This is a genomic window from Henriciella algicola, from assembly GCF_003576245.1.
GTDB classification, from domain to species: Bacteria; Pseudomonadota; Alphaproteobacteria; order Caulobacterales; family Hyphomonadaceae; genus Henriciella; species Henriciella algicola.
The window spans coordinates 802,991-1,250,000 of the sequence record NZ_QWGA01000003.1 but is presented as its reverse complement, the minus strand read 5'-3'; the positions used below and the strand labels follow the sequence as shown (position 1 = coordinate 1,250,000).

Genomic DNA, 447,010 nt, shown 5'->3' with positions numbered 1-447,010 from the left:
TCGATTTCATCTGAAAAGTGGGGGTGGTCCTGCTTCAGCAGGCGCGCGCCTTCTGCAAAGGTCCGGCCCCTGTCGTGCTCGACATGCCAGTCCATATTGCAAACATCACGGCAGAAGGCTTCAGCCTCTGCCTCGGTCGCGAAAATCTTGCGGTAGAGACGCAAGGGGAGCCATTCGATCACGACATTACCGAGATCGAACAGCACAATGCGGTCAGCACTGGCAGAAATATTTCCGCCGCGCGCTGATGCCGTCATCTTCTGCTTAGCCCTGCTTTGCTTTAAAGCGTGGGTCTGTTTTGTTGATGACGTATGTCCGGCCCTTGCGGCGAACAACCTTGCAATCGCGATGGCGGTTTCTCAAGGATTTCAGTGAAGACTTAACTTTCATGGGATTGGCCCGGCGATCTTTGAAAACTCGTAAGGGGCGCCAGATACAGAATGGACTATGTAGAGTCAACGCCGCTCACACACCGCGACGGTAAAAGGAAGACACCACTTATGACGCGCAAGAATCTGGTCCTTCTCCGTTGGACCACCGCCGCCAGTTTCGCCGCCCTGATCAGCGCCTGCGCTGCCACGCCAGAGCCTGCGCCGCAATCAAATGCGCCGACCCCGCCCTCGCAGAAGCCACATGTAGAGGCGACGACCACGACGAGCCCGAGTATCGCGGCGCCAGAAACCGCACCTGTGACGCGCACCTCCAGCGCCTCTCCGGGTGATCCGCGCGGTACGCCGGGTGCCCCGCCTTTTTCTGGCCCCGTTGGACCGTTCGAGCCGACCGGAAATACCGAGATGGATGCCTGGCGCCAGGACTTCGTCTCTCGCGCTACGGCACGCGGCACCAATCCGGCGCTGCTCTATGCGCTGCTGAAGGATATCCGCCCGCTCGACATCTATCTCGGTGAGAACAACCAGTCCGAGGTTGCCAATCAGGCAGAGTTTGCCAAGGCGATCTGGGAGTATCTGCGCACGGCCGTTACCGACAACCGGTTCGAAACCGGCCAGCAGAAGCTCGCTGAGCTTGCGCCCGTCTTTGACCGTATTGAAGCGACCTACGGCGTGAACCGTGAAGTGGTAAGCGCCATCTGGGCGATGGAAACGAATTTCGGCGGCTATATGGGCAATTACAGCGCCGCCAATACGCTCGCCAACATGGCCGTTGAGGGCCGCCGCCGCAGCTTTGCCGAAGGAGAGATCCTGGCTCTCGTCGAGATCGTCGAGAAAGGCTATGCGCGCCTCGACCAGCTGGGCTCCGGCTGGGCTGGCGCCATGGGTCACACCCAGTTCATGCCGTCGACCTATCTTGCCTATGCGCAGGACTATGATGGCGACGGCCTCGCCAATGTCTGGTCCTCGTCACCGGACGCGCTGGCGTCTGCTGCCCACTATCTCTCGGCATCCGGCTACCGTTTCGATCAGCCATGGGGCGTCGAAGTGCTCGCGCCGCAGGGTTTTGACTGGTCGATGGCCGACGGCAATGACCGGCGCCTGTCTTCGTGGAAGTCTGCAGGCCTGTCCCCGATCCGGGGCGGCGGCTTTGGCGTCGATGACAGCGACTATGCGGAGCTATGGCTGCCAGCAGGTGCCACGGGTCCGAAATACCTGCTGTTCCGCAACTTCGATGTCTTCAAGACCTATAACCGGTCAAACAGCTATGCCTTCGCGGTTGGCCTGCTCGCAGACGGCCTTGCTGACCAGTACGGCCCGGTCGCGTCCTGGCCTACGGATATCCAGCGCCTGACCTTCGATGAAGTGAAGCAGCTCCAGACCGCGCTCAACCAGCTTGGCTACAATGCGGGCGGCGTGGACGGCATTGTCGGGTCTGGCACGCGCGGCGCACTGCGCCAGTTCCAGCAGGCAAACGGGCTGGTCGCGGACGGCTATCCGTCCCGCCCGGCGCTGAATGAGGTGCTGGCACGCCTGCGCAGCTAAAATCTAGTCGTAGATTTCCGGCTGATCGTCATCGTCCTGATAGACCTGATTGGCCGGAAAGACGCGGCGGGCAAAGATCGCCATCAGGACGAGCACGACGCCCGCGCCGATGAAAGGCGCGCTCTGGTGGACGTTTTCATACATCCATGGGCCGAAGAACGGGCTGACGATGAAGCCGGTGCCGTTGGCCGAGATGACGAGGCCCGCGACATTGCCCTGAAGGCTGGAGCCGACAGAGAGCGACGCGCCGCTTGAGAAACCGGGGCGCGCAAGGCCCTGACCGATGCCGACAAAGAATTGCGCCAAAACGAGTACCGCGAACTCATTGGTTGGCACGATGAGGAAGGCGCCGACAGACAGCGTCAGCGCGCCCGTCACCATCAGCGTGCGATTGGTCATCTTGAGGCGCGGAATGATGACGAGCTGCGAGATGAGCGTACCGGCCGCACCGACCGTGTAAGCCGGACCAGTGAACTGCATCGCTTCGGCCCCGTCGACGCCGATCTTGTCCATGATGGCGAAAGCGAAGGTCTGCGTCAGGACGCCTGTGACGACGGACAGGCCGACGGCGAAGATGAGATAGGGCATGACGCGCGGATCACGCCACAGACCGTCGCCTTCCTTCTTGCCGGTCGATTTGAGGCCCGCTTCCTTTCGCGGCGCGGTCTTTTCCGGCAGGCGCGTATAGATGAGAAAAGAGAGGACGGCGGCCGCTGCGCTGATCATGAAGACGGGGGTGAGAAGGCCGAACACAGCGCCCGCCGCCGCCGCAAAGGCCGGGCCTGCCACCGCGCCAAAGCTGAAACCCGAGGTCAGCGAAGCGATTTCCTCAGTGCGTTTGTCGCGGCTGGTACGGTCCGCAATATAGGCCTGCGCCGCCGGGTTCGTCCCTGAACCGAACAGGCCGAACAGGGTCCGCGAGGCGAGCAGACAGATAAAGATGACGAGCGAGCTTTGCAGGTAGCCCGCCATGGCGAGCGCCGCGCTGGTGCCAAAAAGCAGCATCGAGACCGAAAAGCCGAGCATGCCGAGAGCAGCGACAGGACGCCTGCCCCAGTCATTGCTCTTTCGGCCCCAGAAGGACGAAGTGATCGCCCAGAGCGCGGCGGACAGCGAGAAGATCGCGCCCGCCATCCAGTCCGGCAGCCCAAGGTCGCGCGAGAGCGGCGGCAGGATTGCGCTGACCAGCATCGTATTGCCCGCCCCGACCGCCAGAAGCGCGAAGAAAAGCAGCCGGAACGCGCCGCGGCGGTCCGGCCGGTCACGTCCAAGCTGGGGTGGAGGCGTGTCGGTCATGACTTCTCTTCGACCCGACCGCTGCAAATTACAAGCGCCCCGTCGCGTCATGAGGCGAGCGCTCTCATTCGGAAACCTTATTTAAAGCCTGTTGCGATAGGCATGGGTCTGAACCCGCCCGCGGAGACCCGTGAATGTTTCAACTTGTCGGCCTGATCCTGGTCACAGCCCTGATCGCAGGGGCGCTTCTCTTTACGGGAAGCCCTGCCCTGTTCAGCGCCCTGCCGTTTGAACTGGCCCTGATTGGTGGGGCCGGTCTTGGCACGCTTGTGATCGGCAATTCGCCGAGGGTCGCAGGTGCAGCCCTCGCCGGCATGGTGAAATCCATGCGCGGCGCGAAGTGGAAGAAATCTGACTATGCAGACCTGCTGAGCGGTCTTGGTGACCTGATGCGCCGGGCCCGCCGGGGCGGCATGATCGCCATCGAAGCGGACATCGAGACGCCTGAAAGCTCCGCTCTGTTCGCGAATCGCCCGCGCCTGCTCGCTGATCGCACGGCGACATCGATGATCACGGACAGTTTGCGCATCCACGCCCTCAATCCGGGTGGCAAGTCGCCTGTCGCGGCGCATCTCGAAGACGCGGTTGCCTCTGCAGCGCAGACCCGCCACCGCGCCGTTGCGGCGCTGAACTCGCTTGCAGATGCCCTGCCCGCGCTCGGTATTGTGGCGGCCGTCCTCGGCATCATAAAGACGATGAGCCTGATCGATCAGTCACCGGATGTTCTAGGGCCCATGATCGCGACAGCCCTTCTCGGCACATTCCTCGGCGTCTTCCTTGCCTATGGTATGGTGGGCCCGATTGCAGCCCGCTTCGGGCAGGTCGTGGACGAGGAAATGCAGTTTCTGGAGACAATCCGCACGGTCATCACGGCCTGGCATGACGGCGTCGCACCGGCGACCGCCATTGAGCTTGCTCGCGCAGGACTGCCCGTACATCTGCGCCCCTCCGTGGAGGAAGTGGACGCCCCGGTCTCGAACGTCGAAGCCTTCCCCGCGCAGCGCCGAAACAACCGCGCGGCCTGAAACCATCAACGACTAAATTCATGCGCTGACTCGCAATAGTGCACGGTCACCCCTAATTTCTCGCCTGATGAGAAAGCACTGGGAGGGCCTCACGTGTCGCGTTTCGACGAATTGAAGGCCATCGCAAAGACCTATCAGGATCTTGCGGCCGAAAATTATGCACGCGTGCGCCAGCTCGCAGAGGAAGTCCGTTCGGGCTTCTGCGACTATCTCGACGCCTCGGATGGCGTCTGCGTCCAGCTTGTCCCGCCTGTCGGTAATTTCGAGCCAAAGCCCTATGGCGATCAGGCCTTTTCCGTGCCGCCGCGCGGGTTCAGGCCGCTTGGCCCCATATCCTTCGGTCTCGCTGTGCGCGTTACTGGCGGCACTGACTGGATTCGCATCACGACCCAGTGCCAGAAGATCGGTGACCGGTTTGTACTGGACATTCAGGGCGGAGAGTCATTTACCTTGGCCCTCCCGCTTGCAGAAGAGGACTCTACGCGTCTCTTTGATTATCTCTTCAATCATCTGAAAAACTGGTTTCAGGAAAAGATTGATCATTACGAGGCCGGCGAATACGGCACGCGCGAAATCGGCTTCGATATCTCCCGCGAAGATACCGTCGCTGACGTCTGAAACGTACGGACCCCAAGTTAAAACCATATGCCGGATATGAATCTCATCCTCGCGGCGACAGGCTCTGACAGCCTGATCTTCGCATGCGCCCTCATCGGCGCGCTCGGTCTGGGCGCCCAGTGGCTCGCCTGGCGCCTTCAGGCCCCTGCCATTGTTCTGATGGCGCTGGCCGGGCTTGCCGCTGGTCCTGTCTGGTCGCTCATCTTCGGTGACCCGCTGCTCGACCCGTCTTCGACCTTTGGCGACCTGCTACGGCCCATCGTGTCACTCTGTGTGGCCGTGATCCTGTTCGAGGGTGGCCTCATCCTGAAATTCGAGAACCTTCGCGATGCAGGCGCTGCCGTGCGCCGCGTCGTGTTCTTTGGTGGCCCGCTCGCCTGGCTGCTCGGCTCGCTTGCGGCGCGCTACGCCGCCGGTCTCGACTGGGCAAGTGCGATTGTCTTTGCGGGCGTCATGGTCGTCACCGGCCCGACCGTGATCATGCCGCTGATGCGCCAGTCCAAACTGTCCGGCAGGCCCGCCCAGTTCCTGAAATGGGAAGGCATCGTCAACGACCCGATCGGCGCCCTGTTCGCGGTTGCCGCCTATGAAGTGATCCGCGTTGCCAGCCAGGGCGATTCCATCGTTGGCGCAGGCGTCTGGATCCTCGCCGCCGCTGGTATCGGCGTCGCACTGGGTATCATATTCGGGCTCGGGATCTCGCGTGCCTTCCGCGCGGGCTGGACGCCGGAATACCTCAAGGCGCCGCTTATCTTCGCCTCGATCATTCTCTGCTATGCGCTGGCTGAGCAGGTCGAGAAGGAAATCGGCCTCGTTGCTGTCACTGCTTACGGCATGACGCTCGCCAATTCGAAGCTGGCTGACCTTTCCGAACTCAGAAAGTTCAAGGAAGACATCGCGGTCCTGCTTGTCTCGGGCGTGTTCGTCATCCTGACGGCTGACCTGACGCCTGCGATCATTTCCTCAGCGCTCAACCTCAATACGCTGCTCTTCCTGCTGGCGATGCTGTTCGTGGTGCGTCCGCTGTCGGTTTGGATCGCGACGGCAGGCACGCTGAACCGCAAGGAAGCGCTGCTTCTAGGCTGGATTGCACCGCGCGGTATCGTGGCTGTGGCGGTCTCTGGCCTCTTTGGCTCCCTGCTGGTCGACCTGTCGCGTGAAGGCCGCTTCTACTTCTCTGGCGCAGACCAGATCGTGCCGCTCGCGTTTGCGATGGTGTTCACGACGGTCGTCCTGCACGGCTTCACCATCGGGCCGCTCGCCCGCAAGCTTGGCCTTGCCCGTTCTGAAAAGCCGGGCGTGCTGCTGGTTGGCGCGAACTCATGGAGTGTGGAGTTCGCTAAGGCGCTGAAATCAGTGAAGATCGACGTCATCGTTGCCGACAGCAATTATCGCCGCCTTCGCCCGGCCCGCGAGGCTGGCCTCGATACCTTCCTTGGCGAAGTGCTTTCCGAGGATGCGGAAATCCGGCTGGACCATTCGCGCTTTGCAACCGTTGTCGCCCTGTCGACCAATGACAGCCACAATGCGCTCGTCTGTAGTCAGTTTGCGCCGGAAGTCGGCCGTCACCGCGTCTACCAGCTTTCCCTGTCAGAAGGCGATGAGACCGATGACAAGTCAGTGGGCTCCTCGGCGCGCGGGCGTACGCTCATCAAGCGTGGCCGCACTTATGACGGCCTGATCCGTGACCAGTATCGCGGCTGGAATTTCTCGCGCACGCGCCTGACGGAAAAGTACACGCTGGAGCAGTATCTCGCCGACCGGCCGAAGGGCGACCTTGTCGCCGAGATCCGCCCGGATGGCACGCTCGTCCTGCTCGGCCCTAGCCGGGAAGCGCGCGGCGGTGAAGGCGCGACCATTATCAGCTTCGCGCCAGACCAGCAGCCGCAACCGGCACCCCCGGCAGAAGAGCCGTCTTCGCCCGATCCCAAGCTGGGCGAACCCCAGAAGGCCTAGACTGTCACCGCATGAAGAGCGCGGCCATGGCGGCGTAGCCAGTCGCGTTCCTTCTTCCAGCCGGGACAGCATCGCGCCACATGCGCCCAGAAGCGCGGGCTATGGTTCATCTCGAGCAGGTGGGCGCATTCATGCGCAGCGACATAGTCGAGCACGCTGTGCGGCGCCATTATGAGGCGCCACGAGAAAGCCAGCCCGCCATCAGACGTGCAGGAACCCCAGCGCGAGCGGGTATCCTTCACGCTGACTTTCCGGGCATCGACGCCAAGCGTCGCGCAATGGCGCTCAACAGCCTCGCTCAGATCCTCTCGCGCCGCCTTTTTAAGGTACCGCGCCGCTCGCCGGCTGACGGTTTCGGGGTCACCTGGCAGGCAAAGCTGCTGGGGCGTACCGGCCAGTAGCGAGGCGCGTCGTCCCGCCCCTTCAAGACTGATCTCGCAAGGCGCGCCGCGCAGATTGAACACAGCGCCTTCGACCAGCCCTGTCTGCTGCGGCAATTGCGCCAGACGCGCTGCGATCCAGTCACGCCGATCGCTCGCAAACTGTGCTGCTGCCTTCAGATGACGCTTCGATGGGGCCACCGCGACCGCCTCACGTTTCGCCTCGTCGAGACGCAGGATCAGCCGCTTTGCGCGCGGGTTGATTTCCATGCGGACAGTAATGCTCTGACCGTCTGAAGCGGACAGGGTCAAAGGCTGGCCTTTATCGAAAAACATGATAAGTCTCAGACTGAAGGTGCGATGAGCCTACACCTATCTTATGACACTAGGGGAACCATCATGAAATATCTGCTCTGCGGCGTTGCGGCGATCTCGATTCTGACCGCATGCGACCAGACAGGCGTCGACACGCCAGAAGACATCAGCGAAATCACACTGCGCGAAGGCGATGCCGCCGAAGCTCCGGACGTCATCTCTGCAATGATGCTGACCAATTCCGGCGACGGCATGATCACCTACGCCTCCAAGGAAGTTGACGGCGCGTCGGCAACCTTCTCCAACCTCACCGTTGAGGGCATGGACGGCTTCACGGCTGACTCGCTGGTCTTCGAAGGCCTCGACATGGTTGACGGTCAGGCCTCCTTCTCGCGGATGAGCTTTTCGGGCCTGTCCTTCAGCGACCCGGAAGCCGCCGACACGACGAATATGGGCGTTGGCGAGATCGAGCTGATCAACCCATCGCCAGCCCTTTCGGCCTGGGTGGCTTCCGCGCTCGGCACAGGTGAGCCTGCCGACTTCCCAGCGGTTCAGGACATTTCCTTCGACGCATGGTCGGTCTCTGACGTTTCGGGTGAGTACTCTGGCTCGGACGGCGAAGGCACCTACGCCATCTCGTCGCTGCAGCTGCGTGACGTCGAGAACCAGCGCGCAGCCCTCGCAGAGCTGACTGGTGTCACCTTCGACATCATCGGCGAAGGGGACATGAACTTCAAAGGCGGTCTCGACTCCATGTCGATCGCTGGCAGCGACCTCAGCTTCCTGACCGCAATCCAAGAAAATGCAGGCGACGAAGATGCGATGAGCGCCGCCATCATGAGCGTCATGATGCAGAACCCGATGGAGCCGGGTTATGACCGCATCGCGCTCGACAATCTGACCTTCGAAGGCGAAGGCATGAGCTTCGCTGTCCCGTCGCTCGACGCGTATATCGAGCGCAACGATGACGGCCAGCCAGTCAGCTACGTGACTGAACCATTCAGCATGACGCTCAATGCAGACGCTGATGGCGGTGAAGTTGGCGCAGGTCTCGCACAGGGTTTCAGCATGCTCGGCTATGACGGCATCGAAATCCGCGGCGCTGGCAAAAGCGACTATGATCCAGAAGCCGATGTCCTGACGTCTGAGGCTGCTGACAACTATTTCGAACTCGTCGACGGTGCCCGCTTCTCTTACGGCGGTGAGTTCATCGGCTATTCCGCCTTCAACGAGCAGCTGGTTGCGTCCATGGACATGGAGAACCTCGCCGAAGGTGGTGAGCCGGACCCGATGGTCATGCAGCAGGCACTCGGCGCGCTGCAGGTCGGCAATTTCGAGCTGCGCATCACCGATGACGGCCTTGTCGACCGCGTCTTCAACGTTGTCGCGACCCAGCAGGGTCAGGACCCGGCACAGATGCGTGCGCAGGTTGCCCAGATGATGGGTATGGCGCCGCTCATGGCCCAGCAGGCCGGCGTGGACCCAGCCATCGCAACCGAGCTTGGCACAGCGCTCTCCTCGTTCATCCAGGAGCCGAAGACGCTGACCATCATGCTTGACCCTGAAGAGCCGATCTCCATGGAGAGCGTTGCTGCGATGGAAGACCCGAGCATGCTGACCAAGAGCTATCTCGGTCTTTCGGCGTCCAACAAATAGGTCGCAGACCTCTTCTGACATCTGAAGGCGCGCCCCGGGCAACTGAGGGCGCGCCTTTTCTTTTGGGGGTCGAGAGCGCATAGCTATTGCCCATGAGACTCGCTTATTTCGGAGATGTGGTCGGCAAGCCGGGCCGCGCGGCTGTGGTCGACTATCTGCCGGGCCTGCGCCGTGACCTGAAACTCGACTTCGTCGTAGTGAATGGAGAGAACGCGGCAGGCGGCTTTGGCCTGACTGAATCCATCGCCAATGACTTCTTCAATGCAGGCGCCGACTGCCTGACGCTCGGCGATCATGCCTGGGACCAGCGCGAGGCGCTGACGTTCATCGAGCGCGAACCGCGCCTCCTGCGGCCGGCAAACTATCCCGTTGCGGCTGGCGCCCCCGGAAAGGGCGCGCATGTCTTCGTGCTGGATGATGGCCGCCGTGTCGGCGTTGCCCAGCTGCAGGGCAATGTCTTCATGAAGCAGCAGCTTGAGAATGCCTTCCAGCATGCAGATCGCATCCTGGATGACATGCCGCTCGGCCTCGCCGTAGATGCGATGATTGTCGACATGCATTGCGAAGCGACCAGCGAGAAGATGGCGATGGGTCATCACTGCGACGGACGCGCCAGCCTTGTGGTCGGCAGCCATACGCACGTGCCGACCGCAGACCTGATGATCCTTGAGGCGGGCACCGGCTATCAGACCGATGCTGGCATGTGCGGCGACTATGACAGCGTCATCGGTATGCGGAAGGAAAACTCCGTCCAGCGCTTTGCGACCCAGCTACCGGGTGAGCGTTACGCGCCCGCCCTGGGCGAAGGCACGCTTTGCGGCGTCTACGTCGAAACAGACGATCGCACCGGCCTTGCAAAGCGCATAGAGCCTATCCGCATCGGCGGCCGGCTGGCAGAGCACATTCCAGCGGCCTAAGGCCTTAGGCCCGGTGACGCGCCCGCCGCGCATCTTCGTCGGGCATCTCGACGCTTTTCTGGCTTGCGGCCTCGCCCATATTGGTCGCCTTGCCGAACAGCCAGCCCTGAATGAGTGATCCGGCGCAATCGCGCGCCCAGTGTAGCTCACGCGGGGTCTCAACGCTTTCAAACAGCAGATGCACGCCGAGGCCATGCAGCTTCTGGATGATGGAATGCGCGAACTGCTGGCTCGCCTCATTCTCCATCATCTTGCGGAACCAGCCCGCATCGACCTTTACGATGTCAGGCCGTAGCTCGATGACGCGGAGCAGGTCGGACTTGCCGCGTCCGAAATCATCGATGGCGATGCCAAAGCCGAGCGCGCGAAGCTTCTCGACCACGGCAAGAAGGTCAGAGCGCGGACAATCTGCACCTTCGGTGATTTCAAAGATGACCCGGTCGCGCCGCAGACCATACTCCGCGATCAGATCGCAATACTGCTCGATCCCCGTCATCATCTGGTCGCGGTAGCTGCAGGAATGGGGGTTCAGATTGACGAACAGGCGCGTCTCGCCAAGCTGCCACGCAGCGGCGTTGGCAAGGTGCACACACAGGCAGGCCCAGTCGGCGATGAAGCGGTCCCAGCCTTCAAGGCGCGCAAAAAAGGCCAGCGGCTCAACCGATTTTGTCCCGAGCATAGGGCGGGCCAGTGCCTCGACCCCATACAGCGCGCCAGAGCTGCGGCTGATCTCATAGATGGGCTGGAAGGCCGAGTGAAGCTGAAACGTGCCAAAGTCGAAGGTGCGATGCCCGCCATCCAGCTCGACAATCCTGCTCGTTAATTGATCAAGTCTCATGGGACCTCCGCTCAATTTCGAGCGTAAATGACCCGCGTTAATACTTGATTGTCGTTTGTCAGGTCTGCATCCTTGGCTTTCAAATCGCCCGCGCCTGCTCTATCCCGGCGCGAGCAATCATTAGAACCAGACAGTTTTGCGAGGACGTCATGGCCGGACATTCGAAATGGGCCAATATCCAGCACCGTAAGGGCGCGCAGGACAAGAAGCGCGCAGCCCTGTTTGCGCGCCTGTCCAAGGAAATCACCATTGCGTCAAAGCTTGGCGGACCGGACCCGGACGCCAATCCACGCCTGCGCCTTGCCATCAACAATGCGCGCGGCCAGTCCATGCCGAAGGACAACATCAAGCGCGCCGTGGACAAGGGCCAGGGCGGTGGCGGCGAAGAGTATTTCGACATCCGCTATGAAGGCTTCGGCCCGGGCGGCGTCGGCATCATCGTTGAGGCCTCGACCGACAACAAGAACCGCGCGGCGAGCGAAATCCGCGCAGCCTTCTCCAAGAATGGCGGCAATCTTGGCGAGACGGGCTCTGTCTCCTTCGGTTTCGACCAGGTTGGCGAGATTGAGTATCCGGCAGAAGCTGGCGACGAGATGACTGTCATGGAAGCGGCCATCGAAGCAGGCGCGACCGATGTCGAGAGCGACGAGGAAGGCCACTGGATCTATACCGAACGCGAAGACCTGATGGAGGTCGCCTCGACGCTCGAGGGCAAGTTCGGAGAGGTCGAAGCCAAGTCGACCAAGCTCATCTGGAAGCCGCAGAACAATGTTCCGGTCGAGGGCGATCAGGCCGACACGCTGATGAAGCTGCTCGATGTCCTCGATGAGCTCGATGACGTCCAGAACGTCTATGACAATTCCGAACTCTCGGAAGCAGAAATGGAGCGGCTGGCAGGCTAGACCCGCCATCGCTTCAACGAGCTGCACACGGGCGCGGTCACCATTGCGTGAGCGCTGCTTGAGCCTGCTCGCATTTCCCGCGCGCCTGTCCATATGGGAGAGATGACAGAACTTCCCCAAGGGAAATAGGGCTCATGAAGATTTCCAACTCAATGATCGTCGCCGCCAGCGCGGGACTCGTTGCCGCCGGCGGCGCTTTCGTCTGGTCTGCCATGGCAGAGCAGGCTGACACCCCGCCAACGCTTCAGGCGGCGAACACCGAAACCGCCATATTTGCCGGAGGCTGCTTCTGGTGCACGGAGGCGGACTTTGACAAGGTCGACGGCGTTGTCGCGACCGTCTCCGGCTATACGGGCGGCACGGTCGACAATCCAGGCTACCGGCAGGTCACACGCGGCAACACGGGCCACTATGAGGCCGTGCAGGTGACCTATGAGCCGTCCAAGGTCAGCTATGAAGAGCTGGTCGACTATTATTTCCGCACGATCGACCCGACTGATGATCGCGGCCAGTTCTGCGACAAGGGCTCGAGCTACCTCTCCGCTGTCTTCGTCGAGGATGAAGACGAGCGTGCCATCGTGGAAAGCGAGATCGAAGAGATTGAGGCCTCAGGCGTCCTGCCGGGCCCCATCGTCACGCGCGTTCTTGATGAAGCGACCTTCTGGGAAGCCGAGGACTACCACCAGAACTATTACAAGACGACGCCGGTGAAATACCGCTTCTATCGTCAGGGCTGCGGGCGTGATGCGCGCCTCGAGGATCTCTGGGGCGATGACGCGATGAAACTGCCAGGCAGCACCAGCTAGGCGCACCGGCCCTCAGCCAAACAAAAAACCCCGCAAGCCATCTGGCTCGCGGGGTTTCTTTTTCGCGCTGGCGAGAGGTGACTAGCGCTCGTCTTCCTCCTCGTCGGCCGGATCATCCAGCCTGAAGAGGCGCGGGCTGAGACGCACATTGGTCTCAATGTCCTCAAGCACCACGCGGGTGACCTGCTGGTTTGCATCCAGCGTCCGCCAGCTGGTGAGCTGGTAGCTTGCCGGATCGAAGTAGAGCGTCAGCACGCCTTCTGCTTCGCCGCGGCGGTCTTCCATCGTGATGGCGATCTCGCTGGCCGTTTTCTGGACGTCCGTGACGCGTGCTTCCGTCTCAAAGTCGAGCTCATCGTCGAGCACGAGGCCGAGCGGCGTCGAGGAAAGCGGCACACGGTCCACCGTCTCAAGGTCACGGTCTTCCATGGCCACGGTCGTGCCATTCGCGACAATCAGGATCGGCGTCGGCTCGTCATAGTCGAATCGCATCCGGCCCGGACGCTGCAGCGCAAAATCACCCTCAGTGACAGCCCCATTGGGCGCCAGCTGAACGAAGCGGCCGCGTGCAGTCTTTGCGGCGGAGAGAGAGTCCCCTGCGGCCTTGAGGATGGCACGGCGCTCTGTCGCCGACACGGCACCGGTTTCGGCGCGTATTGGTGCGGCGGCTTCAGCACGTGGAGCCTCAGGCTTTGGCGCTACGCCCGTCACCGGCGTGTCGTTCGCGTCAGCCTGCGCGAGGACGATCTCGCCTTGGGCGGCCTGTGCGACCGGGGCGGCAGCAACATTACTGATTGCCGCATCGCTGGCGACACGCCAGGCCAGAGGTTGCTGGCTGACAGCGCTGAATTCGGTTGTAAGCGCGAAAGGGCCCGTCCCGATGGCGAGAAAGGCGGCGAGCGCTGGAAATAGAGACGTCATTGTCGTTCTCCTGTCTTGGCCACGAAACATAGGCCTCGATCAGGCGGTAAAACAGGGCTGAATTAAGGTATTTCCGCCCCGTTTCGTTGTAACGGGTTCAGCTTTGCCCGCTCAGTCCGACGGGGTGTCCCGCGCCAGGATCTCGCGCTTGCCCGCATGATTAGGGGCAGAGATCACGCCTTCTTCCTCAAGCCGCTCGATCAGGGTCGCTGCCTTGTTATAGCCGATCTTCAGGCGGCGCTGGATGTAGGAGGTCGATGCCCGCTTGTCGCGGATCACGACGGCCATGGCCTGCGCATAGAGGTCATCATCGCCATCGCCTGACGACACGCCCAACATGGCATCCATGATTGCGCTGCCCGTGCCGCCTTCTTCAGGTTCTTCGAGGATCGCTTCGTTATAGTCCGGCTCGCCCTGCTCCTTCAGCCAGCCGACAACCGCCTCGACCTCTTCGTCAGAGACGAATGGGCCATGCAGACGCTTGGTTTTCACACCAGCGGCCTGATAGAGAAGGTCGCCCATGCCGAGCAGCTGTTCAGCGCCCTGCTCACCGAGAATGGTGCGCGAGTCGATCTTGGTCGTGACCATGTAGGAAATACGGGTCGGGAAGTTCGCCTTGATCGTACCGGTGATGACGTCGACCGATGGGCGCTGCGTCGCGGTGATGAGGTGGATGCCCGCCGCACGCGCCATCTGCGCGAGACGCTGGATGCAGCCTTCGATTTCCTTGCCCGCAACCATCATCAGGTCGGCCATCTCGTCGATTACGACGACAATGTTCGGAATGTGCTCCAGCGGCAGGATTTCGGTTTCATAGGCTGGCTTGCCGCGCTCATCATAGCCGGTCTGCACCTTGCGGGTCAGCTGCTCGCCCTTCTCGCGGTAGCGCGCCGCCTTCTCGTTAAAGCCGGCAAGGTTACGCACGCCCGCCTTGGACATGAGCTCATAGCGGCTTTCCATCTCACGCACCGCCCATTGCAGCGCGTTCACCGCCTTTTTCGGGTCAGTCACGACCGGGGCGAGAAGGTGCGGAATGCCCTCATAGATCGACAGCTCGAGCATTTTCGGGTCGATCATGATGAAGCGGCACTGTTCCGGCGTCAGGCGGTAGATCAGCGACAGGATCATCGCATTGACGCCAACCGACTTACCGGAGCCGGTCGTACCGGCGATGAGCAGGTGCGGCATCTTCGAGAGGTCAACGACGGTGGGCGTGCCGCCAATATCCTCGCCAAGCGCCATGGGGAGAGGCGAGCGATTGTCCGCATATGCCTTCGCAGACAGAAGCGAGCGCAGATAGACCGTCTCGCGCTCTTCATTCGGCAGTTCGATACCGATGGCGTTCTTGCCCGGAATGACCGCGACGCGCGCGGAGACGGCGCTCATGGAGCGGGCAATGTCATCGGCGAGCGAGATGACGCGGGCCGACTTCACACCGGCTGCAGGTTCAAGTTCGAACAGGGTGACGACGGGGCCGGGGCGCACTTCCTTGATGCGGCCGCGCACACCAAACTCACGCAGCACTTCTGCAAGACGGTTCGCCTTGGCGAGCAGGCTTTCCTCATCCACGGAGTTACGGCGTGCCGGCGGCGACCCGAGAAGGTCGAGCGACGGCAGGCTGCGTGGACGTTTGCGCTTGCCGCTCTTGGTCGTCGGGTGAGCGACAGGTTGCGGCGCTTGCGGGGCGGACACTTTCGGCCGGGTTACCGCACGCGGCAGCGGATCGTCTTCCTCTTCGACATCGTCAATGTCGTCATAGGCGTCATCTTCATCGTCAAATTGCGGGGCAGGGCCAAGGCTGCGCGCCGCGCTTTCATATTCATGATCTTCGTCCGCCCGTTCCCGGCGGCCCGCTGAGCTGAACAGCCCGCCAAACAGACGGCCGACACCACCAGCCGCGCCGCCAAGCCGCGACAGGGCGCGCCGCCCCGATGTGCTTGCCGCAGACTGAAGAAGGCCTGCATCGCCGCGCCTGAAGCCAAGCGCCGCCGATCCCAGAAGAAACGCAGCGATACCGAGCGCGAGCCCAGCAAGGAAACCTGGCGCAGGCAGGAGGAGCGCCTTGAACGGCATCACAACGAGGCCGAAAAGCCCGTCGCCCACCATGCCGCCCATCCCCGTCCAGAAAGGCCAGGAGGCGGGCACCGGAAAGGCTGAAAGCATAGCCGCCAGCACAGGAACGAAAGCAACGCCGAAAAGCCAGCGCCGGATACGCGGCGCACCGATGAGGACCGCGCGCATCGCGCCGCCAATCATCAGGCAAAGGCCCGCCATCCAGGCTGCAAAGCCAAAGGTCTGCAGCGCAAGGTCAGCAACGATAGCGCCGCTATTGCCGAACAGGTTGGAAACTTCGATCCCCGTCGCCGCATTGAGGCTCGGGTCCGTCGGCTCATGCGTGCCGACGCTGCCGCACAGAAAGACGCCGATCGCAAAGGCGGCCGTCCCCGTCAGGATACGCCAGGCGGGATCCGATACCTCACGTGAGAGGCCTGTATGCGTTTCAGCGCTGGTTGTCGCCATGGCAGGTTGCTTCCATCGGTTCAGAAGGACTGTCTGGCTACAACCTCGCAGCTTGGCCTTAACACACAGCAAACAAGTGGAGGGCCCACGGCAACCTCTTGCTCACCTTCCACAATAAAAAATCCCCGGCCAGAAAACTGGCCGGGGAAGTCTGGGAGGAAACGCTTCGAATGAAGCGAGGTATTCAGCCTCAGCTGAATTCTGGATAGGCCTCGAGACCGATTTCGCTCTTGTCGAGACCCATGATTTCTTCTTCCTCGGTCGGACGCACGCCGGTCGTCATCTTCAGCGCGAGCCACACGACGGCGGACACGACAGAGACGAAGATTGCGCAAGCCGCCACACCGACGAACTGGCCGTAATAGCTTGGGTTACCTGCTTCGTTGAGGCCGATATCGTTCGCATAGGAGAATGGAACGATCATCGTGCCCCAGATGCCGCAGACAAGGTGAGCCGGGATCGCGCCGACCACATCGTCGATGCGGAGCTTGTCGAGCAGTGGCACCGTGACGACCACGAGTGCGCCGCCGATGGCACCGATCAGGATGGAAGTACCCATCGAAGGCGCCAGCGGCTCTGCGGTGATGGAGACGAGGCCGCCGATGGCACCGTTGAAGGCCATGGTTGCGTCGATCTTGCCCTTGTAGAGGATGCCCGTCAGGACCATCGCGCCGAGGACACCACCGCAAGCGGCCATATTGGTGTTGGCGAAGATGTTGGCGACCGAGTTGATATCGTCGAACGTGCCAGCAGCAAGCTGCGACGCGCCGTTGAAGCCGAACCAGCCGAACCAGAGGATGAACGTACCCAGCGCTGCGAGCGGGATGTTCGAACCCGGCATCGGGTGAACCGTACCGTTGACGAATTTACCAGCACGCGGGCCGATGATGATGGCACCGACAAGCGCTGCCCAGCCGCCAGTGGAGTGCACCAGGGTCGACCCAGCAAAGTCAGAGAACGCGAACTGGGAGTCCAGAGCGCCGCCGCCCCATTCCCACGATGCCACGACCGGATAGATGAATGCGGTCAGCACAGCGGTGAACATAAGGAACGGCCAGAGCTTCACGCGCTCGGCAACCGTACCGGACACGATGGACGCTGCGGTCGCAACGAACACCATCTGGAAGAACCAGTCCGACGAGGCGGCATAGCCGGTCGCGAGGTCTTCTTCAGGTGCCCAGATGAAAGACGGAATGCCGATCCAGCCGCCGACCGTGTCGCCCGGATAGGCCATATTGTAGCCGAGTAGCCAGAACATGATGCCCGCGACAGAGAAGAGCGCGACGTTCTTCACCGACTGCATGGCGGCGTTTTTCTTCCGCACCAGACCGGCTTCCAGCATACAGAAGCCGGCAGCCATGAACATGACGATCAGGCCGCCGATAAGAAAGAGATAGCTGTTATCGACATAGGCGCTGACTTCAGACGCCTCCTGCGCAGAGGCGCCCAGCGCCAGGGCGGCAGCGGCCGGCACAGCCGCGAGCCCCCGAATTGCCCTTTTAACCATACTGTTCATGCCCTTCTCCCATTGATTGGTATGACGGGGCGACTAAAGGCACTTGCCTCATTTCGTGCCAGCGCGGCGGTCGCGCACTTTATGGGCGCTTTATGGTTTGACTAAAAATCGTGCACGCTGCGGCGCAAAAGCCCGCTTCTGCGTCACCTCTGGACCAGAAGCAGCCTCGATCTTAAGTCTTTCATCAATGGCTCACCTCGATACCGAAATCGCAATCGTCGGCGCTGGACCGGCTGGCGCGTCTCTCGCCCTGGCCCTTGCAGGCGCGGGCTTCGCCATCACCCTGATCGATGCGCGCGACCCGGCAGCGAAGGCGCGGCCCGATACCCGCAACTTCGCCGTGGTGACGGGCAGCTGGCGGCTGCTGACTGCAATAGGCATTGCAGAACGCATCGCTGGAGAGACCCAGCCGCTGCACGGACTGGAAGCAGTCGATGGCGGCACGCACTGGTTCGGCGCGCCGTCCGTTCTTTTCGGGGATGAAGACCTTATACACCGCGAGGAGGGCGAAACCCTCGGTCATATGATCGAGGCAACCATCCTGCAGGCGGCCCTCGATGAGGCTGTCGAGGCCGAAACGCGCATCAAGAAACTTGCGCCTGCACGCTTTAGCGGCGCGAAGGCTGAGCCGGGCCGGATCACGATCGAGCTTGAAGATGGCGGCGCCATTACGGCCCGTCTCCTTGTCGGCGCCGATGGCATGAATTCCCCGGTGCGCAATGCAGCGGGCATTACTGTCGAAGGCCGCGACTACGGTAAATCGGTTTTCGCCGCGAATGTGACCTTGTCCCAGCCGCATGACGGCATCGCCCGCCAGCTTTTCACCCCGGAAGGCCCGTTCGCCACGCTTCCCCTGCGCGGGGACCGGGCAAACCTTGCCTGGTATATGAAGCGCGGCGCGCCTGAAGCGCTCGCCAAGCTGTCGCCCGAAGAGGTCGAGGCCGAACTCAATCACCGCTTTGCCGAATTTGCAGGCGAGATGAAGATTGACGGGCCGATGGGCTCCTATCCGCTTATCCTGCAGATCGCAGAGCACATGGTCGCCGACCGGGTCGCGCTTGTCGGAGACGCCGCCCGCCGGATCAATCCGCTAGCTGGGCAGGGGCTTAATCAAGGCTTTCGCGATGTAGCGGCCCTGCATGAAGTTCTGGTCAATAGCGACCGCGCGGGCCTCGATGTCGGAGCCGCCCAGTCGCTCTCGCTTTATGAAACCGCGCGCCGGTTCGATGCGAATACTGCGTCTCTGGCGCTCGATGCCATCGACCGGTTGTTCTCCAATGACCGTATGATGACCAAGCCTGTGCGCACCCTCGGCCTGCTTGCCGCAAGCGCCCTCTCACCGATGCGCCACAGGCTGGCGGCACTGGCGAGCGCTTCGTCGCCTGACCTACCGCCGCTCATGCAGCCGCAATCGGCTACAGGCTAGCGTAAGCGCAAACAGACCGAAGACAGATCCCGTTTCAGCGGGATCTGTTTAGGCGGCGGCGAGCTCGCGCAGATACTGCCAGGTATAAAGACCGCTGGAATGACCGTCGCTGAAATGGATGCGGACGGCATAGCGACCGACCGGGTCGGCTTTGGTCACAGAGATATCATCCGGCACAGGCGGTTGCGGCGGACGCGGGCCGGCGCCATGACCCCGAACTTCTGCAGACGGGCTTTCCTCGCGCAGGCGCTTATAAGGAATGGCGGCTTCGAGCCCGTCCTCAAAGGTAATGGAAAGCTCTGCGGCCCCTTTGCGGAACCGCAGCTCCTGCGGCCACGGCATCACACTCATTTGCCGGTCGCCTCATCGAGCACGCGTGCTTCGCTTTCGAGCATGATCGGCAGGCCATCGCGGATCGGATAGGCAAGCCCGGCACGCTTGGAGACAAGCTCCTGACGCTCGCGGTCATAGGTGAGCGGTGTGCGCGTAACCGGGCAGATCAGCTGCTCCAGAAGGCGTGGATCAGTCTTTGTTTCGGTCACGGGCGTCTCGGTCTCAAGGCTCATTGCAGGGTCGAGGAATCGTCGCCGGGCGCATCCATGTCAAGCAGGGCGATCAGGGCGCGGCACCGCGCCGCGACGGTGTCCGCCTCAAGCAAGGCCTGCTTTTCCATCGGCACAAACGGGCACCCGGCAGACAATGCATGAACCAGCGTCTCAATCGGTGCGCTCTCAACCGCGTCCCAGTCCACTTCCATCGAATGGCTCGCCACATATTTCTTGAGGGCGCTCGCCAGCTTTGACCGGTCGGGCAGGTTGGAAAGGTCAGGCTCAGTCAGGTCACCTGCATAAGGCGCCCAATCGGGGGCGACCTGTCGATAGGGCGACTTCACATCAAGCTCCTGGCCAACCCTGAACCGGCAGATGCCCGTCAGGCTGATGAGGTAACGACCATCATCGGTTTCGGAATAGCTCGTCAGGCGCCCGGCACAGCCAACGCCTGCGAGCTTTGGATGAACCTTGTCGCCGCTCACCGGCTGGATCATGCCGATCAGCCGGGAGCCGGACATCGCGTCATCAATCATGTTGAGATAACGCGGTTCAAAGATGTTGAGCGGCAGAGACCAGCGCGGAAACAGGAGCGCCCCCGTCAGCGGAAAAACGGCGAGCGTTTCCGGCAGGTCTTCTGCCTTCCTGTAGCCATGCCTCGTCATAAATCAGGCCTTTCCCGTCCACTCTGAGGACATGGCGCGCCAACAGACGAAGTCGAGGCCTCAAGCAAACATCAGTGAGGAAAGACGCCTGCGACCTTCAATGGTTGCGGGGTCTTTGGGCCCTGCAGCCTCGAACAGTTCCAGCAGCTTGGCCTTCGCCTTGCCCTCTCCCCATTCCAGATCATCCGACAGGATCTTGAGCAGGTGATCGGCCGCTTCCTTGTTGCGCCCGCGCGCCATCAGCGCTTCGGCAAGCTCAAGGCGGAGCGCATGGTTTGCGCGGTCAGCCGTGACCTTGTCGATCAGCGCATCAAGCTCACTGTCTTTCGGGGCGTCTGCCATCAGGTCGATCGCCGTGCGCACGCTCTTGATCGCAGGGTCCATCTGGCGGTCAGGGCCTGCCATATCGAGGATCTGCGAGGCGCGGTCCGGGTCGTCATTTGCGAGATAGCAACGCGCGAGACCAACGATTGCCGGGATGTTCTTCGGGTCGCGTTCCATGATGGCGCCATAGATCTGCGCAGCCTGACCAGCATCACCCGCCTGCAGAAGCCCGTCTGCATGCTGGATCGCTTCCTGGATCTGCTGGCCTTCATCGGTGCCACCGAGCAGCTTTTCGATGAACTGCTTCAGCTGGCTTTCAGGAAGCGCGCCCTGAAAGGCATCGACCGGGCGGCCATTGTCGAAGGCGAACACAGCCGGGATGGAGCGCACGCCAAGTTGGCCTGCAACGCCCGGATTCTCGTCAATGTTCACCTTGACGAGTTTGACCTTGCCCTGCTGCTCATTGACCACTTTCTCCAGAACCGGGGTCAGCGACTTACATGGCCCGCACCAAGGGGCCCAGAAATCAACGAGGACAGGCGCCTCTTTGGAGGCCTCGACCACATCCGCCATGAAGTTCTGGTCGGCGGAGTCCTTGATATTGCCGCCAGCGCCGCCGGCTGGCCCGATCGTAATGTCTTCCATTTCGCTTTCGCCTTTCGGAATTTTCTGAGGCGGAACTTGGGTCTTCAGCGCCGAAAAAACAACATCCCCCGTGAGGGCTCATTCGTCTGGAAGCAGGGCTGCGAAGTCCACCACGGTGAGGTCATGGCCCGTCGCCTCGACAAAGCGCCTGAAATCATCGCGTGAGATGGCCGTCGTGCCGGTGTTCACCAGCGGATGGAAATTCAGCGTGTCGAACGCCATCAGGGCCGCATCGACGATGAAGCGGACCTTCTGATCCCTGTCGTTCATCAGTGCAAAACCAGTGACAGAGCCGGGCGTCACGCCGAGCAGCTTCTCCATCAGCTCGCCGCTCGCGAAGGACAGGCGCCGCGTCCCGATCAGCTTGTGCAACTGGTTCAGCTTCAGCTCGCTGTCTGCATGGGCCGAGATGAGGACGATGACCCCGTCCTTGTCCTTCATGAAAAGGTTCTTCGTGTGCCCACCCGGCATCGTCTCTTTCAGCTCGCGCCCTTCTTCCACGGTGAAGGTCGCCTCGTGCCAGCGCGTCTCATGGCCGAGGCCGAGCTGGTCGAGATAAGCAAAGAGGTCGTCAGGGCTTGCGGGCATAGCGGTCTTTCAGGCAATCAGGGCGCAGGCGTCAAGTACGCGGCGCGCGTAATAGACCGGCCCAAGGACAAGGAGGCTCCACATGGAGCTTGAATGCTACAAGATCTACAATGTCGCCCCAGAGATCAGGCCAGGCGTGTCCCAGCGCGACTGGATGGACAAGTTCCCGGACCGCCACCCCTATCGCTGCCTGCCGCTCACCATGGCCAACTCCACCGGCTGGGAAATCCTCTGCCCGATGGACATCAAGATCATCTGGGATGGCGGCGAGCATGACTATTCGCTGAAACTGTTCACGACGGGCGATCCTGCAGCCATTCCCTCCTTTGCAGACAGCCATTTCCGGCGCGGCATCGTGACGTTCCACACCGGTCACCTCTTCCGCACGCCGCCCGGCTGGGGCGTCTGGACCTCTGGCCCGCCAAACTATTTCAAGGATGGCATCCAGCCACTGACCGGACTTGTAGAGACCGACTGGCTGCCTTTCCCCTTCACCATGAACTGGCAGATGACGCGCCCCGGCGAAGTCGTTTTCAAGAAAGGTGAGCCATTCTGTTTCGTCATGCCGTTCGAACACGGCAAGACCGAACAGATCCAGCCAGAGCGCAAGCTTCTGTCCTCCAACAAACAGCTCCAGGACGACTACCTCGCTTGGAACAAGAGCCGCAGCGGCTTTCTGGAAAAGCTTGAAGCGCGCGATCAGGACACGGTGAAGGCTGGCTGGCAGCGCCATTATATGCGCGGCGAGAAAGTCACCGGCGACAAGGCCGACGCCCACCAGACCAAGCGCCGCCTCAAGCCGCCGAAGGACGTTTAGGGTCGAACACTGAGATCAAGGTATGCGTCACTCCCGATGAGCGTCAGCTCATCTGGGAGCCCATCTCCAGCCGTCTCCGATTAAAAAATCCATTGCGACCCTTGCTTCACCCCGGCTTGACCGGGGTGCCCATCTCCAGACTTGTCGCAGCAGGATACGCTGAGTGATGGATGCCACGGTCAAGCCGTGGCAAGGCGCAGAACGGCAGTTGGAAACACCGATTACACCTCCCGCCTGAAAATCCCCCTTGCACCGCGATCCTATTTGCGCTTAAAGCCCGTCTCTCGCTGATCGGCGCAAGTCGGCCAGTTACCCTATAGGACGCGGGCGTAGCTCAGGGGTAGAGCACAACCTTGCCAAGGTTGGGGTCGTGAGTTCGAATCTCATCGCCCGCTCCATACTTTCTCGAAACGACGAAGCACTTTCATGCCCGCCCGGGCACCGCATTTGCGTGCGGAGTGCAGCCCTTAGCAGTGCTAATCGCCGCGTTCAGTTGACCGCAAAACTGCCCGCGCTAAGCCCCTCGCCTTGAGCGGGCGGCGCCAGATCGCCCCTCTCCGGTACTGTTTCTCCCAGAGGGTTTCTTCCATGCGTATCTCGACATTCCGGCGCGCCTGCCTCGCGTCCGCCAGCCTTGCTTTCTGCGCTGTTCCCGCCGTCGCCCAGACAGGCTCTGACGTCGAAGACACAGTCCGCAAGCTTGAGACGGTCGCCGTCACCGCAACGCGCCGCGAAGAGTCGACGCTGGACATTCCGGCCAGCGTCACCGTGCTGGCGGGCGAGATTGCTGAAGAGGCTTCCACGCTGGACGGCGCTGAAGGCGTCACGCAATATCTCACAGGTGTCGAAGCAGCCGTCGCCAATGGCTCACAGGTCGCCTTCCAGATCCGCGGCATTGGCGCGGTGGACCATCAGGCGCTGACCCCGACAGCCGCCGCCATCTATTCTGACGGCGTCTTCCTCTCGACCAACGTCCAGACCAGCCTCTTTCTCTATGATCTTGCGCGCGCCGAAGTGCTGAAAGGCCCGCAGGGCACGCTCTACGGCCGCAATGTCTCGTCCGGGGCGATTAACTTCATCAGCACGCGGCCCGGCCAGGACCAGGAGGGCTACATCCGCGCCTCCTATGGCAATTTCAACCGGATTGACCTCTCCGGCGCCGGCGGCGCGGCGTTGACCGACCGTCTCTCTTACCGCATTGCGGGCCGCTATCTCTCGCAGGACCCGGCCCTCGACAATGTCCAGACCGATCCCGCCATCCCGCGCGGTCCTGATGCAGCCGGCGGCAAGCGCGATGAGTTCGGCCTTCGCGGCCAGCTTCTCTATGAGGCGCCCGGTGGCTCCACGCTCCTGCTGCGCGCCCACTATGAAGAAGACAATGGCATCAACACCACGCCGCGCAATGACAGCCTGAGCGTGGGGGACCATGAGATCTCATCCGAAGGTCTTGGCCTCAAGGACACCGATAATGAATTCTACGGCCTTGCCCTCGAAGGCGAGACCGAGATCGGGGCGTGGTCGCTCTATTCGCTCTCGGCGCTTGAAGGTTATGGGCAGGACTATGGCTTTGACTTTGACGGCACGCCTGCGCCCTTCGGCAATCCGAACCTCAATGCCAATCTCAGCTATGACCGCTCTTTCCTGCAGCTGAGCCAGGAAGTGCGCGCCGCGCGCGAGTTTGACCGCGCCCGCGTGCTTGTCGGCGGCCACCTCGCCTTTGAGGACTTTTCGCAGGACTATCTCATCTGGTGCGGACAGCTCGACCCCCAAACGCTTGCCGGAACCTGCCCCTATGTCGGCACCGCTGGCCGCGTCGGCCCTGACCCTGTCTCGCCGCTGACGGCGGTCTCCCTGCTCACCCATATCGGGCAGGAGCGGACCACCGCTGCTCTCTTCACCTATAATGATTTCGACCTTTCGGACCGCCTCACCCTGACGCTCGGCGCGCGCTACACTTATGAGGACATCGAAGGCAGCGGCTACGGTCAGCACATCTTCACGGACGGCACGCGAGGTCTGAATAACCGAGACGGCCTCGGCGGCGCGGTTGGGCAAAATGAGCTCGAGGAGAACAAGTTCACCGGCAATGCCGCGCTGCGCTATGCGCTCTCGCCGGACACCTCGATCTACGCCTCGGTCGCCAATGGCTATAAGAGCGGCGGCTTTAATGGCGAGGTCCAGAACAATGCGACCAGCTGGCAGGATGAAGGCCTGTTCGGCGCCGAAACCGTGACCTCCTATGAGGTGGGCTTCAAGACCGCACGGGGCAATTTCGCCTTCAATGCCGCCGCCTTCTATCAGGACTATGACGCCCCGCAGGCACGCATCTTCGTGTCCTTCGACCTGCCCGATGGCAGCCAGATCACGTCGAACTCGCTCTCGAACCTCGATGAGGCAGAGTCCTATGGCGTTGAAGCCGACACACGCTGGTCACCGCTTGAGGGCCTCGACCTCACGGCCAGCGTCACCTGGCTCGAAACCGAGATCGAGCAGACCAGCAACACCGCCGGCAATGCCGCCCTCTTCGACGGCAACCCGCTGCCCTTCGCGCCGGAGCTTTCGGCCACCCTTGGCATCCGCCAGGAATGGCAGCTCGCAGACAATCGCCGCGCCGCCATTCAGGCGAATGCGAAAGCCAAAAGCGAATACTATCTCGACGCCGAAGGCCTCGATGCCCGCAGGCAGGATGGCTATGCGACGGTGGACGCCAGCGCGACGCTCTATCTCGACACGCGCGGGTTGGAGATCAGCCTCTGGGGCCGCAACCTGACGGACGAGGACGTTGCCATCTCCGGCTATGGCTTCATCGGCTACAACACATTCCGCTCTGACCCCCGCCAATACGGCATTGCGGCGAAGCTGAGCTTCTAGGGTCCTGCTTCACAAACCCGCGTGGCTAGCGAAGCATGCCCCAGCGCAGACTGGGGTCGAACCATCGGACGCCCTCTCCCCGGCGACAGGGGTGGCCCTGTGCGCATCCCTCCGCCATCTTCATTCCAAAGGCCCCACACGAGAGAGGCCAATGGAGGAAGCATGACAGAGCGTAAGAAAGTCCTCATTGCGGGCGCGACCGGCGTCGTCGGCCTTGCCGCGATGAAGCATTTCGCCAACCAGTGCATCAAAACGGTCGCGATCAGCCGCCGCACACCGCGTGAGACCTATGGCGCGGCCCATATCAGCCTCGACCTGATGGACGCTGATGCCTGCGCCGCCTTCGCGCGCGAGCACGGCGACGTCACCCACCTCGTCTATGCGGCGCTGTTCGAGAAGCCCGGCCTCATCGCTGGCTGGCGCGAAACCGACCAGATCGACACCAATGACGCGATGCTGCGCAATCTGATGCAGCCGCTGCTGGAGAGCGCGAAGTCCCTCCGCCATGTCTCCATCCTTCAGGGCACCAAGGCCTATGGCGCGCACATCCGCCCCATTGAGACCCCCGCGCGAGAGGACCGCTCCGAAGTCGAGCACGAGAATTTCTACTGGAAGCAGGAGGCCTATCTTCGCGAGGCGGCCAAGGGTGCGAGCTGGTCATGGAGCACCTTCCGGCCTCAGATCATCTTTGGTGAGGCAACCGGCGCGGCCATGAACCTCATCCCCGCCATCGGCGCCTATGGTGCGCTCCTGAAAGAGAAGGGCGAGCCGCTCCACTTTCCGGGCGGCGCGCACACTGTCCTCGAAGCCGCCGATGCCGACCTCGTCGCCCGCGCCATCGCCTGGGCAGGCGAAAGTGATGCTGCAGCGAACCAGATCTTCAACGTCACCAATGGTGATGTCTTTACCTGGCGCGGCGTCTGGCCCGCCATTGCGGCCGCGCTCGGCATGGAAGTCGGTGAAGAACGCCCGATGCGGGCGGGCGTCTGGCTCGAAAGTCAGTCAGACGCGTGGGCGACCCTCGCCAGAAAACATGGTCTCACCGAACCGGACCTCAAAGCCCTGCTCGGCGAGTCTCATCACTATATCGACTTCACCATGGCCTCCGGCCTTGAAGGCCAGCTGCCGCCCGCCATCGTCTCGACGATCAAGCTTCGCCAGTCAGGCTTCACCGAGGTGATCGACACCGAAGCCATGTTCGCCAAATGGTTCGCCTGGTCTCAGGAGGCGGGTTACCTGCCCAGACCGCAATAGCCGCATGGTGAGCGAAGTCGAACCACGCGGCCGGTTCAAACCCTAGCGGATGCGCGTCCACACCGTTGTCCGGCAGAGCGGGCGCACGACGCAGCCCTGAAGCTCAAGCTCATTGGCTGATGTCAGCTTGATCGTCCCCGAATAGGTCTTGCCGTCTACCGGATTATAGAGCTTGCCGCCGCTCCAGCGTTCCGGACCGCCCGAAAACCCGGTCAGCATGGTCACGCCTTTCAGCGGACGGTCCCGCAGCGCGCGGTCATTGTTTTCAACGTCTTTCGCATCTGCCGACGCCTTGATCGCATTCGAGGTCAGCAGCGTGCCGCACATAGACGCGCCGCAGGGTGCAATCTCGACTTCGGCGCCATTTGTCCCCGTATTCCAGACGCCGGCGATGCCTTGCGCAAAAGCTGGCGCACCTGCCGCAGCAAAAGCGATGCAAACGAGTGCTCTCTTCATATATGTTCCCCTTCAAGAAGGGGCTGTATTACGCCCCAGCACCCCACCGCTAGGGCGAATTTGCTAGAAAATGACTAATTCCAGCCAGCCTGAACGCCTCCTCACCCGGACGCAGCTTGGCTGGCGCGACCCTGTCGACGCATTCGCGCCCCTGAAAGACACGCCCTTCGCACTCCTGCTGAATGGCGGCAGTGGAAGGTGGAGCTACATCTGCGCAAATCCGATGCGTACGCTGCATGTTGCGGCCGCTGACGGACCGGGCGATCTTGATGTCGCGAGAGACGCCATGGCGTCCATGCCATTCAAGCGACCGGAAGACGCGCCGCCCTTCTGCGGTGGCTGGGCCGGCCTCTTTTCCTATGAATATGGCCGCGCCCTTCTGCCGAAACTGGGCGACGGGGCCGACCGCGACGCATGGCCTGATATCGCCCTTGGTCTTTATAATGAACTCATCGCTTTCGATCACGACACGCAGAGGGTGGAGCACTGTTATTGGCGTTGGGACGATAATAAAGACCCGAAACTCCTAGGTCTGTTTGGCGAACCGAATTCCGACGCCGCCCTGAATTCCCCATTAGCAACTACAGTAACAGCGCGGCTGCCGCGCGCAGAATATGAAGCCCGCCTCGCCCGCACTGTAGACTATGTCCATGCTGGTGACTGCTTCCAGTCTAACATCTCCCAGCGTTTCGATTTTGAACTCAACGCAGGCGCCCACCCATTCGACCTGACGCGCCGCCTTGCCACATCCAGCCGCGCTCCGTTCTCAGCCTATTTCCGGCTACCCGGCCTGGCGCTCGCCTCCAACTCCCCTGAACGCTTCCTTCAGATCGCCGTCCAGCAAGACGGCGCTCTCAGAGCCATCACGCAACCCATCAAGGGCACGCGCCCGCGCGGCCAGACCGAGGCGGAAGACCACGCCCTTGCCAATGAGCTTCTCTCCTCAGAAAAAGATCTCGCCGAGAATTTGATGATCGTGGACCTGATGCGAAACGATCTCTCGCGCATTTCGACACCCGGCAGTGTCCACGTGCCGAAGCTCCAGGCACTCGAGACTTATGCCAATGTCCACCACCTCGTCTCCACGATCGAAGCGACGCTCGCGCCAGGGCGGGATGCCTTTGACGTCATAAAGGCCGCATTCCCGGGTGGGTCAGTCACGGGCGCGCCCAAAATCCGGGCAATGCAGATCATCGAAGAGCTCGAAGATGAGGCGCGCGGCCCCTATTGCGGGTCGCTCGCATGGATCAGCCCGGACGGCGCCATGGATTCCTCTATCCTGATACGGACGGTCGCCTTCGAGGAAGCAGAAGACGGCGGCTGGCGGGGGCATTTTCGATCAGGCGGCGGAATCGTTGCGGACTCGGTGCCCGCAGAAGAGTATATTGAAACGCTCGACAAGGCCCGCGCCATCAGGGCTGCCCTCGAGCAGGAGTAGCGTATGGATATCGCCTTTCTGGGAACAGAGCGTCAGGCAAAGCCTGTCGTATCGGTCCGCGACCGCGGTTTCCTGCTGGGCGACGGGTGTTTTGAGACACTCTGCGTCACGGGCGGCGAAATCGAAGGCGCGGATGAGCATATCGCCCTGCTTCACCGGTCTGCCCGAACCCTGTCCATATCCGGCTATCCCGGCGACGAGGCACTGCTCGGTGCGCTGAACGAAGCCGTAAGCAAGACGACGGGTGACGCATCGCTTCGTATCACACTCAGCCGAGGCGCAGGCGGCCGGGGCGCCGACGCTGGGGACGCCGATCCCCTCACCGTGATCAGCCTGTTTCCCATGACGCAGTCGCGGCCCTATCCACCGCTCACAGCCATCACCTCCTCGATCCGGCGCAATGAAACCTCGCCCATCAGCCAGATCAAATCGACCAATTATGCCGACAATCTCGTCGCGCGGCGCGAGGCAGAAGCGGCTGGCGCAGGCGAAGCCCTGCTTCTCAATACGCGGGGTCGCCCGGCATGCTTCGCGATGGCCAATCTCTTCCTGGTCCAGCCAGACGGGACATGGGTGACCCCGCCGCCATCGGAAGGTGCGCGTCCCGGCTATATGCGCGGCCGGGTCATGGCGAAGCTTGCAGAGCGCGATACGCCCTGCGTAGAGCGCCCGATAGAAGCTGAAGAACTCACCGTTCCGAATGGCCGGATATTTGCAACGAACAGCCTGTGGGGGCTCAGACTTGTCGCAAGTCTGGATACTGCCGCGTGTAGAGTCTCTTCAACTCATCCGGGGGCTGAGCGTTGAAAACAGAGGCACTGGAACTGGAACCGGCGAGGGACCCTTTGGCTGATCACGCTGTCATCTACGCAATTGGCGACGTCCATGGCGAGCTGGCGCGGCTGGAAGCCCTGCATAAAAAGATCGTCGACCATCACCTGAAACACCATGCCGACAAGTGGCTGAAGCTTGTCCACCTCGGCGACTATGTCGACCGCGGCCCAGATAGCGCAGGCGTGATAGATCTGCTTCGTGAACTGGAAGAGCGCACGAACATCATCGTCGTGAACCTGCGCGGCAATCATGAGCAGATGATGCTGGACGCCGCCGATGAAAGATATGGCGACTCGCGCCTGCACTGGCTCAGCAATGGCGGCGACGCCACCCTGCACAGCTATATAAGGCGCGGCACGAACAACCCGCCCGAAGACCACGTCGAATGGGTCCGGACCCTGCCGACCCTTCATCTGGAAGAAGATCGCCATCTCGTCTTTGTGCATGGCGGCGTGGACCCGTCCACTTTCCCGCATTGCGGGGCACAGACGCATATGTGGACGCGCTCACAGCGTTTCTTTGAAACCGAAGGCTGGGAAGACAGCCAGCTTGCGGGCTGGACGGTCATTCATGGCCATACGCCGACAGACGACGCCTCTCCCGAACTCGCGGGCGACCCGCCCTGCCGCTTCAACCTCGACACGGGCGCCGTCTATGGCGGCCGACTGACTGCAGGCGTGTTTGCGCCCGGGGTCACGACACCCGAATTTATCTTCGCCTGATCACAGGCGAACGCAAACTCTCCCTTGCCGGGGCGGAACAAATCAGGAAAACAGGAAGAGCCTGTTAACCCGAATGGTGGTTTTTCGCCTCCTATGTCCGAAACCCTTCGCATCCTCGGTATCGATCCCGGCCTTCGCCATACAGGCTGGGGTGTGATCGAACAGACAGGCTCCCGGCTCAGTCATATCGCCCACGGCGTCATCCGCATCGATCCGGCCTTGAGCCTCGCGGCCCGTCTTGGCGGCATCTTTGAATCCATCAACCTGCTTGCTGCGGAATACCGACCGCAGATTGGCGGGGTTGAAGAGACGTTGGTCAACGCCAACCCCCGCTCTGCGCTGAAGCTCGGCCAGGCGCGCGGCGTTGCCATGGCGGCGCTGCATGGCGCGGGCCTTGAGGTCTTCGAATTCTCGCCGCGCACGATCAAACTCGCCGTCGTCGGAACCGGAGCCGCGGACAAGACGCAGGTCGGCTTCATGGTCGCGCGGCTACTGCCAAAGGCTGGCAAGCTGCCATCTGATGCGGCCGACGCACTGGCCTGCGCCATCTGCACCGCACATCATGCACGGATGCCAGCCCAGCTGCGCGCAAGGGGGGCGGCATGATTATCGGGCGTCTGAGAGGTGAAATAGCGACGGTCGGGACCGACAGCGTGATGATCGACATTGGCGGCGTTGGCTATGTCGCGCTCGCGGGGGCGCGGCTGCTCTCTCGCCTGTCACCGGGCGACAAGGCTGAGTTGCATATAGAGACCCGGGTTACCGAAAGCTCGATCACCCTTTTTGCGTTCGAAAGCGATGAGGCGCGCGCCTGGTTCGTGCGCCTGCAGGATGTACCGGGCGTCGCCGGTAAATCGGCTATGGCCATCATGGATGCCGTCTCGCCGGCAGAACTGATGGACGCGCTCGCCATGGGTGATGCCGCAACGATCTCGCGCGCCAAGGGCGTCGGCAAGAAACTTGCCGAACGCATCATTGGCGAGCTCTCAGGCAAACCTCCACCAATGGGCCGGTTTGGCGCGTTCACACAGCATACGTCCACAAAAGAAACTGAGACCCAGATGCCAGCTGCTGCGGGTAGTCGCAGCGAAGCCGTCTCGGCTCTCGTCAATCTTGGGTACGCGCAGGCCGATGCATCCAAGGCCGTGCTCGCTGCGTCCAGAAATAATCCTGAGGCTGACACCTCCGCCCTCATCCGCGCTGGCCTGAAAGAGCTTGCACCCTCATGAGCCGGGACGGAAGCCTCACTGATCCTGAACGCCAGTCCGGCGAAGCACTGGACCGCGCCCTCCGGCCGCAGTCCTTCGAGGACTATGTCGGCCAGGACGCGATCAAATCGAATTTGAAAGTCTATGTTGACGCCGCCAAGGCGCGCGGTGAGGCACTTGATCATGTCCTGCTCTTTGGCCCGCCCGGCCTCGGCAAGACAACGCTTGCTCAGATCGTCTCGAAAGAGCTGGGTGTAGGTTTCAGATCCACGTCAGGCCCGGTCATCGCAAAGGCGGGCGACCTCGCAGCCATCCTGACCAACCTCGAAGCCAACGACGTTCTCTTCATCGACGAGATTCACCGCCTGCCGCCTGCGGTGGAGGAGATCCTCTATCCAGCCATGGAAGACTACGCGCTCGACATCGTTATCGGCGAAGGCCCATCGGCGCGCTCTGTCCGGCTCGATCTTGCGCCCTTCACCCTCGTTGGCGCGACCACCCGGGCCGGCCTGCTCGCCAATCCGCTTCGGGACCGGTTCGGCATTCCGATGCGCCTCGACTTCTATAGCCCGGACCATCTCTCCCGCATCATCATGGCGGCGGCGCGAAAACTGTCGGCAAACATTTCAGAAGACGGCGCTCTCGAAATCGCAACGCGCGCCCGCGGCACGCCGCGAATTGCGATCCGGCTGTTACGCCGTGTGCGCGATTTTGCCGAGGCCGAAGGCGCGTCCATCGACAAGGCCGCCGCGTCCCGCGCGCTTTCACGTCTCGAAATCGATCAGGACGGGCTCGACGCGCTCGATCGGCGCTATCTTGAAGCATTGGTGCGCACCTATGCGGGCGGGCCGGTCGGGGCAGATACGCTGGCAGCGGCCCTCTCAGAGGCCCGGGACGCCGTCGAGGACATGATCGAACCCTTCCTGATGCAGAAAGGCTATATCGCCCGCACGCCGCGCGGCCGGATTGCCGCTCCGCTCGCCTATGAGCGGCTCGGCCTGTCGCCGCCAGACAGCGGCCAGCAGACCGGGCTGTTCAACGGGGACTGATCGGAACATGCCGCTCTTGCCCATCGAATATCATGAGCTCGTACGGGTGATCGTCATCTATATGTACGGCCTCGGCGCGGGCGGCGCGTGGATCGCAGCGATCGCGTCCCCCAACACCTCGTACGACAAGCTCGACCCGGCGCGGGCCGATACGCATATCCGCGCGCTGCTGCGCACGGCATCGGCGCAAATCGCCGTGGTTCTCCTACTCACTGCAGGTCTCGCAGCGCTCATCGCCTATTACATGTCGGCGCTGTTCGCTGTCATTGCCGCTGCCGGCTTCATCTCCAACCGCCTCATCCTGTCGAGACGCTCGACCGAAGGCCGCGTCAGGGACCGCAGGCAAGCGCGCCGCGTCATCGCGGTCGGCCTGACCCTCGTCTTCATGCTGGCAATTCTGATCGCGATGATTTTCGCGGTGCAGCGGCTCTAGTTCGATATCAGCCACATCAGCTGCATCGAATGGAGACGCAGCAACGCCTCATAGGACTTTTTCGCCGCCTTCCGCGCCACATGTGCCGCCAGCCAGCGCGCAACAGCACCAAGCGCGAGGCTGAGCGCCATGCCCGGCAGGAACATCCACCAGCCGATGAGGAAACTTCCCATCACGGCCAGCATGACGAATACGACTGACATTGCGTCGGCGAGCTTGATCCAGATTGGTGCATTGCGCCCAAATGGCGCGAGCAGCTCTGGATTACGGTGCAGCGCCTCTGCATCAATGGCCCAGACCGGGCCGCCGCGCTTGGCAAGCTTGGCGATGCGCGTCGGCGCTCCGTTCTTGTGAGGATTTGGCGCTACTGCAAGGAACATCGTCTTCAGACCACTTTCTGTGCCGGTCTTGAACGATTTGCAATTTCGATACCGGGCGAGAGGTGCCCCTACCCGCAGAGTTCAGCCCGCCCGCGCCTTTATCGACAGGGCATGCAGGCCGCTATCGAACTCATCCTTGAGGGCTGAATTCACTGCCCGCTGCATCTCCACCCGGCTCTTTCCCTGAAAGGCTGGTGAGACAATCTCCACATTATAATGAGTCTCGCCTTCCGGGCGGGCGCCCGCATGACCTGCATGTTTTGCGCTGTCATCGCGGACGTGCAGCTCGCTAGGTGCAAAAAGCTGCGTCAATCTCGCGCGAATCCGCTCTGATCTGTTTGTCAATTCTGGCCTCGTTAACTCGTTCGACCTATGTTGCCTGACCCATGGCAGATGCATTTTCATACCGCGTCAAGTTCACCGACATAAGGGTGAAGCCTCCGAAGGAGGAGCAAGAGCGCCAGAAAGCCGTCGAGACGCGTGAGTGTCATCGCGACGACTGCGACCTGGCAGGTGATCACCCCGCGCCGAAGCCGAGAGGCCTCGAGGGCGTCTACTGGTTCTGCCAGAAGCATGCGGGTGAATATAACCGCAACTATGACTTCTTTGCCGGCATGTCCGATGCTGAGCTCGAAGCCTTTAATGAGATGGCCCGTCACGGTTTCCAGAAGACCTGGAAGTTCGGCACGGGTCCGATGGGCAAGGGCAAGGCCGCTGCTGCACACGATCCGCGCCGCTGGCGTGGCAAGGAATTCTTCGAAGAGAATGCCGAGGCCCGTCAGGCTCGCCGCAAGGAACAGCAGTCGGCTGGCGTTACGGCGCAAGCCCTCGCTGAGCTTGATCTAGAGGCCGGGGCAACGGCCAGCGAGATCCGCGTGCGCTACAGCGAATACATCCGCAAGTTCCACCCGGATTCCAATGGCGGCGACCGCTCGACTGAGCATATGCTTGCCCGCGTCCTTCGCGCAGGCAAGACGCTCAAGGCGGCCGGCATGATGAAGGCCTAGGCGAGAAAGCCGGGCCTCCAGAACCCAGTCATGGCCTTCGACGTCTCTATAATAACGCTCTTTCCGGAAGCGTTTCCGGGCATGCTCGATGTCTCTATATTGGGGCGCGCGCGTGAGCAGGGCATCTGGTCCCTCGAGACGACAGACCTTCGCACCTTCGGCCTCGGCAAGCATCGCCAGGTCGATGACAAACCCGCAGGCGGCGGCGCGGGTCTCGTCATCCGGCCCGATGTGGCCGCAGCTGCAATCGACAGTATTGATCGCAAAGGCCGCGAGCTCATCTATCTCAGCCCGCGCGGGGAGCCTTTCTCACAAAAGCTCGCCCATGAATTTGCGAGCGGGCCGGGCCTCATCTGCTTTTGCGGCCGGTTCGAAGGACTGGACGAACGCGTCATTACCCAGCGCGGCATGAGAGAAGTGTCGCTTGGCGATTTTGTCCTCGCGGGCGGGGAAGTCGCAGCGCAGGCTATTATAGAAGCAACGCTCCGGCTGCTGCCGGGTGTAGCCGGGAATGAAACCTCGATCGAGGATGAGAGTTTCTCGGCCGGGCTGCTTGAATATCCGCAATATACCCTGCCGCGGACATGGGAAGACCAGCCGACGCCGGACGTGCTTTTGTCGGGTGATCACAGCAAGGTCGACCAATGGCGGCTCAACCGCAGTAAACTGTTGACAGAAGGGCGCCGTCCCGATTTATGGGCCGCTTACCTCAACGGGCATAGAATACGAGCGTCGGAGACGGACGATGAACATGATTGAACAGCTCGAAGCTGAAGAAGTGGCACGCGTCACTTCAGGCAAGGAAATCCCGGATTTCTCTCCTGGCGATACCGTGTCTGTGAATGTGCGCATTCGCGAAGGCGACCGTGAACGCGTCCAGCGTTTCGAAGGCGTCTGCATCGCACGCGCCGGCAAAGGCGTGAACGAGAACTTCACGGTCCGCAAGATTTCCTTCGGTGAAGGTGTCGAGCGCGTTTTCCCGGTCGTCTCCCCGATGATCGAGAGCATTGAAGTCAAGCGCAAGGGCCGCGTGCGCCGTGCGAAGCTTTACTACCTGCGCAACCTGCGCGGTAAGTCTGCACGTATCGCAGAGCGCACCTCCGGCCACGGCATGGAGACCACCGAGGTCACCGTGTCCAAGACCGAGCGCAAGCGTCAGCGCGTCGAGCAGAAAGCTGCCCGCCGTGAGCAGGCTGCAAAGGATCGCGCAGAGGCGGAAGAAGCCAAGCGCAAGGCCGCAGAAGCTGAAGCAGCGGCCGCCGAGGCAGAAGCTGCAGCCGCTGAAAATGATGCGGCAGAGGGCGAAAGCACCTCCGAGCAGTAGAATTTCCTAAAATTTGGTAATTTTTAGACCCCGCAACGAAAGTTGCGGGGTTTTTGTGTTCTGGCTGCAACACTTTTCGCGTATACCCCCGTAACACTACGGCATATGGCTTGCAAAGCTGTGGACAAGCAGGCCGCGAAAGCCACAAATTCCTCTTCTGGGACAGTGTTTTTCAAGGACTTGCTCGCGTGCGAAGGGAATCTAGTTGGTTTCAAGATTACCGTTTCGTATACGAAATGAGCGACGTCATAATTTATGGCGTATCAACAACGGTCCCGAGGGCATTCGGGCAACTTGAATATCCTTTAGTTGGCCGGTGGGGTCAGAAATGGGGAAGGTGGAATGAAACTTAGCAAGAAACTGATGGTGGGTGTCGTTGCCTTGGCTGCACTCCCCCTCGCTGCCCACGCCGATGGCGAAGCGGGCACATGGGACAATGAAGCGGTTGGAGAGCGTTACTCTTCAGCTGGTTCCGCAACCGACGAACGCGTCCTCACAGATGCTCAGGTTCGTGAAATCATCCAGCAAAGCGGCACGTCCGGCGGCGCTGATGTTCGCTACCTCGGTGGTGAGCAGCAGGCGATCGACAGCGTTCTCTGCTGTGAAAACGTCGAAGAGCGCGTGACCGAGAACACCGAGTTCGAAGAAACGACGACCTATTTTGACGCCGTGACCCGCCGCGAGATTGTCCAGCCGGTCGAGCGCACGCTCATCCAGCCGATCGAGCGCCGCATTGTTCGCCCACGCGTCGAAGAAGTGACCGAAGACACGGTATATGAGGAAGAGTACCTTCCAGTCCGTGTTGAGCAGGACGAAGTTCCTGCCGTCCAGGAAAACATCACCACGGACGTGACCGAAGAATATGTCGAGGAAGCAACCGAGACTTATTACGACGTCGTGACCCGCCGTGAGATCACCCAGCCGATCGAACGCACCACGATCGTTCCGGTCCAGCGCCGCATCACGCGTCCTCGCACCGAGACGATCACCGCTGACACCCGTTACGAGACGGTCCGCGCACCGGTTCGTGTCGAGCAGGACGAAGTTCCACAGGTCATCGAGAACGTTGTTCAGGATCTGACGGAAGTCACCCGCGATGAGTACACCGACACCTATGTCGATGCTGTCACCCGCCGCGACGTGTACCAGCCAGTCGTCCGCACGATGATCCAGCCGGTTGAGCGCCGTATCCTCCGCGGTACGACTGAAACCGTCACCGCAGCGACCCGCTACGAAGAAGAGCGTCTTCCAGTTCGCGTCGAAACGGAACAGGCACCACAGATCACCGAGCAGATCATTCCGCAGGTGACCGAGCGTACCGTCCTCGAAGTTGAAGACGTCTATGTCGACCAGGTTACGCGCAATGTGGTCCAGCCGGTTGTTGTCACGACGATCCAGCCAATCGAGCGCCGCGTGCTTCGTCCGCAGACCGAAACCATCGTCCGCGACACGATCTATCAGGAAGAGTATCTTCCAGGCCGCGTCGAAGCTGAGCCAATTCCTCAGACCCAGGTGAACTACATCCCGCAGGTCACCGAGGAGTATCGCGAAGAGTACACCGAATCCTATTTCGAAGCGGTGACCCAGCGTAACGTGATCCAGCCGGTCGAGCGTCGTATCGTCCAGCCGATCGAATACCGCCGCGTCCGTGGCCAGGTTGAGACCGTCGTCGCACCGACCCGTTATGAGACGCAGCGCGCTTCTCTGGTGGTCCTGAACGTCGGCCCAGGTTGCCCTTGCTAGGTCAAGCCTGAACCAGAAACACCCGGAACGGGCCAGCTCGATGAGCTGGCCCTTTTCTTTTGCCTGATATTGCAATGGCCGACGTGGCGGACGGTCTTGTCATCCCCTGCCCCACATGGTCTTTTGCGGCGCAGCAGGAGGCCGCTCTGACATGCCGGGCAAGACACTTTACGACAAGATCTGGGACGCCCACCTCGTGGACACCGACGCCGCGAGTGGCGACGCGCTCATCTATATCGATCTCCACCTCATTCATGAGGTAACGACCCCGCAGGCCTTTTCCGGCCTGAAGGCAAACGGGCGTAAGGTGCGCCGGCCTGAACTCACCCTCGCGGTCGCAGATCATAACACACCGACGGAAAACCAGGCGGCCGGTCTGGATGGCGTGCGCGATGAAGCGGCTCGCAACCAGCTTTCTGCGCTCTCGCGCAATGTCGCCGAGCATGGCATCGAATTTTACCCGATGGGCGATGTCCGCAACGGCATCGTTCACGTTGTCGGCCCTGAACAGGGACGTACCCAACCCGGCATGACCATTGTCTGCGGAGACAGCCACACATCGACGCATGGCGCTTTCGGCGCGCTTGCCCATGGCATCGGCACATCAGAGGTCGAGCACGTCCTCGCGACGCAAACGCTCCGCACCCGGAAGTCGCGCAATATGGCAATTGAGGTCAGCGGCCAGCTCAAAGAAGGCGTCACCGCCAAGGATCTCGCCCTCCACCTAATTTCAATCATTGGTACGGCGGGCGGCACAGGCCATGTGATGGAGTATCGCGGCGAAGCGGTTCGCGCGCTTTCCATGGAAGGGCGAATGACGCTCTGCAACCTCTCGATCGAGGGCGGCGCACGCGCTGGTCTGATCGCGCCAGATGACACCACATACGCCTACATGAAAGGTCGGCCCGCAGCCCCCAAAGCCGGGGCTTGGGATGTCGCTAAGTCTTATTGGGAGACCCTCTATTCCGATGATGACGCCCAGTGGGATCGCATCGTCGAAATTCGCGGCGAAGACGTCGAGCCAACCGTCACCTGGGGGACCAGTCCTGAGCAGGCAATTCCTCTCTCGGGAAATACGCCGGACCCCGCCATCATTACAGATCCCGTCCGGAAGGCAGCCATCGAACGCGCACTCCATTATATGGACCTTGCTCCGGGCGCGCCTATCGCCGGCACGCCAGTCCAGCGCGTCTTTATCGGCTCTTGTACCAATTCGCGTATCGAAGATTTGCGGGAGGCTGCGCGCGTCGCTTCCGGGTCGAAGGTCGCCGACAACGTTCGGGCCATGGTCGTTCCGGGCTCCGGGCTTGTGCGGGCGCAGGCCGAAGCAGAAGGTCTGGACCGCGTCTTCATAGAAGCCGGTTTCGAATGGCGTGAGCCGGGCTGCTCCATGTGTCTCGGCATGAACCCCGACATCCTCGCCCCGGGCGAGCGCTGCGCCTCAACCTCGAACCGCAACTTCGAAGGTCGCCAGGGCCGCGGCGGTCGCACTCACCTGATGAGCCCCACCCTCGCCGCCCGCGCCGCGATTACCGGCGTGATCGGGTAGGCCTCGCCATACCAGCGGCGCTTTTTCTTGCGCTTGCCGCAGGGGCCACCTAATCCTCTTGGTTAATAGAGTACAAAAAAGCTCATAACTTCGGAGGAAACCATGAAACGTACAGCACTTGCCCTTGCGGCCATGTCGATCTGCGCCGCGCCAGCTTTTGCGGGCTCGATCACGATCAAGTTCGATAGCGACAGCGGAAATGATCAGGAAGCCGTCTTCCACGATGATGGCACGATGACATCTGCGGCCGGGAACGGCACCTACACCTATGACGAAGCCTCCTCGAAAATGTGTATCGAGAGCGACGCCTATAATGGCTGCCTGACCTTCGCAGATCCGGGCAATGAAGTTGGCCACGCCTCCGCCTATACCGGCGACAACGGCGCGAGCGGCACCGCGACCGTGATCGCGGCAGAGGAATAGGCAATCCATGTCTGGTGCCGGCCCGCTGACCGCGATCGACCACCTGGTTCTCCTTTGCGGTGACATAGAGACCGGCACCAAAGCCTACACAGACCTTCTCGGACGCGCGCCAGACTGGCGCGCTACCTCAGGCGGCGCAGCGACCTCGCTTTTCCGCGTCGACAATACCGCACTTGAACTTATGGCCCCCGATGGCGACGCGGGCGCACCCCCGCGCCTGCGAGAGCTGATTGCCGCCGGGGCCACCCTTACCAGTCTCGCCTTTCGCACAGATGACATCGCCGAGGCTCACAGGCTTTTCACCCGGCGCGGCCTCCAACCCGATGCCATACAGCCCGGGGAGAGCACGCATCTGGAAACTGGGGCACACCGGAACTGGAAGCGGTTTCGGTGCAGCGACGACGCCGTGGCTGGCATCAAGACCTTTGTCATGCAGCCCGAATTCGACAGTATCGTGGCAAACGTGGATGGAGCTTGCGTCTACTCTCTGGACCATGTGGTGATCAACACGCCCAATCCTGACCGCGCCGCCGCCACCTATGGTGCGAGGCTTGGGCTCGACCTTCGCCTCGACCGCACGGCAGAGCAATGGAAGACGCGCTTCCTCTTCTTCCGCACCGGCGGCCTGACCCTCGAAATTATCAACCGGCTGGACGAGACAGCAGACCCTGCCGACAATGATCACATCTGGGGCCTCACCTGGACCGTTCGCGACATTGAGGCGGCGCATGCCCGTCTGGCAAAAGCTGGCATCGAAACCTCTGACGTGCGCAAAGGCCGCAAGCCCGGAACGCAAGTCTTTACCGTAAAGGCCAAGACTCTGGGCGTCCCCACCTTGTTCATCGCCCACTCCAGCGATTAGAACAGGCTCATGAAAGCTTTCACCACGCTCACCTCGACCGCTGCGGCCCTCACTGACAAGGGACGGCTCATGGCGAATGTCGATACGGACATGATCATTCCGAAGCAGTTCCTGAAAACCACGGAACGCGAGGGTCTGTCTACGGGTCTGTTTTATGAACTCAAGACCAAGGCAGACGGTAGTCCTGATCCGGACTTCGTCCTCAACCAGCCTGCGCACCAGAATGCAGGCATTTTGATTGCGGGCGACAATTTTGGCTGTGGTTCATCGCGTGAGCACGCACCGTGGGCGCTGCTGGACCAGGGCATCACCTGCGTTATCGCCCCCTCATTCGCCGACATCTTCCACAATAACTGCTACAAGAACGGCATCCTGCCCATCGCGCTGCCGATCGAGGTCTGTGGGGCGCTCGCGGCCCAGACGGGCGGCGCCAATCATCGCTTCACCGTCGATCTTGTGCAGCAGGTCATCACGACGCCAGATGGGGCCGAGATTTACTTCAATATTGAGCCCGGCCGGAAGCAGAGTCTCTTGGAAGGACTTGATGATATCGGCCAGACGCTTCAGGCCGCATCGTCAATCGATGCCTTCGAAGCGCGCCGCTCACACGAAACACCCTGGCTACCCCGCTCGCGCGCCTGAGCCTTTCTGAAATCACGTAATCTGGCCGCATCTGCGGCCTGTGGAGACGATCCATGAAACAGACCCTGCTTCTCTTGCCTGGCGATGGCATTGGCCCCGAAGTGACCGCAGCCGCCCAGCGCATTTGCCAGCTCGTCGCGCCGGATGTCGCTATTGAAGAGGATCTTGTCGGAGGCGCCTCCATCGACAAGCACGGCGTACCGCTTACGGGCGCTGCGCTCGACCGCGCCAAATCTGTCGACGCGATCCTCCTCGGTGCGGTTGGCGGACCTAAATGGGCCGATGTCGCTCGCGATAAGCGTCCGGAGGCCGGACTTCTGGGCCTGCGCAAGGGTCTGGACGTTTTCGCAAACCTACGCCCCGCCTACTGTTTCGGCGCTCTCGTCGATGCCTCCAGCCTGAAGCGCGACCGCGTCGAAGGCCTCGACATCATGATCGTGCGTGAACTGACTTCGGGCGTCTATTTCGGTGAGCCACGCGGTATCGAAACCGACGCGAACGGTGTGCGCCGCGGCTTCGACATGTCGGTCTACACAGCGCCAGAAGTTGAACGCGTCACGCGCGTCGCGCTGGAGATCGCCCGCGGCCGCGCCGGCCGGGTCTGTTCGGTCGACAAGGCCAATGTCATGGAAAGCGGCCAGTTCTGGCGCCAAGAAGTCACCACAGTCCATAAAACGCATGGAGGCGGCGTTGAGCTGTCCCACATGCTCGCCGATGCCTGCGCAATGGAGCTGGTGCGCGCCCCGAAACAGTTCGACGTCATCCTGGCTGACAATCTGTTCGGCGATCTTCTGTCTGACGCCGCCGCTATGCTGACCGGCTCCATCGGCATGCTGCCATCGGCAAGCCTCGGCACTGAAGGCACGCCAGGCCTGTTTGAACCTGTGCATGGCTCGGCCCCCGACATTGCAGGCCAGGGTATCGCCAATCCATGCGCCGCGATCCTGTCGCTGGAGATGGCGCTACGCTGGTCGCTGGCCCGCCCGGATTCAGCCGACCGGATCATGGCAGCTGTCGGCCGCGCGCTCGAGGCCGGCGCCCGCACGCGCGACCTCGGCGGCGACCTCTCCACCACCGCCATGACCGACGCGATCATCGACTGTCTTTAGGTCTGGTGGGGCAATCCAGTGAGGCGTCACTCTCGATGAGCGCAGCTCATCTGAGAGTCCATCCTCCGAGCTTGCCACTCGCGCACCGTCCAAGGGGATAGGATCCCCAGATGGCTGAAGCCATCGGGGATGACGGATGTGGGAGGACCCACCCCCCTCAACTATAATCCGCAATCCGGCACATCAGCTGGCCGCGAAACTCAAAAAAGCTCGCACCGCGGATCTTGATCGTCTCGCCTGCCTTGCATCCATTTGGCAGATCCACCGCAGCCTTGCCCTCAAACTCGATCTCGGCAGCTGCCCGCCCATCCCCGATGACGAGGCTGATCAGTTTCTGACGGCGATAGGAGAAGGCCCGGCCAGACAGCTCGGCAACTTCGCGCATCTTGTCGCGTCCTTCAAATTTCATCGTCTGCCCGTGATTGGAGATGTTCTCGAACACCACGTCTTCGGTGACGCAGTCGAGCATGCCCTCGATATCGCGCGCATTATAGCTGCGGATATATTGGCCGATCAGGTCTTCGATCACGGTGTTTCACCTCTCATCACAGAGCGATTGCAGCTCCCACCCTGAATCCGCCCCAGTCGTGCACTACATGCCTTTCAAATCAAGGCTGGCGGGGCGCTCTTTCCTTCGAATTGCTGTGATCCGTCCAGCGATCAATCATCTGATTGGACGAAAGCCCGCTTGGCGTTAAATGAGCGGGCATCGCGAAAGGAAAAACTATGGCTATCAAAGTCGCAATCGTTGGCGCCACCGGTAATGTGGGCCGCGAACTTCTCAACATCATGGACGAGCGCGATTTCCCCGCTGCTGAAGTCTATGCCCTCGCCTCGCGCCGCTCGAAAGGCCGCGAAGTGAGCTATGGCGACAAGACCCTGAAATGCGAAGTGCTGGACGATTTTGACTTCTCCAAAGTCGACGTGGTCCTGATGTCGGCTGGCGGCTCCCTGTCGAAAGAATGGGCCGAGAAGATTGGCAAGCAGGGCGCGATCGTCATCGACAACTCGTCTGCCTGGCGCATGGACCCTGACGTCCCGCTCGTTGTGCCGGAAGTGAACGGCGAAGACGTGCTCGGCTATGACAAGAAGATGATCATCGCCAATCCGAACTGCTCCACGGCGCAGCTCGTCATGGCGCTGAAGCCACTGCACGATGCCGCAAAGATCAAGCGCGTCGTCGTCTCGACCTATCAGTCGGTGTCCGGCTCGGGCAAAGCCGGCATGGATGAGCTCTGGAACCAGACCAAGGGCATCTTCGTGAACGATGCGCCAGAGCCTGAAGAATATCCGCGCCAGATCGCTTTCAACGCGATCCCGATGATCGGCTCTTTCCGCGAAGACGGCTTCACCGACGAAGAAGCCAAGATGTGGAACGAGACCCACAAGATGATCGACCCGAACATCAAGCTCACGGTCACCTGCGTACGCGTGCCGGTCTTTGTCGGTCACTCCGAAAGCGTGAACATCGAGTTTGAAGAGGCGATCACGCCCGAACAGGCGCGCGAGGCGCTCCGCAATTTCGATGGCGTCCAGGTCATCGATAACCCCGAAGAAGACCAGTATATCACGCCGGTTGAGTGTAAGGGCGAATGGGACACGTTCGTTTCACGCATCCGCGTCGACAATACGGTCGAGCACGGCCTGTCGCTCTGGGTGGTTGCCGACAACCTCCGCAAGGGTGCAGCTCTCAACACCGTCCAGATCGCTGAAGAGCTGATCAAGCGCGGCGTCCTCGCCGCCTAGACGACACCTCAGCCATGCGGCTTTTGCCGCTGACAGCTTGCCTAAGCCCCGGCTTTGTCCGATCCTTCAGCGATCTGACAAAGCTGGGGTTTTTCATGAAAATCATTGCCGCCACCGGCCTTCTGGCCGCGCTCGCGCTTACCGCCTGCAATCCAAGCATTCCCGAAGAGGCGCATGCCGCCACCGCGCCGGAAGCCGCATCCGCCGAGAAGGTGGAAGCCCATGTCCGCTTCCTCGCCGATGACCTTCTGGAAGGGCGCGAGGCTGGCACACGCGGTTATGACATCGCCGCGCTCTATGTCGCCGAACAGTTCCGCGCCTATGGCCTTCAGCCGGGCGGCGATGAAGACAGCTACATGCAGCAAGTCCCGCTCTTTCGCTATCAGCTCGATCAGGCCGCCCCGCAAAGCCTGACGGTGACGGAAGGCGCCGACCTCCCGCTGGAACTTGGCAGCGACTATCTCATCTCCGCCTCCTCGCAAGTCGAACAGGGCCTCGTCGAAGCGCCAGCCGTGTTCGTTGGCTACGGCTTCATCGCCCCCGATGGCAGCCGGGATGACTTCGACGGCGTCGACCTCGAAGGCAAGATCGCAGTCATCTTCCGCGACGCGCCAAGCGACCTCAACACTGAAGAGCGCGCCCATTATTCCTCGACCAGCTATCAACGCCTGTCTGAAGCTGGCGCGGTCGGCGTCGTGACCCTCTACCACCCTGTCGCGCAGGAGCGTTATTCCTTCGAACGCCGCGCCGCGATGGACCGTATGGGCCGCGCCTCGATGACCTGGGTCGATGCCGACGGCAACGCCCATTCAGGCGCCCCGAACCTGCAGGCCGGCGCCACGATGAGCATTGAAGGCGCAAAAAAGCTGATCGAGGCAGCTGGCCGCGACTATGACGCCCTCGTTGAGGAAACCGTCACCGGCACCCAGCCGTTCGAGCTTGGCCTCACCCTCCGCATCGAAGCCAACAGCACGCATGAAGAGATCACCAGTCCGAACGTCGCTGCCATCCTGCCCGGCACGGATGAGACTCTCGCCGGTGAATATGTCGTCCTCTCAGCTCACCTCGACCATGAGGGCGTCAAGCCGAGCTTCAACCCGAATGAGGACACGCTCTTCAACGGCGCCATGGACAATGCCTCCGGCACCTCGGCCCTTCTGGAAGTCGCCCGCCTCCTCTCGCTCGACCCGCCAAAGCGCAGCGTCGTCTTCGTCGCTGTGACCGCTGAGGAAAAAGGCCTCGTCGGCTCTGACTATTATGCCCGCTTCCCGACCGTCCCGGCCGAAGGCGTGGTTGCCAACGTCAATCTCGACATGCCGATCATGACCTATGAGTTCGACGACGTAGTAGCCTTCGGCACCGAACGCTCCAGCCTCTATGAGCCAGTCAAAGCGGCCGTCGAAGGCGCCGGCCTGACGCTCAGCCCGGACCCGAACCCGGATCTCGGCCTCTTCACGCGCTCAGACCACTATAGCTGGGTGAAACAGGGCGTCCCGGCGACCTATCTGGTGCCCGGCCACGCCAATGGCGGCGGCGAAGCACAGGCGAAATTCCTCGCCGAGGACTATCACCGCCCATCCGACGAGGCCGACCAGCTGAACTTCAACGCGCTGGCCCGCTTTGCTGGCGTCAAAGCCGACATCGCCCGCAGCGTCGCCAATATGGAAGAACGCCCAAGCTGGAATGAAGGCGACTTCTTCGGCGACCTGTTCGCAGAGGGCGGCGAATAGGGCCGCGGCTTTCCGAGCCCAAGCCTAATTCCGCCTTCCCAGCGAAAGCTGGGACCCATGGCGGCTGGGAGGTTCGCTCTCAATCGCCATGGCCCCCACCTGCCGGTGGGGTGACGGCATCGGAACCGATTTCCCGCACCATTTGACAGCACCGCTACGGCCAGGCCGAAGCGGTGTTTTCATTCACGGGCATAAGAGGCATGCGCAATTAGCTGGCCGAAACACAAGATTCAGGTGGCGGCGAACCGCGCGCCGCATTAGGTGCCGCGAATGACGAGCGAACTGCGCCTTGGCCTGACTTGCGGATTCGGCGCCTACCTTATCTGGGGTGGGCTGCCGCTCTATTTCCGTCTGCTCGATCATGTCGGGCCGTTCGAGATGCTGGCTCATCGCATTCTCTGGGGCCTGCCGACCGCGCTGATCTTCATCGCCATCGCCCGGCGCTGGCGGGACCTTCGCGGCGCGCTCACGGCCCGGCGTATGCTGTATCTCTCCATTTCGGCTGGACTGATCGCGACCAACTGGCTGCTCTATATCTGGGCCGTCTCGGCCGAGCGGGTGACCGAGGCGAGCCTTGGCTATTTCATCAATCCGCTGGTGAGCGTGCTTTTGGGCATGATCTTTTTCTCAGAGACGCTCCGCCGCGCCCAATGGGTCGCTATTGCCATTGCGAGCCTCGGCGTCGCCGTTCTCACCTGGGAGCTTGGGCGCCTGCCCTGGGTCTCTCTCGTCCTGTGTTTCAGCTTTGCCGCCTATGGCGCCGTGCGGAAGACGGTAAGTGTCGACAGCCGAATTGGGTTCGCAATCGAGACTGCGCTTCTCTTTCCAGTCGCTTTCATCTGGCTCAGCTGGTTTCAACAGACGCCGGGCGGCGGCTGGATGGGCGATGGTATTGCGCTCGATTGGCTCATTCCACTTGCTGGACCCATCACCGCAGTGCCGCTGATCCTGTTCGCGCTTGCCGCCAAACGGCTGAAGCTCGCAACGATTGGCATGATGCAGTATCTGACGCCGACGCTGCAATTTCTCATCGCTGTCGTGATTTTCCGGGAGCCTTTCGGCCCTGTCGATGCCGTTGCCTTCGGCCTCATCTGGACCGCGCTTGCCGTCTTCACGGTCGACAGCGTCCTGGGCGAACGCAAGGCCCGCCGTCTTGCTCGCGCAGCGCGTCTTGCTGAGTAGCAAAAAAAGACCGGCGAGCCATGATGGTGCGCCGGTCAGGAGTGATACATGAATCAGGATGGAGGTCCGGTTCGCGTCACACGCTCGCAAGCGGCGTGCCAATACGCCTCAAAGGCGATCTTTCAGCGTTGGGACGTCCAGGCCATCCAGACAGCGACACCGATCAGCGCGGCGGCAAACCCTGCCCTCACCCATTTCGACTGGCGGTAGTGAGCAATCTGCTCACCAAGCCTCGCGCCCATGAGGACAAGACCGGTGTGGACTAGAGTGGCGACCAGAATATGGAGACTGCCCAGCGTCAGAACCTGCGCGGCTGACGGCACCTCACCGTCGCTGCCTGCAAACTGCGTCACCACGGCGATATAGAAAACCAGCGCTTTGGGGTTGAGCAGATTGGCAATGAAGCCGCGCCGGAAGCCCTCCAGCGCCTTTGCCTGACCGGGCGACGCCTCTCCCGTTTCACGCCAGGCCTCCAGCGCGAGGTAGAGCATGAAGGCGATGCCTGCCCAGCGCAGCACTTCGTAGACGAGCGGGTTGCCCGCGATGAAGGCAGAAAACCCCGTCGCGGCCAGGACCAGCTGAACGGTGAGGCCAAGCGTAATGCCGGCCACCGCCATGAAGCCGACCCGGCGGCCCTGCTGCGCGGCGAGCGCCGTCAGCCAACCCATATTCGGGCCGGGGGTCAGCTCAACCAGAGCCATCGCGCCCAGAAAGGCGAGCCAGTTCATCTCGCTCAACATGTCTTGTCCCCGGCTATTTTTGCGGCGCTCTCGAAAACACCACGAAAAACACCGCCCATGCACCATCAGTGCACCGTGAACTATGAGGGAAACCCCGGAAGTTTCCTACAGGCAGCCATACAGTGCATCCACCAGGCGCCGCGCCCGCGGATCGCCCTGCAGATGGCTCGACTGTTTGTTCATGACATAGGCTGCCGACAGGTGGCGGTCAGGATCGCCAAGCGCGAGCGAGCCGCCCCAGCCTGAATGGGCAAGGGTTTCAGGGTTCGGGCCATAGATACCCAAATTATTGCGCATGACCCCGGCTGCGAACTCCGTCACAAAGGGCAGGACAAGGTCATCGCCGATCACCCGGCGGCGTGTCAGCTCCCGGAAAGACTCTTCTGGAATCAGTTGCCTGTCACCAAGTTTCCCGCCATTGGCATAGACCCCGTAGAGCTGCGCGACCGCCTTTGCGGTGCCATGTCCGTTCGCAGACGGGATCTCGATACGCCGCCAGTCGGCGCCGCCCCGGCCCGGCGCTGCCCACTTCGTCAGGAAAGCAGTCTTTTTGAACTCATTGAGATCACCAAGCACCGGCATGCTTCTCGGCCGCTGTATTTCGGCGACGCGGTCATGTTCGCTGTCCGCTAGACCGATGTGAAAATCGACCCCGGCAGGTGCGCAAAAATCCTCTTTTAATATGGTACCAAGCGTACGCCCGGTGATCCGCTTGACGATTTCTCCCGCCAGATACCCCCATGTGGACGGGTGATAGCCATGCGCCGTCCCCGGTTCCCAAAGCGGTTCAAGCTCTGCCAGTGCGGCGGCGAGACCGTCCGGATTTAGCCAGAGATCAGGGTCGATCGGCTCAGCGAAGCCCACAAGACCGGCCTGGTGGGAGAGCAGCTGCCCGATCGTGACATCGCCCTTCCCGGCGGCGGCGAATTCTGGCCAGACCTCGGCAACAGGAGTCTCGTAGCCTTCGTTAAGGTCGCCGATAATCGAAGCGATCACGAGCGCTGAAACGCCCTTGGTCGTTGAATAGACAGGAGCAATTGTCGTCTCGTCCCAGTCCTTGTCGCCCGCGCGGGAGGTCTTCCCGCCCTGAATGTCGACAATCACTTCGCCGTCCAGAATGGCGCAAAAGCCAGCGCCAAGCTCGTCGCCAGCCTCGAACGTCTCGGCGAAAACCTCACGGACAGGCTCAAACCCGCTCGCCACATGGCCCCGGATATCACTCATCGCCTGCTCCTCTTCGTCCAATTAGCGCTGAACGTAAGCACTCCGCCGCGCGTTGCGAGGTTTCAAGATGGAAAACAGGGACTTCAAATGAAACAATCGCTTCTGGCCGCCGCCGCCATTGCCGCCGTCTCGCTCAGCGCCTGCCAGACCGGCGCGCCGCAAGGCCCGGTGATTGATCCCGAGCTTGCCGAACAGCCCGCGGCGCAGGCCCTCATCGCCGCAGACAGCGCGAATGATTTCGTGACCACAGTTTCAAAGCTGCGCGCAGCGCTTGAGACGCGGCCTCTCACCATCTTCGCCATGGTCGACCATGCAGAAGGTGCGGGTGAGGCGGGACTGGAGCTCTCGCCGTCGACGCTGTTCATCTTTGGCAATCCCCAAGCCGGGACACCCCTGATGCAAGCCAACCCAGCGCTCGGCATCGAACTGCCGATGAAGATCCTGGTCATTGAGACGAACAGCGGCGTCCAGGTTTTGCGTCAGGACATCAGCGCGCTCGTGAGCCAATACGGGCTAAACCCGGAAAGCGTAAATGCCGCCGGGATCGAAGAAACGCTGGCTGGTATCGTCGCTGAAGCGACCGGCTAGTTCGACAGCAGGCTGCGCGCAGCGGCTGAGCGCCTTGCTTTCTCGATGAATTCGGAAAACTCGGTCACGGTCTCACGCCACTCGAACGTCTCGCTCATATTGAAGAGGTTCTCACCGCCAAGGTCATAGCGTGACTGGACGCAGAGTGAGGCGCTGCCCGCATTCGCCCCGCTGACGAGCGCATAGCCGCGCGGTTCACGTTGCAGATTGTAGGTATTGGCAAGCTCCAGCGCTTCTCCGGCATTGGTCGACATCATGTCGATGCAGCTGCGCGCGATCACGACCCGGCAGGCATAGTCAGGCACGTCGCACTGAAACATGGAGGCCGTGAACGCCTGCTCTTCAATTGTACCCTTGATGACTGGCACGCCGTGAAGAAGCACGCCTTCGAGCTGCCCAGCCCCGCGATCACGAAACTCCTGCATCGCCTTGCGCATGGTGATCGGTTCGGCGGTGGCGGTGAGGCCGGCAACACCTGCGATGAATAGGGCAGCAATTGTGCGCATGAGATACCTCTGGGGAAACATGTTGTCCTGCTTCTACGTGACAGGCCCGCAACTGGTTGTCATGTCGATGTTGCAGCCTGTACAAGCGGCCTCCAGTGAAACCTATCCGGAGCCTTTCCATGTCCAGCGCCAATCGTCCCCGCCGCTCCTGTCTCTATATGCCGGGCGCCAATGCCCGTGCGCTCGAGAAGGCAAAGTCGCTCGCCGCAGACGCGGTCATTCTCGACCTTGAGGACGCGGTCGCCCCGGACGCAAAGCTGGAAGCACGCAAGACCGTCTGCGACGCGGTAAAAGCGGGCGGCTATGGCGCTCGCGAGGTTGTGATCCGTATCAATGGCCTCGACACCGAATGGGGTCTTGATGATCTGAAGGCGGCGGTCGAGGCTGGCCCTGACGCAATTCTGGCACCGAAAGTCATCGATGGCGGCGATATCGACCGGCTGGACGATGCGCTGTCACGCGCCGGCGCCCCCAAGGATCTTGGCCTCTGGGTCATGATCGAGATGCCGAAGGCCATCCTCAACATTAAGGATATCGCCGAAGCTGCAGGCCGCACGCGCCTTTCCGCCTTTGTCATGGGCACCAATGACATTGCGAAAGAGCTGCGCGCGGTGAACGACCCTCAGCGCACCGCCTTCCAGACTTTCTTCGGCCTGACGCTGGCTGCGGCCCGCGCCTATGACATCATCGCCATCGACGGCGTCTATAATGACATTTCGAACGCTGAAGGCCTCGAAGCTGAAGTCCGCCAGGGCCGTCTTCTCGGCTTTGACGGCAAGACGCTGATCCATCCGAGCCAGATTGAGATCACGAACGAGATCTTCGCGCCCGCCGAAGCCGATGTGGCGCAGGCGAAAGACGTGATCGATGCGTTTGCGGACCCGGCCAATAAGGGCAAGGGCGTGCTCAAGGTTAATGGCAAGATGACCGAGCTTCTGCATCTTGAAGAAGCTAAGCGTATCGTCGCAGTTAATGAGGCAATCAAGGCGATGGAGGCCAGCTGAGCGATGACCTACACACTTCTCCACCACACGGGCTGTTCAACCTCCCGCAAAGGCCTCGCCCTGCTGCAGGAAAACGGGATTGAGCCAGAAGTTCGCAAATATATGAATGCTGGCGAAGCGCTGAGCGTCGCGGAGCTGAAGGACATCGCGCAGAAAATGGGCGGCGTCTCTCCACGCGAATTCCTGCGCGACAAGGACGCCCAGAAATTCGACATTCCGACGTCGATGAGCGACGAGGACCTGTTCAAGGCAATGGTCGAAAATCCAAAGCTGATCCAGCGTCCTATCGGCATCAAGGGCGACAAGGCGGTGCTCGGCCGGCCAATCGAAAAGCTGCTCGAGATTACCTGAATAGATCAAATTTGATCGAATTTCGGAGAAGGATGTTCAACCAGCTGCGGTATCAATGGCGGCTATGAGCTTCCTTATTCTGATCGCCTTCGCGTTTCTCGCCCTCGCTGGTGCCCTGTTCTTCGGGCCGCACTTCATCGCTTATGGCCCTGATGGCTTTCGCGATCTGATCCGCCGCGGCAATGCCCGGATGATCAGCCTGTTCCTGGTCGGCGCGATTATTCTCGCCATCCTTCTTCCGGGACAAGATCCGGCCTTGATCTCAAGGGTCTAGCCGGTGCAACTGGTCCCCGCATGAATTGACGGGGCCAGAACAGGCGTGCACTGCGCGCCGCTGCGCCCTCAGCAAAGCTTAGAGGGCGACATGACCAAATCGAATCCGGGCCACTATTTCGAAGACTTCAAGCCGGGCATGGAGCTTGTCCATGCGACCCCGCTGACCGTCTCAACCGGCGACATCTCGCTTTATCGCGCCCTTACCGGCAGCCGCCATGCGCTCTATTCGGCCGAGACCTTCGCGACGGCGAACGGCTTTGACGCCCTTCCGATCGATCCGCTGCTCGCTTTCCATGTCGTCTTCGGCAAGACGGTGCCGGACATTTCGCTCAATGCGGTCGCCAATCTCGGCTATGCCGATGGCAAATTCCTGAAGACGGTCTATCCGGGCGATACGTTGACGGCGATCTCCGAAGTCATCGGCGTCAAGGAAAACTCCAATGGCAAGACTGGGGTCGTCTGGGTACGCACGCGCGGTGAGAACCAGCGCGGCGAAACGGTTCTCTCTTATGTGCGCTGGGTCATGGTCCACAAGAAGGACCCATCCAATCCTGCACCAAACGTTACAGCACCAGACCTTCCGGACGCTGTCGCCGCGACTGATCTTGTCGCACCGAACTACACGGACTGGAACAGTGCGCTCGCCGGATCCAGCTGGCGATATGACGACTATCAGGTCGGCGAAAAGATCGACCATGTCGATGGCATGACGGTTGAAGAGGCCGAGCACCAGACCGCCACGCGCCTCTACCAGAACACTGCCAAGGTCCATTTCGATGCGCATGCGCAGGCGGGCAGCCGCTTTGGCAAGCGCCTCATCTATGGCGGGGTTGTAATCTCGATTGCGCGCGCTCTCTCTTTCAATGGCCTCGAAAGCGCTGCCCAGATGCTGGCCATCAATGCTGGCACCCATGCAGGCCCGCTATTTGCGGGCGACACCGTCTATGCCTGGTCAGAAGTCCTCGACAAGGCAGAGCTCTCCGACGGCACCGGCGCGCTACGCCTGCGCCTCGTCGCGACCAAAAACCATCCATGCAGTGATTTCCCGCTCAAGGGCGAGGACGGCAAGTATCACGCCGATGTCCTTCTGGACTTTGATTACTGGGCCGCGATCCCCAGATAGGCAGCCATGACCGGATCACCCCTCTGCACACCACAAAACACTGAGCGAGGGGCCTGATATGGGCGGCGTTCCCGGCTTTGATGGCGTCGCCTATGTCGCGACCGCCATTGCGATCCTGCTGTCTGCGCTCGCCAGCCTGCTGAGCACGATGACCCGCAAGCAGCAGGTCGAGGGCGGCGTGGTGGATGCGGGCATCCTTTGTGAGCTGACGGGTATTCAGGACCCGCGCGTCCTGCAGGATGTGTTTGGCCCACCCACCATGAACCGCATGTGGCAGGGGATAACCCTGAAACAGATTGCCCGCGAGCGCCGCTTTCCCGGCTATCTTATCAGTGATGACCGGGTCGACTGGGCCTGTATGGGCGTCGTCTTCCTGTCCTTCTTCTGGCAGCACGCGCTGATGGATGGCCTCGTGATTACGGCCGCACTGGTCCAGATTTCCGGCTGGGTGCTCGCTTACCAGCTGCCAAGGCAAGTCTAGCCGACACATCAGGCGCTTTCGCTTCGCGGCTTTCGCGCCTACATAGCGGGCCATGAAAGTCTGGAAGATGAATGGGGCAGGCAATGCGTTCGCGGTCTTTGACGCGCGCCAGCAAGCCTTTGCGCCCGATACAGACAAGATCCGCAGCATCGCCGCAGAGATGAAGGCCGATCAGGTCATGGCGATCGAGAAGGATGCGTCATCGGACGCCTTCCTGCGCATCTGGAATTCCTCCGGTGAAGAGGTTGGCGCGTGCGGCAATGGTACGCGCGCGGTCGCCCACCTCCTGCTCGAAGAGGCGGGCGCAAACACTGTCTCGATCCGCACGGCCGCAGACCTTCTGAAAGGCAGGCGCGCGGAGAATGGCCTTGTCACTGTAGACATGGGACAGCCGCGCATGGGCTGGGAAGAGATTCCGCTGTCCGAGAAGATGGATGTGCGCGGCGTCGATGTGCGTATCGGGCCCATGGACAATCCATACCTCTCAAAGCCCGCCGTCGTGTCGATGGGCAATCCGCATGCGGTCTTCTTCGTTGAGGATGTGGACGCCTACAATATCCCCCAGATCGGCCCACTGGTTGAATGGCACCCGCTATTTCCAGAAGGCACCAATGTCGGCTTTGCGCAGGTCATCGACCGCGAGACGATCCGGCTGCGTGTCTGGGAGCGGGGCGCCGGCCTGACCAAGGCATGCGGCACGGGCGCTTGTGCTGCGCTGGTCTGCGCCGCGCGGGCCGGGAAGACAGAGCGCAAGGCGCGCATGATCCTTGATGGCGGCGACCTCATCATTGAATGGCGCGAAAGCGACAATCGCGTCATGATGACGGGCCCCGTGGAAGTCGAGATGAGTTTCGAGCTGTAGGCCGCCGCCAAAAGCCCGTGCCTGCCCGCGAAACCTTGATTTACTGGGCATTCGGCGCGATGTGGCGGGGTCTGGACAGGCATTCTGGCAATGACGGCAACGAAAGATCCCAAACCGACGGCTTCGGCCTCGCGCGCCCGCGTGATCACGCTCGGCTGCCGCCTCAACTCCTATGAGAGTGAGGTGATGCGCGGGCATGCCGACGCTGCAGGTCTGGAAGACGCCATCATCGTCAATACGTGCGCGGTGACGTCCGAGGCCGTACGGAGCGCCCGCCAGACGATCCGCCGTGCAAAGAAAGATAATCCGGACGCCCGCATCCTGGTGACGGGCTGCGCCGCACAGATCAATCCGGACGAGTTTGCCGCCATGCCGGAAGTCGACCGGGTGATTGGCAATCATGAGAAGATGCAGGCCGAAACCTGGGTCTCGCCTGCCCTGAATGAGGGCCGTGAGAAGATCCTCGTCAACGACATTATGTCGGTGAAGGAAACGGCTGCGCACCTTATCGACGGGATGGAGGGCCGCGCCCGCGCCTATGTGCAGGTCCAGAATGGCTGCGACCATCGCTGCACCTTCTGCATCATTCCCTATGGCCGCGGGAATTCCCGCTCGGTTCCTGCAGGCGATGTGGTCCAGATGGTGCGGCGCCTTGTCGAGACCGGCCATTATGAAGTCGTCCTGACCGGCGTGGACCTGACGAGCTGGGGCGCGGACCTTCCCGGTCAGCCTCAGCTTGGCAACCTCGTCCAGCGTATCCTGAAACTGGTGCCGGAGCTGCAGCAGCTACGCATCTCTTCCATTGATGCCATCGAGATGGATGACGCTCTGTTCGAGGCCATTGGCGACCCGCGCCTTGCGCCCTTCATGCACCTCTCGCTGCAGCATGGTGACAATCTCATGCTGAAGCGGATGAAGCGGCGTCATTCGCGCGAGGATGCAATTGAGCTGGCGCAAAAGCTGCGCGCCATCCGCCCTGATATCGCGCTCGGCGCCGACATTATCGCAGGCTTCCCGACAGAGACCGAAAGCGCGTTCGAGAATTCAGTGCGCCTCGTTGAGGACTGCAACCTCGCCTTCCTGCACGTCTTTCCCTACAGCCCGCGGCCCGGCACGCCTGCCGCGCGCATGCCGCAGCTTGAGAAGGCTCTCATCAAGGAGCGCGCCGCACGCCTGCGCGACGTCGGTGAGCGCGCCCTCTCCCGTCACCTCGACACGCATGTCGGTGCGGTGCGGGATGTTCTTGTTGAGCTGGAAATTGACGGGCGACTTTCCGATTTCTCACGCGTTGCGCTGACGGGTTTTGCCACGCTTGAGGCTGGACGCCCCGTTCCCGCGCGGATAGTCGCTCAGGATGGACAGAAACTGATCGCGGAGCCTGCATGATCCTCTGGTTCGGAAAGAAAAATAAGAAAGTCGAGCTGGAAGACGCCGGCGCGCAGATGCGCGAGCCGGAACTGTCGGCCGAAGAGCTGGCCGCAAAGGAAGCTGCCGAGAAGGCAGAAGCTGAGCGCAAGGCGGCAGAAGAGGCCGCCGAGGCAGAACGCAAAGCTGCGGAACAGGCCAAGATCGACGCCGCAATCGCCGAAGCCAACAAGGCCTGGGAAGAGCGCCAGAAGCGCGAAGCCGTTGAGGCCGAAGACGAAGCGGCCCGCCAGAAGGCTGAGAATGAACTCAAGATCCTTGAAGAGCGCCGCCGCGCCGAGGCCGCTCGCGAGGAAGCGCGCCGCAAGGAAGAAGAGCGCCAGGCCGCCATCGCACGCGGTGAGCCAGACCCCTACGCCGAAATCCGCGACCCGGGCTTCTTCGACAAGCTGTCGGGGGGGCTCTCCAAATCCTCCTCCAAGCTTGGCACCGGGCTCACCGGCATGTTCGGCGGACGCAAGCTCGACGATGACGCGCTGGAAGACCTCGAAGACCTGCTGATCATGTCGGATATGGGCGCGAAAGTGTCTGCGAAGATCACATCGAACCTCGCAAAGACGCGGTTCGACAAGGATATCAGCGACGACGAAATCCGCATTGCGCTCGCCTCTGAAATCGAAGCGATCATGAAGCCGCGCGAGCAGGTCGTGGATTTCGCTGATGGGCCACGCCCGCGTGTCGTCCTGTTTGTCGGCGTGAACGGGTCTGGCAAGACCACGACGATCGGCAAGATCGCGTCAAAGCTGAAAGAGCAGGGCGCCAAGGCGCTGCTGGTCGCCGGTGACACATTCCGCGCCGCCGCCATCGAGCAACTCACCGTCTGGGGTGAGCGGGCCGGTATTCCGGTTCTCTCCAAGCCGACAGGCGCTGATGCCGCCGGCCTCGTCTATGAGGCCATCGAGAAGGCGCAGCGCGAAGATCTCGACCTAGTTCTCGTGGATACGGCGGGCCGCCTGCAGAACAAGGCTGAGCTCATGTCAGAGCTCGCCAAGATCGTCCGCGTGACCCGCAAGCTCGACCCAGATGCGCCGCATGACGTGATCCTCGTGCTTGATGCGACGGTCGGTCAGAACGCGCTGAGCCAGGTTGAAGCCTTCCGTCATACGGCTGAAGTGTCGGGCATCGTGATGACGAAGCTCGATGGCACGGCAAAGGGCGGCGTGCTCGTTGCCGTTGCCGAAGCACATGCCCTGCCGATCCACTTTGTCGGTGTTGGCGAGAAGGCTGAAGACCTTCAGCCCTTTAGCGCGGAAGCCTATGCAAAGGCGCTGGTTGGCCTTGGCCAGGAAGAAACGGTTTGAGCACCGGGGACGAGAAAGCCGCCCTCCGGCGTGAGCTGAAAACCTTGCGCGAAGAAGCCCATGCGCGCGACCCTGATGCGGGCGAAACACTCGCATCCAAGTTTCCACTCAAGCTGCTTGAGCGCTACGGTCCCGTGGTGGCGGGCTACCTGCCGATCGGCAGCGAGATTGACCCGCTGCCCCTCATGGAACGGCTTGAGGCTGAAGGCGCAAAGCTCGCCCTGCCGCGTCTTGAGACAGATGGCTCAATGACGTTTCGCGCCTGGTCGCAAGGGACTGACCTTGAAGACGGGCCCATGGGCCTGCGCCAACCCCTGGAGAGCGCAGATACGGTCGACCCAACGCTGGTGCTGATGCCGCTACTGGCTTTTGACGGCATGGGCGTGCGCATTGGCTATGGCAAAGGCCATTATGATCGCACGCTTTCCGGCCTGCGCGAGGATGGCCGTGTCTTTGCCTGCGGGCTTGGCTTTCATGCCCAGATGCTGGACGAGCTGCCCGCCGAGCCGCATGACCAGCCTCTGGACTGGGCCGTGACCGAGCGTGGCTCTGTGCCCATCTTCATGATGCGGACCTTCAAGGGTGGTGGCGGCAGAGATGATGGGCCCGGCGCGGCCTGACAGGGCGATGTGCTAATTCGGTCAGGAATTACCGATATGGCACGCCACGCCCGCGTGGTTCGACTTCGCTCACCATGCGGGCGAGAAACCATGCGATTAGCCCCGCATCCTGAGCGAAGTCGAAGGATGAACCCGCCAACTGCCAACGGCCCGACCTGCGTCATCCTCGACCGCGAAGCGGTCAGAGGATCCATCTCTTACCGCCTCATCGCACACCGACCGAGAGGTCAGGAGATAGGCTCCCAGATGAGCTATCGCTCATCGGGAGTGACGCCCGTATCGTTTCCACCCTTCATTTTGAGCCCGTCAAAAGATGGGGATCTTCCCCGCAGGCGGAGAAGGAAAGCGTAACGCCAATGGTGGTTCCTCTTCCCCCGCCCGCACTCTGAGCATAGTCGAAGGACGGGGCAGCGCCCAAGCTTAACGCAGAACCATCAGAAGCGGTCGAGCAGGCGCTCGAGATAGTCACGTTCTTCCTCGTCGGCTGGGTCGCCATAGCGGCGACGGAGCTCTTCCAGAATATCCTTGGCCCGCTGGCGTTCAGCCTCGTCTGGAATGTTCACGTCACGGCTGTCCGACGTACCGCCCATCGGACGGCCAAATGGGTCGACCTGATCGCCGCCATTGCCGTACTCCTCTCCGAGGCGCTCACGCTTGAGATCATCCAGCTCTCCGGCAAGTGTCTCGGCAAGATCGCGTATCTGGTCGGTGGCGTCGTCCTGATTGCGGATAGCCCGGAAATTATTGCCGTCTTCGAGCGCCTCAGCGGCGCGGCGCTGGGCGCGCTCAATCGCTTCGAGGGTTTCCTCATCAACCGTACCGCCAGCACCAGTACCATCCTCGCTGCTACCCCCTTCGCGGCCACGCCGACGGGCGAGCTCTTCAACGAGGTCACCCAGACGGGCCTGACGTTCGGTCAGCGTACCGCCTCGGCTTGAGCCGCCATCCTTACCCTCTTGCTCGCCGGGCTGGGAGCCGGACTCACCCTGCTCGCCCTGTTGCTGGTTTCCGGGCTGTTGGCCTGGCTGGCTTCGGCGTTCGCCGCGCTGTTCGGCCAGCGTGTCGTCATTGAGGTCGCGCTGTTCACGCAAGAGGTCGGACAGCTCCTGCAGCGTCTCGGAAAGCTCACGCTCTTCGTCAGGCATGTCCTCGTCATTCTCGCCCTGCTCGCCGGGCATTCCTGGAAAGCCTTCGCCGCTGCCATTGCCCTGCTGGAACTGGAGATTCTCGAGCATGTTTGTGATGTCAGCGAGGAGCTGGCGCGCCTGATCGGTCGCGCCGGTTTCGGTCAGGTCAGACAGCGCATCGAGCATGTCGGCAAAGTCGCTGCCGCCCATGCCGGACCCGCCGCCTTGCGCGCTGTCCGTATCACTCGGCGGGCTGTCGAGACCGTTCGCGAGTGCTTCGGCCATACGGGCCGCGAGATAGTTCTGGGCCGCCTGCTTGAAGGCTTCCATGCGGCGCTGGATTTCAGCTTCGGAGGCACCATCCCGCAGCGCTTCTTCTAATGCCTGTCGGGCGGCTTGAAGGGCGCGCAGGGCATCGGCGGCGCTGCCATATTCGGCCCGGAGCGCCAGAGACCAGAGAAGCGGCTCTGTCTCATCAGCTTCATCGGTAGAGCTCGCCGCCTGCAGGATGGACCCGGCATGGCTGAGGCCGAAATAGACGCTGACATCCTCGAAATAGCGCTCTGGCTTATACGTAACCGCGTCGATCATCAGGGACGCGCGCTGGATCCCGGCAGGCGCGCGGGAAATGCGCTGCGTCGCTTCAGTGAACACTTCGTCCTGAACCAGGCTCTCGCGATTTTGTGCCTCGGCCACTTCATATTCGCCATCTTCGCGCAGGATGGTGACGCGAATATCCTGAATGGCCCGTGCCAGCGGCTGGAGCAGTAGCTTTTCGGGCAGGATGAAGACTTCTGCCTCGCTCATCGTGGACTGACCCGCCCCATCGGTCGCGCGCAGGAAGCCGCGCAGTTCGAGGCCCGCCCAGCGGTGCCGGGTGAGGTCGATCGAGGTCATCTCTTCGGCTTCCTTCGGCGACAGGCCGGGAAGCTGGACGATGATGGCGTCTTCGCGCGCATCGCCGCCCTCATCGACGCGGAAGAGGACGAGTTCGAGACGCTCAATGCCGTAATCGTCACTCGCCTTCCATGAGAATTCGGTCTTGTCGGTGGGCGTGACCTCAGGCGCGGAGACCCATTCGACGGCAGGCGGGTTATCCGGTGAGGCTTCGACGAGCCAGCTTGCCCGCTCGCCCCACCAGCTGACGCGAAGCTCGCTATCGGCTGTGATGATCGCGCGCGCTTCGTATGCACCTTCCGGGGTTTTGCTGAAACGGACCCGCTCGCGGCCCTCTTCGCCCTCAATAATGAGATTAGGCGCTGACGGGGCCTGCGCCCGGACCGTCAGTTCAGACCCGGCCGGCACGCGGACCGGCGCGGCATCAGACGCGAGGAAGACGGGCGGTTTGCCGGTATGCTCTGGCGGCGTGATCCACGCTTCGATGCGGATATTCTCGGCACCGAAAAGACTGCCAATATCAGGGCTGAAGGCGCGTGAGAGACGCTCACCCGCCACTGAGAAGGACAGGAAAGCGGCAAGGGCCAGCAAGGTTGGAAGGATGAAACGTAGATAGAGCGGGTCTGAGGCGCGCCATTCGGCACCAAAATCCGGAACGTTCAGGCGGCGCGCGGCATCGGTAAGTTCCGTTTCATGCGCACGCCACAGCGCCACGCCGCTCGCATCGGGGCGGGCAGGACGGTCTTGAAGTGCAGAAAGCGGACGCAGCTCTGATTGGCGGTCGAGCAGGCGGATGGCTTCGCCGCGCTCCGGAGGGCGGTAGCGCGCCGCGCCAATCCAGACGAGCGGCAAAAGCCCGGCGAGAAAAATGAGCAGTGCAATGGAAGCGAGCTGATCGCTGACAGCATCGATCAGCCCGGTGAGCACCATGGCGAAGAAAATCGTAACGAAAACAGCGAGAGGCCAGAATGCGCGGACCGCACTCAGCCGCCAGAGCGCCGCTTGGGTCCGGGCGATCTTCGGCTCAAGTCCGGGGATCCGTCTCAGCTCAGCCAATCGGGCATGCTCTCCAGTGCGATCATCTCATCGAAGTCAGGTCGCCTGCGGATGACGGCGTAGCGGTCTCCATCGACCAGAACTTCCGGGACAAGAGGTCTCGCATTGTATTGCGACGAAAGCACGGCACCGTAGGCACCCGCCGACATTACAGCCAGACGGTCGCCCCCTTCAATGCACGGCATGTCACGTTCTGCAGCGAACTTGTCGGTGGACTCGCAGATCGGCCCGACAATGTCATAGCGCACCTTCTCATCATCCGCGCCGCGCTCACGCACGGGCAGAATGTCATGATGCGCCTGATAGAGGGCAGGGCGCATCAAATCGTTCATGCCCGCATCGACCATCAGGAAGTTGCGCTGCGGCGCTGGTTTGACGAACAGCGCCTCGGTCACAAGCACGCCTGCATTGCCAGCAATGACGCGGCCCGGCTCAAGTATGACTTCGAGACCCATCCCCTCGGTCACTTCGCGGATCATCTGCGCATAGGCGGATGGAGGCGGCGGATTGTCCGTCGATCTGTAAGGGATACCTAGCCCGCCGCCGAGATCGACGCGGCGGATGTCGTGGCCGTCATTGCGCAGATCCTTGACCAGCGTCATGACTTTCTCAAAGGCCGCGCGCATTGGTGCGATATCATCAATCTGCGAACCAATATGGACATCGACGCCGACCGCCTCGACGCCATCCGTCTCTGCAATCTGCGCGTATGTCGTACGGGCATCATTCCACGGCACACCGAACTTGTCGCCAGACTTGCCGGTGGAGATATTTGGATGACCGCCAGCGGCGACATCCGGATTGACCCGCACAGCGACCCTGGCCGTCTTGCCGACCGATTTGGCGACCTCGGACAGGACGCCAAGCTCGGCCGAACTTTCGATATTGAACTGGTGAATGCCTTCTTCGAGCGCGAGACGCATCTCGGCTCGGGTCTTGCCGACGCCAGAGAAGACAATCTTGCTGGCCGGGATCCCGGCTTTGCGGGCGCGCATTAGCTCTCCGCCGCTGACAACATCTGCGCCGCAACCCTCAGCGGCCAGTGTCTTCAGCACGCCAAGATTGCCATTCGCCTTTACTGAATAGGCGATCAGGCAGCTCATCCCGTCGAACGCATCTGCAATCACGCGCGCATGACGGCGTAGGGTCGCAGCCGAATAGACGTAGACCGGCGTGCCGACATCGTCGGCAATCGTGTCCAGCGCCACATCCTCACAGTGGAGGCGGCCATTCTTGTAATTGAAGTGATGCAACTGGCTCGTCCTTAGTCCGGCGAGACTTCACCCATACCAGTCTCGCCAATATCGGCTTCTGGGTCTGCTTTCGGGATCTCACCACCGAGGCCATTATAATAGGCCTGGTCTTCCGAACGGGCTGGCGCAGCAGCAACTTCGACAGCCGATGCAACAGGCTGGCGTGCCTCTTCGTCAGGCGGCGAAGAGAAGATTGGCGGCGGGCGGTCCAGATCGCCGCGAACGCCGCAGCCACTAAGGATGCCAGCGGCGACAGCAAACAGGCCAATCGTGGTCAGTCGTTTCATCATGATGTGGCCTCCAGGCCCAGACGTTTGTTCCAAAGCTCGATCTGCTCCTTCACGCGGACAGGTGCAGTGCCGCCATAGCTTTCACGGCTTGCGGCAGACGCTTCGACGCTTAGCACGGAAAAGACGGCGTCTGTAAGGCGCGGTTCGACTTCCTGCATGGAATTTAAGGAAAGCGCCTCAAGGCCGATACCGTCTGCTTCTGCCATGGCAACGATGCGCCCTGTGACGTGGTGAGCATCGCGGAAAGGCAGCTTCAGTTCCCGCACCAGCCAGTCGGCAAGGTCGGTCGCCGTGGAATAGCCTTTCGCGGCCGCTGCGCGCATGTTCGCCTTGTCGAAGGCGATCGTCTCCATCATGCCGGCCATGGCGCGGGCGCAGAGATCAAACGTGTCGAAGGCCTCGAAGGTCAGGCGTTTGTCGTCCTGAAGGTCCTTGGCATAGGCCAGTGGGAGTGCCTTCACCGCCCCCTGAAGGCTAGCGAATTGCCCAGCGATCAGCGCCGCCTTCGCGCGGATCAGCTCAGCGGCGTCCGGGTTGCGCTTTTGCGGCATGATGGACGAGCCGGTCGACCACTCATCGGAAAGCCGCGCAAAGCCAAACTGCGCGCTGGTCCAGAGGACGATTTCCTCTGCGAGACGCGAGAGATGCGTTGCCGCAATCGATAGCGCCGCCAGCGCCTCAAGCGCGAAGTCGCGGGCCGATACGGCATCGAGCGAGTTCGCCATTGGCCGGTCGAAACCAAGCGCTTCTGCCGTCATGTCCCGGTCGATCGGAAAGCCCGTCCCCGCAAGTGCGGCTGCGCCCAGCGGCGATTCATTTGCGCGAGACGCGGCCCCGAGCAGGCGGGCCTTGTCGCGCTCGATCATTTCGACATAGGCGAGCAGGTGATGACCGAGCGTGACAGGCTGGGCGGTCTGAAGGTGCGTGAATCCCGGCATGATCGTGTCGGCATGCTCAGCAGCGCGGGTCAGCAGGATACGCTGGAGCGCGCTGAGCGCACGCGCAGCCTCGCCGATGGCGCCGCGCGTCCAGAGACGGAAACCGGTTACGACCTGATCATTGCGCGAGCGGGCCGTGTGCAGGCGCCCCGCTGGCGCGCCGATCAGCTCTTTCAGCCGCGCCTCGATGTTCATGTGAATGTCTTCAAGCTCAACCCGGTAAGGGAAGGTGCCGGCCTTAACCTCTTCGAGGATCTGGTCGAGGCCATCCTGAATGGCGACATTGTCCTCTTCAGAGATAATGCCTGTCTCTGCCAGCATATCGGCATGGGCGCGGCTGCCTGCGATATCCTGCAGCACCATGCGCCGGTCGACATCGATCGACGCGTTGATCGACTGCATGATGTCGGACGGTTGCGCGGCAAAGCGTCCTCCCCACATCTGCTGGCCTTTCGAGGGATTATCTACCATGTCCTGCATCCTGGATACTTAAGAGGGGTTCGGCATGTCCCGCCTTGTAAAATTCGCTATTCCGGCCCTGATCGTGATCGGGCTCGTCGTGGTGTCTTTGACATTGCTTCAGGCAACTTCCAAGGGCGGAAGTAAGGACGAGATCGCCAATCTTGCCACGGGGTCGATTGCCGCACTGGACGTATCCAAGCGCGGGGAGCCTGTCTCAACCGCCGCGTTCGACGGTCCAGACGGCGAGGAAGTGACGCTGGCGGACTTTGAGGGCCGCAACATTCTGGTCAACTTCTGGGCCACCTGGTGCGGGCCGTGCGAACGCGAAATGCCGTCGCTTGCCGCGCTGCAGACGTCCAAGGGCGACGAAAACTTTCAGGTTGTCGCGATCAGTATCGATGCGGAGGAAGACCGTGATTATGCCCGCCAGCGCCTGCAGGAGCTGACCGGCGGCGTCATTGATTTCTATTTCGTCCCGCCAGAACGCTGGGAGGTCGTCTATGAGAGCGGCGCCCGCGGGTTCCCGACGACTGTCATCTATGACGAGACCGGATCGGAGATCGCCCGCCTGTCCGGAGAGGCGGCATGGGATTCGTATGAGGCTATCGCCCTTATCGAGGCGATCAAGAACTAGGCCGGGTCCGTCGTCTCGAAGACGTAGAGCAGCGTGCGCTGATTATCGCTGAAATTGTCGTCTGACAGGATGAATATGCGGCGCCGGCCATCGTCCAACGGCAGGACGGCTATGGCCTCAAAGTTATCAAGGGTGAGCGGCGCAGCCATGAAGGCGAGCGTTGTCGTCTGGCCGTCAGCACCTCGCACGCGAATGCCAATCGCGTTCTGCCGGGTCAGCGGGTTGTAGGCGCGGTGCAGGCTATAGAGCTCGGGCCCGGCAGCGTCGAGGCCGACAAGCGGCGTGCCGTCCGCCTTCACCCAAGGCGCGCCCGCAAAGGAGACGCCGCCATCTCCGGTCACGACACCCAGAGGGCCATCGCCGCCAGCCAATGTCTCAAGACCGAGCAGTAGTTTCCCCTCGCTGAGCACGAGACCTTCTGCGCCTGAATTGTCGCTGATGGACCGGCCAAGCCCTGTCGGACGTGAGCCCATGCTGGCCACAGGCACCGCGCGTGCGTTGCCGCCGCAGCGCTCATAGGCGAAAGCCTCGACGCGGTGATCGCGCTCGAAGCTGATGAAGGCGATGCCGCCTTCGACGTGCAGGCCTTCTGCGTCAGCCTCTGACTTGCCCGTCAGGATCTCTCCGTCGGCGCCGCGAAGATAGGTGAGCGTTGCCTGTCCCTGCGGCGCAAGCGTCGCCTGATCAAAGGGAATGCGAACCAGTGCGCCCGCGTCGGAAACGGCGAGCAGGTCGCCATTCGGCAGGATGTCCATGCCCGAAAGGCCACCAAAAGAGGCCAGCGGCGCGTCGAGTGCCCAGCCCGACACGAATTCGACGCCCGTCAATGCGCGGCCAATGGCGTCTTCGGGGCCGAGGCCGACGGGCGCAGCCTGCATCACGAAGGACATCGCGAAACCTTCGCCCTCGCCTTCAGTGCAGGAACGGTCAGCGAGATCGCTGCTGGCCGCATCGAACACCCAAGGGTCCGCTGGCGGCGAGGCAGGCGCTTCAGGCGTGTTGGAGCTACAGCCAGCAAGGCCCAGCGCCAGCAGGCTGGCCGCGAGAGGAAAAGTCCGGATCATGTCTAACGTCCTGCTGGAGATCAGCTTTTGGAGGCCTTGCGAGCAATATCCTGCATTGATGTCACTTTGACATCACGCGAGCCATAGCGCGGACCGCCGCGAGCTGTTTCTGACACGCCGCTGGACATGGTCCGGCCACTGATGCTGCCACTCGGGGTCTGCACGGCCATGGCTTTCTGATCTGGCAGATTGTCCTTCTCGTCGAAAAGGCTGGCCAGCTGCTCTGTGATCGCACCACCAAGCTGTTCGGCGTCCACCAGCGTTACAGCACGCTTATAGTAACGCGTCACATCATGCCCGATGCCGATGGCGATCAGCTCAACCGGGCTACGATTCTCGATCTCGGTAATGACCTGGCGGAGGTGACGCTCCAGATAGTTGCCGACATTCACGCTCAGCGTGGAATCGTCGACCGGCGCCCCGTCAGAGATCACCATCATGATTTTGCGCTGCTCGGGGCGGCCAAGCAGGCGGTCATGCGCCCAGAGAAGCGCCTCGCCGTCGATATTCTCTTTCAGCAGGCCTTCACGCATCATCAGGCCAAGATTCTTGCGTGCGCGGCGCCATGGGGCGTCGGCAGACTTGTAGATGATGTGGCGCAGATCATTGAGACGGCCCGGACCCGCAGGCTTGTTCGCCTTCACCCAGTCCTCACGGGCGAGACCGCCCTTCCAGGCCTTCGTTGTGAAGCCAAGGATTTCCACCTTCACGCCGCAACGCTCGAGCGTGCGCGCAAGAATGTCGGCGCAGAGCGCCGCGATCATGATCGGGCGCCCACGCATGGAGCCGGAATTGTCGAGCAGCAGCGTGACAACCGTATCGCGGAATTCGGAGTCGTCTTCCTGCTTGAAGGAAAGCGGCGCCGTCGGGTCGGTGATAACCCGGGTAAGGCGAGCGGTATCCAGAACGCCTTCTTCGAGATCGAACGACCAGGACCGGTTCTGCTGCGCCATGAGGCGGCGCTGCAGGCGGTTGGCCAGTTTGGACACAGCGCCCTGCAGCGATTGCAGCTGGTGGTCGAGATAGGCGCGAAGCCGCGTTAGCTCTTCGGGGTCACAAAGGTCGGCTGCCTTAGCGACCTCATCATGCGCCGTCGTAAAGACGCGGTAGGAGAAGTCCTGCCGGTCGTCGCCATCGCGGAAGTTCGGGCGAAGCGGCTTAGAGCCATCATCGCTCTCTTCGTAATCGTCCTCGCCTTCAGCTTCGGCGTCAGCATCGACGGAGACGTTCGCTTCTTCGCCTTCGACATCGTCGCTTTCGCCAGCCTCCATCTCCTCGGTCGATGAGCCTTCGGTCTCGTCGCCCTGTTCGGAGTCGTCGCTAGAAGTTTCCTGCTGCTCGGACTCCTCCTCGCTTTCGGTCTCGCTCTCGTCTTCCTGCTCGTCGCCGGCCTCATCACCTTCGGTGAGGTCCTTGATCAGGCGCTGGACGGTTTTAGCGAAGGCGCGCTGGTCATTGAGCTGGGTCAGTAGCTCATCCAGTGCATTGCCGCCGCGTTCCGTCACTTCATCGCGCCAGATCGAGGCGATGCCCTCAGCCTCCGCGGGCAGTTTGCGGCCGGTCAGCTTTTCACGCAGCAGGAACTCAATCGCTGGCGCAATCGGTGCCTCGGTGCGGTCCTGCATGCGGGTATAGCCCGCTTTCTCACATCGCGCCGCGAGGGCGGCATCGAGATTGGCGGCGGTGCCGTCCATGGCATTGGCGCCGATGGATTCGATACGGGCACGCTCTGCAGCCTCGTATACCTGACGCGCCATCTCGCCGCTCGGGCGCTCGGCCATGTGGGCGGCGGCATCATGGTGGGCCATGCGCAGGGAAAGGGCATCGGCTTCGCCGCGGGCGCGGGCCGCCTGCTCTTTGGAAAGCTCACGCGGCGGCGCCTGCAGGACCAGCCTGTTTTCTTCAGTCCGTCCCGCTTCAGAGACAAAGCTCGTCTCTACGTCGCGCGTCTGGCTCATGGCCTTCGCCGTCGTGGCAAGGGCCTGCTTGAAGAGTTCGTAGGGCGTATCGTCCTTGTTAGACATGGTCCTCACTTAGCGCCCGCTATCGCAGTTGCGAAGGGTTTTGCAGGCGGGCCGCAGCCCGCCGGTCAGCTTCAGGCGACGCGCACCATCAGCGCGCTTTCCGGCAGGTCTTCACCGAAACAGCGCTGGTACATCTCTGCCACGAGCGGGCGTTCGAGTTCGTCGCACTTGTTGAGGAAGGTCATCCGGAAGGAATGGCCAAGATCGCCGAAGATGCGGTAGTTCTCCGCCCAGGTGATCACGGTACGCGGGCTCATCACGGTCGAGATATCGCCGTTCATGAAGGCGTTCCGCGTCAGGTCCGCAAGGCGCACCATCTTGGACAGGAGCTCCTTGTCAAGATCGGTTGCCTTGGTCGAGACGATCTCCACTTCGGCATCATGCTCAAGATAGTTGAGCGTGGTGACGATGCTCCAGCGGTCCATCTGGCCCTGGTTGAGCTGCTGGGTGCCGTGATAGAGGCCCGTCGTGTCGCCGAGACCGACCGTGTTGGTCGTCGCGAACAGGCGGAAATACGGGTTTGGCGAAATGACGCGGTTCTGGTCGAGCAGCGTGAGGCGGCCAGAAGCCTCCAACACGCGCTGGATCACGAACATCACGTCCGGACGGCCGGCATCATATTCGTCAAAGGTGATCGCGACCGGGCGTTGCAGTGCCCATGGCAGGATGCCTTCGCGGAATTCGGTGACCTGAACGCCTTCCTTTAGAACGATCGCATCCTTGCCGACCATGTCGATACGGCTGACATGGCTGTCGAGGTTGATGCGGATCATCGGCCAGTTGAGGCGCGCGGCGACCTGTTCGATATGCGTCGACTTACCGGTGCCGTGATAGCCCTGCACCATGACACGGCGATTGTGTTCAAAGCCCGCCAGGATCGCGAGCGTGGTCTGCGGGTCGAAGCGATAGGCTTCGTCGATTTCCGGCACGTATTCGGTCTTCGTCTCGAAGCCGTGCACGACCATGTCGGTGTCGATGCCGAAGACATCACGGACCTTGATCTCTACGGTCGGCTCAAGCTCGGTCAGAACATCGGTATCGCTGGTCAGGCTCATAAACTATCGTCCTCGAATTGGTCTCGCGGGTCTCACGAAGGGGTTCTAGCACGCGAATGACATGCGCCTAGTGCGACGTGAGGTAAAGGTCACTCCGCCGCAGACCAGACGATTTCACCACCAACGACTGTCATCACTGCATTTGCATCCAGGATTTCAGCTTCCGGCACGCTCATCAGGTCGCGGTCAAAGACGGAAAAGTCCGCGATCTTGCCTGGCTCGATGGTGCCAAGATCTTCTTCCATGAAGGCGGCGTAGGCAGCGTTCGAGGTGAACAGGGCCAGCGCCTCTTCCCGCGAGACCGCCTCTTCAGGATGCCAACCCTCGCCGGTAAACCCGGTGAGGTCCTTACGGGCCACTGCGGCGTAGAATTCGATCAGCGGCGAGCCCACTTCCACAGGCGCATCAGAGCCACCCGCCACGAGCACGCCGGCATCCATCAGTGACTGCCAGGCATAGGCGCCCTGCAGACGCCCCAGACCGACGCGCGCCGGCGCAAAGTGCAGATCCCCAATAGCATGAGAGGGCTGCATGGATGCGATGAGACCAGATTCCGCCATACGGGGAATGTCTGACGGATTCAGGAGCTGGGTGTGCTCAATCCGCCAGCGATGCGACGCGTCATACCCGCCCTCGATGGCGCCGTCGATCAGGCGGCGATTACCAAAGTCGCCGATGGCGTGAATGGCAAGCTGATAGCCCCCGGTATCGGCGTCGCTCATGGCTTCCTGCAATTCTTCCGGAGAAAGCAGGGACAGGCCAGAGGTGTCCGGACGGTCGGAATAGGGCTCGATCAGAAGCGCGCCGCGAGAACCAAGGGCACCGTCCATATAGTATTTGATCGCGCGGTTGGTGATCGTGTCGGTCTCATATTTCCGGTTGGCTGCAATATCCCGGCTCATCTCGGCCTGTGCGGGTCGGCCGCTGAAAGCGTTCCACAGGCGCAGAGGCATCAGGCTTTCGGCATCGAGTTCGGCCAGCAGCGATGCATCTTCCGGCGGGACTGACATGTTGTGAATGCCGGTCCAGCCGCGAGAAGCGTATTCCGCCGCGCCGACGATGTAGGACTCACGAACGGCGTCGGCGTCGGGGGCCTGGTAGAGCGGAAGCGTAAGGTTCATGGCTTCGTCAATGAGAATGCCCGTCGCCCTGCCGTCTTCGTCGCGCTCGATCTTCCCACCTTCGGTGTCAGCGGTATCGGCATTGATGCCGACCGCATCCAGCGCTGCAGAGTTGGCGACCAGCGCGTGGCCATCCGCCCGGATAAGTATCACCGGCCGGTCCGGGACCACGCTGTCGAGGTCAGCGGCTGTCGGCATCCGCCCTTCGGGCCAGCCCGTCTCCAGCCAGCCGCGGCCAAAGAGCAGGCCGTCACCCGGCTTCGCTTCATTCTCTGCAGCGACCACTTCGAGAAGCTCTGCAATTGACTCCACGCTTGCGAGATCAAGCTGCAGCTCTCGCTCACCGATTCCGTTGAGGTGCGCGTGGGCGTCGGTGAAGCCCGGATACATGAAGTTGTTGTTCAGCCAGACAAACTCGGCGTTTTCGATATCGACCTCTGCGTCGAGGTCATCGACAGAGCCCGTCCATACGATGCGGCCATCGCCGCCAACGGCCACCGTATCCACCGTCTCGCCAGCAATACCGGTATAGATCGTGCCGCTTGAGAAAATCCGCGACGCGCTCGGGCGGTCGGCTTCGGTTGGCTCCGTCGCATTTGCCGCTGGCGGCGTCGGTGAAGGCTGCGTACAGGCAGCAAGCAGAAGGGCGGACAGGATAGCGGCGGGTCGCAGCATGGACGGACTCCTCAAAGAAGGTTTGTCTCTGGCTGGCCCATATGTGCGATCAACGCAAACAAAAACGCGCCCCGTCTGGAGCGCGTTTTTTAAAGTCTGTCGAAGATCAGGAGATCCTAGGCGCTTGCTTCAGCAGCCTGCTTCTCGATGTCCCGCTTGATCTTGAGGGCCTTCGCAGAAAGCGTGTCGTCCTTCGACTTCGCAAGGTAGCCGTCGAGGCCGCCATGCTTGTCGACCGTGCGCAGGGTCTTTGCCGCAATGCGCAGGGACACGTCCCGGCCGAGGGCTTCAGACCGCAGGGTCACGTTCACCAGGTTCGGAAGGAACCGGCGCTTGGTCTTTACATTCGAGTGGCTCACTTTGTGGCCGACGATCGGCTTGACGCCTGAAAGTTCGCATTGGCGTGCCATGGGGCGCTCGCTTAATAGTGTTAGATCAAATCCGAAGCGGCGCTCATACGCGCCAGCCACGCAAACGTCAACCGTCACGCTCAGCCGGTTACACACGGCCAAATTGAGGTATTATAGCGGCGAAGTCAGGTTGCCCCTGTTCAGCTGCCGTTCTGGTATGCACTTATATACGGTGAGAGCCAACGTCTCGAATTAAGGACTTTCCTACATGAAAAAGATGATCGCCGCCACGAGCCTTGTTGCGCTTGCGACCGCAGGTCTGTCTTCGGCCCAGTCTACATCGGCTGCGGCCACGGTGTCTCCACTTGGAGAAGTTCAGGCCGGCAAACCAATGCGTCTTGTCTATGAGGTGAAGGCGACGGCATGGGCGCTGTTCATTCCGATCACGGGCCGCGCCAATTTCCGCATGGACCTTCAGCCGGACACCTACTCCATCAATGGCGTGGTGAAGACGACAGGTCTCGCTGACATTCTGGTCAATTATGACATGCGCCTTGCGGCCAGCGGCTATGTCCGCGACGACCACCTTGAGCCTTACGCCTATGTCTCGCAAAACCGCGACGGCAAGAAGAACCGCCGCGTCGAGATGACTTATGGTGCAAACGATGTCGCGATGACGGCGACGCCGGCCTTCGGCAATCTCGGTGAGCCGCCTGCGACGCCAGCCCAGAAGCTCGAGGCGGCTGACCCGCTGACAGCTTTCCTCGGCCACGCTTTCACGCCGCGACCTGCAGATGGCAATCCGTGCGGTGGCCCGATGAAGATTTTTGACGGCCGCCAGCTGACCCATCTCACTTTTGAGAATGCAGGCCTCAAACAGGTGAAGACCGACGCCTATCGCGGGCAGGCCTATGAGTGTCATGTCTCCATGGACAAGATCGCTGGCTATGACGCTGATGAGATCAACGCCAAAGAGACGCTGACCGGGATTGATGGCCCGCTCCGCATGTGGATGGCCCCAATGGACAATGGCACCTACATGCCGGTGAAGATCCAGGCTGATACGGACGCGATCGGGTCGGTTACGCTGCAGGTCTCAAAGCTTCGCTATGAGCCGATCCCTGAGCCGTCCAACGAAGGTTAGCCAGTCGTCGCGTTGACCGGTCCGGGCAGCGCGGCTAAGGCGGGCGACATGCCAGCGCAGCCGCTCAAACTCACCACTTGGAACATCAACTCGGTCCGCCTGAGGGCACCGAACGTGCAGGCTTTCCTCAAAGAGGAAGGCTCTGACGTTCTCTGCCTGCAGGAGATCAAGTGTCAGACCGACCAGTTCCCGCAGAAAGCCTTCCGCGAAATCGGGTACAATCACTTTCAGATCTTCGGCCAGTCTGGCGGCCATCACGGCGTCGCTATTGTCTCGCGCCACCCTATTGAACCCGTTGATGCACATCCGCTCTGCCGCGAAGGCCATGCCCGCGTTCAGACCGCCCGCATCAAGGGTGCGCTGATCCACAATATCTACCTGCCTGCAGGTGGCGATGAACCGGACCCGGTCAAGAACGACAAGTTCGCCCACAAGCTGGACTTCCTCGAATGCATGGCGCGGGACTTTGCGTCCTCGGCCAATGCGCCAGAGCCGCACATTCTCGTTGGCGATCTCAATGTCGCGCCGCATGAGAACGATGTCTGGTCGCACAAGCAGCTTCTGAAGATCGTCTCGCACACGCCGGTTGAGACGAAGGCGCTGGAGAAGGCGCGCAAGGCAGGCGGGTTCACCGATATCGCGCGCGCGCGTCACGCCGACGGCCAGAAGCTCTATACCTGGTGGTCATACCGGGCGAAGGACTGGGCAGCCTCAAACCGTGGCCGCCGTCTTGATCATATCTGGGCGAACGATGCCGCCATGGCCGGCGCAGACCTTCAGAGCTACAGCATCCATCTTGGCTGGCGCGGCGGCTGGAAGCCGTCCGATCACGCGCCGGTCAGCACAACATTCCATTTCTAGGTCGCGGGCCTAGCCTGCTTGCAGCCGGTATCCGCCCGCTTCGGTAATCAGGATGCGGGCATTCGCCGGATCGGGCTCGATCTTCTGGCGCAGCCGGTAGACATGCGTCTCCAGCGTGTGCGTCGTCACGGCGGCATTATATCCCCAGACCTCGGCGAGCAGCTCCTCGCGGGCCACCGCCTTACCGCCCGCCCTGTATAGATATTTGAGGATATTGGTTTCCTTCTCGGTCAGCCGCACTTTCTGGTCGCTCGACGTGACGAGAAGCTTCATCGCCGGCTGAAACTCATAGGGGCCGAGCGTGAAGGTCGCGTCCTCGCTCTGCTCAAAGCTGCGAAGGTGGGCGCGCACACGGGCAAGCAGGACCGAAAACCTAAAAGGCTTGGTGACATAGTCGTTCGCGCCGGATTCCAGCCCAAGAATGGTGTCAGCGTCGCTATCCTGGCCCGTCAGCATCACGACGGGCGCGCGAAGGCCTCGCTGGCGCATCAGTTTGCAGGCTTCGCGCCCGTCCATGTCCGGCATGTCTACATCCAACAGAACGAGGTCAAACCGCTGCGTCTCAATCAGCTTCAGCGCTTCGGAGGCATTTGCTGCCTCCATCGCCTCAAAGCCGTCATGCAGGTTGAACTGCTCTGCGAGCGCGCCGCGAAGTTCGTCGTCATCGTCGACAAGAAGAAGTGTCTTTGTGCTGATCATGTAAAAGCGATGCTGGGTTGCTGGCCGTTGGCGGGACGCGATACACATAACACCGACTCGCCGTCGAATAACTAGATGATCACGATTTTGGGAGCGGCCAGATGCCGACACGTTTCCGGGTAACCCCAGACAGGAAAATTATCGGGCAGGGCCTGACCTTCCAGTGCGCGATCGGCAAAGGCGGCATGGTGGACGCCGCGAAGAAGACCGAGGGCGATGGTGCTTCGCCCATCGGTCTCTGGAAGATCAAGCGGGTTTTCTGGCGCGCCGACAAGTTCGACCGACCCAAGACCGTTCTTCCCGCAACGCCACTTCACCCGGATGATGGCTGGTGCGATGAGCCGGGCGACCCGCTCTATAATTGCGCGGTCAAACGCCCATATCCGGCCAGCCACGAAGTCATGTGGCGCGAGGATGATCTGTACGACATCGTCGTCCAGCTTGATCACAACACTGACCCGGTCGTCCCCGGCAAGGGCAGCGCCATTTTCATGCATATCGCCAAGCCTGACTATTCGCCGACGGAAGGCTGCATCGCGCTCGCTTTCGACGACCTCCAGTTGCTCCTTGCCCATTGCGACAAGGACACAGGCATCGAGATCCTGCGCGCCAGCTAGGCGGTTTTGCGCTCTCCAAAGAAGGCACTGCCAACGCGGACATGCGTGGCGCCGAGCTTTGCGCCAAGCTCATAATCGGCGCTCATCCCCATCGACACCCAGGGCAGGCCCGCCCGGTCTGCAAGCTTCTTCAGAAGCGCAAAGTGCGGCCCTGCAGGCTCATCCACGGGCGGGATGGACATCAGACCTTTCAGCTCACCTGGATAAGTCGCTCGCGTATAATCGATCAGTTCTTCCAGATCGGCCGGAAGCACGCCTGATTTCTGGTCTTCCTCACCCGTATTTACTTGAATGAGGAGATGCGGGAACCGGTTCAGCTTCTCAGCCGCCTCACTCAGCGTGCGGACGATCTTCTTTCGGTCCACCGTCTGGATGACATCAAACAACGCAACGGCGTCTTCGGACTTGTTGCTCTGCAGCGGGCCGATCAGGTGAAGGGTCAGGCCTTCAATGTCTCGCCGGTGCTGCCAGTGTTCCTGCGCTTCCTGAACCCGGTTCTCGCCGAACACGCGTTGGCCGCAATCGAGCGCCGCCTGAAGGCGTTCATCGGGCTGCTTCTTTGAGACGGCAACAAGTTCAACCGGGTGATCAGCTACCGAAGCGAGCTGCTTCAGGATGTCGTCCCGGCTGGCGGCTATATCGTTTGATAGGTCAGTGCTAGGCATGGCGGGATGAAGCACGCCGCAGCCGTCTCCCGCAAGTTCCGAAACGCCGCGTCTATCGCGCAGGCGCACACCGCGCCCCTGCTGCCGGGTGGCTTTTTCCTGACAGATCCGGCTCGGGTAAAGGATGCGCGCGCCGTGGCATCCCGTCTGCCTGACGGGATTGGCGTCATTATCCGCCACTTCGGGCAGGCAGATGCGATAGAAGACGCCTTCGCTATTGTCAGCGACTGCCAGAGGGCAGGGCGTGTTGTGCTGATCGGGGCCGATCCGGATCTCGCGCTCGCAACCGGCGCCGACGGCGTGCACTGGCCATTTCGCATGCGGAAGCATCTTCAGCGCCACAAGCAGAGCCTCGGCCTGCTTCACACGATGAGCGTCCACTCACCGGCCGAATCGCACGCCGCACGCGCTTACCCCGTCGATGCGCTCATCTATTCGACCGTCTTTCCTTCCGCCAGCCCGAGCGCAGGTACGCCTATCGGGCTCTCGCGCTTCGCAGCAACGGCATCCAACTCGCCCGTCCCGCTCTATGCGCTCGGTGGAATATCGGCCGCAAATGTAGAAAAAGCCGCCCGGTTCGGCGGCTTTGCAAGCGTTTCGGCGTTTGAAGCGCTTCTCTAAAAGCTAGAACTTGAAAGCAGAGCGCAGGCGGATGCCCGTCTCGATCGTCTCATTCTGGAGCTGCTCAAACTCATCAAGCTCCGTCGCACCAAGGGTCAGCTCACCACCAACACTGATGCGCGGCGTGATGCGGAATTCTGCGCCAGCACGCATCTCTTCACGTGCAAGCGGGGAGCCGTCAGGACGGGACGTCATATCGACGCTCAGCTGCCAGCGGTCGCCCTTGATCCACGCAAGGCGAACTTCCTTGCTTGGTGCGCCCTGCCAGATCGGCGTGGCGTCAGATGGCGAGCTCAGGGTGAACTGGCGATACCAGTCCGGCTGGGCCTTTTCCGTCTCGGAAACAGTCGGCGGCGACAGCTCAATAGGCTCAGACTGCGCCGTGGCCGGAAGGGCCGCGAACACGCCGAGCGCTGCAAGAGCTGTTACAGAATACTTCATTTGCCACCTTTGTTACGGGGCTACTTAATCAAACGAACGCGCGAATTGAACATTAATTCCTGCTCATCTCGAAAAAATCGGCTTGGAGTGTGATTTCTACCACAACTCCCCTGCTGGTGCGGTTCCCGCCGGGCGTATCCAATTGCTCATTCTGGTATGAGAGAGCGACGTCGAAGCCGTCTGATAGTTCCCGACTGGCCGCAAGGCTGAAGCCTTCCGAGGAAAGTTGCGCGAGGTCATCCTCAGCCTCGCCATAGTTCAAAGAGACGCGCGTCTCGCCAAACTCGCGAGCCACACCAGCCTCCCAGGCCGAATAGTCGGCGTCGCCAAAGCCATTGTCGCTCTGCAGCCAGGAAAGCCCGAACTCGGTCCCATCGCGCTCGATATTTGCGCCCAGTGACCAGGTTTCCATCCGGTCGCGGGTCAGGCCCGCAAAATCATCTGGCTCGGCACTCGACCAGGCGAGCGACGCTTCGATGCGCGTGCCTGAAGAGCGCAGCGTGCGCGACAGGTTCGCCGACGCCTCAACAACATCGGAAAGCCCGGGCTGACCAACGGCGTCGGAAAGGCTGCGATCAAGATTCTGTCCGTCGGCGTCCGGCGTGTACGAAATGCCCGCACGCAGGCCTAGGATGCGCGGGCTGGCATAGCTGAGCTTTGCCGACGGCCCGGTCACATCGTGATTGGTGCGGTTTATCTTGAGACCAGTGGGATCAAGATAAGGGTTCGCGACGGCAGAATAGGTGAGGGCGCTTGGGGCGCCTTCGAAAAATCGCGCCGCGACGCCGCGGTCCTTCCCGATACGAAGTTCGCCATACCCGCCATCAGCGCGGAGATATGCCGCTTCGAGACGGCCACGCGCGCCCGTCTCGTCGCCAATGGGGCCACCGGAGAAACCGCTATAAGCGCCGGCGACAGGCAGACCCGTCCCGAAATCACCCGCAAAGCCGGGACGCAGCGGGTGATCTCTCTGACCGCGAAGCGTAAGGCGTGCGCCAAGTTCGGTCCCATTCTGGAGGATGGTTTCGGCCTCTGTATCAAAGCTGATTTCGTAGAGAACAACTTCGCTATCGGACCGCTCATCCTCCAGCAGCGAAACGACGGTCGCCGCCTCGATATCGCTCTCGATGTCGAGGGGCAGGGCGAGTGCCTGCGGCATAGTCGAGGTCGCCGAAATTGCGGCGATCAGGGTCAGGGCTGATCTCATCTGGAGGCGGTCCAATCGATTGCTTCTTGCCGAGCACATATCAGCACTGGCCCGACCGGTCCCAGATGATATACAGAGCGGCTAGTGAAGAAGATATTGCCGACAGGATATTCGTAATGAAGGCTTCCACAAAGATCGCCGCTGCCCTCACCGGGGTGTTCGCTCTCTCAGGCTGCCTGTTTTCGGGCAATGACGGCGCTCAGAATATCAGCGTTGCTGAAAGCTTCGAAGGCGGGGTGAACCCGTATCTCTGGCGCGCCAGCCTCGACACGCTGAACACGCTGCCACTTACGACCGCCGACCCGGTTGGCGGCATCATCAATTATGACTGGAAGTCTTTCCCGGACGCACAGGACGAGCGGATCCGAGCGACTGTCTACATTCTCGACTCGCGACTACGGGCCGACGGTGTGAAAGTGTCCGTCTTCCGCCAGGTGCAGGATAATGGACAGTGGACGGACGCGCCGGTGGACCTCGCCACCAGCGTCCAGCTTGAGAACGCCATCCTGACCCGCGCGCGCGTTCTCAAATCTTCAGAACTCAGCTAGGCGCGACAAGCCAGCTCACACAATTGCAGGAGGGACGCCGTGACGTCTCGCTATGATCCGCAAACTGCGGAAGCCAAGTGGCGTAAGGCCTGGGCAGACGCCGGTATTTTCAAGACAAAAACGCCGGATGAGGCGAAGGGACAGGACAAGTCCTACGTCCTTGAAATGTTCCCTTACCCATCGGGCAAACTGCACATGGGGCATGTGCGCAACTATGCGATGGGCGATGTGGTTGCCCGCCACCGCCGCGCGCTCGGGCACAACGTGCTCCACCCTATGGGCTGGGACGCCTTCGGCCTGCCGGCAGAGAATGCTGCGATCGAACGCAATGTCCATCCCGGTGAGTGGACCTATCAGAACATCGCGACCATGCGCGCCCAGCTGGAAAAGCTCGGCCTTACGCTGGACTGGAGCCGCGAGTTCGCGACCTGCGACACCGACTATTACGGCGAACAGCAGCGCCTCTTCCTCAAACTGCTCAAGGCCGGTCTCGCCTATCGCAAGGCGAGCAAGGTCAACTGGGACCCTGTCGACAATACGGTCCTCGCGAATGAGCAGGTCATCGACGGCAAGGGCTGGCGCACTGGCGCGCCGGTCGAGCAGCGTGAACTGACGCAGTGGTTCTTCCGCATCACTGCCTATGCAGATCAGCTTCTGGAAGGTCTGGACGGGTTGGAAAACTGGCCTGACAAGGTGCGCCTGATGCAGGCCAACTGGATCGGTAAATCCAAAGGCGCCACCGTCCGCTGGGTGATCGACGGCGATCAATCCGCAGAGTTCGGAAAGCATATCGAGGTCTACACGACCCGTCCCGATACGCTTTATGGAGCAAGCTTCATCGCGCTGGCACCGGATCACCCCATTACGCGCGCGCTTGCAGAAGACCGTCCCGAAATCCGCGAGTTTATTACAGAAGCCGCGAAGATCGGCACGTCTGAAGAAGCGATCGAGAAAGCGCCAAAGCTGGGTGTTGATCTTGGACTTCGCGTCCAGCACCCGTTTGATCCCAGCTGGACCATCCCTGTCTGGACAGCGAACTTTGTCCTGTCTGGCTACGGCACTGGCGCCATCTTCGGTTCGCCTGCCGGGGACCAGCGCGACCTCGATTTTGCGCGTAAATACGGTCTGCCGGTTCAGCCTGTGGTCCTGCCACCGGACACCAGCGCCGACAATCATGAGATCACCGACACGGCGTATACCGGCCCCGGCACGATCTATAATTCCGACTTCCTCAACGGTCTCACGACTGAAGCGGCAATCTCAGCCGCGATTGAGAAACTGGAAGCGCTCGGTCTCGGTGAGGGCACGATCAATTACCGTCTCCGCGACTGGGGTGTTTCGCGCCAGCGCTATTGGGGTTGTCCGATTCCGATCATCCACTGTGAGAGCTGCGGCGCTGTTCCGGTGCCTGACGCCGATCTGCCCGTCACGCTTCCAGAGGATGTGAGCTTCGACAAGCCGGGCAACCCGCTCGCGCACCATCCGAACTGGAAGAAGACGAGTTGTCCGAAATGCGGAGGCGAAGGCACGCGGGAAACCGATACGCTCGATACGTTTGTCGACTCGTCCTGGTATTTCGCACGTTTTGCAGGGATCAAGGACAAGGCCGAGCGCGCCTACTGGATGCCTGTCGATCAATATATCGGCGGTGTCGAGCATGCCGTTCTGCACCTTCTCTATGCCCGCTTTATCTCACGCGCGCTGCGCGATGTTGGTGAGCTGGATCTGCCCAAGGGCGAGCCGTTCCTCGGCCTCTTCACCCAAGGCATGGTCACGCATGAGACCTACAAGAACAGCGAAGGCAAATGGGTCGAACCGGCGGATATTGAACGCCGGGATGGCGGCCTCTTCGTGCGGGGGACGGACCTCACCGTAACCGCAGGCCCCGTCGAGAAGATGTCGAAGTCGCGCAAGAATGTCGTCGACCCAGACCAGATCATCGTCTCCTTTGGGGCAGACGTTGCCCGCTGGTTCGTCCTCTCCGACAGTCCGCCTGAGCGGGATGTTGAGTGGTCGCAGGCCGGCGCAGAGGGCGCGGCCCGTTTTGTCCAGCGCGTCTGGTCGATCTTTGGTGGCCTTAAAGGCTCCGAAACGCCTGCGGGTAAAGCCGAACCGACACCGCTCCTTCGCTTCTCTCACCGTGCAGCGGCTGAAATCAACAAGGCGATCTCCGAGTTCAGGCTGAACGCCGCGATCGCGCTCTGCCATGACTGGGTGAACACGCTGAAGAAGGCGGAAGGCGCCGACGAAGAAACGTCTGCATCGCGCCATGAAAGCGCGCGCATGCTGGCGATCTGTCTGACACCTTTCATGCCTCACCTGGCTGAGGAGTGTTGGCATGCGCTTGGCGAACAGGGTTTCATCTCTGACGCGGCCTGGCCAGTGTCCGATCCGGAACTCATGGTCGAGAACACCATCACGCTTCCAATTCAGGTGAACGGCAAGCGGCGCGCCGAGATCGAAGTCGCGCGGGATGCAAGCAAGGACGACATTGAGCAGCAGGCACTGAAGCTGCCAGAACTTGCGAGCTTCCTCGACGGCGTCGAGGTAAAGAAAATCATTGTGGTTCCCGGCCGTATCGTGAATATCGTGGCGTCATGAAGAATTTGCTCCTCGCTTCCGTTGCCGCATTGATGCTGGCTGGCTGTGGTTTCCGTCCGCTCTATGCTGACGGGTCGTTCAACGAGGTCGGCGAAGGTCTGATTACCGTCGATGAAATCAATGATCGATCAGGTTACCTCCTCCGTCGCGAGCTTCTGAAAGAGCTCGCCATCGGTCTCCCAGGGCTCAACGAGCGCGCAAATCTCAAAGTTGCGCTTGAGGAAGATCTTGAGCGTATCACGCTTCTGACCGACGGCAGCGTGTCGCGCTCCTTCCTTGAGGGGCGCGCAGAATTTACGCTCACTACGGAAAGCGGTGAGGCTTTCAACGGCGATGCGCAGGTTCAGATTCCGATTTCTGCAACCCAGTCTCCGTTCGGCGACGTTGCTGCACAAACAGAATCGTCCGCGCGTGCCATGCGAGAGCTAGCCGGTGAGATTGTCGACGACCTGCGTTTGCAACTCGAATCGGCCCGATGATCCTGAAAAGCGGTCAGGTCGCCAGCAGGTTCAAAAGTTCAGATAACAGTCCCTGGTGCGCCCTCGTCTTCGGCGACGACGACGGCGTCGTAAATGATCTCGCCGATCAGATCGCGGCGAGCTGGAGCAAGGCTGCCGGCAATGCGCGTCAGGTCGTCCTCGACGATGACGATATCCGCCGTGAGCCACATCTTCTCTCAGACAAGGTGGAAACCGGCTCTCTTCTTGGTGAGATTGAAATCGTTCGCGTACGCACCTCGGGCGAAAAGATCGCCAAACCGGTGCTGGATCTTATTGAGCGCGCCGATCAGATGGGCAACGGTTTCGCAAATCGGCTTCTGGTGCTCAATGGCAGCCTGAACAAGCGGTCGAAGCTTCGCGCGACCATCGAACAGTCGAACACGGCGGCCACCATTCAGGTGTATGCTGATACCGCTGACTCGCTGAAGTCGCTTGTGGAGGAAAAACTCTCTGCGCTAGACGTGCAGATTGAGCCTGACGCGCTCGACGACTTTGTCAGCCTGCTTCCCGGCCATCGCGGTCTTGCCAACCAGGAAAGTGAAAAGCTCTCCCTTTACGGCCGCGGTCTTGGGCGCCCCATATCTGTTGCAGAGGTTCGCGCTGTCTGTCGTACGGACGCTGATGATAGCGTCCGTGATCTCGCAAATGCGGCGCTGGATGGTGACGCCGCGCGCTGTCAGGCTGAATATGATCGGGTCATCGAAAGCGGCACCAGCACGATCAGCGTGCTACGCATTCTCGAAATGGAAATCCGACGCCTGATGCAGGCGAGGGGGCTTATGGGAACCGGTGGCGACATCGGGCGCCGCCTGCGACCGCCCGTCTGGGGCTCAGAATGGCCAGCTTTCCGCGCCCGGCTAGATCTCTGGACATCGGCATCGCTGACGCGTCTGCTCGCTGCTATCCACGATCTTGAGATCCAGGCGAAAACATCCGCAGCCGCTGCCGATCCGGCGCTACGGCTACTGCTGCTCAATATCGTGAAATCAGCCTCGGCGCGATCAGCCCGCTGAACGCTTGGCTGTCAGACGCCGACAGAGGTCGTCCAGCTGCTCCAAGTCCCTGTATTTAATGCGCATTTCGCCCCTGTCGCCCTTGTGGCGAATATCGACGCTCAGCCCAAGGGCCCGTGCCAGATCGGCTTCGAGCGCTTCGGTGTCGACGTCTTTCTCCGCCTGGCGAACGCGGCCAGCAACGGCTTCGATGCCGCCATCATCCTTTGCAGAGCGAGAGAGCTTCTCTACCTCGCGAACGCTGAGCCCTTTGTCGACGGCCATAGCGATCACAGCGTCTGGGTCAGGCGCGCCAAGCGCCGCGCGGGCGTGACCAGCAGAGATACGACCTTCGCGAAGATGCTCCCGTGCAACGTCAGATAAGTTCAGCAATCTCAATGTATTAGCGATATGGGCACGGCTTTTTCCGACGCTTTCAGCCAGGCCTTCCTGCGTGCGCCCAAAGCGCTTCATCAGGGCACCATAGGCTTCTGCTTCTTCGATAGGATTGAGATCTGTGCGCTGCACGTTCTCGATGATGCCGATTTCGAGCAACTCAAGCTCATCCATCTGGCGGATCGTCGCCGGTATTTCGGTCAGACCTGCCTGTTTGGCCGCGCGCCAGCGACGTTCGCCAGCGACAATCTGATATTTTCCAGCTGTTTTCGGGTCTGGCCGGACGAGAATGGCTTGAAGGACACCCTTCGCTCGGATCGATTCCGACAATTCATTGAGATCAGCCTCAGCGAAATATCGCCGCGGCTGCTGCGGATTCGGCCGGATATCACTGATCGCCAGCGTGGACGCGTCGGTCTTTGCTTCCGGGCCCTTCTCGTCGCCAGCCGACGATGAGGAGACACCCTCAACCTCGCCAATCAAGGCGGAAAGGCCCCGCCCAAGACGGCTTGGCTTCTGCTTTGAATCACCACTCATCAGGCCGGCTCCATCGCACGCGCGCGCTCACGCTGCAGGACCTCAGACGCCAGACGGATATAGGCCTCGCTGCCCGGGCAACGATAATCATAGAGCAGGGCGGGTTTGCCAAAGCTCGGCGCTTCGGACAAACGTACGTTGCGTGGAATGACCGTCTTGTAGACCTTCGAACCAAGCACTTCGCGCACTTCGTCGGCGACTTGGTCAGACAGATTGTTGCGGCGGTCATACATGGTCAGCACAATGCCCTGGATTTCGAGATCGGGATTGAGGCCCGACCGTACAACTTCGACGGTGCGCAGAAGCTGGCTAAGACCTTCCAGTGCCAGGAACTCGCACTGCAGCGGCACAAGCAGCGCATCAGCGGCCGTCATCGCATTGATGGTGAGCGATGAAAGCGATGGCGGGCAATCGATCAGGATAAAGTCGTAGCGTTTGTCTTCGTCGAATGCATATTTTTCCACGTGCGTGCGGATTGCGTCGCGCAGTCGGTACGACCGACGCGCCTTGTCGGCGAGCTCCGTTTCAACACCAGACAAGTTCTCATCGCCCGGCACAATCTCCAGACGTGGCACGAGCGTCGGCAGGATCGCTTCTTCAAGCGGAATCTCATCGACGACGACATCGTAGCTGGTCAGCTTGCGATCGGCGCGGCTGATGCCTAGTCCCGTCGAGGCATTCCCTTGCGCATCAAAATCCACCACCAGCACGCGCCGCCCGACAGCCGCCAGCGCCGTGCCAAGATTGATCGACGTAGTTGTCTTGCCAACGCCGCCCTTCTGGTTTGCGATTGCCAGGATCCGGGTGCCAGTCTTAGACACGATGCGCCTCCTCGATCTTGAGTATTACCCCTCGTTCGCTCGTACGACTGGGGATCGCTTCATGTCTCAACGTCCAGTAATCCGAGGCATCCGTCAATTCTTCCTGCCAGCGCTCACCTTTGAAAAAGAGGGCTGTCGCACCCTTTGACATCCACGGATTCGCATAGCCGAGCAGCTTTGGCAGCGGGGCGAGCGCTCTTGCCGTAATAAAATCAACGCGTTCTGCCTTCGCGTTTTCGATACGTGATCGCACGACCTTTGCGGGCAGGGCGAGTTCGGAAATTACAGCCTGAAGAAATGCACACTTTTTTCCGGTTGTTTCCACCATGGTGACGTCGCCGCCGCGGGTTTTTGCCTCGCAAGCGAGCACGAGACCCGGAAAACCGGCGCCTGAGCCGATATCAACGATGCGGCTCTCTGCTGTTGTGAGGCCCGCCATCTGCGCACTGTCCAGGACGTGGCGCTCCCATATCGTGTCCATTTCGCGTGGGCCGATCAGGTTCATACGCTGGCGCCAGTCGTCCAGAAGCCCTACATAACCTTCCAGAAGCGGCAGTGTTTCACGTGAAACACCGGCGTCGATGAGCGCCGTCTCTATCGCGCGCTGCATTAGCTTACCGCACGCAGCTTCTGGCTGCGCTTCACCGCAGCAAGCAGAGCCACGAGTGCCCCTGGTGTAACGCCCTCAATCCTCGACGCTTGGCCGATTGTCGATGGGCGAACCGTTTCCAGCTTGTTGCGAACCTCATTCGAGAGGCCCCCTACAGCCGCATAGTCAAAACGTGGAGGTATTTCTAAAGCCTCGTCCCGGCGCAGGGCGTCTACATCTGCCTGCTGGCGCTCGATATACCCGGCATACAGAGCTTCGATGCTAAGTTGGGTCTTTGTAGCTGGATCCAATGCGGACACCTCTGCGAAAACCTTCTCGATATCTGCCATGGAGATATCTGGGTACGCCAGATAATCCCAGACTCGACGTTTCTGACCGTCCTGATTAACCTTCCAGCCGTGTTGAGCAGCCTCGTTTGGCGTCAAAGTAAGCGATTTCAGCAAGGACCGACCAGATTCTAAAGCGCGATGTTTCACGTGAAACATTTCTTTTCTAGACCCAGAGACAAGTCCGATTTCGATACCCTTCTGCGTAAGGCGCTGGTCGGCATTATCTGAACGGAGCGCCAGGCGATATTCGGCGCGGGATGTAAACATCCGGTACGGCTCCGTCACGCCGCGCGTCGTAAGATCGTCCACGAGGACTCCAATATAGGCTTCAGCTCGGTCAAAATGGACCGCTTCTTCGCCGAAGGCGCGGCGCGCCGCATTCATGCCAGCCACAAGCCCTTGGGCGCCGGCTTCTTCATAACCCGTCGTGCCATTGATCTGACCAGCGAGATAAAGGCCGCTCAGCGCCTTTACTTCCAGACTGCGGTAAAGCGCCCGCGGATCGACATAGTCGTATTCGATTGCATAGCCGGGCTGAATGATGCGGACATTCTCCAGACCTTCAATCGTCCGGATAAAGGCTTCCTGCACATCAATGGGAAGGGAGGTCGATATCCCGTTCGGATACACCGTATCGTCGTCCAGGCCTTCTGGCTCCAAGAAGATCTGGTGCCGGTCCTTATCGGCAAAGCGGTGAACCTTATCCTCGATGGAAGGACAATAGCGCGGCCCTTTGCCCGCGATAGCACCAGAATACACAGCCGACTTATTGAGGTTTTCCGCAATGATTTCGTGCGTTCGTGCGCTCGTATACGTAATGCCACAAGCGATTTGAGGCACATCGATACGCGTATTCATGAAAGAGAAGGGCACAGGCTCGTCGTCGGCCGGCTGGGTCTCGAGACGATCCCAGTCAATCGTCTTGCCATCCAGTCGGGCAGGGGTGCCCGTTTTGAGCCGGCCCATTGGCAGCTCCAGCGCATAAAGTCGGTCCGAAAGCCCGATTGCTGGGGCTTCACCGGCACGACCAGCCTGGATGCGTTCTTCACCGCGATGGATGACGCCTTTCAGGAAGGTCCCCGTCGTGATGACAACAGCCGCCGCAGTCCAACTCTCACCGGACAGACCAATGACGCCCGTCACACGGCCGTCTTCAGTTCTCAGATCTTCGACACCATCCTCGATGATTGTCAGATTGGGATAGTCTGCCAGCTCCGCCTGCATCGCCTCGCGATAGAGTTTCCGGTCCATCTGTGCCCGGGGGCCCCAGACGGCGGGACCTTTTGACCGGTTCAAAAGCCGATACTGGATACCGGCCTTGTCAGCGATCCGCCCCATAAGCCCGTCGAGGGCATCGATTTCCCGAACCAGATGTCCCTTTCCAAGGCCGCCGATCGCTGGGTTGCAGGACATTTCGCCAATCGTCGCGCGCTTATGCGTGATCAGCGCCGTGCGCGCCCCTAGCCGCGCCGATGCGGCTGCGGCCTCGCAACCGGCATGTCCGCCGCCAACGACGATGACATCGAAATCATTTGCTGAGGCCATAACTCCTCGCACCCTGGTTCTGGTAATTTCCGTGAATATGTACGGCTATAGCGCATCTTCACCCCTGAACACAGGGGGAGGAGTCATTTGCCGATACAGAAGCTGGAGAAAACTTCTCCAAGAATATCTTCAACGTCGATCCGACCGACCAGTGCGCCAAGCTTTTGAGCAGCAAGCCGCACATCTTCAGAGACGATTTCGGCGCCGAACCCGCGCTCCAGATTAGCTCTCGCCTGTTTCACATGAAACAGAGCAGTCGAGAGCGCCTCCCGATGACGCCGCCTGGTGATGAGCGGCGCCGTTCTTGAAGAAGAGAGCTTCGTGAGCCGCTCACTTAGCGCCTCTTCAAGCACGGAGAAGCCAGCACCCGTTTCCGCCGATAGAACAATGATCTCCGCACCATGCTCGCTCTTCTCGAGATCTGCCTTGTTGTAGACGCAGATGTCTTCAGCGCCGGCGCCTTCAAAAGAGGATGACGTATCGGGGGAGCGGACCTGAATGCGCAGATCTGCTGCCTTGGCCCGCTCCAGTGCGCGGCGCACACCTTCCGCCTCAATGGCATCATCAGCTTCCCGAAGACCCGCCGTATCAGCAAGCCAGACGACCTGACCGGCAATCTTCAAACGAACTTCGACAATATCGCGTGTGGTGCCTGGAATGTCGGAAACAATCGCGGCCTCTCTACGGGCGAGGCGATTCAGAATGGACGACTTGCCCGCATTTGGAGGGCCGATAATGGCAACCCGAAAGCCATCCCGGATACGCTCGCCAACCTCATCATCGTCAATTGCGGTTTCGAGTTCGGCAGCCATACGCCCCAGAAGCCCCGCCACTGGCCCCGTACTTTCGTCCGGCGCGTCTTCTTCGTCGGGAAAGTCGATGCTCGCCTCAAGAAGTGCCATGGCTTCAAGAAGCCCGGCACGCCAGCCATCATAAACCTGCGACAGGCTTCCACCAAGCTGGTCCAACGCCAGAGATTTTTGCGCGCGGGTCTCCGCATCGATCAGGTCAGCAACGCCTTCCGCCTCAACCAGATCGAGCCGTCCATTCTCAAACGCGCGGCGCGTAAACTCACCTGGCTCAGCAAGCCGGACATTCTCGAAAGCGCAGAGCGTATCAAGCGCATGGTCGATAGCCGCCGCGCCGCCATGCAGGTAAAGTTCTGCCGTGTCCTCGCCTGTGTACGAATGCGGCCCCGGCATGAACACGCCGAGACCTTCATCGATTGTTTCACGTGACACATCGAGAAAGCGGCCGAACACACTACGGCGCGGGGCAGGGAGGCCCGCTTCAAAAACGCTTTCGCAGATCTCGCGGACCATGGGCCCGCTGATCCTTACAATTGCGATTGCCGAAGGCGGCGGACCAGAGGCAAGCGCGCAGATCGTATCGCGCTGCTCGGCCATGCCTAGTTCTTCATTGCCTCGAAGAACTCGTCATTCGTCTTGGTCTGACGCAGCTTGTCGAGTAGGAAGTCGACTGCATCGGACGTGCCCATCGGGTTGAGGATACGGCGGAGGATGTAAATCTTCTGCAGCTGTTCCTTCGGCGTGATGAGCTCTTCCTTACGCGTGCCGGATTTCATGATGTCGATGGCCGGGAAGGTGCGCTTGTCTGCGATCTTGCGATCGAGGACGACTTCGGAGTTACCGGTACCCTTGAACTCTTCGAAGATGACTTCATCCATTCGCGAGCCGGTATCGATAAGTGCGGTTGCAATGATCGTCAGCGACCCGCCACCTTCGATATTACGTGCTGCACCAAAGAAGCGCTTCGGGCGCTGGAGTGCATTGGCATCAACACCGCCGGTGAGAACCTTACCAGAGCTTGGCACCGTTGTGTTGTAGGCGCGGCCAAGACGCGTAATCGAGTCGAGCAGGATGACGACGTCGCGGCCGTGTTCGGCAAGGCGCTTTGCCTTCTCGATAACCATTTCAGCAACGGCAACGTGACGTGTCGCAGGCTCATCGAAGGTCGAGGAGATAACCTCGCCCTTCACAGAGCGCTTCATGTCGGTGACTTCTTCCGGACGCTCATCGATCAGCAGAACGATGAGATAGCATTCGGGGTGATTTTCCTCGATTGAGGATGCAATATTCTGCAGCAGAACCGTCTTACCAGTGCGCGGCGGCGCAACGATCAGCGCGCGCTGACCCTTACCGATCGGCGAGACGATATCGATAACACGGCCGGACCGGTCTTTCTTCGTCGGGTCCTGGCTCTCCATCTGGAGACGCTCTTCTGGATAGAGCGGGACGAGATTGTCGAAGTGGACTTTCTGACGTGCCTTTTCGGGATCCTCGAAATTGATCGAGTTGACGCTATTCAGCGCAAAGTAGCGCTCGCCTTCGCCAGGCTCATTGATCGGGCCATCAACCGTATCACCGGTCTTCAGGCCGGCCTGCTTGATGACTTTCGGGCTGACATAGATGTCGTCCGGGCCGGGCAGGTAGTTGGATTCAGGTGAACGCAGGAAGCCGAAGCCATCGACGAGCACTTCCAGAACGCCCTGACCGATAATGACGATGTCACGCTCAGCCAGCTCACGAAGGATCGCGAACAGCATGTCCTGCGTCCGGAGTGAAGACGCGTTCTCGACTTCAAGGCTCTCTGCATAGGCGAGCAGCTGGGTCGGGCTCTTGGCCTTCAGGTCGCGCAGATAAACGTGGCTCGGCGCTTCTGAACCGGAGACCGCTTGCGGGTCGAGGGACGTTTCGGTGTCTGACATGAAATCTTCTGGATGTGGCAGGTGCGCTGAGAGGAGATGCGCGACCGATAGATTGACTTGGGAAAGCACGGCCTGCCAAGGAATGGCGGCCTCTTCTGGCCGCTTATGTGATCAAATTCCCCGGCAGGTCAAGAGATTTCCAGCACGTCAGAACGGTTTCACGATCACCAGGATCACGATGATGATGAGAAGAATGAACGGCATTTCGTTCAGCATCTTCAGTCGTTTCGCCGGCACATCCTCGCCGCGGTCGATCTTCTTGCCCGTCGCAACGAAGTAGCCGTGCAGGCCGGACAGGAGGAGGACAAGCAGAAGCTTTGCATGCAGCCATCCGCCCGACATGATTGCCGGATTGATCACGATGAGGCTGATCCCCAGCACCCAGACCAGAATGATGCTCGGCGTCAGGATGATCTTGCGCAGCTTTGCCGACGCAGACTTCATCGTCTCAAACAGTGGCTCACCCGGCTTAGACGTCAGCTGGTGCAGCTTGTAGCGCGGCAGGATGAGCAGCCCCGCCATCCAGGCGATGACAAAGATGAGATGAAATGACTTGACCCAAAGATAGAGCATTTTTGATCCGTATACTGTCTAACTTGCTTTCCAGTTCCGAACGGTGCGCACAGCGCGCTCCACATTCGGAATAGGTGTCTGCGGCAGCACCCCGTGCCCCAGATTGAAGATATGCGGGCGATCCTTATAGGCCTCGAGCAGCTCGATGATCCGCCGTTCCATCGCATCGCCGCCCGTCATCAGGAGAAGAGGGTCCAGATGCCCCTGAACCGGCATGCCCGATGGAAGCTCGCGGTTCACAAAGGAGGGCAGGGCGGCCGTGTCGAGACCGACAGCACTCACACCCGTCTGCTCTGCAAACGCTGGAAGCTGGACGCCAGCCCCGCGTGGAAAGCCGATAAGCGGTACCGTCACACCAAGCTCTCGCAGACGCTTCACCAGCTTCTGGTTCGGACGAATGATGATCTGTTCGAAAATGTCGTTTGGAAGCCCTTCAGCCCATGAATCGAACATCATGAGGGCTTCAGCGCCAGCTTCTGCCTGCGCAGCCATATAGTGCGCTGTCGCTTCGACCAGATCATCCAGAAGAAGATCCAGCTCAGCCGGATGCTGGTGCGCCCAGAGGCGCGCAGTGGACTTGTCCGTGCCGCCACGTCCTTCGATGGCATAGAGCGCCACCGTCCAGGGTGCACCCGCAAAGCCAATCAGCGTCGTTTCAGCCGGAAGGCGTGATTTCACACGGGAGACGGTCTCATAGACAGGTGACAGCCGCTCAACGACCGTCTGGACCGGGACTTCGTTCAGCCTGCCGCCGGTTTCCACCGTTTCCACGATAGGGCCGACGCCTTTCTCGAACCGTACACCTCTACCGAGGGCATCGAGGATCAGCAGGATATCTGCGAACAGGATCGCGCCGTCCATGCCATAGCGCTCAATCGGCTGAAGGGTCGCTTCCACAGCCAGCGAAGGCGTGTAGCAGAAATCCAGGAAGTTCTTCGCCCGTCCGCGCAGCTCCATATATTCAGGCAGGTGCCTGCCAGCCTGTCTCATCATCCAGAGGGGGATAGGGTCCTGACGCTTGCCATTCAGTACATTCAGTAGCGGTTTTTCCGGGACGGGGGCCATCTGGTCCTCTTCTTCCTTCAGCATGAAAATGCGCTCTTATCATTACTAAGCGCTGGATAAGGTGGACAATCAGTCCCAGGCGGCTTTGTCACCAGTAATTCCACAGCCTGTCCATAGGAGGGAGTTCGCGTTAACCATTCGTCAACCTTTTGGAATTGCCGTTAATTTAGTGTTAACCATTTGGACCATTCACGCCCAAAGAACAGCTCGTGAATCCACCCTGTGAGCATTTGTCGAATGTGGAATTGTGGTGAAAGCTGCCGGGCTTGAATCTCTATCCACAGCCCCTCCACAGGGGTTGTCGATTCCTTCAAGACGCGGCAGGGTCCGGCCGTTCATCAATCAGCGGAGCCGCAATGCGCCCGAGTATATTTTTCAATGTCCATCTTGTGTCGGATTCGACGGGTGAGACATTGAACGCAGTGATGCGCGCAGCGGCCGCGCAGTTCGAAAACGTCACGCCGCTCGAACACAATTATTACCTCGTTCGCTCTGAGCGTCAGCTCGAACGTGTGATGCGAGAGATTGAGGCGGCGCCGGGCGTTGTCTGGTTTACCATTTCCGATGAGGATCTGCGCCTCAAGCTCGAACAGTTCTGCCGCGCGCGTCATATCCCGACGCTCGCCGTGCTCGACCCATCCATCCACATGCTCAGCCGCCACCTTGGCGTGACCGCCAGCGACCGCGTTGCCGGCCAGCATGCGCTTAATGCCGAATATTTTGAGCGGATCGAAGCAATTAACTTCGCGCTGGCCCATGATGATGGCCAGAACCTGCAAGGCCTGCTTGCCGCAGACGTCATCCTCCTGGGTGTCAGCCGCACATCGAAGACGCCAACCTGTGTGTATCTAGCCAATCGCGGCGTGAAGGCGGGCAATATCCCGCTCGTGCCCGGTATGCGGATGCCATCCGTCCTCGATGAGATTGACCCGAAGACCGGCCCGATGGTGATTGGCCTCAAGATCGGTGTGGAACGCCTCGTCCAGATCCGCAGCCAGCGTCTGATGGCGCTCAATGAAAACTCGATCACCGACTATACTGACGAGGAAGCCGTCCGCGCCGAAGTGACAGAGGCAAGCCGCCTGTTCCAGCGCCGCAAATGGGCTGTAATCGATGTCTCCCGCCGCAGTGTGGAAGAAACCGCTGCCGCCATCCTCAACAAGCTCAATCAGAGGCATGACCAGGAATGAGCGCACAGTCCGTAATCCTTGCTTCCGGCAGTGAAAGCCGCAGGCGTCTCCTCGCGAATGCTGGTGTCGAGGCAGAAGCTGTCCGCCCGAATGTCGATGAAGACGCGGCAAAGGCCACCTTCCGCGCGAAAGGCATGCGCGTTGCCGACCAGGCGATGCAACTTGCGGAACTGAAAGCGATCAAGGTCTCCCAGCGCCGGCCCGGCCTCGTCATCGGCGGCGACCAGATGCTGAACCTCGACGGTGAACCGATCGACAAGCCAAAGGATATGGCGGACGCGGGCAATCATCTGCGAAAATTCTCCGGCAAGACACACCGGCTTGAGACGGCGATCGTAATTGCCGAAAATGGCGAACCTGTCTGGCGCCATCTCGCCGCTCCCAAACTGACAGTCCGCCCGCTCAGCGAAGACTTCATCGCATCCTATCTTGAGAAGAGCGGGGAAGGCCTTCTGAAAACGGTTGGCGCCTACATGCTCGAAGACCTCGGCGCACAGCTTTTCACGCGGATCGAGGGGGATTATTTCACCATCCTCGGCCTGCCGCTTCTGCCGCTGCTCGACTACCTTCGCACGCGCGGTGTGCTCCAGTCATGAAACGCCTCGCAGTCATTGGCGACCCGGTCGGCCATTCGCTCTCTCCGCTTATCCACATGACGTGGATCGACGCGCTCGGCCTCGACGCGTCTTACGAGTCGATCCGCGTTCCGGCGGGCGAAACCGCTGCCGCGCTTGATGATTTCGAACATCAGGAATTTCTGGGCCTCAATGTTACCTTGCCGCATAAGCAGGCGGTATTGCCCAAGGCGTCGGAAAAATCTGCCGCAGTCGACGCTATTGGCGCGGCAAACACGCTGTCCCGGCTACCATCAGGCGGCTGGCGCGCGGACAATACGGACGCGCCGGGCCTCATCGCCGCGCTAGGCCGGCTCGGCCTTTCGGAATTTACGGGCAAGACGGTGCTTATGCTTGGCGCAGGCGGCGCGGCCCGGGCAGGTCTCTTCGCGCTCGACAGGGCAGGGGCAGATATAATCCTGCTCAACCGCACGGTTGAAAAAGCCGAACAGATCCTCGCCGAATGTTGTTCGCGGCCTCATCTCTCAGGCCCGCTCGATGCCCTGTCTGACCATGCTGGCCGCGCCAACCTCGTCATCAATACGACCAGCGCCGGGCATGGCGGCGCCCATATTCCGCTGCCCGCAGGCGAGGGCCGGTTATTCTACGATATGAGCTATGGTGCCCCTGCAGAAGCTCAGCTTGCTCACGCCAATGCCCAAGGCTGGAAGACCGAAGACGGTCTCGGCATGCTGGTCTGCCAGGCGGCGGAAAGCTTCTCCATCTGGTTCGACGGCGTACGCCCGGATATCGAAGTCGCCCTCACCGCTTGCCGTACATCGCTGGAGCAGAATGCATGATCATCCTCGGACTGACCGGCTCTATCGGCATGGGAAAAAGCGCCACCGCGGCCATGTTCGCGGATGGGGGTGTGCCAGTTTACGATGCCGATGCAGCGGTCCATTCCATCTATGCGCAGGGCGGCCTTGCCGTAGAACCGCTCGGTGAGCGCTTTCCGGGCGTGATTGTCGATGGCGCGGTCAGCCGCCAGCGTCTTCGCGACATCGTCATGGAAGACCCCGATGCGATGAAAGACCTGGAGGCCATCGTCCACCCGCTTGTCGGCCAGACCCAGATAGAATTTCGCACCTCAGCGCTGAAGTCCGGGGCAGGGCTCGCCGTGCTCGATATTCCGCTCCTCTATGAGACGGGCGGCGACCAGCGTTGCGACTATGTTGCGGTGGTTTCCGCGCCGCCAGAAGTCCAGCGTGAGCGGGTCATGGCGCGCAATGAAATGTCGGAATCAGACTTCGAAAAGATCGTCGCCAAACAGGTCCCGGATGCGGAAAAGCGGGCCCGCGCGGACTTCATCATTTCTACAGCCTTCGGTTTCGATTTCGCCCGAACCCATGTAAACGCAATCATCCACTTGCTGACCAAAATGGACAGGGAAGAGAGATGAGCCAGCCGCTTCGTGAGATTGCTTTCGATACCGAAACCACCGGTCTCGACTGGTCAGGTGAGGACCGGATCATTGAGCTTGGCGCCGTCGAACTCATCAATCATGTCGCCACGGGTCGCACCTTTCACGAGCGCATTAATCCGCGCCGGTCTGTGTCTGCCAAGACCGTGGAAATCACCGGCATCACGGACGAGATGCTTGTCGACAAACCTTTCTTTGAAGACCCACGCATCGTCGATGCGTTTCTGGAATTTGTGGGCGACTCCACCCTGGTCGCGCACAATGCAGCGTTCGACCGCGGCTTCCTGAATGCAGAACTTGTGCGTTGTGGCCGGGCCGAAGTCCCGCTGGAGCGCTGGGTCGATACGCTGGAAATCGCAAAGAAGCGCCACCCCGGCGCGCCTGCTTCGCTCGATGCGCTCTGCAAACGCTACAGCATTGGCCTCGAAGCGCGTACGCTTCACGGCGCACTTCTCGATAGCCAGCTCCTCGCCGAAGTCTATCTGGAGCTTCGCGGTGGCCGCGCGCGTGCGTTTGATTTCTCGAATCGGGATGAAAGCGACGGCGAGGCGAACTTTCGCCGGGCAAAAACACGCCCGCAGCCGCTGGCGTCACCAATCACTGGTGAAGAGCAGGCAGCCCATGCCGCCTTCGTGGCAACGCTGGGCGATAACCCGATCTGGGCGCGCTACCAGGGCTAGAGCGTTTCCGACTTCGGCGGAAACGAGCAAGGCGAGCAAGGCGAGCCCGGCTCGAATGCGCCGCCCCCGCGGAGCTTCGGAGCCGGTCGCGCAGCGATCATTTGATCCAGTGGATCAAATGAAGGCGGAGAAGGCCACGCCAGTGGCAGCATCAGCGGGCTAGCGTGAGCGCAAACAAACCGACGACCGATCCCGCTGCAAGCGGAATTGGTCTAGGCGGCGCGGCCCAGTCGGGCGGATCTTACAAGATCAGTTTTCGGTTTCTTTGGTCTCTGGCTCGCCGGCCGGGGCGGCGGCGCCATTGTCGACCGGCGCGCCATTCGTGCCTTGCTGCATGCGGGCACGCTGCTGGCGGTAAAGTGCGGTGAAGTCGACCGGGTCGATGCGCAGCGGTGGGAAGCCGCCTTCCTGCGTCAGGTCAGCAACCAGACGGCGTGCAAACGGGAAGAGAAGACGCGGGCACTCGATCAGCAGCATGGCTTCGGCATCGGCTTGGGATGCGCCCTGCAGCTGGAACAGGCCAGCATATTCGAGCTCAACGAGGAAAAGCGCCGTTTCCTTGGTGCCGGCACGTGCGTTCAGCTTCAGCACAACTTCGAAGATACCTTCTTCGCGGTTCTGCGTGTTGGCCTGAACATCAATACCAAGATCGACATTTGGCTGCTCGTTCAGACGCGCGCCCGGATTTTCGAACGAAAGGTCCTTGATGTACTGGTTCAGGACGCGAAGGCTCGGGCCGGTCGGTTGTTGTGGCTGTGCAGCGGTGTCTGTCGTATCTGACATTACGGCGAAATCCTCTCGAAAACTGGGTTTCGCGCCTATCATGCAGCCCCTGCTTGCGCAACAACGGGTGGCATAGGTCAAATCCTGACTATATGAGTCCGTACCAGGCCCCTCTACGGAGACGAAATGAACTCTTCGATGATCGAACTACTGCTCCTTACCGCGATTGCCGTCTTTGTTGGCTGGCGGCTTTACACCACGCTTGGCAGTGATGCTGGCCCGCCGGAGGGACGTTCGCGAGATCAGAAACCTGCCGTCGGCAACAAGCCGGCGACCCAGCCGCGTGAAAACCCGGCTGGCCTGCGTCCTGCGTTCACGGGCCCGGCAGCAAGCGGTCTCGAAGCGATCCATTCCGCCGATCCAAGCTTCAACCCGAAGGAATTTCTTTCCGGTGCGCGCTCGGCCTACGAAATGCTGGTGAAAGCCTTTGCTGATGGTGACCGGGCAACGCTCGGCCAGTGGCTCGATACCGATGTCTATGAGACCTGGGATGCAGCCATCGCAGAGCGTGAGAAGACCGGCGCCGAGGCACCTCAGCTTCTTCGCCTGAAGCAGAGCGAAATCGATGCGGCAGACCTCGATGCTCGCGGCACCGCCCGCGTGACGGTGCGCTTCCAGTCCGAGCTCGGCATCGGCGACATGACGCGGACTTCAGAAGAGCTATGGACCTTCATGCGGGACACGTCCTCGGATGATCCGAACTGGCTTTTGGACGACGTCGACACGCCATAGCCGGGCGAAACGCGCTTCAGCCTCGCTGAGACTTTCCGGTTGTCGATCCCGTCGAAACCCGGCAACTCTTTGCGCCATGATGAGACTTACCGGCCTTATTCTGGCAGCCTGCCTGATCGCATCCTGTGCGAGCTCTCCAAACTCTGAAGACGGCAAACGCCGGTCCTATGGGACTGCGCATCGCGATGTCTCCATGGGACATCCCGCGCCAACACCGCGTTCGCGCCAGCCGGATGAGCGGCCGCCTGAAAAGGAAATCAACCCGAATGCCGTGCGTAAGGCCCCGCCTGCGCCAGCCGCCTTCGCCAGCCTGCCAGGTTGGGAGGAAGCGGCGCTCTATCCGGGCGTCATGGCGCTTCGCAAAAGCTGCAGGGTCTTCCGGGAAGGCGCAGCTGACGCGCCCATTTCCTCTGTCGCCCCTTGGGCAGGCAGCACAATGGACTGGCTCCCGGCCTGCGCCGCCCTCGAAGTGGTTGAGGATGAAGTCTCCGCCCGCACTGTGATGCAGACGCTTTTCCGCCCGGTCGAAATCAACTCCCCAGACGGCAAATCCCGCTTCACCGGCTATTTTGAACCGGTCTACGAAGCCCGCACCACACCAGAGCCGCCCTTCACCGAGCCTGTCCCTGCTTATCCCCAAGACCTTGAGCGCGAGAGCGGTGTCGGCATCTTTCAGCGCCTGCCAAACGGCACGCGCCGGCCATATCCTGATCGCAAGGCGATTACCGAGGCGGGTGTCGAACCGCTGGCCTATGCCCACCCGGCAGATGTCTTCTTCCTCCAGATTCAGGGCTCGGGGAAGCTCGTCTTCCCGGACGGCACGACGATGAAAGCGGTTTACGCTGCCCATAATGGTCACCGGTTTGGCTCGACTGCGAACTGGCTTCTCAATCGCGGCTGGATTACGCGCGGCGAAGCCTCGATGCAGGGCATCCGCGCATGGATGGACCGCGCAACGCCCGAACAGGTGCGTCAGGCTATGAACGCTAATCCGCGCTACATCTTCTTTACGCTGGAAGAACCCGAAGAGGGCGAGACAGGCCCCAAAGGCGCGATGGGCGTTCCGCTGACCCCGCTTGGCTCTGTAGCGATCGACCGGGAGCATAACCCGATGGGCGTGCCGATGTTTATCCAGACCACCGCGCCGGGTCTTGGCGGTGACTGGTCCGGCATGCTGGTCGCGCAGGATACAGGCGGCGCCGTGAACGGTCCGGTCCGCGGCGACATCTATTTCGGCACAGGCAAGGAAGCAGGCGAACGCGCAGGCACAATGAATGCGCCGGGACGTCTCTGGGTGCTGCTGCCGCGCGCAGTCGCAGACCGCATTCCGGGGATCGATGCCTATGCCGACCTTGGCCGGAACCCTCCGGCCCCCTAAATCGGGCCAATGAGCGACCGGCCCCTCAAACCTGATGAAAAGAAAGCCTGGGAACAGGTCCGCCGGTCTGTGCGCCCACTTGGCGGCAGTAAATCTGTCCCCCGACCACGCGCCCCGGCGATCACAAGACCGGTACTCGAAAAAACACCCTCTGAAAACACCGCCAGTACACCGTCACTGCACCGTCCAGCCACCCCGGCTGCACCTCGTGACCGGAGCGCCGACAAACAGGTCCGCCGCGGCAAGATTTCCATCTCGGGCCGTTTCGACCTCCACGGACACACACAGGCATCAGCCTGGAGCGCCCTCCCGGCCTTCCTTGCCCGTGAACAGGCACGCGGTAGCCGCGCTGTCATTGTAATTACAGGCAAGGGGAAGGCAGGCGGCGGCGTTCTTCGCCACAACTTCCTGCGCTGGGTGGAAATGCCAGAAGCGCGCTCGCTGATCACCGGATATGCAGGCGCTCACCCACGCCATGGCGGCGAGGGCGCGTTCTACGTATTCCTCAGAAAACGCTAGTCTTTCTTCGCGCGAGCCGCTTTTTCAGCGAGGCCAGACACACCCCGGCGCTCGGCCAACGCATCGGCGACCATGTCCAGCGAAACGCCTTTCGCCCGCAGGCCCACCAGCAGGTGAAATAGGAGGTCAGCGGTTTCGGCCGCCACTTCCTTACGGCCCTGCGCAGCAATGGCGAGCGCGACCTCAGCGCCTTCCTCGGCGATCTTCTTGCCGCAGCGGATCGGGCCCGACTTGATGAGCCGTGCCGTATAGCTCTTCTCAACATCGCCCCCGACCCGGCTATCCACCGTCTTGGAAAGCAGGGCGACGAGCTCGTTCAGGCGTTTGGCAGAGCCGAGTTCGGTCTTCGACATGTCGTTTTGTCCAGTCGTCATTAGAGGGGGCGCACCGGCGCACCGGCGTCTGAAAGGGCTTTGCGCGCCTCATCGAGGCTGACTTCGCCAAAATGGAAGATCGAGGCGGCGAGCACGGCCGTCGCGCCGCCTTCGAGTATTGCGGGGGGCAGGTCGGCTGCGGACCCGGCACCGCCCGAAGCAATCACAGGAAGATTTACCGCTGAGGTGACCGCTTTCAACAGAGCAATGTCATAGCCGGACTTTGTCCCGTCGCGGTCCATGGAGGTGAGCAGGATTTCACCTGCGCCGCGCTTTTCGGCCTCGCGCGCAAATTCGACGGCATCAATGCCGGTCGGCTTGCGCCCGCCATGGGTGAAGATTTCCCAATGGTCGCCGGTCTGGCGCGCATCGATCGCAACCACGACCGCCTGGCTGCCTGCACGCGCTGCGCACTCAGAAATCACGCCCGGATTGGCCACAGCAGCCGAATTGATAGCCACCTTGTCAGCGCCCGACCGCAGCAGCTGGACGAGGTCGTCACCGCTCCGCACGCCGCCGCCAACCGTCAGCGGCATGAAGCATTGCTCAGCCGTGCGGCGGACAACGTCCAGCATTGTGCCGCGCCCTTCATGGCTGGCTGTGATGTCGAGGAAGCAAAGTTCATCTGCGCCCGCTTCATCATAGGCCTTGGCCAGCGCCACCGGGTCACCCGCATCGCGCAGATCGACAAAATTGACGCCCTTCACGGTGCGCCCATCCTTCACATCGAGGCAGGGGATGATGCGGGACTTTAGCATCTAGCGCGCCCCTGCGGCCTGAATGGCTTCTGCCGGGTCAATGTCACCATCATAGAGCGCACGGCCAAGAATGGTGCCCGCCACAGCGCGTTCGCCGCCAGCCGATTTGAGATCAGTGATGTCCTTCACGCTGGCAAGGCCGCCAGATGCGATGACCGGAATGGACACCGCATTCGCTATCTTCGCGGTGAAGTCGACATTGATGCCGCTCTTCATGCCGTCGCGCGAAATATCTGTCACGACAAGCGCGGCCACGCCGCAGCCTTCGAACTGCTGCGCGAGATCCACCGCTTCCATGTCGGAGGTTTCTGCCCAGCCTTCGACAGCGACGCGCCCATCGCGGGCATCGATACCGACGACGATCTGGTTCTCGAAGGCTTTTGCTGCCGTTTTCACCAGTTCCGGGTCTCGCAGGGCCGCGGTGCCGAGGATCACGCGGCTAAGACCAGCTTCTAGCCAGGCTTCGATCTGCGCCAGTGTGCGAATACCGCCGCCAAGCTGGACCGGCACATCCACAGCGGACAGGATCGCACGGACGGCGTCGCCATTGGCGCTATCGCCCGCAAATGCGCCATTGAGGTCAACGACATGCAGCCGGTCGAACCCCATTGCCTTGAAGCGGGCGGCTTGATCGGCCGGGTCCGGATTGAACGTCGTCGCCTGATCCATTTCGCCGCGCAGGAGGCGCACGCAATTGCCGTCCTTGAGGTCGATGGCAGGCCAGAGCTCGAAAGGCGTCGTCATTGCGGGCTCCATTGAAGGAAATTGGCGAGAAGCTTGAGCCCCACGCGCTGGCTTTTTTCGGGGTGAAACTGGGTGGCGACCATATTGTCTCGGCCGATCGCTGCCGTCAGCGGGGCGCCATAGTCCGTCTGCGCCAGTACGTCCGCCTCATCGCGTGCCCGAAAGCTGTAGGAGTGGGTGAAGTAGACATGCGGATCATCGCCAAGGTCACTCAGGACGGGGTGAGGGCGCAGTATTTCCAGACCATTCCAGCCCATATGCGGGATTTTGAGGCCGGGCCCGGGTTCAATCCGGTCAACATCGCCGGCGATCCAGTCCAGCCCGGCGGTCACGCCATCTTCCAGTCCGCGCGTCGCGAGCAGCTGCAGGCCGACGCAAATACCGAGAAACGGCACACCGCGCTGCATGACGGCTTCGCTCAAGGCCTCGACAAGGCCCTCGCGGGCAAACAGCCCCCGTGCGCAATCTGCGAAATGGCCAACACCGGGCAACACGATCCGGTCTGCCCTACGCACAGCGTCCGGGTCATCCGTCACGCGCACTGATGCGCCGCCCGGACATGCCTTGCCAGCTTCATTCAGGGCGCGTTCGGCCGAATGAAGATTGCCGGAGCCATAATCTATGAGAACGAGATCGGTCATCGCCTGCGCTCATAGCGATGCGAGCGCCGAAGTAAAAGTGGCCTTGGCTTGATTGATGTGAATGGGTGAAGCAAGGTCGCGCATCAGATCATATTGGAGACCATTTTATGCGCCTGATTCCCCCGCTTCTGGCCGCTGGCATTGCATCGGCCGCGCTGGCCCTGCCTGCCGCCGCTGACCCATCGACTGACACTGCTAGCTCACTCGTTGAGCAGCGCTCGGAGATGATCTCCGAAATCGCGATGAGCCTCTGGGATTGGGCCGAGGTTGGGTATCAGGAGAACCGTTCCTCGAAACTGCTCCAGGACCAGCTCGCCGCCGAAGGTTTCACCATTGAGGCGGGCGTCGCAGATATCCCAACCGCTTTTATAGCTGAATACGGCTCAGGCGAGCCTGTGATCGCCATCCTTGCAGAGATGGACGCGCTGCCGGGCATCAATCAAAGCGCCAGCCCCATGCGTGCACCTGTTGAGAACAAGCATGCAGGCCAGGCCTGTGGCCATAATCTCTTCGGCGCGGGCTCAGTCTCTGCGGCCGTCGCAATCCGGCATTGGCTGGAGGACAATAACGCAACGGGCACGATCCGCCTTTACGGCACGCCCGCCGAAGAAGGCGGCAGCGGCAAGGTCTATATGGTCCGCGCAGGCCTATTCGATGATGTGGACATCGCGCTTCACTGGCACCCGTCAGACCGCAACTCGGCTGCCGCATCCACCTCGCTTGCCAATCGTTCGGCGAAGTTCCGCTTTTCGGGTCAGTCCGCCCATGCCGCTGGCGCACCAGAGCGTGGCCGCTCGGCCCTCGACGGTGTCGAGGCGATGAACATGATGGCGAACATGATGCATGAGCACATCCCGCAGGATGCCCGCATGCACTATGTCATCACTTCGGGCGGCGAAGCCCCGAATGTGGTGCCGGACTTTGCCGAGGTCTTTTATTATGTCCGCCATCCTGACCCTTCAGGCGTCGAGCAGATCTGGGCGCGCCTTGAGAATGCCGCACGCGGCGCCGCCATGGGCACGGGCACAGAGGTCGACTGGGAAGTCATCCACGGCAACAATCCGCTGCTCGTCAACGAAACGCTGGCCAAGATGATGGACAGCAAGCTGCGTGAGTTTGGCGGCATCACCTACACCGCCGAAGAACAGCAGTTTGCTGAGAACATCGTCTCCACCTTCGACAATCCCCGCAATGAGCTTGGCTCGCAGGAGGAGGTGCAGGCCTATGATGTCTCGCTCGGCTATGGCTCGACCGATGTGGGTGATGTCTCGTTCGCGGCCCCGACCGTCGGCCTGCGCACGGCAACCTGGGTGCCAGGCACGTCTGCCCATAGCTGGCAGGCCGTCGCTGCAAGCGGCATGTCCATCGGCGAGAAAGGCACAGAGCTTGCCGCCAAGACGCTGACGGCAGCCGCTATCGAGCTTTACCAGAACCCGGCGCTTGTCGAAGCGGCATGGGAAGAGTTCGAGGAAAAGCGCGGTGAGGACTACGAGTACAAGTCACTGCTCGGCGACCGGGAACCGCCGCTCGACTACCGCAAATAAAAGAAAATCCGCAAAGGGCAGTCCTAGAGACTGCCCTTTGTCGATGCGGGTTTGCCGCCGAGGCGCTCATCAGGCGTCACCGCCATGCGCAGAGCGCGGGCCGCCGCCTTGAAGCAGCTTTCTGCGATGTGGTGATTATTCTCACCATAGAGATTCTCGATGTGCAGACACATGCCGCCATTTCCGGCGAGCGCGTGGAAGAACTCCTTGAAGAGTTCAGTGTCCATGTCGCCGATCTTGTCGCGCCGGAAATCCACTTTCCAGACAAGGTAAGGCCGCTTGCAGAGGTCGACTGAGGCGCGGCTCAGCGTTTCGTCCATCGGAATGTAGGCATGGCCAAAGCGGGTGATGCCCGCAAAGTCGCCCAGCGCATCCTTGATGGCCTGACCGATCACGATGCCGGTATCTTCGACCGTGTGGTGGGCATCGATGTGCAGGTCCCCATCGGCCTTCACGTCGAGGTCGATGAAGCTGTGGCGGGCAAACGAGTCCAGCATGTGGTCGAAGAAGCCAACGCCAGTCTGGACGTTTGCCTTGCCGGTCCCATCGAGGTTCACCGTGACCGTAATATCGGTCTCGCGGGTCGTGCGGGTAATCGTGGATTTGCGCGTCTTTGTCATCGCTGCCTGAGATAGTTCGTGTTCCGGTCAAGGGCTACTGCAGATTTGTTCACGGATTTCTAAAGTTTATCACCGAATGTCCGTCTAGCGCAGGAGAGTAACCGCGTGAACATGGGGGTGGCATCTGAGTAGGACGTCTACATTCGAACGCATTTTGTCGCGGATCAGTTTTGCGAACGCTCTGCCGTTTGCCGCCGCTTTGCTTGCATTTGTTGCAGCAAGCGCGGTCTCTATTCTGTTTCTCGTATCCGCCGAACATGCCCTCTCCGAACGCTCTGACCGGATTGCGACGCGCGTTGCTGATGGCATTTATGTCGAACTGGCTTTTGGCAACACTGCCAATGCGGACGCAATACTTGAGCGCCTTTCGCCAGGCCGCGCCGCTGCCTTTGACCTTGAAGGCAATGTGATTGCAGGCGAAGCGTCGCCGCAAGTCCTCGAAGAGGGCCGGCGCTACCCAATCGCGTCTGCAGGGGATGTTCGCGGCGAACTCGTCATGTTGCGCGCCCTGCCGGGTACCATGGTCGTATCCCTGCCAGTCGTGATGGGCGCCATCCTGCTCGTAACCTTAATCTCTTATCTCTTCGCGAACTTTTTTGCTCATCTCGTCTCGCAGCAGTCGGGTGAGATCACCAATCTGGTGTCCCGTACATCGCTGAAGCAAGGGCTTCCGGAAGCCGACAAATCAATCCTGTTCACTGAGTTTCGCCGTCTGCGCACAAGCCTGGTTCGCCGGATCCAGCAGCTTCAGCGCGAGAATGAGCGTCTCGTGAGCGCCGCCTATATCGATGAGCGGACCGGCCTCGGTAATGGCGCTGAGCTGACCCGCCAGCTGACGCAGTTCATTTCGCGCTCCTCGTTCGAGTTTCCATCCGCCTTCATCCAGATTGACACAGAGCCGATGCAGCTCGAGGGCGATCATCAGGACACGGCTTTCGTTCTGGAGGTCCAGTCTGCGATTTCCCGCAGGATCATGAGTTTTCTGAGCGAGCAGCAGGCCGCCTACAGCCTGCCGGATGGCCGCTGGCCCGGTTTCGCGCTCGCGTCCGATGATTTTGGCATTCTTCTCGACCGCGTCGGCCCGCGTAACGAAATCAACCGCATCGCAAAGTCGCTGCTCGTCCGCTTGAAAGAGCCGTATACGATTGGCGGCAAGAAAGTGACCTTCACTGCCTTCGCGGGCATCGCGATGATCCCGGAAGACGGGCAGAACCCACAGGACATCCGCAAGCGCGCGTATACTGCGCTCGTTCAGGCGAAACGCACTGAAGGCGTGGAGATGCAGTTCTATTCGCCGAAGCTGGACCGCCAGACGGCGGCGCGGAAGCGACTGGAATCGGAAGTCCGCACCGCCGTTGAGCAGAGCGCCTTTACACCGGTCTACCAGCCCAAGGTCGATCTCGCGACGGGCCGGATTGTCGGCGCCGAAGCGCTGGCGCGCTGGCAGCTTGATAGCGGACGCATTGTTTCGCCCGGTGTTTTCATCCCTGTGGCTGAAAGCTGCGGCCTGATTGGCGATATTGGCGAGCAGATTACCCGCAAGGCCTGTCTGGGCGCGGCCAAATGGGCCGATATGGGCTATAATGATATCTCGATTGCTGTGAACGTCTCACCGCGCCAGTTCGAGAATGACGATCTTGGCACCATGCTTATCGATGCCATGACGACGGCAGGCCTGCTTCCGCGGCTGCTTCAGCTGGAAATCACAGAAAGCGTCGCGGTGACCGACCCTGAGCGGCTCCGGGACGTTATCGGGCCACTCAAATCCATGGGCGTGCGCCTCGCGATTGACGACTTCGGCACTGGGCACTCCAACCTTGCCATGCTTGGCCGCCTGCCATTTGACGTCTTCAAGATCGACCGCGCCTTTATCTCCAGCCTGCACAACGACAAACAGGCGCCGGCAATTGTCGAAATGATCCTCGGCATGGCTGAAACACTCGGCATGGAAACGGTGGCCGAGGGCGTGGAAACCGACGATCAGCTGCAATTCCTGAAACGCCGCGGATGCGACCAGTATCAGGGCTTCCTGTTCAGCCCGCCGGTCAGCCTGGAGAAATTCATCGAGATGGTCCGCCGCAACCGTCAGCCGGCTGCAGCCTGAGAAAGCGCTATGCCTCTTGCAGAGGCAGGTCCCGCGCGCCACATCACCGGGCGTGACTGATCAAGACAGACAGAATTCAGCGCTGTGGCACGGGACGACGATCCTGGCCGTACGCACGAAAGACCACGTCGTCATTCTGAGCGATGGCCAGGTGTCGATGGGTCAAACCGTCATGAAGGGCAATGCGCGCAAGGTGCGCCGTCTCGGCAAGGGCGACATCCTCGCCGGGTTCGCAGGCGCAACGGCCGACGCCTTCACCCTGTTTGAGCGCCTCGAGCAGAAGCTGGAGCGGTTTCCGAACCAGCTGCAGCGCGCCGCGGTCGAACTCGCCAAGGACTGGCGCACGGAAAAATACCTGCAAAAGCTGGAAGCGCTGCTGATCGTCGCTGACCGCGATACGACGCTGGTCATTACGGGCGCAGGCGATGTGCTGGAGCCAGAGCATAATGTCGTGGCTGTTGGTTCCGGCGGCAACTACGCGCTGTCGGCCGCCCGCGCGCTTTACCCCTATGAAGCAGATGCCGAGAAGCTTGGCCGTCAGGCCATGGAAATCGCTGCCGACATCTGCGTGTACACCAATTCGAACTTCTCGATCGAGAAACTGGACCTGAAAGACTGATGGATCTCTTGACCCCCAAGGAAATCGTCGCCGAGCTGGACCGCCACATTGTCGGGCAGGGCGATGCAAAACGCGCCGTCGCGCTCGCCCTCCGCAATCGCTGGCGCCGCAAACAGGCGCCTGATGATCTGCGTGAGGAAATCACCCCAAAGAACATCCTGATGATCGGCCCGACCGGCGTCGGCAAGACAGAAGTGTCCCGCCGCCTCGCGAAGCTCGCCAATGCGCCCTTCCTGAAGGTCGAGGCGACCAAGTTTACAGAGGTTGGCTATGTCGGCCGCGACGTCGAACAGATCATCCGCGACCTCGTCGAATCCGCTGTGGGCATGGTGAAAGCCCAGCGCCGTAAACAGGTTGAGGAACAGGCCCGCGAAGCCGCTGAAAAGCGCCTGCTCGACAGCCTCGTTGGCGAAGATGCCCAGAACTCCACGCGTGAGGTCTTCCGTCGGAAGCTCCGCGATGGCGAACTCGACGACCGCGATATCGACATTGAGCTTCAGGACACAGGCACTGGCATGCCGATGATGGACATTCCAGGCGCCGGCGGTTCCATGGGCATGGTCAATCTTGGCGATCTGCTCGGCAAGGCGATGGGCGGGCGCACCAAGCGCGTGCGCACCACGGTTCGCGATGCCTACAAGCCGCTGATTGGCGAAGAAGCCGACAAGCTGATCGATGAGGAAAGCGTCACCCGCGAAGCGATCCGCCTTGTGGAATCCGATGGCATCGTCTTCCTCGATGAGATCGACAAGGTCGCTGGCGGCAGCAATCGCAGCGGCGCCGATGTCTCCCGCGAAGGTGTGCAGCGCGACCTTCTGCCCCTGATCGAGGGCACGACCGTCTCAACGAAGCGTGGCCCTGTCCGCACAGACCACATTCTTTTCATCGCGTCGGGCGCTTTCCACGTCTCGAAGCCGTCCGACATGCTGCCAGAGCTGCAAGGCCGCCTGCCGATCCGGGTAGAGCTGAAGCCGCTCAGCAAGGCCGACATGCGCCGCATCCTGGTCGAGCCTGAAGCCTCACTAATCCGCCAGCACCAGGCGCTGATGCAGGCCGAGGGGGTCGACCTTCAATTCGAGGATGCAGCCATCGACGCGCTCGCCGATGTCGCCGTCCGCGTGAATGACACTGTTGAGAATATCGGCGCGCGCCGTCTTCAGACTGTGCTCGAACGCCTGCTGGATGAGATCAGCTTTACAGCCAATGACCGCAAGGGCGAGACCGTCACCATCACGGCAGATTATGTCGATGCGCAGCTGTCCGATCTTGCTGGCAATTCGGACCTGTCGAAGTTCATTCTGTAGCGTTTGGCTTTGCCGATCGCCTGATAGGCAGATGCGTACGGCCCCAGTCACGGAACGTCTCCAGGGCGGGCGCGAGCTCTTTGCCGCGCTCGGTCAGGACATAGTCATAGCGAACGGGTCGCTGCTGGTAGGCCTTCTGCTCAAGCAGCCCGGCGGTCACGAGCCGTTTCAGCCTGTCTGCGATGATATGGCGGGTGGCGCCGGTTGAGCGTGCGAAAGCTTCGAAACGCGTCTGGCCCAGAAAACAGTCACGCAGGATAAGAAGCGTCCACCTGTCCCCGACAAGGGAAAGTGTTCTGGCCACCGGGCACCAGTCATCTTCAAGCGCGCGCCACTTCATGATGGACCGCTTAAACTGATTTGCGCTCAGGGCGAAGTTTGTGCAGCTGGCTCAATGAAAGAGGGAACGTTTCGCGGAAGGTGCGCATAGGGACAGTGAAAGCACATGCATTCCTACCCACAACCCATCCAACTGGCCGGCGACCTCGCCGGCCATTTTTTTATTGCGCGGCGAGCTTCTGGATCAGAGCCTGGCTGACGACAGCTTTCACCATATCCGGCCGGAATGGTTTGGCGATCAGGTAGACCGGTTCGCCATCGCGCCCCATCAGAAGTTTCTGCGGATAAGCCGTGATGAAGACGACAGGTATTCCCAGCTCTTCTGTAATGATGGCAGCGGCATCCGCTCCCGAGGAGCCGTCCGCGAGCTGCACGTCTGCGAGGAGGAGGTTTGGCTTCAGCGCGCGGCATCGCTCTACGGCCTGATCCCGCGTTACGGCCTGCCCCACGACATCATGACCGAGTTCGCTGACAATCTGGGAAATGTGGGCAGCGACAAGCGGCTCGTCCTCCATGACGAAGACGCTGGTCTGCAGGGAGCGGGTGAGCTCCTGCTCGGCTTCTATCATCAGCTCACCGACTTCCTCTGCGCCGCAGCCAAGGATGGTCGCGGCATCAGACACCGGAAAACCTTCCATGCTGGTCAGAAGAAGTGCGCGGCGTGAACGTGAAGCTGGATCAAGTCCGGCCGCAGCTTGAGGGTCGGGCAGGGCGTCGCGAATGGCGGCTTCAAGATTGGTGAAAAAGCCCAGACGGTCATCGGCTGGATCTTCATTCGCGATCAGGGAAGAGATGGCGGCCTCGACGATCGCATCGCCGCGTTGGCTGCTGCCGGTTACGGCCCGGGCATAGCGGCGCAGGTAAGGCAGCTCTCGTTCAAGATTGTCTGCCACGCCCATCTACACACCTGTTTCTTTTTGTTAGCCGGATTAAGCCCCAAACAGGTTTAGAAAAAATTAGCCGTACTGCGCGCTGCACAAAAACGCGCAGTACGAACTGCTCTAAACTTCAATGCCGGCTTTGCGGGCAAGCTCTGCCAGAGAGACTTCCGGGCGTGGGCCGTAATGCGAAATGACCTCCGCAGCCGCGATATGGCCAAGCTTCGCGCAGGTTTCGAGCGGCAAGCCGCGGCTGACACCGAAGAGAAAACCTGCAGCATACTGGTCGCCCGCACCGGTCGTATCGACAACCTTGTCGACCGGCTCAGCGGCAACCGCGACGGCGCCTTCCGGGCTGATTACGACAGAGCCTTTTTCGGAACGGGTGATGGCAGCAAGGCCTGCATCGGCCTGCATCCGCTCAACCGCCTCGTCGAAATTGTCGGTCTGGTATAGCGACAGGGCTTCGTCTTCATTCGCGAACACGAGATCGACATGGTTCTTGATGAGGTGAAGAAAGCTCTCGCGGTGACGCTCAACGCAGAAGCCATCCGACAGGGTCAGCGCAACCTTGCGGCCTGCAGCCTGCGCGATCTCTGAGGCGTGGACGAAAGCGGCTTTGGCGTCTTCCTGATCGAACAGATAGCCTTCCAGATACAGAATCGCAGCGTCCTTCACCATCTGCTGGTTCACGTCACTGGCCGAGAAGAGAACCGAGGCGCCGAGGAAGGTGTTCATGCTGCGTGCGCCGTCTGGCGTCACAAAGACGATACAACGCGCGGTGGCCGGGCCGTCTTCGAGCGCAGGCGTGTCGAACGGAATGCCGCTATCATTCATATCCTTGCGGAAAACGTCGCCCAGCGTGTCCTTTGCGACCTTGCCAATATAGCCAGCTTTGCCGCCAAAGCTTGAGACCCCAACAATCGTGTTGGCGCCAGAGCCGCCCGAAAGCTGCGGGCCTTCAGGGGCGGCATCGACCAGTGCGTCAGCGCGCTCTTCGTCGATCAGCGTCATGCCATTCTTGCGGATGTCATGCTGTTCCAGGAAGGAATCCTCGACACTGGCGAAAACGTCGACAATCGCGTTTCCAAGGCCAACGACGTCAAATCGGGTATCGGTCAAAACTTACCTCAGTTTTCTATGGGTTCGGGCGCGTGAGCCCGTTGGATATCGCGCCCGTCAGAGGCGCTCTCTCTATCAGATCTTGATGCCAGCTTTCTCAGCATCAGCGAGAAATGCGGCAAGGCCCTTATCCGTCAGCGGGTGGCTCGCAAGCCCGCGCAGCACGTTCGGCGGCACCGTCGCGACGTCTGCCCCGGCGAGCGCTGACAGTTTCACATGGTTCGCATTGCGAATCGACGCGGCCAGGATTTCGGTCTCGAAGCCGTAATTGTCATAGATGATCCGGATTTCCTCGATCACTTCCATGCCGTCGATATTCATATCGTCGAGCCGGCCGATGAAGGGCGAGATATAGGCCGCACCGGCCTTGGCCGCGAGAAGCGCCTGGTTCGCAGAAAAGCAGAGCGTGACATTCACGGCTGTGCCCGCATCGCTCAGCGTGCGGCAGGCTTTCAGGCCATCCATGGTCAGCGGCAGCTTCACCGCGACATTGGACGCAATCTTCTGAAGCTTGCGGCCTTCGCTCACCATCGTGTCGAAATCGGTCGCGACGACTTCGGCGCTCACATGGCCGGTGGTTAGGTCGCAGATCTCGGCGATGACGTCGGACATGTTACGCCCGGACTTCGCGATCAACGACGGATTGGTCGTTACGCCATCGATCAGGCCCGCCTCTGCGAGCGACTTGATTTCATCTGTGTCTGCGGTGTCGACGAAGAATTTCATTTGGGCCTCCTGCGCGTCTGTGGGCGCTTTAGCAATGATGGGCCCGTCGGGCTAGCCAGCCGCGTGCAGCTCTCTGAAATAAGCGATGGTCTTCTCAAGCCCGTCGCGCAGTTTCACCTGCGGCTCCCAGCCGAGCGTATCGCGGGCACGGGTAATGTCCGGCTTTCGCTTGCGCGGGTCATCCTGCGGCAGCGGCTTCTGCACGAGCTTGGACGACGTGCCTGTCATCTCGATGACAAGCTCGGCAAGTTCCTTGATGGTGAACTCACCCGGATTGCCAAGATTGATAGGGCCAGTGACGCCGGTGTCCGTGTTCATCAGGCCGATCAGCCCATCGACAAGGTCATCGACGAAACAGAAGCTGCGGGTCTGACTGCCATCGCCGTAGATGGTGATGTCCTCACCGCGCAGTGCCTGCATGATGAAGTTGGATACGACGCGCCCGTCATTCGGGTGCATGCGCGGGCCATAGGTGTTGAATATACGCGCGACCTTGATCTCCACACCGTGCTGGCGGTGATAGTCAAAGCAGAGCGTCTCGGCGCAGCGCTTGCCCTCATCATAACAGGACCGCGGGCCAATCGGGTTCACATTGCCCCAATAGCTTTCTTCCTGCGGATGGATTTCCGGGTCGCCATAGACTTCAGATGTTGAGGCCTGGAGGATCCTCGCCTTGGTGCGCTTGGCGAGGCCCAGCATATTGATGGCGCCATGCACTGACGTCTTCGTCGTCTGCACCGGGTCGAACTGGTAATGGATCGGGCTGGCCGGGCAGGCCATATTGTAGATCTGGTCGACTTCCACAAAGAGCGGGAAGGTCACATCGTGACGCATCAGCTCAAAGCGCGGATTGTCCATGAGGTGCGCGACATTGCTGCGCGTGCCCGTGAAGAAATTGTCGACGCAGAGAACTTCGGCCCCCTGGTCGAGCAGGCGCTCACACAGGAAAGAGCCAATGAAACCGGCACCGCCGGTAACCATGATCCGGGGTGCCAGATGCATCAGGGACGTCCCACGCTGATATAGGTGAAGCCTCGTTTGGCCATGTCTTCAGGCGAATAGATATTGCGAAGGTCGACAACGATGTCGCTCTTGAGTGATGTCTTCACCCGGTCAAGGTCGAGCGCACGGAACTGGTCCCACTCAGTGATGATGACCATGGCGTCTGCGCCATCAATGGCCGCATAGGCGCTTTCGGCATAGTCGAGGCCGGAGAGAAGCTTCTCTGCCTCATGCATGCTTTCCGGGTCATAGGCGCGGACAGTTGCACCAGCCTCAGTGAGCGCCGGAATGATGTCGAGCGATGGAGCGTCGCGCATATCGTCCGTGTTCGGTTTGAATGCGAGGCCGAGCACGCCGATCGTCTTGCCTTTGACGTCGCCGCCCATCGCCTTGATGACCTTGTCGGCCATGGCGCGTTTGCGGGCGGCATTGACCTCGACAACCGTGTCAACGATGCGCACCGGGCAGCCTGCATCATTGGCCGTCTTGGTCAGGGCAAGCGTGTCTTTCGGGAAGCAGGAACCACCATAGCCCGGGCCTGCATTGAGGAATTTCCGCCCGATCCGGCCGTCTAGACCGATCCCACGGGAGACTTCCTGAACGTTTGCGCCAACGGCCTCACAGAGGTCCGCCATCTCGTTGATGAAGGTGATCTTCACCGCTAGGAAGGCGTTCGCCGCGTACTTGATCAGCTCAGACGTGCGGCGGCTGGTGAACAGGATCGGCGTCTCATTGAGGAAGAGCGGGCGGTACAGCTCCCGCATCACTTCGCGGGCGCGCTCGCTATCGGTGCCAACCACGACACGGTCAGGGATCTTGAAGTCCTTGATCGCCGCGCCTTCGCGCAGGAATTCCGGGTTGGAGACGACAGCAAAGTCAGCATCCGGATTGGTCTCGCGGATGATCGCCTCAACTTCATCGCCCGTACCGACAGGAACGGTCGACTTGGTTACGACGACAGTGAAGCCGTCCATCAGCTCGGCGATTTCCTTGGCGGCGGCGTAGACATAGGAGAGGTCCGCATGACCATCGCCGCGACGGGATGGCGTACCGACCGCGATGAAGACCGCGTCCGCGCTGGCAATCGCGTCTTTTGCTTCCGTCGTGAAAGCCAGGCGGCCTGCTTCGACATTCTGGGCAACCAGCGCATCGAGGCCCGGCTCGAAGATCGGGATCTCGCCCTTTTTCAGCCGGTCGATCTTGCTCGCATCCTTGTCGACGCAAGTGACCACATGGCCGAAATCGGCAAAGCATGCCCCGCTGACAAGGCCGACATAGCCTGTTCCGATCATCGCTACGCGCATGGCTTTAAGTCCTGTTTTTCGTTGCTGCCACGAATTTGCGGCGAGGGGTGCGATTTTTGTGCCATCAGGTCAAGACGGTGGGGCAGGCCGTCAGGCCCTAGATTTCCTGATTGTAGTCCCCGACTTCCTTGTGCTTGCCGAGGCGCGGTTTGACCTCCTTGCGGAAAAGGTCGCGCATATCGTCTTCAGACTGAAGGCTTTCGACAACGACGACCAGCTCAGGCTTGTTCGATGATGCCCGGACGAGCACCCATGACCCATCTTCCAGCGTGACGCGCGCGCCATTGACCGTGTTCACATCGACCACCTTGCGGCCGAGGATTTCCTTCCCGGCCATGCCTTCATACTCGGCGACCATCTTGTCGATGACCGAATATTTGATCTCGTCATCGCAATGCGGCGACATGGTGAGCGAAGTGTAGGCCGTGCCAAGCTCACCCTTGAGGTCTGCCATCGTCTTGTCAGGATTGCGATCCAGCATCTGCAGGATCGCGCCAGCAGCGACGATGCCATCATCATAGCCAAGCCCGATCGGCGGGCGGAAGAAGAAGTGGCCCGACTTCTCAAACCCCGCCAGCGCGCCGAGGTCAGTCGTGCGGCGTTTGATGTAGGAATGGCCGGTCTTGTAATAATCGACGGTGGAGCCGTTCTCCTTCAACACCGGATCGGTCTTGTAGAGACCGGTCGACTTCACATCGACAACGAAGTTCGCGCCCGGATGCACCTTTGAAAGGTCGCGCGCCAGCATCAGGCCGATCTTGTCAGCAAAGATTTCTTCGCCCGTATTGTCGACCACGCCGCAGCGGTCCCCGTCGCCGTCAAAGCCGAGCGCAACGTCCGCGCCGTGCTCTTTGACGGCTTTCGCCATCTCGTGGAGCATCTTGGAGTCTTCGGGGTTCGGATTGTATTTCGGGAAGGTGTTGTCGAGATTACAGTCCATCTCGATCACGTCTGCGCCCATGGCGCGAAGGGCGTCAGCCGCAAAGGCGCCTGCCGTGCCGTTCCCGCAGGCGGCAATGACTTTCAGTTTGCGCTTCAGTGAAATGCCTTCCGACACCGATGCGATATATTTCTCGCGCAGGCCATCGACGCGGAACGTGCCGCCACCGGCACGCGGCTGAAATTCGCCATTGAGCACAATCTCTTTCAGGCGGCCCATCTCATCAGGACCGAAGGTGAGCGGCTTGTTCGCGCCCATCTTCACACCGGTCCAGCCATTCTCATTGTGGCTGGCGGTGACCATGGCGCAGCAATCGGCGTCGAGCTCGAACTGGGCCCAGTAAACCATTGGCGAGAGCGCCAGGCCGACATCCAGAACTTCGCAGCCGCCGGCGACGAGGCCAAGCTTCAGCGCGTTCTTGATCGGCAGCGAGATGGAGCGGAAGTCATGGCCCGTGACGACTTTCGGCTGAACGCCAAGCTCATGGAACAGCGTCGCCATGCCAAGGCCGAGTGCTTCAGCGCCCAGCAGGTTCAGCTCCGGTGCCTTGTCGCTGCCTGGGATACCGAACCACCAGCGCGCATCGTATTCTCGAAAGCCAGTTGGCTTGACCAGCGGCAGGGTTTCGAACTCGATCGAGTTGGGGGCAATGTCGGCGCGCGGCTTGGGCATCATGGGCTGCGGGTCTCCTGAAACTGTCTACTACCTGTGATGGCATGAAAAGATGACACTTTTCCAGCCTCAAGGTTACTTATTTGCTCGCCTGGCGCAGGAAGTTCGCCATCCATTTGCCGACCTCGCCATTGTCGACCGGCGTATCGAGGCTGTCACAGGCCTCGTCGACGCGCTCGGCGGAAAATGCGGTGCCACGGCGGACATTATAAAGCGCGCAGCAGAAGCCGCTGGAGAATTCCGGGTGACCCTGAAAGCTGATGGCGGGCACGCGGCCATAGTCCAGAACGGCGTAGTTGCAGAAATCCGAGCGCGCGACGACGCTCGCGCCGGGCGGCAAGCTCTGGACCTGATCCTGATGGCTCACACCCAGGGAGAATGTGTCGGCAGAGAAATCACCCATCCAGTCCGGGCGTTCACAGACATCATAGACATGCCGTCCGATGCCCCAGCCCTTGTCGGACTTTTCAACTTTTGCACCAAGCGCCTTGGCAATCGCCTGATGACCAAAACAGACGCCGATCTGCGGCACACCCTTGGCGGCGGCGCGCTGGATCGTGTTGAGGAGCGGGCCCATCCAGTCATGCTGTTCGTAAACGCCAGCGGCAGAGCCCGTCACGAGCAGCGCTTCGACCTCATCAAGGTCCGGGAAGGGTTCACCCGAACTGACAGCAACGCTCTCACAGACAAGGCCCGGCAGGTGCGGCGCGATCAGGTCTTCGAACATGGCCGGATAGCGCGGCCAGTCATCGCGCATCGCCTGCGGCGGCAATCCGGTTTCGAGAATGGTCAGTTTCATTAATCTGTCTCTTCTGAATAGTCGTTTGCGGGCTCCGGCTCGACAAGGAAGCCGCCGGACTGGCGCGACCAGAGGTCTGCGTAAAGTCCGCCTGCCGCAACAAGCGCTTCATGTGTGCCCTGTTCAACAATCTCGCCCCGATCCAGCACGATAAGCCGGTCCATCGCCGCAATCGTGGACAGGCGGTGCGCAATGGCGAGCACGGTCTTGCCCTCCATCAGGTCGAACAGGCTGCCCTGAATGGCGGCCTCGACTTCGGAATCGAGCGCGGAGGTCGCCTCATCGAGGATCAGGATTGGTGCGTCTTTCAGGAAGATACGGGCGATCGCGATGCGCTGGCGCTGGCCGCCGGACAGCTTCACGCCGCGCTCACCGACATGGGCATCAAGCCCGGTCCGCCCCTTCGCATCTTCTAGCGAATGGATGAAGCCGAGCGCTTCGGCGCGGCCCGCCGCAGCGAGGATCTCATCATCGCTCGCGCCGGGGCGGCCATAGGCGATATTCTCGCGGATGGAGCGGTGGAGAAGGGAAGTGTCCTGCGTCACCACACCGATCTGGGAGCGCAGCGAGTCCTGCGTGACGGCGGCGATATCGTGCCCGTCAATGAGGATGCGCCCGGCCTCAGCGTCATAGAAACGGAGAAGGAGGTTGGTCAGCGTCGTCTTGCCCGCGCCGGAGCGACCGACCAGTCCGATCTTCTCGCCCGGCTTGATATCGAGGGTCAGCCCCTCAATGACGCCGCTGCCCTTGCCATAATGGAAGGTCACATCGTCAAAGCGGACCGCGCCGCTGACGGGCGGCAGGGGCTGCGCGCCGTCGCGGTCCTCAACGGCCACCGGCTTTTTCAGCATCGACATGCCGTCAAAGACGACGCCGATATTCTCAAACAGGCCTGCGACTTCCCACATGATCCATTGCGACATGGACTTGATGCGGAGGGCGAGGCCGACCGCAGCAGCAACGGCGCCAGCGGTCACCAGCTCTCCGAGCCAGAGATAGATGCCGCCAGCCGCGATCAGAAAAACGAGGAGTGAATTGTTGAGATAGACGATGGCGTTGAGGCTCGTGACCATGCGCATCTGGCGGTACACCGTGCCGAGGAAGCCGGACATACTGCCCTTTGCATAGTCTTCCTCAAGGCCGGAATGAGCAAACAGCTTCACGGTCTGGATATTGGTGTAGGAGTCGACGATGCGGCCCGTCATGATGGAGCGGGCGTCGGCCTGCTCCTCGGCGATTTTACCAAGGCGCGGCACGTACCAGTACATGATGAAGCCATAGACCACCGCCCACAGGATAAGCGGCAGGGTGAGGCGCCAGTCCGCACTTGCGACAAGGGCAAGCGCCGAGGCGAAATAGACGATCACAAAGACGAAAACGTCGAGCACTTTCATCACGGACTCGCGCACGGACAGCGCCGTCTGCATGACCTTGGTCGCGACGCGGCCAGCAAACTCATTGCCGAAAAAGCTCATGGACTGGCCGAGCATCTGGCGGTGCATGCGCCAGCGCGCGCTCATCGGGACGTTGCCCATCAGGCCCTGATAGACGACCAGCCCCTGCAACAGCGTGGCGAGCGGCAAGCCGATCAGCAGCACCCCGCCCATCAGGATCAGCGTCCCAGCCTCGCGCTGGACAAAGCCGTCGCGGTCAGCCTCTGCCAGCCAGTCGACAATCCCGCCGAGAAAGCCAAACAGCGCGACCTCGCCCACCGCGATGATCGCCGTGAAGAATGACATCGCGACCAGCCACGGCACGGCGCCGCGAATATAATGCCAGACGAACGGCAGGAAGCGGCCGGGTGGCAGGCCGCCCTGGGCTTCCGGGAATGGGTTCAGACGGCGTTCGAAGAAGCGATACATGGCTCGCCCATGTGGCGCGGGTCTATGGTCTGCGCAAGCGATGAAAGCGCCGGTTGGCGCGAAGCCACTCTCTATTCTACCTCAATCGCCGAGCCAGCTCCCGTTTCGCTTTCGATCCATGCCACCACCCTTGCCTCCAAGGCATCGAGGGGCAGGGCGCCTGCGCCGAGCACCACATCATGGAAGTCACGGATATCGAAGTCCGCGCCGAGCGCCTTTTTCGCGGCCGCGCGTAGTTCCAGGATTTTCAGCTCGCCAATCTTGTAGGCCGTCGCCTGTCCCGGCCAGCCGATATAACGGGTGACCTCGGTCTGGATGTTGAGCGGGGCGAGCGCGGAGTTCTTTGTGAAGCATTCCTCGGCTTCTTCCCGGCTCCATCCGTACCAGTGAAGACCGGTATCCGCGACGAGACGGCAGGCGCGCCACATCTCCATGGAGAGCGCGCCAAACCGCTCATAAGGCGTCTCATAGATACCGGCTTCACCGGCGAGCTTCTCGGCGTATAGGCCCCAGCCTTCGCCGAAAGCTGTGGCGTAATACTGCTGGCGGAAACGGGGGACATCCTCGAGCTCCTGCGCCAGCGAGATCTGCAGGTGGTGGCCTGGCACTGCTTCATGTGCGGAGAGCGCCGGGAGTTCATAAAGCGGGCGCTGGTCGAGCGCGTATGTGTTGACGAGGTAGTTGCCCTCAATGCCTTTTTCGAGGTCGCCGCTTGAGTAACGGCCCGTCGTATAGCCTGGCGCGATTTCAGCGGGCACCGGAATGACGCCATAGGTCAGGCGCGGCAGCTTGCCGAAATAGGCAGGCAGGATGGCGTCGAGACGCTTTGAAAGGCGCGAGGCCTTTTCGAGAAGGTCCTCTGGCGTCTCGGCGTAGAATTGCGCGTCCGTGCGCAGGAAGTTCTGGAAGTCTTCGAAACTGCCGGGATAGCCGAGCTCTTCGATGATGGTTTCCATCTCGCCTCGGATGCGGGCGACTTCGCGCTCACCGAGCTCATGGATCTCTTCGGGCGAATAGCCAGCCCCGGCAGTATGATTGGCGATGGCGGCGGCGTAATAGTCCTTGCCGCCCTCAAGATTCGCGATGCCAGCATCTTCGCGGGCGGCGGGCGCATAGGTGCCTTCCATGAAATAGAGCGCTTCCGCATAGGCCTCGATGGCCTTGGCGACGGCGCGGCGGCCGCTCGCCTGGATCATGGCCTGCGCTTCGGGGCTGATCGTGTCGGGCAGGGTTTTGAGCGGGGAGTAAAGCCCGCTTTCCTCAGGCGTTACGTTGGCCTGCTCGCTGATCTGCGCCGTGGTCGTGGCCAGCGGGTCCTTGTGTGAGGTCCAGCCGGTTTCGATGCCGCGCCTCATATTGGCTTTGTGATCGTTGAAGTAGCGGGGGATCGCATTGAGGCGGGACAGCCAGGCCTCGGCGTCGTCCTCATTCTGGATGCGTACTTGGCGGGCAGCATAGAGCGGCTCTGCCTGAAAGCCCCAGTCGCCATTGAACGGCATCCGGGCCGTATCGAATTCAGCTTCGGCGATATGGCTTTCGAGGAGATGGGAGAGGATCTTCCATTCCGGCGTCGACTGGTCTTCGACCTGTTGCAGGCGGGCAAGGAGGGCGCGCGCCGCTTCTGCGGTCTGCTCGATCCGCTCTGGTGACACATCGGCCCAGCGATCGGGGGCCCGGTCCTGCGCACGGGCGGCCTCACCCGGATCGATCGAGCGGATCAGCGCCTCATAATCGATGACGATCTGTTCGATTGTCGACGCGTTCGTTTCATCAGCCATCTCTGACTGCGCATGAGCGAGGGCGGGCGACGCAACGGAAAGCAGGAGAACTGCACCAAGAGAACGGAGATTCATGCGCATTTGACCTTTCTTGTCGCGTTGACACCGCGCTGCACCATTCTAGAACCCGGTGTCGTAAGGCATATTTTTCGGGAGACCCCAATGTCAGGTTCAGAGTGGACTGATCCACGCCCGATGTCACCACACCTTCAAGTGTGGAAATGGCACTGGACGATGGCCTCATCGATCTTTCACCGCGTCAGCGGCGTTGGCAACTATCTTGGCGCCCTGCTGGTCAGCGCGTGGCTCATTGCACTCGCATCGGGCGCAGAAGCTTATGGCACGGTGGAGGCAGTGATGCTTCACCCTGTCGGACAGATCCTTCTTTTCTTCTGGCTTGTCTCGGTCCTGTTCCACCTCGCGAACGGCCTGCGCCACCTGATCTGGGATGGTCCAAAGGCTGGTTTCGACCCAAAGGCCGCCAGCATGTGGTCGATCGTGAATTTCGCATTCGGGATTGTCGCAGCCGCCATCATCTGGTCGCTCGCGACCAATCTGTTCTAGGGGGCGGGCATGAGCACGAATTTCAAGACACCTACCGCTTCCGCCCGTGGTCTTGGCTCTGCCAAGTCCGGCACAGGCCACCACATCAAGCAGCGCGTCTCGGCGATTGCGCTTCTCTTTCTCATCCCGTGGTTTCTTTATGCCGTCATCGCGGCAAGCCGCGGCGGCTATGATGGCGCAACCGCCTGGCTGGCCCAGCCGTGGAATGCCATCCTGATGATTCTTACACTCGGCGCGGCGTTCTACCACATGCGCCTCGGTATGCAGGTGGTCATCGAGGACTACATTCAAAAGGCAGGCATGAAGCAGGGTCTCCTGATCCTCAACACATTCGCTTGCGTAGGACTTTTCACGGCCACCGCCCTTTCTGTTCTCAAAGTCTGGATTTCGGCGGGGCTCTAGAAGCCGTACCGCCACCGGAAGGAAAACGTCACCATGTCTGACTACAAGTTTGTCGATCACACCTATGACGTCGTCGTCGTTGGCGCCGGCGGTTCAGGCCTTCGCGCTGCCCTTGGCGCGGCGCAGGCGGGTCTGAAAACGGCATGTATCACCAAGGTCTTCCCGACCCGCTCGCACACGGTCGCCGCGCAAGGCGGCATCGCCGCATCGCTGGGCAATATGGGCCCGGATGACTGGCGCTGGCACATGTACGATACGGTCAAGGGCTCCGACTGGCTCGGCGACCAGGACTCCATCGAATATCTTTGCCGTGAGGCGCCAAAGGCGGTTTATGAGCTTGAGCACTGGGGCATGCCATTCTCGCGCAACGAGCAGGGCAAGATCTATCAGCGCCCGTTCGGTGGCCACACCACCGAATATGGCGAAGGCCCTCCGGTCCAGCGCACCTGTGCTGCCGCTGACCGTACCGGTCACGCCATGCTGCACACGCTTTACGGCCAGTGCGTCAAGGAAGAGACCGAGTTCTTCATCGAGTATTTCGCGCTCGACCTCATCATGGATGAGGAAGGTGCCTGCCGCGGTGTGACCGCATGGAAGCTCGATGATGGCACGCTGCACCGCTTCCGCGCGCAGAAGACGATCCTCGCGACCGGCGGTTATGGCCGCGCCTTCTTCTCCTGTACCTCGGCTCACACCTGTACGGGCGATGGCAATGCCATGGTGCTCCGCGCTGGCCTGCCGCTGCAGGACATGGAGTTCATCCAGTTCCACCCGACCGGCATTTACGGCGCAGGCTGTCTCATTACTGAGGGAGCACGCGGTGAAGGCGGCTATCTGACCAATTCTGACGGCGAGCGCTTCATGGAGCGGTACGCGCCGCGCGTGAAGGACCTTGCCTCCCGCGATGTCGTGGCGCGCGCCATGACCGTGGAGATCCGCGAAGGCCGCGGCGTCGGTGAGGGCAAGGACCATATCCACCTTCACCTCGAACACCTGCCGCCAGAAACGCTGGCAGAGCGCCTGCCGGGCATTTCGGAAACCGCGAAAGTCTTCTCTGGCGTCGACGTCACGAAAGAGCCGATCCCGGTCCTTCCGACAGTCCACTACAATATGGGCGGCATCCCGACGAACTATCACGGCGAAGTTCTCACCAAGAAGGGCGGCGACCCGGATAGCGTCGTCCAAGGCCTGATGGCCGTTGGTGAAGCGGCCTGTGTGTCCGTCCACGGCGCAAACCGCCTTGGCTCCAACTCGCTGATCGACCTTGTGGTCTTCGGCCGCGCGGCAGGTCTTCGCTGCGGCGCGACGCTGGAAGCGGGCGCAAGCCAGCCTGAGATCCGCGACAGCCAGACCGACAGCCACCTTGCCCGCTTTGACCGCGTGCGCAATGCGAAGGGCGACCAGCCTGTCGCGCAGCTGCGCATGGACATGCAGAAGGCGATGCAGACCAATTGCGCCGTCTTCCGCACCGGTGAGGTCCTTGATGAAGGCGTCGAGAAGATCGACAGCATTTATAGCCGCGTCGGCGGCATGGATGTGAAGGATCGCGGCCTGATCTGGAATACCGATCTTGTCGAGGCGCTGGAGTTCGACAACCTCATCGCGCAGGCCGCGGTGACGGTGAACTCAGCCGCCAACCGCAAGGAAAGCCGCGGCGCCCATGCCCGCGAGGACTTTGCAGACCGCGACGATGCAGAATGGATGAAGCACACGCTTGCCTGGGTCGACGAGGCCGGCAAGGTGACAATCGACTACCGCCCCGTGCATGAGTTCACGATGTCCAACGACATTGAGTACATCAAGCCGAAGGCGCGTGTGTACTAGGGGAGCGATATGGTTCAACTGACACTACCCAAAGGCTCTGCGCCCAAAAAGGGCAAGGAATGGCCAAAGCCGGATGGCGCCAAGACCACCAAGGCGTTCAAAATCTATCGCTACTCTCCTGAAGAGGGCGGCAATCCGCGCTGGGACACCTATCATGTGGACATGGACCGCTGCGGTCCGATGGTTCTCGACGTCCTGATCTGGATCAAGAACAATGTCGACCCGACTTTGGCCTTCCGCCGGTCGTGCCGGGAAGGCGTCTGCGGCTCCTGTTCGATGAACATTGGCGGCCACAATACGATCGCCTGTACCAAGGGCTGGGACGAGGTTGCCGGATCGACCATCACGATCGCGCCGCTGCCGCACCTGCCAGTGGTCAAGGACCTCGTGCCGGACCTGACGAACTTCTACGCCCAGCACGCCTATGTGCAGCCCTTCCTTAAGACCGATACGCCGGAGCCTGAGAAAGAGTGGAAGCAGTCGGAAGAACAGCGCAATGAGCTGAACGGCCTCTATGAGTGCATTCTCTGCGCCTGCTGCTCGACCTCCTGCCCGTCCTATTGGTGGAATGGCGACAAGTATCTCGGCCCTGCCGCATTGCTTCAGGCCTATCGCTGGCTGATCGACAGCCGCGACGAAGCCACCGGTGAGCGCCTCGATGACCTTGAAGACCCGTTCAAGCTCTATCGATGCCACACCATCATGAACTGTGCGCAGGTCTGCCCGAAAGGCCTCAATCCGGCCAAGGCGATCGCAAAGATCAAGCACATGATGGTTGAGCGCGTCGCTTAAGACCACTTTTCCAGAAGATCAGATGACGGCCCGTGCCTTTACAAGGTGCGGGCCGTTTTCGTTTGGGCCCATGCGTGCGCCCGCACGATGCGGGTGCGGGTAGGCTTTCAGGATTGAAGCGGCGGCGGGGCGCGAAGTTCGACGGTGACGACAGCGAGGCCGTCGCGCAGCCAGTCGGGCACTTGGGCCGACCTTGCGCCGGGCGGGTGACCGGCGCGGAGCGGTGATCGTTTCCGGATGAGGGCAGTCTCGCCGGCCTGCGGGGCCATCCTGCGGGCAAGGCGCCTTGTGGCGGCGGCCGTGTCGTCAATGATGGCGAGAAGGGCGTGTAACCGCTCGGCCACTTTATTGGAACGTGTCGTTTTATCTGGCTCGGATTTTGGTAAATGGGCGTCCAGAATTTCTAGGATTCGGGGCTGCGGACGTGGTCCGAAGTGGCCTTTCTTCTGACCCTCGATCCAGAAACCTGCGCGCAGGGACGCGATAGGCTCGGTGAGCTGGAAACCGCGCTTTGAGGGGGTTGGGCAGGCGGTGGCGAGGCGTGTGGTTTGGTTTGAAGGGGCGGCACGCGCGGGGTGTGGGCGCAGCGGGCCGAGGGCGCGTACCTCCAGCATGAGGAGACGGCGGGTGAGTGCCTCTGCTGCCAATAGTGATGGGCGAATCCAGCTTGGGTGTGCGCCTGGCCCCGACTGCTCGACCAGGATCAGGAGGTAGGCTGCCAGTCTGGCAAGATGCTGCCAGAGGCGCTGCAGGGTCTGATCCAGCTGGGGCGGGTTGGGGGACATGCATTAAGGATAGCCGTACCCACGAGATATGCGGACGGGAAAATTGTTTCCGGTCGGAAATTAACCATGATTGTGCGTTTGTACGGGGCGTACTGTTTTGGGTTTTTTGGGGTGGTGGTGAGGTTGCTCTGAGGTCCGCTCATCCCCGCGCAGGCGGGGATCGCATGAGGCTGTCTCTGCACTTTAATTGGCTGAGATCCCCGCCTGCGCGGGGATGAGCGGATACGAAAGTTACGGCGGGTTTTAAGAAGAGGACGTAACCAGACGTCATGGCCTTCTACGTCTACATTATGACCAATAAGCCGCACGGCGTCCTCTACACAGGGATGACGGACGACATAAACCGGCGCGCGTGGGAGCATCGCGAGCATGTGATTGGCGGTTTTACGGCAAAGTATAATTGCGAAATGTTGGTCTGGGTGGAGGTCCACGAGACGCGCGAGTCTGCTTTTGAGCGAGAGCGCCGCATTAAGAAATGGGAACGCGCCTGGAAGATCCGGCTGATTGAAGAGGCCAACCCGGATTGGCGTGACCTTGCTGATGCGCTCATGTGAATGGAGACAGCCGCTCATCCCCGCGAAGGCGGGGATCTTGTGAGGCAATCTCCGCACTTTAACTGGCTGAGACCCCCGCCTTCGCGGGGGTGAGCGGTCTGGGGGGTGTCTCGAACTTAGTAGGTGCCCGCCCCGTTTCAGGCCCTCAAGGCCGAGCGGCTGACGCCGTGCCTTCGGCAGCCTTGACCGCCTGAACCAGAACGGGCTTTGGCTGGCTATGGCCTAATGGCGGGGTCCCGCCATTGGGCGCTAATCCACAAAGGGACTCCAATTTCCCTTTCGAATCGGGCCCAATAGCAGCGCAGGATCAAATGACCTCCGCTCGTGCACGCCTTTAAGCGCGGGCCACTGCCCGAGGAAGGAGGTGATGGCGAATGCCAAAATCTTGCAAACAAGTGACGCGCCAAGTGCGTGTCGGCAAGAAGCCCGGCCCGAAACCAGTGCGCGTAAAAACGCATCGACGTTCGAAGCCAGCCCCTTGCAAGTAGTCTAGTTTGCTAGACTTACGGTGGTGACCGGGTCGGCCCGCAAAGTTGGCCCGGTCACTTTTCTATCTCACGAAAACAATTAACCGGGGATGAGTCATTTTGACTCAGCGCTTTCTCGCCCATCCACGAATTCCATTGTGAACAGCTCATGATTACCGACTTACGGAGACAGGAAATCGTTGCGGTCTTCCAAGCGTCGGTCAAACGCGATTGCGAAGATGCGATAGCAGCCATTCCGGTCGTTGAACTCATCTCTACGGACGAAATGCTAGGCCCACGGGATTTGAATTCGGGGTACCGAATGCGATTGCGGAATGAGATTGCTTAGAGACAGAGCGAGGCAGCACTAAGGCGATCGGCCAGATCAAGATGGCTGGACCGGGCAATTAGCTTCATTGCGGGTTGCATCGTGACCGCTTTGGGAGTGCTTCTTTCACAAATGTTCTCGTGAGACCGTACGCTGCCTGTCCACAATCCGCTCATCCCCGCGAAGGCGGGGATCTTGTGAGGCAATCTCCCACTTCAATTGGCTGAGACCCCCGCCTTCGCGGGGGTGAGCGGTCTGGGGGGGTACATTAAAAAGCCCGGCAGTTGGCCTGCCGGGCTTTTGTGTTTGGGGTGGCCTCAGAGCCTACATCGTCACGACGACTTTGCCCTTGGCCTTGCGTTCCATCAGTTCGGTGATGGCGTCGGCGGCTTTTTCGAGGGGGTAGGTATTGGAGACGTGCGGCTTGATCTTGCCAGTCTCGTAGAGCTCGAAGATTTCCTTGATGTTCTGCTCGTTCGCTTTCGGGTCGCGGGCGACAGCGGCGCCCCAGAAGACGCCGATGATGTTGCAGGATTTGAGCAGGGTGAGGTTGAGCGGCATTTTCGGGATGCCGGCCGGGAAGCCGATGACGAGGAAGCGGCCGTCCCAGTTCATGGCGCGCAGCGATGGTTCGGCATAGTCGCCGCCGACGCCGTCATAGATGACGTCCACGCCGCCGCCGCCAAGTTCCTTGATCTTGTCCGAGAGGGCTTTCTGCTGGGCCTTGTCGAGGGGGCCGCGGTCATAGACGAGGCCGTGCTTTGCGCCTTTTTCAAGGGCGAGGTCCACCTTGTCCTGGCTGGACGCGGCGGCGATGACTTCCATGCCCATGGCCGCGCCAAGTTCGACGGCAGCGAGGCCGACACCGCCAGCGGCGCCGAGAACGAGCAGGGTTTCGCCGGGCTTGCAGTTGCCGCGATCTTTCAGCGCGTAATAGGAGGTGCCGTAGGTCATCAGGAGGGCGGCGGCCTCTTCAAAGGACATGGAGTCCGGGAAAGGACGCACGCGGCCTTCGTCGACCTTGGCTTCTTCGGCCATGCCGCCCCAGCCGATGGAGCCCATGACGCGGTCGCCAACCTTTACCTTGGTCACGCCTTCGCCGACGGCCTTCACGATGCCCGAAAGCTCACCGCCCGGAGAGAAGGGGCGCTCTGGCTTGAACTGGTACATATCCTGGATGATGAGGACGTCTGGATAGTTCACGCCAACGGCTTTGACGTCGATCACGACCTCGCCCTTGCCCGGTTCTGGCGATGGCACATCCTCAAGGACGAGGGCGTCGGGGCCACCGGCGGTCTTGGAGAGTAGGGCTTTCATGGGCGTATTCCTCTTGCTGTAGCACTTGGCAGTGTCTTGTGGGACTTGTAATTGACGGGCCGAACCTATCCATGGCACCGCGCGCTGTGAAGCATGACGCGAGGAAAAAACACCTCGTAGCTGGAGCATTGAAACGATGGCGAAAAGCTGGGCGCTGGCCCTTCATGGTGGAGCCGGTCCGCTGAGAAAGCGTGACCATGCGGCGGCAGAGACGCATATGGCCGAACTGCTGCGCGAGGGCGAAGCGCGCCTGGCGCGCGGCGACAAGGCGCTGGATGTGGTGCATTCGCTGGTCATCGCACTGGAAGAGTGCGGGCATCACATTGCCGGGCGTGGCTCTTCCCCCAATGCGATCGGCCAGTGGGAACTGGACGCTGCCATCATGGACGGGCGTTCGCGCAATGCAGGCGCTGTGGCGTCGCTGCGCGGGTACAAGTCACCGGTCACGGCGGCGCGCCTCGTCATGGAAAAGACGCCGCACGTGCTGATCGTCGGCAAGGGCGCGGCGATGATTGCGCGCGAGCACAAGCTGGAAAAAGTCCACAGCCCGAAGAATTATTACAAGCCTGCGGTGACGCGGCCCGTGAAGAAGGGTGAGCTGGCGCACGGCACGGTCGGCGCGATTGCGCTCGATACCGATGGGCGGCTTGCGGCGGCGACATCTACGGGCGGCCTGCTTGGCAAGACGCCGGGCCGGGTGGGCGATACGCCGATTATTGGCGCAGGCCTATGGGCAGATGAGCGGGTCGCTGTCTGCTGTACGGGCCAGGGCGAGTATTTCCTGCGCACCAATGCGGCAGCCGATGTCAGCTCTCGCGTGCGCTATGGCAAGCAGGGCCTGCGCGAGGCGGCGGAGGGCTCACTGGAAGACCTGACCCTGCTTGGCGGGGATGGCGGCATGATCTGCGTCGACGTGCTGGGCCATGTCGAAGTGGTGTTCAACGCCGAGACGATGAAGCGCGGTGTCGTGACAAGCGCGGGCCGCTTTGACGTCGCGACGATGAGGTGAGCAGAGCATGAGCGGCGCGACGCTGGGCTTTTTCATTGCGGGTGTGCTGGTCGCCTTCCTGTTTGCGCTGGCGGTGCAGATGCGGGTGATGGCGGGGCTGGTTCTGCGCCGGGCCGCGCAGGCAAAGTTCAGTGAGCTGGTCGACGGCACGGCGCGCTTTGCCGTCGTGCACGCGGTAGCAGGGACCGACAAGCTGGACGCGGGCGACGCCGTCGGTGAGGCCGCGACCTGGCTGCGCACCGAGTATCCGGCGGCGATCCGTCACATCAAGATTGCACGCCTGGCGACGGCAGTGACGGCGGTGCTTTTCCTTGCGGTACTGGTCACGTGGCGGTTCACGGCGGGGGCGGGCTGATGGTTTGGGTCGATGCCTTCTGCTTTTTGATCGTGGCGGTCGGCCTGGCCCAGTTCGTTTACGGGTTCCGCTCAACCCGTCGGCTTGAAAGCAGCTTTTTCGGTCAGGTCATGGAGGATGATCCGAGCCGGGATAGTGAAGATGCGCGTCGGCATATCATCCAAGCGACAAACCGGCGGAAGCCTGGCCAGCGCGGCGGGCCGAGCGAAGCGGGCTTGCGCCTGAGGGAAGCATGGCCAGAGGAAACATTGCGTCTGCAGAAGGCGCAATACTTCATGCGCGTGGGTTGGAACTTGGCCACTTTGATGATTGCGCACTTGGTCTTCTGGAAACTCAGAAGTGCCGACAACGGTGACGGTTTCGCCTTTCTTGCGATGTTCCTTGTCTTTGGAGCGAGCTTTCTTATTGCGCGGCCGCTGAAGGTCTGGGAGTAAATTCATGCGCGGTTATTTTGCGATTGGGGCCGAGGGCATTTCCAAGCCGATGAATCTTGGCGCGCTGATGCGGACGGCGAATGCGTTCGGGGCGAGCTTTGTGTTCTCTGTCGGCGCGGCGGACCGTCTGAAAGTTGCCTACAAGGCGGACACGTCGAAGACCTTCGAGAGCGTGCCCTATTATCAGTGGGATGCGATGGACGACATTGCGTTGCCCAAAGGCTGTCAGATGGTGGGGATTGAGCTCACCGATGATGCGATCGAGCTGCCGGAATTTCGCCATCCGAAGTCGGCGGCCTATGTGCTGGGCCGTGAGCGGGGCGACCTCTCGCCGGAGATGCTGGCGCGCTGTGACCATGTGGTGAAGATCCCCACGCGGTTCTGCATCAATGTGAGCCTTGCGGGCGCGCTGGTCATGTATGACCGGGTGCTGTCCATGAGTAGCTTTCGCGACCGGCCCGTCATGCCGGGAGGCCCGAAGGCATGAGGCTTTCGCGGGGCGAGAAAGACCGTCTGCGCGATAGCCTGCTGGCCGAGGCGCGGGGGCGCCCGCTGATCATGGGCATCCTCAATGTAACGCCGGACAGTTTCTCTGATGGCGGCAGGTTTGATGAGGCAGGCGCGGCACTTGCCCATGCTGAGGCGATGGTGAAGGCAGGCGCTGATATACTGGATGTGGGCGGCGAGTCGACGCGGCCGGGCGCTGACGCCGTGAGCGAGGCCGATGAGCTGGCGCGGACCGTGTCCGTGGTCGAGGCGCTGGCAGGGCCGGGCCGGGTGCCGGTGTCGATCGATACCTACAAGTCAGGGGTCGCGAAGGCGGCGTGCGAAGCGGGCGCGGTGATCGTCAATGATGTGAGCGCCATGTCGGACCCGGCGATTGTGGGCGCCGCGGCAGAGGCGGGCGCGGCCTATGTGCTGACCTATAATCGTGGCGTAAAGGATGAGACGCTGGATGCCGGCGCTGACATGCTGGCCTTTTTTGAGGGTGCGATTGCGGCGTGCGAGGCTGAAGGCCTGCCGCGGGACCATATCATCCTCGACCCGGGTGTCGGCTTTGCGAAGACGTATGACCAGAACTTTCAGGTGCTGGCGCGGGTGGGTGATTTAGTGGGCCTTGGCCTGCCAGTGCTGATCGGCGTGTCGCGTAAATCCTTTATCGGCAAGCGGCTTGGAATTGAGGTGGCGGCGGACCGGGATGCAGCGTCTGTCGCAGTTGGTCTCGACTCGCTGCACCGGGGGGCGCATATGCTGCGCGTCCATGATGTTGCTGCCCACCGGCAGGCGATCGAGCTCTGGGAGACCATAGAAAATGCGGCGCACTGAACGGGTCTTTGTCGAAAATCTCGGCATTCACGGCTTTCACGGCCTCATCGCGGAAGAGCAGCGGTTGGGGCAGAAATTCTATGCCGACATTGAATGTCTGGTCGCGCGCGATGAAGCGCCGTCCGACACGATGAAGGATGCGGTGGACTATGGGAAAGTCTGCGACCTCGCGCACAGCATTTCCGCCAGCGGGCCGTTCAATCTGATCGAAACGCTGGCCGAGCGGATCGGGCACGGCGTGATGGAGACGTTTCCGCTGGTCTCGACCGTGCGCGTGCGTATTCGCAAGCCTAACGCGCCGATCCGGCATTTCCTCGACCATGTGGGCGTGGAGATTGAGCTGTCGCGTGACTAGGTCTGCCTTGGCGTTCGGCTCGAACCTTGGCGACAGCGCCGGGATGATCGGGCGGGCGATCGGTGCGCTGGACGCGATGGTGGACGTGTCGGTGACGACGCGCTCCAGCCTCTATGCGACCCCGCCCTGGGGCGTTGAGGATCAGCCCGATTTCGTGAATGCCTGCGCGCTGGTCGAGACAGATCTTGCGCCGCTGGACCTGCTTTCCGCCTGCAAGGACCTTGAGGTCGCGCTTGGCCGCGTACCGGGGGAGCGCTGGGGGCCGCGCCTGATCGATATTGATGTGCTCTGGATGGGCGGCGTGGCGCTGGAAAGCGAGCGCCTGACCCTGCCGCATCCTCGCATCACGGAGCGGGCGTTCGTGCTGGTGCCTCTGGCGGAGATAGCGCCGGAGCTGGTTGTCGGGGGGCGGGCGGTTGCTGATTGGGCTGGCGTGGTTGAGGCTGGCGGGATCCGGAAGCTGGGTTAGCTGCTCCTCGTTCCCGCGCTCGTCCTTCGACCCCCGCCTTCGCGAGGGCAAGCTTCGCTAATGATGCGCGCCTCCCTTCTCCTTGGGGAGTGGTTCGACTTCGCTCACCATGAGGGGGCTGGGGATGAGGGGGACAGACGGTGCGGCAGGGCTAAGAGTAAGCAGAGATTTGATCACTGCTTCATCACTGCAACTGGGATCGAAAGGATTTGAGGTAGCTTCCCCTCACCCCTGACCCCTCTCCCCGAGGAGAGGGGAAAAGGTAGGTCGTTTAACCCTGATAGATCGATCCTGCAGGGGCGAAGGCCATGATGAGGGTGAGGGCGGCGATGACCGCGAGTGCGGCGAGTGAGAGGCCTTTTGAGAAACCCTGGGTCATGGTCCTTTTCCTTCGGCGCGCGGCCTGCTGATCCAATCAGATTGTCTGTGTTTCGATCCCCGCGAATGTAGGGACGCATTGTTCAAGAAACATGCTGCACCGCGAATAGGTTCCATGCCGGGCCGGAATGGGACTGTTTGCGGGCAGGCCGGGGTTTCTTTGTGGCGCCGGCGGTTCAGCTCGCGAAGCCGGCGTCCTTGACGGCGGCCTGGTAGGAGCGGGAGACGGGGACTTCCTCGCCGGAGCGCAGGATCAGTTTCAGTTTTCCGTCGCCGCGTTCGGTGCGGGCGACACCTTTGCGGGCGACCCACCAAGAGCGGTGGACGCGCAGGCCATCTGCGTCGGCCAGCTCACGGTCGACATCTGACAGGCGGATCAGGATGAGGTCACTGCCGAGTGAGGTGAACACGCGGCAGTAATGGTCTTCTGAGGTGACGGCCCAGAGGTCTGCGGTGTGGAATTTTACGGGCAGGCGCTGAAGGAAGGTCTGTACGGCGTCGCTGTCATCTGCGGCGTGGACAAAGTCCGGTCCTGCGAGATCAAAGGCGCGGCTGACCGTGTATCCGACAAGCGTCATCGCCGTCGCGATCACCAGTACATAGAAGTAGACGATGAGAATCGGCCCGTCTCCGACGCGGATATATCCGCCCGTCACGAAAGCGAGCGCGTAGATCACGAAGGTGACGCCCGCTGCGGTGATGAGCGAGGTGATGATGATCATCAGCCAGGCCGGGCCGTTGGGCCGGAGACGGTAATAGGCGGTCACAGTCAGCTCTCCGACGATGGAGCCGGAGAGGATCAGCAGGAGCCAGATCCCGAAATTGAGCAGAAAGGGCGCATTGCTGTTGCTGCCATAGGGGCGCACGAATGCAAGGAAGAGCGAGATGCCCGCCAGCAGCAGGGCCTCGCGTCCGCGTTTCTTCCAGTCAATCGCGATACGCAAGCTGCAAGCCCCTCTTCATTCGCGCTTCGTGAATGACATTGGCCGCATTTCGCGAAGGATTCCAGACCTCTCACGGAAACTCGCTCGTGGCGATGCGGTGGTCTCTGCATGTTCTGGAGGCCGGGCACATCGAGGCCCGCGACAGACACACCTCAATGCTCACGGAGACCCGAAGCCATGAAAAAGTATGCAGCCCTTGCCAGCCTCCTCGCCCTTGCCGCCCCAACCGCCTGGGGCGCGAGTGTCGAGCTGACGATTACCGGCGTCGAAACCGCCTCCGGTGAGATCCTGATCGGTGTCTTTGATAGCGAGACGGGCTGGAAGACCGACGCGTCCGTCGCCGACGCGCGCGCTGACGCCGCGACGGGAAAGGTCGTCGTGACGCTGGACGGACTTCCTGAAGGCGAGGTCGCGATCAAGCTGTTCCACGATGTCGATTCCAATGGAGAGCTGAAGCGTGGAAACTTTGGCATTCCGGTAGAGCCCTATGGCTTTTCCAATGATGCGCCAGTGCGCTTTGGCCCGCCGAGCTGGAGCGCCGCCAAGTTCACCGTCGCTGGCGAGACGACTGCCCACACGCTGGCGCTGCGCTAGTCCGCGCGCCTTTCGCTGCCCTCAAGATCAGGAAACAGGACAATGAGCCTCACAGACGTCTCCTCCCAGACCCGCCGCCTTCCCCGCCTGCCGAAACTTTCGCGCACCGCATGGACGCTCGGCATCGCCGTGCCGGTTTACGGCGCCATCAGTGCGCTGACCCTTCTTGATGTCGGCCGCCTGCCGCGCTTCCGGTTTGATCCGCAGCCGCTGATCGAATCCGGCATCGCCATTCAGGTGCATGTGGCGGCCGCGCTGACCACGCTGGCGATCGGCATCTATCTGATGACGGCACCGAAGGGATTTCGCCTGCACCGGACTTTTGGGTGGGCGTGGGTAATCTCCATGGCCATAACGGCAGGCTCATCCTTCTTTATCATGACTCTGTTCCAGAATTTCTGGAGCCCGATCCACGCCCTGTCGGCATGGACACTGATCGGCCTTCCGGTGGGCATTGCGGCGGTTCGACGGCGCAATGTGAAGAAGCACCGTCAGGAGATGACCAACATGTTCGTTGGCGGAATGGTTGTGGCGGGCCTGTTCACCCTGCTGCCCGGCCGGATGATGTGGCACATCTTCTTCGCAATCTAGGCGCGATACGTCTGCTCACTTTTCGGGGTCCGGCGATAAGCCGGGCCCCGATCTGGTTTTCGGCAGGCCTTATTGAACGAAAACAGCGATAACGTCGTTCACACGGGCCCGGCGAGCTTTCCCCGAAGCCCTTGCGACGCACATATGATCGTCATCAGTACCTGATGACGCAGCCCGTTGCAGAACGACGAGAGAGAAGACTTTGGACCAGTACTTTCTGAGCATTGCGATTATCGGCTTTGTTGGTCTGTCCTGCTCCTGGGTCTACCATTTCACCCAGAAAATCGGTGTTTCCTACGCGATCGTCTATGTGCTGCTGGGCATGGCGGTGTTCGCCATCTTCCCGGAACTGCCCTGGGTGTCCCCGTTTACGAAGGAGACCTATGCGATCCACCTCACGGAATTGATGGTGATCATCGCGCTGATGACGACTGGCCTCAGCATTGATCGCAGGTTCGGAATTAAACGGTGGGCGAACCCGTTAATGCTGGTGTCGGTGGCCATGATACTCAGCATCGCGGCCCTGGCGGCGATTGGGTACTGGTGGCTTGGCCTCGGTCCCGCTTCGGCCGTCCTGCTGGGCGCGGCGCTTGCCCCAACTGACCCTGTTCTTGCCTCCGAAGTTCAGGTGGGCCCGCCCAATAGCGGCGATGATAATGGGGTCAGATTTGCCCTGACAGCCGAGGCCGGGATGAATGACGGGCTGGCATTCCCTTTTACCTGGCTGGCGATTGCGCTGGCGGGCGCCGCAGGGGGCGGACAGGCCGTCCTTGTCGAGTGGCTTTCTTATGATGTTTTCTACCGGATCATCGCGGGTCTTGTCATCGGTTATCTGGGTGGGCGCGCGGTCGCCTATGTCTTCCTGCACCTGTCGCAGAAGCTGGAGCTCGCCCGGATACGCGAGGGGCTGACGGCGGTTGCGGCAACGCTTGCCGTCTATGGTGTGACGGAGCTGGCGCATGGTTATGGCTTCATCGCCGTCTTTGTTTGTGCCCTGACCATTCGCGATTTCGAGCGCGAGCACGAGCACCACAGAAAGATGCATGAGTTCACCACGCAGCTGGAGCGGGCCTTGATGGCGATCCTGCTTCTATTGCTGGGCGGGGCCGTCATGGACGGCATTCTGAAGCCGCTGACCTGGCCGCTGATTGCGGCAGGCTTGCTGATCGTGCTCGTGGTCAGGCCTGTCTTCGCCTATCTGGCGCTGAGCTGGACGACGTGTTCCCGGCGCGAGAAATGCGTCATCAGTTTCTTCGGCATCAAAGGCATCGGGTCGTTCTTTTACCTATCCTTTGCCCTCGGCGAAGCAGAGTTCGCCAATGCTGACACGCTATGGGCGCTGACAGCTTTCGTCGTGCTGATTTCCATCCTGGTGCACGGCCTCACATCCTCGATTGCCATGAAGTGGCTGGGCGATAAGGCCTGACGCTGCTGCAGTGCGAACCGGGAGTACCGGGTCGCTGTCGAGGACACGAAAATCCTTCTTCGCCATCTGGGCGAGTAACCCTTTATCTATGATGCAACGCCCTGCATAACTGCGGGGCGTCTAGGTATAGTGAAAGGGTCTCTCCTCATGCGTCTCAGCTCTCTGGCTGTCATCGGAGCCTTCGGGCTTGTCTCTTGCGCGACACAAAGCGCACCTCCCGTCCTGTCAGACCTGTTTGAGGGTGAACCTGAGAGCGCCGTCGAGGCGCTGAACCGCTATTATGCGACGATTGATCCGGCGAGCCTGCCGCAGGCGCCGGAAGGCGTGTCCCTGCCGCTGAGCGAGCCGCTGACGCGTGTACTGCTGGCGTCCTGCAATGATGAAGAGAAGGCCAGCCCGACCCTGTCGACTCTGGCCGGGGAAGAGGCCGACCTGTTCCTGATGATTGGCGACAATGTCTATGGCGACCGTGATGGCCGCGACTATGCCAATAACCAGCCGGAGCTCGACGAGCTGCGTGAAAGCTTCGCAGACCTTGCAGAGAGCGCGGAATTCCAGGCGGTGCGGGCCAAGTTCCCGATGATGGTGGCCTGGGATGACCATGATTACGGCGCCAATGATGGCGGCAAGCATTTCCCGTTTCGCGACTATGCCGAGATGATCCACGAGACCTTCTGGGGCCTTGGCGACGAGGATGTCGGCCAGTGGCCGGGCACGTATTATGCTCGTACCTTCGGGCCGGAAGGCCAGCGTGTGCAGGTCATCATGCTGGACACGCGGTTCTTCCGCTCTGACCTGACGGCGACAGACCAGTACAATGCGCCCGGCAAGGAGCGTTACATGCCGGCGCCGGAAGGCAGCTATCAGGACATGCTGGGCAGTGCGCAGTGGACCTGGCTGCAGAACCGTCTGCAGGATCCGGCTGACCTTCGCTTTATCGTGTCGTCCATTCAGGTCCTGCCGACGGTGCATGGCTGGGAATCCTGGGACAAGCTGCCTGATGAACGCCAGCGCCTGTTCGACATGGTGAAGAGCACAGAGGCGGGCGGTGTCGTCTTTCTGACGGGCGACCGCCATACCGGCTTCATCTATGAAGAGGCCGGCGTGCTGCCCTATGAAGCCAATGAGCTGACCGCGTCCTCGCTCAACGTGTCCTTTGCGACCGAGAGCGATGAGATGGATGAGCGCCAGGTCGGCGCAGCGTTTCCGCCAGAGAATTACGGCGTCGTGGAAATCGACTGGGAAGGTCGCAGCCTGAGTTTCCTGCTGAAGGACAATGAAGGGCAGACGGTGCGCCAAAACGACATTGCATTTGGTGACATTGGCGTGGAATAAGCCCGGCTGAACGCCAAGCCACACCGAGAGGGGCCCTGAAGGAGCCCGGTCTGCCATGAGCGATTACCGCAATGTCTGGGCGCTGATTGCAGCCGCTGCCTTCCTTCAGCTTGGGGGCGGTATCCTCAGTGTGGTCACCCCGCTCGGCCTTGAGACGCTGGGTGTCAGCCCGGGCCTTATCGGTGCGATTGCAGCCGTTTACGCGCTCGGCTTCATGGTCGGGGCCTATACGGCCAGCAATGCGGTCATCCTGTTCGGCAATATCCGCGTGTTTTCGGCGGCGGCGGCGACCTGCGGCGCGAGCGTGCTGGTCATGCAGCTGGCGCTCGACCCCTGGAGCTGGACATTTGTGCGTATCCTGCAGGGCGCGGCCTTTGCGTGGATGTTTTCCAGCATCGAGGCGTGGCTTGGCTCGACCGTCTCGGTGAAGAACCGGGGCAGTGTCAGCGGCTTCTATCACCTGATTGCCAAATTCGCGCTGATGGCAGGGCCGTTCTTTGTGGCCGGGCTCGCGCCGGTGGATTTCCGGCCATATCTCTGGTGCGCGATGTTCCTCTGCCTGTCGCTGCTGCCGGTCTGCCTGACAAGGCGCGGGGAGCCGCCTGCGCCGAGTGTCGAACCGCTGCCCTTCAAGCGCCTGTTCGACATTGCGCCATCGGCGGTGATCTCGGTGTTTCTCGCGGGCCTTATCAATAGTGGCACGCTGGCGCTCCTGCCGCTCTATGCGGGCGTGGCGCTGCAGGGTGTTTCGGGCGGCGCGACAGGCGCAGCCGCGATCGCTGCGGCAGCCGTCTGGACGGGCGGACTGATCAGCCAGTGGCCGGCGGGCCGTATTTCCGACCATATGGACCGTCGCGTGGTGATCGCCGTCATGGGCGCGGTGTCAGCCATAGCTGCGCTTGTGCTAGGGCTTCTCCCACGCATGCCGGAGAACTGGATCCTGATCACGCTGGCGGTCTGGGGCGCCGGGTCGCTGTCCTTCTATGGCATCGGTGTCGCACATGCGATCGACCGGTCTGATACCGCGCAGATTTCGCGGGTCATGTCGGGGCTGCTTTTTGTCTGGGCGGCAGGGTCGGTCATCGGGCCGCCGCTCTCTGGTTATGCCTTCCGGATGCCATTTACCGAGGGCGGACTGTTTCTTCTTGCCGCGATTAGTTCAGCAATTCTGGCTGTGGCAATGATGTACAGGCGCACAAAGCGGCAGGATGTGCCCAAGGAAGCACAGGAGCCGTGGAAGATTACGCTGCCAAGCACAGCATCTACGGGCGAAATCGACCCGAGAACCGAGTAGGAATGGCTTGGTCCGGGTTCTGGACCCATCCGGTTGCGCCGTAAATTCTCAGTGTTATAAGGCCACGAGTTTCTGAGCGGTGGTGCGCGCTTCGCGTCCCACTCCCGCCGACGATATCAAAGAGGCTTATTTCCCCCATGAACATTCACGAATATCAGGCCAAGGCCGTGCTGAAGTCCTATGGTGCGCCCGTTGCGAACGGTGCGCCCGTGCTTTCGATCGACGAAGTGGAGAAGGCTGTCGACCAGCTGCCTGGACCGCTCTGGGTCGTCAAAAGCCAGATCCACGCAGGTGGACGCGGCAAAGGCAAATTCGTGGAATCAGCTGCGGGTGAAAAAGGCGGCGTTCGCCTTGCTTTCTCCAAGGAAGAAGCGATCAGCCACGCCAAGGCGATGTTCGGCAACCACCTTGTCACGGCCCAGACCAACAAGGACGGCAAGCAGGTCAACCGCCTCTACATTGAAGACGGCGCAGACATCTCGCGTGAGCTTTACCTCTCTGTCCTGATCGACCGCGCAACCGGCAAGCCGGCTTTCGTCGCATCGACTGAAGGCGGCATGGACATCGAGGAAGTCGCGCACTCCACGCCAGAAAAGATCCTGACCCTTCCGATCGACCCGATCGCCGGTGTCACCGACAAGGATAGCGAGCAGCTTTGCGACGCGCTGAAGCTTGAAGGCGACGCACGCGCAGACGGCATGAAACTCTTCCCGACGCTCTACAAGGCGTTCACGGAGAAGGACATGTCCATGCTCGAGATCAACCCGCTGATCGTCATGGAAGACGGCCACCTGCGCGTTCTCGACGCCAAGGTGTCTTTCGACGGCAACGCGCTTTTCCGTCACCCGGACATCGTGGAACTCCGCGACAAGACCGAGGAAGACGAGAAGGAAATCGAGGCGTCCGAATGGGACCTCGCCTATATCGCGCTCGACGGCACGATTGGCTGCATGGTGAACGGTGCAGGCCTCGCCATGGCGACGATGGACATCATCAAGCTCTACGGTGAAGAGCCAGCGAACTTCTGTGACGTTGGCGGCGGCGCCAACAAGGAGAAGGTCGCAGCAGCCTTCAAGATCATCATGAAGGACCCGAACGTGAAGGGCATCCTCGTGAACATCTTTGGCGGCATCATGAAGTGTGACGTCATCGCTGAAGGCGTGATCGCTGCGGTCAAGGAAACCAACCTTGGTGTGCCGCTGGTCGTTCGCCTGGAAGGCACGAATGTCGATGAGGGCAAGTCCATCATCAAGAATTCGGGTCTCAATGTGATCCCTGCCGACGATCTCGACGATGCGGCCAAGAAGATCACCGAAGCGATCAAAGGCTAGAGCTTAAACGTTTTTTCGCGCGCCTGAGGGCGCGACCCAAAGATTTCAGGGACCTTATCCATGTCCATTCTCATCGACTCGAATACCAAAGTCATCGTGCAGGGCCTGACCGGCAATACCGGTTCGTTCCACACCAACCAGGCGCTCGAATATTACGGCACCAAGATGGTTGCCGGCACGCACCCGAAGAAGGCTGGCCAGAAATGGACCGCCGACAATGGCACCGAACTGCCGATCTACGCGACTGCAGGCGAAGCCAAGGAAGCCACCGGCGCAAACGCATCCGTGATCTATGTGCCGCCAGCCGGCGCAGCTGCTGCGATTGAAGAAGCCATCGACGCAGGCATCGAACTCATCACTTGTATCACCGAAGGTGTGCCAGTCATGGACATGGTGCGCGTGAAGGCGAAGCTCGCCAATTCCAAGTCGCGCCTCATCGGCCCGAACTGCCCAGGCGTCCTGACCCCTGAGCAGTGCAAGATCGGCATCATGCCGGGCAAGATCTTCAAGAAGGGCTCTGTCGGCGTCGTTTCCCGTTCGGGCACGCTGACCTATGAAGCGGTGTTCCAGACCTCGAATGCTGGCCTTGGCCAGACGACGGCTGTCGGCATCGGCGGCGACCCGGTCAATGGCACTAACTTCATCGACGTGCTGGAGCTTTTCCTCGCAGACGACGAGACCAAGCAGATCATCATGATTGGCGAGATCGGCGGCTCTGCTGAAGAAGAAGCTGCACAATTCCTCAAGGACGAAGCCAAGAAGGGCCGCAAGAAGCCAATGGTTGGCTTTATCGCTGGCCGCACGGCGCCTCCGGGCCGCACGATGGGCCATGCTGGCGCTATCGTTTCGGGCGGCAAGGGCGATGCCCCTTCCAAGATCGAAGCCATGGAATCGGCTGGCATCAAGGTGTCTCCGAGCCCTGCGCGTCTCGGCGATACCATGGTAGAGGTTTTGAAAGGATAGCCCCGGATACTAAGTGTCCGAATGGCGGCCAGACGAGGCCAATAAAACGACCCCGCCGGGCCGTCCAGTGAAGCAACAGGACGGTATATACCATGGCTGATGACGGTTCCCCGATTTCGGGCAAGCGGAGCGCACAGAACAGCGCGATGCTGGAAACCGCGTTCTTGTATGGCGGCAGCGCAGTCTGGATCGAAAAGATGCAGGCTGCGTATGCGCGCAACCCTAACTCCGTGCCCGAAAGCTGGCGCGACTTCTTTGCCGCGCTCGGCGACGAGGAAGAAGCGTCTACGCGCAATGCGGACGGGGCGAGCTGGAAGCGCGATCGCTGGCCCAAACCGGCGGACGCCGAACAGGTCGCAGCCTTTGATGGCAACTGGACGCTGCTTGAGCCGAAGCTCAAGGAGAAGATCAAGTCCGACAAGCCAGCCGCAACGGCTGAGGATGTCGCCGATGCGGTGAAGGATTCGATCCGCGCGCTGATGATGATCCGTGCGTACCGGGTTCGTGGTCACCTCGCGGCGAACCTCGACCCGCTGGCGATCGAGAACGATGTCGATCATCCAGAGCTCGAGCCGGCAAATTACGGCTTCACGGACGCGGACATGGACCGCCGCATCTATATCGACGGCTATCTCGGCCTCGATTACGCGACCATTCCGGAAATGGTCGACATCCTGAAGCGGACCTATTGTTCGACGATCGGTATCGAGTTCCAGCACATCTCCAATCCTGAGGAGAAGTCGTGGCTGCAGGAACGTATCGAAGGCCCGGACAAGGGCGTTGCCTTTACCCCCGAAGGCAAGAAGGCGATCCTGACCAAGCTGATCGAAGCGGAAACCTTTGAGCGCTTCCTTCACCGTCGTTATCCCGGCACCAAGCGCTTCGGCCTTGATGGCGGCGAAGCGGCCGTTCCGGCGCTGGAGCAGATCATCAAGCGCGGCGGCGCCCTCGGTGTAAACGAGATCGTTGTCGGCATGCCGCACCGCGGCCGCCTCAACATGCTGGCTGCCGTCATGGGCAAGCCGTATGAGAAGATCTTCCACGAATTCCAGGGCGGCTCAACGCAGGGCGCTGAAGGCTTTGGGTCTGGCGACGTGAAATACCACCTCGGCGCGTCTTCGGACCGCGCCTTTGATGGAAATGAAGTCCACCTGACCATGAACGCCAACCCGTCTCACCTTGAGGCGGTGAACCCTGTCGTTCTTGGCCGGACCCGCGCCAAGCAGGCGATGGAAGCCGAAGAGACCGGCACGCTGGACCGTTCGCACAAGCTGCCGCTTCTGTTGCACGGTGATGCGGCCTTTGCCGGCCAGGGCGTTGTGTCTGAGTGTTTCGCGCTGTCGGGCCTTGCTGGCTATCGCACGGGCGGCACGATCCACTTCATCGTGAACAACCAAATCGGCTTCACGACCAGCCCGATGTATTCGCGTTCGTCGCCTTACCCGTCAGACGTTGCGCTGATGGTGCAGGCGCCGATTTTCCACGTGAACGGTGATGACCCTGAAGCGGTCACCTATTGCGCGAAGGTCGCGACCGAGTACCGCCAGAAATTCGGCAAGGACGTTGTCATCGACATGTTCTGCTATCGCCGGTTTGGCCACAATGAGGGTGACGAACCGATGTTCACCCAGCCGGTCATGTACACCAAGATCAAGGGCCACGAATCGACCCGCGAGATCTATGCGTCGCGCCTCGTTGATGAGGGCCTCGTCACTGCAGACGAAGTCGCCGCACAGATCAAGGATTTCGAGGACTTCCTCGACAAGGCCTTTGATGACGGCAAGACGCTCGAAGTCACCAAGGCCGACTGGCTGGATGGTGAATGGTCAGGTCTCGGCCTGCCTGAGGATGACGAGCGCCGTGGCAAGACCGGTGTTGCGGTCAAGAAGCTCAAGGAAATTGGGGAGGTCCTCACCACGGTTCCGGACAATGTCGACATTCACAAGACGCTGCGCCGCGTGATTGATGGCCGCCGTGAGGCGATCGAATCAGGTCAGGGCCTCGACTGGGCGACGGCAGAGCATCTTGCCTTTGCGACCCTGCTCGATGAGGGTTTCCCGGTTCGCCTGTCCGGTCAGGACTCGGGCCGGGGTACCTTCTCGCAGCGCCACAGCCACTTCGTCGATCAGGCGAGCGGCGAGCGCTATACGCCGCTGAACAATCTCGGAAATGGCGCTGCCCATTACGAAGTCATCGACTCGCTTCTCTCTGAAGAGGCGGTGCTTGGTTATGAGTATGGTTATTCGCTGGCTGACCCGAACTGCCTGACCCTCTGGGAAGCGCAGTTTGGTGACTTCTCCAACGGGGCGCAGGTCTTCTTCGACCAGTTCATTTCCTCGGCAGAGCGTAAATGGCTGCGGATGAGCGGTCTCGTCTGCCTTCTGCCGCATGGCTATGAAGGCCAGGGCCCTGAGCACAGCTCGGCGCGTCTTGAGCGCTTCCTGCAAATGTGCGCCGAAGATAATATGCAGGTCGTGAACCTGACGACGCCAGCCAACTATTTCCACGCGCTGCGCCGCCAGATCCACCGCGACTTCCGCAAACCGCTGATCATCATGACGCCGAAATCGCTTCTGCGTCACAAGCTGGCGACCTCGACGTTGGATGACCTCAACACGAAGTCTTCCTTCCACCGTATCCTCTGGGATGACGCGGAAACGCCGGGCCGTGAGGGCAAGGTGAAACTGGCTGAGGACAGCAAGATCCGCCGCGTCGTCATGTGTTCGGGCAAGGTCTATTACGACCTGTTCGAAGCGCGTGAGGAAGCTGGCACGGATGATGTCTATCTGCTGCGCATCGAGCAATTCTATCCGGTGCCGCGCAAGTCGCTGATCGCCGAATTGAAGCGTTTCCCAGGCGCCGAGATGGTGTGGTGCCAGGAAGAGCCGCGCAATATGGGCGGCTGGACCTTCATGCGCGACGAGATCGAATGGACCGCCAACCAGGCCGGTGTTCGTAACCCGCGTCCAAAATATGCGGGCCGCCCACCATCGGCAGCCACGGCAACCGGCCTACTTTCACAACATAACAAGGAAAAGGATGCTCTCATCGCAGCCGCGCTGGGTGACCAGCCGGTCGAAGACAGCATCGTTTCCGCCTGACCTGAACGAATCTAACGGAAACGGAAGCATATGACTGATATCGTAGTCCCTCAGCTCGGTGAGAGCGTGACGGAGGCCACTGTTGGCCAATGGCTCAAGAAAGCTGGCGACAAGGTCTCCAAGGATGAGGTTCTGGTCGAGCTGGAAACCGACAAGGTTTCAGTTGAGGTTGCCGCAACGGCAGATGGCACGCTAAGCGAGATCGTCGCCAATGAAGGCGACACGGTCGAGATCGGCGCGGTCCTTGGCCGCCTCGGTAGCGGCAGCGGCGAAGCGCCTGCCGAGGAAGAAAGCGCGCCTGCAGAAGCCAAATCCGAGAGCGCTGAGCAGCCGAAAGAGGAAGCTCCAAAGCAGGAAACAAGTGCCCCATCCGGTGGCGGTGATCTGACCGATGTGACCGTCCCGCCAATGGGCGAAAGCGTCACCGAGGGCACGCTGGGCGAGTTTCTGAAAAAGGTCGGCGACAAGGTCTCCAAGGATGAGACGATTGCCGAGATCGAGACTGACAAGGTCGCGCTGGAAGTGCCGGCGACGGCGGATGGCACGATTGCAGAGCTGCTCGTCTCGCCGGGTGACACGGTCACGCCGGGCTCTGTCATCGCACGGATTTCCGGCGGTGCAGGCGGCACGGTGGCCAAGGAAGCCCGCGTTTCCCAAGGTGCAACGACCAGCCAGACCCCAGCCGAAACCGGTCAGTCGGCTTCCGGTCAGGAAGACCGTCCGGTTTCTCCATCGGTACGCCGCGTCGCAGCCGAAGGCGGTGTGAACCCTCAGGACATTCCAGGCACAGGCCGCGATGGCCGCGCTACCAAGGCGGATGCGGTCGACTTCGTGAACAAGGCTGCGCAGGCACCAAAGGCAGAGAGCAAGCCGCAGGCTGCCTCAGCCCAGCGTGAGATTGGCCCACGCGAGGAGCGGGTGAAGATGACCCGTCTTCGCCAGACCATCGCCCGCCGCCTGAAAGAGGCGCAGGACACCGCCGCGATGCTGACGACATTCAACGATGTCGACATGAGCGCGGTGATGGACCTTCGTTCACGCTACAAGGACGCCTTCCTTGAGAAGCATGATGTGAAGCTTGGCTTCATGGGCTTCTTCGTGAAGGCCTGCGTCAACGCGCTGAAAGAAATCCCGGCGGTGAACGCCGAGATCGACGGCACGGACATCATCTACAAGAACTTCTATGATCTCGGCATCGCGGTCGGCACCGATCGCGGCCTCGTCGTGCCGGTTGTTCGTGACTGTGATGAGCTGTCGCTGGCAGGCGTCGAGAAAGAGATCGGCAATCTTGGCCGCAAGGCCCGCGATGGCGAGCTTTCGATCAATGACATGCAGGGCGGCACCTTCACGATCACGAATGGCGGCGTCTATGGCTCGCTGATGTCGACGCCAATCCTGAACCCACCGCAGTCCGGCGTGCTCGGCATGCACCGCATCGAGCAGCGCCCGGTCGCCGTGAATGGCAAAATCGAGCTGCGTCCGATGATGTACCTCGCGCTGTCCTATGACCACCGCATCGTCGACGGCAAGGAGGCTGTGACCTTCCTCGTCCGCGTCAAGGAAGCGCTGGAAGACCCGGAGCGTATGCTGCTGGACGTCTAGGCGTCTGATTGCAGGAAGACTTTGAAGAGCGCCCGGTCAGCAATGGCCGGGCGTTTTCATGTAGGGTTCTGAAAATGGGCGTTACTCCCGATGAGCGACAGCTCATCTGGGAGCCCATCTCCTGATTTCTGCCTCTGTGCCTGATGAGGTGTGAGGAGATGGATCCTCAGACCGCGTTGCGGTCGAGGATGACGCGGATGAGGGGTGTTTGTGTGTGGCTTCATCCTTCGACAAGCTCAGGATGAGGGATGGAGGGGACGTCTTAGCGCCGTATGCCCATTTCCCAGGCAGTGTCGTCGCCGCCGCCTTTCCAGGCGGCATAGGCGACGGCGCCTTCGAGGTCTGCGGCGTCCATCAGGGTGCGGGGCCAGTCGCTTTCCTCGATCATGTCGACATGGATGGGGTGCACGCCCCATAGGAGCTGTGCGCGGCGAAGGCGGGCGTCATCTGACGAGCCGTAAAGGATGAAATAGCGCCCGCGATGCTTGGCGAACTGGGCGAGGCGGCGGGCCGACCCGGTGCGCAGGGCGAGCGCCTTGGCCTTCACGGCGAAGGCGAGCGACTGGGCGGCGCGCGCGACGATGTCGATGACGCGCTCATCATCGCGGTCGCCCATGAACTGTCTGAGGGAGTCGCGATAATCGGGGGCCGCTTCCGTGGCTCTGATGATCCGGTCCATGATGGCGACGGCGGTGGGCGGATGGCGGCCAATGGCGGTCTCGGCAGACAGCATGACGGCATCGACGCCCTGATAGATGGCGGTGGCGACATCGCCTGTCTCTGCGCGCGTAGGGGCGGCATTTTCGATCATCGATTCCAGCATCTGCGTTGCGACGATGACGGGGCGGCCAACTTCACGTGCTTCGCGCACGATGCGGCGCTGGATGATAGGGACCTGTTCGAGCGGAAATTCGACGCCGAGATCGCCGCGGGCGATCATCACCCCGTCAGACGCGCGGATGATGGCGTCGAGATCAGTGACCGCGCCGGGCTTCTCGATCTTGGCGATGAGCGGGGCGCGCGCGCCGATCGCGGCTTTGGCTTCTTTCACGTCTTCAACCGACTGCACGAAGCTGAGCGCGACGAGATCCACGCCGAGGTCCAGCGCAAAGGCGAGGTCTTCGCGGTCCTTATCGGTCATGGACTTGAGCGGCAGCGTCTTGCCGCGGACGGTGAAGCCCTTGCGATCCGACAGGGTGGCATGGAAAGCGGGGGTGACCCGTAGCGTGTCGCCAGCCTCACTGACGGTGAGGCGGACCTTGCCGTCGTCGCAGAGGATTTCGTCGCCTTCTTCGAGCGAAGAGAGGATTTCAGGGTGCGGGACGGGGATGGTGTCTGGCGCGCTGGTGCTTTCATCGGCGGTCAGCGTGTAGGTCTTGCCATATGCGAGTTTGATCGCGCCGCCCTCAAACGTGCCGACACGTATCTTGGGGCCCTGCAGGTCGGCGAGAATGGCGAGTGGGCGGCCCATCGCCTTTTCAGCAGAGCGGACGGCGTTGAAAACAGCGGCATGAGTTTCGTGGGCGCCGTGGCTGAAATTCAGGCGGAAGATGTCGGCGCCAGCTTCGGCGAGGAGGCGGATGGCGTCGGGGCTCGCGCTTTTCGGGCCAATCGTGGCGAGGATCTTCGCGTTGCGGCCACGCAGGCGAGGTGAGGTCATTGGGGTTTCCTGCTGGCGCGGCGGGGCCGCAATTGAACCTTTTGCCAATCTGGCGCGACTATCCCTTCAGAACAAGGCAGACAGACGCAGGCATGACCCGGGACACAGGACGCATATTCGATGAGCTTCTGCTCATCTCGGCACGTGCCGGCGACCGAAGGGCCGGAGAGCGACTGGCCGCGCGTTGGCAGCCGCGGCTTCTGCGGACGGCAAGACGCCTGCTGCGCGATGAGGATGAGGCGGTTGAGGCCGTCCAGAATGCCTGGGCGGCAATCTGCCGGGGCTGGTTCACGCTGCAGGACCCGGCGCGGTTTCCGGCATGGGCGTTCACCATCCTGCACCGCAAATGCGCCGACCGCATCAGGGGCAACCAGAGCGACCGGGCGCGATACTCGGAGCTAACGCCTGATGCTGGCGCCGTAGCAAGGGGCGCCCCCGAGGACGGGCTCGCCATCCGGCAGGCGATGGACGGCCTCAGCGTCGACCACCGGGCCGCTGCTGTCCTGTTCTTTGGTGAGGGGATGACCCTCATCGAGGTCGCGGAGATTACGGGCGTACCGGTGGGCACGGCCAAGTCGAGGATTTTTCACGCACGCCGCCAGATGAAGGCGGCTTTGGAAGGAGAAGAAGAATGACGGGTATTGATGAGAAGATCCGCCAGGGCATGAGCGAGGATGACCGGGCGTTTCTGGCATCGCTCGACGCAGAGCCGGGCCTGTTCCAGCAGATGGGCGCCGCCTTTGCCGGGACGATGAAGGCCTGGACGGTGTTTGCTTTCCTGCTCTCGCTTGTCTTTTTCGGGCTGGCGATCTGGTCGGGTTTTGCCATGTTTGACAGCGAAACGGCCGTCGAGGCGATTGGCTGGGCCGGGGTCGGGCTGGCGGGCTTTATGGCGACGGGGTTCGTGAAGATCTGGTTCTGGCTGCGCATGAACCATCTGACGCTGTTGCGCGAGATGAAAATTATCGAGCTGCGGCTGGATAGCCTGAACGCGAATTAACGAAAGAGGCGGAACGCGGCGGCGGGGCATCCGTTTTCACAGTGTCACAAGCAGAACGCTGAAAGGACACGCTATGAAACGCACATTTCTGACTGCTACCGCCGCTATCGCCCTGATGACTGCGCCTGCCATCGCGCAAGTCGCCGATACGGATATTGAGACGCAGACCGAAGCCGAGATCACCACGGACATCCCTGATGTCCAGATTGAAGGCGATGTGACGTCCGATACGACGCTTGATACCGAAACCCCGACCGCGACCACGCCAAGCTGGGACGGTGATACCGAGCTTGAGAACGACACGTTCAAGGACGGCGACGGTATGGGCGGCGAGTATTACGAGAGCGAAGAAGACGCAATCGCGGACTCTGATCTCGAAGCTGACACGGATGTCGAGATTGAAACGCCCGGCGCCGATGTTGATGTCGATGTGGAAACCGAGACTGAGTACAATGATGAAGCTGAAGCAAAGCTTCAGATGAATGACCAGTACGGTTCGGTCGAAACCTATGGCGACACGAAAGTGACTGCCGAGGCATCCAGCGACCTCAATGAAGGCCAGCTTGCCGAGCTGAATGCAGAAAAGTCAGCGCAAGTCGCCGCAAACACCGACACCGAAATGGGCGTTGGCGGTCCTGAAGCCACTGACGCAGAAGACGCTGCCGCTCGCTATGGCGACATCAATGAGGTCGCCAATCCGGACGTCGATGTTGATGGCCTCACTGAGTATGAGGAAGAGCAGATCGAGAAGGCCGGAGAAGACGCCGCACAGGATATCGACAAGCTCGAGAAGGACAGCACCAAGTACTAGGACGCTGAGCCTGACATGAAATCAGCCCCGCAGTGTGAAAGCTGCGGGGCTTTTTTTTGCGCGGCGTGTGTGGGCTGCCGTCTACGCCTCGAGTTCGACGTCCCAGTAGAGATAGTCCATCCAGGTTTCATGCAGATGGTTTGGCGGGAAGCGCCGGCCGATTTCCTGAAGTTGGTAATTGGTCGGGCGCACGGGCTTTCTGTGCGGGACCATCCCGGCATCATTCGGCATCCGGCCCCCCTTTTTGAGGTTACAGGGCGAGCAGGCCGCGACGATGTTCGTCCAGCTTGTGCGCCCACCCCGCGAGCGCGGCACCACGTGATCAAAGGTTAGCTCATCCGGCGCGCCGCAATAGGCGCACTGGAAGCCGTCACGCAGGAAGACGTTGAAGCGGGTAAAGGCGGGCGAGCGGTCCTGTCGCACGAACTCGCGCAGCGCGATGACAGACGGCAGGCGCATCTCGAAGCTCGGGCTGCGCACGACGGTGTCGTATTCGGCGATGATGTCGACACGGTCGAGAAAGACGGCCTTTACGACATCCTGCCAGGGCCAGAGCGAAAGCGGATAGTAGGAAAGGGGCCTGAAATCGGCGTTCAAAACGAGAGCGGGCCGCCCATTTGGCGGATTAGTCAGGACCTCAGGCATTGCAGCCTCCTTCCTGTCCCTCTGTGCGGCTGACGAGAATGTCAGTGAACGCGCGCCTCCATCGGTTTTATCGAGATCATTACTGATTCCCTAATACGAGTTTATGACAGTTTACGGGTTTGGCTAGCGCATCTGCGCGTTTTCGTTCGTAACTGTAGTGCCTGCTGCAGATCAGGCATCGCTGCCGCCGCTTGCTGAATAGGCTTTCGCGCGCTCTGCATTGATCCAGCCCCAGAGAAGATGGGCGGCGACCCCGCGCCATGGCCGCCAGGCTTCGGCGAGCTCTGTGAACGCCTTCGACGCATGGCGCTCTTCATGCCCGCTGAGCTGGCGATAGGCTTCCATCAGGCCGACATCGGCGATGGGGAAGGCGTCGAGCCGGCCGCAATAGAGAAGGAAGAGGTCGGCGGTCCAAGGGCCGATGCCCTTAACGGCAAGAAGTTCGGCGCGGGCGGCCTCGATCTCTGCATGGTAGACGCGGGTGAGGTTGAGCGCACCCTCCTCGACGGCGGTCGCGATGGATTTGAGGTGGCCGATCTTGGGCCGTGACAGGCCGCAGCCTCTCAGCGTGTCCTCGCTGGCGCCAAGGACCGAGGCGGGCGTGACCTCCCCAAGTTCGGCTTCGACGCGGCCCCAGATCGTGGCTGCGGCTTTGGTTGTGATCTGCTGGAAGGCGATCATGCGGGCGATGGTGTGATAGCCGGGCGGGCTGTAGCGCCAGTCGGGCAGGCCGGTGACCGCGAAGGCGGCGGCGAAGGCCGGGTCGCAGGCCATGAGGTCATCACACGCCTGCTGCAGTGTCTCTTGTGATGGTTTCGACATGGGGCGCTCCGCGGCTCAGGACAGGGCGTCAGCGTATCGCAAGACGCCATGCACTGCGAGCGGCGGCGGGCCGGTCATCGGTAAATCTTTGACCGGCTCTGCACATCCGCGTATTCTGGAAGGCGAAAAGATAATGGAGGAAACAGCATGGCAGACGGACACGGCGCGGGCGGACAGGCCCAGTTTCGCGAAATGATGGAAGGTACGAAGGAAGACTGGGAGATCATCTCCGAGCATTCGCGTATCTTCAACAAGGGCCTCGCCAAGCGCGTCCTCGACCATCTTCGCCTGCTGGACGGCGACTTTGGCGGCTTCCCGGTCGACCGGCTGGAGCATTCGCTGCAGACTGCGACGCGCGCGCACCGCGATGGCCGTGACGAGGAATATGTCGTCTGCGCCCTGCTGCACGATATCGGCGACACGCTGGGCAGCATGAACCATCCGGATGTGGCGGCTGCGATCCTCAAGCCCTTCGTGTCAGAGGAGAACCTCTGGATGGTCGCCAATCACGGCGTCTTCCAGGGCTATTACTTCTTCGAGCATCTCGGTCTCGACAGGAATATGCGCGACCAGTTCAAGGACAATCCGCACTTCCAGCGCTGCGCCGAGTTCTGCCACAAATACGATCAGAAGGCGTTCGACCCTGAGTATCAGAGTGAGCCGCTGGAGTTCTTTGAGCCGATGGTGGAGCGCGTCTTCTCCAAGCCGAAAAATTCGATCTATCTGCGCAAGACCGAAGAGGCGTCGGCTTAGGGGCTGCGCTTCGGTTTCTGCTTCTCTCATCCTTCGACAGGCGCTGTATGAGGGAAGCGGCTCCACGGGGTCACTCTAACGGCTCCAGTGGGCGTCACTCTCGATGAGCGCTAGCTCATCTGAGAGCCCATCTTGTGCCCTCTGCTCTAGCGTCTGTCTGGCGGTCCCGAGATGAACCCTCAGACCGCTTTGCGGTCGAGGGTGACGGAGCACGTGAATGGCTGATTATACCGCCAGTTCAGCGCGCGTGCGGCCCTGCGCAGCGAGGCCTTCGTCCAGCAGGGCGTCTGAGGCGGCTTCCAGTTCGCTCTGCAGTCTGGCGAACATTTCCTTGCGATTGAGACCAGCCGGGATCTGCGGCAGCGCTTCATAGACGACGAGGCCCGGCTTGCGGACCATGCCGCGCGGCTTCCAGCAGAGCCCGGAATTGGTCGCGAGTGGGACGACGGGCACCTCAAGCTGGTTGTAGAGCGCGGTGACGCCAGCCGATTTGTAGGCGGGGGCTGCACCTGCGGGTTGGCGGGTGCCTTCCGGATAGATGAGGACTTGGCGGCCCTGTTCGGTGCGGGCTTTCGCCTCGCGCAGCATCTTTTTTAGCGTCTTCGATGTGCCCGCCCGGTCGATGGGGATCATCTTCGTCTTGAGGGCATACCAGCCCAGCGCGGGATACCAGAGCAGTTCGCGCTTCAGGATGATGGCCGGGTCAGAGAAGAGTATGAACGGGATGAAGACGTCCAGCATGGCCTGATGCTTGCCCGCGATGAGGACGGGACCCTGCGGGATGTGTTCGTGTCCGCGCAGCTCAACCCTGATGCCGCAGAGGAAGCGCAGGCCGACGCGGATGTACTGGGCGTAGAACCGGATGGCGGCCACGGCGAATTTGCGTGGCAGGAGCAGGGTCGGCAGGCAGGTGATGCCGATGACGGCCATGCCGCCATAGAGCCAGATGACGAACAGGAATGAGCGCACAGCGTTCAAAGTGAACTCCTCAGCGAGCGGCCAACGGTGATCCGCGCAGCGATACGTGCCGCAAGCGCGCCAGCAATGGGCGAGACGGCAAGGATCATGAGATCCCACTGGTCGAGCGATAGCTTCGGCAGGAGCTCACTCGGCGCGTTGGAGCTTTGCGCGGAGAAGACGATGATGGCGGTGACGGCGAGGGCCGCGACAGAGCCTGCCGCCCCGGCTTTCAGACCCAGCAGCCAGAAGCGGCGCTCAAACAGGCGGGCGATAAAGCGGTCTTCTGCGCCCGCCAGATGCAGCACGTCGACAATGTCCTTGCGGGCAAGGAGCGCCGCGTGGGTTGCGAAAGCAATGACGGAAATGGCAGTCATGGTGAGAAGGAGCACCGTGCCGATGGCCGCGATGCGCAGTGTGCCAAGGGCTTTGCGAACTTCGGCGGCATAGGCCGAATGTGTGTCGGCGCGGCCATTGATGCCGGCTTCGGCGAGTGCGGCGTCGATATCGGCAGCGAGCGCGGTGGTGTCGCCCTCGGCGTCGACCGCGATGAGCAGCGGCAGGGGGATGCCATCCGGGATTCCGCCGGGGCCAAAGCTTGGAGAGAGGAGCTCATCGAGCTCTTCATCAGTGAGGACGTGCGCGCGCTCTACGCCCGGCAGGGCCTCAATAAGGGTGGCGGCGGATTCTGCGCCGCGCCTGTCTGTGTCGCTGACGAGCACGGTCATTTCGCCCTCGACCTGCGCGGTCCAGGCTTCGGCGGCGGTGTAGGTGCCACGTGCCACGAGGGTGGCAAGCACGGCGAGAAAGCAGAGGGCTGCGACCACGAAAAAGAGGGCCGCTTCGCGCGCATCGCTTTCGGGCAGGAGGGGGTTCATCTTGATGTTCATGCTTGCTCGTAGGAGCTGTCCGCAAAGAGCAGCCCGTCCTGAAGCTTGAGCACCGGCGCCTTGAACTCACGGATGATGTGCATGTCGTGCGTAGCGATAATGATCGTCGTGTTGAGGCGGCGATTGAGCTCAATGAAGAGGCGGAAGATGCGCCGGGCCATGTCCGGATCGACGTTGCCGGTCGGCTCATCCGCGATGAGGATATCGGGCTTGTTAATCAGCGCGCGGGCGATGGCGAGGCGCTGTTGCTCGCCGCCGGAAAGGGCTGGTGGGAAGGCATGAATACGCTCCCCAAGGCCGACCCAGCGCACGAGATCGACGACTTCGTCGCGGTAGTCCTCGGGCTTTTCTCCGCTGACACGAAGCGGCAGGGCGACATTCTCGAATGCGGTAAGGTGGTCGAGCAGGCGGAAATCCTGAAAGACGACACCGATACGGCGGCGGAGCGCCGAGAGCTGGTTGCGGGACATGTCGGCGGTGCGCTGACCGAACAGGCGCACTTCGCCCGATGTCGGCGCATGAGCAAGGTAGAGAAGCTTCAGAAGGGATGATTTGCCCGCGCCTGACGGGCCGGTCAGGAAGGTGAACGTGCCCGGCTTCAGCCGGATATCGATATCGGTGAGGATATCGTCAGCCGTGTCGTAGCGAAGGCTTACGCCGTTCAGCTCAACAGCCGGTTCACTGGCAAGAGGCGCGCCCGCCTGGGTCATCAGCTTCCTTTCGAATCCGCAGCGGTCCAATCGACTATTTCAGAGAATTGCGCGAAACTCCAAGCCATGATTCTCACCTGTCCGAACTGCGAGACCCAGTATTTCGCGCACGACTCCACGATTGGTGAGGCCGGGCGCACGGTGAAGTGCGCCGCGTGCGATCATAGCTGGTTTGTCGGTCAGGGCGAGGGCTTGGCGGCTGCTGCGGGCCGTGGTGCGCATGAGGCGTATCGCAAGCGCGTGCGTGACCGCAAAGCGCGGGCGAGCCGGATGGCGGCGATGGTGTCCTGGGCTGTCGCGGCCTGTTTTCTTGTCGGCATTCTGGGCGGAGCTGTCCTGATGCGCAGCCGGGTGGTGGAAGCCTGGCCGCAGAGCGCGTCTGCCTTCAGCGCGCTTGGCCTGAAAGTGAACCGGTTCGGCGTCGAGTTTGCCTCAGAGGATGCCGAACGCTTCCTCGATGGGACGCTGCCCGTGCTGGAGATTAGCGGCGAGGTCCGCAACTTCACCAAGAGGCCCCGGCGCGCGCCGCTGGTCGAGGTGCGCCTGCTGGACGATGGCGGGGTGCATATCGCCACCTATTATGCGCAGGTCGCTCAGGGTGAGATCGCCGCCGGCGAGACGGCAGGCTTTTCCAAACGGATCGAGAACCCGCCATTTGAAGCTTTCCAGCTGGAACTCGGCCTTGTCGATGAGGGTGAGGCTGGGCTTGAAAGCGAGCAGGCAAACGTCACACCAGACCTCGGCGGAAATCCATGAGCCAGAATACTCCTGAAATCGATGTCGTCCTGAACGAGGACGAGCTGATGGCCATGGTCGACAGGCTGGCCGAGACGCTGGCTCCGCGCCTTCAGGGCGACTGGACGGCTATCAATATCCTGATCGGCGCGACGCCTTTCACCAGCGACTTGATGAAGGCGCTGGCGCGGCGTCATATCCATCCGATGCTGGATGCGCTGTGGCTGGAAAGCTACCGCGATGCGCGCGAAAGCTCTGGCCGGGTAAATGTGCGCGCGGACATAACGCGCCCTGTGACAGGCCGCGGCGTCCTGCTGATCGATGATGTGTTTGATACTGGCCGCACGCTGGCCTTTGCGCGCCAGCATCTGATGACCAAGGGCGCACGCGAGGTGATCACGGTGGCGCTAGCGCGCAAGCCGTCAGCGCCGAGCGGGGCAGACGATGTCGATTACCATGCGTTTGAGGCGCCGGAGCGGTTTCTCGTCGGCTATGGCATGGACGATAAGGGGCTCTATCGCGGGCTGCCTTTTGTCGGCGCCCTCGACTGATCACATGACGGGCTGAGGGTCTGCCGCTGGGTCCGTGTCCGGCAGTTTGCGATCCAGCCATTCAAGCATATCGGCAACGACCTTGTCGGTTCCCGGCTCGTCGACGATCCAGTGGGCGTGCTGGGGGTATTCGATATAGTCTCCCGGAACGCCTGCGCCCTTATACTTCTGGCCGACGCGGCGGACGGCCTTGATCGGCGTTGCGCGGTCCTTGCCCGCGCCGATGGTCAGCGTCGGGATGGTGACGGTTTTCTCGTCGATCAGGGAAGGTTCTGTCAGGTCGCGGTAGACCTTGCCTGAATCAAAGCGCGCCTGCGCATAGATCTCATCGTGGCGGCTCTTGGGGACTTCGTTCATCACGCCCCATTTGAAACCGAACTTGCCGACCTTGTAGCTGTTCTCCGGCACGTTCTTCTTGCCTGCCTTCAGGATGTTCCAGAAGGTGATCATCAGGCGGAGATCCTGCACCTGGCAATCCGGGGTCTGGGCCGGAGTGAGGAAGATGGCGGCAGAGGCGTCGCCGCGCGCGGCGAGGTTCTGCGCGATGAGGCCGCCCATGGAATGGCCCATGATCACGGGCTTTGCGCCGGTCTCAGCCTCGATTTCACGCGCCTTGGCGGACATCGCCTCAATATAGTCGGTGAGGGTGAGGTCTTTCAGGCTGTCTGGCGGATTGTCGATGGTGCGCTGGTCTTCAAACAGGGTCGGGGCTTCGACGCGCCATCCAGCCGCTTCGAAGGCGCGCTGCATCGGGCCCCAGGCTTCGCCGCCGCAGCCGACGCCGTGGATCATCAGTATCGTCCGGCTCATGGCGTTTCTCCTGCTTTTGTCTCAAGGGCAAAATTCTCACCCGCCCAGGGGCGGAAGCGTTCGGCGACGGCCTGATAGACGGGCCGTTTGAACGGCACGATGGCAGCGGGCGCCTCGCTGAGGCGGGCCCAGCGCCATGCGTCAAATTCAGGTGTGTGACGGTCGAGGCGGATGTCGCTGTCAGAGCCCTTGAAGCGCAGCGCAAACCATTTCTGGCGCTGGCCGATAAAGGCGCCCGGCATGCGGCGGCGCACTTCGGCCGGAAATTCATAGAACAGCCAGTCAGAGGTTTCTTCGAGCACGTCGACAAGTTTGTCGGAGACGCCGATTTCTTCTTCGAGCTCTCGCAGGGCGGCGTCGTGGGAGGTTTCGCCTTCATCAATGCCGCCCTGTGGCATCTGCCACTGGAAGGCGCCGCGCCCGTTTATGCGGCGGCCAAGAAAGATATAGCCGGTCGCCGAAAACAGGACGAGGCCGACATTGGGGCGATAGAGCGAGGGATCAGGTGTCTGGATGGTCACCCAGTCGTATCTACCGCGTCCATGTCTGCTTGCCCACCCGCCTGTTGGTCGATGGACGCAGTTTCGAGGCCCGCCGTAGCAGATGGCCGTGTATGCGTCGCGGCAGATGCAGGCGCGAGTACGATGCCCTTGGCGGAGAGGCTATCGGTCCAGGCTTTCAGGATGTCGATGGTGACCGGGTAGGCAAAACCGGAGCCGACGGCAGAGCCTTTATCGATGGCCAGCGTTTCCAGCTCCAGCAGGCGTTCCTGAATGTCCCCGCCATGCGGCTGGGTGTCGATCGGGAAGTTGGCCCGGCGAAAGCGGAGCGGCGCGTCCGTCGCGACGGTGTCCATGGCAGAGCGGGGGAGGCTGCCATCCTCAACGAAGGCAAGACCGCGCGCGGCGGTCAGGCGGGCAAGGTGAGAGACGCTTTCCGGGCTGCGCAGGAAGCGGCCACCCTGATAATTGGTGAGGCCGAAATAGCCGCTTGCAGATGCCATGAGCGCGCTGAGGCGCGACTCGATCTGGGCTTCCTGCATGGTGGTGGTCAGGCTTTGAGGGTGGGCCGGGCCAGAGGACAGCTCATAGGCCTCAAGCGGGACTTCGAGGAGGACTTCGTGGCCAGCGGCGCGGGCCTGATCGATCCAGCCCTGAAGGTCGCGCGTGCCCGGCGCGAAGGAGAGAGTGACCTCCGGCGGAAGCTCATCAATGGCCGAGCGGGTATGGGTGCGGTTGATGCCAAGCCCACCGAGAATGATGGAGACGGTCGGGCGGCCCTCAGTGTTGGCGAAGGGACGGGCATAAACGCCCGCAGGCGTGCGGCCATCATCGGAAATCTTTGGCAGCGTGCCGAGCGAGGTGCGCTCAGCGACAGCGGCGACTGGCGCGCGCGGCAGGGCGAGCGTGCTGCGCGATTCCTGCCAGGACTGGCCGGAGGAGACGCTGATGCCATTGATGCGGACTTCCTGACGCTCAGGCACTTCATCGCTTCGAGCGGCAACGCGGACGACGCGTGAGACGCCATCGACATAGTCAACGCCAAGATCAGGCGTCCCTGCCTCACCGCGGGCGATCATCGCGTCGGTGACGAAGGGCGGTGCGCCGTCTTCTTCATCGAAGGAGGGGGCCGCGATCTGTCTCGCGGGCGCGTTGGAGGAGGCGAGCCGCGTCTTCAGTTGCGGGGTCGTGATGGTCGGCGCTTCGGTCTCGAAGAGCGCAATCTGGCGGACCGGGCTGGACGTGTCGTCGCTGCCCCAGACATGGATGCCGCCTGCCATGGCCGTCAGTGCCAGACCGACAGTAGCAAAGCTCAGAACCGAATGCTTGATCGCACTACGCAGCGGCGATGGCTCACGGGGTGCCTTTGCGGCCATGTATGGTCTCTCCGGTCGCTGGTTTGGCGGGTCAGCGCAGACCCTGCCAGCGACCGGTTAAGACAACGCAAATTTCCGTTAACCGGCCTGCGGTGTTTCCGTCGCGCTCATCTGGCCGCCGCGAAGGACTTCGAGGGCGCGGTCGAGCTGATAGTCCTCGCCTTCATAATCCTCAGGAGGCTGCTCCTTCGGAAGGTGCGGAATTTCACGCTCGGCGCCGTCCTCATTGGTCAGCGCGTTTGGCAGATCGGCTTCGGAGAAACGGCGGATACGGGCCAGTTCTTCCTCGGAAACGCGGGCCTGTGCGACTTCCATGTCAGGCACGATGCCGGTTGCCTGAATGGAGCGACCGGACGGGGTGTAATAGCGCGAGGTGGTGAGGCGGATTGCGCCGCGATCACTGCCAAGCGGGATGACCGTCTGGACCGAGCCCTTGCCGAAGCTGGTCATGCCGAGAACGGTGGCGCGGCCACGGTCCTGCAGGGCGCCAGCTACGATTTCAGAGGCGGATGCGGTGCCATTGTTGATCAGCACAACAATCGGCACGTTCTGAAAAACTTCACCGGAGCGGGCATTGTAGCGGGCAATGTCGCTTGGACGGCGTCCAATGGTCGACACGACTTCGCCGCCCGACAGGAACTTGTCGGAGACAGAGATCGCCTGATCGAGAAGACCGCCGCCATTGTTGCGCAGGTCGAGAATGATGCCAGCCGGGCGGTTGCCAAGCTCATCGGACACGCCCTCGAACGCATCTTCGAGAAGATCGGTCGTGCGCTCATTGAAGGTGGAGATGCGGATATAGGCCACGTCTTCGTCTACCGTCTTCCAGTCAACGGACTTTGGACGGATGACTTCGCGCTCCATGGTGACGTCGAACGGGTCTTCGCCTTCGCGCATCACGCTGACGATGATTTCGGTGCCCGGAGGCCCGCGCATGTCTTCGACGGCATCATCAATGTTCAGGCCGACGATCGGCTTGCCATTGATGGCGGTGAGCAGGTCGCCGCTCTGCAGACCCGCGCGCGAGGCCGGGGAGTCGTCCATCGGCGTGATGACTTTCACGAAGCCATCTTCCATCTGCACTTCGATGCCGAGGCCGCCATATTCGCCAGAGGCCTGGACCTGCATGGCGGAGAAGTCTTCTGCGGACAGGTAGGATGAGTGCGGGTCGAGCGAGCCGAGCATGCCGTTGATTGCCGCTTCCATCGCTTCGGCTTCGTCAATTTCGGTGACGTAGTCGGCGCGGGCGCGGGCAAGCACTTCGGCAAAGAGATCAAGCTGTCGGTAGGTTTCCGCTCGGCTGCTGCTTGTGCCAGAATCTGGCCATGCGACGGCTGAGACGCCTACGGCGACCCCGCCCATTACGACACCGATTGCAGCCCCCGTCAGCATTGCTCTCATGGTCATCATCTCCTGTGGCGGCTTATCCGCCCTGCATCCAGCGTGCCGGATTCATCGGTACGCCATTCCGCCTGACTTCTAGATAGAGCTCAGGCGGCGGATTTGCACGTTCGGACATGCGTCCAACTGGCTCACCGGCGCGTACCGTCTGTCCCGGGGTACCGTAAATACGGCCCATTCCGCTCAGAACGATATGGTATCCATCACTTGTCGAAATGATCAAGAGCTTACCGTAGCTTCTGAATTCGTCCGCATACTCAATTGTGCCGTCGATTGGGGCGACGATGTCTGAACTGGCGCGCGGCTGGATGTAGAGACCCTTGGCGGTTTCACCGCCCGGAAGGTCATCGCCCCAATTGCGTGAGACAAAGCCTGCGACCGGTTGCATGAGGCCGCCAAGCGCCTCGCGGCCAAGGGGCCTCAGATTGGCGACAGCCGGGCTACGGGCCGGATTGCGCGGCGCGTCAGTCGTGCGGCTGGGTGTCGATGTGCGCGAGGCGGCCAGCTGGATCTGGGCGCGGGGCTTGATGGCCGGAGCGCGCGGGGCCTGGCTTTCGAGCGCGGCGAGTAGGTCGCGCAAGGTCTCAGCTTCGCCGCCAATCTGGCGCACGCGGGCACGAAGCGCTTCGGCTTCGCTGGAGACGTTTTCATACTGGGCGCGCTTTCGGGCGACCAGGGTTTCGATCTCGGCCTGTTTGGCCGAGAGGCGCTCTTCTGCGGCGGCGAGACGGTCCTGCTCTTCCAGCACGGACTGTTCGAGCGATTTCAGTTCGGCGATCTCACTGGCGAGGCGGTCGGTCTGCTCATTGATCTGCGGGGCGACCCCGCCCATCACGATAGCGGCGCGGATGGCAGCGTTCGCCTCCTTGGGCGCGGCAATGAGGGCCGGGGGACGGTGCCTGCCTGAAATGGCGAGGTTGGCCATGATCTCTTCGAGATTGTCGGTGCTCTCGACCAGCGCATCGCGGGCCGAACCGAGACGCGTGCGAAGATCGATCAGCTTGATCTCGGAGGCGGCGGCCTGTTCCTCGCGCCGGCGGCTCTCCAGCGCGGCGGAAATGAGCTGGCGTTCGAGGCTGGTGACGTCCTGTCCACTTTCGGACTCGGCCTTCTCCAGGGCTTCAAGTTGGCGAATGACGGACTGGCGCTGGGCCTCAAGTGCGCTGAGCTCTTCGCGGCTATACTCACGCGGCGCGGCGGCCATGAGAAGGCCGGCAAGCGGGATGAAGGCAAGGCGGATGAAAGAAGGGCGCATGTCGACTCAGGCATGCCATGGCGAGCGTCACCGTATCCTTAACGAAACGCGCTTTGCGGGTAAGGATTGCAGCGGGGGCGCGCCTTAGTCCATTGGCTGGAAGACGACCGACTGGACATAGATGGCGCGCTGCTTCTCCGGGACGACCGGGCGGATGCCGAGATAGTCATAGCCCGCATCGGTGCCTTCTGCGCGCGGCGGCGGGGTCCAGGTGAAGGACTGGTCGGTAAATTCGCGCGTCACGGTGAAGGTCTGCCAGCCAGACTCGATGGCGGCGCCAACCGAGTAGTTGACGCGCATCTGTTCGGCGCCAAAGCGGTCTGCGGCGCGGGCGCGGACGGTAACCTGTATTTCGCGGCCTGCGAAAACGGTCTCGAGATCGCGGTCCAGAACGAAGTGCGGGCCGCGCAAAGGGTCGTCCGCGAGCGTGCCAGCTTCAACCTCGATGCGGAGGGCTGGCTGGCCGTCCACACGTTCGACCGAGATATCGACATCCCCGCCCGCAACGAAGCGGTTGAGCTGTGCGCCGCTCACCTCGATCCGCCGGTAATCTGTATTGCCGCCGCTGACAGGACCGGTTGGCACAGCATTCATGCCGGGGAGGACCGCGAGCGCGACCATGAGAATGGCGACGAGCAGGGCGCTCGGGAAGAAAATACGGTCAGTCATTGTAAGGCTAGGCTATCCCGGCTGCGGCTTCGGACTTTTATGGTGTCTAGACGCTGGAAAACATCTTGGCCAGTTGATAGCAAGCAGGCATCGAACTTGCGAAGCGATGGCCTCGTCCGCACGGAGCTTTATCTGATGACATCAACCGCATTGAGCCGGCGCGCACGTGAAGCGCGAGACTGGATGCTGGACAGCTGCTTCCCGCTGTGGAGCCGCGAAGGCGTGCTTCCAAACAATCTTTTCCGCGAAAAGCTCGATATTACGCACCGCCCACTGGAGACCGACAGGATGCGCGTGCGGGTGCAGGCGCGCCAGACCTATATGTTCGCGGCTGCCAAGCGACTTGGCTGGGACGCAGGCCGGGCCGACAGGCTGATCGGCTATGGCGTTGATGCGATGTCGGGGCCGAGCGTGCGCGCCGATGGCCTGATTGGCCGGTGCATCAGCGCGGATGGGGCGGGCCTCATCGACGAGACGGCTGATCTCTATGACACTGCATTTGTTCTATTCGCCTATGCCCATGCCGCGATGCAGGGACACGAGGACGCGGCGGCGCATGCCCGCCAGCTCATCGCCAATGTCGATGCGAAACTCGAAGATGTGGCGCATGGCGGCTATGCCGAGAGCCTGCCGCGCGGAGACCGGCGCCTGCAGAACCCGCATATGCACCTGCTTGAGGCGAATCTCGCGCTCTACGAGAGCGATGAGCGGCGCGATCATCTGGAGCGGGCGAGCGCGCTTGTCCGCCTTCTAGATGAGAAGATGCTTCATCAGGTGTCAGGGACGCTGGGTGAGACGTTCGGGCCGGACTGGTCTGAAGAGCGCGACCCGGCGCTTCGTTTCATCGAGCCCGGACACCAGTTCGAATGGGTGTGGCTGCTGAAGTCGCATGCGGATGCGGCGCACACGGATCTAAACCCGGCCATGAGCAAGCTTTATGATATTGGCCTTCGGACGCTGGACGCTGAAGGCCGCGTCTTCGCCAAGGCGACGCGCGAGGGTCAGATCGTTGATGGATCGCGGCGCACATGGATGCAGACGGAAGCGCTGAAGGCGCATCTTGCGATGATGGAGCTTGGCGCGGACGAGCATTGCGAGGCGCGCGCGGTGGAATGTTTCGACGTCCTGATGGATGAGTATCTGACGCCCGAAGGCGGATGGATCGACTGCTATCATGCTGATGGTCAGGTCGGCGCCGACGATATGCCAGCCTCGACCGGCTATCACGTCGTGCTTGCTTTCTGCGAGCTGTTGCGTGTGACCGGGGTCTGAGCTTAAACCCCGCAGGACAAACAGAACGTAGCGCGCAGCCAGGAGACGCATCATGCCTAAACTCGCCCTCGTCCGGCATGGCCAGAGCCAGTGGAATCTGGAGAACCGCTTCACAGGCTGGTGGGATGCCGACCTTACGGCCAAGGGCGAAGCCGAGGCCAAGCATGCCGGTAGCCTTCTGAAGGATGCGGGCTTTGCGCCGACGCAAGGGTTCACCAGCCTTCAGACCCGCGCCATCCGCACGCTCTGGATCGCGCTGACCGAGATGGATCGTGTCTGGCTGCCCGTGGAGAAGCACTGGCGCCTAAATGAGCGCCACTATGGCGGGCTAACGGGCCTCGACAAGAAAGAGACCGCCGAGAAGCATGGCGAGGATCAGGTCCATGTCTGGCGCCGCTCCTACGACGTGCCGCCGCCGCCAATGGAAGAAGGCAGCGCCTATGACATGTCCAAGGACCCGCGCTATCACGGCATCGATATTCCGGCGACGGAAAGCCTGAAGCTGACGCTGGAGCGGGTGCTGCCTTACTGGCACGAGACGATTGCAGCCCGCCTTCGCAATGGCGCGGACATTGTGATCGCGGCGCACGGCAACTCTCTGCGTGCGCTGGTGAAGCACCTCTTCCAGGTCGAAGACGACAAGATCACCGGCGTAGAGATCCCGACAGGCAACCCGCTTCTTATCGAGCTTGGCGATGGTCTGCAGCCGACTGCGGCGCGTTACCTTGATGGGTCGCGCGCGACCGACTTGCCAGCGCTTCCCTGATCGATGCGTCAGCAAGACCAAGATGCAATGCGCCGGGCAATCGAGCTTGCCCGCGCCCAGCATGGCCGCACGGGAGAAAATCCATCGGTCGGCTGCGTCCTGATAAGCGCCGACGGGCGCCGTCTATCCGAGGGTGCAACGGGTGATGGTGGGCGGCCCCATGCGGAGCAGCTGGCGCTGACCTTGTTTGAAGGCAAGCTGCCTCCGGGCACGACTGCCTATGTCACGCTGGAGCCATGCCGTGAGCGCTCTACCGGCGAGGCGTCCTGCTCGCACCGGCTCATCGAGGCGGGTGTTGCGAAGGTGTTCGTGGCGGTGATGGACCGCCATCCCAAAGGGGCGGGCGGCAAGGCCGCGATTGAAGCGGCCGGGATCGAGATCGAGACCGGGTTTCTGGAAGAAGAAGCGGCGTTTCTCTACGAGGACTTCTTCGCGTCGCTGGACTAGTTTTGGCGGAGCATTTTGAACTCAACCAACCGAAAATGCCTGCGTAGGCAGGCATCCAGAGCGCGACGTTAGCTATTTCAAATGGAAGTGACGGTCGTCCATGGACACCTGCCTTCGCAGGTGTCTTCGGTTGTCTGAGCTTTGGGCCGGACAGTTCCGCGATTTTTACTCTGCGCTGCCAGAAAAGTGCGCACTCAACCGCCATGGCCCCAGCTTCCGCTGGGGAGGCGGGGATGGCTTCAGTCGCCCGCCCGCGGATCATTCCATTCGGCCGCGATGCCGGGTTTGCCGCGCCGGACCAGCCAGAACATGCCGATCAGGTCAGCGATGCCAGCGCCGAGGCGTCCGAGAAAGCCGTATTTGGAGCTGCCATGCCAGCGGCGGCGGTCGTTGACGAGTTCCTCGCGCACCTCCCAGCCTGCGCGCTTGAACAGGGCGGGCAGGAAACGGTGCATCGAGGCGAAATAGGGTAGCTCCCTGAAGGCGTCGGTGCGCATCAGCTTCCAGCCGCACCCTGTATCGGTCGCATCGTCACGCAGCAGGAAGCGGCGCACGCCATTGGCGATGCGCGATTGCAGCCATTTGAAGCCGCTATCATTGCGGCTGTTGCGCTTGCCCGCGATGAGGCCGAGTCGGCCTGTGCCGCCCGGCGCGACGATAGCGTCCCAGAGGCGGCGCGTGTCAGCGATATCGTTCTGGCCGTCGCCATCGAGCAGCTGCGTCCAGCGGCCTGATACTTCCCGCAGGCCCGTCATCAGTGCAGCCGACTTGCCCGCGCGCTGGACATGGGTGCGCACGATGATCCGGTCGGGCATTGTGAGGCGGGCGGCTTCAAGTTCTTCGCCGGTCGTGTCGTCAGAGCAGTCATTCACGCAGACGATTTCATAATCGATGCCATCAAGCGCGCCCTTGATCTCTTCGATGAGCGGCGCGGCGTTTCCAGCTTCGTTGTAGAATGGAATGAGGACGCTGAGGTCTTTTCCGGGCGTCACTGACCCGCCTCAATGCGTTCGGTCAGCGCGCGAATGCGGGCGGCGGCATCGCCAATGGCGGCGGCAGCCCGGTCAGACCCGCCGGACGTGGCAAGGTTGCGCTGGGCGTCATCGAGTTCATCGAGAAGGGCGAGGGCGGCAATCAGGAGGAGTTTTTCTTCGCCCATGTCGCCGAGTGCGTCGGCAATCTGGGTCACGCGGGTGTCGAGGTCGCTGGCAAGATCGACAAGTCTTGCTTCCTGGCCGGGGGCGCAGGCGATGGAGTATTGCTTGCCACGAACGACGATATCAGCCTTGGCCATCACGTATCCTGTTCACGTTTGAGGGCAGAGCGGACTTCTTCGATCGCTGAGCCGAGCGCAGCGGAAGCCTCGTCTGCCAGAGCCTGAAGTTCCTTCTGACGGGCGATGGACTGGTCCAGCTCTTCGGCAAGACGCGCGCGATCGGCAATCATGGCCGAGAGCTCGCGCCGGGCAACAGCCGGGTCGCCCGCCTTCTCGAAAAGGCCTTCGAGCGCCTCTTCAAGGTGCGTGAGCGCGTTTTCGAGCTCTTGCGTTGCCGAATTGAATTTATCCATCACGAATCCGATAGCAGGATGCAGCCCCAAGTGCCAAGCTGGTTGACAGCCAAGCCGGGCAGCGTCCAAAGCGAAGCGAAACGGAACAGGGTGACTTATGGCGGTTGAACACAAGGATATGGCGAATGCCATTCGTGCGCTCTCCATGGATGCTGTGGAGCAGGCAAAGTCTGGACATGTGGGTCTTCCCCTCGGGATGGCAGATGTCGCGACGGTCCTCTGGACGCGCTATCTGAAGCATGACCCGGCTGATCCATACTGGCCGGACCGCGACCGTTTCGTCCTGTCGGCGGGCCACGGCTCCATGCTGATCTACTCGCTGCTTCACCTGACGGGCTATGACAGCGTCAGCCGCGACGACATCCGCAATTTCCGCCAGTTGGGCGCACAGACGCCGGGCCACCCGGAGAACTTTGTCACGCCGGGCGTCGAGACGACCACCGGCCCGCTGGGCCAGGGCATCGCGACCGCCGTCGGCATGGCGATGGCCGAGCGTCACCTGAATGCGCGCTTTGGCGATGAGCTGGTCGACCACAAGACTTGGGTCGTTGCGGGCGATGGCTGTCTCATGGAAGGCGTCAGCCAGGAAGCGATCACGCTGGCCGGGCACATGAAGCTCAACAAGCTGATCGTGCTGTTCGACGATAATGCGGTCACGATTGATGGCGGCACCGACCTTTCCGACTCGACCGATCAATGCGCACGCTTTGAAGCAGCAGGCTGGGTCACCAAGCGGATCGACGGTCACAACACCGAAGAGATCCATGAGGCCCTCAGCTGGGCGCAGGATCAGGACAAGCCGGTCATGATCGCCTGCCGGACGATCATCGGCTATGGCGCGCCGACGATTGCGGGCACGGGCAAAGCCCATGGCGGCCCTTATGGCGCCGAAGAGATTGCTGGCATCCGCAAGAATATCGGCTGGGACCATGAGCCATTCGTGGTGCCGGATGACATTGCCGACGCGTGGAAGCGCGAAGGCAGCCATTCGGCCAGCCAGCATGGCGACTGGAAAAAGCGCCATGAAGGCTCTGCCCACAAGGACGCGTTCGATGCAGCGATGCGCGGTGATCTCGGCGACATTGAAGCGGTCGTCCGCGCGCACAAGCAGGACGTCGTGGATAGCGACAAGGATGATGCGACCCGTAAATGGTCCGGCGCTGTGCTGGAGAAGCTGGCGGTGTCGATCCCCGAAATGGTTGGCGGGTCTGCTGACCTTTCCGGTTCGAACAATACCAAGGCCAAGTGCCAGGAGCCGATGACGCCGGACAACTGGGCTGGTCGTTACGTCCATTATGGCGTGCGTGAGCATGGCATGGCGGCGGCGATGAACGGCATGGCGCTGCACAAGGGCATTATCCCTTATTCTGGCACCTTCCTTGTCTTTGCAGACTATTCGCGCGCGGCGATCCGCCTTGGCGCGCTGATGGGCGAACGGGTCATCCATGTGATGACGCACGACTCCATCGGTCTTGGCGAAGACGGCCCGACCCACCAGCCAGTCGAACATGTCGCGAGCCTCCGGGCGATGCCGAACATGCATGTCTTTCGTCCGGCAGATGGCGTCGAAACAGCTGAGTGCTGGGAACTGGCGCTGAAGAAGACTGACGGCCCGTCGACCATCGCGCTGACCCGTCAGACGGTGGCCAGCGTGCGCAAGGCGCATACGGACGAGAACCTCTCGGCCAAGGGCGGCTATGTCCTCTCTTCCGGTGAGGGCAATGAGCAGGTCGTGCTGATCGCCACCGGCTCCGAGGTCGAGATCGCTGTCGCGGCGCAGGAGATGCTGCGTTCAAGCGGCATCAGTGCCCGCGTCGTGTCGATGCCGTGTGTGGAGCTCTTCGCAGAGCAGACGCCAGCCTATCAGGAAGAGACGCTGGGCAAGGATCTGCCACGTATCGTTGTCGAGGCAGGCGTCCGTTTTGGCTGGGATCGCTGGATTGGTCTTCGCGGCGGCTTTGTCGGCATGGACAGCTTTGGTGCGAGTGCGCCGTATCAGGACCTCTATGAGCGTTTTGGCATCACGCCTGACGCGGTCGCAGAGATGGCGCACGCGCTGGTCAACTGATCGCGCGCCAAGGCTGGAGGCGGCACCAGAATTCATCTAGACCGTCCCCAGCTTGGGTTGAGGGAGGCCGCTGATGGACTGGAACCTGCTATATGTGCTGATCAATGCCGTGGTGGTGCCAGCCTGGCTTCTGCTGCTGTTTGCGCCGCGTTGGCGTACGACCGCGCTGGTCGTGCATTCGGGCATCTATCCGCTGGCCTTTGGCGCGCTCTATACGGTCTGCCTTCTCGCCTCGATGTTCTTTGGTCAGTCTGCGGAAGGCGTCGGGATGGGCTCCATCGCAGCGATCTCAGCGCTGTTCGACCATCCGAACGGGGTGATCGTCGGCTGGACGCATTACCTTGTCTTTGACCTGTTCGTGGGCGCCTGGATCGGGCGGGATGCGCCGCGCCGTAACATCCCGCATGTCATTGCCGCGCCCTGCATGATTGCAAGCTTCGTGTTCGGGCCGGTTGGCCTGCTTGCTTACATGGTTGTTCGTCTTCTGCGGGGGCAGGGTATCAGCTTGTTCGAGACGAGTGAGGGCGGCGCAGAGCCTCGCAGCTAGTCGATTCGACGGGTGGCGGCGGATGTCTACCAAAAGCGGGGAGAGGGCGAAACTGCGCCCCGATTACCGGCTTCAGGACCGCTGACGATGCGTAAAGCGCCGGATTTCCTGCATTTCCATGCGTCAGATCGACGGTTCTGGGCTGTGTCATGCTGGACGCCGCCGATGGAGACAGCTAAACCCCGGCGTCAAGAGTTATGGGCTTTCAGCCTTTGATATTTGCCGGAATGGAGAAGACAATATGGCAGTTCGTGTAGCCATCAACGGATTTGGCCGGATTGGCCGGAATGTACTGCGCTCGATCCTCGAAAATGGACGTGACGATATCGAGATCGTCTCGATCAACGATCTCGGTCCTGTCGAGACCAATGCGCACCTTCTGAAATACGACTCCATTCACGGCACGCTGCCGATGGATGTCTCTGTCGATGGCGACACGATCAAGGTTGGCGGCCAGTCCTTCAAGGTGACGGCGATCCGCGACCCGAAAGACCTGCCGCACAAGGAAAATGGCGTCGATATCGCCATGGAATGTACGGGCATCTTCACCGCCAAGGAGAAGGCTGCCCTTCACCTTGAAGCTGGCGCGAAGCGCGTGCTCGTTTCGGCACCTGCGACCGGTGCTGACAAGACGATCGTTTACGGCGTCAACCATGACACGCTGACCAAGGACGACCTCATCGTCTCCAACGCATCGTGCACGACCAACTGCCTGTCGCCTGTCGCGAAAGTGCTGAACGACACGATCGGTATCGACAAGGGGATCATGACCACGATCCACTCCTACACCGGTGACCAGCCGACGCTGGATGCGATGCACAAGGACCTCTATCGCGGCCGCGCAGCTGCGATGTCGATGATCCCGACCTCGACCGGCGCAGCCAAGGCTGTCGGCCTCGTCCTGCCGGAACTGAACGGCAAGCTTGATGGCTTCGCGATGCGCGTGCCGACCCCGAACGTCTCGGTTGTTGACCTGAAATTCCTCGCCAAGCGCGACACGACGGTCGAAGAGATCAATGACGCGATCCGCAAGGCCGCTGACGGCCCGCTGAAAGGCGTTCTTGGCTATACCGATGCGCCGAACGTCTCGATCGACTTCAACCACAACCCGCACTCGTCTGTTTTCCACATGGACCAGACCAAGGTTATGGACGGAAACCTCGTTTCCGTGCTGTCCTGGTACGACAATGAATGGGGTTTCTCCACGCGCATGAGCGATACCGCCATCGCGATGTCGAAATTCCTCTAGTCTAGCTACCAGACAAGGAGCGTCCCCATGTCCGACTTCAGACGGATCGAGGATGTCGAGGATCTTGCCCTGAAAACGGCGCTTGTCCGCGTCGATTTCAATGTGCCGGTCAACGATGCCGGTGAGGTGACTGACGATACGCGGCTGCGCGCAGCTTTGCCGACCGTCCAGTACCTCATGAACAAGGGGGCGAAGGTCGCGCTGCTGGCGCATTTTGGTCGTCCGAAGGGTGAGGTGAAGCCTGAGTTGAGCCTCAAGCCGGTTGCCGAAGCCTTCTCCAGCGTGCTGGGCGCGCCTGTCGCTTTCGCCAGCGATTGCGTGGGTGAGGCGGCGGACAATGCGCTTGCCTCCATCCAGCAAGGCGGTGTCGTGCTTCTGGAAAACACCCGGTTCAAGCCGGGTGAGACCAAGAATGACGACGCGCTGGCCGATGAGATGGCCAAGCTCGGCGACATCTATGTCAACGACGCCTTCTCTGCCGCGCACCGTGCGCATGTCTCCACCGAGGGGCTGGCGCAGCGCCTGCCTGCCTATGCCGGCAAGTCCATGGAGCGTGAGCTCGATGCTCTGGAAGCTGCGCTGGGCAGCCCGGAGCGTCCTGTGCTGGCCGTTGTTGGCGGGGCGAAGGTTTCCTCGAAGATTGACCTTCTGAAGAACCTCGTCTCGAAAGTGGATGCGCTCGCCATTGGCGGCGGTATGGCGAACACTTTCCTCGCGGCGCGCGGCCATTCGGTTGGCAAGTCGCTTTGTGAGCATGACCTCACCGATACGTGCCGCGAGATCGAGAAGAATGCAGCCGCTGCCGGATGCGACATCATCCTGCCGCAGGACGTCGTCGTGGCGAAGGAGTTCGCCGCGAACGCCGACCATCGCATCTGCTCGACCGGCGAAGTCGCTGACAATGAGATGATCCTCGATGCCGGGCCGCAATCGGTCGGCATTCTTGCGATCGCCATGGACGCGGCCAAGACGCTGGTCTGGAACGGCCCGCTCGGCGCGTTTGAGACGACACCGTTCGACAAGGCGACGGTTGAGGCCGCACGGGCTGCGGCGAGCCGGTGCCGCGATGGCAATCTGATTGCCGTTGCAGGCGGCGGCGATACGGTTGCTGCACTCAACCATGCAGGCGTTGCCGACGATTTCACCTTCGTCTCGACCGCTGGCGGGGCCTTCCTGGAATGGATGGAAGGCAAGCCGCTGCCGGGCGTCGAGGCGCTGAAGACAAGCTAGAACTGACAAGATTGCACGACGGGGAAGAGGACCGCACCACATGCCGAACGCAGAGATGAGAAAACAGGCCGCCGCGAAAGACGGCTTTATCGCAGCACTGGACCAGTCGGGCGGCTCCACGCCGAAGGCGCTGCGTCTCTATGGCGTCGAAGAAAGCGCCTACACCAATGATGACGAGATGTTCGCGCTCGTCCATGACATGCGTGCCCGGATCATCACCGCGCCAGCCTTCAATGGCGACAAGGTGATGGGCGCCATCCTTTTCGAAAAGACGATGGACGGCGAGATCGAGGGCAAACCGACGGCCCAGTATCTCTGGGAAGACTGCAGCGTCGTGCCATTCCTGAAGGTCGACAAGGGCCTCGCCGATGAGAAAGACGGCGTGCAGGTCATGAAGCCGATGCCGGGTCTCGACGAGCTTCTGAAGCGCGCCGTGAACAAGGGCATTTTCGGTACCAAGATGCGCTCTGTCATCAATGCCGCAAACCGTGACGGCATCGCCGCTGTGGTGCAGCAGCAGTTCGAAGTCGGCAAGCAGATCCTCGGCCACGGCCTGGTGCCGATCATCGAGCCGGAAGTGACGATCACCATCGCTGACAAGGCGGAAGCCGAGCAGATCCTGCTCGAAGAGATCACCAAGGAGCTTGATAAGCTGCCAGAGGGTGAGGAAGTCATGCTGAAGCTGACGCTTCCGGAAGAGACCAACCTCTACAAGCCGCTGGTCGACCACCCGAAAGTCATGCGCGTTGTCGCACTGTCGGGCGGCTATTCCCGCGAAGAGGCGTGTGAGCGCCTGTCGAAGAATACCGGCATGATCGCAAGCTTCTCGCGCGCGCTCACCGAAGGCCTGTCGATTGCGCAGTCGGACGACGACTTCAATGCGAAGCTCGGCGATTCCATCGACAATATCTGTGAGGCCTCGCGCGCCGGCTAGGCAGCAGACGCCATCAGAATTGAAAGGCGCTGCCGCAAGGTGGCGCCTTTTTTGTGCCGGGGATAGGATGGGCCATGCTTGAGATGCGCCCCAATTGCGAGACCTGCGATAGGGACCTGCCCGCCGATGAGGCTGGCGCGGTCATCTGCTCCTTCGAGTGCACCTTCTGCGAGGATTGCGCCGGTACGGTCCACCATAATGTCTGCCCCAATTGCGGCGGCGACTTTTCCCGGCGTCCATTGCGGACGGGCACATCGCTCGAGAAGTTTCCTGCGAGTACAAAACGCGTCCTGACACGAAAATAGGCTTGCCTTCCGTGGGGCCAGCGCCGGTCCATTGTGCACAACACAATAAATGGAGGCCGCCGCACATGCTTATCGTCTACGAACACCCGCTCTCGCCATATGCGCAGAAGGTCAAAATCTCCCTGCGTGAAAAAGGGATCGAGTTCGAAACGCGCCTGCCTGCCGGGATTGGGACAGGCTCGACGCCGGACGATTTCATGACAGGCAACCCGCGCGGCGAGGTGCCCTTCCTGCGCGATGGCGATGCGGCGATCTTCGATTCCACCATCATTCTGGAATATATCGAGGACAAGTGGCCGACCCCGCCCATGCTGCCGAAGGCGCCGCTGGACCGCGCCCGCGTCCGTCTCATCGAGGATGTGATGGACTGCCATTATGAGCCGATCAATTGGGGCCTTGGTGAGCTCAATAACTTCAAGCGCGCGACCGGCGAGCTGAAAGACCGGATCATGACGCGCGCTGGCGAGCAGATCGCCGGGCTTCATGCTTGGCTGGAGCGGGAGCTGGGTGACCGAGACTGGTTCAATGGCGACAGTTTTGGCTGGGGCGATCTTTCTGTCGTGCCGTATATCAACGGGTCTGCCGGGTCAGGCTTCACCCCGCCCAAGGGCAGCAAGCTCGAAGCTTGGCACAAACGCGCCATGGGCCGGTCCAGCGTCTCGACATCGGCGCAGGAAGCGGTCGACAGCATTTCCGGGATGCAGGATGTCAGCGGCGCCGTCGAAGCAGGGCTTTTCAAACGCGAATACCGCGACCACCGTCTGGAGTGGATGATCAAGTCGGGCGGCCTCGATGTCGTCCTGAAGGGTCTGGAGAAGGACAATATCCGCTTCACACCTGACTTTAGCTAAGAGGGTTTCAGCCAGGCAGGCTTTGCGCGGGGAGGCGAAGGCGCTACCTAGGCGGCCATGACCGATATCAAACGCGAGCGCACGCGCCTTTACCTCATTACACCGTCTAGCGTCCCGGACGTGGACGCTTTCGTGAAAACGTTTGAAGGCGCATTGGAAGGCGGTGATGTCGCCTGCCTGCAGGTGCGCATCAAGCCGGACGGCATGGTGGATGAGGCCGCGACTGAAGCACTTGCGCGCGCGCTGTTGCCGGTGTGCCGCGCCAATGATGTCGCGCTAATCATCAATGACAGCGTCGATGTCTGCGCACGAGTGGGTGCAGACGGGGTTCATCTCGGTCATCTCGACATGCAGGTGAAAGAGGCACGCAAGCGGCTCGGCAAGCAGCCGATCATCGGTGCCACCGCGAAGGATTCGCGCCACGTCGCCATGGAGGCGGGCGAGCAGGGCGCCGACTACGTCGCCTTCGGGGCTTTTTTTCCGAGCGACACCAAGGCCGACACGGTGCCTGCGGATACTGACCTTCTGACCTGGTGGCAGGCCGTGATGGAGCTGCCCTGTGTCGCGATCGGTGGGATCACGCCGGAACGGGCGAAGGCGCTGTCACTGGCGGGCGCGGACTTTCTGGCCGTGAGCGCTGGCGTCTGGGCGCATCCGGACGGGCCAGCCGCGGCGGTGCGGGCGTTCAATGCCGCGCTCGATGAGGCGGCAGCTGAGTTTTAGGGCTGGGGTGCGGGGCGCTGTATCCTTCGACCCCGGTCTTCACCGGGGCAAGCTTTGCTCAGGATGAGCGCCTCGAGAACTGGGGCTAGCCTTCAATAGCCGCGTCACTCCCGACCGCGTAAGCGGTCTGGGAGCCTAGCTTCAGACCTTTCAGCCCGCGTCTGTTTCGACGGCAGGAGATGGATCCTCAGATGGCTGCGCCATCGAGGATGACGCCCCATTAGCTGTATGAGTAACTCATCCTGAGCGGCGTCGAAGGACGAGCCTGTCCCCTACTCTTCGTGCGACTTGTCGAGGCGCAGGACGGCCAGAACGGCTTCAGTGAAGACGCGCAGCATCAGTAGCTGGACGATGACGACGACCGGGGTCTTCAGGATGCCCCAGAGGGCCATGCCGAAATTCTCACCGAAATAGGTGAGATAGAAGACAAGCGTCTCTACGCCGCGCCACAGGATGAAGATGATGAACAGGTAGAAGAGCAGGCGGGTGAGCAGCTCACCCAGCGGCTTTTCAAAGCTCAGGAAATTCGACAACCAGTTCATGAGAGACATCCGTAAGGCATGTTTGAGGCGGCGGAAACAAGCAGAGACAGGCGTTCGTGTCCAGTGGAGCGGCCCTTGTCAGCTTGACCATGGCGGCTCTCGCGGCTACCTCGCGCCCATCGTCGACTTACAGGAAATTCGCGCATGGCCAAGATCAATGGCAATGAAATCAAGCCGGGCAATGTCATCGAACACCAGGGCAGCGTCTGGCGCGCGGTCAAGACCAATGCAGTGAAGCCCGGCAAGGGCGGCGCTTTCAACCAGGTCGAACTGCGCAACCTGATCAACGGATCCAAGCTGAATGAGCGCTTCCGCTCTTCGGAGACGGTCGAGAAGATCCGTCTCGAGCAGAAAGACTATCAGTATCTCTATGATGCCGGTGAGGCGCACGCCTTCATGGATCAGGAGACCTTTGAGCAGATCGAGATCCAGAAGGATTTCATCGGCGAGCAGGAAGCCTTCCTTCAGAGCGAGATGGTCGTTGTCATCGAATTCTACGAAGACAAGCCGATCGGCATTTCGCTGCCGGATCAGGTGATCCTGACGATTGAAGAGACCGAGCCGGTCGTGAAAGGCCAGACGGCCGCCAACAGCTTCAAGCCGGCGACCTGCGAGAACGGCATTCGCGTCCTCGTCCCGCCATTCGTTGGTCAGGGTGAGCGCATCGTCGTTCAGACCGAAGACTCCACCTATCTCAGACGCGCTGACTAGACAGGCTTACTGAATGTCCAAACCCTCTCCCGTCGGAACCGTGATGATTGCCGCAGCCCGTGCTGCGGGCCGCTCGCTTGCGCGCGATTTCGGGGAAGTCGAAAACCTGCAAGTGTCCAAGAAGGGCCCTGCCGATTTCGTTTCCAATGCCGACCACCGCGCCGAGCAGATCATCTATGACAGCCTGACAAAGGCACGTCCGGGCTATGGCTTCCTGATGGAAGAGCGCGGCCTGGTCGAGGGGTCGGACAAGTCGAACCGTTTCATCGTCGATCCTCTGGATGGCACGCTGAACTTCCTGCACGGCCAGCCGCACTATGCGGTGTCGATTGGCCTGGAGCGTGAAGGCAAGCTGCTCGCTGGTGTAGTCTATGACGTCGCCAAGAATGAGATCTTTTGGGCAGAGACGGGCCGCGGGGCTTGGCTCGACCAGCGCAAGCTGATCGTCGCGGCGCGCAAGAACACAGAAGAGGCTGTCCTTGCCATGGGCTCTCCATGGGTTGGACGCGGCGCTGACGCGCACCGCCTGTTTGCCGGTGAGCTTGGTTCGCTGACGCCAGTGACGGCGGGTCTTCGCCGCAATGGCTCTGCCGCGCTGGACCTTGCCTGGGTCGCAGCGGGCCGTTTCGATGGTTTTTGGGAACGTGGCCTGAAGCCTTGGGACATCGCCGCTGGTATCGTGCTGGTGCGTGAAGCAGGCGGCTATGTCGAAGAAATCGATGGCGGCGACGTGCTTGAGACCGGCAACATCCTCGCAACCAATGAGCCGCTCATGCCAAAGCTGCGCGAGCGGCTGCGCAAGGCGAAGGCCTTCATGGGCGGCTGATCTCGCCGCCTATTCTGCGGCTTCGGCGGCAAATTGCATTTCAGCGAGGCGGGCATAAAGCCCGCCTTTTTTGACGAGCGCGTCGTGGCTGCCCTGTTCGACGATGCGGCCATCTTCCATGACAATAATCCTGTCGGCGCGCCGGATGGTCGAGAGCCTGTGCGCGATGACGAGCGTGGTCCGACCTTCGGCAGCGGCCGCAATGGCTTTCTGGACGAGGCCTTCGCTTTCGCTGTCGAGGGCAGAGGTTGCCTCATCCAGCAGCAGGATCGGCGCGCGCCGGACAAGGGCGCGGGCGAGGGCGACGCGCTGGCGCTGGCCACCTGAGAGGCTACGGCCTTTCTGGCCAAGGTCTGCATCGAGGCCGCCGCGATCTTCAAGAAAGCGCCACGCCTCCGCCATGCGGGCCGCGTCGATCAGCTCAGCGTCCGGGGCTGTGCCGCCTTGTGCGCCGAAGGCGATGTTCTCGCGTGCGGTCCCGGTGAAGAGCGCCGACTCCTGTGGGGCATAGGCGAACTGGCTGCGCCAGAGGGCGGGGTCTGTGTCCGGGGCTTCGACGCCGTCTACGGTAATATGGCCCGATTGCGGGTCGAACAGGCGGAGCGCGAGGCGGAAGACGGTCGACTTGCCTGCGCCTGATGGGCCGACAAGGGCGACGAACTCACCCGGCTGGACATCGAGGCTGAAGCCCTTGAGGGCGGGCGCGTCGTCCGTGCCGTAGGAGAAGTCCACCGCGTCGAAGATGAGATGGCCCTGGACAGATGAAGCGATGGGGAGGGCCGTCTGTGGGGGCAGGATTTCCGGTGTCTCGCGCAGGATCTCGCTGGCGCGGTCGCTGGCGCCTGCTGCGCGCATGACCTCTCCCCAGACCTCTGCGAGCATGCCGAAGCCGGAGCCTGCATAGAAGGCATAGAGGATCATCTGCGTCAGCTCACCCGGTGTCATCTGCCCGGTCGCCACGGCGCGGGCGCCGAGCCACAGGATGCCGACCATGCCGCCCAGCAGCATGATGGAGACGGCCAGGATCATGAAGGCGCGGGCCGTGATGCGTTTCAGCGCGGCTTGAAAGACAGCTTCTGCGGCTTCGGCGAAGCTCTTCTCGCGGCGCTGTTCCTGCCCATAGGCTTGTACCAGCTCGATCGCGTCGAGCGCCTCTGAGGCTTGCGCGCCCGCATCGGCCAGACGTGACTGGGCGCGGTTGGAGGCGCCGCGGATGATGCGGCCGATGATCATGACAGGCAGCATGGCAAGCGGGATCATCAGGAGGAGTGTGCCGCCAAGCTTCCAGTTGGTGACCAGCATCATGGCGATGGCGCCCGTCGTTGAGAGAATGGTGCGGGTCGCGAGCGATGCCGACGAGCCAAGGAATTGCTCTATCAGGGTGACGTCTGCGGTGAGGCGCGACACGCTCTCGCCAGAGCGCATGCCGGCATGAAAGCGGGGCCCGAGGCTCAGCAGTTTGGCGTAGAGGTCGGTGCGAAGGTCGGCGGCAACGCGCTCACCAAAGCGCGAGACGAAATAGAAGCGAAGCGCGCTCAATATCCCCATCAGGATGGCGGCGAGCAGGACATAGAGGAAATACTGGTCGATCGTGTCGAGAAGGGCGGCCCCGTTTGCGCCGCCTGCGCCCGCATCGACCGCGCGTCCGAACAGCCAAGGGATGGACAGCGCGGCCACCGTGGACACGACAAGGAAGAAGAGCGCGACGAAAACAAGCGTCAGATGCTTGCGCACATAGGGCCAGAGAAGGGCCAGCGGCTTCACGCTCCGGGCCTTCGGCCGGTCTGCGCCGCCCTGGTCGGGCAGCGTTTCGCGGCGGTCGTCGCTGATCTGGCTGGTTGCCTCGCTCATCTCTTGCACCTTCCTTGGCACTCGGCCCCTTGCGGGCCGGGCCTCAATCTACTAAGACCCCGCTTTCCGAATTTCACAGAGGCCAATCCGCGCAGGGTGGCCGCTGACGCGAGGACTAGAGACGATGAAAGCCGAAGGCCATCCTGATTATCACTTCATCACCGTCGTCATGACCGACGGTACGGAGTACCAGACCCGTTCGACCTATGGCAAAGAGGGCGACCGCCTGACGCTGGACATCGACTCCAGCTCGCACCCTGCATGGACCGGCGGCAACCAGCAGCTGGACCGCGGTGGCCGCGTGTCGCGCTTCAAGGACAAGTTCAAGGGCTTCGGCGTCTAAGTCAGCTTTCGAATAGACAAGTTCAGAAAATCCCCGCCACGTGCGGGGATTTTTTATGCCTGCGTCTCTGTTTTGTCGGTGTCGAGATTTTCTGCGCGCGGCGGTGTGCGGTGTTCGAGCGCCAGATAGTCGCGTGAGCGCATTTCGAAGAGACGGCTGGCCGTGCGTTCGAACTCGAAACTCCCATCGCCTTCAGGATAGAGTGCTTCGGGTTCAGCTTGCGCCGTTGCCACCAGTTTGACGCGCGCTTCGTAAAGCGCATCGATCAGTGCAACGAAGCGGGCTGCCTCATTGCGCTTGTCCTTTGACAGAAGCGGAATGTCGTCGAGGAGCACAGTGTGGAAGGTCGAGGCGATGGCGAGATAATCGCGCGACCCGAGCGGGCGGGCACACAGTTCCGTGAACGAGAAGCGCGCGACACCTGCAGCTTCCCGGCTGACCTGAAGCTGGCGGCCTTTGACATGCAGGACGCAGGAATTTGGCCGCGCACCGAGGGTCAGACGGTCGAAAGCTTCATCCAGCGTCTTCTCTCGCTCATTTGCATCCTCAGACACATGCCAGACCGGCGCCTCGGTCAGACGCTCAAGCCGGTAGTCCCGCTCGGCCACCAGTTCGAAGATATCGCACTCATCCTTGATGCGCTGGATGAAGGGAAGGAAGAGCTGACGGTTGAGGCCGTCCTTGTAGAGATCGTCCGGATGGCGGTTCGATGTGGCGACGACAGTGACGCGCTCTTCGAACAAATTCTCGAACAAGCGGCCAAGGATCATGGCGTCAGCGATCTGCGTGACCTGGAACTCATCGAAGCAGAGAAGCTTGGCTTCTGAGGCAATGAGCTTTGCGACGGGCGGGATCGGATCTGCGCCCGCGCCTTTGACGCGGTGGTCGGCGCGTTTGCGCTCTGCCTCGCTCATGTCGCGCCAGGCATTCATTTCATCATGGACCCGGCCCATGAATTCATGGAAGTGGACGCGCTTGGCCTTTACGGGCGAGAGGTCGTGAAAGAGGTCCATCAGCATGGACTTGCCGCGCCCGACCCCGCCCCAGAGGTAAAGCCCCTTCACCTTGGTTTCCTTGCGGAAGAGACCGGCGGGCTTTGCCTCGCTGAGGCGTTCCAGCACGTCGTCGAGCTTGCGGGCCGCCTCGCGCTGTGCGCTGTCCTCAGTTAGCTGCCCGGCATCAATACGGGCCTGGTAGGCTTGTTCGACACTCATGTGTTCAGCCCCCTCCGAGAACGCTAGCGACCTGGCTGGAGAAGATGGAGAGCGATTCCGGCGCGATGACGATGGTCGCGATCAGGCCGGCAATGGCGCCGCCGATATGGGCTTCGTGACCGATGATCCGGTTTTCCCGCTGTGCGAGGATAACGCTGATCACGATGAAGAGAATGCCGAAGACAATTGCCGGCATCGGGATGATGAAGAAGAGCAGCATCGCGAAAGGCTGGAACAGGCAGAAGGACAGGATGATGCCTGACGTTGCCCCGGACGCACCGAGAGCGCGGTAATCCGGCGAGCGGAAATTCTCCAGCAGTGCCCAGAGATTACCGCCCAGAAGCGCGGTGAAATAGACAAAGACAAAAGCGGGCGTGCCGAGCTGGTACTCAATGTATCGTCCGAACTGGAAGAGGACGAACATGTTGATGAGCAGGTGAAACACCCCGCCATGCAGAAAGCCCGACGTGACAAGACGATGATATTCGCGCTGCTCGCGGATCGCGCCGACATCGAAGAGGTTCTTCAGCAGGAATTGCTGGTTCAGCCAGCCATAGATGCTGACGAGGACATTGATCGCGATCAGTGTCAGCGTGGCGGGAAAGATGGAAAGCTGGTCCATGGCCGACGCCTATCGCATGGCGCGCCGGAAAAGAACCAGAAAAAGCGCCGCGCCGCTTTGCGCAATGATCGATCAGGCGCGTTGGCGAAGGCCGGGCGCGTGTTGCCGGGGCTGCAGGTCGCTCGCGTCGAGATCCGCGATAGGCGCAGGGCGGCCGAGAAGATAACCCTGCACTTTTGAGAAACCCGCCAGACGGACAAGTCGAAGCTGGGCCTCAGTCTCGATCCCTTCAGCGACGATATCGACGTCCATGATCCCGCCAATGCCGGACATCAGGGCGAGAAGCTTCTGTGCGCGCTGGCTTTCGACGGCCTGAGCAAGAAAAGAGCGGTCGACCTTGATCCGGTCGACAGGCAAGGTTTCGAGGCGGCTGAGAGAAGAATAGCCAGTGCCGAAATCATCAAGCGAGATGCCGACGCCATGATCGCGGATCGCATTGAGCAGAGAGCGGGACACTTCCATGTCCTCAAACATGCCGCGCTCGGTGATCTCAAGCTCAAGCAGATTTGCCGGAAAGCCTGTTTCGGACAGGATGGTAAGCACGGAGTCCATGAACCCGTCCGTCATGATCTCCATGGGTGAGATGTTCACATTCAGCCGGATCGATGCATCGTGGCGGCTCATCCACTCGAGTGCTTCGGTGCATGCGCGGCGCAGCGTGTACTGGCCGAGGGACACAATGGCGCGGCTGCTTTCTGCGATGGTGATGAACTCATCCGGCGCAATGCTGCCATAGACGGGGTGGGTCCAGCGCGCGAGGGCTTCGACACCGCTCAGGGCGCCGCTGCGAACCTCGAAAATCGGCTGGTAATGCATCTCGATGTCGCCATTGGCGATGGCGCCCGCGAGGTCCCGCCTGATCGCGAGGCGCCTCTCCAGCCGGACTTCGATCTCACCTGCGCAGAGTATGCACTGTCCGCCGCCCTGGGACTTTGCTTCGTAGACTGCCGCGTCCGCCCGCTCCAGCGCGTTGGCGAGCGTCTTGTTCGGGCCTGTGCACGCTGCTCCGATGGACGCGGCCATGTCGATGACGCGGTCGTCCATCTTGATGGGACGGAAGACAGCTTCGGCAAATTGCTCAGCCAGCCAGTGAATGCGCTGGGGGTCCCAGCGCGTCGTCAGCAGCGCGCAGAATTCATCGCCGCCCAGCCGGAAGACTTCGAGGCCCGGGATCGCTTCTTCGAACTCGCGAAACCGCAGACCAAGTTCGGCAAGCGCGACATCGCCGCTCTCATGACCCTGACGGTCGTTGAGGTTCTTGAAGTTGTCGAGATCAATGCAGATGACGGCCGTCTCGTCCCCATCGGCCTGGGACTGGCGCGCCTCAACCGACTCGTTAAAGGCGTGCCGGTTCTTCAGGCCGGTCAGCCTGTCACACATGGCGAGGACTTTCAGCTTCTCTTCGGCTTCTGCCTTGTCGGTGATGTCATGCGCGATGACACGGTAGCCGGCAAAACTGCCATCAGGGTGAAAGACGGGGTGACCGGTGCACTCAACCCGGCGCGAAAGATCGCCGACGCGCAGATAGGCGCGGATATTCTCGTAGGGGGACTGGGTGGCGAGCGCGTTGTTGAAGATATGGGCCTGTTCTTCCCAATCATGGAAGAGCGTTCGCCAGTTGCAGCCGACCGCGTGCCCCGGGCCGAAAAAGTCGGTCACTGTACCGAACTCATCAATCTCGAGATGCCAGTCAGAGGCAAGCGTCGCATATTGCGCGTATCGTTCCTTGAGCGTGCTCTCTTTCTGCACGGCCCGGTTGAGCGAGGCATAAGCCGCGCCGGTAATCTTCTTCGGCAGGATGGCGGCAAGGGCGCTACCAATCGTGATGATGCTGAGCGCGATAGCGGTCAGATAGGTTTCATCGCGCCCGGCAAACACCACGGCCTCGCCCGGGAAGAGCGCAAGATAGATCGTGAAGAAGAGAATGAGCCCGACCGAATAGACCGACGCCAGCCAAAGCGGCGCCAGAAGGCCAAACATGAACGGGCTGAGGCCAAGCAGCATCAGGCCAATCCATGCGCCAGCGCCATGCAGGAGGATTTCGGCCACCAGGTTTGCTGGAATACTCATGCAGACGAGCAGTATGGCGAGCTGGAGCGTCCGCTCCCGCAAAGAGAGCAGGATGGCGCCGGCGAGACTGAGGAAGGTCACCGCATCGACGACGGCCATGACGCCAAGCGGGTAATTATCATCAATCATCATCGAGATGATGATGAACGCCGTAATGATCATGATGGCGCTTGCGCAGAAGAGAACGAGAAGCTGCTGAACGCGCGTATTGTTCAGGAGCCGAAGCGACCAGCGGTGTCGTCTGCTATGGGGTGTACTGTCGGCGTCAGTATTTCCACCGTCTTCCATGCGACCCTCTCTCTCCCTCACCTTGGACGATGTATAGGCATCAATTCTTTGGGCATCGCCAAGGCACGGCTTCAATCTGAAGAGAATTAGAAAACTTATGATTAAGAATTGAGGCGCGCTGAAACACAGCCCTCAAGGCCGTCTCCGATAGAGGCGTTCTCACGAAGATCTAAGCGGCGACGATGCGGCCAGTCGTTTTGCTGTCCGGGGCCGGCATCTGCTCGAAGAAGAAGTCGAGCATCGCCTCTGGGCGCTGGATGAAGCGGTTATAAGGCAGGCTGGCCTTGAAGATCGGGGACTTTGCGATGTTGCAGCCGCAGCGAAGGGCGGTTTCCACGATGGTGTCGCGATCAGGGTTGGCTGAGGCGACCGCAATGCGGTGCGAGCCCATATTGGCGAGACGGGCAATCGTCATGTCGCCATCATAGCTGTCAGGCAGGGTCAGTTCGGTGATGACAAGGTCAAAGCGCTCAAGGCGAAGGCGGCGTTCTGCTTCCATGAGGGTGTGGGCGAGAACGAGATCGACCTGGACGCGGGCCCGGGCTGCCTTGTCAGCAGCCACAGCCAGAATGTCGCGCACCGGCTCGTGATCCTCGATCCACAATACTTTCATAGAGCTCTACCCTGTGTGCCGAACGCTTTAAGCGCTGAACGCTGCGTTCTCCCTCAATGAAGGCACTTTGACACCCATGCCTTTCAGCTTGGTAAAGCGAAACTTGCCGAAGTGTTTACAGGTCCACTGATCTGGTTACCGCAACATAAGATCGCATGCGGATGATATTCCGTGATAGGCTCAATGCTGGCCGGGGAAGTAGCCTGATCCGCGCCATGGTGAGGAAGCTAAAATGGCCGATGGCACTGTAAACGAAGCAGAAAATAGTTCGGCTTTTCTCCGTGATGTCGAGCAGAGCGATCAACACATCGTTGATACGTTGATCGCCGAACGCTGCCCCAGCTTCGTGTCACACTGGTCGTGGCCGTTAACCCGGCGGGTGCTTTACAAGATGCTTGGTTATGCGCGTGCCCGCGAAATGGCGGACACGTTAATGACGCTGAACGGGCGCGATTCGTTCGATTACCTCGCGCGCGAGCTCGACGTTCAGCTGGATATCCATCACCTGGACCGCCTGCCAGAGCGCGGACGCTGCGTCGTTGCGGCGAACCATCCGACGGGTCTCGCGGACGGAGTGGCTGTCTGGGACGCGCTCATCCAGCGCCGCAAGGATGTCGTCTTCTTTGCGAATGCGGATGCCATCCGCGTTAACCCCCGCTTTCAGGATGCGATCATTCCGATCGAATGGGTTGCCGACAAGCGCAGCCCCGCCAAGACGCGCGAAACGCTCAAGCGCGCTTCAGAGGCGTTCGAGGCCGAAAAGTGCGTGGTTATCTTTCCGTCCGGCAAGCTCGCCAAGAAGTATGACGGTGTGCTGACAGAGCAGGCATGGTTTCCGACAGTGGTAAGCCTCGCGCGAAAGCAGGGCGCGCCGATCGTACCGCTCAATGTGAATGCCGAAAACTCGAAGCTTTTCTACCGTCTCAGCCAGATCAATGGCGAGCTCAGGGACATCACGCTGTTCCATGAGCTGCTCAACAAGAAGCGCGCCTCTTTCGAGCTGACATTCGGCAAGATGATCCCGACCTATTCGCTGATGGGGGATGCCGGTCAGGTCACCGAAGCCTTGAAGCAGCATGTCGCGATCACTTTGGCGGGCGATCCCGACGCAGAATTTGGAACCCAAGCCCTCAGCCCTAGTTGAAAGCGTATCGCGCAACTCAAACCCGGGTTGGCATTCGTAAAATGCGAAAGGGCTGAATATGGAAGAATTCTGGAATAACACCGTCAATCAGGTGCAGGACTATGGGCCAAAAGTGCTCTTTGCCCTGCTGATCCTGATCGGGGCCTATATAATTGGCCTCCTCTTCAAATGGGCAATCTCCACGGCGGTCAACAAGACCGGCTTTGGCAAAGGCCAGGCAGACCCTGACGGCAAGGCGACCAAGTCGCTCGGCGACAGTCTGGGTATAGCCGCTTTCTGGATCATCATGCTGATCGGTGTCATCCAGGCGCTGACGCGGCTTGAACTGACGCAGATCGTACAACCGCTGAATGGCATGCTGAGCGACGTGCTCAATTATCTGCCGAACATCTTTGGCGCGATCCTGATCTTCATTGTCTTCATCATTGTAGCCAATGTGGTCCAGAAGACGGTGAAAGCTGTCTTCGTCTTTGCTGACCCGATTCCAGAGCGTCTTGGTCTTGCTGATGGTCCGGTCAACATCTCTGGCGTCACGGCAACTGTGCTGGCTTCCATCGTTGGTATCCTCGGTGCCATTGCCGCGTTTGACGTGCTGGCGATCGAAGCGATTTCGCAGCCAGCAACTGAAATGCTGAATGAGATTATCGGCGCAATTCCGAACATTCTCATCGCGGCGATCCTGCTGACCGTCTTCGTCATCATTGGCCGCTTCGTGCACAATCTTATCCTGCGCACGCTGCCGAACTTTGGTGTCGACAGTGCGGTGGCTGAGCTCGGCATCCTTAAAGGTGCAGACAAGGGCCTCACGGCGTCGAACGTGATTGCGAAGGCGGCCCTGTTCTTCATCGTGCTCCTCGGCCTTGTGCAGGCGATGCGCGCGCTTGAGTTCGATGTCCTGACCAATGCGACCTATACGGTGCTTGATCTGGCCGCATCGATCGTATTTGGCGCAATCATAATCTTTGCTGGTGTGGTTATCGCCCGCATCGTGAGCGGTGCCATGGCATCTTCAGGTGATGGTGCAAGCGACACGGTTGCGAAGGTCACCAAGTGGGCCATCATTATCCTGGCCACCATCCTTGGTATTTCCCGCATGGAGCTGGATCCGACGGGCGGCGAGTTCGTGCTGAACGTGGCTGAGATGCTCGTCATGGGCGCTGCGATCGGCCTCGCCATCGCGTGCGGCATCGGCTTTGGCTGGGGCGGCCGCGACTGGTTCGCCAAGCAGCTTGAAAAGTGGAGCCGCAAGGACGGCACGCCATAAGGCGCTAGCTGACTTCACCCAAAAGACAAAGGCCGCTCCATCCGGGGCGGCCTTTTTCGTTCTATCGGTTCGCGCTGGCCAGCTTCGCAATCTGCGCATGAAGGCGGTTCGCTTCCTTCGAGACAGGATTGGGCACATTGATGTAGCTCGCGATGACGATCGGCTTTGCCTTTGCGCCTTCTGGCGGGATGGCAAATGCCACATCGTTATTGGCGCGGTTACTGCTGGTGCCGGTCTTGTCTCCGCTCACCCATTTTTCTGGCAGCCCGGCGCGCAACCGGTCCAGTCCTGTGTCTGCGGCTATCATCCACCCTCTCAGCGTATCGCGCGCTGAAGGCGTTAGCCTGTCACCGAAGAGGAAGTCGGAGAGGTGATGCGCCATCATGCGCGGCGTGGTCGTATCTCTGGGGTCGCCCGGCGCGTTTTCGTTCAATTCTGGCTCCAGCCTGTCGAGCCGGGTGACTGTATCACCGAGATCTCGCAAGCGTTGGGTAAAGCCCTCTGGCCCGTCCAGTCCCGCAAGCAGGAGGTTCGCCGCTGTATTGTCGCTCGTCTTGATGGTTGCGGCGCAAAGCTCTGACACGGAGAGGCCAGCGCTGCCAACGTGCTGGCGCGTGACGGGTGAGTGAAAGACGAGATCGGCGTCGGAGATGGCAATGCGCCTGTCCAGCAAACCTGTATCCCTGTCGGCGTCGCGGAGGATGAGGGCTCCCAGAAGCCATTTGAAGGTCGAGCACATGGCGAACCGCTCATCAGCCCGATGAGAGAGGCGTTCACGGCCTCCGACCTCCAGCGCGACAACACCGAACTCTCCCAAACTCTCTCGCTCAAGGCCGGCGAGAGGCCGATCAGGCGCTCTGGCTGACGCGCAGGCCGCCATAGTGGTTGCTGCGCCGAGGCTCAAAATGACAGACCGTCGAGAATACATGTTGCGCGCTTTGCTGAACCGAATGGCCCAGCATCTGTCAGCGCTATCGGTAAAGGCCAAATGAAAAACCGGCCGCAAGCGACCGGTTTCCATCAGATGTGTTGTAGGCGACTGCCTCTTAAGCGCGCTGCGTGCCTGCCGGGCTGAGTGAGCCGTGGCAGTGCTTGTACTTCTTGCCGGAGCCACATGGACAGGCCGCGTTGCGCGGGGTCTGCGACCAGTCATCCTCTGCCTGATGCAGCGGCGGGCCGTCATGCGGATCGTTCGGACCTTCAACCACGTCAGGCGTCATTTCATTGTCGCCCGTGTCGGGGTTGAGGTGGGTTTCGCGCAGATTTTCACGCGACAGGATGGAAGCGCGCGCAGCTGCAAGAGCTTCCTCGTCACGGGCGCGGGCCGCAGCACGCTGAGCTTCGTCAGATGGCGGCGTGATGCGGATATTCATCAGGATGCGCGTCACTTCGTGGCGCAGCGTGCTAAGCAGTTCGTTGAAAAGCTTGAAGGCCTCTTCCTTGAACTCGTTCAGCGGGTCACGCTGGCCGTAGGAGCGCAGGTGAATGACCGAGCGCAGCTGGTCGATCTGCTGCAGGTGGTTGCGCCACTTGCTGTCGAGGACCTGAAGCAGGACCTGTTTCTCGACATTGCGGATCTGGTCAGCGCCGGCCAGCTTTACCTTCTGCTCGAATGCGTCGTCGGACGCCTTGCGGACACGCTCGGCGATCTCGGCATTCGCGACGCCCTCTTCGGAGGCCCATTCGGCAATCGGCAGGTCAAGGCCGAGCTCATTCTTCAGCGTCTCGGTAAGGCCTTCGACATCCCACTGCTCAGCGAATGCCTTTTCCGGCATCGCCTCTTCGACCCATTCGTCGATGATGTCATGGCGCATGTCGGTCACTTCTTCAGTGACCTGACCGGCGTTCATAAACTCGCGGCGCTGCTCGAAGATGGCCTTGCGCTGGTCATTGATGACGTCGTCATATTTGAGGACGTTCTTGCGGATCTCGAAGTTGCGTTCCTCGATCTTCTTCTGCGAGGTCTCGATCGCCTTGTTCATCCACGGGTGCGTGATGCCCTCATCTTCCTTGATGCCGAGGCTCTTCATGATCGAGTTCAGGCGGTCAGCCGCAAAGACGCGCATGAGGTCGTCTTCGACGGAGATGAAGAATTTCGATTTGCCCGGGTCGCCCTGACGGCCCGTCCGGCCGCGCAGCTGGTTATCGATCCGGCGGCTTTCGTGGCGCTCGGTACCGAGAACAAAGAGGCCGCCCGCATCGAGGGCCTCTTTCTTGCCAGCCTGGATCTCGGTCTTGATCTCCGCTTCCATGGCTTCTTCTTCCTCGCGGGAAGGGTCGCGGCCATGCTTTTCCTTGAACGCGTCGACGGCCTTCCAGAGGCGCATTTCGAGGTTACCGCCAAGCTGGATGTCGGTACCGCGGCCAGCCATGTTGGTGGCGACCGTCACGGCGCCCGGAAGACCGGCATCGGCGATGATTTCGGCTTCCTGCTCGTGGTGGCGTGCGTTCAGCACCTTGTGCGGGATCTTGGCCTGCGTGAGCAGGGTGGAGATGATCTCAGACTTCTCGATCGAGGCGGTACCGAGCAGGATTGGCTGGCCCTTGGACCGGGCGTCGCGCACTTCCTTGACGATCTCCTGATATTTCGCGGAGGCGACCCGGTAGACGACGTCATCATCGTCTATACGCTGGATCGGCTTGTTGGTCGGCAGCTGGAAGACTTCCAGCTTGTAGATATCTGCAAACTCGGCCGCTTCGGTGATGGCGGTACCGGTCATGCCGGCGAGCTTGTTGTAGAGGCGGAAATAGTTCTGGAAGGTAATGGATGCCAGCGTCTGGTTCTCTGGCTTGATGTCGACGCCTTCCTTGGCCTCGATCGCCTGGTGCAGGCCTTCGGAGAGGCGGCGGCCTTCCATCATGCGGCCCGTGAACTCGTCGACCAGCATCACCTGGCCGTCTTTCATCAGGTATTGCTTGTCGCGGTGGAACAGCTTGTGGGCGCGCAGGGCCTGGTTCGAATGGTGGACGATGGAGACGTTCTGCGGGTCCCAGAGATTGCCTTCCAGCATGCCGGTCTCTTCGAGCATGCGTTCCATCTTCTCCATGCCCTCTTCGGTGAAGATGACAGAGCGCTGCTTCTCGTCGAGCTCGATATCGGTCTCATCGTTCAGATTCGGGATGAGGTCGTTGATGGTGCGGTAAAGCTCTGAGCGGTCGTCGGTCGGGCCGGAAATGATCAGCGGGGTGCGCGCTTCATCGATCAGGATGGAGTCGACCTCGTCGACGATGGCATAGGCGTGGCCGCGCTGCGCCATCTGGTCGAGCGAGTATTTCATATTGTCGCGCAGATAGTCGAAGCCGAACTCATTGTTCGTGCCATAGGTGATGTCGCATGCATAAGCCGCCTTGCGCTCACCATCATTGAGGCCGTGCACAATCGTGCCGGTCGTCATGCCGAGGAAGCCATAGAGCTTGCCCATCCATTCGGCGTCGCGGCTGGCGAGATAGTCGTTGACGGTAATGACGTGCACGCCCTTGCCGGCGAGCGCGTTGAGATAGACGGCCAGCGTTGCCACCAGCGTCTTGCCCTCACCGGTGCGCATCTCGGCGATGGCGCCCTTGTGAAGCACCATGCCGCCAATCAGCTGCACATCGAAGTGGCGCATGCCGAGTGCGCGGACAGACCCCTCACGCACGACGGCAAAGGCTTCTTCCAGAAGGTCGTCCAGTGTTTCGCCCTTGTCGAGGCGCTCACGGAAGGCTGCAGTCTTGGCTTTCAGCTCCTCGTCGGAGAGCGCCTGCATTTGCGGCTCCAGAGCATTGATCCGCTCGACGCTCTTGCGCATCGGCTTGATCTTTCTGTCGTTGGCGGAACCGAACATTTTGCGGGCAAGGGAGAGCATGGAAACAAGCACCAATCTGCGCTGTTGACTTGAAGGATGCCTCCTGACCAGAAACCATGTGCAGGAGGGGCACGCGAGATGGGGCGTACCACGGGTGACTAAACCTCTCGACCAGTCCCCGCGGGAGACTTAAGAACGCCGCCAAATAGTGTCAATGCGGACGGCTGTAGCACGAACACAAGGACTTAGGCATGCATAGGCACCGGTTCTCCATCCCCGCACTCGCGCTTGCGCTCGGCCTTGTGCTGACGGCGTGTAATGAGAGCGATCCGGAAAATGGCGTCAGGCGGCCAGTCGGCTTTGATGCGTCAGCTGCCGCAAGGGTAAATGGCGACCCGATCTACCTCTCCGATGTCGAGCTGGAAGCGGTTGCACAGGGCCGAATTGAACCGGGCGACTCCTTTGGCCCGGAGCATGAAGATTACCAGCTCGTCCTCGACCAGCTGATCGACCAGCGCCTACTCGCGCAGGAAGCGGTGCGCCGCGGCCTCGACCGCACGCCCGCCGCCCAGCGCCGTCTGGAAACCGCACGCGAGCGTCTGCTCGGCAATTTTCTCATGGAAGACCTCGTCGCCACGCAGGTGAATGAGGAAGCCATCGACCGGATGTATGAAGAGCAGGTGCGCCTGCAGCAGCTCGATGATGAGGTGCGCATCCGCCACATCCTGCTAGCGACTCAGGAAGAGGCCGAGACTGTGCTTGAGAAGGCGCGCGCAGGTGAAGACTTCACGGCGCTTGCGTTCGAATTCTCTGAAGACACCCGCACCCGTCTCGATGGCGGCTCGTTCGGATGGGTTGCACCCAATGAGATGGTCGACCCGTTTCCGGCCGTGATCGCCGACACGCCCGCAGGCGAGATTTCTGAACCTTTCCAGTCCGAGCAGGGCTGGCACATTCTCAAGGTCGAGCAGCGCCGCACCCGTCCGCCAAAAACGCGTGAAGAAATGCGTCCGGAGATCGTGACCTATCTCACCTTCACGCAAATCAGCCAGATCCTTCAAACCCTGCGCGCCAATGCCGACATCGAAGAGCGCGAAGGCGGCATGATCGCGCGTGACCTCGCTGAAGAGGCGGGAGAAGCTGCAGCGGGCGAAGCCGCCCCCGGCGATGGGAGCGACACTGACCTGGATGAAACTGCAGCCGAGGCCAGCGAAGCTGATGCTGAAACGGGCGCAGACGAAGATATGGAGACAGTAGAGTGAAGCTCACCCCATCGCCTTTTGCGCCTGAGGCTTTTCCGGCGCTGCCAGAGGTCAAAGGCGTGCAGGCTGCGACCGCCTCGCGCGGCTTCTATGCGCGCCGCGGCGTCGAGCGCGATGATGTTTTCCTGTTCCTGATGCCCGAAGGCACGTCGGCGGCGGGTGTTTTCACGCGCTCACTGACCGCGTCGGCAGATGTTGAATGGTGCCGCGAGGCACTGAAGGCGTGCGGGGGCGTTGGCCGGGCCGTCGTCGCCAATGCGGGCAATTCCAATGCCTTCACGGGCAAAGCGGGCAAGCTCAAGAATGACGCGACGCTTGCGGCAATGACAGAGACGCTCGGCGTGCCGAAAGAGGCCTGCTTTCTGGCTGCGACCGGCGTCATCGGGGAGCCGCTGGCCGATCCAAACTTCGTTGGCGAAATGCTGCCTGAGCTTCATGGCAAGCTGGAACCGGCAGACTGGGAGGCGTGCGCGCGCGCCTTTATGACGACGGACACCTATCCCAAGGGCGCCGGGGCGACCACTGACATTGACGGGACGCCTGTTGCGATCTCAGGCATCCTCAAGGGCTCTGGCATGATCATGCCGAACATGGCGACCATGCTTTGCTATGTGTTCACCGATGCCGCCATCGCGCCTGCGCTGCTTGACCAGCTGCTGCGTGAAACGGTCGATCCGACGCTGAACTCCGTCACTGTGGACGGTGACACGTCGACGTCTGACACCTGCATGCTGTTTGCGACCGGCGCGTCCGGCGCGCCGATGATCGAGGAGGCAAGCGATCCGCGCCTTGCAGGTTTCCGCGCCGCGCTGATGGAGGTCTTCCGTGATCTTGCCCACCAGCTGGTCAAGGATGGCGAAGGCGCATCCAAATTCGTCGAGATCTGCGTGGAAAACGCTGCTTCGGAAAGTTCTGCCAAGACGATCGGCATGCACATCGCCAATTCGCCGCTCATCAAGACGGCGATTGCGGCGGGCGACGCCAACTGGGGCCGCATCGTCATGGCGGTCGGCAAGTCGCTGGAGCCCATCAGGAAAGACCAGATGCAGATCTGGTTTGGCGATCATATGGTCGCCGATGGCGGGATGCGCGCGCCGGGCTATGACGAAGCCGTGGCGAGCGGGCATTTTGCGGGCGACCATATCTCCATCAAGGTGGATGTCGCCGCCGGAGAGGCGTCCTGGACGGTGTGGACCTGCGATCTCACCCACGGCTATGTCGACATTAACGGCGCCTACCGGACATGAGCGGTAAGGTCCTGCTGGTGGTCGCTGCGGCGATCTTCAACGAGGATGGCGATATCCTGCTGGCCCAGCGCCCGGAAGGTAAATCCATGGCGGGCCTCTGGGAATTTCCGGGCGGCAAGCTGGAGGCGGGAGAACGACCTGAAGAGGCGCTTTGCCGCGAGCTGAAGGAAGAACTTCAGATTTCTGTAGACCCCGCCGCAATCAGACCGATCACTTTTGCAAGTTTCGGTTATCCGGATTTTCACCTTTTGATGCCACTTTATGAGGTGCGGGACTGGCAGGGTGAGCTTGCCGGGCTCGAGGGACAAGAAATCGCCTGGGTGAAGCCGGCGGAGCTGGGCCGCTATGAAGCCCCGCCTGCCGATATTCCTTTGTTCGATGAGCTTGCCCTGCGATATTGAGGGAACTTCATGTTCATCCGGCCTGTGAAGAAGCTGAAGTCCGATATTAGCGGCGCCAGCGCTGTTGAGTACGGGCTGCTTCTTGGTCTCATGACCATTCTGCTGGTCACTGCGCTGACCACGGTTGGCACCAAGACCTCTGATCATTTCAACGAAGTTGAGAGTGGCTTCTCTGGATAGGTTTTCCAGGCCAGCTGCCCCCATGTGAGCCTTGACCCTCGCACCTCGTGCGCGCTTCATCCTGACTGACGACACGCCAGCAGGAGATCCGCCATGAGCAAGGTCACCCCATTCACCGTAAATGTGTCAGATGACGGGCTCGCGCGCATCCGGGCGCGGGTCGAAGCCTATCGCTGGTTTCCGGCACCTTCCATCGGTGATGAGTGGGCCTTTGGCATGTCGAGCGCCTTCCTGAGGGATATTCAGGCCTATTGGCTCGAGCAATATGACTGGCGCGCAGCGGAAAAGACGCTGAATGCGTGGCCGCAATTTAAGACAGAGATTGATGGCCTCGACATCCACTTCCTGCATGTCGTGGGCGAGGCGGGTGGCAAACGCCCGCTCCTGCTGACGCATGGCTGGCCGGGCTCGGTCTATGAATTCTATGAGGCGATCGGCCCGCTCGCCTATCCATCGAAACATGGCGGCAAGGCGGAAGACGCCTTCGATCTCGTGATCCCATCACTGCCGGGCTATGGCTTTTCAGCGAAACCCGCCGCGCCAACAGGGCAGCAGGCGACGGCGAAGATGTGGGATACGCTGATGCGTGAGCGTCTTGGCTATGACACCTATCTGGCGCAGGGCGGTGACTGGGGCGGGCTAGTGACCTCACTGCTGGGCCTCAATCATGGCGTCGATAGCGGCGGTGGCTGCAAAGCGATCCACCTCAACATGATCGGCCATCAGCCAGCCGACCGGGCCCCGCGCACCGATGAAGAGACAAAATGGATCGCAGCTTCGCAGGCCGCCATGCAGGCCGAAGGCGCCTACCTCTTGGAGCAGGCGACCAAGCCGCAGACCCTGGCCATGGCGCTGATGGACAGCCCCATGGGCACTGCCGCCTGGATTCTGGAAAAGTTTCACGGCTGGAGTGACCGCAGCCGGGGCAAGCTCACCGATATCTATTCGCGCGACCAGCTGCTGACCAATGTGATGATCTATCTGGTGAATGACGCGATCGCGACATCGGTCTGGTACTATGCAGCGTTATTCCTCGAAGGCGGCGCGCAGCTGAAACCGGACCAGAAGGTCAATGTGCCGACGGGGATCGCGGACTATCCAGGTGAGACGATCTACAGGACGCCGCCGCGCAGCTGGTGCGAGCGCATCTATAATGTCGCCTACTGGTCAGACATGGAGGAAGGCGGGCACTTCGCAGCGATGGAAGTGCCGGACCTGTATGTCGAGGATGTGAGGGCGTGGGCCCGAGCCGTCAGCTAGGCGCTGACTACATCGCCATTGAGAAGAGGGTGATGAGCAGCTGAACGATCAGCGCAAGACCTGCAAGACCGATGATGGTGGCGATCCATGCGCCGCCAAATCCCATGCCGACGCCAATTGCGATGCCCGCACCGGCGCAGAGGATCAGCGCGATGAGCCAGTTCATGCCAACCGACAGCGTGAAAACCATGTAGCCAACGGCGATCAGCAGGATGATGGCACCCCACATGCTGGCTTTCATGAAGCCCGAATACATTTTCGATTGCGCATCGATTTTCATTTCGCCGCGGGTGTATTCGCTGGACGCCATTGATCAACTCCGTTCATGGGCCTTCTGTAACGGGTTTTATCTACGCCGGGCCGATGGTCAAGAAGTCAGGCGGTCGCAGCTGCAGCGCAGCGCCCCGCGTTTCAGTTGAGTTTGGTTTTTTCGGTCTTCTTCGGCGGCACGAACGCAGGCGGCAGTGGCGCGGCGGGGACGCCTTCCTCTTTCAGGCTCTCGCGTTCCTCAGCCGTGGTCTCGCCCCAGATCGGCTTATGCTCGCGCTCGCCATAGTACATGGAGCGGGCTTCTTCTGCGAAACCGTCGCCGACATAGTCGTAGTTTTCCGAAATGTGCTGGCGCGCATGGGCGGCCAGCTTGCCAAACACTTTCTCTGGGTCGCTCGCGCCTGATTTCTCCGATGGGCGTACAGAAGGGGCCATGACCTGCTTGCGGATATCGTGGCCGCCGCAATTCGGGCAGTCGATAAGGCCCTTTTCCGACTGGGTATCGAACCCTTCGGAAGAGGCGAACCAGCCGTCAAAACCGGTTTCGCAATCCCTGCATTCAAGTGCGTAGCGGATCATGAGCGGCGTGCTTTCAGAGCGCAGCGAGCTTCTTGTCGAGCTTGCCGGAGCGTTCAAGCGCCATCATCTCGTCGCAGCCGCCAATATGTTCTTCGCCGATAAATATCTGCGGGAAGGTCCGGCCGCCATTGGAGCGCTGGATCATCTCCTGCTTTTTGTCCGGGTCCATGCCGGCATCGATCTCATTAAAGTCGACGCCTTTCTGCTTCAGCAGCGACACCGCGCGGGTGCAGAACGGGCAGAAGGCACGTGTGTAGATCGTCACAGCGGACATAGGAAAAACCCTCGTCGATTGCAGTCAGTATGCGTCTTATATGGTCACGTCCGATGGCCTGACAACGCGCGCCAGCACCACAAGAGAGATATGAGACGCGCCTGCACGCCTCAGGGCACGGCTGCATGCCGACAGTGTCGCACCGGTCGTGAACACGTCATCGACCAGTATGACCCGCTTTCCCTCAATCAGCGGCAGATGGGCAGGGCGCACTTCAAATGCGGCACGGACATTGCGCCAGCGCTCACGTGCAGACAGCCCGCCCTGGCTCGGTGTCGGCTTGCGGCGCACGAGCGCGTCAACCTTCGAAGGTACGCCTGAGCGCTGTGACAGGGCCTGCGCCAACCAGCAGGACTGGTTGAAGCCGCGATGCACTAGTCGCCGATAATGGAGCGGCACTGGCACGATCACATCTGCCTCATCCAGCAGCTCACGGGCCGCGAGTGTCATCCAGTTCGCAAAGGTCGAGAGACCGTCACGGCGGCCTGCATGTTTCAGATCGAGCACCAGCTTGCGTGAGACATCGTCATAGGCGAGCGCGGCGCGGGCGGCGTCCCAGCGGGGCGGCTTGGCGGCGCACTTGCCGCAAAGGCTTGCCTCACCAAGATCGCTTTCGAGCGGCAGGGCGCACTGGCGGCAACCGCTGGCGCCAAGAAAGGTCAGCCGGGCGAAGTCTTCAGGCGCAATAAGCCCCTCGCCGCCATGATGCTGGCCGGAGACAAGCGAGCGTGAAGGCCAGACGAAATGCGCTGCCGCGCGCAGTCCGCCCTTTGCCCTCTGCCGCACAAGGTGCATATCGAGGCCCATGTCACCAGCTCCACCCAAGCTCTTCAATCGGGCGCTTCACCGGCGCAATCGCGACCGGGCGGCCCGTCATTATAGCGACTATGCGTTCCTCAAAGCGCGAGAGTCGAGTCATCTCATCGAAAGGCTGGAAGATGTGAGCCGGCAGTTCGAGCGCGTGCTCGACCTTGGCAGCCATGACGGCACGCTGGCGCAGATGCTGGCCGGTCATGTTCAGATCGGCGCAGTCGAAGCGGGGGAGCTGTCGCCAGCGTTTCGCGCGCTCGGTGCTGAACGCGGGCTCGACATGCGCGCGATGGATGAGGAAGAGGTCGGCGCCGACGAGGCGGCCTATGACCTTGTTACGTCTGTGCTTTCTCTCCACTGGGTCAATGACCTGCCGGGCGCGCTGATCCAGATCAGACACGCGCTGAAGCCGGATGGGCTGTTCCTTGGTTGCCTGTTCGGGGCGGGTACCCTGGCAGAATTGCGCACCTCATTTCTGGAAGCCGAAGCCGAGATTACGGGCGGTGCTGCGCCCCGAGTTTCGCCGCTGCCGGGGCTTCAGGACATGGCGGGCCTGATGCAACGGGCCGGATTTGCCTTGCCTGTCGTTGATGTAGAGCCGGTGACGGTTCGCTATGATGACCCGTTTGCGCTGATGAAAGACCTCAAGGGCATGGGCGAGCAGGCGGCTTTTGCGGCCAATGAGAAGAGCCCCCGACGGCCGCTATCGCGGCGTATTCTGGCCCGGATGGCAGAGATTTACGCGGAGCGGTTTGCCGATCCGGATGGCCGCTTGAGGGCGACATTTAACGTCGTCTGGCTGTCAGGTTGGGCGCCGGCTGAGAGCCAGCCCAAGCCGCTGCGCCCCGGAAGTGCGCGCCATTCCATGGCGGATGCCGTGCGGAAAGTGCGGGGGACGGAGGAGTAGGTCTCCAGTGTTTTCGCGGTGCAGTGACGGTGCACTGGCGGTGTTTTCTGACGGTATAGAAAAAGGCGCCCCAAAATAGCAGGGCGCCTTTCATTTTTTCGACGACAAAGGGCCTGACTAGCCCTTGAAGTTCGAGAAGATGTCGTCGGCGTTTGGCTCGTCTCCATTACCGGAATCGGTGTCGACGGCCTGGCTGGCGGCGTCGGCGTCTTCAGCTGGGCGCAGGCCCGGGCCATCCGTGTCGAGGCCAGCTTGCGCTTCCATCTTCTTGCGGCGATCGACGGCCTTGTTGACGACTTCGTCAAGCTCGATCTGCGAGCAGAGGCCGAGGGTCACCGGGTCGACCGGTTTGATGTTCGGCGAGTTCCAGTGCGACTTGTCGCGCACATTGGTAATCGTCGCCTTAGTGGTGCCGATCAGCTTGGAGATTTGCGCGTCGGAGACTTCCGGGTGGTTGCGGATGAACCAGGCGATGGCGTCCGGCTTGTCCTGGCGGCGGGCGACCGGCGTGTAGCGCGCGCCCTTGCGCTTTGGCTGCGGGATGTGCGCGATCTTGGATTCGGCCTTCTTCAGGCGATAGTCCGGGTTTTCTTCGCCCTTGCGAACTTCCTCGCGGGTCAGCTCACCGCCCGAGATCGGGTCAACGCCGCGCATATTCTCGGCCACGTCTCCATCGGCGATGCCTTTGACTTCGAGCTTGTGAAGACCGCAGAAGTCAGCGACCTGCTCGAAGGACAGCGTGGTATTGTCGATCAGCCAGACGGCGGTTGCCTTCGGCATCAGAATATCGGCCATTTTCGGGCTCCATCATGCTGGTCCCAGAAACGCAGCCGCCCGGCCTTTCGGGCCGGGCGGTCAGGGTTCCAGAACGGGAAAGTTCCTAACAGCCTCAAGTATAGGACGAAGCCACGCCCTTGGGAAGGCAGGGTTTGTAGTGGGCGGTCAGGTCAGGCGACCAACCGGTGTTCAGCGTCTTTCCTGAGCACGATGTCAGCGTGTTCGCGCAAGGGGAGGATGTGGTTTTCGAGGTTGGGGAGGTTGATCTTCTGCCAGACCTCGGTGCGGGCAAAGGCGCGGGCTTTGTCTTCGGTCATACCGCGAAAACGTTGGTAAAATGATGTCGGATCGTCAGCCGCTGCGTGCCAGAAGCGCATGAAGCGGTCGAGGAACCAGGTTTCGATATGGGCGGTCTCTGCGTCGAGATAGATGAGGATATCGGGCTCACCGGCGCGGCGCTCCTTGCCGGATGGCGGCTCGAAGCCGAGACCTTCCAGAACCAGTATGTCAGGCGGGCTGATCGTGCGGGCAAGCGCGGGGTCGATGTCATAGATTTCATGGCTGTGGACCGGGAAGACCGTTGGCAGCACGCGAACACGGGCGATCGCCGCGCGCATCGCGTCATTGTCATAGCTCTCCGGAAAGCCTTTGCGCATCATCAGGCCGCGGGCTTCAAGGTCTGCATTCGGGCAGAGGAAGCCGTCGGTGGAGACGTTCTCAACGCTGTGATGAGCGGCGAGAACTTCGCAGAGGGCGGCGGCGAGCGTCGATTTTCCGCACGCGACCGAGCCGGTCAGCCCGACGACGAGCGTGCAGTTGTCGGCGTGCGCGCGGCGCAATCCGGCCGCGAGATTTTCAAGTCCTTCACTATGCTTCATCAGAAGCCCCCGGAACGACAATGCGTGAACAGGTTGGCCGCCTTCCCTTGAAGCCCGTCTAGGCGTTGGGGCGCGTCGCGGCCGCTGAAATCGACTCCATCAGGACGCTGTCCTTGAACGGCTTGGACACGACAGGGCAATTCTGCAATCGCTCTGGCAGGTCTTCAAGCTCTTCATAGCCGGTACAGAAGACGACAGGCACGCCAGCTTTTATCAGGCGCTCTGCGAGGCCGTAGGATTTGCGTCCGCCAAGATTGGAGTCGAGAAGGGCGATGTCTGGCAGCGCATGCTCGATCTCCCGCTCGGCGCCAGCGATGGTCATCGCCGGGCCCATAATGTTGTAGCCAGCATCGCTGAGGCGCATTTCAAGGTCGAGCGCGGTCATCGGCTCATCCTCGAGGATGAGGATGGTCTGGCGGGCCGGGGTTTCGCCAAGAATGTTCCGGCTCTGGTCAGCGAGTTCTATCGCGATGGTCGCGCCGGGCTTTATCTCAATGCGGTGCAGGAGGTCTTCAGGCGGCTGGTCGGTGACAGAGCTGATGGCGTCGGAGATCTGTTCGGTGACATCCATATTAGTCCCGAACCAGAAACGGATCTTGCCGTCCTCATCAAAGACGGGTTGAGCTTCAGACAGGAACCAGCGATAGCCGCCATCCTGCCCGCGCAGGGGGAAAAGGTCCTCCCACGGCTCTCCGGTCTCGAAGCAAGCCTTGATGCGTGTGACGACGCGGTCGACGTGATCTGGGTGGTGGACGGCCTGCCAGCCCCAGCCTGACATCTCTTCCAGCGTGGTACCGGTGTAGTCGAACCAGTGCCGATTGTACCAGTAGATCGAGCCGCTTCCGTCTGCGATCCAGGCCAGTCGCGGCATGGAGTCCGCCCGTGTCCGGAAATCGGTCTCTCTCTGTAGGAGCATGCTCCCGTGCTGATTATTCTGCTGTGCCATAAAAGGCTCCGGTCGCAGGAGGCGGGTGAATATCATTGCCTCGCGACTGGATACACCATCGCACACTTATAGCGTGTACGATAGGCGCGATCGCTCGTTTTACTGAGTATTTAGGTTTATTCAGCCGATATCGCGGAACTAGTCACCGAATTCGAGCAGCAATTTGCCGATATGCCCACCCTCGGCCATGTGAGCCTGTGCGGCTTCAGCTTCGCTGGCCGGGTAGACCTTCTCGATCACCGGCTTGATGGCGCCGCTTGCGACCTTTGGCCAGAACTGGTCTTCAATGGCGGCGCGGATTTCAGCCTTTTCCTCTGCGGAGCGGGCGCGCAGCGTCGTACCGGTCAGGATCAGGCGTTTCATCATCAGATAGATGAGGTCGAGCTCTACTTTTGAGCCGTTGAGATAGGCGATATTGCAGATACGGCCGTTCACACGGGCGACAGAGATGTTTTTCTGCACATAGTCGCCGCCGACCATGTCGAGGATGACATCGGCGCCGCCGCCATCCTTGACGACTTTCTCGAAGTCTTCAGTCTTGTAATTGATGGCGCGGGTAGCGCCGAGCTCGGTGGCGGCCTTGCATTTTTCGTCAGAGCCGGCCGTCGTCCAGACGGTGCCGGCGCCAGCTTCCTTCAGCATCTGGAGCGCCATGGAGCCGATGCCGGACGTGCCGCCATGAATGAGGACATTCTCGCCCGCCTTCAAGGCCGAGCGCATAAAGATGTTGGCGTAGACCGTCATCATCGCCTCTGGCAGGGCAGCGGCTTCGGTCAGGGTCAGGTTTTCCGGCACAGGCAGAAGAGAGCCTTCGTCGACGGCGCAGAACTCTGCATAGCCGCCGCCTGCGAGCAGGGCGCAGACGCGGTCGCCTTCTTTCCAGCGAGTGACCTTTTCGCCGAGGGCGACAATCGTGCCCGCACATTCAAGGCCCATGATCTGTGATGCGCCCGGAGGCGGTGGATACTTGCCTGCGCGCTGGACAAGGTCCGCGCGGTTGAGGCCTGCGGCGGCGACCTTCACCAGGACATCGTGCGGGCCGATTTCTGGCCGGTCGACCTCTGCCAGTTTCAGCGGTTCGCCCTCATTTGCCACGATAGCCTGCATCCGGTCGGTCATGTTCACGTCCTGTCTGGTGTCTTCGTTAACTGTGTCTCGCGCCGGGCAGTCTCGATTGAGGCTTGATTTCGGCGCGCGTCTGTCCTTGCCTTGAAGGCGAGAGGTAAGTGCCGGAGGAGGCCCGATCAATGTTTGAAGAGGACACACCGCGTCCCGCCAAGGTCGATCTGGAGAGATTGTCAGTCGACGAGCTGAAGGCGCGGATCGAAGCGCTGAAGGCGGATATCGAGGCATGCGAGGCAGAAATTGCCAGGAAAGAGGCTCACAAATCGGCCGCGGACAGTATTTTCAAGTCCTAGCTGGCTACCCGATCTTAAGACCCTTGAAAGGTCTCGGGACGTAGACCTTTCGATTAAAGCTGATGAATTTTTGCGGACTGTGCTGAGGGGAAATATGGCTGCCGTTTCCAGTCAAAGAACGCTCGACGAGATGCAGCCGGACTTCACGTCCGGGCGCGTCTTCGACAAGGTTTTCGCAGAAGGCATGGCGCTGGTCGAACGGACCGCAAGCTATCTGGATGGGCCGGGCCGTGAGATGTCCCGTAAACTGCCACGCGAGGCAGGCCTGACCTATGCAGCCTGGAGCATGGAGCTGACGGCGCGCCTGATGCAGGCGGCAAGCTGGCTGGTCATGCAGCGGGCCGTGCGCGACGGTGACATGTCGCGTGAGGATGCGCTGTCGCCGAAATACCGCTTGCGCCGCGAAGCGCCTGCGCTGGAAGCATCAGAGCAGCGCGGGCTTGGCCTGCCTGATGCATTCCTTGATCTCGTCGAGAATTCCGAGGCGCTTTATAATCGAATCTGCCGCCTCGATGAGGCGATCTACCAGTCGGGCACCGAAGCCCATGAAGGGCCGGTGAACCGGCAGATTGAGGCGCTGAAGGCTGCGGCCCAGCAGGGCGCATTCGACCCGCTGAAGATCTGGGGCGGCACCCGCTAGAACGGGCTGAATACGCTCAGCTTTTCCACCGATCAGTTTAAATTTTATCTATCGCGCGAACCAGATTTTGACTTGGACGCGATAGATGAAACGCCAATGGAGATTGGCTGATGGGTTTTTGGTCCAACCAACGCGGCAATACCGCGATGATTTTTGCGATCTGTGTCATTCCGCTGCTGGCGATTGCTGGCGGGGCGATCGACATGACGCGTCATCGCACGGCGTCGGTAGAAACGCAGGCGGCGCTTGATGCGGCGCTGCTCTATGTGGCGCATGACCTTGGTGAGCGTGACATCAATGTGCTCAAGGTCGAAGCCCGCGAGGTTTTCGATGAGCAGATGCGCGGGCGCGGCGTCACGATCCACGACTTCGAGATCGTCCAGGATGGTGATGACATCACCGCGACCGTCGACGGAGATATCGAAACGACGCTCATGGGGCTTGCGGGTGTTCCGAAACTAAATGTGAGCCGCGTGTCTCAGGTGCGCCATAGTGAGCGCAAGTTCGAGATCGCGATCGCATTTGACACGACCGGGTCCATGGCGGGCGACAAGATCGTGCAGGCGCGCGCGGCGGCAAAACTGCTGGTCGACAAGATCGATGCCGCAACGAGCAAGACCTCCAGCCGCCGCTTTGCGCTTGTGCCATTCACGACCTGGGTAAATGTCGGGCCAGACAACTGGAACAAGAACTGGATCGACAAGGATGGCCGCTCTGATGTGAGCGCGACAAACCTGTTGCCGCGCACCAGCCGTGTTGCGCTCTACGAAGCGCTGGGTGAGGTCTGGCCAGGTTGCGTCGAGGCGCGCGAATATCCGCTCGATGTGAACGATACGCGTCCACGCCGCCGCAACCCGGAGACGCTCTTCACGCCGAGCTTCTATCCCGATGAGCCCGATGACCGGCGCCGCTATGCCAATGACTATCTCGATGATGGTGGCTGGTCGTGGAATGCGATGAACGTCATTTCGGACGTGTCGAAATATGGCGTCGCCATCGTTCAGGCATCGACGAACGGGCGAGGTCTGGCTCTCGGGCGTGACGACGACGATGATGATGATGATGACGACGATGACGATGATGATGACAAGCGGGGAAATCGCGGTCGCGGGAATAATGGCGCACCGGACCTGAAGCGCACCTATCGTTTTTACTCGGACGTAAGCACGCCAGTTGGCCCTGGTTTTAACTGTGCGACGCGCCCGATTGTGCCGCTGACCGAGAATGCGAGCTACATCAAGAGCGAGATCGACCGTCTGCAGGCTGAAGGCAGCACAAATATGAGTGAGGGCGTCGCCTGGGGCTGGCGTGTCCTGTCGCCTGAAGCGCCCTTCAAGCAAGGCGGCGCCTATGACGACCGCAGCGTCGACAAGGTCATGGTGCTGCTGAGTGACGGCAACAATCATGTCAGCGCGCGCTCTGACATGAGGGGCAGTGATTATTCAGCCTACGGCTATGCCGCCAATGGGCGCATGGGGGTGCCGTCGCGCCCGTCGCAGGACCAGATCTGGACCGAAATGGACAAGCGGACGCTGGAAGCGTGCAGTAATGCCAAAGCGGCGGGTGTCATCATCTATACGGTGCGCCTGGAGCTGGACGATACGCGCTCCGATGGTGTTCTCAGCAAGTGTGCGACCTCGCCTGAACATTATCTTGATGTGCCGGACGCGTCACAGCTGGGTGAAGCATTCAGCCGGATCGCAGACGATGTGCTGCAGCTTTATCTGGCGAAGTAGGAAGAGCGTCTAACGGCGGATCACGACGCGAAGATCGTCGAGGGCGACTTCGCGGCCAGCGCCGGAGACGAAGGCGAGGCGAACCGCGTCGCGGCTTTCAGAATCAGTGAAGCTGATGGGCGGCTGGCCGCCCGCGCCAAGCCAGGCGTCTCCCCACTGGGTCAGGCCGATCAGGACCGGGCGAAGCGCTTCGCCCTTGTCGGTAAGCACATATTCAGACCGCGCACGGCGCCCTTTGAGCTTGTAGGGCTTCTTGTCGAGAAGGCCCGCATCGACAAGGTCGTTGAGGCGGCTGGAGAGGACGGTTCGCGGGGTACCAAGCTCTTCCTGGAAATCGTCGAACCGGCGAACGCCGTAAAGCGCCGAGCGAAGGATGAGCAGGGTCCAGCGGTCACCGATGAGTTCGATGGCGCGCGCAAGGTTGCACTGCGAGGGCGGGACTGGCGATTTGCGCGACAATGGGATCATGGTGGCGAAAGCCTGCATGAGTTCGCCAGACAAATCCAGCCTGAGAAGCGAACTTGGCGCTCAAGGCTGGTATGCGCCGGGCCCGATTGGGTGCCGGGGTTGCCAACGGCCTGAAATCATGGACATTTCCGCCCCTTCAGTAGAGCGCACCAAGGGGACACATATGATGCGTATAACAATGGGGCTGAGCGCCCTTATCCTGGCTGGCTGTGGGGCGAGCGGCGGAGATGGTGAGACACCGGGCGCGGGGGCGCCTGTTTCGGTCAAGGATCAGGCGGCGATGACCGCGTGTGAAGCGGTCGAGGCACTGGCGATCAGCATGGAGGCGGACATCCCGTTTCAGGGCCTGTCGCAGGAAGCGGCCGAGGGTGAAGGCTATCCGGGCGACCTCGTCACCGCGCTGAAGCCATGGGGCTATACGTGCAAGCACGGGATACTGGGCGGCTGGAATGACGGGGATCCGGACAGTCACGTTTTCCGCTGTACCATCTTCGAGGCCAGCAGCCTTCGCTTCGAGGAAGAGATGCCGAATGCGCAGGCCGCGTTCGATGAAGCCAAGGCGACTCTCGATAGCTGCCTGCCAGAGGGCTGGACGGCGCGGGAAGATAGCGGCGGCAAGGGCGAGGAAGCCCAGACCTTCATCTATGAGCGCGCCAGCGACATAGAGCGGAGCGAGACGGCCGATTTCTACATGTATCCCATCATGCTGCGGAAGGCGTTCTTCCGGTCTCCGGAATCGCGCGGCGGCCCGTGGGGCTGGATTGTCGATGTCGCCTTCCAGCAGACCGAAGTGGTCGAGGCTGAGCCTTCCGACGAATAGGGCAAGATAATCTCCCGGGCGGCTGGCAAGACTGGCCGCCCGGGCCTAGTTTAAGCCGCATGGTCCACCCGCTTTCGAGACAGCTTGCCGATACGGCGAAGTTCACCTCCACACATGCGATCCTGGTTGTCGAGACGGAGACGTCGCTGCCCTGGCTCGTGACCGGGGCGGTGCTGATGGTGCAGCAGGCCTGCGTCATGGCACTGTCGGAGGCAGGCGCAGAGCTCCCAGCCATGCCGGGGCCGGGCGAACTGGTCGCGCGGGTATCTGACCCGGCTTTCCTTGAGCAACCCTATACTGCGCCGCTGCGACCCGAGGAGCACCGGGCCATCGAGCGCGTCATCGCGGCGCGAAACGATGTGATGCACCCAAGGCCGAAGGGATTGAACCTCGACGCGCGGGCCCTGCCGGAAGGCCTGTTCACCTGCACCAAGCTGGTGCGCCATCTCAGCATCACGCAGCCGGTGCGCCCGTCCATGATGGATGGCCACGACCTTGTCGTCATTCAGGATGCGCTGGGCCTGATCGATACATCCGCCGATTTCTGGGCAAGCGTGTTCTAGATCAGCGCTGTGTGTGGATCGCCTGTATGGCGTCTTTCAGCTCTGGCGCGGTCATCGCCTCAAAGTCGAGTGCGGCGAGTTTCTGAAGGCGTTTTTTCAGGCTGAAATACGTGTCTTCGAAAGCGATGCGCTGGCGAGACATTTCCTCAACCTCGGCCGGGTCTGGCAGGCCCCAATGGACCTGGACCGGGTGGCCCGGCCAATAGGGGCAGACCTCACCGGCTGCGTTGTCGCAGACCGTGATGATCACATCCATTGTCGGCGCGTCGTCAGCGGCGAAGACATCCCAGCTCTTTGAGGTGAGCCCGCTCGTGTCGTGACCCTTTGCAGAGAGCACTGACATGGCCATGGGATTGACCTCACCGCGCGGTGTCGACCCGGCGCTATAGCCCTTGAAGCCGGGCATGGCGGAGACCAGCACTTCGCCGATGATCGAGCGCGCGGAATTCCCGGTGCACAGGATCAGTATGTTGTGGTTCTTCAAAGGGATGGCCGTTCTCCTGCGACGCCGAGCGCGTCTTCGAGGGCTGCGCCGAATGAGAGCAGCGTGTTTTCCTGAAAGAGCGGTGCCCACATCGATATGGCGATGGGCGTGCGCGCGGTCGCGGCGGTTTCATCCTGCGGCTGGCCGAAGATGCTGCGCGGGCGGGTGTCCTGAAAGCCTGCGCGCATGACGAGCGATGGATGGCCTGTGAAGTTGGTCGGCGTCAGCATGCCGGACGAGAAGTTCGGGCCGATGACGAGGTCGATGCCCTCGAAGGCTTCATGCATGGCCTGCATCCAGAGACGGCGCAGCCTGTCGACCTGAATGAGATCGATTGCGGAGACAAAGCGGATAGCGCGGAAGCTGTTTGGCCAGGCTGGGTCTTCCTGCCAGACCATATCGTCGTCGCGATTGGAGAGGGTGAGCTCTTCAAAGGCCGCTGCAGCTTCTGCGAGGAGCTGCTGGGGCAGTGGGGCAGATGGAAGCTCTGGCAGTTTGAAGCGTACGAAAGTTGCACCCAGCCTTCTTGCCTCAAGGAAGGCGGCTTTCTCGACATCGCCAGCTGCTTCCAGCCAGGCATCGTCAAAACCGATCTTCATCCCGGAGAAGTCGGTCGTTGGCTGGAACCCGAAACTGGACTGAAGCGAGCCGGCATCATCGGCGTCATAGCCATTGATGGCAGCGAGCACGTGGCCAAGGTCACCAACGCTGCGGGCCATGGGGCCGACTTTATCGAGCGACCAGCAGAGGGCCATGCCGCCAGCGCGCGACACGCGTCCAAAAGTTGGACGCAGTGCTGAGCCGCCGCAACGATGTGACGGGGAGACCAGAGACCCCAGCGTTTCCGTGCCAATGGCAAAGCCGCAAAGCCCTGCAGCGACTGCAGACGCAGACCCTGCGCTGGAGCCAGATGAGCCCTCGCGTGGATCAAACGGATTTCGCGTGACGGCGCCGTACCAGATGTCGCCATAGGCGAGCGCGCCGCAGCTTGTCTTGCCGAGCAGGACCGCGCCCGCGTCTTTTAGCCTACGAACGACGGTGCTGTCAGCGGCGGCCATTTCCCTTTCGCTGTAGGGCTTCGCGCCCCAGGTCGTGCGTGCGCCAACCGCGTCGAACAGATCCTTGAGTCCATATGGAATACCGTGGAGCGGCCCACGGTCATTGCCTACGGCGAGCTCGGCGTCCATCGCGTCTGCCTCAGCGCGGGCACGTTCTGGCATGACGGCGATCCAGGCGTGAAGCTTTGGATCAAGCTGTTCAATGCGATCAAGATAGATGTCCGTCAGCTGGCGAGAAGTCAGGTCCCCGGAGCGGATCCAGCCTGCGAGTTTTGTCAGCGGGGCAAAGGCAATGTCTGCGCTATCGGATGGAAGGCCTGTTTGCGGGGTGATGCTGGCGGTGGTGGCCGAACTGGCTTTTGCGGCCGGGTAGTCGAGACCGGGAAGGCGCGGATCAAATGTCTGGGCGGGCGCAAGCGTGTTTGGCTTGTCGACTGCGCGAAGCTGCTGGATGGCGCTCAGCTGGTCTTCGAGGGCCGACACCATCTGCTCGCGCTCAGCGTCGGTATATTCGACACCGAGAAGCTTTTCTGCGCTGGATATCGTGCCGGGGGAGATACCTGTCATGTCCGTTTCCTGCGCGGCGGCACGGCCCGAAAGCGCAGCCATGCCCGAAATTCCAGCGGCCCCAACCTTGAGGAGGTTGCGGCGGGTTGTGTCTTTCATGGAGGCTCCCCTGTATCCGGACAATCTTTTCTGCTTAACCATGCAGGAAACGATATTCTGCGTCACCTTATCGGAGTTTCTGAATGAAAAAACCCCTGACAGCGATGGCTGCGCTTGTTCTCGCCGCAGCCTGCCAATCGACCCCGCCGCCGAGTGACGAGGCAGATTTGGCAGTGTCTGAATCCGTAGAAGCGGAGGAAACAGAGGCGATGGACGAAGCAGCTGAAACGATGCCGGAGGAGGCCGTTGCCGAAGTGAAAACCTATCCGCAGGAAAACGTCGCTCCGGGTGAAGACCCGTATATCTGGCTGGAAGAAGTCGAAGGCGAAGAAGCGCTGGACTGGGTCCGCACCCAGAATGAGCGCACGCTGGAAGAGCTTCAGTCAGGCGGCATGTATGACCGCTACTACCGACAGGCGTTGGACGTCCTGCAGTCGGATGAGCGCATCCCTTACGGCACTGTTCGCGACGGCTATGTCTATAATTTCTGGCAGGACAGCAACAATGTGCGCGGTGTCTGGCGCCGCGCCTCGCTGGAAAGCTATGAAACCAGCAATCCGCGCTGGGAAACGCTGCTCGATATCGACGCGCTGGCCGAGGCAGAAGGCAAGAACTGGGTCTATAAGGGCGCCAATTGCTTCAAGTCCGACGCGGGTGCGCGCTGGTATTGCATGATCTCGCTTTCGGACGGCGGCAAGGACGCCGTCATCCAGCGCGAGTTCGACATTGCCACCAAGCGCTTTGTCGATGGCGGCTTCGTGACGCCGGAGGCCAAGCAGGGCTTTGCCTGGGTCGACCGCAACACCGCATTGATCGCCACAAACTGGGGCGAGGGCACGACCACCGCGTCTGGCTACCCCTTCATCGTGAAGCGCTGGTCGCGCGGCACGCCGCTTTCATCAGCCGTTGAGGTTGTGCGCGGCGATGAGAGCGATGTCGGTGTCTGGCCGTCTGTGATCGAGACCGATGACGGCCGCCGCCTGCAGATGGCTGTTGAGGCCGATACGTTCTTTACTTCGACCTATTGGTGGCTGCCGGAAGGCGAAACCAGCCCGGTTCGTATGCCGATCCCACAGAAGTCTTCGCCCCAGGGGGTCTATCAGGGCAATCTGCTGATCACGCTGAAGCAGCACTGGTCGCCGCGCGCCGGCTCGGCCTTCTTCTCTGGCGACGTGGTTGCGTTCGATCTCGAGACGTTCCTGCGTACGCGTGAGGTGCCGCCGGTCTCGCTCGTCTTCCACCCTGAGAATAATCAGGCTGTGAACGGGGTCGCCATTGCCAAGGGCGCTGCTCTCCTCTCGATCGACGAGAATGTGCGCGGCAAGGTCCTGCAGATTGAGCCGGCAGATAATGGCTGGTCACGCACCGAGCTCAGCCTGCCGGGTACGTCCGGTCAGGCCGGGATTGCCTTTGCAGACCGCGACTCCGACACGGTTTTCATCAACTATGAGGACTTCCTGACGCCGGACAGCCTGCTTCGCTATGATGTGAGCACGGGCGAAGTGCGCCAGATCAAGAGCCTGCCGACCAAGTTCGATGCTGAAGGTCTTGCGGTGGACCAGCACTTTGCGGTGTCCAGCGACGGCACGGCGATCCCTTACTTCATCGTCTACAAGGAAGGGATCGAGCTTGATGGCACGACCCCGACGCTGCTTTATGGCTATGGCGGCTTCGAAGTGTCGATGAACCCGTCCTATTCAGGTGTGCGTGGACGTCTCTGGCTGGAAGAGGGCGGCGCTTATGTGCTGGCCAATATCCGGGGCGGCGGCGAGTTTGGACCAGCCTGGCACCAGGCTGGCCTGAAAACCGATCGCCAGATCATCTATGATGATTTCATTGCCGTGGCGCAGGACGTCATCGGCCGGGGTGTGACCTCGACAGAGCATCTCGGCATCATGGGCGGCTCGAATGGTGGCCTTCTCATGGGTGTAATGCTGACGCAGCGCCCGGACCTCTGGGACGCCGTCGTCATTCAGGTGCCGCTGCTCGACATGCTGCGCTATCACCTGCTGCTGGCAGGCGCGTCATGGGTGGACGAGTATGGCTCTCCGGATGTGCCGCGCGAGCGTGCCTTCCTCGAAACGATCTCGCCCTATCAGAACTTCGATCCGAATGCGGATTATCCGGCGCCATTCTTCGTGACATCGACCAAGGATGACCGTGTGCATCCAGGCCATGCGCGCAAGATGGCCCGCAAGTTCGAGGTCGCTGGCAAGCCGTTCTATTACTATGAGAACATTGATGGCGGCCACTCGGCAGCCGCGAACCAGCAGGAAGCGGCCCGGCGCAATGCGCTGGAGCATGTCTATCTCCACCGCAAGCTGTTCGGTGAGGGCGAGTAGGCCTTTCCACTGAACGCCTGAACCAGATTGCCCCCGGTACCCGATAAGGTGCCGGGGGTTTTCTTTACCCGACGCAAGTCTTGACTTGAGGCCCGGTCAGGCGCCCCCTCGCAGGCAAACAATATGAGGAGGAATTCATGGGCGATCTCAGCGGGAAAACGGCAATCATTACAGGCGCGGCAAGCGGTATTGGCTATGCCGGTGTCGAAGTGTTTGTCGAGGCTGGCGCGAATGTCGTTGCGGGCGACCTGCAGGACGAGAAGGGCAAAGCGCTGGAAGCGCGATTTGGTTCTGACAGGGTGCGCTATGTCCATTGCGACGTGACGAAGACCGCCGACCTGCAGAAGCTGTTCGACACCGCGCAGGACGTCTTTGGCGGGCTGGATATCCTCTGGAACAATGCAGGCCATGGCGGCACCCCGACCGGTGTCGAGGAGCTGGACGAAGAGGGCTGGGACCAGACCATGAACCTTCTTCTGAAGTCGGTGTTTGTCGGCACCAAGCTTGCCGTGCCAATGATGAAGGAGAAGGGCGGGTCGATCATCAACACCTCGTCGATCTCCGCTGTCTGTGCAGGCTATGCGCCGATCACATACTCGGTGGCCAAGAAGGGCGTCGCGCATTTCTCCAAGCTCGCGGCGGCGGAGCTGTCGAAGTACAAGATCCGCGTCAATGCGATCCTGCCGGGCTTTATCGCGACCTCGATCTTTGGCGCATCGCTTGGTCTTTCGCGGGAGCAGGCCGACCAGATGGCGGCGCTGGTCGAGCAGCAGGGCGGGCGGATGCAGCCTGCGGGGCGCACCGGGCAGGGCAAGGATATCGCCGAGATGGCGGCTTATCTCGCCAGTGAGAAGTCAGGCTTCATCACGGGCGGTGAGTTCCTCGTCGATGGCGGCATGACCGTCGGCCCGCGCCATAGCTGGGATGAAAGCGATGGCGGGCCGTTGCTGGATGCGTTGGGCATTTCGGTGGAGCAGGCAGAGCAGATGCGCCTTGCCATGCAGGCAGGTCAGGCAGACACCTGAACCTGTCAGCTTTTGGCGGGCTCGCTGGCGGCGAGGGCAGGGATGCTCTCCACTGCCATCAGGAGGTCATCGAGTGAGGCCGCCTCGGCGACGGGGCGGTCCTTCTCGTCAAAGAGTGCGAAACCATCATCTGTCTTGCGGAGCGGGAATTTGCGCCAGTGCGCCCGGGTGCGGTAGAGCCAGACCTCTTCCGGCTCTGCGCCGGCTGCTGACCATCCGGCCCACATATGGTCGGCCGGGACGCTTCGCCATAGCTTGTCGATCTCGTCGAGGTCAGATTGGGAAAAGGTCTGCATGAGCCGTGAAACAGAAATGGAAACTGAGGACGAGCCTAGTACAGGCAGGCTGTCAGGCAATGCCCTCGGCGCGCTTTTCATGCTGTTTTCGGCTGTCGGCTTCACCGCCTATACGGTGCTGTCAAAGACGCTGACCGAGGAAGTCCACCCGGTTTTCCTGGCGTTCTGGCGGGCCTTCTTTGCCTGTTTCATGTCGGTGCCGATCATCATGCGGGTCGGCATTTCGAAGATGAAGACCAAGCATCCGGGCCTGTTGCTCTTGCGCTCGCTGTTCGGGACGTTGGGTTTTACGCTGGCCATCGTGGCGCTTTCGGCAGACTTCAATCTGACCTTCTCGCAGTTCAACGCGATCAGTTTTTCACGCTCGCTTTTCGTGACGGTGCTGGCGGCGATTTTCCTGCGCGAAGTGGTCGGGCCTCATCGCTGGGGCGCGGTCATTATCGGCTTTTTCGGGGTGCTGATCATGGTGGTGCCGGGGGTGTTCGTGTTCTGGATGCCGGTTGCGCCTGGCGCAGGCTTTCACCTCGATACCGGCACGATCTGCGCGATCCTCAGCGCCTTCTTCCTCGCCTTTGCCATCGTGCTGGTGAAGACGCTTTCGGCAGAGCTATCGGCCGTCGCGCTGCTGACCTATGCCAATGTGCTCTCGTCCATCCTGCTTCTGCCCTTTGCCATCTATTACTGGTCCATGCCGTCGCTGGAGACATGGGGCTGGATCGTCGTCATGGCGGGCGTCGGGTTCGTGGCGCAGTTCTGCTATATCTCGGCGGTGAGCATTGGAGACGCGTCCTTCCTGTCACCGCTCGACTATCTTCGCCTGCCTATGGCGACGGGCGCAGACCTCGTTATCGTTGGCATGTTGCCGGGCGTAAATGTCTGGGTCGGCGCCGGGATTATCATCGCCTCGGCGGTCTACATCACCTGGCGCGACCGCAAGAAGACAGCCCAAAAAGTGACCGTGCTGGAGAAGCGGGGCTAGGCCCGAGAAATTCGCTCCGACCGGCTTGCCGCGCCCCGAACCTTGTGCTCCGCTAACCGCATCAGGGGCATTGTGAGGCTGGCATGGAAAAGACACTCAATATCGGCGCGGTTATCAGCGAGACATTCAGCGTGATCGGCCGCAAGTTTGTCGACCTCGTCGTGCTAGGCCTCGTCTTTGTCGGCGTACCGACCTTGCTGGTCGCGCTATTTTCCTCGCAGATGCTGGAGCGGTCCCTTGAAGGCGGTACGTTCGAGATGAATTTCTCGCTGGGCTACTTTCTGGCCAACCTGCTCTACGCGCTCTTTCCTTTCATGTTGCAGGCCGCCGTCGTGCATACGACGGTCACCTCGCTCAACCGCGGTTCTAGTGACACTGGAGAGGCCATTGGTACGGCGCTGCGCGCCCTCCTGCCGCTTTTCATTGTCTCCATCCTCATGAGCATTGGCCTCACGATCGGTTTCCTTCTGCTGATCATCCCCGGCCTCATCCTGCTCACTGTCTGGGCCGTGGTGGTGCCGGCGCTGGTGATCGACAAGGCCGGGATTTTCGGCAGCTTTGGTCGTAGCGCGGATCTCACGCGCGGCTCACGCTGGCAGATCTTTGGCCTGATCCTGATCGGTTATGTGATCCTGTTCATTATCGGCGCTGTGCTGGGCCTCTTATCGATTGGTATTGGCGTCGGCGGCGTCATGGCGAGCGGTGGGATCAGCATGCCAGCAATGTTGACGAGCGTCGTCGTCGATACGGCGCTCGCCATCGTCGGGGCAGTTGGCGTCTCTGTCCTCTATGTTCACTTGCGCGAGCTGAAAGATGGCACACGGGTCGACCATATCGGCGACGTGTTTTCCTGAGGCAGGGACGGACTGAGCTGGTCGCGGATGCGAAGCCTGCTCAGATCGTTCCGTCTCACGTCATGGGAGGTTGCCCGTCTCCTGTAGCCAGTCCCTGATCGCGCGGGCGGCCATCACTGACCCCAGAGGGTTGAGGTGAATATGATCCTTGTGGATGGCCCGTCCGCCGACTTCGTAGCGTGGCACGCCATTTTCACACATGAACTCATCCATGGAGAAGAACCTGTCTGCCGGAACGAGTTCATCGACGCCGAGCTCTGTCCCTTTGCATCCGATATGTAGCTTTTCCCGCAGCGCTTCGCCGATATCTGCGCCTTCCGGAAGCCGTGCGATAATTTCGGTCGGGGGCTCTCCGAAATACGGAATCTGCCCAATCATCACGTACGGTATGCCAGCGGCGTCGAGGCGCCGCGCCGTTTCCGGAAAGCCCTTTGCGAGCGGGTCCCATCGGCCAGTATTGGATATGACGATTAGGTCGTACTGGTTGGCCGCGATGACCTCCGTCAGGAAATACTCAACATTGGCCGGGCAGTTCGGCGTGTGGGGCTCGGAATAACCCAGAACCGGCGGGCAGGTCGCGCCGGAGTATTGCAGCACCTGATAACGCTCACCGAAGACCTGGCGGAAGCCGCTGACCAGATGCTCGGCGGTACTGTCTCCGAACAGGAGAATGCTCTTCTTCGATGATGCGGGGTCGATCTCATAGCAGGCAGGATCAATGTCCCGGTAGGTCAGCGACGGCGCCATGAAACAGGAGTGGTCTTCTTCGACGGCAGCCGCTTCGAGGAAGAGGGCGTCCTGAGATGAATAGCGCCAGCTTGCACCGTTTGTGAGATAGATCATCGCGCCGAGGCCCACGAAAACGCTCGCCGCCATTGCAGCGGCGCCTAGGAATCTGCGGTCTGCCTGTTTCGTCGGGCCGGGCTTTCTCAGCGGTTGTTCGATGAACTGATAGATCAGCGCCGAAATCGCCACCGTGGCCGCAAAGAGGGCGATCTGCTCGACGGCCGACGCCTGCGACTGACCGCGCCAGTAGAGGTAGAACACGATCAGCGGCCAGTGGACGAGGTAGAGCGAGTAGCTGATCTTGCCGACCCAGACGACGGGCGTCGTGCGCATCCAGCCGGCGATACGGGCGGTCTGACCGGACTGGATGAGGAGTGCGGCGCCGATGCATGGGATGAGCGCACGCCATGCTGGGAAGATGTCGGTTTCGGAATACAGAACGACGGGCACTAGTATCATCACCAGGCCGAGGAAAGCAGCGGCTTCGGCCGCCCATCCTTTGCGCAGTATCCGTGAAGGCGACCAGTTCAGCAGCGCGCCGATCGCGAACTCGAACATGCGAAACATGGTGAGGTAAAAGATCGACGCCTGATCATTCGCCATCCAGTCCGCCAAGGGCGGGGCAACCGTGCGGGTGACCGCTGAATCGAGATAGGCGAGGTCAAAATTCCAGAGCAGGCTGAGTATGCCGACAATCAGCAGACCCCAGACCGGGGCGGATTTGTTCGGGAGACGCAGCAGCAGGAAGAGCAGGGCGGGCCAGACGAAGTAGAACTGTTCTTCGACCGAAAGCGTCCATGTGTGGAGGAGCGGCTTGGTGATGGAGGCCGCGTCGAAATAGCCAGCTTCCTGCCAGAACCAGATGTTCGACACGCTAAAGATGGACGTGATGAACGAGCCAGCGAAGCGCTGTAAGGGTTCTGGCGGGAACAGGATGATCGCGGCAACGAAACTGGCTGCAAGCGTAACGGCGAGGGCCGGGAAGAGGCGTCGGACGCGGCGCAAGTAGAAGTGCCCGAACCGGAAAGCGCCTGTCGATTCAACCTCATTCCGGATCAGACCGGTAATGAGGAAGCCGGAAATCACGAAGAAGATGTCGACGCCTATGAAGCCGCCGCCGAAGCCGAAGGTGCCGAGGTGGAACAGGACCACAACGACAACGGCAATCGCCCGCATGCCGTCAATGTCCGGCCGGTAGCCCGTCGGTGCGCGGCCATCATGGGTCGCGCTCGAAATGTCCTTCATGCCGCGCCCCGCCTCGTCGCCGACAATAATACACTATCGCTGGGCCTGTCCGGCGATCCTCGCGCGACGGCTGAGGCCATGCTGGCGCAGGCCGATCAGAACGTCTGCGCGCAAGTTATACGGTTCGGTTGGCCTGTCAAAAGGACAAGTTTGCAGGCAACAGAGCCGGGCGCATCAATTCTACCGAGGCAGGTGGTTGCCTGGGACTTTCAGCGGAGCGGGCAGTCGGCTTGCCAAGCATTTCGCCGATTTCGCTTGCCAAAGCCCGGCCGGGCATCAACCTTCGAAGGCAGAAGGGGAGTGTCATGGAAAAGGTACTGGTTACCGGGGCGACGGGGTTTATCGCGTCACATCTGATCCTGCAGCTGATCGAGCGGGGCTATGAGGTTCGAGGCACGGCGCGGTCGACGGACAAGGCGGCGCGGCTGAATGAAATCCTGTCTGCCTATGCGGGCAAGCCCGTCGCCATCGAGATCGTTGCGGCCGACCTTAACACGGATGAAGGCTGGGCCGAGGCGGTGAAGGGCGTGGACTTTGTCCAGCATGTGGCCTCTCCATTTCCGTCCGAAACGCCGAAATCAGCCGATGAGCTGATCGTGCCTGCGCGCGATGGGGCGCTGCGCGTGCTGAAAGCCGCCAAGGCCGAGGGCGTGAAGCGGGTGGTGCTGACCTCGTCGATGGCGGCGATTGCCTATGGCTGGGGCGACAAGCGGCCGGATGTGCTGAGCGAAGTGGACTGGTCCAACCCGGACAATCTGGAAGACAACACGGCCTACACCCGATCCAAGACCATCGCGGAGCGCGCCGCCTGGGATTATGTGACGGGTGAGGGCGCGGGGCTGGAGCTTGCCGTCATCAATCCGGTCGCTGTGCTTGGCCCTGCGATGAGCGCGGATGTTTCATCCTCGCTGCAACTGGTGAGCCAGCCGCTGGAGGGGAAGCTGCCTGCGTTCCCGAAGCTCAGCTTTGGCATCATCGATGTGCGGGATGTCGCTCGCGCGCATATCGAGGCGATGGTCCGCCCCGAAGCGGTCGGTGAGCGCTTTATCTGCGGCGGCGATGTGCTCTGGATGGACGAGATGGGCGCAGTGTTGCGTGAGGCCTTCCCGGATCGCAAGATCCCGAAGGGCACGCTGCCGAACTGGCTGGTGCGCCTGTTTGCGCAGGTCAATCCGCCGCTGAAACAGGTTCTGCCAGAGCTCGGCAAGAAGCGCGGCTATACCAATGAGAAGCTCAAGACCTTGCTGGGCATCGAGCCCATCCCGGCCGATGAGGCGATCATCGCGAGTGCGAAAAGCCTGATCGAGGTCGCGGCGGTCTGATCAGTCGGCTCCACTTGCGCTGGCTGGCTAGAGCGCAAAGGTGACGTGCCCGTCGGAACTGATGGGCCAGTGCGGGTTCCAGGCAATTTCCCAGGCATGGTCATCGGGATCGGTGACATAGCCGCGAAAGCCGCCATGTGGGGGTGCGTCTGCGGCTCTCAGCAAAGTGCCCCCTGCGCCGATAAGCTGGTCCATGACGGGTTCCACCTCGCTCTTGCTCATCACATTGTGGGCGAGGGAGAAGGCGCCGGGCGAGGTATGGCCTGAGCGAGCCATGTCGGCCTCAAGCGCGGTCTTCTCGAATGTGCCGAGGACGAAGCCATTCATCTGGTAGAATATTATGTCTTCATTCTCGAATACGGGATTCCAGCCAAAGCCCTCCGTGTAGAAACGGCGCGAGCGGGCCATATCCGAGACTCCGAGGGTAATAACCGCGATCTGATGTTGCATATCCAAAACCTTCTGGTTCGCCCACGCACAATTGTGGGGCGTTCAAGGCCTTGGGACTCAGCGCCGAAGCGAGGTCAGGACCTGTTTGCACAGGGGCCGGGCTAACCGCACCGACCTTTCCTTTTCAGACATTGGCTTCCTAGCGGGCAGGAAGGCGGCTGACAATCGTCGGACCTAGTGTCCGCCGCCGCCGTGTCCGCCACCTTTGTGGCCGCCGCGGCCGCCGCCATGGCCACCACCCTTGTGGCCTCCATGACCGCCGCCTTTCCAGCCGCCGCCCTTATGGCCACCGCCGCCGCAGGTGTTGCACCCACCGCCGCCATGGTTCTTGCCGCCGCCGCCACCGCGGAAGCTGCCATTGAAGGTGAATGAGGCGGCTGCTGAAGACAAGGCGCTCGCCGAGGAGCTGGCGCTGGCATAGGCAAAGCCGCCACCGCCGCCATAATAGCCGCCGTCAACGCCGTTGCCGACGCCGCCATCAAAGCCTGAAATGTCGAGATCGACATCGCGGCGGGCATAGCTTGTCGAACGTGTGGCGGACCGTGTTGCGTAGCCGGTGCTGCGGGTTGCGGTGCGCGAAACGGCGACGGGCCGCGGCGCAGAATAAGAGACTGTGCGGGTTGAGTAAGCCGCAGATGATGAGCGCGTCGCAGGGTATGCCGCTGTGTGCGTCGCATAGCTGACCTGTGCAGGGCGCGCGGCAATGGTGTTGTAGCCGCCGCTGCAAGCTGCGCCATAGGCGTGTGCGTGGCCGGCATGTGCTGCCGCATAAGATTGCGAGACCGTCGACGCGTAGCCACCATGGCTGACGCTGTGGCTCGCAACGCTGCGGGCTGGCGCGCTGGTATAGCCGTGATGGCTGGAATGAGCTGTGCCATGAGAGCGGTGCGCCGTCTGTGGCAGCGGCGGACATGACCAGGTGTCATGGCCTACCAGGTAGCAGCCGGGCTCGGGCGGTGTCTGCTGGGCGTGTGCCTGCAGGGGCGCCGGGCCACGGTTGACCGGACGGTTCTCATAACCGTCTGCGAGCGCAGGTGTCGCCAGAAGCGCTGCGGATGCAGCAAGCAGGGCCGCCTTGTACCGATATGGCATAGTATTCGCCTCCTGAGCGAAAGTCCGGTCGATCTACTGTGTCCTGCAGCAAATGCAGGGCCAACGACCAGTAAACGTGATCAGGAGGGGCGAAGCAAACGGCTTAACCGGAGAGGGGAACGGCGCTCGCGTGCGACGTGCAGAACTCTAAAGAATGCAGGCTGACGACAGGCAGCAGTCCTAGAAGTCGTAAGTAATGCCCTTGCGTTCCCAGTCGCCAAAACGCGTGGGTTCGCGGTGACGGGGGCCGCCGGTTTCCTTTTCGCGCTCAGCTTCGAGCGCCTTTTCATGCTCTAGCTGAGCCTCACGGCGCGCTTTTGCTTCGTCGAGGGCGCGTTGAGCTTCGGGGGGAAGGGGCTTTTTCATTAGAATATTGTCATGCTTGCGGCGATACGCTTCTCAGGCGTGTTAACGCTTTCCATATAGATCAACGCAAAATATTAAAACGTCTGCCCTCAGCATCAAGGAGCGCCCGATGGCGGGAACAATGAAGACTTTTGTCTTGCTGGCTGCGATGACAGCCCTGTTCATGGCTGTCGGATATCTGGTGGGCGGCGTTGTCGGTATGGCGATCGCTTTTGCGGTCGCGCTCCTGCTCAATGTTTATTCCTGGTGGAATGCCGATAAGATCGTGCTGCGCATGCAGGGCGCGCGCGAAGTCTCGCCAGATGAGCGCTCCCCGATCTTCAGGACGTTCGCCAACGATACGCGGGCGCTCGCCGCCCATGCAGGTCTGCCTGCGCCGCGCATCTATATTATCGACACGCCGCAGCCGAACGCGTTTGCGACGGGCCGTAACCCGAAGAATGCGGCCGTCTGTGCGACGACAGGGCTTCTCAATACGCTGACGCGTGAGGAAGTATCCGGCGTCATGGCGCATGAGCTGGCCCATGTGGCGCACCGCGACACGCTGACCATGACGGTGACGGCGACGCTGGCAGGTGCCATCGGCATGCTGGCCAATTTCGCGATCTTTTTCGGTGACCGCTCACGCGGCGGGATCTTCACCTCGCTTGCCATCATGATCTTTGCGCCGATGGCGGCGGGCCTCGTCCAGATGGCGATCAGTCGCTCGCGTGAATATGAAGCCGACAAGCGGGGCGCAGAAATCTGCGGCAACCCTTACTGGCTTGCCTCGGCGCTCGAAAAGATAGACAGGGGCGCACGTTCCAATCTCAATCAACGCGCCGAAGCCAATCCGGCCATGGCGCACGTCTACATCATGAACCCGCTTGCCGGGCGTAAAGGTGACAATCTGTTTTCGACCCATCCTTCTACCGCCAACCGTGTCGAGGCGCTGCACAAGCTCGCCATGGAAATGAATGTGGCGCCGCCTGAGCGGCTCTATCCCGAAACGGTCACAGCCCGTGGGCCGTGGGGATGAGCGCATCCAAGTCAAGACAAGCTGCCGCCGATCTCCTCATTGAAACCCTCGACAATCGCCGCACGCTGGATGAGGCGATGGAGCTTTCGGAGACGTATGGCGCGCTGACCGGCCCGGACCGGGGCTTTGCGCGCGCCATGGCGAGCGCCGCGCTGCGCCAGCTGGGCCGTATCGACAAGGGGCTTGCGCCTTTCCTCAACCGCCCAATCGAGACGGCCGTACCGCCGGCGCGGGCGCTGCTGCGGATTGGGGCGGCGCAAAGCTGGATCCTTGATACGCCGGCGCATGCAGTGGTGAGCGAGACGGTGAACGCGGCCAAGCATTGGGCGCGGGCCCGCTCTGCTTCGGGGTTTCTGAACGCGGTGCTGCGCAAGGCGGTGAATGACCGGACCGCTTTCGATGCGGCGCCGGTGACATCTGTCTGGCCGGACTGGCTGACTGTAGAGCTGATGACGTCGCTGGGTGTGGAGGGCGCATCGGCGCTGGCCCGCCTGCAGATGGAAGAGCCGGATCTGGACCTTACCGTCCGTGATGAAGGCTTTGCCGAAGACCTTGCCAAGCGGATAGGCGCGAAGCGCGTCGGGCTTGGCAGCCTGCGGGTTGCCTCTGGTGATGTGGCGGGTGTTGAAGGCTACCGCGCGGGCGACTGGTGGGTTCAGGATGCAGCGGCCGCGATCCCGGCGCAGCTTCTGGGCATAGAGCCGGGCCAGACCGTGTTTGACCTGTGCGCGGCGCCGGGTGGCAAGACGATGCAGATCGCGGCCATGGGCGCGAAGACGGTGGCGGTCGACCGGTCGAAAACGCGTCTGCAGCGGGTCGAAGAGAACCTTGAGCGTACCGGGCTTCAGGACGGCGTGGAGATTGTCGCGGCGAATGCCGAGACATGGTCGCCGGGCGAGCAGGCAGACGCCGTGCTGCTGGATGCGCCGTGTTCGGCTTTCGGAACGCTGCGGCGTCACCCGGAAGGGGCGTGGATCAAGGGGCCTGACGACATTGCGCGCTTCCCTGAAGTACAACTACGCCTCCTGAAGGCAGCGGCGGGTCTGGTGAAGCCGGGCGGCACCATCGTCTATTGCGTCTGCACGCCGCTGAAGCGTGAAGGGGCTGATGTTGTGGCGGCCGCGCTGAAGGATACGGAGCTGGAGCGCGCGCCGATCAGCGCCGAGGAAGCCGGGCCTTTCGCGAGCGCACTGACAGGGGCAGGCGACCTGCTCACCTTGCCGCTGGGCGATTTCGCGCACGACGCCTTCTTCATCTCGAGACTTCGCAGGAAGGCCTGAGTTTATCAGTCGCCGAAAAGTATTCGGCTGCCTTATTCTTGCCGCCCAGAATTCATATTCCGTTCAGCGTGCGGGGCGGATACTTTGTCCTGTCCCGTAGTCAAAGGATCCGGATAATGAATACAAACGTCTCTCAAGTCGCCAAGCCTAGCCGTCTGATGGCAGGCGCGTTCGCGGCCCTTACTCTCACGCTGGCTGGTTGTGCGAGCACCTATGGCGCAAACACAGTGAGCCCGAATGATGTTGGCTATGCCTCGCAGGTCGAGCTTGGCACGATCAGCGATGTGCGCGAAGTCACGATCCGGCCGGACAACAACATTCTTGGCGCAGCGACTGGCGCGGTGCTCGGCGGTCTTGCGGGTTCTGAGCTTGGCGGCGGTGACAAAGCACAGACGGCTGGTGCCGTTGGCGGTGCAGTCCTTGGCGGCCTGGCGGGTAATGAGCTTGGCAAGGGTATGAACACCCGCCGCGGCTTTGCCTATACGGTGCAGCTCGATAGCGGCCGCACGGTTGAAGTCGTGCAGGGCGCGGACATCGCGATGTATCCGGGCCAGCGCGTGAACGTGACCTATGCAGGTGGCCGCACCACGGTGTCGCCAGCGCAGGGCTACTCACGCTACTAGATCTTTGCCGGGCCGGGTCTCGGGCCTGCTGAAACTGAAGCATCGATGCCGCCGTGAGCCTTGTGCTTGCGGCGGTTTCGCCTTACCCAGCGTGCCATGTCACGCGTCATGATCTCCCCCTCGATACTGTCTGCAGATTTCGCCTGTCTGGGCGAAGAAATTCGCGCCATCGATACCGCTGGCGCCGACATGATCCATGTCGATGTGATGGATGGGCATTTCGTGCCGAACCTCACTTTCGGCGCGCCGGTGATCAAGAAGCTGCGTCCGCACACAGACAAGCCGTTCGACGTTCACCTGATGATCGCACCTGTTGACCCTTACATTCAGGACTTTGCCGATGCTGGCGCAGATATACTGACCGTGCATCCAGAAGCCGGACCGCATATTCACCGCACGCTCCAGTCGATCCGCGCGGCCGGCATGCGTCCGGGCGTTGCAATCAACCCTGGCACCCCGGCCGAAGTGGTCGATCCGATCATCGATGATATCGACCTCATCCTCGTCATGTCAGTGAATCCGGGCTTTGGTGGCCAGAGTTTCATTGACAGCCAGCTCAGAAAGATTGAGTCATTCCGTAGGAAGATCGATGCCTGTGGACGCGACATCATTCTTGAGGTCGATGGCGGATTGACTCCGGAAACGGCGCCTCGTGCAATCGAGGCTGGGGTGACAGCGATCGTCGCAGGATCGGCTGTGTTCAAGGGGGGTGCGGATGCTTATGCTCGCAACATCGCCGCGCTTCGTGGAGAAGACGGCCAGTAGAGCTATAAGCACCAGGCGAGTGACCGCAGTGGAGTACGCCAAATCGACCCCACCCCCACGCCGCACTCCCGAGGAGGATGCGGATCTGTGGATGCGTCTCGCTGGGATCAGCGGACAGGACATTGCCGCCTCTCCCATTCACCGGCTGAAGATTTCCGGTGCCACGCCAGACGGCTTTTCCATCTATCCCGACCCGATTGCGCCGCCTGACCATATGCGCGGCGAAAGCCTGATGAAGGATGTCTGGCGAATCGGCGCGGACAAGATCGAGATGAATGAGGGGCTGCCGCCTTGGACGGCGCCGCTGCCATCACGCCATTTTGCCGACAGGGTTCATCGCTTTGACTGGCTGGCCGATGTGTTCGCCCAGGGCGAGGCGGGGGCTGAGCGGGCCTGCTATCTTGTCGATGACTGGATGGCCAATTTCGGACGCTTCAACGGATTTGCCTGGCGGATCGGTTGCGCGGGCGACCGCGTCTGGAACTGGATGCTGTGCGGCTCCATGCTGTTCACGCGCGGCGAGCCTGCCGAGATTGAGCGGCGGCTTGAGACGCTGGCGCGTCATCTGCGCCATATCGAGGCGCTGCAGCCGGACTGTGTCGACTTCATCGCGCGCTGGCGTGTGGCCTGCGTCATGGTGCTCGAAAGCCTCTGCCTCAAGGAAGGCGAGGGCCTCGATGAGGCGCTTGAGCTGCTGGAGAGCGAGTGCACAGCGCAGATCCTGCCGGATGGTGGGCATGTCACACGGGCCCCTGCGCGCGGCCTGCGGACAATGCTGGACCTCTGCGTTCTGGCGGATGCGTTTGAGAAGGCCGGCCGGCCCGTTCCGGATTTCATGACGAAGTGGATTGAGCGGCTGGGCGGCATGGTCGCTTTCTTCCGCAGCGGCGACGGCGCGCTGCCGCCCTTCAATGACAGCGATGAGAGCCTGCCGCAGATCGTCGATGCGGTTCTGGGGCGCATGAAGAGCAAACCGCGCGGTTTTATGGTCGCGCCAAAGTCCGGCTTTCACAAAATCCTCAAGGCTGGGACGTGCCTCATCCTGGATGCAGGCGAAGCGCCCGCCCAGCCTTTCGGTGATGGTGCCCATGCTGGCGCGCTGACCTTTGAGTTTCAGGACGGTGAATCGCGGCTGGTGACCTCATGCGGATTCAGCCCTGAAGCAGACATTGACTGGCGCGCAGCGGTCCGGCGCACGGGCGCCCACTCGACACTGGTTCTGGCGACCGAAGACTCCGCTCCCTTCCAGCGCAATGAAGAAACTGGCCTGACATTCCCCGAGGGACCCGAAGGCATCTTCGCGAAGCGTATGGAAGAGAATGAGGAAATCTGGCTGGATGCACAGCATGGCGGCTATAAGCGCCTGTTCGGGCTGCTTCACCGCCGCAGGCTTTTCATGTCGTCAGATGGCAGCCGCCTGACCGGGGAAGATTCGCTTGCGCGCCCGCTGTCACAGGGTCCGGGCAAGCTGGAAAAGCCGATACCCTTCGCTGTGCGCTTCCATCTACACCCGACGGTTTCGGCCACGATGAAAGACAGCTACATCCGGCTGCGCACTGATTCTGGCGATATCTGGCATTTCAAGACGAGCCATTCTGGTGCGAAACTTGAAAAGACCGTCTATCTCAGCCGAGGCGTGGTAGAGAAAAGCAGGCAGATCGTGCTTTCTGGGCGCGCTGACCCGAATAGTGATGGCTCTACGCCGCCAAATTGCCTTAGGTGGGCGTTCTTGAAGGAAGAGGCAGAGTGACGCCACGCGACGAAGCCCGAAGAGCCATGGCGATTACGCTTGGCTTCGACACCGCAGCAGCTGCGGTGGCGATGGCGGTTGCGCTGGTCACGCGCTGGCTGATGACGGGCGGCGCGCCGCCTGACAGCTTCTTCGGCGGCATCGTCACGACGGCCATCTTCGCCGGCGTCGGCTTTGTCTCATTCTATATGCTGGGCGTGCACAAGCAGGTCTGGCGCCATTCCGGCTGGCGGGACGCGGTTCGCATTGTTCAGGCTGTTGGCCTTGCGACTCTGTTCTTCCTGCCGCTTGTTTTCCTCTGGAACAGGCTGGTTGGCGTACCGCGCACGGCGATCGTCATTGCCGTCGTGATCTGGCTTGGCATCATATTTTCAGGCCGGATGGTCGCGCTTTGGCGCTCGACGCAGCGACCGCTCCAGATCTTTTTCTCTCGCGCGCGCCCGGATGCGCCGATGGTGCTTCTCATTGCGCAATCGGAAGAAGCTGCGCGCATCGACTCGCTCATGGGCAAGGATGAGAAGGGCGCGAAGGTCCGCATTCTAGGCCTGCTGGAGCCGGAAGGCGCCGAGTTTGGCCGGAAGATCCGCGGTATCCCTGTGCTTGGTGGGCTAGAAGATCTCAGCAAGGTGCTCGACCTTCTGACCCTTCGCTATGAGAAGACACCGCTCGTGGCGGTGGCAGGCATCGCGCGCGAGCGTCATTACATGACGCAGGTGCTGGAAGTGGCGGCCAGTCGCAAGACGGAAGTCATGTCGCTTGGGGCGGCAGCAGATCAGACATCAGCCTCGATGTTGCCGGTGCGTCCGGCGGACCTTCTGCGCCGCCGCGAACGCCAGCTCGATATCGAGCCCGTAGCTGACATGATCGAAGGCATGCGTGTGTTCGTGACCGGTGGCGGCGGCACGATCGGGTCCGAGCTTGCGCGCCAGTGCGCGAGCATGAACCCGCAATCACTGACCCTGTTCGATTCCTCTGAATACAATCTCTATGAGGCCGATCTTTCGCTGCGCGAGCAATTCCCCAACCTGGCGATCAATTCCGAGCTTGGCGATGTGCGGGACGCTGCCCGGGTCACGCGCGCTATTGAGCAGTTCGAGCCAGACATCATCATCCATGCGGCCGCTCTGAAGCACGTGCCGCTGATGGAGCAGAATGTCTGCGAGGCGATCCTGACCAATGTGGGCGGTGCGCTGACCACGGCGAAGGCTGCGCAGACCTCGTCGGTCCAGAAGTTCGTCTTCGTGTCGACCGACAAGGCGGTGCATCCTGACAATGTGATGGGGGCGACGAAGCGGCTCGCAGAGCTCACCGTGACGCGGCAGGCAGTCTCCTCGAACTTCTCCGTGTCCATGGTTCGTTTTGGCAATGTGCTTGGCTCATCCGGGTCTGTCGTGCCGCTGTTTGAGCGCCAGATCGCCAAGGGCGGCCCGGTGACGCTGACCCATCCGGAAGTCACCCGTTACTTCATGACCGTTGAAGAGGCTTCCGCGCTCGTCCTGCAATCGGCGACGCATAATGGCAGCCCGGGATCGGCATCGCTTTACGTGCTCGATATGGGTGAGCCGGTGCGCATCAAGGCACTGGCCGAAGCGATGATCCGCCTGAAAGGCCTCGTGCCGGGGCAGGACATCGAGATCCGCACGACGGGCCTTCGCCCCGGCGAGAAGATGCACGAGAAGCTCACCTATAATCATGAAGAGGTGAACGTGATCGGCATTGAGGGCATCTACAAGGTTGCCTCCAAGCAGGTTGTCGCAAACGACTTCGATGAGAAGCTCGATGAGCTGCTCGATCATGCCCGTCATCGCCGCCGCGACGAGGCCATCAGGATGCTTGCGGAGCTGGTGCCAGAGTACCGTCCGCGCCGGGCAGCGGAGTAAGCGGCGACACACGGTTGACCTGATGGATTGCGGTGCTACCCACTGGCGCCGGTTTCCAGAAGAATGAAAGTCGCCGAGCCCATGACTGAGCGTTTCAAGGTCCGCCGTGCCCTCTTGTCGGTTTCTGACAAGGCCGGGCTAGTCGAACATGGTCAGAGGCTCGCCTCTCATGGTGTCGAGCTGGTCTCGACGGGCGGCACGGCCCGCGCTCTCAAGGAGGCAGGTCTCGAGGTTGTGGATGTCGCAGATCTCACGGGCTTTCCGGAGATGATGGATGGCCGGGTCAAGACGCTTCACCCGGCTGTGCATGGCGGCCTGCTTTACCGCCGCGACCTTGAAAGTCACCGCGAAGACGCCAAACGTCACGGCATCGAAGCCATCGATCTCGTTTACATCAACCTCTATCCGTTCGAGGCGACCGTCGCATCCAATGCCGACTTCGACACCTGTATCGAGAACATCGACATTGGTGGGCCTGCGATGCTGCGCGCGGCGGCCAAGAATGGCGAGTCGGTCGCTGTCTGTACCGATGCGGGCGATGTGGCGCGCGCGCTGGCGGAAATGGATGCGAATGATGGCCAGGTGAGCCGTGACCTCAGCATCCGCCTTGCGGCAAAGACCTATGCGCGCACAGCGGCCTATGATGCGGCGATTTCCGGCTGGTATGCCGATCAGCTCAACGATGCGACGCCGGATTGGGCAGGCTTTGGCGGCAAGCTGGCGCAAGAGCTTCGTTATGGCGAAAACCCGCACCAGTCGGCAGCTTTTTACGTCACGGGCGACAAGCGCCCGGGCGTTGCCAATGCACGCCAGGTGCAGGGCAAGGAGCTCTCCTACAATAACATCAACGACACCGACGCGGCGTTCGAGCTGATCGGTGAGCTGGGCGATGAACGCCCGGCCGTTGCGATCATCAAGCATGCGAACCCTTGCGGCGTTGCGACGGGCGACACCGCGCTCGCCGCTTACAAGGCGGCGCTGGAATGCGACTCGACGTCTGCTTTTGGCGGTATCGTCGCGCTGAACCGTCTGCTCGACGAGGAAACGGCAGAAGAGATCACGAAGATCTTTACCGAAGTCGTCATCGCGCCGGGCGCTGATCAGGGCGCGCTGTCTGTTTTCGAGAAGAAGAAGAACCTTCGCCTGCTGCTGACCAGCGGTGTGCCTGACCCACTGGCGCGCGGGCGTGTCGTGAAAAGCGTGGCGGGCGGCCTTCTGGTTCAGGACCGAGACTTCGGCCGCGTGTCGAAGGATGACCTTCGCGTTGTCACGTCGAAGGCGCCGAGCGAGGAAGAGCTCGAGGACATGCTGTTTGCCTGGCGCGTCGCCAAGCATGTGAAGTCCAACACCATTGTCTATGTGAAGAATGGGGCCACGGTCGGGATTGGCGCAGGCCAGATGAGCCGGATCGATTCAGCGCGCATCGCTGCCCGCAAGGCGGTGGACGCCGCCGAAGTAGCCGGCTGGGACGCGCCAAAGACGCGCGGCTGTGTGGCCGCGTCAGATGCGTTCTTTCCATTCCCGGATGGTCTGCTTCAGGCCGCTGAAGCCGGTGCGACGGCGGTCATTCAGCCGGGCGGGTCTATCCGCGATGAGGATGTGATCAAGGCAGCCGACGAGGCCGGCCTCGCCATGGTCTTCACCGGCATGCGCCACTTCAGGCACTAGACCATTGGCAGAGGCCGTCTCTCCCTTTGATGCCGCGATGCAGCACTGGCTGCCGGTCAGGGTCTATTACGAAGACACCGACTTCACCGGCATGGTGTACCACGCCAATTATCTGCGCTTCTTCGAGCGGGGACGGTCTGAATTTCTTCGCGATGCAGGTGTTTCGCACCAGTCACTTCTGGCGCTGCCAGAGCCTGCCGCCTTCACCCTGACCAATGTCCAGGTGGACTATAAGCGCGCGGCAAGAATCGACGACGCGCTGATGATCTGCTCGCGCTATACCGGCGTGAAGGGCGCAAAAGTCCTGTTCGAGCAGACCGCGAGGCGGGGCGACGAGGTCATCGCCGAGGCGCATGTCACCGCCATCATGATCCATGTGGACGGACGCCCGCGTCGCCCCATCCCGGATGTGGTCGAGCAGCTTCGACCTTATATTTTCAAGTCTTGAGGCAAGCGGCAGCTTTTTTGCCGCCCAGGCCTCCTGCCGGAGGCGCTCCGGCACATATTCTGCTTCAGATGCCAAGTTTCCGCCTGATTTCCGTAGGATAGGGGGAGCAGATTGATCGTGCGGTCTGATGGGGGCCGTGCGCAAAGGCTGTGCTGCAGCCAGCAAGAAGAGGAATTTCATGGAAAGCGACGTCACCGCACCGATTGTCAACGATGCCGGCTTCTCCCTTCTCGGTCTCCTTCTGGAAGCCGATATTGTGGTCAAACTCGTCCTTATCATCCTGCTCATTGCCAGCCTCTGGTCCTGGGCTGTCATCATCGAAAAAACCTTCGCCGTTTCCAGCGCACGTCGCCGGGCGAAGGCTTTCGAGGATGCGTTCTGGTCAGGCCGGGCCGATGACCTTGACCGCCGCGGGCCGCCGTCCGGCAGCGACGCAGCCTCTCGCATCTATGCGTCTATCTCACGGGAGTGGAGCGATGCCCGCCGCGCCCCAGAGCCAAATGATCACATGATGATGATCGACCGGGCCGAGCGCTCGCTGCGGGCTGGCGTCGACCGCGAAGTCGGCCGGATCAGCAATGGTCTGGGTGTGCTGGCGACGATTGGGTCTGCATCGCCGTTCATCGGTCTTTTCGGGACAGTCTGGGGCATCATGAACGCGTTTCTCAACATCGCCGAGAAACAGGACACCAGCCTGACCAACGTTGCAGGACCGATTGCCGAAGCGCTTTTCGCGACCGGCCTTGGCCTCGTCGCGGCTATCCCGGCGGTCATTTACTACAACAAGTTCACCGGCGACGTGAACCGGTTTGCCGATCAGCTCGACACGTTCAGCCAGGACCTTCTGGTGCGTCTGTCGCGCCGCGCTTCGGACCTCGGGGCATAAGTCATGGCTGGAGGATTTGCTGCTGGCCCAACAGGGCGAAACCGCGGCCGCCGCGCGATGGCCGCAGAAATCAACGTGACCCCACTTGTCGACGTGATGCTCGTGCTGCTGATCGTTTTCATGATCACCGCGCCGCTGCTGACCACCGGCGTTGAAGTGTCGCTGCCGAAAGCGTCGGCAGAGAATCTGCGTGCGCCGCAAAGCCAGCCGCTTTCAGTGTCGCTCGACTCCAGTGGGGCGATCTACATCCAGGAAACGCGTGTGAACCCTGAAGAGCTCGTCTCGACGCTCTATGCGATTGCAGGCGAAGGCTATGAGGAGCGCATCTTCCTGCGGGCAGATGAGGGCGTGAATTATGGGCAGGTTATGAATGTCATGACCCGTATGCAGCGCGCTGGCTATCGCAACATTGCGCTTGTTACCGACCCGCAGGCCGAGGAGTCGCGCTAGGATATGATCCGAGGCCTTCCGGCATCTGTCATGCTGCATGCTGCAGTGATTGGCGCAGGCTATATCGCCTGGCCCTACGTCGCGACGAGCGTGACGGAGGATGAGTTTGTCGTTGTGCCGGTCGAGCTTGTCGATGTGGGTGAGATGACGAACGTCGCGCCTGTTCTTGAGCCGCAGGAGCCGGAAGAAGAAGAGGTCGAGCCAGAGCCGGAACCGGAGCCCGAAGAAGACGAAGAGCTTCCGGTCGAGGATATCCCCGATGAGCGGGATATACCGGTCGATGAGGTCGAAACGGCCCGCGAAGCTGCGCCGCCTGAGGAAGAGGACGATATTCTTCCGAACTTCGAGGCAGAAGCCGATGAGGAAGAAGAAGCGCCGCCAGAAGAGCCAAAGGAAGAGCGTCCGGCCACGCCTAATCCGAAACGTGATAGCAGCGCGCTCGACAATCTTCTGAATTCCGCTGAGTCGACCTTCCAGAGTGAGCGTGAAACACGCCGGGAAACGCAGGCCCCGCGCCGTGAGACACCGCCGCGCGAAGAAACACCTGCACCCCAGGAGCAGCGTGCCGGCGCAGGTGAGCGGACGGCCAACACTGTCCGGATCGAGCAGCTGCTCTACAATCAGATCTATCCATGCTGGGACGGGGTTGGCGATCAGCCAGAACCGGAGCGGCTTAATATCAGCATGCGGGCAAGACTGGATGCTGAAGGCAATGTGCTCGACCTCGATCTTGTGCGGCCGTCGCGTGCGCCAATCGGGGACCGGCCCATGCAGCTTGCCATCGAGCGGGCCCAGCGTGCGGTCCAGAAGTGTCAACCATACAGGCTTCCGAGGGATGATTACGATCTCTGGAAGGAAGCCAATATCAATCTCGGCCCGGCTTTTACGGGTAACTAGACGTCAGGAAAGGGCGATAGCCAGATGATGAAATCAATTGCCGCCTATCTCTTTGCTGCCTTGGTGGCGGTCATTCCCGCCGCGACGGCGCAGGTGACCGTGAACATTTCCGAAGGCACGCTGAAGCCGACGCCAATCGCCATTCCAGTCTTCGAGGCTGAAGGCGCGGACCGGCAACTGGCCACGGATATCACCTCCGTTATCCAGAACGATCTGCTGTCGACTGGCCTCTTCGAGATTACGCCTCAGAGCGCTTTCATCCAGCGTGACCTGTCGATCAATACGCAGCCGCGCTTTGCCGACTGGAAGATCATTCAGACCGACGCACTTGTTGTGGGCGAAGTTGACCGGGTGACGATCGAGGGTGTCGAGTTTATCCGCGCCTCTGTTCGTCTCTGGGACGTTTATGGCGAGGAGGTCATGCGTCTTGAAGGCCAGGCCGGTCGCCGCTTTACGGCGAAGCCCGAAGACTGGCGCCGGATCGCGCATAAGATCGCAGACACGATCTATGCGCGCCTCACCGGTGAAGACCCGTATTTTGACTCGCGTATTGTCTACGTCGCTGAAACCGGCCCGAAGGATGACCGCACAAAGCGTCTGGCCATCATGGATTCCGACGGCGCCAATGTGAAATATCTCACCTCCGGCACGTTCACGGTCCTGACGCCGCGCTTCTCGCCGTCGAACCAGCAGATCACCTATATGTCGTTCGAGAACAATCGTCCGCGCGTTTACCTGTTCGATATCCAGAGCGGACGCCAGGAAGTGCTCGGCAATTTCCAGAACATGACGTTTGCGCCGCGCTTCTCGCGCGATGGACAGTCAGTGCTTCTGACGCAGGCTGTGAATGGCAATTCCGATATCTATCTGCGAGATCTCGTTACCCAGAGCACGCGCAGGCTGACCGATCATCCTGCGATCGATACGTCGCCTTCAATGTCGCCTGATGGCCGTCAGATCGTATTTAACTCAGACCGTGGTGGCAGCCCGCAACTCTACATCATGAATACAGATGGCTCGCCGCTGACCTGCCCATCGGGTGGCCGCGATACGGCGTGCCGTATCACCTTTGGCTCGGGCCGCTATTCAACGCCGGTCTGGAGCCCGCGTGGTGACCTTATCGCCTTCACCAAGCAGTCGCGTGGCCGCTTCTCAATTGGCGTCATTGGTACCGATGGCGAAGGTGAGCGCGTCCTCACGGAATCCTATCTCGATGAAGGTCCGGAATGGTCGCCAAATGGCCGCGTCATCACCTTCTTCCGTGAGCGCGCTCCGGGTGCTGGCCCACAGCTCTGGTCTGTCGACCTGACCGGCCGCAACCTGCGCCAGATTCCGACACCAACGCAGGGCTCGGACCCTGCCTGGTCGCCGCTTCTCAACTAGAACTCGCCACGCCTGACCGGGCGGAAGGCCCGGAAGGCAAATTATTTTTTCCGGAACCAATCGTCAGCCACGAAGTTGACAAAATCCGACACTAATGGGTCGCGCCAACGACCTTACGAAGGAGTAACCAATGCGTCGTCTAGTTCTTTCTACTGCTTCCCTCGCTCTGATCCTTGGTGCCACCGCGTGTGCCTCCAAGCCGAAACCGAGCGACAATTCGGCGTCGCAAGTTTCCGATAACGGCAATGCGAACACCGGTCCGGTGCGCGAGTCCGACATCGAGACCCCGAACCGCGTCATCGACTCCGGTCCAGCTGCCGGTTCGCTCGAAGACTTCCGCGTGAACGTCGGCGACCGCGTTTACTTCAACCTCGACCAGTACCGCCTCGACGCCGACGATCAGGCCGTTCTGCAGCGTCAGGCCGCCTGGCTGCAAAACTACCCGAACGTTCGCATCCTCGTCGCCGGTAACGCCGACGAGCGCGGCACCCGCGAGTACAACCTCGCACTCGGTGAGCGCCGCGCGTCTGTGGTCCGTGATTACCTCGTGAACCTCGGCGTCAGCCAGTCGCGCATCGACACGGTGTCCTACGGCAAGGAGCGTCCAATCGCAGCAGAGTCGAACGAAGCTGCATGGGCGATGAACCGTAACGCCTTCACCCAAATCATGGGCGGTCCAAGCAGCTAAACGCTGACGACTGAAATTTACTGATACAGAAAGCCGGGCGTCATAATTTGGCCCCGGCTTTTTTCTTATCTATATGCTGAAATTGTGCATCTACTGCCCCGAAGAGGCCCTTTCATGATCCGTATGGTTCCGCTCATTGCCGCGCTCGCCCTGTTTGCCCCGATAGAGGCAGGTGCTCAGTCCAACCGCGCGCCCATTACACGCGGCGCGACGAGCGGTGACCTTGCAACGACCGTGAATGATATGCGCCAGCGCATGGCGCAAATGGATCTTGAGCAGAAGCGCCTTGAAGACGAGATCAACCGCCTGAATGGTGAGATCGAGACCCTGCAGTTCCTGCTTTCCCAATCGCGCGACGAATCTGAGCGTATGCAGCGGGACGACCAGCGTATTGGCCAGTCGATCCGCGAGCTCACCGAACAGAATGAGCGTATGCAGCGTCAGATCTCTGCGCTGCAGGAAGATGTCAGCCAGAACCGCGCCGAGGTGGATGAAGTTCAGGAGACCGCACCGGCGACGAACCGTAGCGAGACCCAGACGTCTTCGGCGACCCAGACGCGCGGAACCAGCAATAGCAGCAGCGCCAATTCGCAAGAGCGCGAACCGTCCGCATCGCAAACCGCGTCGTCGGGCAACCCGAACTATCAAGGGTCGCTTGGCACGCTTGGCGCGAGCGATCTTCCTGGCGAGGCAGGTCCGCTGTTCGCGGCAGCGAAGTCCCGCCTTCTGAAGTTTGATTATGCCGGCGCTGAAGATGCGTTTCGCGCCTTCCTCGACCGCTTCTCTGACGACCCGCAGGCTGGCGAGGCGCAGTACTGGCTCGCCGAGACCCTTTTCCAGCAGGAAGCCTATGGCGAATCCGGTGAGGCCTATCTGAAAATGATCCGCGAATATCCGGACGATGCGCGTGCGCCGGATGCGCTCGTCAAGCTGGCCCGCTCCATGCGCCTTGTCGGTGATACGGACCGCGCCTGCGAGGCTCTGGATGTCCTGCCGCAGCAATATCCGAACGCTTCGGGTGTGACTCGTAACCTCGCGGCCCTGGAACGCACGCGGGCAGGGTGCAGCGCCTAGACGCCTTTAGCTGTCAGCTCATCGATGCGGTGGCAGCCGGGTCGCAAGGCCCAGTCTGCGTTGCTGTATCGGGCGGAAGCGACTCGCTCAGCCTGCTCAACCTTGCAGAGGCGTGGGCGCAACAGAGTGGGCGTGACCTGCTTGTCCTGACGATCGATCATGGTTTGCGCCCTGAAGCGGCCAAAGAGGCGCGCTGGGTGGCAGATCTGGCGCATGATCGCGGGATTGCCGCTGAAATTCTGACATGGTCTCCGGACAAGAGCAGCCAGAACGCGGCCCGCAGGGCCCGGCATATCCTTTTGGCAGAGGCTGCGCGCAAGGCAGGCGCAGGGGTCGTCCTGCTCGGTCACACGCTGACTGATGTGATGGAGACGTTACTGATGCGTCTGTCGCGGCCCGTGCGACTGGCGGGCGCGGTTGGGCCGCAGCCTGTCTCTGTCTCCCCGGTCTGGCCTGAAGGACGCGGCATCATACTGGCGCGGCCCCTTCTGTCCTCGCGGCGTGAAGATCTGGTCGCGGACCTTGAAGCGAGCGGGCGGGACTGGATCAGCGATCCCAGCAATGACGCAGACCACTATGAGCGTGTGCGTGTGCGCAGGCTCGTTACGGCATTGGATGGTGCACGGCTCAAGCGGATTTGTTTCGACGCCATGCGTCTCCGGGCGGTTGAGGACTTACAGCTGTCGCAGCTCCTGAGCGGGGCGGTGCGCACAGGTCCGAGAGGCCTGATCGAAGTGGATGTCGGGCGGGCGGAAGCGGCGCCCGCGCTCTGGGCCCGATTTCTTGATATGATTCTGCAAGCAGCGTCTGGCAGCAGTCATGGCGCGCCGGCCCAATCTCTATCAGCGCTGGTCGAAACGATCGTCTCTGGCGGGCCGGAGAGCCGTGTCACGCTCGGTGGGGCGTGGGTGCAGCGGCGCGGCGACCATTTGCTCATTGGACGGGACCCCGGTGAAGCGCGCAAGGCGTGGAGTGATGGTGTCTGGGATGGGCGCTACCAACGCCCGAGCATGAGTGAAAGGGCAGAAGCAGATGAGCGGATGGCGCTGCCATTCCTCGTGCGGGATAGTGCGCCGGCCGAGGCTGCTGAAGAAATTATCTCAGCCCGGCTGGCGCAGTGGAGCCGGGCGCTGCGGCTGAGTGCTCAGTTCACCGCCGCGATGGTGCAGGACGTTTGAGGCGCGCTACCAGACGCCCCGGCTGAGCCCGCTCCAGAGATAGCCGCCCAGCGTAGGGGCGAAATACTGCTTTGATGGCAGGTCGACTTTCTGGGGACGAAGTGAGCCGTTGAGCGCGTCTTCCATGGCGCGCACCACGATGTCGCGGCTACCTGCGGCCATCCGCCAGAGGTAGGTGTGGAAGTTGTCTTCCGGTTCGGCCCGAAGACGCGACTGGTAGAGAATGTCGCCCGTATCCACGCCATGATCGACAAGGTGTACCGTTGCGCCAAAATGCTCCGGCTCTCCGTTGGCGAGGGCAAAATAGCCGCCGAACATGCCGCGATAGGCCGGATTGATACCTGAATGGTAATTGATGAACGGCGCGTCGATACTGGCGAGCGTCTTCTTTGAGATCATGCGCGTAGAGACCACGAAGACAGCTTTCGGGTCGAGCGATTTGAGTGTGGCGCGGCACTGGTCGGAATTCACCGATGGCACTTCAATGAGGTTGGCACCGCTTCGGGGTTCTGGCTCGAGCTTTTCACGCGCGATGAGCCGGGCGATCGTATCCTGACTTCCCTTGCTGGTGAGTTTGATAGGGATGCGCGCCGCCTGCATACTGGCCACCGTCAGCGGTCCGAGCAGTTTGCGGCGACGGCGCCACAGTGTTGCCTGCGACTCGCCTTCCTCTCGGATGATCGGGAAGTCGCCGAAGTGCTCCTGCAGTGTGTTGATCATGATCCAGGCGTGCGGGCCGCCTGCTGTGAGCGCAACAATCTTTGGTGCCGTAGCCATGTCAGCATCTCTCCCTGAATAGGACAGTCTGACAGGTGGCTTGCAAGTATCAGGCTAGTTGAGGGCGAGGCACTAGCCTATGGAGCGAACCGCGTCGGCGACTTCGTTGACCGCAGATTCCATGGCCGCGGCATCTTCGGCCTCTGCCATGACGCGGATTAGAGGCTCGGTGCCGGATTTGCGGATGACGAGACGTCCGGTGCTGCCGAGGCGCGCCTCGACGGCGCTGATGACCTGCTTGACGCTGTCCTGATCGAGAGGTGCTTCGCTTTGGTAGCGGACATTCACCAGCTTCTGAGGGACCGGTTCGAAGACGTTCGCGATTTCGGACAATGGCTTGCCAGTCTCCACCATGACGGCAAGCGCCTGAAGCGCGGCGATCATGCCATCGCCGGTGGTGACATGGTCAGAAACGACGATGTGGCCGGACTGTTCGCCGCCGAGATTGAAGCCGCCCTCGCGCATCCGCTCGACGACATAGCGGTCGCCGACCTTGGTGCGATCAAGGCTGAGGCCCTGGGATTTCAGATAGTTCTCAAGGCCGAGATTCGACATGACAGTGGTGACCACGCCATCGCGGGCGAGCAGGCCGCGCTTTTTCCAGTCGCCAGCGATCAGGCCGATCAGCTGGTCGCCGTCTATTTCGTTGCCCTTCTCATCGACGAGGATGCAGCGGTCCGCATCGCCATCGAGCGCGATACCGATATCAGCGCGGTATTTCTTGACGGCGTCGCGGAGCGCCAGCGTATGCGTACTGCCGACTTCCTGGTTGATATTGAAACCGTCCGGCGCGACGCCAATCGGGAAGACTTCGGCTCCAAGTTCATAGAGGGCGGTTGGGGCGACCTTGTAAGCTGCGCCATTCGCGCAATCGACGCAGACGCGAAGGCCGGAAAGCCGGCTGCCACGCGGGAAGGTCGCTTTGACGATCTCGATATAGCGGGCCTGCGCATCATCCACGCGGCGTGTGCGGCCAAGCGCAGATGGTGCGGCGAGCTTGTCGTCGAGCGCGCGGTCCATCCGGCTTTCGATTTCGAGTTCGATCTCGTCAGAGAGTTTGTAACCGTCCGGCCCGAAGAGTTTGAGGCCATTATCCTCAAACGCATTGTGGCTGGCAGAAATCATGACGCCGAGGTCTGCGCGAAGCGAACGGGTCATCATGGCGACGCCGGGCGTCGGCAGCGGGCCAAACAGGGTCACGTCCATGCCAACCGAGGTGAAGCCTGCAACCAGCGCAGGCTCGATCATGTAGCCAGAAAGGCGTGTATCCTTGCCGATGACGACCGAATGGCGCCGTGTGCCGCCGCGGCGGAAATACTTGCCAGCCGCCATGCCGAGGCGCATCGCGATCTCTGGCGTCATGGGCGGCGTGTTCGCCGTGCCGCGAATGCCGTCTGTACCGAAATATTTGCGCGTCATAGGCGGCCTCCCGTCTTCCAAGCGACTTCGCATACATTCACTGACCGTGCCAAGTCCGTGAAAGCCACTTTAGCCTGAAGTTGCAACAATACCTTTAACCAAAGCCGGCAATTACCTTATGAGGCGAAGCCTGCACCCTTCAGGGGAACGAGGGCTGACATAAAACGTCACGCTTTTTGCAATGACCTGCGGCCTTCCGGTTTTCTAGAGGAAGGCTGAGCACTCAAGGAGGCGACACATATATGTGCGGTATTATCGGTATCCTCGGCAACGAACCGGCAGCGCCGCGGCTCGTTGATGCGCTGAAGCGTCTTGAGTATCGCGGTTATGACAGCGCAGGCATCGCGACCATCGACGCCAGTGGCAAGATGGACAGACGCCGCGCCCCGGGCAAGCTGAACAATCTCGACGAGGCGATTGCCGCTGATCCGCTGGCTGGAAACCAGGGCATCGGCCACACCCGTTGGGCAACGCATGGCCTGCCAACCGTCGGCAATGCGCATCCGCACGTGTCCGGACCCGTCGCCGTGGTGCACAATGGCATCATCGAGAATTTCCGGGAGCTGCGCCAGGAACTGGAAGCTGAAGGCCACCAGTTCGAGACCGAGACGGATACTGAAACGATTGCCCACCTCATCGCGTCCAACCTGAAGAAAGGAATGGGCGAAGTTGAGGCTGTAAAGGCTGGCGTCGCGCGCCTGCACGGGGCATTTGCCCTTGCGCTCCTTTTTGAGGGCCGTTCAGACCTTCTGGTCGGCGCGCGCAAAGGCTCACCGCTGGCGATCGGTGTCGGCGAAGGAGAGATGTTCCTCGGCTCTGACGCCCTCGCGGTCGCGCCTTTCACCAATCGCGTCATCTATCTGGAAGAGGGCGATGTCTGCGTTCTCAGCCATGAGAGCTATGAGATTTTTGACCGCAAAGACAAGCCGGTCGAGCGCGCGGTCAGCATCGTGCAGGGCGCGGGCGCTGCAGCAGAGAAGGGCAATTATCGCCACTTCATGCAGAAGGAAATCTTCGAGCAGCCGGACTCAACGGGCCGCACGATTGGCGCCTACACCAACATTCTTCGCCAGACGGTTGAGCTGCCCGGTGAGGGCGCCGATGCGATCGACTGGTCCGAGGTGAAGTATCTCTACATGATCGCCTGTGGCACAGCCCACTTTGCGACACGGGTGGCCGAGTACTGGTTTGAACAGTGTGCCGGACTGCCGGTCAAAACCGATATCGCCTCGGAATTCCGCTACCGCGAACCTGCGCTCGCCAAGGAAGGCGGGCTTGCGCTCTTTGTCAGCCAGTCAGGCGAAACGGCCGATACGCTGGCGGCGCTTCGCTATTGTAAGGAGCAGGGGCTGAAAACGGCAGCTGTCGTCAATGTGCCGACGTCTTCGATTGCGCGCGAAGCTGATCTTGTCCTGCCAACGCTGGCGGGGCCGGAGATCGGTGTTGCTTCGACCAAGGCGTTCACCGCGCAGCTGGCCGCGCTGGCAGCTGTCGCCATCTCGGCTGGCCGGGCGCGCGAACAGATCTCGCGGGACGCTGAAATCCGTCTGGTGCGCGCGCTGACCGAACTGCCTCGCCTCATGTCGACGACGCTGCAGCTTGATGAGCGGATTGCAGAGCTTTCGCGCGACATCGCCAAGGCAAGTGACGTCATCTATCTCGGCCGGGGCGTGCATTACCCTATTGCGCTGGAGGGCGCGCTGAAGCTGAAAGAGGTCAGCTACATCCACGCTGAGGGCTACGCGTCCGGTGAGCTGAAGCATGGTCCGATTGCGCTGATCGATGAAGAAACGCCAGTGGTTTTCGTCGCGCCGTTTGATGGCCTGTTCGACAAGTCGCTTTCGAACCTACAGGAAGTCGCGGCCCGCCGCGGCGAGGTTGTCCTGATTTCCGATGCGGCGGGTGTGAGAGCAGCGGGTGAAACCCCCGCGAGCCGGATCGAACTGCCGGACTGCGACCCGTTCATTGCGCCGATCCTCTATTCGCTTCCGATCCAGATGCTCGCCTATCATGTGGCGGTCGAGAAGGGCACGGATGTGGACCAGCCGCGCAATCTGGCGAAGTCGGTCACCGTCGAATAGGGTCCAGCCGCCCAATCAGAGAGACAGATACCAAAAAGCCCCGTCAGCGTCGCGCTGGCGGGGCTTTGTCTCGTCTGCCTGACGTTTTCTAGATCAGGAGCCCGGATCCGAGCATCACGAAAGCGCAGAGGCTGGCGGCCATTGGAAGGCTGACCAGAAGTGCGAAGATACCCTGACGGGTTTCAGTGGAGGAAACGCTCATTGTTTTTGTCCTTCTCAAAAGAGCCGGGCAGGCGAGCCTGTCTGCTCCGGTGAGAAGGATATAGCACCGGTCAGTCTGGTAATCAATAAATGATGTCGAAAATATTTAGTGTTCAGTCTCCGGCGTCTTTTCGATGCCTTTGGCGAGGCCGGCGATAATGATGTCGAGGACGCCATTCAGCTCACGCCGAAGCTTGGGGAGGGTCAGACGCGAAAAAAGCTGAGGAAACCGGTACTTCATCAAAGCCGACTGGATCATTTCGGCGGTGTAGTTGCAGTCTGCGATAGGCGCGAAGTCGCCGCGCTCAATACCGTCTTCGAGAATGGTACAGAGATAGATACGCTCCTGGGCAAGCCCCTCATTCATGAAGAGAGGGCGTTCTTCGCCAAGCACTTCAGCGACTTCAAGAATCTTTGCTTCACGCTCAATCGCGTCGAATGTCTGGTCCAGGCCATAGTGGAAAACCTGGCGCAGACGCTGGGCAGGAGGCGCGTCGCTGCGGGAGATTTCGGAATAGGTCTGATAGAGATCGGAATTGAACTTCCGGGCCATCGCTTCGGCGATATCCAGCTTGGACGCAAAGAAACGATAGATATTCCCCGCAGACATATCGCAATCGCGTGCGATTTCCGACATGGTTGTTTTGCCATAGCCGTAGTGTTTGATACGGTTCATGGCCGCATCGAGGATCTGCTCACGGGTCTTGGATTTGTCACTCATGGGCTGAAGATACGGAAATCGCCTGAATGATCAATAAATTCTTCAGCGGCCTCTTGGCGCAGGAAGGCTGATATGCAGACCATTGGTGTACTGGGCGCAGGCGCCTGGGGAACAGCGCTTGCCGCCACAGCCGCAAAGGCCGGACGCGATGTCCGGGTCTGGGCGCTGGAAAGCGAAGTTGCAGAGGCGCTGAGCGCAGGTAAGGGGAACCCGGTTTACCTGCCGGGTATTGATCTTCCCGCCATGCAGGCATCAAGCGACATGTCCATTCTGACCAGCTGCGAGGCCATACTTGCGGTCGTACCGGCCCAGCATGCACGGGCCAGCTTTGAAAAGCTTGCCGAACACCTGTCGCCCGGTGTGCCTGTGCTGCTTTGCTCCAAGGGTATCGAGAAAAATACGCTGAGCCTGATGACGGATGTCGTGCATGAGACGATGCCAAAAGCCACGCCGGCCGTGCTGTCCGGCCCGAGCTTTGCCGCCGATGTGGCGCGTGGCCTGCCGACGGCGGTGACGCTTGCCTGCGCTGACGAGAAACTTGGCCAGACGCTGATGCAGGCCATCGGACGGAGCGCCTTCCGTCCCTATTGGTCGAATGATCTGATCGGTGCTGAGATCGGCGGGGCTGTAAAGAACGTGCTCGCTATCGCTTGCGGGATTGTCGAAGGGCTGGAGCTTGGCAAGTCAGCCCATGCGGCGCTGATCTCCCGCGGCTTTGCGGAGATGACCCGTCTTGCGGTCGCGATGGGCGCGCAGCAGCAGACGCTGGCTGGCCTCTGCGGCCTTGGCGACCTCGTCCTCACCTGCTCGTCGACGCAGTCGCGGAATATGAGCTTCGGCAAGGCGCTGGGGCAGGGCCGCTCGGCGGAAGATATTCTCGCAGAGCGCAATTCTGTCACTGAAGGCGTCGCGACGGCGCCTGCGCTGACAGAGCTCGCCGCGCGGGAAGGTGTCGCCATGCCGATCTGCTATGCGGTCCATGAAATTCTGGCCGGTCAGAAGAATGTCGATGAGGCAATGACCGCGCTTCTCAATCGTCCATTTACGCACGAAGGTCTCTGAATATGGCGCAATTCCTGATCAATGCCCGCGACAAGGCGGGCGCGCTTTCCCTGCGCATGGAGAACCGGCCAGCTCACCTCGACTGGGCGAAAGCGCATGCCGACAAGATCCTGATGGCGGGGCCTGTCTTCGCCGATGATGGCGAGACGTTTGCTGGGTCGACCTTCGTGGTGGAGTTTCCGACGCTCGCCGATGCCAAGGCGTGGGCGGCTGATGACCCATACGCGAAGGCGGGCCTATTTGATGCGGTGGAGATCCGCCCCTTCAGATGGCTGCTCGGTGTCGGAAAGCCGGAATAGGAAGTCCTCAGATGCGCAAATTTGTCAGTGGCAACCTGAATTATTCCAGCTGGTCTATCAGGGCGCTCCTGATGGTTCGGCATCTGGGCCTTGAGGTCGAGGAGGAGATCGTCCCGCTGGACTTTCCGGACACGACGGCGCGGCTCGCTGAGATCAGTCCGACGCGGAAAGTGCCGCTCCTGCTCTGGGATGATGAGACGGTCTGGGACTCCCTTGCCATCATCGAGTGGCTCGCTGACCGTTACCCCGACGCAGGTGTTTGGCCCGCCGATCCCAAGGCGCGCGCGAGGGCACGTGCCATCTCAGCAGAAATGCATTCAGGCTTTCCGACGTTACGGCGCGACTGCCCGATGGATATCCGTTCGCGTCATGGCCGCCCGGAAATGTCCGAAGCGCTCGCCAATGACATTCTGCGCGTCGATGCAATCTGGAGCAGCGCGCTGGAAACGTCGGGCGGGCCGTACCTGTTTGGCGCGTGGAGCGCAGCTGATGCGGTCTATGCGCCTGTTGTCACGCGTTTCCTGACCTATGACCTGCCGCGGTCAACAACGGCGCAGGCCTATATGGTGGCCGTCATGTCCCATCCGCTGATGGTCAGGCTCGCTGCAGAAGCTGCGGTGGAGCCGTGGTGGATCAAGTATGATGAGAATGGCCGGAGCGCCGGTTTCACGTCTTCGGAAGATTCATGAGGTCATAGCCGAGGTCGTGACGGAAAAGCTCCTTCACGCGGCCGCGATAAATCTCCAGCGCTTCGCCTGAGAACTGCTCGCTGAGCGGCGTCTTTCGGAACTGGAGCACGTTCGCTTCGGCGTCCGGATCAACCTTCTTGGCCATCGCTTCCTTGGTGCCGGCCTTGAGCGCGCCGTCCAAAGCCTTGGAGGTCAGGCTGATCTGCCAATGGGCGGCCATACCGCCGAGAATGGCGCGCGGATTGGCGCGGGTGTCTTCATAGTGCACGCGGTAAATGCGATCACCCGCCTTTTCGAGGATATCCCCCCAGCGGTTCCAGAAGCGGGCAAGCCAATAGAGGTCACAGCGATAGACCGAGCCTGACGGATCGCCGCGCAGATAGTCCAGCCAGTCGACCTCAAGCTCATGGTTCCACTTGGCGTGGTGGCTGGCGAGGATGGACATCGGGTGGCGCACGAAAAGCACGTAAGGCGGCAGGCCTGCGATGCCGCGCGCCCAGGTCCAGTCGGCTAGCTTGTGCGGGATGGTGTGGCTGAAGGCGAGACGCGGCAGCTCCGGGAAGGTCGGCTTGTCCTTCGGCCAGCCGATATAGGGGCGAACCGCATTCTCGGAGAAGTATTCCGGGCGCGGCACACCGTAGGTGTCGGCAAGCGCGACCGAGAACATGTATTTGACCCAATGGGTGCCGGAATTCTTCGAGGTCACCAGCACGCCATCAAAGGCACGGTGGCGCAGGACGGAGAAGTTTCCCCAATTGTCCTTGCGGACACGTTTTTCGTAGGCGTCGCTCATGGGCATGGCTTGTACAGCGCCGCGCCCGCTCCTGCCAAGCGGTTCAGTTCAGGCCCGCCTTGCGGCGCCAGATCTGGATGAGGTCACGTTCGGCGGTTGTCACGCTGCCGTCGGACACAGCGACATTCTCCAGCATGGCGCAGAGATCATCGAATTCTTTTGGGCCCATGCCGGGGGAGCGGATAATGACATCGCTCATACGGGCCATCACCACATGCGGCGCCGGGGCCTCGCGAGAGAGCCAGCCAGCCTGGGCAAGCATCTCCTCGGCCTCGCTCTCGCTGAAGCCGAAATGGGCGGTCATCTCTGCCCGCATCGCGCTGTCCTGCTGCTCTGAAATGGCACCGCGGGTACGGGCGACTTCCATCATCATGACGGCGGCGGCTTCGCGTGGGTCGGTCACGACAGAGAGGCCGCTCTTGCGGGCGCGGTGCTGGAATTTGAGCTTCCGTGGGAGGTTTGCCGCGCCCTTGGCGGCGTCATAGCCATCGCGTGCAGCGCCGGAGATCATCTTGATGCGCCAGTACCAGACGGCGATGAAGGTGATGATACCGATCAGCCCAAGAAGAATATGCATGAAAAAAACTCCCCGGTGGGCTACACCGGGGAGTTTAGATTGCTCAGCTTGAGAAAGAAAGCTGCCGGGCCTTCTTTCGCCTTACTGTTCGTCGGCTTCCAGCTCCGGCTCTGCGTCCGGGTCCATGCCGGGGCCAACGGCTTCCTCCTGGATGTCCTGATTGCTGACACCCTCGCGGTTCATGTGCGCCTGGGTCACGACATAGGCGCGGATCGCTTCAGAGTCCTCTGGTGTAAGGACGTCGCTGAAGGACACCATGCCATTGCTGGCGAGGGCACCGTTCATGACGACATTGTTCCAGGCATCTGCGCTTGCCGTGTAGGTTGACCAGCGGAGATCTGGCAGCACGCCCGAGCTGATGCCCAGCAGGCCATGACAGACGCCGCAATTGCGCGAGTAGTGGATAAGGCCGGCTTCCAGCATCTCTTCATCACCAAAAGGCTCTGCCTTTGGTTCTGGTTCGACGATGAGGTCGGTATCGAGTGGCGGGATCTCAGCTTCGCCGCCAAGCTTGAAGGTGATCACCTTGCCAAGTGCTGGCGGGACAGCGTCCTTGAACAGCATGCCTGCAGCGAGACCATAGGCATGACCCCAGCCGGTCGTGATGGTGACATGCTGTTCGCCATCGACCTCATAGGTCATCGGACCTGAGAGCGCGCCTGAATTGAGCTGGTCGCTCCACAGTTCTTCGCCTGTTGCACCGTCATAGGCTGCGAAGGTGCCATCAAGCTGGCCCTGGAAGATGATGCCACTCGCGGTCGACAGGATACCGCCATTCCAGCCGGCACCATGTTCAACTGTCCAGCGGGCCTCCTGAGCGACCGGATCCCATGCCACCAGCGTGCCTTTTGCGGCTGCGCGCAGCGCCTGGACGGTGCCTTCAGGATAGCGAAGCGGCATGCCGGCAGAGAAGTCCATGCCGGTATTCCACTTGGCTGGCTTTGACTGGAAGCGCGGGTCGGTAATGTAGGCCTGACCAAGTTCCATCGCGGGGATGTAGACGAGGCCTAGATCCGGGTTCATCGCCATTGGATGCCAGTTATGGGCACCGTATGGGGCAGGGACCTGCACAAAACCAGCATAGGTTTCAGGGTCGTTATTGCGCGCTTCAGGGTTTTCGATCGGACGGCCGTCCTCATCGAGGCCTTCAGCCCAGTTGATCGCGGCGTATGGCTCGCCGGAGATGAGTTCACCGGTTTCTGCGTCCACGACGTAGAAAAAGCCGTTCTTCGGCGCCTGCATTGCGACGCGGCGGGTCTCACCGTTCTCGCCGACTGGCAGGTCAGCCAGCATGATGTGCTGGGTTGCTGTGTAGTCCCAATTGTCGCGCGGCGTGGTCTGATAGTGCCACTTATACTCACCCGTCGTGGCATCGACTGCGACGATGGACGATACGAAGAGGTTGTCGCCGTCGCTGTTCGGGTCGCGGATATCTGCGTTCCAAGGAGAGCCGTTGCCGACGCCGAAGATGACCTGGTCGTTCACTTCGTCATAGACAATCGCGTCCCAGACCGTGCCGCCGCCGCCATCGGTGACCCATGCGCCGTCATCGCCCCATGTATCGTTGGCCAGTTCTGCGAAGATCGCATCCGAGGCTGCGCCGTCAGGTTCCTTGTTCGGGTTTGGTACCGTGTAGAAGCGCCAGTCGAGGTCGCCCGTTTCAGTGTCATAAGCGGAGAGGTAGCCACGGACGCCAAGTTCAGCGCCGCCATTCCCGATGAGGACGTTGCCTTTGACGATGCGCGGGGCACCAGTGATCGTGTACGGCTTGGACTGGTCTACGGTAACGACGCTCCATTCCACTTCGCCGGTTTCAGCGTCGAGGGCCTGGAGGCGGCCATCAATCACACCGACAAAGACCTTGCCATCATAGACAGCGACACCGCGGTTCACGACGTCACAGCAGGCTTTGACGCCGACGGCGCGGTCGACTTCCGGGTCATGCACCCAAAGCTCTTCGCCCGTGACAGGGTCCAGCGCGTAGACGACAGACCATGAGGAGGTGAGATACATGACGCCATCAACGACGATCGGCGTCGATTCAATGCCGCGTCCGGTGTTGAGCTCATAGGTCCAGGTTGGCGCCAGCTCAGAAATGTTCTCTGCGGAAATACCGGCCAGCGTCGAGTGACGCTGCTCTTCATAGGTGCCGTTATAGGTGAGCCACTCTGCCGGCGTTGAGGCCGCATTCGAGAGCCGGGCTTCATCTACGGCTGCGGCGCCATTCGATGAGGTTTCGCCATCAGCTTCGGGTGGGTTTGGGGCTTCGACATCGGCCGCGTCCTCAGACGGGTTACCACATGCCGTCAGCCAGAGTGCAGACAGCGCAGCCGTCGCAACCAGGCGCACAGGTTTCATGATCCCTCCAGTGTTTCCTCTAGACCGGCCTTATCATTGCCGTGGCCGATACCCGTGTCATGCTACGGTTTTCGATAGCCTTGTCGAGGTGGACGCAACGTCAGGGCCGGAGGGGATTATCAGCGGTTCGCAGCAACCATGAGATCGGCTTGCGCGGCGTTGATCGCACCAGCGATTGCCGTGCGCCATTCGTCCATGCTGGACGCGGATTGGGCCTCTGGCGGGAAGCTGACAGAGCGTGACGCGCTGACCACGCCGCCGGAGAGGCGGTTCCCGCGCAGGACAAAGCCGCTCATCGCATCAGCGGCCCCTGCGCCCTGTGCGCCATAGCCGGGCACGAGGAAGAGCGCGTCAGGTGCCAGCTCCCGCAGGCGGCGGGCTTCCTGCGGGCCGGTCGCGCCGGTAACGAGCATCAGACCAGACCAGCCACTTTCGCCCTTGAGGCGTTCGATCATTGGCGCGAGCGCCTCGACGATGCGCTCATAGAGGGGCGCGCCTTCGAGCGATTTCGACTGGAAGTCGGCAGAGCCGGGATTGGAAGTGCGCGCGAGGACGATGACGCCCTTGCCATTCGCTTCGGCCGCCTTCACATGCGGCTCCAGCGTGTCGACGCCCATATAGGGGTTTACGGTCAGCGCATCGCTGGGAAAGGGCGCGTTCTCTGCAAGAAAGGCGGCGGCGTAGCCTTCGGCCGTTGAGCCAATATCGCCGCGCTTTGCGTCCATAAGCACGACGAGGCCAGCATCGCGCGCGGCTTCGAGGATGCGGGCCAGCGCGCGCATGCCCTGCCAGCCATGACGTTCATAGAACGCAGACTGTGGTTTGATGACGCCAGTCCTGCCCTTGGCAGCCTCTATCATTGCGAGGCCCCAGGCCTCGACGCCTTCAGGTGTGTCGCCGCCGAAGAGGTCTGGGATACGGCCGGCATGCGGGTCGAGGCCGACGCAGAGCGGGCCAAACTCTTCCGTAGCTGCGATGAGCCGGTCTGCGAAATTCATGAGTCTGCTTCCGGTTCGTCGACCTTGCAGGCGACCTTCACGACCTGGAGGCTCTGGCGCACGCGGTCGGCAGAGCCGCCATACGTACCAGGTTCAAATGGAACGGGGCGTTCGCCAAGCGGAATGACATCCTGCTCGGCCAGGAAAGTGCGGATGGTTTCGGGCGATGCGCTATAGAGGCGGCCGCGGCGGGGGCTTTCAGCGATGATGACGCCGCGAACCTTGCCCTCAGCGTCGTAAACCGGGCCACCACTCAGGCCGCCAAGCGTGCCCTCAAGGTCAGAGGTGCGACCGGTCTCGGCCCAGGCAAGCACGGACTCTTCACCGGTCCGGCGACCGCGAGAAATCAGGCGCGAACGGGAAATCAGACGGCTGGCGGCTTCGCCGGGGCGTCCTTGCGGATAGCCGACATGATAGCCATAGCTGCCAACGCGCAGATCATTGGAGATGTCGAGCGCCACCGGGGCGAGGCTTGGCGGTGCATAGAGCAGGGCGAGATCATTCGTGTCGGACACAGAGAAGTCGCGAACCGGGAGGTAGCGGTTCGGGGCGACGAGAAGCCAGACATCGTCGCATCCGTCCACGACGTGGCGGGCGGTCAGCCAATAACCGTCAGTATTGATCGAGAAGGCGGTGCCGATGCCGTCGCGAGGCGCTTCCACACGTACCAGAACAGCTTCATCGAAGGCTGATGGTGGCGGGAGGGTCGCGCCTTCGCGTTCAACGGAGTCAGGTGTTGCTGGCGGTGCGTCCTGATCGGGCGAAATGGAAAATACGCCAATGACCAGCGCTGCAAGCGCAAGCAGGTAGAAGACCCAGTCTGGAAGGTGGCGTAAGATAGCTCGCTCCCTTTAGCCGAGGCGCTGTAGCGCTGGGTCCCAGAGGCCCGCCGCGAGCAGCATGGCGCTGGCCAGCTTGGTGCCGATCAGGACGATGGCTGCGCCGGCTTCGTCTTCCTGAATGCGACGAGGCAGATCCCTGAGCAGCAGGTCGGTAAACCGATACGCCAGAAGCTGGAGGATCAGCGAGACCATGCCCCAGAGGACGAGGTCGGGAAGCGACACGCTGGACGCGAGGCACGATGCCAACGGAATGGCGAGACCGACGATGGCGCCGGAAAGAGCCAGACCAGCTGTCCCGTTTCCGCCGCGCACAAGCGCAAGTTCTTTCCACGGCGTCAGGAGAACATAGATCGCCACGGCGATAATCAGCATGAGGCCGGCGGTGCCGGTCCACATCAGGAATGTAGGGAAGCCTTCCTGAAAAGACTGAAAAACCGCACCCATGGAAACCTCTACTATGCTGTTTTGAAGGTCTGTCCTAAACAAGCCGGACCAACCACTCAAGCAGGACGGATGCCAATGTTGCACAGCGGGAAAACGGCACTCATCACCGGTTCAACCAGCGGTATCGGTAAGGCCGTTGCCAAAGCGCTGGCGAAAGAGGGTGCGAACGTCATCCTGAATGGCCTTACCAAGCCGGGCGAAGACGAGAAGCTGGTCGAGGAGTTCAAGTCTGAATTTGGCGTCGATGTTGGCTTTTCAGGCGCGGACCTGACCGACCCCAAGGCGATTGAGGGGCTGATCGGATACGCGCAGCGTGATTTTGGCGGCGTCGATATCCTGGTCAATAATGCAGGCGTCCAGCACGTGGCGCCGGTCGACGAATTCCCGGTCGAGAAGTGGAATCTCATCATCGCGCTAAATCTGAGCGCTGCGTTTCACACGACGCGTCTCGTTATGGGACAGATGAAGGAGAAGGGCTGGGGGCGCATCATCAATACGGCGAGTGCCCACGCGCTGGTCGCCTCGCCCTACAAGTCAGCCTATGTCGCGGCCAAGCACGGCATTGCCGGCCTGACCAAGGTTGTTGCGCTGGAAGGCGCCCAGCACGGTGTGCGCTGTAACGCGATCTGTCCGGGCTATGTTCACACGCCGCTTGTCGATGCGCAGATTGCCGACACCGCCAAGGCGCGCGGCATCAGTGAAGAAGAGGTCAAGCAGAACGTCCTGCTGGCGGCACAGCCGACCAAGGAGTTTGTGACGGTTGAGCAGGTCGGTGCAATGGCGGTGTTCCTGACAAGCCCTGCCGCGAACCAGATCAATGGCGCGCTCATGCAGATGGATGGCGGCTGGGTCGCGCAGTAGATCGAGCGGATCTGTAACAAGTATTGCAGGAGCAAACTTCCCCGCCATTGGTTGGCTTTCAGGTTTAACTCGGGTAACGACCCTAGTCGGTACGGGTAACCAAGAGGGACGCAACATGCTGAAACCGACACTATTCATCTCATCTGCACTCATTCTTGTGGCGGGCGCGAACGCGCAAGTCCTCGACTTGCCAGACAGTTTCGAGCGCTTCGATGTTTCGGGAGTAAAGCTTGGCGACACGCCTGATGCGGCCATAGCGACGCTGAAAGAGCGTGGCTATGATTGCAACCTTCGCGGCCTGATCGGGCCAGACGGTGCCCCGAAAAATGAACACGGCAATGCGGGCTATATGCGTTGTTCGACAACCGAGATGGTTGAGGCTGGACGGCGTAGTTATGCGCGCGCCGAGATGGACCTTTTCTTTGGCAATCTCGACCTGTCCGGATCTGGTACCGATGCCAGCAAGGTGTTCGTGCAAAAAATGGTGTTCAAGGAACGTTATTCCGACCAGCCAAATCTGGATACGATGCATGCACGCATCCAGTCGAAATACGCTGGGGCCGAACGACGTCAGGGCAAATGGCACGTTCGCGGACAGTCAGCACCCGATCTCGAAGAACGCCAGGAGGCGTTCGAGGCAAAGCGGAAGAGCTGCACAGACATGCGAAATCAGGCTCGCAGCAACGGGACGACACCAGAAGAGCAGATCGAAGTCTGGGAATGCGAGCTGGAGCGGGCAGAGCTGAACTATCAATACCTGGTCGGCCAGCCAGCGCAGCTTACAGCGGACTATGAAATCGGTCGCAATGAGCACTATTCCACCATGAATATCACGGCGGAATGGCCCTCCTGGCTGCGCGTGCAGGAGATCCACCTGCAGGCGTCCAATACCGCCAGGTCGCTGGAGGCAAAGAAAGCCGGACCGCAGATCGACGATGAGGTCGAAACGACCTTCTAGCGTCAGTCGTCCTCAGGCTCTTCCGGCATGGGGGCGACCCGCAGGCCTGTGATCTGGTTGCGGGTTTTGCGGATGATGTCGAAGCGGTGGCCGTGAAAGGCAAAGCGCTGACCTGGTTCTGGAATGGTCTGAGCTTCGTGGATGACGAGGCCGGCCACAGTGACAGCTTCTTCGTCCGGCAGCTGCCAGCCGGTGGCGCGGTTAAGATCGCGAATGGTGACCCAGCCTTCGGTGATGACCGAGCCGTCTGATTGCGGACGCACACCCTGAACCGGGACGTCGTGCTCATCGCGGATATCGCCTACAATCTCTTCGAGGATGTCTTCCAGCGTCAGCAGTCCCTGAAGCTCGCCATACTCGTCGATGACGAGGGCGAAGTGGTTGCGCTCTTTCAGGAAGAGGTCGAGCTGGTCCTGTAGCGGCGTCGTTTCCGGCACGAACCACGGCTCCCGCAGCAGCTCTGTCAGGTCGAGTCCGTCAATATTGCCCTTGTGGTGGACAACCGCGCGCAGCAGGTCCTTCACGTGGAGGATGCCCGTAATCTCGTCATCATCAGCTTGATAGAGAGGGATGCGCGTGTGCGGGCTTTTCAGCGCCTGGCGGATGATCTCACCGGATGGCAGGGTGCCGTCCAGCATGGTGATGTTCTTGCGGTGGATCATGACCTCTTCGACGGTCATGTCCTTGAGGTCGAGCGCGCCCACGAGACGGTGGCGGTCAGCTTCGTCCACGCCGCCTTCGAAGTGGTGGTAATCGATGGCGCCGCGGATTTCCTCTTCGGCGGTGAAGTCTGCGTCAGGCGCGCTTGCGCCAATCATGCGCAGGGTGAAGTTCACGATCGCCTGAATGATGGTCACGACCCATGCCGCCCCAGCGACCAGCCAGGAAATCGGCTTTGCGACCGACATCGCCATGCGGTCTGCGCGGGTGATTGCGTAAGTCTTCGGCAGGACTTCGGCAAAGATGAGGACCAGAATGGTCATGACGGCGGTCGCGACCGCCACACCTGCTGCGCCCGGCAGAAGCGAAGCGAAAAGCGTCGTCGCCAGCGCCGAGGCGAGAATGTTGACGAGGTTGTTGCCGAGCAGGATTGCCCCGATCAGCTTCTCGCGATCAGAAATCAGCGTCGTGACCTTGGCGGCGCGCTTGTCGCCGTCACGCTCAAGCTGGTGCATCCGGGTGCGTGAGGCGGCCGTGAGGGCCGTCTCAGAGCCTGAAAAGAAAGCCGACATCCCGAGCAGGCAGAGGATGGCGATAAATGTTCCAATAATCATGGCTTAGCTCCGCTGGAGCTCCCCTTCTAAGAATTCGCCGACATCGGCGAGGTCGGCGTCCGGCAGGATAAAGGCCTGACCGAGACCGCGTGCAAGAATGAGCGGAATCTTTCCGGCGCGGCCCTTCTTGTCCTGCTTCATCGCTTCGACGAGCGCACTGGATGTGTATGGACCCCCTGGCACGCGGTTCAATTGTGTCACGAGGCCTGCTTTTTCAAGCAGCGCTTCGGCGCGGTGGGCGTCTTCTACGCTCATCAGACCGAGGCGTGCAGAATAGCGAAGGGCGAGCGCCATACCTGCGGCGACAGCTTCGCCGTGCAGGAGGGTGCTACGAAACCCGTTCACAGCCTCCAGCGCGTGGCCGAATGTGTGGCCCAGATTGAGGAGCGCACGGACGCCGGATTCGCGCTCATCCTGTGAGACGATGCGCGCCTTGGCGCGGCAGGATACGGCGACCGCCTCGGCCAGTGCGTCCTGCTTCAGCGCGACGACATCGCGGCCATGGCTTTCAAGCCAGTCGAAGAAGGTAGCATCGTCGATCAGCGCGTATTTCACGATCTCGGCATAGCCTGCAAGGCGCTCTCGTTCTGGCAGGGAGGCGAGCAGGCCCGTATCTGCAAGCACGAGCGCAGGCTGGTAGAAGGCACCGATGAGGTTCTTGCCCTGCGAAGCGTTCACAGCGGTCTTGCCGCCGACTGAGCTGTCGACCTGGGCAAGGAGCGTGGTCGGCACCTGAACGAACGTCATGCCGCGCTTCATTAGCGAGGCGGCGAGACCTGTCAGGTCACCAACGATGCCCCCGCCAAGCGCGACAAGAATATCGTCACGGCCAGCGCCTTCTGACAGGAGCCAGTCGAGAACTTCACCAAGAATTGCCCAGCTCTTCGCCCCTTCACCGGGAGACACGGCCTTGAGGCGCATGTCGAGCCCTGCGGCGCTGAGGCTTTTTTCAAGCGTGCCTGCATAGAGCCCGCCGACCGTTCCGTCGGTCAGCACGAAAACGCGTGGCTGGCGGGTCAGGGGCGCGAGCGTTGCGCCCGCACTCTCGATCAGGCCAGCGCCGATCTTGATGTCATAGCTGCGCGCGCCAAGATCGACGCGCACCGAATGAAGGGCGGTCGCTGTTTCAGTCATTATGCGTCTGGCTCCACTCGTCGAGCGCTTTCAGGATAGCGTTCACGGTCGCGCGGTGAGGGCCCTCCTCACTGGTCACGACCAGATCGGCCTTCTCATAGATCGGCGTGCGCTCATCGAGAAGACGGCTGAGCACGCCTTTTGGGTTGTCTGCCTTCAGGAGCGGGCGGTGGCTGCGCCGGGAAACCCGCCGCCACAGCGTTTCCAGATCTGCGTTGAGCCAGATCGTGACGGCCTTCTCGCGCAGCAGGTCGCGCGTATCGGGATTGAGGTAAGCGCCGCCGCCCGTCGCGAGGACATGAGGGGCCTCGCCGAGCAGTCTTTCCAGGACGCGGTGCTCGCCGCGCCTGAATTCTTCCTCGCCATGCAGGGCGAAGATGTCGGAGATCGAAAGGCCCGCTGCCTTCTCGATCTCATTATCGCTGTCATAGAACTGGCGGCCCAGCACTTCTGCCAGCCGGCGGCCCACAGTCGATTTGCCAGCGCCCATAAGCCCGACAAGCGCAACTGTGCGGTTAGAGATGGCTTGCCCTATTCGTGCCGGATCTGCGGTGTAGCTACTCTTTGTGGTCATGGGCTTTTAAGCTCGCTCATGAGTGTCCTATACAGGCTCGACGTTGCCGAGCAACAATCGCGGTCATGCTAATGCCAATGAGGTTTCTTTCGAATGCGCAAATGGTTCATCCTGTTCGCTGTCCTGATCATCGCCATTGTGGGCACTCTTTGGTGGCTGGGCACCGAAGTTGATAACTCGCGCCCGGACGCCGGCGAAGTGCGCATGGAGGTTGAGAATGTTTTCTAGAACCGTTCCGGCGCTGCTTCTGGCAGCGTCGATCAGTTTTGGGGCAGACGCGCAGATCCGCACCAGCGGCCTTGATGACGTGAATGCCTGGAACACCAACCTTCTGGCGCGCGGCGAACGCGCGCTAAGTGACCGTATCTGGACCTCGTCCGACCCGGATTTCCTTCTGGATCTGATGAATTCCCTCAATGTGGAGACGATGACGGAGGCGGAGCGCGACCTGCTCAGCCGTGCATTGCGCTCACCGTCGGCGGCGCCGCGCGGAGAAGGCGCGGCTGAACTGCAGACCAAACGGCTCGAGCTGCTGGCGTCTCTTGGTGAACGTCAGGCGGTTTCCGAGCTTGGCCGTCAGGTGGACATGCTGCCAGAGGGCGTCGACCCAGACGCGATTACGTCAGACAACCGGCTCGCACGCGGCGAACTTGGGCTCGTCTGCGATCAGATGAACCCTGAAGCGGCCGACAAGTTCTGGTTGGAGCTTCGTATCATCTGCGCCATCGAAGGCGACAATCTTGGCGATGCTGAGCTCGCGCTTGAGCTTGCCGCCATCGAGGAAGGCGCCGACCCGTGGGTGACCGAGACCGCCATTGCGATCATTGCTGAGGCTGATGAGCGCCCCGAAGCGCGGCTGGGCTCTGGCCTGCAGGTTGCGTTCTCAGAGCTGGCCGACCTCGAAGTAACGCCCGAAGCGCTGGAGACGGCGCGGCCCGATCTCGCGCTCGCCTATGCAAATGAACGGGGCAATCCGATTGAGCTGCGTGTGGTGGCTGCGCGCACGGCAGTTGCGGCTGGGCTGATGGATGCCCCGCAATTGCGCTCGCTTTATGTCGACTATGTTTCTGCGCCAGATTTCGAGCCGGAGACGGCGAGTGAAGAAGCGCTCTACCTGCTGACGCAGGTGGAGGAGCAGCCTGTGATCCTGCGCCCCGGCGATATCTCGGGTCTGCAGCCTCTTGGCATCGAAGAAGAGATTGATGCCGACGAGGAAGAGGCCGAGGAAATCGTTTCGCTGGAACGGCGCCGGATCGAAGCACTGGCAGCCGCGCTTGAGGAGGCACGCGCCAGCGAGGAGGGGATCGCGACGACAGCCGCCCTGTTTGAAGACGATCTGAAGCGCTTCCCGGCCGATGCGGTTGAGCAGGACGAGGCATTGAGCTTTGCGCGCGCTGCCATGTCGGTTGGCAACATGTCGCTGGCGACGTTCTGGCTCGATGCGGCTGGCGTGGAGTCAGGCGACGCGTCCTATGAGGTCGACCTCATGCGCGGCTACGGCCTGATCATGTCCCGCGAACGCAACCGGGCGACCATAGAGCGCGTCGCCGAAAACCTTATCGGCGAAGATGCGAGCGACGAGGTGCGCGCGAAGGCGCTGGCGTTGTTCGCCGTGTGGACCGCCTTCGATGTCACGCTGCCGGTTGAAGCTCGTCAGGCGCTTGCGACGCAGGTCGACGAGGCAGCGAGCCGTCCGTCTCCCGGTCAACTTGTCGCCATCGATGCGGCAGCCCGCAATGGTGCGCATGGCGAGGCGCTGTTCCTTATTCTCAACGCGGTGGGCGGCAATCCAGCCGAGCTTTCCCCGGCTGGTCTGCAGAATGCCCTGTCTACACTTCGCAGGCTCGGCGCTGAGGATGAGGCACGCGACCTCGCGCTGGCTGTAGGTGGCTTCTAGAGCCGCCTAGCGGCCCTTGAAGTTTGCCTCGCGCTTTTCGAGGAAGGCCATCATGCCTTCGCGGGCATCTTCTGACCGCATGAGCGGCAGGAGTTGCAGGAAGACGTGGTGGACGTGTTCGGTGAATGGCTCTGACAGGCCCATACGCATCAGGCGTTTTGAGGCCTGCACGGCAAGCGGCGCGTTGGACGCGATTTCGGTTGCCAGCGCGCGGGCCTCGTCCATCAGGCTGTCATGAGCGACGACCTTGGAGCAGAGGCCTTCTGCAAGGCATTCATCAGCCTTGAGCGTGCGGCCCGTGAAGATCAGCTCACATGCTTTCTCCCAGCCCAGCATGCGCGGCAGGAACCAGGTGCCGCCGCTTTCAGGCAGGATGCCGCGCTTGGTGAAGGCTGCGGCCATCTTCGCCTTGTCGGACATGATGCGGATATCGCAGCCAAGTGCTGTATCCATGCCATAGCCCGCCGCCCCGCCATTGATGGCGCAGACGGTCGGTGTGTCCATGTTGAAGAGGGTGGTCGGTGGTGTGTTGCGGAGGTCGAGATTGGCCGACGAGACCGCGCCGGAGCCCATGCCTTCGCCTTTGGTGGCGCTTTCCAGGTTGAGGCCTGCACAGAAGGCGCGGCCAGCGCCGGTCAGGATCACGCAGCGGACCTCCGGATCCTTGTCGGCCTTGAGGAGGGCTTCAGAGAGCCCGTCTAGCATCGGCCCCGAAATCGTATTCATCCGGTCAGGCGCGTTGAGCGTGATGGTCGCAATATTGTCTGCGACTTCGTAGAGGATTTCCTCAAAAGTTGTGGCGGTGTCCGGCATGGCGTGTCTCCCTGTTTTACGAGAGAGATTAGCTGCTGGCGCCCCGGCTGCCTATCGGTGACGCGGGGGAGGGGTCACATCTCCGCAGCGTCTTTGAGGTCTTCAAGCTCGAAGACACGCTCTGCCGTCATCGTCATGATGCAGTCGGCACCCGTAACGCGGCCAAGCGTGCCACCCCGAAACTCGTCATAAGCAAAGCGACATTTGAGATCGCGCCAATCGATCCAACCGCGCTGCGTCTCACGCAGGCGCGCGGCCATGTTGTAGTCGTCACCAAACTCGGAGTCCTGTTGCTGGTAGAGCGCAATGAGCTCGCGGTAGACCTCATTGAGGCGGATATCCCAGAACGCCGTCTCATCCGTGATGCAGGTCACCATTTCGAGGGTGGAGCCGGCATTCCCCGGGCAGGCATCGTACATCTTGCCGACGCAGGATTGCCTATCACGGTCACCGGCTTCAGCCTCGGCAAGGCAGTCCTCGATTACGGTTGTGCCGCTCTCGCCTGTGAGCTGCGGCTTCTGCGCATACGCGGTGGGCGCCGTCATCAGAGCCAGTGCTGCTGCGGTGGTCCAGATTAGTCGTGTCATGCTTACCCCCAGTTCACAGTCTATCGCGAGCGTTCAGGCCTCTTCCATGGTCGGGAAATCGGTGTAACCGCGCGCGCCGCCGCCATAATAGGCCTTGAGCGGGGCTTCGTGAAGCTCGGCGTCGGCCTTGAGGCGCTCGACAAGGTCCGGATTTCCGATGAACGGGCGTCCGAAAGCGATGACGTCGCCGTTGTCCCTCTCGCGCGCATCGATAGCCATCTCTCTCGTGTAGAGATTATTGAGAATGGTCGGACCCTTGAAGCGCTTGCGCAGTTTCAGGACGTCGAAGAAAGGTTCTGGCGTACGTGTGACGCCGGTATCGCCTTCGACGAGATCGAGCCAGCCAATGCCGAGATCATTCATCATGTCGACGACATGGGTGAAAAGCGTCTCGGGATCAGTATCCCAGGTGCCGTAGGCGTGACCGAGTGGGGCAAGGCGGATCATGATTCGCTTACCGTCCCAGACCTTCAGGCAGGCTTCGAGGATTTCTTTCAGGAAGCGGGCACGGTTCTCGATAGAGCCGCCATACTCATCGTCTCGCTGGTTCGTCATGTCATTGAGGAAGGCCGAGATAAGGTAGGAATGGGCCGCGTGCAGTTCGATCCCGTCAAAGCCAGCCTCCTTGGCGCGGATTGCGGCGGCCTCATAGGCGTCGACCATCTCCCTGATTTCGGCCTTGGTCATGACGTGGACCGGCTCATAGGGCTGAGGGCCGGTCTCGGTGAAGATCTCGCCGGGCTGGCTGTATTCTGATGGTGCAACAGGTGCGCTCTTGCCGTCAGCGCTGAGAGAGGAGTGGCTGAGGCGGCCGGCATGCCAGAGCTGGCTGAAGATGAGGCCGTCCTTCGCGTGCACCGCGTCGGTCACTTCCTTCCAGCCAGCGATCTGCGCGTCTTCCCAGAGACCCGGCAACATGGGCCCGCCGCGCCCACCCGGAACGACGGCAGTCGCTTCAGTGATAAGGAGGCCAGCGCTCGCGCGCTGTGAGTAATAGTCTGCCTGAAGCTTGCCGGCCTTGCCGTCCTGTGTCGCGCGGGCGCGCGTCAGAGGCGATAGTGCGATGCGGTTCTTGAGCGTCAGTCCGTTATAGGTGACGGGCTCGAAAAGATCGGTCTTGGTCATGTGGCAGGCCTCCCGGATATCTATTTTCCGGGACAGTATCAGCGAAAAGCCGCCTGCCTATCGGTGACGTGGGGGAGGCCCCACCCCGACCCTCCCCGCAGACGGGGAGGGGGCGCTTGCATTAGTGTGCCGACTACCGACCCTGTGGTTCGGGAGAGATCAATCGTCATCCATGCGCAGGGCTGCCACGAAGGCTTCCTGCGGGATTTCGACCTTGCCGAACTGGCGCATGCGCTGCTTACCGGCCTTCTGCTTTTCCAGCAGCTTGCGTTTGCGCGTCGCGTCGCCGCCATAGCATTTCGAGGTCACATCCTTGCGGAGCGCCGAGATGGTTTCACGCGCGATCACGCGGCCACCAATGGCGGCCTGGATCGGGATCTTGAACATCTGGCGGGGGATGAGGTCTTTCAGGCGCTCACACATCTGACGGCCCCGGCCTTCGGCCCGGTCGCGGTGGACCAGCATGGAAAGCGCATCAACCGGTTCGTCATTCACGAGGATCTGCATCTTCACGAGGTTCTCGGCGCGGTGGCCGATGATCTCATAGTCGAAGCTGGCATAGCCCTTCGAGATGGATTTCAGGCGGTCATAGAAATCGAAGACGATCTCGTTCAGCGGCAGCTCATACTTCACCATGGCGCGCCCACCGACATAGGAGAGCTCTTTCTGGATGCCGCGGCGGTCCTGACAGAGCTGCAGGATAGCGCCAAGATAGTCGTCCGGCGTGTAGATCGTCGCGTTGATCCACGGCTCACGGATTTCGCTGATGCGCACGACGTCCGGCATGTCTGCTGGGTTGTGCAGCTCCAACTCGGTACCGTCCGTCATCGTCATCTCATAGACCACGGATGGGGCCGTCGCGATCAGGTCGAGGTCAAACTCGCGGCTGAGGCGTTCCTGGATGATTTCGAGGTGCAAGAGGCCAAGGAAGCCGCAGCGAAAGCCCATGCCGAGCGCCGCAGACGTTTCCATTTCCCAGGTGAAAGACGCATCGTTGAGGCGCAGCTTCGACATGGCCGCGCGCAGATCGTCGAAGTCGCCTGCATCGACCGGGAAGAGGCCGCAGAACACCATCGGAACGACTTCCTTATAGCCCGGAAGCGGCGTGGTGGCCTGGTTCTTCTCGTCCGTGATCGTGTCGCCGACTGCGGTGTCGGCCACTTCCTTGATGGAAGCGACGAAGAAGCCGACTTCGCCCGGACCAAGCTCGTCAACGTCTGTAGGCTTGGGGCCGAAAATGCCGACCTTGTCGATCTCATAGGTCGACTTGGCGCGCATCATGCGGATCTTCTGCTTCTTCTTCATCACGCCGTCGACGATGCGCACGATAACGACCACGCCAAGATAGGGGTCGTAATAGGCGTCGATCAGCGAGGCCTTGAGCGGCTTGTCGCGGTCGCCTTCATGCGGTGGGGGCAGGCGGGTGACGATCGCTTCGAGGACGTCCTCGATGCCGATATTATTCTTGGCCGACGTCATGATCGCGTCTGAGGCGTCGAGGCCGATAATGTCCTCGATCTGCTCTTTCACGCGGTCCGGTTCAGCGGCGGGCAGGTCGATCTTGTTGAGGACCGGGACGATTTCGTGGTCCTGCTCGATCGCCTGATAGACGTTGGCGAGCGTCTGCGCCTCAACGCCCTGAGAGGCGTCGACGACGAGGAGCGAGCCTTCACAGGCAGCAAGACAGCGGCTGACTTCGTAGGAAAAGTCGACATGACCGGGCGTGTCCATCAGGTTGAGGACATAGGTTTCGCCATCCTTGGCGGTGTAGTTCAGGCGGACCGTCTGGGCCTTGATCGTGATGCCGCGTTCCTGCTCGATATCCATGGAATCGAGTACCTGTTCGCGCATCTCACGATCGGTGAGACCGCCCGTGACCTGGATCAGCCGGTCAGCGAGGGTGGACTTGCCGTGGTCGATATGGGCCACGATGGAAAAATTGCGGATCTTGTCGCGGGGTGTCATGGCCCGCCATATAGCGGGGCTTGCCGTCCCCGACTAGCGGCTGCGTGCTGTCAATGCGGGGTGTTGCAGGCTTTCTGTAAGGGTTTGCGCAGTATAAAAGGCGACATGGCTGACACGCAGACCCTTATCGACAAGACAACAGACACCCAGCCGGGCATCACGGCCGAGGGCTGGCTGACCGATAGCTGGTATCTGGCGTGCCCCTCGAGCGAGTTGAAACCCGGCGGCCTGAAGCATGTCATTATGCTCGACCAACCCATCGTAGTTGGCCGGACCGAGGCGGGGGAGGCCTTTGCGCTGCGCGATATCTGCCCGCATCGCCTCGTGCCGCTGTCAGCTGGCAAGATGAAGGACACGAATGGCGAGCCGACCGTCGAGTGCCCTTATCATGGCTGGCGCTTTGGCACGGACGGGGTCTGCCGCCACATGCCGAGTGTGCTCGAAGACCAGCCCTATGAAGCAAGCCGGTTCAAAGTGCGCCGCTACCCGGTGCACGAAAAGAACGGGATGATCTTCGTCTTCATCGCGCATGACCCCAAATTCGAGGGCGCGCCAGACGTGCCGCCGCCAGACTTCGGTGAGCTGCCCGACAAGCCGAAATTCGTCATCGAAGAGACCTTCAACGCGCACATGGACGACGCCGTCGTTGGCCTCATGGATCCGGCACACGTCGCTTTCGTGCATTCGCAGTGGTGGTGGCGCCCGCCGAGCGTGGGCCTCAAGCTGAAGGAAAAGCCCTTCGTGCCGCGCGACCGGGGCTGGGCGATTGATCGCCATCAGCCGTCATCGAACTCGCTGGCCTACAAGGCGGTGTTCGGCGGCAAGGTCACGACGCAGATCATCTTTCAGCTGCCCGGTTATCGCTGGGAGATTGTGGAGAATGAGACGGCGCGCCTTCTGACGCTGACTTGCCTGACACCTGTCTATAAAAAACAGACGCGGATAACGCAGGTGACCTGGTTCTTCGGGGCGCCGCTTCTGAACCTCGCCATTCCGATCTTCAAGCCGGCCGCGCGCAAATTCTTGCGCCAGGACGGCGACATCGTCGACCTTCAGAATGAGGGCATGAAGTATCAGAAAGCGATGATCTGGATCGACGATATCGATGTGCAGGCGAAATGGTATCGCACACTGAAAAAGGAATGGGCGGCCTCGCGAACCGAGAGCCGCCCGTTTGAGAACCCGATCAAGCCGGTCACGCTGCGCTGGCGCAGCTAGACCTTGCTAGCTGAGATCGACGATCGGTCTGAAGTTGCCGAAGATCATGCGTTTGACGTCGAACGGCATTTCATTGTTCTGCATGCGCTCATCGGACATCATCCGTTCCCAGCCTGAATCGCAGGCTTCCTTCGACGGCCATTCAATCCAGCCAAAGGCGATGTTCTCATCGTTCTTTGCCTGTACTGCGCGCTGGAAATCAGTGACCTCGCCGGGCGGAACGTCAACACCCCATCCATCGAAAATGCGCGTCGCGCCATACTCGTGAAAAATGGCGGCCATGCTCCTGGCAAATCCGGCGTAGCTTTCCTTGCCGTTGGCGGGGGCTGGTGCGACCATGCCGCTGATATAGCCAGTGCCATCAGCGCTGCCGACGTCCGACAGGGTTTCGAAGCCCGCATAGATCATCCGCTTGCCATCAAACGGCATGGTGCCGCCCATCTCTGCCATCCGGGGATCATTGTGCATTTTCTCGTCGGCGGCGTCGGCGATCTCCTTCGAAGGATATTCTATCCACGAGAAGACAATTTTTTCGCCCTCTTCAGCGTTCACGGCCTTGCGCATGTCAGTCAGGTCGCCATCAGGGACATCGTCTTCCCAAGCCTCTACCATGCGAATGATGCCGGTATCCTTGAAGATGGGAAAGGCGTCCGCAGCGTGTTGGCGATAGGCTTCCTCGTTGGCCGCGGGCACAGCGAGAACGAACCCCAATGTGTAAGACATCACCAATCTCCTATTGCTGCGCCACTATACCGAAGCAAGATAACAGCTCGGTGTGAGCGAATTCGCACGGTGCTGCTTGTAATCGGCTGAGCCGCGACAATCTGCATCAAGGACGGAAAGGGCCTTCTCGTCAAATCTCAAATCGGCGGGGACCATGACGCATAGTCTGCTGGAACAGTTCGTATTGCTTTGGGTCGTGATTGATCCGATCGGGACTATCCCGGTCTTCATCGCGGTCGCTGCCGGCGTGGCAGCTGCAGACCGATGGAAGATCGCGCTGAAGGCGACGATTGCGGCGACGGCTGTGTTGCTTCTGTTTCTGGTTGGCGGTCAGTTCCTGATCAATGCGCTCGGGATCAGCCTGCCAGCATTTCAGATTGCAGGCGGAATTGTACTGTTACTCTTTGCGCTGACTATGATTTTCGGGGACTCCAAGCCCGAAAGCGAATCTGAGCAATGGTCTGCCGAGCAGGACGGGCATTCGTCAGTCGCAATCTTCCCGCTGGCTATGCCGTCGCTCGCCTCGCCTGGCGCAATCCTCGCTGTGGTCGTGCTGACCGACAACAACCGCTTCTCCATCCAGGAACAGGCGATGACTGGCGGCATCATGCTCGCCGTAATGGCTTGCGCGTTTATTCTGATGCTCGCGGCCACGCCAATCCTGCGGGTGATTAAGATGGCGGGTGCGGCGCTGGTCAGCCGGATAATGGGGATGATCCTGGCGGCGGTTGCCGTGAACACAGTTATCCTTGCCGTGATCGAACTGATCCGGACCGTCGAAATCTAGGTGCTTTAGGAGCGGCGCAAGAACGCCTAGCGCGTCGGGACCGGCGCGTCGCCGCGATAGTCGTAGAAGCCGCGGCCTGCCTTGCGACCAACCCAGCCGGCCTCGACATATTTCACCAGAAGCGGGCAAGGGCGATACTTGGTATCGGCGAGACCATCATGGAGGACCTGCATGATGGAAAGGCAGGTATCGAGGCCAATAAAGTCTGCAAGCTGAAGCGGCCCCATCGGGTGGTTCGCGCCGAGCTTCATGGCCGTGTCGATGCTGTCGACGGTGCCAACGCCCTCATAGAGGGCGTAAACCGCCTCATTGATCATCGGGACAAGGACGCGGTTCACGATAAAGGCCGGATAGTCCTCGGCATTGGTGGTGGTCTTTTCGAGTCGCTTGGCGAAGGCCAGCGCCATCTCATAGGTGTCCTGATCGGTGGCGAGACCGCGAATGACCTCCATCAGTTTCATCAGCGGCACAGGGTTCATGAAATGAAGGCCGATGAACTTTTCAGGACGGTCGGTCGTGGCCGCGAGGCGCGTGATCGAAATGGATGACGTGTTCGTTGCGAGATAGGCGTTCGCCGGAACAGCGTCACAGAGCGACTTGAAGATGCTTTCCTTGATCTCGCGCTTTTCAGTGGCGGCTTCGATCGCTAGGTGCACGTCGCTGAAACCGTCCAGCGAAGTGCTGGTATGGATGCGCGACATCGCCTTGGTCATGTCCTCATGCGAGATGACATCGCGCGATACCTGACGGGTCATGTTCGCTTCGATGGTCTGCATGCCTGCGGACAGGGCGTCTTCAGAAATGTCGTTCAGATGAACGTCGTAGCCAGCCAGTGCGCAGACATGGGCGATGCCATTGCCCATCTGGCCCGCGCCTACAACACCGATGCGTGCAATCTCACTCATTCCGCCCTCCAGATGGCGAAGATAGTCAATTCTCTGCTTCTAGAGTGATTGTGCAGCGCGTCAAATATCAAGCCTTGTCCGCACATCGATCAACCATCCGGTTGTATTTCAGAACCTGCATTCCGGTCGTCTTCCGGCACAGGGATCAGTCGATCGACGAGCAGGGCAGCCGGCCAGATCAGGCCCATTATCCAGCCGGAGAAAGCATACATCGGGCTCCACACTGCGCAGACCCCAGTGAGCGCCACGATCAGGATCTGTACTCTGAATATCCAGATAGACTGGCGTGTCATTTCTATTTCGCTGGCGCTCAGTCCTAGCAGCTCCGCCTTGTTCAGGGCGTGCGCGTACATCTGGCTTATCACGAGGTAGATGAGGCCATAACCGAGCGCGAAATAACCCATGATTACGCCGGCTTCCCGATAGCCGATACCGGCTGCCTCAAGGCGGCTCCAGTCGCCCATAACCCCCTGCACATACCCGTAGAGACTGTCGAAAATGAACCTCAGGGGGTAGGCGGTGAATAATACAAGAAGAAGCAGGAGACAGTTCAGCAGGATGATATGCCCGTCTGCGACGCCATAGCGGCGAAAGAAAACGTAGTGCGCATTCCAGATCATGAAGAGAATGGCGAATGCTGCCGTCACCGGGATGATCGTCAACAGGTTCGCCGTCAGCTGGTCGAACGTCTCCGGCCGTGCGGCAGATGAAACGATCATGCCGAGGGCAAGGGCGAAAACGATGTCCGACAGGTTTTCAATGCGCGTGACGGACTCCCCGCGCCATGAGAATCGAGGGTCGTGATCCAGCTCACGGCTGATCCTTTCACGCAGCATCGCAGTCTCCTCAGCAAGCGATCATCATCGACGAGCAGGATACATGGATTTGTTGCCGCTAGAACACTGCTTCAGGCAAGGGGGCTGGACGGGCCGCCTTTCACGCACAATGTAGCTGGGATGGAAACGACCACGCACAATGGAGCAGACGCTCCAGCGACCGAGCAGCCAATGCATGACCCGGCGGAACGTAGCGGCCCTAACAAGGCCGTCCTCTACCGAATGGTCATGGACAAGCATATCTGTCCATTCGGGCTGAAGTCGCGCGACCTTCTCAAGCGTGAAGGATTTGAGATTGAGGACAACCATCTCACCACGCGTGAGGAAACCGACGCGTTCAAGCAGCGGCATGACGTGAAGACGACACCTCAGACCTGGATCAATGGCGTACGGATTGGGGGACATGACGATTTGCGCCGATACTTCGGCAAGTCGACGGCCGCCGACAAGGAAGGCGAGACCAGCTATACGCCAGTCATTGCGATCTTTGCGACCTCATTCCTGATGGCGCTGGCCGTGAGCTATTTTGCGTCCGGGACCATCTTCACTTTTCGCGCGATTGAGCTTTTCATCGCGATCGCAATGTGTGTGCTCGCCATCCAGAAGCTGCAGGACCTCACCGCGTTTCAGAACCAGTTCCTCGGATACGACCTGCTGGCGCAGCGCGACGTGCGATACGCCTTCGTCTATCCATTTGCCGAGGCTTTTGCGGGTATTTTGATGATTGCAGGGGCGTTGATCTGGCTCGCCGCGCCTGTCGCTATCCTCATCGGCTCGATCGGGGCCGTGTCGGTCTTCAAGGCGGTTTATATCGACAAGCGGGAGCTCAAATGCGCCTGCGTCGGGGGCAACTCCAATGTCCCGCTTGGATTTGTCTCTCTGACAGAGAATCTCATGATGATCGCCATGGGCCTCTGGATGCTGTTCTGACGCTGGGATAAGGTCAGTCCATGAGCAATGCGAAACCTCTCGCGGAGATGATCCGCGCCGCCGACCGCGTCCTTGTTTTCACGGGCGCGGGTATCTCAACCGAAAGCGGCATCCCTGACTTCAGAAGCCCCGGCGGCGTCTGGTCGAAGATGAAGCCAATCTACTTTCAGGATTTCGTCTCGGACCGCGATGCGCGCCGCGAAGGCTGGAATCGCGTCTTCAACCGCACCGCCGGTTGGGTCGGGGCGAGCCCGAATACCGGCCACTACGCAATCGCTGAACTGGTCAAACAGGGCAAGGTCAGCGCCGTCGTGACGCAAAATGTCGACAACCTCCATCAGGACGCAGGTGTGCCCGATGACAAGGTGATCGAAATTCACGGCAATGCCTCCTACGCCAAATGCCTCGAATGCGGCATGCGCCATGAGTTTGAAGAGCTTCGTGCCCCCTGGGAGAATGACGAAGAGCTGGTCTGCGCCTCGTGTGCGGGCCTGTTGAAGACGGCGACCATTTCCTTCGGCCAGGCCATGCCAGAGGACAAGATGGCGCGTGCGACGGCTGAAGCAGAATCTTGTGATCTCTGTATCGTGCTTGGCTCATCGCTCGTCGTCTATCCAGCGGCCGGGATCCCGGTAATGGCGGCACGCGCAGGCGCACGCCTTGTCATTATCAACCGAGAGCCGACCGACCTCGACCCCTATGCGAGCCTTGTTCTCAACACCGAAATTGGCGCGCTGATGGATGAGGTGATGAAAGAGCTAGAGGCCGCATAGAAAAAGCCCCGGACGCGGCACGCCCGGGGCTTTCAATCTGTCTTATACTGCGAAGGCTTAGACCGCTTCGGTCAGCTCCGGCACAGCGCTGAAGAGGTCAGCAACCAGACCGTAATCGGCAACCTGGAAGATTGGTGCCTCTTCGTCCTTGTTGATCGCAACGATGATCTTGGAGTCCTTCATGCCAGCAAGGTGCTGGATGGCGCCCGAGATACCGATGGCGATGTAAAGTTCTGGCGCAACGATCTTGCCGGTCTGGCCGACCTGATAGTCGTTTGGCGCGTAACCTGCGTCCACTGCAGCGCGCGAAGCACCGATACCGGCGCCGAGCTTGTCTGCCAGCGGGATCATCAGGCGGTCGAACTCTTCCTTGGAGCCAAGCGCACGGCCACCGGACACGATGGTCTTCGCAGAGGTAAGCTCTGGACGATCGGACTGGACGATTTTCTCTTCGACAAAAGCCGATTTGAACGGACCAGCTGGAGCGTCGATCGTCTCAACCGAAGCGGAGCCGGTTTCGCCAGCTGCGTCGAATGCCGTACCGCGAACGGTGACGACTTTCTTCGGGTCGGAAGATTTGACCGTCATGATCGCGTTACCTGCATAAATCGGGCGCTCGAACGTGTCGGTGCCTTCAATGCCGGTAATGTCAGAGATCTGCATGACGTCGAGCTTTGCCGCGATGCGCGGGGTGACGTTTTTGCCCATCGTGGTGGCAGGCGAGAACAACGCATCATAGCCATCCATCAGAGGGACGATTAGTGCTTCCATGGCTTCGGCGAGCTGCTTTTCATAAGCATCACCTTCAGCGTGGAGAACCTTGCGAACACCGTCGATCTTTGCGGCAGCAGCAGCGACATCGCCTGCGCCCTTGCCAGCGACGAGGACGTCGATGTCCCCACCGAAGGCCTTGGCAGCGGTCACAGTCTTGTGCGTCGCATCCGTCAGCGTTGCGTTGTCGTGATCAGCAATAACGAGAACAGCCATTAGATCGCTCCCTTAGCTTTGAGTTTGGTGACCAGCTCAGCCACGTCTTCAACCTTCTCACCAGCTTCGCGAACAGGTGGCTCGGTCACTTTGACGACGCTGAGGCGGGCAGCGGTGTCGACGCCATAGTCGCCCGGTGCCTTCTCATCGATCGGCTTTTTCTTCGCCTTCATGATGTTCGGCAGAGACGCGTAGCGCGGCTCATTGAGGCGCAGGTCGGTCGTGACGATTGCAGGGGTCTGCAGAGAAAGGGTCTGGAGGCCGCCATCAATTTCGCGGGTGACGTTGATCTTGCCGTCTTCCAGCACGACTTCCGACGCGAACGTGCCTTGCGGCCAGTCGAGCAGCGCCGCCAGCATCTGGCCGGTCTGGTTGGAGTCGTCGTCGATTGCCTGCTTGCCGAGGATCACGAGCTCCGGGCTCTCTTCGCCAATCACCTTTTCAAGGATCTTGGCAACAGCCAGCGGCTCAACTGCGTCATCGGTCTTGATCAGGATGCCGCGGTCGGCGCCCATGGCGAGCGCAGTCCGGAGGGTTTCCTGAGCCTGCTGTGGGCCGATGGATACAACCACGATCTCCTCAACCGCGCCTTTTTCCTTCAGGCGAACGGCTTCTTCGACGGAGATTTCGTCGAAGGGGTTCATGGACATTTTGACGTTAGCGAGGTCTACGCCGCTCTGGTCGGACTTCACGCGGACCTTCACATTGTAGTCGATGACCCGCTTCACGGGTACGAGCACCTTCATAGGCTGGCTCCTGTTTCTATCCCTGTTAAACTGGTGATGACCTAGAGAAGTGCACTGCAACAATCAAGCGCTGCGGCGGCTTCGGGGTCATTTCGCCGCTGCATCGCCCTGAACCGGAAATAGGCCGGTTGACGGCTTGCGGCTTCTTAAGCCGGGCAAAGACTATTCAGCTTCACCTTCGACATCTTCGAACCACACCTCTACCGGGCCCTTGAGCGTCAGCGTCAGCGGATTGCCTTTCCGGTCCAGCGACTTGCCCGCGGCAACCTTTATCCAGCCTTCCGAGAGGCAATACTCGACGACATTGGTCCGCTCCTGCCCCTTGAAACGCACGCCCACACCTCGGCGGATCAGGGTTTCATCATAGAAGCGACTGCGCGGGTTCAGGCTAAGCCTGTCTGGAGGAGTGTCTGTCATGATGCTTCAATGCCTTTGATGACGAAGTAACTCAAGCCGCATTTGGCGGCTTCCGGTGCGGCAGGTTTTCGTCGGAAACATTTCAAAACTTACTTCTTAATCCGGAGCATACGGCAGTAGTCCCTTCAGAAGCAGGGGGTATTGTCAGATGTCGGATAAAAGCTGTGTCGCATCTACAGCCGAAGATCACGTCGCCGCTTCCGTTCTACGAGAGGTCGGACGCCTGGCTCATATGGCCGATTGCGCTGTCGGTGCCCGGCTACCGGCACCTGTAACTGTGGCCCAGTACGCGGTGCTTGAAACGCTTTCTGGTCATGAAGGTCTTTCCATCACCCAACTCGCCGACATTCATACTGTGTCCCAGCCGACGATGTCATCGACTGTCGCAAAGCTACGTGAACGCGGGCTGGTCGAAACACGAACCAAGCCCGGCGATCGTCGTGCGAGGTTTGTGACGCTTACGCCAGAAGGGCAGGATATGAAGGCGGAATGTGATGATGCCGCCAGACCTGTACGCAGCAATTTGGGCGCGCATCTATCATGCGCTGACTGGATAGCGCTTGAGCAGCTGGTCGCGAGTCTGAATGGGCATCTCAGCGAGACGCTGAGATCGTTAGAGAGCTAGCTGCTAGCGGTTTGCGCCGGGCTTCCACTTAATGTCCGCATTGCCTTTGTCGTTGGCGAAGCGTGACGCCACGAAAAACCAGTCTGAAAGACGATTGATGAAGGTCAGCGCGTGTTCGCTGACAAGCTCACCTTCGATGCTTGCCAGCCGGGCCATGTCGCGTTCGGCTCGTCGGCAGATGGTGCGGCATACATGAAGATGCGCCGCGAGCGCGCTCCCGCCTGGAAGGACAAAGCTATCCAGCGGTGCCAATTCGGCATTCATCTCGTCGATTTCGGTTTCGAGGCGTTTTGTCTGCTCTGCAACGACGCGCAGAGGCTCAAAGCCGAGCGGCTTGTCACGTTCCGGTGTCGCCAGATCTGCGCCGAGGTCGAAAAGATCGTTCTGGATGCGCTGGAGCTGATCCTTCATACCGCTTTCGGCGCTCCGCACGGCAACGCCCAACGCGGCGTTTACTTCGTCGACGCTGCCATAAGCGGTGACCCTTGGATCCCATTTGTCGACCGGCTCGCCCGTTGAGAGGCGTGTTTTGCCCTTATCGCCGGAACGCGTGTAGATCTTGTCGAGCTTGACCAAGATTGGCCTCCCACAGTTCGAAGCTGTTTAGCTAAAGGCACCGGCCGCAAGTGCGAGCGCGCAAAGAAGAGCAATCGCGATCGCCTGCACCAGGACGCGAAGCCGCATGAGCTTGTTTGAGCGGCTTGCCTGTGAACCGTCAGTGCGGGTGAGGTTGACCACACCCGCGACGAGTACAATGACCAGCACCGCTATGGCTATGTAGAAGCCGATCGTAAGTAAGTTGACCATGTGTTTGTCCTTCCAGCCGAAGATGTAGGTCAGTGACCGACCAAAGTCATCGCTGGGCTTCTGCGCTCACTCGACGCAGTCAAAGTAAATCATATGGCTTCTTACGAAGACTTCATATCCTTCATCGACTGATGCGGGATTGTCAGATTGCGGGTGCGACATGAGCGCCGCATGGTTAATGTCATTAGCCTCGGCAGATCGCGTTTTTCATATATTTTTCTGGGGACTGCCCCTTTCAAATGAGATGTCCGCTACCCATTTATGCACCGGTGCGATAAGGCAAATGCGCTTAAGGGGGAGAGACGCTGCCGATGATCGGGGCTAAACGCTTTCTCCAGGGCCGATACGGAACTGATGCCTGACTGACGGGTCAGTACCTGTAGATACGGAGACAAAAGCCGATGGCTGTTAAAACATCAATTGCACTCAGCCCGGAGCAGGGTCTGAGCCGCTACCTCAGCGAAATTCGCAAATTCCCAATGCTGGAAAAGCAGGAGGAGTTCATGCTCGCCAAAAGCTGGCAGGAGCATGAGGACACTGAGGCTGCAGAGAAAATGGTGACCTCACACCTTCGCCTCGTGGCAAAGATTGCCATGGGCTATCGCGGCTACGGCCTGCCGATGGCCGAGGTGATCTCTGAGGGCAATGTCGGCCTGATGCAGGCCGTCAAGAAATTTGATCCGGACAAGGGCTTCCGCCTCGCTACCTATGCGATGTGGTGGATACGCGCGGCCATTCAGGAATACATCCTGCGCAGCTGGAGCCTCGTAAAGCTTGGCACAACGGCTGCCCAGAAGAAGCTTTTCTTCAACCTTCGCCGCATCAAGGGTGAGATCAACGCGCTGGACGCCGGTGACCTCAACCCCGATCAGGTCACAGAGATTGCGACCCGTCTGAATGTGTCCGAGAAGGACGTGCTGAGCATGAATGGCCGCATGAGCGGCTCTGACGCATCGCTGAACGCGCCGATGGGGCAGGAAGGCGACATGGAGTGGCAGGACTGGCTCACCGATGATGAGCCAACCCAGGCTGACACCTATGCCAATCGTCAGGAATTCGACAGCCGCATGGAGCTTCTTCAGGAAGCCATGGCGGACCTGTCAGAGCGTGAGCAGCACATCCTTCAGGAGCGCCGCCTGACCGACGACCCGAAGACGCTGGAACAACTGTCTGAGGTTTACAACGTCTCGCGTGAACGTATCCGCCAGATCGAGGTGCGCGCTTTCGAGAAGATCCAGAAAGCGATGAAGCGTATGGCGAAAGAACAGGGCCTGCCTGTCGGCGCCTAATCTGCCTCGTCTTTTCCGAGAATGTCCCGCGCGGAAATTGCGTTCTCCTCAGGAGGCGCAGTTTCCGCGCTTGGCGTCTCCTCGACGCCAATGTGGAAGAAGTAGAGCTTCCACATTTTGTCTTCCAACTTCCAGACCAGCGTGATCCCACCATTGGTCTCTTCGAAGACCATCGGCGTCTCGCAGGTCGCGAGTTTCCCACTTAGATCTGGATTTGTGTCCGCTCGGACGGAGACGTTGCAAGATGTTGGGCCTGTTTCGACGGCCTCGCCCAATGGGCGCGCAAAGTCGGCTATCCTGTCGAGATCTTCCTGAGTGGCCCCGAAATCGGAATGATAGATGGTGTCGCCAAGTGGGGGCAGTCCACTCTCATTGTAGGCTGCGATAAATTCCTGCGAGGCTGTCTGTCTTTCCAGACTGTCTCTCCACAGGCCGCCGAACGTCCAGGCGCATGATCCGACTAGCAGTGTCACGACTGCTGCGATGGCCAGGCCGATCCAGAGCTTCTTGCTTTTCTTTGGTGGCTCAGATTCATATGGCGCGGGGCCTTCTCTGCCTGGCCGCTTGTTATTATCGTCGTCGGTCATGATGCTTCTCCCAGCCTTGAAACTCTGGATAGAGAAAGCGGTGGCGTGAGTAAAATCGAAATCTCTGACCCAGAAGACCCGCGCCTTGCGCCCTATGTCTCAATCAGGGAGCGCGACCTCACCGGTCGTAGCGATGGGCGCTTCATCGTTGAGGGAAAGGTCACACTTGCCATCCTTCTGGAGCGGTCGCGGTTCGAGATTGAGAGCGTGTTCATAGGGCGATCGCGGGTCGAGCCTCTTGCCGAGATGCTGGCGCAGGTCCCTGAAGGTGTTCCGGTCTATGTGGCGCCGCAAGATGTCATGGATCAGGTTGCGGGGTTTCCGATCCATCGGGGGGTCCTCGCATGCGCTCACAAGGGTCAGCCGGTCGGCGTCGAGAAGCTCCTCGAGGCAGAGACGCTGCTCGTTCTCAACGGCATTTCGAATCACGACAATGTTGGCGCGGCTTTTCGCAATGCGGCCGCTTTTGGTGCGGGCGGTGTGCTGCTCGATGAGCAGAGCTGCGACCCGCTCTATCGGAAGTCTATCCGCGTTTCGGCCGGCGCAGCGCTCTGGCTTCCTTACTTGCAGTCGGGCCAGTGCGACGATCATGTTTCCTGGCTTGAAAATGCGGGTTTTGATGTCTGGGCGATGACGCCTCGAACGACGGCAGAAGAACTGCACAGGCTGGAGCCCGCAACCAAGACTGCTATCCTGCTTGGACCGGAAGGGCCGGGACTTTCTGATGCGCTGATCGATCGTTGCCGGCCGGTTCGAATTGCGATGGCGGGCGGCTTCGACAGCATCAATGTCGCGACCGCTGGGGCGATCGCCCTGGCTCACTGTCATGCCAGTTCAGGGTCCGCGAAGGCCTGAAGCCCCGGGGAATCAGCAGTGTCCACGGCCTTGCGCCGGAACTGCCTGATGGGACGGGCCGTTCTGGATATGAACGGAGCAACCCTGATGCTGAACCTGATACTGGCCATTTCGCTGATCTCTAACCTCGCCATTGTTGGCGAGGCAGGTCCGCCTGCGTCCTATGACAAGCCTGATTCAGCGCGCGAAGGCACAGCGGTTGAAGACCGGGCCGCATCCGATTTTGAGCGCGGCGAGTACCTGCCAATCCAGTATCGCGGTGATCTGGTGAAAAACTGGAAGAAGGCAGGCCTGCGCAAGCCGGACACCGGATTTGAATGGGTGAAGGTCGCGCAGCTTGCCTTCCTGATAAACCCGACCAGTGGGTTTATCCGCGATATTGTCGAACTTGAGGACTAGACCCGCTCGAACGGGTCACGCATCAGGATAACGTCTTCGCGTTCTGGAGAGGTCGAAACAAGCGCACATGGTTTGCCGACGAGTTCTTCGAGACGGCGAACATATTTGACTGCTTCTGCGGGCAGGTCACTCCAGCTGCGCGCGCCTTTGGTCGTTTCTTTCCAGCCCGGCATGCTTTCATAGACAGGCTCGACGGCAGCCTGATCGGTGAGCCCCGCCGGGTAGTAGTCGATCGTCTGGCCGTTCAGCCTGTAGGCGACGCAGACCTTGATCTCTTCAAACCCATCGAGGACGTCGAGCTTGGTCAAGGCAAGGCCGTTCACGCCAGACGTCGCGCAGGCCTGGCGAACCATCACGCTATCGAACCAACCACAGCGGCGCGTCCGGCCCGTATTCACACCAACCTCGCGCCCGACTGTGCCGAGGCGCTGCCCAATCTCATTGTCCTGCTCGGTCGGGAAGGGGCCGGAACCGACGCGCGTCGTATAGGCTTTCGCCAGTCCGAGTACGTAGGAGATGGCGCCCGGCCCGACGCCGGCGCCCGCTGATGCGTTACCAGCAACGACGTTCGAGGAGGTGACGAACGGATAGGTGCCGTGGTCGACATCGAGCATCACGCCTTGCGCGCCTTCAAACAGGATACGCTTGTCCGCGCGGACCTGCTCATCCAGCGTCTTCCAGACGGGTTGCGCATAGGCGAGGACTTCTGGCGCGATCTTCAGGAGTTCCTGCTTCAGAGCCTCCCCATCTGGCTCTGGCAGACCGACGCCGGCGCGAAGTGGCCGGTGGTGGGCAAGCAGGCGCTCGATCTTGAGATCGAGGGCGGCAGGGTCTGCAAGGTCTGCCACACGGATGGCGCGGCGGCCAACACGGTCTTCATAGGCCGGGCCAATGCCACGCTTGGTCGTACCGATCTGGGCAGCACCAAGCGCGCCTTCACGGGCGGCATCGATATCCTTGTGCCAAGGCAGGATGAGCGAGGCATTGTCAGCGAGGATGAGCGACTCAGGCGACACGTCGACGCCCTGCTCGCGAATACCGGCGATCTCAGTCAGCATGTGCCACGGGTCAACGACCACGCCATTACCGATCACCGACAGCTTGCCACCGCGCACGAGGCCAGAGGGCAGCAGGGCAAGCTTGAACGTCTTGCCGTCGATAACGAGGGTGTGGCCGGCATTATGCCCGCCCTGGAAGCGAACAACCGTGTCGGCGCGGCTCGAGAGCCAGTCGACGATCTTGCCTTTGCCTTCGTCGCCCCATTGGGCGCCGACAACCACCACACCTGCCATGTGAAGCTCCTGATCTGTGCGCTCGCCACTGAAAGGTTTTAGAGGCGGATTTCAAGAGCGCAGATGCCGAACCTGCGAAAGGCCGGGCAAATAATGCGTCAGCTGAGCTCGTAATCCTCAACCTTCACCGTTTCGACGGCTTTGGCGTAGTCGCGGGTATGCGACGACCAGTTCTGGGTGATGAGGCCATCATCGGTCTTGTACCAGGAGTTACAGGCCGGGTCCGCCCAGACGGTCTTGCGAAGATCAGCCTGAATGCGCGCATTCCAGTCATCCTGCGCGGCTTTCTTCGGCATCATGGCCTTGGCCGAATTCGCGTCCATCGCCTCAATCGCCTTCATCATATACTCGACCTGCCGTTCAAGCATGAAGGTGATCGAGTTGTGACCGAGATTGGTGTTTGGTCCATAAAGCACAAACAGGTTGGGGAAACCGTTCACCGTAACGCCTGCATAGGCTGACGGGTGACCGGCCCAGACATCGTTGAGATGTTTGCCATCGACGCCTTGCACATCGACAGACCACTTCCACTCGGTCGTCTCAAAGCCGGTGGCGAAGATCAGGATATCAAACTCGCGATAGTCGCCATCCGGTGTCGTGACGCCCCTCGCATCTATCTTTGAAGGCGCCTGCGTGACGAGGTCGACATTGTCACGTTGCAGGGCAGGGAAGTAATCGTCCGAGATCAGGATACGGCGACAGCCAATCGGATAATCAGGGGTCAGCTTCTTGCGAAGCTCTGGGTCCTTTACCTGCTCATTCAAGTGGTTGGTCGCGATGGTCGTATAGGCGGCGCGGCCAGCTTCGGTCCATTCGAAGACCTGCCAGAAAAAGTGATCGGCATTGTCATAGATGAGCTGTCGGCCGCGTGCGCCGATATCCATCGCGGCTTCGGGCTGGGTGAACATCAGCGCCTGTTCCTGCGGGCTGATTGGCACGTCACGGCGCGGGGTCACCCAGTTCGGTGTACGCTGATAGACAGTCAGATGGCCCGCGGTCTTTGCGACTTCGGGGATAATCTGTACGGCGCTCGCGGCAGAGCCGATGACCGCGACACGCTTGCCTTCCCAGGACACCGAATGGTCCCAGCGGGCCGAGTGCATCTTTGCACCTTCAAATGTGTCGAGACCTTCGATGGACGGCCAGTTCGGGCGGTTGAGCTGGCCTAGCCCCCCGACAAGGATGTCGCCGGTAAAGGTCTTGCCGCTGGCGGTTTTGACGGTCCAGGTCTTGGCGTTCTCGTCCCAGTCGGCGCTGATCGCCTCGTCGCCGAGATGCATATGTGGGGCGAGTTGGTAGCGCTCAGCGATCTCCTCAGCATAGGCCTGAATTTCAGGGCCTTGAGGGAAGGTGCGTGTCCAGTTGATGCTCTGGGCAAAGGAGAGCTGATAGAGGGCAACCGGCACGTCGCAGGCACAGCCCGGATAGGAGTTTTCGTACCAGGTACCGCCAACTTTCGGGTTTCGATCAATCAGATTAAAAGTGTGCCCGGCTTCCTGCAGTTTGATGGCCGCGGTCAGACCGCCAAGACCGGACCCGATGACGATAGCATGCTTCCTGGTCATGCAAACTCTCCCTCAAACCAAGTTTCTTGGGAGGGAGAATTCGCGTTTAGCTGGCCTGATGCAAGGCTGACGAAGGGTAAGCTGCGTCAGCCTTGAACCGGTTTATTGTCCGAAGCGGAAGTATGCGCGAACGCCGATATTATCGACGCCCTGATTGCGGCCATCGCCTAGGATCTGGCCGTGCGAAAGGTGCTCATAGAGCACTTGTACGCCGACTGAATCTGTCAGGTCGCGGTTCAGCGCGAGGCCCGTCCGGAAAAGGTCATCAGAGCCGAAATAGATGTTGTCCTGGGCAAATGCGTCGCTGCGCGGATCGCCCTGTGGGAATGGGCTTTCATTTGCGCCGTCGTGGATGACATAGCCAAGGCTTGGCTCAAGAGACCAGCCCTCAGCAAAGTCCCAGTTCCACATGAAGCCGAAGCCGCCAAAGCTGGTATCGCCTGCAGTATTGAATGAGCCAACGATGTAAGGGCGTGGGCTGGCGAGGATGCTCAGAAAGTCTGGGCTGACGAAGACGAGCTCTGCTTCAATGTTCGGGCCATCTTCCTTGTCGGCATTCTTGCAGTCGAGGATGCAGACATTGTGCTGCATCACGCCGAGGCGCGCTTCTTCAACGAATTGCGCGCTGGCCGGAGCAGCAATCGCGGTCGTGGAAAGTGCGAGTGCAATCAAACGTTTCATGGGTAGCTCCCCTTAAAAATATACCCGCCCAGAGAGTACCGGGCGGGCATAAGGTCAAGTTTTTTCGGGGGTCTGCTGCAAGTTCGCGTGTGAACTATGCCTTTCCGGCAACCCAGCGTTTCGTGATTTCCGCGACGCGCTGACCGAAGTCCTCGGAGGTGCTGAGGTCTGCCTTGTCAGGGGTCTGGTCTGCTGGGAGGTCCGTCAGGGATTGCGTGCCGAGGCCGATCATATGGCCGGCGCGATTCCATGCAGCGCCAAAGTCGCTCTTGCTCGTATTGTAGCCGGGGAACGCGCCGTAGTTCGCCCAGATCATGCCGTGCTGACCGGCGAGAATCATGAGCTCTTGAAGCGTATTCAGCTTGTCACCTGCGAGCGAGCCGGAATTGGTGAAGCCTGCGCCAATCTTGTCGCGCCAGCCGCCATTCATCCAGACCTTCGAGCTGGCTTCGGCGAATTTGCGAAATACTGATGAGCTTGCGCCCATATAGGTCGGCGAGCCGAAGATGATGCCGTCAGCGGCTGCGAGCGTGTCCCACGGGCCGTCTTCGGCGTTCTGAAGGTCGTCAGCCTTGATGAGGTCAACCTCTACACCGGTCACGCCGCGCGCGCCCTTGGCAACGTGTTCTGCGACTTTTGCGGTGTGGCCGTAACCGGAATGATAGACAATAGCGAGTTTGGTCATGTTGGGCTCCGTAAACGTGGATTACCCGAACCAAGATAGTTTGCCTGCCCTGAGTATAACCCTCAGGGCAGGCATAAATGTTATGATCGCACGCTAGAAGTTCAGCACTTTTGCGTAGCGGACGTGCGGCAACGCATCGAGCTTCGCGGTAAGCTCATGAGGCGGCTCGCCATCAATACCGATGAGGGCGATAGCCTCGCCGCCTGCGTCCTGACGGCCGAGGTGGAAGGTCGCGATGTTGATCCCGGCCTCACCCAGCATGGCGCCAAGCGCGCCAATGAAGCCCGGCTTGTCGATATTGTTGACGTACAGCATGACCGACGAGAACGCGCCTTCGAGCGGCATGCCCTTCACTTCGACAATGCGTGGGCGACCCGCCGAAACCGTACCGGCGAGCGACCGCCAGCCCGTTTCATCGGAATTGGCCGTGCGCGGCACTTTCACCTTTATACGGATGAGGTTGTCATAAACCGGGCTTTCCTCGGTCTTGGTCTCGGACAGCTTCACACCCGACTCGGCCAGTATCGACGGCGCTGAAACCATGTTCACGTCGCCGCGCGAAGCGTGGAGCAGGCCGGAAAGCGCGGCGGCGGTGACCGGCTTGCGGTTCAGTTCGGCAACCTCGCCCTCATACTCGATGATGACTTCTTCAAAACCGTGATCAGAGACCTGACCGGCGAATGCACCGAGCTTTTCTGCCAGTTCGATGAACGGCTTGAGACGCGGGGCTTCATCGGCGGTGACCGATGGCATGTTGAGCGCGTTGGTCACGGCTCCGGAGAGGAGGTAGTCGCTCATCTGTTCGGCGACCTGAAGGGCGACGTTTTCCTGCGCCTCGACAGTAGCCGCGCCGAGGTGAGGCGTGGCGATGAAGTTGGGTGCGCCGAACAGCACGTTTTCCTTCGCAGGCTCCTCCGCAAAAACGTCAAAGGCCGCTGCACCGAGGTGACCATTGTCGAGCATTTCACGCACTGCCGCCTCATCCACGAGACCGCCGCGCGCGCAATTGACGAGGATCAGTCCCTTCTTGGCCTTGGCCAGCGCTTCCCGGGACAGGATGTTGCGGGTCTGGTCTGTTAGCGGGGTGTGGAGCGTGATCACGTCAGCCCGCGCGAGAAGTGTGTCGAGATCAACCTTCTCGACGCCAAGCTCAATGGCGCGCTCTTCGGTGAGGAATGGGTCATAGGCGACCACTTTCATGGTCAGACCCTTGGCCCGTTCTGCGACGCGGGCACCGATATTGCCGCAGCCGATCAGGCCGAGCGTCTTGTAGGATAGCTCTGTGCCGACGAAGTGCTTCTTCGGCCATTTGCCGACCTGCGTGCCCTGGTCGGCGGCAGGGATCTGCCGAGCCGCTGCGAACATCATGGCAATGGCATGTTCGGCTGTGGTGACCGCGTTACCGAACGGGGTGTTCATGACGACGACGCCTTTGGCGGTCGCCGCCTTGATATCGATATTGTCGACCCCGATCCCGGCGCGGCCGATGACCTTTAGGTTCGTTGCTGCGGCGATGACGTCTGCGTCGGGCTTGCAGGCAGAGCGCACGGCGAGGCCGTCGTACTGGTCGACAATGGCGATCAGCTCGTCTTTCGACAGGCCGACCTTGATGTCGGTTTCGATGCCGCGATTGGTGAAGATATCGACGGCTGCCTGGCTGAGATCATCAGCGATAAGGACTTTAGGCATGAGATGGTTTCCTGAAGATTTGCCCCGATCGTCCCCGCGAAGGCGGGGACCTCAGGCAATGAAGGGAAAGGTTTGTGGCACGAGATCCCCGCCTTCGCGGGGATGAGCGGCGTGTGGTCAGGCGTCCTGAAGGTCGGAAGCGACCGTCGCAAAGGCCCAGTTGAGCCATGGCAACAGTTTCTCGACGTCAGACGGCTCTACGGTTGAACCAACCCAGATACGCAGACCCGGAGGGGCCTTCGCATAGGAGTTGAAGTCGAAACCGGCGCCTTCCTTCTCGATCAGGGTGACCATCTTTTTCACGAAGGCTTCCTGCGCGTCGGTATCAAGCTTCGCGACCCGCGGATCGGTGATCTTGAAGGTGACACCCGTATTCGACCGCGTGGCCTTGTCCGCACAGAGGAAGTCGATCCAGTCGGTTTTCGCGACCCAGTCCTCAAGGATGCCGAGGCTCTTGTCAGAGCGGGCCTTGAGGCCTTTCAGGCCGCCACACTCTTCGGCCCAGTCGAGCGCGCGCAGATAATCTTCAACGCAGAGCATGGACGGCGTGTTGATCGTCGCGCCCTCGAAGAGCGCTTCGTTGAGCTTGCCGCCGCTGGTCATGCGGAAGATTTTCGGAAGCGGGCGGTCCGGCGTGTAGCTCTCGAGGCGCTTCACGGCGTTCGGGCTGAGGATCAGCATGCCGTGGGCCGCTTCACCGCCGAGCACTTTCTGCCAGCTATAGGTGATGACATCGAGCTTCTCGAACGGGATGTCCTGCGCGAATACCGCCGAGGTCGCATCGCAGATCACGACGCGGTCCGGGTTTGGCTTGATCCAGCTATGGTCATCGACGCGAACGCCTGACGTGGTGCCGTTCCAGGTGAAGACGATATCAGCATCATCCCGCGCCTTCTCGAAAGGCGGCAGGACGCCATAGTCGCCGACATAGACCTCGCAATTCTCGAGTTTCAGCTGCTTCTGGGCATCGGTCACCCAATCCTTGCCGAAGCTTTCCCAGGCAAAGATATCGACGGGCTTTGCGCCGAGCATGGACCACATGCACATCTCGACAGCGCCCGTATCAGAAGCGGGCACGATGGCGACGCGATAGTCAGCAGGAAGGTTCAGCACCTGCTTGGTGCGATCAATCGCTTCCTTCAGCTTGGCTTTCGCATCCTTGGCGCGGTGCGAGCGGCCAAAGGCTGTCGTTTCGAGTTGTGCGAGGGAAAATCCGGGGCGTTTGGCCGTCGGGCCCGATGAAAAATGCGGGCACGCCGGACGGACCTCCGGCTTGGGGGGTAGTGTCATCTGTTTTACTCCTATCCTTACAGATAGGCTGGCCCTCGTTGGGGAGGGCTGGCCCACCGCCCTTATGACAGACTTGTGCGCCGCCGCATAGGGAAACAATTGTGACAATATAGAGAGCTGGAGACTTGCCGGAGGCCCGCTGGGGTGCGAGTCCCTGTCGGCAATAGATTTACGGGCCAGCCTTCATGCAGACAAAGCGTTCACCTGCCGACTGGGGCCTGTTCCTGCTTCTGTCTGCTTGCTGGGCGAGCGCATTTGCGATGACCAAGGTCGCCGTGGGTGAACTACCGGCCAGCGTAATCATTCCGGGGCGCCTGATGACAGGGGCGCTGACCCTCTGGGCAGTGATGCTCGTTCGCGGTGATCGCCTGCCACCCTTTTCGGATCGTTCATCCTGGCTCGCTATTGTCGGCATGGGCGTGGCTGGCACGGCGCTACCATTCTATCTCATCACGATCGGGCAGAAGACGATCGACTCGTCGCTGGCCGCGCTTCTGATATCGGGCGCGCCGCTTTTCACTGCGGTGCTCGCGCATTTCTATTTCCATGATGAGCGCTTCACAGGCTTCAAGATTGCAGGCCTTGCGACAGGCTTTGCGGGTGTCGCGCTGCTGCTCGGCCCGGACGCGATGCAGGGGCTCGGCAATGTGGACCTCATCGCGCAGCTGCTCGTTCTCGGCGGGGCCTTTTGTTACGCGGTGAACAGCATCATCGCCCGACAGGCACCGCGCCTCCCGCCCATCGTGCTTCCGGTCGGGTTTCTCACCGTTGCGTCGATCACGTCGGTACCGATGCTGTTCTGGACCGACTGGGAGACGGTCGACCCCACGAAGGCGAGCCTGCTCTGCATTCTGGGCCTCGGCGCTGTCTCGACAGGTCTTGCCGGCATTCTGTTGATGCAGCTTGTCGCCCGGACCAGCGCGACTTTCGTGGCGCTGACCGGCTATGTCATTCCGATCATGTCGGCGGTGCTCGGCTATTTCGCCTTTGGGGAAACACAAAGCTGGAATGCGGTCGCTGCCTTCATCCTGATCCTGGCGGGTGTGTGGTTCTCACAGCGCCAGAGCCGCAAGCGCGCCGCTGCTTCTTCCTGATCTTCCGGCCCGAAGGCGGGTCTGCTATCCTGAGCCAGAGGCGGCGCAAGACTGCCCAGTGGAGGATAGACGATGAACCGTGAAATCAATGTCAGGCCAATTTCGGGGGCGCTGGGCGCAGAGATTGAGGGGGTCGATCTTTCGCAAGACCTTTCCAATGAAGCCTTCGACAAGGTGCACCGGGCATTCCTCGATCATCACGTCATCTTCTTCAGGGACCAGAATGATCTGAGCCCCGAGCGCCACAAAGCGTTTGGCAGGCGTTTCGGCAGCCTCAACGTCCATCCCTATGTGAAGGGGATGGAGGGCCACCCCGAGATCCTCGAAATCATCAAGGAGCCGGAAGAGAAGACTAATTTCGGCGGTGGCTGGCACACCGATATGTCCTTCCTTGAGGAGCCTGCGCTCGGCTCCATCCTGCACGCGATAGAGGTCCCGCCCTATGGCGGTGACACGCTCTGGGCGAACCAGCATATGGCATACGACGCCCTGTCGGATGGGCTGAAAGCGACACTGGAAGGGCTCACCGCCATCCATTCTGCAGGGCGGGAGTATGGGCCAAAAGGTCAATCAGCGATGGGCCGTCAGTCGATGGAGACGAAACAGGCCGACAATGCGCCGGAGTTCGAGCATCCTGTGGTGCGCACCCATCCAGAGACAGGTCGCAAGGGCCTGTACGTGAACCCGGCCTTCACGCTGCGCTTCAAGGGCTGGACGAAACGTGAGAGCCGCCCGCTGCTCAACTATCTGTTCGAGCATTCAAGGCAGGAGCAGTTCACCTGCCGCTTCCGTTGGGAAGCAGGCTCGGTCGCTTTCTGGGACAATCGCTCAACCTGGCACTTTGCCCTGAATGACTATGCGGGCCACCGCCGATATATGCGGCGGGTGACGGTGAATGGAGACCGGCCGTTCTAGAGGTGGCAGGCCTAGTGGTTCGACATCGCTCACCATGCGGCCTTTGGCGACGCTTGAGTATGCCCGCATGGTGAGCGACATCGAACCACGCGGGCAAGATGCCTAGAGCGTGAACTTGCCTTCGATGACGGTCACCGCATCGCCGCGCAGCTTCACCCGGTCGCCGATAAGCTCGATCCCGATTTTCGCGCCGCGTCCCGGATAGGCCTGATAGCAATCGAGCGGGCGCTTCAGGCGCGGTCCCATGATGGCAGCGACCATGCAGTGCCAGCTGCCTGTGGCCGGGTCTTCATCAATGCCGCTGCCCGGGGCGAAGAAACGGCTTGTGAGGTCAGCACCGTCGGCGCCGCCTGGTGCGACGCATCCGAAATTGCCCCTTTCCCAGTTTCCGCCAATGCCGCTGACGCCGAGCGTCTTGAGTAGGCTGATATCGGGTTTGAGCTCTTCGATATCTTCGGGCGTGCCGAACACCGCTGCATAGAACGGGCCGCCCCAGGCTTCCAAAGGCCACGCGCCAAGCGCTGCTGCGACGTCTTCAGTGACGGCGATCTTCTCGACCTTTGGTGCCGGGAAATCCATCTCATAGGTCTCGTCTGACAGGCGGCGGACTTTCAGGACGCCTGACTGGACGGTCTCAAAGGCGATCTCCTCGCCGTCGAAGCCGAGATGCGTATAGATTGCATGCGCCGATGCCAGCGTAGCATGGCCACAAAGCGGGACTTCCACGGCAGGCGTGAACCAGCGCAGGGCGTAGTGTCCGGGCTTCTTGGCGACGATGAAAGCCGTCTCGGCCACATTGTTTTCTGCCGCGATGGCCTGCAGCGTCCCATCTGGCAGGAACCCGTCCAGCGGCATCACGCAGGCCTGATTGCCTTCAAATGGCTGGCTGGCAAATGCGTCGATCTGGTAGAAAGGAATGGCCGTCATGTCAGGCTCCCGGAGCGTTTCAAGTGCCGCCCCGACCTACGGCAAACCAAGCCGTTCCACAAACCAGACTTTCTAAGCGATGCTTGAGAAAGGCTCGCACTGGCTTGCCGGAGACAATCGCGTCAGTGTGCCAGCTCAGCTTGTACGCGGAGGATGGAATGAACTGGGGGCAGCTGCTCGTCGGACTGGGATTTATCTGCGGCACGCTCATCGCCGCGCAGGGGGCCATCAATGGCCGGCTGGCGAGCGGGGTTGGTGGGCGGGTGCAGGCGGCCTTCATCTCCTTCTCGATCGGCTGGCTGGCCCTGCTCGCGGTGAACATTGTCCTTGGCTACAAGGTCCCGAGTATCAGCCAGACCCTGACCGTGCCCGCCTGGGCGTGGATAGGAGGGCTGATCGGCGCAATCATGGTGGCGAGCTCTGCAACTGCGGTGCCGCGCATCGGTGTCGCCGCATGGGTCAGCGCCGTCATTGCGGGTCAGCTGACCGCCGCGGTTCTCTACGACCAGTTCGGCGCATTCGGGCAAGCGGTGCGCCCCGCGACGCCATTGAGGCTCGTCGGTATCGGGTTTCTGGTGCTGGGCGTATATCTCGTCCGGCGCTTCTAGCTGGCTAGCCCGATCAGCGCGCGGGGATCTGGGCAGAGTTGTAGCCACTGAGCGGCCTCGCTCTTGCGGCAAACGCCGGGGAAGTCGCCAGTCTTTCCGAGCATCTCTAGCATGACCTGAAAATGGAGGTGGGGTGCCCAGCCGCCATTCACGCTGTTGTCTCCAAGATGCGCAATTTCTTGCCCAGCCTTCACTTCATCGCCGGGCTGGAGTGTCTCGAGAAGGCTCGGGTCGAGGTGACCGTAGAGCGTGTAAAAGGTCAGTCCGGGCTCGACGTCATGCTGCAGGATGAGCGTCGGCCCATAGTCCTTATCATTATCATTGCGCTGGAGGCTGTGCACCTCTCCATCCAGCGGGGCGAAGACTGGCGCGCCTGCCGCGGTGAAGACGTCAAGGCCGAGATGAAGCGTGCGCGGCTCATCGCCTGGCGGATTGAAGATGGGGGTGTCGTAGATGGCCCGGTCTTCGCCATAGCCCCCATGTAGTACGCCGCCGTCCGCCGGTATCCAGTCAATGGGCAGGTCGCTCCAGCCGCGCGCGGCAAGTCCAGCCTTGTCGAGCGGCAGCGTGCCTTCATCCGTCAGGCCGCGCATTGGCGGCGTCACATGCGGCGAGGTGACGAGCCACGCATCGTAACGTTTTCGGAGGTCGCCCAGCGCTGCTGGGAAAAAGGTCTTAGCGCTCATCTTGTCTGTCCATAGGCCAGCCATGATGCACGGGGCCGTGCCCATTGCCGAAGCCCTTTGCCACTGCGATGGCGCGGTGGAGATAGTCGCGCGCGGCTTCGACGGCGTCCTGCGTGTCGTCGCCAAGAGCAATGCGGGCAGAGATGGCGCTGGCCAGCGTGCATCCGGTCCCGTGTGTGGACGTCGTGTTGATGCGGGCGCTCTCGAAGATCCATTCGCCGTGGATCGTCTGAAGCACATCGATGACCGGATTGCCCGGAATGTGCCCGCCCTTCACAAGGGCGCCTTGAGCACCGCGTTTCAGGAGAGCTTCAGCGGCGCGCCGCTGGCCGTTCACACCGTCCACGGACTTGCCGGTCAGGATTTCTGCCTCTGGCGCGTTCGGCGTGACGAGGGCGGCGCCCGGCACCAGAAGGGAGGCAATGCTCTCCACAGCCCGCCGGTCGACCAGCCTGTCACCCGATGTCGCCACCATGACGGGGTCGATAATGCGCGGCGTGTCTCTTGCCTGCTCGTCGAGTGTTTCTGCGGCCTGCTCGACAAGCTCTGCGTACCCGAGCATACCTGTCTTGATCGCATCTGCGCCAATATCGGCGAGGCAGACTTTCATCTGAGAGATAACCGTGCTGACCGGGATGGGGTGCACATCTTGCACGCCGGTCGTGTCCTGCACGGTTATGGCCGTGACGGCGGTCATCGCATAGCCGCCCATTGCCATGATGGCCTTGATGTCGGCCTGTATGCCTGCACCTCCGCCGGAGTCAGAACCTGCAATGACCAGAACGCGGCCAGACTTGTTTTCGGATTCAGTCGTCATGCTGCTGAAATAGACGCTATGGCCCGGCTGGAAAAGCGGGGTTTCAGCAGACGCGTATTACCAGGGGTCGGCGGGCGCCTCGACAGGCTGGGAGAGGTCAAACTCCACCCGGAAGAAGCGTTCTGGCCGCTTCAGCTCATAGGCGAACATGTCCTGACCCGGATGGATCTCCATGGCCCAGACATTCGCCTTGGAAACGGGAATCTCTTCAGCATCGAAGAGGTCCTTGGTGCGCTGGTCAGCAGGAAATTCCTGCCGCGTCGCATCAGAGCTGTCAGATGACTTTCCGCCATACATGGTCAGAGCGTCGGGGCTGCCATCTTCATGCGTGTGCTGGTGACGGAGCGCGATGCGGCCATCATCACCAAGCGCGAGGAGCCACATGCGCGAATGGTCTTCGCCGACATGAAGCGGAATGCGTGCCGCCGTCTCGGTGCAATAGTCGAAATCCGCGATCACGGCCTGCGAGGCCCATCCGGCGTCCTGAGGGTCATCGCTGACTACCCGGCCGAGATACGCGTTTCCGCAATAGGGCTCCAGGCTGGTCAGAAATGCGTCGCCGCCGAGTTCAGCTGGGGCTTCCTGCTGACAGGCAGCCAGAAGTAAAGCGGCGCCGGGAATTGCGAATCTCAAAAACATGAGGCGCAGCCTATATGGGCTGCGCCTCTTTGCAATGCTTTAGCGATTGGCCCGGATCAGGCCGGTTCCGGCTCGCCGCCTGGTTCGTCGCCGCGATTCTTGCGGCGCTTCCCGATGACCGGCACAGCCGAGGCTGGACCTTGCGGCTCGTCCGGTTCATCTGGACGGGTCGGCGGCTTGCCATTGAGGAGGTCGTTTAGCTCTTCGCCGGTGAGCGTTTCGTATTCAAGCAGCCCTTCAGCGATCGCCGTCCACTGATCCTTGTAGTCGGTCATGATGCGGCGCGCCTCATCCTTACCGTGCTGGATCAGCTTGCGGACCTCTTCCTCGATACGCTTGGAAGTTTCTTCCGAGACGTGGTTCGGGCGCGAATACGGGTCGCTATTGTCGGAATAGTCGACAGGACCGATCTCATCCGAGAGGCCGTAGCTCGTCACCATGGCGCGCGCGATGCGGGTCGCCATCTGGATGTCGGACGAGGCGCCGGAGGTCACGGCATCCTCACCGAAAGCAAGTTCCTCGGCGACGCGGCCGCCCATGAGGACTGCCAGTCTGGAGGTCATTTCCTGACGGGTCTGCGAGTACTTGTCGTCTTCCGGCAGCTGCATGACCATGCCGAGCGCGCGGCCGCGCGGAATGATCGTTGCCTTGTGAACCGGGTCGGTGGCCGGCATTTTCAGGCTGACGATTGCGTGACCTGCCTCATGATAGGCGGTGAGGCGCTTCTCCTTGTCCGACATGACCATGGAGCGCTTTTCGGGGCCCATAAGGACCTTGTCCTTGGCGTCCTCAAACTCCTGCATGGCGACGACGCGCTTGCCGCGCCGGGCCGCAAGAAGGGCAGCCTCGTTCACAAGGTTCGCAAGGTCAGCACCGGAGAAGCCCGGCGTTCCTCGTGCGATCACCTTCGGCTCGACGTCCTTGGCGAGCGGCACGTTGCGCATGTGAACTTTCAGGATGCGCTCACGGCCCATGATGTCCGGATTGTTGACGGTAACCTGGCGGTCAAAACGGCCAGGGCGCAGCAGCGCCGGGTCAAGCACGTCAGGACGGTTCGTCGCGGCGATGATGATGATGCCCTCATTGGACTCAAAGCCGTCCATTTCGACGAGGAGCTGGTTGAGCGTCTGTTCGCGCTCATCGTTGCCGCCGCCGATACCTGCACCACGTGAGCGGCCGACGGCATCGATTTCGTCGATGAAGATGATGCAGGGCGCATTACGCTTTGCCTGCTCGAACATGTCGCGCACGCGGCTCGCGCCAACGCCGACAAACATCTCGACAAAGTCCGAACCGGAAATGGTGAAGAACGGCACACCAGCTTCGCCTGCAACGGCGCGGGCGATAAGCGTCTTACCCGTGCCCGGAGGACCAATAAGAAGGGCGCCCTTCGGGATCTTGCCGCCAAGGCGCTGAAAGCGTGACGGGTCCTTCAGGAACTCGACGACTTCCTGCAGCTCTTCCTTGGCTTCATCGACGCCAGCGACGTCGTCAAAGGTCACGCGGCCGTGCTTTTCGGTCAGCATGCGAGCACGCGATTTGCCGAAGCTCATGGCGCCGCGGCCACCGCCGCCGCCCTGCATCTGACGCATCAGGAACAGGAAGAGGCCGAGGATGAGGATCAGTGGAAGCAGGTTGAGCAGCAGGCCGCCAAGGCTGAAGCCGCTCTCTGCGTCTTCATTCACGGTGACGCCCTGATCGGCAAACCAGGTCGATGCCTCGATATTGGTCGGCAGCTTCTCAGCGTAATAGGTGTCTCCGCCACTGGTCTCGGCGGTGATGCGGTCATTCGTGACCGTCACTTCAGCGAGCTGGCCTTCCGTTGCCATCTGGCGAAGGTCGGAAATCGGCACCTTCTCCGCGTTCGACGCGACAGATGAGCCCTGCATGGCGATCATCATGGCCACGACGAGAGCAGCAATCAGTCCCCAGACAGCGAGATTACGCATGTTCATAGTTTGGATCCGTCTGTTGGTCTCAATCTTCTGGACCCTAACATAGGCAGCCGCACAACGGAAAACGACTCAATTAGCAGTAATCTGGGCGCATTTTGTCGCGCTCGCGCTGCCCTTGGGCAGGCGCGAAACGAAACGAAGCGCCTACTCGACGCTTGTGCTGGCCCGCACTAGTCTTGTGACAAGCGGGGGCGCGAATGGAAAAATCTATGAAAGACATCCTGAAGGTCTATGGCCCGCTGGCGCTGCTTGTCGCGATCAGTATCTGGGTCGCGCTTGCGCTGATCGACCCGGCGCCGCCATCGCGCGTTACCTTCGCAGCGGGCAACTCAGGCGGCGCATACTATGCCCTCGCGCAGGAATATGCCGACAGGCTGGCCGAGAGCGATGTCGAAGTCGAAATACTGGAAACACGCGGCTCGCTTGAGAATATCGAGCTTCTCCGGTCGGGCCGGGCAGGGATGGCTTTCGTGCAGGGCGGGCTTGCGACTGACGATGACCGTGAAACGCTGAATTCGCTGGCGGGCATGTTTCATGAGCCATTCTGGGTCTTCGTCCGGTCTGAGGCCGCCATTGATGGATTTGGCGGTCTGCGGGATGTCCGCTTTGCGATCGGTCCGGAAGGGTCGGGCACGCGGGCGCTGGCGCTCCAGATGCAGGACGCCTGGGGCGGCGACTGGCCCTCACCTTCGCAAAGCATAGAAAGCGGGCAGGCCGCCGCGAGTGCGCTTCTGGCAGGCGACATAGATGCAGCTGCATTCTCCGCCTCGATGAACGCGCCTTATGTCCAGCGCCTCATAGAGGAACCGGGCATCGCGCTTCTGCCGTTTGACCGGGCACCTGCACTGGCCCGTCGCACGCGCGCGCTCGACCCGGTCACGCTCTATCGCGGGATTGTTGATCTCGAGGCTGACATACCTGCCGCCGATGTACCGCTTATTGCTTCTGTCGCGCAGCTCGCCATTCGAGAGAACCTGCATCCGGCCATTCAGTCGCTGCTGCTTGAGGCGTCCGAAGACATCCACGCTGGCAATAGCGCTTTTGCGAATGCCGGGGAGTTTCCGGCCCCTGAACTTGTCGACATGCCACTGTCGAGCGAGGCTGAGCGCTTCTGGAAGAATGGGCCATCTTTCCTGCGAAACTATTTTTCGTTTCAGATCGCAAACTTCCTTGAGCGCGCCTGGGTGTTCCTGATCCCGCTCATCACTCTACTCATTCCGCTGATCCGCGTTGCGCCGCCGATCTATCGCTGGCGCGTGCGCCGCAAGATCTATGTCTGGTATTCCGACCTGAGAGAGCTCGAGGCGCGCGGACGCGAAGCCTCGAATGACGAGGCGCGTGACAAGGTGCTGGATGAGCTGTCAGAGCTTCAGAAAGAGGTCGGTGAGCTCGATGTGCCGCTGTCATACACCGAAGAGGTTTATCACCTGCGCAGCCACATCGCCTTCGTCCGCAATCTGGTGAAAGGGCTCTATGCAAGGGATGCCGGGGAAGAGGCGCGCCACACCGCCTAGCGCGGCGCACTATTGCAGGCAGACTCAGGCTTCGGCCTGCTGCTCCAGCGCTTCGCGGCGCTTTTCCGCAGCCGATTTCTTCACGCTTTCAGAGCGCAGCTGGCCGCAGGCAGCGAAGATATCGCGGCCGCGCGGTGTGCGGATCGGGGAGGCGTAACCGGCCCGGTTCACGACTTCGGCGAAGTTCTCGATCGTTTCCCAGTCCGAGCACTCATAGGGGCTGCCCGGCCACGGGTTGAACGGGATGAGGTTGATCTTCGCGGGCACACCCTTGAGCAGCTTCACGAGATCACGCGCTTCGGCGAGCGAGTCGTTGACGCCTTTCAGCATGACGTATTCGAACGTCACCCGTTTGGAGTTGCCAAGGTTTGGATAGGCGCGGATCGCTTCGAACAGGGTCTGCAGATCATACTTCTTGTTGATCGGTACAATCTCATTGCGCAGATCATCGCGGACTGCGTGCAGCGAGATGGCCAGCATGGCGCCTGTGCGCTCACCCAGTTCTGGAATCTTCGGCGCCACGCCTGCCGTCGATACGGTGATCCGGCGGCGGCCGAGCGCGATGCCGTCGCCATCCGAAATCGTGTCGATAGCTTCTGCCACATTATCGAGATTGTAGAGCGGCTCACCCATGCCCATGAACACGATATTGGTGAGCTTGCGGTTCTCGTTCGAGGACGGCCATTCCGACAGCTCATCACGCGCGATGAGGACCTGGCTGACAATTTCCTGCGCGGTCAGGTTCCGCACCAGCTTCTGTGTGCCGGTGTGGCAGAAGGTGCAGTTCAGCGTGCAGCCGACCTGGCTCGAGACGCAAAGCGCGCCTGAGCGACCAACATCGGGAATGAAGACGCTTTCGCCCTCGACGCCTGGCTGGAAGCGGGTCAGCCATTTCTGCGTACCGTCGACCGAGACCTTGTGTTCAGCGATTTCCGGGCGGGTCAGGATGTATTTCTCCGCCAGCTCCGCGCGCAATTCCTTGGCGATATCGGTCATGCCGGAAAAGTCCTGCACGCCGAAATGGTGAATCCAGCGGCGCAGCTGCTTGGCGCGCATTCCCGCTTTTTTCGGGTCGAGGCCGAGGGCTTCCATCTCTGCTTTCAGGGCAGGGATAGACAGGCCGGCCAGCGATTTGGCCGAACTAACGCTTGCATTGACGCCGCGTGAAAGGTCCAGAACATGTTTCATCGACGCCGCACATAGCACGTCCTGCCTGATAATCTAAGCAGATCAGGACAGGTTTGCTGCGGCGCATCACGACAGAGGGCCACAAAGGCTCCGTGGGAGGAAAGTATGGCTGACGGAACACCCGGAATCGATTTCGATCCAGACAAGCTGCGCGAACGTTATCGCGCAGAACGCGATAAGCGCCTGCGCGATGACGCGAACGAACAATATGTCGAGATCAAGGGTGAGTATGCCGGCTATGTCGAAGACCCATACATCGACGAAAAAATCGACCGCGCACCGCTAAACGATGAGATAGACATCATCGTCGTTGGTGGAGGTTTTGGCGGGCTTCTTGCCGGGGCGAGACTGCGTGAGGCGGGCCTCAAGAACATCCGCATGATCGAGAAGGGCGGCGACTTCGGCGGCACCTGGTACTGGAACCGCTATCCGGGCGCGGCCTGCGACATCGAAAGCTATATCTACCTGCCCCTACTGGAAGAAACCGGCTTTATGCCGAGGGAAAAGTACACGCCAGCCAAGGAAATCCTTGAGCATAGCGCGCGCATCGCCCGTCATTACGACCTTTATGACGACGTGCTGTTCCAGACCGAAGTCACGGCGATGAACTGGGATGAGGCGTCAAAGCGCTGGATCGTCGAGACCAATCGCGGCGATGCCATGAAAGCGCGCTATGTCATCATGTCGAACGGACCGCTCCACCGGCCAAAGCTGCCGGGCATTCCGGGTATCGAGAAGTTCAAGGGTCACACCTTCCATACAAGCCGGTGGGACTATGACTATACGGGCGGCGGTCCGGAGGGCGGCCTCGACAAGCTTGCAGACAAGCGCGTCGGTATCATTGGCACCGGCGCGACCGCCGTGCAATGCGTCCCGCACCTGGGCGCAGGCGCGAAAGAGCTGTTCGTCTTCCAGCGCACGCCAAGCTCAATCGATGTGCGCGATAATAAGCAGACCGATCAGGACTGGGCCAAATCGCTGGAGCCGGGCTGGCAGAAGAAGCGCATGGATAATTTCAATATCCTTGTCTCTGGCGGCTATCAGGCTGAAGACCTCGTTCAGGATGGCTGGACCGACATCATCCGCAACCTCCTCTTCATCGCCAGCAAGCAGGACGGCAAACAGCTGACCGCCAAGGAGCTGGAAGAGATCGGCGAACTGGCTGATTTCAAGAAGATGGAGTCTATCCGGGCACGCGTCGATGAAGTGATCGCGGACAGCAAGACGGCGGACGCGCTGAAGCCATGGTATCGCCAGTTCTGCAAGCGCCCATGCTTCCATGACGACTATCTTGCGACCTTCAACCGCGACAGCGTCCACCTGATCGATACAGACGGTAAAGGCGTTGAGCGCATCACCGAAAAAGGCGTCGTTGTCGCTGGCAAAGAATATGAAATCGACTGCCTTATCTATGCGACGGGTTTCGAAGTTGGCACCAGCTATACACGCCGGTCGGGATATGAACTCTATGGCCGGGGCGGCAAGTCGCTGTCAGAAGCCTGGGAAGGAGGCGTTGAGAGCTTGCATGGCATGTTCGTGCGAGATTTCCCAAACGTCTTCGTGATGGGCGGGGCGCAGGCCGCCTTTACCGCGAACTACCCACACCAGCTGGATGAGCAGGCCGTGCATCTTGGCTACATCCTGTCGCGCGCCTTCGATGAGGGGATTGTGCAGATCGAGCCGGAGAAGGACGCGCAAGCTAACTGGGTGGAGACCATCATTTCCAAGGCCCAGATGCGCGAGAAGTTTCTCGCCGAATGCACGCCCGGCTACTACAATAATGAAGGTCAAATCGCCGCGCGCGCCCGCCAGAATTCATTCTATGGCGGTGGATCGATGGAGTATTTCTCGATCCTCAAATCATGGCGCGAAACGGGCGACATGGCTGGGCTCGAAGTGCAGCGGGAAACCGCAACGGCCTGATCAGGCGCATTCCGTTATCGGCAAAGCGAAGAGGCCTTGTCGATAGCCGCCGCTGACCCTGACAGCGAGAAGTGGTAGGAGACCTGCGTGTTGCGCGAGGAGACCGCCTCTACGTGCAGCTCGCTGCCGCGGCGCAGAGCGTCGACAATCTGTGAATCGTCACGGTCCTGCGCAAAGGCCTCGCCGCCGACACCGTACAGTGTCCAGCCAGACCGGCCGACGCTGGCGCGTGCAGGAAGGTCAGCGCGAAGATCATAACCAACTTTCAGGCTCGGCTGGCTGCGTGCCTTGCCGGATGCCCAGTTCGATACGAAGAACCAGACATCGCCATGATTGGCCGATTGGGGCGCCTTGTCGGTGGCTTCTGTCGCGGCATAGCAAAGCTTCTCGCCGCCGACTTCTTCAGTGAAAACGGTCCAGTTTTCATAACGCCCAATCGCTGTTGGGGCGGCTGTAGCCGCGGGAATGGCGACGGCGCTGCAGAGGGCGGCTATTGCGGCAATACGGATCATGGTGAGCGTCTGGTCTGTTACTATTTTCGTGTATGGAAATTCGTTCCGGTGACTTCAAATGCCTAAAGGTTAAGGCGGAATTTTGACGAATGCGTGATCACAGATTCGTTAGAGGCGCGATCAAAGGTTGCACAAGTTGCAACAAACACAGACAATAGGTGTGCTGCTGCTAACGGATGTAACCTTGTCTGTCGCCCGCCTTGATCAAGTCGATAATCCGCGCTCGCTTCATGCAGACTGCATGAAACGCATTTCCGAGCGCGGCGACAGGCGTGCGTTCGGTACGCTCTTCGAATTTTTCGGACCCCGTCTCAAGTCCTACCTCCTGCGGATGGGGGCAGACGATGCGCAGGCCGAGGAGATCGTTCAGGACGTGATGCTGACAGTGTGGCGCAAGGCCGGGCAGTTCGACCCTGAGCAGGCGTCGGTATCGACATGGATCTTCAGGATCGCCCGCAACCGGCAGATCGACCTGTTCCGCCGCGCCTCGAAACCGGACCTGTCACCAGAAGAGCCAATGCTCCAGCCCGCACCCGAACAGGCACCGTTTGAGAGCCTGTCCCAGGCGCAGCTGGAGGCTGAAGTGCGCGACAAGCTCACCATTCTGCCGCCAGAGCAGCTGGAGCTTCTGAAAGCGGCGTTCTATGACGGCATGTCCCACGCCGAGATCGCGGACAGGTTCAGCCTTCCCCTGGGGACGGTCAAATCTCGCATTCGTCTGGCGTTCGACAAACTCCGAGGCGTCCTGTCGCGCGAGTAAGTGCGACATAGCACACCTCCTGATCGCAAATTCTTGACCTTGTTCACCGCTGCTCAATATCCGTCTTTGTACGCAAGACCCAGTTATGGGCGAAGAGAGGTATTTGAGGTTTGAAAGACGGCGTCTCTCAACTGTCGGATCTTTATGCCGCCTACGCGGCAGGGACGCTTAGTCCCTCCTTCAGGCTGCTTGTTGAGACGCAAGCGGCCATCCGGTCCGATATTCGCGACAGGGTTAATCACGCAGAAGCGATTTCGGGCATTTTCCTCGAGCGCGAAACCCCGAGCATGCTGGCCCCCAACGCATTTGAGCGCACCCTCCAGGCAATTGATGATCTTGAGGATGAGGTTGATCCGACGGACGCGGCGAAACTGGCCAGCGAGCGCTTGACCGAGCTTCTCGACCTGCCTGAGCCTCTCCGGGAAAAAGCTCTGGAGTCGTGCATGCGCGGCGGTTGGAAGCGTATGACCAGCGGGGTGAAGCGTCTTGAGATCGGAACCGCTTCCGGCGGTCATGCTCACCTCTACCGGATCGAGCCCGGCGCGACAGTCCCGAGCCACTCGCACTTTGGTGACGAACTGACGCTCGTCGTTCAGGGCGGCTTTTCAGATGAGGTCGGCAGCTACGGCCCCGGCGACATCTGTCTCAAAACACCGTCAGACACACACGCGCCGGTCGGTGACGATGACGGTGTCTGTCTTGCCCTTGCGGTGAGCGAAGGCGGTATGGAGTTCAAGGGTATGCTGGGCATCCTGCAGAAAGTCTTCACGCGCCGCACCCATTAGAGGGCGGGTGCCTCAGGACGGCTTTCCGAAATTCAGAACTTCGAATTTTCGCGTCTCGAAAACCTTGAGAACTGTCTTGATGTCGTGCCCGCGTTTTAGAACCTGCCCCTGATTTCCATAGACGACGAAAGCGCCCTGGCGATTACGCAGCTCGGGGATTTTCTCGATGCGCCACGTTGGCGCCTCAGCGTGACGCCTGAAGATCGCGAACACGGCATGATCTTCATGCATCCCGATCGCGTAATCCTTGGCCTGCCCGGCCATGACCATCTTGCCGTAAATATCGAGAATGGCCGACATTTCGGTACGGTGAAACGCAATTTTCGGGGACTTGTCGAACTGTAAGGGTGTAATGCTAGCCATGCGCGCTCTAACGTTACTCTGCCTGCTGCGTTCATTCTGTCGTATTTGTAATCAGTTTGACAGGTTTTAGCCGCAATCCGGCCTTGCCGCAGACACCGATTGAATACACCTTGCAATGGTCGGATGACGGTGTCCAGCAGGTTTCCCGGACCCATCAGCCCCCCCAGCCCCCCGGGGCTCCTGTTACCGTTGTCCGACAGCTTCCCCCTCACATCACCAGAAGATCCGAGCGCAGCCTCCATCAGGTCTGCGGTTTCCGCATTACGACTCTGGAAAACTTATGCGTGTCTGATTAGTCAGTCTCCAGCGCGGTGCTACAGGACCAGTGATGCTCGAATTGAAGCAGCTTTCAAAGTCGTTCGGCGGGCGGACAGCTGTTGAGTCCATGAGCTTCAGCCTGAACAAGGGCGAGGTTCTGGGCTTCCTTGGTCAGAATGGCGCGGGCAAATCCACCACAATGCGTATGGCGGCCGGCGTCATTGAGCCGGACAAAGGTGACGTGATCGTCGCGGGTCATTCGATCGTGTCCAACCGGCGTGAAGCGCAAAGGCGCCTCGGCTTCCTGCCAGAAGGCGCGCCGCTCTATCCGGACATGACGCCGCTCGACTTTCTGAACTTTCTCTGTTCGGCCCACCGCATATCTCGCAGCGATTGCCGCAGCGCAGTCGAGCGCGTGATCGCCGACGCGCGCATCGCCGATGTGATGTCTAAGCGGATCTCGACCCTCTCTAAAGGTTATCGCCGCCGTGTCGGGCTGGCAGGCGCGCTGATCCATGATCCGGACGTGCTGATCCTTGATGAGCCGACAGACGGACTGGACCCGATCCAGAAGCGGGCAGTTCGGGCGCTGATCTCTCGCATGGCGAAGGACAAGGCCATCGTCATTTCAACGCACACGCTGGAAGAAGTGCCGGCCATGTGCAACCGCGTGATCGTCATCGATCAGGGCAAACTCATTGCAGACAGCTCACCAGAAGACATGGCGAAGCGCCGCAAGGGCGGTCTCGAGGAAGCGTTCATTGACCTCGTCTCCAAGAAGGAGGCTGCAAGCAATGAAGGCTGAGCTGCGCGACATCCTGACGAGCCTGCGGGCGAGCTATCTGAGAGAGCTGCGCGCCTATTTTGCGACGCCGCTCGCCTATGTGTTTGTCGCCATCTTCCTTATGCTGGTCGGCGTGTTCACCTGGGAGGCGTCGCGCTTCTTTGATACCGGCCTCGCCGATCTCCAGCCATTCTTCTACTGGCACCCCTGGCTCTACATGATTTTCCTGCCCGCGCTCTCCATGCGCCTCTGGGCAGACGAGATCGCCTACAGCACGTCAGAGCTTCTCTTCTCTCTGCCGGTCAGCCTGTTCGGTCTTGCGACAGGTAAGCTGCTGGCGGCCTGGAGTGTCGCGGCGCTGTCGCTCGTCCTGACCTTTCCGATGTGGATCACGGTGAACTATCTCGGCGCCCCAGATAATGGCGCCATCGCGATCACCTATCTGACCAGCCTGCTCATGGCGGGCGCGTATCTTTCAATCGGCGCAGCGATGTCCTCGCTCTTTTCCAGCCAGGTGCTGGCCTATATCGCAGGCATCCTCGTGGCATTTGTCTTTACCGCCGCTGGCTGGCCCATGCTGGTCGGCGCGATCTCTGGCCTGCTCGGTGCGGCTGCAGGTGACCTCGTCGCACAATTCTCCTTCCTCACCTATTTCGAGACGGCCCAGCGCGGCGTGCTGGAGCTTCGCGCGCTCCTCTATTTTGGCGGCGTGATCCTCGCCTGGCTGTCGCTGAACACGATCTGGGTGGCCAATAAGCGGGCGTTCGCAGGATGACGCCGCGCGCTTTCCTCCCCGCTGCCACGGCGCTGATCCTCGCGATCTTTGTCGCCGCGACGCTCATCATCTATCCGCTGACACGTCCGGCGCGCGTGGACTTCACGCAGAACGCGCTCTTCACGCTGTCGCCAGAGACCAGGTCAGTCCTCGACACGCTTGAGGAGCCGATAGAGCTTACCTTCGTCTACACGCGCCAGGTTGGGCAGGATTATCCGCAGGTGCGGGCCTATGCGGCACGCGTGCGCGAATTGCTCGACAGCTATTCGGCTGTCGCCGGCGCCAATCTCAAGGTCACGGAGATTGATCCCAAGCCCTTCTCGGAAGCTGAAGATCAGGCGCTGGCTGCTGGTATTGATGCGGTCGACACTGAAGGCGACGATCCGCTCTATTTCGGCATCATTGGCCAGAACACCGTCGATGAACAACGCGTCCTCGCCTTTCTGGCGCCAGAGCGCGAGGAGACGCTCGAATACGACCTCACCCGCCTCATCGCCCGCCTCGACCGTCCTGACCCGCCAAAGATCGGCCTCCTGACGACGCTTCCGGGTATGGGCGCGGATGGCGCAGAGGGCGGATACACGCTGCTGCAGGAGATGAAGCGGTCTTTTGATGTCGAGCCTGTTGCGGTCGACTTCTATGCGCTGCCGGAAGATCTCGACGCGCTCATCATGATCCACCCGCCAGAGCTGACAGAATGGCAGAGCTGGGTGATTGACCAGTTCATCCTGCGCACGGGCCGCGTGGTCATGCTGGTCGATGCGGCTGCCAAGACATCGCCTGAACCGCCGAGCCGCCGTGTAGAGCGGCGTATCCGCTCTGACCTTGGCCGCTTTGGACCGGTCTGGGGCGTGACGCTCGCCGAGCAGGCCATCGCTGACACGGAAACCGCGCTCCCCATACAGGCCCCGACCGGAAGCGGGCGGACCGGCATCATCCGCCATCCGCTCTACCTGTCGACTCCGCCTTCAATGATGTCGCAGGACAGCATCCTGACAGCGCCCCTGTCACGGTCCGTCAATTTTGCCTCCTCAGGCGCACTCATCCTCGACGAAGCTTCTCCGATCGACAAGGAAGTACTGATCGAAACGGGCACGGCCCCATCCTGGATCGACGCCGAAACGGCGATGACGGATATCGGCGTGGAGGATGCGCTAGCCCTCTATGAGCCGACTGAAGGCGCTCGTGCGCTTGGGGTTCGTGTCCATGGCACGCTGGTCTCGGCCTTTCTCGATGGACGCCCGGAGCCGGTTCTGCCCGAAGACCCGGTCATGGCGCAGTTTGCGGCGGAGGCGATTGAGCATGCGCAGCCGCACATCTCCTCAAGCGAGCGTGAAGCGGAAATCCTCATCCTCGCGGACGCAGACCTCGTCGACGACGGGCTCTATATCGACATGCAGCGCCAGAGCGCCTTTGCAGACAATGGAGCGCTCATCATGAATGCGCTCGACATGATGTCGGGCAATGCCAATTTGCTCAGCCTTCGGGCGCGTGCTTCTTCCCGCCGGACGATGACGCGCGTCGAAGCGATGCGGGATGAGGCGCAGGCCCGTTTCTTTGAGGAACAGGCCCAGCTTGAAACCCAGCTCGCTGAATCCGAAGCGCGCCTGCAGGAACTGCTTCAGATCGATAGCCGCGACAGCGCCCTCCTCGACAGTGCCACCGGCGCCAGCCTCTCGGCGGAACAGCAAGAGGAACTCGCCCAGCTTCGCAGCGAAGTTCTCGCTACCCGTGAGCGCCTTCGCTCCATTGAACGCGACTTCAGGCGAGACATCGATGGCCTCGAAGGCTGGCTGAAATTCATCAACATCTTCGCAGGCGCGATCCTCATCGGTGCGGTTGGCTGCTTTGTCTGGTGGCGGCGGAGGAAGTCGCCGGCATGAGCAGACGTCTAGACCGCAAGCGTTCCGTCCTCGTTCAGCGGCTGTCGATTGCGGCAGCCTCGCTCTGGATCATCCTGATCCTGTTTGCTGTCTTCAATGCGGATGGCCGCTCGACCAGCCCGAGGACGGGCAATCCGGTCCTGTCGAACTTCTCGGCGATCAAGGGTGATGTCGCGCGCATCACCATCACCGATCAGGACGTGACCTATAATCTCGTCAAACGGAATGATGCCTGGCTGATGGAAGAGTCGGGCGGGTATCCGGTCCGTGAAGACAGGCTGAATACGCTTCTGGAAGGTCTCGAAACGCTTAGCTGGGGGGAACGTCGGACCTCGAACCCTGAGCGGCTTTCCCTGCTCGCGCTTGGGGATCCGCGCGAAGAAGGCAATGGCACACTGATTGAGCTTTTCTCCGGCGATGGGGCGCGTGTCGCCGAAGTCATCACCGGTCGGCGCAATGAATACACCTATGCGCGCAAGCCTGACGAGACGATTGCCTTCCGGGTGCGCGGTGACCTCCCGCCGCTCCGCACACGTGAAGCGTGGCTCGATCTCGACATCATGTCGATTGAGCCATCGGCAGTCTCGGCTGTACGTATTACAGGCCGGGGCGGTAATTCCGTCTACCTATCGCGCCCGGCAGGCAGCAATGCGCGAAGCTTCCGGCCTGCGCCGCCCTATCAGGATTTCGAAGTCACCAATCCGCTGGCGGTATCGGCCACCGCGCTTGCCATCACGCGGCTCGCCCCTATCGACGTGAAGTCTGCGGAGGCCCTCAGTGGCCGCGCCGTGTCACGCCATATCAGCGAAACGTTTGACGGGCTTGAGATTGATCTTCGGGCCTGGCGTGAGACGGATGGATATTGGGTGACCTTGCGGGCCATCGAGGCAGGGGAGGGCGCTCGCCGTGCGCGCACCATAAATGAGCGAGCAGAGCCCTATGCTTTCAAGCTGACTGAATATGACTGGCGCGAGTTTACCCCGTCCGTGAGTGAGCTTGTGGCTCGCCCGACGCCAGAAGAAACCAGCGCGCCGCTGCCACCTGCCGACTTCCAGCCTTAAAGCAAGTTCGGAGCAAACGGAATCGTTTGCGAACGGATACTTGCGCCAAAACAAGGACATAAAGCGGCGGGCCGAATTGAAACGAAGGATCGACGCTTTAGTCGCGGGCGCGCGAAACGATTGCAAACCGCAGCAGCGGTGCGATCAGATTTACCGCGAGGCGTTCAAGCGGCCCGCCGGCATGCTTCCTGAAATAATAGACGAGGCTGTCAGCCTTGTAGCCCGCCACGCGTTTGGCTGGCGCTTCGGACGTTGCGCCGTAATGCAGGGCGCCCGCTTGCGGGGTATACATCGTGATGCCGCCCGCCTCTGAGGTACGCCTGCAGATATCTACGTCCTCGACATGCATGAAGAAACCCTCGTCGAAGCCGCCGAGCGCGGTGAAATCCTTTGCGGAGATCAGCATGAGCGCGCCGGACACGGCACCGACCGGGACAGGCCCTTTGGGTGGCGGGGTGCGCTCCAGCGTCCAGGTGTTCCAGCCAGAAAAGGTGGTGAGCGCCCGGAGCAGGGTAAGCTTGCGCCGGCGAGGTCCGCGCACTTCTCGGCCATAGGTGTCGAAGACATTTCCGCCCACGACACAAGGCGAAGGCTGGCCTTCTGCGGCCTGCTGAAGAGCTTCAATGCTGCCGCGCTTCAGGATGGCATCCGGATTGATAATGAGAAGGTCGCCGCTCTCAATACCGGCTGCGCCGTGATTGACGCCCGCTCCGAAGCCAATATTGCCGCCTGCATCGATGAGGGTGATGCTCGGACGGCTCTCACAGAACTGCCGGAGCCAGTCCCGCATCGCTTCCGGATTTCCGTTATCGACAATGCGCACCGCATCCACCGCCGGGTCGCTGGCGAGCGCGTAGAGGCATTCTTTAAGACTTTGCCCGGTGTGATAGCTGACCACGATGGCGGTGGTCGGGACTCTCATTTTGTGTCCAGTCTCGCCGGCCCCGTCACGCGGTCAAGCAGGATGACGCCTGCTGACGCCAGCGCAATCGTCGCCCAGAAGGCTTCATTCCAGACGCTGTAGGACAGGCTGAACAGGGCGAACGAACCGCCGATAAGGCTCGCGATCGCAATGCGGGTCGGGATGTCGACATCGCCGGGCCGTGGCAACCGGTTGCCGATAATGATCAAGGATGCAATGGCGAGGATGACGCCAATGATGCCGGTCTCAGCCCAGATCTGAAGGCCCATATTGTGAGGGTGCCCGGGCAGGATGCGGTAGACTTCCCAGTCTGCATTATCGCTCCGGCACTTCTGGTCGACTTCGCGAAGCAGGTCCGGACGGTCACCAAACGTGTCGCGCCATTCTTTTGATGCCTCAATGCCGTGGCCGGTAATCGGACGTTCCTGGATCTTCTCGGAGGTCAGGTTCCACGCCCAGACGCGCGACTGCACAGAACACGGCATCGGCATATCAGTCCGCGTCAGCGCAGCGGCCCCGACGCCGAGGATCAGCGGCGACAGGAAGATAAACGCCGAAATGGCGATCATCAGAACCCGGAAACCGTGATGAACGAAGATCAGCACGACGCCGATGGCAACAGCCATGCAGATGACGCCCAGAAGCGCAACATCCGTGCCGATCATCAGGAAGGCAACGAAGGCGACGGTCAGCAGAGCGACGCAAGCAGCCACGGTTGCGCGCCCTGCGAAAGCGGCCGCGAGGCCAATCAGGATAGGCAGGCCGAGCACAAAGGCGTTTGCACTGCGCAGGATATTCTGTGGGGCCTCTTTCACCCGGTCACTCATCGGGGAGTAGAGGTCGAGGGTGAGTTCGGGCAACAGGCCCATGAGAACTGTCACAAGACCATGCAGACCAAGCATGCATCCCACCACGAGAAGCGACTTGCGCCCTGCACCGTAGGGAATGCGCAACGCGGCGGCGATGGTCAGCGTGCTCGCCAGTACAGTGAGCAGAATGCGCAGACCCGCAGCGTCCACATTCATCGTGCCCTCTGACAGCGCACCATTGATGATTGTGCCGGTCTCAGCGGACCAGAGGCTGCTCGCCGCAGACCAGATGGCCAGGGCGAACAGCGAAAGGACAATGAGGTTGAAACGACGAAGGGGCGCGAAGAAGGCGGCCGCAATCGCGGTGAGACCGATCAGGGCGGAATAGCCCTGAGAGCCGAATACTGCGACCGGCAGCCAGAGCACGAATGCTATGGCCAGTATGACGGCAAAGCCTGCCCCGCGCCCCTGAGTCATGTCTATTCGTCTCCAGATCGTTTCAGGTCGGGCGGCGTGGCTTCGGCAGCGATCTTCGAAGCCGCCTCATCAAGCCCGAGGATTTCCTGACCCTGAGAGCCAAACCGACGAAGCGCCACCTTGCGATCATCGGCCTCGCGTTGACCAACGACGGCGATCACAGGAACCTTCCGAAGGGAGTGTTCGCGGACCTTGTAGTTGATCTTCTCATTGCGCGTATCGACTTCCACGCGCAGGCCTGCGGCGCGCAGCGTGCGGGCCGCTTCCTCAGCGTATTCGTCGGCGTCCGAGGTAATCGTCGCAACGATCACTTGCGCTGGCGCAAGCCAGAGCGGGAAGGCACCTGCGAATTCCTCGATCAGGATGCCGATAAATCGCTCCATGGAGCCAAGGATGGCCCGGTGCAGCATCACAGGGCGCTGCTTGGTGCCATCGGACGCCGTGTATTCGGCGCCGAGACGCTCAGGCAGCACATAGTCGAGCTGAAGCGTGCCACACTGCCAGACACGGCCAATTGCGTCCGTCAGCTGGAACTCAAGCTTCGGCCCATAGAAAGCGCCTTCGCCGGGCAGGATATCACAAGGAAGACCTGCCGCATCGACGGCGTCTTTCAGGCCCTTCTCGGCCCGGTCCCAAACCTGGTCGCTACCGGCGCGAACATCGGGGCGCGTCGAAAGCTTCACGGCAATCTCTTCGAAGCCGAAGTCGCGGTAGACGCTTTCAAGGAGACGGCAGAACTTGATCGACTCCTCGACGATCTGGTCCTCGCGGCAGAAGATGTGCGCGTCATCCTGCGTGAACTGGCGCACGCGCATGATGCCGTGAATGGCGCCGTGCGGCTCATTGCGGTGACAGCAGCCAAACTCCGCCAGACGGATCGGCAGGTCGCGATAGGACTTCTGGCCCTGCTTGAACACCTCGACATGCGCCGGGCAGTTCATCGGCTTCAGCGCCATCAGCTTGGCGTCTTCCGGCACCGAAATCTCGACGCCTTCTTCGCCTTCGGGGATGAAGTCAGGCACGATGAACATGTTCTCGCGATACTTGCCCCAGTGGCCGGATTTTTCCCACTGGACCGAGTCCATGAGCTGCGGCGTCTTGATCTCGTCATAACCCTCGGCATCGAGGCGGCGACGCATATAGGCCTCGAGCTGGCGCCAGACCGTATAGCCATTGGCGTGCCAGAAGACTGACCCGGCCGCGGCCGTGCCGTCGAGATGGAAAAGGTCCAGCTGTGCACCAATCCGGCGATGGTCGCGCTTTTCGGCTTCCTCGATGCGCAGCAGGTGGGCCTTGAGGTCTTTCTCATTGGCCCAGGCCGTACCGTACATGCGCTGGAGCATCTCGTTGCGATGGTCGCCGCGCCAGTATGCGCCAGCGAGCTTCATCAGCTTGAACGCCTTGGGCAGCTTGCCCGTCGATGGCAGGTGCGGACCACGGCAGAGGTCGAACCAGTCGCCCTGCTTGTAGACCGTGATCGGCTCACCCGGCGGGATGATGTCGTCGATGATCTGCGCCTTGTAATCTTCGCCGATCTTTTTGAACGTCTCGATGGCGTCCTCTTTCGACCAGACTTCCCGGACAATCGGGTAGTCCTGGTCGATGATCTCTTCCATCTTCTTCTCGATGCGTTCGAAATCCTCCGTGGAGAAGGGCTTTTCGCGTGCGAAGTCGTAATAGAAGCCATCATCGATCACAGGGCCGATCGTGACCTGCGTGTCAGGATACATTTCCTGTACGGCCTGCGCGAGGACGTGGGCGGCGTCGTGCCGGATGAGCTCGAGTCCCTCCTTGTCGCGTGCCGTCACGATGGCGACCTCGGCGTCGCCGTCCAGCGGACGGTTCAGGTCATAGAGTTCCCCGTTCACCTTGGCGGCAAGCGCAGCCTTGGCGAGGGATTTGGAAATGGACTCCGCAACATCGGCCGGGCTTGCCCCGTCCTCATACTGGCGCTGCGATCCATCTGGTAGCGTTACATTGATCATGGATTTGCTTTTCAGTTCGTCTCGGGGCCTGCATCCGGGAAGGGCCGCGCGGTTCTGGCCCAGTCTCCGGCACGCCACGGCGCCCAGACAGGTATCGTGTCTGCTTTTTCGGGAACAGGATCGTAGCCGCTGGAGCCGCCAGGGCGGCATCGCGACAGCCGGGCCAGTGTCATCCACCCGCCGGTCCACAGACCGTGGCGGGAGACGCATTCAGCGCAATATTCACTGCACGACGGGACATGACGGCACTGCGCTCCGAACACCTGGAAGGCGGGAGACAGCGTCATCTTGTACGTTCTGAGGGCCGCGTGCGCGACCTTCCTGCGTCGATCAGACATAAGGCTTCATGGCCCGGTTCGTGTTTCGTCGAAAGCGGTTCTAGACGCGTGGACGGCGGCCCTCAACCCGATAAGGCTGCAGGATTTTCTTCCCGGGGCTGCCTCTCGGCTACGGCGGTCACGCTCAGGCCGCCGCAGCCCGCTTAGTTCGTGCCGTTTCGATGGCCGCGCAGGCCGCATCGAAGGCCAGCATCGTCGAGGTGTGACGGGGCGGATAGTCGGCAACGCCTTCGAGGTGGCGAAGCTCTGCGAACCGGCCTTTCGGCGGCTCGCCATTGTCTTTCAGCATCGCCTTCAAGGCGTCGCAGGCGGCAAACACTTCGTCCACCGGTGCGCCAATCGCATGCTCGGCGAGGATGGCCGTCGCGGCCTGACCAAGCGCGCAGGCTTTCGGGTCGACGGCAATCGCCTCGACCGTGTCGCCGTCTTCGCTGAGGCGAATATCGACGCGCACCACAGAGCCGCACACCCGTGAAACTTTCTCCACCGATGCATCGGCATCGGGAAGCGTCCCCAGATGGGGGATATTGGCGGCCAGTTCCAGCACGCGGTTATGATAAAGCTCTGCGCTCATGACCCCTAGATCGCCCCGAAAGCGCTGAAGATCAAGTAAACTCGGTGAAACCGGTACCTAGAGGCCGAGAAACGCCATCACGCGCGGCAGGATGCGTATGAGCAGGATGGCGGCGCCAACGAGGCTGCCGATTGCGATGATCAGCAGCACGCCATCACGCGCAGTCAGGGCGAGACCAAACAGAAGAACCGTCAGGCCGGGCAGGAAAGGCCCAAACGGCACGAGGCCTAGCGGGAAGGTGATCAGCGCAGCCGCGACGCAGGCTAGTGCCACGAGATTGATGAACGGAACCCGCGTCAGAAAGGTCAGCCGCGGCTTCAGGATCTGATCGACGGCGTGCGCGTGCTTTTCGATGAGATGTATGCCGCTGATGAGATGCTTGCGCGGAAAGCTGAAGTCGAGCGCCCGGCGCGGCAGCCAGGGATATTGCAGGCCAACGACGATCTGCAGCGCAAAGATGAGGGTGACCAGCGCGATGAGCCAGTTTGCCCCCGGTACGATCGAGAGCGGACTGATCGATATGAAGCCCAGCAATAGGAGGACCGGGCCATAGGCGCGCCTGCCCACCGCATTGAGCAGGTCAGCGATCGTGACGATTTCGCCCTCTGTCCGCTCTTCAAGAGAGATCAGGAGCGAGCGCAGATTGTTTACGTGGCTCATGAATTCCCAGCTATTCAGTCCAGCAAGATGTATGGCGCTGATATTGGTCCGCAATTTCGAATGTTCGTCTCATAAACGTTGCAGACCATGAATACGTTCACACACAGTTCACGAGGCCAATAATTAACCTATGTTAACCATAAACCTTGTTTTGAAGAGCTTTGATGGTAGGCTGAATACTGAATTTCTGAGGGGAGCTAACCATGAAAACCGTCCGCATTGCAGCATTGGCTGTTTCTGCACTTGGGCTTTGTATGTCCGGATCTGCGCAGGATTTTATGAAAGAGGCCACTTACGGCACGATTGAGTTGAGCGCTGGCTTCCAGCCTGATCCTCATGAGATCGAATTGCGCGCGGGCGGTAGTCTCGATGCCAGTGACCAGCTTGGCTCCAGCTGCCCTGGATATGTTGCCGATGCGCCAGACTACGACCTGTTATATGACAATGGGTCCGGCTCGCTGCCGCTGATCATCACCGTTCGCTCCGCCTATGACACGACGCTGGTGATCAACACGCCGGATGGCGACTGGATTTGCGACGATGACAGCGGACCAAGCCACAACCCTTCGGTTCGTTTCGATCCGGGCTCCGATGGCCTGTATGACATCTGGGTCGGCACATATGATCGAGGCGCACTCCAAGACGCAACGCTCGTCATTTCAGAGCTCAGTTCTTCGGAAGACTGAGCCACTCAGTTCAGAAATTGAAAATGCCCCGGTCATGCCGGGGCGTTTTTTTATTGATTGAAGGGCTAGGTAGCTTCAATCAGCCCTTTGCCCAAAGCGCCGGATCTTATCCGACACCGTCACACCGTCCCTGCGCTCTATGACATAGAGGCGGTCATACTCGTTCGCTTCGACGATCGGTTCGCCGGGGGCGGCGCCCAGAAGTTCAGCCAGCTGCGGCGTCGTATTCGAGTGGCCGACCACGAGTGAGGTCAGGCGGTCTGCGATCAGTCGATCAGCAAGCGCTGGAAGGTCCGACGCGTCATAGATCTCTACGTCTAGACCAAGGTGAGCCGCCAGCGGCGCAGCCGTTTCGCGCGTGCGGCGATAATCGCTCGACCAGATTTTCTCTACGCCCGCATTTGATAGAAGCTCGCCAAGCAATTCTGCTCGCTCCCGGCCAGCATCCGTCAGCGAGGGGTCATCGCCAGCCTGCTTTTCAGCATGCCGCACAAGATAGATGGTGTAAGTCCCATCGTCGCTCATGCGGGATGTCTCGGACGATGCCGCGCAAGACGCGATCATGAGCGCCGCCAGCAGGCCTGTCAGGTACAGCGCGAAGTGTTTCATGCGTTCAGACCTCGTCTAGATGCGCCGCCAGGTCGAACCACCTGCGCCGTCCATAACCTCGATGCCTTCGGAGGCAAGCTCGTCTCGAATGCGGTCCGCTTCGGCCCAGTTTTTGGCCTGACGCGCGTCAAGCCGGGCCTGAACCAGCGCGTCGATGCGCGCCTTGTCATCTGCGCTACCGCCTTGCTCCCAAGTTGAGGGTGTCAGCGTCAGCAGTCCAAGCTTCTCACCTGCAGCCAGCAGTTCAGCGCGCGCCTTTGCCATTTTCGGGGCGTCCTTGGCATCAGCTGCGAGGTTTGCCTCAGAAGCAAGCCGCGACAGTTCTGCCAGCGCAACCGGCGTGTTGAGGTCATCATTGAGCGCCTTGTCGATGCTCTTGTCGCTGGCCTCACCGCCTTCGGCCTCCCAGACGCGGCGGAGCGCGCCATAGATACGGCCGAGCGTGGTCTTTGACTGTTCCAGCAGGTCGCGCGTCCAGTCGAGCGGTGCGCGATAGTGTCCCGACAGGAGCGCAAAGCGGAGCACCTCGCCCGGCCATTGCTCAATCAGGTCATGAATGAGTTTCACATTGCCGAGCGACTTCGACATCTTCTCGCCGTCCATGTCGAGAAAGCCATTATGCAGCCAGTAGCGGGCCATCGGCTCCCCATGGGCACATTCTGACTGGGCGATTTCATTCTCATGATGCGGGAATTGAAGGTCGATCCCGCCGGCATGAATGTCGATTGTCTTTCCGAGATGGGCGGCGATCATGGCAGAGCATTCGATATGCCAGCCGGGGCGGCCACGGCCCCACGGGCTGTCCCATGTCGCCTCTTCCGGCTCGCCTTCCTTGGCAAACTTCCAGAGCGCGAAATCGGCCGGGTTGCGCTTGTCTTCGGACACGGCAACGCGGGCGCCAGCTTCATTGTCCTCAAGCTTGCGCCCAGACAGTTTTCCATAATCGTCCATCTGGCTGACATCGAAGAAGACGCCAGAGGCTGCTGCGTAGGCGTACCCCTTGCTGACGAGTTGCTGGGTCAGGCGGACCATGCCGTCGATATGCTTTGTCGCCCATGGCTCAATCGACGGTGGCAACACATTCAGCGCCGCCATATCAGCATTGTAGATCGCCGCATATTTCTGCGTGATCTCATCAATCGGCGTGCCTTCCTCAAGCGAGCGGGCGATGATCTTGTCCTCAACATCGGTGATGTTGCGGGCATAGAGCACCGACGCCTCGCCATAGGTCCGCCGCAGCAGGCGGAAGAGGACGTCGAAAACGACCGGTGGGCGCGCATTGCCGATATGGGCGTAATTATACACCGTCGGCCCGCACACATAGAGCGTCACGCGATCCGGATCCTGAGGTTCGAAAACCTGCTTTTCTCGTCCAAGCGTATTGTAGAGCTTCAGGGGCATTTGGTGTGACTTCTTCTATCGGCGCGGCGTCGAGGGTTGAGAACTGTGGCTGCTTGAACGCAAATTCTGGGCGCGCGTCAATTCGCAGGGGTGCTGGCAGAGACGGCATTGCTGCCACGGGCGACCGCGATCTGCTGCGCCAGCAGAAGGGCCGCCGCCGTCAGAATGACGGGGCCGAGCGGCGCGAAGAAGGTGATCAGCGGCAGGAAGAGCAGGGCGGCCATCACAAGGTTGAACCGGGTCAGTGCGGGGCCGTCCCCGGTCTGCCGTGAGAAGACCAGGTAGAGCGCAGGCACCAGCGCCAGCATGTCGTAATTGAAGGCGTAAGGCGAAAAGAGAAACACCGCGACGAGAAGCAGGGCGGTTTCCAAGTCCGGCGCGGCCGATGGCTTTCGGAATGTCCAGACCACCACCCCTAGCGCCAATAGTGAGAAGGGCGCCTGCACAACCATCGCGGTGGAGGCGTCGAGCCCAGCCAGTCGCCCCAGTGCAAACCCCGTCGGCATCATGCGCAGGAAAATGCCCGTGCCTTCTTCGGCGACGATGCGCTGAAAGGGGAGGACTTGTTCGAAATAGTCCTGCCACAGCTCCACTCCGAAGAGGAGCGCTGACAGAAAAATCATCGCGGCGCTGGTGACGACAGCCGAGCCGATTACCGTCCAGTGCCCACGCAGAAGCAGAAAAACCGGGATGAGCAGCCCTAGCTGAGGCTTTACCGTCAGCGCGCCGAGGCAGATGCCTGCCAATATCGGCCTGTGACGAACAAGGCTCACGCCCAGAAAGAGGAGCGCGCCCGTGATTAGCCCGTTCTGGCCAAAGGCCGCATTCACCAGGAAGGCGGGCGCGGCGAGCGTGAAGAGCGCATAGGTGGCCCAATCCTGCCTCTGCGCGCCCAGCCCGAGCCGCGTCGCCGCGACAAAAAGCACAGTGCCGGCACCAATCCAGAGTGCATAGGCAGGCAGATAGCCAAAGAAGCCAAGTGGCAGCACGAAGAACAGGTAGTGCGGCGGGTAAGACCAGTTGAGCCCCAGTGCGATTTCGTATTGGACCTGCAGGTAGGCGCGGTACTCGCCGACCTTCATCAGCGTCTCGCCAGCCCCGTGCAGAATGAGCCTGCTTGCACTGTAATAATTGACAAAATCGCGCCCGATAAGCTCACGGCCCGTCACATCGATGAGGCCATCTGCGGCGCTCAGATAGACACCATACGCAATGGCTGAAACGGACAGAATGGCGACCGCATAGAATTGAAAAAGCCGTTGCATTGCGCCTTGCCGCCACGCCCTTAGCGGGCCGCCCTCAGGCCGTCACTGCTAGCACTTCAGTCTTAACACTCCGCTTCGAAGGGCTGTCTTGTCGCGGCGGCAGTGATCGCAACTTGTAGAAATAGTGATCCAGTTGGCTTATGTGACAGTATACGCCCTGAGGGAACACGAATGGGCGGGCGTTAAGTCCGGTATTGGGGTGTGTAGGGCGCATCCACAGAACATCTGGCTCGACCCCCGTCCCTCAGAACAGGAACTATGCCATGGCGATGGATGCCATTACAAAAGAAGAAAATCGCGGACATATGGACGCTGTACGTCGACCAACACAGGAAGAGGCCGAAGACGCCGTTCGCACGCTGCTCGCATGGGCAGGCGACGATCCGCGCCGCGAGGGCCTGCTTGATACGCCAAAGCGCGTCGTGAAAGCTTATAAAGAGTGGTTCCAGGGTTATGAGGAGGACCCTGTGAAGTATCTCTCCCGCACCTTCGATGATGTGCAGGGCTATGACGACATGGTCATGCTCCGCGAGATCGACGTCGAGAGCCATTGTGAGCACCACATGGCACCGTTCCTTGGCACCGCCTATGTCGCCTACATGCCAACCCAGGCTGTCGTCGGCATCTCCAAGATCGCACGCGTGGTCGAGATTTTCGCAAAGCGCCTTCAGACGCAGGAAACGATGACGGCGCAGATCTGCGACGCCATCACGGAAAGCCTCGCGCCAGCCGGTACAGCCGTGCTTATCGACGCCGTCCACCAGTGCATGACGACCCGCGGTGTTCACCATCCGAACGTGTCGACCATCACGACGCAGTTCACCGGCGTCTTCAAGACCGACAAGGACATGCGTGACCGCTTCCTGCGCCTTGCAGGCCGGTAGGCTGTCAGGGGCCATTTGGCCGCATATCCGCTTGCGGAAAATTATTCTAGGAGCCGCCTCAAGATGAGGCGGCTCTTTCACTTTCTGGCTCTCCTGGGGCTGTTCGCCTACTTGGCAAACGGGGCCCAGGCGCATCTGCGTATTGTGCCGGGAGAGACGATCTCGATCCCGATCTGCGGCGACGGTCTCAGCCGGTCGATCGAAGTCGATGTCGGCGGACATCATGAAGACACGTCCGACCGCACCTGCTGCGGCGATTGCCTCGTCCCGCTCGCGCTGCCGGTCACAGCGCCTGCATTGCCGCTACGTGCCATCACCACATCCGTGCGGCCGTCCCAGCCTGCGCGGTCTGCCGGCCATCCCCGCACACCGCTCTGGCCCGGTGCGCCGCCTCAGGGGCCGCCTCAATCTGCATGAACTGAAAACCCTATGACCGCGCAGCGCCCCCGCTGCGTGGCCCCTACTTTTCATGTGAGATTCAAGATGAACTACAGAACACTCAGCGCAGCAGCTGCGCTCACTTTCGCCGTGCTTCCTGCCGCTCATGCCCATGAGGGCGATGGCGGCAAGGTCACCTATGCCAGCGATCACGCCCCGATCGGCGTCATGGCCGACCACCGCCACAAGCAGGGCGAATGGATGGTCTCCTACCGCTACATGCATATGGACATGTCGGGTAACCGGATCGGGACTGATGAGGTCGCGCCGGACACCATCGTCACCACCATTCCCAACCGGTTCGCAGGCGCCCCAATGATGCCGACAACGCTTCGGGTCGTGCCGCTGGACATGCCGATGAAGATGCACATGGCGGGCGCGATGTACGGTCTGACGGACCGCATCACCCTGATGGGCATGGTGAACTACCACACGAAGGAAATGGACCACCGCACCTATCAGGGCGGCATGGGCACGACCGTGCTTGGCAACTTCACGACCGAAGTTTCCGGTTGGGGCGATACCAGTGTCGGCGCCATTATCGGTCTCGACGACGGCTCGCGTCCGCATGCGCAGGTCAACGCTTCACTCATGCTGTCCATCCCCACCGGGTCCATCACTGAAACCGACCGCGTCCTGACGCCGATGAATATGCGCCCTGAGATGAGGTTGCCTTACCCGATGCAACTCGGCTTCGGCACCTATGATCTCAAACCGGCGCTCACGGCCCGCAGCCGTGCTGGGCAATGGAGCTATGGGGCGCAGGCGTCTGCGATCATCAGGCTAGACGAGAATGATGAAGGCTATGCGCTGGGCGACGTCTTCGAGGCAACGAGTTGGGTCGCCTATGAGCCTCGCCCATGGGTGTCCCTATCGGGGCGTCTCAAGGCGACGACCAAGGGCGCGATTGAGGGCATTGACCCGAACATCATGGCCCCTGTCCAGACAGCAGACCCCGACAATCATGGCGGCGAAACGGTCGAGGCCCTGTTCGGCGTCAATCTCGCGGCATCTGAAGGTGCTCTGAGTGGCCACCGCCTCGCGCTCGAATTCGGGCTGCCGCTTTACCGCGACCTGAACGGGCCGCAGCTTGAAACCGACTACACACTGACCCTGGGTTGGCAGAAAGCGTTCTAGGCGCGGCTGGCCGGGACGCCCATGAGTGTCCCGGCCAGATACCGCTTGACGCTTCCCATGTCTCGAATTATTGTTTTTCGATAATAACGAGAAGAAGGAAGCCTCCCATGCGCGCAGAACTGGTTCGAGTCGGTCTCCATCAGGTCGATATCAAAGTCGTCACCGACGAGGGCGAAATGCACGTCCTGCAGTGGCGCCGTAACCTCCTTTGGGACGAGGTGCTTCTCGACGGAAAACGGCAGGGCCATTCGGGCGGTTTCGGCCGTGAGAAATGCTATGGCCTCGTCTTTGGCAAGCGCGCCGACGGGACAGGCGGCACCAAGGTCATGCTCCTGCTCGACCCGGCCACCAGCTATGGCAATTGGGGCAATCCGCACCAGCAGCTCTCCGGCGTGCGCCTCGAAACAGCCGACGGGCCGATCGTCGCTTTCGGTACGCTGGACCCGAAAAACCTCCAGAAGCCGGCGACCTTTGGCGACTGGATGAAAAAATCCATGGGCATGGAATGGGGCGACGAGCGCCGCCCGCATTAGGCGCAAGCTCAGTGCGTAACGCCGCGTGGTTCGACTTCGCTCACCATGCGGCTGGTCGCGCCGTTGCAGTAGCCCGAATGGTGAGCGAAGTCGAACCACGTGGGCAATAGTCAGCCAATCAGCCCTGACGCCCCAACCGTTTCTTCGTCATCCCGACATGCGGCTTGGCCGACGCCGGATCCTCCGGCCAGTCATGCTTCGGGTATTGGGCGCGCATATCCTTGGCCATGTCGCGGTAACCCCCGCTCCAGAAGCCTGAAATGTCCTTGGTCACGGCGATCGGTCGTCCGGCGGGCGATATCAGCTGCAGCGTGACCGGCACGCGCCCGTCGGCGATGGCGGGTTGACGGCTAAGACCAAACAGCTCCTGCGCCTTGGCTTCGACCAGCGGTGCATTGTCATCGAGATAATCGACGGGCGCATTGCGGCCTGATGGCAGCGTAATCGTCGGAGGCGCCAGCGTGTCAATCTCCTGCGCCTTTGGCCAGCCGAGCGACTGTTTCAGCGCGTTCAGTACCGTGCCGTCGGATGGCATATCGAACTTGCCGCCGCCGAGTGCAGGCGCCAGCCAGTCACCGGCTGTCGCAGCAAGCTGCGCCTCATCCGGGTCCGGCCAGTCCTCACCAAAGCTGCGATGTAGGAAGCCGAGCCGGGCGAGAAAGACGCTCACCGGCTCGCCGATGCCCGCCGCTTCAAAACCATTCTCTTGAACGAAATTGATGAAGGCGGCCCGCGCAGCCTCACCCGATGGTTGGGGCAGGGGTGTCTCTGACAGGACGATGCGCCCGACGGCCTTCACGCGCCGGGCCTTGAAGCTTTTCGACGCTGGATCGAAGCTTGCCCATTCTTCCGTAGCTGGCGGGTGGAGGGCGAGGGCGTCCTGCTCACGGATGGGAATGGCGAGCGTGATGCGGGCGCGCCCGGCTGCACCGATCATGTCGGCGACGACGATCCATTGGGAGAGGGTAACGGCACTCTCTGCTGGGAGTTCGCCAGATCGGCCGTTTGCCAGGAGGTAGCTCGTTTCCGATCCGTCCCGGCGCCTTGCGATCTGCCCCGGCCAGGCCTTTGCAAGCAGGAGCGCGGGGTCTCCGAAAGCGCGCCCGCCTTTCGCCCAACGATCGGCCTGTTGGCGCAATGCCTTTGTGCGCGGTGAAGTCTCAAGGCGAAAGCGTTCAAGGCGGTCCTTGAGGTTGATTGAACTACCGCCAACCCCTGCCTCACTGGCCAGTGCCGCGATTTCTGCGGCCAGTGCGCGCTCGCCGTCGCTGGCGGCGCTCGCCACCAGGCTTGCATATTTCGGCTCCAGCGGCAGGGCCGCCATGGCCTTGCCATGCGCGGTCAGCTTCCCTGCCTCGTCGAGCGCGCCAAATGCACTCAGCGCTTCGCGGGCCGCTTCGATGCGACCACGCGGCGGCGCGTCGAGCCAGGTCAGCCGGTAAGGGTCATCTTCGCCCCATTCAGCGATGGAGAGTAAGAGGCCAGACAGGTCTCCATTCAGGATTTCCGGGCGCGGCGCAGCGATCAGGCCGCGCGTTTCTTCCTCATCCCAGAGGCGGTAGCAGACGCCCGGCCCAAGACGTCCGGCCCGGCCCCGGCGCTGGTCCACATTCGCCTTTGCCGCGCGGATCGTGCGAAGGACTTGCGTCCCGCTGGACGGTTCAAATTCAGGCACGCGGGCGAGACCCGCATCGACGACGACGTGGACGCCTTCGATGGTGAGAGCGCTTTCAGCGATATCGGTCGCGAGCACCACCTTGCGCTGACCGGCTCGGGCAGGTCGAACCGCCTCATCCTGCTCTCGCGGTGACAGCGCGCCATAGAGAGGGTGAACCGAGACGCTCGCGGGCAGGCCCGAGAGCCGCTCGGCCGTGCGCCTGATCTCACCAGCCCCCGGCAGGAAAGCGAGGATGGAGCCCGTCTCCGCCTGAACCGCCTTCGTGATGGCCGCGGCCATCTGGTCCTCGATGCGATCCCGGTTGCGGCCAAGATACTTGGTCTCGACCGGAAACTGACGCCCCTCGCTCTCGATCACGGGCGCATCCAGCGTTCCGGCGACTTTCTCAGTATCCAGCGTCGCCGACATGGCAAGCAGCAGGAGGTCATCGCGGAACACCGATTGGGCCTCGAGTGCCAGCGCGAGACCGAGATCTGCATTTAGGCTGCGCTCGTGGATTTCGTCGAAGATCACGGCAGACACGCCCTCAAGACCCGGATCGGCCAGCAGACGGCGGGTGAACAGGCCATCGGTCATCACTTCGACCCGCGTCGCCTTCGACACCTTGCGTTCAATCCGAGTCGCAAGGCCTATCCGCTCGCCAGTCTTCTCTCCCAGTGTCGCGGCCATACGGTCAGCGGCCATTCGGGCGGCGAGCCGTCTTGGTTCGAGCAGCAGGATCTTGCCGGGTAGTTCGTCAAAGCCGTCGATCAAACCGGCCAGCGCCAGTGGCACACGCGTCGTCTTGCCCGCGCCCGGTGGGGCTGCCAGAACCAGCCGCTTCCGGTCCCGGATGACCGAGCATATCTCGCCAAGCAGGCTCTCGATTGGAAGGGCTGACACGTCACTCATCGGGCGCGTCGTATCGCAATCTGCGGGGCTTGGCACGGCTTCTCGCAGCAGCTTCCCGCATCCATGGTTTCGCATTCTGGCCGAACCGCGTAAGGAACTGCGCTAAAGTTTTCAGCAAAAGGCGAGAGGCCATGGCCGAAACGCTCGAATTTTCAGTCGTCGTCCCGATGCATAATGAGGCGGGCAATGCTGCCGGTCTGATCGAAGAGATTTCCGCAGCGCTCGATGGCCGCGCCTATGAGATGATCATGGTCGATGACGCCTCCAGCGATGATACGCGCGCTGTGCTGGCTGGTCTGAAGTCGCAATATCCGGCGCTGCGCGTGCTCAGCCACCGCACCAATTCCGGCCAGAGCCGGGCGATCCGCACAGGTGTTCGCGCGGCGCGCGGCCGGGTGATCGGTACGCTCGACGGAGATGGCCAGAATGACCCTGCCGATCTGCCGGACCTTTACCGGTCGCTCACCCGCGCGGATGCGCCAGCCGACCTCGTCATGGTGATGGGCCGCCGCGCCAGCCGCAAGGACACCGCCTGGAAGCGCTTCGGGTCCAAATTCGCCAATGCAATCCGCCGGCGCATGCTGCGCGATGACTGCGACGATAGCGGTTGCGGCATCAAGGTCATCAAGCGCGATGCGTATCTCTCGCTTCCCTATTTCGACCATATGCACCGCTACATGCCCGCGCTGGTAAAGGCCGAAGGCTATGCGGCCGAATTCATGGACGTAAACCACAGGCCGCGGGGCGCTGGTAAGTCGAACTATACTAATTTCGGACGCCTCTGGGCGGCGCTGTCTGACCTTAGAGGCGTGACCTGGCTGATCCGCCGTCGCCGCAACCCTGGCGGCGCGGACGAGCTTTAGGCGCCCAATCCCCAGCGAATGGATTGTGGTCAGTTCGCCTGATCCGAGATTCCGCTTAACAGCCCGCACCTGCCGGGTTAGTCAGGCACGGTTAATGGGCCGCGTGGTAACTGGTTGCGCAGCCTGAAAAAGGGGGTGTCTTCCATGCGTGCACTGTTCAGTTTTTTTCCTCTCCTCGTGATCCCGGTCGCGATCTACAATCTGATTGCGCTGACCTATTCCGGCACGACAGTGAACTATGATGCCGTGAACAATGCTTCACCCCTGTTGGAGCTTCTGTCAGACTCGCTCGTGACCTTTCCGATGATCTCCGGCGTCAACTGGTCCATCACGAATGGCGAGATGCTCGTCTTCGTCGCCATCACGCTCCTGTTCGTTGAAATCGTGAAGTCGACCAGCACCGGAACTTCCTCCATTCTCAACCACGCCGTCTCGATGATCCTGTTCATCGTTTGCCTCGTTGAGTTCCTGCTCATGCCGAATTTTGCGACCTCGACTTTCTTCATCATCATGAGCATGACGCTGCTCGATGTGCTGGCCGGTGTGATCGTGACGATCGTTTCAGCGCGCCGCGACTTCGGCGTTGGCGAAGGCTTTGCCTGATCGGCATCTGAAGCGACAAAATTCATGCAGGTTGAGCGGGGCAGGTGAAAAATCTGCCCCGTTTGCGCTTCACACGGATGAAAACACGTCTAGTGTCGCCGCCTGAGCTGAGAGGGAGCCGGAGGGGCTTATGGAATCGCTTGTCACGCTGATTGAGAATGTCGCCGGATTTATCTGGGGCGGCACATGGGGCGACACCGTCGTCATTCCCGGAGAGATTGGGCCGCTTGCCATTGTGCTTCTGGGCACGGGCCTGTTCGTCATGATCCGCCTTGCTGGCCGCCCGGTTCGCCGGTTCGTGCCTGCCCTTGCCGAAGTCTGGCAGGGCCGCAAGGCGCAAGGCGAGGATGGCGCGATTACGCCTTGGCAGGCGCTGTCGACCGCGCTGTCTGGTCAGGTTGGCACTGGTAACCTTGCCGGCGTCGCGACGGCGATTGCGATGGGTGGTCCCGGCGCGATCTTCTGGATGTGGATCACGGCGCTTCTCGGTATGGCGCTCGCTTTTGCTGAGAGCTCCCTCGCCGTAAAGTACCGCGAAACGGATGAGTATGGCCGCATCAATGGCGGGCCGATGTACTACATCAAGAACGGCCTCGGTAAGAAATGGACCTGGCTGGCCGTTATCTTCTGTCTCGGCACGCTCTTCTCTGCAGCGGCGACGGGCTCGATGATCCAGTCCAACTCCATCACCCAAACGGCCATGGAAACGGCTCGCGGCACGATGGGGCTATCGCTTCCGAACTGGGGCATTGGCGTTGTCATTGCCGGTCTCGTCTTCGCGGTCATCATTGGCGGCATCAAGTCGATCGGCAGTGTTGCCGGGCGGATCGTACCGCTCATGGCAGGCGCTTATGTGCTCTGTGCGCTGGTCGTGCTGATCCTTAATGCAAGTGAGATCCCGCATGCCTTCGCCGTCATCTTCAAGTCGGCCTTTGGTCTGCAGGAAGTGGTCGGCGGTGCGGCTGGCTATGGCATGATGCAGGCGGTGCGCTTTGGTATTGCGCGCGGCCTCTTCTCCAACGAGGCCGGTCAGGGCTCTGCGCCGATTGCGCATGCAGCAGCCAAGACGAAGAACCCGGTTCAGCAGGGCGAGATCGCCATGATCGGCGTGTTCATCGACACGATCGTTATCTGTACGATGACGGCGCTGGTCATCCTGACCGTTTCCGGTGACTTCACACGCAGCCCGGCGCTGATCGCGGCGAACCAGTGTGTGGAGGAAGGCTACAACACCTTGCCGGAGGGCACAGGCGTCGAGGACCTGTTCCCATCGGCCTATACTGAGGGACGCACCGAGATTGTTGCCGCGCGCGGCGAGGAGGCTTCGGCGTTCCTGCAGCAGTGCCGTACCAATGGCCTGAGCCTCGCATCTGACCTGCCAACCGGCTCGACCGAAGCTGAAGAGCAGGCCTATTTCGACAAGGCGCTTGCTGCCTCGACGGATGCGACGGTCCTCAACGAAGTGCGCTATGTCTATGAGACTGATGCGGAGTCGTCCGGTATCACTGCGCGAGCCTACGGTGCAGCCCTTCCGGGCGGCGAGTGGGTTGTAACCATTGCGCTTTTCTTCTTCGCCTTCACCACCATCATCGGCTGGTCCTATTATGGTGAGCAGGCCGTGACCTATCTGGTTGGCGAATGGGCCACGCATCCATTCCGCTATATCTGGGTGATCGTGGTCTTTGGCGGAGCGATTGTGACAAATACTGATGCGCTCTGGTTGTTCGGGGATATCGCGAATGCGTCGATGGCGTTCCCGAACCTGATCGCTATTCTGGCCCTCTCAGGGGTCGTCGTGGCGATGCACAAGATGAATGATGACCCTGATCATGGTCATCCGGTGGTCGACAAGACAGAGCCACCGAAGGAGTAAAACACCCCCGTTTCGACGGTGCAGCCACGGTGCAGTGGCGGTGCACTGGCGGTGTTTTCTGAAGACCTTTGAGGCGGGCGCCCGGACACTGGCGCCCGTTTCGCTATTTAAGCGCCCTGTTAAGCATCGCGGCGGCAAATTCGGGCCATGAGCGACGCTGCCCGCATAGATGCCTTCCTCGAAATGATGAGCGCCGAGCGTGGGGCCTCCCCCAATACGCTGGACGCCTATGGGCGCGATCTTCGTGATGCCTCAGACAGTATGCGCGGAAAGCTGACGCGGGCGGACGCAAAAGATGTGTCCCGCTATGTGTCCTCACTTGCGGCCCAGGGTCTCGCGCCGCGGACGCAGGCGAGAAAGCTTTCCTCCATGCGCCGCTTTTTCCGGTTCCTGTTCGAGGAGGGCGACCGCAAGGATGACCCGACCTCAAAGCAGGAAGGACCAAAGGCGGGCCGCGACATTCCAGATGTGCTTAGCCGCGAGGAGGTTGAGCGCCTCATCGATGCATGCGGCGAGGATGTCAGGATGCGTTGCCTGCTGGAGCTTCTCTACGGGGCGGGCCTGCGTGTCAGTGAGCTGGTCAGCCTGAAGCTTGGCAATCTGCCACGCCGGAAGGGCGGCCATTGGGAAACACGCGACATCATTGTGCGCGGCAAGGGCGGTAAGGACCGGCTCTGCCCGCTTGGCGGTCCGGCACTGGAAGCGATTTCAGATTGGCTGGAAGTTCGCGAGGACAGCCTGCCGAAGAAGACACTGAAGGCCAATGGCGCGTCGGCCTACCTGTTTCCATCGCGCGGCAAGGAGGGGCACCTGACACGCCGCCGCCTTGGTCAGATGCTGGATGCGCTGGCGCTCGAGGCAGGGATCAAGCCGTCGAAAGTCCATCCGCATGCCCTGCGTCACGCCTATGCGACCCACCTGCTACAGGGCGGCGCGGACCTCCGATCGGTGCAGACGCTGCTCGGCCATGCCGACATTTCGACGACGGAAATCTACACGCACGTCCTGACCGATGAGCTGGCCGAGCTTCTCGAAACGGCGCATCCGCTGGCCGGATAAGAGTTATGCAGGCGCTTGCCTCACGTGGGCGCTGCTCCACCTTTCTTGGCAGGACTATCTCCCCCGCCACTTCTGAAAGGACACCTCATGACCAGAACCGCCACTTTCGCGATGACCGCCCTCGGTCTTGCCCTTGCTGCCCCTGCCGCCATGGCAGAGCCGGTCGCCTATGAGTTCGACAAGGATCATACGACGATCATTGCGAGCTGGGACCATATGGGTTTTTCCAAGCAGGGCATCGAGTTCACCGATTATGACGCCAGTCTGATGCTGGACATGGAAGCGCCGGAGAACTCTTCCATCGAAGTGACCTTCAACCTCGCCGATGGCGGTTTCTGGGTTGGTACGCCAGATGATGACAGCTTCGAGAACCACCTGTCCTCTAGCGACCTGCTCGACGTTGAGGCCTTCCCGACGGCGACCTTCACTGCGACTTCCTTCGAGACCGAAGACGGCAAGACCGGCACGATGACTGGCGATCTGACGCTGAAAGGTGTGACCCACCCGGTGACGCTGGATGTCACGCTGAACAAGGCGGGCGAGATGCGCGGCACGACCAAGGCGGGCTTCTCCGCGACCGGCACGATGATGCGGTCTGACTGGGGCGTCGACTATGCGATCCCGGGCGTTTCCGATGAGCTCCAGCTGATGATCGAAACCGAGCTGGTCAAGGTCGCAGACGATGCGAGCGAATAGACTGCATTAAATTTGCGAGAGCAGCTTTTGCTGGGCCGGGCGCGTCATTATTATAGATGGCGCGCCCGAGTTTTTTTGGACGCCTCGTATCGTCTGGAGCTCTCTTATGGCTGCACTTTTCCGCGCCGCTGTTGCTGGCATTTTCATGTTTGAAATCTCTGCGGCTTTTTTCATGGGGCTTGCTGCGCTGCTCCTCTTCGCGCTTCACATTACGGGCGCGATCTTCTGGGGTGTCGAGGCGATCACGGCGATCGGCGCGCTCTATCTGAGCAGCCTCTTCTTCCGCAGCGCGCTGCGCTATGAGCGTCAGGCTGAAACGATCGAGCTGCGCAGCGAATAGAGCCGCCTCGAAGAGATCAAAGGGTCTTACGCGGCACCGGTTGCCAGGCTTTCTCAAGCCGACGTCCCGTAAGATCAGGGCTGCCCATTTCGGTCGAACGCCATTGACCTAGCGTGCGGACGCAGGTGCATTGGCGCCAGACAGATATGAGGACAGGCCCCATGCGATTTTCTTCCATCCTTTTAGGCCTCGCCTTTGTCGTGGCTGGGTGCGGCAATGATGCGGGTGAGACCCCGCCGCCGCCGCCCGCGACCCCTGCGCCAGAGGAAAGCCCTGCGCGCGTCGACGCACCGGGGCGGACGGCCAGCGTCTCCATTGAGGATTTTGAGCCGATCCTGGGCGATGGCTGGACGGGTAATCTCGTCTATGCCGACCCGAACGCCGAGAGCGGGCAGGGCACCGCCGATGTAGAGCTTGAGGTCAGCCGCGAGGGGCAGACGCTGACGCTCAATTTCTCATTTCCCGCATCGCCGCAGGGCGATGGCAGCGCACCTCTCGAAATCTCTGAGGACGGCGACTGGATCAATGATGAGATGGTGCTGCGGCGTGAGCAAAGCGGCGACATGCTGACCTTGCTGACCCGGCAGGAATGCATTGAGGGGCGTTATATTGCGACCTGCGAATACCTCTATGACATCTCCGAAACCGAGTTTTCCATCGCCAAGGCCTATCGCTTGGCCGGTGAGGAAGAGCAGCGCTTTGGCCACCAGTACAGCTTCCAGCGGGATTCCGCTGGTTAGGCTTTCAAAGGCGGGCACACGCGCCCTGCGCATACGATACTGAATTGGGGGAATGAATGCGGACGATTATCGGCCTGCTCGCTGCAGGTGCACTTGTCGCCTGTGCGCAGACGCCTCTGAGCGAGGACGCGGCTGAGCCGCCAGCGGTGCAGCCGGGGGATCTCGCTTTGCTTGAGGGCAGCTGGACGGGCAGCCTGACCTACCGCGATTACAGCCCGCCGCATGAAGATGTGACTATTCCGGCGACGCTGGAGGCTGACCAGCTGGACGAGGGAATTCGGCTGGAGTTGAAATATCCAGATGAGCCTTCGGCCTATGACAGGTCCATGCTGATCGCATCCGATGAAGGACGCACACTGAACAGCGAAACAGTGATGTCGCGGACGGCGACCGGTGACGAGGTCACGATCGTGACCACCTCCGACTGCGAGGATGACGGACGCCCGGCCCAGTGCAAAGTGACGTATACGCTCTCACCCCGCGTCTTCGAGATGAAGAAGATGGTCGCGCTGGATAGCGGTGAAGCCCCTTTCAGACGCAACGCCTATGCCTTCGTGCGTTTGGCCGAAGCAGACTGAAAAACGCTGCAGAATTAGAGCATTTTGCCGGACTGAATTGACGCACCGGCAGCGAGGGATATGTTGCGCCGCAACAGGAGGATGAGGATGAGCCAGAAAACACCGCGCAATTTTTTCAAGCCGCTCGCGATCGGCGCGCCGGACCCGATGCGGGAGCTTCCGGTTCGTCTGGAGCGGATGATCCATTTCGTCCCGCCGCATCTGGAGAAAGTGCGCGCCAAGGTGCCGCAAATGGCCGATCAGGCCGATGTGGTTCTAGCCAATCTTGAGGATGCCATTCCGGCCGACGCCAAGGATGCGGCCCGCGACGGCGCCATCGAAATGGGCAAGATGGTCGACTGGCAGGGTAAGGGCACGGGCTTCTGGAGCCGGGTCAATCCGCTGAACTCGCCATGGTTTCAGGAAGACGTTTCGCGCCTCGTGCTTGAGGCGGGTGAGCAGCTCGATGTCATCATGCTGCCCAAGGTTGAAGGACCGTGGGACATCCATTTCGCCGACCAGTATGTTGCGCAGCTGGAAGCCAAGGCAGGCCTGAAGCGGCCAATCCTTTTCCATGCGATCCTCGAGACCGCGCAGGGCATGGCGCTCGTTGAGGAGATCGCGCTCGCCTCTCCGCGTATGCAGGGCATTTCGCTTGGGCCGGCGGATCTTGCCGCAGACCGCAAGATGAAGACGACCCGCGTCGGCGGCGGCCACCCCTATTACCGGGTGGTGGACGACCCGAATGAAGACGGCTCCAAGCGTGAAAGCGCGCAGCAGGACCCGTGGCACTATACGATTGCGCGCATGGTCGATGCCTGCCGTATGGCCGGGATCAATGCGTTCTATGGCCCGTTCGGCGACATCGCCGACAGCGAGGCGTGTGAGCAGCAATTCCGCAATGCCTTCCTGCTGGGTTGTTCGGGTACGTGGAGCCTGCATCCAAGCCAGATCGAGATTGCCAAGCGCGTCTTCAGCCCGGCACCCGATGAAGTGAAGTTTGCACGCCGGATTCTCGAGGCCATGCCGGACGGCACGGGCGTCGCGATGCTGGACGGCAAGATGCAGGATGACGCGACCTGGAAACAGGCCAAGGTCATCTCTGACCTCGCTGATCTGGTGTCGGAAAAGGACCCGGAATTGGCCAAAGCCTACGCGGCGGACTAGGTTGGAGGGTGTATCCAAGAGCAATCAAGGAGACCACCCTTTGACCAAACTCACAAAAATCCTCGCAATTACAGCCGCCTCAACTGCGCTGGCAGGCACTGCTGCCGCGCAGATCGACTATCATGGCTTCAACCCGGAAACGGTCGACGCGCTGAATGAGCGCCTGCTTGAGCCGTTGACGAGTGAACAGCTGGAGATCCTCGCGCCGCACCGCGGCATCGAGGCCTGTGGAGGCACGTCTGGCGTCGAAATGCTGAAGCCTGAAGGCTGGGCTGGGCGCGCGGAAGGTGCCAATCCGGTCGGAGGGGATGTCGCGATGCCTTATCCGACAACGGCGCTTTCTCCGGAATTCCCGCCGCTTTACTCGGCTCTGGGTGTCGAGGGGGCTTGTGAGACGATCTTCAGCGTCAATGCGGCTGGCAAGACCGAAGACATTCTCGCAAACTGCACCTTGCCGAAATTCGCGCTCGCAGCGACGAAAGCGCTGGAAACACTTGAGTTTGAGCCTGCCGACGGGAAAGACACTGCCGAAACGGCAGACATAATGCTGCCCATGAATTTCTGCCTGGAGGGCGCGGCGGACGGTTAGGCGCGTTTCTTTCTTCCCACTCTGGCCCTCAACTCTGAAAGACCAAATCGATGAGACTTTCACATGCCCTGCCGGGTGCCCTCATGCTCGCGGGGTTGTCTGCCTGCGCGGTTGACCCCTATCCGCCTGCGCCCATCGACCAGCGCGGCATGAATGCGCCTGTCGGTCAGACGATGGGCGTGCAGCCTGGACAGATTGCGGCCTGTGGTCATGCGGGGGCGCCGGTTGCTGAGCTGCGCTATCCCGATGGCTGGCAGACGCGGCTTTCGCAGGTGCCAACCATGAGTTCGGGCGGTGGCGGCGATGAGCTTCTTGGCGGCGTGTCTGAGCCGGATGCCGTCGTTGGCACGGGTGTCCAGCCGATGACGCCGTCGCAGCCAGCCTATCCGGTCAGCGCGCGCAATGCCGGCCAGGAAGGGCGCTGCGAGATCCTGATGGATGTGAGCCCGGCGGGGACGCCTCAAAACATTCTGACATCGTGCTCTGCGCCCCAGTTCAACGCGCCGACGTATCAGGCTGCGACGGGCCTTCGCTTTGACCCGCCGCGCGAGGGCGGACGCTCTGTGCGGCTGGTCAATGTTGTCTATCCGGTCACCTATTGTCTGAATGAATAGAGGCAGCGCGAGCGACTGGCTGCCCGGGAGCAAAGCATGAAAATCTCCGTGGTGGCCGTTCTGGCGGCGCTTTTCGTGGGCAGCGGCGTTGCCGATGCGCAGCAGCGCGAGGTCTGGCAGACTGAGATCGGGACGGTGGTCTATGACCATGAGACGGCGCGCGGTGAAGCGGTGCTGACTTTTCCGATCGCCAATAGCGAGCAGCGCGGGGTGGCTTTCATCCCGCAGCTGGCCGGAAACCGGACCAATCGCGACGTCTTCTACGGCCTCTGGGTTGAACCGGACGGGTCGGGCGCGCCTGCCTGCGATTTTGCGATTACCGATCCTGAGACGAATACGCCGCGCCAGACCTGGGGACGTATCCAGATGATCTTTGTTGATCCTGGCGTTCCCTCAAGCTGGGTCTTGCGCCGGGGCTATTGTTTCGACGACTATTCGGAATTCCTGATCGGTCGGCCGGTTGGGGGCCGGTAGACACAAAGAGACGAGGGGACGCGCATGGTGGCGACGACAGGGTATTCAGACAATCTGCAGCGCTGGATGGACTATTTTCACGGGGACCATGACGCTGCAGCGCTTGATGCGATCCTGCATGACGATGTCGTGTTCCAGAGCCCGATCGTCCACACGCCCCAACGCGGCAAGCCGATCACCATGATGTATCTTGGCGCGGCAGGTGAAACGCTCGGCAATGACAGCTTTCGCTATGTCCGCATCTTTGATTGCGGCGACAAGGCGGTGCTGGAGTTCGAGACCGAGATGAACGGCATTCTCGTCAACGGGATCGACATGATCGAGTGGGATGAGGCGGGCCTAATCACTGACTTCAAGGTCATGGTGCGCCCACTTAAGGCCATCGAGACGGTCCACGCGTCGATGAAGGCCATGCTGGAAAGCATGAAGGCGAAACGCGCATGAGCGGGCGGCCTGTGCCGGTCATCCTGACCGAGCGGCTGAAACTGCGTGCGCATGAAGCGTCAGATTTTGACGCGCTCGCTGCCCATTGGAGCCATCCGGAAACGATCCGTTTCATTGGTGGGTCGGCCCGTTCCCCGCATGATGTCTGGAACAGGAATGTCCTGCGCAACCGCGGGCTCTGGGAAGTTCTGGGTTATGGATACTGGCTAGTTGAGGAGCGCAAGGGCGGGGCGTTTGTCGGCGAGGTCGGCTTTGCCGACTTTCACCGCGACACCGAGCCGGGCTTCTGGGGCGTGCCGGAATGCGGCTGGGTGATTTCGCCCGACAGGTTCGGGCAGGGCTATGCGAGCGAGGCCGTCAAAGCCATTCACGACTGGCTGGATAGCGAGACCGAACACGTCAAATGCTGCTGCATCATCGACGCTGAAAACGCGCCTTCGATCCGGATTGCGGAGAAGATTGGCTACGTCCAACACGGCACGGTGCGCTTCAACGAAGAGGATGTGATGTATTTTGAGCGTGCCAAGGGCGGGCAGAGCGCCTAGGAATCGCCCAAAAGCAGCACTAGGTTCATCATTATGCCAACGACCTATCTCGATTTTGAAAAGCCGATCGCAGAGCTCGAGACAAAGATTGCCGAGCTGGAAGCCGTGTCCCAGCAGGGTGAAGGCCCGTCGATTTCCGATGAGCTGAAGAAGCTCAAGGACAAGGCTGCCAAGCAGCTGAAGGACACGTATTCCTCGCTGACGCCGTGGCGCAAGACGCAGGTTGCCCGCCACCCGGAGCGCCCGCACTTCAGCGACTATATCGAGCAGCTATTCGAAGACTTTCAGGAGTTGGCAGGCGACCGTGTGTTCGGCAATGACGAAGCCGTGATTGGTGGCCTTGCGACCTTCCGGGGCCAGAGCGTCGTTGTCATGGGCCATGAAAAGGGCCGCAACACTGAAAGCCGTCTGCGCCACAATTTCGGCATGGCGCACCCTGAAGGCTACCGTAAGGCCGTGCGCCTCATGGATCTGGCCGATAAGTTCAACCTGCCTGTGCTGTCCTTTGTGGATACGGCTGGCGCGTTCCCCGGCAAGGCGGGCGAAGAGCGCGGCCAGGCCGAAGCGATTGCGCGCTCGACCGAGCGCTGCTTGACGCTGACAGTGCCGATGGTGTCCCTGATTATCGGTGAAGGCGGCTCCGGCGGCGCGATTGCCATCGCAGCGGCCAACCGCGTCCTGATGATGGAGCACTCCATCTATTCCGTTATCTCACCGGAAGGCTGCGCCTCGATCCTTTACCGCGACTCGGCCAAGGCGCGCGATGCGGCAGAAGCGATGAAGATCACCTCTGAAGACCTTCTGAAGCTGAAAGTCATCGACGATGTCGTGAAGGAGCCGATTGGCGGCGCCCACCGCGACCCGCAGCGCGCCGTCAGCCAGGCAGGCAAGGCCATCGAGAAGGCGCTCAGCCAACTGGAAGGCCTGTCCCCAGCCGAACTGAAACGCCAGCGCCGCGAGCGGTTCTATGCGATTGGGCGCGAGGGTCTGAACTAAGCTTCAGAAGTCAGCGTCTATAGCCCTTATGGTTCGACTTTGGTCACCACGTGGGCCTCAGTGTAAGAAAAGGCAGGCCACGTCCTCGCCCTCATGGGAGAAAAGTCCGGGACGGCCCGGCGCTTTTCCGATGAGGTCATGCGATGGCGTGGATCATTCTTTTCGTGGCCGGACTGCTTGAAGTCGTCTGGGCCTATTTCATGAAGCAGTCGGCCGGTTTCACCCGGCTCTGGCCGAGCGTGATCACGCTGACGGCGATGATTGGCAGCTTTGCGCTGCTGTCATGGTCAATGCGCGTCCTGCCGCTGGGCACAGCCTATACGGTCTGGACCGGTATTGGCGCGGTCGGCGCCTTTGTCCTCGGCATCGTCTTCCTGGGCGAAAGCATCAGCCCCATGCGCATCGCCGCAGCAGTTCTGATCCTGTCAGGGCTGGTGTTGATGCGCCTCTCGGCAGCGAGCTGAATGGGCCTGCTGCGAAGGCTGGCATCGATATTGCGTCGCTACGGTCTGTAGTATCGGTCGTAGTGCTGTTCGGTCATGCATTCATAGGTGGCGCGGCCGCCTTGATAGATCATTCCGCAGACCCGCTTCTGGGAGGGCTCTGTCGGCCTATCGTACAGGCCATTGATGAAAGTTTGAGATCGGCCGCGACTCTCAGCCAACCGGTTGCGTTCTGCTTCATCCCGGCGGCGGGCCTCACGTTGTGCCTCGACCACTCTGCGCGCATTGCGCTCGTCGATTGATCGTATTTCTTGCACTGTTTCCACGAGGCGGCAGGCGTCGGACCCTCCTAACTCGCAGCCTCGCTGACCATAAGCCAGCGCTTTCTCGTCATTCTGCTGCCGGCCGAGTTTGCTGGTCAGGTACGCCGACCCGAGCAAATAGCAGCCGCGTGCGCCGCCGAGTTCGCAGGCCTTGTCATGGTAAGCGACAGCCAAATCGACATCACGATATTCCTCCGGGCCGGTTTCATGAATTATGGCCAAGTTTTCGCAGCCCACGGAGCCATCCAGAGAGCACGCCTTGGAGTAAAACGTCATAGCCTTCGCAAAATCTGTCTCCAGGCCAAGTTCGCCGTTCTCGTGCGCCCAGCCGAGATTTGCGCATCCTCTAGTGTCTCCCCACTCACAGGCCTTTTCATAGAGTTCAGCAGACAGTGCAGCATCGACCGGCAGGCCTTGCTTTCCATGCTGATGGAAACTGGCGAGTGTAAAACAGTTGGAGGCGAGATTGATGTCGCAGAGCGCACGTTCAAGCGCGCTTCGTGACTGCGTGATAGTCACTTCACCTGATGACGCCAACGCATCAGCCTTCTCACAATATTCGCTCAGGAATTCTTCATCCTGCCACGCCAGCGCGCAGGTCTTCAGAGCGTAGATGTAAGAGAGGTTCGGGTCTCTTGCGATCAGATCGCCACCACCATCGTCGTAGGAAATAGCCATTGTTTTGCAAGAATGACCGTCATCCAAACGGCAGGCCTGTTCAATCAGATCGACACCACGTTGGCCGTCCTTCTCCCAATTGCCGCCTCGAATATACTCCCAGCCGAGGAAGTCGCAGAGTGGCGCTATGCCGCCATCACATGCCTTCTCAGCGTAAGGTTTCGCATTGAGCACATTCTGGGCAACCTTTTCGCCGCGAATATAGTAGGTCGCAGCCATGGCACAGGCTTGTGCGTTGCCAATCTCGCACGCGTTCTCGAAGGCCGGCAAGGCTTGCTGATATTCACCGGCCTCGTCCAAGTCCCACGCATTCACACCGCTATTGTCCGACTGCGCCATGGCAGCCGGTACTGCCGACAATAGAAAGCCTAAGGCTGCGACCAGAAGGAAATGAAAACGCATTTTGTCCCCGCAATTTTTATCCGTGCCAGATCGTTGAAGCTCTGATCGCTTTTGCGTCAGACGATCAGCAAGCATTCAGGGCTGATTACCTTTCGCGGCACTGGATTCTGTCCCCATATGCAGATAACCGCGCTTGCAACGCCCCGGCAACACACTTCGGGTGGTTTAGATGGTCGCGAAAGTGAAGTTGTCGGCAGCGAGCTGGTCCGGCTTACCAGCGGGCGGTTTCGCTGATCGTGAAGCCGTGGCGCCTGAAGCCGAATGCGCCTTCACCGGTCCAGTTCTTTCCGTCCGGGAACTGGACCGGCACGCCGTCCAGAAGGTCAGGGTCGAAGAGGCGCATGTTGACGCCCACCATGTCGTTGACCTTGTGCGTGTCCCTGAAGGCGTCGGTGCGGACCCAGTGCGTTGTCGCCCCGCAGGATTTGCAGGAATGAACGTCTACGGCGGCGAGCGTCTTGTCGCTGCGCGCATATCCGACGGTCTCGCCGTCGGTAGTCACCGCTTCAGGCTTGAAATAGCCCCAGGCGCTGCCCGTCTTGCGGCAGAGGCTGCAATTACAGTCGAAGATGAAGTCCGGCTTTGCGTCGATGGTCACGCTGACGGAGCCGCAGAGGCAGTTGGCTGTCATGATGTTCTATCCTGATTGAAGTCTGCCTGAAGGAGGCGGGCCTAGTCTTCCCGGCAGGTATCGCAGCTTTCGACAGTGGGGTCATGCTGTAAGCGCTCAAGGTCGATCCGGTCGCCGCAATAGAGGCAGTGGCCGAACTGCCCGCGATCAAGGCGCTTTAATGCGGCCTCTACGCGCTGGAGTTCTTCGTCCCTGTCGATACTGGTTGCGCCGATCGTGTGCGTCTCGTCCATGTCGGTGCCAGCGCTGTGAGGCGGTCCGGCACGTCCCATTCCCTGACCCATACGAGGCTTCATGGGATGGAGCCTGCGCGCTGTTTTAAGTCTTGGCAAGGGCTAGCCAGGAAACCTCAGTTTGGTTTATCGATAGTCGAGAAGTTTTAGTCTTCCCGGAGGGAATATGGGGCCTGCGCCACTCGAACTGAACGCCGTAACGAAGCGCTTTGGCGCTTTCACGGCGGTCCGCGACCTGAGCATGAGTGTGCCGAAGGGCAGCATTGTCGGCTTTCTTGGTCCGAACGGTGCGGGCAAGTCGACCAGCCTGCGCATGGCGCTCGGTGTGCTGAGCCCGGATGAGGGGAAGGTCAGTCTTTTCGGTGCGTCGCCTAATATTGAGAGCCTGCGTCATGTCGGCTTCCTTCCCGAGGAGCGCGGCCTCTACAAGAAGATGACGGCGCGGGCGACCATCTCCTATTTCGCGCGGCTGAAGGGCATGAGTGCGAGCGAAAGCCGCAAGCGTGCCGATGAGTTGCTTGAGCGTATGGGTCTTGGAGAGTTTGCCCGCTCGCGCGTGTCGAAGCTCTCAAAGGGCATGTCGCAAAAGGTGCAGATCCTGTCATCGCTGGCGCATCAGCCGGACTTCCTGATCCTCGATGAGCCATTCTCCGGCCTCGACCCGGTCAACCAGCAAGGGCTGGAAGACATGATAATCGAGGAGCACAAGCGCGGTGCGACGATCCTGTTTTCAACCCATGTGATGGAGCATGCCGAACGGCTGTGCGACTCCATCGTGATGATGGCGCGCGGGCGCAAGGTGTTCGACGGTACGCTGGACGAGGCGTTTGGTGCGCTTGGCCGCGCCGTGCTGATCGGCGTGTCAGAAGGGTTCTACCTTGATGCGGCGCTGAAGCCGAAGGGCTTTGAGATTAGTGAGCGCAGCGGCGATGTCTGGCGGGTGAAGCTGCCTGCTGGTGTCGATGCGCAGGATGCCCTGCGCGCCGCGATCGATGCCGGTGCGCCGATTACGAGTTTCAGGCCGGAAGAAGCGCGTCTGCGGGACGTCTTCGTATCGCTCGTTTCCGAAGCCGAAGCTGAAGACCTTCGCCAGTCGCTTGCTGGTGATGCTGCGAGGAAAGTCGCATGATCCGTTCCATCTATCTCGTCGCCCGCCGCGACTATCTTGGTTATGTGCAGGCCTGGGGCTTCTGGCTCGGCCTGTTGTTGACGCCGCTCCTGCTGGCCGTCGCCATGATGGCGCCGACATGGGCGGAGAACTCACAGCCGACACGCTACTTCGCGGTTATCGAGAGCGGCGATGCCTTCTCGACCGTGCTTGATGCCGAGATCAATGAGAACCGCGTGGAGGCGGCGAGGCTGTCCCTGGACCCGGCAAGCGTCATGGGCACTGCTGAGCCCAATGAGGCGCTTGTGACGTTTGATACGGCGCTCGCTGATGGTGCATCTGTAGAAGACGCGCTGGATCGCGCAGGTAAGCCTGCATTCGAACTACCACAGGCGGGCTTTGTGCAGGTCCCAGCGCCGGCCACCACGCAGGACGCGATCACGCCTTACCTTCTTGGTGAGCAGCTGATCGACACGCCTGAAGGGCCGCTGCCGCTCTTTGCCGCGATCTTCGTGCCGGACGGCGATGGCGAGATTGAATACTGGAGCGAGAACGTCACCGCCGACACGCTGCTGCGGCGAGCAAAAGCCGCGGAGCGGACGCTGGCCGAGCGGCGTATCTTTGAGAGTGCCGGCGTTGACCCTGCGCTCCTGAACCGCGCCAGCCAGGAAACGCGGCCCGTGACCGAACGCCGGGCCCGCCCGGCTTCGTCTGAAGGTGGCTCACAGGTGACCATGGCCGACAGGGCGCCTTTCTACGCGTCCATCCTGATGGCGTTCATGCTGTGGTTCCTGATCTTCTCGGTCGTGAACTACCTTCTGATGGGGACGATCGAGGAGCGCTCCAACAAGATTTTCGACAGCCTTCTGACGTCTGTGAAGCTGCCGCATATGCTGGCGGGTAAGCTGCTGGCCGTTCTAGCCGTGGCGCTGACGCTGATGGCGGTCTGGGCGATTGGTACGACGATCCTTGCCACAGCGTTTGCCAACATGATTGATCCGGGCATTCGCGGGCCAATCTTTACGGTGCTTGGCTCTGTGGGGGACGTCCAGCTTCTGCTGCCGGCGCTGCTGAGCTTCGTGCTTGGCTATCTGATGTATGGCGCGATCTTCCTCGCGCTCGGTTCACTCTGTGACACGATCCAGGAAGCCCAGACGCTGATGACGCCGCTGATCGTGATGCTGATGGTGCCGATGTTCATGATCACCGTTGCCATTTCCGATCCGGAATCACCGCTGATCGCCGTGATGAGCTGGGTGCCGGTGTTTACGCCGTTCCTGCTGATCCTGCGTATTCCGACGGTGATGCCGTTCTGGGAGATTGCAGGACTGCTCATCCTGATGATCGCAGCCTCGCTTCTGGTGCTGTGGCTCGCCTCACGCGTCTACCGCGCGGGCGCGGTACATGGCGCAGGCGTTGGCGATGTCGGCAAATGGTTCGGCAAGCTGGTGCCGGGGAAGAAGTCAAAGGCTTAGGTCTGCTTCGCCCCCTCCGCCTGCCGGCACCTTCCCCGTGAACGGGGGAGGACATACAGCATCAATATTGGGTTCTACCTCCCCCCGCGAGCGGGGGAAGTGGCCGCGAAGCGGTCGAAGGGGCAGCTCCAGACATGAAAAAGCCCCTCCGGCCAGGGCCGAAGGGGCTGATTTCACGCCAGATTGGCGGTCTGGTTCTAGGCCAGACCCTCGCGCTGGGCGCGCTTACGAGCAAGTTTGCGAGCGCGGCGCACAGCTTCCGCCTTCTGGCGGGCCTTCTTTTCGGAAGGCTTTTCAAAATGCGTGCGGGATTTCATTTCCCGGAAGAGACCCTCACGCTGCATCTTTTTCTTCAGTGCGCGAAGGGCTTGTTCGACATTGTTGTCGCGGACGACGATCTGTACGATGGTCAAATCTCCATTTGTTTTCCCAGCCGGTAGAGCCAACTGGGACATAGTCTGGCGTGATCAGATACTTGTGAAGGCGCGCCTATAACACCAATTTTTGAGCTTGCCTACTCCCGGAGCCAGCAATGACAGCAGAACGCCCGTCGGTACGACTACAGGATAAATGGCTGGAAAGCCTGCTGCCGCATGTCGCTGACATGGGCTGGACGGACCAAGCCTATACGACATCAATGCGCGAGGCCGGGATAAGTTCCGATGAAGCTGCACTCGCGGCGCCAAATGGCATCGGCGATCTTGTCGAGCGGTTCTTCGATAGAGCCGAGGAAGACATGCTGGCGGCGCTGGCAGAGAGTGATCTATCGGACCTGCGCACACATGAGAAAGTGGCTGCAGGCGTGAAGGCCTGGCTTGGTGCGCTGGAGCCGCACCGCGAGGCGGTGAAGCGGGCCTCTGCGCGCGGCTTCCTGCCGTGGAATACGCCAGATGCCGCGCAGCGGACCTGGAAGACAGCCGATGCGATCTGGACGGCTGCGGGCGATACGGCGACGGACTATAACCGGGAAACCAAGCGCGGCCTTCTGTCCGCGGTGCTGCCGCCTATCGTGCTCTATTGGCAGAATGAGCCGGAGGAAGCTGACCTTGATGCCTTCATCGAGAAGCGCCTTGAGAATGCGATGACCTTCGGCAAGTGGGGCTCAAAGATAGCCAAGCCCGGTCTTGAGCTGCTGGACAGGTTGCGCGGGCGGTGAGACGCCGGGTAAGAGGGCCGCACTACCCAATCAGACCGGATTGAAGGCATGTTCGACCTTTTACTTGCGCCAGCAATCGCTGGTGGCGCAGCCCCTGCCATTATCACCCCAGATGTTGAAGAGCTGCCCCGCGCCGTTCACCGGATGATATCGGCGGCGATGAACACGCATGATCCGGCTCAGGTGGATGCGGTCATCGCAGCGGCGAAGATGGCCTATCCGCAGCACGCTGCGAAGATTGACGCCGTTGTCGAAGATCTGAGCCTGCCCGTAGAGCCACTGCGCATCCAGCCTCTGGTGGTGCCCGCCCCGAAGCCTGCACGGTTCGGCGGTGCGCACTATTGGGAAGATCGCAATGGTGAGATCTCGCTGAGTGCGGCGGAAACCAAGGGCAACACCGACACGCTGTTTCTTGGCCTGCATGGCAAGCTGAACCTGAAGCGGCGTTCGCAGATCCACCGTCTGGAGACCTATGCGAACATGGCTGAGGCCAATGGGGTGGACAGCCAGAACAATTGGGGCGCGTCCTATCAGCTCGATACGCTCTGGACCGATGCGTATTTCGGCTATGTGCGCGGGTCTTTCGCGCGCGATGATTTCGCGGGGTTCGAGACGGATGCCTTTGCAGGCGTCGGCGCGGGTGCGTATCTCATTCAAGGTGCGGCGATGACGCTGCGCAGCGAATTTGGGCCGGGCTATCGCTTTCTCGATATCGCCAAGAAGGAAGGCACGGTCGGCTCCATCGGTCTTTATGGCGCCGCTGAGTTCGACTGGCTGATCGATGAGGACTGGACGCTGGAGCTGGACACGAAGGTCAACTTCTCAGGGCCGACCTCTACCGTGCACCCGACGCTGCGCATGAATGCGGACGTCTCCGATCATGTGCAGGCAGGCGTCTCCTATGATGTGCGTTACGAGTCCAATCCGCCACTGAAGAGCGAAAGCCTCGACAGGATCCTGCGGTTCAATGTGAAATACAAATATTAGGCCGGACCGGGCAGGCTGGCGGCGCGCTGGCATGGGAGTGTCATGCGTGTGGCGGGCTGCTGGCGGGTGCGTGGCGTGGCCTGACGGGGCGGGTTTGGGCTTTCTTGTGGCTCAGTTTAAACACAGCCAACCGAAAGGAAGAGGGTCATGCAATTCAGGGCCGATGCAGAGAAAATAAAGCGCTGGCGCGAGGAGCGTCACTGGTCGCAGGAACACCTTGCCGAGCTTGCCGGGATAGGTCTGCGCACCGTCCAGCGCATCGAGAAGGGTGAGCAGGCCTCTGGTGAGTCGATCAAGGCGCTGGCGGCTGCATTCAACGTCGATGCCATGGCGCTGACGGTAGATGCGAAATCGGAAGCGGCAAAGGCCGCCGTGCAGACTCATGCGGAGGGGCTCGCCGCGCTGAAACTCTCCTTCTGGATTCACCTCGGAAGTTGGGCGCTTGGCATGCTGGTCTTCCTGGCGATCGGCGTTACCAAGCAAAGCCTGTTTGCCATGGCCGTCCCGGCGATGTGGTGGACTGTCGGTCTCGCAGGACATGCTCTCGCCGTCCTGATTGTCGCGCTTGTCGGTCACTATGAGAAGCAGCAGGGGCCAGCCTAGAGGGACGGCTTGGTCTCGAGCTTGGGGGACTAAGCGCGCCCAGTCCGCCTGACAATGTGGCCCATCTTGCGGCCGGGCTTGGCGTCACGCTTTCCATAGAGGGTGAGCACTGTGCCTTCCGGATAGGAGGATGGCGGGGCGAGCGCCTCGTCGCCGAGCAGGTTTTCCATCTCGGCATCGAAGTGACGGGTAACGGGCGCGAGGGGCCAGCCGGCGACAGCGCGGATGTGCTGTTCAAACTGGCCGGTGGCACAGGCTTCCGGGGTCCAGTGACCGGAATTATGGACGCGCGGCGCCATCTCATTGGCGAGCAGCGTGCCGTCTTTCAGGACGAACAGCTCCAGTGCCAAGACGCCGACATGGCCGGTCTCTGTCGCTAGTGTTTCGGCAAGCTTGCGGCCGCGCGCAATGACCTCATCGGAAAGCCCGCAAGGCACGGTCGAGCGCTTCAGGATGCCGCTTTCATGGTCGTTCTTGCTGGGGTCGAATGCGGTCATGGAGCCATCGACGGCGCGGGCAATGACGACAGAGATCTCGCGCTCAAAAGGGACAAGCGCTTCGAGGATCGCAGGTGCTTGCCCGATCTCATTGTACGCGGCGGCAAGGTCGTCGCCGGACTTCACGCGGACCTGACCCTTGCCATCATATCCGTCGCGGCGGGTCTTCAGGAGGCCTTCGCCGCCGAGCGCCCCAAGCGCGGCTTTTAGCTCGTCGACGCTATCAACGGGCGCAAACTTGCCCGTTTCAATCCCAATGGCGTTGAGGAACTGCTTCTCCGACAGGCGGTCCTGCGAGACTTCCAGCGATTTTACACCGGGCCGGACGGCCGTACCTTTTGAAACGAGGTAAGCGACCGATGCGACGGGAATGTTCTCGAACTCATAGGTGATGACATCGCAATTCTCAGCAAAGTCGCTGAGGGCGGTTTCGTCATCATAGTCCGCGTCCCAGTGACCGGCGGCGACGCGGGCAGCAGGTGGGCTTTCGCCCGGGCAGAAGATGTTCACATCAAAACCAAGCTGGGCAGCGGCCGCCGCCAGCATGCGGCCAAGCTGGCCGCCGCCGAGGATGCCGATCACTGATCCAGCTGGAAGCGGGCTCATCCCTCTGGCGCCTCGCCGACGCTGTCGGTCTGGGCCTGGCGATAGGCGTCGAGCTTGGCTGCGACGTCGCCATCATTGAGCGCGATGATGGACGCGGCGAGGAGGGCAGCGTTGACCGCGCCTGCTTCGCCAATGGCCAGAGTGCCGACAGGGACACCTTTTGGCATCTGAACGATGGAAAGAAGGCTATCCATGCCTTTCAGCGCTCGTGATTTCACGGGCACGCCCAGCACAGGAAGCGGTGTCATGGCGGCGGTCATGCCTGGCAGGTGGGCGGCGCCGCCCGCGCCCGCGATTATGACCTTGAGGCCGCGGTCCCGCGCGCTCTTGGCGTATTCGGTCAGGCGGTCAGGCGTACGATGTGCAGATACGATGCGCGCCTCATGGGCAACGTCAAGCTGCTGGAGTGTTTCGCAGGCGAGCTTCATGACAGGCCAGTCCGACTGGCTGCCCATGATCACGCCGACGCTTGGTTGGGATGCACTCATTTGCTGGCGCCCCTCTTTCAGGAAGCGGCAGAACATAGAGGTCGGCCCTGTTGCGTCAAGACGTGCTGTTCTGCTGGTCCCTGCGGGTATTCCAGCCTATAGTTGGCGCATGGACAGACCAAGTGAGCAACAGGCCCGAAGCGGCAGGATCAGACGGGCAACGACGCCCGCCGAGAAAATGCTGGAAGCATTGGACCTGCCCCTTGCGTGCGGTGACGTAAAGGTAGACGCAGGCATGCGCGCACTGGCCGAGGAAGTTCTCTATCTTCGCGGTCAGGAAGCGCGTCTGCACAGGGCGCTTTCTCTCTCCGAAGCGCTTGCGGACCGTGATGCGCTTTGTCCCGTCTTCAATCGCCGCGCCTTTGTGCGGGAAATTTCGCGGGAGATGGCCCTTTCACGCCGCCACGGAAGTTCGCTTTGCCTCGTCTATATCGACCTGGATCGTTTCAAGCTGGTCAATGACCGCTTTGGCCACGCGACGGGCGACAAGGCGCTCAAATCGGTTTGCAAACTCATCAATTCCAACATTCGCGAGACGGACATCGTTGGGCGTCTCGGCGGTGACGAGTTCGGGGTCATTCTTTCCCACGCCCTGCGAAGCGATGGTGAGGCGAAAACTGCCGAGCTGACGAAGCTGATCGGCGACATGGTCATTACCGCGCCGGATGGGCGGACCGGTGAACCCGTGTCTCTCGGTGCCTCATGCGGGATCGTTCAATGGGATGGGCGCATGGGCGCGGACGCCCTGATCGCGGCTGCTGATGAGGCGATGTACCGCTCAAAAACTGTGCGCCGCCAGACGCCTAAATGAAATCCTCTTCATGCCGACGATTTTTCGTCGATTCTGCGTGACCGCCTTTTTCTGATGTGATTTACTGTGACCTCAAAAGCACAGTTTTCTCATCAGCAAGAAAGGAGCATGATACAATGTCACTACAAGGACGTATCGCCGAACTCTCTAGCCGCCATCAGCGTCTTGATGAGGAGATTGAGCAGGAGCAGAAGAGGCCCGCAGCCGACGAAACCCGGCTTCATGATCTCAAACGCCGCAAGCTCAAGATCAAGGAAGAGCTTCACCACCTTAAACCGAACTAGTCTGGCAGTCTGGCGTTACCTGATCCGGTGGGGCGCTTGCTGCCGGATCAGGAGCCCAGATGGACCAGCCAGTTACCCTTATTCTCGGACTTGGCCAGATGACTGGCGAAGCCGTGGCTCGCCGCTTCGCTGAAGAGGGTCATGCGGTTGTCGCCTGTGACCAGAGTCAGAAGCGGGTTGAGAAATTTGCCGATAGTTTGCGTGACCGGGCGATTGTCCATCAGGAAGATCTCGACACGCAGATCGGCGTGAAGAATGCGCTGGCCGCGGCCCTGGAAGCTTATGGCCGGGTCGATCACATTGTGGCGGTCCCGCCAATTCCGCCCAAGACGGCTTTCACCGAAATCAATGTGGCGGAGTTCGAAAAAGCGCACATGAAAGCGCTGCGCACCGCTATTCTGACTCTTAGAATGTTTGAACGCCACGTCGCCAAACGCGTCGATGAGGCCGGGGAGACGCTCGGCCGGAAGAAGCAGTTAGGGTCGGTGACATTCGTGCTTTCACTCTCGGCCCAGCAGGTCAGCGAAGGCGACTTCGCCGACGCGGTGATGCAACACGCCATTCTGGGTGTGGTGCGATCGGGCGCAGTTGATCTGGCGTCCAAGGGTATCCGTGTGAACGCGATATGCGCCCTTCGCCCGCGTGCCGAAAGCGAGGACCCGTCGCTGCGCAAGCGTACCCCGCTGGGCCGCGCCAGCCTTGCCGACGAGATCGCAGAGGCCGCGCTGTACCTGTCCTCGCCAAAGTCAGCGATCATAACGGGCGAGACGCTTATCATGGATGGCGGGCGCTCTCGCCTCAGCGGTATTATCGACGACTTCGAGGACTAGTCGCACCGCGATATGCGCCGAAAAAAAAGCCCCGCAAGCCTGACAGGCCGCGGGGCTTCAAGTTTCTGGGAGGGTATTAAGTCTACTTCTTCGGGTGCAGGATGACCGGCATCCAGGTGTAGCCCTTCACGAAGGAATGTGCGTTGCGCTCTGGCTCTTCCAGCACTTCGATATGGTCGAAGCGTTCCAGCAGCTCTTCCCAAAGGATGCGGAGCTGAAGTTCAGCCAGGCGGTTGCCGACGCAGCGGTGGATGCCGAAACCGAACGCGATGTGGTTGCGGGCCTGCTTGCGGTCGATGTGGAGGCGATATGGATCTTCGTCCCAGAACCGCTCGTCGCGGTTGGCTGACACATACCACATGGCGACCTGTTCGCCTTTCTTGATGGTCTTGCCGCGAATTTCGACGTCCTCGAGCGCGGTGCGACGCATATAGGCGAGCGGCGTCTGCCAGCGGATGACTTCTGACACCATATTCGGGATCAGAGATGGATCGGCTTTCAGCTTTTCGAACTGATCCGGCCACTTGTTGAGGGCATGGACCGACGCCGTCATGGAGTTGCGCGTCGTGTCATTGCCGCCAACGATAAGCAGGATCACGTTCCCGAGAAGCTCCATCGGGGTCATGTTCTTGGTCTTTTCGCCGTGGGCGAGAAGGCTCATCAGGTCATTCTTGACCGGCTTGGACTGGCGGTCCTGATAAATGCCCATGAATGTGGTCAGGCACTCCATGAGTTCCTGCTTCCACTGGTCGAGGCCACCCGGGCAGATGTCCGGATTGTGCGGGTTGGTCGCGACGTCCGACCAATGGGTCAGCTTGCGGCGATCTTCGAACGGGAAGTCGAACAGGGTCGCGAGCATCATGGTGGTGAGCTCGATCGAAACCGTGTCGACCCAGTCGAATGGCTCATTGACCGGCAGGGAGTCGAGCAGGCCTTGGGTCCGCGAGCGGATCAGCGGCTCGAATTCCTTGAGCATGTTTGGTGCAACCGCCGGCTGGACGGTCTTGCGCTGCTCAGAGTGGCGGGGCTCATCCATGGCGATGAACATTGGCAGTTCGAAGTCTTCGAACGGCTCACCGAGCGTGATGCCGCCATATTCCCAGGACGATGAGAAGCGCTTGTGGTCGATATCGACGTCGCGGACGTCGTCATAGAGCGTCACGGACCAGTAAGGGCCGGCAAAGCTGTCCGGTGTGTAGTGGACCGGATCATTGTCGCGCATCCATTTGAAGAAATCCCAATGGGCGTCGCGGCGCCAGAGCTCCGGATCCAGGATGTCAAACGTCTTCATGTCGACGTCTTCCGGCGACGGGATTGGCGCACCGCGGTCGAGATGGAATTCCATCAGCTTTTCGCGTGCGGTCGTCTTTGGCCGCTCAAGATTGTGGGCGATCTTCGTTGCTGTATCAGCCATTTCTTTGCCTCCTGATCTCCCGGTATTCCGGTGAGCTTTTTCGTGTACCTGACCAAAGGTAACACAGGGCAAATGAAAAAACTATGACGCAGGCGTCATTTTTTTATGCGTAACGTTCGGCGCGGGCTTTTTCGATGGCGGATTTCAGCGCGGTGTGGAGGGACTTGCGCTCGCCGGGCGTCAGAAAGCGGCCGATCACATAGGCCTGCTGGCCATGAGCGAGTTTCAGCTCGCTTGGCCGGCGCTCTGGAAAGTCGAGGCTGAGCCGGGCAAAGCCGGTTGGTAGTTCGACACGGCGCGGCTCACTGCCCGGCGCGGTGTGCGAGAGGGCGATCCGTTCGGCAGTCACTTCGATACGCGTTTCCTGGCGCAGGCTGTGGAAGCTGGCGCGAAAGGCGAGCCAGATGGCGAGCGCGTCGAGGCCAAACCAGGCAATGACGGGCACGGCGCCCATCGACAGGAACATCATTCCGCCGACAAAGCTCATGAAGCCGACGAGGCCCATGACAACGAGAAACGCACGCGGGCTGAGCGCTGTGTGCGGGGTCAGCGTGGCGTCGAAATAAACAGTGGATTGGCTGTTTGTCATGGCGAAGCGGAAAATATTGCTGTCTGCCACGCAGGCAAGTTGACGCTTGATCGCAGCGCCGCGGCATTTACACCTCGCACCCATGGCAAAGACCCCGACCAAGACACGCAGGAAACGCCGCTCCCCGACGCTCGGCCCAGAGAAGACGGCGCAGCTCTATGCGGCGCTCGCCGAGGACAGGCCCGCCCCTGAGACAGAGCTGAACTATCACAACCCTTTCACCCTCGTCGTGGCTGTCGCCCTGTCGGCGCAGGCGACAGATGTCGGCGTGAACAAGGCGACCAAGAGGCTGTTCGAGATCGCCGATACGCCAGAGGCGATGCTGGCGCTGGGTGAGGAGGGCGTCGCCGATCACATCAAGACGATCGGCCTTTGGCGCAACAAGGCGAAGAATGTGATCGCGCTTTGCGAGCTTCTGATCGAGGAGTTTGGCGGCGAGGTGCCACAAACCCGCGATGAGCTGACACGGCTGCCGGGCGTCGGGCGCAAGACGGCGAATGTTGTGCTGAACGAGGCCTTCGGTCAGCCGACCATCGCCGTCGATACGCACATCTTCCGCGTTTCAAACCGAACGGGCCTCGCGCCCGGTAAAAATCCGGATGAGGTGGAAGACCAGCTCGAACGCGTGACACCGGACGAATTCAAGAAGGGCGCCCATCACTGGCTGATCCTGCACGGGCGCTATGTCTGCGTGGCGCGAAAACCGAAATGCTGGCTGTGTACCATCAGCGACATCTGCAAGTTCAAGGACAAGACGCCTGACCCGGCGCGGAAGGAGTCAGACTTGGGGCCGAAGGGGTAGTAGTTCAAAATCGAGAGATGGACCTCGCCCTTCGACAGGCTCAGGGTGAGGTCTACGGGGTGCGGGCCACAAGCGTACCCTCATCCTGAGCCTGTCGAAGGATGAAGCCGCATACGCAAGATTAGTAGAACTAACGCGGCGCGCGTTTCGCCAGGATGCGCTGCAGGGTGCGGCGGTGCATGTTCAGGCGGCGCGCCGTTTCCGAGACATTGTGATTGCAGAGCTCATAGACGCGCTGGATGTGTTCCCAGCGGACGCGGTCTGCAGACATCGGATTCTCTGGCGGCTCTGGCAGGCTGTCGCCCTTGTTGACGAGGGCGCGGATGATGTCTTCGACTTCGGCGGGCTTGGCGAGATAGTCGACGGCGCCAGCCTTCACCGCAGCAACTGCGGTCGCGATCGCGCCATAGCCGGTGAGGATCACCGCGCGCGCATCCGGGCGGTACTGCTGCAGCGTTTCAACGACGTCGAGACCCGAGCCGTCCTCAAGACGAAGATCCAGCACCGCGAAGGCAGGCGGGTTCATGCGGGCGATGTCTTTGGCTTCATTGGCGCTTGAGACGGCAGACACGAGAAAGCCCCGCTGCGTCAGCGCCCGGGCAAGTCGCTGCAGAAATGGGCCATCATCGTCAAGTATCAGGCAAGTGCGGTCCTCTACATCCTTGAGGGCCTCATGAATTTTGACGGTAACGTTATAGTCCATGATCAAGTCTCCACTGTGGGACCATTTATTTGCATTCGCTCGGATTCCAAGCTTTCCAGTGCGCTTCGTGGCCACACCGCCTGCACAATTGCGCCTTTACGCGGTGGGGTGCGATTACGCGTCGCAATCCGCCCGCCCGTTCGTTCAATCAGTGTTTTCGCGATGAAAAAGCCAAGGCCCATGTCACCGCCATGGAGATGGGCCTCGCCGCGCTGGGAAACATAGGGCTCGCCGAGCTTGGGCATGACGTCGGGCGCAAAGCCCGGCCCATCGTCACTGATGGTGACCATGAACTGCTTGTCGGTCCAGCTGGCAGCCGCCTTGACGTGGCTGTCGGCAAAGCTGACGGCGTTCTCGACGAAGGCCCCGAGGGCGTGCAGGACTTCAGGGCTCCTGCGGATGGTCGGGATGCGGGGCTCTCCATCCTCCCCAGCCGACCAGGTCACGTTGAGGCTGACCCCGAGGCCCTTGAATGGCGCAGCCGCTTCCTCCACCAGGCTGGAGAGCGGCATATTGGCGTGGACGATGTCTTCGGCTTCGCGTGAGCGGCTGAGCTGGCGAAGGATGTCGCGGCATCTGTCAGCCTGCTCCGCAATCAGTCGCACGTCGTCGTGATGCGGGTCATCGGGCTTCAGGTCTCCGGCGAGCTCCTTGGCAACGAGGTGAATGGTGGCCAGTGGCGTGCCAAGCTCATGCGCGGTCATCGCGGCCATGGCGCCGAGGGCTGAGAGCTTCTGCTCACGCGCCATGACGACAGACGCTGCATCCATGGCGCGCACTAGCCGGGCTTCGTCCTCACTCAGGCGGACGGACGAGACCGCAAAGAAGACGATAGCGAGGAAGAAGGCGGCGAAATGCCCCCACTCGAACAGGGCTGGCAGATAGAGACTGCTGCCTGCATACCACGGAAGGTCGAGCGCGAAGGCCGGCATCAAGGCCGCAAGCGCGATGGCCATGCCTGCAATGATCGCAGAATAGCGCGGGCGAAGGCTGCTCGCGGCCACCGTGACGGGTGCCAGCAGGAAGAGGAGGAAGGGGTTGGAAAGCCCACCCGTGAGACCCAGCAGAAGCGCCAGCTGCAGCGTATCGAAGCAGAGCTGGAGCGCAGCTTCCCAGCCTTTCAGAAGGACCTGATCGCGCATGGCGAAGGATAGGAAGACGTTAAGCCAGGCTGAGGCGGCAATGACTGTCAGGCAGGGTCCGAGCGGCACATCGAAGCCGAGGACGAAATTGACGAAGAGCACAGCCGCCGTCTGCCCGCCAACGGCGAGCCAGCGCAGCGTCGTCAATGTGCGAAGGCGGGCGCGGCCACGCGCTGCGTCCACACCGGCGAGGCCGGTCGGCAGCAGGCTGTAGAGTGCCTGTTCTATTCCTTCGCGGGACGCGTGGGCGTCGTCCATCCTTGCCTCTTTCAGCTGTGCCGCAGCATGCGACACTGTAGCGGCGCGGCGCCACCTTGATCGAAGCACCTGCCCAACGCATACGTAGCCGCATGCGTATCAGATCGACAATTCTCTTAGCATCATTCCTTCTCGCGGCAGCCTGTAGCGGCGCGAATGAGGGGAATGAGACCGCAGCCTCTGGCGAAACGGCAAGGTCTGGCGGGCCAGTCGCGGGGTGTACATCGCGCGCCTATGAAGAGATTGGCGGTCCGTTTGAGTTGACCATGCACACAGGCGAGCGCGTCACCCAGGAAAACTTCATGGGCAAGCCGTCGCTGGTCTATTTCGGCTTCACCTATTGCCCTGATGTGTGCCCGGGGACGCTGGTGGCGATCAACAATGCCTATAGCCGCCTGCCAGAAGACATGGAGCGCCCGCAAACGCTGCTGATCAGTGTCGACCCGGAGCGCGATACGCCAGAAGCGCTGGCTGACTATGTGCAAAGCAATGCGTTTCCCGACGGCCTCGTCGGCCTGACGGGTGCGCCGGAAGAGATCGAAGCGGTGGCGAATGAGTTCAGCGCCGCCTTCTCACGCGTTGAGACCCCTGAAAGCGTGGCCGAATATACGATGGACCACACATCGCTCATCTATGTGATGGGCCCCGACTGGAAGCTGAAAACCTTCTTCTCCGAGACGATTACCAATCCTGAAGAGATGGCGACCTGTCTGGAAACCATCTTCGGCTAGAACTGGCTGATTGCAAAAGGCCGTTTCCCCGCCTATGTTGCGCTGCAGCATACGGAAGGTGACGCTTTGCTTTACGCTCTTGTTGAAATGAACCGCGCGGCCATGGCGCCGCTGCGCCTGCAGGCCAAGGCAACTGCGTCCTTCTGGAGCTCACCGATCAATCCTGCGCGCGACAGTGAAGCGGGCCGGGCCATTGCGGCCGCCGCGAATGTGTTCGAACGCGCCACCCGCTATTACGGCAAGCCTGAGTGGCAGATCGAGTCGACTGAGATTAATGGCAAGTCGCATGCGGTCATGCCTGTCACGGCCTGGTCGTCGCCATGGTGCCAGCTCATCCATTTTGAAACGGCAGGCGCACCGGCAAACCGGCCCGACCTGATCATCGTCGCGCCGCTGTCCGGCCACTACGCAACGCTGCTGCGCGGCACGGTCGAAGCCTTCCTGCCAACCCATAATGTCTACATCACGGACTGGACTGATGCGCGCATGGCGCCGATCTGGTTCGGCCGTTTCGATCTCGACGACTATATCGACCACATCCAGGACATGCTGGCATTCCTCGGCGCAGGCGCGCACGTGCTGGCTGTTTGCCAGCCCGGCCCGCCGGTCCTCGCTGCGATTTCGATGATGGCAGAGGACGGGTCGGATGCGCTTCCAGCGACGATGACGTTCATGGGCTCACCCATCGATGTGCGTCGCTCTCCGACTGTGCCGAACCTTCTTGCTGAAGAGCGCAGCCTCGACTGGTTCCGCTCCAAGATGATCCACACCGTGCCACTGCCATGGGCAGGGGCTGGCCGCCGGGTCTATCCGGGCTTCATCCAGCTCAGTTCCTTCATGCATATGAACTGGGAGCGTCACGTCGACGCCCAGCACCGCTTCTTCGAGCATCTGATCGAGGGTGATGAAGACGGCGCTGAGAAGCATCAGGCATTTTATGACGAATACCTGTCCGTGCTGGACCTGACCGAAGAGTTCTACATCCAGACGATCGAGCGCGTTTTCCAGAAGGCGCTTCTGGCCAAGGGCGAATACCGCTACCGCGACCAGCGCCTCGTCAAACCAGAGGCGATCTCATCTGTCGGCCTGATGACGGTCGAGGGTGAGCTCGATGACATTTCCGGTATCGGTCAGACGCAAGCCGCCCATGACCTCTGTGCCAACATTCCGGACACGCTGAAAGAAGACTATGTGCAGCCGGGTGTCGGCCATTACGGCGTGTTCAATGGCTCGAAATTCCGCGAGCAGATCGTGCCGCGCGTGATCAAGTTCCAGAGACACGTGACCAAGACGCGCTAGTTTCCGCTAGCGCGCCCCGCCACGGCCTTGCCTATTCGCCTTGCGCGCGGACTTCGGCTTCTGCTTCCAGTGTCAGCGTCTCACCGGTTTCGGTCTCGAAGCTGAAAGAGATATTTGCGACTTCACCGGCCGAGAGATCCTCGACCAGGCTGAAGAACATGAGATGATTGCCGCCGCGCTCGAGCGTCAGCGTCTCGCCATCGGCGATCTCGAAACTCTCGACAGGACGCATCTGCATCGAGCCGTCATTCATTTCCATCGTGTGCATCTCGACCGTGCCAGCGATGTCAGAGATCGCGCCCGTCAGCGTGACATTGCCGCCTTCGACCGAAATTTCGATCCCGCCCATGGTGACATCGCGGCCAGCAATCGGGGCCATGACGAAAGCGTCTTCATAGGAAAGCACCGGGCCATCGGTCTCAGCCGACTGGCTGCAGGCTGCGATGAGGGCAGGGGCGAGAAGCAGGGCAGACAGGCGTTTCATGGAAATGACTTTCACGAGAGGAGGAGGGGTGGAGAGAGTTGAGGTGGCTTATGGGCGCCAGAAGCCGACCGTCTGGCGGACTTCTTCCATGATCGGCTCTGCGATTGCGTTCGCGCGCTCGGCACCGATGCGCAGGGCCGCGTCGATTTCGTGTGGATTATCCATCAGCTCGCGCATGCGGGTAGTGATCGGGGCGAGGTGATCGACGGCGAGGTCTGCAAGCGCTGGCTTGAACACGCCAAAGCCTTTGCCGCCATATTCGGCGAGGACCTGTTCGTCGGTCATGCCTGCAAGCGCGCCATAGATGCCGACAAGGTTTGCGACTTCGGGGCGTCCTTCGAGGCCAGCGATTTCCGATGGCACATCGCCAAGCGTGTCGGTCTTCGATTTCTTGATCTTGCGCGAGATAGTGTCGGCATCGTCGATAAGGTTGATGCGCGAATTCTCGGCCGGATCAGACTTCGACATCTTCTTCGTGCCGTCCTTGAGGCTCATGATCCGGGCGCCAGGGCCTTCGGTGAGGGCTTCCGGCAGCGGGAAGAAACCCGGCGCGCCATAGTCGCGGTTGAAACGGTCCGCGATGTCACGCGAGAGCTCAAGATGCTGGCGCTGGTCTTCGCCGACCGGCACGTGCGTCGCCTTGTAGGCAAGGATGTCCGCGGCCTGCAGCACAGGATAGTTGAAGAGGCCAACCGAAGAGCGCTCAGCGTCCTTGCCGGACTTTTCCTTGAACTGGATCATCTTCTCCAGCCAGCCCATGCGGGCGACGCTATCGAAAATCCAAGTGAGTTCGGTGTGCACACGGACAGAGGACTGTGCGAACAGGACAGATTTGTCGGGATCAACGCCGCTTGCCATCATCGCGGCTGCGATCTGGCGGGTCTGGTTGGCCAGCTGCGACTGGTCAAACGGCATGGTGATCGCGTGAAGGTCAACGACACAGAAGACGCAGTCCCAACCATCATTCTGCAGCGTGGTGAATTTCTTCAGGGCACCGAGGTAATTTCCAAGGTGGAGATTGCCGGTGGGCTGGATACCGGAAAAGACCCGCTTGGGCCCGGTATAGGTCGGTGTGTCTTGCTCGCTCATGGCGCCGCAAATAGCGCATGCCTCTAGCGGCGCAAAGCCCCCTTCATGTCACTGAGACGAATAGCGCCAAACAGGACTGCGAAAACCAGATAGGCTGCGGCCCCTGCGAGCGAGATCACGATGGCGCCGACGAATTTGGAGTCGAGCGCGACCTCGGAGATCTGGCCGCTGATGCTGGCGAGATACCAGAGCAGGGCGCCGAGGGCCGATGAGGCGAGAATGACGGAGACGAGGCGTTTGAGGAGCTCTGGTCCCGGATTGTACCAGTCGCGGCGTTTCAAGGTCGCAAAGAGCAGGATGACGTTGATCCAGGCCGCTGTGCTGGTCGCAATGGCAAGGCCGGGGAAGCCATAGACGCCCTGCGACTTCAGAAAAAAGAAGAGGCCAGCGCCCAGCACCGTGTTCACTACGACAGAGATGAGCGAGAAGTTCATCGGGGTGCGCGTGTCTTCGCGGGCGAAGAAGCCCGGCGCGAGCACCTTGATGAGCACAAAGGCAGGCACGCCCCAGCCAAAGTGAAAGAGGGCCTGCGCCGTGAGCGCCGCGTCGTCGCTGGTGAAGTCGCCGCGCGTGAAGAAGCTGTCGACGAAGAGGAAGGGCGCGGCCATGAGCGCCGCAGCGGCCGGGACCGTCAGCGCCATGGCGAGGCCGATGCCATTGTCCATGATATCGCGGCTGTCGCCCTCATCGCTGGCGCGGGCCGCGCGGGCGAGGCGCGGCAGGATCGCAAGACCTACGGCGACTCCGACAAGGCCGAGGGGCAGCTGGTACAGCCGGTCGGCCGAATAGAGCCATGACTTTGCGCCCGCCTCAAAGCTTGCGAGCGCCTGGCTGACGACGATGTTGATCTGCATGCCGGATGCCGCAATCGTTCCGGGAATGGCGAGGGCCGCGACGCGTTTCACGCCGGGCGTGATCTTGGGAAGGCCGATGCTCAGGCGAACTTTCTGGCGGGAGACGCCGTACCAGAGCAGTGCTACCTGAAGGGCCCCTGCTACAGTGACAGCGATGGCGAGTGACTGCGCGACCGCGTAATTGTCCGACCCCATGAAAGCCGCTGCGAGCAGGCAGAGATTAAGCAGGGTTGGCGCGCCTGCCGACATGCCAAAGCGCCCGGCCGAGTTCAGGACACCCGACAAAAGCGCCGCAAGCGCCATGAAGGCGAGATACGGCATGGTGATCTGCGTCAGCAGGATCGCCAGCGGGAAGTGGACCGGGTCATTGCGATAGCCGCCGTGCAGCAACAGCATGATCCACGGCATCGCCACCTGCGCGACGATGACGAGCCCCACCGTTACCGCCAGAAGCCCCCTCAGCGTCTCCTCGGCGAGCTTGCGGGCGGCTTCCTCGCCTTCGGCTTCCATGGTGCGCGCATAGGCGGGGACAAAGGCCTGCGCGAAGGCGCCTTCAGCAAAGACGCGCCGGAACAGGTTCGGGAACATCAGGGCGGTGAAGAAGGCGTCAGCCACCGGGCCTGCGCCTAATTTTGCGAGAATGACAAGGTCGCGGGCGAAGCCGAGGATGCGGCTGCCAAACGTCCAGCTCGACTGGGTCAACGTGTTGCGAAGGACGCTCATGCTGGGTGCGCTATACCGCCAAGGTTAACAATCAGAAGCTGTCTGCCGCATTTGCCTGCTTCAGGCTGCGGGCAGGCGTGCGCGGCGCGTCGGGCTCCTCGCGCTGGAGCACTTCCAGCAGTTTCTCCTTGAGCGCAGCAAGCTTCACATCAGTGTAACTCGCCGGGAGCTGCACGTAGAAAGCGTCGAATACCCGCTCACCATAACTGCCGACATGGGCGGAATGGATGGAGATGTTCTCGTCTGCCAGAAGGCGGGCGACATCGTGCAGCAGGCCCGGCCTGTCGCGGCCTGCCACATCGATGACAGTGTAGCCGTCAGACAGCGTGTCATCGATCTTGACCTGCGGGATGACCCTGAAGGCCGCCTCGCGCCGGTAGGACTTGGCCGGGATGTTGGCCACGGGTTCATTGGTGGCAAAGGCGCGGCGAACCTCATTCTCAAGGCGTCTCAACCGGCCCTCGTCACCCGCAGCGAACACGCCGCCCTTGCCATCCTGAAGGATGAAAACATCGACGATGAACCCGGATGGCGCGGTGAAGACCTGAGCGGAGACGACATTTGCGCTCTGCGAGGCGATCGTCCCGGCAAGGCGCGAGAATAGGCCGAGCCTGTCCTGTCCTGCGACAAGCAGTGAGACACCGCCGCCATCCTCGCGAACATGCGCAGAGACGATTGGCGGGTCGCCTGCCCGGATCGTGCGGGCATGCTGCTCCAGCGCGTCGAGGTCAAAGCCAGTCCAGTAGGCCGGGTCCATGTCGGACATCACTTCGGGAATGGTGCCGACGCGCTCGACGAGCTGTTCGCGGTTCAGCGCGGCGCGGCCTTCAAGCTCACGCGAGACGCTGATGGCGTCAGTACGGCCCCCGCGCAGGGCGGCTTCGGTGTTCTGATAGAGGTCTTCCAGAAGCTGGCCCTTCCAGGCGTTCCAGATGCCGGGCCCCACGGCGCGAATGTCTGCAATGGTGAGGATGTAGAGCAACCGCAGGCGTTCGATCGACCCGACCATAGAGGCGAAGCGGACGATGGTCTGCGGGTCTGCGATATCACGCTTCTGGGCGGTCTCACTCATTTCGAGGTGGTGACCGACCAGCCATGCAACGAGGTCTGTCTCGGCATCAGACAGGCCGAGGCGTTTGCCTGCAGCCGTCGCGGTCTTCGTGCCTTCAATCTGCTGGTCGCCATGGCCCTTGCCTGTGTCATGCAGCAGCATCGCCAGATAGAGAATGTGCTTGTTATCGATCTTCTGGAAAAGGCGGTGGGGCAGTTCAAAGCCTTCGCCGCCTTCCCGGTCGATCTGCGCCATATAGTCGACGGCGCGGATCGTATGCTCATCCACGGTGAAGTGGTGATACATGTTGAACTGGGTCTGCGCGACGATGCCGCCGAACTCGGGAATGAAGCGGCCAAGCACGTCAGCCTCGTTCATGCGGTGCAGGGCCAGTCCGGGGTTTTTGCCGTTTACCAGAAGGTCGATGAAGATCTTGCTCATCTCTGGCTTGGAGCGGGTGCGCGAATTGATGACGCGGGCATTACGGGCCGCGATCGTCATGGCATCGGGGTGGATGTCGTGTTCGGTCTCATCAGCCAGCTGGAAAAGCCGGATCAGGTTTTCCGGTGACTTCTTGAAGACGTCCTCATCGGTGACGCTGACGCGTTCCCCATCAAGGATGAAGCCCTCGTGCGCCATCGGTTTCGGCGTGCCAGTACGGATGAAACGGCGCCAGCCTTCAGGCTTCTTGATCTGATCGGCTTCGAGCTTCGCCGCGAGAATGCGGGTCAGATTGCCGACATCCTTTGCGACAAGGAAATAGTGTTTCATGAACCGCTCGACCCCGAGCTGTCCGGACCGGTCGCGGTAGCCCATACGGGACGCGATCTCCGGCTGAAGATCGAAGCTCAGCCGCTCTTCGGCGCGGCCTGTGAGATAGTGAAGATGGCAGCGCACCGTCCAGAAGAAGCGCGCAGCGCGGATGAAGACGCTGTACTCATGCTTGGTGAAGGGGCCTGACTTCATGACGTCTTCAAGCGAGACGCCGTCATACATGTGCTTGGTGATCCAGTAGAGCGTCTGCAGGTCACGCAGGCCGCCCTTGCCTTCTTTCACATTGGGTTCAACGACATAGCGCGTATTGCCCTGCTTGGCGTGGCGCCCATCGCGCTCTGCCAGCTTGTCGGCGATGAACTGGGTATCGAAACCGTCGACCGCTTCCTTGCGAAATTTCTCTTTGGTTTCTGCGGCAAGATCCTCGTCCCCGAACAGGAAGCGCGCGTCGAGAAGCGACGTTTTGATCGTCACATCCTGTTTGGACAGCCGGATGCACTCTTCGGGCGTGCGGAAGGCGTGTCCCACCTTAATGCCGACATCCCAGAGGGCGTAGAGCATGTATTCGATGACGCTCTCTGCATGGGCCGACGCCTTGTAAGGACGGATAAAGAGCAGATCGACATCGCTGGAAGGCGCAAGGACGTTGCGGCCATAGCCGCCGGTCGCAAACACGGCGAGACGCTCCCCCTCTGTGGGGTTGCGGGCGCGGTGCACATGGACGGTAATATAATCGTAGAGCGCGTGCAGCGTCTCATCCATGACAGCAGAAAGGAGCCGTGCCGTATCGAGACCGCCTGCGCCTTGTTGCAGGCGTTCCTGCGCGATCATCCGGCCGCGGAAGAGCGCGCCGTGAAGGTGGTCGAGCACCTGTTTGCGCGCCTTTGCCTCATCAGACAGATTGTCGAGGAAGTCCGAAGTGAGCTTCACGCGAAGCGCGCGCCCATCGATGATGTTGGAGATGTTCCACTTGCTCGGCCAGCGACGGGTCGGCAGCTTGCGGTGGACGAGGGATTCGCTCTGTTCGCTCATGCAACAGAACCTAGCGCACAAGTCGGGCAGGTGACCAGCATCGCTGTAATTGATTAATCGCCAGCAGACCGGCGCAGGGAGATGAAAGCCTGCTCGAAGACGGCTTCCGAGGACGCGCAGACGATCTGGGGGCCCTGTTTGGCTTCGCGCCCCCGCCAGTCTCTCGCAATGCCGCCTGCGCCCCGCACAACCGGGATCAGCGCTGCGACATCATGTGGCTGCAGGCCTGTTTCACACACCAGGTCGATGCTGCCAGCGGCAAGACGTCCATAGGCATAGGCATCAAGGCCATAGCGGCAGATGCGTGCCGTGTGCCGGATATGCGTCCATGCCCCCTGTTCGGCCGGGTTCATGATGAACGGATCGGTTGTGGCGATGATTGCCTGTCGCAGGTCATTGCAGGAAGACACGCGCAGCGCCGTGCGGCCTTTTGGCGTCTCTAGCCAGGCCTCGCCCGGTGCGCCGATATATCGCTCTCCGAGGACGGGCTGATCAATGATGCCAATGACAGGGTTTCCGTCCGGGTCCGCCAGCGCGATCAGCGTCGTCCAGACGGGCAGGCCTGCGAGAAATGCACGCGTGCCGTCGATCGGATCGAGCAGCCAGGTCCAGCCGGAGCTGCCTTCATGCCTGCCAAACTCCTCGCCGTCGATGCTGTCATCCGGGCGTTCGACTGACAGAATGGCCCGGATGGCTTCTTCGCCGGCCCGATCTGCAACTGTGACGGGGTCGTAAGCGGCGCCGCCTGCCTTGTTCTCGGCATCAATGCCGGCGCGAAAATGAGGCGAAATCGCCTGCCAGGCCACGTCAGCGAGCCGGCAGGCGAGGTCTACAAGGTCAGACTGCGATGCAGGGAGGGTCATGTCTCGCGCTTATGGCGCGCGAGACAGGAAGGTCAAGCTGCGCCTGTGCCGCTCTGGTCGGATTCCAGGGCTTTGGCGAGCTCGAGCAGGCGGCGGCGTGGGCGTTCACCCAGGCGGTAGTATGCCCGCACCAGTTCGAGGGTCTCTTTCTGGCTCAGGATGTCGCCGTCCATCGTGTCGGCGTCATTCGCGGCAAGAAGGTCATCCTGCTCAATGCCGTCGAAGAAGTACTGGACTGATACGTTCAGCGCTTTCGAGAGATCGAAGAGCCGCGAAGAGGTCATGCGGTTGGCGCCGCACTCATATTTCTGGATCTGCTGGAAGCGGACCCCTACCTGGGATGCCAGCTCCTGCTGGGTCAGGCCGAGCAGCCTGCGGCGGCGGCGTAGTCTCTTTCCTACGTGAAGGTCGGTATTGTCAGTCATGCCCGGCTCCCCTTGATCATCCTTAAGCCCGGGATCGTCCCGGTTTGAGCGTCGCAGAGATGGAGAGCAAACTTCATGCCGTCCGGTTGTCTCAGTCTGATTTCATGCAAAAACGCATCGATGCAGTTTTTTGGTCTTGCATTTTGTGCGCCGCACAATAAGTTGGTCTCAGCACTGCGGTGCTAACGCCTTCTGGCGTTTCCTCCCTTTACCTTATTCGGCCGCGCCAGCCTTGGCGCGGCCCTTTTTTTATGGGCGCAAGCGCTCGCTCAATTCAGAGATATTTTCCATCAGCCCATCTAGCTGATGCGACAGTGCGGCCATCGCGTCAATCGCTGTGACCTGGGCTTCATCAAGATAAAGCCGCCGGTTTATCTCTATTTGCAAGGCGTGGACGTGCTGTTTCGGCCGGCCATACTTCCGCGTGGTAAAGCCGCCAGCATATGGCGCATTCCTCACAACGCTGAATCCTGCCTTACGTAATGTTCGCTCCACAAGACCGGTCAGCTGGCCTGTGCAGCTCGACCCAAAGCGGTCACCAAGCACGAAATCCGGCAAGTCTGGACGGCCGGGCTGGGTCGACGGCATGGAGTGGCAGTCGATCAGGATGGCGCATCCATACTTCTGACGCAGTGCAGCAATCTCGCCCGATAATGCGGCGTGATACGGTGTATGAACGAAGTCGAGGCGAGCGCGTCCGTCAGCTGGGTCCAGCTTTTTTGCATAAATAAACTCACCGCGCGCACCGATGCGTGGAAAGCAGCCCAGTCCCGCTTCGACCCGGACTGTCGGCACAGCGACAGGGCCTGGCGGGTCACCATGAAACATGGAGGCGTCAATCTCACGGGGGTCGCGGTTGAGATCGACAAAGGAGCGCGCATAAGTCGCTTTCAGCAGCCGTGCACCATAAAGAGGCGCGTTCGCGAACAGCTCATCGACAAACGCGTCTTCTGTCCGCTTCAGGTCCAGTAGCGGCACGCGCAGCGCACTGCGGAAATAGTCTGGATATTCCCGGCCACTATGGGGCGACGCAAAGATTAGCGGGCGCTCATCGGACTGCGGCACGTCCAGCGTAAACGCCGGCAACCGTAGTCCGCTCCCCGGCACGGGGCTCTGCTCTTCTGTCGCCGTGACTGTCATCGTGCCATAGGTCGGTCATTGGCTTTCCGGGTCAAGCTTTACTCCCACGTTCACCGTCGATTTACCCGAACCGTGCTTTGTGCGATCAAACGACAGTCAGATAGCCGGAACGCAGTCCCCATGAGCAAGATACTTCTCGCCGAAGACGATGAAATGATGCGCACCTTTCTGGCTGCGTCGCTGAAACGGGCCGGACACGACGTTCAGGACTTCGAGGATGGCGAGACGGCGCTGAACGCGCTTGAGCGTGAGGTGTTCGACCTGCTGCTGACGGACATCGTCATGCCTGGCATCGATGGCATCGAACTCGCCAGACGCGGCGCAGAGCTCGACCCGGCCATGAAGATCGTCTTTATTACCGGGTTTGCAGCCGTCGCACTGGCTTCCGGCACGCCGACGCCCGCAGGTGCAAAGATCCTGTCGAAGCCTTTCCATCTGCGTGAGCTGGTCGAGGAAGTTGACCGCGTCATCGCTGCCTGACATTTGCAGCTGAAACAGGCTTGACTTGGACGCTCCGACGTCCGATTAGGGCCGCTTCGAAACGGATGGGCGGTTAGCTCAGCGGTAGAGCACTACATTGACATTGTAGGGGTCACAAGTTCGATCCTTGTACCGCCCACCATTTCCCCGACATTAAAGCGCGCACGCCCCGAGGGGGTGAGTCCGTTGTTCTGACGCCTAACTTTATATTTTTATCAGGCGCAAGCTTGTTCGGGATTTCCGGAGAGCACGTATAGCGTGTAGATGGATGCTCGTGCGTCGCCAATGCATTGAATAATCATCGAAAATATTCATTTGCGCATGGGTGCAGAGCAAGCAGATCCAATTTCCCTATAGCATAGACAATATCAAATAAAACAAAAGTTTCTTCGCCGATCTTCGATGCTGCAAATACAAAAAATCTCATGAATACAGCGCCATTCAAGGTTAACGTATAGGCGGCTAAGTATAAGTTACTAATTCTTCAAGACGGCAGAATGTTTCATTAATTAATGATCCGCCTAATCCCCTCAAAGCGGGAAAAAACACCGCCATCTCTACCTGGGGATGTGCGTCCGCAAGGAGGGACAATGTTGCGTGCTGGAGTGCAGAAAAGCCGGTTATCAAGATGCAGTGGAGGCTCGTCAGCGGTCGAGTTTGCGATCGTGGCGCCGGTGCTCCTATTCCTTCTGTTCGGCATCATCGCTTATGGGGTCTTCTTCGGGGCGGTTCATTCAGTTCAGCAGCTGGCAGCAAATAGCGCGCGCGCCGCGGTGGGTGGACTCGACCTCGTTGAGCGCCAATCGCTCGTTGACCAACACGTCGCTGCTACGGTCAGCGAGGGTGGCCTTTTGAGCCTTGAGGCGCTCAATGTGAGTGTAGAGGCCCTCGGAGAAGACTCGACCTATCTTCGTGTCGTTGTCGATTTTGACGCGAGCCACCTGCCTGTGTGGAATTTGTACAATGGCTTGCCGCTGCCGGAGAAGAATATTCGCCGGGAGGCCGTTATCAGGGCGGGAGGCTACTAATGCCCTCGCTCTTCAATTACTTCGAACGCCTAACGGCTCTGGGGCGCGAGCGGGCAGGGAATGTGGCTGTCATCACGGCCACATTCGCGCCAATTGCCGCGATGATGGCAGCTCTCGCAATCGATACCGGGGCAGTTGCAACCCAGAAGCGGGCCTTGCAGGGACATGCTGATGTGGCCGCCCTCGTCGCTGCTTCCGACCTTCTGAATGCTGAGAGCGTTGCTAGAGCCTATCTCTCTGACAACGGCCGTACCGGTATTGATCTGGAGCACGATGAGGAGGCCGAGGAGGTTCGCTCAACCACCGGCATGACGGTCGAGGTGGAGACGGGTCGATATACGGCGGACAAGGACCTTCCCGTTTCTGAAAGATTTGTCGTGGGGCAGGGGCCTGTGAACGCGGCCCGTGTCTCATTGTCCGAACCTCAGCACAGACTATTCGAATTTCTTGGGCGATCGCCCAAGCGGCTGGAAGTGTCGGGTGTCGCAGTGGTGTCCGCGGAAGCGGGTATATCCGTCGGGTCTCGCCTCGCACGGCTTGAAGATGGCATTCTGAACAGTCTCCTGTCCGAGCTTCTTGGGGCCGAAATTGGCCTCTCCGCGATGTCGTATGACGCCTTGCTCGATGTAGAGATCGATATGATCGATTGTCTTGAGTGGCTCGCTGAAGACCTTGAGTTGACCGCCGTGACCTATGAGGACGTCCTCGAAACAAACATAGGACTGGAAGATCTTCTGTCGGCCATGGCCGAGACGGTGGGCGATAGCGCCCTCGCACGCCAGGCCCTTCGCTCACTCTCTCAGGACGCAGGGCGCGACCCTCGCACCTTAAAGGTTGGTGATCTGATCGAGCTGGGCCGAATTGCTCCGCGCGCGCTCGGCGATGTACCTGCCGGAACAGGCGTCAGACTGGATGCGCTGCCGCTTCTGATGGCCAGCGCTATCACCGCAAATGGCAACAATCAGATTGATCTTGGTCTGTCTGCGCATGCGGGCCGTCTGGTAAACGTCGATGCGTCTCTGGTGATCGGTGAGCGGCCTCAGGGTCAATCTTGGTTCGCTCTGTCAGGCCTTCCCGGGGAGACAGTTTCAACCGCACAGATGCGCCTTTCGGTCATCGCAGAAATCGGCGGGGGCAGGCATCTGTCTGATGCGTTGATCAGCCTGCCAATCCACATCGATCTGGCCGCAGCTGATGCGCGGATAACAGATATCGTCTGCGAGCCCGGTGAGAGGGATCCTCAGCGGGTCAACGTAGCTGTGCGCCCATCTCTCGCACGCCTGCGTATCGCGGACATTGAGGGTTCGGGGGCATCAGCGCGCGTTGAGCCGGCGCATATTCTGAATGGTCGACTGATCCAGATTGACGCGTTCGCCGATGTTCAGGCCGCCAATCCTGACGACGCGCAACTGCGCTATATGCGCCATGAAATTGGCGGTGATCCGAAGACGGCTGGCACGAGCCGGGCTCTGGAGGGACTGCTCACGTCAGCGATCTCGGAGCTCGACTATGAAATCGATGTGATTGGTATTCAGTTGCTCAGCGACGCTTATATCGCGTCCATTTTGTCAGGACTCTTCGAAGAACTTGCTCAGCCCCTCGACACGCTTGTCTTCAGCCTGACGTCCGCATTGGGGCTAGGCCTTGGTGAGGCGGACGTCTGGGTTCACACCGCCTCCTGCAACGCGCCTGTGCTGGTTCAGTGAGAATTACTTTGACCATCGTAACAAACTGACTACGTTCTCAATATATTGAAAACTATAGTTTTATATTGGGTGTTCGATAGAAATTGAGCCACCTGATAGATTAGTTGGGGAGCGAGAATGGCCCGGCCGGCAGGCGTCCGAAATCAAGACTTTGAAAAGAAAAAGCAGGCGCTCACTGATAAACTGCTGACCTTTGTGCTGAGCGATGGCGTCGACAGGCCGTCCTTCAGACAGCTGGCGATTGCGGCCGAAACCTCTGAACCGACCCTCCGCCACTATTTCAAGGACAGGACCGGCCTGATCGTCCATCTGCTCAACCAGATCAACGAACGGTCTGAGCCTATGAGGGATATTCTCCGTCAGCCGCAGGACAATCTCGACGATGCGGTAAAAGGTTATTTTCGGCAAATGGCCGCGCTCACGCGCACGGAGTCTTATGTAAAGGTGCACGCCTTTGGCATCCGGGAGGCCATGGGTGACGAAGAGATCCAGAAATTCTACCTGCAGAAATATCTTTCGTCCGGCATAGATGCTGTGGCCGAGCGGCTGATCCGGTCAAAAGGCGGGCCCAAATCCTTCGATGAAGCGCGCCATGCGGCAATCCTCATCGTGTCGGCCTCGCTCCTCCGTGTTGTCCACCAGGAGGTGTTGAGGGGCAAGGTCCACAAGCCGCTTGATGAAGACGTGTATTTCGAGCGCGTTGGTGAGTGGCTGTTGGACGGCTTACGGCCTTCCAAATCTTCTTCAGGCGAGTAGCTCAGACAAGCGGTCGATCGTCTCTTGCGGTGTGCACCAACTCGTCACCAGGCGGTGGGACCCGCCGATCCATGGATAGAAGGTCGCGCCCGCCTCCGTCAGCGCACGCAGATTGATATCGCTGAGGCGGACAAAGATCTCATTGCCATGTACTGGGTGGACGAGTTCGGTCTCGCCGTCCCGGCAAAGGAGGTTTGAGACTTCGCGTGCGCGCTGGTTTGCAGTGGTGGCGAGGGAGAGCCAGCGATCATCTGCGAACATGGCAATCGCCTGAGCTGCAAGATAGCGCATCTTGGGCGGCATATGGCCTGCGCGCTTGGCGCGGGCTTTCAGCTCATTGAATTTCTGCCGGGCACTGCCGAACAGGATAATGATCTCGCACCCCATCGCCCCCGTCTTGGTGAGGCCGAGCGTGAGAACGTCGATGCCTGCCTTCCAGCTGATCTCCGCAGGTGATGCCCCGGTTGAGACAAGCGCATTGGCAAAGCGTGCGCCATCGAGGTGGACCGTCAGGCCAGCATCCTTCGCAAGCGCGCTGAAATGCTTCACCTGAGCGGCTGGGTAGGCGGTCCCAGACTCGGTGAGGTTGGTTAGCGACAGGACGTGCGCCGGCGTCTCATGTACAAAATCCGGCTTGATGCCTGCGATCGCCTCGCGAAGCGCGGTTTCATCAATCTGCGCGCCCTCGCCAGGCAGAAGCTGAAGCTTGCCGCCGCCGGTAAAGAATTCAGGTGCGGAGCGTTCGTCGCGCGCGATGTGGGCTTCCTCGTGGCAGAGGATCGCGCCCATGGGCGGGCAGAAACAGGACAGGGCCAGCGCATTCGCCGCAGTGCCCGAAGCGCAGAGCCAGAAATCGAAGTCGTCGGTTTCCAGAACACGCGTCAGCTCATCGCGCAGGCGCGTGGTCACCTCATCGGCGCCATAGCTCGGCTGCATGCCATTGTTCACCCCCGCAAGGGCTTCAAGCACGGCGGGATGCGCTGGCGCGGACGTATCAGAAGAGAAGTTCATCAGACCTGCGTATCGGGTGTTTGCCACATGAGATGTTGGCCGCCATCGGTTGCAATCATCTGGCCCGTGACGCTGTCGGCGTCGATGAGATAGCGCATCGCGCGAACGATTTCTTCAGGCCGGGAGCCTTCCTGCGTCAGCGTTGCCTGTCTTTCAGCTTCGAACTCTTCGTCGCTCTGATGAACGCTGGCGAGCGTCGGGCCGGGGCCGATGCCGTTGACCCGAATGTGTGGTGCCAGCGCCTGCGCAAGTGTTTTTGTCGCTGTCAGGAGCGCCGCTTTGGACAGGGTGTAAGTGAAGAATTGCGGATTGAGCTTCCAGACGCGCTGGTCGATCACATTGATGATCAGGCCTTTCTCGTCGCCAGGGAGCGCCTTGGCAAATGCCTGCGACAGCGCGATCGGTGCGCGCAGATTGGCATCGAAATGAAGGTCCCAGCCCTGACGGTCATGGTCGAGGGCTGTGTCGTCCTCAAAGGCTGAGGCAGAGTTGACGAGCAGCCTGAGCGGGCCGCCCAGTTTTTCCTGCGCAGACGGGATCAGGGCCTTCAAATCTTTCTCTTCGGTGAGGTCGCCCTGCACGATGACGCCCATGCCGCCAGCTTTGCTGATCGCATCTGCAGTTTCCTGCGCACCTTCGGCAGATGAGCGGTAGTGTACCGCAACGCTCCAGCCATCTTCGCCTAGCGCTTCAGCGAGCGCGCGGCCGATGCGTTTGCCGGCGCCTGTAATCAAAGCGCGTTTCGGGGTCAGCCTATGATCTGCCAATCCAGCTCTCCACTTCGCCAGTGACGTCCCAGCCATGGATCAGCCCGTAGATGTAGACGGCATAGACGAGCAGCATTGCGAGCGCTGCAAGCCGCGTCACACGGCTGCGTGGCAGGACGAACAGGCCGAGAATTATGGCGGCGCCCGCCAGTGCCCAGTGGTCGAACTGAAGAAAGGTCGGGGCAAGATCTGTTGGACCGAAGAAGGCAATGATGGCGCCAGAGCCTGCAAGGTTGAAGATGTTGGAGCCAATGACGTTGCCGATCACGACTTCGCCGCGGCGACGAAGCCCGGCCGCAATACCCGCGCCGAGTTCCGGCAGCGAGGTGCCAATGGCGAGCAGGGTGAGGCCGATCACTTCCTCAGGCACGGCATAGATACGGGCAATACCAGCGCCGCCTTCGACGATGAGATGTGCGCCAAGCGGCAGGCCGACCAGGCCGATCAGAAGATTGAACCACATGGCCGTCGTGCCAAGCGACTCGCCTTCGTCTTCGAGGCCGACATCAATGCCTTTGCGGATGCCTTGGGACGTCCATACCAGCATCAGGATCGAGTAGAGGATGAGACTGCCGAGCAGCACGAAGCCGAAGACCGGCGTCAGCGGCATGAAAGCGGTCCAGCCGATCCAGACGGCCGTCACAGCAATCATGATCCAGTAGGACCGGCGAAGGCCGAACTGGCGTGTGGCGAGTGGGATGAGGAATGCGGGGACGGCGAGCACCAGCCAGATATTGGCGATGTTCGAGCCGACGATGTTGCCGATGGCGATGCCGGGCTGCCCCTGGCTGGAGGCATCAACCGCGACGACCATTTCTGGCGCGGATGTGCCGAAGCCGACAATCAATATACCGGCCACGAGCGGAGACACGCCAATCCGGCGTGCGAGTGCCACGGCCCCATTTACAAGGAAGTCGCCCGCAACGGCGAGAATGACGAGGCCGCCGACAAGGGCTGCAAGAAGCGTCAGGTCAGGCAAGGGTACTTTTCAGGTAACCTAGTCGAGACGGCGATAGTCGATCAGGTTCAGGATGCCGAAAATGGCGACAGTCACGCCGATTGCGATAAGTGCAAACATGGTCTTTAGCTCCGAATTCGTCGTTCGCTGCGCTAACTAGACTGTGTTAGCCCGTTTGGCGAGGGGCGTTTTCACAGATTGGGTAGAGTTATGGCCCGCATCAGGCAGCGAATCTTTCAGGCATGGTTCCGCTTCAGGCGGCCAATGACGCTCGGCGTGCGCGCTCTGGTGGAGCGGTCTGACGGTAAGGTCCTGCTGGTGCGCCATACCTATACCAAGGGGCTCTACCTTCCCGGCGGCGGCGTCGAGAAAGGCGAGATTGCCAGCGTTTCGCTGCTCCGCGAGCTGAAGGAAGAGGGCGGCGTCGAGCTGACCGGCACGCCGCGTCTTGTCGGCATCTATTCGAACGAGGCAGTCTTTCCGAACGATCACGTCGTCTTCTATCACGTGCGGCCCGGCGACTGGGTGGGCGGCGAGGCAACCAGTGTGGGCGAGATATCAGAGACTGTCTGGGCCGATCCGCACGCCCTGCCGGAAGATACGACGCCAGCGACGCAGCGGCGCGTCGCTGAAATCTTCGCGGGCGGGCCGAATGACGGCTATTGGTGAGGGTCGTCGTCTGACGCGGTCAGGCCCTTCACATAGTCGATGGCCGTCATCACCGCGAGAACGGCTGCGACCCAGACCATGACAAGGCCGGCCAGAAGCGTGCCGCGCGACAGGACCCAGTTCGGCGAATAAGTGTCTGCACCTGTCGTAACTGCACTGATCGCCATGCCCAGAAGGACGAGTGCGATGCCGCCAAGGACCAGCGCGGTCTTCATCTTGGCACTGTTGGACACTTTCATCGTTCCCGGATTGCCCATCGCCTCGCGCATGGCGGTGATGAGCACGTCACGGCTGACAATAGCGAGCGTCGGCAGGGTGATGTACCACGACCATTTGTCGATAAAGGCGAGCGCCAGCAGGCTGGACGCCGACAGCAACTTGTCACCGATCGGATCAAGCCGGGCGCCAAAGGCCGACTCTGCGTTCAGCTTCCTTGCAAGCCAGCCATCGAGCCAGTCAGTCAATGCCACGAAGGAGAAGAGCGCGAAGGGCAGAAACGCCATCAGCGTCGCGCCATCGCCTGCGCGCTGATCCCTGTCGAAATCCAGAATGGTATAGCCAACAACGATCGCCAGAATGCAGCGTCCGATCGTCAGGGCATTTGGCAGCCATTTCAAAGTCATGGTGTCCTAACCGCCATTGAAATGGCCATAGATACGTTCGGCGAGTGAGCGATTGATTCCCTCAACGCTCTCAAGGTCAACCAGCTTGGCACGTGACACGCCTTTTGCCGACCCGAAGTGATGCAAAAGTGCTTTTTTGCGTGACGGGCCGATGCCCTCAATCTCATCCAGCGGAGATGATTTGATATCGGCGGAGCGCTTGGCGCGGTGTGCGCCAATGGCCCAGCGGTGCGCCTCGTCGCGCAGGCGCTGAAGATAATAGAGCACGGGCGTGTCTGGCGGCAGCTGGAATGGCGCCTTGCCGGGGCGGAAGAATTTCTCACGCCCGGCATTTCGGTCAGGCCCCTTCGCGATGGACACAAGCGTGACATCGTCAGCGCTGAGGCCAAGCTCTGTCAGCGTCTCGGTCACGGCGCTCAGCTGGCCGAGTCCGCCATCAATGAGGACGAGGTCTGGGTAGGTCTCCAGCTCTGAAATCGCGACCTTCTGCTCATCGGCTTCCTTGAGGAGGCGCTTGAACCGGCGCCGCATGACTTCGCGCATCATGCCATAGTCATCGCCAGGCTCGAGCGTCGTGTCCTTGATGTTGAACTTGCGATACTGGCCCTTGATGAAGCCTTCAGGCCCGGCGACCACCATACCGCCGACGGCATTTGAGCCCTGGATGTGGCTGTTGTCGTAAACCTCCACCCGCTTTGGCTCCCCCTGCAGGTCGAAAGCTTTCGCCAGGTCTTTCAGCAGGCGCTGCTGGCTCGCCGTTTCTGCCAGCTTGCGTGACAGCGCTTCGGCCGCGTTGCGCGTCGCTTGCGCAACGAGCTCGCGCTTGTCGCCGCGCTGCGGGGTGCGGATCTCGACTTTCCGGTTGGATTTCAGCTCAAGCGCTTCGGCAATAAGCTCGCCCTGATCAGGCGCCTGATTGGTCAGGACCAGCTTTGGCGGCGGCCGCTTGTCATAGAACTGGACGAGGAAGGCCGACAGGATTTCCGGCGCGGTCTCTTCCTTCTCGTGGCGCGGGAAGTGGATGGTCGCGCCCCAGTTCTGCCCGGCGCGGATGAAGAAGACCTGCACGGCGGACTGGCCGCCTTCCATAGCGATGGAGAAGATGTCTGCTTCCTCGATCCCGTCCGGATTGATGTCCTGCTGCGCGCGGACAACAGCCAGCGCGCGGATTCGGTCGCGCAGGCTCGCGGCGCGCTCGAACTCCATATTCTCGGCGGCCGCTTCCATCTCGCTGGCAAGGTCTGCCTGAAGGTCAGTGGCCTTGCCTTTCAGGAAGTCGGCTGCCTGATCGGCGAGCTTTGTGTAGGCCTCCTCGCTGACAAGGTCGACGCATGGGGCAGAGCAGCGCTTGATCTGGTGCAGCATGCAGGGCCGCGTGCGTTGCGAGAAAACGCTGTCCTCGCATGTGCGCAGCAGGAAGGCCTTCTGCAGCGTGTCGAGGGTGCGGGTCACCGCATTGGCGCTGGCGAAGGGGCCGAAATAGTCGCCCCGTTCCTGCTTGGAGCCGCGATATTTCAGGATCTGCGGATAGTCGTGGTCGCGGCGGATCAGGATGTAGGGGAAGGATTTGTCATCGCGCAGCAGGATGTTGAAGCGCGGCTTCAGCGACTTGATAAGGCTTGCTTCCAGCAGCAGCGCCTCAGTCTCTGTTTCGGTGACGACGAATTCCATACGCGCAGTCAGCGCGATCATCGCGGCGATACGCTGTGTGTGGCCACCCAGCCGGGCATAATTAGAGACGCGCGCCTTCAGGTTGCGGGCCTTGCCGACGTACAAGACCTCATCCTTGGTCCCGAACATGCGATAGACGCCCGGCTTTGCGGGCAGGCGTTTCAGATTGTCCTTGATGACATCGACGCCCCGCCGGGCTGGTCTGTTGGATGAGGTTTCTGACATGCTGGCGCTAACCTAATGGCAGCCGCGCCCGCCGCCTAGTTGGCCAGCTGCCAGGCGTGCTGCGGGCTGCATGCGCTGCGGCCAGATTTGCAATCAGCCCGTGCGGGACCAATTCTTTGATCTGAGAGCCCGCGCCCGCTTGTGCACGGCGCGCGGGCGACATATGCAGACCCACGCCTTCCAAAGGAGTTCAGTCACATGGCAACCGAAATCGCCCTTAGCCGCGCCGTAGAGCGTGTCCAGCCTTCAGCAACGATCGCTGTCACGACCAAAGCGAACGAAATGAAGCGTCAGGGCATCGACGTCATTGGCCTTGGTGCCGGTGAACCGGATTTCGACACGCCTAAACATGTGAAGGAAGCCGCGATCAAGGCGATCAATGACGGCAAGACCAAGTACACGCCGGCCGATGGCATCCCTGAGCTGAAAGAGGCCATCTGCGCCAAGTTCAAGCGTGACAATGACCTTGAGTACACGCCGGCGCAGATCAACGTGTCGCCGGGCGGCAAGGCCGTTCTCTACAACGCCTTCATGGCGACGCTGAACCCGGGCGACGAGGTGATCGTGCCTGCGCCTTACTGGGTGAGCTATCCTGAGATGGCGCGCCTTGCTGGCGGCGACCCGGTCTTCGTGCAGTGCGGCCCGAACTCTAATTACAAGCTCTCACCAGAGGCGCTTGAGCAGGCGATCACGCCAAACACAAAGTGGCTGGTCCTCAATTCGCCGTCGAACCCGACCGGCGCGGCCTACACGAAAGATGAGCTGCGTGCGCTGGCCGATGTCCTTCTGAAGCATCCGCATGTCTGGGTAATGACCGACGACATGTATGAGCACCTCGTCTATGATGACTTCAAATACTTCACGATCGCGCAGGTCGAGCCGAAGCTCTATGACCGCACGCTGACTGTGAACGGTGTGTCCAAGGCCTATGCGATGACCGGCTGGCGGATCGGCTATGCTGGCGGCCCGGAAAAGCTGATTGCCACGATGCGCAAGATCATGTCGCAATCCACCTCGAACCCATGTTCGATCAGCCAATGGGCGAGCGTTGCGGCTCTCAATGGCGATCACAGCTTTCTGGCGGAACGCAATGAAGTCTTCAAATCGCGCCGCGACATGGTCGTGAAGGCCCTGAATGATTGCGAAGGTCTATCCTGCGCAACGCCAGAGGGCGCGTTCTATGTCTATCCAAGCTGTGCAGGCGTCATCGGCAAGTCTTCGCCGAAAGGTGCACTGATCAGCTCTGACAAGGATTTCGCCACCGCGCTTCTCGAAGAAGAGCAGGTCGCCGTTGTCTTTGGTGAAGCCTTTGGCCTGTCGCCAGCATTCCGTATTTCCTACGCAACCTCCACCGAGGCGCTGGAAGAAGCCATGAAGCGTATCAAGCGCTTCTGTGCGGCGCTGAAATAGACCCGCGCTTTCAAGCTCCAGCTATAGGCAGGTTCTATAGCTGGGGCGCCTAAATCCAATTTGTTTGCGCTCCGGCGTGTCCCCATTTCAGTGCCATCTATGGTCACTGAAGACGATGAGATACGTCTGGAGGTATCGAAATGAGTAATACAGATCGAAATGCATCGATTGACGCCCTGCGAAATGTGCTGGGCGACACCTATGCGCTTTATGTGAAAACGCACGGCTATCACTGGAACGTCACCGGGCCGCGCTTCAAGTCGCTGCACGAGCTTTTCATGCAGCAGTACACGGAGCTCTGGACGGCGCTCGATGAGCTTGCAGAGCGGTTACGGGCGCTTGGAAAATTCGCGCCCGGCTCAACCGAGGAAATTCTGTCTAACGCAACCATTAAGCCAGACAATGGCGTGCCGGACTCTGAGGACATGATCAACAATCTGGTTCGTGGTCACGAGATGCTTGCGGAGGTTGCGCGCAAAGGCGTCGAAGCGGCCGATAGCGATGGCGATGTCGTGACGGCCGACTTGCTCACACAACGTGCGGCAATCTCCGAAAAGGCCGCCTGGATGCTGCGCGCCAGCATCTAGATTTCTTAACATCGAAACAGAAAAAAAGCCCGGCTGCGAGTGATCGCGCCGGGCTCTAAGTATTGGTTCCTACTTGGAGGGAGGAAACGCACAATCGGAGGAGATTGGCTGAAGCCGGAACCAAGGCATGCGCGCCAAGTAGATGCTGCGCGTGCGAAAGAAAACACCCGTTTCAGTATTGAAGCCATGCATTTCTGCATGTTACCTAAGGTCAGCTGGCACGAAGTTGCAGGTTTTCGCGTTTGATCGCATCCACTTCGGCCGTCAGGAAGTCCCTGAACACCGCGATTCGCTTGGATCGCTTGAGGTCGCTTGGATAGATAAAGAACAGGTCGAAGGTCGGTCCTGTATGGTCTGGCAGCACGCGCACCAGCTTCGGCACCGCACTCACCATATAGTCTGGGAGGTCTGCGATCCCGATACCGGCTTCGACGGCGCGCAGCATGGCTGGCACGTTTCGCACCTGCAGCGTTGCCTTGCGCGGTAGCGTATCATCGCGGCCAACCCGCTGCGCCCAGCTCATCGCGTCCAGCGGCGTGTTCTCCGTGCCGTAGCCAATGATCCGGTGATTATCGAGATCCTGCGGCGTGCGCGGCGTGCCATGTGCCTTAAGGTATTCTGGTGACGCATAGAGGTTCGTCGCAACCGTACCGAGTTTGCGCTGGATCAGGTCAGACTTGTCGGCCGCCCAGAGGCGAATAGCGCATTCTGCTTCCAGCTTGAGAAGGTCATAGGTCTCGCCATCGTCGAGGCGCAGGTCGATCCGCATCCCCGAATTGGCGGTCAGGAAGTTGCCCAGCCGCGGCACCAGCCAGGTCGATCCGAAAGCTACAGGGGCTGTAACCACGAGGTCGCCCTGGGCCACATCCTGCTGGTCGCGAAGGGCCGCATTGGCCGACTGCGCTGCCGATGCCATGTCCATGGTCGAGCGGTGGAGTGTGTGGCCAGCGTCGGTCAGCACTAGCCCGCGCGCATGCCGCTGAAAGAGCGATACGCCCAGCTGTTCTTCCAGCGCTGAAATCTGGCGCGACACAGCCGACTGCGAGATGCCGAGGCGTTCACCCGCGGCCGTCAGGCTGCCAGCTTCTGCTGCAGCGTGGAAGGATTTGAGCTTGTCCCAGTCCATGAGGTCTTTTGGATGACACGTGCAAGGATGTCAGGGCAAGCGGATTATGTGCTGCGCATGCGAACGCTGCAGGTGCTTACTGGCTCACCCAGAGGATGCGCGCGATCCAGTTGATTTGCGATGGTTTGAAGGTGCGCATCGGATGGTCGGGATTGAGCGAGACCAGCTCGACCTGCGTTTCGGTCTGACGGCCCAGAACCTTTGCCATCACCTCTCCGTCTTCGGTCTTGACCACGACACGGTCGCCCTTGCGCACCTGTGCACCGGGGGCGACGATGATGCGGTCGCCTTCGCGATAGGCGGGCTCCATACTGTCGCCGGTAATCTCCAGCGCATAGACAGGATCGCCGCCAAGGCCGGGAAACCGGACCTCGTCCCAGCCGCCGCCAGTCGGAAAGCCGCTATCATCGAAGAAGCCGTCGGCACCAGCTTGGGCAAGACCAATGAGAGGCGCCGTCGCGCCGCGATGGCCTTCGATAAGGGCTGCAAAATCATCCATGCCCGCGCCAACTGCTTCCAGAGCCCGGGCAATGCTTTCGGTCGATGGCCAACGCAGGCGTCCATCCTTGGCCTGACGTTTGGATGGGTTGAAGCTTGTCGGGTCGAGACCCGCCTGACGGGCCAGGCCAGAGGCGCTAAGGCCATTCTTCTTTGCCAGAAGATCTATGCCCTTCCAGACGTCGCCGTGGCGCATGATCTCTCGTCTCCGTTCTCTCCCTGATCTCCTATCATGGGAATAAATACCTAGCAAGCTTGATGCTTGCCGCGTCTGAGGAAGCCTGTAAGACCGCTCTTATGATGCTCGATACACCCGTCTACAAAATCCTGAGTGCCGCGGACGATGAACGTGCCCGTGAGCTTGGCCATACCGATACTGATCTCGATGCACGAGACGGCTATGTGCACCTGTCCTCGAAGGACCAGGTCGCCGAAACGCTGCGGCTGCACTATGCCGGTCAGCATGGAGTCAGTCTCTATGAGTTCATTGCAGAGCGCCTCGGCGGCGATGTGAAATGGGAAGCGTCTCGCGGCGGAGACCTCTTCCCGCACCTCTACGGCACGCTGCGCCTGTCAGATGCACAGCGCCGCTGGACGCTCGAAACAGACGACCAGGGCGATCCTGTTCTGCCAGAAGAGGTACGCTAGATGGCACTCTCATCGATTGGCGCCCGCTTCTTCCGCACGATGCCGCCTGAGGCAGCGCACACGGCTACAATCCGGGCGCTAAAGACCGGTGTCGGCGTACCGCGCATCAATCCAAAGCGCTGGAACACGCCGGTAACCCTGCCGAAATCAGGCCTTCGCCTCGGCAATCCGGTCGGGCTGGCCGCTGGCTTTGACAAGAACGCCGAAGTCTTCACGGCCATGTCGCATTTCGGGTTTGGCTTTGTCGAATGCGGAACGGTGACCCCGCGCCCGCAGGAAGGCAATCCGAAGCCACGCCTCTTCAGGCTGAGAGAGGACAAGGCGGTCATCAACCGGATGGGCTTCAACAATGAGGGGCTTGACGCCTTCATTGCGCGCCTGCGCCATGCAGACCGCGCGTCTTGCCCGGTCGGCGCGAATGTTGGGGCAAACAAGGACAGCGAAGATCGCATCGCTGATTACGAAGCCGGTATCGCGGCCGTCTATCCGCTGGCGGGCTACATCACGATCAACATCTCTTCCCCGAACACGCCGGGGCTTCGCGGGCTGCAGGACAAGGGCGCGCTGGAAGCCTTGCTGACGCGTTGCGGCGAAGCTGTCGCCATAGCGCATGCTGAACTGGACGACGCAGGCCAAACGCCGCGAAAGCCGGTCTTCCTTAAACTCGCGCCAGACCTCGATGAGCGCGCCATTAATGACATTATCGCGGTTGTCCGTGGGCCGGGAAGCTGGCTGTCAGGGCTGATCATCTCCAACACGACGCTGGAGCGCCCGGAGGCCCTGCAGAGCGAGCACAAGGCCGAAAGTGGCGGCCTGTCCGGTGCGCCGCTTTTCACGCCGTCGACGCAGGTGCTGCGCGCCTTCGCGCGGGAGCTTCTCGGTGAGTTCGACCTGATCGGCGCTGGCGGCATCTCAAGCGGTGCCGAGGCCTACCAGAAAATCCGGGCCGGTGCGCATGCCGTGCAGCTCTATTCGGCGCTGGTCTACAAGGGCCCATCGCTGGTGGCGCAGATCAACAAGGACCTCGCGGCAAGGCTCTATGCAGACGGCTTCACGTCTGTCGAGCAGGCTGTGGGGGCTGACTTTCGCTGACCTTGGCGATCATCGACGGCAGGTAGACGCCGAGCGCGCCTGCCCGCCAGACATACATGGTCAGAAAAGCGATCCAGACGCCCGTATTGGCGAAGGCATCCTTCAGAAGCACGTCTGTCCCGACATAGAGAACGGCGGCGACAACGCCCGCGTTTCGCAGCGCCTTGCCCTGCGTAGCGCCAAGGAAGAAGCCATCCAGTTGCCAGCAGGCCAGACCGATGAGCGGCACCGCAGCGCAATAGGGCAGATAGTCCAGCGCGACGGCGCGCGCATCTGCATCCGCCACAAAGTTCTCGATGATCCAGCCGCCACCAATAAAATAGGCGAGCGTGATAACAATGGCGCAGGCAAGCGCGATTTCGCTCGTCAGTCGCATGGCGCGCATCAGGCGCGCGCGGCTTCTGGCGCCATAGGCTTCGCCAATCTCCTTCTCGGCGACGAAGGCAAAGCCATCGAGCACAAAGGCCGATACCGACACGAACTGGAGAAGGACTTCATTGCCAGCAAGCGTCGCGGTGCCGAGGCTCGCGCCTGAATTCACGAACCAGGCAAAGCAGAAGAGCAGCGCCAGCGTCCGGATAAGGATATCGCGGTTGGCATTGATGAGGGCGGCCAGCCGCTCCCTGTCAAACAGCTTGCCAGAGCGCGAGAAGCCCTTGCGAACGAGGACCAGCCCGAAAGCGAGCGCGACCCATTCGGCGATGGCTGTGCCTGCACCTATCCCGGCAGGCCCCCAGCCAAGGCCTGCGACGAACCAGATATCGAGCGCAGCATTCGTGCCATTCATGACAATCTGAAAGGCCAGCAATTGCCCGGTCTTTCCTGTGCCGAGCAGCCAGCCTGTAATCGCATACCCCATCAGGACGGCAGGTGCGCCCCAGACGCGCGCGTCGAAATAGTCCCGGGCGAGCGACTTCACCTCAGGGCTTGCCTCGAAGGGCTGGAAGACGGCGAGTTTGAGGAGCGGCGACAGGATGAGGATGGCAAGACCGAGCGCCCCGCCGAGCAGGAGGGCGCGTTGCAACACCGTCTGTGCTTCCAGCCGGTCACCGCCACCTGCCGCCTGCGCGGTCAGGCCTGTCGTCGACATGCGCAGGAATCCGAACGCCCAGTAGAGGAAGTTCATTACCACGGCGGCCACACCAACGGCGCCGAGGTCAAACTTGGTGCCGTAGAGACCCATGACTGCCGTGTCGACGATACCGGTTGATGCGGTCGCCGCCTGTGCCAGCATCACCGGCACGGCAAGCGCAACGACCTTTGAGCGGGTGAGGACGGCATCTGACATGGCAAGCGGCTTATGGCGCTGGCCGCTGCTTGACAATCAGCCGCCTGCCGACATCTCACCCGTCATGGCGCTGCCGATCGTTCATCACCCTGACTATGACGCCGAGAGCGTGCCGGACAGCCATCGCTTTCCCATGCGCAAATACTCGCTGCTTGCCGACCGCTTGCGCGCGAGAGGAGAGACATTTGCCGTGCCCGCACATGCCCCCGAACGCTGGCTGCACCTTGCGCACGACCCGTCCTATGTGACGGCAGTGCTAACCTCCTCTGTGGACGCAAAAACGGCGCGCAAGATCGGCTTCGACATGACGCCGGCCATCGCCGCAAGAACGCGCGCCTCAGTCGGAGGTACGTGCCTTGCCGCCCGGCTGGCCGTCCAGCATGGCGCCGCTGTCAGTCTGGCGGGCGGCAGCCATCATGCAAGCTATGAAGGCGGGGCAGGCTTCTGCGTTTTCAACGATGTCGCCGTCGCCGCGCGGGTCGCTCTGGAGGAAGGACTTTGCCGCAAGGTCGCGGTCATCGATTGCGATGTGCACCATGGCGATGGCACCGCCAGCATCTTCGCCGAGGACGACCGCGTCTTCACCGCGTCCATGCATTGCGAGGACAACTGGCCGCGCATCAAGCCACCATCCGACCTCGACATTGGCCTCCCGCGCGGGGCAGGGGACAGCGACTATCTCGACGCGCTGGATGGCTTTTTGACCACTATCTTTAGCCGCGCAAAGCCGGATCTCGTTTTCTACAATGCGGGCGTCGACCCTCATCAGAATGACCGGTTGGGGCTTCTCTCGCTGAGCGATGATGGCCTTCGAGAGCGTGACCGCAAGGTGGCCGAAGCCTGCGCCAGACGCGGCATTCCAACCGTTGGTGTGCTCGGCGGCGGCTATGAAAAAGACGCCGCTGCCGTCGCGCGCAGGCACAGTTTCATGGTGGATGCACTTGCAGCTGCAACTGCGCCTGAAGGGCGAAGTGCCTTTTCTTCGCCTCAATAATCCTTAACGACTGTTAACCGGCAATACTGCTAAGCAATCAGACTGGAGCACCTGCGGGATGTTTGGGCTGGCATGGACTGACTGGCAACTCTGGCTCGTGGTGGCGGGTGTTATCCTGCTCCTCTACGTCGGACGACCTTATCTGCACGGACTGTTTCGCGGGATCTTCTTCGGTCTCGCCTATGTCCTGCGTGATGTTGCAAGACGCCTCGAGAATGCCAGCAATAACATCTATCGCCAGTACATTGAGCTCGTAGCTTCGCACACAGCCGAAACGCTCGAACAGCGGCTCGTCAGCCAGGAAATGAAGCTGGAAAAGCGCGCGCCGGAAATCGACCGGCGCATTAGCGGCATTGTCGACAAGCTGGACACCAACCAGTCCGATCTGTCCGAAACGCTTGAGGCATTTCGCGCTGTAGACCTCGATGAGCGCACGCTGGAAACGGTGCGCAATCGCATCGAGGCAAACGGCAATGGGCAAAGCCGCGCCAAGCTCGCCAGCGCGGCTTCCGATGTGCGGCGCGCCGTGAAGGAAGAGCTTTCGCCGCTCCGCCCGCAGATCAATGCCCTGCGCTCTGAACTCAAACCGATGGCAGAGAATATCACTCGCCTGCGGTCCATCTCGAACGAGCTCAGCCGGTCTTCGAAGCAGATCAACAAGGATCTTACGACGTTCGAAGAATGCATCCATCCTGACTATGAGCATCGCCGCGAAGCGGCCCAGCGTCAGTCCATTCTGATCCCGTGGCTGCTTTCGCTGCTCGTCATGACGGTGGCACTGACTGGCGTTTTCCTGAACTTCTTCCTTATCCAGCGCCCTATGGCAGAGATTGTAGGCGACGACCTTCAGGTAATGGGGATTGGCCTGCCGACGGCCGCCGCCCTCGTCGTCATCTTCCTTGAGGCTGTCGCCGGTATTGTCCTCATGGATGCGGCTGGCATCACAAAGATCACGCTCATCTCGACCCTGCCGCGCATCCACAAGCGCGTGCTGCTCTATGCGGCCTTCACCTTTCTTGCGGCGTTTTCTTTCTTCGAAGCCATCCTTGCTATCCAGCGCGAAGTCCTGATCGGTATCGATCAGGAAACGACCCGCAGGGCGCTTGGTGAGCTGCCTGCCGAGGAGGCTGGCGAGACAGGCGGCATTTCGCTCACCATGATCGGACAGATGATACTGGCCATCCTGATCCCGTGGCTGCTCGCTGTGGCGGCCATTCCGCTGGAGACGGTCGTGCAGAACTTCATCCTGATCCTGCGCCTGGTCATGCACCAGATCACCATGTTCCTCGCCTTCATCTTTGCGATCCTCGCAACCGTGCTGAAGGCGCTCGGTCTGTTCGTGCTGAGGGTCTACGATCTCTTGATCTTCCTGCCCCTTACGGTGGAAAAGATGTTCAGGCGGATCCGCGCGCCCGCGCGCAAGAAACAAGCTTCTGGAGCATCATGATTACCAAGACACTCAAGACGCTGACGGCTGGACTAGTCCTTGCGGGCATTTCGGCCTGCGGGGCTGTCACATCCAATTCCAAGGCTGTTTTCATGCTGGTGGACGCGTCAGGCACCTATGTGCGTGAAGTGCCGGATGCGGTCGTGACGGCGAAGCTCCTGACCTCGAAGCTCAACTCCAACGACATGTTCGCTTTCGGTGAGATCGGCTCCTGTAGCTTCACGGACAATAGCCTTGTCGTGCGCCGTACCCTGCCCGGCACGCCGAGCGAGGCGGCCTATGCCAAGCAAGATGTCTTCGAAAGCCTGGAATTCTATGCGGAAAGTGTGCAGCCGACGGGCTGGACCGATATCAAGGGCGGTCTTCGCTATGCGGCGGCCGAACTCGAACAGTCTGAACAGGCAAGCCGCTACATCGTCGTCGTCTCCGACCTCGTTGAGGATGTTTCGCCCGAGTGCGACACGAGTGGTCTTGAGCTCGACCTCGAAGGCATCACGGTGATCGTCACGAACGTCACGCGCTCTGACCGGGACGCATCCGATCCGAACGCCTATTTCGAGCGCCTCGAAGCCTGGGAAGCGCTGGTTGAGGACGCCGGTGGTACATGGGTGCACGCGAACTCTCGCGACCGGCTGCTGGAATACATGTTCTAGACGCCGCAAAGCGCCGCTGGCTGACGATCCATATTGATGAATGGCCCCGACTCCCGCGAAGGATAGGGCATGTCCGTCACAAACTCCGAAATCGTATCAGAGACGCCGCTTTCCCTGTTGAAGCGCGTCTACGGCTATGACGCTTTTCGGGGTCTGCAGGCTGACGTCATCGACGATGTGATGGCGGGCCGTGATACGCTGGCCGTGCTGCCAACAGGCGGCGGCAAGTCGCTCTGCTACCAGATCCCCGCCATCCTGCGGGGCGGCGTTGGGCTCGTCGTCTCGCCACTCATTGCGCTGATGGCGGATCAGGTCGATGCGCTAAAAGCGCTCGGTGTGCGCGCAGAGCGGCTGGACTCTTCGATGGCGCCTGAAGACAAGCAGGCTGCGCTCGAAGCGGCGCGCCGCGGTGAGATGGATATGCTCTACGTCTCACCCGAGGCACTTGGCACCGGGCTCGCTGGTGTTCTCACACGGCTCGGCGTTTCGGTGATTGCCATTGATGAGGCGCACTGCGTCAGCCAGTGGGGCCACGACTTCCGCCCGGATTACCGGGCCCTCAGCCGCTTGAAACAGCTTTTCCCCGGTGTGCCGCGTATCGCCGTGACAGCCACGGCCGATGAGCGCACGCGCGATGATATCCTGCATGAACTCGACCTCACCTCGCCGCAGGTCCATGTCGCGAGCTTCGACCGTCCGAACCTGACGCTGGGCGCAGAGCCGAAAGCCGGAAAGCGCGCCGACCGCGTGGCATCTCTTGTAAAAGCCCATTCTGGCGAGAGCGGTATCGTCTATGCGGCCACGCGTGATGCAACAGAGACGCTGGCTGAAAGCCTGGAGCGGGCAGGCCTGTCGGCGTTGGCTTATCATGCCGGCCTCGACCCGGAAGTGCGAGCAGAGCGTCAGCGCCGCTTCCTGCTGGAGGACGGCATCGTCATGTGCGCCACGGTCGCCTTCGGCATGGGCGTCGACAAGCCAGATGTGCGCTTTGTCATCCATGCTGATCCACCAAAGACGCTGGAAGCCTACTGGCAGGAGGTTGGCCGCGCGGGGCGTGATGGAAAGCCTGCCGAGGCGTTTGCGCTGTTTGGCCCGGCTGATATGCGCCGCTCGATCAGCTGGACGGTCGAAAGCGATGCTGCCGAAGAGGTGAAGCGCGTCCAGCTGACGAAGACGCGGCAACTGTTCGCATTCCTAAACGGAACGGAGTGCCGGCGCGGCGCAGTGCGACGCTATTTCGGCGAAGAGAATGTCGCCCCGTGCGGGGAGTGCGATAACTGCCAGCGTGAGCCGGGCGAGGGGTTTGACGCGACGCGCTTTGCACAGATGGCGGTCTCTGCCGTCATCCGCTGCGGCCAGCGCATTGGACGTGGCCGCCTCATCATTCACCTTACGGGTTCTGCCCGTGACGGCTTCGATGAAGACCTGGCGCAGCTGTCTACGTACGGAATTGGAACGGACCTGTCGAAACAGGGCTGGAACGCCGTCTTCGACGAGCTTCTTTTCTCAGGCCTGCTCGCAGAAACGGGTGATGCGATGCGGCCGGTCCTTGCCGTGCCGGACCAGGAAGCGGCCCGCGCGCTCTTCAAGGGTGACCGCGAAGTCTGGCTGCGCACGGATCCCAGCCAGCGCAAGACCACACGCAAGCGCTCTGGCATGGCGGCTGCGGCAGTTCATGATCTTTCGGAGCGAGACCAGTCCCTCTTCGAGGCGCTGCGCAACTGGCGTCTGGAAACTGCGAAGGCCAAGGGCGTGCCCCCTTACGTGATCTTCCATGACCGGACTTTGGCCGCGATCGCGGCAGAGCGGCCTGCATCAGGCGATGAACTTCGCAATATCAGCGGCGTTGGGGAAAAGAAGGCTGGCCGCTACGCCGATGATATCGCTCGGATTGTGGCTGAAGCCGCCTAGTACCGGCGTTTGCCGCCATCCATCTCTTGCCGCTTCGCCTGCGCTGCTTAGGTTTGGGGCATCCAATTCTATCAGGGGGACGAATGCCCAGCGAAAGAACCAAGGCGTCTGTTGTCGTCAGGAATGCAACGCTCGACGATGTGCAGGCGATCGCCGCGCTCGTCCTGAAAGTGTATGGCCGACCGGCCGATGGCTACACGCCGGGCATGCTGCGCGGGCAGATATCCTCCTTTCCTGACGGCCAGTTCCTCGTTGAGTATGACGGTGAGATCGTCGGCTATGCCGCGAGCTTTCTCGTTTCTGAAGACCTGGCGCTGAAGCCGCATGACTGGATCGAGATTACCGGCAATGGCTATGCCGCCCGACACGATCCGGAAGGCGACTGGCTCTATGGTATGGAAGTCTGCGTCGATCCCGAGATCCGCAGGACCCGCATCGGCCAGCGCCTCTACAATGCGCGCCAGCAGCTTTGCGAGGACTGGGAGCTGAAAGGCATCGTCTTTGGCGGGCGCATGCCGGGCTGGAAGCGCAAGCGCAAACAGTATCCAAACCCGGAAGACTATGTCGAAGCGGTCAAGGCGCAGAAGATCACCGACCCGGTCATCCGCTATCATCTACGCGCGGGCTTTGAGCCGATTGGCGTCCTTCACAACTACCTTGAGGAAGACACCGATAGCGGCGGCCACGCCACGCATATGGTCTGGCGCAACCCTTATGCGGTGGAAGTGAAGCCTGCCAACAAGGTCTCCTATTCCGTGAAGGAGAGGGTGCGCGTCGCGACCGTTCAGGTGCAGATGCGGGCGGTCAAAAGCTTTGAAGAGTTCATGAGCAATGTCGAATATTTCGTCGATGTCTGCTCTGACCGGCGCGCCGATTTCGTCGTGTTCCCGGAACTGTTCACCCTGCAGCTTCTCGCCTTTGAAAAGCGCAAGCTCAGCCCGGCAGAATCCATCGAAGCGCTGACCCGCTACACACCGCGTTTTATCGAGGAGATGCGAGAGCTTGCAATCTCCTACAACATCAACATCATCGGCGGATCGCACCCGACCCGGACCGATGATGGTGACATCCAGAACGTCGCCTATGTCTTTCTCCGCAACGGCTCGGTCCACGCGCAGGAGAAGATCCATCCGACGCCGGATGAGCGCCACTGGTGGAACATCAAGGGCGGTGACAGTGTCGATGTCATCCCGACCGATTGCGGCCCGATCGGCGTGCTCATCTGCTACGATTCAGAGTTTCCAGAGCTTGCACGCCGCCTGACCGATGAAGGCGCGCGCATCCTGTTCACACCGTTCTGCACCGACAGCCGCCAGGGCTATCTTCGCGTCCGCTATTGCTGCCACGCGCGCTGCATTGAGAACCAGCTCTACGTTGTTACTTCCGGCTGCACAGGCAATCTCCCGAACGTGGAGAATATGGACATCAACTATGCCCAGTCTGCGATCCTGACGCCGTGCGACTATCCATTCGCGCGCGAAGGCATCGCAGCTGAAATTGCGGAGAATGTCGAAGCGGTTGTCATGGCTGATCTCGATCTCACGGATCTCAATTTCGCCCGCTCGGAGGGCGTCGTGCGCAACCTTCGCGACCGCCGGTTCGATCTCTATCGCGTAGCCTGGAAGGATGGCGGTTGAAGCTTCCAGCACTGAGCGAGAACAAACCGCTCAGGCTTGGCAGCCTGATGCTGCTCTATGCCGCCCAAGGCGCGCCTGAAGGACTGCTCTACATCGCGATCCCCGCATGGTTTGCGGCGCAGGGCGTCGGGGCCGATGCCATCGCAGGCTATATCGCGATCATCCTGTTGCCGTGGAGCTTCAAGCTCTTCAACGGTATTCTGATGGACCGCTATGCATGGGCGCCCATGGGCCGTAAGCGGCCCTGGCTGATCCTGGCTCAACTCATCCTGATCGGCAGTCTTGTCTGGTTTGCGGGCCTCGGTGAGCCAACTGAAGCGCTCCTCTGGTTTGCGGCTGCAGGCTTTGCGGTAAATTTCGCAGGAGCCTTTCAGGACGTCGCCATCGACGGGATGGCCATTGACATACTGGGTGAGGAAGAACGCGCCACGGCCAATGGCCTGATGTGGGGTGGCAAGACACTCGGCACGGCGGGCTTTGGGTTTCTGACGGGGCGTCTCATCAGCGATGAAGGCCATGCACTCGCCGCGATCGTCACGGCGGCCTTTGTCGCGGTCGTGATGCTGCTGCCCCTGCTTCTAAGAGAGCGCGCCGGTGAAAAACTGATGCCGTGGAGCGATGGGCAGGCCTCAACACACACGCAATCTGTTCAGGTCCAGCGCTGGTGGCCACTCGTGACGGGCGTATCCAAGGCGATGATGCGGCCCGCCAGTCTCGCCCTCGCCGCGGGCATTCTGGTCGCGTTTCTGGCCTACGGCCTGAAGACGGCTTTCTCGCCGACGCTCGCCGTGCAGGAGCTTCAGTGGGACCGGGGCCTCTTCACTGACAGGGACGCGACCGCGGACCTTCTCGGCGGTTTGTTCGGCATCTTCGTGTCGGGCTGGCTGGCCGACAAGGTGGGGCCGCTTCGCGCGCTCGGCGGGGCGCTTATCGGCATGGCGGTGCTAAACGCGGCAGCGACTGCGATGTGGCAGACCGAAGGCTTCTATTTTGCCTATCTGCTTCTCTACAGCGTCCTGTTCGTGCTGATGTCTGTCTGCACCTACGCCATCGCGATGGGCCAGTCGCGCGGCAGCGTGGCGGCGACGCAATTCTCGATCTTCATGGCGCTGTTGAATTTCGGAACCAGCATCGGCGCTGGGCAGCTTGGCTGGCTCCGCGATGTCGGTGGCTATGAGGCAGCATTCGCGGCCTGCGCCGCCCTCAGCGCGATTGCGCTGGGCTTTTACGCACTCTCGGTCCGCCTCAGCCGCGCTCTGGAGACCTCAACCGTCCTCAGCGACCAGGAAATGCGCCTGTAGGGCAGTGACGATCTTATCGGGATCGTCGCCTTGCCAGGCCTCGGCACGGACACTTGCCATGCGCCGGCCCAGCTTGTCCACAATGGCCCGGGCGTAGAGATCTTCCCCCTTCGCGCTGCGCAGATAGTCGATTGTCAGATTGATGGGCTTTGGCGGGCGCTGCAGGTCTGACTGCAGATAGACCTGTGCAACGGCAGTCAGTTCCAGAAAGGCACCCGTCGCGCCGCCATGCAGGGCATTGATGGCGCGGTTGCCAATGAACTTGTCCTGAAATGGCAGTCTGGCGATCAGCGTGTCGCCGTCCGCCTCGAACTCCATGCCGATGAAGCGGGCAAAGGGCGTGCGGTCTAGAAAGGCCTGCAGCTGGTCAGCGCGTGAGCTCATTTCTCGCCTCCCAGAACCTTGTTCGCGATGTCCATTGCCTCATTGCCGCTCGCCCAGCGGCTGATGTCGTTGAGCGCGAATGTGCCGGCGGCGGTCGCGATCACCTTGTCGCGGCTTTCATGGTAGGCCCATGCATGTGTGAAGGCGACATTGCGGGTGACGTGATAGCACTCGGCTTCAGCCAGAATATCGCGGCCCTTGTCGGCCGGGCGCATATAGTCGATCCGAAGGTCTAGCGTCGCCATGGACATCGGCTTGTTGAGTGCGGTGTTGATGCAAACACCACTCAGATTATCGAGCAGGGCGGTCAGCACGCCGCCATAAATAACGCCCGTATCGGGGTCGCCGACGAGGTCTTCGCGCCAGCCCACTTTGGCAAAGGCACGGCCCTTTTCGATGCCGGTCAGCTCAAAACCGAGCGCCTGTGCCCAAGGGACCGTCGACATGATCCGGCGGGCATTCTGCTGCATCAGCTTGAGCATCATGTCCTGACGCTGCTTCTCTTCGCTCATACCGGCCCCTCGCTGTTGCCGCGACGTGAAATTGACGCTGCATCCTAGGTCGATACCATCACGAAAAGCGAACACAAATGAGTGACGCTGCGGGAGGAAAAACATGGCATTCGACGGACGTTCAAGCGGCAAGGCCTGTATCATCGGAGCGGGCTGCTCAGGCTTCACCATGGCAAAGCGCCTGAAAGATTATGGCATTGCCTATGACTGTTTCGAGATGTCGGACAATATTGGCGGCAACTGGTACTACCGTAATCCGAACGGGCTTTCGTCCTGCTATCAGAGCCTCCATATCGACACGTCAAAATGGCGCCTCGCTTTTGAGGACTATCCCGTGCCGGAAGACTGGCCGGACTTTCCGCATCACGGCCAGCTGCTCCAGTACTTCCACGACTATGTCGACCATTTCGGCCTGCGCGAGACGATCACTTTCAACACCGCAGTAGAGAAGGCAAAGCGGCGCTCTGACGGCGACTGGGACGTCACGCTCTCGACCGGTGAGACCCGGACCTATCAGTGGCTCTTCGTAGCCAATGGCCACCACTGGGACGCCCGCACGCCTGAATATCCGGGTGAGTTCAACGGCCATCAGGTCCACTCACACCACTACCGCGACCCGTTTGAGCCTTATGACTTCCGCGGTAAGCGCGTCATGGTCGTTGGCGGCGGCAACTCGGCCATGGACATCTCGTCGGAGCTGTCCCAGCGCCCGATTTCTGAGAAGCTGTTTATCTCCATGCGCCGGGGCGTCTGGGTGCTGCCAAAATACATGAATGGCCAGCCAGCTGATAAAGCGGTGCTGCCCTCATGGATGCCGACCAAGCTTGGGCGGAAAATGGCCCGCAAGGCGATCAAGAAGCGGGTTGGCAATATGGAAGACTATGGCCTGCCAAAGCCGGACCATGAGCCGCTCGACGGACACCCATCTGTCTCGGGTGAGTTCCTGACGCGCGTTGGCTGCGGCGACATCACGCCCAAGGGTGCGATCGAAAAGCTCGACGGTGACGGCGTAGTCTTCAAGGATGGCTCGCGCGAAAAGATCGACGCCATCGTCTGGGCAACGGGCTACAATGTGACCTTCCCTTTCTTCGACGATGACCGCCTGAAGCCGGTTGAAAACAAGTTCCCGCTGTTCAAGCGCATGGTGAAGCCGGGCCTCGATAACCTCTTCTTCCTTGGTCTTGCGCAGCCCCTGCCGACGCTGGTGAACTTCGCTGAACAGCAGTCGAAGCTCTGCGCGGCGAAGATCGCCGGTGAGTATGAGTACCCGCCAGAGGACGAGATGAAGGAGATCATCACAGAGGATGAGCAATTCCATCTCGGCCACTTCTACGATGCGCCGCGGCACACCATGCAGGTCGATTTTAACGCTTACGTAAAGGATCTCATGAAAGAGATAGAGCGTGGGCGGAAGCGCGCAAAAGCCACCGCCTGATCTGGGTTACTGACCTGATGGATGGCTCTCATGCTGCGCAATGTGCTCGCATGCCTTACAGGATCGGTGCTGGCGGCAGCCTGTAGCACCACGCCTGCGCCTGTTTCCTACCCTATGGACGGGCGTGTCGAGCCACCCAGCGCGATTACGACCACCGCGAGTGTCAGTGCAGAGCAGGGGCCATTCCAGCCCGATGCTGACCTTTTCCTGTGTCCCAATAGCACCATCACCAATGCGTTCGAATATGACGCAAGCCTGCGCGTTCTGAACTTCAATCCAATTGTGCTGGTCGACGGAAAGGTCGTCATTGCGTCGGTGCCGACCAACAACGCCTGTATGACGTCCGGCTTCGGTCACCGTATGGGGCGCACGCATAAGGGGCTCGATGTGCGTTCGCGGCCTGCAGGCATGGTCTACTCAGCCGCGCCCGGTACGATCCGCGAAGCCAAGCGCAGCCCAAGCTTTGGCAATACGATCCTGATTGATCATGGGCAGGGAGTCTTCACCCGCTACGCGCACCTCGCGAACATCGAAAATGGTGTCGAAGTCGGAGCGGTCATCGGCTTTGGTCAGCCGCTCGGTATTATGGGCACAACGGGCCGCAGCACGGGCATCCATCTTCACTTCGAAGTCCTGACCGGCAGCTATCCAAGTAGCCTGACCGCGCACAATCCGCTTTCCTTCCCGGCCTATTTGACGCAAAGCGCGTCATACTGATCAAGGGACGGGGGCCCCGACAATGCAAAGACTGACACCTGCCGCGCTTGCGCAGGCATACCGCGATCCTGTCTCCTGGATCGTCCTTGCCGTCGATCTATTCCCCATTGTCGCCATCTTCCAGTTCGGCTGGGGCGCAGCCGCGCTCGTTATGCTCTACTGGCTTGAGAACCTTGTGATAGGCCTCGTCACGCTGCTTCGCATATTTGCAGCCGCTGCAGGCAATGGCGCATCAGCTATCGTTGGAGCGATCGTGTTCGGCGGCTTCTTTGCCTTTCACTACGGCATGTTCTGTTTCGTTCACGGCATCTTCCTGATGGCCTTCGCAGAGATGTCAGATGCGACGACCGGCGTATTTGAAATCAGCCTGCTGGGGCTCATCCGGTATGCGATGTGGACTGGAGACGGGATGGCCTTGTTCATTGGCGCAATTCTGGCACTTCAACTCTTCCTATTCGTGCGCGACTTTATCGTTCGGGCTGAGTACCGCGAAACTGACCTGATCTCCGAAATGGGAAAGCCTTACGGCCGCATCATCGTCCTGCATGTGGCGCTGTTTGCAGGTTTCGGCCTGCTCGTCTTCCTAGGGGAGCCGCTTCTTGGTGTCCTTGCCCTGATTCTGCTCAGGGCTGCGTGGGGCGCACTCCAATCGGTTCGCCGCCGACAGGAAATCACAGCCCCGCATGGACCCAAAGTTGACGAAGCGTCACCAATCTGATCACTGCTAAAACTGTTACAGATCAGGGGCTTTTCATGGTGGCAGCGGTGCAGTCGGCACAGGGGCAGGGCAAGCGGGCCAGAACCAAGGCGGCAAACCGTCAGGCCATACTGGAAGCCGCCCGTCAGGTATTTGCCCGACTTGGCGCCGAGGCGACGACCGTCCGCGATATCATCCGCGAAACAGATCTCGCGGCGGGCACCTTCTACAATTACTTCAAGTCCAAGGAAGAAGTCTTTGAGGCGTTGGCCGATGAGGGCGTTCGCCGCTTCCGGCCGCGTCTCGCCTCGATCAGGGAGAGCGCGACCTCTCTCCAAGCATATCTTCTCGAAGCATACAGCGCCTATTTCGACTTCCTGAATGAGGAAAACGAAGAAGCCATTCGCCAAGGCGCCCCACACGCAGCGATGATTGGCGTTCGGGTCGACACGCCTGAAATGCAGGCGGTGTTTGAGGAGATTCGGGCTGACCTTGAGCAGGTCGCAAAGTCCACGGGTCTTTCTCTCGCTGACTCCGGTTTCCTGACGGCTGCCGCAATTGGTATTGCGCGTGAAGTTGGTGACCATATGCTGATGCGCCGCCCGGTTGATACGCGCGGGGCAACTGAGTTTGCGACCCAGCTTTTCCTGCACGGGGCAGGGGCGTTGGCGTCCAAAAGCAACAGCTGAAGGTACTCTACCCATGAGCTTGCAGGCCACGATCGCCAAACTGCTTCTGAAACTTCCCGACGGTTTTCTGGTCAAGATGGCGGGTGGCAAGCCGCTCGAACTCGGTGGGCGCACGCTTGACCCGCGCTTCCAGTTCATGATGACCGGCGCAAAGAGCCAGCCAGCAATGTCGAGCCTGTCACCGCAGGAAGCCCGCGCGGCGTCCGCTAGCGGTCTCGCCATGTTTGCGGACAAACCAGAGCCCGGCGTCAGCTGGGAAGACGCTGCAATCAAGGGCGGCGACGGCCACCAGATTCCGGTGCGCATCTACCGCCCGGACGATCAGGACGCTGCCGCGCCAATTATGGTCTACTACCACTTTGGCGGCGGCGTGATCGGCGACCTCGAGACAAGCCACGTCTTCTGCACGATGCTTTCCAGGGCCGCAAAGTGTCCGGTCCTGTCCGTCGACTACCGTCTTGCGCCGGAACACAAATTCCCCGCTGGCCTGGAAGACTGTCTCGACGCTTATGACTGGGCGCTGCGCAATGCACGCAAGTATGGGGCACCCGCCGGTGTCGCGACGATTGGCGGCGACAGCATGGGCGGCAATTTCTCCGCGATTGTCGCGCAGGAAATGGTGCGTGAGCGCAAACCTGTGCCGCTCCTTCAGCTTCTGATCTATCCTGCGACCGATATCGACCGCGAGTTCCCGTCCTACCAGACCTATGGCGAGACCTATCCGCTCGATGCCGACACGATGCGCTGGTTCATGGAGCAGTACATTCCAGAGGGGCAGGACCGCGCCGATGTGCGCCTGTCACCGGCCCGCGAGGCCTATCTCGAGAAGCTGCCACAGGCGATCATCGCGACCGCCGGCTTCGATCCGCTTGTCGATGATGGCGCAGCCTATGCCCAGCTTCTCCGCAAGGCCGGGGTGAAGGTCAGCTACAAATGCTATGACAGCCTCGCCCACGGGTTCACCGCGTTCACGGGCGTGGTTCCGGCCGCGCGGCGGGCATGCGAGGAGATCGCTTCGCAGGTCGCCGAAGCCTATAAATCGTTCGAGATCGACGAAGACTGAGCCGGATAACGGCCCAGTTCAGTCAGGCGCTCAAATCAGGCTGCAATAGCAGCGATGGTGAGCAGGCTGACGAAGATGAAATAAATGGTGCGCATCGTTACACTAGTGTCCGAAAAGCTTTAATAAACTGTCACACTGACGGTTCTAGCGGCTCATCGTTCCGAGAGCAAATCCGGATGATTGTTGCGCACATTCCCGACATCCGGATGCACCGGCCAGACGGTCATGTCTTCTGATGGAAACGGCACCATAAGGTCGTCGACCTTCTCGCTGACATCCAGCCACCGTGCGAAATCCGACTGATGCAGGATGACGGGCATGCGGTGGTGCACGCCAGACGTCGCTTCATTCGCTTCGGTTGTCAGGACAGTGAAGCTATGCAGCTCTGACCCATCAATAAGGGCGACATCGTAGAGGCCTGCGAGACAGAAATGCCGCCGGTTTTGAAGCCCGATCGCGAAGGGCGTTTTCGAGCCTTTCCTTCCGGTCCACTCATAATATCCGCTGACGGGGACCAGGCAGCGGTGATGGCGATAGGCGCCGCGGAAGACTGGCTTTTCCGCGACTGTCTCGGACTTGGCATTGAACGTGGTGAACGTCTTTTCCTTGAGCGGCTTCTTCCACCAAGATGGGACCAATCCCCACAGTGCGGGGGCGAGCTCGACATGGCCGCCATGCGCTTTGCGCAGGATAGGCTGATAAGAGCCCGGCGCCGCATTGTAGGTCGCTTCAGGCGGGTCGACCTCATCCGGAGGGATAAGGTTCAGCCAGGCATGGAAGTCCGACCAAGTAACACCGTGTCTAAAGAATCGTCCGCACATGTTGCTCTGTATTCATCGTGAAACGCTAATGTCATCGAAGCGTATTGGAACGAAGTCAGAAAGTGAACGTTCTCGACCAAATACCTCCTCCAAAAGGCAGGGGGCAAAGCTTCATGAGGAGATATCATATGAACAAGATCATGATCGGCGCAGCCGCAGCAGCATTCGTTCTCACCGCATGTGAAGGCACAGGCCTTTCCACCAATCAGGCCTACGGCGCTGGTGGCGGCGCACTCGCAGGTGCAGCCCTCGGTACGCTGGCTGGCGGTGATGACGGCCGCAACGCAGCTATCGGCGCAGCAGTTGGCGCCCTCGCTGGCGGCGCAGTCGGTACCTATATGGACCGCCAGGAACGCGCCCTTCGTGAGCGCACGGCGAACTCCCAAATCCAGGTTGAGCGTCAGGGCGACCAGATCGCACTCACCATGCCATCGAACTCCAGCGTGAACTTCACCGTCAACAGCGCAGAACTTCAGTCGAGCGCCTATGGCCCGCTGAACGAGATCGCCGGCGTGCTCCAGGAGTACCCATCGACCCGCGTTGATGTTGTCGGTCACGCCAGTGCTGATGGCCCGGACGACTACAACATGCGTCTGTCCGAGCAGCGTGCAAACACGGTTGCGAACTACTTCGTCAGCCGCGGCGTCGAAGCTGTCCGTATCTCGGCCTATGGTCGCGGTGAAACCCAGCCAATCGCCAGCAACGACACGCAGGCCGGCCGCGCAGCAAACCGCCGCGTTGAAGTCCTGCTGACGCCAGTCACGACCAGCTAGGCTCTCTGGCAAGAGCGTAGAGAAGGGCCGCAACAAAGATGTTGCGGCCCTTTTTTATTGAGGAGCGCTCAAGCGACGTTTCTGACCTCAGCTTCGAGGCCTGCTGCGATCCAGCGTCCGAACCTTTCGAGTTTGGTCGTAAAGATCTTTGAATCGACATCTTCTGGGTCCATCGCTCTTTGCATGGCCAGGAACATAGAATTGAAGACGATATGGGTGCCGGCCTGATGAGCGGCAGCTTCTGTCATCGCCCCATCACAGGACTCCAGAAGGCTCTTTCCGACCGCTGCTGCTGCAGGATCCAGAATCTCTTCTACATAGCGGACATAGACTTCAGAGTCGGCAATTGCTTCGCGCAGAGCGAAGACGTGGCGCCGAATGTAAGGCGTGTCAGTGCCCGCGCTGCAGGCGAGCTGGACATAGCTCTCGATCGCTTCACTTACGGTTCTGGCTGGCGCCCGCATGACGTTCCGCACGTCCTTGCTGGTTTCACGCATGTGCTTGAAAAGTGCGATGACTACCCCGCGGCGATCGCCGAAATAGTGACGAAGATTGATGTCTGAGACACCCGAGGCAATAGCGAGTTGGCGGAGCGATGGCTGTACGACGTCTTCCCGCTCAACATAGGCGATCATGGCGTCCAACAGTGCCAGGCGCTTTTCTTTATAATCCTGATTTTTAACACCAGCAGGTCTGGCCATACCGAATTCCCCCGACACGTGTTCTCTAATAAACGCAAACATCTACAAAGGGAAATAGGGGACAATACGGACGAAAAACTCGACCTTAGGTAAAATCCAATAAGCTCCTGAAATCACGAAAAGAAAAAGCCGGGGCAACTGCCCCGGCTTTCTGTAGATTATTCAGGCGCGCCGCTTAAGCGGCGACTTTTGCCTTCACGCCGCCCGGTGGGAAGCGGTCGTAGAAGCCTTCACCCTTGGCAGCCATGTCTTTCAGAAGGTCTGGCACCTTGAAGCGCTCACCATACTTCTCTTCCATTTTCGTGGCTTCCTCGACAAAGGCTTTGATGCCCCAGACGAGATCCACATAGGAACAGCAGCCGCCCGTATAAGGCGCAAAGCCCCAGGCGAGGATGGAGCCGATGTCAGCATCGCGAGCATCGGTGATGACGCCTTCTTCGAAGCAGCGGGCAACCTCAATCGCCTGCCGGATCAGGAGGCGGTTGATGTAGTGCTTCTTCAGCTCTGGCGGGCACTCATCGACTTTCACATCGATGCGGGTGTTGAGGTCCGGCCAGAGGCGCTCTGGCTTGCCCTTCTCATTATAGTCGTAGAAGCCCTTGCCAGCCTTACGGCCAACGCGGCCGCTGTCTTCAACGAGCCAGGCGAGGAACTGGGTGCGGTCATCTTTCTGGATGTCGACGCCCATTGCCTCTGCTGTTGCGCGGGTCACTTTCAGGGCAGTGTCGAGGCCAACAGAGTCGGACACTTCCAACGGGCCCATCGGCATACCGGACTGACGGCCAACATTCTCGATGATCGCAGGCTTGATACCTTCGGCCAGCATTTCCATGCCTTCGCGCGTATAGGTGCCGAAACAGCGCGAGGTGTAGAAGCCGCGGCTGTCATTGACCGCGATTGGCGTCTTGCGAATGGCAAGAACGTAATCGACCGCCTTGGCCAGCGTCGCTTCGGACGTCTCCTCGCCCGAGATGATCTCAACCAGGCCCATCCGCTCCACTGGGGAGAAGAAGTGGATGCCGATGAAGTTCTCAGGGCGCTTCGATGCCTTGGCGAGACCCGTGATCGGCAGAGTGGAGGTGTTGGAGCCGAACACAGCATCTTCGCCCAGCACAGCTTCGGCCTGCTCGGTGATCTTCGCTTTCAGTTCCTGGTTCTCGAAGACCGCCTCAATGACCAGGTCGGCGCCCTTCACATCGTCATAATTGTCGGTCGTCGTGATAAGGTCGAGCAGCTTGTCACCCTTTTCCTTGGTCGACTTGCCGCGGGAGACGTCCTTCTCGACGAGACGGCGGGAGTAATCCTTGCCCTTCTCGGCGTTTTCCTTGGACACGTCGACGAGCACGGTCGGGATACCGGCTTTCGCCTGAACATAGGCAACGCCTGCACCCATCAGGCCTGCACCGATCACCGCGATCTTCTTGAACTCGGTCTTCGGGTAGCCTTCCGGACGGTTGCCGCCCTTGGACAGGGCCTGCGTCGACAGGAAGAGCGAGCGGATCATCGCCTTGGCTTCCGGGCGCGACTGGGTGTTGATGAAGTAGCGGGTCTCGATCCGAAGGCCTGCATCGATCGGCACCTGAATGCCTTCATAGACACAGGACAGGATGTTCTTCTGGGCCGGGAAGTTGCCATAGGTCTTGGCGTGAAGCATGGCGTTCGCCATCGTCATGACCTGACCGGCGCCCGGGCTGCGATGCGGAACGCCGCCTGGAACCTTGAAGCCTTTTTCGTCCCATGGCGCCTTGGCGGTCGGGTTCGCTTTCACCCAGGCCTTGGCTTTCTCCACGACCTCTGCACCGGGTGCGAGCTCCTGGATGACGCCCATCGCCTTGCCTTTTTCTGCGTCAAAGCTTTCGCCCTGAAGGATCAGCGGCAGGGCAGCCTGAACGCCGACGAGGCGCGGCAGACGCTGCGTGCCACCAGCACCTGGCAGGAGGCCGATCTTGGCTTCCGGCAGGCCGAATTGCTGCTTCGGATTATCATTGGCGGCAACGCGGTAGTGACAGGCCAGCGCCACTTCGAGACCGCCGCCGAGGGCGAGGCCATTCAGGGCGCAGGCAACAGGCTTGCCGCAGGTTTCAAGCTCACGAAGTGTCTTGTTCAGCGCGAAGCCCTGATTGAAGCGCTCTTTCAGCTTCTCGTCTTCGCTTTTGCTGGAGCTGTCGCCAGCGCCTGCACGGTTGCCCATCTCGCCAAGGTCTGCACCGGCGCAGAAGCCCGAAGGCTTGCCCGACGACAGGACGAGGCCCTTGATCTTGTCGTTGCTGGCAACCTCTTTGGCAATTGCGATGATGTCCTGAACGGCCTGACCGGTCAGCGTGTTCATGCTGCGGCCCGGCACGTCGAAGGCGGCATGCGCAATACCGTCGCCGTCAATGTCGAATTTGAATGTTTCGAGTTCCATCTATGCTTTCCTCTTGAAGCTCAGCCCTCGTTGGGGCCGTCTTCCGTCTTTGTCTTTGCTTTGTCCTGTTCGATCATGGCTTTCCCGAAAGCGGGCGCCAGAGCGATACCGAAACCAAGGCCCATGGCCGGGCCGATCCCCATGAATGCCATGTTGCCCATCGCGGCACCGAGGGCGACGCCCAGGGCAGCACCGATTGACAGGCCTAAGCCAATGCCAATCGGCAAACCCCGTTGCATCGCCGCCTCGTTCATTAGACGCGCTCGATGATCGTGGCCGTGCCCATGCCTGCGCCCACACAGAGCGTGACGAGTGCGGTTTCCTTGTCGGAACGCTCAAGCTCGTCGAGCATGGTGCCGAGCAGCATGCCGCCGGTCGCGCCAAGCGGGTGGCCCATGGCAATGGCGCCGCCATTCACGTTCATCTTCTCGTGCGGAATGCCGAGAAGGTGCATCATCAGCATCGGAACCGAGGCGAAGGCTTCGTTCAGCTCGTAGATGTCGATATCGCCGACTTCCATGCCCGCCTTTTTCAGCGCCTTCTGGGACACCGCTGTCGGGCCGGTCAGCATGATAGCTGGCTCAGAACCGATCGAAGCCATGGACTTGATGCGTGCGCGTGGCTTGAGGCCCAGACGCTCACCCATTTCCTTCGAGCCGAAAAGCACCGCGGATGCACCGTCAACGATACCCGAGGAGTTACCGGCGTGGTGGACGTGGTCGATCTTTTCCAGCTCTGGATAGCGCTGCTTGATGACCTCGTCGAAGCCCATTCCGCCCATGCCTGCAAAGGATGGGTTGAGGCCTGCGAGCGACTGCATGTCTGCGTCAGGGCGCATATGCTCGTCATGGTCGAGGATGATCGCACCCATCTGGTCTTTCACAGGAACGATGGACTTGGAGAAGCGGCCTTCTTTCCACGCGGCTGCGGCGCGCTTCTGGGACTCGACGGCATAAGCGTCGACATCATCGCGCGAGAAGCCCCACTTGGTCGCAATCGTGTCTGCGCCAACGCCCTGCGGCGCGAAGTAGGACTTGATCGCGATGGATGGGTCGGACGACCAAGCGCCGCCGGCTGCGCCCATTGGAACGCGTGACATTGCTTCGACGCCGCCGCCAATTGCCATGTCCGCTTCGCCGGTCATGACCTTGGCTGCTGCCATGTTACAGGCTTCGAGGCCCGAGGCGCAGAAACGGTCGACCTGAACACCGGCGGTGGTTTCGGCATATTCCGCGTTCAGCACGGCAATACGGGCAATGTCGCCGCCCTGTTCGCCGACAGGCGACACACAGCCAAGAACGACGTCATCGACATAATTGGTATCGAGCTCGTTGCGGTCGCGGATCGCCTGAAGCGCCTGCGTTGCCAGCGAGAGCGACGTGATTTCGTGCAGCGAACCGCTCTGCTTGCCTTTGCCGCGCGGGGTGCGCACAGCATCGTAGATATAGGCTTCTGTCATTTGGATTAAGCTCCTTTCAGGACATTCATTTATTCAGGTGTTTGGACTGGCGGTAGACAATCAGGCCGATCACGAGCGAGCCGAGGCCGAGCGCCATCGGCGCAAACCCACTGACGCCCGCGTCTGGTCGGCCAAACTCGACATACGCTCCCATCAGGACCGAGATGATCCCGAGGATGATGGACGCTATGCCGAGCCAGCGTATCATCTGCGCTACATCGTTCGCGCGATGAGCATTTTCATGACTTCGTTCGCGCCGCCATAGATGCGCTGGACGCGCGCATCCGCATACATCTGGCCGATTGGGTACTCGTCCATATAGCCATAGCCGCCGTGAAGCTGCAGGCACTCGTCGATGATCTTGCACTGCAGGTCAGAGATCCAGTATTTCGACATTGAGGCCGTCGCCGCATCGAGTTTGTTCTCGATCAGAAGCTGCGTGCAGTGGTCTGCGAAGACCTTGGCGACCGTCGCTTCGGTCTTGCACTCTGCCAGCTTGAACTGCGTGTTCTGGAAATCCCAGATCGTGCCGCCGAAGGCTTTGCGCTGCTTCACATAAGCTGTGGTTTCGGCAATGGCGCGCTCGATCATGCCAACGCCTTGCAGGCCGATAACGTGACGCTCCTGAGGCAACTTCGTCATCAGCTGGACGAAGCCCTGACCTTCTTCCGGGCCGAGCAGGTTTGAGGTCGGCACGCGCACATCATTGAAGAAAAGCTCTGATGTGTCGGCAGCCTTCTGGCCGATCTTCTCAAGATTACGGCCACGCTCGAAGCCTTCGACTTCGTCAGTCTCTACAATGATAAGAGAGATGCCCTTCGCGCCTTTGTTCGGGTCGGTCTTGGCAACGGTGACAATCAGGTTCGCGGTCTGGCCGTTGGAGATGAAAGTCTTGGACCCGTTGATGACATAGTGATTGCCATCCTTCTTGGCCGTCGTCTTTACGGCTTGCAGATCAGAGCCAGTGCCCGGCTCGGTCATGGCGATCGCGGCAATGAGGTCGCCTGAAGCGAGGCGTGGTAGCCACTTCTTCTTCTGCTCTTCAGAGCCGAACGTCTCGATGTAGGGGGCGATGATGGCGTTGTGCAGGGTGATGCCGAAGCCGTCGATGCCCTTCCACTGCTGTTGTTCAATGATCACCGCTTCGTGGCGGAAATCGCCGCCCGCGCCGCCATATTCGTCAGAGATGGACGCGCAGAGGAGACCGGCTTCGCCTGCCTTCTTCCACATCTCGCGGGGCACATAGCCCTGCTTGCGCCACTCTTCGACGTGCGGCTTGCACTCACGCTCAAAGAACTGGCCGACAGCGTCGGAGAAGATCGAGATCTCCTCATCATCACGCCATTTTGCTGGTGGTACGTTCAGCACGTCCTGCATCAATATCTCCCTCAATCGCGTCTGTATCGACAGGTTGTCGTTTACGTTCACGTCAATTTTATAATGCCCGTCCTCTTGCGGGACGAGTCCTCACGCCGCGTCAGGGCGCGTCAGTTTTAGCAGCCCCGAAACCCGTGCGGTGACGGGCTTCGGGGCCAATTTCTAGAACCGGTCAGCGTCGAGCGCCATGAGGGGCTCAGCACCGGTTTTCAGCTTGGCCAGATGGGCCGACGTCTCTGGGAGGATACGGCTGATATAATACCGTCCTGTGACGAGTTTGTCGTCATAGAACGGGTCGCTGCCGCGCTTTTCGATCGCGGTCTTGGCCATCTTGGCCCACATGAAGCCCAGCGCCGTCAGGCCGAAGAGCTCCAGATAGTCCATGGAAGCGGCACCTGCATTGTTGAAGTCGCTCATGCCATTCTGCATCAGCCAGCTGGTCGCTTCCTGAAGCTCGCCCTTGGCGGTGCTGAGTGCCTGGATGAACGGCTTAAGCTCTTCATCGCCCTCATTCTCAGCAATGAAGTCATCAAGCTCTGCAAAGAAGGTGAAGACAGCGCGTCCGCCATTGGCGGCCAGCTTGCGGCCGACCAGGTCCAGCGCCTGAATGCCGTTCGTGCCTTCATAGATGAGGGCGATGCGTACATCACGAACATACTGCTCGACGCCTTGCTCTGTCGTGAAGCCGGTGCCGCCATGCAGCTGGAGGGCGTCGTTACAGGCCTTCAGGCCGCGGTCCGTCAGGAACGCTTTCACCACTGGCGTCATAAGCGCCATATAGTCGCCCGCCTTCTCGCGCACTTTCTCGTCAGGCGACTTGTGCAGAAGATCGCCGTGCAGCGCTGTCCAGTAGCTGAACATGCGGGCGCCTTCGATGAAGGCGCGCGTGTCCATCAGCATGCGGCGCACGTCCGGGTGGACGATGATCGGATCGGCTGGCTTCTCCGGTGCCTTCGGGCCGGACAGCGCACGGCTCTGCAGGCGCTCACGCGCAAAGTCAGCGGCGTTCTGATAGGCGACTTCTGCCTGGGCGAGGCCCTGCATGCCGACGCCAAGCCGCGCTTCGTTCATCATGATGAACATGGTGCGCATGCCTTTATGCTCGTCGCCGACGAGCCAGCCGGTCGCCTCGTCATAGTTCATCACGCAGGTGGCATTGCCGTGAATACCCATCTTCTCTTCAAGGCCGCCGCAGGACACCTTGTTACGCTCACCGAGTGACCCGTCTTCATTGACGAAATATTTCGGCACGACGAAGAGCGAGATGCCCTTGATGCCTTCAGGTGCGCCTTCAATTCGGGCGAGCACGAGGTGGACGATATTCTCGGTCAGGTCCTGCTCACCGCCTGAAATCCAGATCTTCTGTCCAGACAGCTTGTAGGAGCCGTCGCCCTGCGGCACGGCTTTCGTCTTGATGAGGCCAAGATCGGTGCCGCACTGCGGCTCGGTCAGGTTCATGGTGCCGGCCCACTCGCCGGTCGCCATTTTCGGACCATAGGTCTGCCTCTGTTCGTCAGAGCCGCCGGCCATCAGCGCCTCATAGGCGCCAGAGGTCAGCCCCGGATACATGGCGAAGGCCATATTGGCAGCAGACATCATCTCGCTGACGGCGATCGACAGCGTGTGTGGAAGACCCTGACCGCCCATCTCCGGCGTCTTCGACAGGAGCGGCCAGCCATTCTCGACAAACTGTTTGTATGCATCCGGGAAGCCGTCTGGCGTCTTGACCGACGCATCTTCGGCGCGTTTGCAGCCTTGCTTGTCGCCGACCTTGTTCAGCGGGAAGAGGACTTCACTTGCGAACTTGCCGCTCGTTTCCAGGATCTGATCGACAATGTCCGGGGTCGCATCGGCGAAGCCATCAAGGTTGGAATAGTTCTGCAGGGCCAGCACATCGTGGAAGATGAATTTCATGTCCCGGATCGGCGCGTCATAGCGTGGCATTCGTGAAAGCTCTCTTCAGTCTTGAATTGCAATGCAACCGGCCCATCACGAAGACGGGCCGGCTACCTGGATTGTGATTGGATTTTACGCCCGGCCTATGCGTCGTCCAGCTGTTTGCGCGCGACGGCATCATATGCCGCAACATTGCGGGCCTGATCGTTGGCCGGGCCGATCTTGGCAAGATCGTTTTCGAGCCAGTCTATGCCCTTCTGGAGTTCACCGAGGGCGATCTCGATGTCTTCGCGCTGGTTCTCGAATTCCTTGACCTGGTTGCGGAACTTCTCGAGCGTCTTGCGCTTCTGGGCGCGCTCATTGTCGCCAAGGCCGTAGAGGTCGAGGATTTCGCGGATATCAGCCAGCGGCAGGCCGAGGCGCTTCATGCGAACGATGATCGTGACGCGGGCGCGGTCGCGGTGTGAATAGACACGGGTCATGCCGTCCCGGGCAGGGTGCAGCATGTCCTTGTCCTCGTAGAAGCGCAGCGCGCGCGGCGTGATGCCGAACTCGCGTGCGAGCTCGGAAATCGAGTAGGTCCGGCTTTCGGAGATCGAAAGGGAAGCTGTGTCTGGCATGGTTTCCTCCTGATTTTGTTGTTTACGTATACGTCAACGTTAGCCTTACCTTTGCGTCAGAGTAAAGCCCCTCCGTAGCGTCAGCTGCTGATGTCTGAATCGATCAGGCCATTCTGTTTACCATTTTAACGACCTTTTAAGACGAACCTCGGCATCGGTGGATCAATGCGGTGATCCGGCATGCGCTTTCTGCAGAAGTGCTGCCCCGGAATTGAGGAGTTCGCGTATGTCTAATTACGGGCCCTGGAGCGTGAAGGGGAGCGACGAGCGCGCGCGCGAAGCCGCAAGGGAAGCGGCTCGTGAAGAGGGCCTCACCATCAGCGAATATATTAACCGTATGCTCAAGATGGAAACCGATGGACCCGGCGGGTCCGTTGGCGGCTCTGGCTCAACTTCGCAGTCTGGCGACGTGCCGCGCCTCGCAGCCGGAGGCGGCGATGGCGGCGGCGACTATCCGGGGGCGGGCTCTGCAGGCATCGTACGTGACCTTCTCGGCAGGCTGGAGGCGGTCGAAGCGCGCTCCGCCGTTGCACTCAGCGGTATCGACCGCTCGATCATGAGCCTTACCGAACGCCTCGAAGATGCGCAGCGCCGCACCGACGGCCTTTCGAACAATTATGAGACCGTGATCGAGGACATCCGGTCCACTCATGATGCCCTGCGCTCGAAACTGGAATCCCTTGAACATGGCGGCGACAGTCGCCGCGATGTGAAGGCGCTGAAGTCGCTGGAGCGCGCGCTCGGCAAACTCGCTTCCCACATCCATGAAGAAACCGCGCGCCAGAAGGACAACTCCGCCGATATGCGCCGTCGCGTCGAGAACGGCCTTGAAGAGCTTGGCGGACGTGTCTCCGGCGTCGAGGGACGCATCGACAAGACGCTGGATGAAGCCGCGACACACCTCGCAAAGAAGATCGAGCAGGCCGAGCTTCGCACTGAAGGCGCGACAAAGCACCTGTCCGGACGCTTCAGCGATCTTGAAACCAATGTTGCCCAGCGCCTTGCACGCCTCGACGATGTCACCACCCGCCTCGACACTGTCGAGACCACGACCAGCAAATCGCTCACTTCGATGGAGGGGCTGGTCGATGCGCTGCAGGCGCGCCTCGACCGCGCCGAGGCCCAGACAAACGAAGCTCTCGATAAGATTGACCAGACTTTCGGCACGTTGAGCGAGCGCGTCAGCGCACTCGCTGACACAGCATTGCCAGATACAGCCACCGCGCTGCGCCAGCAGTTTGAAAGCCGCTTTGAAGGCCTCTCAGCTGAGCTTCGCGCTTCCATTGAAGGCACGCGGCAGAAGCTTGCCAGCGAGATTGATGCGGCTACGACCAAGGCGGCGCGGCCCGAGCAGATCGATGCTTTGAAGGACTCACTCTCCAACCTAGCCGACGCGCTCGACCGCAAGGATTCCAACGCGCTCGCGGCTATCGCGACCCTTCGCCAGGATATGGAGTCGTCGGGCCGCACCTCACGCACGTCCGTCGATGATCTTGCCAAGCGCGTTGACACCAATTGGAACGCATCGCAGGCGGCTCTCGAAACCCTCCGTCAGCGCTTTGAAGCCAAGGATGCGGTCTCGCCGAAAGCATTCTCAGAGCTTCGCGAGCGTATGGAAGCCAATCACGACAAGACTGTCAGGGAGCTCGCAGAGCTTCGCGGCCAGGTCGATGCTGCGGCACGCAATTCTGTCGCGCCGGAAACTGTCGAAGCCATTCAGAAAGCCGTCAGCGCGATCCGCCAGCGTCTCGCAACCACTGAAAAGGCTTCGACCGAAACACTGACGCGGGTTTCAGAGCAGATTGGCCAGATGTCTGATCATCTAGGCAAACGCCTGCAGCATGTCGAGGACCGCGACTACGCCGCCCAGATTGAGGCGGTCCGCGCCGATATGCACGCGCTCTCTCATGAGGTCACGCTCCAGCTCGGTAATGCGGGCGGGCAGGGCGATGCCATGATCGAGAAGATCAACAATGAGATGAAGCAGATGGCCGAGCTGTTTGGCTCTCGCATCGACGAGAGTGAAAAGCGCAGTGCCAAGGCGATCGAACAGGTCGGCGAGCAGGTTTCCAGTGTCTCGCAGCGTCTTCAGGCCCGTCAGGAGCGCTCGCTACGTGATCTCGAACAATCTATTGAAACAGACCGCACAGAGCAGCAGAAACGCCTGTCGGACGCGCTGAGCGGCGTGTCTGACCGGATGGAAGAGATTCAGGAGCGATCCGCCAATTCCCTGTCGCCGGTGCAAAAGGCGATCGCCTCTCTCGCTGCCCGCCTCGAAGCCTTTGAAGATGCGGCAGCCCCACGATCCAAAGGCGCGCGCAAGGCCGATGCTCCCCGCAAAGCGGCCGACGATGACTATTTTGCCGCCTTCATGTCGCAGGATGACGATGAAGTGGAAACGCTTGCACCGCCGCCGCAGACTGCGCGTCGCCAGGCGGCTGAGGCGCCTGGCTTCGATGAGCCTTTCGACTTTGACGACAGTGACCATGCGGCCCCGCCGCCTGTCGCCAGCCGCGAAGCCTTCGATTATGAGGCAGACTTCTCTGAAGAGCCCCAGACAAGCGACCCCTTCGCCGAGTTTGCGGACTTCGATGACGCAGGCGATGAGCCTTTCACAGGTGAAGATCTCGGTTATGAAGAAGCCCCCGCCGACACAGACTGGGGTGCGCCGCCGCCCGCGCGGCGCAGCCGGAGCGGCGGTAACGACTATCTCAACCGTGCCCGCCAGGCTGCGCTGAGCGCCAATGAGGCCGCACCGCAAAAGGCAGCGCCGAAAGGGGGACGCAAAAAAGCTGAACCGCGCGAAGAAAAGTCGGGGAAATTCCCGCTGATCCCGGCGGCTGCTGCAGTTGCGATTGTGGCGGTCGGCGCGGGCTTTTTCCTAGGCAAGGACATGCTCCTCGGGGATGAACGTCCCCACGTTGCAACACGAACATCCGTTGCAGCACCGCCAAGTGCCGGCACACCATCCGAAGTGGACACGTCTCCAGAGGCTGGCGCACCAGGCGACGGCGCAGCGACGCCAGAAGCTGATGCGGGCGCGAACCCGTCCGAAACCGTCAACTCGATGCAGCCTTCTGAGCGTACCGAAGACCTCGAAGGCACATTGCCTGCAGATGGCGCTCCAGTCATTGAGGGCACCGGCACGGATGAGGAAAGCCTTGCAGGCGTCAGTGATCCTGTCGAAGCGGCACCAGAACCCGTTGCGCCAACGCTTGCGGACGTCGCGCTGATCCCTGAAGGTCAGACGCTTGAACAGGCCGCCGCGGGCGGTGATGCGATTGCCCAATACCAGCTCGGTGAGCGCCAGCTCGAAGCAGGTGACTATACCTCAGGACCATCGATGATCCGCCGCGCGGCAGAGCAGGGCCTTGCCGTCGCTCAATATCGTCTGGCAAAGCTCCACGAGTCCGGCCTCGGCGTCCCGCGCGACCTCGAAAAGGCCCGCGAATGGACCGAGCGCGGCGCAGCTGGCGGCAATGTCAAAGCCATGTATGACCTCGCCGTCTATTACGCCGAAGGCGAAGGCGGGCCGCAGACCTATGCAGGCGCGGCAGAGTGGTTCCGCAAGGCAGCGGAGTTCGGCGTCACCGACGGCCAGTACAACCTCGCCGTCCTTCATGAGCTGGGCCTTGGTGTCAGCGAAAACCCGGCCGAAGCACTCTACTGGTACGCCGTTGCGGCCAATCAGGGCGACAGCGAAGCGCCGCCAAAGGTCGCCGAACTGACCAATGCCGTCGGTCAGGAGCAGGCAGCACAGATCCGCGCGCGTGCAGCTGGCTGGACGCCGACCCGTCCGAACCGCGCCGCAAACGGCATCTTCCCGCAGCAGGGCTCACAAGACGCCGCGACGCCGCAACAGATTGCCGCCGTCCAGACCGCTCTGGCCGCGCTCGGGCATGAGCCGGGCCCGGCTGACGGTCTCCTCGGTGGAGGCACGCAGGCCGCGATCCGCAATTATGAGCGTGAGAATGGTCTGAACGAGACGGGCAACGTCTCACCCCAGCTCATCGAAAGCCTGAACGCTCGCATCGCTGAGGCGAAAAGCTAGGCCTTATTCGAAGGCCGGCCGCGCGCCATAACGCAACCGGCGCCAGACGATGTAGAGACCGAACAGCGCCGCTGCCGCGCTCAGCCAGTGCATGTCTGTCAGGTACCAGTTATTGACGGCGATGCCTGCAATCCCCCAGCCAAGGGCAGCGAAATAGAAGAGGCTCGCGCTGATCCGGCTGGCAAAGACCCAGGCGAGAAGGCCGGCACTCAGCAGGGCGATCCAGAGCGAAATCCACACATGGTTACTGGGTGCCATGCCTGCTGCTTCCCGCCAGGTTGCGGCGAGTGAGATCGACAGAGCCGCCGTAATCCAGCCAGAGAAAAGCCCTGTCAGCACGCAGGCATTGAAACGCGCCAGCGTCCCATCGAAGCCGCCCATCCGGTGCAGCCGCCGCGCTGAGAGCCAGCTAAAACCAAGGATCGGGACCAGAAGTACAAGGTCGACATACTGATTGGCGAGCGACTGGGCGCTTATCATCCACACGACATTGCCGATGCCTGCGAACAGCAAGGGCATGGCCAGCCGGTGCTCCAGATAGCCTGGCTTCCAGAGGTTCGAGAGCGCGAAGACCAGATAGCTCAGAAAGATGACGCCCCAGATCGAGAAGAAGGTGCCGGGCGGCAGCTCCGGCGGCCTCACAGCCACATCGCCGCGCGTTCCGATCGGTTCGCCGATGCCAATGGCCGGCAACATCGGCGCCAGAAACTGCGCGATGGCGACGACCAGGAGTGCGATGCCAACTTTCCGGCTCATGCCTCTAGCCTTTATCCAAAAGCGGGTCTGCCGGAAGCATTTTTTCTAGCGTTTCAAGCCGGTCGGCTTCGGCGCTTGGCTTGTCCCAGCGGATGCGATTGATACGGGGAAAGCGCATGGCGAGGCCCGACTTGTGGCGCGGGCTTCGCTGCAGGCCTTCAAATGCGACCTCCAGCACGAGGCCCTTCTCCTTGTTCGCCGTTACGGAGCGGACAGGCCCGAACCGGTCGATCGTGTTCTCGCGCACGAACTTGTCGAGCTGTTTCAGCTCTTCATCGGTAAAGCCGAAATAGGCCTTGCCGACCGGCGTTATTTCATCGCCGTCCTCGCCTTCGCGCCAGACGCCAAATGTGAAGTCGGAATAGAAGCTGGACCGCCTGCCATGCCCGCGCTGGGCATACATCATCACCGCATCGATCAGGAACGGGTCGCGCTTCCACTTATACCATGGGCCCGTCGGACGCCCGGCCTCATAGACGCTGTCCCAGCGTTTCAGCATCAGCCCTTCGATTTCTGGGGCGGGCGGTTCATTGCGGGCTGCTTCAAGCGCCTCGAGGTTCGTCACGGGAACGAGCGGTGAGATATCGATACGCTCGCTGGCGGACTTCTCGACAAAGGCTTCCAGCCGTTCGCGGCGCTCAGAGAAAGGCAGCGACCTTAAATCCTCATCGCCCTCGACCAGAATATCATAGGCGCGGATCATGGCCGGGCGCGCCTCCATCTGTTTCTTCGTCACCGTCTTGCGGTTGAGGCGCTGCTGCAGCTCATTGAAGGGGGCAACCTCGCCGTTCGGGGCACGGATCAGCAGTTCGCCGTCGATGGCGGCCTCGAAGTCCATCGCGGCCAGCACGTCCGGAAAGGTGTGGGAGATGTCGTCGCCGGTTCGCGTATACATGCGCCGGACCCCGCGCTCGGACACGGCCTGAACGCGGATGCCGTCATATTTCCATTCGGCGGCAAAGATGTCCGGATCGATCATCGCCGGATCGATGGCCTCCGGGTCATCGCGCTTATCCTTGGTCACCAGCGGATGGGCCAGCATGACCGGCCTGAACGGCGCCTTGATATCCGGTGATGGCTTGTCGGCCTTGCCATCCAGCCAGTCGAACAGGCTCTCATAGGGCGGGGCGAGGCCGTGCCAGATCTCCTCGATCTCTGCGGGTTCGACACCACCCATCTCCGCAAGCGCCACCTTTGCAAGCCGGGCCGACACGCCGATGCGCAGCCCGCCGGTCACCATCTTGATAAGCGCCCATCGCTGCGGCGGCTCCAGCATGTCCAGCCAGCCTGCGACAAGCCGCTCGCCTTCCGCACGCGTCGCGCCAAGCAGCGCCTCGATGACATCATCAATGGGCGGAATCCGGTTCGCGCCGCGCGTGCCGGGCCACATCAGGCTGACGGTTTCGGCAAGGTCGCCGACATAGTCATACGACATGCGAAACAGCTCAGGATCGACCCGGTCCTCGATCAGCCTGCGTATCGACCCGCCTTTCACACCCGGTATGTCCAGCTCCCCCGTCAGCACCGCCAGAGTCCAGCCGCGCGCCGGGTTCGGCGTCTGGCGAAAATAGTTCACCATCAGCTCGATCTTCGTATTGCGCGAAGCGGTCAGGATCAGTCGTTCAAGAAGGTCGGAAAAGGCCTGCATCGGAATGACATAGGAGGGGGCGACAACAATGACAGAGAGCGATGTGCGTCCCTCACCCCACCCCGACCCTCCCCGCTGGCGGGGAGGGTCGGGGTGGGGCCTCTTGCATCAGTCGATGCTCTCATCCTCATAGCCGACAAGCCGCAGCGGCCGCGCCTTGCGTCCTTCCAGTTCGGCCCAGCGCACCAGCGCGTCTTCGCGCCCATGCGTGATCCATAGCTCTTCCGGGTCGACCTCGCGGACGGTGTCGGTCAATTCATCCCAGTCGGCATGGTCGGAAATGATGAGCGGAAGTTCGACGCCGGACTGCTTGGCGCGCTGGCGCACGCTCATCCAGCCAGAGGCAAAACAGGGTAGGGGGTCTGGGAACCGGCGGCCCCATTTGTCATGAAACGAAGAAGGCGGGCCCAGCACGATCTTGCCGCGAAACCGCTCCTGCGCGCCGCGTTCTTTCGTGTCCAGCGTCGCGGTCTCCAGCGGTCCAAGCGCAACGCCATGATCCTCGTAAAGCTTGCAGAGTTTCTCCAGCGCGCCGTGAATATAGAGCGTCTCATTATAGCCTGCCTCACGCAGCAGCTTGATCACGCGCTGCGCCTTGCCAAGCGCATAGACACCAACAAGGTGCGTGCGCTCCGGAAACATGGCGACGCTGTCGAGTAGCTTCCTGATCTCTCCATCGGTGTCAGGATGCCTGAAGACTGGCAGGCCAAACGTCGCCTCAGAGATGAAGACATGGGTGCCGGGGACAGGCTCGAACTGGCGGCAGGTCGGGTCGCGGCGGCGCTTATAGTCGCCGGTACAGACCATGCGCAGACCCTTCCACTCGACGACCACCTGCGCAGAGCCGAGCACATGCCCGGCAGGCGACATCCAGACGGTAACGCCGTTGATCTCGACCGTCTCGCCATACTCGACTGGCTGGCGGCTTGTGGTGAATTCCTCGCCATAGCGTGCTTCCATGATGGCGAGCGTTTCAGGCGTGGCGAGCACGGCGCCATGTCCGGCGCGCGCATGGTCGGCATGGCCATGCGTCACCACGGCGCGGTCGACGGCGCCGCGCACCGGGTCGATATAGAAGTCGCCGGGCGGGCAATAGAGCCCCTTCGGTGTGGGATGGAGAAGCAGGTCGGGTCTGATCATCGCTGACCTATATAGGTCGCGGCGTCAGGTGTTTCCCGCCATGTTTCTGCCTTTTCCGCATGGGAGACACAGCAAATTCTGTCCCCTTGCCCGGCAAATGGAGTGACCCTGAATGCGACGCCTTTTTCTTTCAGCCCTGATTGTTACCGCACTGGCCGCAGGTCCTGCCCAGTCCCAGGAGGGCGGCGAAACAGAGATCATGCAGAAAGCGCTCGCGGCAGGCTACAAGGCGCTCTTCACCTGCTCGGCGACGTTCACAGCCGACAAGAGCCGCGCCGAGATCGAATATAATGAGCTCGACGGCATCTATACCGACTATCGCGGGCCGATGCGCTCCACGTCTGAAGCGAATATTTCTGACCGCTCGCGCACGGTTGCTGTGCGCTATGCACGGGGAGAACCGCCGCGCATTGCCGCCTGGCGTGAAGGCTTTGGCTGCTCGCTTCTGCCCATTGGCGCGGACCTAGATGATGTCGACGTGCTCCCGCGTTTTTCAGACGATTTCCCCATGCGACAGCGGGACAGCTCCACCGCGCTGGGCCAAGCCGTGCAGCTGATAGACGCCTCGCCCTATGCCGCCCGCCTCGAAGAGCCGGTCCGCGCCGCTTTCGACGGAGAGACTTATGGCGACGACACCCGCACCAGCGCGGTCCTCGTCGTCATGGACGGTCAGATCATGGCAGAGCGCTATGCCCGCGGCGTCAACGCCACGACGCCGCAGCGCACCTGGTCGGTCGCCAAATCGCTGACCGCCAGTGTCATTGGCGCGGCCGTCCAGCAAGACCTCCTCGACCTTGACCGCGCCCCGCTGCTCGACGCCTGGTCGCGCAATGGTGATCCGCGAGGCGAGATCACGCTCCGCAATGTCCTGCAGATGGCGAGCGGCCTTGATTCAGGCGTCGCGGGCAACCGGACCGACCGTACTTATTTCGGCGGCGCGCTCGTGACCGATACCGCTTTCGTGAACCCTCTGGAGATCACGCCGGGTGAGCGCTTCAAATACTCCAACTACGACACGCTCGCCGCGATGCGTGCGCTGCGCGAAACCATGGATGATGACGGCGCTTTTTGGGGCTTCCCATATGAAAACGTCCTCTGGAAGATCGGCGCGATGAATACTGTCCTCGAAACTGACTGGGCTGGCGATTTCATCTCGTCCAGCCAGGTCTGGATGACCGCCCGCGACATGGCGCGCCTTGGACAGCTTTACCTGCAGGATGGCATGTGGGGCGATGAGCGCATCCTCGCCGAAGGCTGGACGGATTTCGTCTCTTCACCGGGAGAGGCCCAGCCAGACCGTTCTTCCAGCCCATTTGGCTATGGCGGCAGCTTCTGGCTGATGGACCGCTCTGAGGGCGTCCCGGCCGACACTTATGCCGGTTTCGGCAATCGCGGGCAGTATCTCGTCATCATCCCGTCGCTGGACATGATCATCGTGCGACGCGGCTTCGACACGGCTGATGGCGGGCGTTTCGATGTCGCTGCGTTCACGCGCGATGTCATCGCTGCGATCAATCAGGCCCACACCGACAGGCTCGACGCGCAGGCAGAAGCGACCGCAGCTGAGGCTGGCTACAACTAATCCACCGACCGGGTTCGCAGGACCGCCCTGTTCGCGCTATGTCCTTGCCCATGCCGGACGCTGCGCGACCAGATTTCAGCCTGCCTGACCGCTTTTCCGACTGGTTCGCCAGCCGGAACTGGGTGCCGCGCAAGCATCAACTGGACCTCACTGAAACTGCGCTCGCAGGCGATAGCGCGCTGCTGATTGCGCCAACTGGCGGCGGCAAGACGCTGGCTGGCTTCATGGCCAGCCTGATCGAGCTGTCACAGCGGCCGAAATCCAATTCAGGCCGCCCCGCGCTTCATACGCTCTACATCTCGCCGCTCAAGGCTCTCGCAACGGACGTTGAGCGCAATCTCAACACGCCCGTCGCGGAAATGGGCCTCGATGTCCGCATCGAAACGCGCACCGGCGACACGCCGCAGTCAAAACGCCAGCGCCAACGCTCCAATCCGCCAGACATCCTGCTAACGACGCCCGAGCAGCTCGCGCTCTTCCTCGCGTCAGACCACGCCGATGAGTTCTTCTCCGATCTCAAATGCGTGATCATCGATGAGATCCACGCCATCGCCGCCTCCAAGCGCGGTGATCTTCTCTCGCTCGGCCTCGCCACGCTCGCTGAATGGGCACCCGCCTGCCGCTTCATCGGTCTGTCTGCAACCGTACGCGACCCGGACCAGCTCGCAGGCTGGCTGGATGTACGCCAAGCTGTGCAGGAACTTCCTCCCCCGTTCACGGGGGAGGTACCCGAAGGGCGGAGGGGGCAGGCGGCAGACGCTACGCACGAGATATCCCCCCTCCGAGCCGCTTCGCGGCCCACCTCCCCCGCAGGCGGGGGAGGGGTAGGTGCAACTTCGGCGAAAAAAGGCGTCCACCTCGTCCACGCAGAAGGCGGCACCAGCGCGAACATCGACATCCTCGTCTCGCGGGAGCGTATCCCGTGGTCCGGCCATTCGGGCCGCTTTGCCGTGCCGGAGGTCTATGAGGCCATCAAGGAAGCGGAGATGGCGCTCGTCTTCGTCAACACGCGCAGCCAGGCCGAGATGCTGTTTCAGGAGCTCTGGCGCGCCAATGAAGATGCGCTCCCCATCGCGCTTCACCACGGTTCTCTCGCCCGCGAACAGCGCCGCAAGGTCGAGGCCGCTATGGCCGCCGGCGTGCTGAAAGGCGTGGTCTGTACCTCGACGCTCGATCTTGGCATCGACTGGGGCGGGGTGGACCTAGTCATCCAGATGGGCGCCCCGAAAGGCGCAGCGCGGCTCATCCAGCGCATCGGCCGCGCCAATCACCGCATGGACGAGGCAAGCCGCGCTCTGCTCGTGCCAACCAACCGGTTTGAAATCCTCGAATGCCGCGCAGCTGAAGCCGCCGTCGAAGCCGGAGAGATTGACGGCGAACCCATGCGCCTCGGCGCGCTCGATGTCCTTGCCCAGCACATTATGGGCCGGGCCTGCGGCGTCGGATTTGAGCTGGAGCCGCTGTTCAACGAGATACGCCGCGCTGCGCCCTATGAAGGGCTCGACTGGGAGACCTATGAGCGCGTCGTCGATCTCGTCGCCACAGGCGGCTATGCGCTGAAGACCTATGACCGCTTCAAACGCATTGTGCGCGGGCGCGACGGCATCTGGCGCGTGCGGACGGCCCGCGACGCCCAGCAGCACCGCATGAATGTCGGCGCCATCGTCGAGGCCCAGCTGATGAATGTCCGCCTCACGAGCTTCGTCGGTAAGGTCGGCGAGGCGTCCGGCGGCGAGGAGCTGAAGAAGGTGCGCGGCGACCAGCGCACCATGCGGGCAGGGCGCAAACTCGGTGAAATCGAGGAATATTTCATCTCCACGCTTACGCCCGGAGACACTTTTCTCTTCGCGGGCGAAATCCTTCGCTTCCTTGGTGTGTCGGAGCTTGATGTACTCGTCACACGCGCGAAAACCGACAAGCCGGCCATCCCGACATACAATGGCGGCAAGTTTCCGCTCACCACATTCCTGGCTGATCGCGTCCGCCACATGATCCATGATCCGGACCAGTGGTCGGGCCTGCCGGACCAGGTTCGTGAATGGTTCGAAATCCAGCGCGAGAAATCAGAAATCCCGCCGCCTGACCATTTGCTGGTAGAGACCTTCCCGCGCGCGGGCCGCCACTATCTCGTGACCTATCCCTTCGAAGGACGCCTCGCCCACCAGACGCTCGGCATGCTGCTGACGCGGCGGCTGGAGCGGGCCGGGGCCAAACCGCTCGGCTTTGTCGCCTCGGAATACGCGATGGCAATCTGGGCGATGGAGGATATGGGCAGTGTCGATATGGACGGCCTCTTCCACCCGGACATGCTGGGCGACGATCTTGAAGAATGGCTGGATGAAAGCCCGCTGATGAAGCGAACTTTTGCCCAGTGCGCGCAGACTTCAGGCGTCATTGCGCGCCGCCTGCCGGGCAAGGAGAAAACCGGCCGTCAGGTCACCTTCTCGACCGACCTCATCTATGACGTCCTGCGCAGCCATGAGCCAGATCACATCCTGTTGCAGGCCGCCCGGCAGGATGCCGCCACGGGTCTGCTCGACATCCGCCGCCTGTCAGACATGCTGACCCGTATCCGCGGCAAGATAGATCACCGACCGCTGATGAAGATCAGCCCCTTCGCTGTCCCCGTCATGCTCGAGGTTGGCCGCGAGCGTGTGAACGCCGAAGGCGTCACCGACGCGATCCTGCGCGAAGCTGAAATGGACATCATTCAGGAAGCGATGGGGCGCTAATCCCCCTCCGCCCTGACGGGCACCTCCCCCGTGAACGGGGGAGGATGGCGATACACTAGCGTTGGGTCTTCTTCCCCCGCTTGCGCGGGAAGTGGCCCGCAAATGCGGGTCGAAGGGGGCGGCCCGCTAGAACTTCACGCCACCCGACGCGATCTTCTTGTAGGCCTCTGGCGTCACCAGCTCATATGTCCCGGTTTCAGAGTCGAAGTACCAGACCTTCTCACCGGCGCGCTCAGGGTCGAAGCCGTCCTTAACAAGGTCGCTCTTGCGATATTTGAAGGTCGTAGTTGTCGAAGCTTCCTGCTGCTCGCGGATAAAGACAGGCACCGCATATTTCGGCAGGCGGGAGGACAGCTTGTCCAGCACGTCCTTGTAATCGAGATAGCCGCTGGTCGTGATGGAGGCCATGCCGGCCTTGCCGTCCGTCCCCGGGATCGGCACGCCATAGACGTTCGCCGTCTCAACGCCCGGTACACCAGCCAGCGCATCGGCGACTTCATTGGTCGAGACGTTCTCACCCTTCCAGCGATACGTGTCGCCCAGCCTGTCGACGAAATAGATGTAGCCATGATCGCCAAGGCGCATCAGGTCCCCGGTCCGGAACCACGCATCGCCTTCCTCAAAGACATTGCGCAGGATCTTCGCTTCGGACGCGCGCTTGTCGTGATAGCCCTCGAACCGGGTCTCCATATCCTCGCCAATACGACCGAGCGCTTCACCTGTCTCGCCGCGACCGGCACGAATGCAACGGCCATCCTCATCGCGCAGCGGTGTTTCGGTTTCCGGATCGACTTTCACAAAGGCGATATGATCGAAATATTTGGCAGCATAAGGCGGGATGCGGCCACACGCGCCGGTTTCACCATCAAAATTCATCAGCTTCACATTGCCTTCGGTCGAGCCATAGAACTCGATCATGGTCGGGATGTTGAAGCGGGACTTGAACTTGCCCCAGATCTCTGGGCGCAGGCCATTGCCAAAGCCCTTGCGGACCTTGTGCTTGCGCTCCTTGGCATGGGCAGGCTGGTTCAGGAGATAGCGGCAGAGCTCACCGATATAAACGATGGTGGTCACGCCGAAATCCGCGCAATCATTCCAGAACCGGCTGGCGGAGAATTTCTCGCGCAGCAGGATCGAAGCACCCGTATAAAGCGCGATACCCACCGCGCAGAGGCCGCCCGTGCCGTGATATAGTGGAAGGGTGATATAGACGCGGTCCTTCTCTCCCATCTCCAGCGGGGAAATGAAGCTGCGCATCATGTTTCTCACGCGTGCGATCGACATCTTCGCAGCCTTTGGCAGCCCGGTTGTGCCGGACGTGTAGGAGTAGAGGCCGATATCGGCATTCGTCAGATGGGCACGGTGGCTGCGGTCCGGGCGCTCAAAGGACTGCGCTGCAAGTTCAACGTCCAGGGGTGATCCTACCTCGCCGCCAAGCGTCCAGACCGGCTGTCGGATCTGGACCATTTCAAGCGAGCGCATCGCGCGGTCCTGGCTTGCGCCTGTGATGATCAGCTTCGGTTCAACCGTTTTAAGCGAATGAACCAGCGCCTCGCCGGTGACATTGGCATTCACCAGTGCCGTGATCACGCCGATCTTGGAAAGGCCATACCAGGCGGCGATATAATCGGGACGGTTCTCCATGAACAGAGCGACCGTGTCGCCGGCCTTCAGGCCTTCGCCCAGCGCCCAGTGGGCAAACCGGTTGGCCTGCTCGTCCAGCTGGCCATAGCTCGTCGTGCGGCCTTCGAAGATGAAAGCCAGATTATTGCGATAGGAATCAACGGCTGCTTCGAGGTCGTCTGCCAGAAGTTCGGTTGATTCATTCGTGACCGGGTCCCGCCACTTCTTTGCGCGCAGAAGGATGCGCACAGTTTTGACCTCACGTACGGCTGATTTGAGCAGTCTCATCACCATCAACACCCTTGCCTCTGGCGCGCGGGGGTGCAGTCTGTTGTCGCTGCTTCTCTCCGGCGCGCCTGTTTTCAGTCACCGCCGGGAGTGATAAGCGCGCCATGGTTAAGGTCTGATGGGAAAGACGATCGAATATGACAGATGCCGTTTCCGGTTTGTTAGAACTTCTCGATGTCGAGCGTCTCGAGGTTGATCTCTTCAGGGGTGTCACCCCTGACGAAGAGGCTGGGCGTGAGCGCGTCTATGGTGGGCAGGTGATCGCGCAGGCGCTCGCCTCGGCCTATCGCACGGTCGGCGAGGATCGCCTCTGCCACTCGCTGCATGCCTATTTCATCCGGCCGGGCGATCCGAAGATCCCGATCATCTACGAAGTCGACCGCTCGCGCGATGGCGGCAGCTTCACGACACGCCGCGTCGTCGCCATTCAGCATGGCCAGCAGATCCTCAACATGTCGGCCTCCTTCCATGTCCATGAAGATGGCTGGGACCACCAGCATGACATGCCAGAGGTCAAGCAACCTGAAGAACTGATGTCCCGCCAGCAGCTTGCCGAGCAGTTCAAGGACAAGATCTCGGATGAGCAACTCAAGCACTGGATGCGCCCACAGCCCTTCGAGATGAAGGAAATCAGCGGCCTCAACCCGTTCAATCCGAAGCCGAAGTCGGACGTGAACTATGTCTGGTTCCGCACCGACGGAAAGGTGGAGGCGTCGCCTGCGATGCAGCACTGCCTCGTGGCATGGGCCAGCGACATGAATCTTCTCGGCTCCAGCCTGCGCCCGCACGGCCTGCACTGGATCAACAAGGAGCTCATGACCGCGAGCCTCGATCACGCCATCTGGTTCCACGCTCCGGTGCGCGCCGATGAGTGGATGCTCTATGCGATGGACAGCCCGAAAGCGGGCAATGGCCGCTCCTATAATCGCGGCCTGATTTACACGCGCGACGGCAAACTTGTTGCCTCGACTGTGCAGGAAGGCCTCATGCGCAAGCTCAAGCCGCGCAAGAAGGATTGATGTCGCTCGCCTGACGGCCTAGCAGGCCATCCATGCTTACGATCGACAGTCTCACCTTCCGGATTCAGGGCCGCACGCTGATGGAGGACGCCTCGGCGACCCTCGCGGCTGGCTGGAAAGTCGGCCTCATCGGCCGCAACGGCACAGGCAAGTCGACGCTGCTGCGCCTTATCCGTGAATCTGGCGACGAAGCCGACAGCGCGATCCGCATCGGCAAGGCGGCCCGCCTTGGCTGGGTCGCGCAGGAAGTCGAAGCCTCGGACCGCACCCTGCTGGACGAGACCCTCGCCGCGCACACAGAGCGCGCCCGTCTCATGGAGGAGGCCGAAACCGTCACCGACCCGCAGGAACTCGCCGATGTCCATGAGCGTCTCACCGCCATCGACGCCTGGTCGGGCGAAGCGCGTGCGTCGACCATCCTTACCGGCCTCGGCTTTGCCCAGTCAGACCTTTCGCGCGCTTGTAAAGAATTCTCCGGTGGCTGGCGGATGCGCGCCGCGCTCGCAGGTGTTCTCTTCGCAGAGCCTGACCTGCTGCTGCTGGACGAGCCGACGAACTATCTCGACCTTGAAGGCGCTGCCTGGCTTGAGACCTATCTCAAACAGTACCCACACACCGTCCTGCTCGTCAGCCACGACCGGGAGCTTCTGAACAACTCCGTCACGCACATTCTGGCGCTGGAGAACCTCAAGCTCTTTGTTCATCCCGGCAATTATGACAGCTGGCAGAAGAAGCGCGCTGAACAGCTTGCGCAGCTCGAAGCCCAGAAGGCCAAGCAGGACAAGGAACGCGCCCACTTGCAGAGCTTTGTGGACCGCTTCCGCGCCAAAGCGTCCAAGGCGACGCAGGCACAGTCGCGCATCAAGATGCTGGAGCGGATGCAGGATATCGTTATCCCGCTTGAGGCCCGCACCCACGCATTTGATTTCCCGACACCGGAAGAACTCGCCTCACCGCTCTTTGTGCTGGATGATGCCGCGCTAGGCTATGCAGAGGGCCATCCGGTCCTGCGCGGGGTTCATCTGCGCGTCGATAATGACGACCGGATCGCGATTGTCGGCGCCAACGGGCAGGGCAAGTCCACCCTCGTCAAATCCATCGCCGGGCGCCTCAAACTGCTCGAGGGCAACCGCGTCTCGGCGCCCAAGGTCAATGTTGGCTATTTCAGCCAGGACCAGCTCGATGAGCTTTCCGCGGGCGATAATGCGCTCGACCATGTCCGCCGCATGCGCCCCACCGCGACCGATGGACAGGTCCGCTCCATCGTCGCCAATATCGGCTTCAACCGCGACAAGGCCGAGACCAAGGTCGAGAAGCTTTCAGGCGGCGAGAAAGTGCGTCTGCTGCTCGGCCTGATGGCGCTGCAAAAGCCGAACATCATGATACTCGACGAGCCGACCAGCCACCTCGACATCGACAGCCGCGAAGCGCTCATCCACGCGCTCAATGACTATGAAGGCGCCGTCCTTCTCATCACGCACGATGTCTACCTCGCTGAGGCGACGGCGGACCGGCTCTGGTTGGTCAATGAAGGCCGCGCCGCGCCCTATGATGGCGACCTGTCAGACTACCGCGCGCTCGTGCTTGCGGCTGACAAGACGCGGACCGACACGCCGCACGCGAAATTCGAGCCCGCGCCGCCGCCTGCGCCGAAGCGTTCGGAGTCGGAAATCCGCCGCGCTACCGCCGATATCCGCAAGCGTATCTCTGCGGCCGAGCGCGAGATGGAAAAGATCCGCAAGGAGCTTGCCGGCATCGACACAGAGCTTGCCGACCCGACCCTCTACGACACCGACCCGAAGAAAGCGGTGGCCCTCGGCAAGTCGCGCGACCGGCTCAATGCTGCCCTCGATGCGGCAGAGGAAACATGGCTCGCGGCCAGCGAAGAGTTTGAAGCAGCCGCCAGCGCCTGAAGGCCATAATTCGGCCACGGCTTGCTCGCCAATCTGAGTTTGGAGCCTTTCGCCAGCCAGCGATGCTCCATACCCTATTCACGATAGCGGCCCCGGCCGCGCCCAAACCGGCAGAAGGGCCACATCAATTGCGCAGACGAGCAAAAGCGCCGGCCATGTTCATCGCCCTGCTCGCCGCAGCGGTGGCGCTTCCTGCCTGCGATGTTGCCCTGCCTGAAGAAAGCGGCGACTACTGCCGCTCCGTTACCTTCCGCTCGCTGCCCTACACTGTCTGCACCTTCCGCGCCGACCGCGACGATATCCGCCTCTTCTATGCCGATGGAGAGGCTGGCCAGTACCTGCAGTTCAACACACTTGCCGACACGCTGGAAGCGCGCGGCGAAACGCTCGTCTTCGCCATGAATGGCGGCATGTACCATGAGGACCGCCAGCCCGTCGGCTATCTGCGCGCCGAGGATGGCGACCGTGCCAGCGTCAATACGAATGAAGGGCCTGGCAACTTCCATATGAAGCCCAACGGCGTCTTCTGGCTGGAGGATGGGCGCGCCGGGATCTCCGTGTCCGAAGCCTATCTGGAAGATGACCGCGACCCCGAATACGCCACCCAGTCCGGCCCGATGCTGGTCATCGATGGCGAGATACACCCGGCGCTCAATCCCGATGGCACGTCTCGCAAGCGGCGTAATGGTGTCGGCGTCAGCGCTGATGGCCGCACGGTCCACTTTGCGATTTCGGACACGCTCGTGACCTTCCATGACTTTGCGAGCCTCTTCCGGGAGCGCCTTGAAGTCCCGGACGCGCTCTTCCTCGATGGGCAGGTCTCCCGCATCTATGCCCCGGCCATGAGCCGTGATGAGCAGGGCGCCGATATGGGCCCGATCGTCGGTGTCGTGGAAAGATGAAAAAGATAGAGCTGTCTGACGAACGACGCGGCGCCCTTGTCGCGCACCTTCAGTCGCTCTTTGCTTCCAGCTTTGATGAAAATCTGAGCGACTTTCGCGCGGGTGAGATCCTCGACCTCATGCTGCGCACGCTCGGCCCGACTGTCTACAATCAGGCCGTGGCGGATGTCCGCGCACACCTTCAGGTCAAGCTCGATGACCTCGATGGAGAGGTTCATATCGGGGAAGACTAACTTCTTCTGGATGTAACGTTGACGTTACACTGGTGTTGGGCTAAACGTGTAACCTTGACGTTACATGGAGAGCGAAATGTCTGACCAAGTCGAGAAACTGTCCAGCAAGCGCCGGCGCATGCTCGTGGTCATGGCCATTGCCTTCATCGTCTGGCAGGTGGCGGGGCTTCAGATGTTCAGTGACTTTGCTGGCGGCGACAGGCGTCTCACAAGCTTTGTCAGCCTGTTAGCCTTCGGCTTCTGGGCGGTAACACTGATCATCCTGATGCGTCAGCGCGGCGTGAAAGGCGCACCGCCGGAAGCGCGCGCGGCCCTGAACGATGAACTCGTCCAGCAAAACCGGATGCGCGCCTTCCGGGCGGGTTATTGGGTCATGCTTATCGCCGCTGCGATTGTTTTCACAGCGTCGCTTTTCGTAAGGATAGAAGGCAATGTCGCCGCGCAGCTCATCCTGGTCGCGGGTGTCGCCGGACCGATGCTGGCATTTGCAAGGCTAGAGGGCCGAGATGCCTGATCATCCCGATCTACAGACGGCGCTGAAGGACTACCGGCAGGCAGCGGGTCTAACACAAGCGGATCTTGCGGCCAAGGCTTCCGTCAGCCGCAAGACCATCAATACGATTGAGAATGGTGTCTTCGTCCCGACAACTGTGCTGGCACTCAGGCTTGCGCGGGTGCTCAATTGCCGGGTCGAAGATCTATTCAGTCTGCGAGACTAGTACTCGTCGTCGCCTTCAAGCGCTTCGTCAGCTTCGCTGACAATGTTGCGCGTGGCTTCCCCGGTTTCTTGAGCAGCTGCGCCAAGGAACTGGTCCATGCGCTCGCCAGCACCTTCGAAGGAGCCTTCTGCAATGCGGAAGTACAGCAGGATGATCAGAAAGATTGCGGCGATCAGAACGATCAGACCAGAAAGAAATTTACCCATCAGCTAAGCCCTCTTGGATCGGGAACGCCCACAGCCACCCGCTATGGGCTTCATTCAAAATCCTAACACATTATTAAGGTTTTAGTTCCGACACGCAAGCTTGGACTTTGCCGGGCATCTCCCCCATGTCCTGCGACGCAAACAAACCTCAACCGGAAGGATAGATTGATGGCAGCCCTGACGCTTTATGGCCTGAAGAACTGTGACACCTGCAAGAAAGCGATGTCGGCGCTCGACGCTGATGGCCATGACGTCACGCTTGTCGATATTCGCGCCGACGCCGATCTGCAGGAAAAAGTCCCGCTCTGGCTGGAGGCGGTCGGCCCTGACAAGCTCGTCAACAAGCGCTCGACGACGTGGCGCGGTCTTTCCACCGAACAGAAGTCAGAGGTCGAACAGGGTAAGGCCGAGGCGCTGCTCATCCAGAACCCGACACTCATCAAGCGCCCGGTGATAGAGACAGGCGCTGATATCTATGTCGGATGGACGAGCGACGTCCAAGCCGTCTTCTAGGCTGGCGCCGTCCTGCCTCTAGAACAGCGCGAACCAGAGACAGCTCACCCCAGTGACCAGCATCACGATGGCGGTCAGAAGCGTGCCGAACATGCGGCCCGGGCTGCCCCCACTGGAGCCGCCAAGCCCGACTGCGTGCAGGATACGGCCGATCAGGAACAGCGCGCCGAGGCCGTGGATCAGCAGGACGGGCGCGGACAGGACGCCCAGGCCCACAATGCCGATCAGCGTGACCGGCACATCCTCGACGGCATTGCCCTGCACGCGCTGGGCGCGCTGCAGGCGCTCATTCGCGCCGTCGCCGAAGATGATTTTCTCGGCTGAGCGCACCCTGCCAACGTTCACCTTGAGCAGGATGAACAGGATGATGAACAGGCCCGCATAAAGAATGGCAGCTTCGATCGGTGTCATGGCGTTTCCCCTTCGCTAGGCGCGTCTTGCGCGCGCATTCCTCATCTCGGTCGAACCGCGCAATCTGGTCAAGACATCTCTTTGATTTCAGTCGCCGGCACGCGTTTTCGCGACTCTGCGAGGGAACGCAGAGGCGGCGAGGCCCGTTAATCAAACGATCCTGCAGAGATTAGGAGAGACACATGAAGAAGATCATTACCGCTCTTGCGACCACTACAATCCTTGCGGCTGGCCCGGCCTTTGCCGACCATCACATGGAAGATTCCTCCGATGACATGACCGCCGAAGCGGAAGTGGAAATCGAAACGGAAGTTGAGACCTCGACCGCACCGACGCCGCCAAAGTCGGACCCGGAAACGACGACGACCGCCACGACCACTTATGAGAGAACGGACACCGCGCCTGATACGGTCATGACGGATACCGACACGGTCGTGAATGACCCGGTGGCAGAGACCACGCCGCCTGCAACGACGTCTACGACGACCACGACAACGATGGATACATCGACAGACACGGACACGATGGAAACGGAAGTAAAGACGGATACCGACACGTCGGCCATGGTCGAGCCAGACATGACGACCACCACGCAGACGGTCGAAACCACCGAAGCCGAGGCTGATGACTTTGTCCGCACGAGCACGACCACTGTACCGAGCAATGAGCTCAGCTCCTCCATGGCGGTTCAGCTGTTCCTCAGCATCGATGGCAATGGCGACGGCATGGTCTCGCAGTCTGAGTGGAGCGACTGGCAAAACCGCTCTGAAGTCGGCGACGACCTCTTCAGCAAGTATGATGCTGATGGCGATGGCGACATCGAACTTAGCGAATATCTGATGACCTACAGCGCATCATAAGCTGCAACGCAAAAAACCACGGAGAGGCCCGCCATCATGGCGGGCTTTTTCATGCCGTGTCCCATTGAAACCATTGCAGTGAGGCGCGATAGCCGGTCTCATGCTCATCGCGTTCAACAAACCCTTCGGCGTCCTCTCCCAGTTTACCGACAAGGGAACAGAGGGAAGCCCGCGCCTGACCCTGTCCGACTTTATCGATCTGCCGGGCGTTTATCCGGCGGGCCGTCTCGACCGGGACAGTGAGGGTTTGCTCCTGCTGACTGATGACGGGCGCCTCCAGTCGCGGATTGCCGACCCCCGCCACAAGACAGAGAAGACCTATCTTGCGCAGGTTGAGGGCCTGCCTGAGCCAGATGCGCTCGGAGCTTTCCGCCGCGGCCTCGACCTCAAGGATGGCCGCACCCGGCCTGCAAAGGTCCGTCAGGTCGACACGCCGGAAGATCTCTGGGAGCGTGATCCGCCGGTGCGCTATCGCAAGACGGTGCCAGATTGCTGGCTGGAAGTGGGCCTTCGCGAAGGCAAGAACCGCCAGGTCCGGCGTATGACGGCCGCCATCGGGCACCCGACCCTGCGCCTTATCCGCATCCGGATCGGCGACTGGTCCTTGGGTGATCTTGCGCCCGGAACATGGCGCGAAGTTTCGCGCTGACGTCTCTGCCCGTTTGATCCGGCTGCTTGAGCATATTTTTCGACAAATTTTGCCCATTTAACCCGGCAGGGTGATGCGAGCCCAAAAACCCCCTGATCTATTGCAATCACTTCAGTTTCAGGGGGAAGCAAAATGCTCAGACACTTCATCTTCGTTTCGGTTGCCGGTCTCGCTGCAACAGCGTGTTCGACCACCACCTCGCTCGGTGGCTCGCAGGAGCTTACGCCGCGCCTTGTGGCTAGCCAGCCAGGCGATGCAGACATGACCTGCGAAGCGCTCACCACAGAGATCGCCAGCATGGATACCTACATGGCACAGGCTGACCAGAGCGCCCGCAACGCCGAGACATCGGGCGCAGCGGCTAGCACGGCTGCCGGTCTCGCAACGAATGCCGCTCTTTACAGCGGCGCCCTCGGCCGTGTGCCGGGACTGGGCTTTGCAGCGAATGCTGCAGGGGGGCTTGCGCAGCAAAACGCGCAAGCAGAGGCCGAGCGTCAGGCCGAAAATGCACGCACGGCAGAACTGCGCCGCACAGCGCTAATGGGGATATATGCTGGCAAGGGCTGCTAGGGGCTGACTGCCCGGCCCGCATCCGACGTGTCGCTGATTGCATCCAGTATGAAGTGAGCGACCCGTTCAGGCCTTTGATACAGCATAATGGCGCCGGCGCCCGGCTCGGTTTCAAACCGGGCGCCGCGCAACTTCCCGACGAATTCGCGGACCGCTTCCGGGTCTAGGATTGAGCAGTCTTCCGGCTGCAACCAGTATTGCGGACAGGCGAGGCTTTCAGTGTCGCGCGACCAGTCCGAATGTTTTGATTTCTCATCCAGAAAGAACGGAATGCCTTCCTGCTCGCAGGCATGGAATGTCCCGTTTGCGTGAAGCTCCATCACGCCGGGCATCAACAGCGCCCGCATATCGACCTCAGAGCGCGCATATCGATCAATGAGGAACGCGCGCACACCCTTCTTCTTGAAGCTGCGAATACCGAGCGCATTGGTCATTTTCAGGATGGACGGTGCATGGCGCGTCGCCATGGCGGCGAACCGCACCCGCCTGTCCATGCTGGCATAATGCTTCTCCTGAAGCGGGATGCCTCCATTGATTAGCACCAGCGACCGGGCACGAGGGCCGAGTGCGCGCGCGATCCGAAATGCATGGCTGGTCCCCAATTGGTGGCCGACCACATGGACCTCGTTGACGCCTTCAGCTTCCAGCATGGTCAGCGCGTCAGCTACCGTGTCTGCCTCGAAATTTTCGGCTGCTTCTGGCGGGTCCGTGAAGCCATATCCCGGCCGCGACTGGGCAAGCAGACGCACACCGGCTTCGGCCAGCTGGTTGAGGAAGGCCGGCGCAAAGAACGGCCCCTGTATCAGCGCATGGGAAAACAGCACCGCCGCTTTCGCGTCGCCCGGCCCATGCCGGTAATAGGCGACCTTGCGTCCATCACGCACAAGATACTCCAGCGCGCGCACTGGCGTCGCCCAGCTTTCCAGGCTCGACTGGCGCTCATCAGGCATCTTCCGCAGCAGATAGGATATGCTGGCGGCAAGCCGCACCACGTCTGTCATGCGCGCGCAGCCCGTTTTCCGCAGGATAGTCTTGGCCTGCACCTTGATGGTCTCAGGCGAGCGTCCGCGATCCTCGGCAATCTCGCGCGGTGTCTTGTTGTCGAGATGACCTTGCAGGACTTCGGTCTCGGACTCCGTCAGCCCCAGCGCATTGCCCAGCCGCTCGATCAGCCCGTCAGACCAGTGAATGAAGGAAAGCGATATCCGCGCTTCGGTTTCGTCGCCGCGCCCGGGCTGTACCAGGGCCAGGCAGGGGCGTGGCTCCGCCTCGCCAACCGTCGCCAGGACGATCAGGTCTTCGCCGTCGACCTCGTTGAGCGCGCCTCGGATCTGGCTGAGGGCTTCATGGTCAAAGGGCAGCTCACCCAGCGGACGGGGCAGGGCACACCCCAGCAGGGCCACGGCCGCCTCATTGCCATGTACCAGCATCGTACCGGGCGCGACCCGCAGCACGCTGTGATAGCGCGCATCGGTTTCGGCCTCATGCGCCTCAGCCCTCATCGCGACATCGAAAATGCGCTCAAGTCTGCTGGTGTGGTTTTCGACGCCTTCGGGGGTGAACGTCGCCACATCATCGGCGACTTTGCCGGTCTCTGGATCGGCGCAGAAAAAGTCGTGCGCGGCATCGAGGAAATCCTCAAATCCGGCGCTCTCCAGCGGTATCTCGTAGGCCCGTCCCAGGAGTTCGAAATACCGCGACTGTGTCGTCGTCTCGGCCATGAGAAGTCTCAAAGCTGCTGTCCCCACCTAACGTTGCAGCAAGCAAAGGGTCGCTGGCAAGGGGGATTTCGGGGCGCTTCGTATTTGGCAGGAAAGGGCCGCGCCCTAGCTCAGTGAGGGTAAATCTCATTCAGAAAAGGAAACGCCATGCGCCTCCTCACAGCCCTCGCCGCCTCCACGGCCTTCGCCCTCGCCGCCCATGCGGGCGAGACCGTCAACTACACCGTCGATGGCGCGACCTATGAAGGCTACCTCGCCGAAGCCACCCGCGACTCCAAAGGCCTCGTCGTTATCATCCATGACTGGGGCGGCCTCGATGAGTATGAAATGACTCGCGCCGAAATGATCGCCGATGAGGGCTATGACGCCTTCGCGATTGATGTCTACGGCAAGGGCAACCGCCCGGCGACCACCGACGCGCGCAAGGAGCAGGTCGGTATGCTCTACAATGACCGCGAGATGATGCGCGCCCGCATCCTCGGCGGTACTGCTGAGGCGCGTGAAGCCTCTGGTGAGACCAATGTCATCCTCATGGGCTACTGCTTCGGCGGCGGCGCTACACTTGAACTTGCCCGCTCTGGTGAGGGTGAGAACATTGCAGGCTACGCGACCTTCCATGGCAGCCTCGATGCACCCGACGGCGCCAACTATGCCGCGACCTCAGCGCCCATTCTCGTCATGCATGGCGGCGCCGATAGCGGCATCCCGAACAGCCTTGCCGCAGACCTCGCCGACCAGCTCGAAACCGATGGCGTGACCTACGAGGTCCAGATCTATTCCGGCGCGCCGCATGCCTGGACCGTCTTTGGTTCTGATCGCTATCAGGAGCTGGCCGATAAGAAGAGCTGGGACGCCTTCATGGACTTCACGGAGCGCTATCTGGAAGGCGACGACGACTAGTCGTCCTCTATCCCGTCCACAAAAAACAAAGGCCCGGTGTCAGAGGAAAAGTCCTCCACACGCCGGGCCTTTGCACTTCTGGCTAGGCCGCGAAATTCGGCTGACCGTTGGACGCTGAAAGCCCGCCATCAACCGGCAAGATAACCCCGCTCACGAAGGCAGCGTCTGGTCCAGCCAAGAAGGCGATGACGCTTGCCACTTCTGCTGGTTCAGCCGCCCGGCCAAGCGGCAGGCGCGCGCGCACCTTCTCCATCTTGTCCTCGTCCGAATGGATGCCTTCTGCCATTTCCGTCTTCGTCACGCTCGGCGCGACGGCATTCACGCGCACGCCGTATTTCCCAAGGTCGAGCGCCATGGCCCGCGTCATGTTCGAGACCGCACCTTTGGACGTGTTATAGCCGAACATCCTCCAGTCGCCGCCAATGCCGGACACGGATGAGGTGTTCACGATAGAGCCCTTTGCCGTCTTCAGATGGGGCAGGGCGGCGGTCACCGTGTGGAAAATGCCGGTGACATTGATCGACATGATCTTCTCGAAATCTTCCAGCGACAGGTCGCCGGGCTCACCCATTTCCGCGACGCCCGCATTGTTGATGAGGCAATCAATGCCGCCAAATTTTTCTACGGTCTGAGAGATCAGATGCGAGACGTCATTCGCATTCGAGACGTCGCCGGAAACGATTAGCGTGCGCTCAGCGGGCAGGTCGCCTGCGACCTTCTCCAGCTTCTCCTTCGTGCGCCCGTTCAGGACAACATTCCATCCATCGCCAGAAAACCGCTTCGCCGTCGCCGCCCCAATGCCTGATCCGGCGCCTGTGATGATTGCTGTTTTGGTATCGCTCATTCGTCTTCCTTTCGCGTGTCTGGTATGAGGACTTGCACGGAGGAACCATGCATGCCGCCATCGACGCCTGCAGAGGCAAAGCCCGCCGCGCCGCTTCGCCAAGAGCTACGCAGCGCTTTCGACGCAGTTCCGGATGACGTGCGCCGTCGCTGGACTGAGCTGCGCGAGCTCGTGCTCGAGACCGCCGCGCAGACCGACGGGGTCGGCGCGGTATCCGAAAGCCTGAAATGGGGCGAGCCGAGCTTCGCGGTGCGTAGCGGCACCCCCATACGGTTAGGGTGGAAGCCATCAAGCCCGGGAATCGTCCGCCTGCTCGTCCATTGCCAGACAGACCTCGTCGCCCGCTGGCGTGATCTCTACGGCGAGACCCTGACCTTCGAAGGCACCCGCGCCATCGTCCTCCCACTAGTCGGCAAACTGCCACGCGAAGAGCTTACCCACTGCATCGCCATGGCGCTGACTTACAAACGCCGCTAACGCTGCTCATCAGTCACAGACGAAACCGGATGCCCACCATGCGCGCAACGCTTACCGCCTTGTTCATGGCCCTTGCACTTGCCAGCACTGCGGCTGCGCAGGATAGCCCCTGTGGCGCGGACACGCTTGCCACCGGCGAAACGCTCCTTGCGCGCGCGCAGGGGCTAGAGGAGAGCGAAGAGACCTGGGAAGCGCTTTTCGAAGATATCGTCATCTTCCAGAACCAGTGCAGCCAGTCATTTGAGGCTGACTTTGCTGCGGCAGACGCTGCCTGGGAACTTGCCGATCATGGAGGGCAGGAGGGGCGCTACCGTACGGCGTCTTTCGTCCTCAACGCGATCCGGTCAATTGAGACCCGGTGGCTCGGAGAAAATGCCGCCCGGAAGGGCGCAGAGCCAGAGCAAGGCGACATTGACAGACGCGACGCCGAGACTGAAGCGCTGGCGATCATGATTGAAAACTTTGTCGCGCCGACAGTCCTGCACGCGATCGGCCACGGACGCTATTATGAGAGTTTTGACGGGCCGGACGGGACCTGTCCCTACATATTCGGCCACCTCGCCCAGATCGAAGCCCGCGCGCAATTCGACGGGATCGTAAGTGTTCTGGAAGGCAATCCAGCCGATAGCAGGACGCTGCCTATCATTCCGGGCGATCACCGGCTTCTTGTCCTGCGCGACAGGTGCTTTGCGGTCTCTGATGATGTGCGTCTGGTGCGGGCCTATCTTCTGACCCAACTGGCAGGGCGGGCTTTAGACAATCCTGACGTGCCGATGCCTGATGGCTCAACTCCGCCGGAGACGCTCGCCGCAGACCTGATAGGGCAGGCGCAGGCTGAAATTGCCGCCATGGATACAGCGCTCGTCGCCGACAATGCCTTCATCAAGGAAGAGGCCGACGCCCTCGCCGCGAGAATTGCTGGCGAAGAAGGCGGTTGAGGCCTGCCACAGGCTCGTCAGGCCCAGGTAAAGACCTCGTCGAGGCCGACGCCGAAAACGTCTGCAATCTTGAAAGCCGCCTCCAGCGTCGGTGCGTATTTGCCCTTCTCGATGGCGGCGATCGTCTGACGCGTGACGCCGATCTGGTTTCCAAGATCGGCTTGCGTCATCTCTCCATTCAGAAAGCGCAGCTCGCGAATGCGATTGTGGATCGATTTCCCGCTCATGCCTGCCGACGATAGCTGATGGCCGCGATGGAATAATTTACCACTTCGGCCAGCACGATCATGAAGAGTGCGGCATTGACGATCTGCCAGCCGCTATGGGTGAACGGCATGATGACGCCGACAAGGATCGTGCCCGCCATCAGGACGAAATAGGACACGCGAATTGCGTTGCGGCTGATGGCCTGGTCGCGCTCATCTGCGGGGATTTTCGCGTCTTCGGGCGAACGGGCTGCCAGCCACATGCGTCCGCCCAGCAGGATCGACATCTGCACCCCAGCGGCGATCGCGTACAGGATGAGCTGGCGCACATTCGGCAGGCCTTCAGACGCCGTCGGCGTTATCGCCACATAGGTGAAGTATGGAATGAAAGCGACGGCAATCGCAAACAGGGAAAGCCAGACGATCTTTTCGCGGTACGGCATTTCGGCACACTCCTGATTCAACAGATTCTATGTTATGTATATTTAACACGGAGTCTATAAAAATTTACGCGAAGTGCGGTTTCCTTTGCATTATCCACATTTCGCAAGGGCCTAGAGCGTCTCTTTCAGGAAAGCGACCGTCTTCGGCCAGTTATCCTGCTGCGCCGCCCGGTTCGTTGCGCGTGTCCCACCCCAGTCGAGCGCCTCGTCCGCTGTCTCAGGATCGAGCGTCTCGGCGGGCAGGCCGCCTGCGCCATGTCCTGCCTCCGGGTAGGCAAGCACCGTCACCTCTGGCCCGTCCATCGCTTCGGCGCGCGCATCGATAGCTTCCGCCATGGGGCAGCTCGGCCAGAGTGCATCTGATCCGCCGCAGATGAGCAGCATCGGCGCGTCACTCTCTTCGACAGCGATCACCGCGTCTTCATGCTCGGAGACGGCTTTCAACCCATTGGCATAGAGCGAATAGAGCCCGGTCTGGTAATCGAATTCGCCATAGGGCAGGGCAGGATAGGGCGCGCCATTGAGGGACCAGGAGGCTTCCGGCACGCGCCCGTCAAAGTTCCAATTGATCCCTGTCCAGGAAACGCTGGACGGGACGATGGCAACAACGCCGTCGATCTCGCCTCTCCGGCTCGCCATGATCAGTGCCGCTTCGGCGCCTTTCGACGTGCCGAATATGCCGACCCGGCCTGCGTCCACCTCATCGCGCGTAAGCAGCCAGTCCAGCGCCCGGTCAAACCGCTCCAACGGCACCATTTCAAGGTTCTGCTCCTGACCTTCATACCGGTAGAAGGAAAGGTGCAGCACGTGAAAACCCTCGGCCCGCAGCGCTTCGGCATCGCGGGCGACACCCTCGCTCAATCCCCCTTCAGACCCGCCAAACATCAAGATTGCAGGCCCGGGCGCATCGGCGCGCGTGGCCGGGTAATAATTGGCGATCAATCCATCGTCCCGGATTTCGATGACCTCGTCCAAGGCGCCTTGCGAGGCTTCTGTCTCTGGGGCGGCCTCCGGCACGGATTGACAGGCGGGCAGGATCAGCCCCGCAGAAAGGCACACGGCAAGGCCCAGCGGGCGAATGGAAAAGGACATGAGGCGCTTCCTCGAACTCGGGCTTTGATAGGCGTCTGGCCTCGCACAGCGCGCCCCTGCGGTCCACTTGCAAGCGCAACCATTTGTGGATAGCGCGGGCGTGCCGCCACACGGAGACCGCCATGACCGCCCCAGCCACCATCACCATCCCGAAACAGTTCAATGGCCCGCCCGGCAGCGGCAATGGCGGCTATTCAGCGGGCCTGATGGCGCAGCTTCTCACCGGCCCCCACACGATCCGCATCAATGCACCCATTCCTCTGGAAACGCCGCTCAGCCTGACGCGCGACGGCGACACCGCAACGCTTCATGCGGGCGATGCGCTCATCATGACGGCGCGGTCTGAAGCGGCCTCCATCGCACCGCGGCCGGCACCGTCTTTTGGGGCGGCAAAGGCAGCAAGCGAGCGTCCCCGTCCTTTCGGCGCGGGTGAGCTATCGGTCTGTTTCGTCTGCGGGCGCGGCCGTGAGCCGGGGGAGGGCCTCCGCATCTTCTGCGGCCAGCTTGATGACCCTGAAACCGCCGCCACTGTCTGGACCCCACATGAGACTTTTGCAGGCGATGACGGCCTTGTTCGCGATGAGATCATCTGGAGCGCGCTCGACTGCCCCGGCGGCTTTTCGCTACCCGATGTTGACCGCGCCCTTTTGGGTGAAATGAACGCCAACATCCTCACCCGCCCGACCGTCGGCGAGCCGCTCATCATCGCCTCATGGCGCACGGGCGGAAAAGGCCGAAAGCACTTTGCAGGCACGGCGCTCTACACGGCTGAAGGCACGCTCCTCGCCCATGCCGACACGCTCTGGTTCGCGGTGGATACGGCGCAGTTTGAAGCCAATGCCTAAAGCCTACCGCCCGCATGCGGGAAGAGCTGCTTGTGCCGCGCGCAGATTTTCGGCCAGAGCGCCTCAAGCTCCGGCTCCTCAAGGCCGAAAACCTCGTCCAGCACGGCCGATAGCTCTTCCGGCGTGTCCATGACCTGCTGCGTGCTGCGCCCCGGCATCTGCGTTTCCAGCATGCGCCCGCGCAGCATGTAATAGGTCGTTCCGCGGCGGATCTTGGCGCTCAGCGTCTTGCAGAAAATGCTGTTGGGGTCGGTGATCTGCCATTCGTGGCGCGCCGCCAGCAGCGCCTCATCGGCAGGCTCTGCCCTGAAATCATAGCTGAACGTTGCGCCCGGTCCGCCTTCATGTAGGCGCCAGTATCCGTCATCCGTTCGCGCGATCGCCATGCGCACCGGGGCATGGTCGCTCACCCCTTCCTCCAGCGCGATGGCATGCACTTGAGAGCTGCCAAACCCGACATCGGCGAGATAGTCGCGCTCCAGCCGTACCAGCAGGGCAAGATGGTTGCCCATCGCCTCATCGCCCAGCGCCTCCCGCCGCACCCCCGCGCCGAGCCGCAACACCTCGAACCCGATCTCTGACAGGGCCCAGCCGAAGACGGCGTTCATCTCATAGCACCAGCCGCCTTTGCCTTGGCCGACGATCTCCTCATAGGCCGCCTCAAGCGACAGCGTCACAGGGCGCCCGGCATGCACATCGAGGTTCTCGAAAGGCACCGCATTCACATGCGCCGCGTGCAGCGCATTCAGCGTCTCAAGGTCGGCTCGAACAGGCCCGGTATAGCCAATGCGTTTGAGATAGGCGGCGAGATCCAGCGTCATCGCCCGGTAGATGCAGGAGCGCACCCAGTCAGGCAAGCCATGCTTGCCGCCGCCCCCTTTCCGAACGCGCCGCTTTCCTCTACGGTCGACCCAATCCGAGGGGCGCGTACTGCTAGCGCTGAGATGGACCAGACGCAGGTCCAGCACCCTTAGAACCTGATCCGGGGAATCTCCGATTGTGGAGGTGGCCGGCGTAGGAACGGAGCGAGCGCATGGCGGAATATCTCCGCATAGAGAGAGCAAATCCTGAAACGAGTGAGCCTCCGGTCTCGCTCTTCGAGATTCAGCCTGACAATTCGGTGACGCGAACCGTCGACGTGTTCGACGTCGAGCACATCGTGGCGAACAGCGTCCGGATGATGTCTCACGGCCACGCCGCGTTCTCTGACTATGCCTACGGCAGCTCGACGCCCTGCCTGTTAGCCAACCTGTTTCCGAAACCCGATGATTACGCCGCCTACTGGTCAGAGCGTGGCGCAACTTATGAACATGTGAAGAAGGCCGAGTTCGAGCGGCTCTTCATGCGGGCAACGCCCGATATTTAAGGAGTCCTCCAATGAACAAGCCCACCAACCAGTCTGACTTCCAGACCCCGCAAGTCACCACCGGTCCGCTGCCAGCCAGCCGCAAGGTCTACACCCACCCGAAGGCCGACCCGACCCTGTCAGTCCCGCGCCGCCTGATTGACCTGCACCCGTCCGCAAACGAAGAGCCCGTGCCCGTCTACGACACCTCCGGACCATACTCCGACCCGTCGGTCACCATTGATGTCGAGAAGGGCCTTGCCCGCCACCGCACCGAATGGGTGCTCGAACGCGGCGGCGTCGAGGAGTATGAGGGCCGTGAGGTCAAGCCAGAGGACAATGGCGGCGTCAGCGGCAAGCACCTTGCCCGCCAGTTCCCGACCTATCACAAGCCACTTCGCGGCCTGCCCGGAAAACCGGTCACCCAATACGAATTCGCCCGCGCGGGCATCATCACGAAAGAGATGATCTACGTCGCAGAGCGCGAAAATCTCGGCCGTCAGGAACAGCTTGCAAATGCGCAGGACCAGATCGACCAGGGCGAGAGCTTCGGCGCCGAGATCCCGGCCTTCATCACCCCGGAATTCGTCCGTGACGAGATCGCCAAGGGCCGCGCCATCATCCCGGCAAACATCAACCACCCCGAGCTTGAGCCGCAGATCATCGGCCGCAACTTCCTCGTCAAGATCAACGCCAATATCGGCAATTCCGCCGTCACGTCATCTGTCGAGGAAGAAGTCGACAAGATGGTCTGGGCGACGCGCTGGGGCGCCGACAATGTCATGGACCTGTCCACCGGCCGCAACATCCACAACACCCGCGAATGGATCATCCGCAACAGCCCCGTGCCCATCGGCACCGTGCCGATCTATCAGGCCCTCGAAAAGGTGAACGGCGTCGCCGAAGACCTTACCTGGGAGGTCTACCGCGACACGCTGATCGAGCAGTGCGAGCAGGGCGTCGACTATTTCACCATCCATGCGGGCGTGCGCCTCGCCTATATCCACCTCACGGCCAAGCGCGTCACCGGCATCGTCTCGCGCGGCGGCTCGATCATGGCGAAATGGATGCTCGCCCACCACACAGAGAGCTTCCTCTACACCCATTTCGAGGACATCTGCGACATCATGCGCGCCTATGATGTCTCCTTCAGCCTCGGCGATGGCCTGCGCCCCGGCTCCATCGCGGACGCCAATGACGCCGCCCAGTTCGCAGAGCTGGAGACCCTCGGTGAGCTCACCAAGATTGCCCACGCCAAGGGCTGCCAGGTGATGATCGAGGGGCCGGGCCACGTGCCGATGCACAAGATCAAGATCAATATGGACAAGCAGCTGCGCGAATGTGGTGAGGCGCCCTTCTACACGCTCGGCCCCCTCACCACAGACATCGCGCCCGGCTATGACCACATCACCTCCGGCATCGGCGCGGCGATGATCGGCTGGTACGGCACGGCCATGCTCTGCTACGTCACGCCGAAAGAGCATCTCGGCCTGCCGGACCGCGACGACGTCAAGGTCGGCGTCATCACTTACAAGCTCGCCGCCCACGCCGCAGACCTCGCCAAGGGCCACCCCGCCGCGCAGATCCGCGACGATGCCCTCTCACGCGCCCGGTTCGAGTTCCGCTGGGAAGACCAGTTCAACCTCTCCCTCGACCCCGAAACCGCCCGCGACTATCACGACCAGACCCTCCCGAAAGAGGCCCACAAGGTCGCCCACTTCTGCTCCATGTGCGGCCCGAAATTCTGCTCCATGAAGATCACGGCAGAGGTCCGCGACTACGCCGCCGGCATGACGGATAATGAGAAGGCGGATCTGGAGCGTCAGGCGCGTGAGGCGGAAGAGGGGATGAAGGCCAAGAGCGCGGAGTATGAGGCGATGGGGCGGAAGTTGTATGTGGAAACCGATTAGGCTTCTCGCCCTCGGCCTCGCCGCCGCCCTCCTGATCGCTGTTGCGGTCTGGGGCGCGGCGCGGCTACTCCATGACCCGGTGGGCGATTGCCTCGATGCCGGCGGTAGCTGGCACTACGACGTTGAGGAGTGCTCGTTCACGCAGAACTATGAGGGGCCGCGCTAGGCGTGAAGGCCAAGGGCGCCGAATTCATGCGCAGGGCGCGGAGATTTATGTGGAGCGGGAGTAGAAGATGGAAGTGCGAATTATTACTCGCGCGGTTTTCTATTCCTGACCTCCATCATGTGAAGCAAGGCAGCATTACTCTCCCACGAAATTTTATTCATGAACACGTCGAAGGAGAATTCATCTTCGATAGTGTCGAAGAATGAGTCGAGCCAACTGAAGTCGTCCCACCCTTTTCGCGACAGCAGTGAAAAGGGTTTGTGTTTCACAGATAGCTTCACTTGTACTTCATAAGTAGAAGTAGTCATAATGTCTCTGTCCAAGTAAAGTTGCTCGAAGCCACGGCCTGTATTTGCGCCAAATCCCCCGAACACGATGCGCATATCGAAATCAAAGCGTTTGGTAGAAATTCGAATTTTGTTTGGAGATACTCTGGCCACTCTACTTCCGTTGGGAAGTACGAGATCAAATTGGCTGAATATCGCGCCGTCGCGTCCTGATGACCAAACCACTTCGCCTTCGCCAATGTCGAGCTCCTTCATGCCGGCTGGCAGTTCCGGAATTTCCTTCGGCTTCATATCATGTTCGATGAATGATTCACGTTCCTCTTGCGGTTTGGAAAACAATTCCAAAAAACGATTGCGAAGGAGTATTTCAGGGACGTCGCTACGTTTGAACGTGTTAATTTGGGACTTTTCTTCTTTGATATTAAAATAATCGGTCAAGTGCGTGCTTAGTCTGTCTAGCAAAAAGTACTCAACACCTTCCCTGATCACCGCGTTTCTGTATGACTCTGATTTGATGTCTACGTTGCGCAATTCTTCAACATTGAATTCAATGTTGGAATCGTTCCAATTCTTTAGTATCGCCTTGTTTTCAGCCACTAGCGCTGAGAAATTGCGATGAAATTCTTCGGCAAAGCGATAGTTTCGAACGTAGATAGGTCGCCCTTCATCATCACCAAAAATCAGAATTCCGCCGATCTTAATTTCTTCAGCAGGCGAGAACAGGGTTGATTGGGCAACAAGAATAACGCCGAGCGTGGTGGAGATTACTCCGCCTGCCCCAATCCAAAGCGGGTGAGCGTTGAGTATTGCGGTGATGGCAGAAGAAATTAGTCCAATACCCAGTGACAGAAGAATCGCAACCGCGAGCAACTGAATTAGGCGCCCTCGATTGCCCAATAATTGATTGATGCGAACATTATTCATTTTTGCCCCTAGGGTTGAAATGGCAACGATATGAAAGATCGAATCGCAAGGCAATTCAATGTAAGTTTCGTCAGTCATGCGGCAGCAGCGAGCACGCGTCTGGCACGAGCATGTTTGAGCTATCGACGATTCAGGGCCGCGTCGTGATGGATGGCCAGCGCAGTACTCTCTTCTTCGCCGTGGAGACTGGAGGGTCAACATTACCATGTACATTCAGACCAAATGGCAGTTTCTGCCATTTGGCCACAGCCAGCCTCTTTCGATCTGATTTTGCGGGTCAAGGGCGCTTCGCGTCCTCCTGATTTTACCCTTGACCCGCAAAATCAGATCGGACACGCGGCGCCCTTTCAATTCATCCGCTCATCCCGGACTTGACCCGGGATCTCAGCCAGTTGGAGCGCGGCGTCTGCTTCACGAGAGCCCGGATCAAGTCCGGGGTGAGCGGAGGTATGATATTGCCTCACCCCATACTCACCGCTAATCCCGCCCTTATGACCGACAGCGCCCCGACAGATTCAACTCGCCTCGATGAGCTTGAAATCCGTATCGCCCATCAGGACCAGACGATTGAGGACCTGAACGCGGCCATCACGGCGCAGTGGAAACTGATCGAGCGGCTGGAGCGGCAGGTGGTGCGCCTCGCCGAGCGGGTCGCCGACAGCGAACAGGCCATCAGCGAAGCCGCCGCCCCGGTCAATCGTCCCCCGCCGCATTATTAAGGGCGAGGGTTTGGGGCGTGTCGCTCATGGAGGGCGTCACCCACGGGCGGGCAAAGCCCGTCTGAGGGTCCAGCTCCCGCCATCACCTCCCAGCGTAAGCTCTCAAGTCAGAAGATGGACGCTCAGACCGCGTCCCGCGGTCGAGCGTGACGCTCCGTCGTGCGGCCTGTTCCAACCTTTCCGAAGACCCCTGCGAAGGCAGGGGTCCAAGATGCTTCGTCTGAAACCTCATATCCCAGTTTGAGGGATCGCTATGGATACCTGCCTGCGCAGGTATTTCGGAACGGAACGCGTTATCCTGAAAGCCAGTGCTCAAGGTATGCGTCACCCTCGACGGGTGAAAGCCCGTCTGAGGGCCCATCTCCCACCATCGCCGCCGTGCGCATCCTTTCAAGTCAGAAGATGGACGCTCAGACCGCGTCCCGCGGTCGAGCGTGACGCAGAATTGCTGGCGACGGCCCCTCCCGCAAAGATGCTGGCAACACCTCCCGACAACCCCTGCGCGGGCAGGGGTCCAGGGTGCTTCGTCTGAACCGTTAGCTTCCGGTTCTAGGTCTCACCATGGATACCTGCCCCTCATCCTGAGCGAAGTCGAAGGACGCAGGTATCTCCGGAGTGAATCGTCCATATTTAATCCCCCCTCCGCCCTGCCGGGCACCTCCCCCGTGAACGGGGGAGGAGAGCGCGACGCCAGCGTGGCTTCTCCTTCCCCCGCAGGCGGGGGAAGTGGCCTGCGAAGCAGGTCGAAGGGGGCTGCAGGACAAAACAAATTCATCCCCACCCCCGCAAACCCGACCCATACTACACGCCTCCCATCACCAGACAGGGCGGTCCGGACCGACCGGAAGGTGTTGGTTCTCACTGATGCTGCACGTGCCGGTAAAGACCCCGGTGCGCGCAGGCGGAGGCGGGAGGGCTCATGCGCGGCCAACGCTGCCCATGAGCGGAGTGCGAAGGAGACGAGTGCTGCCGGCATGGGACTAACGGCCCTGCCAATGGCGGTCCGCGCTATCCACTTGTCCAGTCAGGCGACGGCTCGCCTTTCTGAGTCCTCTGGGCGGCCCGCGCCAAACGAGCGGGCAATTCTTCGCAGGGCGCGTCCATGGCGCACGCTCTACAGCCACGCCGAAAGGCTGGCATTACCTAAAGCGTCCACCCTGGACGCGCCCGGCCCTGTCACTTCAGGGCGAGAGTAAAAGCACACCGCCAGCGGGGAGACCCGCGTGGCGATATTGGTGTTTATGAACCTATTCCCCTTCGGCAGAGGGGCTAGGGGTGAGGGGTGAGGGGGAGCCGCATCTCGGCCCGGGAAGGCATCTGCAGTGATGCGCTTCAGATGATCACTGCAAACCGACGCGCCTGACGCAACGTCAGTTCCCCTCATCCCCGACCCTTCTCCCCAAGGAGAAGGGAGAAGTGCAGTGCTTGCGTCAAAGCCCCAACCGCCCAAACACCCACTTGCCGCCATTCCTGCCCCGCATAAACTTGCCAACATGACAACAGAGGGGACCCGCACATGCTGAAAACAACCATCGCCGCCGCCGCGCTCACGACGCTCGCCATCGCCGCAGCGCCGACCGCCCATGCCGGGCCAGACGAGTATATTGGGGAGATCATCACGGTCGGCTTCAACTTCTGCCCACGCGGCACGCTGGAGGCGGATGGGCGCCTTCTCTCGATCAGCGAGAATACAGCTCTCTTCTCTCTCTTCGGCACCTTTTATGGCGGCGACGGACGGACGACCTTTGGCCTGCCAGACCTTCGCGGGCGCACTGTGATTGGCGCAGGCAAAGGCGAGGGTCTTACCGAACGCACTTTGGGCCAGAGCGGCGGGATGGAGAACCACTCGACTTTCAACCCGGTCATCCTGGATCAGGGCGGCGGCGATGTTATGGGCGATAGCGCGACAGGCGAGAATATGCCGCCCTTCCTCGCCCTGAAGCAATGTGTGGTCACGCAGGGCATCTACCCCTCGCGCAACTAGGGCCGATGCTGGCTTTGCATGATCGAGGTTAAGCTGCGGGTGGTCTTTGCGTGAGCGGCGGAAACCAAAATGCGCGCCGCAGTGTTGAACTTCAATTGCTCAACGAAAGCGCAGACATGTTCACGCAGCTCAACCCGCCCATCCCCATGACGGTGACCGACAAGGGGGACGGCTTTGCCATTGGCGTCATTGACTACGGTCAGGAGCATAATCTCATCTGGGTGACGATGATTACCGCGACCGGCGAAATCTGGTGCGCGCCGAACCCGAAAGTGCGCGGTCAGTCAAACTGGACCATGGGCCGCGCCCGGCCAAAGCTGGAAACGCCGCACTAGCCCTTTCTGCGCCCTTTCGCTCGCCTGCGCTTCTGATAGGAGAGCAAGGAAACAGTCAGACGCATCGCCGCGGCGCCCCAGCGCGCTAATTTCGAGGCGCGAGCAGGGGAGGGCGTTGAAAGCCTATGAGCCACAAGAGCGATATCGAGATTGCGCGCGCCGCAAAGAAGCGGCCGATCCAGGAAATTGGCGAAAAGCTCGCCATCCCGCCCGGCGACCTCATCCCGTACGGCCATGACAAGGCCAAGGTCTCTCGGGACTTCATCCGCTCTCTTGATGGCCGCCCCGACGGAAAGCTGATCCTCGTCACCGCGATCAATCCGACACCTGCGGGCGAAGGCAAGACGACGACCACTGTGGGCCTCGGCGACGGCCTCAACGCGATCGGCAAGAAGGCCGCGATCTGTATCCGAGAAGCCTCGCTCGGCCCTTGTTTCGGGATGAAGGGCGGGGCTGCAGGCGGTGGCTATGCGCAAGTCGTCCCGATGGAGGAAATGAACCTTCACTTTACCGGCGATTTCCACGCCATCACGGCGGCGCATAACCTTCTGTCGGCGATGATCGACAATCATATCCACTGGGGCAATGAGCTTGGCATCGACACCCGCCGGATCACCTGGCGCCGTGCGCTCGATGTGAATGACCGCGCGCTTCGCTCAGTCGTGACCTCGCTGGGCGGGCCGGGCAATGGTTTTCCGGCAGAGGCGGGTTTCGACATCACGGCCGCCTCAGAAATCATGGCAATCCTCTGCCTCGCCGAAGACCTCGCAGACCTCGAAATGCGCCTTGGCAATATCATCGTCGCCTATCGCCGCGACCGCTCACCGGTCTTCTGCCGCGATATCAAGGCCGACCGGCCGATGACGGCGCTCCTGCGTGATGCGCTACAGCCGAACCTCGTCCAGACGCTGGAGAATAACCCAGCCTTCGTTCATGGCGGCCCCTTCGCCAATATTGCCCATGGCTGCAACTCTGTGATCGCGACAAAGACGGCGCTGAAGCTCGCTGATTATGTCGTCACCGAAGCAGGCTTTGGCGCAGATCTTGGTGCTGAGAAATTCCTCAACATCAAATGCCGCAAGGCCGGACTGTCGCCGTCTGCCATCGTCGTCGTCGCGACCTGCCGCGCGCTGAAACTGAATGGCGGCGTGACACTGGCGGACCTGTCGAAGGAGAACCCGAACGCAGTGGTCGAAGGCTGCTCCAACCTTGGCCGCCATATCGACAATATGCGCAAGTTTGGCGTGCCGGTTATCGTCGCGATCAATCACTTCCACGCCGATACTGAAAGCGAGATCGACGCGATCCGCGCCTATGTGGCGGGCAAAGGCGCCGAAGCGATTGTCTGCACCCATTGGGCGAATGGCAGCAAGGGTACGCTCGAGCTTGCCGAAAAAGTCGCGGCCATCGCGGATGCAGATGAGGCAGAGTTTGCCCCGCTCTATCGCGACGAGATTGGCCTGATGGACAAGATCGAAGCCATTGCAACCGGGATTTATGGCGCAAGCACCGTGTCAGCTGATCCGTCAGTTCATGCGCGGCTGAAGCGATGGGAGGCCGATGGCTATGGCCACCTGCCTGTCTGCATGGCGAAGACGCAAAACAGCTTCTCAGCCGATCCGGGGCTACGCGGCGCGCCGAGCGGCTTTGTCCTGCCTGTGCGCGATGTCCGCCTCTCGGCCGGGGCGGGTTTCGTCGTCGCCCTCTGCGGAGAGATCATGACCATGCCCGGCCTGCCGCGCGTGCCGGCCGCTGAGTCCATTGGACTCGATGCCGACGGCAATATCGAAGGACTGTCCTAGGCGCCGCCGCCGCCGCGGACGGTCGCTGCTAGCGCAGCGCCGCCTCGACATCGGCGATGTCGCCTTCATGCTGGACCGGCTCAACGCCGCTGAGATGGGCGAGGAGTGGATAGACCGAGGTGTTCTGGAAAGTGCCGAGGTCTGCACCGGCCTGGATAGCCGGACCGTTCGCGATGAAGAGCGCTGCCATGTCGGGGTGTGCCGGGTCAAATCCATGATCGCCGCCAGCGCCGCGCCATGCCGGCTTCTCTGCGGTCTCATAGCGCCAGCCGCTTTCAGCAAGGCAGATGATGTCCGGCACACGGGGGTTGGCGCCATAGGCGAACCGCTCCGGCAGGTTTTCCTTCGCCCAGCATTCACCGTGCGGGTGGGTGCCAACAAGGGCGGCTTCGACCTCGGCCTCGTTTCCGGGAAGGGGTGATAGACCTGCAAAAGTGCCGGTCCAGACGGTGTGAACCAGCTCCGGCGCAACCATCTCATCAAGGGAGATGAGCTGCTCATCGCTGATCGGGGCCATGCCGTGATCAGACACGATAACGAGGTTGGTGGTATCGCGCAGGCCGCGTGCGTCCAGCCCGGCGACGAAACGCGCAAGGGCGGCGTCGACCTGTGCGAGTGCCGACGCGGTCTTCGGGCTGCCCGGACCATAGATATGGCCCGCCGTATCGACCGTGTCGAAGTAAAGCGTTGCGAACTGTGGGCGCTCATCGGCTGGCACATCGAGCCAGGAGAGCAGCATGTCGACGCGGCCAAAGTCTGTCAGGCGCTGGTCAAAGGGCGCGAAGGTGGATGGGCGCGTACCGTGGATTTCGAAGTCGGACCCCGGCCAGAACATGGTCGCGGTGCGGATGCCCTGCTGTTCTGCGCTGATCCAGATCGGCGTGCCTTCTTCCCACCAGATCGGATCGGAGGTCACGGATGTGTCAGAGAGGGTGAAAACCTGGCCCGGCCGGCGCGGATCTTCCATCGTATTGTTGACGATGCCGTTCTTGTCCGGCGTGAGGCCCGTCACGACTGTGTAGTGGTTCGGGAAAGTCTTGGACGGGAAGGATGGCTGCAAGACGCCGCGTGCGCCGCTTTCAGCGAGTGCGTTCAGCGTCGGGGTTTCGCCGCGCTGGAGATAGTCTGGCCGGAAGCCGTCAATCGACACCAGAACCGTCAGAGCTACTGGCGCTGCGGTGTCCTCACTGGTCTGGGCGACCGGCGTGGAAATCGTTGTCGATGGGGCGGGTGTAGCTGTGCAGGCTGCTAGGGCGAGGGCTGCAAAGCCGGAGAGGAGAGGCAGGGTCAAACGCATGGCTCTTGCTATCCCAAATGTGTGACGCGCGCACGAAGCCAAAGCCGCGCAGGTGCGCAAGCTCCCCTCCGCTCAGACACTCGCGCCTTGACGCCGGAGCCCTGCTCGCCCAATTGCCCAATCCATGCCTTCCAAGGATTATCCCCAGACGCCCGATGGGCGCTATTTTGTTGCCGCTGGCAAGCTCTGGCGCCGTTCCGATCCGCGCCTCACGCCTGCGGGGCTGAAAGCGCTGACGGCAAACCTGATGGCGGCCCGCCGCAAGGTGAAGGAAGTCCAGAACAATGAGGCGCGGCTGAAAGCCGCGCGCCGGCAGGTCAACGCCGCCAAGGAAGCCCTTGGTGAACGCGGCCCCGTCTGGTGGGATGATGGCGCGCCGGACGAGACGATGAAGGCACCGCAGGACAGCTCTTACGCTGACTGGTGGGCCAGCCTCAGCGATGAAGAGCGCAAGAAAGGCTATGCCGGCCCGAAGAAAAAGGGCTGAGCCCTACTGGCTGGCAGCAACCTCGTCACAGCTCGCTTCAAACCGGACAGCCGTAAAGGCGACCGGGTCATTGTTCGAATAGTTGAGCGCGTAATAAGGCGTCGACCGGGTCTCGCAGCGGCCGAGTTCTTCGGCTGATTTCTGCACGGCCTTGAAGTCGGCGTCCGCATCCGCGTCTTCGAAGTTGACGAGGTAGACGACGGGATAGGCAGCATCGTCGGCAGGCAGCTCTGTGGACGTTTCTGGGGGATGCAAATTTTGCGTCCCGAGGGTGAGCACATAGGACGGCTCCGCAAAGCCGAGCGCCAGTACGCGGTCCGGGGCTCTGGTGTCGCCGCAATCGCTGCGGGGGATGCCGCAAACCTCGGCGAGGGCGAGCTTGCCGGTTTCAGTGGCCTGTATCCAGGTCTGCGTCGGAAGCACATAGATGCGGGCCTGCCAGCCAAGAAGCAGGGCAGCAAGGACACCGCCCGCAATCGCAATCCCGATTTTGCGGACGATCATTGCGCCTGCTGCGAGGAGAACGAGAAGTGCGCCGGGCGCCCAAAGCCAGAGCGGGAAGTCGCTCGCGCCCTGCCATTGCGCCATGACGGCGTCTTCGGTCACGGTACGGAAATCGCCTGCCTTGTCGGCCTGAAGCATCTCGACCGCCCAAGGGGAGGTGAAGAGGACGAGCGCGACGCCGCCAATCAGGAAGAGGGCGGTGGAGAGATAGCGCGAGATAGGCGCGCGGGCGTCTTCCATCAGTTTCACCGCCGCCCAGCCGCAAAGAAGGCCGAATGCCGGATAGGCGGGCAGGATGTAATGGCTGAGTTTGGTCAGGAGGAGCTCAAAGAAGAGCCAGGTGGTGAAAGCCCATGCGACGATGAATTTCAGTGCGTCGCGGTCCACATCGCCAAAGGATTCCAGCGTGCGATGGCGGAGGTATCGCCAGCAGAGGACGAGAGCGGGAACGAATAGGAGGATGCCCGGGAAGAACCAGGCGGGAAGGTGCATGAGGTGATAGCCCGGCAGGCCGCCATGCCCTTCCGAGGCGGAGACCAGCTTGTCTTTCAGATCCTTGCCGACGGCGCCTTCGACATAGGTGCCCTGCGTCGCGATCTGGATCGCGATCAGCCATGGCAGGACCATCAGCACGCTGATCAACGGCCCCGGCCACCAGGCGAGCGCCTTCATCCATTGATGGTCGCGCCGGTCCCAAAGCCAGAGAACGAGGATCGCCATGCCAGCGACCAGAGAGATGACAGGTCCTTTGATGAGGAAGCCTGCCCCATGGATGATCCAGAAGGCGAGCGCGAGGCGCTTGTCATTATCCTTCCTGAGATAGAGCCGGATTAGGCAACCCATCGCCAGCGTGATCAGGAAGACGAGAACGCCGTCCGTCTTCGAGATGTGCGCTTCGGATGTCAGCAATAGACTCGCGCCAAAAAGCGCCGAGCCCATGAAGGCGGCGCGCCTGCCAATGGCGGGGATCCCGGCCCAGAAACAGGCGAGAACCGCAAGGCCCGCGCCGAGCCAGCTCGGCACGCGGTAGGTCCAGATATCGAGGTTTTCGCCTTCGCCAAAGACGGCTGTGGAGCCTGCCTGCAGCCAGTGAATGCCGGCGGGCTTCTTGTTGCGGAATTCATCCTGGTAGCGGATCGCGATATAATCGCCGGTCTCAAGATATTGCTTTGAGGCCTGCGCAAAGCGGCTCTCGTCGCGGTCCAGCGCGGGCAGGTTGAAGACACCCGGCGCAGCTGCCGTCATGGTCAGCGCAAAGAGGATAAGCCAAGCTTTCCAGCCGGTCGAAAGGCGATCAATCCAAGTCATGTCGCGTGCTTGTAGCGTTAATCGGACGGGCGTGAAACGGGCAAGTGCTGTCTCCTTCCAAGCGGGCTTTGCTTCCGTATCGGCGCGGTCTAGGGTTGCCGCCTGGTGTTGAGGAAAAGGGGCCTGCCCATGAAAGCCTGGTTTCGGATTGATCTCTGGAAACGCGTAATGATCGGCCTTGCCATTGGCCTCGCGATCGGCGCGGCGGTCCGATACGGCATGATCTCATCCATGGGCACCGAAGACGGCATTGAGCGCTCGCGCGAGATCGCCGCGATCTTCAAGCCGCTGGGTGACCTGTTCCTCAACCTGATCCGCATGCTGGTCGTGCCGCTTATCTTCCTGACGCTGGTGTCAGGCGTGCTGGCGCTGGGCGACCCTAAGAAGCTTGGCAGCCTCGGTGGGCGTACCATCGGCATTTACATGTTCACGACGCTGATCGCTGTGACGCTTGGCCTTCTCATGGGCACGATTTTCCAGCCGGGTGTCGGCTATGACCTTTCCTCGGTGTCGCCAGAGCAGATTGCGCAGACGCAGGAACGGCTGGAAGGCGGCGGTGCGCTCGAGACAGTTGGCGTTTACGAGTCGATCATGCGCACCATTCTTTCCATCGTGCCGACGAACATCGTCGCGTCGATGGCGGCGGGCGATGTGCTGCCGATCATCTTCTTTGCGATCATGTTCGGCATTGGCATCCTGATGGCGGGCGAAGCCGGCCAGCCGGTCGCAAAAGTGTTCGACGCTGGCGCAGAAGCGATCCTGAAGCTGACCCTGATCGTCATGGAGACCGCGCCGTTTGGCGTTGCAGCGCTTATGGCGTGGGTGATGGCGGATCAGGGCTTCAGCGTGGTGTCCTCACTCGCGCTGATGACGCTCGCACTCTACATCGCCTGCGCCCTTCACATGCTGCTGACCCATGGTTTCCTCATCAAGGTCGTCGGCAAGCTCCCGCTTATCCCCTTCTTCCGCGGGATTACGGATGCGCAGCTCGTTGCCTTCTCGACCTCATCCTCCAGTGCGACCCTGCCTGTGACGTTGAGTGTCGCTGAGAAGAACCTTGGCATCGGTAAGCCTGTTGCATCCTCGGTACTGCCGCTCGGTTCCACCATTAATATGGACGGCACGGCGCTCTATCAGGGCCTGATCGCGCTGTTCGCTGCGCAGGCGCTCGGGATCGAGGTCTCCATCGGCATGTACTTTACCGTCGCAGTCATGGCGACGCTGGTCTCGATCGGCACGGCCGGTATTCCGTCAGTTAGCCTGTTCCTCGCCACGACAACGCTGGGTGTGGTCGGCGCGACCCCGGATCAGATGTTCGTCATCCTGGCGCCGCTCTTCGCCTTTGACCGCCTGCTCGACATGATGCGCACCGTTACCAACATCACGGGTGACCTCGCGGTGGCGACCCTTGTTGGGAAATGGGAAGGCGAGCTGGATGAGGGTGTTTTCCGCGCCGAGGACAATACGACCGCAGAGATCGATGAGACGATGCTGAACTAGCGGGGCGCTGTCTCGCCCTGACAGCCTGCAAGGACGCGTTTGACCACATCGCCGATGAGGCGGGCATCGACTTCGCGTGCGCTTCCTGCGCGCCATGCAATGCCAATCTGGCGACCGATAATAGGCGTCTCGAATGGCCGGATGGTGACATCTGCGCCAGCGGCGACGCCAGCCTCCGATGCAATGCGTGGGACGAGAGAAATGCCAAGTCCGCCAGCGACCATCTGCACCAGGGTGGCGAGGGAGGTCGCACCGATGTCCGAGCCGGCCCGTGAGGGGTTCAGCGCGCAGATCGAGACGGCATGATCGCGAAGGCAGTGGCCGTCCTCGAGGAGGAGCAGGTCTTCGCTGGCAAGGTCTTCCGGGCGTAGATGCTCCGCCTTGGAGAGTTTATGGTCTTTCGGCCCGATAAAGAGGAACTCATCCTCTCCCAAGACCTCCGTCTCGATGCCGGGTGTCGGCCAGGGTAGGGCGATCAGTGCCGCGTCCAGTTGGCGTTTGCGCAAGCCGTCGAGCAGCCGATCTGTCTGGTCCTCGCGGAGATAGAGTTTCAGCTCCGGGTGATCATCGCGCAGCGAGGCGAGCGTGCGCGGCAGGAGGTAGGGCGCAAGCGTCGGAATGGCGCCAAGGTGGAAAGGTCCGCTGAGCGGCGCGCCAGCTTGTTGTGCGGCAGTGACGAGGTCAGCGGCGCTGGAGATGATGACGCGGGCTCGCTCGACGGCTTCTTCGCCTGCGGCTGTGAGGCTGGCCCCGCGTGCCTCGCGCTCGACCAGCTGAACGCCAAGAAGGGTCTCGATTTCCTTGATGGCGGACGAGAGGGTCGGCTGGGTGACGTTGCAGACATCAGCGGCGCGCGAAAAAGAGCGCTCATCGGCGAGTGCGCACAGGAATTGTAGCTGTCTCAGTGTTGGTAGCTGCATGAGTTCACACCCTAACCTCGCCGAAATGGGCCTGGATTGGCCCGCTCGCAATCTTGCTTTTGCTCTTTCATGCAGCGCCTGAAACATTGATCACTTCGACGCAGAGTAGAGACAAGAGCCGCTTTCCGCTGTACGATAAGAGCGGAAGATAACATGCTCAGTCCTAGGCGTTCTGGCCCGATTGTCCACGCCCGGCGATGAGCGCTTAAGGCTTGTCATGGAACTAGGCGCACCAGGTTTGCATACCGAGATGCTCCGGCTTGAGCCGCTCAATGAGAGCCACCGGGCCGCGCTGACCAGCAGCAATGCAGTCGAGCATATGTGGAGCTCAATGCCCGTGATTGCGACTGGCACCAATATCGATGCCTATTTCGATCACTCCCTGAAAATGGCGAAGCTCGGCACGGGACAGGTCATGGCGGCCATGCGCGAGGCAGATGAGCGACTGGTCGGGCTATCCGCCTTCCTCAACCCTAACCGCATGAACCGTCGCACACGTATCGGCTATAACTGGATTGAGCCTGAGCTGCGCGGTGGTGAGGTTGTCGACCATATCCAGTACCTCATGCTGAAGCGGGCCTATCAGTGGCGCGCGCGGCGGGTGGCATGGTGGCTGTCGCAGAAAAATGAGCGCGCTATTGCGGCGGTCGAGAAGATCGGTGCCCAGCGTGAGGGCGTCCTTCGCCAGCATACGCGTTTTGCTGACGGGAGCTGGGCTGACCTTGTGGTGCTTTCGCTGGTGGGCGACGAAATTCGCGATTCCATGGCCATGCTGGGCGAGCTGATCGAGCAGCGCCAGCAAAGCTAGTCAGGCGACCTTCGCCATGGCGAATTCTATTCAGACAAAATCTCATCGGTGAAACAGCTCCGGGCAGGCTTGGCTTGTAGGAAAATGTCTCTATTGAGTTCCAAAACAGAACTAAGGAAACAGGTATGGATTATCTTCTGCCCGAGAGTGAGCTTCGACCGGAAGTCTTCAATGAACGGGGGCTAGGGCTACTTCCGGGACATCTGGGCATCGAGATCATCGAGATTGCGCGGACACACATCGTCGGCCGGTTCGAGGTGGCAGACAGTCACAAGGCGCCGAACGGTTATCTCCATGCCGGATCGGTCGTCACGCTCGCAGATACGCTGTGCGGGTATGGGACGGCTGCCAATCTCCCTGCGGGCGCCAGTGGATTTACCACGGTCGAACTGAAGTCGAATTTCTTTTCGACCCTGCTTAAAGGGACGGTCACCTGCCGGGCAGAGCCAGTCCATGCAGGCGGCACGACGCAGGTCTGGGACGCGCGCGTCACTTCCGACGCAGGAAAGCTGATGGCCCTGTTCCGGTGCACCAATCTGGTCCTGCGCCGATAGCCATTTCGCGCGCCGCCTCTGAAGCCTTGATATTCCGGCGTCTTCGTGCTTTAGGCACCACAAATTCCGCGCAAAAGTGAGAAGCGCGCTTTTCCAGGGCTCAGAACCTGGCGAAGCCCCCGCCCGGCGATGTTTCGCTCAGCGGGGTCGCAACGCTTTGCGCTAAATCAATGAGCGCTTACCTGTGAGGTCACAGGCAAGCAGGGAGTAACGCGATGTTTGACGCGCTGACAGACCGCCTAGGCGGTATATTTGACGGACTTACGGGGCGCGGTGCGCTGTCCGAGAAGGACGTGTCCGCTGCGCTGCGGGAAATCCGCGTTGCCCTGCTGGAGGCTGACGTCGCGCTTCCAGTGGTCAAGGACTTCATCGGCAAGGTCAAAGAACGCGCGGTTGGCGAGGAAGTCATCCGTTCGGTGAAGCCGGGTCAGCAGGTCATCAAGATCGTCCATGACGGTCTTGTCGAAATGCTGGGCGGCGAAGATGCCGAGACCCGCCTTCGCGTCGACAATCCACCATCTGTCATCATGATGGCGGGCCTTCAGGGCTCTGGTAAGACGACGACGACCGCGAAGATCGCCAAGCGCCTTTCAGAGCGTGACAAGAAAAAAGTCCTGCTCGCCTCGCTCGACGTGCGCCGTCCTGCGGCCATGGAGCAGCTTGCTGTTCTGGCGGACCAGCTTGGCGCGAATGTCACTTCGCTTCCGATCGTTCAGGGCCAGATGCCGGCAGAGATTGCCCGGCGCGCCTTGCAGGCGGCCAAGCTTGGCGGCCATGACGTTGTATTCCTCGATACGGCAGGCCGGACCTCCATCGATGAGCAGATGATGGCTGAGGCGGCCGAGATCGCAAAGATCGCGCAGCCAAAGGAAACTCTCCTTGTTGCTGACGCCCTGACCGGTCAGGACGCCGTCGAAACGGCTCGCCGCTTCCATGAGCGCCTGCCGCTCACCGGTCTTGTGCTGACCCGTATGGACGGTGATGGCCGCGGCGGCGCCGCGCTCTCCATGCGCGCGGTGACGGGCCTTCCGATCAAATTCCTTGGTACGGGCGAAAAGCTCGATGGCCTCGATGCCTTCGATGCCAAGCGCGTCGCGGGCCGCATCCTCGGCCAGGGTGACATCGTCTCCCTCGTTGAGCGCGCCGGCGACCAGCTCGACCAGGAAAAGGCCGAGCGCATGGCCAAGCGGATGCGCAAGGGTGAGTTCGACCTCAATGACCTCGCCGAGCAGCTGAAGCAGATGCAGAAAATGGGCGGTCTTGGCGGCATCATGGGCATGCTGCCGGGTGCCAAGAAGGCCAAGCAGGCGATGGCCGCGGCCAATGTCGACGACAATGTCATCAAGCGTCAGGAAGCGATCATCTCCTCCATGACGCGGAAAGAGCGCGAGAAGCCAGCGCTGCTCAACGCGTCCCGCCGCAAGCGTGTCGCTGCGGGTGCCGGCGTCGAAGTGTCGGACGTCAACAAGGTGCTGAAGATGCACCGCCAGATGGCCGACATGATGAAGAAGATGTCGAAGGGCGGCATGAAGGGCATGATGAACGCGCTTGGCGGCGCAGGCGTCAGCCCGAAAGACATCGCCAAGATGGGCCAAGGTGCAGGCATGCCCGGCGGTCTTCCCGGTCTCGGCGGCGGCCAGCTTCCTCCGGGCCTTGGTGGGGGGAAGAAGAAGTGACCTCCCCACTCGACGATCTCGAACGCCTTCGCGCCAGTATCGACAATATGGATGCGATCCTGCTGCACACGCTGGCAGAGCGCTTCAAGCTGACCCAGCAGGTTGGTGTGCTGAAGGCGCAGAACGACATGCCGCCAGCCGACAAGGCCCGCGAATCGCGCCAGATCGATCGCCTCCAGCGCCTTGCGAGCGAAAGCGGCCTCGACCCGGCCTTCGCTGAAAAATTCCTCAATTTCATCGTGGCCGAAGTCATTCGCCACCACGAGAAAATCCGGTCCTCATCATGATGATGACCGTATCCTATCCGCAGACACCTGCGCAGGCAGGTGTCCAAGGAACCCCTTTTCGCTTTGGTGCATCACTTGATGTTGCACCATGGGTCCCTGCCTTCGCAGGGACTGGCGGAAATAAGACACGCCCGAGTTTTGCCTCTTACGAGCAAAGCGAAGGCGCAGTGGCCGCTGGTGCGAACCAGCGATCAGCCACGAGCCCTATGCAAAAGAAGCCATAAGACACTTAAGGAGATACACCATGGCTCTGAAAATTCGCCTTTCGCGCGGCGGTTCGAAAAAGCGTCCATTCTACCGGGTTGTTGTTGCTGACGCTCGCGCCCCGCGCGACGGCCGCTACATCGAGAAGCTCGGCACCTATAACCCGCGTCTTCCGAAAGACTCCGAAGAGCGCGTCAGCATCGACGGTGAGAAGGCCGCTGAGTGGATCCGCAAGGGTGCACAGCCGACCGAGCGCGTCGCTCGCTTCCTGAGCCAGATCGAAGTCGACGGTAAGCCAATCGTCGAGTGGAAGCACGGCAATAACCCGAACAAGGGCGAGCCAGGCACCAAGGCGAAAGAGCGCCTTGAAGAGAAAGCCGAGAAAGAAGCTGCCCGCAAGGAAGCTGAAGAAGAAGCAAAGCGCGCGGCTGAAGAAGCCAAGAACGCACCTGCTGAAGAAGAAGCCCCTGCCGAAGCCGAAGCTGAAGAAGCACCGGCTGAAGAGGCTGCTGAAGAAGAGAAAACCAGCTAGTCTTATCGACCAGCGAGTTATTCAGGCCGGGCAGCAATGCCCGGCCTTTTTTTGTGTGGTGGTCGGGACTGGTGGTGCCGCTTGGCTTCTGCGTGGCTTCATCCTTCGACAGGCTCAGGATGAGGTATCTCTTGGTTGCCGATTGCGGGAAAGACCGGGCAGCGCGTCATAGTCACCACTTATCAGGGCCGCCTTCTTGGCTCTCGACCAGCCCTTGATCTGGCGCTCAAAAGCAACGGCTTCGTTGATGGTCTCGCACGTTGTGCACCAGACTAGGCGGACCGGGAGATATCGACCCGTGTAAGCGTTCGCATATTTTCGTGAATTGTGCTCGCCAACGCGCGTACCGATGTCCCTGCCCCGATAAGTGCCGGTATAGAATGAGCCATTCGAGCACTCGAGGATGTAAATCCAGATCGCAACGTCACTCATCTCTATCACCCGCCAAGCCAATCCACCTCATCCTGAGCCTGTCGAAGGATGAAGCAGCTATAGAGCATAGAAAAAGCCCGCACGGTGACGAAGTCGAACCGCGCGGGCTGATCTGGGTGCGCCTTGTAACGGCATGGTTCGACTTCGCTCACCATGCTGGGCGTAGAAACCTACATCTGCATCGTCCAGCCTTCGACGCCCATGGCGGCCTGGCGGACGGCTTCGGACATGGTCGGGTGGGCGTGGCAGGTGCGGGCGACGTCTTCGGAGGCGGCGCCGAATTCCATGGCGATACAGATCTCGTGGATCATCTCACCGACACCGACACCCATCATGTGCGCGCCGAGAATTCGGTCCGTCTTGGCGTCGGCCAGGATCTTCACAAAGCCGGTTGTCTCATGATTGGTGCGGGCACGTGAGTTGGCCTGGAAGGGGAATTTGCCCTTCTTGTACTCGATGCCGGCCTCTTTGAGCTGGGCTTCGGTCTTGCCGACCCAAGCGATTTCCGGATTGGTGTAAACGACGCTCGGGACGAGGTCATAGTCGACATGGCCTGCCTTGCCCGCGATGAGCTCTGCGACCGCAGCGCCGTCATCTTCGGCCTTGTGGGCCAGCATCGGGCCGTGAATGCAGTCGCCGATCGCCCAGACGCCGTCAGTGACCTTGAAGTGGTCAGTCGTTTCGATGACGCCGCGCTTGTCGGTCTTGCCGCCCACAGCTTCGAGGCCAAGGCCTTCAGTGTAGGGACGGCGGCCAACAGCGACGATGATCGCATTGGCTTCGAGGGTTTCCTGATCGCCGCCTGCGGCAGGCTCCATGAAGAGTTTCACATGACCGTCGATACGCTCAACGCCGGTGACCTTCTGGCCGAGGCGGAACTCGAGACCCTGCTTCTTGAAGGTGCGCTGGGCTTCCTTGGCGATTTCGTCGTCGGCGCCCGGCATGATGCGGTCGAGATACTCAACGACGGTGACGCTGGCGCCAAGGCGTGACCAGACGGAGCCAAGCTCCAGCCCGATAATGCCAGCACCGATCACGATCAGTTTCTCCGGCACTTCTTTCAGGGCGATCGCGCCTTCATTGGTGACGACCCGCTCTTCGTCGATCTCGATGTTCGGCAGGGAGGAGGGCACAGAGCCGGTCGCGATCACGATGTTCTTCGTGGTCAGCGTCTTTTGCTCGCCATCCTCGGCGTCGACCTCGACAACGCCCTTTTCCTTGATGCGGCCAAAGCCTTTGACGTAGTCGACCTTGTTCTTCTTCATCAGGAACTCGATGCCCTGGGTGAGGCCGTTCACTGCGTCGGTCTTCTGGCTCATCATCTGATCAAGGTCGAGCTCGAGCCCGCTCATCTTGATGCCGAGACCTGCAAAGTCGTTCTTGGCGGCTGCAAACAGCTCAGAGCCGTGCAGCAGGGCCTTCGAGGGGATGCAGCCGACATTCAGGCAGGTGCCGCCAAGCACGCCGCGCTTGTCGATGATGGCGGTCTTCAGGCCAAGCTGGCCGCAGCGGATCGCGCAATTATAGCCGCCCGGGCCACCGCCGATGATGACTACGTCGTAAGTGTCTGACATGGAATTTTGCCTGTGTGTCTGAACAAGGTTTGCTTGCCCGCGAACCTAAGCACTGGTGGGGCGAAATCAATGCGGCCTCAGCGCAAGGCTCACTTGCGCGGACAGAAAAGCAGGACGCCGCAGATAACGAGCAGGAATGGCGCAAGGATCGCCTCGTCCGCCCACACTGTATAGTCGGCGCCGAGCGAGATCATCGCACCGGTCATCAGGGCGAAGACGAGTGCGCCTGCCGAAAACACCCAGACCGCGCCGCGAATAGCGCCGAGAGCGAGCAAGCCGCCAATGATGAGAAGCGCGGTCGAGACGATGCGCAGCAGGGAAACGGGTGGGTTCAGAAGCTCTGTTGCTAGGTCACTGCCGAGCGAAATCTGGCGCATGATGGGGGTGATGGTTTCCCAGAGCATCCAGGCTGCAACGCCCGCCCCGGCGAAACCGGCAATCCGTCTGACCAGCATGATCTTCCTCCCCGAAGCCTGCCTTTATGCCTGCCACATAGCGGGCGGCCGGGCCAGCGCCAAGGGCGGCGGAGAATAGAGAGAGGCTAGAGACGTCCCTGACGGGCGAGCATGCGCCGGCCATCTGCGGCAAACTGGGCCCGCTGGCGCGCAATGGCAGCAGGTACTGGGCCCCGGCGGCGCTTGGGTGCGGCAGGATCTGACTTTGCCGGGGCGTTTCGCTGCGCCATCAGCTGTTCGAATTGCTGGCGGGAGAGATGTACGCCTTGCTGGGCACTTTCGCCGTCTGCCGTGACAATGCGCGGGCGGTCATTGTGCTCATCTTCGAGCAGGATAGCAGCGAGGCCGAGCATCAGAAGGATGAGCGCGCCGCCGACCAGCATGCCTTGCAGGCCGCTTGGGTCCATCCACCATGGGCCGGAGAAATGCAGCATAAGGAGGCTGGGCGAGACCGCGGCGCAGCCCATGCCGTACCAGAGAAGGCTGCCCTGACGGCGTGCCAGCGATGCGGCTGCCGCATAGAAGCAGAGCGAGCCGAGGAAGTAGGGCGCGCCATAAACAAAGCCGAGCTCACGCCAGTTCACGTTTTCCAGCCCGAGGGCCGGATCCGGATGAAAGAACATGACCAGCACCATCATGATGCTGGGCCACCTGATTGCCGTCAGACAGGCGAAGGCAAAGAAGATCGCAACCAGAGCAATCAGGAAGGAGATGAGGCGGCGTGACATGAGGCCCTGAACAACCCGGGCGCAATTGACGCTGCATGAATTTGGCGTTCGAATTGGCGACAGGTTCGAAAGCTTCTCTTCACAATTTCCGGCGTGCCACTCGTCATTGCGCCGGTGCGTCTCATATCTGCTGGCATGACCGAACAGACACCCTTCCCGCGCAAGACCGTCTTCCTGCTGACGGCGACCGGCGCCATCCCGTTCTTGGGCCTTGCGATCGCCATGGCCTTTCTGGACGCGCCGACCAATTCGACCGCGGCGCTGTGGCTGCAGACTTATAGCGCTGTCATCCTGTCATTCCTCGGCGGGATCAGGTGGGGGCTGGCGCTGGTAAGCCGCGGCCCGAAGCCCGGCACGTTCGTGCTGTCGGTCTGTCCGTCTCTCGCAGGCTGGGCAATCCTGCCGCCAGCGATCATTCTTGCGCCGGGGCCGGTCTGGTTTCTGGCTTATGCCGGGCTGTTTGCGCTGCAGCTCTTGTGGGACCTTCGCTCAGGCGAGGTGCCGTCCAGCTTCAAGCCGCTCCGTCTTGGTGTCAGCCTGGTCGTGATCGCATCGCTGATTGGCGCGTGGGCCGTGCAGGCATATCTGTTCTAGGCAGGCTCCAGCTCACCATAGCTGCTCGGGAAGGCAAGACCCGCCGCCACAAAGCTGATCGCGGCAAGACCGACCGAAACGAGCGCGTTCCAGCCAGCCATGGAAAGGCCGAGCATACGCCATGGCGCATCTGTGCACGAGGCGACAGCCGTGCGGTCATTGAGGCCATCAAGCGATAGCCCCATGACGTCTACCGCTTCGCCTGTGCAGCCTGACGGGGCAGGCCACCAGCTCCACTCCACACCGGCATGGTAGGCGGCGACAACTGCGCCCGTCGTGAAGACGAGGCCGAGCATCACGTTGAACGCGACGAGGAAGCGGCGATTGTTGCGGATGTTCCAGAGGATGATGCCTGTCACCGCCATCGCAGCGGCAGCCCAGTACACCTCACGCTGACGCAGGCAGAGCTGGCAAGGCAGCAGGAAAGCGAGGCGCTCAAACGCGTGCGCCGTCGCCAGCATTGTGAGAGAGACCACAAGTGCGATCACCGGCCAGCGCCAGGTGCGAAGGAGTGGGGAAAGAACCGCGTCCATAATCTGTGCCGTTCGCCAGAGGGGTCTTGTGCGAGACGCAGAATGGAGCCCTGTGCAAGGGCCTGCAATGCGACATCGCGCGCAGATGCAGTTGCGGGGCTTCTAGCCGCTGATCGTTCGCACACCGAATGCGACAAGCGCAATCAAGGTCGCGATCCATGCCGTGCCGATGACTGAGCCTAGAATAACGAGAATGCCATCACGCGCCATCAGGCCGAAAGCGACAATGGCGACGCCAATGCCCGGCACCGTGTTGGTCGACGGCAGCGGCACGAGGATGGATGCGCAGAAGAAGACCAGGAAAAAGCCGATGACCCGCTCACCCACCGGCGCCATCAGGAAAGTCAGGCGTGGGCGAGCGATCTTTTCCAGCCAGCCAAACCATTTGCGCCCGCCGTTTGCTGTGCGGGACAGGCCCTTCTTGTCGATCTTCCGGGCCGCGAACTTCTCTGGCAGCCAGGGCTCGCGCCGGCCCATCGCCATCTGCGCGGCCAGTACCATCATGGGCAGCGACACGATCTGGGGCACGCCATAGAGAAACGGAATGCAGCAGGGCAGGGCGAGGATGAAGAGCGCGGCTCCGAAAGCGCGTTCATGCAGCCGGTCAAAGATCTCACGAAGTGAAAAGCCGTCTTCCGGCGCCTCTTGGGCCATCGACTCGATGGATTGCAGGAAAGTCCGGGGGGAAAGCTCTTGCGTCATGTGGCGGCTGTTAGCGCGCTTTGATGCACTGGTCGAGATGATTGACGCCGCGAGGACCATGAGGCAGAGCGATGCACGCAATCCAGCCCGGCCCCGGTGGTGGAATTGGTAGACGCGGCGGACTCAAAATCCGCTTCTGGCAACAGAGTGCCGGTTCAAGTCCGGCCCGGGGCACCATTCGCAGCCGTTCGCGCCAGCGATCAATCGATCCAGTGGATCGATTTAAGGCGGAGAATGCGGCGGCAGCCGCCGCTCTAGTGGACTGATTTTACGAAATGAGTGCCCCGGCAGGGGCGTGATTGTTCTGACCCCGTATCGGCGCTTCGCGCCTTACATGAGCCGGGCTCAAGGCTGCCAGGCTAACGCCACAGCAGCATCGGAGCTGCGACCTCAATTCCCATTTCCACGCGAGCACGCTGCCCTACCTCCCCTCCCAAGCCAGAAGGGAGCCGCACATGTCAGCTGTCATCATTGGAGCCACGGGCGGTATCGGCCGTGCGCTGGTCGAGGAGCTGCATGCGCGCGGCTGGTTCCAGTCAATCCATGCGCTTTCACGTTCAGGTGGTGGCGAATGGCCGGACGGCGTCACGCCGGGCAAGATCGATATTCTCGATGAGGAAAGCATCGAAGCGGCCGCCGCGCGTGTGAAAAAGGATGGGCCGGTCGAGCTTTGTATTATTGCGGCGGGCATCCTGTCGGACGGCGACGCGCTGCAGCCGGAGAAAAGCTGGCGCCATCAGTCGATGGAGGCGTATGAGCGCGTCTTTCGCCTGAACACGTTCGGGCCGGGCCTTGTCGCCAAGCACTTCCTGCCATTGATGCCGCGGGGTGAGCGGGCCGTCTTTGCAGCGCTATCGGCGCGGGTCGGGTCCATTGGCGACAATGGCTTTGGTGGCTGGCATGCCTACCGCGCCTCGAAGGCTGCGCTGAACATGCTGATCCGCAACTTCGCCATTGAGTGGACGCGCAAGTCCGAAGAAAGCATCTGCGTCGGGCTTCACCCGGGCACGGTGGACACCGGCCTCTCGAAGCCATTTCAGGGCAATGTGCCCGACAAGCAGCTCTTCACGCCGCAACAGTCTGCGGGTTATCTGCTCGACGTCATCGGCAAGCTGACGCCCGCCGATACAGGCAAGGTCTTTGACTGGCAGGCGGAAGTCATCGAGCCCTGAGAGGGCGGACGGTCGCTACCGGAGAGGCGTGTTTTCGAGCACGGAGCGGGCATTATAGGCCTGAGGCGTGTCCGGGCGCGGGCCGCGGCCAATCAGGATTTCGATGCTCTCGGTCGTCTTCTTGCTGGAGCCGCCAAGCGGGACGCCGATGCCGACGCCAACACCCACCCCGGAGCCATAGCGGCCAGACGAGCTTCCACCACCGATGGAGAGTGAAGACCGCGGGCGGCTGCTCTCATCGCTGTCGATATAGCCACCGACGATGCGGAACCAGTCGGCATTATTCTCCACTGTCACTTCTGCGGCGCGGCGCAGCACATAGCTGCGCGCTTCCCCAGGTGAGAGGGCGGTGTAGCTGACGCGGTAGCGATCAGACTCAATCGGCTGGACGGTAAAGCCTTGCGCGCTCGCTGATGTCGCCGGGCCATAAGGCTGCGCCGTGGTGCACGCGCCCAGAAGGAGTGCGGCCATGCCGGCTGCAAGATAGGTCTTTTTCATGCGGGATCCTGCCTTTCGGTGGGCCAGTCTAGCGTCGGCCCTGACAGAATGAACGCTCTGAGAAGCGAAAGTTCCCCGGCGCGTGCTGCAGCGCTAATGTTTCGGCTTGTCGGACGTATTGCGCCCGAAGTTGACGTCTGACGTGTCCTGCCCGGCATCGATGATGGCCTTGCGGATGCCGCGGGCGCGTTCGAATTCCTTCATCAGCGTGTCACCATCACCCCAGCGGATGGCCCGCTGCAGGGCAGCAAGGTCTTCGCTGAAGCGGCCGAGCGTCTCAAGCACGGCTTCCCGATTGTTCAGGAAGACGTCGCGCCACATGGTCGGGTCGGAGGCTGCAATCCGCGTGAAATCACGGAAGCCGCCTGCGGAATATTTCACCACCTCGCCTTCGCCGACGCTTTCCATGTCATAGGCCGTCGAGACGATATTGTAGGCGATGAGGTGGGGCAGGTGAGAGGTAATGGCGAGAACGCGGTCATGGCGACCTGCCTCCATGATCTCGACCTTCGATCCCAGCATTTCCCAGAAGGCGGCAAGACGATCGAGCGCGGAATTGTAGGCTTCTTCCTGCTGCGGCAGAGGGGTCAGGATGTACCAGGCATTCTTGAACAGGGTCGAGAACCCGGATTCCGGGCCGGACTTCTCGGTACCTGCGATCGGGTGGCCGGGAATGAGATGCACGCTCTCAGGACAATGCGCCTGCATGGCGGCGAGCGCCTTTTCCTTCACAGAGCCGACATCGCTCAGGATGGCGCCGGGTTTCAGCGAGGGCGCGAGCGCCTCGCAGGCTGTTTCAATCGCGCCAACGGGGACGCAGAGGATAACGCAGTCCGCATCGCTGCAGGTGGCTGCGGGCGTGTCGCACACCTCGCCAAGGCCGAGCTGGCCCGCGCGGCGGCGCACATCTTCATTGGCGTCGTAGATCGCGATCTTGTCGGCCGCGCCATTCTCGCGCGCAGCCAGGGCGATCGAGGACCCGATCAGCCCGGCCCCGATAATGGCAATCCGGTCAAAAACGGGTCTGATCATCGCCTAGCTGGCCTTCGCGAAGTCGTTGAAGGCGGCCAGCACATCGTCATTGGCTTCTGTCGTGCCGATCGAGAGGCGCATGCAATGGGCGAGGCCGTAAGCCTTCATGTCGCGGATCACGATGCCCTTGGAGCGCAGGAAGACGTCGGCTTCCTCGGCGCGCTTCTCGCTGCCGAAATCGATGAGCAGGAAGTTCGCAACGCTCGGGAAGACCTTGAAGCCCATTTCTTCTAGGGCAGGCTTCAGGCGGTCCAGTTCGCCATTATTGTGGGCCACGGATTTGGCGACGAAGGCGTCGTCGTTCAGCGCGGCGAGGCAGGCGGCCTGCGCCACCGACGTCACGTTGAACGGCCCGCGTACACGGTGCACCGCGTCGATGATGCTTTCCGGCCCATAGGCCCAACCGAGGCGAAGGCCTGCAAGGCCATGAATCTTGGAGAAGGTGCGCGTCATCAGCACATTTGGATAATCGTGCGCCATTTCCATGCCGTCATTATAATCATCCTGCTGGACGTACTCGGCATAGGCGCCGTCGAGGACCAGAAGGATGTCTTCGCGCAGGCCAGCGTGCAGGCGTTTGACCTCGCTATAAGAAATGTAGCTGCCGGTCGGATTGTTCGGGTTGGCCAAGAAGACGATCTTCGTCTTGTCGGTCACGCGCTCCAGCATGGCATCGACGTCGGTGCGCAGATCCTTTTCCGGCGCGCTGATCAGTTTGGCGCCCGCCTGCTGCGCTACGAGGCTGTAGACAAGAAAGCCGTGCGCCGATTGCAGGACTTCATCGCCCGGCTGCAGATAGGCACGGCCAAGCAGCTGGAAGATCTCGTCAGAGCCTGCGCCGCAGACGATGCGGTCCGGATCGATGTCATATTTCGCGCCGATGGCCTGACGCAGTGCGAAGGCAGAACCATCCGGGTAAAGCTCAAGATGCTGGGCCGCCTTGGTCAGGGCTTCGACAGCCTTGTCGCTGCAGCCAAGCGGGTTCTCATTCGAGGAGAGCTTCCAGCCATGGTCGAGCTTCTGGCCACCCTTGTACGGGGTGATCGCGAGAATGTTCGAAAGTGGCTTTGGCCCGGTCATGAGACTGCTCCCTGTTTCAAGCTGATCCTCGTGGCCAAGGATGGGCTGAAAATCAAGTGAGAGCCTGTGAATGACCGGGCCGAAAGAGTTGCAGTATCAGCTTTTCAGAAAGGCAAGCAGGTCGTCCGCCAGCTGATCGGCGTGCGTTGCGGTCAGGCCGTGCGGCGCGCCTTCATACTCCTTGAGCTCGGAATTCTTGGCGAGCTTCGCCGCCTGCCGGCCCGTGGCATCGATAGGAACAGTCTGATCGCCCGTGCCGTGCACCACCAGCAGTGGGACGTTCATTGCATCAAAGTCCGGGCGGAGGTCGGTCTTGCCAAACGCATCTACGCAATCGAGCGTCGCCTTCGGAGAGGCGAGCATGGCCATCTGCCACGACCAGTGCAGCACTTCATCAGAAACGCCGCCAGCTTCGGTGCCGTTTCCATAGAAGTCCTTGAAGAAGCCTGCGAGGAATTGCTGACGATCCTTGCGAAGCTCTGACTTGATGCCTTCGAAAACATCTGCAGGTGCACCGTCTGGATTGTCGTCCGTCTGTAGCATGAACGGCGCGATCGAGGAGATGAGCGCTGCCTGTTTGATGCCTTTGCCCTCGTGGCGTGACATGTACCGGCAGACTTCGCCGCCTGCCATGGAGAAACCGGCGAGCGTTGCATCCTTCAGCCCCAGCTCTTTGACGATGGCGGCAAGGTCGTCTGACATCGTGTCATAGTCATAGCCGCTCCATGGCTGTTCGGAACGGCCGAAGCCGCGGCGGTCATAGGAGATGACCCGGTAGCCTGCCTCTGCCAGTTTCACGGCCTGGTATTCCCAGCTGTCTGCGTTGAGCGGCCATCCATGGATCAGGATAACAGGGCGGCCTTCGCCCCAGTCCTTTACGTAAATGTCGGTTTTGTCGGCGCCCTGAATATACGGCATGAATACCTCTTCTTTCTGATTAGATCCTCACATTGGCAACGTGCGCAGGGAGACGCTGTTCCTGCTTGCGCCGCGCTCGCCCCGCCAATCATGCTTGACAGGGGCGCATCCTGCCGACACCTCAGGCGCCATGCCGGACAATGCCCCGCCCCAGACCAGCGCCCTTCGCGTGCTCTCCCTGCCAGAGCCGCTGAAGCTCGATTGCGGTGAGACGCTGGATCAAGTCGAAATCGCCTATGAAAGCTGGGGCGAACCGAATGCAGACCGCTCCAATGCCATCCTGATCTGCCACGCGCTGACGGGGGACCAGTTTGCGGCGTCGAAGAACCCTGTGACAGGCAGGCCAGCCTGGTGGCCGCGCGTCATCGGACCTGGCCTCGCCATTGATACGGACCGCTACTACGTCATCGCGACCAATGTGCTGGGCGGCTGTATGGGCACGACCGGGCCAGCCTCGAAAGCGCCCGACGGCAAGCCCTATGGTACGCGTTTTCCTGTCATCACAATTGGCGACATGGTGCGCGCCCAGCGGGCTTTCATTGCGGCGCTCGGTATCGACAGCCTGTTCTCGGTGATTGGCGGGTCCATGGGCGGCATGCAGGCGCTGGAATGGGCCGCGCAGGCGCCGGAGCAGGTCTTCACCTCTGTGCCGATCGCTACATCGGCACGCCATTCGGCCCAGAATATTGCCTTCTATGAGGTCGGGCGTCAGGCCATCATGGCGGATCCGGACTGGTGCGAGGGCAATTATCTTGCGGAAGGCAAACGCCCTTCGCGCGGGCTCGCCATTGCGCGGATGGCGGCGCACATCACCTATGTTTCCGAGAGTGCGCTGAAGCGGAAATTCGACCGCGGCCTGCAGGACAGAGAGAAGACCAGCTTCAGCTTCGACGCGGATTTCCAGGTCGAATCCTATCTGCGCTATCAAGGCCATTCCTTCGTCGACCGGTTCGATGCCAACTCATATCTCTATGTGACGCGCGCCATGGACTATTTTGACCTGTCGTCGCGCAGTGAGGGGCGGCTGGCGGATGTGTTCAGGGATACGCCGGTCCGCTTCTGCGTCTTTTCGTTCTCGTCCGACTGGCACTATCCGCCAGAGGCAAACCGCGAGATTACCCGCGCCCTCATCGCGGCGGGCGCTGAGGTCAGCTATCTCGATATCCAGTCGGACAAGGGCCATGACGCCTTCCTGCTGGAAGAGCCGATCTATGAGAAGGCGCTTGCCGGTTTCCTGTCGGCGAGCGCTGAGTTGAGGGGCATCTAGTGGTGGAGCAACGGACAGTCCGCCCGGACCATGAGGCCATTGCCGGGCGCGTTGGCCAGGGTGCACGCGTGTTGGACGTTGGCTGCGGCGACGGGGCGCTCCTCGATCTTCTGAAGTCGACACGCGGTGTCGATGCGCGCGGGCTGGAGCTTTCGAGCGAAACCGCAGGCATTGCGCTTGCGCGCGGTCTGTCTGTCATTCAGGGCGACGCCGACAGTGATCTTGAACTTTTCCCGGATGACAGCTTCGATGTTGCGATCCTGTCCCAGGCTGTCCAGCAGATGCGCCGCCCGGCGCGGGTGCTGGGCGAGCTTGCCCGCATTGCACCTGAAGTCATCGTGTCATTTCGCAATTACGGCCTATGGAGCCGCCGACTGACCCTGATCCGTCAGGGGCGGATGCCTGCGCCGGGTCTCGCGCATGAAGAGGGTGTGCTGTTGCCGGTGACGGCACTCGACATGATCGAGCTTGCCAGCCGCCTTGGCCTTGCCTGTGTCGCGATGGCGCCTGTGCGCGGCAGCGCAGTGGGCGAGTTCCGCAACAAGGGTCTGGGGCGCCTCAACTGGGGCGCGGACGAGGTTATCCTGCACCTGAAGCGGATATGAAAAACCGGCAGACACGTTCTGTGCTGCCGGTCGTTCAACAAGGATTGGGAGGTAAGCGCTAGCCGCTGAGCGCCTGTTCGTTTTTCTCGCCGGTGCGGATGCGCGTCACGCTATCGA

At 61.0% G+C, this 447,010-nt stretch carries 463 protein-coding genes, 3 tRNA genes and 1 riboswitch (2 of these 467 cut by a window edge); of the genes, 254 read left to right on the top strand and 212 right to left on the bottom strand.

Translation table 11 applies throughout. The features are described 5' to 3' along the window. A protein-coding gene (locus D1222_RS06650) for an HAD family hydrolase (protein WP_119453404.1) crosses the window boundary here: on the bottom strand, positions 1–257 show its 5' end (the start). The gene continues 400 nt to the left of window position 1, outside the view; the window shows 257 of its 657 coding nt (coding positions 1–257); it begins with the start codon at positions 255–257; its stop codon lies beyond the left edge, outside the window. A 7-nt stretch (positions 258–264) separates the two neighbouring features. After that, positions 265–390: a type B 50S ribosomal protein L36 gene (ykgO, locus tag D1222_RS06645; protein WP_119379210.1), complete on the bottom strand. Its 126-nt coding sequence runs from the start codon at positions 388–390 to the stop codon at positions 265–267. Positions 391–500: 110 nt separating this feature from the next. Between ykgO and D1222_RS06640 the strand changes: the two genes are divergently transcribed. Beyond that, the gene (locus tag D1222_RS06640; RefSeq protein ID WP_233348538.1) at positions 501–1,934 is read left to right on the top strand and encodes a lytic murein transglycosylase; all 1,434 of its coding nucleotides are present in this window, start codon (positions 501–503) and stop codon (positions 1,932–1,934) included. Positions 1,935–1,937: 3 nt separating this feature from the next. On the opposite strand, the gene D1222_RS06635 is transcribed toward D1222_RS06640, so the two are convergent. Next, positions 1,938–3,230, bottom strand: coding sequence for an MFS transporter (locus tag D1222_RS06635; RefSeq protein ID WP_119453402.1), 1,293 nt, complete (start codon positions 3,228–3,230; stop codon positions 1,938–1,940). A gap of 134 nt (positions 3,231–3,364) precedes the next feature. Between D1222_RS06635 and D1222_RS06630 the strand changes: the two genes are divergently transcribed. The 3 genes from D1222_RS06630 (at position 3,365) to D1222_RS06620 (ending at position 6,829) form a co-directional block, all read left to right on the top strand. Continuing rightward, positions 3,365–4,255 carry a motility-associated protein gene (locus D1222_RS06630; protein WP_119453401.1) on the top strand — a complete coding sequence of 297 codons (891 nt, stop codon included), beginning with the start codon at positions 3,365–3,367 and terminating at the stop codon, positions 4,253–4,255. Between the two features lie 93 nt (positions 4,256–4,348). After that, a complete protein-coding gene (locus D1222_RS06625) occupies positions 4,349–4,873 on the top strand; it encodes a hypothetical protein (protein WP_119453400.1) in 525 nt (174 codons plus the stop codon). Between the two features lie 27 nt (positions 4,874–4,900). Further along, positions 4,901–6,829, top strand: a complete 1,929-nt coding sequence (locus D1222_RS06620) for a cation:proton antiporter (RefSeq protein ID WP_119453399.1) — start codon at positions 4,901–4,903, stop codon at positions 6,827–6,829. Here D1222_RS06620 and D1222_RS06615 read toward each other — a convergent pair. Next, positions 6,826–7,545 carry a M48 family metallopeptidase gene (locus tag D1222_RS06615; protein WP_119453398.1) on the bottom strand — a complete coding sequence of 240 codons (720 nt, stop codon included), beginning with the start codon at positions 7,543–7,545 and terminating at the stop codon, positions 6,826–6,828. The genes D1222_RS06620 and D1222_RS06615 overlap by 4 nt on opposite strands. Before the next feature lie 63 nt (positions 7,546–7,608). On the opposite strand from D1222_RS06615, the gene D1222_RS06610 reads away from it, so the two are divergent. Together D1222_RS06610 and D1222_RS06605 are read left to right on the top strand one after the other, a co-directional pair. Then, on the top strand, positions 7,609–9,180 hold the full coding sequence (locus D1222_RS06610) for a hypothetical protein (protein ID WP_119453397.1): 1,572 nt from the start codon (positions 7,609–7,611) through the stop codon (positions 9,178–9,180). Between the two features lie 92 nt (positions 9,181–9,272). Beyond that, complete coding sequence (locus D1222_RS06605) at positions 9,273–10,097, top strand: TIGR00282 family metallophosphoesterase (protein ID WP_119453396.1); 825 nt, start codon at positions 9,273–9,275, stop codon at positions 10,095–10,097. Positions 10,098–10,101: 4 nt separating this feature from the next. On the opposite strand, the gene D1222_RS06600 is transcribed toward D1222_RS06605, so the two are convergent. Beyond that, the gene (locus D1222_RS06600) at positions 10,102–10,935 is read right to left on the bottom strand and encodes an EAL domain-containing protein (protein WP_119453395.1); all 834 of its coding nucleotides are present in this window, start codon (positions 10,933–10,935) and stop codon (positions 10,102–10,104) included. A 149-nt stretch (positions 10,936–11,084) separates the two neighbouring features. On the opposite strand from D1222_RS06600, the gene D1222_RS06595 reads away from it, so the two are divergent. Further along, the gene (locus D1222_RS06595; protein ID WP_119453394.1) at positions 11,085–11,837 is read left to right on the top strand and encodes a YebC/PmpR family DNA-binding transcriptional regulator; all 753 of its coding nucleotides are present in this window, start codon (positions 11,085–11,087) and stop codon (positions 11,835–11,837) included. A 134-nt stretch (positions 11,838–11,971) separates the two neighbouring features. Continuing rightward, positions 11,972–12,643, top strand: coding sequence for a peptide-methionine (S)-S-oxide reductase MsrA (gene msrA, locus D1222_RS06590; RefSeq protein ID WP_119453393.1), 672 nt, complete (start codon positions 11,972–11,974; stop codon positions 12,641–12,643). Between the two features lie 81 nt (positions 12,644–12,724). Here msrA and D1222_RS06585 read toward each other — a convergent pair whose 3' ends face one another. From D1222_RS06585 to amt, 3 genes are all read right to left on the bottom strand, one after another. Further along, complete coding sequence (locus tag D1222_RS06585; protein WP_119453392.1) at positions 12,725–13,564, bottom strand: LolA family protein; 840 nt, start codon at positions 13,562–13,564, stop codon at positions 12,725–12,727. A gap of 111 nt (positions 13,565–13,675) precedes the next feature. Continuing rightward, positions 13,676–16,084 (bottom strand): FtsK/SpoIIIE family DNA translocase, encoded by a 2,409-nt coding sequence (locus D1222_RS06580; protein WP_119453391.1) that lies wholly within the window; start codon positions 16,082–16,084, stop codon positions 13,676–13,678. A gap of 190 nt (positions 16,085–16,274) precedes the next feature. Next, on the bottom strand, positions 16,275–17,600 hold the full coding sequence (gene amt / locus D1222_RS06575) for an ammonium transporter (protein WP_119453390.1): 1,326 nt from the start codon (positions 17,598–17,600) through the stop codon (positions 16,275–16,277). 187 nt (positions 17,601–17,787) lie between these two features. Here amt and D1222_RS06570 point away from each other — a divergent pair, with 187 nt between their 5' ends. Beyond that, on the top strand, positions 17,788–19,026 hold the full coding sequence (locus D1222_RS06570) for an FAD-dependent oxidoreductase (RefSeq protein ID WP_119453389.1): 1,239 nt from the start codon (positions 17,788–17,790) through the stop codon (positions 19,024–19,026). 48 nt (positions 19,027–19,074) lie between these two features. On the opposite strand, the gene D1222_RS06565 is transcribed toward D1222_RS06570, so the two are convergent. The 5 genes from D1222_RS06565 to D1222_RS06545 form a co-directional block, all read right to left on the bottom strand. Then, a complete protein-coding gene (locus D1222_RS06565) occupies positions 19,075–19,377 on the bottom strand; it encodes a gamma-butyrobetaine hydroxylase-like domain-containing protein (protein WP_119453388.1) in 303 nt (100 codons plus the stop codon). Continuing rightward, a complete protein-coding gene (locus D1222_RS06560; protein WP_119453387.1) occupies positions 19,374–19,592 on the bottom strand; it encodes a Trm112 family protein in 219 nt (72 codons plus the stop codon). The genes D1222_RS06565 and D1222_RS06560 overlap by 4 nt, the downstream gene beginning before the upstream one ends. Beyond that, entirely contained in the window at positions 19,589–20,239 is a 651-nt protein-coding gene (locus tag D1222_RS06555) for an LON peptidase substrate-binding domain-containing protein (protein WP_119453386.1), read from the bottom strand. The genes D1222_RS06560 and D1222_RS06555 overlap by 4 nt, the downstream gene beginning before the upstream one ends. A 60-nt stretch (positions 20,240–20,299) precedes the next feature. Then, positions 20,300–21,208 carry a thioredoxin gene (trxA, locus tag D1222_RS06550; RefSeq protein WP_233348537.1) on the bottom strand — a complete coding sequence of 303 codons (909 nt, stop codon included), beginning with the start codon at positions 21,206–21,208 and terminating at the stop codon, positions 20,300–20,302. Between the two features lie 78 nt (positions 21,209–21,286). Continuing rightward, positions 21,287–21,796: a prolyl-tRNA synthetase associated domain-containing protein gene (locus tag D1222_RS06545; RefSeq protein ID WP_119453384.1), complete on the bottom strand. Its 510-nt coding sequence runs from the start codon at positions 21,794–21,796 to the stop codon at positions 21,287–21,289. An 82-nt stretch (positions 21,797–21,878) separates the two neighbouring features. Here D1222_RS06545 and D1222_RS06540 point away from each other — a divergent pair, with 82 nt between their 5' ends. The 4 genes from D1222_RS06540 to D1222_RS06525 all read left to right on the top strand — a co-directional run bounded on the left by D1222_RS06540 (position 21,879) and on the right by D1222_RS06525 (position 26,738). Further along, positions 21,879–22,613, top strand: a complete 735-nt coding sequence (locus D1222_RS06540) for a DUF6065 family protein (protein WP_119453383.1) — start codon at positions 21,879–21,881, stop codon at positions 22,611–22,613. A gap of 323 nt (positions 22,614–22,936) precedes the next feature. Next, positions 22,937–23,011 (top strand) — tRNA-Gly (locus D1222_RS06535). A 190-nt stretch (positions 23,012–23,201) separates the two neighbouring features. Then, on the top strand, positions 23,202–25,484 hold the full coding sequence (locus D1222_RS06530) for a TonB-dependent receptor (RefSeq protein ID WP_119453382.1): 2,283 nt from the start codon (positions 23,202–23,204) through the stop codon (positions 25,482–25,484). A gap of 162 nt (positions 25,485–25,646) precedes the next feature. Then, positions 25,647–26,738, top strand: a complete 1,092-nt coding sequence (locus tag D1222_RS06525; protein ID WP_119453381.1) for an SDR family oxidoreductase — start codon at positions 25,647–25,649, stop codon at positions 26,736–26,738. Between the two features lie 42 nt (positions 26,739–26,780). Here the strand turns inward: D1222_RS06525 and D1222_RS06520 are convergent, their stop codons facing one another. Then, positions 26,781–27,194 carry a DUF2147 domain-containing protein gene (locus D1222_RS06520; protein ID WP_119453380.1) on the bottom strand — a complete coding sequence of 138 codons (414 nt, stop codon included), beginning with the start codon at positions 27,192–27,194 and terminating at the stop codon, positions 26,781–26,783. Between the two features lie 70 nt (positions 27,195–27,264). Between D1222_RS06520 and D1222_RS06515 the strand changes: the two genes are divergently transcribed. The 7 genes from D1222_RS06515 to D1222_RS06485 all read left to right on the top strand — a co-directional run bounded on the left by D1222_RS06515 (position 27,265) and on the right by D1222_RS06485 (position 32,878). Further along, positions 27,265–28,632: an anthranilate synthase component I family protein gene (locus D1222_RS06515; RefSeq protein WP_119453379.1), complete on the top strand. Its 1,368-nt coding sequence runs from the start codon at positions 27,265–27,267 to the stop codon at positions 28,630–28,632. A 3-nt stretch (positions 28,633–28,635) separates the two neighbouring features. Then, a complete protein-coding gene (locus D1222_RS06510) occupies positions 28,636–29,439 on the top strand; it encodes an aminotransferase class IV (protein ID WP_119453378.1) in 804 nt (267 codons plus the stop codon). 38 nt (positions 29,440–29,477) lie between these two features. Further along, complete coding sequence (locus tag D1222_RS06505; protein WP_182481881.1) at positions 29,478–30,188, top strand: metallophosphoesterase family protein; 711 nt, start codon at positions 29,478–29,480, stop codon at positions 30,186–30,188. A 93-nt stretch (positions 30,189–30,281) separates the two neighbouring features. Further along, positions 30,282–30,794, top strand: coding sequence for a crossover junction endodeoxyribonuclease RuvC (gene ruvC / locus D1222_RS06500; RefSeq protein WP_119453376.1), 513 nt, complete (start codon positions 30,282–30,284; stop codon positions 30,792–30,794). Further along, positions 30,791–31,417, top strand: a complete 627-nt coding sequence (gene ruvA / locus D1222_RS06495; protein ID WP_119453375.1) for a Holliday junction branch migration protein RuvA — start codon at positions 30,791–30,793, stop codon at positions 31,415–31,417. The genes ruvC and ruvA overlap by 4 nt, the downstream gene beginning before the upstream one ends. Continuing rightward, a complete protein-coding gene (gene ruvB, locus D1222_RS06490; protein WP_119453374.1) occupies positions 31,414–32,445 on the top strand; it encodes a Holliday junction branch migration DNA helicase RuvB in 1,032 nt (343 codons plus the stop codon). Before ruvA ends, ruvB begins: the two co-directional genes overlap by 4 nt. A 7-nt stretch (positions 32,446–32,452) precedes the next feature. After that, positions 32,453–32,878 (top strand): hypothetical protein, encoded by a 426-nt coding sequence (locus D1222_RS06485; protein WP_119453373.1) that lies wholly within the window; start codon positions 32,453–32,455, stop codon positions 32,876–32,878. Here D1222_RS06485 and D1222_RS06480 read toward each other — a convergent pair. Together D1222_RS06480 and D1222_RS06475 are read right to left on the bottom strand one after the other, a co-directional pair. Then, positions 32,875–33,258 (bottom strand): hypothetical protein, encoded by a 384-nt coding sequence (locus tag D1222_RS06480; RefSeq protein ID WP_119453372.1) that lies wholly within the window; start codon positions 33,256–33,258, stop codon positions 32,875–32,877. The genes D1222_RS06485 and D1222_RS06480 overlap by 4 nt on opposite strands. Before the next feature lie 81 nt (positions 33,259–33,339). Next, on the bottom strand, positions 33,340–33,570 hold the full coding sequence (locus D1222_RS06475; protein WP_119453371.1) for a BolA family protein: 231 nt from the start codon (positions 33,568–33,570) through the stop codon (positions 33,340–33,342). A 74-nt stretch (positions 33,571–33,644) separates the two neighbouring features. Between D1222_RS06475 and D1222_RS06470 the strand changes: the two genes are divergently transcribed. The 9 genes from D1222_RS06470 (at position 33,645) to leuB (ending at position 41,917) form a co-directional block, all read left to right on the top strand. After that, entirely contained in the window at positions 33,645–34,265 is a 621-nt protein-coding gene (locus D1222_RS06470; protein WP_119453370.1) for a J domain-containing protein, read from the top strand. Between the two features lie 30 nt (positions 34,266–34,295). Further along, the gene (gene trmD / locus D1222_RS06465) at positions 34,296–35,024 is read left to right on the top strand and encodes a tRNA (guanosine(37)-N1)-methyltransferase TrmD (RefSeq protein WP_119453369.1); all 729 of its coding nucleotides are present in this window, start codon (positions 34,296–34,298) and stop codon (positions 35,022–35,024) included. After that, positions 35,011–35,589, top strand: a complete 579-nt coding sequence (gene rplS, locus D1222_RS15960; protein ID WP_119453368.1) for a 50S ribosomal protein L19 — start codon at positions 35,011–35,013, stop codon at positions 35,587–35,589. Before trmD ends, rplS begins: the two co-directional genes overlap by 14 nt. A 342-nt stretch (positions 35,590–35,931) precedes the next feature. Next, entirely contained in the window at positions 35,932–37,332 is a 1,401-nt protein-coding gene (locus tag D1222_RS06455; protein ID WP_147371823.1) for a hypothetical protein, read from the top strand. 151 nt (positions 37,333–37,483) lie between these two features. Next, entirely contained in the window at positions 37,484–38,881 is a 1,398-nt protein-coding gene (gene leuC, locus D1222_RS06450; protein WP_119453366.1) for a 3-isopropylmalate dehydratase large subunit, read from the top strand. A gap of 102 nt (positions 38,882–38,983) precedes the next feature. Next, positions 38,984–39,304: a hypothetical protein gene (locus D1222_RS06445; protein ID WP_119453365.1), complete on the top strand. Its 321-nt coding sequence runs from the start codon at positions 38,984–38,986 to the stop codon at positions 39,302–39,304. Positions 39,305–39,311: 7 nt separating this feature from the next. Next, positions 39,312–40,166: a VOC family protein gene (locus D1222_RS06440; protein ID WP_119453364.1), complete on the top strand. Its 855-nt coding sequence runs from the start codon at positions 39,312–39,314 to the stop codon at positions 40,164–40,166. Between the two features lie 9 nt (positions 40,167–40,175). Beyond that, a complete protein-coding gene (leuD, locus tag D1222_RS06435; protein WP_119453363.1) occupies positions 40,176–40,808 on the top strand; it encodes a 3-isopropylmalate dehydratase small subunit in 633 nt (210 codons plus the stop codon). Positions 40,809–40,861: 53 nt separating this feature from the next. Then, complete coding sequence (gene leuB / locus D1222_RS06430; RefSeq protein WP_119453362.1) at positions 40,862–41,917, top strand: 3-isopropylmalate dehydrogenase; 1,056 nt, start codon at positions 40,862–40,864, stop codon at positions 41,915–41,917. A gap of 157 nt (positions 41,918–42,074) precedes the next feature. On the opposite strand, the gene D1222_RS06425 is transcribed toward leuB, so the two are convergent. Then, a complete protein-coding gene (locus tag D1222_RS06425) occupies positions 42,075–42,446 on the bottom strand; it encodes a nuclear transport factor 2 family protein (RefSeq protein WP_119453361.1) in 372 nt (123 codons plus the stop codon). A 197-nt stretch (positions 42,447–42,643) separates the two neighbouring features. Between D1222_RS06425 and D1222_RS06420 the strand changes: the two genes are divergently transcribed. The 3 genes from D1222_RS06420 to rarD all read left to right on the top strand — a co-directional run bounded on the left by D1222_RS06420 (position 42,644) and on the right by rarD (position 46,575). Further along, positions 42,644–43,663, top strand: a complete 1,020-nt coding sequence (locus tag D1222_RS06420; protein ID WP_119453360.1) for an aspartate-semialdehyde dehydrogenase — start codon at positions 42,644–42,646, stop codon at positions 43,661–43,663. 95 nt (positions 43,664–43,758) lie between these two features. After that, positions 43,759–45,393 carry a M28 family metallopeptidase gene (locus D1222_RS06415; RefSeq protein ID WP_182481880.1) on the top strand — a complete coding sequence of 545 codons (1,635 nt, stop codon included), beginning with the start codon at positions 43,759–43,761 and terminating at the stop codon, positions 45,391–45,393. A 270-nt stretch (positions 45,394–45,663) separates the two neighbouring features. Next, on the top strand, positions 45,664–46,575 hold the full coding sequence (rarD, locus tag D1222_RS06410) for an EamA family transporter RarD (RefSeq protein WP_119453358.1): 912 nt from the start codon (positions 45,664–45,666) through the stop codon (positions 46,573–46,575). Positions 46,576–46,697: 122 nt separating this feature from the next. On the opposite strand, the gene D1222_RS06405 is transcribed toward rarD, so the two are convergent. Both D1222_RS06405 and D1222_RS06400 read right to left on the bottom strand, forming a co-directional pair. Next, the gene (locus D1222_RS06405; protein ID WP_119453357.1) at positions 46,698–47,315 is read right to left on the bottom strand and encodes a LysE family translocator; all 618 of its coding nucleotides are present in this window, start codon (positions 47,313–47,315) and stop codon (positions 46,698–46,700) included. A 105-nt stretch (positions 47,316–47,420) separates the two neighbouring features. Further along, on the bottom strand, positions 47,421–48,539 hold the full coding sequence (locus D1222_RS06400) for a serine hydrolase domain-containing protein (protein ID WP_119453356.1): 1,119 nt from the start codon (positions 48,537–48,539) through the stop codon (positions 47,421–47,423). Positions 48,540–48,626: 87 nt separating this feature from the next. Here D1222_RS06400 and D1222_RS06395 point away from each other — a divergent pair, with 87 nt between their 5' ends. Further along, on the top strand, positions 48,627–49,127 hold the full coding sequence (locus D1222_RS06395) for a DUF302 domain-containing protein (protein ID WP_182481879.1): 501 nt from the start codon (positions 48,627–48,629) through the stop codon (positions 49,125–49,127). Here the strand turns inward: D1222_RS06395 and D1222_RS06390 are convergent. Next, positions 49,124–49,633, bottom strand: coding sequence for a hypothetical protein (locus D1222_RS06390; RefSeq protein ID WP_119453354.1), 510 nt, complete (start codon positions 49,631–49,633; stop codon positions 49,124–49,126). The genes D1222_RS06395 and D1222_RS06390 overlap by 4 nt on opposite strands. Before the next feature lie 119 nt (positions 49,634–49,752). On the opposite strand from D1222_RS06390, the gene D1222_RS06385 reads away from it, so the two are divergent. From D1222_RS06385 to D1222_RS06345, 9 genes are all read left to right on the top strand, one after another. Further along, positions 49,753–50,637 carry an HpcH/HpaI aldolase/citrate lyase family protein gene (locus D1222_RS06385; protein WP_119453353.1) on the top strand — a complete coding sequence of 295 codons (885 nt, stop codon included), beginning with the start codon at positions 49,753–49,755 and terminating at the stop codon, positions 50,635–50,637. A gap of 3 nt (positions 50,638–50,640) precedes the next feature. Beyond that, on the top strand, positions 50,641–50,988 hold the full coding sequence (locus D1222_RS06380) for an ArsC/Spx/MgsR family protein (protein WP_119453352.1): 348 nt from the start codon (positions 50,641–50,643) through the stop codon (positions 50,986–50,988). A gap of 64 nt (positions 50,989–51,052) precedes the next feature. Then, complete coding sequence (locus D1222_RS06375) at positions 51,053–51,262, top strand: hypothetical protein (protein ID WP_147371822.1); 210 nt, start codon at positions 51,053–51,055, stop codon at positions 51,260–51,262. A gap of 90 nt (positions 51,263–51,352) precedes the next feature. After that, complete coding sequence (locus D1222_RS06370) at positions 51,353–52,387, top strand: MaoC family dehydratase (protein WP_119453350.1); 1,035 nt, start codon at positions 51,353–51,355, stop codon at positions 52,385–52,387. Positions 52,388–52,445: 58 nt separating this feature from the next. Next, entirely contained in the window at positions 52,446–52,868 is a 423-nt protein-coding gene (locus tag D1222_RS06365; RefSeq protein WP_119453349.1) for a hypothetical protein, read from the top strand. A gap of 52 nt (positions 52,869–52,920) precedes the next feature. Then, a complete protein-coding gene (dapF, locus tag D1222_RS06360; RefSeq protein ID WP_119453348.1) occupies positions 52,921–53,730 on the top strand; it encodes a diaminopimelate epimerase in 810 nt (269 codons plus the stop codon). Between the two features lie 90 nt (positions 53,731–53,820). Next, entirely contained in the window at positions 53,821–55,116 is a 1,296-nt protein-coding gene (gene mtaB, locus D1222_RS06355) for a tRNA (N(6)-L-threonylcarbamoyladenosine(37)-C(2))-methylthiotransferase MtaB (RefSeq protein ID WP_119453347.1), read from the top strand. Next, on the top strand, positions 55,113–56,456 hold the full coding sequence (gene ftsY / locus D1222_RS06350; protein WP_119453346.1) for a signal recognition particle-docking protein FtsY: 1,344 nt from the start codon (positions 55,113–55,115) through the stop codon (positions 56,454–56,456). Before mtaB ends, ftsY begins: the two co-directional genes overlap by 4 nt. Beyond that, positions 56,453–57,076 carry a 5-formyltetrahydrofolate cyclo-ligase gene (locus D1222_RS06345; protein ID WP_119453345.1) on the top strand — a complete coding sequence of 208 codons (624 nt, stop codon included), beginning with the start codon at positions 56,453–56,455 and terminating at the stop codon, positions 57,074–57,076. Before ftsY ends, D1222_RS06345 begins: the two co-directional genes overlap by 4 nt. Before the next feature lie 434 nt (positions 57,077–57,510). Here the strand turns inward: D1222_RS06345 and D1222_RS06340 are convergent, their stop codons facing one another. Genes D1222_RS06340 through argH form a run of 4 tightly spaced genes read right to left on the bottom strand, consistent with a single transcriptional unit; the run spans position 57,511 to position 63,108 of the window. Continuing rightward, complete coding sequence (locus D1222_RS06340) at positions 57,511–60,156, bottom strand: DUF4175 domain-containing protein (RefSeq protein WP_119453344.1); 2,646 nt, start codon at positions 60,154–60,156, stop codon at positions 57,511–57,513. After that, positions 60,144–61,409, bottom strand: coding sequence for a diaminopimelate decarboxylase (gene lysA / locus D1222_RS06335; protein WP_119453343.1), 1,266 nt, complete (start codon positions 61,407–61,409; stop codon positions 60,144–60,146). Before lysA ends, D1222_RS06340 begins: the two co-directional genes overlap by 13 nt. A gap of 11 nt (positions 61,410–61,420) precedes the next feature. Then, a complete protein-coding gene (gene lptM, locus D1222_RS06330) occupies positions 61,421–61,699 on the bottom strand; it encodes an LPS translocon maturation chaperone LptM (protein ID WP_119453342.1) in 279 nt (92 codons plus the stop codon). Next, complete coding sequence (gene argH / locus D1222_RS06325; RefSeq protein WP_182481878.1) at positions 61,696–63,108, bottom strand: argininosuccinate lyase; 1,413 nt, start codon at positions 63,106–63,108, stop codon at positions 61,696–61,698. Before argH ends, lptM begins: the two co-directional genes overlap by 4 nt. 34 nt (positions 63,109–63,142) lie before the next feature. Here argH and D1222_RS06320 point away from each other — a divergent pair, with 34 nt between their 5' ends. After that, positions 63,143–63,733, top strand: coding sequence for a TlpA family protein disulfide reductase (locus D1222_RS06320; RefSeq protein WP_119453340.1), 591 nt, complete (start codon positions 63,143–63,145; stop codon positions 63,731–63,733). Here D1222_RS06320 and D1222_RS06315 read toward each other — a convergent pair. The 5 genes from D1222_RS06315 to rpmB form a co-directional block, all read right to left on the bottom strand. Next, a complete protein-coding gene (locus tag D1222_RS06315) occupies positions 63,730–64,797 on the bottom strand; it encodes an esterase-like activity of phytase family protein (protein WP_119453339.1) in 1,068 nt (355 codons plus the stop codon). The genes D1222_RS06320 and D1222_RS06315 overlap by 4 nt on opposite strands. 20 nt (positions 64,798–64,817) lie before the next feature. Then, a complete protein-coding gene (cobT, locus tag D1222_RS06310) occupies positions 64,818–66,821 on the bottom strand; it encodes a cobaltochelatase subunit CobT (protein WP_119453338.1) in 2,004 nt (667 codons plus the stop codon). 71 nt (positions 66,822–66,892) lie between these two features. Then, positions 66,893–67,876, bottom strand: a complete 984-nt coding sequence (cobS, locus tag D1222_RS06305) for a cobaltochelatase subunit CobS (RefSeq protein ID WP_119453337.1) — start codon at positions 67,874–67,876, stop codon at positions 66,893–66,895. Positions 67,877–67,965: 89 nt separating this feature from the next. Next, entirely contained in the window at positions 67,966–69,672 is a 1,707-nt protein-coding gene (locus D1222_RS06300; RefSeq protein ID WP_119453336.1) for an amidohydrolase, read from the bottom strand. Positions 69,673–69,788: 116 nt separating this feature from the next. After that, positions 69,789–70,082 (bottom strand): 50S ribosomal protein L28, encoded by a 294-nt coding sequence (gene rpmB, locus D1222_RS06295; RefSeq protein ID WP_119453335.1) that lies wholly within the window; start codon positions 70,080–70,082, stop codon positions 69,789–69,791. Positions 70,083–70,290: 208 nt separating this feature from the next. Here rpmB and D1222_RS06290 point away from each other — a divergent pair, with 208 nt between their 5' ends. Together D1222_RS06290 and D1222_RS06285 are read left to right on the top strand one after the other, a co-directional pair. Continuing rightward, positions 70,291–71,166 carry a DUF3108 domain-containing protein gene (locus D1222_RS06290; protein ID WP_119453334.1) on the top strand — a complete coding sequence of 292 codons (876 nt, stop codon included), beginning with the start codon at positions 70,291–70,293 and terminating at the stop codon, positions 71,164–71,166. Positions 71,167–71,214: 48 nt separating this feature from the next. Then, positions 71,215–72,027, top strand: a complete 813-nt coding sequence (locus tag D1222_RS06285) for an exodeoxyribonuclease III (protein ID WP_119453333.1) — start codon at positions 71,215–71,217, stop codon at positions 72,025–72,027. Between the two features lie 9 nt (positions 72,028–72,036). Here D1222_RS06285 and D1222_RS06280 read toward each other — a convergent pair whose 3' ends face one another. After that, a complete protein-coding gene (locus D1222_RS06280; protein ID WP_119453332.1) occupies positions 72,037–72,726 on the bottom strand; it encodes a response regulator transcription factor in 690 nt (229 codons plus the stop codon). 101 nt (positions 72,727–72,827) lie between these two features. On the opposite strand from D1222_RS06280, the gene D1222_RS06275 reads away from it, so the two are divergent. Further along, entirely contained in the window at positions 72,828–73,343 is a 516-nt protein-coding gene (locus D1222_RS06275; protein WP_119453331.1) for a L,D-transpeptidase family protein, read from the top strand. On the opposite strand, the gene D1222_RS06270 is transcribed toward D1222_RS06275, so the two are convergent. Next, a complete protein-coding gene (locus D1222_RS06270; protein WP_119453330.1) occupies positions 73,340–74,008 on the bottom strand; it encodes a YggS family pyridoxal phosphate-dependent enzyme in 669 nt (222 codons plus the stop codon). The genes D1222_RS06275 and D1222_RS06270 overlap by 4 nt on opposite strands. A gap of 6 nt (positions 74,009–74,014) precedes the next feature. On the opposite strand from D1222_RS06270, the gene D1222_RS06265 reads away from it, so the two are divergent. Then, a complete protein-coding gene (locus tag D1222_RS06265) occupies positions 74,015–74,629 on the top strand; it encodes a thiamine phosphate synthase (protein ID WP_119453329.1) in 615 nt (204 codons plus the stop codon). 3 nt (positions 74,630–74,632) lie between these two features. Here the strand turns inward: D1222_RS06265 and D1222_RS06260 are convergent, their stop codons facing one another. Further along, positions 74,633–75,070 (bottom strand): NtrZ family periplasmic regulatory protein, encoded by a 438-nt coding sequence (locus D1222_RS06260; RefSeq protein ID WP_119453328.1) that lies wholly within the window; start codon positions 75,068–75,070, stop codon positions 74,633–74,635. A 52-nt stretch (positions 75,071–75,122) separates the two neighbouring features. After that, positions 75,123–76,277 (bottom strand): porin, encoded by a 1,155-nt coding sequence (locus tag D1222_RS06255; protein WP_182481877.1) that lies wholly within the window; start codon positions 76,275–76,277, stop codon positions 75,123–75,125. A 116-nt stretch (positions 76,278–76,393) separates the two neighbouring features. On the opposite strand from D1222_RS06255, the gene D1222_RS06250 reads away from it, so the two are divergent. Genes D1222_RS06250 through holA form a run of 4 tightly spaced genes read left to right on the top strand, consistent with a single transcriptional unit; the run spans position 76,394 to position 80,939 of the window. Next, positions 76,394–76,825, top strand: coding sequence for a DUF3576 domain-containing protein (locus tag D1222_RS06250; RefSeq protein ID WP_233348536.1), 432 nt, complete (start codon positions 76,394–76,396; stop codon positions 76,823–76,825). 39 nt (positions 76,826–76,864) lie between these two features. Further along, positions 76,865–79,426 carry a leucine--tRNA ligase gene (leuS, locus tag D1222_RS06245; protein ID WP_119453325.1) on the top strand — a complete coding sequence of 854 codons (2,562 nt, stop codon included), beginning with the start codon at positions 76,865–76,867 and terminating at the stop codon, positions 79,424–79,426. Further along, positions 79,423–79,905: an LPS assembly lipoprotein LptE gene (gene lptE, locus D1222_RS06240; protein ID WP_119453324.1), complete on the top strand. Its 483-nt coding sequence runs from the start codon at positions 79,423–79,425 to the stop codon at positions 79,903–79,905. The genes leuS and lptE overlap by 4 nt, the downstream gene beginning before the upstream one ends. Next, positions 79,902–80,939: a DNA polymerase III subunit delta gene (gene holA, locus D1222_RS06235; RefSeq protein ID WP_119453323.1), complete on the top strand. Its 1,038-nt coding sequence runs from the start codon at positions 79,902–79,904 to the stop codon at positions 80,937–80,939. Before lptE ends, holA begins: the two co-directional genes overlap by 4 nt. On the opposite strand, the gene D1222_RS06230 is transcribed toward holA, so the two are convergent. From D1222_RS06230 to hemE, 8 genes are all read right to left on the bottom strand, one after another. Then, entirely contained in the window at positions 80,928–81,851 is a 924-nt protein-coding gene (locus D1222_RS06230) for a ParB/RepB/Spo0J family partition protein (RefSeq protein ID WP_119453322.1), read from the bottom strand. The two genes, holA and D1222_RS06230, sit on opposite strands and share 12 nt — an antisense overlap. Then, positions 81,851–82,672 (bottom strand): ParA family protein, encoded by an 822-nt coding sequence (locus tag D1222_RS06225; protein ID WP_119453321.1) that lies wholly within the window; start codon positions 82,670–82,672, stop codon positions 81,851–81,853. The genes D1222_RS06230 and D1222_RS06225 overlap by 1 nt, the downstream gene beginning before the upstream one ends. After that, the gene (rsmG, locus tag D1222_RS06220; protein WP_119453320.1) at positions 82,665–83,282 is read right to left on the bottom strand and encodes a 16S rRNA (guanine(527)-N(7))-methyltransferase RsmG; all 618 of its coding nucleotides are present in this window, start codon (positions 83,280–83,282) and stop codon (positions 82,665–82,667) included. The genes D1222_RS06225 and rsmG overlap by 8 nt, the downstream gene beginning before the upstream one ends. After that, positions 83,282–85,156, bottom strand: coding sequence for a tRNA uridine-5-carboxymethylaminomethyl(34) synthesis enzyme MnmG (gene mnmG, locus D1222_RS06215; RefSeq protein WP_119453319.1), 1,875 nt, complete (start codon positions 85,154–85,156; stop codon positions 83,282–83,284). Before mnmG ends, rsmG begins: the two co-directional genes overlap by 1 nt. 83 nt (positions 85,157–85,239) lie before the next feature. After that, complete coding sequence (gene mnmE, locus D1222_RS06210) at positions 85,240–86,562, bottom strand: tRNA uridine-5-carboxymethylaminomethyl(34) synthesis GTPase MnmE (RefSeq protein ID WP_119453318.1); 1,323 nt, start codon at positions 86,560–86,562, stop codon at positions 85,240–85,242. A 2-nt stretch (positions 86,563–86,564) separates the two neighbouring features. Continuing rightward, positions 86,565–87,884 (bottom strand): transcription termination factor Rho, encoded by a 1,320-nt coding sequence (gene rho, locus D1222_RS06205; RefSeq protein WP_233348535.1) that lies wholly within the window; start codon positions 87,882–87,884, stop codon positions 86,565–86,567. A 147-nt stretch (positions 87,885–88,031) separates the two neighbouring features. Then, on the bottom strand, positions 88,032–88,457 hold the full coding sequence (locus tag D1222_RS06200) for a CopD family protein (RefSeq protein ID WP_119453317.1): 426 nt from the start codon (positions 88,455–88,457) through the stop codon (positions 88,032–88,034). A gap of 18 nt (positions 88,458–88,475) precedes the next feature. Further along, positions 88,476–89,546 carry a uroporphyrinogen decarboxylase gene (gene hemE / locus D1222_RS06195; protein WP_233348534.1) on the bottom strand — a complete coding sequence of 357 codons (1,071 nt, stop codon included), beginning with the start codon at positions 89,544–89,546 and terminating at the stop codon, positions 88,476–88,478. A gap of 332 nt (positions 89,547–89,878) precedes the next feature. Between hemE and D1222_RS06190 the strand changes: the two genes are divergently transcribed. The 5 genes from D1222_RS06190 to dnaQ are packed head-to-tail and all read left to right on the top strand — an operon-like array spanning position 89,879 to position 93,429. Beyond that, on the top strand, positions 89,879–90,712 hold the full coding sequence (locus D1222_RS06190) for a pyruvate, water dikinase regulatory protein (RefSeq protein ID WP_119453316.1): 834 nt from the start codon (positions 89,879–89,881) through the stop codon (positions 90,710–90,712). Continuing rightward, complete coding sequence (locus tag D1222_RS06185) at positions 90,709–91,308, top strand: Maf family protein (protein WP_119453315.1); 600 nt, start codon at positions 90,709–90,711, stop codon at positions 91,306–91,308. Before D1222_RS06190 ends, D1222_RS06185 begins: the two co-directional genes overlap by 4 nt. Beyond that, positions 91,305–92,126, top strand: a complete 822-nt coding sequence (gene aroE / locus D1222_RS06180) for a shikimate dehydrogenase (protein WP_119453314.1) — start codon at positions 91,305–91,307, stop codon at positions 92,124–92,126. Before D1222_RS06185 ends, aroE begins: the two co-directional genes overlap by 4 nt. Next, a complete protein-coding gene (coaE, locus tag D1222_RS06175) occupies positions 92,123–92,728 on the top strand; it encodes a dephospho-CoA kinase (RefSeq protein WP_119453313.1) in 606 nt (201 codons plus the stop codon). The genes aroE and coaE overlap by 4 nt, the downstream gene beginning before the upstream one ends. Beyond that, positions 92,725–93,429: a DNA polymerase III subunit epsilon gene (gene dnaQ, locus D1222_RS06170; protein ID WP_119453312.1), complete on the top strand. Its 705-nt coding sequence runs from the start codon at positions 92,725–92,727 to the stop codon at positions 93,427–93,429. Before coaE ends, dnaQ begins: the two co-directional genes overlap by 4 nt. Positions 93,430–93,678: 249 nt before the next feature. Here the strand turns inward: dnaQ and secB are convergent, their stop codons facing one another. Beyond that, a complete protein-coding gene (gene secB / locus D1222_RS06165; protein ID WP_119453311.1) occupies positions 93,679–94,212 on the bottom strand; it encodes a protein-export chaperone SecB in 534 nt (177 codons plus the stop codon). Positions 94,213–94,350: 138 nt separating this feature from the next. Here secB and D1222_RS06160 point away from each other — a divergent pair, with 138 nt between their 5' ends. From D1222_RS06160 to D1222_RS06150, 3 genes are all read left to right on the top strand, one after another. Next, the gene (locus D1222_RS06160) at positions 94,351–94,944 is read left to right on the top strand and encodes a Tim44/TimA family putative adaptor protein (RefSeq protein ID WP_233348533.1); all 594 of its coding nucleotides are present in this window, start codon (positions 94,351–94,353) and stop codon (positions 94,942–94,944) included. A gap of 76 nt (positions 94,945–95,020) precedes the next feature. After that, on the top strand, positions 95,021–96,322 hold the full coding sequence (mltA, locus tag D1222_RS06155; RefSeq protein WP_119453309.1) for a murein transglycosylase A: 1,302 nt from the start codon (positions 95,021–95,023) through the stop codon (positions 96,320–96,322). 9 nt (positions 96,323–96,331) lie between these two features. Next, positions 96,332–96,841, top strand: a complete 510-nt coding sequence (locus tag D1222_RS06150) for a Smr/MutS family protein (protein ID WP_119453308.1) — start codon at positions 96,332–96,334, stop codon at positions 96,839–96,841. Here the strand turns inward: D1222_RS06150 and hisE are convergent. The 4 genes from hisE to hisH are packed head-to-tail and all read right to left on the bottom strand — an operon-like array spanning position 96,838 to position 99,358. Beyond that, complete coding sequence (hisE, locus tag D1222_RS06145) at positions 96,838–97,194, bottom strand: phosphoribosyl-ATP diphosphatase (protein ID WP_119453751.1); 357 nt, start codon at positions 97,192–97,194, stop codon at positions 96,838–96,840. The two genes, D1222_RS06150 and hisE, sit on opposite strands and share 4 nt — an antisense overlap. A gap of 20 nt (positions 97,195–97,214) precedes the next feature. After that, the gene (hisF, locus tag D1222_RS06140) at positions 97,215–97,973 is read right to left on the bottom strand and encodes an imidazole glycerol phosphate synthase subunit HisF (RefSeq protein ID WP_119453307.1); all 759 of its coding nucleotides are present in this window, start codon (positions 97,971–97,973) and stop codon (positions 97,215–97,217) included. Further along, the gene (gene hisA, locus D1222_RS06135) at positions 97,974–98,717 is read right to left on the bottom strand and encodes a 1-(5-phosphoribosyl)-5-[(5-phosphoribosylamino)methylideneamino]imidazole-4-carboxamide isomerase (protein ID WP_119453306.1); all 744 of its coding nucleotides are present in this window, start codon (positions 98,715–98,717) and stop codon (positions 97,974–97,976) included. It lies immediately after the preceding gene. Further along, positions 98,714–99,358: an imidazole glycerol phosphate synthase subunit HisH gene (hisH, locus tag D1222_RS06130; protein WP_119453305.1), complete on the bottom strand. Its 645-nt coding sequence runs from the start codon at positions 99,356–99,358 to the stop codon at positions 98,714–98,716. Before hisH ends, hisA begins: the two co-directional genes overlap by 4 nt. Before the next feature lie 107 nt (positions 99,359–99,465). On the opposite strand from hisH, the gene D1222_RS06125 reads away from it, so the two are divergent. Further along, the gene (locus tag D1222_RS06125) at positions 99,466–100,902 is read left to right on the top strand and encodes an amidohydrolase (protein WP_119453304.1); all 1,437 of its coding nucleotides are present in this window, start codon (positions 99,466–99,468) and stop codon (positions 100,900–100,902) included. A gap of 23 nt (positions 100,903–100,925) precedes the next feature. On the opposite strand, the gene hisB is transcribed toward D1222_RS06125, so the two are convergent. Further along, a complete protein-coding gene (hisB, locus tag D1222_RS06120; RefSeq protein ID WP_119453303.1) occupies positions 100,926–101,522 on the bottom strand; it encodes an imidazoleglycerol-phosphate dehydratase HisB in 597 nt (198 codons plus the stop codon). Positions 101,523–101,721: 199 nt separating this feature from the next. Here hisB and D1222_RS06115 point away from each other — a divergent pair, with 199 nt between their 5' ends. The 3 genes from D1222_RS06115 to hslU are packed head-to-tail and all read left to right on the top strand — an operon-like array spanning position 101,722 to position 105,549. Further along, positions 101,722–103,626, top strand: a complete 1,905-nt coding sequence (locus D1222_RS06115) for a putative bifunctional diguanylate cyclase/phosphodiesterase (protein WP_119453302.1) — start codon at positions 101,722–101,724, stop codon at positions 103,624–103,626. Between the two features lie 52 nt (positions 103,627–103,678). Next, positions 103,679–104,245, top strand: a complete 567-nt coding sequence (hslV, locus tag D1222_RS06110) for an ATP-dependent protease subunit HslV (RefSeq protein WP_119453750.1) — start codon at positions 103,679–103,681, stop codon at positions 104,243–104,245. Further along, entirely contained in the window at positions 104,245–105,549 is a 1,305-nt protein-coding gene (gene hslU / locus D1222_RS06105; RefSeq protein WP_119453301.1) for an ATP-dependent protease ATPase subunit HslU, read from the top strand. The genes hslV and hslU overlap by 1 nt, the downstream gene beginning before the upstream one ends. On the opposite strand, the gene D1222_RS06100 is transcribed toward hslU, so the two are convergent. The 10 genes from D1222_RS06100 to D1222_RS06055 all read right to left on the bottom strand — a co-directional run bounded on the left by D1222_RS06100 (position 105,539) and on the right by D1222_RS06055 (position 116,971). After that, positions 105,539–105,889 carry a winged helix-turn-helix transcriptional regulator gene (locus D1222_RS06100; RefSeq protein ID WP_119453300.1) on the bottom strand — a complete coding sequence of 117 codons (351 nt, stop codon included), beginning with the start codon at positions 105,887–105,889 and terminating at the stop codon, positions 105,539–105,541. The genes hslU and D1222_RS06100 overlap by 11 nt on opposite strands. Before the next feature lie 160 nt (positions 105,890–106,049). Continuing rightward, positions 106,050–106,781 (bottom strand): PhyR family response regulator anti-anti-sigma factor, encoded by a 732-nt coding sequence (locus D1222_RS06095; protein ID WP_182481876.1) that lies wholly within the window; start codon positions 106,779–106,781, stop codon positions 106,050–106,052. Positions 106,782–106,889: 108 nt separating this feature from the next. Continuing rightward, entirely contained in the window at positions 106,890–107,888 is a 999-nt protein-coding gene (locus tag D1222_RS06090) for an adenosine kinase (RefSeq protein WP_119453298.1), read from the bottom strand. A 75-nt stretch (positions 107,889–107,963) separates the two neighbouring features. Then, the gene (gene fsa / locus D1222_RS06085; protein ID WP_119453297.1) at positions 107,964–108,614 is read right to left on the bottom strand and encodes a fructose-6-phosphate aldolase; all 651 of its coding nucleotides are present in this window, start codon (positions 108,612–108,614) and stop codon (positions 107,964–107,966) included. A gap of 51 nt (positions 108,615–108,665) precedes the next feature. After that, positions 108,666–109,616, bottom strand: a complete 951-nt coding sequence (locus tag D1222_RS06080; RefSeq protein WP_119453296.1) for a UDP-glucuronic acid decarboxylase family protein — start codon at positions 109,614–109,616, stop codon at positions 108,666–108,668. Next, entirely contained in the window at positions 109,616–110,920 is a 1,305-nt protein-coding gene (locus D1222_RS06075; protein WP_119453295.1) for a UDP-glucose dehydrogenase family protein, read from the bottom strand. The genes D1222_RS06080 and D1222_RS06075 overlap by 1 nt, the downstream gene beginning before the upstream one ends. Before the next feature lie 97 nt (positions 110,921–111,017). Continuing rightward, the gene (locus D1222_RS06070; protein WP_119453749.1) at positions 111,018–112,532 is read right to left on the bottom strand and encodes a phosphomannomutase/phosphoglucomutase; all 1,515 of its coding nucleotides are present in this window, start codon (positions 112,530–112,532) and stop codon (positions 111,018–111,020) included. A 79-nt stretch (positions 112,533–112,611) separates the two neighbouring features. After that, a complete protein-coding gene (locus tag D1222_RS06065) occupies positions 112,612–113,331 on the bottom strand; it encodes a type 1 glutamine amidotransferase (RefSeq protein ID WP_119453294.1) in 720 nt (239 codons plus the stop codon). Continuing rightward, positions 113,331–115,193 (bottom strand): ABC transporter ATP-binding protein, encoded by a 1,863-nt coding sequence (locus D1222_RS06060; RefSeq protein ID WP_119453293.1) that lies wholly within the window; start codon positions 115,191–115,193, stop codon positions 113,331–113,333. The genes D1222_RS06065 and D1222_RS06060 overlap by 1 nt, the downstream gene beginning before the upstream one ends. A gap of 71 nt (positions 115,194–115,264) precedes the next feature. Further along, entirely contained in the window at positions 115,265–116,971 is a 1,707-nt protein-coding gene (locus D1222_RS06055) for a DUF885 domain-containing protein (RefSeq protein ID WP_233348531.1), read from the bottom strand. A 162-nt stretch (positions 116,972–117,133) separates the two neighbouring features. Between D1222_RS06055 and sdhC the strand changes: the two genes are divergently transcribed. Genes sdhC through D1222_RS06035 form a run of 4 tightly spaced genes read left to right on the top strand, consistent with a single transcriptional unit; the run spans position 117,134 to position 120,553 of the window. Further along, complete coding sequence (gene sdhC / locus D1222_RS06050) at positions 117,134–117,535, top strand: succinate dehydrogenase, cytochrome b556 subunit (protein ID WP_119453291.1); 402 nt, start codon at positions 117,134–117,136, stop codon at positions 117,533–117,535. A 9-nt stretch (positions 117,536–117,544) separates the two neighbouring features. Beyond that, positions 117,545–117,937 (top strand): succinate dehydrogenase, hydrophobic membrane anchor protein, encoded by a 393-nt coding sequence (gene sdhD, locus D1222_RS06045; RefSeq protein ID WP_119453290.1) that lies wholly within the window; start codon positions 117,545–117,547, stop codon positions 117,935–117,937. Between the two features lie 33 nt (positions 117,938–117,970). Then, complete coding sequence (gene sdhA / locus D1222_RS06040) at positions 117,971–119,761, top strand: succinate dehydrogenase flavoprotein subunit (protein WP_119453289.1); 1,791 nt, start codon at positions 117,971–117,973, stop codon at positions 119,759–119,761. 9 nt (positions 119,762–119,770) lie between these two features. After that, the gene (locus tag D1222_RS06035) at positions 119,771–120,553 is read left to right on the top strand and encodes a succinate dehydrogenase iron-sulfur subunit (protein WP_119453288.1); all 783 of its coding nucleotides are present in this window, start codon (positions 119,771–119,773) and stop codon (positions 120,551–120,553) included. A gap of 107 nt (positions 120,554–120,660) precedes the next feature. Here D1222_RS06035 and D1222_RS06030 read toward each other — a convergent pair whose 3' ends face one another. After that, positions 120,661–121,338: a hypothetical protein gene (locus D1222_RS06030; protein ID WP_147371821.1), complete on the bottom strand. Its 678-nt coding sequence runs from the start codon at positions 121,336–121,338 to the stop codon at positions 120,661–120,663. Between the two features lie 269 nt (positions 121,339–121,607). Between D1222_RS06030 and D1222_RS06020 the strand changes: the two genes are divergently transcribed. After that, positions 121,608–121,892 (top strand): GIY-YIG nuclease family protein, encoded by a 285-nt coding sequence (locus D1222_RS06020; RefSeq protein ID WP_119453285.1) that lies wholly within the window; start codon positions 121,608–121,610, stop codon positions 121,890–121,892. A gap of 1,119 nt (positions 121,893–123,011) precedes the next feature. Here the strand turns inward: D1222_RS06020 and D1222_RS06010 are convergent. Continuing rightward, positions 123,012–124,004 (bottom strand): NADPH:quinone oxidoreductase family protein, encoded by a 993-nt coding sequence (locus tag D1222_RS06010; protein ID WP_119453283.1) that lies wholly within the window; start codon positions 124,002–124,004, stop codon positions 123,012–123,014. 136 nt (positions 124,005–124,140) lie between these two features. Between D1222_RS06010 and D1222_RS06005 the strand changes: the two genes are divergently transcribed. The 7 genes from D1222_RS06005 to folK are packed head-to-tail and all read left to right on the top strand — an operon-like array spanning position 124,141 to position 127,952. Next, the gene (locus D1222_RS06005) at positions 124,141–125,013 is read left to right on the top strand and encodes an isoaspartyl peptidase/L-asparaginase family protein (protein ID WP_119453282.1); all 873 of its coding nucleotides are present in this window, start codon (positions 124,141–124,143) and stop codon (positions 125,011–125,013) included. Between the two features lie 7 nt (positions 125,014–125,020). Continuing rightward, positions 125,021–125,368 (top strand): hypothetical protein, encoded by a 348-nt coding sequence (locus tag D1222_RS06000; protein ID WP_119453281.1) that lies wholly within the window; start codon positions 125,021–125,023, stop codon positions 125,366–125,368. After that, positions 125,368–125,802: a hypothetical protein gene (locus tag D1222_RS05995; RefSeq protein WP_119453280.1), complete on the top strand. Its 435-nt coding sequence runs from the start codon at positions 125,368–125,370 to the stop codon at positions 125,800–125,802. The genes D1222_RS06000 and D1222_RS05995 overlap by 1 nt, the downstream gene beginning before the upstream one ends. A 4-nt stretch (positions 125,803–125,806) precedes the next feature. Beyond that, the gene (locus D1222_RS05990; RefSeq protein ID WP_119453279.1) at positions 125,807–126,289 is read left to right on the top strand and encodes an RNA methyltransferase; all 483 of its coding nucleotides are present in this window, start codon (positions 125,807–125,809) and stop codon (positions 126,287–126,289) included. Beyond that, positions 126,286–127,128: a dihydropteroate synthase gene (folP, locus tag D1222_RS05985; protein WP_119453278.1), complete on the top strand. Its 843-nt coding sequence runs from the start codon at positions 126,286–126,288 to the stop codon at positions 127,126–127,128. Before D1222_RS05990 ends, folP begins: the two co-directional genes overlap by 4 nt. Beyond that, a complete protein-coding gene (gene folB / locus D1222_RS05980; protein ID WP_119453277.1) occupies positions 127,115–127,483 on the top strand; it encodes a dihydroneopterin aldolase in 369 nt (122 codons plus the stop codon). Before folP ends, folB begins: the two co-directional genes overlap by 14 nt. Continuing rightward, positions 127,476–127,952: a 2-amino-4-hydroxy-6-hydroxymethyldihydropteridine diphosphokinase gene (gene folK / locus D1222_RS05975; protein ID WP_233348530.1), complete on the top strand. Its 477-nt coding sequence runs from the start codon at positions 127,476–127,478 to the stop codon at positions 127,950–127,952. The genes folB and folK overlap by 8 nt, the downstream gene beginning before the upstream one ends. A 554-nt stretch (positions 127,953–128,506) precedes the next feature. On the opposite strand, the gene D1222_RS05970 is transcribed toward folK, so the two are convergent. Continuing rightward, positions 128,507–129,274 carry a LytTR family DNA-binding domain-containing protein gene (locus tag D1222_RS05970; protein ID WP_119453275.1) on the bottom strand — a complete coding sequence of 256 codons (768 nt, stop codon included), beginning with the start codon at positions 129,272–129,274 and terminating at the stop codon, positions 128,507–128,509. A 177-nt stretch (positions 129,275–129,451) separates the two neighbouring features. Here D1222_RS05970 and D1222_RS05965 point away from each other — a divergent pair, with 177 nt between their 5' ends. From D1222_RS05965 to odhB, 9 genes are all read left to right on the top strand, one after another. Continuing rightward, on the top strand, positions 129,452–129,868 hold the full coding sequence (locus tag D1222_RS05965) for a DUF2141 domain-containing protein (protein WP_182481875.1): 417 nt from the start codon (positions 129,452–129,454) through the stop codon (positions 129,866–129,868). Between the two features lie 42 nt (positions 129,869–129,910). After that, on the top strand, positions 129,911–130,459 hold the full coding sequence (locus D1222_RS05960; protein ID WP_119453273.1) for a DUF2306 domain-containing protein: 549 nt from the start codon (positions 129,911–129,913) through the stop codon (positions 130,457–130,459). Positions 130,460–130,661: 202 nt separating this feature from the next. Then, entirely contained in the window at positions 130,662–131,885 is a 1,224-nt protein-coding gene (locus D1222_RS05955) for a cation:proton antiporter (RefSeq protein WP_119453272.1), read from the top strand. A gap of 147 nt (positions 131,886–132,032) precedes the next feature. After that, complete coding sequence (locus D1222_RS05950; protein ID WP_119453271.1) at positions 132,033–133,220, top strand: alkaline phosphatase D family protein; 1,188 nt, start codon at positions 132,033–132,035, stop codon at positions 133,218–133,220. A gap of 55 nt (positions 133,221–133,275) precedes the next feature. Next, positions 133,276–134,514: an MFS transporter gene (locus tag D1222_RS05945; protein WP_119453270.1), complete on the top strand. Its 1,239-nt coding sequence runs from the start codon at positions 133,276–133,278 to the stop codon at positions 134,512–134,514. 137 nt (positions 134,515–134,651) lie between these two features. After that, a complete protein-coding gene (sucC, locus tag D1222_RS05940; protein ID WP_119453269.1) occupies positions 134,652–135,845 on the top strand; it encodes an ADP-forming succinate--CoA ligase subunit beta in 1,194 nt (397 codons plus the stop codon). Positions 135,846–135,905: 60 nt separating this feature from the next. Beyond that, positions 135,906–136,808: a succinate--CoA ligase subunit alpha gene (gene sucD / locus D1222_RS05935; protein WP_119453268.1), complete on the top strand. Its 903-nt coding sequence runs from the start codon at positions 135,906–135,908 to the stop codon at positions 136,806–136,808. Positions 136,809–136,900: 92 nt separating this feature from the next. Next, entirely contained in the window at positions 136,901–139,909 is a 3,009-nt protein-coding gene (locus D1222_RS05930; RefSeq protein WP_119453267.1) for a 2-oxoglutarate dehydrogenase E1 component, read from the top strand. A 30-nt stretch (positions 139,910–139,939) separates the two neighbouring features. After that, on the top strand, positions 139,940–141,511 hold the full coding sequence (gene odhB / locus D1222_RS05925; RefSeq protein WP_119453266.1) for a 2-oxoglutarate dehydrogenase complex dihydrolipoyllysine-residue succinyltransferase: 1,572 nt from the start codon (positions 139,940–139,942) through the stop codon (positions 141,509–141,511). 262 nt (positions 141,512–141,773) lie between these two features. On the opposite strand, the gene pyk is transcribed toward odhB, so the two are convergent. Continuing rightward, the gene (pyk, locus tag D1222_RS05920) at positions 141,774–143,171 is read right to left on the bottom strand and encodes a pyruvate kinase (RefSeq protein ID WP_119453265.1); all 1,398 of its coding nucleotides are present in this window, start codon (positions 143,169–143,171) and stop codon (positions 141,774–141,776) included. Between the two features lie 92 nt (positions 143,172–143,263). Here pyk and D1222_RS05915 point away from each other — a divergent pair, with 92 nt between their 5' ends. The 3 genes from D1222_RS05915 (at position 143,264) to D1222_RS05905 (ending at position 144,982) form a co-directional block, all read left to right on the top strand. After that, the gene (locus D1222_RS05915; RefSeq protein WP_119453264.1) at positions 143,264–143,806 is read left to right on the top strand and encodes an RNA polymerase sigma factor; all 543 of its coding nucleotides are present in this window, start codon (positions 143,264–143,266) and stop codon (positions 143,804–143,806) included. After that, on the top strand, positions 143,803–144,171 hold the full coding sequence (locus tag D1222_RS05910) for a DUF6768 family protein (protein ID WP_119453263.1): 369 nt from the start codon (positions 143,803–143,805) through the stop codon (positions 144,169–144,171). Before D1222_RS05915 ends, D1222_RS05910 begins: the two co-directional genes overlap by 4 nt. 73 nt (positions 144,172–144,244) lie before the next feature. Continuing rightward, the gene (locus tag D1222_RS05905; RefSeq protein WP_119453262.1) at positions 144,245–144,982 is read left to right on the top strand and encodes a hypothetical protein; all 738 of its coding nucleotides are present in this window, start codon (positions 144,245–144,247) and stop codon (positions 144,980–144,982) included. A gap of 81 nt (positions 144,983–145,063) precedes the next feature. Here the strand turns inward: D1222_RS05905 and D1222_RS05900 are convergent, their stop codons facing one another. Then, positions 145,064–145,627, bottom strand: coding sequence for an HNH endonuclease (locus D1222_RS05900; RefSeq protein ID WP_119453261.1), 564 nt, complete (start codon positions 145,625–145,627; stop codon positions 145,064–145,066). Between the two features lie 171 nt (positions 145,628–145,798). Next, positions 145,799–146,449 carry a DNA-3-methyladenine glycosylase family protein gene (locus tag D1222_RS05895; RefSeq protein ID WP_119453260.1) on the bottom strand — a complete coding sequence of 217 codons (651 nt, stop codon included), beginning with the start codon at positions 146,447–146,449 and terminating at the stop codon, positions 145,799–145,801. Positions 146,450–146,596: 147 nt separating this feature from the next. On the opposite strand from D1222_RS05895, the gene D1222_RS05890 reads away from it, so the two are divergent. Next, a complete protein-coding gene (locus D1222_RS05890) occupies positions 146,597–147,202 on the top strand; it encodes an HD domain-containing protein (RefSeq protein ID WP_119379348.1) in 606 nt (201 codons plus the stop codon). 225 nt (positions 147,203–147,427) lie between these two features. On the opposite strand, the gene D1222_RS05885 is transcribed toward D1222_RS05890, so the two are convergent. The 3 genes from D1222_RS05885 to ftsE are packed head-to-tail and all read right to left on the bottom strand — an operon-like array spanning position 147,428 to position 149,759. Continuing rightward, complete coding sequence (locus D1222_RS05885) at positions 147,428–148,171, bottom strand: lysophospholipid acyltransferase family protein (protein WP_233348584.1); 744 nt, start codon at positions 148,169–148,171, stop codon at positions 147,428–147,430. A 5-nt stretch (positions 148,172–148,176) separates the two neighbouring features. After that, the gene (locus D1222_RS05880; RefSeq protein ID WP_119453258.1) at positions 148,177–149,049 is read right to left on the bottom strand and encodes a cell division protein FtsX; all 873 of its coding nucleotides are present in this window, start codon (positions 149,047–149,049) and stop codon (positions 148,177–148,179) included. Then, complete coding sequence (gene ftsE / locus D1222_RS05875) at positions 149,046–149,759, bottom strand: cell division ATP-binding protein FtsE (RefSeq protein WP_119453748.1); 714 nt, start codon at positions 149,757–149,759, stop codon at positions 149,046–149,048. The genes D1222_RS05880 and ftsE overlap by 4 nt, the downstream gene beginning before the upstream one ends. 66 nt (positions 149,760–149,825) lie before the next feature. Here ftsE and D1222_RS05870 point away from each other — a divergent pair, with 66 nt between their 5' ends. Further along, complete coding sequence (locus D1222_RS05870) at positions 149,826–150,515, top strand: MJ0042-type zinc finger domain-containing protein (protein WP_119453257.1); 690 nt, start codon at positions 149,826–149,828, stop codon at positions 150,513–150,515. Further along, positions 150,512–151,045, top strand: a complete 534-nt coding sequence (locus tag D1222_RS05865; RefSeq protein WP_119453256.1) for a phosphoribosyltransferase — start codon at positions 150,512–150,514, stop codon at positions 151,043–151,045. Before D1222_RS05870 ends, D1222_RS05865 begins: the two co-directional genes overlap by 4 nt. Here D1222_RS05865 and D1222_RS05860 read toward each other — a convergent pair whose 3' ends face one another. From D1222_RS05860 to D1222_RS05835, 6 genes are all read right to left on the bottom strand, one after another. Further along, positions 151,046–151,855 carry an alpha/beta hydrolase gene (locus D1222_RS05860; protein ID WP_119453255.1) on the bottom strand — a complete coding sequence of 270 codons (810 nt, stop codon included), beginning with the start codon at positions 151,853–151,855 and terminating at the stop codon, positions 151,046–151,048. Beyond that, on the bottom strand, positions 151,852–152,376 hold the full coding sequence (locus tag D1222_RS05855; protein ID WP_119453254.1) for an RNA pyrophosphohydrolase: 525 nt from the start codon (positions 152,374–152,376) through the stop codon (positions 151,852–151,854). The genes D1222_RS05860 and D1222_RS05855 overlap by 4 nt, the downstream gene beginning before the upstream one ends. Beyond that, positions 152,373–153,731: a divergent polysaccharide deacetylase family protein gene (locus D1222_RS05850; protein ID WP_119453253.1), complete on the bottom strand. Its 1,359-nt coding sequence runs from the start codon at positions 153,729–153,731 to the stop codon at positions 152,373–152,375. The genes D1222_RS05855 and D1222_RS05850 overlap by 4 nt, the downstream gene beginning before the upstream one ends. A gap of 78 nt (positions 153,732–153,809) precedes the next feature. After that, positions 153,810–155,132 carry a S41 family peptidase gene (locus D1222_RS05845; protein ID WP_233348529.1) on the bottom strand — a complete coding sequence of 441 codons (1,323 nt, stop codon included), beginning with the start codon at positions 155,130–155,132 and terminating at the stop codon, positions 153,810–153,812. Between the two features lie 22 nt (positions 155,133–155,154). Then, a complete protein-coding gene (locus tag D1222_RS05840) occupies positions 155,155–156,387 on the bottom strand; it encodes a murein hydrolase activator EnvC family protein (RefSeq protein ID WP_119453251.1) in 1,233 nt (410 codons plus the stop codon). A gap of 84 nt (positions 156,388–156,471) precedes the next feature. Continuing rightward, positions 156,472–157,056, bottom strand: coding sequence for a hypothetical protein (locus D1222_RS05835; protein ID WP_119453250.1), 585 nt, complete (start codon positions 157,054–157,056; stop codon positions 156,472–156,474). 135 nt (positions 157,057–157,191) lie between these two features. Here D1222_RS05835 and D1222_RS05830 point away from each other — a divergent pair, with 135 nt between their 5' ends. From D1222_RS05830 to D1222_RS05820, 3 genes are read left to right on the top strand one after another with little or no spacing between them, the layout of a single operon-like run. Continuing rightward, positions 157,192–158,328 carry an AGE family epimerase/isomerase gene (locus D1222_RS05830; RefSeq protein ID WP_182481874.1) on the top strand — a complete coding sequence of 379 codons (1,137 nt, stop codon included), beginning with the start codon at positions 157,192–157,194 and terminating at the stop codon, positions 158,326–158,328. 52 nt (positions 158,329–158,380) lie between these two features. Next, positions 158,381–159,094 carry a 2,3-diphosphoglycerate-dependent phosphoglycerate mutase gene (gene gpmA, locus D1222_RS05825; RefSeq protein ID WP_119453248.1) on the top strand — a complete coding sequence of 238 codons (714 nt, stop codon included), beginning with the start codon at positions 158,381–158,383 and terminating at the stop codon, positions 159,092–159,094. A gap of 3 nt (positions 159,095–159,097) precedes the next feature. After that, positions 159,098–159,541 carry a bifunctional diaminohydroxyphosphoribosylaminopyrimidine deaminase/5-amino-6-(5-phosphoribosylamino)uracil reductase RibD gene (locus D1222_RS05820; RefSeq protein ID WP_119453247.1) on the top strand — a complete coding sequence of 148 codons (444 nt, stop codon included), beginning with the start codon at positions 159,098–159,100 and terminating at the stop codon, positions 159,539–159,541. Between the two features lie 239 nt (positions 159,542–159,780). On the opposite strand, the gene D1222_RS05815 is transcribed toward D1222_RS05820, so the two are convergent. The 3 genes from D1222_RS05815 to D1222_RS05805 are packed head-to-tail and all read right to left on the bottom strand — an operon-like array spanning position 159,781 to position 161,110. Further along, positions 159,781–160,533: a glycosyltransferase family 2 protein gene (locus D1222_RS05815; protein WP_119453246.1), complete on the bottom strand. Its 753-nt coding sequence runs from the start codon at positions 160,531–160,533 to the stop codon at positions 159,781–159,783. Beyond that, positions 160,530–160,835, bottom strand: a complete 306-nt coding sequence (locus tag D1222_RS05810; RefSeq protein ID WP_119453245.1) for a cell division protein ZapA — start codon at positions 160,833–160,835, stop codon at positions 160,530–160,532. The genes D1222_RS05815 and D1222_RS05810 overlap by 4 nt, the downstream gene beginning before the upstream one ends. Further along, positions 160,835–161,110, bottom strand: coding sequence for a DUF4164 family protein (locus D1222_RS05805; protein WP_119453244.1), 276 nt, complete (start codon positions 161,108–161,110; stop codon positions 160,835–160,837). The genes D1222_RS05810 and D1222_RS05805 overlap by 1 nt, the downstream gene beginning before the upstream one ends. A gap of 97 nt (positions 161,111–161,207) precedes the next feature. Between D1222_RS05805 and tkt the strand changes: the two genes are divergently transcribed. The 5 genes from tkt (at position 161,208) to D1222_RS05780 (ending at position 167,138) form a co-directional block, all read left to right on the top strand. Next, positions 161,208–163,178, top strand: coding sequence for a transketolase (gene tkt, locus D1222_RS05800; protein WP_119453243.1), 1,971 nt, complete (start codon positions 161,208–161,210; stop codon positions 163,176–163,178). A 73-nt stretch (positions 163,179–163,251) separates the two neighbouring features. Continuing rightward, positions 163,252–163,725 (top strand): ABA4-like family protein, encoded by a 474-nt coding sequence (locus D1222_RS05795; protein WP_119453242.1) that lies wholly within the window; start codon positions 163,252–163,254, stop codon positions 163,723–163,725. Between the two features lie 241 nt (positions 163,726–163,966). Then, positions 163,967–164,974 carry a type I glyceraldehyde-3-phosphate dehydrogenase gene (gene gap, locus D1222_RS05790; protein ID WP_119453241.1) on the top strand — a complete coding sequence of 336 codons (1,008 nt, stop codon included), beginning with the start codon at positions 163,967–163,969 and terminating at the stop codon, positions 164,972–164,974. Between the two features lie 27 nt (positions 164,975–165,001). Further along, positions 165,002–166,204, top strand: a complete 1,203-nt coding sequence (locus tag D1222_RS05785; RefSeq protein ID WP_119453240.1) for a phosphoglycerate kinase — start codon at positions 165,002–165,004, stop codon at positions 166,202–166,204. A gap of 40 nt (positions 166,205–166,244) precedes the next feature. Then, a complete protein-coding gene (locus D1222_RS05780; RefSeq protein ID WP_119453239.1) occupies positions 166,245–167,138 on the top strand; it encodes a fructose bisphosphate aldolase in 894 nt (297 codons plus the stop codon). Here D1222_RS05780 and D1222_RS15840 read toward each other — a convergent pair. Then, on the bottom strand, positions 167,135–167,335 hold the full coding sequence (locus D1222_RS15840; protein WP_233348590.1) for a hypothetical protein: 201 nt from the start codon (positions 167,333–167,335) through the stop codon (positions 167,135–167,137). The genes D1222_RS05780 and D1222_RS15840 overlap by 4 nt on opposite strands. On the opposite strand from D1222_RS15840, the gene D1222_RS05775 reads away from it, so the two are divergent. From D1222_RS05775 to thiE, 3 genes are all read left to right on the top strand, one after another. Beyond that, positions 167,255–167,443, top strand: a complete 189-nt coding sequence (locus tag D1222_RS05775; protein WP_233348580.1) for a DUF1272 domain-containing protein — start codon at positions 167,255–167,257, stop codon at positions 167,441–167,443. The two genes, D1222_RS15840 and D1222_RS05775, sit on opposite strands and share 81 nt — an antisense overlap. A gap of 65 nt (positions 167,444–167,508) precedes the next feature. After that, positions 167,509–168,294 carry a glutathione S-transferase family protein gene (locus tag D1222_RS05770; RefSeq protein WP_119453238.1) on the top strand — a complete coding sequence of 262 codons (786 nt, stop codon included), beginning with the start codon at positions 167,509–167,511 and terminating at the stop codon, positions 168,292–168,294. A gap of 57 nt (positions 168,295–168,351) precedes the next feature. Continuing rightward, positions 168,352–169,017, top strand: a complete 666-nt coding sequence (gene thiE, locus D1222_RS05765) for a thiamine phosphate synthase (protein WP_119453237.1) — start codon at positions 168,352–168,354, stop codon at positions 169,015–169,017. Between the two features lie 272 nt (positions 169,018–169,289). Here the strand turns inward: thiE and D1222_RS05760 are convergent, their stop codons facing one another. Next, on the bottom strand, positions 169,290–169,559 hold the full coding sequence (locus tag D1222_RS05760; RefSeq protein ID WP_182481873.1) for a DUF4282 domain-containing protein: 270 nt from the start codon (positions 169,557–169,559) through the stop codon (positions 169,290–169,292). 144 nt (positions 169,560–169,703) lie between these two features. Between D1222_RS05760 and efp the strand changes: the two genes are divergently transcribed. Next, entirely contained in the window at positions 169,704–170,270 is a 567-nt protein-coding gene (gene efp, locus D1222_RS05755) for an elongation factor P (protein WP_119453235.1), read from the top strand. A gap of 13 nt (positions 170,271–170,283) precedes the next feature. After that, positions 170,284–171,096, top strand: coding sequence for an inositol monophosphatase family protein (locus tag D1222_RS05750; protein WP_119453234.1), 813 nt, complete (start codon positions 170,284–170,286; stop codon positions 171,094–171,096). Between the two features lie 9 nt (positions 171,097–171,105). Here the strand turns inward: D1222_RS05750 and D1222_RS05745 are convergent, their stop codons facing one another. Beyond that, a complete protein-coding gene (locus D1222_RS05745) occupies positions 171,106–172,947 on the bottom strand; it encodes an ABC transporter transmembrane domain-containing protein (protein WP_119453233.1) in 1,842 nt (613 codons plus the stop codon). Between the two features lie 124 nt (positions 172,948–173,071). Between D1222_RS05745 and rpmE the strand changes: the two genes are divergently transcribed. Then, positions 173,072–173,290, top strand: a complete 219-nt coding sequence (gene rpmE / locus D1222_RS05740; RefSeq protein WP_119379376.1) for a 50S ribosomal protein L31 — start codon at positions 173,072–173,074, stop codon at positions 173,288–173,290. A gap of 53 nt (positions 173,291–173,343) precedes the next feature. Here rpmE and zapE read toward each other — a convergent pair whose 3' ends face one another. The 4 genes from zapE to D1222_RS05720 all read right to left on the bottom strand — a co-directional run bounded on the left by zapE (position 173,344) and on the right by D1222_RS05720 (position 178,097). Next, the gene (gene zapE, locus D1222_RS05735) at positions 173,344–174,504 is read right to left on the bottom strand and encodes a cell division protein ZapE (RefSeq protein WP_119453232.1); all 1,161 of its coding nucleotides are present in this window, start codon (positions 174,502–174,504) and stop codon (positions 173,344–173,346) included. Between the two features lie 4 nt (positions 174,505–174,508). Continuing rightward, positions 174,509–175,126, bottom strand: coding sequence for a rhomboid family intramembrane serine protease (locus D1222_RS05730; RefSeq protein WP_119453231.1), 618 nt, complete (start codon positions 175,124–175,126; stop codon positions 174,509–174,511). A gap of 72 nt (positions 175,127–175,198) precedes the next feature. After that, positions 175,199–177,484, bottom strand: a complete 2,286-nt coding sequence (locus D1222_RS05725; RefSeq protein ID WP_119453230.1) for a putative bifunctional diguanylate cyclase/phosphodiesterase — start codon at positions 177,482–177,484, stop codon at positions 175,199–175,201. Positions 177,485–177,653: 169 nt separating this feature from the next. Further along, positions 177,654–178,097 (bottom strand): DNA-binding transcriptional response regulator, encoded by a 444-nt coding sequence (locus tag D1222_RS05720; RefSeq protein ID WP_119453229.1) that lies wholly within the window; start codon positions 178,095–178,097, stop codon positions 177,654–177,656. 232 nt (positions 178,098–178,329) lie between these two features. On the opposite strand from D1222_RS05720, the gene D1222_RS05715 reads away from it, so the two are divergent. Together D1222_RS05715 and D1222_RS05710 are read left to right on the top strand one after the other, a co-directional pair. Continuing rightward, positions 178,330–179,241, top strand: a complete 912-nt coding sequence (locus D1222_RS05715; RefSeq protein ID WP_119453228.1) for a GNAT family N-acetyltransferase — start codon at positions 178,330–178,332, stop codon at positions 179,239–179,241. A gap of 58 nt (positions 179,242–179,299) precedes the next feature. Next, entirely contained in the window at positions 179,300–180,505 is a 1,206-nt protein-coding gene (locus D1222_RS05710) for a mechanosensitive ion channel (RefSeq protein WP_119453227.1), read from the top strand. A 61-nt stretch (positions 180,506–180,566) separates the two neighbouring features. On the opposite strand, the gene bla is transcribed toward D1222_RS05710, so the two are convergent. Beyond that, complete coding sequence (gene bla, locus D1222_RS05705) at positions 180,567–181,433, bottom strand: class A beta-lactamase (RefSeq protein ID WP_182481872.1); 867 nt, start codon at positions 181,431–181,433, stop codon at positions 180,567–180,569. A 118-nt stretch (positions 181,434–181,551) separates the two neighbouring features. Further along, the gene (gene secA, locus D1222_RS05700; RefSeq protein ID WP_119453746.1) at positions 181,552–184,350 is read right to left on the bottom strand and encodes a preprotein translocase subunit SecA; all 2,799 of its coding nucleotides are present in this window, start codon (positions 184,348–184,350) and stop codon (positions 181,552–181,554) included. Between the two features lie 191 nt (positions 184,351–184,541). Between secA and D1222_RS05695 the strand changes: the two genes are divergently transcribed. The 5 genes from D1222_RS05695 to D1222_RS05675 all read left to right on the top strand — a co-directional run bounded on the left by D1222_RS05695 (position 184,542) and on the right by D1222_RS05675 (position 188,640). Continuing rightward, the gene (locus D1222_RS05695; protein WP_119453225.1) at positions 184,542–185,552 is read left to right on the top strand and encodes a peptidylprolyl isomerase; all 1,011 of its coding nucleotides are present in this window, start codon (positions 184,542–184,544) and stop codon (positions 185,550–185,552) included. Beyond that, positions 185,549–186,799, top strand: coding sequence for a bifunctional glutamate N-acetyltransferase/amino-acid acetyltransferase ArgJ (gene argJ, locus D1222_RS05690; protein ID WP_119453224.1), 1,251 nt, complete (start codon positions 185,549–185,551; stop codon positions 186,797–186,799). The genes D1222_RS05695 and argJ overlap by 4 nt, the downstream gene beginning before the upstream one ends. After that, the gene (gene mutT, locus D1222_RS05685; RefSeq protein ID WP_119453223.1) at positions 186,796–187,200 is read left to right on the top strand and encodes an 8-oxo-dGTP diphosphatase MutT; all 405 of its coding nucleotides are present in this window, start codon (positions 186,796–186,798) and stop codon (positions 187,198–187,200) included. The genes argJ and mutT overlap by 4 nt, the downstream gene beginning before the upstream one ends. 9 nt (positions 187,201–187,209) lie before the next feature. After that, the gene (locus tag D1222_RS05680; RefSeq protein WP_119453222.1) at positions 187,210–187,380 is read left to right on the top strand and encodes a Flp family type IVb pilin; all 171 of its coding nucleotides are present in this window, start codon (positions 187,210–187,212) and stop codon (positions 187,378–187,380) included. A gap of 93 nt (positions 187,381–187,473) precedes the next feature. Then, on the top strand, positions 187,474–188,640 hold the full coding sequence (locus D1222_RS05675) for an epoxide hydrolase family protein (RefSeq protein ID WP_119453221.1): 1,167 nt from the start codon (positions 187,474–187,476) through the stop codon (positions 188,638–188,640). Between the two features lie 7 nt (positions 188,641–188,647). On the opposite strand, the gene D1222_RS05670 is transcribed toward D1222_RS05675, so the two are convergent. The 4 genes from D1222_RS05670 to D1222_RS05655 form a co-directional block, all read right to left on the bottom strand. Beyond that, the gene (locus D1222_RS05670; protein WP_119453220.1) at positions 188,648–188,950 is read right to left on the bottom strand and encodes an aa3-type cytochrome c oxidase subunit IV; all 303 of its coding nucleotides are present in this window, start codon (positions 188,948–188,950) and stop codon (positions 188,648–188,650) included. A gap of 101 nt (positions 188,951–189,051) precedes the next feature. Continuing rightward, the gene (locus tag D1222_RS05665) at positions 189,052–189,489 is read right to left on the bottom strand and encodes a DUF1178 family protein (RefSeq protein ID WP_119453219.1); all 438 of its coding nucleotides are present in this window, start codon (positions 189,487–189,489) and stop codon (positions 189,052–189,054) included. A 13-nt stretch (positions 189,490–189,502) separates the two neighbouring features. Next, the gene (gene grxC, locus D1222_RS05660; RefSeq protein WP_119453218.1) at positions 189,503–189,763 is read right to left on the bottom strand and encodes a glutaredoxin 3; all 261 of its coding nucleotides are present in this window, start codon (positions 189,761–189,763) and stop codon (positions 189,503–189,505) included. A 36-nt stretch (positions 189,764–189,799) separates the two neighbouring features. Continuing rightward, a complete protein-coding gene (locus D1222_RS05655; RefSeq protein ID WP_119453217.1) occupies positions 189,800–190,570 on the bottom strand; it encodes a ComF family protein in 771 nt (256 codons plus the stop codon). On the opposite strand from D1222_RS05655, the gene D1222_RS05650 reads away from it, so the two are divergent. Further along, positions 190,569–191,480, top strand: coding sequence for a methyltransferase domain-containing protein (locus tag D1222_RS05650; protein WP_119453216.1), 912 nt, complete (start codon positions 190,569–190,571; stop codon positions 191,478–191,480). The genes D1222_RS05655 and D1222_RS05650 overlap by 2 nt on opposite strands. Positions 191,481–191,597: 117 nt before the next feature. On the opposite strand, the gene D1222_RS05645 is transcribed toward D1222_RS05650, so the two are convergent. The 4 genes from D1222_RS05645 to D1222_RS05630 all read right to left on the bottom strand — a co-directional run bounded on the left by D1222_RS05645 (position 191,598) and on the right by D1222_RS05630 (position 195,200). Next, positions 191,598–192,275: a DUF1013 domain-containing protein gene (locus tag D1222_RS05645; RefSeq protein ID WP_119453215.1), complete on the bottom strand. Its 678-nt coding sequence runs from the start codon at positions 192,273–192,275 to the stop codon at positions 191,598–191,600. A 152-nt stretch (positions 192,276–192,427) separates the two neighbouring features. After that, positions 192,428–193,135, bottom strand: coding sequence for a type I pantothenate kinase (locus tag D1222_RS05640; RefSeq protein WP_119453214.1), 708 nt, complete (start codon positions 193,133–193,135; stop codon positions 192,428–192,430). A gap of 58 nt (positions 193,136–193,193) precedes the next feature. Next, the gene (locus tag D1222_RS15715) at positions 193,194–194,051 is read right to left on the bottom strand and encodes a PAS domain-containing protein (protein ID WP_233348527.1); all 858 of its coding nucleotides are present in this window, start codon (positions 194,049–194,051) and stop codon (positions 193,194–193,196) included. 168 nt (positions 194,052–194,219) lie between these two features. Continuing rightward, complete coding sequence (locus D1222_RS05630) at positions 194,220–195,200, bottom strand: NAD(P)H-quinone oxidoreductase (protein ID WP_182481870.1); 981 nt, start codon at positions 195,198–195,200, stop codon at positions 194,220–194,222. A 128-nt stretch (positions 195,201–195,328) separates the two neighbouring features. On the opposite strand from D1222_RS05630, the gene D1222_RS05625 reads away from it, so the two are divergent. The 3 genes from D1222_RS05625 to D1222_RS05615 all read left to right on the top strand — a co-directional run bounded on the left by D1222_RS05625 (position 195,329) and on the right by D1222_RS05615 (position 197,875). Beyond that, positions 195,329–195,499, top strand: a complete 171-nt coding sequence (locus tag D1222_RS05625; protein ID WP_119453745.1) for a DUF1192 domain-containing protein — start codon at positions 195,329–195,331, stop codon at positions 195,497–195,499. A gap of 94 nt (positions 195,500–195,593) precedes the next feature. Next, a complete protein-coding gene (rcdA, locus tag D1222_RS05620) occupies positions 195,594–196,139 on the top strand; it encodes a protease adaptor protein RcdA (protein ID WP_119453212.1) in 546 nt (181 codons plus the stop codon). Between the two features lie 110 nt (positions 196,140–196,249). Further along, positions 196,250–197,875 (top strand): pilus assembly protein TadG-related protein, encoded by a 1,626-nt coding sequence (locus D1222_RS05615; RefSeq protein WP_119453211.1) that lies wholly within the window; start codon positions 196,250–196,252, stop codon positions 197,873–197,875. 9 nt (positions 197,876–197,884) lie between these two features. On the opposite strand, the gene D1222_RS05610 is transcribed toward D1222_RS05615, so the two are convergent. Next, positions 197,885–198,361, bottom strand: coding sequence for a winged helix-turn-helix transcriptional regulator (locus D1222_RS05610; protein ID WP_233348526.1), 477 nt, complete (start codon positions 198,359–198,361; stop codon positions 197,885–197,887). Between the two features lie 145 nt (positions 198,362–198,506). Between D1222_RS05610 and D1222_RS05605 the strand changes: the two genes are divergently transcribed. Together D1222_RS05605 and D1222_RS05600 are read left to right on the top strand one after the other, a co-directional pair. Continuing rightward, a complete protein-coding gene (locus D1222_RS05605; RefSeq protein ID WP_147371820.1) occupies positions 198,507–199,163 on the top strand; it encodes a hypothetical protein in 657 nt (218 codons plus the stop codon). A 59-nt stretch (positions 199,164–199,222) separates the two neighbouring features. Then, entirely contained in the window at positions 199,223–199,726 is a 504-nt protein-coding gene (locus tag D1222_RS05600; RefSeq protein ID WP_119453209.1) for a hypothetical protein, read from the top strand. A 1-nt stretch (position 199,727) separates the two neighbouring features. Here D1222_RS05600 and D1222_RS05595 read toward each other — a convergent pair whose 3' ends face one another. Together D1222_RS05595 and D1222_RS05590 are read right to left on the bottom strand one after the other, a co-directional pair. Beyond that, positions 199,728–200,210 (bottom strand): arsenate reductase ArsC, encoded by a 483-nt coding sequence (locus tag D1222_RS05595; RefSeq protein WP_119453208.1) that lies wholly within the window; start codon positions 200,208–200,210, stop codon positions 199,728–199,730. Next, positions 200,207–201,934: an amidase gene (locus D1222_RS05590; protein ID WP_119453207.1), complete on the bottom strand. Its 1,728-nt coding sequence runs from the start codon at positions 201,932–201,934 to the stop codon at positions 200,207–200,209. The genes D1222_RS05595 and D1222_RS05590 overlap by 4 nt, the downstream gene beginning before the upstream one ends. Before the next feature lie 83 nt (positions 201,935–202,017). Here D1222_RS05590 and D1222_RS05585 point away from each other — a divergent pair, with 83 nt between their 5' ends. Together D1222_RS05585 and D1222_RS05580 are read left to right on the top strand one after the other, a co-directional pair. Continuing rightward, positions 202,018–204,276, top strand: coding sequence for a prolyl oligopeptidase family serine peptidase (locus D1222_RS05585; RefSeq protein WP_233348525.1), 2,259 nt, complete (start codon positions 202,018–202,020; stop codon positions 204,274–204,276). 137 nt (positions 204,277–204,413) lie between these two features. Next, on the top strand, positions 204,414–205,301 hold the full coding sequence (locus D1222_RS05580) for an SDR family NAD(P)-dependent oxidoreductase (protein ID WP_119453206.1): 888 nt from the start codon (positions 204,414–204,416) through the stop codon (positions 205,299–205,301). A gap of 5 nt (positions 205,302–205,306) precedes the next feature. Here D1222_RS05580 and D1222_RS05575 read toward each other — a convergent pair whose 3' ends face one another. Beyond that, complete coding sequence (locus D1222_RS05575) at positions 205,307–205,597, bottom strand: hypothetical protein (protein WP_119453205.1); 291 nt, start codon at positions 205,595–205,597, stop codon at positions 205,307–205,309. Between D1222_RS05575 and D1222_RS05570 the strand changes: the two genes are divergently transcribed. Together D1222_RS05570 and D1222_RS05565 are read left to right on the top strand one after the other, a co-directional pair. After that, the gene (locus D1222_RS05570; RefSeq protein ID WP_119453204.1) at positions 205,596–206,576 is read left to right on the top strand and encodes a DMT family transporter; all 981 of its coding nucleotides are present in this window, start codon (positions 205,596–205,598) and stop codon (positions 206,574–206,576) included. The two genes, D1222_RS05575 and D1222_RS05570, sit on opposite strands and share 2 nt — an antisense overlap. An 83-nt stretch (positions 206,577–206,659) precedes the next feature. Continuing rightward, positions 206,660–207,430, top strand: a complete 771-nt coding sequence (locus D1222_RS05565) for a hypothetical protein (RefSeq protein WP_119453203.1) — start codon at positions 206,660–206,662, stop codon at positions 207,428–207,430. 60 nt (positions 207,431–207,490) lie between these two features. Here D1222_RS05565 and D1222_RS05560 read toward each other — a convergent pair whose 3' ends face one another. Then, positions 207,491–209,461 (bottom strand): acyltransferase family protein, encoded by a 1,971-nt coding sequence (locus D1222_RS05560; protein ID WP_119453202.1) that lies wholly within the window; start codon positions 209,459–209,461, stop codon positions 207,491–207,493. 305 nt (positions 209,462–209,766) lie between these two features. Here D1222_RS05560 and D1222_RS05555 point away from each other — a divergent pair, with 305 nt between their 5' ends. Further along, the gene (locus D1222_RS05555) at positions 209,767–210,783 is read left to right on the top strand and encodes an SDR family oxidoreductase (protein ID WP_119453201.1); all 1,017 of its coding nucleotides are present in this window, start codon (positions 209,767–209,769) and stop codon (positions 210,781–210,783) included. 27 nt (positions 210,784–210,810) lie between these two features. Here D1222_RS05555 and D1222_RS05550 read toward each other — a convergent pair whose 3' ends face one another. From D1222_RS05550 to D1222_RS05545, 3 genes are all read right to left on the bottom strand, one after another. Then, positions 210,811–211,233 (bottom strand): VOC family protein, encoded by a 423-nt coding sequence (locus D1222_RS05550; RefSeq protein WP_119453200.1) that lies wholly within the window; start codon positions 211,231–211,233, stop codon positions 210,811–210,813. Between the two features lie 174 nt (positions 211,234–211,407). After that, positions 211,408–212,325, bottom strand: a complete 918-nt coding sequence (locus tag D1222_RS15645; protein WP_147371819.1) for a hypothetical protein — start codon at positions 212,323–212,325, stop codon at positions 211,408–211,410. A gap of 180 nt (positions 212,326–212,505) precedes the next feature. Beyond that, a complete protein-coding gene (locus D1222_RS05545) occupies positions 212,506–212,691 on the bottom strand; it encodes a DUF1674 domain-containing protein (RefSeq protein WP_119453199.1) in 186 nt (61 codons plus the stop codon). A 109-nt stretch (positions 212,692–212,800) separates the two neighbouring features. Between D1222_RS05545 and htpX the strand changes: the two genes are divergently transcribed. The 15 genes from htpX (at position 212,801) to tilS (ending at position 228,679) form a co-directional block, all read left to right on the top strand. Then, positions 212,801–213,709 (top strand): zinc metalloprotease HtpX, encoded by a 909-nt coding sequence (htpX, locus tag D1222_RS05540; RefSeq protein ID WP_119453198.1) that lies wholly within the window; start codon positions 212,801–212,803, stop codon positions 213,707–213,709. Further along, positions 213,706–214,989, top strand: a complete 1,284-nt coding sequence (locus D1222_RS05535; RefSeq protein ID WP_119453197.1) for an RsmB/NOP family class I SAM-dependent RNA methyltransferase — start codon at positions 213,706–213,708, stop codon at positions 214,987–214,989. The genes htpX and D1222_RS05535 overlap by 4 nt, the downstream gene beginning before the upstream one ends. A gap of 116 nt (positions 214,990–215,105) precedes the next feature. Continuing rightward, positions 215,106–215,612, top strand: a complete 507-nt coding sequence (locus D1222_RS05530; RefSeq protein WP_119453196.1) for an outer membrane lipoprotein — start codon at positions 215,106–215,108, stop codon at positions 215,610–215,612. Between the two features lie 96 nt (positions 215,613–215,708). After that, entirely contained in the window at positions 215,709–216,377 is a 669-nt protein-coding gene (rpe, locus tag D1222_RS05525; protein ID WP_119379415.1) for a ribulose-phosphate 3-epimerase, read from the top strand. Between the two features lie 91 nt (positions 216,378–216,468). Continuing rightward, a complete protein-coding gene (locus tag D1222_RS05520; protein ID WP_233348523.1) occupies positions 216,469–218,127 on the top strand; it encodes a heparinase II/III family protein in 1,659 nt (552 codons plus the stop codon). After that, positions 218,124–220,007: a polysaccharide biosynthesis protein gene (locus D1222_RS05515; protein WP_147371818.1), complete on the top strand. Its 1,884-nt coding sequence runs from the start codon at positions 218,124–218,126 to the stop codon at positions 220,005–220,007. The genes D1222_RS05520 and D1222_RS05515 overlap by 4 nt, the downstream gene beginning before the upstream one ends. Before the next feature lie 81 nt (positions 220,008–220,088). Continuing rightward, the gene (purH, locus tag D1222_RS05510; RefSeq protein ID WP_119453193.1) at positions 220,089–221,675 is read left to right on the top strand and encodes a bifunctional phosphoribosylaminoimidazolecarboxamide formyltransferase/IMP cyclohydrolase; all 1,587 of its coding nucleotides are present in this window, start codon (positions 220,089–220,091) and stop codon (positions 221,673–221,675) included. Positions 221,676–221,712: 37 nt separating this feature from the next. Then, positions 221,713–222,123: a YbgC/FadM family acyl-CoA thioesterase gene (locus D1222_RS05505; protein WP_325049219.1), complete on the top strand. Its 411-nt coding sequence runs from the start codon at positions 221,713–221,715 to the stop codon at positions 222,121–222,123. 178 nt (positions 222,124–222,301) lie between these two features. Further along, positions 222,302–223,009, top strand: coding sequence for a protein TolQ (gene tolQ, locus D1222_RS05500; RefSeq protein WP_119453742.1), 708 nt, complete (start codon positions 222,302–222,304; stop codon positions 223,007–223,009). A gap of 3 nt (positions 223,010–223,012) precedes the next feature. Next, entirely contained in the window at positions 223,013–223,459 is a 447-nt protein-coding gene (gene tolR / locus D1222_RS05495) for a protein TolR (protein ID WP_233348522.1), read from the top strand. Positions 223,460–223,462: 3 nt separating this feature from the next. After that, positions 223,463–224,356, top strand: coding sequence for a hypothetical protein (locus tag D1222_RS05490; RefSeq protein WP_119453190.1), 894 nt, complete (start codon positions 223,463–223,465; stop codon positions 224,354–224,356). A gap of 24 nt (positions 224,357–224,380) precedes the next feature. Continuing rightward, positions 224,381–225,739, top strand: coding sequence for a Tol-Pal system beta propeller repeat protein TolB (gene tolB, locus D1222_RS05485; RefSeq protein ID WP_119453189.1), 1,359 nt, complete (start codon positions 224,381–224,383; stop codon positions 225,737–225,739). A 130-nt stretch (positions 225,740–225,869) separates the two neighbouring features. Continuing rightward, the gene (gene pal, locus D1222_RS05480) at positions 225,870–226,427 is read left to right on the top strand and encodes a peptidoglycan-associated lipoprotein Pal (protein ID WP_119453188.1); all 558 of its coding nucleotides are present in this window, start codon (positions 225,870–225,872) and stop codon (positions 226,425–226,427) included. Between the two features lie 114 nt (positions 226,428–226,541). Then, positions 226,542–227,501 carry a tol-pal system protein YbgF gene (gene ybgF / locus D1222_RS05475; RefSeq protein WP_119453187.1) on the top strand — a complete coding sequence of 320 codons (960 nt, stop codon included), beginning with the start codon at positions 226,542–226,544 and terminating at the stop codon, positions 227,499–227,501. Further along, the gene (gene tilS, locus D1222_RS05470; protein ID WP_119453186.1) at positions 227,489–228,679 is read left to right on the top strand and encodes a tRNA lysidine(34) synthetase TilS; all 1,191 of its coding nucleotides are present in this window, start codon (positions 227,489–227,491) and stop codon (positions 228,677–228,679) included. The genes ybgF and tilS overlap by 13 nt, the downstream gene beginning before the upstream one ends. A 6-nt stretch (positions 228,680–228,685) precedes the next feature. Here tilS and D1222_RS05465 read toward each other — a convergent pair whose 3' ends face one another. Both D1222_RS05465 and glmM read right to left on the bottom strand, forming a co-directional pair. After that, on the bottom strand, positions 228,686–229,456 hold the full coding sequence (locus D1222_RS05465; RefSeq protein ID WP_119453185.1) for a formyl transferase: 771 nt from the start codon (positions 229,454–229,456) through the stop codon (positions 228,686–228,688). Between the two features lie 72 nt (positions 229,457–229,528). After that, positions 229,529–230,875: a phosphoglucosamine mutase gene (gene glmM, locus D1222_RS05460; protein WP_119453184.1), complete on the bottom strand. Its 1,347-nt coding sequence runs from the start codon at positions 230,873–230,875 to the stop codon at positions 229,529–229,531. 242 nt (positions 230,876–231,117) lie between these two features. On the opposite strand from glmM, the gene glmS reads away from it, so the two are divergent. Continuing rightward, entirely contained in the window at positions 231,118–232,956 is a 1,839-nt protein-coding gene (gene glmS / locus D1222_RS05455; RefSeq protein WP_119453183.1) for a glutamine--fructose-6-phosphate transaminase (isomerizing), read from the top strand. A gap of 307 nt (positions 232,957–233,263) precedes the next feature. On the opposite strand, the gene D1222_RS05450 is transcribed toward glmS, so the two are convergent. Further along, positions 233,264–233,878, bottom strand: a complete 615-nt coding sequence (locus D1222_RS05450) for a TetR/AcrR family transcriptional regulator (protein WP_119453182.1) — start codon at positions 233,876–233,878, stop codon at positions 233,264–233,266. A gap of 72 nt (positions 233,879–233,950) precedes the next feature. Between D1222_RS05450 and D1222_RS05445 the strand changes: the two genes are divergently transcribed. Genes D1222_RS05445 through D1222_RS05435 form a run of 3 tightly spaced genes read left to right on the top strand, consistent with a single transcriptional unit; the run spans position 233,951 to position 235,928 of the window. Beyond that, positions 233,951–234,940 (top strand): NAD(P)H-dependent glycerol-3-phosphate dehydrogenase, encoded by a 990-nt coding sequence (locus D1222_RS05445; protein ID WP_119453181.1) that lies wholly within the window; start codon positions 233,951–233,953, stop codon positions 234,938–234,940. 2 nt (positions 234,941–234,942) lie between these two features. Then, positions 234,943–235,239: a YciI family protein gene (locus tag D1222_RS05440; protein WP_119453180.1), complete on the top strand. Its 297-nt coding sequence runs from the start codon at positions 234,943–234,945 to the stop codon at positions 235,237–235,239. Positions 235,240–235,250: 11 nt separating this feature from the next. Further along, entirely contained in the window at positions 235,251–235,928 is a 678-nt protein-coding gene (locus tag D1222_RS05435) for a glutathione S-transferase (RefSeq protein WP_119453179.1), read from the top strand. Here D1222_RS05435 and D1222_RS05430 read toward each other — a convergent pair. The 6 genes from D1222_RS05430 to D1222_RS05405 all read right to left on the bottom strand — a co-directional run bounded on the left by D1222_RS05430 (position 235,906) and on the right by D1222_RS05405 (position 241,940). After that, a complete protein-coding gene (locus D1222_RS05430) occupies positions 235,906–236,721 on the bottom strand; it encodes a sulfotransferase family protein (protein ID WP_119453178.1) in 816 nt (271 codons plus the stop codon). The two genes, D1222_RS05435 and D1222_RS05430, sit on opposite strands and share 23 nt — an antisense overlap. A gap of 43 nt (positions 236,722–236,764) precedes the next feature. Continuing rightward, the gene (locus tag D1222_RS05425) at positions 236,765–237,298 is read right to left on the bottom strand and encodes a TerB family tellurite resistance protein (RefSeq protein ID WP_119453177.1); all 534 of its coding nucleotides are present in this window, start codon (positions 237,296–237,298) and stop codon (positions 236,765–236,767) included. An 81-nt stretch (positions 237,299–237,379) separates the two neighbouring features. After that, positions 237,380–239,656, bottom strand: coding sequence for a PQQ-dependent dehydrogenase, methanol/ethanol family (locus D1222_RS05420; RefSeq protein ID WP_119453176.1), 2,277 nt, complete (start codon positions 239,654–239,656; stop codon positions 237,380–237,382). A gap of 119 nt (positions 239,657–239,775) precedes the next feature. Beyond that, positions 239,776–240,654 carry an orotidine-5'-phosphate decarboxylase gene (gene pyrF, locus D1222_RS05415; RefSeq protein ID WP_119453175.1) on the bottom strand — a complete coding sequence of 293 codons (879 nt, stop codon included), beginning with the start codon at positions 240,652–240,654 and terminating at the stop codon, positions 239,776–239,778. After that, positions 240,651–241,316 (bottom strand): S1 family peptidase, encoded by a 666-nt coding sequence (locus tag D1222_RS05410; protein WP_233348521.1) that lies wholly within the window; start codon positions 241,314–241,316, stop codon positions 240,651–240,653. Before D1222_RS05410 ends, pyrF begins: the two co-directional genes overlap by 4 nt. Before the next feature lie 189 nt (positions 241,317–241,505). Continuing rightward, on the bottom strand, positions 241,506–241,940 hold the full coding sequence (locus D1222_RS05405; protein WP_119453173.1) for a DUF350 domain-containing protein: 435 nt from the start codon (positions 241,938–241,940) through the stop codon (positions 241,506–241,508). Between the two features lie 75 nt (positions 241,941–242,015). Here D1222_RS05405 and D1222_RS05400 point away from each other — a divergent pair, with 75 nt between their 5' ends. Further along, entirely contained in the window at positions 242,016–242,801 is a 786-nt protein-coding gene (locus D1222_RS05400; RefSeq protein ID WP_119453172.1) for a 3-hydroxybutyrate dehydrogenase, read from the top strand. Positions 242,802–242,916: 115 nt separating this feature from the next. Beyond that, positions 242,917–243,759 (top strand): hypothetical protein, encoded by an 843-nt coding sequence (locus tag D1222_RS05395; protein WP_119453171.1) that lies wholly within the window; start codon positions 242,917–242,919, stop codon positions 243,757–243,759. Between the two features lie 2 nt (positions 243,760–243,761). On the opposite strand, the gene D1222_RS05390 is transcribed toward D1222_RS05395, so the two are convergent. From D1222_RS05390 to D1222_RS05380, 3 genes are read right to left on the bottom strand one after another with little or no spacing between them, the layout of a single operon-like run. Then, on the bottom strand, positions 243,762–245,033 hold the full coding sequence (locus D1222_RS05390; protein WP_119453170.1) for an HlyC/CorC family transporter: 1,272 nt from the start codon (positions 245,031–245,033) through the stop codon (positions 243,762–243,764). A gap of 3 nt (positions 245,034–245,036) precedes the next feature. Next, the gene (gene aroB / locus D1222_RS05385; RefSeq protein WP_119453169.1) at positions 245,037–246,167 is read right to left on the bottom strand and encodes a 3-dehydroquinate synthase; all 1,131 of its coding nucleotides are present in this window, start codon (positions 246,165–246,167) and stop codon (positions 245,037–245,039) included. Next, positions 246,160–246,741 carry a shikimate kinase gene (locus D1222_RS05380; RefSeq protein WP_119453168.1) on the bottom strand — a complete coding sequence of 194 codons (582 nt, stop codon included), beginning with the start codon at positions 246,739–246,741 and terminating at the stop codon, positions 246,160–246,162. The genes aroB and D1222_RS05380 overlap by 8 nt, the downstream gene beginning before the upstream one ends. A gap of 93 nt (positions 246,742–246,834) precedes the next feature. On the opposite strand from D1222_RS05380, the gene D1222_RS15890 reads away from it, so the two are divergent. Continuing rightward, positions 246,835–246,969: a hypothetical protein gene (locus D1222_RS15890; protein WP_267896078.1), complete on the top strand. Its 135-nt coding sequence runs from the start codon at positions 246,835–246,837 to the stop codon at positions 246,967–246,969. Beyond that, positions 246,959–248,638, top strand: coding sequence for a hypothetical protein (locus D1222_RS05375; protein ID WP_119453167.1), 1,680 nt, complete (start codon positions 246,959–246,961; stop codon positions 248,636–248,638). The genes D1222_RS15890 and D1222_RS05375 overlap by 11 nt, the downstream gene beginning before the upstream one ends. A gap of 6 nt (positions 248,639–248,644) precedes the next feature. Here D1222_RS05375 and D1222_RS05370 read toward each other — a convergent pair whose 3' ends face one another. The 4 genes from D1222_RS05370 to lepA all read right to left on the bottom strand — a co-directional run bounded on the left by D1222_RS05370 (position 248,645) and on the right by lepA (position 253,128). Next, positions 248,645–249,451, bottom strand: coding sequence for an enoyl-CoA hydratase/isomerase family protein (locus D1222_RS05370; RefSeq protein ID WP_119453166.1), 807 nt, complete (start codon positions 249,449–249,451; stop codon positions 248,645–248,647). A 74-nt stretch (positions 249,452–249,525) separates the two neighbouring features. Then, complete coding sequence (locus D1222_RS05365; RefSeq protein WP_119453165.1) at positions 249,526–250,038, bottom strand: lysozyme inhibitor LprI family protein; 513 nt, start codon at positions 250,036–250,038, stop codon at positions 249,526–249,528. A gap of 33 nt (positions 250,039–250,071) precedes the next feature. After that, positions 250,072–251,163 (bottom strand): alkene reductase, encoded by a 1,092-nt coding sequence (locus D1222_RS05360; protein ID WP_119453164.1) that lies wholly within the window; start codon positions 251,161–251,163, stop codon positions 250,072–250,074. Between the two features lie 159 nt (positions 251,164–251,322). Continuing rightward, complete coding sequence (lepA, locus tag D1222_RS05355) at positions 251,323–253,128, bottom strand: translation elongation factor 4 (RefSeq protein WP_119453163.1); 1,806 nt, start codon at positions 253,126–253,128, stop codon at positions 251,323–251,325. Between the two features lie 105 nt (positions 253,129–253,233). On the opposite strand from lepA, the gene D1222_RS05350 reads away from it, so the two are divergent. Further along, positions 253,234–254,346 (top strand): aromatic ring-hydroxylating oxygenase subunit alpha, encoded by a 1,113-nt coding sequence (locus D1222_RS05350; protein ID WP_119453162.1) that lies wholly within the window; start codon positions 253,234–253,236, stop codon positions 254,344–254,346. A 6-nt stretch (positions 254,347–254,352) separates the two neighbouring features. Here D1222_RS05350 and D1222_RS05345 read toward each other — a convergent pair whose 3' ends face one another. Further along, complete coding sequence (locus D1222_RS05345; RefSeq protein ID WP_119453161.1) at positions 254,353–255,069, bottom strand: DUF1428 domain-containing protein; 717 nt, start codon at positions 255,067–255,069, stop codon at positions 254,353–254,355. A gap of 154 nt (positions 255,070–255,223) precedes the next feature. On the opposite strand from D1222_RS05345, the gene D1222_RS05340 reads away from it, so the two are divergent. Then, positions 255,224–255,856, top strand: coding sequence for a MarC family protein (locus tag D1222_RS05340; RefSeq protein ID WP_119453160.1), 633 nt, complete (start codon positions 255,224–255,226; stop codon positions 255,854–255,856). A gap of 26 nt (positions 255,857–255,882) precedes the next feature. Here D1222_RS05340 and D1222_RS05335 read toward each other — a convergent pair whose 3' ends face one another. Both D1222_RS05335 and D1222_RS05330 read right to left on the bottom strand, forming a co-directional pair. Next, positions 255,883–256,761 carry a 3-hydroxybutyryl-CoA dehydrogenase gene (locus D1222_RS05335; RefSeq protein ID WP_119453159.1) on the bottom strand — a complete coding sequence of 293 codons (879 nt, stop codon included), beginning with the start codon at positions 256,759–256,761 and terminating at the stop codon, positions 255,883–255,885. 89 nt (positions 256,762–256,850) lie between these two features. After that, positions 256,851–257,597 (bottom strand): TMEM175 family protein, encoded by a 747-nt coding sequence (locus D1222_RS05330; protein WP_119453158.1) that lies wholly within the window; start codon positions 257,595–257,597, stop codon positions 256,851–256,853. Between the two features lie 171 nt (positions 257,598–257,768). On the opposite strand from D1222_RS05330, the gene D1222_RS05325 reads away from it, so the two are divergent. Further along, positions 257,769–258,527 carry a MauE/DoxX family redox-associated membrane protein gene (locus D1222_RS05325; protein WP_119453157.1) on the top strand — a complete coding sequence of 253 codons (759 nt, stop codon included), beginning with the start codon at positions 257,769–257,771 and terminating at the stop codon, positions 258,525–258,527. Between the two features lie 20 nt (positions 258,528–258,547). Next, entirely contained in the window at positions 258,548–259,300 is a 753-nt protein-coding gene (locus D1222_RS05320; RefSeq protein ID WP_233348519.1) for an SIR2 family NAD-dependent protein deacylase, read from the top strand. 57 nt (positions 259,301–259,357) lie between these two features. Here D1222_RS05320 and D1222_RS05315 read toward each other — a convergent pair whose 3' ends face one another. The 3 genes from D1222_RS05315 to D1222_RS05305 all read right to left on the bottom strand — a co-directional run bounded on the left by D1222_RS05315 (position 259,358) and on the right by D1222_RS05305 (position 261,450). After that, complete coding sequence (locus D1222_RS05315) at positions 259,358–260,287, bottom strand: electron transfer flavoprotein subunit alpha/FixB family protein (protein WP_119453156.1); 930 nt, start codon at positions 260,285–260,287, stop codon at positions 259,358–259,360. Continuing rightward, entirely contained in the window at positions 260,287–261,033 is a 747-nt protein-coding gene (locus D1222_RS05310) for an electron transfer flavoprotein subunit beta/FixA family protein (protein WP_119453155.1), read from the bottom strand. Before D1222_RS05310 ends, D1222_RS05315 begins: the two co-directional genes overlap by 1 nt. A gap of 162 nt (positions 261,034–261,195) precedes the next feature. Then, complete coding sequence (locus D1222_RS05305; RefSeq protein ID WP_119453154.1) at positions 261,196–261,450, bottom strand: DUF3297 family protein; 255 nt, start codon at positions 261,448–261,450, stop codon at positions 261,196–261,198. Between the two features lie 148 nt (positions 261,451–261,598). On the opposite strand from D1222_RS05305, the gene D1222_RS05300 reads away from it, so the two are divergent. Next, positions 261,599–262,075, top strand: coding sequence for a MarR family winged helix-turn-helix transcriptional regulator (locus D1222_RS05300; protein ID WP_119453153.1), 477 nt, complete (start codon positions 261,599–261,601; stop codon positions 262,073–262,075). 3 nt (positions 262,076–262,078) lie between these two features. On the opposite strand, the gene D1222_RS05295 is transcribed toward D1222_RS05300, so the two are convergent. Then, a complete protein-coding gene (locus D1222_RS05295; protein WP_119453152.1) occupies positions 262,079–262,651 on the bottom strand; it encodes a cob(I)yrinic acid a,c-diamide adenosyltransferase in 573 nt (190 codons plus the stop codon). Between the two features lie 27 nt (positions 262,652–262,678). Next, on the bottom strand, positions 262,679–262,882 hold the full coding sequence (locus D1222_RS05290; protein ID WP_119453151.1) for a twin transmembrane helix small protein: 204 nt from the start codon (positions 262,880–262,882) through the stop codon (positions 262,679–262,681). A gap of 401 nt (positions 262,883–263,283) precedes the next feature. On the opposite strand from D1222_RS05290, the gene rpoH reads away from it, so the two are divergent. Further along, positions 263,284–264,171 carry an RNA polymerase sigma factor RpoH gene (gene rpoH / locus D1222_RS05285; protein WP_119453150.1) on the top strand — a complete coding sequence of 296 codons (888 nt, stop codon included), beginning with the start codon at positions 263,284–263,286 and terminating at the stop codon, positions 264,169–264,171. Here the strand turns inward: rpoH and D1222_RS05280 are convergent. Further along, complete coding sequence (locus D1222_RS05280; protein WP_119453149.1) at positions 264,168–264,758, bottom strand: flagellar basal body-associated FliL family protein; 591 nt, start codon at positions 264,756–264,758, stop codon at positions 264,168–264,170. The two genes, rpoH and D1222_RS05280, sit on opposite strands and share 4 nt — an antisense overlap. 45 nt (positions 264,759–264,803) lie before the next feature. On the opposite strand from D1222_RS05280, the gene D1222_RS05275 reads away from it, so the two are divergent. Beyond that, entirely contained in the window at positions 264,804–265,613 is an 810-nt protein-coding gene (locus tag D1222_RS05275) for a TrmH family RNA methyltransferase (RefSeq protein ID WP_119453148.1), read from the top strand. A gap of 69 nt (positions 265,614–265,682) precedes the next feature. Continuing rightward, positions 265,683–266,012, top strand: coding sequence for an RcnB family protein (locus D1222_RS05270; RefSeq protein WP_182481869.1), 330 nt, complete (start codon positions 265,683–265,685; stop codon positions 266,010–266,012). Here D1222_RS05270 and D1222_RS05265 read toward each other — a convergent pair. The 6 genes from D1222_RS05265 to D1222_RS05240 form a co-directional block, all read right to left on the bottom strand. Then, entirely contained in the window at positions 266,009–267,304 is a 1,296-nt protein-coding gene (locus D1222_RS05265) for an adenylosuccinate synthase (RefSeq protein WP_119453146.1), read from the bottom strand. The genes D1222_RS05270 and D1222_RS05265 overlap by 4 nt on opposite strands. A gap of 98 nt (positions 267,305–267,402) precedes the next feature. Next, positions 267,403–268,869, bottom strand: a complete 1,467-nt coding sequence (locus D1222_RS05260) for a flavin-containing monooxygenase (protein WP_119453145.1) — start codon at positions 268,867–268,869, stop codon at positions 267,403–267,405. Between the two features lie 102 nt (positions 268,870–268,971). Beyond that, positions 268,972–269,550, bottom strand: a complete 579-nt coding sequence (locus D1222_RS05255) for an acyloxyacyl hydrolase (protein WP_119453144.1) — start codon at positions 269,548–269,550, stop codon at positions 268,972–268,974. A 94-nt stretch (positions 269,551–269,644) separates the two neighbouring features. After that, the gene (locus tag D1222_RS05250) at positions 269,645–270,235 is read right to left on the bottom strand and encodes a flavodoxin family protein (protein WP_119453143.1); all 591 of its coding nucleotides are present in this window, start codon (positions 270,233–270,235) and stop codon (positions 269,645–269,647) included. Positions 270,236–270,328: 93 nt separating this feature from the next. Continuing rightward, positions 270,329–271,924, bottom strand: coding sequence for a phosphoglycerate dehydrogenase (gene serA / locus D1222_RS05245; protein ID WP_119453142.1), 1,596 nt, complete (start codon positions 271,922–271,924; stop codon positions 270,329–270,331). A 117-nt stretch (positions 271,925–272,041) separates the two neighbouring features. Then, the gene (locus tag D1222_RS05240; RefSeq protein ID WP_119453141.1) at positions 272,042–273,214 is read right to left on the bottom strand and encodes a phosphoserine transaminase; all 1,173 of its coding nucleotides are present in this window, start codon (positions 273,212–273,214) and stop codon (positions 272,042–272,044) included. Between the two features lie 185 nt (positions 273,215–273,399). On the opposite strand from D1222_RS05240, the gene D1222_RS05235 reads away from it, so the two are divergent. Both D1222_RS05235 and D1222_RS05230 read left to right on the top strand, forming a co-directional pair. Further along, complete coding sequence (locus D1222_RS05235; protein WP_119453140.1) at positions 273,400–274,308, top strand: DMT family transporter; 909 nt, start codon at positions 273,400–273,402, stop codon at positions 274,306–274,308. A 72-nt stretch (positions 274,309–274,380) separates the two neighbouring features. After that, positions 274,381–275,223, top strand: a complete 843-nt coding sequence (locus D1222_RS05230) for a TauD/TfdA dioxygenase family protein (protein ID WP_119453139.1) — start codon at positions 274,381–274,383, stop codon at positions 275,221–275,223. 102 nt (positions 275,224–275,325) lie between these two features. Here D1222_RS05230 and D1222_RS05225 read toward each other — a convergent pair whose 3' ends face one another. Next, positions 275,326–276,150: a PhzF family phenazine biosynthesis protein gene (locus tag D1222_RS05225; protein ID WP_119453138.1), complete on the bottom strand. Its 825-nt coding sequence runs from the start codon at positions 276,148–276,150 to the stop codon at positions 275,326–275,328. A 158-nt stretch (positions 276,151–276,308) separates the two neighbouring features. Between D1222_RS05225 and D1222_RS05220 the strand changes: the two genes are divergently transcribed. Continuing rightward, complete coding sequence (locus D1222_RS05220) at positions 276,309–276,758, top strand: DMT family transporter (RefSeq protein ID WP_119453137.1); 450 nt, start codon at positions 276,309–276,311, stop codon at positions 276,756–276,758. Here D1222_RS05220 and D1222_RS05215 read toward each other — a convergent pair. From D1222_RS05215 to ftsH, 4 genes are read right to left on the bottom strand one after another with little or no spacing between them, the layout of a single operon-like run. Continuing rightward, positions 276,755–277,444, bottom strand: coding sequence for a peptidoglycan DD-metalloendopeptidase family protein (locus D1222_RS05215; RefSeq protein ID WP_119453136.1), 690 nt, complete (start codon positions 277,442–277,444; stop codon positions 276,755–276,757). The genes D1222_RS05220 and D1222_RS05215 overlap by 4 nt on opposite strands. After that, positions 277,434–278,261 (bottom strand): bifunctional hydroxymethylpyrimidine kinase/phosphomethylpyrimidine kinase, encoded by an 828-nt coding sequence (gene thiD, locus D1222_RS05210; protein WP_119453135.1) that lies wholly within the window; start codon positions 278,259–278,261, stop codon positions 277,434–277,436. Before thiD ends, D1222_RS05215 begins: the two co-directional genes overlap by 11 nt. A 57-nt stretch (positions 278,262–278,318) precedes the next feature. Continuing rightward, entirely contained in the window at positions 278,319–278,900 is a 582-nt protein-coding gene (locus D1222_RS05205; RefSeq protein ID WP_119453134.1) for a hypothetical protein, read from the bottom strand. 56 nt (positions 278,901–278,956) lie between these two features. After that, the gene (gene ftsH / locus D1222_RS05195; RefSeq protein WP_119453133.1) at positions 278,957–280,855 is read right to left on the bottom strand and encodes an ATP-dependent zinc metalloprotease FtsH; all 1,899 of its coding nucleotides are present in this window, start codon (positions 280,853–280,855) and stop codon (positions 278,957–278,959) included. A 209-nt stretch (positions 280,856–281,064) separates the two neighbouring features. On the opposite strand from ftsH, the gene D1222_RS05190 reads away from it, so the two are divergent. Next, positions 281,065–282,369, top strand: coding sequence for a TAXI family TRAP transporter solute-binding subunit (locus D1222_RS05190; RefSeq protein ID WP_233348518.1), 1,305 nt, complete (start codon positions 281,065–281,067; stop codon positions 282,367–282,369). Positions 282,370–282,393: 24 nt separating this feature from the next. Here the strand turns inward: D1222_RS05190 and rlmN are convergent, their stop codons facing one another. Next, positions 282,394–283,557 carry a 23S rRNA (adenine(2503)-C(2))-methyltransferase RlmN gene (rlmN, locus tag D1222_RS05185; protein WP_119453131.1) on the bottom strand — a complete coding sequence of 388 codons (1,164 nt, stop codon included), beginning with the start codon at positions 283,555–283,557 and terminating at the stop codon, positions 282,394–282,396. Between the two features lie 105 nt (positions 283,558–283,662). Here rlmN and D1222_RS05180 point away from each other — a divergent pair, with 105 nt between their 5' ends. Then, positions 283,663–285,480: a flavin-containing monooxygenase gene (locus tag D1222_RS05180; protein ID WP_119453130.1), complete on the top strand. Its 1,818-nt coding sequence runs from the start codon at positions 283,663–283,665 to the stop codon at positions 285,478–285,480. Positions 285,481–285,494: 14 nt separating this feature from the next. On the opposite strand, the gene D1222_RS05175 is transcribed toward D1222_RS05180, so the two are convergent. Beyond that, positions 285,495–285,992, bottom strand: coding sequence for an invasion associated locus B family protein (locus D1222_RS05175; protein WP_119453129.1), 498 nt, complete (start codon positions 285,990–285,992; stop codon positions 285,495–285,497). Positions 285,993–286,233: 241 nt separating this feature from the next. On the opposite strand from D1222_RS05175, the gene D1222_RS05170 reads away from it, so the two are divergent. Both D1222_RS05170 and D1222_RS05165 read left to right on the top strand, forming a co-directional pair. Continuing rightward, on the top strand, positions 286,234–286,752 hold the full coding sequence (locus D1222_RS05170) for a sigma-70 family RNA polymerase sigma factor (protein ID WP_119453739.1): 519 nt from the start codon (positions 286,234–286,236) through the stop codon (positions 286,750–286,752). Positions 286,753–286,862: 110 nt separating this feature from the next. Further along, positions 286,863–287,537, top strand: a complete 675-nt coding sequence (locus tag D1222_RS05165) for a ChrR family anti-sigma-E factor (protein ID WP_119453128.1) — start codon at positions 286,863–286,865, stop codon at positions 287,535–287,537. Positions 287,538–287,549: 12 nt separating this feature from the next. Here the strand turns inward: D1222_RS05165 and D1222_RS05160 are convergent, their stop codons facing one another. After that, positions 287,550–287,900: a DUF2794 domain-containing protein gene (locus D1222_RS05160; protein ID WP_119453127.1), complete on the bottom strand. Its 351-nt coding sequence runs from the start codon at positions 287,898–287,900 to the stop codon at positions 287,550–287,552. A 328-nt stretch (positions 287,901–288,228) separates the two neighbouring features. On the opposite strand from D1222_RS05160, the gene D1222_RS05155 reads away from it, so the two are divergent. Genes D1222_RS05155 through D1222_RS05140 form a run of 4 tightly spaced genes read left to right on the top strand, consistent with a single transcriptional unit; the run spans position 288,229 to position 292,661 of the window. Beyond that, the gene (locus D1222_RS05155) at positions 288,229–288,963 is read left to right on the top strand and encodes an ABC transporter ATP-binding protein (RefSeq protein WP_119453126.1); all 735 of its coding nucleotides are present in this window, start codon (positions 288,229–288,231) and stop codon (positions 288,961–288,963) included. Next, on the top strand, positions 288,953–289,717 hold the full coding sequence (locus D1222_RS05150) for an ABC-2 transporter permease (RefSeq protein ID WP_119453125.1): 765 nt from the start codon (positions 288,953–288,955) through the stop codon (positions 289,715–289,717). The genes D1222_RS05155 and D1222_RS05150 overlap by 11 nt, the downstream gene beginning before the upstream one ends. After that, positions 289,714–291,600 carry a Gldg family protein gene (locus D1222_RS05145; RefSeq protein WP_119453124.1) on the top strand — a complete coding sequence of 629 codons (1,887 nt, stop codon included), beginning with the start codon at positions 289,714–289,716 and terminating at the stop codon, positions 291,598–291,600. The genes D1222_RS05150 and D1222_RS05145 overlap by 4 nt, the downstream gene beginning before the upstream one ends. Then, positions 291,597–292,661: a DUF4340 domain-containing protein gene (locus tag D1222_RS05140; RefSeq protein ID WP_119453123.1), complete on the top strand. Its 1,065-nt coding sequence runs from the start codon at positions 291,597–291,599 to the stop codon at positions 292,659–292,661. The genes D1222_RS05145 and D1222_RS05140 overlap by 4 nt, the downstream gene beginning before the upstream one ends. A gap of 97 nt (positions 292,662–292,758) precedes the next feature. Here the strand turns inward: D1222_RS05140 and D1222_RS05135 are convergent, their stop codons facing one another. The 6 genes from D1222_RS05135 to D1222_RS05110 all read right to left on the bottom strand — a co-directional run bounded on the left by D1222_RS05135 (position 292,759) and on the right by D1222_RS05110 (position 298,426). Next, positions 292,759–293,583: a glycosyltransferase family 2 protein gene (locus D1222_RS05135; RefSeq protein WP_119453122.1), complete on the bottom strand. Its 825-nt coding sequence runs from the start codon at positions 293,581–293,583 to the stop codon at positions 292,759–292,761. Next, the gene (locus D1222_RS05130) at positions 293,580–294,869 is read right to left on the bottom strand and encodes an O-antigen ligase family protein (protein ID WP_119453121.1); all 1,290 of its coding nucleotides are present in this window, start codon (positions 294,867–294,869) and stop codon (positions 293,580–293,582) included. Before D1222_RS05130 ends, D1222_RS05135 begins: the two co-directional genes overlap by 4 nt. A gap of 2 nt (positions 294,870–294,871) precedes the next feature. Continuing rightward, the gene (gene thrS, locus D1222_RS05125) at positions 294,872–296,854 is read right to left on the bottom strand and encodes a threonine--tRNA ligase (RefSeq protein WP_119453120.1); all 1,983 of its coding nucleotides are present in this window, start codon (positions 296,852–296,854) and stop codon (positions 294,872–294,874) included. A gap of 11 nt (positions 296,855–296,865) precedes the next feature. Then, positions 296,866–297,192: a membrane protein insertion efficiency factor YidD gene (yidD, locus tag D1222_RS05120; protein WP_119453119.1), complete on the bottom strand. Its 327-nt coding sequence runs from the start codon at positions 297,190–297,192 to the stop codon at positions 296,866–296,868. A 124-nt stretch (positions 297,193–297,316) separates the two neighbouring features. Next, positions 297,317–297,766: an iron-sulfur cluster assembly scaffold protein gene (locus tag D1222_RS05115; protein ID WP_119453118.1), complete on the bottom strand. Its 450-nt coding sequence runs from the start codon at positions 297,764–297,766 to the stop codon at positions 297,317–297,319. A gap of 57 nt (positions 297,767–297,823) precedes the next feature. Next, positions 297,824–298,426, bottom strand: coding sequence for an exopolysaccharide biosynthesis protein (locus D1222_RS05110; RefSeq protein WP_119453738.1), 603 nt, complete (start codon positions 298,424–298,426; stop codon positions 297,824–297,826). A gap of 203 nt (positions 298,427–298,629) precedes the next feature. Here D1222_RS05110 and D1222_RS05105 point away from each other — a divergent pair, with 203 nt between their 5' ends. Further along, entirely contained in the window at positions 298,630–299,112 is a 483-nt protein-coding gene (locus tag D1222_RS05105) for a peptidase S1 (protein WP_119453117.1), read from the top strand. 75 nt (positions 299,113–299,187) lie between these two features. Here the strand turns inward: D1222_RS05105 and D1222_RS05100 are convergent, their stop codons facing one another. The 3 genes from D1222_RS05100 to D1222_RS05090 all read right to left on the bottom strand — a co-directional run bounded on the left by D1222_RS05100 (position 299,188) and on the right by D1222_RS05090 (position 302,387). Next, on the bottom strand, positions 299,188–299,721 hold the full coding sequence (locus D1222_RS05100) for a SixA phosphatase family protein (protein WP_119453116.1): 534 nt from the start codon (positions 299,719–299,721) through the stop codon (positions 299,188–299,190). Positions 299,722–299,736: 15 nt separating this feature from the next. Next, entirely contained in the window at positions 299,737–301,122 is a 1,386-nt protein-coding gene (cysS, locus tag D1222_RS05095; protein WP_119453115.1) for a cysteine--tRNA ligase, read from the bottom strand. Between the two features lie 77 nt (positions 301,123–301,199). Further along, positions 301,200–302,387 (bottom strand): glycosyltransferase family 87 protein, encoded by a 1,188-nt coding sequence (locus tag D1222_RS05090; RefSeq protein WP_119453114.1) that lies wholly within the window; start codon positions 302,385–302,387, stop codon positions 301,200–301,202. Between the two features lie 269 nt (positions 302,388–302,656). Between D1222_RS05090 and folE the strand changes: the two genes are divergently transcribed. The 4 genes from folE to D1222_RS05070 all read left to right on the top strand — a co-directional run bounded on the left by folE (position 302,657) and on the right by D1222_RS05070 (position 305,379). Beyond that, positions 302,657–303,271 (top strand): GTP cyclohydrolase I FolE, encoded by a 615-nt coding sequence (folE, locus tag D1222_RS05085; RefSeq protein WP_119453737.1) that lies wholly within the window; start codon positions 302,657–302,659, stop codon positions 303,269–303,271. Between the two features lie 63 nt (positions 303,272–303,334). Next, entirely contained in the window at positions 303,335–303,688 is a 354-nt protein-coding gene (locus D1222_RS05080; RefSeq protein WP_119453113.1) for a hypothetical protein, read from the top strand. 66 nt (positions 303,689–303,754) lie between these two features. Continuing rightward, a complete protein-coding gene (locus D1222_RS05075; RefSeq protein ID WP_119453112.1) occupies positions 303,755–304,846 on the top strand; it encodes a transporter family protein in 1,092 nt (363 codons plus the stop codon). 107 nt (positions 304,847–304,953) lie between these two features. Then, a complete protein-coding gene (locus D1222_RS05070) occupies positions 304,954–305,379 on the top strand; it encodes a hypothetical protein (protein WP_119453111.1) in 426 nt (141 codons plus the stop codon). Positions 305,380–305,497: 118 nt separating this feature from the next. Here the strand turns inward: D1222_RS05070 and hrpB are convergent, their stop codons facing one another. Beyond that, positions 305,498–307,948, bottom strand: coding sequence for an ATP-dependent helicase HrpB (gene hrpB / locus D1222_RS05065; RefSeq protein WP_119453110.1), 2,451 nt, complete (start codon positions 307,946–307,948; stop codon positions 305,498–305,500). Positions 307,949–308,079: 131 nt separating this feature from the next. On the opposite strand from hrpB, the gene D1222_RS05060 reads away from it, so the two are divergent. The 16 genes from D1222_RS05060 to sugE all read left to right on the top strand — a co-directional run bounded on the left by D1222_RS05060 (position 308,080) and on the right by sugE (position 319,972). Next, positions 308,080–308,811: a glycosyltransferase family 2 protein gene (locus tag D1222_RS05060; protein WP_119453109.1), complete on the top strand. Its 732-nt coding sequence runs from the start codon at positions 308,080–308,082 to the stop codon at positions 308,809–308,811. A gap of 144 nt (positions 308,812–308,955) precedes the next feature. After that, positions 308,956–309,414: a hypothetical protein gene (locus tag D1222_RS05055; protein WP_119453108.1), complete on the top strand. Its 459-nt coding sequence runs from the start codon at positions 308,956–308,958 to the stop codon at positions 309,412–309,414. A 130-nt stretch (positions 309,415–309,544) separates the two neighbouring features. After that, positions 309,545–311,287 carry an alanine/glycine:cation symporter family protein gene (locus D1222_RS05050; protein ID WP_119453107.1) on the top strand — a complete coding sequence of 581 codons (1,743 nt, stop codon included), beginning with the start codon at positions 309,545–309,547 and terminating at the stop codon, positions 311,285–311,287. Between the two features lie 147 nt (positions 311,288–311,434). Next, positions 311,435–312,346 carry a tyrosine recombinase gene (locus D1222_RS05045; RefSeq protein WP_119453106.1) on the top strand — a complete coding sequence of 304 codons (912 nt, stop codon included), beginning with the start codon at positions 311,435–311,437 and terminating at the stop codon, positions 312,344–312,346. 87 nt (positions 312,347–312,433) lie between these two features. Continuing rightward, positions 312,434–313,042 (top strand): YceI family protein, encoded by a 609-nt coding sequence (locus D1222_RS05040; RefSeq protein ID WP_119453105.1) that lies wholly within the window; start codon positions 312,434–312,436, stop codon positions 313,040–313,042. Positions 313,043–313,148: 106 nt separating this feature from the next. Further along, the gene (locus D1222_RS05035) at positions 313,149–313,382 is read left to right on the top strand and encodes a hypothetical protein (protein WP_119453104.1); all 234 of its coding nucleotides are present in this window, start codon (positions 313,149–313,151) and stop codon (positions 313,380–313,382) included. Positions 313,383–313,543: 161 nt separating this feature from the next. Continuing rightward, positions 313,544–314,122, top strand: coding sequence for a hypothetical protein (locus D1222_RS05030; RefSeq protein ID WP_119453103.1), 579 nt, complete (start codon positions 313,544–313,546; stop codon positions 314,120–314,122). Between the two features lie 56 nt (positions 314,123–314,178). Continuing rightward, complete coding sequence (locus D1222_RS05025) at positions 314,179–314,700, top strand: hypothetical protein (RefSeq protein WP_119453102.1); 522 nt, start codon at positions 314,179–314,181, stop codon at positions 314,698–314,700. An 87-nt stretch (positions 314,701–314,787) separates the two neighbouring features. Beyond that, positions 314,788–315,846 carry an HpcH/HpaI aldolase/citrate lyase family protein gene (locus D1222_RS05020; RefSeq protein WP_119453101.1) on the top strand — a complete coding sequence of 353 codons (1,059 nt, stop codon included), beginning with the start codon at positions 314,788–314,790 and terminating at the stop codon, positions 315,844–315,846. Positions 315,847–315,886: 40 nt separating this feature from the next. Further along, positions 315,887–316,435, top strand: coding sequence for a hypothetical protein (locus tag D1222_RS05015; RefSeq protein ID WP_119453100.1), 549 nt, complete (start codon positions 315,887–315,889; stop codon positions 316,433–316,435). 50 nt (positions 316,436–316,485) lie between these two features. After that, the gene (locus tag D1222_RS05010) at positions 316,486–317,049 is read left to right on the top strand and encodes a TonB family protein (protein ID WP_119453099.1); all 564 of its coding nucleotides are present in this window, start codon (positions 316,486–316,488) and stop codon (positions 317,047–317,049) included. Positions 317,050–317,085: 36 nt separating this feature from the next. After that, positions 317,086–317,523 (top strand): hypothetical protein, encoded by a 438-nt coding sequence (locus D1222_RS05005; protein ID WP_119453098.1) that lies wholly within the window; start codon positions 317,086–317,088, stop codon positions 317,521–317,523. Positions 317,524–317,547: 24 nt separating this feature from the next. Next, complete coding sequence (locus tag D1222_RS05000) at positions 317,548–317,967, top strand: nuclear transport factor 2 family protein (protein ID WP_233348516.1); 420 nt, start codon at positions 317,548–317,550, stop codon at positions 317,965–317,967. After that, a complete protein-coding gene (locus tag D1222_RS04995; RefSeq protein ID WP_119453097.1) occupies positions 317,964–318,512 on the top strand; it encodes a GNAT family N-acetyltransferase in 549 nt (182 codons plus the stop codon). Before D1222_RS05000 ends, D1222_RS04995 begins: the two co-directional genes overlap by 4 nt. A 33-nt stretch (positions 318,513–318,545) precedes the next feature. Continuing rightward, on the top strand, positions 318,546–319,508 hold the full coding sequence (locus D1222_RS04990) for an acetyl-CoA carboxylase carboxyltransferase subunit alpha (protein WP_182481868.1): 963 nt from the start codon (positions 318,546–318,548) through the stop codon (positions 319,506–319,508). A gap of 143 nt (positions 319,509–319,651) precedes the next feature. Beyond that, entirely contained in the window at positions 319,652–319,972 is a 321-nt protein-coding gene (gene sugE / locus D1222_RS04985; protein WP_119453095.1) for a quaternary ammonium compound efflux SMR transporter SugE, read from the top strand. Positions 319,973–320,010: 38 nt separating this feature from the next. On the opposite strand, the gene D1222_RS04980 is transcribed toward sugE, so the two are convergent. The 3 genes from D1222_RS04980 to D1222_RS04970 form a co-directional block, all read right to left on the bottom strand. Then, entirely contained in the window at positions 320,011–321,429 is a 1,419-nt protein-coding gene (locus tag D1222_RS04980) for a tetratricopeptide repeat protein (protein WP_119453094.1), read from the bottom strand. A gap of 136 nt (positions 321,430–321,565) precedes the next feature. Beyond that, positions 321,566–321,985, bottom strand: coding sequence for a GFA family protein (locus tag D1222_RS04975; protein WP_119453093.1), 420 nt, complete (start codon positions 321,983–321,985; stop codon positions 321,566–321,568). A gap of 41 nt (positions 321,986–322,026) precedes the next feature. Next, entirely contained in the window at positions 322,027–322,281 is a 255-nt protein-coding gene (locus D1222_RS04970) for a TraR/DksA family transcriptional regulator (RefSeq protein WP_147371817.1), read from the bottom strand. Between the two features lie 103 nt (positions 322,282–322,384). On the opposite strand from D1222_RS04970, the gene D1222_RS04965 reads away from it, so the two are divergent. Next, positions 322,385–323,347 (top strand): ABC transporter ATP-binding protein, encoded by a 963-nt coding sequence (locus tag D1222_RS04965; protein WP_119453091.1) that lies wholly within the window; start codon positions 322,385–322,387, stop codon positions 323,345–323,347. Beyond that, positions 323,344–324,801 (top strand): ABC transporter permease, encoded by a 1,458-nt coding sequence (locus D1222_RS04960; protein ID WP_119453090.1) that lies wholly within the window; start codon positions 323,344–323,346, stop codon positions 324,799–324,801. The genes D1222_RS04965 and D1222_RS04960 overlap by 4 nt, the downstream gene beginning before the upstream one ends. Positions 324,802–324,998: 197 nt before the next feature. Here the strand turns inward: D1222_RS04960 and rpsU are convergent, their stop codons facing one another. Next, complete coding sequence (gene rpsU / locus D1222_RS04955) at positions 324,999–325,256, bottom strand: 30S ribosomal protein S21 (RefSeq protein WP_119453089.1); 258 nt, start codon at positions 325,254–325,256, stop codon at positions 324,999–325,001. A gap of 77 nt (positions 325,257–325,333) precedes the next feature. On the opposite strand from rpsU, the gene D1222_RS04950 reads away from it, so the two are divergent. The 3 genes from D1222_RS04950 (at position 325,334) to D1222_RS04940 (ending at position 327,547) form a co-directional block, all read left to right on the top strand. Continuing rightward, positions 325,334–325,957, top strand: a complete 624-nt coding sequence (locus tag D1222_RS04950) for a COQ9 family protein (RefSeq protein ID WP_119453088.1) — start codon at positions 325,334–325,336, stop codon at positions 325,955–325,957. 48 nt (positions 325,958–326,005) lie between these two features. Next, positions 326,006–326,944: a DUF481 domain-containing protein gene (locus tag D1222_RS04945; protein WP_119453087.1), complete on the top strand. Its 939-nt coding sequence runs from the start codon at positions 326,006–326,008 to the stop codon at positions 326,942–326,944. A 147-nt stretch (positions 326,945–327,091) separates the two neighbouring features. Beyond that, the gene (locus D1222_RS04940; RefSeq protein ID WP_119453086.1) at positions 327,092–327,547 is read left to right on the top strand and encodes a helix-turn-helix domain-containing protein; all 456 of its coding nucleotides are present in this window, start codon (positions 327,092–327,094) and stop codon (positions 327,545–327,547) included. 29 nt (positions 327,548–327,576) lie between these two features. On the opposite strand, the gene D1222_RS04935 is transcribed toward D1222_RS04940, so the two are convergent. Then, on the bottom strand, positions 327,577–328,650 hold the full coding sequence (locus D1222_RS04935) for a 5-(carboxyamino)imidazole ribonucleotide synthase (protein ID WP_119453085.1): 1,074 nt from the start codon (positions 328,648–328,650) through the stop codon (positions 327,577–327,579). Beyond that, positions 328,647–329,138 carry a 5-(carboxyamino)imidazole ribonucleotide mutase gene (gene purE / locus D1222_RS04930; protein ID WP_119453735.1) on the bottom strand — a complete coding sequence of 164 codons (492 nt, stop codon included), beginning with the start codon at positions 329,136–329,138 and terminating at the stop codon, positions 328,647–328,649. Before purE ends, D1222_RS04935 begins: the two co-directional genes overlap by 4 nt. Before the next feature lie 178 nt (positions 329,139–329,316). Between purE and D1222_RS04925 the strand changes: the two genes are divergently transcribed. The 3 genes from D1222_RS04925 (at position 329,317) to D1222_RS04915 (ending at position 331,063) form a co-directional block, all read left to right on the top strand. Next, a complete protein-coding gene (locus tag D1222_RS04925) occupies positions 329,317–329,949 on the top strand; it encodes a GGDEF domain-containing protein (protein WP_182481867.1) in 633 nt (210 codons plus the stop codon). Between the two features lie 116 nt (positions 329,950–330,065). Beyond that, positions 330,066–330,233, top strand: a complete 168-nt coding sequence (locus D1222_RS04920; RefSeq protein ID WP_119453084.1) for a YdcH family protein — start codon at positions 330,066–330,068, stop codon at positions 330,231–330,233. A gap of 59 nt (positions 330,234–330,292) precedes the next feature. Then, on the top strand, positions 330,293–331,063 hold the full coding sequence (locus tag D1222_RS04915; protein WP_119453083.1) for an SDR family NAD(P)-dependent oxidoreductase: 771 nt from the start codon (positions 330,293–330,295) through the stop codon (positions 331,061–331,063). Between the two features lie 82 nt (positions 331,064–331,145). On the opposite strand, the gene D1222_RS04910 is transcribed toward D1222_RS04915, so the two are convergent. After that, positions 331,146–332,477 (bottom strand): cytochrome P450, encoded by a 1,332-nt coding sequence (locus tag D1222_RS04910; protein WP_119453082.1) that lies wholly within the window; start codon positions 332,475–332,477, stop codon positions 331,146–331,148. 103 nt (positions 332,478–332,580) lie between these two features. Beyond that, complete coding sequence (locus D1222_RS04905) at positions 332,581–333,096, bottom strand: DUF2244 domain-containing protein (protein WP_233348515.1); 516 nt, start codon at positions 333,094–333,096, stop codon at positions 332,581–332,583. 52 nt (positions 333,097–333,148) lie between these two features. On the opposite strand from D1222_RS04905, the gene nth reads away from it, so the two are divergent. Continuing rightward, positions 333,149–333,868, top strand: a complete 720-nt coding sequence (nth, locus tag D1222_RS04900) for an endonuclease III (protein WP_119453080.1) — start codon at positions 333,149–333,151, stop codon at positions 333,866–333,868. Between the two features lie 130 nt (positions 333,869–333,998). Here the strand turns inward: nth and D1222_RS04895 are convergent, their stop codons facing one another. Continuing rightward, positions 333,999–334,571 (bottom strand): ActR/PrrA/RegA family redox response regulator transcription factor, encoded by a 573-nt coding sequence (locus D1222_RS04895; RefSeq protein ID WP_119453079.1) that lies wholly within the window; start codon positions 334,569–334,571, stop codon positions 333,999–334,001. Positions 334,572–334,573: 2 nt separating this feature from the next. After that, complete coding sequence (locus D1222_RS04890; RefSeq protein WP_119453078.1) at positions 334,574–335,971, bottom strand: ActS/PrrB/RegB family redox-sensitive histidine kinase; 1,398 nt, start codon at positions 335,969–335,971, stop codon at positions 334,574–334,576. Between the two features lie 92 nt (positions 335,972–336,063). On the opposite strand from D1222_RS04890, the gene D1222_RS04885 reads away from it, so the two are divergent. Together D1222_RS04885 and D1222_RS04880 are read left to right on the top strand one after the other, a co-directional pair. Continuing rightward, a complete protein-coding gene (locus D1222_RS04885; RefSeq protein WP_119453733.1) occupies positions 336,064–336,702 on the top strand; it encodes an SCO family protein in 639 nt (212 codons plus the stop codon). A 66-nt stretch (positions 336,703–336,768) separates the two neighbouring features. Further along, the gene (locus tag D1222_RS04880) at positions 336,769–338,001 is read left to right on the top strand and encodes a polyhydroxyalkanoate depolymerase (RefSeq protein ID WP_119453077.1); all 1,233 of its coding nucleotides are present in this window, start codon (positions 336,769–336,771) and stop codon (positions 337,999–338,001) included. Positions 338,002–338,032: 31 nt separating this feature from the next. On the opposite strand, the gene D1222_RS04875 is transcribed toward D1222_RS04880, so the two are convergent. The 7 genes from D1222_RS04875 to D1222_RS04845 all read right to left on the bottom strand — a co-directional run bounded on the left by D1222_RS04875 (position 338,033) and on the right by D1222_RS04845 (position 346,436). Further along, positions 338,033–338,485, bottom strand: a complete 453-nt coding sequence (locus D1222_RS04875; protein WP_119453076.1) for a copper chaperone PCu(A)C — start codon at positions 338,483–338,485, stop codon at positions 338,033–338,035. A gap of 48 nt (positions 338,486–338,533) precedes the next feature. Next, on the bottom strand, positions 338,534–339,574 hold the full coding sequence (gene trpS / locus D1222_RS04870) for a tryptophan--tRNA ligase (RefSeq protein WP_119453075.1): 1,041 nt from the start codon (positions 339,572–339,574) through the stop codon (positions 338,534–338,536). A gap of 23 nt (positions 339,575–339,597) precedes the next feature. After that, positions 339,598–341,151, bottom strand: a complete 1,554-nt coding sequence (gene murJ, locus D1222_RS04865) for a murein biosynthesis integral membrane protein MurJ (protein ID WP_119453074.1) — start codon at positions 341,149–341,151, stop codon at positions 339,598–339,600. A 31-nt stretch (positions 341,152–341,182) separates the two neighbouring features. Next, complete coding sequence (locus D1222_RS04860) at positions 341,183–344,008, bottom strand: [protein-PII] uridylyltransferase (protein WP_119453073.1); 2,826 nt, start codon at positions 344,006–344,008, stop codon at positions 341,183–341,185. A gap of 53 nt (positions 344,009–344,061) precedes the next feature. Further along, a complete protein-coding gene (locus D1222_RS04855) occupies positions 344,062–344,871 on the bottom strand; it encodes an inositol monophosphatase family protein (RefSeq protein WP_119453072.1) in 810 nt (269 codons plus the stop codon). 32 nt (positions 344,872–344,903) lie between these two features. After that, a complete protein-coding gene (locus D1222_RS04850) occupies positions 344,904–345,296 on the bottom strand; it encodes a helix-turn-helix domain-containing protein (RefSeq protein WP_119453071.1) in 393 nt (130 codons plus the stop codon). A 249-nt stretch (positions 345,297–345,545) separates the two neighbouring features. Then, a complete protein-coding gene (locus D1222_RS04845; RefSeq protein ID WP_119453070.1) occupies positions 345,546–346,436 on the bottom strand; it encodes an N-formylglutamate amidohydrolase in 891 nt (296 codons plus the stop codon). Positions 346,437–346,556: 120 nt separating this feature from the next. Between D1222_RS04845 and cpdR the strand changes: the two genes are divergently transcribed. The 5 genes from cpdR to D1222_RS04820 all read left to right on the top strand — a co-directional run bounded on the left by cpdR (position 346,557) and on the right by D1222_RS04820 (position 350,406). Continuing rightward, positions 346,557–346,916 (top strand): cell cycle two-component system response regulator CpdR, encoded by a 360-nt coding sequence (gene cpdR, locus D1222_RS04840; protein WP_119453069.1) that lies wholly within the window; start codon positions 346,557–346,559, stop codon positions 346,914–346,916. A 67-nt stretch (positions 346,917–346,983) separates the two neighbouring features. Beyond that, positions 346,984–347,058 (top strand) — tRNA-Val (locus D1222_RS04835). 448 nt (positions 347,059–347,506) lie between these two features. Next, positions 347,507–347,944, top strand: coding sequence for a TadE/TadG family type IV pilus assembly protein (locus tag D1222_RS04830; protein WP_119453068.1), 438 nt, complete (start codon positions 347,507–347,509; stop codon positions 347,942–347,944). Continuing rightward, positions 347,944–349,650, top strand: a complete 1,707-nt coding sequence (locus D1222_RS04825) for a pilus assembly protein TadG-related protein (protein WP_119453067.1) — start codon at positions 347,944–347,946, stop codon at positions 349,648–349,650. The genes D1222_RS04830 and D1222_RS04825 overlap by 1 nt, the downstream gene beginning before the upstream one ends. 117 nt (positions 349,651–349,767) lie before the next feature. Beyond that, complete coding sequence (locus D1222_RS04820) at positions 349,768–350,406, top strand: TetR/AcrR family transcriptional regulator (protein ID WP_119453066.1); 639 nt, start codon at positions 349,768–349,770, stop codon at positions 350,404–350,406. On the opposite strand, the gene D1222_RS04815 is transcribed toward D1222_RS04820, so the two are convergent. From D1222_RS04815 to D1222_RS04805, 3 genes are read right to left on the bottom strand one after another with little or no spacing between them, the layout of a single operon-like run. Beyond that, positions 350,395–351,417, bottom strand: a complete 1,023-nt coding sequence (locus D1222_RS04815; RefSeq protein WP_119453065.1) for a threonine aldolase family protein — start codon at positions 351,415–351,417, stop codon at positions 350,395–350,397. The two genes, D1222_RS04820 and D1222_RS04815, sit on opposite strands and share 12 nt — an antisense overlap. Next, positions 351,417–352,184 carry an SDR family oxidoreductase gene (locus tag D1222_RS04810; RefSeq protein ID WP_119453064.1) on the bottom strand — a complete coding sequence of 256 codons (768 nt, stop codon included), beginning with the start codon at positions 352,182–352,184 and terminating at the stop codon, positions 351,417–351,419. The genes D1222_RS04815 and D1222_RS04810 overlap by 1 nt, the downstream gene beginning before the upstream one ends. Beyond that, the gene (locus D1222_RS04805) at positions 352,171–353,163 is read right to left on the bottom strand and encodes a calcium/sodium antiporter (protein WP_119453063.1); all 993 of its coding nucleotides are present in this window, start codon (positions 353,161–353,163) and stop codon (positions 352,171–352,173) included. Before D1222_RS04805 ends, D1222_RS04810 begins: the two co-directional genes overlap by 14 nt. A gap of 243 nt (positions 353,164–353,406) precedes the next feature. Between D1222_RS04805 and D1222_RS04800 the strand changes: the two genes are divergently transcribed. Then, complete coding sequence (locus tag D1222_RS04800) at positions 353,407–353,811, top strand: NUDIX domain-containing protein (RefSeq protein WP_233348514.1); 405 nt, start codon at positions 353,407–353,409, stop codon at positions 353,809–353,811. Here D1222_RS04800 and D1222_RS04795 read toward each other — a convergent pair. Both D1222_RS04795 and uvrC read right to left on the bottom strand, forming a co-directional pair. Then, positions 353,802–354,434, bottom strand: coding sequence for a CDP-alcohol phosphatidyltransferase family protein (locus D1222_RS04795; protein ID WP_119453061.1), 633 nt, complete (start codon positions 354,432–354,434; stop codon positions 353,802–353,804). The genes D1222_RS04800 and D1222_RS04795 overlap by 10 nt on opposite strands. A 6-nt stretch (positions 354,435–354,440) precedes the next feature. Then, positions 354,441–356,330 (bottom strand): excinuclease ABC subunit UvrC, encoded by a 1,890-nt coding sequence (gene uvrC / locus D1222_RS04790; protein ID WP_119453060.1) that lies wholly within the window; start codon positions 356,328–356,330, stop codon positions 354,441–354,443. A gap of 198 nt (positions 356,331–356,528) precedes the next feature. Between uvrC and D1222_RS04785 the strand changes: the two genes are divergently transcribed. Next, on the top strand, positions 356,529–357,740 hold the full coding sequence (locus tag D1222_RS04785; protein WP_119453059.1) for a pyridoxal phosphate-dependent aminotransferase: 1,212 nt from the start codon (positions 356,529–356,531) through the stop codon (positions 357,738–357,740). Positions 357,741–357,880: 140 nt separating this feature from the next. Next, positions 357,881–358,327, top strand: a complete 447-nt coding sequence (locus D1222_RS04780) for a Dps family protein (RefSeq protein ID WP_119453058.1) — start codon at positions 357,881–357,883, stop codon at positions 358,325–358,327. Positions 358,328–358,538: 211 nt separating this feature from the next. Here D1222_RS04780 and D1222_RS04775 read toward each other — a convergent pair whose 3' ends face one another. Next, on the bottom strand, positions 358,539–359,453 hold the full coding sequence (locus D1222_RS04775; protein WP_119379553.1) for a LysR family transcriptional regulator: 915 nt from the start codon (positions 359,451–359,453) through the stop codon (positions 358,539–358,541). A gap of 76 nt (positions 359,454–359,529) precedes the next feature. Further along, positions 359,530–360,147, bottom strand: coding sequence for a S24 family peptidase (locus D1222_RS04770; RefSeq protein WP_119453057.1), 618 nt, complete (start codon positions 360,145–360,147; stop codon positions 359,530–359,532). Positions 360,148–360,248: 101 nt separating this feature from the next. Between D1222_RS04770 and D1222_RS04765 the strand changes: the two genes are divergently transcribed. Then, the gene (locus D1222_RS04765) at positions 360,249–360,599 is read left to right on the top strand and encodes a DUF952 domain-containing protein (protein WP_182481865.1); all 351 of its coding nucleotides are present in this window, start codon (positions 360,249–360,251) and stop codon (positions 360,597–360,599) included. After that, entirely contained in the window at positions 360,600–361,691 is a 1,092-nt protein-coding gene (locus tag D1222_RS04760) for a quinone-dependent dihydroorotate dehydrogenase (protein ID WP_119453055.1), read from the top strand. Here D1222_RS04760 and D1222_RS04755 read toward each other — a convergent pair. Then, entirely contained in the window at positions 361,651–362,979 is a 1,329-nt protein-coding gene (locus tag D1222_RS04755; RefSeq protein WP_119453054.1) for an MATE family efflux transporter, read from the bottom strand. The genes D1222_RS04760 and D1222_RS04755 overlap by 41 nt on opposite strands. A gap of 64 nt (positions 362,980–363,043) precedes the next feature. Between D1222_RS04755 and D1222_RS04750 the strand changes: the two genes are divergently transcribed. From D1222_RS04750 to D1222_RS04725, 6 genes are all read left to right on the top strand, one after another. Beyond that, on the top strand, positions 363,044–363,973 hold the full coding sequence (locus D1222_RS04750; RefSeq protein ID WP_119453732.1) for a histone deacetylase family protein: 930 nt from the start codon (positions 363,044–363,046) through the stop codon (positions 363,971–363,973). 58 nt (positions 363,974–364,031) lie between these two features. Next, entirely contained in the window at positions 364,032–365,420 is a 1,389-nt protein-coding gene (locus D1222_RS04745; RefSeq protein ID WP_119453053.1) for a hypothetical protein, read from the top strand. Then, complete coding sequence (locus D1222_RS04740; RefSeq protein ID WP_119453052.1) at positions 365,417–366,073, top strand: vWA domain-containing protein; 657 nt, start codon at positions 365,417–365,419, stop codon at positions 366,071–366,073. The genes D1222_RS04745 and D1222_RS04740 overlap by 4 nt, the downstream gene beginning before the upstream one ends. A gap of 69 nt (positions 366,074–366,142) precedes the next feature. Continuing rightward, the gene (recQ, locus tag D1222_RS04735; RefSeq protein WP_119453051.1) at positions 366,143–367,984 is read left to right on the top strand and encodes a DNA helicase RecQ; all 1,842 of its coding nucleotides are present in this window, start codon (positions 366,143–366,145) and stop codon (positions 367,982–367,984) included. A gap of 83 nt (positions 367,985–368,067) precedes the next feature. Beyond that, positions 368,068–369,621 (top strand): carbon-nitrogen hydrolase family protein, encoded by a 1,554-nt coding sequence (locus D1222_RS04730; protein ID WP_119453050.1) that lies wholly within the window; start codon positions 368,068–368,070, stop codon positions 369,619–369,621. Then, complete coding sequence (locus D1222_RS04725; RefSeq protein ID WP_119453049.1) at positions 369,618–370,922, top strand: MFS transporter; 1,305 nt, start codon at positions 369,618–369,620, stop codon at positions 370,920–370,922. Before D1222_RS04730 ends, D1222_RS04725 begins: the two co-directional genes overlap by 4 nt. Here D1222_RS04725 and D1222_RS04720 read toward each other — a convergent pair. Both D1222_RS04720 and D1222_RS04715 read right to left on the bottom strand, forming a co-directional pair. Beyond that, on the bottom strand, positions 370,887–371,306 hold the full coding sequence (locus D1222_RS04720; protein WP_119453048.1) for a PaaI family thioesterase: 420 nt from the start codon (positions 371,304–371,306) through the stop codon (positions 370,887–370,889). The genes D1222_RS04725 and D1222_RS04720 overlap by 36 nt on opposite strands. Then, positions 371,303–371,818 carry a PaaI family thioesterase gene (locus D1222_RS04715; protein WP_233348512.1) on the bottom strand — a complete coding sequence of 172 codons (516 nt, stop codon included), beginning with the start codon at positions 371,816–371,818 and terminating at the stop codon, positions 371,303–371,305. The genes D1222_RS04720 and D1222_RS04715 overlap by 4 nt, the downstream gene beginning before the upstream one ends. 103 nt (positions 371,819–371,921) lie before the next feature. Here D1222_RS04715 and D1222_RS04710 point away from each other — a divergent pair, with 103 nt between their 5' ends. Genes D1222_RS04710 through D1222_RS04690 form a run of 5 tightly spaced genes read left to right on the top strand, consistent with a single transcriptional unit; the run spans position 371,922 to position 376,419 of the window. Next, entirely contained in the window at positions 371,922–373,253 is a 1,332-nt protein-coding gene (locus tag D1222_RS04710) for a flavin-containing monooxygenase (protein ID WP_119453047.1), read from the top strand. A 30-nt stretch (positions 373,254–373,283) separates the two neighbouring features. Next, positions 373,284–373,970 carry a M23 family metallopeptidase gene (locus D1222_RS04705; RefSeq protein ID WP_182481864.1) on the top strand — a complete coding sequence of 229 codons (687 nt, stop codon included), beginning with the start codon at positions 373,284–373,286 and terminating at the stop codon, positions 373,968–373,970. A gap of 22 nt (positions 373,971–373,992) precedes the next feature. Continuing rightward, on the top strand, positions 373,993–374,688 hold the full coding sequence (locus D1222_RS04700) for a DUF6498-containing protein (RefSeq protein WP_119453045.1): 696 nt from the start codon (positions 373,993–373,995) through the stop codon (positions 374,686–374,688). Between the two features lie 35 nt (positions 374,689–374,723). Further along, positions 374,724–375,356 carry a TetR/AcrR family transcriptional regulator gene (locus D1222_RS04695; protein ID WP_119453044.1) on the top strand — a complete coding sequence of 211 codons (633 nt, stop codon included), beginning with the start codon at positions 374,724–374,726 and terminating at the stop codon, positions 375,354–375,356. A 13-nt stretch (positions 375,357–375,369) separates the two neighbouring features. Then, a complete protein-coding gene (locus D1222_RS04690) occupies positions 375,370–376,419 on the top strand; it encodes an alpha/beta hydrolase (RefSeq protein ID WP_119453043.1) in 1,050 nt (349 codons plus the stop codon). 152 nt (positions 376,420–376,571) lie between these two features. On the opposite strand, the gene D1222_RS04685 is transcribed toward D1222_RS04690, so the two are convergent. Further along, a complete protein-coding gene (locus D1222_RS04685) occupies positions 376,572–377,240 on the bottom strand; it encodes an SOS response-associated peptidase (protein ID WP_182481863.1) in 669 nt (222 codons plus the stop codon). 128 nt (positions 377,241–377,368) lie between these two features. Between D1222_RS04685 and D1222_RS04680 the strand changes: the two genes are divergently transcribed. Further along, the gene (locus tag D1222_RS04680) at positions 377,369–378,013 is read left to right on the top strand and encodes an OmpA family protein (RefSeq protein ID WP_325049216.1); all 645 of its coding nucleotides are present in this window, start codon (positions 377,369–377,371) and stop codon (positions 378,011–378,013) included. Positions 378,014–378,081: 68 nt separating this feature from the next. Here D1222_RS04680 and D1222_RS04675 read toward each other — a convergent pair whose 3' ends face one another. The 8 genes from D1222_RS04675 to D1222_RS04640 form a co-directional block, all read right to left on the bottom strand. After that, entirely contained in the window at positions 378,082–378,714 is a 633-nt protein-coding gene (locus D1222_RS04675; protein WP_119453041.1) for a TetR/AcrR family transcriptional regulator, read from the bottom strand. Positions 378,715–378,889: 175 nt separating this feature from the next. Continuing rightward, entirely contained in the window at positions 378,890–381,121 is a 2,232-nt protein-coding gene (locus tag D1222_RS04670; protein ID WP_119453040.1) for a 3-hydroxyacyl-CoA dehydrogenase NAD-binding domain-containing protein, read from the bottom strand. A gap of 20 nt (positions 381,122–381,141) precedes the next feature. Beyond that, positions 381,142–381,375 carry a hypothetical protein gene (locus tag D1222_RS04665; RefSeq protein ID WP_119453039.1) on the bottom strand — a complete coding sequence of 78 codons (234 nt, stop codon included), beginning with the start codon at positions 381,373–381,375 and terminating at the stop codon, positions 381,142–381,144. After that, positions 381,375–382,580, bottom strand: coding sequence for an acetyl-CoA C-acetyltransferase (locus tag D1222_RS04660; RefSeq protein ID WP_119453038.1), 1,206 nt, complete (start codon positions 382,578–382,580; stop codon positions 381,375–381,377). The genes D1222_RS04665 and D1222_RS04660 overlap by 1 nt, the downstream gene beginning before the upstream one ends. Positions 382,581–382,605: 25 nt before the next feature. After that, positions 382,606–382,788 carry a hypothetical protein gene (locus D1222_RS04655; RefSeq protein WP_119453037.1) on the bottom strand — a complete coding sequence of 61 codons (183 nt, stop codon included), beginning with the start codon at positions 382,786–382,788 and terminating at the stop codon, positions 382,606–382,608. Positions 382,789–382,793: 5 nt separating this feature from the next. Next, positions 382,794–383,957, bottom strand: coding sequence for an acyl-CoA dehydrogenase family protein (locus tag D1222_RS04650; RefSeq protein ID WP_119453036.1), 1,164 nt, complete (start codon positions 383,955–383,957; stop codon positions 382,794–382,796). Positions 383,958–384,119: 162 nt separating this feature from the next. Next, positions 384,120–385,901 carry an acyl-CoA dehydrogenase C-terminal domain-containing protein gene (locus D1222_RS04645; protein WP_119453035.1) on the bottom strand — a complete coding sequence of 594 codons (1,782 nt, stop codon included), beginning with the start codon at positions 385,899–385,901 and terminating at the stop codon, positions 384,120–384,122. A gap of 95 nt (positions 385,902–385,996) precedes the next feature. Further along, complete coding sequence (locus D1222_RS04640; protein WP_119453034.1) at positions 385,997–386,473, bottom strand: MerR family transcriptional regulator; 477 nt, start codon at positions 386,471–386,473, stop codon at positions 385,997–385,999. 226 nt (positions 386,474–386,699) lie between these two features. Between D1222_RS04640 and D1222_RS04635 the strand changes: the two genes are divergently transcribed. Further along, positions 386,700–390,524: a peptidoglycan-binding protein gene (locus D1222_RS04635; protein ID WP_119453033.1), complete on the top strand. Its 3,825-nt coding sequence runs from the start codon at positions 386,700–386,702 to the stop codon at positions 390,522–390,524. 3 nt (positions 390,525–390,527) lie between these two features. Here the strand turns inward: D1222_RS04635 and D1222_RS04630 are convergent, their stop codons facing one another. From D1222_RS04630 to D1222_RS04620, 3 genes are all read right to left on the bottom strand, one after another. Continuing rightward, positions 390,528–391,280, bottom strand: coding sequence for a hypothetical protein (locus D1222_RS04630; RefSeq protein WP_119453032.1), 753 nt, complete (start codon positions 391,278–391,280; stop codon positions 390,528–390,530). Positions 391,281–391,284: 4 nt separating this feature from the next. After that, positions 391,285–392,928 carry a cisplatin damage response ATP-dependent DNA ligase gene (locus tag D1222_RS04625; RefSeq protein ID WP_119453031.1) on the bottom strand — a complete coding sequence of 548 codons (1,644 nt, stop codon included), beginning with the start codon at positions 392,926–392,928 and terminating at the stop codon, positions 391,285–391,287. 108 nt (positions 392,929–393,036) lie between these two features. Then, entirely contained in the window at positions 393,037–394,068 is a 1,032-nt protein-coding gene (locus D1222_RS04620) for a ligase-associated DNA damage response exonuclease (protein WP_119453030.1), read from the bottom strand. Positions 394,069–394,180: 112 nt separating this feature from the next. Between D1222_RS04620 and D1222_RS04615 the strand changes: the two genes are divergently transcribed. After that, a complete protein-coding gene (locus tag D1222_RS04615) occupies positions 394,181–395,650 on the top strand; it encodes a serine hydrolase domain-containing protein (RefSeq protein ID WP_119453029.1) in 1,470 nt (489 codons plus the stop codon). A 38-nt stretch (positions 395,651–395,688) separates the two neighbouring features. Beyond that, positions 395,689–398,382, top strand: coding sequence for a ligase-associated DNA damage response DEXH box helicase (locus tag D1222_RS04610; protein ID WP_119453028.1), 2,694 nt, complete (start codon positions 395,689–395,691; stop codon positions 398,380–398,382). Positions 398,383–398,508: 126 nt separating this feature from the next. Here D1222_RS04610 and D1222_RS04605 read toward each other — a convergent pair whose 3' ends face one another. Next, positions 398,509–400,293, bottom strand: a complete 1,785-nt coding sequence (locus tag D1222_RS04605) for a long-chain-acyl-CoA synthetase (RefSeq protein WP_233348511.1) — start codon at positions 400,291–400,293, stop codon at positions 398,509–398,511. A gap of 137 nt (positions 400,294–400,430) precedes the next feature. Between D1222_RS04605 and D1222_RS04600 the strand changes: the two genes are divergently transcribed. The 6 genes from D1222_RS04600 (at position 400,431) to D1222_RS04575 (ending at position 405,079) form a co-directional block, all read left to right on the top strand. Continuing rightward, a complete protein-coding gene (locus D1222_RS04600; protein WP_119453026.1) occupies positions 400,431–401,312 on the top strand; it encodes an acyl-CoA thioesterase in 882 nt (293 codons plus the stop codon). A 32-nt stretch (positions 401,313–401,344) separates the two neighbouring features. Further along, positions 401,345–403,225, top strand: coding sequence for an ABC-F family ATP-binding cassette domain-containing protein (locus D1222_RS04595; RefSeq protein WP_119453025.1), 1,881 nt, complete (start codon positions 401,345–401,347; stop codon positions 403,223–403,225). Positions 403,226–403,380: 155 nt separating this feature from the next. Next, positions 403,381–404,127 (top strand): phosphodiester glycosidase family protein, encoded by a 747-nt coding sequence (locus D1222_RS04590; RefSeq protein ID WP_119453024.1) that lies wholly within the window; start codon positions 403,381–403,383, stop codon positions 404,125–404,127. Next, positions 404,124–404,360 (top strand): DUF2164 domain-containing protein, encoded by a 237-nt coding sequence (locus D1222_RS04585; RefSeq protein ID WP_119453023.1) that lies wholly within the window; start codon positions 404,124–404,126, stop codon positions 404,358–404,360. Before D1222_RS04590 ends, D1222_RS04585 begins: the two co-directional genes overlap by 4 nt. A 76-nt stretch (positions 404,361–404,436) precedes the next feature. Continuing rightward, positions 404,437–404,874 (top strand): hypothetical protein, encoded by a 438-nt coding sequence (locus D1222_RS04580; RefSeq protein ID WP_119453022.1) that lies wholly within the window; start codon positions 404,437–404,439, stop codon positions 404,872–404,874. Further along, positions 404,867–405,079 (top strand): helix-turn-helix transcriptional regulator, encoded by a 213-nt coding sequence (locus D1222_RS04575; RefSeq protein ID WP_119453021.1) that lies wholly within the window; start codon positions 404,867–404,869, stop codon positions 405,077–405,079. Before D1222_RS04580 ends, D1222_RS04575 begins: the two co-directional genes overlap by 8 nt. Here the strand turns inward: D1222_RS04575 and D1222_RS04570 are convergent. Further along, positions 405,076–405,285, bottom strand: a complete 210-nt coding sequence (locus D1222_RS04570; RefSeq protein ID WP_119453020.1) for a hypothetical protein — start codon at positions 405,283–405,285, stop codon at positions 405,076–405,078. The genes D1222_RS04575 and D1222_RS04570 overlap by 4 nt on opposite strands. A 168-nt stretch (positions 405,286–405,453) precedes the next feature. On the opposite strand from D1222_RS04570, the gene D1222_RS04565 reads away from it, so the two are divergent. Continuing rightward, entirely contained in the window at positions 405,454–405,798 is a 345-nt protein-coding gene (locus D1222_RS04565; RefSeq protein ID WP_119453019.1) for an ArsC/Spx/MgsR family protein, read from the top strand. An 18-nt stretch (positions 405,799–405,816) separates the two neighbouring features. On the opposite strand, the gene D1222_RS04560 is transcribed toward D1222_RS04565, so the two are convergent. Further along, positions 405,817–406,209: an MAPEG family protein gene (locus D1222_RS04560; RefSeq protein ID WP_119453018.1), complete on the bottom strand. Its 393-nt coding sequence runs from the start codon at positions 406,207–406,209 to the stop codon at positions 405,817–405,819. 182 nt (positions 406,210–406,391) lie between these two features. Between D1222_RS04560 and D1222_RS04555 the strand changes: the two genes are divergently transcribed. The 3 genes from D1222_RS04555 to D1222_RS04545 all read left to right on the top strand — a co-directional run bounded on the left by D1222_RS04555 (position 406,392) and on the right by D1222_RS04545 (position 408,288). Further along, positions 406,392–407,069 carry an EF-hand domain-containing protein gene (locus tag D1222_RS04555; RefSeq protein WP_119453729.1) on the top strand — a complete coding sequence of 226 codons (678 nt, stop codon included), beginning with the start codon at positions 406,392–406,394 and terminating at the stop codon, positions 407,067–407,069. Between the two features lie 100 nt (positions 407,070–407,169). Continuing rightward, complete coding sequence (locus D1222_RS04550) at positions 407,170–407,718, top strand: pseudouridine synthase (RefSeq protein WP_119453017.1); 549 nt, start codon at positions 407,170–407,172, stop codon at positions 407,716–407,718. Between the two features lie 132 nt (positions 407,719–407,850). Then, positions 407,851–408,288: a hypothetical protein gene (locus tag D1222_RS04545; protein ID WP_119453016.1), complete on the top strand. Its 438-nt coding sequence runs from the start codon at positions 407,851–407,853 to the stop codon at positions 408,286–408,288. Here D1222_RS04545 and D1222_RS04540 read toward each other — a convergent pair. Continuing rightward, a complete protein-coding gene (locus D1222_RS04540; protein WP_119453015.1) occupies positions 408,285–410,009 on the bottom strand; it encodes an alpha/beta fold hydrolase in 1,725 nt (574 codons plus the stop codon). The genes D1222_RS04545 and D1222_RS04540 overlap by 4 nt on opposite strands. Before the next feature lie 147 nt (positions 410,010–410,156). Here D1222_RS04540 and D1222_RS04535 point away from each other — a divergent pair, with 147 nt between their 5' ends. Continuing rightward, complete coding sequence (locus D1222_RS04535; RefSeq protein WP_119453014.1) at positions 410,157–410,909, top strand: dienelactone hydrolase family protein; 753 nt, start codon at positions 410,157–410,159, stop codon at positions 410,907–410,909. A gap of 82 nt (positions 410,910–410,991) precedes the next feature. Here the strand turns inward: D1222_RS04535 and D1222_RS04530 are convergent, their stop codons facing one another. Further along, positions 410,992–411,753, bottom strand: coding sequence for an SDR family NAD(P)-dependent oxidoreductase (locus tag D1222_RS04530; protein WP_119453013.1), 762 nt, complete (start codon positions 411,751–411,753; stop codon positions 410,992–410,994). A gap of 51 nt (positions 411,754–411,804) precedes the next feature. On the opposite strand from D1222_RS04530, the gene D1222_RS04525 reads away from it, so the two are divergent. Further along, a complete protein-coding gene (locus D1222_RS04525) occupies positions 411,805–412,230 on the top strand; it encodes a DUF1801 domain-containing protein (RefSeq protein WP_119453012.1) in 426 nt (141 codons plus the stop codon). Between the two features lie 38 nt (positions 412,231–412,268). Continuing rightward, the gene (locus D1222_RS04520) at positions 412,269–413,168 is read left to right on the top strand and encodes a hypothetical protein (protein ID WP_147371816.1); all 900 of its coding nucleotides are present in this window, start codon (positions 412,269–412,271) and stop codon (positions 413,166–413,168) included. A 17-nt stretch (positions 413,169–413,185) separates the two neighbouring features. On the opposite strand, the gene D1222_RS04515 is transcribed toward D1222_RS04520, so the two are convergent. The 3 genes from D1222_RS04515 to D1222_RS04505 all read right to left on the bottom strand — a co-directional run bounded on the left by D1222_RS04515 (position 413,186) and on the right by D1222_RS04505 (position 414,909). Beyond that, complete coding sequence (locus D1222_RS04515) at positions 413,186–413,395, bottom strand: helix-turn-helix transcriptional regulator (protein WP_119453010.1); 210 nt, start codon at positions 413,393–413,395, stop codon at positions 413,186–413,188. Beyond that, positions 413,392–413,817, bottom strand: coding sequence for a DUF2178 domain-containing protein (locus tag D1222_RS04510; RefSeq protein WP_119453009.1), 426 nt, complete (start codon positions 413,815–413,817; stop codon positions 413,392–413,394). The genes D1222_RS04515 and D1222_RS04510 overlap by 4 nt, the downstream gene beginning before the upstream one ends. A 111-nt stretch (positions 413,818–413,928) precedes the next feature. Next, positions 413,929–414,909, bottom strand: coding sequence for an acyl-CoA thioester hydrolase/BAAT C-terminal domain-containing protein (locus tag D1222_RS04505; RefSeq protein ID WP_119453008.1), 981 nt, complete (start codon positions 414,907–414,909; stop codon positions 413,929–413,931). 122 nt (positions 414,910–415,031) lie between these two features. On the opposite strand from D1222_RS04505, the gene D1222_RS04500 reads away from it, so the two are divergent. Further along, positions 415,032–415,754: a hypothetical protein gene (locus tag D1222_RS04500; protein WP_119453007.1), complete on the top strand. Its 723-nt coding sequence runs from the start codon at positions 415,032–415,034 to the stop codon at positions 415,752–415,754. Here D1222_RS04500 and D1222_RS04495 read toward each other — a convergent pair. After that, on the bottom strand, positions 415,751–416,611 hold the full coding sequence (locus D1222_RS04495) for an arylamine N-acetyltransferase family protein (RefSeq protein ID WP_119453006.1): 861 nt from the start codon (positions 416,609–416,611) through the stop codon (positions 415,751–415,753). The two genes, D1222_RS04500 and D1222_RS04495, sit on opposite strands and share 4 nt — an antisense overlap. 52 nt (positions 416,612–416,663) lie before the next feature. Further along, positions 416,664–416,792, top strand: a riboswitch (TPP riboswitch). Between D1222_RS04495 and D1222_RS04490 the strand changes: the two genes are divergently transcribed. The 3 genes from D1222_RS04490 (at position 416,788) to D1222_RS04480 (ending at position 419,175) form a co-directional block, all read left to right on the top strand. Then, positions 416,788–417,120 (top strand): hypothetical protein, encoded by a 333-nt coding sequence (locus D1222_RS04490; protein ID WP_119453005.1) that lies wholly within the window; start codon positions 416,788–416,790, stop codon positions 417,118–417,120. Its footprint overlaps the riboswitch before it by 5 nt. Before the next feature lie 11 nt (positions 417,121–417,131). Then, complete coding sequence (gene thiC, locus D1222_RS04485; protein ID WP_119453004.1) at positions 417,132–419,009, top strand: phosphomethylpyrimidine synthase ThiC; 1,878 nt, start codon at positions 417,132–417,134, stop codon at positions 419,007–419,009. Further along, positions 418,993–419,175: a hypothetical protein gene (locus tag D1222_RS04480; RefSeq protein WP_119453003.1), complete on the top strand. Its 183-nt coding sequence runs from the start codon at positions 418,993–418,995 to the stop codon at positions 419,173–419,175. Before thiC ends, D1222_RS04480 begins: the two co-directional genes overlap by 17 nt. Positions 419,176–419,258: 83 nt before the next feature. On the opposite strand, the gene D1222_RS04475 is transcribed toward D1222_RS04480, so the two are convergent. Beyond that, positions 419,259–420,464 carry a hypothetical protein gene (locus D1222_RS04475; protein WP_119453002.1) on the bottom strand — a complete coding sequence of 402 codons (1,206 nt, stop codon included), beginning with the start codon at positions 420,462–420,464 and terminating at the stop codon, positions 419,259–419,261. Between the two features lie 413 nt (positions 420,465–420,877). On the opposite strand from D1222_RS04475, the gene D1222_RS04470 reads away from it, so the two are divergent. From D1222_RS04470 to D1222_RS04455, 4 genes are all read left to right on the top strand, one after another. Further along, positions 420,878–421,105: a SlyX family protein gene (locus D1222_RS04470; protein ID WP_119453001.1), complete on the top strand. Its 228-nt coding sequence runs from the start codon at positions 420,878–420,880 to the stop codon at positions 421,103–421,105. Positions 421,106–422,621: 1,516 nt separating this feature from the next. Then, positions 422,622–423,089 (top strand): phage tail protein, encoded by a 468-nt coding sequence (locus D1222_RS04465; RefSeq protein WP_119453000.1) that lies wholly within the window; start codon positions 422,622–422,624, stop codon positions 423,087–423,089. Between the two features lie 116 nt (positions 423,090–423,205). Then, a complete protein-coding gene (locus tag D1222_RS04460; protein ID WP_119453728.1) occupies positions 423,206–423,424 on the top strand; it encodes a hypothetical protein in 219 nt (72 codons plus the stop codon). A 125-nt stretch (positions 423,425–423,549) separates the two neighbouring features. After that, positions 423,550–425,226 (top strand): formate--tetrahydrofolate ligase, encoded by a 1,677-nt coding sequence (locus D1222_RS04455; RefSeq protein WP_119452999.1) that lies wholly within the window; start codon positions 423,550–423,552, stop codon positions 425,224–425,226. Between the two features lie 28 nt (positions 425,227–425,254). Here the strand turns inward: D1222_RS04455 and D1222_RS04450 are convergent, their stop codons facing one another. Then, positions 425,255–426,523: an alkaline phosphatase family protein gene (locus tag D1222_RS04450; protein ID WP_119452998.1), complete on the bottom strand. Its 1,269-nt coding sequence runs from the start codon at positions 426,521–426,523 to the stop codon at positions 425,255–425,257. Positions 426,524–426,647: 124 nt separating this feature from the next. Here D1222_RS04450 and D1222_RS04445 point away from each other — a divergent pair, with 124 nt between their 5' ends. Further along, positions 426,648–427,010, top strand: a complete 363-nt coding sequence (locus D1222_RS04445; RefSeq protein ID WP_119452997.1) for a hypothetical protein — start codon at positions 426,648–426,650, stop codon at positions 427,008–427,010. Between the two features lie 3 nt (positions 427,011–427,013). On the opposite strand, the gene D1222_RS04440 is transcribed toward D1222_RS04445, so the two are convergent. Next, a complete protein-coding gene (locus tag D1222_RS04440) occupies positions 427,014–428,822 on the bottom strand; it encodes an ArnT family glycosyltransferase (protein ID WP_119452996.1) in 1,809 nt (602 codons plus the stop codon). 129 nt (positions 428,823–428,951) lie between these two features. Here D1222_RS04440 and D1222_RS04435 point away from each other — a divergent pair, with 129 nt between their 5' ends. Next, the gene (locus D1222_RS04435) at positions 428,952–430,322 is read left to right on the top strand and encodes a dicarboxylate/amino acid:cation symporter (protein WP_119452995.1); all 1,371 of its coding nucleotides are present in this window, start codon (positions 428,952–428,954) and stop codon (positions 430,320–430,322) included. Here D1222_RS04435 and D1222_RS04430 read toward each other — a convergent pair. After that, a complete protein-coding gene (locus D1222_RS04430; protein WP_119452994.1) occupies positions 430,319–431,242 on the bottom strand; it encodes a hydrogen peroxide-inducible genes activator in 924 nt (307 codons plus the stop codon). The genes D1222_RS04435 and D1222_RS04430 overlap by 4 nt on opposite strands. 217 nt (positions 431,243–431,459) lie before the next feature. Here D1222_RS04430 and D1222_RS04425 point away from each other — a divergent pair, with 217 nt between their 5' ends. The 5 genes from D1222_RS04425 (at position 431,460) to rpsP (ending at position 435,303) form a co-directional block, all read left to right on the top strand. After that, complete coding sequence (locus D1222_RS04425) at positions 431,460–432,050, top strand: GNAT family N-acetyltransferase (RefSeq protein ID WP_119452993.1); 591 nt, start codon at positions 431,460–431,462, stop codon at positions 432,048–432,050. A gap of 125 nt (positions 432,051–432,175) precedes the next feature. Next, a complete protein-coding gene (locus D1222_RS04420; RefSeq protein WP_119452992.1) occupies positions 432,176–432,604 on the top strand; it encodes a PaaI family thioesterase in 429 nt (142 codons plus the stop codon). Positions 432,605–432,819: 215 nt separating this feature from the next. Beyond that, a complete protein-coding gene (ffh, locus tag D1222_RS04415) occupies positions 432,820–434,280 on the top strand; it encodes a signal recognition particle protein (protein WP_119452991.1) in 1,461 nt (486 codons plus the stop codon). Then, entirely contained in the window at positions 434,277–434,567 is a 291-nt protein-coding gene (locus D1222_RS04410; RefSeq protein ID WP_119452990.1) for a chorismate mutase, read from the top strand. Before ffh ends, D1222_RS04410 begins: the two co-directional genes overlap by 4 nt. 244 nt (positions 434,568–434,811) lie before the next feature. Continuing rightward, the gene (gene rpsP, locus D1222_RS15955) at positions 434,812–435,303 is read left to right on the top strand and encodes a 30S ribosomal protein S16 (protein WP_119452989.1); all 492 of its coding nucleotides are present in this window, start codon (positions 434,812–434,814) and stop codon (positions 435,301–435,303) included. Positions 435,304–435,417: 114 nt separating this feature from the next. On the opposite strand, the gene D1222_RS04400 is transcribed toward rpsP, so the two are convergent. The 4 genes from D1222_RS04400 to D1222_RS04385 all read right to left on the bottom strand — a co-directional run bounded on the left by D1222_RS04400 (position 435,418) and on the right by D1222_RS04385 (position 438,492). Beyond that, positions 435,418–435,735 carry a GIY-YIG nuclease family protein gene (locus tag D1222_RS04400; protein WP_119452988.1) on the bottom strand — a complete coding sequence of 106 codons (318 nt, stop codon included), beginning with the start codon at positions 435,733–435,735 and terminating at the stop codon, positions 435,418–435,420. A 170-nt stretch (positions 435,736–435,905) separates the two neighbouring features. After that, the gene (lpdA, locus tag D1222_RS04395; RefSeq protein WP_119452987.1) at positions 435,906–437,309 is read right to left on the bottom strand and encodes a dihydrolipoyl dehydrogenase; all 1,404 of its coding nucleotides are present in this window, start codon (positions 437,307–437,309) and stop codon (positions 435,906–435,908) included. A gap of 89 nt (positions 437,310–437,398) precedes the next feature. Beyond that, positions 437,399–437,764, bottom strand: coding sequence for a hypothetical protein (locus D1222_RS04390; RefSeq protein WP_119452986.1), 366 nt, complete (start codon positions 437,762–437,764; stop codon positions 437,399–437,401). Positions 437,765–437,850: 86 nt separating this feature from the next. Next, the gene (locus D1222_RS04385; protein ID WP_119452985.1) at positions 437,851–438,492 is read right to left on the bottom strand and encodes a hypothetical protein; all 642 of its coding nucleotides are present in this window, start codon (positions 438,490–438,492) and stop codon (positions 437,851–437,853) included. Positions 438,493–438,627: 135 nt separating this feature from the next. On the opposite strand from D1222_RS04385, the gene D1222_RS04380 reads away from it, so the two are divergent. Next, a complete protein-coding gene (locus D1222_RS04380) occupies positions 438,628–439,086 on the top strand; it encodes a DUF3429 domain-containing protein (RefSeq protein ID WP_147371815.1) in 459 nt (152 codons plus the stop codon). Here the strand turns inward: D1222_RS04380 and D1222_RS04375 are convergent. After that, positions 439,083–439,619, bottom strand: coding sequence for a disulfide bond formation protein B (locus tag D1222_RS04375; RefSeq protein ID WP_119452983.1), 537 nt, complete (start codon positions 439,617–439,619; stop codon positions 439,083–439,085). The two genes, D1222_RS04380 and D1222_RS04375, sit on opposite strands and share 4 nt — an antisense overlap. Before the next feature lie 102 nt (positions 439,620–439,721). Next, entirely contained in the window at positions 439,722–440,321 is a 600-nt protein-coding gene (locus D1222_RS04370) for an exopolysaccharide biosynthesis protein (protein WP_119452982.1), read from the bottom strand. Between the two features lie 90 nt (positions 440,322–440,411). Here D1222_RS04370 and D1222_RS04365 point away from each other — a divergent pair. Then, positions 440,412–440,498: transfer RNA gene (locus D1222_RS04365), tRNA-Leu, on the top strand. Positions 440,499–440,776: 278 nt separating this feature from the next. Continuing rightward, a complete protein-coding gene (locus D1222_RS04360) occupies positions 440,777–441,493 on the top strand; it encodes an SDR family NAD(P)-dependent oxidoreductase (RefSeq protein WP_119452981.1) in 717 nt (238 codons plus the stop codon). A gap of 15 nt (positions 441,494–441,508) precedes the next feature. On the opposite strand, the gene D1222_RS04355 is transcribed toward D1222_RS04360, so the two are convergent. From D1222_RS04355 to D1222_RS04340, 4 genes are all read right to left on the bottom strand, one after another. Further along, positions 441,509–441,991, bottom strand: coding sequence for a CC0125/CC1285 family lipoprotein (locus tag D1222_RS04355; RefSeq protein WP_119452980.1), 483 nt, complete (start codon positions 441,989–441,991; stop codon positions 441,509–441,511). Between the two features lie 93 nt (positions 441,992–442,084). Further along, positions 442,085–443,023, bottom strand: a complete 939-nt coding sequence (locus D1222_RS04350; RefSeq protein ID WP_119452979.1) for a prephenate/arogenate dehydrogenase family protein — start codon at positions 443,021–443,023, stop codon at positions 442,085–442,087. Between the two features lie 3 nt (positions 443,024–443,026). Beyond that, positions 443,027–444,103, bottom strand: coding sequence for a histidinol-phosphate transaminase (gene hisC / locus D1222_RS04345; RefSeq protein ID WP_119452978.1), 1,077 nt, complete (start codon positions 444,101–444,103; stop codon positions 443,027–443,029). Positions 444,104–444,199: 96 nt separating this feature from the next. Then, complete coding sequence (locus D1222_RS04340) at positions 444,200–445,021, bottom strand: alpha/beta fold hydrolase (protein ID WP_119452977.1); 822 nt, start codon at positions 445,019–445,021, stop codon at positions 444,200–444,202. 130 nt (positions 445,022–445,151) lie between these two features. Here D1222_RS04340 and metX point away from each other — a divergent pair, with 130 nt between their 5' ends. After that, on the top strand, positions 445,152–446,288 hold the full coding sequence (gene metX / locus D1222_RS04335) for a homoserine O-acetyltransferase MetX (protein ID WP_119452976.1): 1,137 nt from the start codon (positions 445,152–445,154) through the stop codon (positions 446,286–446,288). 2 nt (positions 446,289–446,290) lie between these two features. Continuing rightward, on the top strand, positions 446,291–446,893 hold the full coding sequence (locus tag D1222_RS04330; RefSeq protein ID WP_119453727.1) for a methionine biosynthesis protein MetW: 603 nt from the start codon (positions 446,291–446,293) through the stop codon (positions 446,891–446,893). Between the two features lie 58 nt (positions 446,894–446,951). Here D1222_RS04330 and D1222_RS04325 read toward each other — a convergent pair whose 3' ends face one another. Beyond that, positions 446,952–447,010: the 3' end of a P-II family nitrogen regulator gene (locus tag D1222_RS04325; RefSeq protein ID WP_119452975.1), read on the bottom strand. Its footprint extends 286 nt past the window's final position; only the last 59 of its 345 coding nucleotides appear in the window; its start codon lies off the right edge, out of view; its stop codon occupies positions 446,952–446,954.

Coding starts and splice junctions, on each gene's coding strand:
- ykgO (WP_119379210.1), bottom strand. CDS start 390: ATGAAAGTTAAGTCTTCACTGAAATCCTTGAGAAACCGCCATCGCGAT.
- D1222_RS06640 (WP_233348538.1), top strand. CDS start 501: ATGACGCGCAAGAATCTGGTCCTTCTCCGTTGGACCACCGCCGCCAGT.
- D1222_RS06635 (WP_119453402.1), bottom strand. CDS start 3,230: ATGACCGACACGCCTCCACCCCAGCTTGGACGTGACCGGCCGGACCGC.
- D1222_RS06630 (WP_119453401.1), top strand. CDS start 3,365: ATGTTTCAACTTGTCGGCCTGATCCTGGTCACAGCCCTGATCGCAGGG.
- D1222_RS06620 (WP_119453399.1), top strand. CDS start 4,901: ATGCCGGATATGAATCTCATCCTCGCGGCGACAGGCTCTGACAGCCTG.
- D1222_RS06615 (WP_119453398.1), bottom strand. CDS start 7,545: ATGTTTTTCGATAAAGGCCAGCCTTTGACCCTGTCCGCTTCAGACGGT.
- D1222_RS06610 (WP_119453397.1), top strand. CDS start 7,609: ATGAAATATCTGCTCTGCGGCGTTGCGGCGATCTCGATTCTGACCGCA.
- D1222_RS06605 (WP_119453396.1), top strand. CDS start 9,273: ATGAGACTCGCTTATTTCGGAGATGTGGTCGGCAAGCCGGGCCGCGCG.
- D1222_RS06600 (WP_119453395.1), bottom strand. CDS start 10,935: ATGAGACTTGATCAATTAACGAGCAGGATTGTCGAGCTGGATGGCGGG.
- D1222_RS06595 (WP_119453394.1), top strand. CDS start 11,085: ATGGCCGGACATTCGAAATGGGCCAATATCCAGCACCGTAAGGGCGCG.
- msrA (WP_119453393.1), top strand. CDS start 11,972: ATGAAGATTTCCAACTCAATGATCGTCGCCGCCAGCGCGGGACTCGTT.
- D1222_RS06585 (WP_119453392.1), bottom strand. CDS start 13,564: ATGACGTCTCTATTTCCAGCGCTCGCCGCCTTTCTCGCCATCGGGACG.
- D1222_RS06580 (WP_119453391.1), bottom strand. CDS start 16,084: ATGGCGACAACCAGCGCTGAAACGCATACAGGCCTCTCACGTGAGGTA.
- amt (WP_119453390.1), bottom strand. CDS start 17,600: ATGAACAGTATGGTTAAAAGGGCAATTCGGGGGCTCGCGGCTGTGCCG.
- D1222_RS06570 (WP_119453389.1), top strand. CDS start 17,788: ATGGCTCACCTCGATACCGAAATCGCAATCGTCGGCGCTGGACCGGCT.
- D1222_RS06565 (WP_119453388.1), bottom strand. CDS start 19,377: ATGAGTGTGATGCCGTGGCCGCAGGAGCTGCGGTTCCGCAAAGGGGCC.
- D1222_RS06560 (WP_119453387.1), bottom strand. CDS start 19,592: ATGAGCCTTGAGACCGAGACGCCCGTGACCGAAACAAAGACTGATCCA.
- D1222_RS06555 (WP_119453386.1), bottom strand. CDS start 20,239: ATGACGAGGCATGGCTACAGGAAGGCAGAAGACCTGCCGGAAACGCTC.
- trxA (WP_233348537.1), bottom strand. CDS start 21,208: ATGGAAGACATTACGATCGGGCCAGCCGGCGGCGCTGGCGGCAATATC.
- D1222_RS06545 (WP_119453384.1), bottom strand. CDS start 21,796: ATGCCCGCAAGCCCTGACGACCTCTTTGCTTATCTCGACCAGCTCGGC.
- D1222_RS06540 (WP_119453383.1), top strand. CDS start 21,879: ATGGAGCTTGAATGCTACAAGATCTACAATGTCGCCCCAGAGATCAGG.
- D1222_RS06530 (WP_119453382.1), top strand. CDS start 23,202: ATGCGTATCTCGACATTCCGGCGCGCCTGCCTCGCGTCCGCCAGCCTT.
- D1222_RS06525 (WP_119453381.1), top strand. CDS start 25,647: ATGACAGAGCGTAAGAAAGTCCTCATTGCGGGCGCGACCGGCGTCGTC.
- D1222_RS06520 (WP_119453380.1), bottom strand. CDS start 27,194: ATGAAGAGAGCACTCGTTTGCATCGCTTTTGCTGCGGCAGGTGCGCCA.
- D1222_RS06515 (WP_119453379.1), top strand. CDS start 27,265: ATGACTAATTCCAGCCAGCCTGAACGCCTCCTCACCCGGACGCAGCTT.
- D1222_RS06510 (WP_119453378.1), top strand. CDS start 28,636: ATGGATATCGCCTTTCTGGGAACAGAGCGTCAGGCAAAGCCTGTCGTA.
- ruvC (WP_119453376.1), top strand. CDS start 30,282: ATGTCCGAAACCCTTCGCATCCTCGGTATCGATCCCGGCCTTCGCCAT.
- ruvA (WP_119453375.1), top strand. CDS start 30,791: ATGATTATCGGGCGTCTGAGAGGTGAAATAGCGACGGTCGGGACCGAC.
- ruvB (WP_119453374.1), top strand. CDS start 31,414: ATGAGCCGGGACGGAAGCCTCACTGATCCTGAACGCCAGTCCGGCGAA.
- D1222_RS06485 (WP_119453373.1), top strand. CDS start 32,453: ATGCCGCTCTTGCCCATCGAATATCATGAGCTCGTACGGGTGATCGTC.
- D1222_RS06480 (WP_119453372.1), bottom strand. CDS start 33,258: ATGTTCCTTGCAGTAGCGCCAAATCCTCACAAGAACGGAGCGCCGACG.
- D1222_RS06470 (WP_119453370.1), top strand. CDS start 33,645: ATGGCAGATGCATTTTCATACCGCGTCAAGTTCACCGACATAAGGGTG.
- trmD (WP_119453369.1), top strand. CDS start 34,296: ATGGCCTTCGACGTCTCTATAATAACGCTCTTTCCGGAAGCGTTTCCG.
- rplS (WP_119453368.1), top strand. CDS start 35,011: ATGAACATGATTGAACAGCTCGAAGCTGAAGAAGTGGCACGCGTCACT.
- D1222_RS06455 (WP_147371823.1), top strand. CDS start 35,932: ATGAAACTTAGCAAGAAACTGATGGTGGGTGTCGTTGCCTTGGCTGCA.
- leuC (WP_119453366.1), top strand. CDS start 37,484: ATGCCGGGCAAGACACTTTACGACAAGATCTGGGACGCCCACCTCGTG.
- D1222_RS06445 (WP_119453365.1), top strand. CDS start 38,984: ATGAAACGTACAGCACTTGCCCTTGCGGCCATGTCGATCTGCGCCGCG.
- D1222_RS06440 (WP_119453364.1), top strand. CDS start 39,312: ATGTCTGGTGCCGGCCCGCTGACCGCGATCGACCACCTGGTTCTCCTT.
- leuD (WP_119453363.1), top strand. CDS start 40,176: ATGAAAGCTTTCACCACGCTCACCTCGACCGCTGCGGCCCTCACTGAC.
- leuB (WP_119453362.1), top strand. CDS start 40,862: ATGAAACAGACCCTGCTTCTCTTGCCTGGCGATGGCATTGGCCCCGAA.
- D1222_RS06420 (WP_119453360.1), top strand. CDS start 42,644: ATGGCTATCAAAGTCGCAATCGTTGGCGCCACCGGTAATGTGGGCCGC.
- D1222_RS06415 (WP_182481880.1), top strand. CDS start 43,759: ATGAAAATCATTGCCGCCACCGGCCTTCTGGCCGCGCTCGCGCTTACC.
- rarD (WP_119453358.1), top strand. CDS start 45,664: ATGACGAGCGAACTGCGCCTTGGCCTGACTTGCGGATTCGGCGCCTAC.
- D1222_RS06405 (WP_119453357.1), bottom strand. CDS start 47,315: ATGTTGAGCGAGATGAACTGGCTCGCCTTTCTGGGCGCGATGGCTCTG.
- D1222_RS06400 (WP_119453356.1), bottom strand. CDS start 48,539: ATGAGTGATATCCGGGGCCATGTGGCGAGCGGGTTTGAGCCTGTCCGT.
- D1222_RS06395 (WP_182481879.1), top strand. CDS start 48,627: ATGAAACAATCGCTTCTGGCCGCCGCCGCCATTGCCGCCGTCTCGCTC.
- D1222_RS06390 (WP_119453354.1), bottom strand. CDS start 49,633: ATGCGCACAATTGCTGCCCTATTCATCGCAGGTGTTGCCGGCCTCACC.
- D1222_RS06385 (WP_119453353.1), top strand. CDS start 49,753: ATGTCCAGCGCCAATCGTCCCCGCCGCTCCTGTCTCTATATGCCGGGC.
- D1222_RS06380 (WP_119453352.1), top strand. CDS start 50,641: ATGACCTACACACTTCTCCACCACACGGGCTGTTCAACCTCCCGCAAA.
- D1222_RS06375 (WP_147371822.1), top strand. CDS start 51,053: ATGAGCTTCCTTATTCTGATCGCCTTCGCGTTTCTCGCCCTCGCTGGT.
- D1222_RS06370 (WP_119453350.1), top strand. CDS start 51,353: ATGACCAAATCGAATCCGGGCCACTATTTCGAAGACTTCAAGCCGGGC.
- D1222_RS06365 (WP_119453349.1), top strand. CDS start 52,446: ATGGGCGGCGTTCCCGGCTTTGATGGCGTCGCCTATGTCGCGACCGCC.
- dapF (WP_119453348.1), top strand. CDS start 52,921: ATGAAAGTCTGGAAGATGAATGGGGCAGGCAATGCGTTCGCGGTCTTT.
- mtaB (WP_119453347.1), top strand. CDS start 53,821: ATGACGGCAACGAAAGATCCCAAACCGACGGCTTCGGCCTCGCGCGCC.
- ftsY (WP_119453346.1), top strand. CDS start 55,113: ATGATCCTCTGGTTCGGAAAGAAAAATAAGAAAGTCGAGCTGGAAGAC.
- lptM (WP_119453342.1), bottom strand. CDS start 61,699: ATGATGAAACGACTGACCACGATTGGCCTGTTTGCTGTCGCCGCTGGC.
- argH (WP_182481878.1), bottom strand. CDS start 63,108: ATGGTAGATAATCCCTCGAAAGGCCAGCAGATGTGGGGAGGACGCTTT.
- D1222_RS06320 (WP_119453340.1), top strand. CDS start 63,143: ATGTCCCGCCTTGTAAAATTCGCTATTCCGGCCCTGATCGTGATCGGG.
- D1222_RS06315 (WP_119453339.1), bottom strand. CDS start 64,797: ATGATCCGGACTTTTCCTCTCGCGGCCAGCCTGCTGGCGCTGGGCCTT.
- cobT (WP_119453338.1), bottom strand. CDS start 66,821: ATGTCTAACAAGGACGATACGCCCTACGAACTCTTCAAGCAGGCCCTT.
- cobS (WP_119453337.1), bottom strand. CDS start 67,876: ATGAGCCTGACCAGCGATACCGATGTTCTGACCGAGCTTGAGCCGACC.
- D1222_RS06300 (WP_119453336.1), bottom strand. CDS start 69,672: ATGCTGCGACCCGCCGCTATCCTGTCCGCCCTTCTGCTTGCTGCCTGT.
- rpmB (WP_119453335.1), bottom strand. CDS start 70,082: ATGGCACGCCAATGCGAACTTTCAGGCGTCAAGCCGATCGTCGGCCAC.
- D1222_RS06290 (WP_119453334.1), top strand. CDS start 70,291: ATGAAAAAGATGATCGCCGCCACGAGCCTTGTTGCGCTTGCGACCGCA.
- D1222_RS06285 (WP_119453333.1), top strand. CDS start 71,215: ATGCCAGCGCAGCCGCTCAAACTCACCACTTGGAACATCAACTCGGTC.
- D1222_RS06280 (WP_119453332.1), bottom strand. CDS start 72,726: ATGATCAGCACAAAGACACTTCTTCTTGTCGACGATGACGACGAACTT.
- D1222_RS06275 (WP_119453331.1), top strand. CDS start 72,828: ATGCCGACACGTTTCCGGGTAACCCCAGACAGGAAAATTATCGGGCAG.
- D1222_RS06270 (WP_119453330.1), bottom strand. CDS start 74,008: ATGCCTAGCACTGACCTATCAAACGATATAGCCGCCAGCCGGGACGAC.
- D1222_RS06265 (WP_119453329.1), top strand. CDS start 74,015: ATGAAGCACGCCGCAGCCGTCTCCCGCAAGTTCCGAAACGCCGCGTCT.
- D1222_RS06260 (WP_119453328.1), bottom strand. CDS start 75,070: ATGAAGTATTCTGTAACAGCTCTTGCAGCGCTCGGCGTGTTCGCGGCC.
- D1222_RS06255 (WP_182481877.1), bottom strand. CDS start 76,277: ATGAGATCAGCCCTGACCCTGATCGCCGCAATTTCGGCGACCTCGACT.
- D1222_RS06250 (WP_233348536.1), top strand. CDS start 76,394: ATGAAGGCTTCCACAAAGATCGCCGCTGCCCTCACCGGGGTGTTCGCT.
- lptE (WP_119453324.1), top strand. CDS start 79,423: ATGAAGAATTTGCTCCTCGCTTCCGTTGCCGCATTGATGCTGGCTGGC.
- holA (WP_119453323.1), top strand. CDS start 79,902: ATGATCCTGAAAAGCGGTCAGGTCGCCAGCAGGTTCAAAAGTTCAGAT.
- D1222_RS06230 (WP_119453322.1), bottom strand. CDS start 81,851: ATGAGTGGTGATTCAAAGCAGAAGCCAAGCCGTCTTGGGCGGGGCCTT.
- rsmG (WP_119453320.1), bottom strand. CDS start 83,282: ATGCAGCGCGCGATAGAGACGGCGCTCATCGACGCCGGTGTTTCACGT.
- mnmG (WP_119453319.1), bottom strand. CDS start 85,156: ATGGCCTCAGCAAATGATTTCGATGTCATCGTCGTTGGCGGCGGACAT.
- mnmE (WP_119453318.1), bottom strand. CDS start 86,562: ATGGCCGAGCAGCGCGATACGATCTGCGCGCTTGCCTCTGGTCCGCCG.
- rho (WP_233348535.1), bottom strand. CDS start 87,884: ATGTCAGACACCGAAACGTCCCTCGACCCGCAAGCGGTCTCCGGTTCA.
- D1222_RS06200 (WP_119453317.1), bottom strand. CDS start 88,457: ATGCTCTATCTTTGGGTCAAGTCATTTCATCTCATCTTTGTCATCGCC.
- hemE (WP_233348534.1), bottom strand. CDS start 89,546: ATGCTGAAGGAAGAAGAGGACCAGATGGCCCCCGTCCCGGAAAAACCG.
- D1222_RS06190 (WP_119453316.1), top strand. CDS start 89,879: ATGCGCCCGAGTATATTTTTCAATGTCCATCTTGTGTCGGATTCGACG.
- D1222_RS06185 (WP_119453315.1), top strand. CDS start 90,709: ATGAGCGCACAGTCCGTAATCCTTGCTTCCGGCAGTGAAAGCCGCAGG.
- aroE (WP_119453314.1), top strand. CDS start 91,305: ATGAAACGCCTCGCAGTCATTGGCGACCCGGTCGGCCATTCGCTCTCT.
- coaE (WP_119453313.1), top strand. CDS start 92,123: ATGATCATCCTCGGACTGACCGGCTCTATCGGCATGGGAAAAAGCGCC.
- dnaQ (WP_119453312.1), top strand. CDS start 92,725: ATGAGCCAGCCGCTTCGTGAGATTGCTTTCGATACCGAAACCACCGGT.
- secB (WP_119453311.1), bottom strand. CDS start 94,212: ATGTCAGATACGACAGACACCGCTGCACAGCCACAACAACCGACCGGC.
- D1222_RS06160 (WP_233348533.1), top strand. CDS start 94,351: ATGATCGAACTACTGCTCCTTACCGCGATTGCCGTCTTTGTTGGCTGG.
- mltA (WP_119453309.1), top strand. CDS start 95,021: ATGATGAGACTTACCGGCCTTATTCTGGCAGCCTGCCTGATCGCATCC.
- D1222_RS06150 (WP_119453308.1), top strand. CDS start 96,332: ATGAGCGACCGGCCCCTCAAACCTGATGAAAAGAAAGCCTGGGAACAG.
- hisE (WP_119453751.1), bottom strand. CDS start 97,194: ATGTCGAAGACCGAACTCGGCTCTGCCAAACGCCTGAACGAGCTCGTC.
- hisF (WP_119453307.1), bottom strand. CDS start 97,973: ATGCTAAAGTCCCGCATCATCCCCTGCCTCGATGTGAAGGATGGGCGC.
- hisA (WP_119453306.1), bottom strand. CDS start 98,717: ATGACGACGCCTTTCGAGCTCTGGCCTGCCATCGACCTCAAGGACGGC.
- hisH (WP_119453305.1), bottom strand. CDS start 99,358: ATGACCGATCTCGTTCTCATAGATTATGGCTCCGGCAATCTTCATTCG.
- D1222_RS06125 (WP_119453304.1), top strand. CDS start 99,466: ATGCGCCTGATTCCCCCGCTTCTGGCCGCTGGCATTGCATCGGCCGCG.
- hisB (WP_119453303.1), bottom strand. CDS start 101,522: ATGACAAAGACGCGCAAATCCACGATTACCCGCACGACCCGCGAGACC.
- hslU (WP_119453301.1), top strand. CDS start 104,245: ATGGATCTCTTGACCCCCAAGGAAATCGTCGCCGAGCTGGACCGCCAC.
- D1222_RS06100 (WP_119453300.1), bottom strand. CDS start 105,889: ATGAAGTGGCGCGCGCTTGAAGATGACTGGTGCCCGGTGGCCAGAACA.
- fsa (WP_119453297.1), bottom strand. CDS start 108,614: ATGAAATTCTTCGTCGACACCGCAGACACAGATGAAATCAAGTCGCTC.
- D1222_RS06080 (WP_119453296.1), bottom strand. CDS start 109,616: ATGCATCTGGCACCCCGGATCATGGTTACCGGCGGTGCCGGTTTCATT.
- D1222_RS06075 (WP_119453295.1), bottom strand. CDS start 110,920: ATGCGCGTAGCGATGATCGGAACAGGCTATGTCGGCCTTGTCAGCGGG.
- D1222_RS06070 (WP_119453749.1), bottom strand. CDS start 112,532: ATGCCCAAGCCGCGCGCCGACATTGCCCCCAACTCGATCGAGTTCGAA.
- D1222_RS06065 (WP_119453294.1), bottom strand. CDS start 113,331: ATGAAACTGACCATTCTCGAAACCGGATTGCCGCCGCAGGCGATGCGC.
- D1222_RS06060 (WP_119453293.1), bottom strand. CDS start 115,193: ATGTATCGCTTCTTCGAACGCCGTCTGAACCCATTCCCGGAAGCCCAG.
- D1222_RS06055 (WP_233348531.1), bottom strand. CDS start 116,971: ATGGCTGATGAAACGAACGCGTCGACAATCGAACAGATCGTCATCGAT.
- sdhC (WP_119453291.1), top strand. CDS start 117,134: ATGTCAGGTTCAGAGTGGACTGATCCACGCCCGATGTCACCACACCTT.
- sdhD (WP_119453290.1), top strand. CDS start 117,545: ATGAGCACGAATTTCAAGACACCTACCGCTTCCGCCCGTGGTCTTGGC.
- sdhA (WP_119453289.1), top strand. CDS start 117,971: ATGTCTGACTACAAGTTTGTCGATCACACCTATGACGTCGTCGTCGTT.
- D1222_RS06035 (WP_119453288.1), top strand. CDS start 119,771: ATGGTTCAACTGACACTACCCAAAGGCTCTGCGCCCAAAAAGGGCAAG.
- D1222_RS06030 (WP_147371821.1), bottom strand. CDS start 121,338: ATGTCCCCCAACCCGCCCCAGCTGGATCAGACCCTGCAGCGCCTCTGG.
- D1222_RS06020 (WP_119453285.1), top strand. CDS start 121,608: ATGGCCTTCTACGTCTACATTATGACCAATAAGCCGCACGGCGTCCTC.
- D1222_RS06010 (WP_119453283.1), bottom strand. CDS start 124,004: ATGAAAGCCCTACTCTCCAAGACCGCCGGTGGCCCCGACGCCCTCGTC.
- D1222_RS06005 (WP_119453282.1), top strand. CDS start 124,141: ATGGCGAAAAGCTGGGCGCTGGCCCTTCATGGTGGAGCCGGTCCGCTG.
- D1222_RS06000 (WP_119453281.1), top strand. CDS start 125,021: ATGAGCGGCGCGACGCTGGGCTTTTTCATTGCGGGTGTGCTGGTCGCC.
- D1222_RS05995 (WP_119453280.1), top strand. CDS start 125,368: ATGGTTTGGGTCGATGCCTTCTGCTTTTTGATCGTGGCGGTCGGCCTG.
- D1222_RS05990 (WP_119453279.1), top strand. CDS start 125,807: ATGCGCGGTTATTTTGCGATTGGGGCCGAGGGCATTTCCAAGCCGATG.
- folP (WP_119453278.1), top strand. CDS start 126,286: ATGAGGCTTTCGCGGGGCGAGAAAGACCGTCTGCGCGATAGCCTGCTG.
- folB (WP_119453277.1), top strand. CDS start 127,115: ATGCGGCGCACTGAACGGGTCTTTGTCGAAAATCTCGGCATTCACGGC.
- D1222_RS05965 (WP_182481875.1), top strand. CDS start 129,452: ATGAAAAAGTATGCAGCCCTTGCCAGCCTCCTCGCCCTTGCCGCCCCA.
- D1222_RS05960 (WP_119453273.1), top strand. CDS start 129,911: ATGAGCCTCACAGACGTCTCCTCCCAGACCCGCCGCCTTCCCCGCCTG.
- D1222_RS05950 (WP_119453271.1), top strand. CDS start 132,033: ATGCGTCTCAGCTCTCTGGCTGTCATCGGAGCCTTCGGGCTTGTCTCT.
- D1222_RS05945 (WP_119453270.1), top strand. CDS start 133,276: ATGAGCGATTACCGCAATGTCTGGGCGCTGATTGCAGCCGCTGCCTTC.
- sucC (WP_119453269.1), top strand. CDS start 134,652: ATGAACATTCACGAATATCAGGCCAAGGCCGTGCTGAAGTCCTATGGT.
- sucD (WP_119453268.1), top strand. CDS start 135,906: ATGTCCATTCTCATCGACTCGAATACCAAAGTCATCGTGCAGGGCCTG.
- D1222_RS05930 (WP_119453267.1), top strand. CDS start 136,901: ATGGCTGATGACGGTTCCCCGATTTCGGGCAAGCGGAGCGCACAGAAC.
- odhB (WP_119453266.1), top strand. CDS start 139,940: ATGACTGATATCGTAGTCCCTCAGCTCGGTGAGAGCGTGACGGAGGCC.
- pyk (WP_119453265.1), bottom strand. CDS start 143,171: ATGACCTCACCTCGCCTGCGTGGCCGCAACGCGAAGATCCTCGCCACG.
- D1222_RS05915 (WP_119453264.1), top strand. CDS start 143,264: ATGACCCGGGACACAGGACGCATATTCGATGAGCTTCTGCTCATCTCG.
- D1222_RS05910 (WP_119453263.1), top strand. CDS start 143,803: ATGACGGGTATTGATGAGAAGATCCGCCAGGGCATGAGCGAGGATGAC.
- D1222_RS05905 (WP_119453262.1), top strand. CDS start 144,245: ATGAAACGCACATTTCTGACTGCTACCGCCGCTATCGCCCTGATGACT.
- D1222_RS05900 (WP_119453261.1), bottom strand. CDS start 145,627: ATGCCTGAGGTCCTGACTAATCCGCCAAATGGGCGGCCCGCTCTCGTT.
- D1222_RS05895 (WP_119453260.1), bottom strand. CDS start 146,449: ATGTCGAAACCATCACAAGAGACACTGCAGCAGGCGTGTGATGACCTC.
- D1222_RS05890 (WP_119379348.1), top strand. CDS start 146,597: ATGGCAGACGGACACGGCGCGGGCGGACAGGCCCAGTTTCGCGAAATG.
- D1222_RS05880 (WP_119453258.1), bottom strand. CDS start 149,049: ATGAACATCAAGATGAACCCCCTCCTGCCCGAAAGCGATGCGCGCGAA.
- ftsE (WP_119453748.1), bottom strand. CDS start 149,759: ATGACCCAGGCGGGCGCGCCTCTTGCCAGTGAACCGGCTGTTGAGCTG.
- D1222_RS05870 (WP_119453257.1), top strand. CDS start 149,826: ATGATTCTCACCTGTCCGAACTGCGAGACCCAGTATTTCGCGCACGAC.
- D1222_RS05865 (WP_119453256.1), top strand. CDS start 150,512: ATGAGCCAGAATACTCCTGAAATCGATGTCGTCCTGAACGAGGACGAG.
- D1222_RS05860 (WP_119453255.1), bottom strand. CDS start 151,855: ATGAGCCGGACGATACTGATGATCCACGGCGTCGGCTGCGGCGGCGAA.
- D1222_RS05850 (WP_119453253.1), bottom strand. CDS start 153,731: ATGGCCGCAAAGGCACCCCGTGAGCCATCGCCGCTGCGTAGTGCGATC.
- D1222_RS05845 (WP_233348529.1), bottom strand. CDS start 155,132: ATGAGAGCAATGCTGACGGGGGCTGCAATCGGTGTCGTAATGGGCGGG.
- D1222_RS05840 (WP_119453251.1), bottom strand. CDS start 156,387: ATGCGCCCTTCTTTCATCCGCCTTGCCTTCATCCCGCTTGCCGGCCTT.
- D1222_RS05835 (WP_119453250.1), bottom strand. CDS start 157,056: ATGACTGACCGTATTTTCTTCCCGAGCGCCCTGCTCGTCGCCATTCTC.
- D1222_RS05830 (WP_182481874.1), top strand. CDS start 157,192: ATGACATCAACCGCATTGAGCCGGCGCGCACGTGAAGCGCGAGACTGG.
- gpmA (WP_119453248.1), top strand. CDS start 158,381: ATGCCTAAACTCGCCCTCGTCCGGCATGGCCAGAGCCAGTGGAATCTG.
- D1222_RS05820 (WP_119453247.1), top strand. CDS start 159,098: ATGCGTCAGCAAGACCAAGATGCAATGCGCCGGGCAATCGAGCTTGCC.
- D1222_RS05810 (WP_119453245.1), bottom strand. CDS start 160,835: ATGGCCAAGGCTGATATCGTCGTTCGTGGCAAGCAATACTCCATCGCC.
- D1222_RS05805 (WP_119453244.1), bottom strand. CDS start 161,110: ATGGATAAATTCAATTCGGCAACGCAAGAGCTCGAAAACGCGCTCACG.
- tkt (WP_119453243.1), top strand. CDS start 161,208: ATGGCGGTTGAACACAAGGATATGGCGAATGCCATTCGTGCGCTCTCC.
- D1222_RS05795 (WP_119453242.1), top strand. CDS start 163,252: ATGGACTGGAACCTGCTATATGTGCTGATCAATGCCGTGGTGGTGCCA.
- gap (WP_119453241.1), top strand. CDS start 163,967: ATGGCAGTTCGTGTAGCCATCAACGGATTTGGCCGGATTGGCCGGAAT.
- D1222_RS05785 (WP_119453240.1), top strand. CDS start 165,002: ATGTCCGACTTCAGACGGATCGAGGATGTCGAGGATCTTGCCCTGAAA.
- D1222_RS05780 (WP_119453239.1), top strand. CDS start 166,245: ATGCCGAACGCAGAGATGAGAAAACAGGCCGCCGCGAAAGACGGCTTT.
- D1222_RS15840 (WP_233348590.1), bottom strand. CDS start 167,335: ATGGTGGACCGTACCGGCGCAATCCTCGCAGAAGGTGCACTCGAAGGA.
- D1222_RS05770 (WP_119453238.1), top strand. CDS start 167,509: ATGCTTATCGTCTACGAACACCCGCTCTCGCCATATGCGCAGAAGGTC.
- thiE (WP_119453237.1), top strand. CDS start 168,352: ATGACCGATATCAAACGCGAGCGCACGCGCCTTTACCTCATTACACCG.
- D1222_RS05760 (WP_182481873.1), bottom strand. CDS start 169,559: ATGAACTGGTTGTCGAATTTCCTGAGCTTTGAAAAGCCGCTGGGTGAG.
- efp (WP_119453235.1), top strand. CDS start 169,704: ATGGCCAAGATCAATGGCAATGAAATCAAGCCGGGCAATGTCATCGAA.
- D1222_RS05750 (WP_119453234.1), top strand. CDS start 170,284: ATGTCCAAACCCTCTCCCGTCGGAACCGTGATGATTGCCGCAGCCCGT.
- D1222_RS05745 (WP_119453233.1), bottom strand. CDS start 172,947: ATGAGCGAGGCAACCAGCCAGATCAGCGACGACCGCCGCGAAACGCTG.
- rpmE (WP_119379376.1), top strand. CDS start 173,072: ATGAAAGCCGAAGGCCATCCTGATTATCACTTCATCACCGTCGTCATG.
- zapE (WP_119453232.1), bottom strand. CDS start 174,504: ATGAGTGTCGAACAAGCCTACCAGGCCCGTATTGATGCCGGGCAGCTA.
- D1222_RS05730 (WP_119453231.1), bottom strand. CDS start 175,126: ATGGACCAGCTTTCCATCTTTCCCGCCACGCTGACACTGATCGCGATC.
- D1222_RS05725 (WP_119453230.1), bottom strand. CDS start 177,484: ATGGAAGACGGTGGAAATACTGACGCCGACAGTACACCCCATAGCAGA.
- D1222_RS05720 (WP_119453229.1), bottom strand. CDS start 178,097: ATGAAAGTATTGTGGATCGAGGATCACGAGCCGGTGCGCGACATTCTG.
- D1222_RS05715 (WP_119453228.1), top strand. CDS start 178,330: ATGGCCGATGGCACTGTAAACGAAGCAGAAAATAGTTCGGCTTTTCTC.
- D1222_RS05710 (WP_119453227.1), top strand. CDS start 179,300: ATGGAAGAATTCTGGAATAACACCGTCAATCAGGTGCAGGACTATGGG.
- bla (WP_182481872.1), bottom strand. CDS start 181,433: ATGTATTCTCGACGGTCTGTCATTTTGAGCCTCGGCGCAGCAACCACT.
- secA (WP_119453746.1), bottom strand. CDS start 184,350: ATGCTCTCCCTTGCCCGCAAAATGTTCGGTTCCGCCAACGACAGAAAG.
- D1222_RS05695 (WP_119453225.1), top strand. CDS start 184,542: ATGCATAGGCACCGGTTCTCCATCCCCGCACTCGCGCTTGCGCTCGGC.
- mutT (WP_119453223.1), top strand. CDS start 186,796: ATGAGCGGTAAGGTCCTGCTGGTGGTCGCTGCGGCGATCTTCAACGAG.
- D1222_RS05680 (WP_119453222.1), top strand. CDS start 187,210: ATGTTCATCCGGCCTGTGAAGAAGCTGAAGTCCGATATTAGCGGCGCC.
- D1222_RS05675 (WP_119453221.1), top strand. CDS start 187,474: ATGAGCAAGGTCACCCCATTCACCGTAAATGTGTCAGATGACGGGCTC.
- D1222_RS05670 (WP_119453220.1), bottom strand. CDS start 188,950: ATGGCGTCCAGCGAATACACCCGCGGCGAAATGAAAATCGATGCGCAA.
- D1222_RS05665 (WP_119453219.1), bottom strand. CDS start 189,489: ATGATCCGCTACGCACTTGAATGCAGGGATTGCGAAACCGGTTTTGAC.
- grxC (WP_119453218.1), bottom strand. CDS start 189,763: ATGTCCGCTGTGACGATCTACACACGTGCCTTCTGCCCGTTCTGCACC.
- D1222_RS05650 (WP_119453216.1), top strand. CDS start 190,569: ATGTCACCAGCTCCACCCAAGCTCTTCAATCGGGCGCTTCACCGGCGC.
- D1222_RS05655 (WP_119453217.1), bottom strand. CDS start 190,570: ATGGGCCTCGATATGCACCTTGTGCGGCAGAGGGCAAAGGGCGGACTG.
- D1222_RS05645 (WP_119453215.1), bottom strand. CDS start 192,275: ATGGCCGATATTCTGATGCCGAAGGCAACCGCCGTCTGGCTGATCGAC.
- D1222_RS05640 (WP_119453214.1), bottom strand. CDS start 193,135: ATGAAGCATAGTGAAGGACTTGAAAATCTCGCGGCCGGATTGCGCCGC.
- D1222_RS15715 (WP_233348527.1), bottom strand. CDS start 194,051: ATGCTCCTACAGAGAGAGACCGATTTCCGGACACGGGCGGACTCCATG.
- D1222_RS05630 (WP_182481870.1), bottom strand. CDS start 195,200: ATGACCGACCGGATGCAGGCTATCGTGGCAAATGAGGGCGAACCGCTG.
- D1222_RS05625 (WP_119453745.1), top strand. CDS start 195,329: ATGTTTGAAGAGGACACACCGCGTCCCGCCAAGGTCGATCTGGAGAGA.
- rcdA (WP_119453212.1), top strand. CDS start 195,594: ATGGCTGCCGTTTCCAGTCAAAGAACGCTCGACGAGATGCAGCCGGAC.
- D1222_RS05615 (WP_119453211.1), top strand. CDS start 196,250: ATGGGTTTTTGGTCCAACCAACGCGGCAATACCGCGATGATTTTTGCG.
- D1222_RS05610 (WP_233348526.1), bottom strand. CDS start 198,361: ATGCAGGCTTTCGCCACCATGATCCCATTGTCGCGCAAATCGCCAGTC.
- D1222_RS05605 (WP_147371820.1), top strand. CDS start 198,507: ATGATGCGTATAACAATGGGGCTGAGCGCCCTTATCCTGGCTGGCTGT.
- D1222_RS05600 (WP_119453209.1), top strand. CDS start 199,223: ATGGTCCACCCGCTTTCGAGACAGCTTGCCGATACGGCGAAGTTCACC.
- D1222_RS05590 (WP_119453207.1), bottom strand. CDS start 201,934: ATGAAAGACACAACCCGCCGCAACCTCCTCAAGGTTGGGGCCGCTGGA.
- D1222_RS05585 (WP_233348525.1), top strand. CDS start 202,018: ATGAAAAAACCCCTGACAGCGATGGCTGCGCTTGTTCTCGCCGCAGCC.
- D1222_RS05580 (WP_119453206.1), top strand. CDS start 204,414: ATGGGCGATCTCAGCGGGAAAACGGCAATCATTACAGGCGCGGCAAGC.
- D1222_RS05570 (WP_119453204.1), top strand. CDS start 205,596: ATGAGCCGTGAAACAGAAATGGAAACTGAGGACGAGCCTAGTACAGGC.
- D1222_RS05575 (WP_119453205.1), bottom strand. CDS start 205,597: ATGCAGACCTTTTCCCAATCTGACCTCGACGAGATCGACAAGCTATGG.
- D1222_RS05565 (WP_119453203.1), top strand. CDS start 206,660: ATGGAAAAGACACTCAATATCGGCGCGGTTATCAGCGAGACATTCAGC.
- D1222_RS05560 (WP_119453202.1), bottom strand. CDS start 209,461: ATGAAGGACATTTCGAGCGCGACCCATGATGGCCGCGCACCGACGGGC.
- D1222_RS05555 (WP_119453201.1), top strand. CDS start 209,767: ATGGAAAAGGTACTGGTTACCGGGGCGACGGGGTTTATCGCGTCACAT.
- D1222_RS05550 (WP_119453200.1), bottom strand. CDS start 211,233: ATGCAACATCAGATCGCGGTTATTACCCTCGGAGTCTCGGATATGGCC.
- D1222_RS15645 (WP_147371819.1), bottom strand. CDS start 212,325: ATGCCATATCGGTACAAGGCGGCCCTGCTTGCTGCATCCGCAGCGCTT.
- D1222_RS05545 (WP_119453199.1), bottom strand. CDS start 212,691: ATGAAAAAGCCCCTTCCCCCCGAAGCTCAACGCGCCCTCGACGAAGCA.
- htpX (WP_119453198.1), top strand. CDS start 212,801: ATGGCGGGAACAATGAAGACTTTTGTCTTGCTGGCTGCGATGACAGCC.
- D1222_RS05535 (WP_119453197.1), top strand. CDS start 213,706: ATGAGCGCATCCAAGTCAAGACAAGCTGCCGCCGATCTCCTCATTGAA.
- D1222_RS05530 (WP_119453196.1), top strand. CDS start 215,106: ATGAATACAAACGTCTCTCAAGTCGCCAAGCCTAGCCGTCTGATGGCA.
- rpe (WP_119379415.1), top strand. CDS start 215,709: ATGTCACGCGTCATGATCTCCCCCTCGATACTGTCTGCAGATTTCGCC.
- D1222_RS05520 (WP_233348523.1), top strand. CDS start 216,469: ATGCGTCTCGCTGGGATCAGCGGACAGGACATTGCCGCCTCTCCCATT.
- purH (WP_119453193.1), top strand. CDS start 220,089: ATGACTGAGCGTTTCAAGGTCCGCCGTGCCCTCTTGTCGGTTTCTGAC.
- D1222_RS05505 (WP_325049219.1), top strand. CDS start 221,713: ATGCAGCACTGGCTGCCGGTCAGGGTCTATTACGAAGACACCGACTTC.
- tolQ (WP_119453742.1), top strand. CDS start 222,302: ATGGAAAGCGACGTCACCGCACCGATTGTCAACGATGCCGGCTTCTCC.
- tolR (WP_233348522.1), top strand. CDS start 223,013: ATGGCTGGAGGATTTGCTGCTGGCCCAACAGGGCGAAACCGCGGCCGC.
- D1222_RS05490 (WP_119453190.1), top strand. CDS start 223,463: ATGATCCGAGGCCTTCCGGCATCTGTCATGCTGCATGCTGCAGTGATT.
- tolB (WP_119453189.1), top strand. CDS start 224,381: ATGATGAAATCAATTGCCGCCTATCTCTTTGCTGCCTTGGTGGCGGTC.
- pal (WP_119453188.1), top strand. CDS start 225,870: ATGCGTCGTCTAGTTCTTTCTACTGCTTCCCTCGCTCTGATCCTTGGT.
- ybgF (WP_119453187.1), top strand. CDS start 226,542: ATGATCCGTATGGTTCCGCTCATTGCCGCGCTCGCCCTGTTTGCCCCG.
- D1222_RS05465 (WP_119453185.1), bottom strand. CDS start 229,456: ATGGCTACGGCACCAAAGATTGTTGCGCTCACAGCAGGCGGCCCGCAC.
- glmM (WP_119453184.1), bottom strand. CDS start 230,875: ATGACGCGCAAATATTTCGGTACAGACGGCATTCGCGGCACGGCGAAC.
- glmS (WP_119453183.1), top strand. CDS start 231,118: ATGTGCGGTATTATCGGTATCCTCGGCAACGAACCGGCAGCGCCGCGG.
- D1222_RS05450 (WP_119453182.1), bottom strand. CDS start 233,878: ATGAGTGACAAATCCAAGACCCGTGAGCAGATCCTCGATGCGGCCATG.
- D1222_RS05445 (WP_119453181.1), top strand. CDS start 233,951: ATGCAGACCATTGGTGTACTGGGCGCAGGCGCCTGGGGAACAGCGCTT.
- D1222_RS05440 (WP_119453180.1), top strand. CDS start 234,943: ATGGCGCAATTCCTGATCAATGCCCGCGACAAGGCGGGCGCGCTTTCC.
- D1222_RS05435 (WP_119453179.1), top strand. CDS start 235,251: ATGCGCAAATTTGTCAGTGGCAACCTGAATTATTCCAGCTGGTCTATC.
- D1222_RS05430 (WP_119453178.1), bottom strand. CDS start 236,721: ATGAGCGACGCCTACGAAAAACGTGTCCGCAAGGACAATTGGGGAAAC.
- D1222_RS05425 (WP_119453177.1), bottom strand. CDS start 237,298: ATGCATATTCTTCTTGGGCTGATCGGTATCATCACCTTCATCGCCGTC.
- D1222_RS05420 (WP_119453176.1), bottom strand. CDS start 239,656: ATGAAACCTGTGCGCCTGGTTGCGACGGCTGCGCTGTCTGCACTCTGG.
- pyrF (WP_119453175.1), bottom strand. CDS start 240,654: ATGAATTTCGCAGACCGGCTCATCGCAGCTACGGAAGAGTTTGGCCCG.
- D1222_RS05405 (WP_119453173.1), bottom strand. CDS start 241,940: ATGGGTGCGGTTTTTCAGTCTTTTCAGGAAGGCTTCCCTACATTCCTG.
- D1222_RS05400 (WP_119453172.1), top strand. CDS start 242,016: ATGTTGCACAGCGGGAAAACGGCACTCATCACCGGTTCAACCAGCGGT.
- D1222_RS05395 (WP_119453171.1), top strand. CDS start 242,917: ATGCTGAAACCGACACTATTCATCTCATCTGCACTCATTCTTGTGGCG.
- D1222_RS05390 (WP_119453170.1), bottom strand. CDS start 245,033: ATGATTATTGGAACATTTATCGCCATCCTCTGCCTGCTCGGGATGTCG.
- aroB (WP_119453169.1), bottom strand. CDS start 246,167: ATGACTGAAACAGCGACCGCCCTTCATTCGGTGCGCGTCGATCTTGGC.
- D1222_RS05380 (WP_119453168.1), bottom strand. CDS start 246,741: ATGACCACAAAGAGTAGCTACACCGCAGATCCGGCACGAATAGGGCAA.
- D1222_RS15890 (WP_267896078.1), top strand. CDS start 246,835: ATGCGCAAATGGTTCATCCTGTTCGCTGTCCTGATCATCGCCATTGTG.
- D1222_RS05375 (WP_119453167.1), top strand. CDS start 246,959: ATGTTTTCTAGAACCGTTCCGGCGCTGCTTCTGGCAGCGTCGATCAGT.
- D1222_RS05370 (WP_119453166.1), bottom strand. CDS start 249,451: ATGCCGGACACCGCCACAACTTTTGAGGAAATCCTCTACGAAGTCGCA.
- D1222_RS05365 (WP_119453165.1), bottom strand. CDS start 250,038: ATGACACGACTAATCTGGACCACCGCAGCAGCACTGGCTCTGATGACG.
- D1222_RS05360 (WP_119453164.1), bottom strand. CDS start 251,163: ATGACCAAGACCGATCTTTTCGAGCCCGTCACCTATAACGGACTGACG.
- lepA (WP_119453163.1), bottom strand. CDS start 253,128: ATGACACCCCGCGACAAGATCCGCAATTTTTCCATCGTGGCCCATATC.
- D1222_RS05350 (WP_119453162.1), top strand. CDS start 253,234: ATGGCTGACACGCAGACCCTTATCGACAAGACAACAGACACCCAGCCG.
- D1222_RS05345 (WP_119453161.1), bottom strand. CDS start 255,069: ATGTCTTACACATTGGGGTTCGTTCTCGCTGTGCCCGCGGCCAACGAG.
- D1222_RS05340 (WP_119453160.1), top strand. CDS start 255,224: ATGACGCATAGTCTGCTGGAACAGTTCGTATTGCTTTGGGTCGTGATT.
- D1222_RS05335 (WP_119453159.1), bottom strand. CDS start 256,761: ATGAGTGAGATTGCACGCATCGGTGTTGTAGGCGCGGGCCAGATGGGC.
- D1222_RS05330 (WP_119453158.1), bottom strand. CDS start 257,597: ATGCTGCGTGAAAGGATCAGCCGTGAGCTGGATCACGACCCTCGATTC.
- D1222_RS05325 (WP_119453157.1), top strand. CDS start 257,769: ATGCATGACCCGGCGGAACGTAGCGGCCCTAACAAGGCCGTCCTCTAC.
- D1222_RS05320 (WP_233348519.1), top strand. CDS start 258,548: ATGAGCAATGCGAAACCTCTCGCGGAGATGATCCGCGCCGCCGACCGC.
- D1222_RS05315 (WP_119453156.1), bottom strand. CDS start 260,287: ATGGCTGTTCTCGTTATTGCTGATCACGACAACGCAACGCTGACGGAT.
- D1222_RS05310 (WP_119453155.1), bottom strand. CDS start 261,033: ATGAAGGTGCTCGTACCCGTGAAGCGGGTCATCGACTACAATGTGAAG.
- D1222_RS05305 (WP_119453154.1), bottom strand. CDS start 261,450: ATGACAGACACTCCTCCAGACAGGCTTAGCCTGAACCCGCGCAGTCGC.
- D1222_RS05300 (WP_119453153.1), top strand. CDS start 261,599: ATGTCGGATAAAAGCTGTGTCGCATCTACAGCCGAAGATCACGTCGCC.
- D1222_RS05290 (WP_119453151.1), bottom strand. CDS start 262,882: ATGGTCAACTTACTTACGATCGGCTTCTACATAGCCATAGCGGTGCTG.
- rpoH (WP_119453150.1), top strand. CDS start 263,284: ATGGCTGTTAAAACATCAATTGCACTCAGCCCGGAGCAGGGTCTGAGC.
- D1222_RS05280 (WP_119453149.1), bottom strand. CDS start 264,758: ATGACCGACGACGATAATAACAAGCGGCCAGGCAGAGAAGGCCCCGCG.
- D1222_RS05270 (WP_182481869.1), top strand. CDS start 265,683: ATGAACGGAGCAACCCTGATGCTGAACCTGATACTGGCCATTTCGCTG.
- D1222_RS05265 (WP_119453146.1), bottom strand. CDS start 267,304: ATGGCAGGTGTGGTGGTTGTCGGCGCCCAATGGGGCGACGAAGGCAAA.
- D1222_RS05260 (WP_119453145.1), bottom strand. CDS start 268,869: ATGACCAGGAAGCATGCTATCGTCATCGGGTCCGGTCTTGGCGGTCTG.
- D1222_RS05255 (WP_119453144.1), bottom strand. CDS start 269,550: ATGAAACGTTTGATTGCACTCGCACTTTCCACGACCGCGATTGCTGCT.
- D1222_RS05250 (WP_119453143.1), bottom strand. CDS start 270,235: ATGACCAAACTCGCTATTGTCTATCATTCCGGTTACGGCCACACCGCA.
- serA (WP_119453142.1), bottom strand. CDS start 271,924: ATGCCTAAAGTCCTTATCGCTGATGATCTCAGCCAGGCAGCCGTCGAT.
- D1222_RS05240 (WP_119453141.1), bottom strand. CDS start 273,214: ATGACACTACCCCCCAAGCCGGAGGTCCGTCCGGCGTGCCCGCATTTT.
- D1222_RS05235 (WP_119453140.1), top strand. CDS start 273,400: ATGCAGACAAAGCGTTCACCTGCCGACTGGGGCCTGTTCCTGCTTCTG.
- D1222_RS05230 (WP_119453139.1), top strand. CDS start 274,381: ATGAACCGTGAAATCAATGTCAGGCCAATTTCGGGGGCGCTGGGCGCA.
- D1222_RS05225 (WP_119453138.1), bottom strand. CDS start 276,150: ATGACGGCCATTCCTTTCTACCAGATCGACGCATTTGCCAGCCAGCCA.
- D1222_RS05220 (WP_119453137.1), top strand. CDS start 276,309: ATGAACTGGGGGCAGCTGCTCGTCGGACTGGGATTTATCTGCGGCACG.
- D1222_RS05215 (WP_119453136.1), bottom strand. CDS start 277,444: ATGAGCGCTAAGACCTTTTTCCCAGCAGCGCTGGGCGACCTCCGAAAA.
- thiD (WP_119453135.1), bottom strand. CDS start 278,261: ATGACGACTGAATCCGAAAACAAGTCTGGCCGCGTTCTGGTCATTGCA.
- D1222_RS05205 (WP_119453134.1), bottom strand. CDS start 278,900: ATGTTTTTGAGATTCGCAATTCCCGGCGCCGCTTTACTTCTGGCTGCC.
- ftsH (WP_119453133.1), bottom strand. CDS start 280,855: ATGAACATGCGTAATCTCGCTGTCTGGGGACTGATTGCTGCTCTCGTC.
- D1222_RS05190 (WP_233348518.1), top strand. CDS start 281,065: ATGAAAGACATCCTGAAGGTCTATGGCCCGCTGGCGCTGCTTGTCGCG.
- rlmN (WP_119453131.1), bottom strand. CDS start 283,557: ATGAAACATGTTCTGGACCTTTCACGCGGCGTCAATGCAAGCGTTAGT.
- D1222_RS05180 (WP_119453130.1), top strand. CDS start 283,663: ATGGCTGACGGAACACCCGGAATCGATTTCGATCCAGACAAGCTGCGC.
- D1222_RS05175 (WP_119453129.1), bottom strand. CDS start 285,992: ATGATCCGTATTGCCGCAATAGCCGCCCTCTGCAGCGCCGTCGCCATT.
- D1222_RS05170 (WP_119453739.1), top strand. CDS start 286,234: ATGAAACGCATTTCCGAGCGCGGCGACAGGCGTGCGTTCGGTACGCTC.
- D1222_RS05160 (WP_119453127.1), bottom strand. CDS start 287,900: ATGGCTAGCATTACACCCTTACAGTTCGACAAGTCCCCGAAAATTGCG.
- D1222_RS05155 (WP_119453126.1), top strand. CDS start 288,229: ATGCTCGAATTGAAGCAGCTTTCAAAGTCGTTCGGCGGGCGGACAGCT.
- D1222_RS05150 (WP_119453125.1), top strand. CDS start 288,953: ATGAAGGCTGAGCTGCGCGACATCCTGACGAGCCTGCGGGCGAGCTAT.
- D1222_RS05145 (WP_119453124.1), top strand. CDS start 289,714: ATGACGCCGCGCGCTTTCCTCCCCGCTGCCACGGCGCTGATCCTCGCG.
- D1222_RS05140 (WP_119453123.1), top strand. CDS start 291,597: ATGAGCAGACGTCTAGACCGCAAGCGTTCCGTCCTCGTTCAGCGGCTG.
- D1222_RS05135 (WP_119453122.1), bottom strand. CDS start 293,583: ATGAGAGTCCCGACCACCGCCATCGTGGTCAGCTATCACACCGGGCAA.
- D1222_RS05130 (WP_119453121.1), bottom strand. CDS start 294,869: ATGACTCAGGGGCGCGGGGCAGGCTTTGCCGTCATACTGGCCATAGCA.
- thrS (WP_119453120.1), bottom strand. CDS start 296,854: ATGATCAATGTAACGCTACCAGATGGATCGCAGCGCCAGTATGAGGAC.
- yidD (WP_119453119.1), bottom strand. CDS start 297,192: ATGTCTGATCGACGCAGGAAGGTCGCGCACGCGGCCCTCAGAACGTAC.
- D1222_RS05115 (WP_119453118.1), bottom strand. CDS start 297,766: ATGAGCGCAGAGCTTTATCATAACCGCGTGCTGGAACTGGCCGCCAAT.
- D1222_RS05110 (WP_119453738.1), bottom strand. CDS start 298,426: ATGAGCCACGTAAACAATCTGCGCTCGCTCCTGATCTCTCTTGAAGAG.
- D1222_RS05105 (WP_119453117.1), top strand. CDS start 298,630: ATGAAAACCGTCCGCATTGCAGCATTGGCTGTTTCTGCACTTGGGCTT.
- D1222_RS05100 (WP_119453116.1), bottom strand. CDS start 299,721: ATGAAACACTTCGCGCTGTACCTGACAGGCCTGCTGGCGGCGCTCATG.
- cysS (WP_119453115.1), bottom strand. CDS start 301,122: ATGCCCCTGAAGCTCTACAATACGCTTGGACGAGAAAAGCAGGTTTTC.
- D1222_RS05090 (WP_119453114.1), bottom strand. CDS start 302,387: ATGCAACGGCTTTTTCAATTCTATGCGGTCGCCATTCTGTCCGTTTCA.
- folE (WP_119453737.1), top strand. CDS start 302,657: ATGGATGCCATTACAAAAGAAGAAAATCGCGGACATATGGACGCTGTA.
- D1222_RS05080 (WP_119453113.1), top strand. CDS start 303,335: ATGAGGCGGCTCTTTCACTTTCTGGCTCTCCTGGGGCTGTTCGCCTAC.
- D1222_RS05075 (WP_119453112.1), top strand. CDS start 303,755: ATGAACTACAGAACACTCAGCGCAGCAGCTGCGCTCACTTTCGCCGTG.
- D1222_RS05070 (WP_119453111.1), top strand. CDS start 304,954: ATGCGCGCAGAACTGGTTCGAGTCGGTCTCCATCAGGTCGATATCAAA.
- hrpB (WP_119453110.1), bottom strand. CDS start 307,948: ATGAGTGACGTGTCAGCCCTTCCAATCGAGAGCCTGCTTGGCGAGATA.
- D1222_RS05060 (WP_119453109.1), top strand. CDS start 308,080: ATGGCCGAAACGCTCGAATTTTCAGTCGTCGTCCCGATGCATAATGAG.
- D1222_RS05055 (WP_119453108.1), top strand. CDS start 308,956: ATGCGTGCACTGTTCAGTTTTTTTCCTCTCCTCGTGATCCCGGTCGCG.
- D1222_RS05050 (WP_119453107.1), top strand. CDS start 309,545: ATGGAATCGCTTGTCACGCTGATTGAGAATGTCGCCGGATTTATCTGG.
- D1222_RS05045 (WP_119453106.1), top strand. CDS start 311,435: ATGAGCGACGCTGCCCGCATAGATGCCTTCCTCGAAATGATGAGCGCC.
- D1222_RS05040 (WP_119453105.1), top strand. CDS start 312,434: ATGACCAGAACCGCCACTTTCGCGATGACCGCCCTCGGTCTTGCCCTT.
- D1222_RS05035 (WP_119453104.1), top strand. CDS start 313,149: ATGGCTGCACTTTTCCGCGCCGCTGTTGCTGGCATTTTCATGTTTGAA.
- D1222_RS05030 (WP_119453103.1), top strand. CDS start 313,544: ATGCGATTTTCTTCCATCCTTTTAGGCCTCGCCTTTGTCGTGGCTGGG.
- D1222_RS05025 (WP_119453102.1), top strand. CDS start 314,179: ATGCGGACGATTATCGGCCTGCTCGCTGCAGGTGCACTTGTCGCCTGT.
- D1222_RS05020 (WP_119453101.1), top strand. CDS start 314,788: ATGAGCCAGAAAACACCGCGCAATTTTTTCAAGCCGCTCGCGATCGGC.
- D1222_RS05010 (WP_119453099.1), top strand. CDS start 316,486: ATGAGACTTTCACATGCCCTGCCGGGTGCCCTCATGCTCGCGGGGTTG.
- D1222_RS05005 (WP_119453098.1), top strand. CDS start 317,086: ATGAAAATCTCCGTGGTGGCCGTTCTGGCGGCGCTTTTCGTGGGCAGC.
- D1222_RS05000 (WP_233348516.1), top strand. CDS start 317,548: ATGGTGGCGACGACAGGGTATTCAGACAATCTGCAGCGCTGGATGGAC.
- D1222_RS04995 (WP_119453097.1), top strand. CDS start 317,964: ATGAGCGGGCGGCCTGTGCCGGTCATCCTGACCGAGCGGCTGAAACTG.
- D1222_RS04990 (WP_182481868.1), top strand. CDS start 318,546: ATGCCAACGACCTATCTCGATTTTGAAAAGCCGATCGCAGAGCTCGAG.
- sugE (WP_119453095.1), top strand. CDS start 319,652: ATGGCGTGGATCATTCTTTTCGTGGCCGGACTGCTTGAAGTCGTCTGG.
- D1222_RS04980 (WP_119453094.1), bottom strand. CDS start 321,429: ATGCTTGCTGATCGTCTGACGCAAAAGCGATCAGAGCTTCAACGATCT.
- D1222_RS04975 (WP_119453093.1), bottom strand. CDS start 321,985: ATGACAGCCAACTGCCTCTGCGGCTCCGTCAGCGTGACCATCGACGCA.
- D1222_RS04970 (WP_147371817.1), bottom strand. CDS start 322,281: ATGAAGCCTCGTATGGGTCAGGGAATGGGACGTGCCGGACCGCCTCAC.
- D1222_RS04965 (WP_119453091.1), top strand. CDS start 322,385: ATGGGGCCTGCGCCACTCGAACTGAACGCCGTAACGAAGCGCTTTGGC.
- D1222_RS04960 (WP_119453090.1), top strand. CDS start 323,344: ATGATCCGTTCCATCTATCTCGTCGCCCGCCGCGACTATCTTGGTTAT.
- rpsU (WP_119453089.1), bottom strand. CDS start 325,256: ATGTCCCAGTTGGCTCTACCGGCTGGGAAAACAAATGGAGATTTGACC.
- D1222_RS04950 (WP_119453088.1), top strand. CDS start 325,334: ATGACAGCAGAACGCCCGTCGGTACGACTACAGGATAAATGGCTGGAA.
- D1222_RS04945 (WP_119453087.1), top strand. CDS start 326,006: ATGTTCGACCTTTTACTTGCGCCAGCAATCGCTGGTGGCGCAGCCCCT.
- D1222_RS04940 (WP_119453086.1), top strand. CDS start 327,092: ATGCAATTCAGGGCCGATGCAGAGAAAATAAAGCGCTGGCGCGAGGAG.
- D1222_RS04935 (WP_119453085.1), bottom strand. CDS start 328,650: ATGAGCCCGCTTCCAGCTGGATCAGTGATCGGCATCCTCGGCGGCGGC.
- purE (WP_119453735.1), bottom strand. CDS start 329,138: ATGAGTGCATCCCAACCAAGCGTCGGCGTGATCATGGGCAGCCAGTCG.
- D1222_RS04925 (WP_182481867.1), top strand. CDS start 329,317: ATGCTGGAAGCATTGGACCTGCCCCTTGCGTGCGGTGACGTAAAGGTA.
- D1222_RS04920 (WP_119453084.1), top strand. CDS start 330,066: ATGTCACTACAAGGACGTATCGCCGAACTCTCTAGCCGCCATCAGCGT.
- D1222_RS04915 (WP_119453083.1), top strand. CDS start 330,293: ATGGACCAGCCAGTTACCCTTATTCTCGGACTTGGCCAGATGACTGGC.
- D1222_RS04910 (WP_119453082.1), bottom strand. CDS start 332,477: ATGGCTGATACAGCAACGAAGATCGCCCACAATCTTGAGCGGCCAAAG.
- nth (WP_119453080.1), top strand. CDS start 333,149: ATGGCAAAGACCCCGACCAAGACACGCAGGAAACGCCGCTCCCCGACG.
- D1222_RS04895 (WP_119453079.1), bottom strand. CDS start 334,571: ATGGACTATAACGTTACCGTCAAAATTCATGAGGCCCTCAAGGATGTA.
- D1222_RS04890 (WP_119453078.1), bottom strand. CDS start 335,971: ATGGACGACGCCCACGCGTCCCGCGAAGGAATAGAACAGGCACTCTAC.
- D1222_RS04885 (WP_119453733.1), top strand. CDS start 336,064: ATGCGTATCAGATCGACAATTCTCTTAGCATCATTCCTTCTCGCGGCA.
- D1222_RS04875 (WP_119453076.1), bottom strand. CDS start 338,485: ATGAAACGCCTGTCTGCCCTGCTTCTCGCCCCTGCCCTCATCGCAGCC.
- trpS (WP_119453075.1), bottom strand. CDS start 339,574: ATGAGCGAGCAAGACACACCGACCTATACCGGGCCCAAGCGGGTCTTT.
- murJ (WP_119453074.1), bottom strand. CDS start 341,151: ATGAGCGTCCTTCGCAACACGTTGACCCAGTCGAGCTGGACGTTTGGC.
- D1222_RS04860 (WP_119453073.1), bottom strand. CDS start 344,008: ATGAGCGAACAGAGCGAATCCCTCGTCCACCGCAAGCTGCCGACCCGT.
- D1222_RS04855 (WP_119453072.1), bottom strand. CDS start 344,871: ATGACCCTCCCTGCATCGCAGTCTGACCTTGTAGACCTCGCCTGCCGG.
- D1222_RS04850 (WP_119453071.1), bottom strand. CDS start 345,296: ATGACTGACAATACCGACCTTCACGTAGGAAAGAGACTACGCCGCCGC.
- D1222_RS04845 (WP_119453070.1), bottom strand. CDS start 346,436: ATGACAGTCACGGCGACAGAAGAGCAGAGCCCCGTGCCGGGGAGCGGA.
- cpdR (WP_119453069.1), top strand. CDS start 346,557: ATGAGCAAGATACTTCTCGCCGAAGACGATGAAATGATGCGCACCTTT.
- D1222_RS04830 (WP_119453068.1), top strand. CDS start 347,507: ATGTTGCGTGCTGGAGTGCAGAAAAGCCGGTTATCAAGATGCAGTGGA.
- D1222_RS04825 (WP_119453067.1), top strand. CDS start 347,944: ATGCCCTCGCTCTTCAATTACTTCGAACGCCTAACGGCTCTGGGGCGC.
- D1222_RS04820 (WP_119453066.1), top strand. CDS start 349,768: ATGGCCCGGCCGGCAGGCGTCCGAAATCAAGACTTTGAAAAGAAAAAG.
- D1222_RS04815 (WP_119453065.1), bottom strand. CDS start 351,417: ATGAACTTCTCTTCTGATACGTCCGCGCCAGCGCATCCCGCCGTGCTT.
- D1222_RS04800 (WP_233348514.1), top strand. CDS start 353,407: ATGACGCTCGGCGTGCGCGCTCTGGTGGAGCGGTCTGACGGTAAGGTC.
- D1222_RS04795 (WP_119453061.1), bottom strand. CDS start 354,434: ATGACTTTGAAATGGCTGCCAAATGCCCTGACGATCGGACGCTGCATT.
- uvrC (WP_119453060.1), bottom strand. CDS start 356,330: ATGTCAGAAACCTCATCCAACAGACCAGCCCGGCGGGGCGTCGATGTC.
- D1222_RS04785 (WP_119453059.1), top strand. CDS start 356,529: ATGGCAACCGAAATCGCCCTTAGCCGCGCCGTAGAGCGTGTCCAGCCT.
- D1222_RS04780 (WP_119453058.1), top strand. CDS start 357,881: ATGAGTAATACAGATCGAAATGCATCGATTGACGCCCTGCGAAATGTG.
- D1222_RS04775 (WP_119379553.1), bottom strand. CDS start 359,453: ATGGACTGGGACAAGCTCAAATCCTTCCACGCTGCAGCAGAAGCTGGC.
- D1222_RS04770 (WP_119453057.1), bottom strand. CDS start 360,147: ATGCGCCACGGCGACGTCTGGAAGGGCATAGATCTTCTGGCAAAGAAG.
- D1222_RS04765 (WP_182481865.1), top strand. CDS start 360,249: ATGATGCTCGATACACCCGTCTACAAAATCCTGAGTGCCGCGGACGAT.
- D1222_RS04760 (WP_119453055.1), top strand. CDS start 360,600: ATGGCACTCTCATCGATTGGCGCCCGCTTCTTCCGCACGATGCCGCCT.
- D1222_RS04755 (WP_119453054.1), bottom strand. CDS start 362,979: ATGTCAGATGCCGTCCTCACCCGCTCAAAGGTCGTTGCGCTTGCCGTG.
- D1222_RS04750 (WP_119453732.1), top strand. CDS start 363,044: ATGGCGCTGCCGATCGTTCATCACCCTGACTATGACGCCGAGAGCGTG.
- D1222_RS04745 (WP_119453053.1), top strand. CDS start 364,032: ATGTTTGGGCTGGCATGGACTGACTGGCAACTCTGGCTCGTGGTGGCG.
- D1222_RS04740 (WP_119453052.1), top strand. CDS start 365,417: ATGATTACCAAGACACTCAAGACGCTGACGGCTGGACTAGTCCTTGCG.
- recQ (WP_119453051.1), top strand. CDS start 366,143: ATGTCCGTCACAAACTCCGAAATCGTATCAGAGACGCCGCTTTCCCTG.
- D1222_RS04730 (WP_119453050.1), top strand. CDS start 368,068: ATGCCCAGCGAAAGAACCAAGGCGTCTGTTGTCGTCAGGAATGCAACG.
- D1222_RS04720 (WP_119453048.1), bottom strand. CDS start 371,306: ATGAGCTCACGCGCTGACCAGCTGCAGGCCTTTCTAGACCGCACGCCC.
- D1222_RS04715 (WP_233348512.1), bottom strand. CDS start 371,818: ATGAGCGAAGAGAAGCAGCGTCAGGACATGATGCTCAAGCTGATGCAG.
- D1222_RS04710 (WP_119453047.1), top strand. CDS start 371,922: ATGGCATTCGACGGACGTTCAAGCGGCAAGGCCTGTATCATCGGAGCG.
- D1222_RS04705 (WP_182481864.1), top strand. CDS start 373,284: ATGCTGCGCAATGTGCTCGCATGCCTTACAGGATCGGTGCTGGCGGCA.
- D1222_RS04700 (WP_119453045.1), top strand. CDS start 373,993: ATGCAAAGACTGACACCTGCCGCGCTTGCGCAGGCATACCGCGATCCT.
- D1222_RS04695 (WP_119453044.1), top strand. CDS start 374,724: ATGGTGGCAGCGGTGCAGTCGGCACAGGGGCAGGGCAAGCGGGCCAGA.
- D1222_RS04690 (WP_119453043.1), top strand. CDS start 375,370: ATGAGCTTGCAGGCCACGATCGCCAAACTGCTTCTGAAACTTCCCGAC.
- D1222_RS04685 (WP_182481863.1), bottom strand. CDS start 377,240: ATGTGCGGACGATTCTTTAGACACGGTGTTACTTGGTCGGACTTCCAT.
- D1222_RS04680 (WP_325049216.1), top strand. CDS start 377,369: ATGAACAAGATCATGATCGGCGCAGCCGCAGCAGCATTCGTTCTCACC.
- D1222_RS04675 (WP_119453041.1), bottom strand. CDS start 378,714: ATGGCCAGACCTGCTGGTGTTAAAAATCAGGATTATAAAGAAAAGCGC.
- D1222_RS04670 (WP_119453040.1), bottom strand. CDS start 381,121: ATGGAACTCGAAACATTCAAATTCGACATTGACGGCGACGGTATTGCG.
- D1222_RS04665 (WP_119453039.1), bottom strand. CDS start 381,375: ATGAACGAGGCGGCGATGCAACGGGGTTTGCCGATTGGCATTGGCTTA.
- D1222_RS04660 (WP_119453038.1), bottom strand. CDS start 382,580: ATGACAGAAGCCTATATCTACGATGCTGTGCGCACCCCGCGCGGCAAA.
- D1222_RS04655 (WP_119453037.1), bottom strand. CDS start 382,788: ATGATACGCTGGCTCGGCATAGCGTCCATCATCCTCGGGATCATCTCG.
- D1222_RS04650 (WP_119453036.1), bottom strand. CDS start 383,957: ATGCAGGACGTGCTGAACGTACCACCAGCAAAATGGCGTGATGATGAG.
- D1222_RS04645 (WP_119453035.1), bottom strand. CDS start 385,901: ATGCCACGCTATGACGCGCCGATCCGGGACATGAAATTCATCTTCCAC.
- D1222_RS04640 (WP_119453034.1), bottom strand. CDS start 386,473: ATGCCAGACACAGCTTCCCTTTCGATCTCCGAAAGCCGGACCTACTCG.
- D1222_RS04635 (WP_119453033.1), top strand. CDS start 386,700: ATGTCTAATTACGGGCCCTGGAGCGTGAAGGGGAGCGACGAGCGCGCG.
- D1222_RS04630 (WP_119453032.1), bottom strand. CDS start 391,280: ATGAGCCGGAAAGTTGGCATCGCACTCCTGGTCGTCGCCATCGCGCAG.
- D1222_RS04625 (WP_119453031.1), bottom strand. CDS start 392,928: ATGCAGGCCTTTTCCGACCTTCTTGAACGACTGATCCTGACCGCTTCG.
- D1222_RS04620 (WP_119453030.1), bottom strand. CDS start 394,068: ATGATCAGACCCGACCTGCTTCTCCATCCCACACCGAAGGGGCTCTAT.
- D1222_RS04615 (WP_119453029.1), top strand. CDS start 394,181: ATGCGACGCCTTTTTCTTTCAGCCCTGATTGTTACCGCACTGGCCGCA.
- D1222_RS04610 (WP_119453028.1), top strand. CDS start 395,689: ATGTCCTTGCCCATGCCGGACGCTGCGCGACCAGATTTCAGCCTGCCT.
- D1222_RS04605 (WP_233348511.1), bottom strand. CDS start 400,293: ATGAGACTGCTCAAATCAGCCGTACGTGAGGTCAAAACTGTGCGCATC.
- D1222_RS04600 (WP_119453026.1), top strand. CDS start 400,431: ATGACAGATGCCGTTTCCGGTTTGTTAGAACTTCTCGATGTCGAGCGT.
- D1222_RS04595 (WP_119453025.1), top strand. CDS start 401,345: ATGCTTACGATCGACAGTCTCACCTTCCGGATTCAGGGCCGCACGCTG.
- D1222_RS04590 (WP_119453024.1), top strand. CDS start 403,381: ATGTTCATCGCCCTGCTCGCCGCAGCGGTGGCGCTTCCTGCCTGCGAT.
- D1222_RS04585 (WP_119453023.1), top strand. CDS start 404,124: ATGAAAAAGATAGAGCTGTCTGACGAACGACGCGGCGCCCTTGTCGCG.
- D1222_RS04580 (WP_119453022.1), top strand. CDS start 404,437: ATGTCTGACCAAGTCGAGAAACTGTCCAGCAAGCGCCGGCGCATGCTC.
- D1222_RS04575 (WP_119453021.1), top strand. CDS start 404,867: ATGCCTGATCATCCCGATCTACAGACGGCGCTGAAGGACTACCGGCAG.
- D1222_RS04570 (WP_119453020.1), bottom strand. CDS start 405,285: ATGGGTAAATTTCTTTCTGGTCTGATCGTTCTGATCGCCGCAATCTTT.
- D1222_RS04565 (WP_119453019.1), top strand. CDS start 405,454: ATGGCAGCCCTGACGCTTTATGGCCTGAAGAACTGTGACACCTGCAAG.
- D1222_RS04560 (WP_119453018.1), bottom strand. CDS start 406,209: ATGACACCGATCGAAGCTGCCATTCTTTATGCGGGCCTGTTCATCATC.
- D1222_RS04555 (WP_119453729.1), top strand. CDS start 406,392: ATGAAGAAGATCATTACCGCTCTTGCGACCACTACAATCCTTGCGGCT.
- D1222_RS04550 (WP_119453017.1), top strand. CDS start 407,170: ATGCTCATCGCGTTCAACAAACCCTTCGGCGTCCTCTCCCAGTTTACC.
- D1222_RS04545 (WP_119453016.1), top strand. CDS start 407,851: ATGCTCAGACACTTCATCTTCGTTTCGGTTGCCGGTCTCGCTGCAACA.
- D1222_RS04540 (WP_119453015.1), bottom strand. CDS start 410,009: ATGGCCGAGACGACGACACAGTCGCGGTATTTCGAACTCCTGGGACGG.
- D1222_RS04535 (WP_119453014.1), top strand. CDS start 410,157: ATGCGCCTCCTCACAGCCCTCGCCGCCTCCACGGCCTTCGCCCTCGCC.
- D1222_RS04530 (WP_119453013.1), bottom strand. CDS start 411,753: ATGAGCGATACCAAAACAGCAATCATCACAGGCGCCGGATCAGGCATT.
- D1222_RS04525 (WP_119453012.1), top strand. CDS start 411,805: ATGCCGCCATCGACGCCTGCAGAGGCAAAGCCCGCCGCGCCGCTTCGC.
- D1222_RS04520 (WP_147371816.1), top strand. CDS start 412,269: ATGCGCGCAACGCTTACCGCCTTGTTCATGGCCCTTGCACTTGCCAGC.
- D1222_RS04515 (WP_119453010.1), bottom strand. CDS start 413,395: ATGAGCGGGAAATCGATCCACAATCGCATTCGCGAGCTGCGCTTTCTG.
- D1222_RS04510 (WP_119453009.1), bottom strand. CDS start 413,817: ATGCCGTACCGCGAAAAGATCGTCTGGCTTTCCCTGTTTGCGATTGCC.
- D1222_RS04505 (WP_119453008.1), bottom strand. CDS start 414,909: ATGTCCTTTTCCATTCGCCCGCTGGGCCTTGCCGTGTGCCTTTCTGCG.
- D1222_RS04500 (WP_119453007.1), top strand. CDS start 415,032: ATGACCGCCCCAGCCACCATCACCATCCCGAAACAGTTCAATGGCCCG.
- D1222_RS04490 (WP_119453005.1), top strand. CDS start 416,788: ATGGCGGAATATCTCCGCATAGAGAGAGCAAATCCTGAAACGAGTGAG.
- thiC (WP_119453004.1), top strand. CDS start 417,132: ATGAACAAGCCCACCAACCAGTCTGACTTCCAGACCCCGCAAGTCACC.
- D1222_RS04480 (WP_119453003.1), top strand. CDS start 418,993: ATGTGGAAACCGATTAGGCTTCTCGCCCTCGGCCTCGCCGCCGCCCTC.
- D1222_RS04475 (WP_119453002.1), bottom strand. CDS start 420,464: ATGACTGACGAAACTTACATTGAATTGCCTTGCGATTCGATCTTTCAT.
- D1222_RS04470 (WP_119453001.1), top strand. CDS start 420,878: ATGACCGACAGCGCCCCGACAGATTCAACTCGCCTCGATGAGCTTGAA.
- D1222_RS04465 (WP_119453000.1), top strand. CDS start 422,622: ATGCTGAAAACAACCATCGCCGCCGCCGCGCTCACGACGCTCGCCATC.
- D1222_RS04460 (WP_119453728.1), top strand. CDS start 423,206: ATGTTCACGCAGCTCAACCCGCCCATCCCCATGACGGTGACCGACAAG.
- D1222_RS04455 (WP_119452999.1), top strand. CDS start 423,550: ATGAGCCACAAGAGCGATATCGAGATTGCGCGCGCCGCAAAGAAGCGG.
- D1222_RS04450 (WP_119452998.1), bottom strand. CDS start 426,523: ATGCGTTTGACCCTGCCTCTCCTCTCCGGCTTTGCAGCCCTCGCCCTA.
- D1222_RS04445 (WP_119452997.1), top strand. CDS start 426,648: ATGCCTTCCAAGGATTATCCCCAGACGCCCGATGGGCGCTATTTTGTT.
- D1222_RS04440 (WP_119452996.1), bottom strand. CDS start 428,822: ATGACTTGGATTGATCGCCTTTCGACCGGCTGGAAAGCTTGGCTTATC.
- D1222_RS04435 (WP_119452995.1), top strand. CDS start 428,952: ATGAAAGCCTGGTTTCGGATTGATCTCTGGAAACGCGTAATGATCGGC.
- D1222_RS04430 (WP_119452994.1), bottom strand. CDS start 431,242: ATGCAGCTACCAACACTGAGACAGCTACAATTCCTGTGCGCACTCGCC.
- D1222_RS04425 (WP_119452993.1), top strand. CDS start 431,460: ATGGAACTAGGCGCACCAGGTTTGCATACCGAGATGCTCCGGCTTGAG.
- D1222_RS04420 (WP_119452992.1), top strand. CDS start 432,176: ATGGATTATCTTCTGCCCGAGAGTGAGCTTCGACCGGAAGTCTTCAAT.
- ffh (WP_119452991.1), top strand. CDS start 432,820: ATGTTTGACGCGCTGACAGACCGCCTAGGCGGTATATTTGACGGACTT.
- rpsP (WP_119452989.1), top strand. CDS start 434,812: ATGGCTCTGAAAATTCGCCTTTCGCGCGGCGGTTCGAAAAAGCGTCCA.
- D1222_RS04400 (WP_119452988.1), bottom strand. CDS start 435,735: ATGAGTGACGTTGCGATCTGGATTTACATCCTCGAGTGCTCGAATGGC.
- lpdA (WP_119452987.1), bottom strand. CDS start 437,309: ATGTCAGACACTTACGACGTAGTCATCATCGGCGGTGGCCCGGGCGGC.
- D1222_RS04390 (WP_119452986.1), bottom strand. CDS start 437,764: ATGCTGGTCAGACGGATTGCCGGTTTCGCCGGGGCGGGCGTTGCAGCC.
- D1222_RS04385 (WP_119452985.1), bottom strand. CDS start 438,492: ATGTCACGCCGCCTCATCTCCTTCCTGATTGCTCTGGTTGCGATCTTC.
- D1222_RS04380 (WP_147371815.1), top strand. CDS start 438,628: ATGACCGAACAGACACCCTTCCCGCGCAAGACCGTCTTCCTGCTGACG.
- D1222_RS04375 (WP_119452983.1), bottom strand. CDS start 439,619: ATGGACGCGGTTCTTTCCCCACTCCTTCGCACCTGGCGCTGGCCGGTG.
- D1222_RS04370 (WP_119452982.1), bottom strand. CDS start 440,321: ATGACGCAAGAGCTTTCCCCCCGGACTTTCCTGCAATCCATCGAGTCG.
- D1222_RS04360 (WP_119452981.1), top strand. CDS start 440,777: ATGTCAGCTGTCATCATTGGAGCCACGGGCGGTATCGGCCGTGCGCTG.
- D1222_RS04355 (WP_119452980.1), bottom strand. CDS start 441,991: ATGAAAAAGACCTATCTTGCAGCCGGCATGGCCGCACTCCTTCTGGGC.
- D1222_RS04350 (WP_119452979.1), bottom strand. CDS start 443,023: ATGATCAGACCCGTTTTTGACCGGATTGCCATTATCGGGGCCGGGCTG.
- hisC (WP_119452978.1), bottom strand. CDS start 444,103: ATGACCGGGCCAAAGCCACTTTCGAACATTCTCGCGATCACCCCGTAC.
- D1222_RS04340 (WP_119452977.1), bottom strand. CDS start 445,021: ATGCCGTATATTCAGGGCGCCGACAAAACCGACATTTACGTAAAGGAC.
- metX (WP_119452976.1), top strand. CDS start 445,152: ATGCCGGACAATGCCCCGCCCCAGACCAGCGCCCTTCGCGTGCTCTCC.